At 59.0% G+C, this 449,851-nt stretch carries 466 protein-coding genes, 3 tRNA genes, 1 other RNA gene, 5 pseudogenes and 2 riboswitches (2 of these 477 cut by a window edge); of the genes and pseudogenes, 203 read left to right on the top strand and 272 right to left on the bottom strand.

Features of this window, described 5'->3' with window-relative positions:
• The 25 genes from ACR3EM_RS17245 to rpmC form a co-directional block, all read right to left on the bottom strand.
• Positions 1-83: the 5' portion of an HAD-IA family hydrolase gene (locus ACR3EM_RS17245; RefSeq protein WP_480471844.1), read on the bottom strand. Its footprint begins 592 nt before the window's first position; 83 of the gene's 675 nt are visible here — the first part of the coding sequence; its start codon is at positions 81-83; its stop codon lies beyond the left edge, outside the window.
• Positions 80-1,123 (bottom strand): RluA family pseudouridine synthase, encoded by a 1,044-nt coding sequence (locus ACR3EM_RS17240; RefSeq protein WP_480471843.1) that lies wholly within the window; start codon positions 1,121-1,123, stop codon positions 80-82. Before ACR3EM_RS17240 ends, ACR3EM_RS17245 begins: the two co-directional genes overlap by 4 nt.
• Positions 1,124-1,235: 112 nt before the next feature.
• Positions 1,236-2,546: a replication-associated recombination protein A gene (locus ACR3EM_RS17235; protein ID WP_480471842.1), complete on the bottom strand. Its 1,311-nt coding sequence runs from the start codon at positions 2,544-2,546 to the stop codon at positions 1,236-1,238.
• Between the two features lie 3 nt (positions 2,547-2,549).
• Positions 2,550-3,935, bottom strand: a complete 1,386-nt coding sequence (locus ACR3EM_RS17230; protein ID WP_480471841.1) for a trypsin-like peptidase domain-containing protein — start codon at positions 3,933-3,935, stop codon at positions 2,550-2,552.
• Between the two features lie 79 nt (positions 3,936-4,014).
• Complete coding sequence (locus ACR3EM_RS17225; protein WP_480471840.1) at positions 4,015-5,070, bottom strand: TauD/TfdA family dioxygenase; 1,056 nt, start codon at positions 5,068-5,070, stop codon at positions 4,015-4,017.
• A 158-nt stretch (positions 5,071-5,228) separates the two neighbouring features.
• Complete coding sequence (rplQ, locus tag ACR3EM_RS17220) at positions 5,229-5,651, bottom strand: 50S ribosomal protein L17 (protein ID WP_170613748.1); 423 nt, start codon at positions 5,649-5,651, stop codon at positions 5,229-5,231.
• Between the two features lie 163 nt (positions 5,652-5,814).
• On the bottom strand, positions 5,815-6,831 hold the full coding sequence (locus tag ACR3EM_RS17215) for a DNA-directed RNA polymerase subunit alpha (protein WP_010437127.1): 1,017 nt from the start codon (positions 6,829-6,831) through the stop codon (positions 5,815-5,817).
• 114 nt (positions 6,832-6,945) lie between these two features.
• Entirely contained in the window at positions 6,946-7,335 is a 390-nt protein-coding gene (rpsK, locus tag ACR3EM_RS17210; RefSeq protein ID WP_008757289.1) for a 30S ribosomal protein S11, read from the bottom strand.
• Positions 7,336-7,350: 15 nt separating this feature from the next.
• Complete coding sequence (gene rpsM, locus ACR3EM_RS17205; RefSeq protein WP_008757392.1) at positions 7,351-7,719, bottom strand: 30S ribosomal protein S13; 369 nt, start codon at positions 7,717-7,719, stop codon at positions 7,351-7,353.
• Between the two features lie 200 nt (positions 7,720-7,919).
• A complete protein-coding gene (locus ACR3EM_RS17200; protein ID WP_480471839.1) occupies positions 7,920-8,564 on the bottom strand; it encodes an adenylate kinase in 645 nt (214 codons plus the stop codon).
• Positions 8,561-9,925, bottom strand: a complete 1,365-nt coding sequence (gene secY / locus ACR3EM_RS17195; RefSeq protein ID WP_480471838.1) for a preprotein translocase subunit SecY — start codon at positions 9,923-9,925, stop codon at positions 8,561-8,563. The genes ACR3EM_RS17200 and secY overlap by 4 nt, the downstream gene beginning before the upstream one ends.
• 109 nt (positions 9,926-10,034) lie before the next feature.
• Positions 10,035-10,508, bottom strand: coding sequence for a 50S ribosomal protein L15 (gene rplO / locus ACR3EM_RS17190; protein WP_170592313.1), 474 nt, complete (start codon positions 10,506-10,508; stop codon positions 10,035-10,037).
• Between the two features lie 200 nt (positions 10,509-10,708).
• Positions 10,709-10,924, bottom strand: coding sequence for a DUF1127 domain-containing protein (locus ACR3EM_RS17185; RefSeq protein WP_480471837.1), 216 nt, complete (start codon positions 10,922-10,924; stop codon positions 10,709-10,711).
• A 150-nt stretch (positions 10,925-11,074) separates the two neighbouring features.
• Positions 11,075-12,580, bottom strand: coding sequence for an ArnT family glycosyltransferase (locus ACR3EM_RS17180; RefSeq protein ID WP_480471836.1), 1,506 nt, complete (start codon positions 12,578-12,580; stop codon positions 11,075-11,077).
• Between the two features lie 166 nt (positions 12,581-12,746).
• A complete protein-coding gene (rpmD, locus tag ACR3EM_RS17175; RefSeq protein ID WP_480471835.1) occupies positions 12,747-12,935 on the bottom strand; it encodes a 50S ribosomal protein L30 in 189 nt (62 codons plus the stop codon).
• Positions 12,936-12,947: 12 nt separating this feature from the next.
• A complete protein-coding gene (gene rpsE, locus ACR3EM_RS17170) occupies positions 12,948-13,517 on the bottom strand; it encodes a 30S ribosomal protein S5 (RefSeq protein WP_155148691.1) in 570 nt (189 codons plus the stop codon).
• A gap of 116 nt (positions 13,518-13,633) precedes the next feature.
• Positions 13,634-13,993 (bottom strand): 50S ribosomal protein L18, encoded by a 360-nt coding sequence (rplR, locus tag ACR3EM_RS17165; protein WP_039523386.1) that lies wholly within the window; start codon positions 13,991-13,993, stop codon positions 13,634-13,636.
• An 11-nt stretch (positions 13,994-14,004) separates the two neighbouring features.
• A complete protein-coding gene (gene rplF, locus ACR3EM_RS17160; protein WP_170663173.1) occupies positions 14,005-14,538 on the bottom strand; it encodes a 50S ribosomal protein L6 in 534 nt (177 codons plus the stop codon).
• Positions 14,539-14,549: 11 nt separating this feature from the next.
• Positions 14,550-14,942, bottom strand: coding sequence for a 30S ribosomal protein S8 (gene rpsH, locus ACR3EM_RS17155; protein ID WP_155148687.1), 393 nt, complete (start codon positions 14,940-14,942; stop codon positions 14,550-14,552).
• A gap of 13 nt (positions 14,943-14,955) precedes the next feature.
• Positions 14,956-15,261 carry a 30S ribosomal protein S14 gene (gene rpsN, locus ACR3EM_RS17150; protein ID WP_068340744.1) on the bottom strand — a complete coding sequence of 102 codons (306 nt, stop codon included), beginning with the start codon at positions 15,259-15,261 and terminating at the stop codon, positions 14,956-14,958.
• Positions 15,262-15,280: 19 nt separating this feature from the next.
• Positions 15,281-15,841, bottom strand: a complete 561-nt coding sequence (rplE, locus tag ACR3EM_RS17145; protein ID WP_480471834.1) for a 50S ribosomal protein L5 — start codon at positions 15,839-15,841, stop codon at positions 15,281-15,283.
• On the bottom strand, positions 15,834-16,145 hold the full coding sequence (gene rplX / locus ACR3EM_RS17140) for a 50S ribosomal protein L24 (RefSeq protein ID WP_010437096.1): 312 nt from the start codon (positions 16,143-16,145) through the stop codon (positions 15,834-15,836). The genes rplE and rplX overlap by 8 nt, the downstream gene beginning before the upstream one ends.
• A gap of 2 nt (positions 16,146-16,147) precedes the next feature.
• Positions 16,148-16,516 (bottom strand): 50S ribosomal protein L14, encoded by a 369-nt coding sequence (gene rplN / locus ACR3EM_RS17135; RefSeq protein WP_008757934.1) that lies wholly within the window; start codon positions 16,514-16,516, stop codon positions 16,148-16,150.
• Between the two features lie 76 nt (positions 16,517-16,592).
• Positions 16,593-16,823 (bottom strand): 30S ribosomal protein S17, encoded by a 231-nt coding sequence (gene rpsQ / locus ACR3EM_RS17130; RefSeq protein WP_008757253.1) that lies wholly within the window; start codon positions 16,821-16,823, stop codon positions 16,593-16,595.
• 4 nt (positions 16,824-16,827) lie between these two features.
• A complete protein-coding gene (gene rpmC / locus ACR3EM_RS17125) occupies positions 16,828-17,034 on the bottom strand; it encodes a 50S ribosomal protein L29 (RefSeq protein ID WP_037311745.1) in 207 nt (68 codons plus the stop codon).
• Between the two features lie 291 nt (positions 17,035-17,325).
• On the opposite strand from rpmC, the gene ACR3EM_RS17120 reads away from it, so the two are divergent.
• A complete protein-coding gene (locus tag ACR3EM_RS17120; RefSeq protein WP_480471833.1) occupies positions 17,326-17,646 on the top strand; it encodes a hypothetical protein in 321 nt (106 codons plus the stop codon).
• A 105-nt stretch (positions 17,647-17,751) separates the two neighbouring features.
• Here the strand turns inward: ACR3EM_RS17120 and ACR3EM_RS17115 are convergent, their stop codons facing one another.
• The 14 genes and pseudogenes from ACR3EM_RS17115 to rpsJ form a co-directional block, all read right to left on the bottom strand.
• Positions 17,752-18,372 (bottom strand): 2OG-Fe(II) oxygenase family protein, encoded by a 621-nt coding sequence (locus ACR3EM_RS17115; RefSeq protein WP_480471832.1) that lies wholly within the window; start codon positions 18,370-18,372, stop codon positions 17,752-17,754.
• A gap of 40 nt (positions 18,373-18,412) precedes the next feature.
• Positions 18,413-18,961, bottom strand: coding sequence for an amino acid synthesis family protein (locus tag ACR3EM_RS17110; protein ID WP_480471831.1), 549 nt, complete (start codon positions 18,959-18,961; stop codon positions 18,413-18,415).
• A 159-nt stretch (positions 18,962-19,120) separates the two neighbouring features.
• Positions 19,121-19,534, bottom strand: a complete 414-nt coding sequence (gene rplP / locus ACR3EM_RS17105) for a 50S ribosomal protein L16 (protein ID WP_480471830.1) — start codon at positions 19,532-19,534, stop codon at positions 19,121-19,123.
• A 12-nt stretch (positions 19,535-19,546) separates the two neighbouring features.
• Positions 19,547-20,257: a 30S ribosomal protein S3 gene (gene rpsC, locus ACR3EM_RS17100; protein WP_008758042.1), complete on the bottom strand. Its 711-nt coding sequence runs from the start codon at positions 20,255-20,257 to the stop codon at positions 19,547-19,549.
• On the bottom strand, positions 20,257-20,637 hold the full coding sequence (rplV, locus tag ACR3EM_RS17095; protein ID WP_039538267.1) for a 50S ribosomal protein L22: 381 nt from the start codon (positions 20,635-20,637) through the stop codon (positions 20,257-20,259). The genes rpsC and rplV overlap by 1 nt, the downstream gene beginning before the upstream one ends.
• A 3-nt stretch (positions 20,638-20,640) precedes the next feature.
• A complete protein-coding gene (gene rpsS, locus ACR3EM_RS17090) occupies positions 20,641-20,919 on the bottom strand; it encodes a 30S ribosomal protein S19 (protein WP_005980699.1) in 279 nt (92 codons plus the stop codon).
• A 3-nt stretch (positions 20,920-20,922) separates the two neighbouring features.
• Positions 20,923-21,765: a 50S ribosomal protein L2 gene (gene rplB / locus ACR3EM_RS17085; RefSeq protein ID WP_008757664.1), complete on the bottom strand. Its 843-nt coding sequence runs from the start codon at positions 21,763-21,765 to the stop codon at positions 20,923-20,925.
• A gap of 202 nt (positions 21,766-21,967) precedes the next feature.
• Positions 21,968-22,885, bottom strand: a complete 918-nt coding sequence (locus tag ACR3EM_RS17080; protein ID WP_480471829.1) for a glycosyltransferase family 8 protein — start codon at positions 22,883-22,885, stop codon at positions 21,968-21,970.
• Positions 22,886-23,373: 488 nt separating this feature from the next.
• Positions 23,374-23,470, bottom strand: a pseudogene (locus tag ACR3EM_RS17075) (50S ribosomal protein L23); the annotation flags it as partial.
• 9 nt (positions 23,471-23,479) lie between these two features.
• Positions 23,480-24,514 carry a fatty acid desaturase gene (locus tag ACR3EM_RS17070; protein WP_480471828.1) on the bottom strand — a complete coding sequence of 345 codons (1,035 nt, stop codon included), beginning with the start codon at positions 24,512-24,514 and terminating at the stop codon, positions 23,480-23,482.
• A gap of 168 nt (positions 24,515-24,682) precedes the next feature.
• Entirely contained in the window at positions 24,683-24,979 is a 297-nt protein-coding gene (locus ACR3EM_RS17065; protein ID WP_010437040.1) for a 50S ribosomal protein L23, read from the bottom strand.
• On the bottom strand, positions 24,976-25,593 hold the full coding sequence (gene rplD, locus ACR3EM_RS17060; RefSeq protein ID WP_480471827.1) for a 50S ribosomal protein L4: 618 nt from the start codon (positions 25,591-25,593) through the stop codon (positions 24,976-24,978). The genes ACR3EM_RS17065 and rplD overlap by 4 nt, the downstream gene beginning before the upstream one ends.
• Positions 25,590-26,315 (bottom strand): 50S ribosomal protein L3, encoded by a 726-nt coding sequence (rplC, locus tag ACR3EM_RS17055; RefSeq protein ID WP_298391073.1) that lies wholly within the window; start codon positions 26,313-26,315, stop codon positions 25,590-25,592. The genes rplD and rplC overlap by 4 nt, the downstream gene beginning before the upstream one ends.
• A gap of 18 nt (positions 26,316-26,333) precedes the next feature.
• A complete protein-coding gene (gene rpsJ / locus ACR3EM_RS17050) occupies positions 26,334-26,648 on the bottom strand; it encodes a 30S ribosomal protein S10 (RefSeq protein WP_008756422.1) in 315 nt (104 codons plus the stop codon).
• Between the two features lie 238 nt (positions 26,649-26,886).
• Between rpsJ and ACR3EM_RS17045 the strand changes: the two genes are divergently transcribed.
• Positions 26,887-27,762: a DUF4238 domain-containing protein gene (locus ACR3EM_RS17045; RefSeq protein WP_480471826.1), complete on the top strand. Its 876-nt coding sequence runs from the start codon at positions 26,887-26,889 to the stop codon at positions 27,760-27,762.
• A 79-nt stretch (positions 27,763-27,841) separates the two neighbouring features.
• On the opposite strand, the gene tuf is transcribed toward ACR3EM_RS17045, so the two are convergent.
• Genes tuf through rpsL form a run of 4 tightly spaced genes read right to left on the bottom strand, consistent with a single transcriptional unit; the run spans position 27,842 to position 32,071 of the window.
• Positions 27,842-29,017, bottom strand: a complete 1,176-nt coding sequence (gene tuf, locus ACR3EM_RS17040; RefSeq protein ID WP_480470656.1) for an elongation factor Tu — start codon at positions 29,015-29,017, stop codon at positions 27,842-27,844.
• 60 nt (positions 29,018-29,077) lie between these two features.
• Positions 29,078-31,195 carry an elongation factor G gene (gene fusA / locus ACR3EM_RS17035; protein WP_480471825.1) on the bottom strand — a complete coding sequence of 706 codons (2,118 nt, stop codon included), beginning with the start codon at positions 31,193-31,195 and terminating at the stop codon, positions 29,078-29,080.
• Positions 31,196-31,213: 18 nt separating this feature from the next.
• Positions 31,214-31,684, bottom strand: a complete 471-nt coding sequence (gene rpsG / locus ACR3EM_RS17030; protein WP_010441203.1) for a 30S ribosomal protein S7 — start codon at positions 31,682-31,684, stop codon at positions 31,214-31,216.
• Between the two features lie 15 nt (positions 31,685-31,699).
• Complete coding sequence (gene rpsL, locus ACR3EM_RS17025) at positions 31,700-32,071, bottom strand: 30S ribosomal protein S12 (RefSeq protein ID WP_005621086.1); 372 nt, start codon at positions 32,069-32,071, stop codon at positions 31,700-31,702.
• Between the two features lie 396 nt (positions 32,072-32,467).
• Here rpsL and ACR3EM_RS17020 point away from each other — a divergent pair, with 396 nt between their 5' ends.
• The gene (locus tag ACR3EM_RS17020) at positions 32,468-33,283 is read left to right on the top strand and encodes a putative rhamnosyl transferase (protein ID WP_480471824.1); all 816 of its coding nucleotides are present in this window, start codon (positions 32,468-32,470) and stop codon (positions 33,281-33,283) included.
• Here the strand turns inward: ACR3EM_RS17020 and ACR3EM_RS17015 are convergent.
• Positions 33,268-34,137: a DMT family transporter gene (locus ACR3EM_RS17015; RefSeq protein WP_480471823.1), complete on the bottom strand. Its 870-nt coding sequence runs from the start codon at positions 34,135-34,137 to the stop codon at positions 33,268-33,270. The genes ACR3EM_RS17020 and ACR3EM_RS17015 overlap by 16 nt on opposite strands.
• Before the next feature lie 148 nt (positions 34,138-34,285).
• On the opposite strand from ACR3EM_RS17015, the gene fosX reads away from it, so the two are divergent.
• Positions 34,286-34,690 carry a FosX/FosE/FosI family fosfomycin resistance hydrolase gene (gene fosX, locus ACR3EM_RS17010; RefSeq protein ID WP_480471822.1) on the top strand — a complete coding sequence of 135 codons (405 nt, stop codon included), beginning with the start codon at positions 34,286-34,288 and terminating at the stop codon, positions 34,688-34,690.
• Positions 34,691-34,782: 92 nt separating this feature from the next.
• Here the strand turns inward: fosX and rpoC are convergent, their stop codons facing one another.
• From rpoC to ACR3EM_RS16980, 6 genes are all read right to left on the bottom strand, one after another.
• A complete protein-coding gene (rpoC, locus tag ACR3EM_RS17005; RefSeq protein ID WP_480471821.1) occupies positions 34,783-39,024 on the bottom strand; it encodes a DNA-directed RNA polymerase subunit beta' in 4,242 nt (1,413 codons plus the stop codon).
• A 50-nt stretch (positions 39,025-39,074) separates the two neighbouring features.
• Positions 39,075-43,211 carry a DNA-directed RNA polymerase subunit beta gene (rpoB, locus tag ACR3EM_RS17000; RefSeq protein ID WP_480471820.1) on the bottom strand — a complete coding sequence of 1,379 codons (4,137 nt, stop codon included), beginning with the start codon at positions 43,209-43,211 and terminating at the stop codon, positions 39,075-39,077.
• A 250-nt stretch (positions 43,212-43,461) separates the two neighbouring features.
• Positions 43,462-43,836 carry a 50S ribosomal protein L7/L12 gene (gene rplL, locus ACR3EM_RS16995; RefSeq protein ID WP_155142436.1) on the bottom strand — a complete coding sequence of 125 codons (375 nt, stop codon included), beginning with the start codon at positions 43,834-43,836 and terminating at the stop codon, positions 43,462-43,464.
• A 79-nt stretch (positions 43,837-43,915) separates the two neighbouring features.
• Positions 43,916-44,434: a 50S ribosomal protein L10 gene (gene rplJ / locus ACR3EM_RS16990; protein ID WP_010441181.1), complete on the bottom strand. Its 519-nt coding sequence runs from the start codon at positions 44,432-44,434 to the stop codon at positions 43,916-43,918.
• A 705-nt stretch (positions 44,435-45,139) separates the two neighbouring features.
• The gene (locus ACR3EM_RS16985) at positions 45,140-46,369 is read right to left on the bottom strand and encodes a glycosyltransferase (RefSeq protein WP_480471819.1); all 1,230 of its coding nucleotides are present in this window, start codon (positions 46,367-46,369) and stop codon (positions 45,140-45,142) included.
• A gap of 60 nt (positions 46,370-46,429) precedes the next feature.
• On the bottom strand, positions 46,430-47,233 hold the full coding sequence (locus ACR3EM_RS16980; protein ID WP_480471818.1) for an SDR family NAD(P)-dependent oxidoreductase: 804 nt from the start codon (positions 47,231-47,233) through the stop codon (positions 46,430-46,432).
• A gap of 190 nt (positions 47,234-47,423) precedes the next feature.
• Here ACR3EM_RS16980 and ACR3EM_RS16975 point away from each other — a divergent pair, with 190 nt between their 5' ends.
• Genes ACR3EM_RS16975 through ACR3EM_RS16945 form a run of 7 tightly spaced genes read left to right on the top strand, consistent with a single transcriptional unit; the run spans position 47,424 to position 52,997 of the window.
• Complete coding sequence (locus tag ACR3EM_RS16975) at positions 47,424-48,128, top strand: transaldolase (protein WP_480471817.1); 705 nt, start codon at positions 47,424-47,426, stop codon at positions 48,126-48,128.
• On the top strand, positions 48,125-49,060 hold the full coding sequence (locus ACR3EM_RS16970; protein WP_480471816.1) for an NAD-dependent epimerase/dehydratase family protein: 936 nt from the start codon (positions 48,125-48,127) through the stop codon (positions 49,058-49,060). The genes ACR3EM_RS16975 and ACR3EM_RS16970 overlap by 4 nt, the downstream gene beginning before the upstream one ends.
• A gap of 5 nt (positions 49,061-49,065) precedes the next feature.
• Complete coding sequence (locus tag ACR3EM_RS16965; protein ID WP_480471815.1) at positions 49,066-49,794, top strand: nucleotidyltransferase family protein; 729 nt, start codon at positions 49,066-49,068, stop codon at positions 49,792-49,794.
• Entirely contained in the window at positions 49,791-50,816 is a 1,026-nt protein-coding gene (locus ACR3EM_RS16960; RefSeq protein ID WP_480471814.1) for a GHMP family kinase ATP-binding protein, read from the top strand. The genes ACR3EM_RS16965 and ACR3EM_RS16960 overlap by 4 nt, the downstream gene beginning before the upstream one ends.
• A 9-nt stretch (positions 50,817-50,825) precedes the next feature.
• Entirely contained in the window at positions 50,826-51,866 is a 1,041-nt protein-coding gene (locus ACR3EM_RS16955; protein ID WP_480471813.1) for a Gfo/Idh/MocA family protein, read from the top strand.
• The gene (locus tag ACR3EM_RS16950; RefSeq protein ID WP_480471812.1) at positions 51,863-52,390 is read left to right on the top strand and encodes a D-glycero-alpha-D-manno-heptose-1,7-bisphosphate 7-phosphatase; all 528 of its coding nucleotides are present in this window, start codon (positions 51,863-51,865) and stop codon (positions 52,388-52,390) included. Before ACR3EM_RS16955 ends, ACR3EM_RS16950 begins: the two co-directional genes overlap by 4 nt.
• A 16-nt stretch (positions 52,391-52,406) precedes the next feature.
• Entirely contained in the window at positions 52,407-52,997 is a 591-nt protein-coding gene (locus ACR3EM_RS16945) for an SIS domain-containing protein (protein WP_480471811.1), read from the top strand.
• A gap of 192 nt (positions 52,998-53,189) precedes the next feature.
• On the opposite strand, the gene rplA is transcribed toward ACR3EM_RS16945, so the two are convergent.
• Together rplA and rplK are read right to left on the bottom strand one after the other, a co-directional pair.
• Positions 53,190-53,888 carry a 50S ribosomal protein L1 gene (rplA, locus tag ACR3EM_RS16940; RefSeq protein ID WP_480471810.1) on the bottom strand — a complete coding sequence of 233 codons (699 nt, stop codon included), beginning with the start codon at positions 53,886-53,888 and terminating at the stop codon, positions 53,190-53,192.
• Position 53,889: 1 nt separating this feature from the next.
• Positions 53,890-54,339: a 50S ribosomal protein L11 gene (rplK, locus tag ACR3EM_RS16935; protein WP_037314971.1), complete on the bottom strand. Its 450-nt coding sequence runs from the start codon at positions 54,337-54,339 to the stop codon at positions 53,890-53,892.
• A gap of 382 nt (positions 54,340-54,721) precedes the next feature.
• Between rplK and ACR3EM_RS16930 the strand changes: the two genes are divergently transcribed.
• Positions 54,722-55,969 (top strand): peptidoglycan-binding domain-containing protein, encoded by a 1,248-nt coding sequence (locus tag ACR3EM_RS16930; RefSeq protein WP_480471809.1) that lies wholly within the window; start codon positions 54,722-54,724, stop codon positions 55,967-55,969.
• Between the two features lie 98 nt (positions 55,970-56,067).
• On the opposite strand, the gene nusG is transcribed toward ACR3EM_RS16930, so the two are convergent.
• The 7 genes from nusG to ACR3EM_RS16895 all read right to left on the bottom strand — a co-directional run bounded on the left by nusG (position 56,068) and on the right by ACR3EM_RS16895 (position 62,281).
• On the bottom strand, positions 56,068-56,601 hold the full coding sequence (nusG, locus tag ACR3EM_RS16925) for a transcription termination/antitermination protein NusG (protein WP_039539910.1): 534 nt from the start codon (positions 56,599-56,601) through the stop codon (positions 56,068-56,070).
• 192 nt (positions 56,602-56,793) lie between these two features.
• Positions 56,794-56,991, bottom strand: coding sequence for a preprotein translocase subunit SecE (secE, locus tag ACR3EM_RS16920; RefSeq protein WP_171124314.1), 198 nt, complete (start codon positions 56,989-56,991; stop codon positions 56,794-56,796).
• A gap of 66 nt (positions 56,992-57,057) precedes the next feature.
• Positions 57,058-57,216 carry a cbb3-type cytochrome oxidase assembly protein CcoS gene (gene ccoS / locus ACR3EM_RS16915; protein WP_424831576.1) on the bottom strand — a complete coding sequence of 53 codons (159 nt, stop codon included), beginning with the start codon at positions 57,214-57,216 and terminating at the stop codon, positions 57,058-57,060.
• Between the two features lie 4 nt (positions 57,217-57,220).
• Positions 57,221-59,398 (bottom strand): heavy metal translocating P-type ATPase, encoded by a 2,178-nt coding sequence (locus ACR3EM_RS16910; RefSeq protein WP_480471808.1) that lies wholly within the window; start codon positions 59,396-59,398, stop codon positions 57,221-57,223.
• A gap of 4 nt (positions 59,399-59,402) precedes the next feature.
• Positions 59,403-59,861: a FixH family protein gene (locus ACR3EM_RS16905; RefSeq protein WP_480471807.1), complete on the bottom strand. Its 459-nt coding sequence runs from the start codon at positions 59,859-59,861 to the stop codon at positions 59,403-59,405.
• A gap of 2 nt (positions 59,862-59,863) precedes the next feature.
• The gene (ccoG, locus tag ACR3EM_RS16900; RefSeq protein ID WP_480471806.1) at positions 59,864-61,291 is read right to left on the bottom strand and encodes a cytochrome c oxidase accessory protein CcoG; all 1,428 of its coding nucleotides are present in this window, start codon (positions 61,289-61,291) and stop codon (positions 59,864-59,866) included.
• Positions 61,292-61,402: 111 nt separating this feature from the next.
• On the bottom strand, positions 61,403-62,281 hold the full coding sequence (locus ACR3EM_RS16895; protein WP_480471805.1) for a LysR family transcriptional regulator: 879 nt from the start codon (positions 62,279-62,281) through the stop codon (positions 61,403-61,405).
• 100 nt (positions 62,282-62,381) lie between these two features.
• On the opposite strand from ACR3EM_RS16895, the gene ACR3EM_RS16890 reads away from it, so the two are divergent.
• A complete protein-coding gene (locus ACR3EM_RS16890; protein WP_480471804.1) occupies positions 62,382-62,540 on the top strand; it encodes a hypothetical protein in 159 nt (52 codons plus the stop codon).
• A 151-nt stretch (positions 62,541-62,691) separates the two neighbouring features.
• Here the strand turns inward: ACR3EM_RS16890 and ccoP are convergent, their stop codons facing one another.
• The 4 genes from ccoP to ccoN are packed head-to-tail and all read right to left on the bottom strand — an operon-like array spanning position 62,692 to position 66,098.
• Positions 62,692-63,555 carry a cytochrome-c oxidase, cbb3-type subunit III gene (gene ccoP, locus ACR3EM_RS16885; protein ID WP_480471803.1) on the bottom strand — a complete coding sequence of 288 codons (864 nt, stop codon included), beginning with the start codon at positions 63,553-63,555 and terminating at the stop codon, positions 62,692-62,694.
• Positions 63,552-63,737 (bottom strand): cbb3-type cytochrome c oxidase subunit 3, encoded by a 186-nt coding sequence (locus ACR3EM_RS16880; RefSeq protein WP_480471802.1) that lies wholly within the window; start codon positions 63,735-63,737, stop codon positions 63,552-63,554. Before ACR3EM_RS16880 ends, ccoP begins: the two co-directional genes overlap by 4 nt.
• Positions 63,738-63,747: 10 nt before the next feature.
• Entirely contained in the window at positions 63,748-64,476 is a 729-nt protein-coding gene (gene ccoO / locus ACR3EM_RS16875) for a cytochrome-c oxidase, cbb3-type subunit II (RefSeq protein WP_480471801.1), read from the bottom strand.
• Positions 64,477-64,490: 14 nt separating this feature from the next.
• Positions 64,491-66,098: a cytochrome-c oxidase, cbb3-type subunit I gene (gene ccoN, locus ACR3EM_RS16870; RefSeq protein WP_480471800.1), complete on the bottom strand. Its 1,608-nt coding sequence runs from the start codon at positions 66,096-66,098 to the stop codon at positions 64,491-64,493.
• A 195-nt stretch (positions 66,099-66,293) separates the two neighbouring features.
• Here ccoN and ACR3EM_RS16865 point away from each other — a divergent pair, with 195 nt between their 5' ends.
• On the top strand, positions 66,294-67,133 hold the full coding sequence (locus ACR3EM_RS16865) for a universal stress protein (RefSeq protein ID WP_480471799.1): 840 nt from the start codon (positions 66,294-66,296) through the stop codon (positions 67,131-67,133).
• Between the two features lie 55 nt (positions 67,134-67,188).
• Here ACR3EM_RS16865 and ACR3EM_RS16860 read toward each other — a convergent pair whose 3' ends face one another.
• The gene (locus ACR3EM_RS16860; protein ID WP_480471798.1) at positions 67,189-67,443 is read right to left on the bottom strand and encodes a GlsB/YeaQ/YmgE family stress response membrane protein; all 255 of its coding nucleotides are present in this window, start codon (positions 67,441-67,443) and stop codon (positions 67,189-67,191) included.
• A 45-nt stretch (positions 67,444-67,488) separates the two neighbouring features.
• Complete coding sequence (fnrL, locus tag ACR3EM_RS16855; RefSeq protein ID WP_480471797.1) at positions 67,489-68,232, bottom strand: transcriptional regulator FnrL; 744 nt, start codon at positions 68,230-68,232, stop codon at positions 67,489-67,491.
• 61 nt (positions 68,233-68,293) lie between these two features.
• Here fnrL and hemN point away from each other — a divergent pair, with 61 nt between their 5' ends.
• A complete protein-coding gene (gene hemN / locus ACR3EM_RS16850; protein ID WP_480471796.1) occupies positions 68,294-69,649 on the top strand; it encodes an oxygen-independent coproporphyrinogen III oxidase in 1,356 nt (451 codons plus the stop codon).
• A gap of 215 nt (positions 69,650-69,864) precedes the next feature.
• A complete protein-coding gene (locus tag ACR3EM_RS16845) occupies positions 69,865-71,790 on the top strand; it encodes an elongation factor G (protein ID WP_480471795.1) in 1,926 nt (641 codons plus the stop codon).
• 22 nt (positions 71,791-71,812) lie between these two features.
• Here ACR3EM_RS16845 and ACR3EM_RS16840 read toward each other — a convergent pair whose 3' ends face one another.
• From ACR3EM_RS16840 to ACR3EM_RS16820, 5 genes are all read right to left on the bottom strand, one after another.
• On the bottom strand, positions 71,813-73,390 hold the full coding sequence (locus ACR3EM_RS16840; protein WP_480471794.1) for an ABC transporter ATP-binding protein: 1,578 nt from the start codon (positions 73,388-73,390) through the stop codon (positions 71,813-71,815).
• Positions 73,387-74,493: an ABC transporter permease gene (locus ACR3EM_RS16835; protein WP_480471793.1), complete on the bottom strand. Its 1,107-nt coding sequence runs from the start codon at positions 74,491-74,493 to the stop codon at positions 73,387-73,389. Before ACR3EM_RS16835 ends, ACR3EM_RS16840 begins: the two co-directional genes overlap by 4 nt.
• The gene (locus tag ACR3EM_RS16830) at positions 74,494-75,588 is read right to left on the bottom strand and encodes a microcin C ABC transporter permease YejB (RefSeq protein ID WP_480471792.1); all 1,095 of its coding nucleotides are present in this window, start codon (positions 75,586-75,588) and stop codon (positions 74,494-74,496) included.
• A 1-nt stretch (position 75,589) separates the two neighbouring features.
• The gene (locus ACR3EM_RS16825; protein ID WP_480471791.1) at positions 75,590-77,500 is read right to left on the bottom strand and encodes an extracellular solute-binding protein; all 1,911 of its coding nucleotides are present in this window, start codon (positions 77,498-77,500) and stop codon (positions 75,590-75,592) included.
• A gap of 176 nt (positions 77,501-77,676) precedes the next feature.
• Entirely contained in the window at positions 77,677-78,186 is a 510-nt protein-coding gene (locus tag ACR3EM_RS16820) for a c-type cytochrome (protein WP_480471790.1), read from the bottom strand.
• Between the two features lie 121 nt (positions 78,187-78,307).
• Between ACR3EM_RS16820 and ACR3EM_RS16815 the strand changes: the two genes are divergently transcribed.
• Positions 78,308-79,141, top strand: coding sequence for a prephenate dehydratase (locus tag ACR3EM_RS16815; RefSeq protein ID WP_480471789.1), 834 nt, complete (start codon positions 78,308-78,310; stop codon positions 79,139-79,141).
• A gap of 7 nt (positions 79,142-79,148) precedes the next feature.
• On the opposite strand, the gene ACR3EM_RS16810 is transcribed toward ACR3EM_RS16815, so the two are convergent.
• The 3 genes from ACR3EM_RS16810 to nudC are packed head-to-tail and all read right to left on the bottom strand — an operon-like array spanning position 79,149 to position 81,242.
• The gene (locus tag ACR3EM_RS16810) at positions 79,149-79,703 is read right to left on the bottom strand and encodes a chloramphenicol phosphotransferase CPT family protein (protein ID WP_480471788.1); all 555 of its coding nucleotides are present in this window, start codon (positions 79,701-79,703) and stop codon (positions 79,149-79,151) included.
• Between the two features lie 48 nt (positions 79,704-79,751).
• Positions 79,752-80,219: an SRPBCC family protein gene (locus ACR3EM_RS16805; protein WP_480471787.1), complete on the bottom strand. Its 468-nt coding sequence runs from the start codon at positions 80,217-80,219 to the stop codon at positions 79,752-79,754.
• A 39-nt stretch (positions 80,220-80,258) separates the two neighbouring features.
• Entirely contained in the window at positions 80,259-81,242 is a 984-nt protein-coding gene (gene nudC / locus ACR3EM_RS16800; protein WP_480471786.1) for an NAD(+) diphosphatase, read from the bottom strand.
• Between the two features lie 207 nt (positions 81,243-81,449).
• On the opposite strand from nudC, the gene ACR3EM_RS16795 reads away from it, so the two are divergent.
• From ACR3EM_RS16795 to rsgA, 3 genes are all read left to right on the top strand, one after another.
• A complete protein-coding gene (locus ACR3EM_RS16795; RefSeq protein ID WP_480471785.1) occupies positions 81,450-83,303 on the top strand; it encodes a bifunctional 2',3'-cyclic-nucleotide 2'-phosphodiesterase/3'-nucleotidase in 1,854 nt (617 codons plus the stop codon).
• A 39-nt stretch (positions 83,304-83,342) separates the two neighbouring features.
• An RNA gene (gene ffs / locus ACR3EM_RS16790) (signal recognition particle sRNA small type) lies at positions 83,343-83,441 on the top strand.
• Positions 83,442-83,601: 160 nt separating this feature from the next.
• On the top strand, positions 83,602-84,630 hold the full coding sequence (gene rsgA / locus ACR3EM_RS16785; RefSeq protein ID WP_480471784.1) for a ribosome small subunit-dependent GTPase A: 1,029 nt from the start codon (positions 83,602-83,604) through the stop codon (positions 84,628-84,630).
• A gap of 17 nt (positions 84,631-84,647) precedes the next feature.
• Here the strand turns inward: rsgA and ACR3EM_RS16780 are convergent, their stop codons facing one another.
• Positions 84,648-85,505 carry an alpha/beta hydrolase family protein gene (locus ACR3EM_RS16780; protein ID WP_480471783.1) on the bottom strand — a complete coding sequence of 286 codons (858 nt, stop codon included), beginning with the start codon at positions 85,503-85,505 and terminating at the stop codon, positions 84,648-84,650.
• Between the two features lie 122 nt (positions 85,506-85,627).
• A riboswitch (cobalamin riboswitch) is annotated at positions 85,628-85,851 on the top strand.
• 89 nt (positions 85,852-85,940) lie between these two features.
• On the opposite strand from ACR3EM_RS16780, the gene ACR3EM_RS16775 reads away from it, so the two are divergent.
• Positions 85,941-86,348 carry a hypothetical protein gene (locus ACR3EM_RS16775; protein WP_480471782.1) on the top strand — a complete coding sequence of 136 codons (408 nt, stop codon included), beginning with the start codon at positions 85,941-85,943 and terminating at the stop codon, positions 86,346-86,348.
• Positions 86,349-86,351: 3 nt separating this feature from the next.
• Here ACR3EM_RS16775 and ACR3EM_RS16770 read toward each other — a convergent pair whose 3' ends face one another.
• Positions 86,352-86,855 (bottom strand): protein-tyrosine phosphatase family protein, encoded by a 504-nt coding sequence (locus tag ACR3EM_RS16770; RefSeq protein ID WP_480471781.1) that lies wholly within the window; start codon positions 86,853-86,855, stop codon positions 86,352-86,354.
• Positions 86,856-87,024: 169 nt separating this feature from the next.
• On the opposite strand from ACR3EM_RS16770, the gene ACR3EM_RS16765 reads away from it, so the two are divergent.
• The 4 genes from ACR3EM_RS16765 to ACR3EM_RS16750 all read left to right on the top strand — a co-directional run bounded on the left by ACR3EM_RS16765 (position 87,025) and on the right by ACR3EM_RS16750 (position 91,036).
• Positions 87,025-88,782 carry a DNA polymerase III subunit gamma/tau gene (locus ACR3EM_RS16765; RefSeq protein WP_480471949.1) on the top strand — a complete coding sequence of 586 codons (1,758 nt, stop codon included), beginning with the start codon at positions 87,025-87,027 and terminating at the stop codon, positions 88,780-88,782.
• 141 nt (positions 88,783-88,923) lie between these two features.
• On the top strand, positions 88,924-89,268 hold the full coding sequence (locus ACR3EM_RS16760) for a YbaB/EbfC family nucleoid-associated protein (RefSeq protein WP_480471780.1): 345 nt from the start codon (positions 88,924-88,926) through the stop codon (positions 89,266-89,268).
• A gap of 64 nt (positions 89,269-89,332) precedes the next feature.
• Positions 89,333-89,926 carry a recombination mediator RecR gene (gene recR / locus ACR3EM_RS16755; protein WP_480471779.1) on the top strand — a complete coding sequence of 198 codons (594 nt, stop codon included), beginning with the start codon at positions 89,333-89,335 and terminating at the stop codon, positions 89,924-89,926.
• A 621-nt stretch (positions 89,927-90,547) separates the two neighbouring features.
• Positions 90,548-91,036, top strand: coding sequence for a hypothetical protein (locus ACR3EM_RS16750; protein ID WP_480471778.1), 489 nt, complete (start codon positions 90,548-90,550; stop codon positions 91,034-91,036).
• On the opposite strand, the gene ACR3EM_RS16745 is transcribed toward ACR3EM_RS16750, so the two are convergent.
• Positions 91,033-91,662 carry a ribonuclease T2 family protein gene (locus ACR3EM_RS16745; protein WP_480471777.1) on the bottom strand — a complete coding sequence of 210 codons (630 nt, stop codon included), beginning with the start codon at positions 91,660-91,662 and terminating at the stop codon, positions 91,033-91,035. The two genes, ACR3EM_RS16750 and ACR3EM_RS16745, sit on opposite strands and share 4 nt — an antisense overlap.
• Before the next feature lie 130 nt (positions 91,663-91,792).
• Here ACR3EM_RS16745 and ACR3EM_RS16740 point away from each other — a divergent pair, with 130 nt between their 5' ends.
• Complete coding sequence (locus ACR3EM_RS16740; RefSeq protein ID WP_480471776.1) at positions 91,793-92,554, top strand: DUF1013 domain-containing protein; 762 nt, start codon at positions 91,793-91,795, stop codon at positions 92,552-92,554.
• 54 nt (positions 92,555-92,608) lie between these two features.
• Positions 92,609-92,998 carry a hypothetical protein gene (locus tag ACR3EM_RS16735; protein WP_480471775.1) on the top strand — a complete coding sequence of 130 codons (390 nt, stop codon included), beginning with the start codon at positions 92,609-92,611 and terminating at the stop codon, positions 92,996-92,998.
• A 41-nt stretch (positions 92,999-93,039) separates the two neighbouring features.
• Here the strand turns inward: ACR3EM_RS16735 and ACR3EM_RS16730 are convergent, their stop codons facing one another.
• Complete coding sequence (locus ACR3EM_RS16730; protein ID WP_480471774.1) at positions 93,040-94,071, bottom strand: permease; 1,032 nt, start codon at positions 94,069-94,071, stop codon at positions 93,040-93,042.
• Positions 94,064-94,372 (bottom strand): ArsR/SmtB family transcription factor, encoded by a 309-nt coding sequence (locus ACR3EM_RS16725; RefSeq protein ID WP_480471948.1) that lies wholly within the window; start codon positions 94,370-94,372, stop codon positions 94,064-94,066. Before ACR3EM_RS16725 ends, ACR3EM_RS16730 begins: the two co-directional genes overlap by 8 nt.
• A gap of 117 nt (positions 94,373-94,489) precedes the next feature.
• On the opposite strand from ACR3EM_RS16725, the gene pdxR reads away from it, so the two are divergent.
• From pdxR to ACR3EM_RS16700, 5 genes are all read left to right on the top strand, one after another.
• The gene (gene pdxR / locus ACR3EM_RS16720) at positions 94,490-95,950 is read left to right on the top strand and encodes a MocR-like pyridoxine biosynthesis transcription factor PdxR (RefSeq protein WP_480471773.1); all 1,461 of its coding nucleotides are present in this window, start codon (positions 94,490-94,492) and stop codon (positions 95,948-95,950) included.
• A gap of 124 nt (positions 95,951-96,074) precedes the next feature.
• Complete coding sequence (gene xsc, locus ACR3EM_RS16715; RefSeq protein WP_480471772.1) at positions 96,075-97,841, top strand: sulfoacetaldehyde acetyltransferase; 1,767 nt, start codon at positions 96,075-96,077, stop codon at positions 97,839-97,841.
• A gap of 169 nt (positions 97,842-98,010) precedes the next feature.
• Positions 98,011-100,824: a molybdopterin oxidoreductase family protein gene (locus ACR3EM_RS16710; RefSeq protein WP_480471771.1), complete on the top strand. Its 2,814-nt coding sequence runs from the start codon at positions 98,011-98,013 to the stop codon at positions 100,822-100,824.
• Positions 100,825-100,933: 109 nt separating this feature from the next.
• The gene (locus tag ACR3EM_RS16705) at positions 100,934-101,683 is read left to right on the top strand and encodes a 4Fe-4S dicluster domain-containing protein (protein WP_480471770.1); all 750 of its coding nucleotides are present in this window, start codon (positions 100,934-100,936) and stop codon (positions 101,681-101,683) included.
• On the top strand, positions 101,683-102,570 hold the full coding sequence (locus tag ACR3EM_RS16700; protein WP_480471769.1) for a dimethyl sulfoxide reductase anchor subunit family protein: 888 nt from the start codon (positions 101,683-101,685) through the stop codon (positions 102,568-102,570). Before ACR3EM_RS16705 ends, ACR3EM_RS16700 begins: the two co-directional genes overlap by 1 nt.
• Positions 102,571-102,701: 131 nt before the next feature.
• Here ACR3EM_RS16700 and dapA read toward each other — a convergent pair whose 3' ends face one another.
• Complete coding sequence (gene dapA / locus ACR3EM_RS16695; RefSeq protein ID WP_480471768.1) at positions 102,702-103,574, bottom strand: 4-hydroxy-tetrahydrodipicolinate synthase; 873 nt, start codon at positions 103,572-103,574, stop codon at positions 102,702-102,704.
• Positions 103,575-103,707: 133 nt separating this feature from the next.
• Here dapA and ACR3EM_RS16690 point away from each other — a divergent pair, with 133 nt between their 5' ends.
• A complete protein-coding gene (locus ACR3EM_RS16690) occupies positions 103,708-105,672 on the top strand; it encodes a lytic transglycosylase domain-containing protein (RefSeq protein WP_480471767.1) in 1,965 nt (654 codons plus the stop codon).
• On the opposite strand, the gene ACR3EM_RS16685 is transcribed toward ACR3EM_RS16690, so the two are convergent.
• Both ACR3EM_RS16685 and mnmC2 read right to left on the bottom strand, forming a co-directional pair.
• Positions 105,646-106,515 (bottom strand): DMT family transporter, encoded by an 870-nt coding sequence (locus ACR3EM_RS16685; RefSeq protein ID WP_480471766.1) that lies wholly within the window; start codon positions 106,513-106,515, stop codon positions 105,646-105,648. The genes ACR3EM_RS16690 and ACR3EM_RS16685 overlap by 27 nt on opposite strands.
• Positions 106,512-107,177 carry a tRNA (5-methylaminomethyl-2-thiouridine)(34)-methyltransferase MnmC2 gene (mnmC2, locus tag ACR3EM_RS16680; protein WP_480471765.1) on the bottom strand — a complete coding sequence of 222 codons (666 nt, stop codon included), beginning with the start codon at positions 107,175-107,177 and terminating at the stop codon, positions 106,512-106,514. The genes ACR3EM_RS16685 and mnmC2 overlap by 4 nt, the downstream gene beginning before the upstream one ends.
• Before the next feature lie 55 nt (positions 107,178-107,232).
• On the opposite strand from mnmC2, the gene ACR3EM_RS16675 reads away from it, so the two are divergent.
• Both ACR3EM_RS16675 and ACR3EM_RS16670 read left to right on the top strand, forming a co-directional pair.
• Positions 107,233-108,267, top strand: a complete 1,035-nt coding sequence (locus ACR3EM_RS16675) for an NAD(P)/FAD-dependent oxidoreductase (RefSeq protein ID WP_480471764.1) — start codon at positions 107,233-107,235, stop codon at positions 108,265-108,267.
• On the top strand, positions 108,264-108,743 hold the full coding sequence (locus tag ACR3EM_RS16670; RefSeq protein ID WP_480471763.1) for a GNAT family N-acetyltransferase: 480 nt from the start codon (positions 108,264-108,266) through the stop codon (positions 108,741-108,743). Before ACR3EM_RS16675 ends, ACR3EM_RS16670 begins: the two co-directional genes overlap by 4 nt.
• Here ACR3EM_RS16670 and ACR3EM_RS16665 read toward each other — a convergent pair.
• The 4 genes from ACR3EM_RS16665 to ACR3EM_RS16650 all read right to left on the bottom strand — a co-directional run bounded on the left by ACR3EM_RS16665 (position 108,735) and on the right by ACR3EM_RS16650 (position 111,690).
• Entirely contained in the window at positions 108,735-109,526 is a 792-nt protein-coding gene (locus ACR3EM_RS16665) for an HTD2 family dehydratase (protein WP_480471762.1), read from the bottom strand. The two genes, ACR3EM_RS16670 and ACR3EM_RS16665, sit on opposite strands and share 9 nt — an antisense overlap.
• A 14-nt stretch (positions 109,527-109,540) precedes the next feature.
• Positions 109,541-110,083: an NADPH-dependent FMN reductase gene (locus ACR3EM_RS16660; protein ID WP_480471761.1), complete on the bottom strand. Its 543-nt coding sequence runs from the start codon at positions 110,081-110,083 to the stop codon at positions 109,541-109,543.
• 118 nt (positions 110,084-110,201) lie between these two features.
• Entirely contained in the window at positions 110,202-110,873 is a 672-nt protein-coding gene (locus ACR3EM_RS16655; RefSeq protein WP_480471760.1) for a YiaD family glycine zipper/OmpA-like lipoprotein, read from the bottom strand.
• 124 nt (positions 110,874-110,997) lie between these two features.
• Positions 110,998-111,690, bottom strand: coding sequence for a helix-turn-helix transcriptional regulator (locus ACR3EM_RS16650; RefSeq protein WP_480471759.1), 693 nt, complete (start codon positions 111,688-111,690; stop codon positions 110,998-111,000).
• 102 nt (positions 111,691-111,792) lie between these two features.
• Between ACR3EM_RS16650 and ACR3EM_RS16645 the strand changes: the two genes are divergently transcribed.
• Complete coding sequence (locus ACR3EM_RS16645; RefSeq protein WP_480471758.1) at positions 111,793-111,978, top strand: hypothetical protein; 186 nt, start codon at positions 111,793-111,795, stop codon at positions 111,976-111,978.
• On the opposite strand, the gene ACR3EM_RS16640 is transcribed toward ACR3EM_RS16645, so the two are convergent.
• Positions 111,975-112,622, bottom strand: coding sequence for an RluA family pseudouridine synthase (locus ACR3EM_RS16640; RefSeq protein ID WP_480471757.1), 648 nt, complete (start codon positions 112,620-112,622; stop codon positions 111,975-111,977). The genes ACR3EM_RS16645 and ACR3EM_RS16640 overlap by 4 nt on opposite strands.
• Positions 112,623-112,719: 97 nt before the next feature.
• On the opposite strand from ACR3EM_RS16640, the gene ACR3EM_RS16635 reads away from it, so the two are divergent.
• Entirely contained in the window at positions 112,720-113,130 is a 411-nt protein-coding gene (locus tag ACR3EM_RS16635) for a nuclear transport factor 2 family protein (RefSeq protein ID WP_480471756.1), read from the top strand.
• A 2-nt stretch (positions 113,131-113,132) separates the two neighbouring features.
• Positions 113,133-113,837, top strand: a complete 705-nt coding sequence (locus ACR3EM_RS16630) for an SGNH/GDSL hydrolase family protein (RefSeq protein ID WP_480471755.1) — start codon at positions 113,133-113,135, stop codon at positions 113,835-113,837.
• Here the strand turns inward: ACR3EM_RS16630 and rarD are convergent.
• From rarD to ACR3EM_RS16590, 8 genes are all read right to left on the bottom strand, one after another.
• Positions 113,828-114,733 carry an EamA family transporter RarD gene (gene rarD, locus ACR3EM_RS16625; RefSeq protein WP_480471754.1) on the bottom strand — a complete coding sequence of 302 codons (906 nt, stop codon included), beginning with the start codon at positions 114,731-114,733 and terminating at the stop codon, positions 113,828-113,830. The two genes, ACR3EM_RS16630 and rarD, sit on opposite strands and share 10 nt — an antisense overlap.
• Before the next feature lie 261 nt (positions 114,734-114,994).
• On the bottom strand, positions 114,995-117,448 hold the full coding sequence (locus tag ACR3EM_RS16620; protein WP_480471753.1) for a GcvT family protein: 2,454 nt from the start codon (positions 117,446-117,448) through the stop codon (positions 114,995-114,997).
• A gap of 34 nt (positions 117,449-117,482) precedes the next feature.
• Positions 117,483-118,376, bottom strand: a complete 894-nt coding sequence (locus ACR3EM_RS16615) for a homocysteine S-methyltransferase family protein (protein WP_480471752.1) — start codon at positions 118,374-118,376, stop codon at positions 117,483-117,485.
• Positions 118,377-118,388: 12 nt separating this feature from the next.
• Entirely contained in the window at positions 118,389-119,423 is a 1,035-nt protein-coding gene (locus ACR3EM_RS16610) for an alcohol dehydrogenase family protein (protein ID WP_480471751.1), read from the bottom strand.
• Positions 119,424-119,444: 21 nt separating this feature from the next.
• Positions 119,445-121,892, bottom strand: coding sequence for a GcvT family protein (locus ACR3EM_RS16605; RefSeq protein ID WP_480471750.1), 2,448 nt, complete (start codon positions 121,890-121,892; stop codon positions 119,445-119,447).
• Between the two features lie 15 nt (positions 121,893-121,907).
• Entirely contained in the window at positions 121,908-122,288 is a 381-nt protein-coding gene (locus tag ACR3EM_RS16600) for a GFA family protein (protein ID WP_480471749.1), read from the bottom strand.
• 4 nt (positions 122,289-122,292) lie between these two features.
• A complete protein-coding gene (locus ACR3EM_RS16595) occupies positions 122,293-122,916 on the bottom strand; it encodes a LysE family translocator (protein ID WP_480471748.1) in 624 nt (207 codons plus the stop codon).
• A complete protein-coding gene (locus ACR3EM_RS16590) occupies positions 122,916-123,485 on the bottom strand; it encodes a helix-turn-helix domain-containing protein (protein ID WP_480471747.1) in 570 nt (189 codons plus the stop codon). The genes ACR3EM_RS16595 and ACR3EM_RS16590 overlap by 1 nt, the downstream gene beginning before the upstream one ends.
• Before the next feature lie 57 nt (positions 123,486-123,542).
• Between ACR3EM_RS16590 and ACR3EM_RS16585 the strand changes: the two genes are divergently transcribed.
• Positions 123,543-123,893, top strand: coding sequence for a DUF1294 domain-containing protein (locus ACR3EM_RS16585; RefSeq protein ID WP_480471746.1), 351 nt, complete (start codon positions 123,543-123,545; stop codon positions 123,891-123,893).
• Here the strand turns inward: ACR3EM_RS16585 and ACR3EM_RS16580 are convergent.
• Both ACR3EM_RS16580 and ACR3EM_RS16575 read right to left on the bottom strand, forming a co-directional pair.
• Positions 123,890-124,342, bottom strand: coding sequence for a GAF domain-containing protein (locus tag ACR3EM_RS16580; protein ID WP_480471745.1), 453 nt, complete (start codon positions 124,340-124,342; stop codon positions 123,890-123,892). The genes ACR3EM_RS16585 and ACR3EM_RS16580 overlap by 4 nt on opposite strands.
• A 72-nt stretch (positions 124,343-124,414) precedes the next feature.
• Entirely contained in the window at positions 124,415-125,587 is a 1,173-nt protein-coding gene (locus ACR3EM_RS16575; protein WP_480471744.1) for a thiolase family protein, read from the bottom strand.
• Positions 125,588-125,688: 101 nt separating this feature from the next.
• On the opposite strand from ACR3EM_RS16575, the gene ACR3EM_RS16570 reads away from it, so the two are divergent.
• From ACR3EM_RS16570 to ACR3EM_RS16560, 3 genes are all read left to right on the top strand, one after another.
• The gene (locus ACR3EM_RS16570) at positions 125,689-126,027 is read left to right on the top strand and encodes an STAS domain-containing protein (protein WP_480471743.1); all 339 of its coding nucleotides are present in this window, start codon (positions 125,689-125,691) and stop codon (positions 126,025-126,027) included.
• An 18-nt stretch (positions 126,028-126,045) separates the two neighbouring features.
• The gene (locus ACR3EM_RS16565) at positions 126,046-126,495 is read left to right on the top strand and encodes an ATP-binding protein (RefSeq protein WP_480471742.1); all 450 of its coding nucleotides are present in this window, start codon (positions 126,046-126,048) and stop codon (positions 126,493-126,495) included.
• Between the two features lie 308 nt (positions 126,496-126,803).
• The gene (locus tag ACR3EM_RS16560) at positions 126,804-128,381 is read left to right on the top strand and encodes a gamma-glutamyltransferase family protein (protein WP_480471741.1); all 1,578 of its coding nucleotides are present in this window, start codon (positions 126,804-126,806) and stop codon (positions 128,379-128,381) included.
• Positions 128,382-128,404: 23 nt separating this feature from the next.
• Here the strand turns inward: ACR3EM_RS16560 and hspQ are convergent, their stop codons facing one another.
• On the bottom strand, positions 128,405-128,731 hold the full coding sequence (gene hspQ, locus ACR3EM_RS16555) for a heat shock protein HspQ (RefSeq protein WP_480471740.1): 327 nt from the start codon (positions 128,729-128,731) through the stop codon (positions 128,405-128,407).
• Between the two features lie 80 nt (positions 128,732-128,811).
• Between hspQ and ACR3EM_RS16550 the strand changes: the two genes are divergently transcribed.
• Positions 128,812-129,693: an AEC family transporter gene (locus tag ACR3EM_RS16550; RefSeq protein WP_480471739.1), complete on the top strand. Its 882-nt coding sequence runs from the start codon at positions 128,812-128,814 to the stop codon at positions 129,691-129,693.
• 60 nt (positions 129,694-129,753) lie between these two features.
• Positions 129,754-130,335 (top strand): transglycosylase SLT domain-containing protein, encoded by a 582-nt coding sequence (locus ACR3EM_RS16545; protein ID WP_480471738.1) that lies wholly within the window; start codon positions 129,754-129,756, stop codon positions 130,333-130,335.
• A gap of 10 nt (positions 130,336-130,345) precedes the next feature.
• Here ACR3EM_RS16545 and ACR3EM_RS16540 read toward each other — a convergent pair whose 3' ends face one another.
• From ACR3EM_RS16540 to ACR3EM_RS16525, 4 genes are all read right to left on the bottom strand, one after another.
• Positions 130,346-130,942, bottom strand: coding sequence for a LolA family protein (locus tag ACR3EM_RS16540; RefSeq protein WP_480471737.1), 597 nt, complete (start codon positions 130,940-130,942; stop codon positions 130,346-130,348).
• Positions 130,943-130,981: 39 nt separating this feature from the next.
• Positions 130,982-133,864 carry a DNA translocase FtsK gene (locus ACR3EM_RS16535; protein ID WP_480471736.1) on the bottom strand — a complete coding sequence of 961 codons (2,883 nt, stop codon included), beginning with the start codon at positions 133,862-133,864 and terminating at the stop codon, positions 130,982-130,984.
• A gap of 14 nt (positions 133,865-133,878) precedes the next feature.
• On the bottom strand, positions 133,879-135,060 hold the full coding sequence (locus tag ACR3EM_RS16530; protein WP_480471735.1) for an aminotransferase class I/II-fold pyridoxal phosphate-dependent enzyme: 1,182 nt from the start codon (positions 135,058-135,060) through the stop codon (positions 133,879-133,881).
• A gap of 108 nt (positions 135,061-135,168) precedes the next feature.
• A complete protein-coding gene (locus ACR3EM_RS16525; RefSeq protein WP_480471734.1) occupies positions 135,169-136,497 on the bottom strand; it encodes an amidase in 1,329 nt (442 codons plus the stop codon).
• A gap of 87 nt (positions 136,498-136,584) precedes the next feature.
• Between ACR3EM_RS16525 and ACR3EM_RS16520 the strand changes: the two genes are divergently transcribed.
• Entirely contained in the window at positions 136,585-137,811 is a 1,227-nt protein-coding gene (locus ACR3EM_RS16520) for an FAD-dependent monooxygenase (RefSeq protein WP_480471733.1), read from the top strand.
• On the opposite strand, the gene ACR3EM_RS16515 is transcribed toward ACR3EM_RS16520, so the two are convergent.
• The 6 genes from ACR3EM_RS16515 to ACR3EM_RS16490 all read right to left on the bottom strand — a co-directional run bounded on the left by ACR3EM_RS16515 (position 137,808) and on the right by ACR3EM_RS16490 (position 141,907).
• Entirely contained in the window at positions 137,808-137,993 is a 186-nt protein-coding gene (locus ACR3EM_RS16515) for a Trm112 family protein (RefSeq protein ID WP_480471732.1), read from the bottom strand. The two genes, ACR3EM_RS16520 and ACR3EM_RS16515, sit on opposite strands and share 4 nt — an antisense overlap.
• On the bottom strand, positions 137,990-138,631 hold the full coding sequence (locus ACR3EM_RS16510) for an LON peptidase substrate-binding domain-containing protein (protein ID WP_480471731.1): 642 nt from the start codon (positions 138,629-138,631) through the stop codon (positions 137,990-137,992). Before ACR3EM_RS16510 ends, ACR3EM_RS16515 begins: the two co-directional genes overlap by 4 nt.
• Before the next feature lie 27 nt (positions 138,632-138,658).
• A complete protein-coding gene (locus ACR3EM_RS16505) occupies positions 138,659-139,576 on the bottom strand; it encodes a tetratricopeptide repeat protein (protein WP_480471730.1) in 918 nt (305 codons plus the stop codon).
• An 87-nt stretch (positions 139,577-139,663) separates the two neighbouring features.
• Positions 139,664-140,452 carry an exodeoxyribonuclease III gene (locus ACR3EM_RS16500; RefSeq protein ID WP_480471729.1) on the bottom strand — a complete coding sequence of 263 codons (789 nt, stop codon included), beginning with the start codon at positions 140,450-140,452 and terminating at the stop codon, positions 139,664-139,666.
• A gap of 113 nt (positions 140,453-140,565) precedes the next feature.
• Positions 140,566-141,033: a GNAT family N-acetyltransferase gene (locus ACR3EM_RS16495; protein ID WP_480471728.1), complete on the bottom strand. Its 468-nt coding sequence runs from the start codon at positions 141,031-141,033 to the stop codon at positions 140,566-140,568.
• A gap of 187 nt (positions 141,034-141,220) precedes the next feature.
• On the bottom strand, positions 141,221-141,907 hold the full coding sequence (locus tag ACR3EM_RS16490; RefSeq protein WP_480471727.1) for a response regulator transcription factor: 687 nt from the start codon (positions 141,905-141,907) through the stop codon (positions 141,221-141,223).
• 162 nt (positions 141,908-142,069) lie between these two features.
• Between ACR3EM_RS16490 and ribA the strand changes: the two genes are divergently transcribed.
• Together ribA and ACR3EM_RS16480 are read left to right on the top strand one after the other, a co-directional pair.
• Positions 142,070-143,164 carry a GTP cyclohydrolase II gene (gene ribA / locus ACR3EM_RS16485; RefSeq protein ID WP_480471726.1) on the top strand — a complete coding sequence of 365 codons (1,095 nt, stop codon included), beginning with the start codon at positions 142,070-142,072 and terminating at the stop codon, positions 143,162-143,164.
• Positions 143,161-143,661, top strand: coding sequence for a L,D-transpeptidase family protein (locus ACR3EM_RS16480; protein WP_480471725.1), 501 nt, complete (start codon positions 143,161-143,163; stop codon positions 143,659-143,661). Before ribA ends, ACR3EM_RS16480 begins: the two co-directional genes overlap by 4 nt.
• Here ACR3EM_RS16480 and ACR3EM_RS16475 read toward each other — a convergent pair.
• Together ACR3EM_RS16475 and ACR3EM_RS16470 are read right to left on the bottom strand one after the other, a co-directional pair.
• On the bottom strand, positions 143,645-144,304 hold the full coding sequence (locus tag ACR3EM_RS16475) for a YggS family pyridoxal phosphate-dependent enzyme (RefSeq protein WP_480471724.1): 660 nt from the start codon (positions 144,302-144,304) through the stop codon (positions 143,645-143,647). The genes ACR3EM_RS16480 and ACR3EM_RS16475 overlap by 17 nt on opposite strands.
• A gap of 104 nt (positions 144,305-144,408) precedes the next feature.
• Positions 144,409-145,392: a porin gene (locus ACR3EM_RS16470; RefSeq protein WP_480471723.1), complete on the bottom strand. Its 984-nt coding sequence runs from the start codon at positions 145,390-145,392 to the stop codon at positions 144,409-144,411.
• Positions 145,393-145,673: 281 nt separating this feature from the next.
• On the opposite strand from ACR3EM_RS16470, the gene ACR3EM_RS16465 reads away from it, so the two are divergent.
• The 5 genes from ACR3EM_RS16465 to ACR3EM_RS16445 all read left to right on the top strand — a co-directional run bounded on the left by ACR3EM_RS16465 (position 145,674) and on the right by ACR3EM_RS16445 (position 150,939).
• The gene (locus ACR3EM_RS16465; protein WP_480471722.1) at positions 145,674-146,159 is read left to right on the top strand and encodes a DUF3576 domain-containing protein; all 486 of its coding nucleotides are present in this window, start codon (positions 145,674-145,676) and stop codon (positions 146,157-146,159) included.
• A gap of 72 nt (positions 146,160-146,231) precedes the next feature.
• Positions 146,232-148,766: a leucine--tRNA ligase gene (gene leuS, locus ACR3EM_RS16460; protein WP_480471721.1), complete on the top strand. Its 2,535-nt coding sequence runs from the start codon at positions 146,232-146,234 to the stop codon at positions 148,764-148,766.
• Entirely contained in the window at positions 148,753-149,244 is a 492-nt protein-coding gene (lptE, locus tag ACR3EM_RS16455; protein WP_480471720.1) for an LPS assembly lipoprotein LptE, read from the top strand. The genes leuS and lptE overlap by 14 nt, the downstream gene beginning before the upstream one ends.
• Entirely contained in the window at positions 149,241-150,269 is a 1,029-nt protein-coding gene (holA, locus tag ACR3EM_RS16450) for a DNA polymerase III subunit delta (protein WP_480471719.1), read from the top strand. The genes lptE and holA overlap by 4 nt, the downstream gene beginning before the upstream one ends.
• A gap of 73 nt (positions 150,270-150,342) precedes the next feature.
• Complete coding sequence (locus ACR3EM_RS16445) at positions 150,343-150,939, top strand: glutathione S-transferase family protein (protein ID WP_480471718.1); 597 nt, start codon at positions 150,343-150,345, stop codon at positions 150,937-150,939.
• Here ACR3EM_RS16445 and ACR3EM_RS16440 read toward each other — a convergent pair.
• Entirely contained in the window at positions 150,936-152,126 is a 1,191-nt protein-coding gene (locus ACR3EM_RS16440) for a TIGR03862 family flavoprotein (RefSeq protein WP_480471717.1), read from the bottom strand. The genes ACR3EM_RS16445 and ACR3EM_RS16440 overlap by 4 nt on opposite strands.
• A gap of 45 nt (positions 152,127-152,171) precedes the next feature.
• On the opposite strand from ACR3EM_RS16440, the gene ACR3EM_RS16435 reads away from it, so the two are divergent.
• Positions 152,172-152,468, top strand: a complete 297-nt coding sequence (locus tag ACR3EM_RS16435; protein WP_480471716.1) for an HNH endonuclease — start codon at positions 152,172-152,174, stop codon at positions 152,466-152,468.
• Here the strand turns inward: ACR3EM_RS16435 and ACR3EM_RS16430 are convergent, their stop codons facing one another.
• From ACR3EM_RS16430 to ACR3EM_RS16420, 3 genes are read right to left on the bottom strand one after another with little or no spacing between them, the layout of a single operon-like run.
• The gene (locus ACR3EM_RS16430) at positions 152,469-153,212 is read right to left on the bottom strand and encodes a VOC family protein (protein ID WP_480471715.1); all 744 of its coding nucleotides are present in this window, start codon (positions 153,210-153,212) and stop codon (positions 152,469-152,471) included.
• The gene (locus tag ACR3EM_RS16425) at positions 153,203-153,811 is read right to left on the bottom strand and encodes an enoyl-CoA hydratase/isomerase family protein (protein ID WP_480471714.1); all 609 of its coding nucleotides are present in this window, start codon (positions 153,809-153,811) and stop codon (positions 153,203-153,205) included. Before ACR3EM_RS16425 ends, ACR3EM_RS16430 begins: the two co-directional genes overlap by 10 nt.
• Positions 153,808-154,557, bottom strand: coding sequence for an SDR family oxidoreductase (locus ACR3EM_RS16420; RefSeq protein ID WP_480471713.1), 750 nt, complete (start codon positions 154,555-154,557; stop codon positions 153,808-153,810). Before ACR3EM_RS16420 ends, ACR3EM_RS16425 begins: the two co-directional genes overlap by 4 nt.
• A gap of 133 nt (positions 154,558-154,690) precedes the next feature.
• Here ACR3EM_RS16420 and ACR3EM_RS16415 point away from each other — a divergent pair, with 133 nt between their 5' ends.
• The 5 genes from ACR3EM_RS16415 (at position 154,691) to lpxK (ending at position 160,692) form a co-directional block, all read left to right on the top strand.
• On the top strand, positions 154,691-156,214 hold the full coding sequence (locus ACR3EM_RS16415) for a DUF2125 domain-containing protein (RefSeq protein ID WP_480471712.1): 1,524 nt from the start codon (positions 154,691-154,693) through the stop codon (positions 156,212-156,214).
• A 127-nt stretch (positions 156,215-156,341) separates the two neighbouring features.
• The gene (locus ACR3EM_RS16410; RefSeq protein ID WP_480471711.1) at positions 156,342-157,688 is read left to right on the top strand and encodes a TldD/PmbA family protein; all 1,347 of its coding nucleotides are present in this window, start codon (positions 156,342-156,344) and stop codon (positions 157,686-157,688) included.
• Complete coding sequence (locus ACR3EM_RS16405) at positions 157,675-158,475, top strand: inositol monophosphatase family protein (protein WP_480471710.1); 801 nt, start codon at positions 157,675-157,677, stop codon at positions 158,473-158,475. The genes ACR3EM_RS16410 and ACR3EM_RS16405 overlap by 14 nt, the downstream gene beginning before the upstream one ends.
• The gene (locus ACR3EM_RS16400; protein WP_480471709.1) at positions 158,472-159,707 is read left to right on the top strand and encodes a 3-deoxy-D-manno-octulosonic acid transferase; all 1,236 of its coding nucleotides are present in this window, start codon (positions 158,472-158,474) and stop codon (positions 159,705-159,707) included. The genes ACR3EM_RS16405 and ACR3EM_RS16400 overlap by 4 nt, the downstream gene beginning before the upstream one ends.
• Positions 159,694-160,692: a tetraacyldisaccharide 4'-kinase gene (gene lpxK / locus ACR3EM_RS16395; RefSeq protein ID WP_480471708.1), complete on the top strand. Its 999-nt coding sequence runs from the start codon at positions 159,694-159,696 to the stop codon at positions 160,690-160,692. Before ACR3EM_RS16400 ends, lpxK begins: the two co-directional genes overlap by 14 nt.
• A gap of 38 nt (positions 160,693-160,730) precedes the next feature.
• Here lpxK and ACR3EM_RS16390 read toward each other — a convergent pair whose 3' ends face one another.
• Positions 160,731-161,396, bottom strand: coding sequence for a DsbA family protein (locus ACR3EM_RS16390; RefSeq protein WP_480471707.1), 666 nt, complete (start codon positions 161,394-161,396; stop codon positions 160,731-160,733).
• Positions 161,397-161,409: 13 nt separating this feature from the next.
• The gene (locus ACR3EM_RS16385) at positions 161,410-161,916 is read right to left on the bottom strand and encodes a DUF721 domain-containing protein (protein WP_480471706.1); all 507 of its coding nucleotides are present in this window, start codon (positions 161,914-161,916) and stop codon (positions 161,410-161,412) included.
• An 81-nt stretch (positions 161,917-161,997) separates the two neighbouring features.
• Here ACR3EM_RS16385 and mutY point away from each other — a divergent pair, with 81 nt between their 5' ends.
• Complete coding sequence (gene mutY / locus ACR3EM_RS16380) at positions 161,998-163,053, top strand: A/G-specific adenine glycosylase (RefSeq protein ID WP_480471705.1); 1,056 nt, start codon at positions 161,998-162,000, stop codon at positions 163,051-163,053.
• 58 nt (positions 163,054-163,111) lie between these two features.
• Complete coding sequence (locus tag ACR3EM_RS16375; protein WP_480471704.1) at positions 163,112-164,245, top strand: alkane 1-monooxygenase; 1,134 nt, start codon at positions 163,112-163,114, stop codon at positions 164,243-164,245.
• A 79-nt stretch (positions 164,246-164,324) separates the two neighbouring features.
• Here ACR3EM_RS16375 and ACR3EM_RS16370 read toward each other — a convergent pair whose 3' ends face one another.
• The 4 genes from ACR3EM_RS16370 to ACR3EM_RS16355 form a co-directional block, all read right to left on the bottom strand.
• Positions 164,325-165,707, bottom strand: coding sequence for an adenylate/guanylate cyclase domain-containing protein (locus ACR3EM_RS16370; RefSeq protein ID WP_480471703.1), 1,383 nt, complete (start codon positions 165,705-165,707; stop codon positions 164,325-164,327).
• A gap of 141 nt (positions 165,708-165,848) precedes the next feature.
• Positions 165,849-166,952, bottom strand: coding sequence for a DNA methyltransferase (locus ACR3EM_RS16365; RefSeq protein ID WP_480471702.1), 1,104 nt, complete (start codon positions 166,950-166,952; stop codon positions 165,849-165,851).
• 105 nt (positions 166,953-167,057) lie between these two features.
• Positions 167,058-167,675, bottom strand: a complete 618-nt coding sequence (locus ACR3EM_RS16360) for a ribonuclease HII (protein WP_480471701.1) — start codon at positions 167,673-167,675, stop codon at positions 167,058-167,060.
• Between the two features lie 114 nt (positions 167,676-167,789).
• Complete coding sequence (locus ACR3EM_RS16355) at positions 167,790-168,251, bottom strand: hypothetical protein (RefSeq protein WP_480471700.1); 462 nt, start codon at positions 168,249-168,251, stop codon at positions 167,790-167,792.
• A 175-nt stretch (positions 168,252-168,426) separates the two neighbouring features.
• Here ACR3EM_RS16355 and ACR3EM_RS16350 point away from each other — a divergent pair, with 175 nt between their 5' ends.
• From ACR3EM_RS16350 to ACR3EM_RS16340, 3 genes are all read left to right on the top strand, one after another.
• Complete coding sequence (locus tag ACR3EM_RS16350; RefSeq protein ID WP_480471699.1) at positions 168,427-168,714, top strand: hypothetical protein; 288 nt, start codon at positions 168,427-168,429, stop codon at positions 168,712-168,714.
• Positions 168,686-169,387, top strand: a complete 702-nt coding sequence (locus tag ACR3EM_RS16345) for a winged helix-turn-helix domain-containing protein (RefSeq protein WP_480471698.1) — start codon at positions 168,686-168,688, stop codon at positions 169,385-169,387. Before ACR3EM_RS16350 ends, ACR3EM_RS16345 begins: the two co-directional genes overlap by 29 nt.
• 90 nt (positions 169,388-169,477) lie before the next feature.
• The gene (locus ACR3EM_RS16340) at positions 169,478-171,049 is read left to right on the top strand and encodes a DUF427 domain-containing protein (protein ID WP_480471697.1); all 1,572 of its coding nucleotides are present in this window, start codon (positions 169,478-169,480) and stop codon (positions 171,047-171,049) included.
• 17 nt (positions 171,050-171,066) lie between these two features.
• Here the strand turns inward: ACR3EM_RS16340 and ACR3EM_RS16335 are convergent, their stop codons facing one another.
• The 6 genes from ACR3EM_RS16335 to ACR3EM_RS16310 all read right to left on the bottom strand — a co-directional run bounded on the left by ACR3EM_RS16335 (position 171,067) and on the right by ACR3EM_RS16310 (position 174,780).
• Complete coding sequence (locus ACR3EM_RS16335; protein WP_480471696.1) at positions 171,067-171,861, bottom strand: DUF1217 domain-containing protein; 795 nt, start codon at positions 171,859-171,861, stop codon at positions 171,067-171,069.
• Positions 171,858-172,259: a flagellar biosynthesis repressor FlbT gene (gene flbT, locus ACR3EM_RS16330; RefSeq protein ID WP_480471695.1), complete on the bottom strand. Its 402-nt coding sequence runs from the start codon at positions 172,257-172,259 to the stop codon at positions 171,858-171,860. The genes ACR3EM_RS16335 and flbT overlap by 4 nt, the downstream gene beginning before the upstream one ends.
• Positions 172,259-172,633, bottom strand: coding sequence for a flagellar biosynthesis regulator FlaF (flaF, locus tag ACR3EM_RS16325; protein ID WP_480471694.1), 375 nt, complete (start codon positions 172,631-172,633; stop codon positions 172,259-172,261). Before flaF ends, flbT begins: the two co-directional genes overlap by 1 nt.
• Before the next feature lie 75 nt (positions 172,634-172,708).
• Positions 172,709-173,959, bottom strand: a complete 1,251-nt coding sequence (locus tag ACR3EM_RS16320) for a flagellin N-terminal helical domain-containing protein (RefSeq protein WP_480471693.1) — start codon at positions 173,957-173,959, stop codon at positions 172,709-172,711.
• A gap of 208 nt (positions 173,960-174,167) precedes the next feature.
• Positions 174,168-174,515, bottom strand: coding sequence for a flagellar biosynthesis protein FlgN (locus ACR3EM_RS16315; RefSeq protein WP_480471692.1), 348 nt, complete (start codon positions 174,513-174,515; stop codon positions 174,168-174,170).
• Positions 174,508-174,780, bottom strand: coding sequence for a rod-binding protein (locus tag ACR3EM_RS16310; protein WP_480471691.1), 273 nt, complete (start codon positions 174,778-174,780; stop codon positions 174,508-174,510). Before ACR3EM_RS16310 ends, ACR3EM_RS16315 begins: the two co-directional genes overlap by 8 nt.
• A gap of 111 nt (positions 174,781-174,891) precedes the next feature.
• Here ACR3EM_RS16310 and fliK point away from each other — a divergent pair, with 111 nt between their 5' ends.
• The 3 genes from fliK to ACR3EM_RS16295 are packed head-to-tail and all read left to right on the top strand — an operon-like array spanning position 174,892 to position 177,696.
• Entirely contained in the window at positions 174,892-176,112 is a 1,221-nt protein-coding gene (fliK, locus tag ACR3EM_RS16305) for a flagellar hook-length control protein FliK (RefSeq protein ID WP_480471690.1), read from the top strand.
• A 2-nt stretch (positions 176,113-176,114) separates the two neighbouring features.
• Positions 176,115-176,774 (top strand): flagellar hook capping FlgD N-terminal domain-containing protein, encoded by a 660-nt coding sequence (locus tag ACR3EM_RS16300; protein WP_480471689.1) that lies wholly within the window; start codon positions 176,115-176,117, stop codon positions 176,772-176,774.
• Positions 176,740-177,696, top strand: a complete 957-nt coding sequence (locus ACR3EM_RS16295) for a phosphotransferase (protein ID WP_480471688.1) — start codon at positions 176,740-176,742, stop codon at positions 177,694-177,696. Before ACR3EM_RS16300 ends, ACR3EM_RS16295 begins: the two co-directional genes overlap by 35 nt.
• 73 nt (positions 177,697-177,769) lie before the next feature.
• Here the strand turns inward: ACR3EM_RS16295 and ACR3EM_RS16290 are convergent, their stop codons facing one another.
• The gene (locus ACR3EM_RS16290) at positions 177,770-179,086 is read right to left on the bottom strand and encodes a lytic murein transglycosylase (protein ID WP_480471687.1); all 1,317 of its coding nucleotides are present in this window, start codon (positions 179,084-179,086) and stop codon (positions 177,770-177,772) included.
• A gap of 63 nt (positions 179,087-179,149) precedes the next feature.
• Positions 179,150-179,863 carry a helix-turn-helix transcriptional regulator gene (locus ACR3EM_RS16285; protein ID WP_480471686.1) on the bottom strand — a complete coding sequence of 238 codons (714 nt, stop codon included), beginning with the start codon at positions 179,861-179,863 and terminating at the stop codon, positions 179,150-179,152.
• 83 nt (positions 179,864-179,946) lie between these two features.
• Here ACR3EM_RS16285 and ACR3EM_RS16280 point away from each other — a divergent pair, with 83 nt between their 5' ends.
• A complete protein-coding gene (locus tag ACR3EM_RS16280; RefSeq protein WP_480471685.1) occupies positions 179,947-180,642 on the top strand; it encodes a glutathione S-transferase family protein in 696 nt (231 codons plus the stop codon).
• The gene (locus tag ACR3EM_RS16275) at positions 180,639-181,025 is read left to right on the top strand and encodes a DUF1801 domain-containing protein (protein ID WP_480471684.1); all 387 of its coding nucleotides are present in this window, start codon (positions 180,639-180,641) and stop codon (positions 181,023-181,025) included. The genes ACR3EM_RS16280 and ACR3EM_RS16275 overlap by 4 nt, the downstream gene beginning before the upstream one ends.
• Here the strand turns inward: ACR3EM_RS16275 and rnr are convergent.
• From rnr to dapE, 3 genes are read right to left on the bottom strand one after another with little or no spacing between them, the layout of a single operon-like run.
• On the bottom strand, positions 181,016-183,274 hold the full coding sequence (gene rnr / locus ACR3EM_RS16270; protein ID WP_480471683.1) for a ribonuclease R: 2,259 nt from the start codon (positions 183,272-183,274) through the stop codon (positions 181,016-181,018). The two genes, ACR3EM_RS16275 and rnr, sit on opposite strands and share 10 nt — an antisense overlap.
• Positions 183,275-183,320: 46 nt before the next feature.
• A complete protein-coding gene (locus ACR3EM_RS16265; protein ID WP_480471682.1) occupies positions 183,321-183,896 on the bottom strand; it encodes a TIGR04282 family arsenosugar biosynthesis glycosyltransferase in 576 nt (191 codons plus the stop codon).
• 3 nt (positions 183,897-183,899) lie between these two features.
• Complete coding sequence (gene dapE, locus ACR3EM_RS16260; RefSeq protein ID WP_480471681.1) at positions 183,900-185,039, bottom strand: succinyl-diaminopimelate desuccinylase; 1,140 nt, start codon at positions 185,037-185,039, stop codon at positions 183,900-183,902.
• Positions 185,040-185,247: 208 nt separating this feature from the next.
• Between dapE and ACR3EM_RS16255 the strand changes: the two genes are divergently transcribed.
• Entirely contained in the window at positions 185,248-186,306 is a 1,059-nt protein-coding gene (locus tag ACR3EM_RS16255) for a transporter substrate-binding domain-containing protein (protein WP_480471680.1), read from the top strand.
• Here ACR3EM_RS16255 and ACR3EM_RS16250 read toward each other — a convergent pair.
• Genes ACR3EM_RS16250 through ACR3EM_RS16240 form a run of 3 tightly spaced genes read right to left on the bottom strand, consistent with a single transcriptional unit; the run spans position 186,303 to position 187,556 of the window.
• Complete coding sequence (locus ACR3EM_RS16250) at positions 186,303-186,647, bottom strand: hypothetical protein (RefSeq protein WP_170763491.1); 345 nt, start codon at positions 186,645-186,647, stop codon at positions 186,303-186,305. The two genes, ACR3EM_RS16255 and ACR3EM_RS16250, sit on opposite strands and share 4 nt — an antisense overlap.
• 37 nt (positions 186,648-186,684) lie before the next feature.
• Entirely contained in the window at positions 186,685-187,278 is a 594-nt protein-coding gene (locus ACR3EM_RS16245) for a TetR/AcrR family transcriptional regulator (protein WP_480471679.1), read from the bottom strand.
• Positions 187,278-187,556 carry a hypothetical protein gene (locus ACR3EM_RS16240; RefSeq protein ID WP_480471678.1) on the bottom strand — a complete coding sequence of 93 codons (279 nt, stop codon included), beginning with the start codon at positions 187,554-187,556 and terminating at the stop codon, positions 187,278-187,280. The genes ACR3EM_RS16245 and ACR3EM_RS16240 overlap by 1 nt, the downstream gene beginning before the upstream one ends.
• Positions 187,557-187,662: 106 nt before the next feature.
• Between ACR3EM_RS16240 and ACR3EM_RS16235 the strand changes: the two genes are divergently transcribed.
• Positions 187,663-188,847, top strand: coding sequence for an aromatic ring-hydroxylating oxygenase subunit alpha (locus tag ACR3EM_RS16235; RefSeq protein WP_480471677.1), 1,185 nt, complete (start codon positions 187,663-187,665; stop codon positions 188,845-188,847).
• A 52-nt stretch (positions 188,848-188,899) separates the two neighbouring features.
• Here ACR3EM_RS16235 and dapD read toward each other — a convergent pair whose 3' ends face one another.
• The gene (gene dapD, locus ACR3EM_RS16230) at positions 188,900-189,727 is read right to left on the bottom strand and encodes a 2,3,4,5-tetrahydropyridine-2,6-dicarboxylate N-succinyltransferase (protein ID WP_480471676.1); all 828 of its coding nucleotides are present in this window, start codon (positions 189,725-189,727) and stop codon (positions 188,900-188,902) included.
• Between the two features lie 106 nt (positions 189,728-189,833).
• Positions 189,834-190,745: a threonine/serine dehydratase gene (locus ACR3EM_RS16225; RefSeq protein WP_480471675.1), complete on the bottom strand. Its 912-nt coding sequence runs from the start codon at positions 190,743-190,745 to the stop codon at positions 189,834-189,836.
• Positions 190,746-190,825: 80 nt separating this feature from the next.
• Here ACR3EM_RS16225 and ACR3EM_RS16220 point away from each other — a divergent pair, with 80 nt between their 5' ends.
• A complete protein-coding gene (locus ACR3EM_RS16220; protein ID WP_480471674.1) occupies positions 190,826-191,668 on the top strand; it encodes an LOG family protein in 843 nt (280 codons plus the stop codon).
• Between the two features lie 3 nt (positions 191,669-191,671).
• On the top strand, positions 191,672-192,769 hold the full coding sequence (locus ACR3EM_RS16215) for a cystathionine gamma-lyase (RefSeq protein WP_480471673.1): 1,098 nt from the start codon (positions 191,672-191,674) through the stop codon (positions 192,767-192,769).
• Here ACR3EM_RS16215 and ACR3EM_RS16210 read toward each other — a convergent pair.
• Positions 192,764-193,153 (bottom strand): hypothetical protein, encoded by a 390-nt coding sequence (locus ACR3EM_RS16210; RefSeq protein ID WP_480471672.1) that lies wholly within the window; start codon positions 193,151-193,153, stop codon positions 192,764-192,766. The two genes, ACR3EM_RS16215 and ACR3EM_RS16210, sit on opposite strands and share 6 nt — an antisense overlap.
• A 160-nt stretch (positions 193,154-193,313) precedes the next feature.
• Between ACR3EM_RS16210 and ACR3EM_RS16205 the strand changes: the two genes are divergently transcribed.
• The 3 genes from ACR3EM_RS16205 (at position 193,314) to ACR3EM_RS16195 (ending at position 196,291) form a co-directional block, all read left to right on the top strand.
• On the top strand, positions 193,314-194,234 hold the full coding sequence (locus tag ACR3EM_RS16205) for a DnaJ C-terminal domain-containing protein (protein WP_480471671.1): 921 nt from the start codon (positions 193,314-193,316) through the stop codon (positions 194,232-194,234).
• Complete coding sequence (locus ACR3EM_RS16200; RefSeq protein ID WP_480471670.1) at positions 194,231-194,569, top strand: hypothetical protein; 339 nt, start codon at positions 194,231-194,233, stop codon at positions 194,567-194,569. Before ACR3EM_RS16205 ends, ACR3EM_RS16200 begins: the two co-directional genes overlap by 4 nt.
• Positions 194,570-194,632: 63 nt before the next feature.
• Positions 194,633-196,291: a U32 family peptidase gene (locus ACR3EM_RS16195; RefSeq protein WP_480471669.1), complete on the top strand. Its 1,659-nt coding sequence runs from the start codon at positions 194,633-194,635 to the stop codon at positions 196,289-196,291.
• A gap of 3 nt (positions 196,292-196,294) precedes the next feature.
• On the opposite strand, the gene ACR3EM_RS16190 is transcribed toward ACR3EM_RS16195, so the two are convergent.
• From ACR3EM_RS16190 to ACR3EM_RS16170, 5 genes are all read right to left on the bottom strand, one after another.
• A complete protein-coding gene (locus ACR3EM_RS16190) occupies positions 196,295-196,738 on the bottom strand; it encodes a cytochrome P460 family protein (RefSeq protein ID WP_480471668.1) in 444 nt (147 codons plus the stop codon).
• A gap of 367 nt (positions 196,739-197,105) precedes the next feature.
• Entirely contained in the window at positions 197,106-198,290 is a 1,185-nt protein-coding gene (gene rlmN / locus ACR3EM_RS16185; RefSeq protein WP_480471667.1) for a dual-specificity RNA methyltransferase RlmN, read from the bottom strand.
• Positions 198,291-198,367: 77 nt separating this feature from the next.
• On the bottom strand, positions 198,368-198,739 hold the full coding sequence (locus tag ACR3EM_RS16180) for a lysozyme inhibitor LprI family protein (RefSeq protein WP_480471666.1): 372 nt from the start codon (positions 198,737-198,739) through the stop codon (positions 198,368-198,370).
• 105 nt (positions 198,740-198,844) lie between these two features.
• Positions 198,845-199,015 carry a hypothetical protein gene (locus ACR3EM_RS16175; RefSeq protein WP_480471665.1) on the bottom strand — a complete coding sequence of 57 codons (171 nt, stop codon included), beginning with the start codon at positions 199,013-199,015 and terminating at the stop codon, positions 198,845-198,847.
• A 170-nt stretch (positions 199,016-199,185) separates the two neighbouring features.
• Positions 199,186-199,719, bottom strand: coding sequence for an invasion associated locus B family protein (locus ACR3EM_RS16170; RefSeq protein WP_480471664.1), 534 nt, complete (start codon positions 199,717-199,719; stop codon positions 199,186-199,188).
• Between the two features lie 181 nt (positions 199,720-199,900).
• Between ACR3EM_RS16170 and ACR3EM_RS16165 the strand changes: the two genes are divergently transcribed.
• A complete protein-coding gene (locus tag ACR3EM_RS16165) occupies positions 199,901-200,899 on the top strand; it encodes an asparaginase (RefSeq protein WP_480471663.1) in 999 nt (332 codons plus the stop codon).
• A gap of 3 nt (positions 200,900-200,902) precedes the next feature.
• Here the strand turns inward: ACR3EM_RS16165 and ACR3EM_RS16160 are convergent, their stop codons facing one another.
• The 8 genes from ACR3EM_RS16160 to hutI form a co-directional block, all read right to left on the bottom strand.
• Positions 200,903-201,223, bottom strand: a complete 321-nt coding sequence (locus ACR3EM_RS16160) for a YciI family protein (RefSeq protein WP_480471662.1) — start codon at positions 201,221-201,223, stop codon at positions 200,903-200,905.
• Positions 201,224-201,245: 22 nt separating this feature from the next.
• A complete protein-coding gene (locus tag ACR3EM_RS16155) occupies positions 201,246-201,674 on the bottom strand; it encodes an SRPBCC family protein (protein ID WP_480471661.1) in 429 nt (142 codons plus the stop codon).
• A complete protein-coding gene (locus ACR3EM_RS16150; protein ID WP_480471660.1) occupies positions 201,662-201,991 on the bottom strand; it encodes an ArsR/SmtB family transcription factor in 330 nt (109 codons plus the stop codon). Before ACR3EM_RS16150 ends, ACR3EM_RS16155 begins: the two co-directional genes overlap by 13 nt.
• A gap of 40 nt (positions 201,992-202,031) precedes the next feature.
• On the bottom strand, positions 202,032-202,910 hold the full coding sequence (serB, locus tag ACR3EM_RS16145) for a phosphoserine phosphatase SerB (RefSeq protein WP_480471659.1): 879 nt from the start codon (positions 202,908-202,910) through the stop codon (positions 202,032-202,034).
• A 68-nt stretch (positions 202,911-202,978) separates the two neighbouring features.
• Positions 202,979-204,661 carry a urocanate hydratase gene (hutU, locus tag ACR3EM_RS16140; RefSeq protein ID WP_480471658.1) on the bottom strand — a complete coding sequence of 561 codons (1,683 nt, stop codon included), beginning with the start codon at positions 204,659-204,661 and terminating at the stop codon, positions 202,979-202,981.
• Complete coding sequence (gene hutG, locus ACR3EM_RS16135; RefSeq protein WP_480471657.1) at positions 204,658-205,455, bottom strand: N-formylglutamate deformylase; 798 nt, start codon at positions 205,453-205,455, stop codon at positions 204,658-204,660. Before hutG ends, hutU begins: the two co-directional genes overlap by 4 nt.
• A complete protein-coding gene (hutH, locus tag ACR3EM_RS16130) occupies positions 205,455-206,990 on the bottom strand; it encodes a histidine ammonia-lyase (RefSeq protein WP_480471656.1) in 1,536 nt (511 codons plus the stop codon). The genes hutG and hutH overlap by 1 nt, the downstream gene beginning before the upstream one ends.
• Entirely contained in the window at positions 206,987-208,192 is a 1,206-nt protein-coding gene (gene hutI / locus ACR3EM_RS16125) for an imidazolonepropionase (protein WP_480471655.1), read from the bottom strand. Before hutI ends, hutH begins: the two co-directional genes overlap by 4 nt.
• A gap of 81 nt (positions 208,193-208,273) precedes the next feature.
• Between hutI and ACR3EM_RS16120 the strand changes: the two genes are divergently transcribed.
• A complete protein-coding gene (locus ACR3EM_RS16120) occupies positions 208,274-209,629 on the top strand; it encodes a formimidoylglutamate deiminase (RefSeq protein ID WP_480471654.1) in 1,356 nt (451 codons plus the stop codon).
• Between the two features lie 26 nt (positions 209,630-209,655).
• A complete protein-coding gene (locus tag ACR3EM_RS16115; protein ID WP_480471653.1) occupies positions 209,656-210,360 on the top strand; it encodes a GntR family transcriptional regulator in 705 nt (234 codons plus the stop codon).
• A 47-nt stretch (positions 210,361-210,407) separates the two neighbouring features.
• Here ACR3EM_RS16115 and ACR3EM_RS16110 read toward each other — a convergent pair whose 3' ends face one another.
• The 7 genes and pseudogenes from ACR3EM_RS16110 to ACR3EM_RS16080 all read right to left on the bottom strand — a co-directional run bounded on the left by ACR3EM_RS16110 (position 210,408) and on the right by ACR3EM_RS16080 (position 220,205).
• Positions 210,408-211,136, bottom strand: a complete 729-nt coding sequence (locus ACR3EM_RS16110) for a metallophosphoesterase (protein ID WP_480471652.1) — start codon at positions 211,134-211,136, stop codon at positions 210,408-210,410.
• Positions 211,137-211,258: 122 nt separating this feature from the next.
• Positions 211,259-212,854, bottom strand: coding sequence for a phosphoglycerate dehydrogenase (serA, locus tag ACR3EM_RS16105; protein ID WP_480471651.1), 1,596 nt, complete (start codon positions 212,852-212,854; stop codon positions 211,259-211,261).
• A gap of 71 nt (positions 212,855-212,925) precedes the next feature.
• Positions 212,926-214,080, bottom strand: coding sequence for a phosphoserine transaminase (locus tag ACR3EM_RS16100; RefSeq protein ID WP_480471650.1), 1,155 nt, complete (start codon positions 214,078-214,080; stop codon positions 212,926-212,928).
• 194 nt (positions 214,081-214,274) lie between these two features.
• Positions 214,275-217,130 carry an aminomethyl-transferring glycine dehydrogenase gene (gene gcvP / locus ACR3EM_RS16095; protein ID WP_480471649.1) on the bottom strand — a complete coding sequence of 952 codons (2,856 nt, stop codon included), beginning with the start codon at positions 217,128-217,130 and terminating at the stop codon, positions 214,275-214,277.
• A 111-nt stretch (positions 217,131-217,241) separates the two neighbouring features.
• Positions 217,242-217,607 carry a glycine cleavage system protein GcvH gene (gcvH, locus tag ACR3EM_RS16090; RefSeq protein WP_480471648.1) on the bottom strand — a complete coding sequence of 122 codons (366 nt, stop codon included), beginning with the start codon at positions 217,605-217,607 and terminating at the stop codon, positions 217,242-217,244.
• Positions 217,608-217,624: 17 nt separating this feature from the next.
• Positions 217,625-218,718: pseudogene (gcvT, locus tag ACR3EM_RS16085) on the bottom strand (glycine cleavage system aminomethyltransferase GcvT).
• A gap of 302 nt (positions 218,719-219,020) precedes the next feature.
• Positions 219,021-220,205, bottom strand: a complete 1,185-nt coding sequence (locus tag ACR3EM_RS16080; protein ID WP_480471647.1) for a Zn-dependent hydrolase — start codon at positions 220,203-220,205, stop codon at positions 219,021-219,023.
• A 129-nt stretch (positions 220,206-220,334) separates the two neighbouring features.
• Between ACR3EM_RS16080 and ACR3EM_RS16075 the strand changes: the two genes are divergently transcribed.
• Genes ACR3EM_RS16075 through ACR3EM_RS16060 form a run of 4 tightly spaced genes read left to right on the top strand, consistent with a single transcriptional unit; the run spans position 220,335 to position 223,826 of the window.
• Entirely contained in the window at positions 220,335-220,985 is a 651-nt protein-coding gene (locus ACR3EM_RS16075) for a histidine phosphatase family protein (RefSeq protein ID WP_480471646.1), read from the top strand.
• Between the two features lie 10 nt (positions 220,986-220,995).
• The gene (locus ACR3EM_RS16070; protein WP_480471645.1) at positions 220,996-221,610 is read left to right on the top strand and encodes a glutathione S-transferase family protein; all 615 of its coding nucleotides are present in this window, start codon (positions 220,996-220,998) and stop codon (positions 221,608-221,610) included.
• Between the two features lie 14 nt (positions 221,611-221,624).
• Positions 221,625-222,680, top strand: a complete 1,056-nt coding sequence (locus ACR3EM_RS16065; RefSeq protein WP_480471644.1) for a saccharopine dehydrogenase — start codon at positions 221,625-221,627, stop codon at positions 222,678-222,680.
• A gap of 3 nt (positions 222,681-222,683) precedes the next feature.
• Entirely contained in the window at positions 222,684-223,826 is a 1,143-nt protein-coding gene (locus tag ACR3EM_RS16060; RefSeq protein ID WP_480471643.1) for a saccharopine dehydrogenase family protein, read from the top strand.
• A 71-nt stretch (positions 223,827-223,897) separates the two neighbouring features.
• Here ACR3EM_RS16060 and ACR3EM_RS16055 read toward each other — a convergent pair whose 3' ends face one another.
• The 4 genes from ACR3EM_RS16055 to ACR3EM_RS16040 all read right to left on the bottom strand — a co-directional run bounded on the left by ACR3EM_RS16055 (position 223,898) and on the right by ACR3EM_RS16040 (position 225,944).
• Positions 223,898-224,098, bottom strand: a complete 201-nt coding sequence (locus ACR3EM_RS16055) for a DUF1127 domain-containing protein (RefSeq protein ID WP_480471642.1) — start codon at positions 224,096-224,098, stop codon at positions 223,898-223,900.
• A 28-nt stretch (positions 224,099-224,126) separates the two neighbouring features.
• Entirely contained in the window at positions 224,127-224,360 is a 234-nt protein-coding gene (locus ACR3EM_RS16050) for a DUF1127 domain-containing protein (protein WP_480471641.1), read from the bottom strand.
• Positions 224,361-224,766: 406 nt separating this feature from the next.
• Entirely contained in the window at positions 224,767-225,084 is a 318-nt protein-coding gene (locus tag ACR3EM_RS16045; RefSeq protein WP_480471640.1) for a DUF3775 domain-containing protein, read from the bottom strand.
• An 86-nt stretch (positions 225,085-225,170) separates the two neighbouring features.
• Positions 225,171-225,944 carry a DUF1365 domain-containing protein gene (locus ACR3EM_RS16040; RefSeq protein WP_480471639.1) on the bottom strand — a complete coding sequence of 258 codons (774 nt, stop codon included), beginning with the start codon at positions 225,942-225,944 and terminating at the stop codon, positions 225,171-225,173.
• A gap of 144 nt (positions 225,945-226,088) precedes the next feature.
• Here ACR3EM_RS16040 and ACR3EM_RS16035 point away from each other — a divergent pair, with 144 nt between their 5' ends.
• From ACR3EM_RS16035 to ACR3EM_RS16020, 4 genes are read left to right on the top strand one after another with little or no spacing between them, the layout of a single operon-like run.
• Positions 226,089-226,745, top strand: coding sequence for a sigma-70 family RNA polymerase sigma factor (locus ACR3EM_RS16035; protein ID WP_480471638.1), 657 nt, complete (start codon positions 226,089-226,091; stop codon positions 226,743-226,745).
• A gap of 10 nt (positions 226,746-226,755) precedes the next feature.
• A complete protein-coding gene (locus tag ACR3EM_RS16030) occupies positions 226,756-227,406 on the top strand; it encodes a ChrR family anti-sigma-E factor (protein WP_480471947.1) in 651 nt (216 codons plus the stop codon).
• Between the two features lie 45 nt (positions 227,407-227,451).
• A complete protein-coding gene (locus ACR3EM_RS16025; RefSeq protein WP_480471637.1) occupies positions 227,452-227,589 on the top strand; it encodes a hypothetical protein in 138 nt (45 codons plus the stop codon).
• A gap of 36 nt (positions 227,590-227,625) precedes the next feature.
• Positions 227,626-227,856, top strand: a complete 231-nt coding sequence (locus ACR3EM_RS16020; protein ID WP_480471636.1) for a hypothetical protein — start codon at positions 227,626-227,628, stop codon at positions 227,854-227,856.
• Between the two features lie 3 nt (positions 227,857-227,859).
• On the opposite strand, the gene ACR3EM_RS16015 is transcribed toward ACR3EM_RS16020, so the two are convergent.
• From ACR3EM_RS16015 to ACR3EM_RS15990, 6 genes are all read right to left on the bottom strand, one after another.
• On the bottom strand, positions 227,860-229,089 hold the full coding sequence (locus ACR3EM_RS16015; RefSeq protein ID WP_480471635.1) for a DNA recombination protein RmuC: 1,230 nt from the start codon (positions 229,087-229,089) through the stop codon (positions 227,860-227,862).
• A gap of 52 nt (positions 229,090-229,141) precedes the next feature.
• Entirely contained in the window at positions 229,142-231,001 is a 1,860-nt protein-coding gene (gene mutL / locus ACR3EM_RS16010) for a DNA mismatch repair endonuclease MutL (protein WP_480471634.1), read from the bottom strand.
• A gap of 284 nt (positions 231,002-231,285) precedes the next feature.
• Complete coding sequence (locus ACR3EM_RS16005) at positions 231,286-232,215, bottom strand: metal ABC transporter permease (protein ID WP_480471633.1); 930 nt, start codon at positions 232,213-232,215, stop codon at positions 231,286-231,288.
• Positions 232,212-233,417 carry a metal ABC transporter permease gene (locus ACR3EM_RS16000; protein WP_480471632.1) on the bottom strand — a complete coding sequence of 402 codons (1,206 nt, stop codon included), beginning with the start codon at positions 233,415-233,417 and terminating at the stop codon, positions 232,212-232,214. Before ACR3EM_RS16000 ends, ACR3EM_RS16005 begins: the two co-directional genes overlap by 4 nt.
• A 3-nt stretch (positions 233,418-233,420) precedes the next feature.
• Positions 233,421-234,224 carry a metal ABC transporter ATP-binding protein gene (locus tag ACR3EM_RS15995; RefSeq protein WP_480471631.1) on the bottom strand — a complete coding sequence of 268 codons (804 nt, stop codon included), beginning with the start codon at positions 234,222-234,224 and terminating at the stop codon, positions 233,421-233,423.
• 3 nt (positions 234,225-234,227) lie between these two features.
• A complete protein-coding gene (locus ACR3EM_RS15990; RefSeq protein ID WP_480471630.1) occupies positions 234,228-235,181 on the bottom strand; it encodes a metal ABC transporter solute-binding protein, Zn/Mn family in 954 nt (317 codons plus the stop codon).
• 201 nt (positions 235,182-235,382) lie between these two features.
• On the opposite strand from ACR3EM_RS15990, the gene deoC reads away from it, so the two are divergent.
• The 4 genes from deoC to ACR3EM_RS15970 all read left to right on the top strand — a co-directional run bounded on the left by deoC (position 235,383) and on the right by ACR3EM_RS15970 (position 240,386).
• The gene (deoC, locus tag ACR3EM_RS15985; RefSeq protein WP_480471629.1) at positions 235,383-236,381 is read left to right on the top strand and encodes a deoxyribose-phosphate aldolase; all 999 of its coding nucleotides are present in this window, start codon (positions 235,383-235,385) and stop codon (positions 236,379-236,381) included.
• An 11-nt stretch (positions 236,382-236,392) separates the two neighbouring features.
• A complete protein-coding gene (locus ACR3EM_RS15980) occupies positions 236,393-238,726 on the top strand; it encodes an aldehyde dehydrogenase family protein (protein ID WP_480471628.1) in 2,334 nt (777 codons plus the stop codon).
• A 24-nt stretch (positions 238,727-238,750) separates the two neighbouring features.
• A complete protein-coding gene (locus ACR3EM_RS15975; RefSeq protein WP_480471627.1) occupies positions 238,751-239,566 on the top strand; it encodes an SDR family oxidoreductase in 816 nt (271 codons plus the stop codon).
• Between the two features lie 88 nt (positions 239,567-239,654).
• A complete protein-coding gene (locus ACR3EM_RS15970) occupies positions 239,655-240,386 on the top strand; it encodes a Crp/Fnr family transcriptional regulator (protein ID WP_480471626.1) in 732 nt (243 codons plus the stop codon).
• A 3-nt stretch (positions 240,387-240,389) separates the two neighbouring features.
• On the opposite strand, the gene ACR3EM_RS15965 is transcribed toward ACR3EM_RS15970, so the two are convergent.
• The 7 genes from ACR3EM_RS15965 to ACR3EM_RS15935 form a co-directional block, all read right to left on the bottom strand.
• Positions 240,390-241,694, bottom strand: coding sequence for a M16 family metallopeptidase (locus tag ACR3EM_RS15965; protein WP_480471625.1), 1,305 nt, complete (start codon positions 241,692-241,694; stop codon positions 240,390-240,392).
• A complete protein-coding gene (locus tag ACR3EM_RS15960; protein ID WP_480471624.1) occupies positions 241,691-243,031 on the bottom strand; it encodes a M16 family metallopeptidase in 1,341 nt (446 codons plus the stop codon). The genes ACR3EM_RS15965 and ACR3EM_RS15960 overlap by 4 nt, the downstream gene beginning before the upstream one ends.
• 89 nt (positions 243,032-243,120) lie before the next feature.
• Positions 243,121-243,633 (bottom strand): DUF3035 domain-containing protein, encoded by a 513-nt coding sequence (locus tag ACR3EM_RS15955; RefSeq protein ID WP_480471623.1) that lies wholly within the window; start codon positions 243,631-243,633, stop codon positions 243,121-243,123.
• 50 nt (positions 243,634-243,683) lie between these two features.
• On the bottom strand, positions 243,684-244,160 hold the full coding sequence (gene lspA, locus ACR3EM_RS15950) for a signal peptidase II (RefSeq protein ID WP_480471622.1): 477 nt from the start codon (positions 244,158-244,160) through the stop codon (positions 243,684-243,686).
• On the bottom strand, positions 244,160-245,749 hold the full coding sequence (gene purH / locus ACR3EM_RS15945) for a bifunctional phosphoribosylaminoimidazolecarboxamide formyltransferase/IMP cyclohydrolase (RefSeq protein WP_480471621.1): 1,590 nt from the start codon (positions 245,747-245,749) through the stop codon (positions 244,160-244,162). The genes lspA and purH overlap by 1 nt, the downstream gene beginning before the upstream one ends.
• A gap of 22 nt (positions 245,750-245,771) precedes the next feature.
• Positions 245,772-247,511 carry a heparinase II/III family protein gene (locus tag ACR3EM_RS15940; RefSeq protein ID WP_480471620.1) on the bottom strand — a complete coding sequence of 580 codons (1,740 nt, stop codon included), beginning with the start codon at positions 247,509-247,511 and terminating at the stop codon, positions 245,772-245,774.
• 88 nt (positions 247,512-247,599) lie between these two features.
• On the bottom strand, positions 247,600-248,859 hold the full coding sequence (locus ACR3EM_RS15935) for an RsmB/NOP family class I SAM-dependent RNA methyltransferase (RefSeq protein WP_480471619.1): 1,260 nt from the start codon (positions 248,857-248,859) through the stop codon (positions 247,600-247,602).
• Between the two features lie 90 nt (positions 248,860-248,949).
• On the opposite strand from ACR3EM_RS15935, the gene ACR3EM_RS15930 reads away from it, so the two are divergent.
• Positions 248,950-249,132 carry a DUF1674 domain-containing protein gene (locus ACR3EM_RS15930; RefSeq protein WP_480471618.1) on the top strand — a complete coding sequence of 61 codons (183 nt, stop codon included), beginning with the start codon at positions 248,950-248,952 and terminating at the stop codon, positions 249,130-249,132.
• Here the strand turns inward: ACR3EM_RS15930 and ACR3EM_RS15925 are convergent, their stop codons facing one another.
• Positions 249,133-249,993, bottom strand: a complete 861-nt coding sequence (locus tag ACR3EM_RS15925; protein ID WP_480471617.1) for a LysR family transcriptional regulator — start codon at positions 249,991-249,993, stop codon at positions 249,133-249,135.
• A gap of 98 nt (positions 249,994-250,091) precedes the next feature.
• Between ACR3EM_RS15925 and tmpA the strand changes: the two genes are divergently transcribed.
• The 4 genes from tmpA to ACR3EM_RS15905 all read left to right on the top strand — a co-directional run bounded on the left by tmpA (position 250,092) and on the right by ACR3EM_RS15905 (position 253,433).
• Positions 250,092-251,228: a 2-trimethylaminoethylphosphonate dioxygenase gene (gene tmpA / locus ACR3EM_RS15920; RefSeq protein WP_480471616.1), complete on the top strand. Its 1,137-nt coding sequence runs from the start codon at positions 250,092-250,094 to the stop codon at positions 251,226-251,228.
• Positions 251,225-251,815 (top strand): (R)-1-hydroxy-2-trimethylaminoethylphosphonate oxygenase, encoded by a 591-nt coding sequence (tmpB, locus tag ACR3EM_RS15915; RefSeq protein WP_480471615.1) that lies wholly within the window; start codon positions 251,225-251,227, stop codon positions 251,813-251,815. The genes tmpA and tmpB overlap by 4 nt, the downstream gene beginning before the upstream one ends.
• The gene (locus ACR3EM_RS15910) at positions 251,812-252,480 is read left to right on the top strand and encodes an ureidoglycolate lyase (RefSeq protein ID WP_480471614.1); all 669 of its coding nucleotides are present in this window, start codon (positions 251,812-251,814) and stop codon (positions 252,478-252,480) included. The genes tmpB and ACR3EM_RS15910 overlap by 4 nt, the downstream gene beginning before the upstream one ends.
• Positions 252,481-252,572: 92 nt before the next feature.
• Positions 252,573-253,433, top strand: coding sequence for a hypothetical protein (locus tag ACR3EM_RS15905; RefSeq protein WP_480471613.1), 861 nt, complete (start codon positions 252,573-252,575; stop codon positions 253,431-253,433).
• Here the strand turns inward: ACR3EM_RS15905 and ACR3EM_RS15900 are convergent.
• Together ACR3EM_RS15900 and dapB are read right to left on the bottom strand one after the other, a co-directional pair.
• Positions 253,430-254,113: a DUF2306 domain-containing protein gene (locus tag ACR3EM_RS15900; protein ID WP_480471612.1), complete on the bottom strand. Its 684-nt coding sequence runs from the start codon at positions 254,111-254,113 to the stop codon at positions 253,430-253,432. The two genes, ACR3EM_RS15905 and ACR3EM_RS15900, sit on opposite strands and share 4 nt — an antisense overlap.
• Before the next feature lie 39 nt (positions 254,114-254,152).
• Positions 254,153-254,962, bottom strand: a complete 810-nt coding sequence (gene dapB / locus ACR3EM_RS15895; RefSeq protein WP_480471611.1) for a 4-hydroxy-tetrahydrodipicolinate reductase — start codon at positions 254,960-254,962, stop codon at positions 254,153-254,155.
• Between the two features lie 91 nt (positions 254,963-255,053).
• Between dapB and rbfA the strand changes: the two genes are divergently transcribed.
• The 6 genes from rbfA to rpsO all read left to right on the top strand — a co-directional run bounded on the left by rbfA (position 255,054) and on the right by rpsO (position 259,198).
• Positions 255,054-255,449 (top strand): 30S ribosome-binding factor RbfA, encoded by a 396-nt coding sequence (gene rbfA, locus ACR3EM_RS15890; RefSeq protein ID WP_480471610.1) that lies wholly within the window; start codon positions 255,054-255,056, stop codon positions 255,447-255,449.
• Positions 255,446-256,183, top strand: a complete 738-nt coding sequence (locus ACR3EM_RS15885) for a phosphodiester glycosidase family protein (protein WP_480471609.1) — start codon at positions 255,446-255,448, stop codon at positions 256,181-256,183. The genes rbfA and ACR3EM_RS15885 overlap by 4 nt, the downstream gene beginning before the upstream one ends.
• Positions 256,184-256,243: 60 nt before the next feature.
• The gene (truB, locus tag ACR3EM_RS15880) at positions 256,244-257,149 is read left to right on the top strand and encodes a tRNA pseudouridine(55) synthase TruB (protein WP_480471608.1); all 906 of its coding nucleotides are present in this window, start codon (positions 256,244-256,246) and stop codon (positions 257,147-257,149) included.
• A gap of 21 nt (positions 257,150-257,170) precedes the next feature.
• On the top strand, positions 257,171-257,674 hold the full coding sequence (locus ACR3EM_RS15875; protein WP_480471607.1) for a DUF1643 domain-containing protein: 504 nt from the start codon (positions 257,171-257,173) through the stop codon (positions 257,672-257,674).
• A 94-nt stretch (positions 257,675-257,768) separates the two neighbouring features.
• Positions 257,769-258,785: a calcium-binding protein gene (locus ACR3EM_RS15870; protein ID WP_480471606.1), complete on the top strand. Its 1,017-nt coding sequence runs from the start codon at positions 257,769-257,771 to the stop codon at positions 258,783-258,785.
• A 143-nt stretch (positions 258,786-258,928) separates the two neighbouring features.
• The gene (gene rpsO / locus ACR3EM_RS15865; protein ID WP_008757925.1) at positions 258,929-259,198 is read left to right on the top strand and encodes a 30S ribosomal protein S15; all 270 of its coding nucleotides are present in this window, start codon (positions 258,929-258,931) and stop codon (positions 259,196-259,198) included.
• Between the two features lie 216 nt (positions 259,199-259,414).
• Here rpsO and ACR3EM_RS15860 read toward each other — a convergent pair whose 3' ends face one another.
• A complete protein-coding gene (locus tag ACR3EM_RS15860; protein WP_480471605.1) occupies positions 259,415-260,029 on the bottom strand; it encodes an MAE_28990/MAE_18760 family HEPN-like nuclease in 615 nt (204 codons plus the stop codon).
• Positions 260,026-261,078, bottom strand: coding sequence for a DUF262 domain-containing protein (locus ACR3EM_RS15855; protein ID WP_480471604.1), 1,053 nt, complete (start codon positions 261,076-261,078; stop codon positions 260,026-260,028). The genes ACR3EM_RS15860 and ACR3EM_RS15855 overlap by 4 nt, the downstream gene beginning before the upstream one ends.
• A gap of 354 nt (positions 261,079-261,432) precedes the next feature.
• On the opposite strand from ACR3EM_RS15855, the gene ACR3EM_RS15850 reads away from it, so the two are divergent.
• On the top strand, positions 261,433-262,152 hold the full coding sequence (locus ACR3EM_RS15850; RefSeq protein WP_480471603.1) for an NYN domain-containing protein: 720 nt from the start codon (positions 261,433-261,435) through the stop codon (positions 262,150-262,152).
• 218 nt (positions 262,153-262,370) lie between these two features.
• Here the strand turns inward: ACR3EM_RS15850 and ACR3EM_RS15845 are convergent, their stop codons facing one another.
• Positions 262,371-263,972 (bottom strand): BCCT family transporter, encoded by a 1,602-nt coding sequence (locus tag ACR3EM_RS15845; protein WP_480471602.1) that lies wholly within the window; start codon positions 263,970-263,972, stop codon positions 262,371-262,373.
• 425 nt (positions 263,973-264,397) lie between these two features.
• Between ACR3EM_RS15845 and pnp the strand changes: the two genes are divergently transcribed.
• Both pnp and ACR3EM_RS15835 read left to right on the top strand, forming a co-directional pair.
• A complete protein-coding gene (gene pnp, locus ACR3EM_RS15840) occupies positions 264,398-266,545 on the top strand; it encodes a polyribonucleotide nucleotidyltransferase (RefSeq protein WP_480471601.1) in 2,148 nt (715 codons plus the stop codon).
• A gap of 140 nt (positions 266,546-266,685) precedes the next feature.
• A complete protein-coding gene (locus ACR3EM_RS15835; RefSeq protein WP_480471600.1) occupies positions 266,686-267,525 on the top strand; it encodes an isocitrate lyase/PEP mutase family protein in 840 nt (279 codons plus the stop codon).
• Between the two features lie 92 nt (positions 267,526-267,617).
• Here the strand turns inward: ACR3EM_RS15835 and ACR3EM_RS15830 are convergent, their stop codons facing one another.
• Complete coding sequence (locus ACR3EM_RS15830; RefSeq protein ID WP_480471599.1) at positions 267,618-268,268, bottom strand: peroxiredoxin; 651 nt, start codon at positions 268,266-268,268, stop codon at positions 267,618-267,620.
• 209 nt (positions 268,269-268,477) lie between these two features.
• On the opposite strand from ACR3EM_RS15830, the gene ACR3EM_RS15825 reads away from it, so the two are divergent.
• On the top strand, positions 268,478-269,917 hold the full coding sequence (locus tag ACR3EM_RS15825; protein ID WP_480471598.1) for an aldehyde dehydrogenase family protein: 1,440 nt from the start codon (positions 268,478-268,480) through the stop codon (positions 269,915-269,917).
• Between the two features lie 55 nt (positions 269,918-269,972).
• Here the strand turns inward: ACR3EM_RS15825 and ACR3EM_RS15820 are convergent, their stop codons facing one another.
• The gene (locus tag ACR3EM_RS15820; RefSeq protein WP_480471597.1) at positions 269,973-270,824 is read right to left on the bottom strand and encodes a methylated-DNA--[protein]-cysteine S-methyltransferase; all 852 of its coding nucleotides are present in this window, start codon (positions 270,822-270,824) and stop codon (positions 269,973-269,975) included.
• Positions 270,825-270,942: 118 nt separating this feature from the next.
• On the opposite strand from ACR3EM_RS15820, the gene nth reads away from it, so the two are divergent.
• Positions 270,943-271,587, top strand: a complete 645-nt coding sequence (gene nth, locus ACR3EM_RS15815; protein ID WP_480471596.1) for an endonuclease III — start codon at positions 270,943-270,945, stop codon at positions 271,585-271,587.
• A complete protein-coding gene (locus tag ACR3EM_RS15810) occupies positions 271,584-272,573 on the top strand; it encodes an adenosine kinase (RefSeq protein WP_480471595.1) in 990 nt (329 codons plus the stop codon). The genes nth and ACR3EM_RS15810 overlap by 4 nt, the downstream gene beginning before the upstream one ends.
• A gap of 17 nt (positions 272,574-272,590) precedes the next feature.
• Here the strand turns inward: ACR3EM_RS15810 and ACR3EM_RS15805 are convergent, their stop codons facing one another.
• The 3 genes from ACR3EM_RS15805 to ACR3EM_RS15795 form a co-directional block, all read right to left on the bottom strand.
• Positions 272,591-273,430, bottom strand: a complete 840-nt coding sequence (locus ACR3EM_RS15805) for a DUF547 domain-containing protein (RefSeq protein ID WP_480471594.1) — start codon at positions 273,428-273,430, stop codon at positions 272,591-272,593.
• Positions 273,427-274,812, bottom strand: coding sequence for a radical SAM protein (locus tag ACR3EM_RS15800; RefSeq protein ID WP_480471593.1), 1,386 nt, complete (start codon positions 274,810-274,812; stop codon positions 273,427-273,429). Before ACR3EM_RS15800 ends, ACR3EM_RS15805 begins: the two co-directional genes overlap by 4 nt.
• Before the next feature lie 77 nt (positions 274,813-274,889).
• Positions 274,890-275,375: an RNA pyrophosphohydrolase gene (locus ACR3EM_RS15795; RefSeq protein ID WP_480471592.1), complete on the bottom strand. Its 486-nt coding sequence runs from the start codon at positions 275,373-275,375 to the stop codon at positions 274,890-274,892.
• Positions 275,376-275,513: 138 nt separating this feature from the next.
• On the opposite strand from ACR3EM_RS15795, the gene ACR3EM_RS15790 reads away from it, so the two are divergent.
• The 3 genes from ACR3EM_RS15790 (at position 275,514) to ACR3EM_RS15780 (ending at position 278,286) form a co-directional block, all read left to right on the top strand.
• Complete coding sequence (locus tag ACR3EM_RS15790) at positions 275,514-277,541, top strand: FAD-dependent oxidoreductase (RefSeq protein ID WP_480471591.1); 2,028 nt, start codon at positions 275,514-275,516, stop codon at positions 277,539-277,541.
• Between the two features lie 104 nt (positions 277,542-277,645).
• Positions 277,646-277,897, top strand: a complete 252-nt coding sequence (locus ACR3EM_RS15785; RefSeq protein ID WP_480471590.1) for a hypothetical protein — start codon at positions 277,646-277,648, stop codon at positions 277,895-277,897.
• Positions 277,894-278,286 carry a hypothetical protein gene (locus tag ACR3EM_RS15780; protein ID WP_480471589.1) on the top strand — a complete coding sequence of 131 codons (393 nt, stop codon included), beginning with the start codon at positions 277,894-277,896 and terminating at the stop codon, positions 278,284-278,286. The genes ACR3EM_RS15785 and ACR3EM_RS15780 overlap by 4 nt, the downstream gene beginning before the upstream one ends.
• Positions 278,287-278,312: 26 nt before the next feature.
• On the opposite strand, the gene ACR3EM_RS15775 is transcribed toward ACR3EM_RS15780, so the two are convergent.
• On the bottom strand, positions 278,313-278,753 hold the full coding sequence (locus ACR3EM_RS15775) for a DUF4399 domain-containing protein (RefSeq protein WP_480471588.1): 441 nt from the start codon (positions 278,751-278,753) through the stop codon (positions 278,313-278,315).
• A 228-nt stretch (positions 278,754-278,981) separates the two neighbouring features.
• On the opposite strand from ACR3EM_RS15775, the gene ACR3EM_RS15770 reads away from it, so the two are divergent.
• The gene (locus ACR3EM_RS15770) at positions 278,982-279,887 is read left to right on the top strand and encodes a LysR family transcriptional regulator (protein WP_480471587.1); all 906 of its coding nucleotides are present in this window, start codon (positions 278,982-278,984) and stop codon (positions 279,885-279,887) included.
• A 64-nt stretch (positions 279,888-279,951) separates the two neighbouring features.
• Here ACR3EM_RS15770 and ACR3EM_RS15765 read toward each other — a convergent pair whose 3' ends face one another.
• From ACR3EM_RS15765 to ACR3EM_RS15750, 4 genes are read right to left on the bottom strand one after another with little or no spacing between them, the layout of a single operon-like run.
• Complete coding sequence (locus ACR3EM_RS15765) at positions 279,952-280,854, bottom strand: OmpA family protein (protein ID WP_480471586.1); 903 nt, start codon at positions 280,852-280,854, stop codon at positions 279,952-279,954.
• Positions 280,851-281,423 (bottom strand): peroxidase-related enzyme, encoded by a 573-nt coding sequence (locus tag ACR3EM_RS15760; RefSeq protein WP_480471585.1) that lies wholly within the window; start codon positions 281,421-281,423, stop codon positions 280,851-280,853. Before ACR3EM_RS15760 ends, ACR3EM_RS15765 begins: the two co-directional genes overlap by 4 nt.
• A 10-nt stretch (positions 281,424-281,433) precedes the next feature.
• On the bottom strand, positions 281,434-282,144 hold the full coding sequence (locus ACR3EM_RS15755) for a GNAT family N-acetyltransferase (protein ID WP_480471584.1): 711 nt from the start codon (positions 282,142-282,144) through the stop codon (positions 281,434-281,436).
• Positions 282,141-282,863 (bottom strand): competence/damage-inducible protein A, encoded by a 723-nt coding sequence (locus ACR3EM_RS15750; protein ID WP_480471583.1) that lies wholly within the window; start codon positions 282,861-282,863, stop codon positions 282,141-282,143. Before ACR3EM_RS15750 ends, ACR3EM_RS15755 begins: the two co-directional genes overlap by 4 nt.
• 51 nt (positions 282,864-282,914) lie before the next feature.
• Here ACR3EM_RS15750 and sfsA point away from each other — a divergent pair, with 51 nt between their 5' ends.
• Positions 282,915-283,619, top strand: coding sequence for a DNA/RNA nuclease SfsA (gene sfsA, locus ACR3EM_RS15745; protein ID WP_480471582.1), 705 nt, complete (start codon positions 282,915-282,917; stop codon positions 283,617-283,619).
• Between the two features lie 95 nt (positions 283,620-283,714).
• On the opposite strand, the gene ACR3EM_RS15740 is transcribed toward sfsA, so the two are convergent.
• On the bottom strand, positions 283,715-285,373 hold the full coding sequence (locus tag ACR3EM_RS15740; RefSeq protein WP_480471581.1) for a tetratricopeptide repeat-containing sulfotransferase family protein: 1,659 nt from the start codon (positions 285,371-285,373) through the stop codon (positions 283,715-283,717).
• A 180-nt stretch (positions 285,374-285,553) separates the two neighbouring features.
• Here ACR3EM_RS15740 and map point away from each other — a divergent pair, with 180 nt between their 5' ends.
• Entirely contained in the window at positions 285,554-286,366 is an 813-nt protein-coding gene (gene map / locus ACR3EM_RS15735; RefSeq protein WP_480471580.1) for a type I methionyl aminopeptidase, read from the top strand.
• On the opposite strand, the gene ACR3EM_RS15730 is transcribed toward map, so the two are convergent.
• From ACR3EM_RS15730 to ACR3EM_RS15715, 4 genes are read right to left on the bottom strand one after another with little or no spacing between them, the layout of a single operon-like run.
• Positions 286,354-286,533 carry a hypothetical protein gene (locus tag ACR3EM_RS15730; RefSeq protein ID WP_480471579.1) on the bottom strand — a complete coding sequence of 60 codons (180 nt, stop codon included), beginning with the start codon at positions 286,531-286,533 and terminating at the stop codon, positions 286,354-286,356. The two genes, map and ACR3EM_RS15730, sit on opposite strands and share 13 nt — an antisense overlap.
• 25 nt (positions 286,534-286,558) lie before the next feature.
• The gene (locus ACR3EM_RS15725) at positions 286,559-287,194 is read right to left on the bottom strand and encodes an HAD family hydrolase (RefSeq protein ID WP_480471578.1); all 636 of its coding nucleotides are present in this window, start codon (positions 287,192-287,194) and stop codon (positions 286,559-286,561) included.
• A 1-nt stretch (position 287,195) separates the two neighbouring features.
• Positions 287,196-287,753 carry a 16S rRNA (guanine(966)-N(2))-methyltransferase RsmD gene (rsmD, locus tag ACR3EM_RS15720; protein ID WP_480471577.1) on the bottom strand — a complete coding sequence of 186 codons (558 nt, stop codon included), beginning with the start codon at positions 287,751-287,753 and terminating at the stop codon, positions 287,196-287,198.
• Entirely contained in the window at positions 287,750-288,961 is a 1,212-nt protein-coding gene (locus tag ACR3EM_RS15715; protein WP_480471946.1) for an NAD(P)/FAD-dependent oxidoreductase, read from the bottom strand. The genes rsmD and ACR3EM_RS15715 overlap by 4 nt, the downstream gene beginning before the upstream one ends.
• Before the next feature lie 99 nt (positions 288,962-289,060).
• On the opposite strand from ACR3EM_RS15715, the gene ACR3EM_RS15710 reads away from it, so the two are divergent.
• The 4 genes from ACR3EM_RS15710 (at position 289,061) to ACR3EM_RS15695 (ending at position 290,596) form a co-directional block, all read left to right on the top strand.
• A complete protein-coding gene (locus ACR3EM_RS15710) occupies positions 289,061-289,546 on the top strand; it encodes a redoxin family protein (protein ID WP_480471576.1) in 486 nt (161 codons plus the stop codon).
• 103 nt (positions 289,547-289,649) lie between these two features.
• On the top strand, positions 289,650-289,895 hold the full coding sequence (locus ACR3EM_RS15705) for a glycine zipper 2TM domain-containing protein (RefSeq protein ID WP_480471575.1): 246 nt from the start codon (positions 289,650-289,652) through the stop codon (positions 289,893-289,895).
• An 11-nt stretch (positions 289,896-289,906) separates the two neighbouring features.
• Entirely contained in the window at positions 289,907-290,254 is a 348-nt protein-coding gene (locus tag ACR3EM_RS15700) for an EF-hand domain-containing protein (RefSeq protein WP_480471574.1), read from the top strand.
• A 30-nt stretch (positions 290,255-290,284) separates the two neighbouring features.
• The gene (locus ACR3EM_RS15695) at positions 290,285-290,596 is read left to right on the top strand and encodes a hypothetical protein (RefSeq protein ID WP_480471573.1); all 312 of its coding nucleotides are present in this window, start codon (positions 290,285-290,287) and stop codon (positions 290,594-290,596) included.
• A 5-nt stretch (positions 290,597-290,601) separates the two neighbouring features.
• Here ACR3EM_RS15695 and ACR3EM_RS15690 read toward each other — a convergent pair whose 3' ends face one another.
• The 4 genes from ACR3EM_RS15690 to ACR3EM_RS15675 are packed head-to-tail and all read right to left on the bottom strand — an operon-like array spanning position 290,602 to position 293,348.
• Positions 290,602-290,895 carry a 4a-hydroxytetrahydrobiopterin dehydratase gene (locus tag ACR3EM_RS15690; RefSeq protein WP_480471572.1) on the bottom strand — a complete coding sequence of 98 codons (294 nt, stop codon included), beginning with the start codon at positions 290,893-290,895 and terminating at the stop codon, positions 290,602-290,604.
• Positions 290,892-292,079: a GNAT family N-acetyltransferase gene (locus ACR3EM_RS15685; RefSeq protein ID WP_480471571.1), complete on the bottom strand. Its 1,188-nt coding sequence runs from the start codon at positions 292,077-292,079 to the stop codon at positions 290,892-290,894. The genes ACR3EM_RS15690 and ACR3EM_RS15685 overlap by 4 nt, the downstream gene beginning before the upstream one ends.
• Before the next feature lie 46 nt (positions 292,080-292,125).
• Positions 292,126-292,896 (bottom strand): glycerophosphodiester phosphodiesterase family protein, encoded by a 771-nt coding sequence (locus tag ACR3EM_RS15680; protein ID WP_480471570.1) that lies wholly within the window; start codon positions 292,894-292,896, stop codon positions 292,126-292,128.
• Entirely contained in the window at positions 292,893-293,348 is a 456-nt protein-coding gene (locus tag ACR3EM_RS15675; protein WP_480471569.1) for a RidA family protein, read from the bottom strand. The genes ACR3EM_RS15680 and ACR3EM_RS15675 overlap by 4 nt, the downstream gene beginning before the upstream one ends.
• 296 nt (positions 293,349-293,644) lie before the next feature.
• Here ACR3EM_RS15675 and ACR3EM_RS15670 point away from each other — a divergent pair, with 296 nt between their 5' ends.
• A complete protein-coding gene (locus tag ACR3EM_RS15670) occupies positions 293,645-294,460 on the top strand; it encodes an MlaA family lipoprotein (RefSeq protein WP_480471568.1) in 816 nt (271 codons plus the stop codon).
• A complete protein-coding gene (locus ACR3EM_RS15665; protein WP_480471567.1) occupies positions 294,450-295,058 on the top strand; it encodes an MlaC/ttg2D family ABC transporter substrate-binding protein in 609 nt (202 codons plus the stop codon). Before ACR3EM_RS15670 ends, ACR3EM_RS15665 begins: the two co-directional genes overlap by 11 nt.
• Positions 295,059-295,117: 59 nt before the next feature.
• On the opposite strand, the gene ACR3EM_RS15660 is transcribed toward ACR3EM_RS15665, so the two are convergent.
• The 5 genes from ACR3EM_RS15660 to ACR3EM_RS15640 form a co-directional block, all read right to left on the bottom strand.
• On the bottom strand, positions 295,118-295,927 hold the full coding sequence (locus ACR3EM_RS15660; RefSeq protein ID WP_480471566.1) for a methyltransferase domain-containing protein: 810 nt from the start codon (positions 295,925-295,927) through the stop codon (positions 295,118-295,120).
• A 108-nt stretch (positions 295,928-296,035) separates the two neighbouring features.
• On the bottom strand, positions 296,036-297,133 hold the full coding sequence (locus ACR3EM_RS15655; protein ID WP_480471565.1) for an ABC transporter ATP-binding protein: 1,098 nt from the start codon (positions 297,131-297,133) through the stop codon (positions 296,036-296,038).
• A gap of 5 nt (positions 297,134-297,138) precedes the next feature.
• Positions 297,139-298,038, bottom strand: a complete 900-nt coding sequence (locus tag ACR3EM_RS15650) for a carbohydrate ABC transporter permease (RefSeq protein WP_480471564.1) — start codon at positions 298,036-298,038, stop codon at positions 297,139-297,141.
• Positions 298,031-298,903 carry a carbohydrate ABC transporter permease gene (locus tag ACR3EM_RS15645; protein ID WP_480471563.1) on the bottom strand — a complete coding sequence of 291 codons (873 nt, stop codon included), beginning with the start codon at positions 298,901-298,903 and terminating at the stop codon, positions 298,031-298,033. Before ACR3EM_RS15645 ends, ACR3EM_RS15650 begins: the two co-directional genes overlap by 8 nt.
• Positions 298,904-298,960: 57 nt before the next feature.
• Positions 298,961-300,205, bottom strand: a complete 1,245-nt coding sequence (locus ACR3EM_RS15640) for an ABC transporter substrate-binding protein (protein ID WP_480471562.1) — start codon at positions 300,203-300,205, stop codon at positions 298,961-298,963.
• A gap of 220 nt (positions 300,206-300,425) precedes the next feature.
• Between ACR3EM_RS15640 and ACR3EM_RS15635 the strand changes: the two genes are divergently transcribed.
• Positions 300,426-301,163, top strand: a complete 738-nt coding sequence (locus ACR3EM_RS15635) for a response regulator transcription factor (protein ID WP_480471561.1) — start codon at positions 300,426-300,428, stop codon at positions 301,161-301,163.
• Positions 301,160-302,602 carry a sensor histidine kinase gene (locus tag ACR3EM_RS15630; RefSeq protein ID WP_480471560.1) on the top strand — a complete coding sequence of 481 codons (1,443 nt, stop codon included), beginning with the start codon at positions 301,160-301,162 and terminating at the stop codon, positions 302,600-302,602. The genes ACR3EM_RS15635 and ACR3EM_RS15630 overlap by 4 nt, the downstream gene beginning before the upstream one ends.
• A 2-nt stretch (positions 302,603-302,604) precedes the next feature.
• Here the strand turns inward: ACR3EM_RS15630 and fliP are convergent, their stop codons facing one another.
• The 4 genes from fliP to fliF are packed head-to-tail and all read right to left on the bottom strand — an operon-like array spanning position 302,605 to position 305,795.
• Positions 302,605-303,327 (bottom strand): flagellar type III secretion system pore protein FliP, encoded by a 723-nt coding sequence (gene fliP, locus ACR3EM_RS15625; RefSeq protein WP_480471559.1) that lies wholly within the window; start codon positions 303,325-303,327, stop codon positions 302,605-302,607.
• A complete protein-coding gene (locus ACR3EM_RS15620; protein WP_480471558.1) occupies positions 303,327-303,614 on the bottom strand; it encodes a FliM/FliN family flagellar motor switch protein in 288 nt (95 codons plus the stop codon). The genes fliP and ACR3EM_RS15620 overlap by 1 nt, the downstream gene beginning before the upstream one ends.
• The gene (locus ACR3EM_RS15615; RefSeq protein WP_480471557.1) at positions 303,607-304,203 is read right to left on the bottom strand and encodes a FliH/SctL family protein; all 597 of its coding nucleotides are present in this window, start codon (positions 304,201-304,203) and stop codon (positions 303,607-303,609) included. Before ACR3EM_RS15615 ends, ACR3EM_RS15620 begins: the two co-directional genes overlap by 8 nt.
• A complete protein-coding gene (gene fliF / locus ACR3EM_RS15610; RefSeq protein ID WP_480471556.1) occupies positions 304,203-305,795 on the bottom strand; it encodes a flagellar basal-body MS-ring/collar protein FliF in 1,593 nt (530 codons plus the stop codon). Before fliF ends, ACR3EM_RS15615 begins: the two co-directional genes overlap by 1 nt.
• A 119-nt stretch (positions 305,796-305,914) precedes the next feature.
• Here fliF and ACR3EM_RS15605 point away from each other — a divergent pair, with 119 nt between their 5' ends.
• Genes ACR3EM_RS15605 through ACR3EM_RS15585 form a run of 5 tightly spaced genes read left to right on the top strand, consistent with a single transcriptional unit; the run spans position 305,915 to position 310,542 of the window.
• Positions 305,915-306,412 (top strand): flagellar basal body-associated FliL family protein, encoded by a 498-nt coding sequence (locus ACR3EM_RS15605; protein WP_480471945.1) that lies wholly within the window; start codon positions 305,915-305,917, stop codon positions 306,410-306,412.
• A 9-nt stretch (positions 306,413-306,421) separates the two neighbouring features.
• Complete coding sequence (locus ACR3EM_RS15600) at positions 306,422-306,907, top strand: hypothetical protein (RefSeq protein WP_480471555.1); 486 nt, start codon at positions 306,422-306,424, stop codon at positions 306,905-306,907.
• The gene (locus ACR3EM_RS15595; protein WP_480471554.1) at positions 306,904-307,497 is read left to right on the top strand and encodes a MotE family protein; all 594 of its coding nucleotides are present in this window, start codon (positions 306,904-306,906) and stop codon (positions 307,495-307,497) included. The genes ACR3EM_RS15600 and ACR3EM_RS15595 overlap by 4 nt, the downstream gene beginning before the upstream one ends.
• Positions 307,498-307,537: 40 nt before the next feature.
• The gene (gene motA / locus ACR3EM_RS15590; RefSeq protein WP_480471553.1) at positions 307,538-308,407 is read left to right on the top strand and encodes a flagellar motor stator protein MotA; all 870 of its coding nucleotides are present in this window, start codon (positions 307,538-307,540) and stop codon (positions 308,405-308,407) included.
• Positions 308,407-310,542, top strand: a complete 2,136-nt coding sequence (locus ACR3EM_RS15585; protein WP_480471552.1) for a hypothetical protein — start codon at positions 308,407-308,409, stop codon at positions 310,540-310,542. The genes motA and ACR3EM_RS15585 overlap by 1 nt, the downstream gene beginning before the upstream one ends.
• Before the next feature lie 66 nt (positions 310,543-310,608).
• Here ACR3EM_RS15585 and ACR3EM_RS15580 read toward each other — a convergent pair whose 3' ends face one another.
• Complete coding sequence (locus ACR3EM_RS15580; RefSeq protein WP_480471551.1) at positions 310,609-310,776, bottom strand: hypothetical protein; 168 nt, start codon at positions 310,774-310,776, stop codon at positions 310,609-310,611.
• 381 nt (positions 310,777-311,157) lie between these two features.
• Here ACR3EM_RS15580 and ACR3EM_RS15575 point away from each other — a divergent pair, with 381 nt between their 5' ends.
• Positions 311,158-311,487: a hypothetical protein gene (locus tag ACR3EM_RS15575; protein ID WP_480471550.1), complete on the top strand. Its 330-nt coding sequence runs from the start codon at positions 311,158-311,160 to the stop codon at positions 311,485-311,487.
• 7 nt (positions 311,488-311,494) lie between these two features.
• Here ACR3EM_RS15575 and ACR3EM_RS15570 read toward each other — a convergent pair whose 3' ends face one another.
• Positions 311,495-311,995, bottom strand: coding sequence for a potassium channel family protein (locus ACR3EM_RS15570; RefSeq protein ID WP_480471549.1), 501 nt, complete (start codon positions 311,993-311,995; stop codon positions 311,495-311,497).
• A 64-nt stretch (positions 311,996-312,059) separates the two neighbouring features.
• Positions 312,060-312,965 (bottom strand): oxygen-dependent tRNA uridine(34) hydroxylase TrhO, encoded by a 906-nt coding sequence (trhO, locus tag ACR3EM_RS15565; RefSeq protein WP_480471548.1) that lies wholly within the window; start codon positions 312,963-312,965, stop codon positions 312,060-312,062.
• A gap of 96 nt (positions 312,966-313,061) precedes the next feature.
• On the opposite strand from trhO, the gene pncA reads away from it, so the two are divergent.
• Positions 313,062-313,655, top strand: coding sequence for a bifunctional nicotinamidase/pyrazinamidase (gene pncA, locus ACR3EM_RS15560; protein ID WP_480471547.1), 594 nt, complete (start codon positions 313,062-313,064; stop codon positions 313,653-313,655).
• Here pncA and ACR3EM_RS15555 read toward each other — a convergent pair.
• A complete protein-coding gene (locus tag ACR3EM_RS15555) occupies positions 313,652-314,182 on the bottom strand; it encodes a hypothetical protein (protein WP_480471546.1) in 531 nt (176 codons plus the stop codon). The two genes, pncA and ACR3EM_RS15555, sit on opposite strands and share 4 nt — an antisense overlap.
• Before the next feature lie 165 nt (positions 314,183-314,347).
• Here ACR3EM_RS15555 and pncB point away from each other — a divergent pair, with 165 nt between their 5' ends.
• Entirely contained in the window at positions 314,348-315,640 is a 1,293-nt protein-coding gene (gene pncB, locus ACR3EM_RS15550) for a nicotinate phosphoribosyltransferase (RefSeq protein WP_480471545.1), read from the top strand.
• On the opposite strand, the gene ACR3EM_RS15545 is transcribed toward pncB, so the two are convergent.
• Genes ACR3EM_RS15545 through ACR3EM_RS15520 form a run of 6 tightly spaced genes read right to left on the bottom strand, consistent with a single transcriptional unit; the run spans position 315,637 to position 323,043 of the window.
• Positions 315,637-317,088, bottom strand: a complete 1,452-nt coding sequence (locus ACR3EM_RS15545) for an aldehyde dehydrogenase family protein (RefSeq protein WP_480471544.1) — start codon at positions 317,086-317,088, stop codon at positions 315,637-315,639. The two genes, pncB and ACR3EM_RS15545, sit on opposite strands and share 4 nt — an antisense overlap.
• Before the next feature lie 32 nt (positions 317,089-317,120).
• A complete protein-coding gene (locus ACR3EM_RS15540; RefSeq protein ID WP_480471543.1) occupies positions 317,121-318,719 on the bottom strand; it encodes an ABC transporter ATP-binding protein in 1,599 nt (532 codons plus the stop codon).
• Positions 318,716-319,531 carry an ABC transporter permease gene (locus tag ACR3EM_RS15535; protein ID WP_480471542.1) on the bottom strand — a complete coding sequence of 272 codons (816 nt, stop codon included), beginning with the start codon at positions 319,529-319,531 and terminating at the stop codon, positions 318,716-318,718. The genes ACR3EM_RS15540 and ACR3EM_RS15535 overlap by 4 nt, the downstream gene beginning before the upstream one ends.
• On the bottom strand, positions 319,528-320,475 hold the full coding sequence (locus ACR3EM_RS15530) for an ABC transporter permease (RefSeq protein WP_480471541.1): 948 nt from the start codon (positions 320,473-320,475) through the stop codon (positions 319,528-319,530). The genes ACR3EM_RS15535 and ACR3EM_RS15530 overlap by 4 nt, the downstream gene beginning before the upstream one ends.
• A 40-nt stretch (positions 320,476-320,515) precedes the next feature.
• Positions 320,516-321,535, bottom strand: coding sequence for a hypothetical protein (locus ACR3EM_RS15525; RefSeq protein WP_480471540.1), 1,020 nt, complete (start codon positions 321,533-321,535; stop codon positions 320,516-320,518).
• 26 nt (positions 321,536-321,561) lie between these two features.
• Positions 321,562-323,043, bottom strand: coding sequence for an ABC transporter substrate-binding protein (locus ACR3EM_RS15520; RefSeq protein WP_480471944.1), 1,482 nt, complete (start codon positions 323,041-323,043; stop codon positions 321,562-321,564).
• A gap of 176 nt (positions 323,044-323,219) precedes the next feature.
• Between ACR3EM_RS15520 and panB the strand changes: the two genes are divergently transcribed.
• From panB to glpK, 3 genes are all read left to right on the top strand, one after another.
• On the top strand, positions 323,220-324,059 hold the full coding sequence (gene panB, locus ACR3EM_RS15515; protein WP_480471539.1) for a 3-methyl-2-oxobutanoate hydroxymethyltransferase: 840 nt from the start codon (positions 323,220-323,222) through the stop codon (positions 324,057-324,059).
• Positions 324,056-324,907, top strand: coding sequence for a pantoate--beta-alanine ligase (panC, locus tag ACR3EM_RS15510; protein WP_480471538.1), 852 nt, complete (start codon positions 324,056-324,058; stop codon positions 324,905-324,907). The genes panB and panC overlap by 4 nt, the downstream gene beginning before the upstream one ends.
• Before the next feature lie 69 nt (positions 324,908-324,976).
• Positions 324,977-326,455, top strand: coding sequence for a glycerol kinase GlpK (glpK, locus tag ACR3EM_RS15505; protein WP_480471537.1), 1,479 nt, complete (start codon positions 324,977-324,979; stop codon positions 326,453-326,455).
• Here glpK and smpB read toward each other — a convergent pair.
• From smpB to ACR3EM_RS15455, 10 genes are all read right to left on the bottom strand, one after another.
• Positions 326,452-326,928, bottom strand: coding sequence for an SsrA-binding protein SmpB (smpB, locus tag ACR3EM_RS15500; protein WP_480471536.1), 477 nt, complete (start codon positions 326,926-326,928; stop codon positions 326,452-326,454). The genes glpK and smpB overlap by 4 nt on opposite strands.
• A gap of 44 nt (positions 326,929-326,972) precedes the next feature.
• Positions 326,973-327,515 carry an isopentenyl-diphosphate Delta-isomerase gene (gene idi / locus ACR3EM_RS15495; protein WP_480471535.1) on the bottom strand — a complete coding sequence of 181 codons (543 nt, stop codon included), beginning with the start codon at positions 327,513-327,515 and terminating at the stop codon, positions 326,973-326,975.
• 145 nt (positions 327,516-327,660) lie between these two features.
• Positions 327,661-328,074 (bottom strand): c-type cytochrome, encoded by a 414-nt coding sequence (locus ACR3EM_RS15490; RefSeq protein WP_480471534.1) that lies wholly within the window; start codon positions 328,072-328,074, stop codon positions 327,661-327,663.
• 113 nt (positions 328,075-328,187) lie between these two features.
• Positions 328,188-329,201, bottom strand: a complete 1,014-nt coding sequence (locus ACR3EM_RS15485) for a P1 family peptidase (protein ID WP_480471533.1) — start codon at positions 329,199-329,201, stop codon at positions 328,188-328,190.
• Positions 329,202-329,283: 82 nt separating this feature from the next.
• The gene (locus ACR3EM_RS15480) at positions 329,284-330,030 is read right to left on the bottom strand and encodes an SDR family oxidoreductase (RefSeq protein ID WP_480471532.1); all 747 of its coding nucleotides are present in this window, start codon (positions 330,028-330,030) and stop codon (positions 329,284-329,286) included.
• Positions 330,031-330,084: 54 nt separating this feature from the next.
• Entirely contained in the window at positions 330,085-330,504 is a 420-nt protein-coding gene (arfB, locus tag ACR3EM_RS15475; RefSeq protein WP_480471531.1) for an alternative ribosome rescue aminoacyl-tRNA hydrolase ArfB, read from the bottom strand.
• 263 nt (positions 330,505-330,767) lie between these two features.
• Positions 330,768-331,415 (bottom strand): queuosine precursor transporter, encoded by a 648-nt coding sequence (locus ACR3EM_RS15470; RefSeq protein WP_480471530.1) that lies wholly within the window; start codon positions 331,413-331,415, stop codon positions 330,768-330,770.
• Positions 331,416-331,506: 91 nt separating this feature from the next.
• Entirely contained in the window at positions 331,507-332,391 is an 885-nt protein-coding gene (locus ACR3EM_RS15465) for an esterase-like activity of phytase family protein (RefSeq protein ID WP_480471529.1), read from the bottom strand.
• Positions 332,364-333,227, bottom strand: coding sequence for a penicillin-insensitive murein endopeptidase (mepA, locus tag ACR3EM_RS15460; protein WP_480471528.1), 864 nt, complete (start codon positions 333,225-333,227; stop codon positions 332,364-332,366). Before mepA ends, ACR3EM_RS15465 begins: the two co-directional genes overlap by 28 nt.
• A complete protein-coding gene (locus tag ACR3EM_RS15455) occupies positions 333,224-334,591 on the bottom strand; it encodes an MFS transporter (protein ID WP_480471527.1) in 1,368 nt (455 codons plus the stop codon). Before ACR3EM_RS15455 ends, mepA begins: the two co-directional genes overlap by 4 nt.
• Positions 334,592-334,720: 129 nt before the next feature.
• Between ACR3EM_RS15455 and ACR3EM_RS15450 the strand changes: the two genes are divergently transcribed.
• The 3 genes from ACR3EM_RS15450 to yaaA all read left to right on the top strand — a co-directional run bounded on the left by ACR3EM_RS15450 (position 334,721) and on the right by yaaA (position 337,930).
• Positions 334,721-335,008: a YggT family protein gene (locus tag ACR3EM_RS15450; protein WP_480471526.1), complete on the top strand. Its 288-nt coding sequence runs from the start codon at positions 334,721-334,723 to the stop codon at positions 335,006-335,008.
• Between the two features lie 78 nt (positions 335,009-335,086).
• On the top strand, positions 335,087-337,126 hold the full coding sequence (gene recQ / locus ACR3EM_RS15445; protein WP_480471525.1) for a DNA helicase RecQ: 2,040 nt from the start codon (positions 335,087-335,089) through the stop codon (positions 337,124-337,126).
• Between the two features lie 33 nt (positions 337,127-337,159).
• Positions 337,160-337,930 (top strand): peroxide stress protein YaaA, encoded by a 771-nt coding sequence (yaaA, locus tag ACR3EM_RS15440; RefSeq protein WP_480471524.1) that lies wholly within the window; start codon positions 337,160-337,162, stop codon positions 337,928-337,930.
• A gap of 111 nt (positions 337,931-338,041) precedes the next feature.
• On the opposite strand, the gene ACR3EM_RS15435 is transcribed toward yaaA, so the two are convergent.
• The 5 genes from ACR3EM_RS15435 to ACR3EM_RS15415 all read right to left on the bottom strand — a co-directional run bounded on the left by ACR3EM_RS15435 (position 338,042) and on the right by ACR3EM_RS15415 (position 346,994).
• The gene (locus tag ACR3EM_RS15435) at positions 338,042-340,252 is read right to left on the bottom strand and encodes a response regulator (RefSeq protein WP_480471523.1); all 2,211 of its coding nucleotides are present in this window, start codon (positions 340,250-340,252) and stop codon (positions 338,042-338,044) included.
• Between the two features lie 64 nt (positions 340,253-340,316).
• Complete coding sequence (locus ACR3EM_RS15430; protein WP_480471522.1) at positions 340,317-342,359, bottom strand: hypothetical protein; 2,043 nt, start codon at positions 342,357-342,359, stop codon at positions 340,317-340,319.
• On the bottom strand, positions 342,356-345,118 hold the full coding sequence (locus tag ACR3EM_RS15425; protein ID WP_480471521.1) for a DUF4159 domain-containing protein: 2,763 nt from the start codon (positions 345,116-345,118) through the stop codon (positions 342,356-342,358). Before ACR3EM_RS15425 ends, ACR3EM_RS15430 begins: the two co-directional genes overlap by 4 nt.
• Positions 345,115-345,990, bottom strand: a complete 876-nt coding sequence (locus ACR3EM_RS15420; protein ID WP_480471520.1) for a DUF58 domain-containing protein — start codon at positions 345,988-345,990, stop codon at positions 345,115-345,117. The genes ACR3EM_RS15425 and ACR3EM_RS15420 overlap by 4 nt, the downstream gene beginning before the upstream one ends.
• Positions 345,987-346,994 (bottom strand): AAA family ATPase, encoded by a 1,008-nt coding sequence (locus tag ACR3EM_RS15415; protein ID WP_480471519.1) that lies wholly within the window; start codon positions 346,992-346,994, stop codon positions 345,987-345,989. Before ACR3EM_RS15415 ends, ACR3EM_RS15420 begins: the two co-directional genes overlap by 4 nt.
• Before the next feature lie 64 nt (positions 346,995-347,058).
• Between ACR3EM_RS15415 and ACR3EM_RS15410 the strand changes: the two genes are divergently transcribed.
• Positions 347,059-347,637, top strand: a complete 579-nt coding sequence (locus tag ACR3EM_RS15410; protein WP_480471518.1) for a DUF1285 domain-containing protein — start codon at positions 347,059-347,061, stop codon at positions 347,635-347,637.
• On the opposite strand, the gene ACR3EM_RS15405 is transcribed toward ACR3EM_RS15410, so the two are convergent.
• The gene (locus ACR3EM_RS15405; RefSeq protein WP_480471517.1) at positions 347,619-348,575 is read right to left on the bottom strand and encodes a DMT family transporter; all 957 of its coding nucleotides are present in this window, start codon (positions 348,573-348,575) and stop codon (positions 347,619-347,621) included. The genes ACR3EM_RS15410 and ACR3EM_RS15405 overlap by 19 nt on opposite strands.
• Before the next feature lie 173 nt (positions 348,576-348,748).
• Between ACR3EM_RS15405 and ACR3EM_RS15400 the strand changes: the two genes are divergently transcribed.
• Together ACR3EM_RS15400 and ACR3EM_RS15395 are read left to right on the top strand one after the other, a co-directional pair.
• Positions 348,749-349,504: a hydroxypyruvate isomerase family protein gene (locus ACR3EM_RS15400; protein ID WP_480471516.1), complete on the top strand. Its 756-nt coding sequence runs from the start codon at positions 348,749-348,751 to the stop codon at positions 349,502-349,504.
• Between the two features lie 73 nt (positions 349,505-349,577).
• A complete protein-coding gene (locus ACR3EM_RS15395; protein ID WP_480471515.1) occupies positions 349,578-349,808 on the top strand; it encodes a DUF2798 domain-containing protein in 231 nt (76 codons plus the stop codon).
• 45 nt (positions 349,809-349,853) lie between these two features.
• On the opposite strand, the gene polA is transcribed toward ACR3EM_RS15395, so the two are convergent.
• The 3 genes from polA to ACR3EM_RS15380 all read right to left on the bottom strand — a co-directional run bounded on the left by polA (position 349,854) and on the right by ACR3EM_RS15380 (position 353,615).
• Positions 349,854-352,658 carry a DNA polymerase I gene (gene polA, locus ACR3EM_RS15390; RefSeq protein ID WP_480471514.1) on the bottom strand — a complete coding sequence of 935 codons (2,805 nt, stop codon included), beginning with the start codon at positions 352,656-352,658 and terminating at the stop codon, positions 349,854-349,856.
• A 75-nt stretch (positions 352,659-352,733) separates the two neighbouring features.
• Complete coding sequence (locus ACR3EM_RS15385; RefSeq protein ID WP_480471513.1) at positions 352,734-353,399, bottom strand: YrbL family protein; 666 nt, start codon at positions 353,397-353,399, stop codon at positions 352,734-352,736.
• Between the two features lie 42 nt (positions 353,400-353,441).
• Positions 353,442-353,615, bottom strand: a complete 174-nt coding sequence (locus ACR3EM_RS15380) for a zinc-finger domain-containing protein (protein WP_480471943.1) — start codon at positions 353,613-353,615, stop codon at positions 353,442-353,444.
• An 87-nt stretch (positions 353,616-353,702) separates the two neighbouring features.
• On the opposite strand from ACR3EM_RS15380, the gene ACR3EM_RS15375 reads away from it, so the two are divergent.
• Positions 353,703-354,695, top strand: coding sequence for an ABC transporter ATP-binding protein (locus ACR3EM_RS15375; RefSeq protein ID WP_480471942.1), 993 nt, complete (start codon positions 353,703-353,705; stop codon positions 354,693-354,695).
• On the opposite strand, the gene ACR3EM_RS15370 is transcribed toward ACR3EM_RS15375, so the two are convergent.
• Positions 354,692-355,159, bottom strand: coding sequence for a DUF1203 domain-containing protein (locus ACR3EM_RS15370; RefSeq protein ID WP_480471512.1), 468 nt, complete (start codon positions 355,157-355,159; stop codon positions 354,692-354,694). The genes ACR3EM_RS15375 and ACR3EM_RS15370 overlap by 4 nt on opposite strands.
• Before the next feature lie 189 nt (positions 355,160-355,348).
• Between ACR3EM_RS15370 and ACR3EM_RS15365 the strand changes: the two genes are divergently transcribed.
• Positions 355,349-356,287 carry a DMT family transporter gene (locus ACR3EM_RS15365; RefSeq protein WP_480471511.1) on the top strand — a complete coding sequence of 313 codons (939 nt, stop codon included), beginning with the start codon at positions 355,349-355,351 and terminating at the stop codon, positions 356,285-356,287.
• A gap of 51 nt (positions 356,288-356,338) precedes the next feature.
• Here ACR3EM_RS15365 and ACR3EM_RS15360 read toward each other — a convergent pair whose 3' ends face one another.
• Positions 356,339-357,451: an S-(hydroxymethyl)glutathione dehydrogenase/class III alcohol dehydrogenase gene (locus tag ACR3EM_RS15360; RefSeq protein ID WP_480471510.1), complete on the bottom strand. Its 1,113-nt coding sequence runs from the start codon at positions 357,449-357,451 to the stop codon at positions 356,339-356,341.
• A gap of 130 nt (positions 357,452-357,581) precedes the next feature.
• Between ACR3EM_RS15360 and ACR3EM_RS15355 the strand changes: the two genes are divergently transcribed.
• Positions 357,582-357,869, top strand: a complete 288-nt coding sequence (locus tag ACR3EM_RS15355; protein ID WP_480471509.1) for an I78 family peptidase inhibitor — start codon at positions 357,582-357,584, stop codon at positions 357,867-357,869.
• A 2-nt stretch (positions 357,870-357,871) separates the two neighbouring features.
• On the opposite strand, the gene ACR3EM_RS15350 is transcribed toward ACR3EM_RS15355, so the two are convergent.
• Positions 357,872-358,597 (bottom strand): SDR family NAD(P)-dependent oxidoreductase, encoded by a 726-nt coding sequence (locus tag ACR3EM_RS15350; protein ID WP_480471508.1) that lies wholly within the window; start codon positions 358,595-358,597, stop codon positions 357,872-357,874.
• A gap of 193 nt (positions 358,598-358,790) precedes the next feature.
• On the opposite strand from ACR3EM_RS15350, the gene ACR3EM_RS15345 reads away from it, so the two are divergent.
• The 5 genes from ACR3EM_RS15345 to ACR3EM_RS15325 are packed head-to-tail and all read left to right on the top strand — an operon-like array spanning position 358,791 to position 362,988.
• Entirely contained in the window at positions 358,791-360,119 is a 1,329-nt protein-coding gene (locus ACR3EM_RS15345; RefSeq protein ID WP_480471507.1) for an NAD(P)/FAD-dependent oxidoreductase, read from the top strand.
• On the top strand, positions 360,076-360,612 hold the full coding sequence (locus tag ACR3EM_RS15340; protein ID WP_480471506.1) for a chalcone isomerase family protein: 537 nt from the start codon (positions 360,076-360,078) through the stop codon (positions 360,610-360,612). The genes ACR3EM_RS15345 and ACR3EM_RS15340 overlap by 44 nt, the downstream gene beginning before the upstream one ends.
• Complete coding sequence (locus ACR3EM_RS15335; protein WP_480471505.1) at positions 360,612-361,835, top strand: MFS transporter; 1,224 nt, start codon at positions 360,612-360,614, stop codon at positions 361,833-361,835. The genes ACR3EM_RS15340 and ACR3EM_RS15335 overlap by 1 nt, the downstream gene beginning before the upstream one ends.
• Positions 361,832-362,449 carry a DUF3833 domain-containing protein gene (locus ACR3EM_RS15330; RefSeq protein ID WP_480471504.1) on the top strand — a complete coding sequence of 206 codons (618 nt, stop codon included), beginning with the start codon at positions 361,832-361,834 and terminating at the stop codon, positions 362,447-362,449. The genes ACR3EM_RS15335 and ACR3EM_RS15330 overlap by 4 nt, the downstream gene beginning before the upstream one ends.
• Entirely contained in the window at positions 362,446-362,988 is a 543-nt protein-coding gene (locus ACR3EM_RS15325; protein WP_480471503.1) for a DUF3833 domain-containing protein, read from the top strand. The genes ACR3EM_RS15330 and ACR3EM_RS15325 overlap by 4 nt, the downstream gene beginning before the upstream one ends.
• 36 nt (positions 362,989-363,024) lie before the next feature.
• Here the strand turns inward: ACR3EM_RS15325 and ACR3EM_RS15320 are convergent, their stop codons facing one another.
• From ACR3EM_RS15320 to ACR3EM_RS15310, 3 genes are all read right to left on the bottom strand, one after another.
• Positions 363,025-363,813, bottom strand: a complete 789-nt coding sequence (locus ACR3EM_RS15320; RefSeq protein ID WP_480471502.1) for an ATP-binding cassette domain-containing protein — start codon at positions 363,811-363,813, stop codon at positions 363,025-363,027.
• Position 363,814: 1 nt separating this feature from the next.
• Positions 363,815-364,939, bottom strand: a complete 1,125-nt coding sequence (locus ACR3EM_RS15315) for an ABC transporter permease (protein ID WP_480471501.1) — start codon at positions 364,937-364,939, stop codon at positions 363,815-363,817.
• Between the two features lie 86 nt (positions 364,940-365,025).
• Positions 365,026-365,976, bottom strand: coding sequence for a sugar ABC transporter substrate-binding protein (locus tag ACR3EM_RS15310; protein WP_480471500.1), 951 nt, complete (start codon positions 365,974-365,976; stop codon positions 365,026-365,028).
• A gap of 187 nt (positions 365,977-366,163) precedes the next feature.
• Here ACR3EM_RS15310 and ACR3EM_RS15305 point away from each other — a divergent pair, with 187 nt between their 5' ends.
• Positions 366,164-367,168: a LacI family DNA-binding transcriptional regulator gene (locus ACR3EM_RS15305; protein ID WP_480471499.1), complete on the top strand. Its 1,005-nt coding sequence runs from the start codon at positions 366,164-366,166 to the stop codon at positions 367,166-367,168.
• Here ACR3EM_RS15305 and ACR3EM_RS15300 read toward each other — a convergent pair.
• Genes ACR3EM_RS15300 through ACR3EM_RS15290 form a run of 3 tightly spaced genes read right to left on the bottom strand, consistent with a single transcriptional unit; the run spans position 367,165 to position 370,328 of the window.
• Positions 367,165-368,298 carry a Gfo/Idh/MocA family protein gene (locus ACR3EM_RS15300; protein ID WP_480471498.1) on the bottom strand — a complete coding sequence of 378 codons (1,134 nt, stop codon included), beginning with the start codon at positions 368,296-368,298 and terminating at the stop codon, positions 367,165-367,167. The two genes, ACR3EM_RS15305 and ACR3EM_RS15300, sit on opposite strands and share 4 nt — an antisense overlap.
• 13 nt (positions 368,299-368,311) lie before the next feature.
• A complete protein-coding gene (locus tag ACR3EM_RS15295) occupies positions 368,312-369,205 on the bottom strand; it encodes a TIM barrel protein (RefSeq protein ID WP_480471497.1) in 894 nt (297 codons plus the stop codon).
• Positions 369,206-369,224: 19 nt separating this feature from the next.
• On the bottom strand, positions 369,225-370,328 hold the full coding sequence (locus tag ACR3EM_RS15290) for a Gfo/Idh/MocA family protein (protein ID WP_480471496.1): 1,104 nt from the start codon (positions 370,326-370,328) through the stop codon (positions 369,225-369,227).
• Positions 370,329-370,457: 129 nt separating this feature from the next.
• Between ACR3EM_RS15290 and iolD the strand changes: the two genes are divergently transcribed.
• The 9 genes and pseudogenes from iolD to ACR3EM_RS15245 all read left to right on the top strand — a co-directional run.
• Entirely contained in the window at positions 370,458-372,326 is a 1,869-nt protein-coding gene (iolD, locus tag ACR3EM_RS15285) for a 3D-(3,5/4)-trihydroxycyclohexane-1,2-dione acylhydrolase (decyclizing) (protein WP_480471495.1), read from the top strand.
• Positions 372,326-373,165: a phytanoyl-CoA dioxygenase family protein gene (locus ACR3EM_RS15280; RefSeq protein WP_480471494.1), complete on the top strand. Its 840-nt coding sequence runs from the start codon at positions 372,326-372,328 to the stop codon at positions 373,163-373,165. Before iolD ends, ACR3EM_RS15280 begins: the two co-directional genes overlap by 1 nt.
• The gene (gene iolC / locus ACR3EM_RS15275) at positions 373,162-374,139 is read left to right on the top strand and encodes a 5-dehydro-2-deoxygluconokinase (protein WP_480471493.1); all 978 of its coding nucleotides are present in this window, start codon (positions 373,162-373,164) and stop codon (positions 374,137-374,139) included. The genes ACR3EM_RS15280 and iolC overlap by 4 nt, the downstream gene beginning before the upstream one ends.
• A 12-nt stretch (positions 374,140-374,151) precedes the next feature.
• Positions 374,152-375,009: a 5-deoxy-glucuronate isomerase gene (locus tag ACR3EM_RS15270; protein WP_480471492.1), complete on the top strand. Its 858-nt coding sequence runs from the start codon at positions 374,152-374,154 to the stop codon at positions 375,007-375,009.
• Positions 375,006-375,836 carry a class II fructose-bisphosphate aldolase gene (locus ACR3EM_RS15265; protein WP_480471491.1) on the top strand — a complete coding sequence of 277 codons (831 nt, stop codon included), beginning with the start codon at positions 375,006-375,008 and terminating at the stop codon, positions 375,834-375,836. Before ACR3EM_RS15270 ends, ACR3EM_RS15265 begins: the two co-directional genes overlap by 4 nt.
• 1 nt (position 375,837) lies before the next feature.
• A complete protein-coding gene (gene iolG / locus ACR3EM_RS15260) occupies positions 375,838-376,827 on the top strand; it encodes an inositol 2-dehydrogenase (protein ID WP_480471490.1) in 990 nt (329 codons plus the stop codon).
• Positions 376,828-377,203: 376 nt separating this feature from the next.
• Complete coding sequence (locus ACR3EM_RS15255) at positions 377,204-379,174, top strand: glycosyltransferase family 2 protein (RefSeq protein ID WP_480471489.1); 1,971 nt, start codon at positions 377,204-377,206, stop codon at positions 379,172-379,174.
• Positions 379,125-379,412 (top strand): annotated as a pseudogene (locus tag ACR3EM_RS15250) (integrase core domain-containing protein); the annotation flags it as partial. The gene ACR3EM_RS15255 and the pseudogene ACR3EM_RS15250, both read left to right, overlap by 50 nt.
• 54 nt (positions 379,413-379,466) lie before the next feature.
• A pseudogene (locus tag ACR3EM_RS15245) lies at positions 379,467-379,788 on the top strand (transposase family protein); the annotation flags it as partial.
• Between the two features lie 24 nt (positions 379,789-379,812).
• Here the strand turns inward: ACR3EM_RS15245 and ACR3EM_RS15240 are convergent.
• On the bottom strand, positions 379,813-381,270 hold the full coding sequence (locus ACR3EM_RS15240; RefSeq protein ID WP_480471488.1) for a stealth family protein: 1,458 nt from the start codon (positions 381,268-381,270) through the stop codon (positions 379,813-379,815).
• A 265-nt stretch (positions 381,271-381,535) separates the two neighbouring features.
• Here ACR3EM_RS15240 and ACR3EM_RS15235 point away from each other — a divergent pair.
• Positions 381,536-381,850, top strand: a pseudogene (locus ACR3EM_RS15235) (transposase family protein); the annotation flags it as partial.
• Between the two features lie 413 nt (positions 381,851-382,263).
• Here ACR3EM_RS15235 and ACR3EM_RS15230 read toward each other — a convergent pair.
• Positions 382,264-382,339 (bottom strand) — tRNA-Lys (locus ACR3EM_RS15230).
• Between the two features lie 211 nt (positions 382,340-382,550).
• Between ACR3EM_RS15230 and dapF the strand changes: the two genes are divergently transcribed.
• Positions 382,551-383,393 carry a diaminopimelate epimerase gene (gene dapF / locus ACR3EM_RS15225; RefSeq protein WP_480471941.1) on the top strand — a complete coding sequence of 281 codons (843 nt, stop codon included), beginning with the start codon at positions 382,551-382,553 and terminating at the stop codon, positions 383,391-383,393.
• Entirely contained in the window at positions 383,390-384,646 is a 1,257-nt protein-coding gene (gene mtaB / locus ACR3EM_RS15220) for a tRNA (N(6)-L-threonylcarbamoyladenosine(37)-C(2))-methylthiotransferase MtaB (RefSeq protein ID WP_480471487.1), read from the top strand. Before dapF ends, mtaB begins: the two co-directional genes overlap by 4 nt.
• 140 nt (positions 384,647-384,786) lie before the next feature.
• On the opposite strand, the gene ACR3EM_RS15215 is transcribed toward mtaB, so the two are convergent.
• From ACR3EM_RS15215 to petA, 3 genes are read right to left on the bottom strand one after another with little or no spacing between them, the layout of a single operon-like run.
• Positions 384,787-385,572: a cytochrome c1 gene (locus tag ACR3EM_RS15215; RefSeq protein ID WP_480471486.1), complete on the bottom strand. Its 786-nt coding sequence runs from the start codon at positions 385,570-385,572 to the stop codon at positions 384,787-384,789.
• 17 nt (positions 385,573-385,589) lie between these two features.
• Positions 385,590-386,921, bottom strand: a complete 1,332-nt coding sequence (petB, locus tag ACR3EM_RS15210; protein WP_480471485.1) for a cytochrome b — start codon at positions 386,919-386,921, stop codon at positions 385,590-385,592.
• 14 nt (positions 386,922-386,935) lie between these two features.
• A complete protein-coding gene (petA, locus tag ACR3EM_RS15205; protein ID WP_480471484.1) occupies positions 386,936-387,520 on the bottom strand; it encodes a ubiquinol-cytochrome c reductase iron-sulfur subunit in 585 nt (194 codons plus the stop codon).
• 458 nt (positions 387,521-387,978) lie between these two features.
• On the opposite strand from petA, the gene ACR3EM_RS15200 reads away from it, so the two are divergent.
• Positions 387,979-388,425, top strand: a complete 447-nt coding sequence (locus tag ACR3EM_RS15200; protein WP_480471483.1) for a c-type cytochrome — start codon at positions 387,979-387,981, stop codon at positions 388,423-388,425.
• 13 nt (positions 388,426-388,438) lie between these two features.
• Here the strand turns inward: ACR3EM_RS15200 and ACR3EM_RS15195 are convergent, their stop codons facing one another.
• Positions 388,439-389,047, bottom strand: coding sequence for a glutathione S-transferase (locus tag ACR3EM_RS15195; protein ID WP_480471482.1), 609 nt, complete (start codon positions 389,045-389,047; stop codon positions 388,439-388,441).
• A gap of 56 nt (positions 389,048-389,103) precedes the next feature.
• Positions 389,104-389,727 (bottom strand): FMN-binding negative transcriptional regulator, encoded by a 624-nt coding sequence (locus ACR3EM_RS15190; protein WP_480471481.1) that lies wholly within the window; start codon positions 389,725-389,727, stop codon positions 389,104-389,106.
• 55 nt (positions 389,728-389,782) lie between these two features.
• A riboswitch (FMN riboswitch) is annotated at positions 389,783-389,982 on the top strand.
• Positions 389,983-390,109: 127 nt separating this feature from the next.
• On the opposite strand from ACR3EM_RS15190, the gene ACR3EM_RS15185 reads away from it, so the two are divergent.
• The 5 genes from ACR3EM_RS15185 (at position 390,110) to cobO (ending at position 394,038) form a co-directional block, all read left to right on the top strand.
• A complete protein-coding gene (locus tag ACR3EM_RS15185) occupies positions 390,110-390,550 on the top strand; it encodes a 6,7-dimethyl-8-ribityllumazine synthase (protein ID WP_480471480.1) in 441 nt (146 codons plus the stop codon).
• 94 nt (positions 390,551-390,644) lie between these two features.
• The gene (aroC, locus tag ACR3EM_RS15180) at positions 390,645-391,745 is read left to right on the top strand and encodes a chorismate synthase (protein ID WP_480471479.1); all 1,101 of its coding nucleotides are present in this window, start codon (positions 390,645-390,647) and stop codon (positions 391,743-391,745) included.
• Positions 391,729-392,391, top strand: a complete 663-nt coding sequence (locus ACR3EM_RS15175) for an HD domain-containing protein (protein ID WP_480471478.1) — start codon at positions 391,729-391,731, stop codon at positions 392,389-392,391. The genes aroC and ACR3EM_RS15175 overlap by 17 nt, the downstream gene beginning before the upstream one ends.
• A gap of 54 nt (positions 392,392-392,445) precedes the next feature.
• Positions 392,446-393,381: a DMT family transporter gene (locus tag ACR3EM_RS15170; RefSeq protein ID WP_480471477.1), complete on the top strand. Its 936-nt coding sequence runs from the start codon at positions 392,446-392,448 to the stop codon at positions 393,379-393,381.
• A gap of 57 nt (positions 393,382-393,438) precedes the next feature.
• Complete coding sequence (cobO, locus tag ACR3EM_RS15165) at positions 393,439-394,038, top strand: cob(I)yrinic acid a,c-diamide adenosyltransferase (protein WP_480471476.1); 600 nt, start codon at positions 393,439-393,441, stop codon at positions 394,036-394,038.
• A gap of 453 nt (positions 394,039-394,491) precedes the next feature.
• On the opposite strand, the gene ACR3EM_RS15160 is transcribed toward cobO, so the two are convergent.
• The 3 genes from ACR3EM_RS15160 to ACR3EM_RS15150 form a co-directional block, all read right to left on the bottom strand.
• On the bottom strand, positions 394,492-394,857 hold the full coding sequence (locus tag ACR3EM_RS15160; RefSeq protein ID WP_480471475.1) for an SPW repeat domain-containing protein: 366 nt from the start codon (positions 394,855-394,857) through the stop codon (positions 394,492-394,494).
• Between the two features lie 111 nt (positions 394,858-394,968).
• A complete protein-coding gene (locus tag ACR3EM_RS15155; protein ID WP_480471474.1) occupies positions 394,969-395,919 on the bottom strand; it encodes an AraC family transcriptional regulator in 951 nt (316 codons plus the stop codon).
• Positions 395,920-396,034: 115 nt separating this feature from the next.
• The gene (locus tag ACR3EM_RS15150) at positions 396,035-396,901 is read right to left on the bottom strand and encodes a branched-chain amino acid aminotransferase (RefSeq protein ID WP_480471473.1); all 867 of its coding nucleotides are present in this window, start codon (positions 396,899-396,901) and stop codon (positions 396,035-396,037) included.
• Positions 396,902-397,059: 158 nt separating this feature from the next.
• Here ACR3EM_RS15150 and ACR3EM_RS15145 point away from each other — a divergent pair, with 158 nt between their 5' ends.
• From ACR3EM_RS15145 to ACR3EM_RS15080, 14 genes are all read left to right on the top strand, one after another.
• Positions 397,060-397,572 (top strand): MarR family winged helix-turn-helix transcriptional regulator, encoded by a 513-nt coding sequence (locus tag ACR3EM_RS15145; protein ID WP_480471472.1) that lies wholly within the window; start codon positions 397,060-397,062, stop codon positions 397,570-397,572.
• Complete coding sequence (locus tag ACR3EM_RS15140) at positions 397,569-398,270, top strand: response regulator (RefSeq protein ID WP_480471471.1); 702 nt, start codon at positions 397,569-397,571, stop codon at positions 398,268-398,270. Before ACR3EM_RS15145 ends, ACR3EM_RS15140 begins: the two co-directional genes overlap by 4 nt.
• 68 nt (positions 398,271-398,338) lie before the next feature.
• Positions 398,339-399,265: a histone deacetylase family protein gene (locus ACR3EM_RS15135; RefSeq protein WP_480471470.1), complete on the top strand. Its 927-nt coding sequence runs from the start codon at positions 398,339-398,341 to the stop codon at positions 399,263-399,265.
• Positions 399,262-399,504: an exodeoxyribonuclease VII small subunit gene (locus ACR3EM_RS15130; RefSeq protein WP_170484940.1), complete on the top strand. Its 243-nt coding sequence runs from the start codon at positions 399,262-399,264 to the stop codon at positions 399,502-399,504. Before ACR3EM_RS15135 ends, ACR3EM_RS15130 begins: the two co-directional genes overlap by 4 nt.
• The gene (locus tag ACR3EM_RS15125) at positions 399,505-400,371 is read left to right on the top strand and encodes a polyprenyl synthetase family protein (RefSeq protein WP_480471469.1); all 867 of its coding nucleotides are present in this window, start codon (positions 399,505-399,507) and stop codon (positions 400,369-400,371) included.
• 14 nt (positions 400,372-400,385) lie between these two features.
• On the top strand, positions 400,386-402,314 hold the full coding sequence (gene dxs, locus ACR3EM_RS15120; protein WP_480471468.1) for a 1-deoxy-D-xylulose-5-phosphate synthase: 1,929 nt from the start codon (positions 400,386-400,388) through the stop codon (positions 402,312-402,314).
• 140 nt (positions 402,315-402,454) lie between these two features.
• Positions 402,455-402,964, top strand: a complete 510-nt coding sequence (napF, locus tag ACR3EM_RS15115; protein ID WP_480471467.1) for a ferredoxin-type protein NapF — start codon at positions 402,455-402,457, stop codon at positions 402,962-402,964.
• Positions 402,961-403,233 carry a chaperone NapD gene (locus ACR3EM_RS15110; protein ID WP_480471466.1) on the top strand — a complete coding sequence of 91 codons (273 nt, stop codon included), beginning with the start codon at positions 402,961-402,963 and terminating at the stop codon, positions 403,231-403,233. Before napF ends, ACR3EM_RS15110 begins: the two co-directional genes overlap by 4 nt.
• A 17-nt stretch (positions 403,234-403,250) precedes the next feature.
• On the top strand, positions 403,251-405,743 hold the full coding sequence (gene napA, locus ACR3EM_RS15105; protein WP_480471465.1) for a nitrate reductase catalytic subunit NapA: 2,493 nt from the start codon (positions 403,251-403,253) through the stop codon (positions 405,741-405,743).
• Positions 405,744-405,770: 27 nt separating this feature from the next.
• Complete coding sequence (gene napG / locus ACR3EM_RS15100; RefSeq protein WP_480471464.1) at positions 405,771-406,589, top strand: ferredoxin-type protein NapG; 819 nt, start codon at positions 405,771-405,773, stop codon at positions 406,587-406,589.
• Entirely contained in the window at positions 406,586-407,497 is a 912-nt protein-coding gene (gene napH / locus ACR3EM_RS15095) for a quinol dehydrogenase ferredoxin subunit NapH (protein ID WP_480471463.1), read from the top strand. The genes napG and napH overlap by 4 nt, the downstream gene beginning before the upstream one ends.
• Before the next feature lie 12 nt (positions 407,498-407,509).
• Positions 407,510-407,944 carry a nitrate reductase cytochrome c-type subunit gene (locus tag ACR3EM_RS15090; RefSeq protein ID WP_170398181.1) on the top strand — a complete coding sequence of 145 codons (435 nt, stop codon included), beginning with the start codon at positions 407,510-407,512 and terminating at the stop codon, positions 407,942-407,944.
• 26 nt (positions 407,945-407,970) lie between these two features.
• On the top strand, positions 407,971-408,663 hold the full coding sequence (locus tag ACR3EM_RS15085) for a NapC/NirT family cytochrome c (RefSeq protein ID WP_480471462.1): 693 nt from the start codon (positions 407,971-407,973) through the stop codon (positions 408,661-408,663).
• A gap of 13 nt (positions 408,664-408,676) precedes the next feature.
• On the top strand, positions 408,677-408,934 hold the full coding sequence (locus tag ACR3EM_RS15080) for a hypothetical protein (protein ID WP_480471461.1): 258 nt from the start codon (positions 408,677-408,679) through the stop codon (positions 408,932-408,934).
• 27 nt (positions 408,935-408,961) lie between these two features.
• On the opposite strand, the gene ACR3EM_RS15075 is transcribed toward ACR3EM_RS15080, so the two are convergent.
• Positions 408,962-409,663, bottom strand: a complete 702-nt coding sequence (locus ACR3EM_RS15075; RefSeq protein WP_480471460.1) for a Crp/Fnr family transcriptional regulator — start codon at positions 409,661-409,663, stop codon at positions 408,962-408,964.
• 186 nt (positions 409,664-409,849) lie between these two features.
• Between ACR3EM_RS15075 and hemA the strand changes: the two genes are divergently transcribed.
• A complete protein-coding gene (hemA, locus tag ACR3EM_RS15070; protein ID WP_480471459.1) occupies positions 409,850-411,073 on the top strand; it encodes a 5-aminolevulinate synthase in 1,224 nt (407 codons plus the stop codon).
• Positions 411,074-411,128: 55 nt separating this feature from the next.
• On the opposite strand, the gene ACR3EM_RS15065 is transcribed toward hemA, so the two are convergent.
• From ACR3EM_RS15065 to ACR3EM_RS15035, 7 genes are all read right to left on the bottom strand, one after another.
• Positions 411,129-411,371, bottom strand: coding sequence for a cytochrome C oxidase subunit IV family protein (locus tag ACR3EM_RS15065; RefSeq protein ID WP_480471458.1), 243 nt, complete (start codon positions 411,369-411,371; stop codon positions 411,129-411,131).
• Positions 411,372-411,421: 50 nt separating this feature from the next.
• The gene (locus tag ACR3EM_RS15060) at positions 411,422-411,970 is read right to left on the bottom strand and encodes a cytochrome c oxidase subunit 3 (protein ID WP_480471457.1); all 549 of its coding nucleotides are present in this window, start codon (positions 411,968-411,970) and stop codon (positions 411,422-411,424) included.
• Positions 411,967-413,889 carry a nitric oxide reductase activation protein NorD gene (locus tag ACR3EM_RS15055; protein WP_480471456.1) on the bottom strand — a complete coding sequence of 641 codons (1,923 nt, stop codon included), beginning with the start codon at positions 413,887-413,889 and terminating at the stop codon, positions 411,967-411,969. The genes ACR3EM_RS15060 and ACR3EM_RS15055 overlap by 4 nt, the downstream gene beginning before the upstream one ends.
• 9 nt (positions 413,890-413,898) lie before the next feature.
• Positions 413,899-414,714 (bottom strand): AAA family ATPase, encoded by an 816-nt coding sequence (locus tag ACR3EM_RS15050; RefSeq protein WP_480471455.1) that lies wholly within the window; start codon positions 414,712-414,714, stop codon positions 413,899-413,901.
• On the bottom strand, positions 414,714-416,081 hold the full coding sequence (locus ACR3EM_RS15045) for a cbb3-type cytochrome c oxidase subunit I (RefSeq protein ID WP_480471454.1): 1,368 nt from the start codon (positions 416,079-416,081) through the stop codon (positions 414,714-414,716). Before ACR3EM_RS15045 ends, ACR3EM_RS15050 begins: the two co-directional genes overlap by 1 nt.
• Before the next feature lie 15 nt (positions 416,082-416,096).
• Entirely contained in the window at positions 416,097-416,546 is a 450-nt protein-coding gene (locus ACR3EM_RS15040) for a c-type cytochrome (RefSeq protein ID WP_480471453.1), read from the bottom strand.
• A 121-nt stretch (positions 416,547-416,667) separates the two neighbouring features.
• A complete protein-coding gene (locus ACR3EM_RS15035) occupies positions 416,668-417,855 on the bottom strand; it encodes an NnrS family protein (protein WP_480471452.1) in 1,188 nt (395 codons plus the stop codon).
• 231 nt (positions 417,856-418,086) lie between these two features.
• Between ACR3EM_RS15035 and ACR3EM_RS15030 the strand changes: the two genes are divergently transcribed.
• The 20 genes from ACR3EM_RS15030 to ACR3EM_RS14935 all read left to right on the top strand — a co-directional run bounded on the left by ACR3EM_RS15030 (position 418,087) and on the right by ACR3EM_RS14935 (position 438,492).
• Complete coding sequence (locus tag ACR3EM_RS15030) at positions 418,087-419,763, top strand: cytochrome D1 domain-containing protein (RefSeq protein ID WP_480471451.1); 1,677 nt, start codon at positions 418,087-418,089, stop codon at positions 419,761-419,763.
• A 124-nt stretch (positions 419,764-419,887) separates the two neighbouring features.
• On the top strand, positions 419,888-421,672 hold the full coding sequence (locus tag ACR3EM_RS15025) for a NapC/NirT family cytochrome c (RefSeq protein WP_480471450.1): 1,785 nt from the start codon (positions 419,888-419,890) through the stop codon (positions 421,670-421,672).
• A gap of 54 nt (positions 421,673-421,726) precedes the next feature.
• A complete protein-coding gene (locus tag ACR3EM_RS15020; protein ID WP_480471449.1) occupies positions 421,727-422,128 on the top strand; it encodes a cupredoxin domain-containing protein in 402 nt (133 codons plus the stop codon).
• Between the two features lie 189 nt (positions 422,129-422,317).
• Complete coding sequence (cobA, locus tag ACR3EM_RS15015; RefSeq protein WP_480471448.1) at positions 422,318-423,079, top strand: uroporphyrinogen-III C-methyltransferase; 762 nt, start codon at positions 422,318-422,320, stop codon at positions 423,077-423,079.
• Positions 423,072-423,443, top strand: coding sequence for a c-type cytochrome (locus ACR3EM_RS15010; protein ID WP_480471447.1), 372 nt, complete (start codon positions 423,072-423,074; stop codon positions 423,441-423,443). The genes cobA and ACR3EM_RS15010 overlap by 8 nt, the downstream gene beginning before the upstream one ends.
• Complete coding sequence (locus ACR3EM_RS15005; protein ID WP_480471446.1) at positions 423,440-424,585, top strand: cytochrome D1 domain-containing protein; 1,146 nt, start codon at positions 423,440-423,442, stop codon at positions 424,583-424,585. Before ACR3EM_RS15010 ends, ACR3EM_RS15005 begins: the two co-directional genes overlap by 4 nt.
• Position 424,586: 1 nt before the next feature.
• Positions 424,587-425,576 (top strand): siroheme decarboxylase subunit beta, encoded by a 990-nt coding sequence (ahbB, locus tag ACR3EM_RS15000; RefSeq protein WP_480471445.1) that lies wholly within the window; start codon positions 424,587-424,589, stop codon positions 425,574-425,576.
• Positions 425,573-426,022 (top strand): Lrp/AsnC family transcriptional regulator, encoded by a 450-nt coding sequence (locus ACR3EM_RS14995; protein WP_480471444.1) that lies wholly within the window; start codon positions 425,573-425,575, stop codon positions 426,020-426,022. The genes ahbB (ACR3EM_RS15000) and ACR3EM_RS14995 overlap by 4 nt, the downstream gene beginning before the upstream one ends.
• A complete protein-coding gene (ahbB, locus tag ACR3EM_RS14990) occupies positions 426,019-426,501 on the top strand; it encodes a siroheme decarboxylase subunit beta (RefSeq protein WP_480471443.1) in 483 nt (160 codons plus the stop codon). Before ACR3EM_RS14995 ends, ahbB (ACR3EM_RS14990) begins: the two co-directional genes overlap by 4 nt.
• A gap of 3 nt (positions 426,502-426,504) precedes the next feature.
• A complete protein-coding gene (nirJ, locus tag ACR3EM_RS14985; RefSeq protein WP_480471442.1) occupies positions 426,505-427,719 on the top strand; it encodes a heme d1 biosynthesis radical SAM protein NirJ in 1,215 nt (404 codons plus the stop codon).
• Complete coding sequence (locus ACR3EM_RS14980; RefSeq protein ID WP_480471441.1) at positions 427,694-429,247, top strand: cytochrome D1 domain-containing protein; 1,554 nt, start codon at positions 427,694-427,696, stop codon at positions 429,245-429,247. The genes nirJ and ACR3EM_RS14980 overlap by 26 nt, the downstream gene beginning before the upstream one ends.
• Complete coding sequence (locus tag ACR3EM_RS14975; protein WP_480471440.1) at positions 429,204-429,467, top strand: hypothetical protein; 264 nt, start codon at positions 429,204-429,206, stop codon at positions 429,465-429,467. The genes ACR3EM_RS14980 and ACR3EM_RS14975 overlap by 44 nt, the downstream gene beginning before the upstream one ends.
• 104 nt (positions 429,468-429,571) lie before the next feature.
• Positions 429,572-430,036 (top strand): DUF2946 family protein, encoded by a 465-nt coding sequence (locus tag ACR3EM_RS14970; RefSeq protein ID WP_480471439.1) that lies wholly within the window; start codon positions 429,572-429,574, stop codon positions 430,034-430,036.
• Positions 430,037-430,080: 44 nt separating this feature from the next.
• Positions 430,081-432,204 (top strand): 4Fe-4S binding protein, encoded by a 2,124-nt coding sequence (locus tag ACR3EM_RS14965; protein WP_480471940.1) that lies wholly within the window; start codon positions 430,081-430,083, stop codon positions 432,202-432,204.
• A 14-nt stretch (positions 432,205-432,218) separates the two neighbouring features.
• Positions 432,219-434,126, top strand: a complete 1,908-nt coding sequence (gene nosZ / locus ACR3EM_RS14960; RefSeq protein ID WP_480471438.1) for a TAT-dependent nitrous-oxide reductase — start codon at positions 432,219-432,221, stop codon at positions 434,124-434,126.
• A 3-nt stretch (positions 434,127-434,129) separates the two neighbouring features.
• Complete coding sequence (locus ACR3EM_RS14955; RefSeq protein ID WP_480471437.1) at positions 434,130-435,386, top strand: nitrous oxide reductase family maturation protein NosD; 1,257 nt, start codon at positions 434,130-434,132, stop codon at positions 435,384-435,386.
• Positions 435,376-436,269 carry an ABC transporter ATP-binding protein gene (locus ACR3EM_RS14950; protein WP_480471436.1) on the top strand — a complete coding sequence of 298 codons (894 nt, stop codon included), beginning with the start codon at positions 435,376-435,378 and terminating at the stop codon, positions 436,267-436,269. Before ACR3EM_RS14955 ends, ACR3EM_RS14950 begins: the two co-directional genes overlap by 11 nt.
• The gene (locus ACR3EM_RS14945) at positions 436,266-437,087 is read left to right on the top strand and encodes an ABC transporter permease (protein WP_480471435.1); all 822 of its coding nucleotides are present in this window, start codon (positions 436,266-436,268) and stop codon (positions 437,085-437,087) included. Before ACR3EM_RS14950 ends, ACR3EM_RS14945 begins: the two co-directional genes overlap by 4 nt.
• Positions 437,084-437,599, top strand: a complete 516-nt coding sequence (locus ACR3EM_RS14940; protein ID WP_480471434.1) for a nitrous oxide reductase accessory protein NosL — start codon at positions 437,084-437,086, stop codon at positions 437,597-437,599. The genes ACR3EM_RS14945 and ACR3EM_RS14940 overlap by 4 nt, the downstream gene beginning before the upstream one ends.
• Positions 437,596-438,492 carry an FAD:protein FMN transferase gene (locus tag ACR3EM_RS14935; protein WP_480471433.1) on the top strand — a complete coding sequence of 299 codons (897 nt, stop codon included), beginning with the start codon at positions 437,596-437,598 and terminating at the stop codon, positions 438,490-438,492. Before ACR3EM_RS14940 ends, ACR3EM_RS14935 begins: the two co-directional genes overlap by 4 nt.
• A gap of 62 nt (positions 438,493-438,554) precedes the next feature.
• Here the strand turns inward: ACR3EM_RS14935 and ACR3EM_RS14930 are convergent, their stop codons facing one another.
• The 8 genes from ACR3EM_RS14930 to ACR3EM_RS14895 all read right to left on the bottom strand — a co-directional run bounded on the left by ACR3EM_RS14930 (position 438,555) and on the right by ACR3EM_RS14895 (position 447,811).
• Positions 438,555-439,775: an aminopeptidase P family protein gene (locus ACR3EM_RS14930; RefSeq protein WP_170692788.1), complete on the bottom strand. Its 1,221-nt coding sequence runs from the start codon at positions 439,773-439,775 to the stop codon at positions 438,555-438,557.
• Between the two features lie 160 nt (positions 439,776-439,935).
• Complete coding sequence (locus ACR3EM_RS14925) at positions 439,936-441,147, bottom strand: ABC transporter permease (RefSeq protein ID WP_480471432.1); 1,212 nt, start codon at positions 441,145-441,147, stop codon at positions 439,936-439,938.
• Positions 441,148-441,152: 5 nt separating this feature from the next.
• Complete coding sequence (locus ACR3EM_RS14920) at positions 441,153-442,430, bottom strand: ABC transporter permease (RefSeq protein ID WP_480471431.1); 1,278 nt, start codon at positions 442,428-442,430, stop codon at positions 441,153-441,155.
• A 70-nt stretch (positions 442,431-442,500) separates the two neighbouring features.
• Positions 442,501-443,592: an extracellular solute-binding protein gene (locus tag ACR3EM_RS14915; RefSeq protein WP_480471430.1), complete on the bottom strand. Its 1,092-nt coding sequence runs from the start codon at positions 443,590-443,592 to the stop codon at positions 442,501-442,503.
• Positions 443,593-443,694: 102 nt separating this feature from the next.
• Positions 443,695-444,795 (bottom strand): ABC transporter ATP-binding protein, encoded by a 1,101-nt coding sequence (locus ACR3EM_RS14910; RefSeq protein WP_480471429.1) that lies wholly within the window; start codon positions 444,793-444,795, stop codon positions 443,695-443,697.
• 132 nt (positions 444,796-444,927) lie between these two features.
• The gene (locus ACR3EM_RS14905; RefSeq protein WP_480471428.1) at positions 444,928-445,641 is read right to left on the bottom strand and encodes a maleate cis-trans isomerase family protein; all 714 of its coding nucleotides are present in this window, start codon (positions 445,639-445,641) and stop codon (positions 444,928-444,930) included.
• On the bottom strand, positions 445,638-446,783 hold the full coding sequence (locus tag ACR3EM_RS14900) for a M24 family metallopeptidase (RefSeq protein WP_480471427.1): 1,146 nt from the start codon (positions 446,781-446,783) through the stop codon (positions 445,638-445,640). The genes ACR3EM_RS14905 and ACR3EM_RS14900 overlap by 4 nt, the downstream gene beginning before the upstream one ends.
• Positions 446,780-447,811, bottom strand: a complete 1,032-nt coding sequence (locus tag ACR3EM_RS14895) for a pyridoxal-phosphate dependent enzyme (RefSeq protein WP_480471426.1) — start codon at positions 447,809-447,811, stop codon at positions 446,780-446,782. Before ACR3EM_RS14895 ends, ACR3EM_RS14900 begins: the two co-directional genes overlap by 4 nt.
• A gap of 178 nt (positions 447,812-447,989) precedes the next feature.
• Here ACR3EM_RS14895 and ACR3EM_RS14890 point away from each other — a divergent pair.
• A tRNA-Leu gene (locus tag ACR3EM_RS14890) sits at positions 447,990-448,075 on the top strand.
• A 76-nt stretch (positions 448,076-448,151) separates the two neighbouring features.
• Here the strand turns inward: ACR3EM_RS14890 and ACR3EM_RS14885 are convergent.
• Positions 448,152-448,227: transfer RNA gene (locus ACR3EM_RS14885), tRNA-Thr, on the bottom strand.
• A 158-nt stretch (positions 448,228-448,385) separates the two neighbouring features.
• Between ACR3EM_RS14885 and ACR3EM_RS14880 the strand changes: the two genes are divergently transcribed.
• Complete coding sequence (locus ACR3EM_RS14880; RefSeq protein ID WP_480471425.1) at positions 448,386-449,579, top strand: YcaO-like family protein; 1,194 nt, start codon at positions 448,386-448,388, stop codon at positions 449,577-449,579.
• Positions 449,576-449,851 carry the 5' end (the start) of a TfuA-like protein gene (locus tag ACR3EM_RS14875; protein ID WP_480471424.1) on the top strand. 1,062 nt of this gene lie beyond the right edge of the window, so only the first 276 of its 1,338 coding nucleotides appear in the window; the start codon lies at positions 449,576-449,578; the stop codon falls past the right edge of the window. The genes ACR3EM_RS14880 and ACR3EM_RS14875 overlap by 4 nt, the downstream gene beginning before the upstream one ends.

Genomic DNA, 449,851 nt, shown 5'->3' with positions numbered 1-449,851 from the left:
GTCATCGCCGAAACGATCGCCCCCTGACTGTCGACCAGCGTGCCATCCACATCGAACAGAACCAGCCGCAGAGGCGCGCTCATCGCAGTTCCTCGAACGGATCATCCGCCGCAAGGTCTTCTGTCCAGCCCAGCGTATCCCAGCTGTGCTTCATATGATCAGGCAGCGGCGCCGAAAGCGAGATGGGTTTGCGCGTCATCGGATGTTCAAAGGACAGGCTGCGGGCGTGAAGATGCAGCTTTTTGCTGATGATGCCACCCAACTGCGCGCCCCAGCCATCGCCCAGGTTCTCCTGCCCCGAGCCGCCATATTTACCATCGCCGATGATCGGATGTCCGATGGCCGCCATATGCGCGCGCAACTGATGGGTACGGCCTGTGACCGGCTCCATCGCCACCCAGGCCGCGCGCCCTGCCACACGATAAAGCGTTGCATAGAGCGTATGCGCACGCTTTGCGCCGGGCGTATCGTTCACTTCGCTCGGATGCACGGCGATCATCTTCTCGCCTTCACCCTGCTTGCCATGGCCGGGGGCCTTGACCAGCCCGGTCTTGATCTCGCCCAGATAAGGCGTCGGCACGCCGGCCACCAACGCCCAATAGATCTTGCGCGTGTTGCGATGCCGGAACGCCGCCGTCAGCCCCTTGGCGGCCTCACGCGTGCGGGCCATCAGCAGAACTCCGGACGTGTCCTTGTCCAGCCGGTGCACAAGGCGCGGGTCCTCATCATAGCCAAAGCGCAGCGCCTCGGACAGACTATCGACGTGGCGGGTTTGACCACTTCCACCCTGCACCGGCAGGCCATGCGGCTTGTTGAGCGCCAGAACGTGGTCGTCCTTGTAGATCACGCAGGACTGGATCATCTTCACATCCGCATCCGAGATGCTGCGCCGCACCTCGGCCGGCTTATGATCGGCATCCGGCAGCGGTGGCACACGCACCGACTGCCCAACCTCAAGCCGGGTCGAGGCCTTGACGCGCCCGCCATCAACCCGCAGCTCGCCCCTGCGGCACATCTTCTCGATCCGGCCCTGACTGACATGCGGGAACAGGCGGCGCAGCCAACGATCCAACCGCTGGTCGCCATCGCCCTCTGCGACTGTGATCATCTGCACGCCACTCATGCCATTGCCCCTTGCCCCGCGCGGTCGATCCGCCCGGAATTTACCCGTTTCAGTGTCTTAGAAAACATGCGCGTCTGTCGCGCGCCTCGCGCGAAGAGTCAAGCCGAGCCTATCACGTGTTCCGCTGCGCCCGTAGCTTCGCGAAATAATCCAACCGCTTTTTCAACTCACGCTCGAACCCGCGTTCGACTGGCTGATAGAGCGCGGGTCGTTCCATACCGTCGGGGAAATAGTTCTGCCCCGAAAACCCGTCTTCGGCATCATGATCATAGGCATAGCCTGCGCCATAGCCCTGATCCTTCATCAACGACGTCGGCGCGTTCAGGATATGTTTGGGCGGTGGCTCGCTGCCCGATTGCTTGGCCAGATTCATCGCCGCCTTATAACCCACATAGGTTCCGTTCGATTTTGGGGCCAGGGCCAGATAGACCAGCGCCTGTGCCAGTGCCAGTTCACCCTCGGGACTGCCAAGCCGTTCGTAGGTCTCCCACGATTGCAGGCAGATCGCCTGTGCCTGCGGGTCAGCCAGCCCGATATCTTCGACGGCCATACGGGTGATCCGACGCGCCAGATAGCGTGGGTCTTCGCCCCCGGTCAGCATCCGCGCGAACCAGTACAGCGCCGCGTCCGGGTCCGAACCGCGCACCGATTTGTGCAGGGCCGAGATCAGGTTGTAATGCTCATCCCCCGACTTGTCATATTTCGCCGCGCGCCGCATCAGCCTTGTCGACAGTGCGTCGGGGTCCAAAGGCGCATCGACCGTCCAGGCCGCCACCTGCTCGATCAGGTTCAACAGCGCCCGACCGTCGCCATCCGCCATCTCCTGCAATGCCTCGCGCGCCTGTCCGGTCAGAGGCAAGGCGCGGCCCAGCTCTTTCTCAGCGCGTTGGGTCAGCCGTTCGAGATCGGCAAGGCTGAGCCGCTCCAGCACCAACACCTGCGCCCGGCTAAGCACAGCGGCGTTCAACTCGAACGAGGGGTTCTCGGTCGTGGCACCCACCAGCAGGATGGTGCCGTCTTCCATATGCGGCAGGAACCCGTCCTGTTGTGCCTTGTTGAACCGGTGGATCTCGTCGACGAACAGCAGCGTACCCTGCCCGTTCTGACGCCGGATTTTCGCGGCCTCAAAGACTTTCTTCAGATCAGGCACGCCGGTGAAGATGGCACTGATCTGAACAAAATGCAGATCCGTCTCTTGCGCCAGCAAACGCGCGATGGTGGTTTTACCGACCCCTGGCGGCCCCCAAAAAATCAGGCTCGACAAACTGCCAGAAGCGAGCATGACCCCCAGCGGAGCATCCGGGCCCAGAACCTGTTCCTGTCCTATCACCTCAGCCAGCGATTGCGGGCGCAGCCGATCGGCCAGCGGACGGTGCGGAGAAGCCGCAGGTTCAGAGGAACCGGTATCAAACAGATCCGCCAAGATTTACAACCGGAACCGCAGGGACACGGTGCGCCCGTCCCGCTGCAGCTCAAACTGCAGGCGGCGGCCCGGATTGGTGAGCGCTTCGATCACATCATCGGGGGCGGCGATATCGGTGTCGTTGATACGGCTCAGCACATCTCCGACCCGCAGGCCCGAGCGTCCGCCATAGCGACCGGCATCGACAACCACAACACCGTCCACAGACAGGGGCAGCCGCAACCGCGTAATCACTGCGGGATTGATGCGCGATACGGTCAGACCCGGCATCACCGTACGGTCGGTCAGAGTCGTTTCGTCCGCGGCAGGCGTATCCGGCGCCTTGACCAGCTCCACGCTGACGTCATCTCTCTGATCGCCGCGCAGACGGGTCAGCACGGACGTCCCGCCGACCCCTGCCACAGACATGCGGAATTTCATTTCGGCGGGTGAGTTCACTTCATCCCCGTCCACATGTGTCACCACATCACCCACGCGCAACCCGGCCTCGCCCAGCGGGCTTAGCGGATGAATATCAGAAACCACCACGCCCATGGGGAATGTCAGACCCAGCGACTCGGCAATATCTGCGCTCATGTGCTGGCCGGAAATCCCGGCCCAGGGGCTGATGAAACTGTCATTACCGCCCTGCGCTTGCCGCAAAAACTCGGCCACCAGATTTGCCGGGATCGCAAAGCCGATCCCGTTTGATCCGCCTGAACGGGTCAGGATTGAAGTATTGATGCCGATCAAATCCCCATTCACATCGATGAGGGCGCCCCCGGAATTACCCGGGTTGATCGCCGCATCCGTCTGAATGAAATATCCCCGCGCATTACCCGTCGCCGTCCCGGTGCGCGCCAGCCCCGAGATGATGCCTGACGACACTGTCTGCCCAACTCCAAAAGGGTTGCCGATGGCCAGGGCAAGCTCGCCCACTTCAACATGATCAGAGTCGCGCAGCTTCAGAAATGGCAAGTCCTGCGCTTCTTCCAGCCTCAGGATCGCAATATCGCTTTCCTTGTCGCCCAGCACGACCTCTGCCGAGTATTCGCGCCGATCCGTCGTCACCACCCGGATTTCAGTGGCGGTCCCGACGACATGGTAGTTCGAGACCACATAACCGTCTTCAGACAGGACCACCCCCGATCCCAATGAATTCTGCACACGCTGCTGCGGCTGGTTGAAACCCCGGCCAAAGAAATCCTGAAAGAACGGGTCAGAAAACAACGGATTGACCCGCCCCTCTCTGACGATCTTGGCGTAAATATTAACCACAGCGGGCGATGCTTGCTTCACAACCGGCGCAAACCCCAATGAGATTTCCGCCTGCGATGTCGGCACGCGTGTCTCAGCGGACGCGACCGACGCGCTGATCATGAAAAAAGCCAGAAGGGACGCACGAACCATCTTTACCTCTACCTGCAAGACTGCGTTGGATATGCGTCTATGCAGGCGATAATGCAAGCATACCCTGACAGGTGTCGTCTCAGTCCAACGGCGCGTGTAGCTGGGTTCCTTTGGTTATGATCCCACCCCGATTTCCAACCTCAATCGTGCCGTAGCGTTGCGTGAACACTTCGGGCAGTTCCCGGTCGCCTTCGGGCGACAGCCAGAGGCGGAACAAGTGGCGGCGCTGAGTGGGATCGGGCCAGTCCGTAAACCCTGTGCGATCATGTAGCTGAGAGTGGTTATAAACAAATTGCATATCGCCGGGCTGCAACCGCATGGTCAGATGCATCTCGGGGTCATTGGCAAGGGCATCAAATGTATCCAAGGCCGCAACGTGATCATCGCTCAACCGCATTGCTTCCGGAAAGCGCTGCGCGCTGTCGATATACTGTCTCTGATAAAACACCGTCAGCTTGCCATTATGCCATGTGAAGGGCGGGATGGTCATGAACGGCTCCATCCCTTCAGGGACTTCTCCGCGCCGATCGGTTGCGACAGGATCGAACAAGCATTCCAGCAGGTTGGGGCATTCAGCCCGCATCCGGTTATAGATCGCTTCTGCACTCACCAGCAGCGAGTCACCACCTTCTTTGGCATCACGCAGGCATAACAGGCCAACGATATCGGCGCTGTCAGTATGGAAGGTCTGGCGCTCATGGGTCTGGTAGATACGGGTATTAGGATCGTTTGCATCCGCGCCAATGTCGCGGACATGCCCGAGGATATGTCCCTGTGCATTCTGAGAACGGGCCGACCCCAGATGCGCCCCGACGCCACAGAAAATCGCGGCTGCCATTTCCTGCGTATAGGTCCCGGTTGGCAGACCGCGCAGGACTTCGAACCCAATGCCATTGATCAACTTGTCGCGCAGGTAAGCCAGATGTTGGTCGAAGTGCTTTAGTGGAAAATCAGCCTTCGTCATTTGGCCGATGTCACGCCCAAGAGACAGGTAGTGGTGTGCCGCCTGCTCAAGATCGGCAACATCATCCGGCGTCAGGTCCACAATCCAGTCTGCCTGACGCGCGCGCATCTCGGCCCCAGTCCAAACCGAAGGACCGGTTAATTGCGCGGGTATCTCGGAAAGCACTGTCATGATCCAACCTCCTCAGCTGTTTTTCAGAGTGGAACAAGGCAGGCTTGGTTTCATCACCAGAATTCGTCGAAAACAACCTGATTGCGACACCGGCTGATCGCAAAAGAAAAGCCCCCGCGTCTGAAACGCAGGGGCTCAAGTCAGAAAGAATGACTTTCTTATTCTTCGTCTGCTGCCTCTTCGGCGGCAACGCGGGCCTTGTCAGCCGCGCCTTTGGCGTCAACGTCACGATCAACGAATTCGATGATCGCCATCGGAGCCATGTCGCCATAGCGGAAGCCTGCTTTCAGGATGCGGACGTAACCGCCCTGACGCTCGGCGTAGCGGGGGCCCAGAACTTCGAACAGCTTGGCGACATCTTTGTCTTCTTTCAGCTGCGATGCAGCCTGACGGCGGGCGTGCAGGTCGCCACGCTTGCCCAGAGTGACCAGCTTTTCGATGATCGGGCGCAGTTCTTTTGCCTTGGGCAGAGTTGTTTTGATTTGCTCATGTTCGATGAGCGAGCCAGCCATGTTTGCAAACAGAGCTTTACGGTGCTCATGAGTACGGTTCAGGCGGCGGTAACCACGTGCGTGACGCATTTTCTAATTCCTTCTTTCGCGTTTTGCTTTGTCTGGCCGGCGATGCGTGTCACCGGCTCTCCTTGGGGCAGGATTGCCCGGGTCTTTCGTGTTGTACGCCCCGCAATGGGCGGAGCGTCCGTGTTGTACAACCTTGCAGGCCGGGCTTCAGCCCGGCACTGACTTAAAAGGCGTCTTCGAACTTCTTCGCCAGATCTTCGATGTTGTCGGGCGGCCAGTCCTCGACATCCATGCCGAGGTGCAGACCCATGCCGGACAGCACTTCCTTGATCTCGTTCAGCGACTTGCGGCCGAAGTTCGGGGTGCGCAGCATCTCGGCTTCGGTCTTCTGGATCAGATCGCCGATGTAAACGATGTTGTCGTTCTTCAGGCAGTTTGCCGAACGGACCGACAGCTCCAGCTCGTCCACTTTCTTCAGCAGCAGCGGGTTGAACTCCAGACCATCGTCTTCGTCCTGACGGCCAGCCGATTCCGGCTCGTCGAAGTTGACGAAGATTGACAGCTGATCCTGCAGGATACGTGCGGCAAAGGCCAGTGCATCCTCGGGTGTGATCGAACCGTCGGTGTCGATCTTCAGGGTCAGCTTGTCATAGTCCAGAACCTGACCTTCACGGGTCGGCTGAACGTCATAGGCAACCTTTTTGACCGGCGAATAGATCGCGTCGATCGGGATCAGGCCGATGGGCGCGTCTTCGGGCTTGTTCTTTTCAGCCGAGACGTAGCCCTTGCCGGTGTTGACGGTCAGTTCCATGAACAGGTCTGCGCCATCGTCCAGGTGGCAGATGACGTGATCGCGGTTCAGAACCTCGATGCCAGCGCTTTCGCTGATGTCGCCGGCGGTGACAACTGCGGGGCCTTTGGCATTGATCGACAGGCGCTTGGGGCCTTCGACTTCCATGCGCAGCGAAACGCCTTTGAGGTTCAGGATGATGTCGGTGACGTCTTCACGTACGCCCGCGACCGAGGAGAACTCGTGCAGTACGTTATCGATCTGAACGCTGGTGATGGCCGCGCCTTGCAGCGAGCTCATCAGAACGCGGCGCAGCGCGTTACCCAGGGTCAGACCAAAGCCACGCTCCAGCGGCTCGGCAACCAGGGTTGCCTGACGTGCAGGGTCGTTGCCCGGCTTGCCGTCAAGCTGGGTCGGCTTGATCAATTCTGCCCAATTCTTATGGATCATGTAATCCCTCCATTCCTGTCCGCGCCCCATGACCAACAAGGTGCAGACGCCCGAGGTTCAAAATGACGTGCTGGGGCCGTGCAAAAACACAGCCCCAGCTTAATTCAAAATCGCTTAGACGCGACGACGCTTCGGCGGACGGCAGCCGTTATGAGCGATCGGGGTCACGTCGCGGATCGACGTGATGTTGAAGCCCACTGCAGCCAGCGCACGCAGAGCCGATTCACGACCCGAACCGGGGCCCTGAACTTCGACTTCCAGCGTCTTGACGCCATGTTCCTGCGCCTTTTTGCCTGCATCTTCTGCAGCCATCTGTGCGGCGTAGGGTGTCGATTTCCGCGATCCTTTGAAACCCATAGTACCGGCAGACGACCACGAGATGGCGTTACCCTGTACGTCCGAGATCAGGATCTTGGTGTTGTTGAAGGTCGAGTTCACATGGGCAACGCCCGATGCGATGTTCTTACGCTCTTTGCGCTTAACGCGAGTCTTATCACGTGCCATCGGTCAGACCCTCCCTTATTTCTTCTTACCGGCAATGGCCTTTGCGGGGCCTTTGCGGGTACGAGCATTGGTGTGGGTACGCTGACCGCGAACCGGCAGGTTGCGGCGGTGACGCAGACCGCGATAGCAGCCCAGGTCCATCAGGCGCTTGACGTTCATCTGAACTTCACGACGCAGGTCACCTTCGACGGTGAAGTTTGCATCGATGTGCTCGCGGATGGCCAGAACTTCGGCGTCGGACAGTTCGTTGACGCGACGGTGCGCTTCAATGCCTACGGCTTCGCAGATCGCTTTGGCCGAAGTGTTTCCGATACCGGTGATATATGTGAGGGCGATTGGTACCCGCTTTGCAGTCGGGATGTTTACGCCGGCAATACGTGCCACGTGTCACTTTCCTTTTTGTTGCGGTTCCGTAACTCCGGAACCTTTTTTCACAACACTTGACCGTGGCAGTGACGCCAGAGGGTCCAGTATTATTCGAGGTGGTCGGGGCAATTGGGACGAATCCCGCATGCGGTCTTGATTCCCTTTAGGGATGGGGGTCGATATGGGCTTTTGGCGTTGGCGTCAAGCCCATATCAAAATCAGCCAAGAATGGCTTCGATCGACGCCGTGACCTCCTTGATATCCGCCAGTCCGTTCACCGGACGCAGATCGCCTTTGGCATAGTAATAGCCAATCAGCGGCGACGTCTTCTTGTAGTATTCCATCAGACGCGTGCGCAGGCTGTCTTCGTTGTCGTCTGCACGACGCTGGAAGTCATTCTCTTTACCGCAATTGGTGCACTTGCCATCGGCCGGGATCGGTTTGGTGATGTCGTTGTAGACTTCACCACATCCGCCGCAGGTCGAGCGTGCGGTGATACGATCTACCAATGCATCGTCATCCACGCGCATTTCGATCACGGTGTGCAGGGATTGCCCCAGCTTGGTCAGAAGCGCCGCCAGCGCGTCGGCTTGCGCCAGCGTGCGGGGGAAGCCGTCAAAGATGAAACCGGCACCCGTTTCCGAGGTCAGTTTCTCTTCGATCAGGCCGATCACGATCTCATCGGTGACCAGCTTGCCTGCGTCCATGATGGCCGCAACCTTCTGGCCCATTTCGGTGCCCGAGGTTTTTGCTTCGCGCAGCATGTCGCCTGTGCTCAGCTGTACCATGCCGCGTGTTTCAACCAGGTGACGTGCCTGCGTCCCCTTGCCTGCCCCCGGGGGGCCGAGAAGAATGATGTTCATCTACGAGAAGGTCCCTTCCTGTTACGTTTCTTCCCCTTACCACGCAGCTGGGACTTTTCGATAAGACCTTCGTATTGATGCGCTAGCAGATGGCTCTGGACCTGTTGGATCGTGTCCATGGTCACAGAGACGATAATCAGAACCGAGGTGCCACCGAAATAGAACGGAATGGCAAACTGGTTCCGCAGGATTTCCGGCAACAGACAGACGGCTGCCAGATAAGCTGAACCCAGAACCAACACGCGGTTGACCACGTATTCCAGGTACTCAGACGTTTTCTTGCCGGGACGAATGCCGGGAACAAATCCGTTCTGCTTTTTCAGGTTGTCCGCCACATCATCCGGTTTGAACGACACGTTGAACGTATAGAAATAGGCAAAGAACACGATCATCGAGGCGAAGAACAGCAGATAGAGCGGCTGTCCGGGGCCAAAGTTGGCCAGCAGCCATGACATGATCGGTCCATTGGTCGCCCCCGAAGAGAAGGTCGAGATCGTCACCGGCAGCAGCAGCAGCGAGCTGGCAAAGATCGCCGGGATCACGCCCGCCGGGTTCACTTTGACCGGCAGGTGGCTGGAGCCGCCTTCATAGACTTTCATACCGGCCTGACGGCGCGGGTATTGAATATGGATCTTGCGCAGAGCGCGTTCCATGAACACCACAAAGGTGATCACGGCGATGACCATGACAATCACACCCACGATCACGGCAGGGCTGATCGCGCCGCTGCGTCCGCTTGCGAAGAACTGCGCCAGAGCGGCGGGAACTTCGGCGATGATGCCGACGAAGATGATCAGAGAGATACCGTTGCCGATGCCGCGTGCGGTGATCTGCTCACCCAGCCACATCAGGAACATGGTACCACCGACCAGAGTGATCATGGTCGACATCCGGAAGAACATGCCCGGATCGGTCGCCAGATCGCCCGATTCCAACGAAACGGCCAGACCATAAGCCTGAACGGTGGCCAGCGCCACGGTGCCGAAACGGGTGTATTGGTTGATCTTCTTACGCCCTTGCTCGCCCTCTTTCTTGAGCTGTTCGAGCGCGGGAACCATCGATGTCAGCAGCTGCACGATGATCGAGGCCGAAATGTAAGGCATGATGCCGAGGGCAAAGATACCCATCCGCCCCAGCGCCCCGCCGGTGAACATCGAAACCATGCCGCCGATGCCCTGCCCTGCCTGCTCCATGAACTCGCGCAGCGCCTGCCCGTCGATGCCCGGAACCGGAATGAAGGTGCCCAGACGATAGACGATCAGCAAGGCCAGCGTGAACAGGATGCGGTTGCGCAGATCGGTAGCTTTGCCCAAAGCAGCCCAGCTTGTGTTGGCTGCCATTTGTTCTGCTGCTGATACCATAAATCGGTCTCTCTTATGAAAACACCGCCCGGAACCGTTTTCCGGCTCGGGCGGCGTCTTGGAAAACTCTGAGGTCTATGTAAGCGGGTCTTGGCCCGCTCACAAGCGCTTACTCTGCCGCAGCAGCTTTTGTGACCGTCAGTGAACCGCCCGCTTTCTCAACTGCCTCAACAGCAGCTTTCGAAGCACCGGTGACTTCCAGGTTCACTTTCGCGCTGATCTCGCCTTTCGCCAGAACGCGGACACCGTCCAGCTTGCGACGGACCAGACCGGATGCAACCAGCGCGTCCTCGGTGATCGCAGCTTTGGCATCCAGCTTGCCGGCGTCGACGAATTTCTGGATCAGGCCCAGATTGATAACGGCGAATTCCTTGCGGTTCGGCTTGTTGAAGCCACGCTTAGGCAGACGCTGGTACAGCGGCATCTGGCCGCCTTCGTAGCCATTGATGGCCACACCCGAACGGGATTTCTGGCCTTTGATACCACGGCCACCCATTTTACCTTTGCCGGAACCGGGACCACGGCCAACGCGAGTGCGTTTCGGTGCAGCGCCGGGATTGTCGCGCAATTCGTTCAGTTTCATATCGCTTCTCCTATGCCGGATGTGACCCCCGAAGCGTGATGGGCCAACCACGGCGTTTCTTGGTTTTGATTCTCGTGGCGCGATGCCACCGGAGCGCTCTACAGCGTCGCGCCTTCGGTTGCAAGGTTTGTTGTATTACAACTGCCAAAACCAAAAGAGGCGCCGGTCCGGCGCCCCTTTCTTCGTGAGTGGTAGGTGTCTTACGAGCAGTACGCGTGTTCACGCGCGATATCAGCAATGTCGCACCGACGAATACCGATATCGTCCAGCTCGCGATTGCTGAGGCGCTGAAGCTCGGAATAGGTGCGGTTGTATTCGATCGCGCGCGCGCGGGTTTCTTTCATGCCTTCAACGAAGGCCGCGATACGGCCCCGCAGATTGAAGCCGCCATGTGTCAGAGTAGCTGTATGTGCCATGTTTCTAATCCTTTCTGTACCGAGGCGTATTCCCCGGGCGTTTCCATGTGTTCCTTTGTGGACAACGCTCAGATAGGAGTGTTGGGTACCGCTAACAACGAAGGTTTTGGTCTAGCCGGTATGCGTTTGGGGAATGGCCCGGGCAGCCCGTCAATCAGCAGGTGCCGGGCGAAATGCCGAAGCCGTCCAGATGTGAAACGCGCCACCCGCAGGTTCGGTTGTCACGTCCGCAAAATAGGGCCGCAGCGCATCAACCTCGGTCTTGAGGCATAGCCCGCGTATCGGCCCGCCTTTGTATTTACGCATGTCTCGTTCGACCGAGTCAGTACTTTTGATATAGATATGCTGCCCGGCCCCCGCTTTTGGCGCATGGACATGAACCGCGCCCCGGGGAAACAGCTTGTTTTCAAGCCTGCAGAAAACAGGCGTCTCACCGGGTTGGAATGTCGCGTTCAACTGCCCAAGGATTTCGCCAATCGGCATCCCGTAGTTTCGCGATTTGGACTGTGCCAGAACATCTGCAGGCCGCAAGGGACCACCCAGCATGACCGCGATCAGGATGGTTGCGACGATGCCGACCACCGGTTTGCGGCAGACATAAAAGATCAGCCACGCAGCCGCGACGCACAGCAGCGGCAAAATCGTAAGGGTATAACGATCATACACGTTTTCCTGCGCCAGGATCATGACCAGCACAAAAAAGAACGCGATGGAAGACATGGCAAAATAGGCCGATCGCCTGGCAACAAACGGTATCAACAGCAGCCCCGCCAAACCGGCAAGCCTGATCACCGGTTCGTCATACAGAATCAGCGCATCGAAACCGGCGATCAGGCGCGAAACGAACTCCATGTTTTCAGGGATGAAGCGATTTAGCATCTCACCTTCTATAGAACCGCTCAGCCGGTCCTGCCCCCAGTATTTGACGTGCTGGAAAATCTGCCAGAAGAACCCCAGAAAGAACGCCGCCAGAACCGAATAGGCGAAGCGCCGGTCACTGCAGATGTCGCGCACCCGGTCACCGTGAATCCGCGAAGTGAGCGCCACCCCAATCAAGGCGATCAGCAGAAACGCCAGCGGTGTCGGACCTTTCTGCAACCCCGCCAGAAAGACGGCCAACGGGAAGGTCGGCCAATAGCGCGGATTCCTGAAAGACAAAAACAGCGACAGCACACCCAGCGTCGTGAAGAACACAGCACCTGCATCTAGCATGGCCGAGGTCGAATACTGCCAGAACTGGTCGGAGGTCGACAACAGCAGCACCGAGGCGGGCATCAACCACACCTGACGCGGAAACATGACCCAGGCGAGCGCGGCCGTGGTGATCATCGCACCGGCAGCAAAGATCAGGGATGGAATGCGCAGCGCGACAAGGTCTGTTACCCCCGCCTCGATCAGACCGGCCGAAATCCAGTACTGAAGCGGCGGCTTTTCCAGCGTGGGCTTGCCAAGGCTGTAGACGGTGAACCAGTCCTGAAACGCGGCAAAGCCCAGGGTCCGGTCGTGGGTATAGAACTCGTCATATCGCCAGAGGTCGCCGCCCCCCAGATTCTGCGCGTGCCAGAAGATAGCGGCGACGACGATAGTGACACAGATCAGCGCCGCGTAAATGCTTGCGTAGTGAGGTCCAAAGGTCTTTTGTTCAATCTGAGCCATAGTGCCAACATAAATATATCTGCATGCGTTCAGTATATCTGGTTGGACGGGCCCGCAATCACTTACGGCGATATGTGCGCGGTATCGCTCTTGTTCAAAAGCTGTCGCCAAAATAGAAAACGCCTCCGAAAATATCGGAGGCGTTTGTTCTTTTAGAAGCTGGCGCTTAGTCGCGTTCTTCGATGATCTCAACCAGATGCGGGATCTTGTTGACCATGCCGCGGACCGAAGGGGTGTCCTCCAGCTCACGGGTCTTGTTCATCTTGTTCAGGCCCAGGCCGATCAGGGTTGCGCGCTGTTCGGCGGGGCGGCGGATCGGGGAGCCGATCTGCTTGACGACGATGGTTTTTGCCATGGGTCGCTCTCCTTATGCTTCTGCTTCAGCAGCAGCTGGTGCTTCGTCCCGCTTGGGCAGGATGTCGGCAACCTTTTTGCCACGACGTGCGGCAACCGAACGCGGGCTCTGCTCTTTCTGCAGGCCGTTGATGGTGGCGCGGATCATGTTGTACGGGTTCTGCGAGCCCAGCGACTTGGACACAACGTCCTTAACACCCAGCATTTCGAACACAGCACGCATCGGACCACCGGCGATGATACCAGTACCTTCAGGTGCGGTGCGCATAACCACTTTACCGGCGCCGTGACGGCCTTCGATATCGTGGTGCAGAGTACGACCTTCGCGCAGTTGCACACGGATCATCTGACGCTTGGCTTGTTCAGTCGCCTTACGGATGGCTTCAGGTACTTCTTTCGCTTTACCTTTGCCAAAGCCCACGCGGCCTTTCTGATCGCCGACAACCACCAGAGCGGCGAAGCCAAAGCGCTTACCACCTTTTACGGTTTTCGACACGCGGTTGATTGCGACCAGGCGATCTGCAAATTCCGGTGCTTCTTCACGGTCGCGGCCACGGCCCCGACGGTTTTCACGTTCTGCCATTTGGCATCCCTTTTCTCATGTGGCGCATACGGCGCCGTTTTCTTCAATCCAAGTGAGCCCCGACTATTGCCGAGGCCCCCGGATCATCGGGGCGGATCGAAACCCGCCCGCAAGTCTTAGATCTTCAGACCACCTTCACGCGCGGCGTCGGCAACTGCCTTCACCTTGCCGTGGAACAGGAAGCCACCACGATCGAAATAGGCCTCTTCGACGCCTGCCTTCTTGGCACGCTCGGCGATGGCCGCGCCCACTTTGGTGGCCGCTTCGACGTTGTTCTTGCCAACAACACCCAGATCTTTTTCCAGGGTCGAGGCCGATGCCAGGGTCACGCCACGAACGTCGTCGATCAACTGAACGCTGATGTTCTTGTTCGAACGGTGAACCGACAGGCGTACACGGCCGGCATTGACTTTGCGAAGTTTGTTCCGAACGCGCAGGCGGCGCTTCAGAAACAGGGTTCTTTTGCTGTTTGCCATTGTTTGCGTCCTTACTTCTTCTTGCCTTCCTTGCGGAAGATGAATTCGCCCTTGTAGCGGATGCCTTTGCCCTTGTAGGGCTCGGGACGGCGCCATTCGCGGATTTTCGCCGCGACTTCGCCCACCTGCTGCTGGTCGATACCTTCCACAACGATCTCGGTCTGCTTCGGCGCGGTGATGGTGACACCTTCCGGAGCAGTGAAATCAACATCGTGGCTGTAGCCCAGGTTCAGCTTCAGGGTGTTGCCCTGCATCTGAGCCCGGTAACCAACACCCTGGATCTCCAGCTCTTTTTTGAAGCCTTCAGTCACACCGGTTACCAGGTTGGCAACCATGGTGCGGCTCATGCCCCACTGCTGGCGGGCACGCTTGGACATGCCACGGGGATCGATTTTGACCACGTTGTCTTCAACCGCGATGGTTACATCGTCGGTGGCGGTGAAGCTGCGGGTGCCTTTCGGACCTTTCACTTCGATGGTCTGACCCGACACAGAGGCAGTAACGCCGCTGGGCAGCTCGACCGGTTTTTTACCAATACGAGACATTGCAGACCTCCTTAGAAGACGGTGCAGAGCACTTCGCCGCCAACATTGTTGGAGCGAGCGTTTGCGTCCGACATCACACCTTTCGGAGTGCTGACAATCGACACGCCCAGACCCTGACGGACCTGCGGGATGTCATTGACGCCCATGTACACGCGACGACCGGGCTTCGAGACCCGCTTCAGTTCGCGAATAACAGGGGTGCCTTCGTAGTACTTCAGGCTGATTTCGATGGCCGGATGACCGTTTTCACCGGTCGTGTTTTCGTAGCCACGGATGTAACCTTCGTCCGCCAGCACGTCCAGAACCCAACCGCGCAGCTTGGAAGCCGGGGTGGAAACGGTGGACTTGCCGCGCATTTGCGCGTTGCGGATACGGGTGAGCATATCGCCGATAGGATCATTCATATCTATGTCTCCCTTACCAGCTCGATTTCACCATGCCGGGGATCTGACCAGCAGAACCCAGCTCGCGCAGCGCGATACGGCTGACCTTCAGCTTACGGTAGTAAGCGTGGGGACGACCGGTCAGCTGACAACGGTTGTGCAGACGGGTAGCCGAGCTGTTGCGCGGCAGTTTCGCCAGTTTCAGACGCGCTTTGAAACGCTCTTCCATCGGGCGGCTCTCGTCATTCGCGATTTCTTTCAGCTCGGCACGCTTTGCGGCATATTTGGCCACCAGGCGTTCGCGCTTCTTCTCGCGTTCGATCATTGCTTTTTTAGCCATGTCTCAATCCTCCCGGCGCTTACGCGTTGAACGGCATGTTGAATGCTTTCAACAGGCTCTTCGCTTCAGCGTCGGTTTTCGCTGTGGTGGCAATTACGATATCCAGGCCCCAGACCTCGTCGACTTTGTCGAAGTCGATTTCCGGGAACACGATGTGCTCTTTCATGCCCATGGCAAAGTTGCCCTGACCATCGAAAGACGGCTTAACACCGCGGAAGTCACGAACGCGCGGCAGCGCGATGGTGATCAGACGATCCAGGAATTCGTACATCCGGTCACCGCGCAGGGTCACTTTCGCACCCAGCGGCATGTCTTCACGGACGCGGAAACCCGCGATCGATTTCTTCGCCTTGGTCGAAACGGCCTTTTGACCAGCAATCGCAGTCAGATCCTCGACAGCAGCTTTCGCTTTCTTCGAGTCTTTGACGGCCTCAGCACCACAACCGATGTTCAGAACGATTTTGTCCAGCTTGGGCAGCTGCATGTCGTTCTTATAGCCGAACTCTTCTTTCAGAGCGGCACGGATGGTTTCAACGTACTGAGCTTTCAGACGCGGGGTGTAGGTTGCGTTATCAAGCATCGATCACGTCCCCTGTGGTCTTGGCGAAGCGCACCTTCTTGTCGCCTTCCATGCGGAAGCCGACGCGGGTTGCTTTGCCGTTTTTGTCCAGCAGTGCCAGGTTCGACAGCTCGATCGGGTTTGCCTGAGGCAGGCGACCACCTTGCGAGGTTTGCGACTGACGGGTGTGGCGGATGGCGATGTTGATGCCATCGACAACAGCTTTACCGGCTTTCGGGTCAACCGAGGTGATAGTCCCCTCTTTGCCCTTGTCCTTGCCGGCCAGCACGACGACCTTGTCGCCTTTGCGGAGTTTAGCAGCCATGATTACAGCACCTCCGGAGCCAGCGAGATGATTTTCATGAAGTTCTTGCCGCGCAGTTCACGAACAACGGGGCCAAAGATACGGGTACCTACGGGCTCGTTGTTGTTGTTCAAGATGACGGCGGCATTGCGATCGAAACGGATCGCGGTGCCGTCTTCGCGACGGACTTCCTTGGCGGTGCGTACGACGACGGCCTTACGGACGTCACCTTTCTTTACGCGGCCGCGCGGGATGGCTTCCTTCACCGAGACGACAATGATGTCGCCAACGGAGGCGTATTTACGCTTGGAACCACCCAGGACCTTGATGCACTGAACTCGGCGTGCGCCGGAGTTGTCAGCGACATCCAGATTGGTCTGCATCTGGATCATGTGGTTTCTCCCGACCTGTGGGGGCTGGTCTTGTTAAATCCCCCAGGGTTTCGACAAATGGAAAAGTCCTGGGGGCTTACGCCTCCAGAACCTCCCAACGTTTCGTCTTCGATTTCGGCGCGCATTCGATGATGCGGACTGTATCGCCGACCTTGAAGGCGTTCTTTTCATCGTGAGCCCGGTATTTCTTGGACTTACGGATGGTTTTCTTCAGAACCGGATGCGTAAAGCGGCGCTCGACGGATACGGTTACGGTCTGTTCGTTGGCGTCGCTGGTTACGGTGCCGGACAGGATACGCTTGGGCATCTGATTACTCCTCGGATGCCGCAGCAGCGGCCTTTTCGTTCAGAATGGTTTTGACGCGGGCAGCATTGCGGCGGGCCGCTTTGATGCCGGCGGTGCTTTCCAGCTGACCGGTTGCCTGTTGAAAGCGCAGGTTAAAGCTTTCTTTCTTCAGGTTGGCCAGTTCCTCACGGAGCTGGTCCGGGGTCTTGTCACGCAGTTCTTGGGCGTTCATCGCCTTTTTCCTTTGCTCAAAACACCAGAAGGCCCCGTACACGGGTCACCTTTGACCTGGTGGATGAATGATAGACATACGAATCGCCCGACAACGCCGGGAGATCGCAGGATGCCGCCGTATAAGGGTTCGGGGGGTGCGTGGCAAGGGAAAGATTCAGACAGAGCCCAGAACTACTGACACACAGACAGGAAAGGCGAACGGGCGGTCAAATCTTCGCTCATAACTTGCGCGATAAACAGGGTTAAAGTAACCGGAAATCACTAATGTACTACACAGGTGAATAAAATAATGAAGAAAATACTCTGGTCTATTTCACTGATATTTATTGTCGGCTCTGCGCAGGCTCAGGCTATTCCTAGCAAGAAAGTCTGCGACCGGGCCCACACAGACAACCGCTTGAATAGTGCATCTGTTGATCAATGTCTCTGCATGGCAACGGTTGCTCAGCAAAACTTGTCACCTGAACTCTATGTTCTATGGACGGAAGCAATGTACTCAGGCGAGTCCCGAGAAAACGAGATGCTTGCCCTAAAGCAATCTCAAAGGAAAACCGTGAACCAAATGAAAAAGACGGTGCGGTTATCCAAAAAGAAGTGCGGCCTAAATTAGCTTTTCGCCGATAGGTAAACTGGAAGTCATCGGTGTGTCACACTAATCTACACACCCCACCTCACGTGAGTGACCCAAACTCTGCATTGGGTCACTCGAACAAGACTATTCCCATTTGTAGTTAAAGCTGACACTGATCCGCTCATCCTCAGCCATGTTCATCGGCACCTCGTGACGCAGCCAGCTTTCCCACAACAGAACATCGCCCACCTGAGGCTTCATATAGATGAACGGCTGCAAATCACGTCGCCCGCCTTTGAGGCGCGTGGGTGCCGCCATCATGCGGCCTGAGCGGGGGTCTTCCAGTTTCAGCGCACTCGCTCCTTCGGGCATCGCCACATAGGTTGTGCCCGAGATCACGCTGTGCGGGTGCAGGTGGCTGGAGTGCATGCCGCCCTCGGGCAGGATGTTGATCCAGAGGTCTTCAAGCTTCAGTTCGCCCTCGCCCAGATCGAATTCCAGATCCTTGGCGAAGGCCGCCACGTGCTGGTCCAGCACTTTGACCAGATCGGCGAAGATCGGGAACCGCCAGGGCAGATCGGTCAGCGAGGCATAGCTGGTATAGCCCGGATAGCCGTTCTCCTCACACCAATCTTGCCCGGCCTCATCATCCTCAGCGATGATAAGGCAGGAGTTTTCCAATTCGCCCGCATCGATCTTGGGATCGAACTCGGACAAAGCTGCGCGATAAAGACGGGTAACGAAGAGTGATTCAATCTGTGCCATGGGCCGGGCATACCCTAGCCCTTTCTGCAAGACCAGACGCTTAGGTCTTGATGGGCCCTTTACCACAGCGCGGAATAGGGCGACCGCCATCTGCATAGGCAAGGCATAGCACGATCTCATCCGGTTTTGGTGCGTCCGGGATGTTCAACGTCATCGTGTCGAAATGGTCAAACGACCAAGGATTGTCCTTGTGTCCAAGCGGCAGATCAATTGCGCAACCCGGCGCGCCCAGCTTGGCGTTTGACGGGATCACCGCCTCACCCCCACCGGCCGCCGCCCGCATGGGAGCGCCGAGCTTGGGGTGGATCACTGCCCCGCCCTGCTCAAGATCGCCGTTCATGCCAACGATCGCCGCTTTGCCGTAAGAGATCGGCGGTCCGTCCAGTTGCGAGATCGCTTCGGCTGCAAGTTCCGCACCTAAAGAGCCACCGATTTCGAACAGCTCTGAAAGGTCGTCGGCGAACCGCCCAGCCAACGGGTTCTGTACCACTGCCAACGCCGCGACCCGACTGATCGGATCGCAAGGCTGGCCCAACTGGTCGGTGGTTATGACTTCTTTGACGAATATCTTCTTGTGCAGCTGAATCATAAGACTCTCCCATTCCTGTCCAGCAGCCTAGGCGCGCCACGGGGGCAGGTCGACGGTTTTCACGACCCACAACATCACAGACCCTCCAGCCAAAGGAAAACCCCCGCCGGTTTCCCGACGGGGGTCGATCTTGTCACGAACGGGGTTGCCCCCAATCGCTTACCAGTCTTCGCGGATCACAACGCGGGTCTTGACCGGCAGCTTCATCGCGGCCAGGCGCAGGGCCTCGCGGGCGATGTCGTCATTGACGCCGTCGATCTCGAACATCACGCGACCAGGCTTGACCTTGCAAACCCAGCGGTCGACCGAACCCTTACCTTTACCCATACGAACTTCGATCGGCTTTGCAGTGACCGGAGTGTCGGGGAAGATGCGGATCCAGACACGACCCTGACGCTTCATGTGACGCGTCATGGCACGACGTGCAGCTTCGATCTGGCGTGCAGTTACACGCTCAGGCTCGATGGCTTTCAGGCCGTAGGTGCCAAAGTTCAGATCAGAGCCGCCTTTGGCGAGACCCTTGATCCGGCCTTTGTGCATCTTGCGGAATTTAGTACGCTTTGGTTGAAGCATATCTTTCCCTCCTTAGCGACGACCGCCACCAGCACCACGAGGTGCAGGGCCGTCCTGGAGTTCCTGTGCTTTACGGTCACGTGCCTGCGGATCGTGCTCCATGATCTCACCTTTGAAGATCCAGACCTTGATCCCGATGATCCCGTAGGGGGTCATCGCTTCGGCATGTGCGTAATCGATGTCGGCACGCAGGGTGTGCAGAGGCACGCGGCCTTCGCGGTACCACTCGGTCCGTGCGATTTCGGCGCCGCCCAGGCGACCAGCGACGTTCACCCGGATACCCAGGGCGCCCATACGCATGGCGTTCTGAACCGACCGCTTCATCGCGCGGCGGAACGAGACGCGGCGCTCCAGCTGCTGAGCGATGGACTCGGCAACCAGCTGCGCGTCAAGCTCGGGCTTGCGCACTTCGACGATGTTCAGGTGCAGTTCGCTGTCGGTCATACGAGCAAGCTTTTTGCGCAGAACTTCGATGTCTGCACCTTTCTTGCCGATGATGACACCGGGACGTGCAGTGTGGATCGTGACGCGGCACTTCTTGTGCGGACGTTCGATGATCACACGGGCAACACCGGCCTGCTTGCACTCTTTGTTGATGAACTCACGGATCTTGAGGTCTTCCAGCAGAAGATCACCGTAGTCCTTGGTGTCGGCGTACCAGCGGCTGTCCCAGGTGCGGTTGACCTGCAGGCGCATGCCGATCGGATTTACTTTATGACCCATTAGGCTTGCTCCTCAACTTGACGCACCTTGATGGTGATCTCCGAGAACGGCTTCATGATCTTGCCGAAACGGCCACGGGCACGCGGACGACCGCGCTTCATGACCAGGTTTTTGCCAACCCATGCTTCGGCGACGATCAGTTCGTCAACGTCCAGGTTGTGGTTGTTCTCGGCGTTGGCGATTGCGGACTGCAGGCACTTTTTGACGTCCTGCGCGACACGCTTGTTCGAGAAAGTCAGGTCGGTCAGAGCCTTCTCAACTTTCTTGCCGCGGATCATTTGCGCAACCAGGTTCAGTTTCTGCGGGCTGGTGCGAAGCATGCGGGTTTTCGCCATTGCTTCGTTTTCAGCCACGCGGCGGGGGTTCTTTTCCTTGCCCATGACTTACTTCCGCTTCGCTTTTTTGTCTGCGGCGTGGCCATAATAGGTCCGGGTCGGCGAGTATTCACCGAACTTCTGACCGATCATGTCTTCCGAGACGTTGACGGGAATATGCTTCTGGCCGTTGTACACACCAAAGGTCAGACCCACGAACTGGGGCAGAATGGTGGAACGACGCGACCAGATTTTGATGACTTCGTTGCGGCCCGACTCGCGCGCTGCTTCGGCTTTTTTCAGCACGTAAGCATCGACGAAAGGACCCTTCCAAACAGAGCGAGACATGGATTAACGTCCCTTCTTCTTGGCGTGCCGCGAGCGGATGATCAGCTTCTGGGACGCTTTGTTCTTGTTGCGGGTACGCTTACCCTTGGTGTCCTTACCCCACGGAGTAACCGGCGTACGGCCACCCGAGGTACGACCTTCACCACCACCGTGCGGGTGATCGATCGGGTTCATTGCAACACCACGAACCGACGGACGAACGCCCTTGTGGCGCATACGACCGGCTTTACCGAGGTTCTGGTTGCTGTTGTCGGGGTTGGACACGGCACCAACGGTGGCCATGCATTCCTGACGGACCATGCGCAGCTCGCCCGAGCTCAGACGGATCTGAGCGTAGCCGCCATCGCGACCAACGAACTGAGCGTATGTACCGGCCGCACGTGCGATCTGACCGCCTTTGCCAGGCTTCATCTCGATGTTGTGGACGATGGTACCAATGGGCATGCCCGAGAACGGCATTGCGTTGCCCGGCTTGATGTCGGCCTTGGCGGATGCCACGACTTTGTCACCAACAGCCAGACGCTGCGGAGCCAGGATATATGCCTGCTCGCCGTCTTCGTATTTTACCAGTGCGATGAATGCGGTCCGGTTCGGGTCATATTCGATCCGCTCGACGGTTGCCGCGACATCAAATTTGTTCCGTTTGAAGTCAACGATCCGGTAGAGACGCTTTGCGCCACCGCCGCGGCGGCGTGAAGTGATCCGTCCGGTGTTGTTCCGGCCGCCCGATTTGGTCAAACCCTCTGTGAGAGACTTGACCGGACGTCCTTTCCAAAGCTCCGAACGGTCGATCAGCACCAGCCCGCGCTGGCCCGGCGTCGTCGGCTTGTACGACTTGAGTGCCATGCTTTCTGTCTTCCGTTTAGCAAGTGCGGGGATTTCCCCGCTATGTGATAGGCCCCCGTAGGTGCCAAGGGTATAGGGCCCCGAAGGTCCCCGGTTACAAATATCAGAGGCCCCGGAACGAATCCGAGGCCGCAAGATTGGGAGCGTGTAACAGGGTTGGGGGTGGGTGTCTATAGGAAACTCAAGGCCCGCCCAAAGCCCGTTATTTCTGGATCAACTGCCCCAGCTTGCGCGTCACCATGTCCTTGGTCGGAAGTCGCTCGCGCACCTCTTCGATCTGCATCCCCAGACCCATAGGATTGCGCGGGCTCGCACCCCGAAACGCAGTGCGTTCCAGGATGTCGGCATAAGCCTTATGAATGACATCGCGATAATAGGGTTCCAAAAATTTCTTTTTGTAACGTAAATGCCAGGGCTTTACGCTGCCGATCAGATGCACGATCTGTCCCTCGATCGGCTCGGGCTTTTCATATTGCGACACATTCCAGGACGGGTCGAGAAACGCCACATTGCCGTCATATATCACATTCAGTGCATCCTGATCCATCGAATGCAGAATATCCTTCTTGTCGAGGGTCAGATCGATGATCTTCGACGTGATGCTATTGTCACGCCAGTAGGTCAGATCAATGACCAGCACCCCTGCGTTGAAATAGCCGTCATCCGACCCAAGCCCTAGACGCGACCGATGTTTGCCTCCTTCGCCACCCACGCGCACACTGACATCAGGCACCGCCGCCAGCGCCTTGCCGTCCAGACGCATGTTCCCGACCTCGGCCAGATCGCGCAGAACCAGCAGATCCGGGTCGAGGCATATGCAGCGATCCAGCTTCGGGAATAGATCGGCCACAAAGTAACGGGCATAGGTCATCTTGCTTTTCAGATATCCGGTCGACCGGAAGGGCGCGATCTTGTCGCGCGGGATCTCACAAAACGTGACCTGCCCGAACCTCTCATGCTGCCACGAGTCCCGCAGCCTCTGCTTGATATCGACGGTCAGATTCTGGCAGATCACATGGAAATTGAGCACCTCGCCAGCATTCTCAAGCGCTGAGCGACCGGTGACCGCAAGCCCGCACACAACATTCCTGTCACCTATCAGGACCACATCAACTGCCATCTGGAAACTGTCCTCAAAAAGTTCTGTGTGCTCAATAGCTGAGGAAACTATAGAGGCGTCGCGGCAGAATCCAACTTGTTTGGAAGGCGGAGGGGAGTAATGGGATCACCCCGAAACGAATCCGAGGCCGCAAGAGTGAGGCGTGAAACAGAGTTGGTGGTGGGTGTCTATAGGTAGCTCTCAGCCAATTGCCGATATCGTATTTCATGCTCGGTACATTTTGCTTCTACTGCTGCACGCTTGCCTGTCGCCATCCTCTCACCTTTGCCCAAAAGATTGGCTTCATATGGCAAGCTCTCAAATCTCTCGCCATTCTCCTCAATGTCTATACCCTGATAGTTGCGGCGGCGAAGAAGGCCGTACCGTCAGCGACTGCCTTACAGGCGTTGAAGTGCCATCCCACGGGCAGTCGTTGGCGCATCTCATAGACATTAAAGAAAAAACAAGCTTTCGCGGGGCCCTTTATCTCTCACCAAAGGCGGGTCCGATCAGAGACCGGTGGACACGTCGATGATGTCACCCTCTTCTAGGGTCACATATGCTTTTTTTGACGTCTTTCCGACGGCCCAACTGGTGGTGGAATCTTCCCCGCACTCACCCATAAAGCGCGTGGGCCTCGGCGAAGGACAGCAGGCGACGGCTCTTCTCATCCCACAGGTGCAACCGGGCGTTGGCGAGGCTCTCCCGGATGGTCATCTTGTTGCTGTTTGCCAGTTCATCATGATCGCGTAGCACCTCGGTCAGGCGATAGAACGGAATACGGCTGTACAGGTGGTGTACATGGTGGATGCCGATATTGGCGCTGAACCACTGCAACACCGAGGGCAGGATGTAGTGGGAACTTCCGTGCAGGGCCGCCTCGTGCAGTTGCCAGTCTTTATCGGGGTCCCAGTGCGTGTCCTCAAACTGATGCTGTACGTAGAACAGCCAGACACCGGCCGTTGCGGCAATCAGGGTTGAGGGCAGGAAGATCAGTAGCATCGGCATCAGTCCACCGAAATAGTAGATCGCCAGAAGTGCGACCAAAATGGCGACGTTGGTACCCATCGCACTGACCCAGAACCTGACACTCCCCGTCAGACCAAGCGGAAGGCGGTTCTGAAACAGAAACAGATAGCCGGGGCCAAGGACGAACAGTGTGATGGGGTTGCGGTAAACGCGATACCAGAACCGGTTCATGGGCGTTTTCGATTGATACTCGGCCACTGTCAAAGTGTGGATATCGCCCATGCCCCGCTTGTCCAGATTGCCCGAGCTGTTGTGATGCGTGGAATGTGTCCGGCGCCAGACGTCGTAGGGTGTCAGGGTCAGCACTCCGATTATCCGTCCGACCCAGTCGCTAACCGCACGGTTCTTGAAGAACGCTCCGTGCCCGCAATCATGCTGGATCGCAAACAGCCGCAGCAGGAAGGCGGCGTTCAGGACGGAAATCGCAAAGGCCAGCCAGTAGCTGAGCGAAAGCGACATCCAGGATAGCGTCCAAAGCGCAAAGAAGGGGACAATGCTGACACCCAGTTCAAAGGAGCTGCGCCACTGGTTGGGTTCGCGATACTTGGCAAGTGTCGTGACCCAATCCCGCGCCGAGGTCATGTTCGGGTTGCCCCGGATCGAGAGAGAGGGTTTGGTCATGCGCCTGCCGTGTTTTCTTACTTGTAGGGAACCGGATAGACACCCCGCCCGGGATAGCAAGTGAATTCCGGGAAAGTCGCCTGATTTGCGCTCAATTCTTGGTGTTGTTGCCAAAGAAAAACCCCCGCTTGCGCGGGGGTCTTTATCTTTTTCCAAAGACGGGTTCGATCAGAGACCGGTGGACACGTCGATGGTGTTACCCTCTTCCAGGGTCACATATGCTTTTTTGACGTCTTTCCGACGGCCCAGCTGGCCGCGGAACCGCTTGACCTTGCCTTTGGTCACGGTGGTGTTCACCGCTTTGACCTTCACACCAAACAGTGCCTCAACGGCCTCTTTGATCTGTGGCTTGTTGCTGTCGATCGCCACTTCAAAGACAACCGCGCCGTTTTCGGACGCCATGGTCGACTTTTCGGTGATGACCGGCTTGCGGATCACGTCGTAGTGTTCTGCCTTCGCGCTCATTTCAGACGAGCCTCCAGTGCTTCGACAGCCGCTTTGGTGAGCACCAGGGTGTCACGCTTGAGGATGTCATAGACGTTTGCGCCCATCGACGGCAGGATATCCAGACCTTCGATGTTCTTGGACGCTTTCAGGAACCCCTCGTTCACGGTCGCGCCGTCGATGACCAGAGCGCGTTTCCAGCCCAGGTTTGCAACCTGTTTGGCCAGAGCGGCGGTCTTGCCTTCGGCTTCGGCGTTCTCGATCACAACCAGTTCACCTGCCTTGGCTTTTGCCGACAGAGCGTGGCGCAGGCCAAGCTTGCGGAACTTCTTGGGCAGGTCGTGACCATGCGAACGAACCACGGGGCCTTTGTAGATACCACCACCACGGAAGATCGGCGCGTTACGGTCACCATGGCGTGCGCCACCGGTGCCCTTCTGGCGATAGATCTTCTTGGTCGAGTAGCTGGTTTCCGAGCGGGTCTTGACCTTGTGGGTGCCGGCTTGCGCGTTGTTACGCTGCCAACGGACCACACGGTGCAGGATGTCCGCGCGCGGCTCGAGGCCGAACAGGTCTGCATCCAGCTCGATGTCGCCGGCTTTGCCGCCGTCCAGTTTGATTACATCAAGTTTCATGCTTCACCACCTTCCGCGGGCGCTTCTTCCGCCGGTGCTTCGGTTGCGGCACCTTTTACGGCTGCCGGGAACGGCAGACCTTCGGGTGCTTTCTTCTTCACGGCGTCCTTGACGGTAACCCAGCCCGATTTCGGTCCGGGAACGGCGCCTTTGATGAAGACCAGACCACGGTCGGCGTCGGTTTTGACAACCTCCAGGTTCTGGGTGGTAACACGGGCAGCACCCATGTGACCGGCCATCTTCTTGCCTTTGAACACCTTGCCCGGGTCCTGACACTGACCGGTCGAACCGTGCGAACGGTGGCTGATCGAAACACCGTGCGAGGCGCGCAGACCACCGAAGTTCCAGCGCTTCATCGCACCGGCAAAGCCTTTACCGATCGAGGTACCGGAAACGTCAACTTTCTGACCTTCCAGGAAGTGTTCTGCCGAAATCTCGGCGCCCACATCGATCAGGCCATCTTCGGAGACGCGGAACTCGGCCAGCTTACGCTTGGGCTCAACCTTGGCAGCGGCGTAGTGACCGCGCATGGCCTTCGAGGTGCGTTTTGCCTTGGCAGCACCGGCGCCCAGCTGAACGGCGGTGTAGCCGTCTTTGTCAGCGGTGCGCTGTGCAACAACCTGCAGGTTGTCCAGGTGAAGAACGGTCACAGGAATCTGCTTGCCGTCTTCCATGAACAGGCGGGTCATGCCAACTTTTTTTGCGATAATACCAGAGCGCATGATCTATACCCTCCGATCTTACGACTGCAGCTTGATCTCGACGTCCACACCAGCAGCGAGGTCGAGCTTCATCAGCGCGTCAACGGTTTGGGGGGTCGGATCAACGATGTCCAAGAGACGCTTGTGCGTACGAATCTCGAACTGGTCGCGGGATTTCTTGTCAACGTGAGGGCCACGGAGAACCGTGAACTTCTCAATCTTGTTCGGCAGCGGGATCGGGCCGCGCACGTTCGCGCCGGTCCGCTTGGCAGTGTTGACGATCTCTTGCGTGCTGGCATCCAGAACGCGATAGTCAAATGCCTTCAGCCGAATACGGATATTTTGGCTTTGCATAGATACAGCCTTTTATCAGGCGTTGAGGTTGAGAGGAGGACAGACGCGCATCGCCAACCCTCATCGAACCCAAAAGGCGGGAATCACCCCGCCTTGATGTTCTTGTTGAGAACTCGCGCGTATTAGTGGGGTTGGTGGGGTTTGGCAAGGGGGAAATCGGGTTGGCACTAACGCTTCCCGTACCTAGTGTTGCAATCAAAAGCCGCACTCAGGCAAAACTTCCGTCTCAAGGTTACCAATGAGCAGCAAGCGCATAAAGAACCATCATTTCTTGCCTCAGGTGTTGCAAAGGCAGTTTTTAAACGATCATGGGCAAATTTGGTACGCTGAAAAGGGTTCTGATGGTTTCTTCCTGCCACCAGAAAGCCGAAATACAAGGTCGGCTTTTAAGATCAAAGACTACTACACAGTATTGGACGACGGCGCTCCGTCCGACATCGTAGAAAAACAATTCTATGGGCCGATCGACAACTATTTGGGGCATCTGCTAACCGACGTAAATGCTGCCTTCGACAAGGGTGGCGCTCCGACATTCTCAGGGGAGGCTCTACATAACATTCGGTTGTTTCTGTTCGAAACAATCAAAAGGTCACCAGATTTCATAAACGACTACGATGACACATTAGCAGGTCGTGATTTCGTAGAGAAAATGCTTCGAGACCCCAGGGGTGATCTAGACCAAACTGAGCAAGCTCGGCTCGAAGAATTGCTTCAGGATCATGTAGAACTCAAAAGATACGGTAGAGATATCAGAGTTCAAGGAATGATCAGGCGCTCTACAAAGGTGGAGGCAGCGCTGGAAGATTTTAGTGTCCGCTGGGCGATAAGCCCAACTCATAACTCTTTCATTCTGTCCAGCATGATTGCGTACCGTATTGGAAACGGTGGTGCGAACGGATTGGTAAATCCAAATATGGAAATTTGGATGCCAATACATCCGAAGCGAGCATTGGTCCTACTCAGAGACCCTAAGAATGAAATTCCATTGGTTACCAACGAACGCCGAGACCATATCAGAGAGATCAATCAGTTCGCTGCTGCTAACTCTCAAAGCATCGCCTCACACTCAAGAAAGCTAATTGAGTCTTTAACTGGTAAATCAGTTGCTGATTAGATTGAAGAAGGCCGCCCCTTTGTGGGACGGCCTTCTTTAGTCTCACCGATGTGCCGGTCTGAAGCCCGGCCTACCGTGATTACTCAATAATTTTGGAAACGACACCAGCGCCGACGGTACGACCACCTTCGCGGATGGCGAAGCGCAGGCCGTCTTCCATCGCGATCGGTGCGATCAGCTCGACGGTGAAGCCGACGTTGTCGCCGGGCATAACCATCTCGGTGCCAGCCGCCAGGGTCACGGTGCCGGTCACGTCAGTTGTACGGAAGTAGAACTGCGGACGGTAGTTCGCGAAGAACGGAGTATGACGACCGCCTTCTTCCTTGGTCAGGATGTAGGCTTCGGCTTCGAACTTGGTGTGCGGTGTAACCGAACCCGGCTTACACAGAACCTGGCCACGCTCAACGCCGTCACGGTCGATACCGCGCAGCAGGGCGCCGATGTTGTCGCCCGCTTCACCGCGATCCAGCAGCTTGCGGAACATTTCAACACCGGTACAGGTGGTTTTCTGAGTGTCGCGGATGCCGACGATTTCGATCTCGTCGCCAACGTTGATCACGCCACGCTCAACACGACCGGTCACAACGGTACCACGGCCCGAGATCGAGAACACGTCTTCAACCGGCATCAGGAACGGCTTGTCAACTTCACGCTCAGGGGTGTCGATGTAGTCATCAACAGCCGCCATCAGTTCCTTGATCTTCTCTTCACCGATTTCAGCGTTGTTGCCTTCCATCGCGGCCAGAGCCGAACCTGCGATAATCGGAACATCATCACCGGGGTAGTCGTAGCTGGACAGCAGTTCGCGAACTTCCATCTCAACCAGTTCCAGCAGCTCTTCGTCGTCAACCTGGTCAACTTTGTTCATGAACACGACCATCTTCGGGATGCCAACCTGGCGGCCCAGCAGGATGTGCTCGCGGGTCTGCGGCATCGGGCCGTCAGCAGCGTTCACAACCAGGATCGCGCCGTCCATCTGGGCAGCACCGGTGATCATGTTCTTGACGTAGTCAGCGTGGCCGGGGCAGTCGACGTGTGCGTAGTGGCGGTTGTCGGTCTCGTACTCCACGTGGGCGGTCGAGATGGTGATGCCACGAGCCTTTTCTTCCGGCGCGCCGTCAATCTGGTCATACGCTTTGAAGTCACCGAAATACTTGGTGATTGCTGCGGTCAGCGTGGTCTTGCCGTGGTCAACGTGGCCAATCGTGCCGATGTTGACGTGCGGTTTTGTACGCTCAAACTTTTCCTTTGCCATGATGGCCTCCTTTTTCGGTAATGAAGGGAGCCCCGGACCGGAGCTCCCTCAAATCTTCGCTTATGCGTATTTCGCCTGGATCTCGTCCGAGATGTTCTGCGGAACCGGATCGTAGTGGTCGAACTGCATGGTGAACTGGGCACGGCCCGACGACATCGAACGCAGGGTGTTGATGTAGCCGAACATGTTCGCCAGCGGAACGAACGCATCGATCGCGATTGCGTTGCCGCGCGGTTCCTGACCAGACACCTGGCCACGACGCGAGGTCAGGTCACCGATGATACCGCCGGTATATTCTTCCGGGGTGATCACTTCGACCTTCATGATCGGTTCCAGCAGTTTCGCGCCAGCTTTGCGCATGCCTTCACGCATACACATACGGGCCGCGATTTCGAACGCCAGAACGCTCGAGTCAACGTCGTGGAACTTACCGTCCAGCAGGGCAACCTTGAAGTCGATCACAGGGAAGCCAGCCAGCGGGCCGCTGTCCATAACCGAGTTGATGCCTTTTTCGACACCCGGGATGTATTCCTTCGGAACGGCACCACCAACGATGCGGCTTTCGAACGAGTAACCTTCGCCCGGCTCTGTGGGCTGGATTTCCAGCTTAACTTCGCCGAACTGACCCGAACCACCCGACTGTTTCTTGTGGGTGTAGGTGTGCTCAACCGGCATCGAGATGGTTTCACGATAGGCCACTTGCGGTGCACCAATGTTCGCTTCAACCTTGAACTCGCGCTTCAGACGGTCAACCAGGATGTCCAAGTGAAGTTCGCCCATGCCTTTCATGATGGTCTGACCGGATTCCAGGTCAGTTTCCACACGGAAGGACGGGTCTTCGGCGGCCAGACGGGCCAGACCCTGGGACATCTTCTCTTGGTCGCCCTTGGTTTTGGGCTCGACCGCGATCTCGATCACCGGATCGGGGAAGGTCATGGTTTCAAGAACCACCGGATCCTTCGCGTCACACAGGGTGTCACCGGTGGTGGTGTCTTTCAGACCCGCCAGCGCGATGATGTCGCCTGCAAACGCTTCTTCGATCTCTTCCCGGTTGTTCGAGTGCATCATCATCATACGACCGATGCGCTCTTTCTTACCTTTGGTCGAGTTCAAGATCGAGTCACCCTTGTTCATGGTGCCCGAGTAGATCCGGGTGAAGGTCAGCGAACCAACGAAGGGGTCGTTCATGATTTTGAACGCCAGGCCCGAGAAGGCCATGTCGTCGTCTGCACGACGGGCGATGTCACGAACTTCTTCTTCGTCGCCGGGTTTGAAGCCCATGTAATCGACAACGTCCAGCGGGCTGGGCAGATAGTCGATCACAGCGTTGAGCAGCGGCTGAACGCCTTTGTTCTTGAACGCCGAACCACCCAGAACCGGAACAAACGCGATGTCCAGCGTACCTTTGCGCAGCAGGGCGCGCAGGGTCTCAACGTCGGGCTCATTGCCTTCCAGGTATTCCATCATCGCGTCGTCGTCCATTTCGACGGCCGCTTCGATCATCTTGCCGCGCCATTCGTCAGCCATGTCTTTCAGGCTGTCGCGGATCGGAGCTTTGATCCAGCTTGCGCCCAGATCTTCGCCTTGCCACAGCCACTCTTCCATGGTGACCAGGTCGATCAGACCTTCCAGCTCGGACTCGGCGCCGATCGGAATGCCAACCGGAACAGCGCGTGCGCCGGTGCGGTCTTCGATCATGCGAACGCAGTTGAAGAAGTCTGCGCCGATCTTGTCCATCTTGTTGACGAAAACCATACGCGGAACCTTGTAGCGGTCAGCCTGACGCCACACGGTTTCGGTCTGGGGCTCAACACCGGCGTTTGCGTCCAGAACGCAGACGGCACCGTCGAGAACCGCCAGCGAGCGTTCGACTTCGATGGTGAAGTCAACGTGGCCGGGGGTGTCGATGATGTTCAGGCGGTGCTTGGGGGTATCAGCGGTCTGGCCGTCCTCGGTGCGCTCCCAGAAGGTGGTGGTCGCAGCCGAAGTGATGGTGATGCCGCGTTCCTGCTCCTGCTCCATCCAGTCCATGGTGGCTGCACCATCGTGCACCTCACCGATGTTGTGGGATTTACCAGTGTAATACAGGATACGCTCCGAGCAGGTGGTCTTACCTGCGTCGATGTGCGCCATGATACCGAAGTTACGGTACAGTTCGAGCGGATATTCGCGTGCCATTGGTCTAAGCCTCTCGGATTACCAACGATAATGGCTGAAGGCTTTGTTCGCCTCGGCCATCTTGTGGGTGTCTTCGCGCTTCTTCACGGCGGTACCGCGGGACTGTACAGCGTCCAGCAGTTCGCCGGCGAGGCGTTCTTCCATGGTGTTTTCGTTGCGGCCACGCGCAGCAGTGATCAGCCAACGGATGGCCAGTGCTTCGCGGCGCTCGGGGCGCACTTCGACCGGAACCTGATAGGTTGCACCACCAACCCGGCGCGAGCGAACCTCGACCGACGGTTTGATGTTGTCGAGCGCTTCGTGGAACACTTCGACAGGAGCGCGCTTTACCTTGTTCTCAACGCGGTCAAAGGCGTTGTAAACGATGCGCTCGGCGACCGACTTCTTGCCGTCGATCATCAGGTTGTTCATGAATTTTGTCAGAACCTTATCGCCAAACTTGGCGTCAGGCAGGACTTCGCGTTTTTCGGCGGCGTGACGACGTGACATATCAGCCTCTCCTTCTTACTTGGGACGCTTCGCGCCGTATTTCGAACGACGTTGCTTACGATCTTTGACGCCCTGAGTATCCAGAACACCGCGCAGGATGTGGTAACGCACACCGGGAAGGTCTTTTACACGGCCGCCACGGATCAGAACAACCGAGTGTTCCTGCAGGTTGTGGCTTTCACCGGGGATGTACGAGATGACCTCGAACCCGTTGGTCAGGCGCACCTTGGCAACCTTACGCATCGCCGAGTTCGGCTTTTTCGGTGTGGTGGTGTACACGCGGGTGCAGACGCCGCGTTTCTGCGGGCACTGCTCCAGGTGCATGGACTTCGAGCGTTTTACTTTGGGCTGCCGCGGTTTGCGGATCAGCTGTTGAATAGTTGGCATTCCGGTTTCTTCCCCGTTTTGCAACACACATGACATGCACGCGGTTGCGTGCGGTTAAATTCGCTGCACTCATGCGTCCACAAGCGCAAAACCCGCGAGCGTTCCCATTCCGAGGTGAACGTCGCGGTTTGTTATCAGAGGGCGCGAACGATAAAAGTGTCCGGGCCTTGACCAGTTCATTACTGAAATCGGTTATGGGGCGGCCCCCGGTACCGAGATGACGCGCGTAATAGGGGGAGTCGGCCCAAGTGTCAACAGCGCGCGGGTCTGGACGCCCCTGACGCCGGATTGCGCTGATTTATCAGCGTATCTTGCGCCATTCCAGTCCTTTGGCCCGGTTGCAGGCCGGAAAACGCAAAGGCATAGTTTGACCAAGCCATTCCTGACGGGTGAATCATGCAAGTCATCGGCCTGTGCCGCTTTTCCTACCCCGCCCTCGGCGGGTTTCAGATCGAACATGAAACCGTCGAAGAACGCCGCCGCTATCTTTATAACCCGGCCCGTCTGGAAGAGCGTTTTCGCCTGTTCGAGGCCACCACCCTGCCCTGTTTTCGCGAACAGACCGATGAGGATTTCGAATTCCTGATCGTAATCGGGGATTGCCTGCCGAAGCCGGCCTTTGACCGGCTGCACGACCTGACTGCCGGGATGCGTCAGGTGCGGATCATTCAGAAATCTGCCGACACGCAGATCGGCCCCCGGCAGATCATGAAAGAGATCCTGAACGCGGCCCGCGCCAACCCCGAGCAACCCTGCATCCAGTTCCGACATGACGACGATGACGCGGTGTCCGTTGATTTCGTGGAACGCCTGCGCATCGCGGCGCAGGAAGGGGCCGGGTTGATGGCAAACAACCAAATGGTCGGAATTGACTATAGCCTCGGGTTCCTCGCCCGATTTGGCCCGGCTGGCGTGCGGACCTCGGAGGTCTATAAACCTCTGCTGGGGGTCGGGCTGGGCATGTATATCGCGGGTGGCTGTAGCCATTCGATCATGAATTTCACTCACCACCGCGTCGGACGCTTCATGCCGGTACTCAGCTATTCGGATGCACCGATGTGGGTGCGCACGCTCAATGGCTTCAACGATTCCAAACGCGCGCGCAACAACAAGGATGAAATCCCGGAACTGACACCTGAGCTTGAAGGTGAGTTCATCGCGCGGTTTGCGATCGACCAGAACCTGGTCCGACAGGTTCACTCGGCAGCTTGAGTGGATCTTTCGCGGAACAGGGTGAACAACCCTGCGCCAACCACAAGTGTGGCCCCCAGCATCGTCACTGGATCGGGCCAGTCGCCAAAAACCAGCCAGCCCAGCACCAAAGCCCAGATCAGGCTGGAATAGCGGAACGGCGCGACAAAGCCGACCTCGCCCACGCGCATGACCATCACGCTGAACAGGTAGCCCCCGAGCACGAACACCGCCGCGGAAACGGTCAGGGTGCCTGCCGCCAGAGGTATCGGCACCCAGCCTTCAAAGACCGAAACCACCGCTGCGGTCACCGTGATCGTCAGCGATGTGGCCAGCGTAACCACCATCGAGGGGACCTCGGCCGACATGCGCCGGGTGATCAGGTCCCGCGCGGTCACCGATACCACTGCAACCAGCGCATAGAATGCGTAGAGGCTGAACCCATCGGGGCCGGGTCGGACGATCAGCAGCATACCGGAAAACCCAAGTGCGATTGCCACGATGCGCCGCCAGCCGATCCGCTCACCAAAGATCAGCGCCGCCCCAAGCGTCACCGTCAAAGGCAAGGCCTGAAGCACTGCCGTCACGTTCGCCAGCGGCATATGCTTCAGCGCTGTCAGAAAGAAAAACGTGGCGCTTAACTCGCTGACGCACCGCAGCGCGACCAGCCATTTATCGTGGCGCGGAAAATCCAGATTTAACGCCCCCAGATGGCGCGCGAGCAGATAGACCAAAGCTGTCGCCACCGCGCCCCGGATCGCAATCATCTGAAACAACGGCAAATCCTGCAATGCGACTTTGACCAGCGTGTCATTTACGGTGAAGGCGGCCATGCTGCCCATCATCAACAGCGCGCCTTTGACATTTGGGGTCATTCTGGTTTGGTCCGGTCCTAAATTATTGCGACCATTGGCCGGACAGCCTGCTGCAATGTCAACTCATCATTGACCGCGCTCACAGAACCCGCTGACTTTGACCCGCGCCCTGTTATGCTGAAACCCAACGATAGCAAAAAGGTGCACCGTGATCGAAGGTCTGAGCCACATAACATTCATCACAGCCGACCTCGACAAGATGGAAGAAATCCTGACGACAGTTCTGGATGCGCGTAAGGTCTATGACAGCGGCGACAAGACTTTCTCACTCTCGAAAGAGCGTTTCTTCGACATCGGCGGTGTCTGGGTCGCGGCAATGGAAGGCGACCCGTTAACCCAGAAAACCTATAACCACGTCGCCTTTAAAATGGGTGCGGATGAGTACGAGGACAGGCTGCAGCGCATCCGATCGCTTGGCCTCGAACTGCGGGAAGGCCGGGCGCGGGTTCCGGGGGAAGGTCAGTCGATCTATTTCTATGACCACGACAACCATATGTTTGAACTGCACAGCGGCACGCTGCAAGAGCGCTTGATACGGTACGCCGAAGATTGAAATCAGTGGCGGTCTGGCCGCGCACGAGGCGGATCAACCAAAGAAAAAGGCCCCACATTGCTGCAGGGCCTTTTTTTAGCTTTTCAGTGCGCTTACTCGCGGCTTTCCGGTGTTTCCACCAGTACATCCAACTCGTCACCGACCATATCGTCGTCGATCATCGGCGCAGCCAGAGCAGCGGCCGCTTCGGCCTCTTCCCGGCGGGCTTCGATCACCACGTTGTCACGCGACTGCGCGATGTGGCGGACGGCCTGAGTCGCACCACCGGTACCGGCGGGGATCAGGCGACCAACGATGACGTTCTCCTTCAGGCCAACCAGCTTGTCTTTCTTGCCCTGAACCGAGGCTTCGGTCAGAACGCGAGTGGTTTCCTGGAACGAGGCCGCCGAGATGAATGAACGCGTCTGCAGCGAGGCTTTGGTGATCCCCAGAAGGATCGGCTCGCCCTGAGCCGGACGACCGCCGCGCGAGATGGTCTTCTCGTTGGCTGCGTCGAACTCCTGCTTGTCGACATGTTCGCCTTTCAGCAGGGTGGTGTCGCCTGAATCCAGAATCTCCCACTTCTGCAGCATCTGGCGCACGATAACTTCGATGTGCTTGTCGTTGATCTTCACGCCCTGCAGACGGTAGACGTCCTGCACCTCGTCGATCATGTAATCCGCCAGCGCTTCGACACCCATGATGGACAGGATGTCATGCGGAGCCGGGTTACCGTCCATCAGGTATTCACCCTTCTGGATGAAGTCCCCTTCGGCGACCGGGATGTGCTTGCCCTTGGGCACCATGTACTCGATGGTCTCCATGGACTCGTCAGCCGGTTCGATGCTGATGCGGCGCTTGTTCTTGTAGTCGCGGCCAAAGCGCACGTAACCATCGGCTTCTGCGATGATCGCGTGATCTTTCGGACGGCGGGCTTCGAACAGTTCGGCCACACGCGGCAGACCACCGGTGATGTCCTTGGTCTTGGCACCTTCACGCGGGATACGCGCGACCACGTCACCGGCTTCGATCTGCTGACCATCTTCGACCGACAGGATCGCATCCACCGACATCGGATAGTGAACCGGGTTGCCCGCATCGTTGCGGACCGGCTCGCCATCTTCGCCGACCAGAATGATCTCGGGCTTGAGGTCGCTGCCTTTGGGGGCAGCGCGCCAGTCGATCACGATCTTCTGGGTCATGCCGGTTGCATCGTCAGTCTCGTCGCGGACAGCGATGCCCGAAACAAGGTCGACATATTTCGCAGTACCGGCCTTCTCGGCGATGATCGGCAGAGTGTAGGGGTCCCATTCGTACAGCTTGTCGCCACGGGCCACCTTGGTGCCGTCCTTGACGAACAGCTTGGAGCCGTAGCCCAGCTTGTGGCTGGCACGCTCTTCGCCGTGTTCGTCGCTGATCACCAGCTTCATGTTCCGGCCCATAACGAGGCTTTCGCCTGCGGCATTGACCAGAATCTGCGGGTTCTCGAAGGAAACGACACCTTCCTGGCTGGCTTCCTGGAACGACTGTTGACCACCTTGCGCAACACCACCGATGTGGAAAGTCCGCATCGTCAGCTGCGTACCGGGTTCACCGATGGACTGAGCGGCGATGATGCCGACAGCCTCACCTGTGTTCACCATGGTACCCCGTGCAAGGTCACGACCGTAGCAGGTGGCGCAGACGCCTTCCTCGGACTCACAGGTCAGAGGCGAGCGGATGCGCATCGAGGCAACACCGGCTTCGTCGATGGTGTCCGCCATACGTTCGTCGATCAGCTGACCTGCAGCCACGATCACCTCATCCGTACCCGGACGCAGAACATCGTCTGCGGCCACACGGCCCAGCACACGTTCCGCCAGCGAGGCGACAACCTCACCGTCGTTCACGGCTGCTTCGGCAGTGATCGCACGCTCGGTGCCACAGTCGATCTCACGAACGATACAGTCCTGTGCGACGTCGACCAGACGACGGGTCAGGTAACCCGAGTTCGCCGTCTTCAGAGCGGTATCCGACAGACCCTTACGGGCACCGTGGGTCGAGTTGAAGTACTCGAGAACGGTCAGACCTTCTTTAAAGTTCGAGATGATCGGCGTTTCGATGATGTCACCGTTCGGCTTAGCCATCAGGCCGCGCATACCGCCCAGCTGTTTCATCTGAGTGACCGAGCCACGCGCACCGGAGTGGGCCATCATGTAGACCGAGTTCGGTTCCTGCTCGGAGCCGTCCTCTGCCCGATCCGACGAAGAGATCGTCGACATCATGGCCTCGGTGACGCGGTCGTTACACTTCGACCAGGCATCGACAACCTTGTTGTACTTTTCGCCCTGAGTGATCAGGCCGTCCATGTACTGCTGTTCAAAGTCCTTCACCTGACCGCGGGTGTCATCAACGATGCCCCACTTGTCGTCCGGAATGACCATGTCGTCCTTACCGAACGAGATGCCTGCCTTGAACGCTTCTTTGAAGCCCATCGACATGATCTGGTCACAGAAGATGACCGACTCTTTCTGACCGCAGTAACGGTAGACGGTGTCGATCACCTGCTGCACTTCTTTCTTCCGCAGCAGGCGGTTGACCAGCTCGAACGGCGCCTTGTTGTTCATCGGCAGCAGAGCACCCAGACGCAGACGGCCCGGGGTGGTTTCATAGCGCTTCTGAACTTCGTTGCCTTCGTCGTCGATCTGGGTGATCCGCGCGGTGATCTTGGTGTGCAGGTGCACTTCGCCGGAATCCAGCGCGTGCTGAACTTCGTCGATAGACCCAAAGACCTTGCCTTCGCCCGGCATGCCTTCGCGTTCCAGGGTCACATAGTACAGACCCAGGATCATATCCTGCGACGGAACAATAATGGGCGCGCCGTTTGCAGGCGACAGAACGTTGTTCGTCGACATCATCAGAACACGCGCTTCCAGCTGCGCCTCAAGGCTCAGCGGGACGTGAACGGCCATCTGGTCACCGTCGAAGTCGGCGTTAAAGGCCGAACAGACCAGCGGGTGCAGCTGGATGGCTTTACCTTCGATCAGAACCGGTTCGAACGCCTGAATGCCAAGACGGTGCAGCGTCGGCGCGCGGTTCAGCATGACAGGGTGTTCGCGGATCACCTCGTCGAGGATATCCCAAACTTCGGGACGCTCTTTTTCGACTAGTTTCTTCGCCTGCTTCACGGTCGAAGACAGACCCTTGGCTTCAAGGCGCGAGTAGATGAACGGCTTGAACAGCTCCAGCGCCATCTTCTTGGGTAGACCACACTGATGCAGCTTGAGTTCCGGACCGGTCACGATGACCGAGCGGCCCGAGAAGTCGACCCGCTTACCCAAAAGGTTCTGACGGAAGCGACCCTGCTTACCTTTCAGCATGTCCGACAGCGATTTCAGCGGACGCTTGTTGGCGCCAGTGATCACGCGGCCACGACGGCCGTTGTCGAACAGAGCGTCAACGGATTCCTGCAGCATCCGCTTTTCGTTACGGACGATGATGTCAGGCGCGCGCAGCTCAATCAGACGCTTCAGACGGTTGTTCCGGTTGATGACGCGGCGATACAGATCGTTCAGATCCGAAGTCGCAAAACGGCCACCATCCAGCGGAACCAACGGACGCAATTCCGGCGGAATAACCGGGATTACGGTCATCACCATCCACTCGGGCCGGTTGCCCGACTCGAGGAAGGATTCAACAACCTTCAGACGCTTGATGATCTTCTTGGGCTTCAGTTCACCGGTCGCTTCGGCCAGATCAGCGCGCAGCTGCTCGGCTTCGGCTTCCAGATCGATCTGGGCCAGCATCTCACGGATGGCTTCGGCACCAATATTCGCGGTGAACGCGTCCATGCCGTAGGCATCCTGAGCGTCCATGTACTCTTCTTCAGTCAGCATCTGGCCGTAGGTCAGGTCAGTCAGACCGGGCTCGATGACGACGTAGTTTTCAAAGTACAGAACACGTTCCAGATCGCGCAGCGTCATGTCCAGCATCAGGCCGATGCGGGACGGCAGCGACTTCAGGAACCAGATGTGTGCAACAGGCGCGGCCAGTTCGATGTGGCCCATACGCTCGCGGCGGACTTTCTGCAGGGTGACTTCCACACCGCATTTCTCGCAGACAACGCCGCGATATTTCATCCGCTTATATTTGCCGCACAGACACTCGTAATCCTTGATCGGGCCAAAGATACGCGCACAGAACAGACCGTCACGTTCAGGCTTGAACGTCCGGTAGTTGATGGTTTCGGGTTTCTTGATCTCGCCATAGGACCAAGACAGGATCCGCTCGGGCGACGCCAGCGAGACCTTGATCTCGTCGAACACCTTCGGGGGCGTCAGCGGGTTGAACGGGTTGTTGGTGATTTCCTGGTTCATTTGTTACCTCAAATCTTGCGGAAGGGGGGACGGGAGAAAGGGCAAGGCCCTTACTCCTCAACCTCCGCATCCAGGAGTTCCATATTCAGGCCGAGGCCACGGACTTCTTTAACCAGAACGTTGAACGATTCCGGTACGCCCGCTTCAAAGTTATCCTCGCCCTTGACGATCGACTCATAGACCTTGGTCCGGCCGGCGACGTCATCCGATTTCACGGTGAGCATCTCCTGCAGGGTGTAGGCGGCGCCGTAAGCTTCCAGAGCCCAGACTTCCATCTCACCAAAGCGCTGACCACCAAACTGCGCCTTACCACCCAGCGGCTGCTGGGTCACCAGGCTGTACGGCCCGGTCGAACGCGCGTGGATCTTGTCGTCCACCAGGTGGTGCAGTTTCAGCAGGTACTTGATGCCCACGGTTACAGGGCGTGCAAATTGCTCACCGGTACGACCGTCGAACAGAACCGACTGACCGCTTTCCGAGAACCCCGCACGCACCAGCGCGTCGTTGACGTCTGCTTCCTTGGCACCGTCGAAGACCGGGGTAGCGATCGGAACACCGCGGGTCACATTGCCCGCAGCCTCGATCAGGCCATCCTCGTCCAGACCGGTGATGCCTTCTTCGTAGACATCCTCGCCATAGGCCAGCTTCATCGCTTCGCGCACCGGGGTCAGATCGCCGGACCGGCGGTATTCACCCAGAGCGTCGTCGATGTTCAGACCCAGACCGCGCGCGGCCCAACCCATGTGGGTTTCAAGGATCTGACCGACGTTCATACGCGAAGGCACACCCAGCGGGTTCAGACAGAAGTCAACCGGCGTACCATCGGCCAGGAACGGCATGTCTTCCATCGGAACAACCTTGGAGATCACACCTTTGTTCCCGTGACGACCGGCCATCTTGTCGCCCGGCTGCAGCTTACGCTTCACAGCGATGAAAACTTTGACCATCTTCATCACACCCGGCGGCAGGTCGTCGCCACGGCGGACCTTCTCGACCTTGTCCTCGAAACGGGCGTCCAGAGCACGTTTTTGCACTTCGTACTGCTCGTTCAGAGCTTCGACGATCTGTGCGTCCTGCTCACCTTCCAGTGCCAGCTGCCACCACTGACCACGGGTCAGGGTTTCCAGCAGATCCTCGGTGATCACCGAGCCTGCCTTGACGCCTTTCGGGCCTTTGACAGCGGTTTTACCCAGGATCAGGCCTTGCAGACGCGCATAGATGTTGCGATCCAGGATCGCCAGCTCGTCGTCCCGGTCACGGGCCAGACGTTCGACTTCCTCACGCTCGATCTGCAGCGCACGCTCGTCTTTCTCGACGCCGTGACGGTTGAAGACGCGGACTTCCACGACCGTACCGTAATCACCCGGTTTCACACGCAGCGAGGTGTCGCGCACGTCAGATGCTTTTTCACCAAAGATGGCGCGCAGCAGCTTTTCTTCCGGGGTCATCGGGCTTTCGCCCTTCGGAGTGATCTTGCCGACCAGAATATCGCCCGGCTCTACATCCGCGCCGATGTAAACGATGCCGGCCTCGTCGAGGTTGCGCAGCGCTTCTTCACCGACATTCGGGATGTCGCGGGTGATCTCTTCCGGGCCCAGCTTAGTGTCACGGGCGGCGACTTCGAATTCCTCGATATGGACCGAGGTAAAGACGTCGTCACGCGCGATACGTTCCGAGATCAGGATCGAGTCTTCGTAGTTGTAACCGTTCCACGGCATGAACGCGACGACCACGTTCTTACCAAGGGCCAGTTCACCCATATCGGTCGACGGACCATCGGCAATGACCTCGCCCTTCTGGACGGTGTCACCCACCTTGATCAGCGGACGCTGGTTGATGCAGGTGTTCTGGTTCGAACGCTGGAATTTGCGCAGACGATAGATGTCAACGCCAGCATCGCCCAGTTCCAGATCTTCGGTGGCGCGGATAACGATACGCTGGGCATCGACCTGGTCGATGATACCGGCGCGTTTCGCCTGAATCGCAGCGCCTGAGTCGATCGCGACCTTTTCCTCGATCCCGGTACCGACCAGCGGTGCCTCGGCCCGCAGCAGCGGAACCGCCTGACGTTGCATGTTCGAGCCCATCAGAGCGCGGTTGGCGTCGTCATTTTCAAGGAACGGGATCAGCGATGCAGCGACCGAGACCAGCTGTTTCGGCGACACGTCGATCAGGTCCACATTCTCGCGTGGGGCGAGGGTGTAGTCACCGGCCTGACGGGTCGAGACCAGATCGTTGATGAACTTGCCATCGGCATCCAGCGTCGCGTTCGCCTGCGCCACGGTGTGACGCATTTCCTCGGTCGCGGACATGTAATGAACCTCATCCGTCACCTCGGCGTCTTTGACGACGCGGTAAGGTGTTTCGATGAAGCCATACTTGTTCACGCGGGCAAAGGTGGCCAGCGAGTTGATCAGACCGATGTTCGGACCTTCGGGCGTTTCAATCGGGCACATCCGGCCATAGTGGGTCGGGTGTACGTCACGCACCTCAAAGCCCGCACGCTCACGCGTCAGACCACCGGGGCCAAGCGCCGAGAGGCGGCGTTTGTGGGTAACTTCCGACAGCGGGTTGGTCTGGTCCATGAACTGCGACAGCTGCGAGGAGCCAAAGAATTCACGAACAGCAGCCGCGGCCGGTTTTGCGTTGATCAAGTCTTGCGGCATGACGGTGTCGATCTCGACCGACGACATACGCTCTTTGATCGCGCGCTCCATGCGCAGCAGGCCAACGCGGTACTGGTTCTCCATCAGTTCGCCAACCGAACGCACACGACGGTTGCCGAGGTGGTCGATATCGTCCACGTCACCTTTGCCGTCACGCAGTTCAACCAGCGCCTTGATGCAGGCCACAATGTCTTCGCGGCGCAGGGTGCGCAGGGTGTCCGGCGCGTCCAGAGCCAGACGCATGTTCATCTTCACGCGACCAACAGCGGACAGGTCATAGCGCTCGCTGTCGAAGAACAGAGTGTCGAACAGGGCCGACGCAGCCTCGACGGTGGGCGGCTCGCCCGGGCGCATGACGCGGTAGATGTCCATCAGCGCGCTTTCACGGTTCAGGTTCTTGTCCTGAGCCATGGTGTTGCGCATGTAGGGGCCGACATTGACGTTGTCGATGTCCAGAACCGGGATATCGGTGATGCCCGCATCCATCAGGTCCTTGACGGTGCCACCGATCAGGTCGCCGTCCTTGTCGTATTCCAGCGTCAACTCATCACCGGCTTCGACATAGATCGCGCCGTTTTCTTCGTTGATGATGTCCTTGGCGACAAATTTGCCGACGATGTTGTCGAACGGGACCAGCAGGTCGGTGACGTTGCCTTCGTCGATCAGCTTCTTCACCGCGCGCGGGGTGACTTTCTTGCCAGCTTCGGCAATCACTTCACCGGATTTCGCGTCGATCAGATCATAGGTCGGACGGGTACCGCGCACACGCTCGGGGAAGAACGGTGTGACCCAACCCTTCTTCTTGTCCAGCTTGTAGGACACGGTGTTGTAATACGCGTCCATGATCGCTTCCTGATCCAGACCCAACGCATACAGCAGGGTTGTCACAGGCAGTTTGCGGCGACGGTCGATACGGGCGAACACGATGTCCTTGGCGTCGAACTCAAAGTCCAGCCAGCTGCCGCGATACGGGATGATGCGGCAGGCAAACAGCAGCTTGCCCGAGGAATGGGTTTTGCCCTTGTCGTGGTCAAAGAACACACCGGGCGAGCGGTGCATCTGGCTGACGATCACACGCTCGGTGCCGTTCACGATGAACGTACCGTTCGGCGTCATCAGGGGCATGTCGCCCATGAACACGTCCTGTTCTTTGATGTCTTTGACCGATTTCGCGCCGGTGTCCTCATCGACATCAAACACGATCAGACGCAGAGTGACCTTGAGCGGCGCGCTGTAGGTCATATCGCGCTGCATACACTCTTCGACGTCGTATTTGGGTTTTTCCAGATCGTATTTCACGAACTCCAAAACGGAGGTTTCGTTGAAATCCTTGATCGGGAAAACCGACTGGAACACACCTTTGATGCCTTCGCCGTCTGTGGGCTGCTCTGCATCGCCGGAGCGCAGGAAAAGATCATAAGAAGATTTCTGCACCTCAATGAGGTTCGGCATCTCCAGCACTTCGCGGATTTTGCCGTAATATTTACGAAGACGTTTCTGGCCAAGGAACGTTTGAGCCATGTCAGATGTCACCTTTCGATGTTCTCAGCGGGCAAAGACACCGTCGGGCCCCGGCATCTTGCACAATCGAGACAACACGTCCGGATCAATTCATGGCCACCGTCCCGAAGGCAGCCTCCCGATCCGAAAACCGTGTCTTAGAAAACGCCCCAGATATTGAGGCCCTTTCTAAGACAGGTTCGGCTGGATCCGGATTTCTCCGGACCCAGCCAAATTTTTCGGCGCATCAGCGATGCACCAGAGACTAAGCTTAGGCCAGCTCGACTTCGGCGCCAGCTGCTTCCAGCTTGCCTTTGATGTCTTCTGCTTCTGCTTTGTCCACGCCTTCTTTGATCTTGCCGCCGGCTTCGACCAGTTCCTTGGCTTCTTTCAGGCCCAGGCCGGTGATGCCGCGAACTTCTTTGATGACGTTGATTTTCGATGCGCCGGCGTTCTTCAGAACGACGTCGAATTCGGTTTTTTCTTCCTCAGCTGCACCGCCGGCGTCGCCACCAGCTGCAACCATTACGGCGCCGCCAGCTGCGGGCTCGATGCCGTATTCGTCTTTGAGGATGGTTTTCAGTTCTTGTGCTTCCAGCAGGGTCAGACCCACGATGCTTTCTGCGAGTGCTTTCAGATCAGCCATTTTATCAGCTCTTTCCGTTTACAGTGTGTGTTCCAACGTCAGGGGATTTCCCCTACGCAGATCATTCAGTGCCAACCGCTTACGCAGCTTCCGCCTTCTCTTCGATGGTGGAAAGGATGCTTGCGATGTTGCTTGCAGGTGCGCCAATCGCGCCGGCGATGTTCGAAGCAGGTGCGCCAATGCAGCCCACGATCGAAGCAATAAGCTCTTCACGAGACGGCATTTTCGAAACTGTTTCGACGCCTTTGCGGTCCAGAGCGTTCTCGCCCATTGCACCGCCGAGGATCTCAAAATTCTTGTTATCCTTGGCGAAGTCCTCGGCCACCTTGGCTGCTGCCACGGGATCCTCGGAATAGGTCAGAACGGTCATCCCTGTCAGCAGGTCGGCCATGCTTTCACACGGCTTACCCTCAAGGGCGATTTTGGCGAGCCTGTTCTTGGCAACACGCACGGCACCACCCGCGTCACGGGCACGTGCGCGAAGGTCCTGCATCTCGGCAACTGTCAGACCGGCGTAGTGCGATACCACTACGACGCCAGAGCTTTCGAAGATTTGGCCGAGTTCCTCGACCACTTTCTCTTTCTGGGCTCTATCCACAGTTCTCTCCAAGTTTGGGGCGATCACTCACCCCGGCTCATATTTGCCGAAGGCAAGCCTCCGGCGTTCAGGTCCGTTGTTACGGGATTGGCCAAAATGCGCCCGAGGATCGTGACCCTCAGAATTCTTTGGTCTTACCCGTCTCAGGCAGGGAATTAAGGGGCCGTATGGCACCACCCACCGTCTTGGACGAAACAAAATAAAGCGCACGACGAATCGCACGCTTTATTCCGTGGCTTTACTTAGGACAGATGTGCGGGATTTCCAAGGGGTAAAATGGTGCGATCAGCCACTCATGCTCTACTTTTGAACAGCTTGCAATTTACCACACCCGTCTAGCTGATAACGGGTTATCCGAATACACATACATGCGGCACCTCACAGCGACATTCGCGGTTTGAACCGGATGCTACGCCAAGATACAGTGACTACTCCGGATTTCGCTAAATTAGGCGAAAAACTGATGGTGCAGGTCGATAAGCCGTAGGTTAATTGCCCAGTGAGAACCGATTGAATGCATGAAGTTTGACGGTCAATTGCTCATTAGGTTCTAATGTGAATGTGGCAGCAATGATGTGTGCTCTCGGCAGAGGAACAATACTCGATGCTAACTGGTTTCACCCAAACAAATGTTTCGGTTGACCGTCCTTATTTTGCGAACTCTCGGGGCTCCTCGAAAAGAAAAGAGCCCCACCCAAAAGACTGTTAGCGCGATGCTGCCGGGCGCGCTGAGTTTTGGATAAGCAAGCTATCAATGTGTTCCATTCGTCGGGCAAAGCTCTTTTCGAATGTGTGTTCAGCGGCGTAACTTCTTCCTGTGTCTGACCAAAACTTGATGCGGTCTCGGTTTCTATGGGCAAGCGCCACTTCTTGCGCAAGCGCTGTGGCATCCCCAATGGGGACGATGCAACCAGCGTCCACTCTCGCCAGCAGCCCATTCAGTGCCTCGTTGTCAAAACCCAATATCGGGGTGCCGTTGCCTAAAGCTTCCATGTAGGCGCCTGCCGGGTCTCCCTGCACGTGCGGGCAGACCCAGATATCGACTTCGCGCTGCATGAATGGAGTAAGCTCTTTATAGTAATCCACAAATCCGTGGAACGTAAGAATGTCGTCAAGACCCATGGCAGCAGTTTCCGCCCTTAGATCGTCGAGCAGGACACCGTCGCCAAATACATCAAATGTAAACGGGACACCCGTTTTTCGAATTTCTTGTGCAATTTTGGGAATATGGTGGGCACCTTTCATTCTATTGATCCGCCCTGACCAGGCAAGCCTAAGTGGCTCTTCTGATGTCAGACGAGCATGACGTGCGTCTTGCTTGTCTTCGCCAACCAGCATTTCATCGCCCAAACGACCATCAAAAAACAGCATGGCATGGTCATTAATCCGCCTATAGGCGTCATAAGTTGGAGTTCCGTTGCATTGTACTCCGGCGGCGATGCGTATGGCGGCTTGCTGCCGTCTCTCAAGGTTTCGTTCCCAGATCGTGCGCCGCAATCTTTTAATTGGGTTGCTGGTTTCCGCATGAACAATCTGCAATCTGGTGCGTAGGGAATACTCGCTGCCATAAACAACGGGCACGCCCAATTCTTGCCCCCAGCGTGAAAGATGAGTGGCGCGGTAACCGATACCCGCAACTGCAGCGGTCATGCTTGAAAGCGCTTGACGCGCTTCGTCGCTTTCAAAATCCGCAACAACCAGATCAAAGGGCAAATCGGCTTGATCGACTTCAACGTTATCACCGCCCAGCAATCGATCGACATCTTCGTGCAAACGGGCTTCCGGAGCGGGCTCACAGACGCAGGTCAGCGGGCCGCTCCAGTGCCTCCCATGTGCCTCCATGCCGCTGATCTGACGACCCGCGAGAACAAATTTTCCGTTGGCGCGCTTGATCGCTAACACATTAGAAAACACACCAAATCGTCTTGAAGACATAAAATTACCCGAAGAAATAGCGTTGCACGCGGGCGAGGCTAGCGATCGACGAATTAAGAATCAAGCAGAGGTATAATCCACACGCCTCAGTCTTCCGTCATTGGGCCCAAGATCGAATCCAACATAGTCTCGATACTTCTCAAGCACGTGGATCAACCGACCGCATAGTGGCGTTGCCTGGTCGCTGGCCAGAAACTGGCAAAGCTCGGCGGCAAGATCAGGGGACACTCCGGCGCGACCGCCCGCGATGTCACCCGCCTCTTTGGCCTCTTCGGGAACCCGATCTTCATTTTCCAGAACTTCACGGGTCATTGCCGTTGCAACTGCGCCCGGCGCAAGGGCAAATAAGCGAATTTTCGACCCCTCCGCCTCCAGCTCCATTTGGGCGGTCTCGACCAAACGGAGTACCCCGGTCTTACTGACACCGTATGCCGCAAAACCCGCACGGGGCGCGGTAGAGCCGCCGCCTGAAAACTGTATCAGGACTCCGTTGTCGACTGGCCGCATGACCCGCAGCGATTCGCGAATGACATTGACGGCACCGATCAGATTGATTCTGATCGTCGCTGCAACCGCTTCCGGGTCTGTTTCCCAAATGGGGCCAATTGCGCCACGACCGCCCTGAATTGCCGCCGTGTTGATTACAATGTCCGGTTGTCCCGCGGTGGCCAGTACTGCCCGAACAGCCGCCGTATCAGTAATATCGCACACCTGCCCTTTGGCTCCGATTGCTCTGGCGGTGGTTGCGACCTCTTCTGGATTTCGGGCAGAAATTACAACATTATCCCCAATTTCTGCGAAGCTTTTGGCTACCGTCGCACCGATGCCACGTGCACCTCCAAAAACCACTACACTCCGTGACATTTGCCCCTCCGGTTAGTCAAAGACCTGCTAAAATTCTCTATAAAGAGCTATCTTTACAAGAAGTGATAAGCTAGTTCTTTAACCTGTCTAGAGCCTCTCGGGTGACGACTTTTTGTTATTCAGTTGTAATAAGAGTTGGTTTCCCGGTCAGTGAATTGATGTGTAACGGTTAACCATTTGGGATTTTACTATGGAATTGACGATTAAACTCTATGCCGATGGTGCAGATATCAATGATATGCTTGAAGCCAAGGCAAGCGGGAAGGTTTCGGGATTTACGACCAACCCGACACTTATGAAGAAGGCCGGGATTACGGACTACGCCTCCTTCGCCAAAGACGTATTAAACAAGATCACAGACGCGCCCATTTCGTTCGAAGTGTTTTCAGATGATCTGCCCGAGATGGAGCGTCAAGCGCGCCTGATCGACAGTTGGGGCGACAATGTCTATGTCAAGATTCCGGTGACAAACACAAAGGGTGAATTCACCGGCCCAATTCTCAAAAGCCTCAGCGCTGATGGGGTGAAGCTGAACGTCACCGCAATTTTTACCCTTGAGCAAGTCAATGACGTGCTGCAATCGTTGAGCCCCGAGACCCCCAGCGTGATCTCGATCTTTGCCGGGCGTATTGCCAACGCGGGCATTGACCCGATGCCGGTAATGAAAGCTGCTGTTGCTATGGCTGCTCGCTATCCAGCCGCCGAGGTTCTTTGGGCAAGCCCACGGGAAGCGCTGAACATTATCCAGGCGCAGGAGACTGGGTGTCATATCATCACCATCACTCCGGATTTGATTAAGGCGACCGGAACTTTCGGCAAGGATCTGGCTGAATACTCGCTTGAGACTGTGCAGATGTTCTATGACGACGCGACTGCGGCCGGATACACATTGTGAACAAACCACGTATTGTTATTACAGGCGTTGCCGGCTTTGTCGGCAGCAATCTGGCGGATTACCTGCTGGGCAGAGGATATCATGTCGTCGGAATCGACAATCTTGCCTATGGCCTGAAGAGCCAGATACCGGACGATTGTACGTTTCACGAGATCGATATACGTGATCCGCAGTTGATTGACGTGATACAGACAGGCGATGTGATTTTCCACCTTGCTGCCAAAAATTGTATCGCGGATTGCCAGGACGACCCGGTGGAGACGGCATCAATCAACGTGGCCGGCTCGGTCAATGTTTTTGAAGCGGCGCGGCGGAAGAAAGCGGCGAAGGTAATCTACGCTGAAAGCTCAGCCTTGTATGAAGGATCGCAGGTACTGCCGACGCCCGAGGAAGAACTGCATCCCAAAAGTTTCTATGCCATTTCAAAGGCGGCCTCGATGGCATTCGCTGACGCCTATTCGGAATATCATGGCGTTGCGACGACCGCGCTCCGCTATTTTTGCGTTTATGGCCCGAAGCAGGACTATAGACGGTCGATCCCACCGGTTATGAGTGCCTTTATTATGCGGTTGGCCGAGGGGAAGGCACCAACAATATTTGGAACAGGTGGAAAGCGCCGGGATTTCATTCACGTGGACGACGTAAACCGCTTTCACGAGCTGTGCATTACAGATCAGCGAACCAATGGCCAAGTCTACAATCTGGGCGCCGGCGAAAACTATTCCGTGCGCGATATATACGATCACGTTGCCGCTTTGATGGGCAAGGATTATCCGCCCGAACACAAGCCTGATCTGCCGGGTGAGGCTGAAGAGACGCTTGCCGATATCTCCCGCGCACGCGGGCTTGGTTGGAGGCCGCAGATAGGGCTTGATGCTGGCCTCAAGACCATGATCGACTATCTGGCCAAAGAAGGGTTGATCCGTCTGTGACCCTGATGCCCAAAGCCCTTGTCCTGGCCGCCGGGAAGAGCACGCGGATCGAACCGATCTCGGGTGGGCGTCCAAAACCGTTGTTGCAAATTGGCGGCGACGCGATTTTGGCACGTAACTTGCGCTGGCTCGCACGTGAAGGCGTGAAAGAGGTATTCATCAATCTTCACCATCGCCCCGAAGACATAACTGCCTTTGTCGGTGACGGACAGCAATTCAGCCTCTCGGTCTCATATTCGCATGAGCCTGAAATACGGGGTACAGCGGGCGCCGCAAAGCAGATTGGCGATAAATTCGGCGGTCGCTTTCTGGTGGTCTACGGCGACAACCTGCTTAATACCGACCTGAAGGCGCTGCTGGAAAAACACGAAGCAACTGGTGCGATCGCTACAGTTGCGGTCTTTGACCGCAACGTCCACCCTCATACCGGCATTGCCGGGGGTAGAGTCGCGGTGGATGATGCAGGCCGAATAGTGGAATTCGTCGAAGGCGCCGGCGATGAAATTTCTTCGCTCGTCAACGCAGGTATCTACGTGTTGGAACCGTGCGTGCTCGAAACAATTCCGTCTGCAAGCTTTTTTGATTTCGGGAAAGATGTATTTCCAGCGCTGTTGGCAGAAAATCAATCTGTCTATGCAGCGCCAGTTTCCGGCTATTGCCTGGGCATTGATACGCCCGAGTCTTTTTCCACTGCCGAAGATCTTGTTCAATCTGGAAAGGTCATTTTGTCATGATAATCACGCGTACACCGTTTCGAGTCACTTTGGGCGGCGGCGGTACAGATCTGCCATCATATTATGAGAAGGATGGCGGCTTCATCTTTGCCATGTGCCTGAATAAGTACATGTATGTCTGTGTGAACCGGCAAGTCGTAGATACCAAGGTCAGAATAAACTACACGCAGGCCGAAGAGGTCGATAACGCACGAGATTTGAAACATGAACTGGCGCGCGAAGCCCTCTTGCGCCATGGCTTCGATGAGCGGATTGAGATTTCGTCGCTCGCCGACATCCCGGCAGGCACCGGTGTGGGATCGTCCAGCTGCTATCTTGTCGGGCTCCTGACAGCGCTGCGCGCTCAAAAACGCGACTTTGTATCGATCCAGGAGGTTGCGGAAGAGGCCTGCGATATCGAACTCAATGTTCTCAACAAGGGTATTGGGAAGCAGGACCAGTATATGGCTGCCTTTGGTGGTCTAACACAACTCGACATCGCAAAAGACGGCACCGTCAAGGTTACAGAAGTTGATCTCGGTGAATCCGCGCTCGCCGACCTGACGGGCAATACGCATATCTACTATACCGGCACACGACGCGGTGCCGAAGCGGTGCTGAAAGATCAAGACGAAGCAATGAAAAAAGTTGCCCCCAAGGCGAGCGGGGGTGGTGGATCAAATCAGGTTCAGAACAGTCTCGATGCGATCAAGGATCTTGGCTATCGAATTCTGGATCAGATCAAATCGCAGGAATTCGACGAATTCGGCTTGTCGCTGCACGAGCATTGGATGAACAAACGGCGGATGTCTTCAAAGATTTCCTCTGATGGCTGGGACCAGCTCTACGACGAAGTGCGCGCCGACTACAATGTCTTGGGGGGCAAGATCATCGGGGCAGGAGGTGGTGGCTTTTTGATGCTTTATTGCGCCAAAAATCCCGCAAAGCTCGAGGCGTATATGGCCGCGCGTGGAATGCCACGCATCCAATACGGCATCGATTTCGACGGCTCGACGACAGTCGCAAATATACGCGGTCGTTAAGGTGCGGACATGGCGGAACTGGATGGAACCTTAGGCGTAGCAGTCATCGGATGTGGTCTGATCGGCAAACGTCGGGCGGACGTGGCCGCGCGACATCCTAAAACGCGACTTGTGGCCGTTGCGGATGTTTTCGAAACGACCGCTCAGGAACTGGCCGCCGAACACCACGCCGAGGCTTTCACGAATTGGCGCGACGCGATCGCAGCGCAAGGCGTAGATATTGTTTGCGTGGCAACACCCAATGCGGGGCTGTCCGAGATTTCCGTGGTAGCGCTGGAAGCTGGGTGTCATGTGCTGGTGGAAAAGCCGATGGGCAGAAACCTGTCCGAGGCGCTTGCAATGCAGAAAGCGGCTGAGGCCACTGGACGGCGACTGAAGATCGGGTTCAACCATCGCTATCACCCTGCCCTGACCGAGGCACATCGCAGGATGACTGACGGAGTGATCGGCGACATTATCCATATTCGCGCCCGCTATGGCCATGGTGGGCGTCCAGGCTACGAAAAGGAATGGCGCGGAAATCGTGAAATGGCCGGTGGCGGAGAGTTGACGGATCAAGGCGTCCATATCATCGACTTGATTCACTGGTTCATGAAGGCAGAGCCAAACTCGGCCTACGGATGCCTTCAGACCGCAGTTTGGCCTTTGGGCGACCTCGAAGACAATGGTTTTGCCCTTTTGCGATGGCAGGACGGGCGGATTGCCAGTTTTCACACCGCCTGGACGCAATGGAAGAACCTGTTCTCTTTCGAGGTTTTTGGCACCTTGGGCTCCCTTGTGATCGAAGGGTTGGGGCGCAGCTATGGGACTGAGACGCTGACTCAAGCGATCCGCAGGCCTGAAGGCGGTGTACCGGATATGGAAACCCTCTCGTATGAAGGTGCTGACGAAAGTTGGGATTTGGAATGGCAGGATTTCCTGTCGGGAATCCAAACGGGAAATCCAATCTGGGGGGATTTCGCTGAAGGTGTCGGCGTCATGCGAACTTTGAAAGCGATATATGAGTCGTCCGAGACAGACATTCCGGTACAGCTGGAGAAGGTTTCGTGAAACGACCGGCGCTGTTCTTCGATCGCGATGGCGTTCTGAACGAAGTCGTCTCGCGTGATGGTGGTTGGTATTCGCCGCGCACCCTAGACGACTTTCGGCTTTCCGATGGGTTGTCTGAGGTCGCAGACCGGTTGCATTCACGTGAATTCCCAGTGCTCGTTGTCAGCAATCAACCCGATGTTGCCCGCGGAAAACTGACTGAAGATACCTTGGGCGAGATGAACGCAAGGATCGAGGCCGTGCTTGGCCCCGATCAGATATATTGCTGTACCCATGATGACGCGGACAATTGCAATTGCCGAAAGCCGAAAGCCGGTGCTTTTCTTGCCCTAGCAGACAAATGGCAGATCGACCTGGGTCGCAGTGTTTTGATCGGTGATACCGCCAAGGATATGCTGGCAGGAACCGCCGCCGGAATGACCACTATTCTGATTCATACCTCTTACAACAACGGGGTCGAGGCTGACCACCACGCGGACACATTGTTGGGGGCCGTAGATATCGCCCTCGACACGATCACATAGCAGAAAGGACTGTTTCATGGACGCAATTGACGAATTTTTTAAGAATGCTTCTGACATCATCGCAACGCTTGATCGAAAGACCTGCGCTGACATGGTCGATCTGATTGTGCAGGTGCGTGCGCGAGGCGGGCGGTTGTTTTTTGTCGGATCGGGTGGTGGCGCAGGTCATGCCAGTCACGCGGTCAACGATTTCCGAAAGATTGCTGGAATCGAATGCTATACGCCAACCGATAATGTTTCCGAGCTAACGGCACGGATTAACGATGACGGCTGGGACAGTTCTTACGCCAACTGGCTCAAGGTCAGCCGAATTCGCAAAGAGGACGCTGTTTTTGTGTTCTCCGTAGGCGGCGGTAGCAAGGAAAAGAATATCTCTATGAACCTTGTTGAAGCCATGCAACTTGCCAAGGACGTAGGCGCTTCGGTCATGGGCGTTGTCGGTCGAGACGGCGGGTATGCAGCCGAGGTGGGTGATGCCGTTCTGGTAATCCCGAGTTTAGGGGATGTCACCGCTCAGGTAGAGAGCTTTCAGGCCGTGGTCTGGCATATGCTGGTCTCACATCCAAAGGTGCTGATGAACGAGATGAAGTGGGAATCCGTTGAATAGCCAATCTTGGGTTAGCGATCGGATTACTACGACATGGGTTCGGTCAGCTTGTTTGTCTGATGGCAATTAACGAAACCCAATGTTGTTTCGACGAGTTGGTCCGAGCGATGATGGCTTTTGATCGAAGATAAGAAAAAGTCCCGGGCAGTTCGCACCACCCGGGACCAATTCTTTGTAATTCTGCGCTCGGGCTTATTCGCCCGACGCTTCCGCAACATCGACGGTCACGCCAGGGCCCATGGTTGAGCTCAGCGCGATTTTCTTCATGTAGGTGCCTTTGGCGCCCGACGGCTTGGCCTTGGCCACAGCCGAGACGAAAGCGCGGACGTTTTCGGCCAGCTTGGCTTCGTCAAACGACGCTTTACCAACGCCAGCATGCACGACGCCGCCTTTTTCTGCCTTGAACTGAACTTCACCGCCCTTGGCTGCTTCCACGGCCGCTTTCACATCCATGGTCACGGTGCCGACCTTCGGGTTCGGCATCAGGTTGCGGGGGCCCAGAACTTTACCCAGACGGCCAACGATCGGCATCATGTCCGGGGTTGCAATGCAGCGGTCGAATTCGATGGTGCCGCCCTGAATGGTTTCCATCAGGTCTTCTGCACCAACGATATCCGCGCCAGCTTCTTTCGCTTCGTCGGCCTTGGGGCCACGGGCGAAAACAGCAACGCGCATCGCTTTACCGGTGCCGTTCGGCAGGCCGACAACGCCGCGAACCATCTGGTCTGCGTGACGGGTGTCAACGCCCAGGTTCAGAGCGATTTCGATGGTCTCGTCGAATTTCGAGGTTGCGTTGGCTTTGACCAGGGCAACTGCTTCGTCCACCGACAGGTTTTCCTTGCCAGCGACAGCGTCGCGCGCAGCGCGGGTACGTTTACCGAGTTTTGCCATCTTACTTCACCTCGATGCCCATAGAGCGGGCCGAGCCCAGGATGATCTGCATTGCGCCTTCGACGTCGTTGGCGTTCAGATCTTTCATTTTGGCTTCGGCGATTTCACGAACCTGCTTCGAGGTCACGGTGGCCACGGTCTCACGACCTGGGTTTTCCGCGCCACGGGGACGGTTACGCTTGCCAACCGGCTTCAGGCCAGCCGCTTTTTTCAGGTAGTAAGACGCGGGCGGCGTCTTGATGTCCATGGTGAAGGACTTGTCCTGATAATAGGTGATCACGGTCGGGCAAGGTGCACCTTGCTCCATGTCTGCAGTCTTGGCGTTGAACGCCTTGCAGAATTCCATGATGTTGATGCCGCGCTGACCCAGCGCCGGACCAACTGGCGGCGACGGGTTCGCCTGACCTGCAGGAACCTGCAGCTTCATTGTACCAGCAAGCTTCTTGGCCATTTGGTTTTCCTTTCAACTTAGATGAGACGCGTCTCACCCAGATTATGTTGCGTGGTCCGATGCGGGATCGCGATCCCGGCAATCTCCCACGAGAGAATCTCGCCCGAAGACGATAGTGGCGGCATTTAAAGGGGAATGCGGGGGTTGGCAAGGGGCTGGCCCCCTCGAATGTCGCGCAATCGAATCGAGCCCTGGCGGATTCTATCCGGCTCGCCGACTGCAGAGCGCAAAAGACAAGGAAATACAAGCTACGGACAACCAGGCAAGGCCCGGAAATACTTGGATAAGTCGGTGAGTTGAGCAGGTCTTGGCCTTTGTCTCACATTAACACTTGTGGCTGTGCTATAGTCTTTGAAAATAGATTGGTTAGTGGAGGTTAACTATGATTGTTCGTTTAATAATAACACTGGGCATCGTGATTTCTTTTGCGACAACCACACCTCAGACTGCACGCGCAGACGCAGGTGAAATCCTGGGCGGCGCTGTTGTTGGTGGTGTCATCGGATACGCGATCGGTCGAGAGCAGCAGAAGAAACAAAACGCCCGGACGAGAACCACCCGGACCTATCGGCCGGGCATCCCATCGACCACGCAAGGCGCGCAGACCCAGACCGCGCTCAATTACTTCGGATACAATGCCGGCAGGGTCGATGGTCAGGTCGGGCGTGGCACACGCTCGGCGATCGAACGCTATCAAGTCTCGATGGGCTATCCTGTGAACGGCCATGATTTCCAGCCCTATCAGCGTGACTTCCTGATGCAGGCCTACTACTGGGCGACCAGCGGTGGACAGGCCTCGACCCGGCTTGCAGGGCAGCCGCTGTTGATGGAGTATCGTCGACAGCTACAAACGGGATCAACGCTGACTGCCGCCCCGCAAGCACCCGTACCGGCCCCGGCCATCCCGATTGTGACACAGCCCCAGACAGCCGCGGCACCACAGCCAGAAGCCACCCCTGCACCCGCGCCAACTGAAACCGCATCCAGTAGTCTGCCGAGCCTGTTTTCCGGCGGCACCGGGGGCCCCTCGCTCGCCAATCGTTGCAGTGGGGTGATGCTGCAGACATCGACCAATGGCGGTTATACGACCCTGTCCAACATGACCGATCCTGACTTTGCGCTTAGCGAGCAGTTCTGTCTGGCACGCAGCTATGCAATGGCGCGTGGTGAGGACCTGATGCAGGACATCCAGGGGCTGACCCCAGATCAGATCAGCGCGCAATGCGACTCGTATGGTGAGATGTTGGCATCGCAAGTTGATGCCCTGTCGCTTAGCCCAAAAGCAGAGGCTGAAACCCAGGTTCGCAAGCTGGCGTTAGATTCAGGGCTGAGCCCCGCAGATCTTGCCGCAACAAGCAAGGTTTGCCTGGCAATGGGCTACCGTCAGGACAACATGGACGCCGCAGTTGGTTCTGCGCTGATGCTTGTCGCGATGGGTGAGCCCGCCTATGGAGAGCTGATCGGCCACCATCTGCGCGAGGGCTTCGGAGTGCAGGAGCGCCGCGACCTTGCAATGCAATGGTATGATGCGAGCCTGTCGGCGCTGGACGCCGGATCGCAGGCTGTGTTCCTGCCGTCTCAGTCTGATCGCCCGCAACTGTTGCGCGCGGCGATGACGCAATCGCAATAAGACGGTACGCGAAACAGTATCGACGTTTTCATGTCTGAAACAAAAACGCCGCGGTGCATGTTGCATCGCGGCGTTATAAATTCTGCAGCTAAGCTGGATCAGCTCTGCTTGGTCACCTGCGTGAAGTCCAGCTCGACCGGGGTTTCCCGACCGAAGATCGAGACCGAAACCTTCAGCTTCTGGTTCTCGTCGTCCACGCCTTCGACCATGCCGTCGAAATCCTCGAACGGGCCGTCGTTGACCTTGACCTTCTCGCCGACCTCGAAGGTGATCATCAGCTTCGGCGCTTCTTCACCTTCCTGAACGCGGTTGAGGATCTGGTTCACTTCGGCGTCACGCATCGGCATCGGGCGGCCTTGCGGACCCAGGAAGCCGGTAACGCGGTTGATCGAATTGATCAGGTGATAGCCCTGATCCGACATTTCCATATGCACCAGCACGTAGCCCGGCATGAAGCGGCGCTCGGTGGTGACTTTCTTGCCCCGGCGCACTTCGATCACCTCTTCGGTGGGCACCAGAACTTCGTCGATATCGTCCTCAAGGCCCTGTTCAGCCACCGACGTGCGGATCTGCTCTGCGATCTTCTTTTCGAAATTCGAAAGAACGCTGACCGAGTACCACCGTTTCGCCATGAACCTGTCGTCCTTGTTTGCCTTCGGGCCGCGGCTAAGCGCACCCCTCGTTAAAATCCAATTGCGTCACCCGGAATAAAAAGCGGCGCGCAGCCCGATTCGCCGCACGCCCATTCCGAATAGTCATGTCACCTACTCTGACAGCGCACGCTGTGCAAGGGGGCAGTCGCGTTTACGCCCGCCCCAACCGCCTTAACCGAACGCGCCGAGGATCAGTTGCAACCCGCCGCGAATACCCAGATCGACCAATGCAAAGAACACAGCCGTCAGCGCCGCCATGATGAACACCATGACCGTGGTCAACAGAACCTCGCGGCGCGTCGGCCAGACGACCTTTGCGACTTCGGCACGGACCTGCTGAATGAACTGGATCGGGTTTGTGGTGGCCATGAGGCGTATCTCTCTGCTAGCGGATGGGCCGGACATAACCGGGCATTGCGGCAATTTCAAGGGCGGTCAGGGCTTGGGCTTGTCGTCCCATTCGTCGCTTAGGATGCGGCGCGAGTCGCCCTCGGGGTCGTCATACTGGTTGGACCGGACCGTATAGATGAACGCAACCAGCCCAACACCGCCCAAAAGCAGTGAAATCGGAATGAGATAGGCCAGAACTTCCATCGTATTACCTTAGCCGCAATGCATTCAGGGACACAGTGATCGACGAGGTCGACATCGCCAGCGCCGCGATCAACGGTGTTGCGAGGCCCACAACGGCCAGAGGCACCGCGATCACATTGTAGACGGTAGCGATGCGGAAGTTCTCGCGAATCCGTTTGGTCGCCTTGATGGCCGTATCGCAGGCATCCGAGATCGGTGACAGGTCATTGCCCAGCAGCACGATATCCGACGCCACCCGCGCCGCGTCCAGTGCTGAGGCGGGAGAGATCGAGACATGTGCCGCCGCCAGCGCTGCCGTATCGTTCAACCCATCGCCCACCATCAGGACGCGATGGCCCTGATCGCTCAACGCTTGCACCTTGGCGGCTTTGTCCTCGGGCAAGGCTTGGGCAATCCAGGTTTCGATGCCCAGTTTATCTGCCAGCGCCTCAACAGCCCCTTTGGTGTCGCCCGAGATCAGGATGACCTCTTTGCCCGCTTTGCGGAAGGCGGCGACGGCCTCAGCCGCACCAGCGCGCAGGCTGTCCGTGAATGTAAAACGCTGGGGCGTGTGCGATCCGATGGCCAGCCATGCAGAAGTCTGCGCCCCGTCCTCGCCACCGACCCAGGCGGCGCGGCCCAACCTGACACGCTGATCCCGATAGAGGCCCTCGGTGCCATAGCCCGGCACTTCGACCACATCGCGCAGGGTGGCGGGTTTGATCCCGGCCTCACGTGCTGCTTTAGCGAGCGCAAGCGACAAGGGATGCGAGGAGGCCTCGGCCAGTGCCAGAGCCACTTCCAGATCGGCACGGGAATGGTCGCCCAGATTGGTCAGCTCGGGTGTACCCGAGGTCAGCGTGCCGGTTTTGTCAAACACAACCGTATCAACCTCGGCCAAACGCTCCAGCGCCGTGGCATGTTTGATCAGCATCCCGCTGCGGAACAGCCGACCGGAGGCGGCAGTTGTCACCGCCGGAACCGCAAGGCCAAGCGCACAGGGGCAGGTGATGATCAGAACCGCTGCGGCGATGTTCAGCGCCGTACGGACATCGCCGGAATAGATGTACCAGCCCAGAAAGCTGAGCGCCGACAGGATGTGCACACCCGGCGCGTATAGCTTGGCCGCCTTGTCGGCCAGCGATGTGTACCGCGACCGACCCGATTCAGCGATGGCCACCAGATCGGCCATCCGATGCAGCGAAGTATCCTCACCCACCGCCGTCGCACGGATGGTCAGAGGTCCGGTCAGGTTGACCTCACCAGCGCTGACCGCCAGCCCTTCCTGCGCGAATACAGGGAGGGTTTCCCCGGTCAGCAGGGAGCGGTCGAGTTCGGACTGACCCGAGACAATCTCTCCATCCACTGGCATCCGACCGCCGGGCCGGACAAGGATCAGGTCGCCGACATTCAGAGAGGAAACTGCGATCTCTTCCTCAGCGCCATCCACCAGACGGGTGGCGCGTGGCACCTCCAACGCGGTCAGTTCTTCAGCCGCGGAGCGGGCAACGGCGCGGGTGCGGTAATCCAGATACCGCCCGGCGAGTAGAAAGAAGGTCAGCGTCAGGGCGGCGTCAAAATAGGCGTGCTTGCCGCTAAGCGCGGTTTCCCAGAGCGAAGTGACCAGCGCCAGCAGGATGGCCAGCACGATCGGCACGTCCATGTTCAGGCGACGCACACGCAGGGCGCTCCAGGCGTTGGCAAAGAATGGCTGGGCCGAGAATGCAATCGCAGGCAACGCAATGGCCGCCGAAATCCAGTGGAACATGTCCCGAGTCGCATCACTTGCGCCGGACCAAACCGACACCGACAGCAGCATCACGTTCATCGACGCAAACCCGGCCACGGCCAGCCGCATCAGCAGATCACGACCTGCCTTGTCAGATTGCGTGGCCGACAACGCTCCGGGGTCAAGCTCATGCGCTTCATAGCCCGCGCGTTCCAGCACCGGGATCAGGTCGACGGCACGCATGTCCGGAGCGGCTTTGATCATGGCGCGTTTGAGCGTCAGGTTGACCCGCGCGTCCAAGACGCCGGGATGGGCGTTCAATTCCCGCTCAACCGTCGCAATACAGGCCGAGCAGTGAATCCCCGGTAGCGACAGCGCGATCTGCGCGTCCTTGGGCGCCGCACGCGCTGGCTCGGCCGGGGCTGCGAGGCAGCCCGGACAAGCCGCTGTACCGGTTGGGGCCTGTGCGGTCATCCCATCACCCTTTCACATACAGCGGCACGCGCTGCGCGAATTCGGCACCGTCCTTGGCCTTGGCGACCAGACGGATATTCCAGTTCCCCTTGCCCAGTGCGGCGGGAGCCGCGTAGGCCAGACCATCAAAGGTGAAATCCGGCGAGAAGTCGTCTTTCACGTGGGTCGCACGACCAACAACCGCCTGCAGCTCAGCCACCTCGACGGGGGCACCCGTCTGATCGGTGATGCGCAGCACAAGCAATCCGCCGGTCACCTCGGCCTTGATCTCCCAGCCCAGCGCCTGCTGTTCTTTGAGACGTTCGTTGAACTCCTGGCTGGCGACATAGGAGTTCTTGACCTCAAGTCCCGGAAACGTCTTCACCGCACTGTAGGCCAGCACAAGATTCACCGCGATGATCACACCAAAGGCTGCAACAAACACGGCAAGCGCATGCTTTCCGGTAAATTGACGCTTTGCCATTCTCAGTTTCCTCGTCCGTTGAACGTGGTGTCTTTATAGGCCCGCTCGCCACTTCCAAGATCTTCCACCCAGATGCGGACCGAAGTGCTGTCCACAGCGGCCGGACCGGTGCCCTGAGCCGCAGTAATGTAGACCCGCGTCAATTGTGCCGTATCTGCTGCGACATTGACAGCATTCCCTTCGATGCCCTCAATTTCGACCTGCAGCGACGGATCGCCCGCCAGCGTCAGTTGGAAGGACCTCTCTTCCCCATGCTTGTTGCGCAGGCGCACGTCATAGGTGTTGCGGATCGTGCCATCCGACAAGGTGACGAAGGTCGGGTTCCGCACCGGCGCAACGGTCAGGTCGATATCCGAACGGATAAACAGCGCAAAGAGCAGGGCAAAGCCGACCAGCGACCACAAGGTCGTATAAAGGATCGTGCGGGGCCGCAGGATGTGTTTCCAGATGTTCTTGGGCGGCTGACCTTCTCGCTCGTGCACCTCATCGCTGAGTGCCATATAGTCGATCAGGCCGCGTGGTTTGCCTATCTTGGCCATCATGTCATCACAGGCATCGATACACAAAGCGCAGGTGATACACTCCAGCTGCTGCCCGTCCCGTATATCGATCCCCACAGGGCAGACATTGACGCAGGCCATGCAGTCAATGCAATCACCCAGATCAGAATCGGCAGTGCGTTTGCCCTTTCCACGCGGCTCACCCCGCCATTCGCGATATCCGACGACCAGAGTATCCTCATCCATCATCGCCGCCTGAATCCGCGGCCAGGGGCAGGCATAGATACAGATCTGCTCACGCGCGAAGCCACCGAAGAAGAAGGTAGTGGCGGTAAGGATCAGCATGGTCGTGTAAGCCACAGGATGTGCGTTGCCGGTCACCAGATCGCGGGCCAACGTCGGCGCATCCGCGAAATAGAACACCCAAGCCCCGCCCGTGGCGAGGCCGATCAGGAACCAGACCGCCCATTTCGTCAGACGCAATCGTGCCTTGCGAAAATCCAGCTTCTTCTGTCGATGCAGACGCAGACGCGCGTTGCGATCCCCCTCGATCCAGCGCTCGACCAAGATATAGAGATCGGTCCATACAGTCTGCGGGCAGGCATAGCCGCACCAGACCCGTCCCAGAGCCGAGGTGAACAGGAACAGTCCCAGCCCGGCCATGATCAGAAGGCCTGCGACGAAGTAGAACTCATGCGGCCAGATTTCGATCCAGAAGAAGTAAAAGCGCCGGTTGGCCAGATCCAGCAGCACCGCCTGATCCGGCAGGCTTGGACCCCGGTCCCATCTGATCCACGGCGTCACATAGTAGATGCCCAGCGTCACCGCCATGATGATCCACTTGAGATTGCGGAACGGGCCGGACACCCGCCTTGGGAAAATCGGCTCTCTGGCGGCATAGAGACTGGGGGTGGGGTTGGAATCGCTCACAGGCTGGCTCCACAACTGGCTTTTCTGAGTGTGTCTTGTTCCAGATCACGGGACGAGAGACTTTGACATGGGTCAAAACGCGCATCGTACAGACATCTTTTCGCGCCAATGTTACCGCGCGTTGCGTGCCTCGCGTTTCAGCCAGCTGATAAACGTCTTCACCGAAGGTCTAAGTGCTGATTTTTGCGTCAAAATATGATATCCGCGCGCATCGGGTTCGGCATAAAGCTCGACGATACGGCCCGCCTCGATATCAGTCTCGACGAATTGTCGCACGGTGACCGTGACCCCTTGTCCGGACCTCAGGCCATCCAGCAGCAGATTACCTGGGAGTTGCGTGCGCCCCGCACCGCGTTCGGGGCCAACGCCGCGTTCGGTCAGCCATGTTGTAGCTTCTGTCGTGCCGATTTCTTCCAGCCACGGCAGTTGCGCAAGCTCGGCTGGCGACCAGTCCGTTTTGCCCCCCAACAGAGTGGGTGAGGCCACGATAACCATCGGTGTTTGCAGCAACATCTCACAATCCACCCCCGGCCAACCTCCGGCACCATAGCGGATGGCGACATCGACTCCGCCTGGGCGCAATTCGACCACCTCGAAGGTTGGATCGAGGATCAGATTGACCTCCGGGTGGGTGGCGCGAAAACTTGGCAGACGCGGCATCAGCCACGATGCGGCAAAGGACGAAGTCAGCGAGACATGAACCGGCCGGTCCTGACCCGAACGGGCCAAATCGCCAACGGCCACCTCAATCGCGCCAAAGCCCAGATGCAAGGCACGCGCCAGATGCTCTCCGTCCCCGGTCAGGGTCAGTGACTTGCCGGAACGGTCGAGCAGCGCAACGCCCAAGTGCTTTTCCAGCGCACGCAACTGCTGGCTGATGGCAGCGTGGCTGACATTAAGCGCCAGACCGGCATCGACTACATTACGCTTCTCAGCAAAGGCTGCAAAGGCCCTGAGCGCAGCAAGCGGCGGAAGGTTCAGCCAGTCCATATGTAAACCACACTTACACAGAGTAATGGTTATTGAGTCGCATTTGGCGCCCCAAAGGTCAATCTTTTAGGCAGGAACTTTATCGCTTAGGAGAAACGCCATGCTGAACGTTTTTGCCCGATCTTTCATGACTGCGACACGGGTCGACACGCCCCATATTCAGGACACACCAAAACCAAGCCGCCGCAAGGCGCGTTGGTTGCCCGAACATCATTGGTGGAAGGAACATCCGCGCGCAACAGATCTGGACGATCGCTGAACCAGCCTGAATCCCGGTTCTGGACCGAGACACAACAAGGGCTTATTCTTGGAAAATTCGGCACCGGCTGTTCTGGAAACGCGCGAACAGATGGAACAGCCGGTGCCTCAGCCTTCGGGCGGGAAACCGCCCGGAGGTGTTCTTTTAGCTCTTACTGACCGCCACCCAGCTGGTGGACATAAGCCGATACAGCACGGATCTGCGCGTCAGTCAGGCGGTTTTCCCAGGATGGCATGACGCCGAACCGGCTGTTGGTGACCGTCTCGGTCAGCGCTTCTTCGCTACCACCGTAAAGCCAGATCGCATCCGTCAGGTTCGGCGCGCCCTGGAAGACATCGCCTTTGCCATCTTCGCCATGGCAAGCCGCGCAGTTATCTTCAAAGACAACCTTGCCCGCCTGCGCTGCTGCATCGTCGGTCTGAGCGTTGGTCAGCGACATGACATACTGAACCACCTGCGTGATCTCGTCATGCTCGAGGATCTCGCCAAAGGCCGGCATTTCGGAATAGCGCGCATCGTCACTTTCCTCATTCCGGATACCATAGGCGATGGTGTACTCGATATCCTCAAGCGTACCGCCCCAAAGCCAGGCATCGTCCAGCAGGTTCGGGAAACCCGGCGCACCTTGCGCACCCGAGCCGTGGCATTGCGCACACCATGTGCGGAATACGGCACCGCCCGAATTCACGGCGTATTGCTGCAGCTCTGCATCGGCCGAGATCTCCTCGAGCGGAGTTTCAACCAGCTTCGCATTCCACGGCGCATTCGCTTCTTCGAAGGCAACCATTTCCTGCTGCACCAGCTCGCGCGAAGACCAGCCCAACACACCGGCGGTTGCCGATTGAACCAGAGGCCATGCGGGATACATGATCGTATAGATCACACCCCAGAAGATGGTGGCGTAGAAGGTCCACAGCCACCAGCGCGGCATCGGGTTGTCGAACTCTTCGATACCGTCCCAGCTGTGACCGGTTGTATTCGGATCACCCGGCTGTTTTTCAGGTGTCTTGCTCATTGCCGCGCCTCCTTGGATGTGGCGGGTTTATCTTCATGCCGGAACGGAATATTGGCCGTGTCCTTGTATTCCTTGCTGGCACCGGGGCGGAAAACCCAGATCACGATGCCCAGGAAAAAGGCGAACAACAGCAGCAACATCCAGCTATCCGCAAACTGTCTGAGGATTGTGTATTCTTCCATCACACCCTCCTTAGCGGTTTGCGTCAGGCGTGAAGGTCGAGAAGTCGACCAACGTGCCCAGCATTTGCAGATAGGCAACCAGCGCGTCCGCTTCGGTCAGCTCGGGCTGGCCGTCGAAGTTGCGCACGTTGACCTTGTCGCCATAGCGTTCCAGCAGACCGTCATAGTCGCTGTCCGGATCGGCCTGAGCGCGGAAGTCGGCTTGCGCGTTCTCCAGCATCTCTTCGGTATATGGGGTGCCGACCAGAGCGTTGGCCGCCATGATGTCACCGATATACTTGCCGTCGATCTTGCGGTGTTCGAGGAAGCCATATTTGGGCATCACCGATTCAGGCACCACAGACTGCGGGTCCCGCAGGTGATCGACCTGCCACTGATCCGAGTAGCGGCCACCAACACGCGCCAGATCAGGCCCCGTGCGCTTGGAGCCCCACTGGAAGGGGTGGTCATACATCGATTCAGCCGCCAGCGAGTAGTGGCCGTAGCGTTCGACCTCGTCCCGCATCGGGCGGATCATCTGGCTGTGGCAGACATAGCAGCCTTCGCGGATGTAGATCTCACGCCCCGCCATTTCGAGAGGGGTGTAAGGGCGCATGCCCTCCACCTTCTCGATTGTGTTCTCAAGATAGAACAGCGGGGTGATCTGAACGATGCCACCGATGGTTACGACCAGGAAGCTGAAGATCAGCAGGAGGGTCGCGTTGGTCTCGAGGATCTTATGTTTGTCGAGAATTGCCATTGCTCCGGCCCTCCTTATTCAGCCGGGACTGCGACGGTCAGGCTGGCCTCTTTGGCCGGCGCTTTCCGCACGGTCATCCACAGGTTGTAGCACATGATCACTGCGCCAGCGAGGAACAGAACCCCACCCAGACCACGCACCACGTACATCGGGAACTTGGCGGCCACGGTGTCGGCGAACGAGTTCACCAGGAAGCCGTTTGCATCCACTTCGCGCCACATCAGACCTTCCATGATACCGGTGACCCACATCGACGCGGCGTAGAGCACGATGCCAATGGTGGCGAGCCAGAAGTGCCAGCTGACCATCTGCAGTGAGTACAGACGCTCGCGCTTCCACAGGACGGGAACCAGGAAGTACAGCGCACCAAAGGTGATCATGCCATTCCAGCCCAGCGCGCCCGAGTGCACGTGACCAATGGTCCAGTCAGTATAGTGGCTGAGCGAGTTCACAGCGCGGATCGACATCATCGGTCCTTCGAATGTGGACATACCGTAGAAGCCGACCGAGATGACCATCATACGGATGATCGGATCGGTGCGCAGCTTGTCCCAAGCGCCGGAAAGCGTCATCAGACCGTTGATCATACCGCCCCACGAAGGCATCCACAGGATGATCGAGAACACCATACCCAGCGTCGACGCCCAATCAGGCAGCGCGGTATAGTGCAGGTGGTGCGGACCCGCCCAGATATACAGGAAGATCAGCGCCCAGAAGTGGATGATCGACAGCTTGTACGAGAATACCGGACGCTCGGCCTGCTTCGGGATGAAGTAGTACATCATGCCCAGGAAGCCCGCGGTCAGGAAGAAGCCCACGGCGTTGTGACCGTACCACCACTGGATCATGGCGTCCTGTACGCCCGACCAGACGATAACCGATTTCGAGCCCCAGATGCTGACGGGGATGGTCATGTTGTTGACCAGGTGCAGCATGGCGACGGTGACGATGAACGCGAGGTAGAACCAGTTGGCCACATAGATGTGGGGCTCTTTCCGCTTGATGATCGTGCCTAGGTAGACGGCCAGATAAGCGACCCAGACAACGGTCAGCCACAGGTCTACGTACCATTCAGGCTCGGCATATTCTTTCGACTGGGTTCCGCCCAGCAGATAGCCGGTTGCAGCCAGAACGATGAACAGCTGATAGCCCCAGAACACGAACCACGCCAGATTACCGCCCCAGAGACGCGCGGCGCTGGTGCGCTGTACGACATAGAACGAAGTTGCAATCAGCGCGTTGCCGCCAAAGGCGAAGATCACTGCCGAAGTATGCAACGGACGCAACCGGCCGAAGTTGGCGTAGCCCTGCGCCCATTCGAAGTTCAGCGCCGGAAAGGCCAGCTGGAACGCAATGAAGGTTCCCGCCATAAACCCGACCACACCCCAAAAGGCGGTCGCGATCACGCCATAGCGGATCACGTCATCCATGTATTCGCCCGAGCGGTCTACGAGAATATCTGGCTCGTCCGTTTTTCTAAGCGTCCAGATGAACAAACCACCGGCGATCAACATCACCAGAATCGCATGCACCTGATACGCCAAATCGCGTGCATAGTTGGACCCGATCGCGGCGAACACCACAACCAGCCCAAGCACGATCAGCTTGATGTAATTTGACATATTGCGTCCCTTTGCCATGCCCCGCGCGATTCTTCATGCCGCGCGAAACCTTTTTGACTGCATGCTGTAATGCAGCGAGGCCATGTTTTCCGCTTTGATCTGTGTCAAGACAAGCCCCTGTTTAATGTGACAGGTTTTCCTCAAGAAACCGATGCGCGGACCGCACAATGGTCGCGCCGAAATCACGAGGGCGACATGGCATATAAATCCCTATTGACGGTCATGACGGAAACCAAGCTGTCACAATCTGCTCTGGCGCAGATGGTAGCACTGGCTGAGGCACAGGACGCCCATGCCGAGGCGCTGTGTCTTGGGGTCGACCGCAGTCAGACGGGTTATTATTACGCAGGTGCCAACGCGCTGATTTTGCAGGAAACCCTGAGCCGCGCCAATGCCGAGGCCGATGAAATACTCGCCTATGCTCAGGACTATCTGGGCAAGTCCGGCATCCGCTGGTCTGCCGAGAATGGCGTTGCGCAGATCGCCGATATCGGACGCCATGTTGCGCGACGTGCGCGTTTCTCGGATCTGGTGATTTTGCCACGACCCTACGGCAAAGACCGGGACGCCGAGGCCGAACCGATTGTGGAGGCTGCCATGTTCGAAGGCCACGCCCCGGTTCTGCTGGTGCCGGACGATTCAAAACCGCTTGCTTCGCCGGGAACCGTGATGATCGGCTGGAATGAGAGCATCGAGGCCATGCGGGCAATCCGCTGCGCCCTGCCCTTCCTGAAACAGGCCGAGTTGACGCGTATTGTCGTCATTGATCCGCCCCGGCATGGGCCCGACCGGTCCGACCCCGGCGGACTACTGTCGCAGATGCTGGCACGGCACGGGGTGAGATGTGAGATCGATGTGCTGAGCAAGACCATGACCCGCGTCTCGGACATCCTCAACCGCCACGCAGCGGATACCGAGGCGGACATGATCGTGATGGGGGCCTATGGGCATTCCCGCTTCCGCGAGGCAATTCTGGGCGGAGCGACCCGCAATATGCTCGAGCAATCCAACGTGCCGGTCTTCCTGGCCCATTGATCCGCTTGCGAAACAAGATGCAAAGCCGCCCCTGATCCGGGCGGCTTTGAGCGTTTTACGCTTTTCGGATCAACCCTATGAGGAACAGCAGGATCACCGCCCCCACAGTCGCAAAGAAGATCGAAGAGAACAGGCCGCCACCGACCCCAAAGCCCAGCGCGGGAAAGATCGTTCCTGCCAGAAACGCACCGACAACCCCGACGATAATATTCCCGATCAGACCAAAGCCGCGACCTTCCATGATCTTGCCGGATAGCCAACCGGCAATCGCACCGATGAACAACATCGCCAACAGGCTACTGAATACCATAGCTCACTCCTGATATTGTGAGGGTCGCGCCGACAGGGTCTGGCGTCAGACCAGAAAACCGCCATCCGTATCGTCGCCGGCCTCTTCCATAAGGCGCCCCATATCGGGGATGGTGACGTGGCGCTTGCCTTCCAGCAAGATCACCTGATCCTTTTTCAGCGCAGACATCTGGCGGCTCACCGTTTCCAGCGTCAGACCCAGATAATCCGCCATCGCCTCACGAGTCAGCGGCAGATCGAACACGATCGGCCCCGTCATGCCGGACTTGTGGATCGACGCATCCCGGCGGGCAATGATCGAAAGTAGGCTGGCGATCTTCTCTCGCGCGGTCTTGCGCCCCAGTACCAGCATCCATTCGCGCGCCGCATCCAGTTCGTCCAGCGTCATCTCAAGCAAGCGCTGCGCGATATGCGGCGTGGTCGTCATCATTTCTTCGAATGGCTTCTTGCGGAAGCAACACATGACCAGATCGGTGGTTGCAATCACGTCATATGGCGCAGATTCGCGCCCCGGACGGCCAACAAAATCGCTGGGCAGCAACAGCCCGACCATCTGCGTGCGACCGTCTTCCATCGTTTGCGTCAACGAAGCGATTCCGGAAACGACCGACCCCACGAAATTCATCGGGTCGCCGGACCAGATTACATTCTGGCCAGCCTCAAAGCTGCGATAATATTTAATGCTTTCAAGCTCTTCGAGCTCATCAGCTTCGCAATGGGCGCATACTGCGCGATGCCTGATCGGGCAATCCTCGCAGCTTCCGTGTTCAAACATGGCTTTTACGTTCATTCGCGCGTCCACTTGATCTCGGTCAAAGTATGCAAGCCCTCCCCGTTATACCCGTAGCGTCATGACAATCAAAGCTCAATTGGCACGGCTTGGACTTTTTGACGCGAAGGTACCGCGTTATACAAGCTATCCAACCGCCCCCCATTTCAATAATGACGTGGGGTCCGACCTATACGGTGAATGGATTTCCGGGATCGCTCCGGGTAGCTCCATTTCGCTATATATCCACGTCCCCTTCTGCCGCAGGCTGTGCTGGTTTTGCGCCTGCCGCACGCAAGGCACCCAAACCGATAATCCGGTCATTGCCTATGTGGATGTGTTGAAGGCCGAGCTTGATCTGCTGGCCGCACGCCTTCCCGAAGGCGTGACACTGTCGCGCCTGCATTGGGGGGGCGGTACGCCGACCCTGCTGAACCCCGACCTGATGCGTGACCTAGCGGCACGTATTCTCGACGTGGTTCCTTTGGGCCCGGACGCCGAGTTCTCGGTCGAGATCGATCCAAACGAGATTGATGAGGCGCGTCTGGACGCACTGGCCGAGGCGGGCATGAACCGCGCTTCGATTGGGGTGCAGGATTTCGACGACGAAATCCAGAAAACCATCGGGCGCATTCAGGGCTATGACGTGACCCGCAATGCCGTCGACATGATCCGCGCGCGCGGCATCACCAGCCTGAACGCCGATATCCTCTATGGCCTGCCGCACCAGACCAAAGCACGGATGACAGAAAGCGTGCAGAAGCTGTTGTCGTTGTCACCTGACCGTGTTGCGCTCTACGGGTATGCGCATGTTCCGTGGATGGCCAAGCGGCAACAGATGATCCCTTCTGACGCGCTGCCAACACCCGAACAACGGCTGGAATTGTTCGAAACCGCCCGTCGCCTGTTCCTGTGGGACAATTATGCAGAGATCGGCATCGACCATTTCGCCACGCAGGATGATGGCCTGACAAAGGCGCTGAACGCCGGTCGGCTGAAGCGCAACTTCCAAGGCTATACCGATGATCAGGCCGAGGTTCTGGTTGGCGTCGGTGCAAGCTCAATCTCGCGCTTCCCGCAAGGTTACGCCCAGAATGCCTCAGCCACGTCGGCCCATACCAAAGCCATTCGTGATGGTCAGTTTTCGACTGCGCGCGGACATCTTTTCAAGGGGCAGGATGTGCTGCGCTCTCGTCTGATCGAAGCCTTGATGTGCGATTTCCAGATCGACACCGCCGAGATCCTGCGCAACCACGATATCTCGGCCAGTGAGCTGCATCAGATGTACCAATCGGCCAACGCGGCCTTTGAAAACCTGTTGCAGATCACCGACAAGGGCCTGTTCATCCCAGAGGAGGCACGCGCGTTGACTCGCATGATCGCGCGGAATTTTGACGCCTATGACCTGAGCAAGGCGGGTCATAGCTCGGCGATTTGACCCTTTTGGACCGGTCAGCCGACTGATCGGTTCCTTTCGAAGCTGCATGAGGGGCTTGACGCCCGCCTCTGGTTTTCTCCACACTTAAGGGGTGGAGAGCCACTCCTCTCCGCCGCCTGAGGCAGGCCGAGTATCAGACAGACCCGTACCGACGCATACGCGTCGGGCAACTCTTTTCGTGCAGCCAAGTTGCAACTGAAAGAGGGACAGCACCCATGCGCGTTTTCACCGTCCTCGGCCCCAGCCAATCGGGCAAAACCACCTTGGTCGAAGCGATCAGCCGCCTCGACGGGCGGCCCACAACATTCGATATCGCCGGAACCGTGCATCTGCACGGTTTTTCTTATTTGGACGAACCCTGGTGCGCGGTGGACGTGGACGGAGGCGGCGATGCGCTGGCCTATGTCGGCCCCGCAATGGCCATCTCGGACGCGGCCGTGGTCGTCGTGCCGCCTGATCCGGATGCCGCCGTCCTGTGTGCCCCGTATCTCAGGCTGGTGGAAGAAGCGGGTATCCCCTGTTTCCTGTTCATCAACCGCATGGACAGCCCCAATGGCCGCATCCGCGACATCGTTGCGGCACTACAGACCTATTGCACTCATCACATCGCTCTGCGACAGGTTCCGATCCGCGACGGGGACACCATCATCGGTGCCGTCGACCTGATCTCGGAACGCGCGTGGAAGTATCAGGAAGGCCAGCCCTCGGCCCTGATCGAGCTGCCGCAATCGGTAGAAGACCGCGAACAGGAAGCACGCACCGAACTGCTGGAGACCCTATCGGATTTTGACGACAACCTTCTGGAGCAGCTGATCGAGGACAAACAGCCGCCCAGCGAAGAGGTCTATGAACTGGCCGCGCAGGTCTTGCAGAACCACCAGCTGATCCCGGCATGCCTGGGTGCCGCGAGTCATGGCAATGGCCTGACCCGGCTGATGAAAGCGCTGCGGCATGAGGCGCCGGAATTCAGCATCGCGGCAGATAGGGATGAGGCTGAAGAGAACGCACGTGCCATCGCTGGCTTTGCAGATGTGAAAAAGCATATCGGCAAGATCACCGTGTTGCGCGGTCTGGGTGACGGGGTGAAAGCACACGAATCTCTGGGTGGCGAAACCGTCGGGAACCTGACCACCTTAGATGCCAAGACCCAGATCAGCGCCCTTGAGGCCGGACAGATCGGGTTGGCGGTGAAGTCCGACCATCTCAACCCCGGTTTCATCTATGATAGTGCGGCGGCAACGCCGCTGCCGGAATGGGCATCTTCACACCCTGCTGCGCACCGTCAGGTCGTTTCGCCCGCGCATGAGCGTGACGATGTACGCCTGTCGAACGCGCTGACCCGGTTGGTCGAGATCGATCCCGGCCTGCATCTGGAACAGGACGAGTTGAGCGGTCATTCCATTCTGGGCTCGCAAGGTCCGCAGCATATGCGGCGCGTGAGCGCCAAGCTGGCTGAAGATTTCGGTATCGAGATCGAGGCCGAGGCCGCCGGAACTGCCTATCGCGAAACCATCCGCACGAAGGTCGATCATCGCCATCGCCATCGCAAGCAATCCGGTGGTGCGGGGCAATTTGCCGATGTCGTTATATCCATCGCACCGCTGCCACGCGGATCTGGGTTCCAGTTCGAAGAAGTGGTTAAAGGCGGAGCGGTACCGCGGAATTACATTCCCTCGGTGGAGCATGGGGCCAAGGATGCTCTGGTCGAAGGCCCCGAGGGGTTCCCTGTCGTGGACGTCAAGGTGACGCTGAGTGACGGCAAACACCATAACGTAGACAGCTCGGACTACGCCTTCCGCACGGCAGGTAAGAACGCCGTACGTGAAGCGCTGCCCGAGGCCAAACCGGTTGTCCTGCAACCGATCCTGAACGCCGAGATTCATCTGCCATCGGCCTTCGTCGGCGATCTGGTCCCGACGATCAGTTCGCTGCAAGGTCAGGTGCTGGGCTTCGAGGGCAATCCGAACGCGTCGGGCTGGGAAATCTTCAACGCGCAGCTTCCGGCTGTTGCCGAGGATGAGCTGCACCGCACCCTCGCCAGCGCCACCCGTGGCACCGGCTGGGTGAAACTGCAATTCGATCACTATGAAGAGCTGCGCGGCCCCGTTCCCGCGTCAGCCAAGAACAAGGAAATCGCCTGAGGCCAAACGCGCGGGCTGCCCGTCAGCCCGCCGCCGCAATCAGTTCGCGGGTGTAATCGGTTTGGGCGTGTTCGAACAAATCCTCGGCAGCGCCCATTTCAACCACATCGCCGTTGCGCATGACGATGACGTTGTGAGACATCGCGCGCACGACCTTCAGGTCATGGCTGATGAACAGATAGGCCAGCCCGTATTTCCTTTGCAGGTCCCGCAACAGATCAACAATCTGCACCTGCACGGTCATGTCTAGCGCGCTGGTTGGTTCGTCCAGCACCAGCAGCTTGGGCCTCAATACCATGGCGCGGGCAATGGCGATCCGCTGGCGTTGCCCACCCGAAAACTCATGCGGGTAACGGTCCATCGCGGCTGGGTCCAGCCCAACCTCGGTCATCACTTCGGCCACCAATTCGCGCGGGGCACGATGGGGATCGACCTTATGTATGGCCAACCCTTCGGCGATGATCTGCATACAGGTCATACGGGGGCTGAGGCTGCCGAACGGATCCTGAAATACGATCTGCATGTCTTTGCGCAACCGCCTGAGTTCACGCGTTGACCAGCGGCGCACATTCTGGTCGCGGAAAGTGATCCCGCCCTCGGACGCGATCAAACGCATGATGGCCAGCGCCAGCGTTGTCTTGCCCGATCCACTTTCGCCTACGATCCCCAATGTTTCTCCTGCGCGCACGCTAAGCGTCGCATCATTGACAGCTTTCACATAGCCCACGGTCCGTTTGAGAAACCCGCGCTGAATCGGGAACCAGACTTTCAGGTGATCAGTGCGGGCCACCTCTTCGGCATCCGGGGCCACCGGGTCGGGGTGCCCGGACGGCTCGGCCGCCAGAAGCTTACGAGTATAGGGGTGTTGCGGGTTGTCGAAAATCTCCGTTGTCACGCCGGTTTCGACAATCTCGCCATCCTTCATCACACAGACCCGGTTGGCGATGCGGCGCACAATGCCAAGGTCATGGGTGATGAACAACATCCCCATGTTCTCTGACTTTTGCAGTTCGGCCAGCAATTCGAGAATCTGCGCCTGAATCGTCACGTCCAGCGCGGTCGTCGGTTCATCCGCGATCAGAATGTCCGGCTTGTTGGCCAAGGCCATCGCGATCATCACGCGCTGACGCTGTCCACCGGACAATTGATGCGGATAACTGTCCAACCGCTCTTCGGGGTCGCGGATGCCAACTTTGTTCAAAAGTTCCACAATCCGCGTGCGCGCCGCATCGCCCGTAACGCCCTGATGCAGCGCCAGAGATTCCGCCATCTGCTTCTGGATCGTATGCAGCGGGTTGAGCGAGGTCATCGGTTCTTGAAATATAAAACTAATGTCATTGCCGCGCACGTCCATCAATCTGTCTTCGGACGCACCGATCATCTCTTGCCCGTCATAGGTGACTGAGCCTTCGACTATTGCGCTATCGCCCAACAACGACACAGTGCTGAGCGCGGTCACGGATTTGCCCGAACCGGATTCGCCCACCAGCGCCACGGTTTCTCCTCGGTCGACCGTAAAGGACACGCCCTTGACCGCCGCCGAAACCTGCCCGTCCTGCCGGAACGAGACCTTGAGGTTGTTCACATCCAAAAGGCTCATGAGAAGGTCTTTCTGGGATCAAACGCATCGCGCACGCCTTCAAAAATGAAGACCAGCAGCGACAGCATGATGGCAAAGGTGAAGAAGGCGGTGAAGGCCAGCCACGGAGCCTGCAGGTTCTGTTTCGCCTGCAAGGTCAGTTCCCCAAGCGACGGGGCCGAGGACGGCAAACCGAAGCCGAGGAAGTCCAGCGAGGCCAGCCCACCAATGGTTCCGGTCACGATGAACGGCATGAAGGTCAGCGTGGCCACCATCGCGTTGGGCAGCATGTGGCGGAACATGATGGTCATGTTGCCCACGCCTAGCGCGCGGGCGGCGCGGACATATTCCAGATTGCGCGCCCGCAGGAATTCGGCGCGCACAACGCCCACCAACCCGGTCCAACTGAACAGGATCATCAGAATCACCAATAGCCAGAAACTTCGCCCGAGAATCGCAAACATGATGATGATGACGTATAGCGACGGGGTCGCCGACCATATCTCGATGATGCGCTGGAAGATCAGGTCCAGCCAGCCCCCGAAAAAGCCCTGAATGGCCCCGGCGAAAATCCCGATCAGACTGGCCACTCCGGTCACCAGCAAGGTGAACAGGATCGACAGGCGGAAGCCATAGATCACGCGGGCCAGTACATCGCGCTTGGTGTCATCCGTGCCCAGCAGGTTCTGGCCGTTTGGCGGCAGCGGTGCCGCGCCCGGACGATCCACGCTGGTGTTGAAGGAATAGGGGATCAGGGGCCAGATAGCCCAGCCGCGTTCAAAACCTTCGGCTTCGAACGTACCCGCCTTGATCTCGTCGATAATGCCTTCGGGATCGTCGAAACACTGCTCCAGCCCGCCACTATCGATCAGGCACATGACCTCGGGGTCGCGATAGATCGCCTCGGTCTGGAAATCGCCCCCGAATTCCGTTTCGGCGTAGAAATTGAACACGGGCGTGTAGAATTCGCCGCGATACTTCACAAGGATCGGTTTGTCGTTGGCGATAAACTCGGCAAATAGCGACAGGCCGAACAGAACCGAGAAGATGATCAGCGACCAGAACGCCCGACCATTGCGTCGGAAATTGCGCCAGCGGCGCTGGTTGAGAGGGGAAAGTGCCATTTACCCCTCCCGCTTTTCGAAATCGATGCGGGGATCGACCAGCACATACATCAGATCGCTGATGATGCCGACGACCAGCCCCATCAGGCCAAAGATGAAAAGCGTGCCGAAGATCACCGGATAATCGCGCGCCACGGCGGCCTCGAACCCCAGACGGCCCAGACCATCCAGCGAGAAGATCGTCTCGATGATGATCGAACCTCCGAAGAACACACCGATGAACACCGCCGGGAAGCCCGCAATCACGATCAGCATCGCGTTGCGGAAAACATGGCCGTAAAGCACCTTACCCTCGCTCAGGCCCTTGGCGCGGGCAGTCATGACGTACTGCTTCTTGATCTCATCCAGAAACGAGTTTTTGGTCAGCAGCGTCAGCGTCGCAAAGGCCGAGATGGTCAGCGCAATGATCGGCAGCGCGATATGCCAGAAATAGTCGGTGATCTTGCCGAACAGGCTGAGGCTGTCCCAATTGTCCGAAGTCAGCCCCCGCAGCGGGAAGATCTGCCAATACGAGCCCCCTGCGAAGAGTACCAGCAGAAGGATGGCAAACAGGAACCCGGGGATGGCATAGGCCACAATGATGGCTCCGCTGGTCCAGGTGTCGAAGCTCGAGCCATCCTTGATTGCCTTGCGAATACCCAGCGGGATCGAGACCAGATAGGCGATCAGCGTGGACCACAGGCCCAGCGAGATCGACACAGGCATCTTTTCCAGCACCAGATCAATCACGCTGATCGAGCGGAAATAGCTCTCGCCAAAATCCAGCGTCAGGTAATTGCCCATCATGCCCAGAAAACGTTCGAGTGGCGGTTTGTCGAAGCCGAACTCTTTCTCAAGCTCAGCAATGAATTCAGGCGGCAGACCGCGGGCACCGACGTATTTGTCGTCAAAGGCACCGCCTGCGGGCTCGGCCCCTGCCCCGGCGTCGCCGCCGCCTGCAAAGCCGGCAAAGACATCACCCTGACCTTCGATCTGAGCGATGATCTGTTCGATCGGTCCGCCGGGGACGAATTGCACCAGCGTGAAGTTGACGATCATGATGCCCAGAAGGGTCGGTATGACCAGCAACAGACGTCTTAGAATATAGGCGCCCATGTTAACGCAGCGCGCCTTTCGCCTTCAGTGCCGCCTCTTTCTCGGGGTTGACCCACCACAGGTCGAGATAGCCCAGCGTGAACGGGGGCAGGTTTTCCGGGTATTCATACATGTCGTAGTAAGCTGTCCAATAATCCGCCACATACCCATCAGGTATGATGAAGAACTCATAGCGCAGCACACGGTCCAGCGCCATAAGCGCTGCGTCCTGTTCGGCCTGATTTGTGGTGTCGAATGACGCTTCGATCACGGCATCCACAAGCGGGCTGGCAAGACCCGCCGGGTTAAACAGGCTGAACGCCGCCTCTTCCGAGCCATACATCTGGCTCAGCCCGCCGCCCGTGGACAGGAAAGATCCGTAACGGGTCGAATACACCATGTCATAGTCGCGCTCGCGCCGACGCAGGGTGAACTGCGATGGGTCTACCTTTTCCGCCGTCGCATCTATGCCAATGGATTGCAGGTTCTGGACAAAGGTCTCGATCATCGTTGCGGTCGATGTGGGAATGCTAGAGGCGTAGGGAATATTGACCTTCAGCGTCTGCCCCTCTGCGTTGCGGCGCAGATTGCCATCACCCACGGGCCAACCGGCCTCATCCAGCAGCTTTGACGCCTGGCGCAGGTTACGGCGATCATTCAGGCGGGCTGCATTGGATTCGTGTACCACCAGCGCAGGCTCGTTCATAACGGCGGCGGGCACCACATCGCCCAGAGTTTCGAGGAACGCACGCTCTGCGCCTGCAGGCACATCTTTTGCTTCAAGATGGGTGTCCTGCACAAAGGAACTGCGCGGGGAGTTCAGGCCAAACATCAGCGATTCATTGGCCCACTCGAAGTTGAATGCCAGCGCGATAGCCTTGCGCACATTCTTGTCAGCGAATTGCGGCTTGCCCAGATTGAACACAAAGCCCGACGGCGTCGGAGGGCTGCCGTCAGCGATTTCATCCTGCACGACAGAGCCTTCGCTCAACTTCGGAAAATCATAGCTGGAGGCCCAAAGCTTCGGATCGCTCTCGATGCGCATGGTGTATTCGCCCGCTTTGAAGCCTTCGAACGCAGCGGTCTGGTCCGCAAAATATTCAATCCGGATGGTATCGTAGTTGTTCCGACCCACGTTGATCGGCAGGTCCTTACCCCAGTAGTCATCACGCCGTTTGTACACGATCCGGCGATTGATATCGTAGTTGTCCAGCTTGTAGGGGCCCGATCCCACGGCCACTTCCAGCCGGGGTTCATCAAGACGGCGGCTCTCATCCGCTTCGAACCAAGCTTTTGAGAAGACCGGCGTTGAGCCCACCGTTTCGATCAGACCGCGCCGTGTCACTTCGGGGTTGAAAGTGAATTTCACCGTGTGATCATCTAGCGCCTCGGCATTCTCAACCATGCGCCCCACGGCTTGGGCATAAGATGGCAGGCCCTGCTCGATGAACAAACGGTGGCTATAGACGACATCCTCAGCCGTGACCGGAGTTCCATCCCAGAAGGTCGCCTCGGGCCGCATGTGGAAGATCACATAGTTGCGGCCTTCATCATACTCGATGCTGTTGGCCAGAAGACCATAGTATTGCCCGACACTGTCAGAAGTGCTGTCGATCAGTGAGTCATATTGGATCGTCGTCAGGGCGCCTGCGCGCCCCTTGCGTGAGAAGGGGTTCAGCGAATCGAACGTCCCCGAACCGGCAAGCGATAGCTCACCACCTTTGGGCGCATCCGGATTTACATAGTTCAGGTGCGGATAATCGACCGGATAATCCAGATTGCCAAAGTAAGAATAGCCATGACTGCGCGTTATTGCTTCTTCGTTGGCAGCGGCAATATTTCCGCCAGACAATAAGACCGTAGCCGAAATCCCAAGCACCGCAGCCCAAGATTGAAACTTTGGCGGTCGCGGTACGGTCAGAAGGGATTTCATGATGCTCGTCCTCTGGGTCATTTGTGATCTTCAATGTCGTGCAGGCCAGCTAAAAGACCAACACTTACTGTTGCAAGTTTAGAATGCGTGAACGCTTTGTGAAGTTCTTGTCAGACAAAAAATTAAAGCCGCTGCACCAGGCAGCGGCTTTGAAATCTTCAATTCTGACCGGTCGATCAATTTCCGATGGTTTGCAGATACGCAATCAGATCGGCGCGCTCTTGCGGTTTTTTCAGACCAGCAAAGCTCATCGAAGTGCCCGAGATATAGGCGCTGGGACGCTCGAGGAACGCGTCCAGAGCTTCCGGCGTCCAGTTGCCGCCATGGGCCTGCATCGAAGCTGAATAGCCGGTGAAGCCTTCGGCCGTTGCGACCGGGCGGTCTACGATACCATAGAGGTATGGACCTGTGCCGTTGGCACCGTCCTCAAGCTTGTGGCAGGCGGTGCATTTGCGGAACACACGTGCGCCCTTCTCAGGATCGGCTGCGGCGAGCATGTCTTCGAATACGACCTCTTCACCGTCAGCGCTCTCACCCGCGCTTTCTGTTTCGATAATGTAAGCTGCTTCGGCAGAATGGCTATCAGAGCTATAGAGGACGTCCGCCCCCCATTTTGCCAGAAGAAGCACCAAGAAGGTGCCAAACAGGCCTGCTGCGGCCTTGGTAACTGTCATCGTGTCGAACATTTTGATCGCGTGTCCATTTCAGCTGTCTTGGGGGTGTCTAAGGCTTCCCCTGAGAAGAGGCAAGGTATAGACACCGCGACTAAACGCCCAATTCGCGAACTTGTTGCACGGAAACGACCAAATGACCAAACGCATTGCATTTCAGGGAGAACCCGGCGCCTATAGCCACGAGGCGTGCCGTAACGCGCGCCCTGATATGGACGCCCTGCCCTGCCGAACTTTCGAAGATGTGATCGAATCAGTGCGCTCGGGCGAGGCCGATCTGGCGATGCTGCCGGTCGAAAACACCACTTATGGCCGGGTCGCGGACATCCACCGGCTGCTACCCCATAGCGGGTTGCATATCATCGACGAGGCCTTTGTGCGGGTGCATATCAACCTGCTGGGGGTTCCGGGCGCAAAGCTCGACGACATAACCGAGGCCCATTCCCATCTGGTTCTGCTGCCTCAATGCGCCGGGTTCCTCAAACAGCACAACATCCGAGGCCGTGTCAGCCCTGACAACGCCCGCGCTGCCCGCGAGGTGGCAGAGGCAGGTGAGCTTCACTCAGCCGCGCTGGCCAGCGAACTGGCAGGCGAGATCTATGGCCTGAATGTGCTGGCACGCCACATCGAGGATCATGGCGACAACACAACCCGGTTCCTGGTGATGTCACGCGAGGTCGATCTTGCGCGCCGGGGTGATCACGGGATGATCACGAGCTTTGTGTTCCAAGTCCGCAACATCCCGGCAGCACTCTACAAAGCGATGGGTGGGTTCGCGACGAATGGCGTCAACATGACCAAGCTCGAAAGCTACATGGTCGATGGTTCTTTCACAGCAACGCAGTTTTATGCCGATATCGTAGGTCATCCGGATGACCATAACGTCAAACTCGCGATGGACGAATTGGAACATTTCACGACCAATGTCGAACTGCTGGGCGTATACCCGGCGGCGCAACCGCGTGGGTAACTCGAGATTAGGTCGACGCTCGGAACTCGGACCGGCGCACCCCTGACTTCAAAGCGTTCAGAATTCTAACGGCGTTCGCACCGGTATCATCCGTTGAGTCGATTTCAAGGTCATACACGCGCCCGAGATGTATGGTTTGCTGATCCTGAACTGCGCTGCCTATCCTACGGTCGCCACGAGCCCTCTCTCGTTGTTCCAAAACATCGACCGGACAGTGTACCGCCACGAACAAGACGTCATGACGACCAAAATCGGGTTTGAGTGTTTCGATCCAGCCCGGACTGTCAAAAATATGCTCGACAATCAGATTGTTGCCCGCATCCGCATAAGCCACCAGCGACCAGTGGAAGCCGTCGAATATCTCTCGCCTGCTGTCTGCCCAGTCAAATTCACCGGTTCGAAATCGATGCATGGGCAAAATGCCTGCGTCTCTCAGATGGTCGATAGAGATATGCCAGAATGGCACATCGGCTCTGTTCTGTAGCGCCTGTGCGATCGTCGTTTTGCCACTGCTTGACGCGCCATGCAGGAGAATGATCTGTGATCTTTGGGCTATCCGCATTCGCTAGCACCTGTTCATTGGTAGTTGACCGGTCAGGTTCTTGCTCAATCAAACCCCGTGCAGGTGACGTTCTTCCATCTCGCGCGCGAAGTCGCTGAGACGTGTCTGGAACTGGCGGCGAAACCGGGACTGGCCCAGTTTCAGGGATTGCAGCAGTAGCCGGGAAGGCAGTGTCTTTGCTTTCAGCGACGTCATCACGCTCAGCCGTGTCCGGCGCTGCGACAGAGCCAGCAGTTCAATAAGAGTATCTCCGTTCATACCCTTGCTACTGGCCTGAAATCGCATCAACGACGGCGTTTCACATTCGCTCAGCACGATTGAAATCTGGCGTGGCTTACCGCGGATATTCAGCACCGTCTCCCATGACGTACCTGCATGCGGCGATGCAAACCCGGAAGTACGCCGAACGTCGATCCCGCGGCGTATGGCCATGCGCTCAAAACGCTCAAAATCCGCCACCATGGCAAACACCGTGTCGATCGGGACTTCGATATCTTCCTGTGCTGAAAACTGCATCTCGGTTCTTCTCTGTCTCGCGTCGCCGCCAGTCTCTCGTTAGTCCAGCGTGTCTGCAAGCCAGTGTTGCAGCAAAAAATGCGCAATCGCGCCCTTGCGGGCCGGTAACAGGGTCGGGTGATCCCCCGCGAAAGCCTGCATCATTTCAGTCCGGCTGACCCAGATCGCGTCTTCGATCTCAACCGGGTCAATCTGGATATCTGGCGACAAAGCTTCACCCGCGCAGCCAAACATCAGGGACGCGGGAAACGGCCAGGGTTGACTGGCCAGATAACGCACTGCACCGACGGGAACTCCGGCCTCTTCCATCACCTCGCGCCGCACTGCCGCCTCAAGCGTTTCACCGGGCTCAACAAATCCGGCCAGCAGAGAATACATCCCTTCCGGCCAACCCGGAGAACGCCCCATCAGAACCGAATTGCCATGCGTAATCAGCATGATCACCACGGGGTCGGTGCGCGGGAAATGCTGGCTACCGCAAGCAGGGCAACTGCGTTGCCATCCGCCCTGAGAGATCTCGCTGGCGGCACCGCATCGAGCGCAGAACCGATGCGTCTCATGCCATCCGATCACCGCCTTGGCCGTCGCCGCCAGCTCTGCATCGCGTGGGCTGAGGCGCGTCATGATGCGACGCAGTTCGGCAAAGACATGACCCTCAGGCAGATCGGGGTGCTGCTGTTCACTGCGATCCACGAATTCTCCGACACCGGCCAAATCCAATCCTTTGGCCGTCCAGCCGGAAATATCCATAGCGAACAAAGGTATGGCATCGTCTGAAAGGCCCAACAGAATAGGCTTTTCGATCACTCCATCCGGACCATTTTGCAAAATCTCGTGGTCCATCGCGATCAGCGCCAGCTTGTCCAGGGCTTCACCCTGCACCAGCACCTTGCCACGCCACAGCAGCAAACAACACGCCTTGGGATCATCATAGGCCTGCGCCAGCTTCTCTGGGTCGCTCCGCAACAATCCCGCCCGGTTCAAGCCCGAGCCGCCAAAAGTAACCTGTTCTGCGCGTTTCATGCCTATTGTCCTCGCCTGCCGCGCCAAGGGCTGCCATGTCTGTGCTGTCGGTGCAACGGAATTTGAGCAAACAAAATATTTTTGATCTGCCGCCGAAAGACCGCAGCATTGCCCCGGAATTTGCACTAAGTCCACCTCATGGTGAAAAATCTGTTACGATGACAGTCAGAAGTTGAAATTTTGAAACACGATAATTCGGCGCGTCAAATGCAGACGCGTAATTCCTGCGCAAAGGTTCGGATATTGGCCACGTCCGACCTGCATATGCATTTGACGTCATTTGACTATTATTCCGACATTCCCGAGACGAGCCGGGGTCTGACCCGCACCGCCAGCCTGATCCGAACGGCCCGAGATCAGGCCCGGTGCGACGGCGCGCTGGTATTACTGTTCGACAATGGTGACTCGCTGCAGGGCACTCCGCTTGGAGAATGGGCCTCGGACGTCGCAACCCAGATACATCCGCTCTCACAGGCATTCGACGCTCTGGGATATGACGCGATCGGGTTGGGCAATCACGATTTCGGAATCGGGCTGGATCTGGTAAATCGTATTGCTGCTCAGATCACCTGTCCGATGATTTGCAGCAATATGCGCACAACACACACGCCTCAGGGCTGGGTCCCTCACGCGATCCTGCAGCGGATGGTTTCCGTAAATGACGAAGACGTTCCGCTCCGTATTGGTGTTTTGTCCGTTCTGCCGCCGCAGACCATTCGGTGGGAGGCGCATGTGTTGCAGGAGCAGGCAGAGGTCACCGACATTCTGACTGCAGCGGCGCAGACGGCATCTTACCTCCGCGGTCAGGGCTGTGATCTTGTACTGGCGTTGGCCCATTCGGGGTTGGATCAGGCTGAAGCTGAAGCCGGAATGGAGAACGCAGTAATCCCGCTGGCCGCAATAGAGGGGATTGATGCGATCATTGCCGGGCACACTCATCTGACGCTGCCCGGCAAGGCGCATGAAGGTTTGCCTCATGTGGATCACGAACAAGGGCTGGTACATGGAAAACCGGTTGTGATGCCGGGATGGGGGGGCTCGCATCTGGGTGTGATTGATCTTGTGCTGAAACAGAATGCTGAGCACCGCTGGCGCATTGTTGAAAGCCGGGTCTGTGCAACACCGATCAAAACGGCAACCGGCCCGATCCCGGAAGACACCGAATTGAAACAACTTTTTGCCATAGGTCATGCGGAAACGCGCAAACGCGTCTCTGAACCCGTGGGGTCGGTGCCTAAGGCGTTGCACAGCTATTTCACCTATTGCGCCTTAGACCGGGGGCTTGCGTTGCTGGCGGCAGCTCAGGCTGCTGCCGTACGGTTCCATCTGGCTAGTACCGAGTGGGAGAGCCTTCCGATTCTCTCGGCCGCGGCACCCGCCAAATCCGGAGGCCGTGGAGGCCCGGAGTATTTTACCGACGTTCCCGCAGGCGAGATCTCGGTCCGCCATGTGGCCGATCTGCATGTCTTTCCCAATGAGCTGCGTGCGGTGCAGGTGACAGCAGAGCAACTGCGCGACTGGCTGGAGATGTCTGCCGGAGTGCTCAATCAGCTCTCGGCCGATCAGCCTTCGCACCTGATCAACCCGAAGCGTGCAGGGTTCAATTTCGACGTTCTGCACGGTGCAACTTATGAGGTCGACCTATCGCAACCGGCACGATTCGACGCTGCTGGCCGTCTGACGAATCCGGCCCATTCCCGAATCCGTTCGCTGAAGGTGGGCGGCAATCCGATCACTCCAGATCAGAAGTTCATTGTCGCAACGAACAATTACCGCGCCAATGGCGGCGGGCATTTCCCTTCGATTCCACATGCCCATCCGATCACGCTGCCTGCGCGGCTCATTCATGATGTGCTGCGTGATTATCTGGCGGGCAAACTGTCATATGACCCGCTGGAGCAAGCGCCGCGCCCGTTCATTCTGAGGCCGACAAACGGAGCCAGAGCTATTCTGACCACCGGCCCGTCCGCCCAGGCCTATCTGCATGAATTGGCCGAGTATGACCCCTGCGTTCTGCCTTTGGACGAAGACGGGTTCCTGCCTATCCAACTGACCCTCTGACGGGTTGCCAATGTGGCGCAGCGGGCCTATATGAGGGGTCGAGAGGTTGGCGCGGGCGAGCGCCTCGCCAACCTGGTCAGGTCCGGAAGGAAGCAGCCACAACGAGTCCCGCTTGGGTCGATGTCCAGCCTCTCACTTTATCAACCCCTGAGCCACAGGAGGGCTTTATGATTGTAGCAATGACCCTTCGGGCAGCCGGGTTCTGATCCGACACGATCTTCTGACTGCCTGAACACATGACCAGCGGATGCGCGATCGCCATCCGTCGGACACGCTGTTTCTGACAACAGGCAGACCAATGTCTCTTTCTTTATCGGACCTCGGATGGTCCTCACATTTTGCCGCGCAACACGTGGCTGACCCAACCTGCAATCCATTTCGCATCACAGCCGTTCATCGGGATCGGTTGATCGGGCTTGGCCCCAACGGCGAGATCCCGTTGCTGACCCCCAACCACCCCACCGGCGACTATGCGGTTGGGGACTGGGTGTTGGCAGACAATGATAGACGCGTGCACCACCTGCTGGACCGGCGCAGCCTGCTGCAGCGTCGCGCTGCGGGCACAGGTGCTTCGGCACAATTAATCGCCGCGAATGTCGATGTGTTGTTCATCGTCAGCTCATGCAATGCCGATTTCAGTCTGCCCCGGCTGGAACGCTATCTGGCGCTTGCGCATCAGGCCGGGTGTTATCCGGTGATCGTGCTGACCAAGGCCGACAATTCCGATGCACCCGAGACCTTTGTGAAAAAGGCGCAAGCCATCGATCCGTTTCTGACTGTGTTGGCGATCAATGCACTGGACCCGGCTGCGATCGAACAGGTTCTTTCGTGGTGCCCAAAGGGTCAGACCGGTGCGCTGCTGGGCTCATCCGGAGTGGGTAAAACCACGCTGGCCAATGGCATGACCGGGCAGGAAAAAGCCACGGCGGGCATTCGCGAGGATGACGCACGGGGCCGGCACACCACGACCGCGCGCGCGTTGCATCAGATGCGCAATGGCGGCTGGCTGATCGACACCCCCGGCATGCGCGCGCTGCGTTTGCTGGATGCACAGGACGGAGTCGATGAGGTCTTCTCGGACCTCACGGAGCTAAGCCTGAATTGCCGTTTCTCGGATTGCCAGCACGAAACCGAGCCCGGCTGTGCGGTTCAGGCCGCGGTCCAAAGCGGCGCGCTTGACCCGTCCCGGCTGGAGCGTTGGCGTAAGTTGCGGCGCGAGGATCAGCGCAACTCGGAAACCATCGCTCAATCCCGGGCGCGGGACAAAGCGTTCGGCAAGATGGTGCGCAGCGTCACGCAGCAGAAAAAGTCACGCAAGAAGCTGTGAGGCAACGCCCCGTCTGGTCAGTCGATCAGGCGGGGCCAGACCGCTGCGTTGCGTCGGGCGAACGCTCCGATATGTCCAACTTTTGGCAAACCAAATTCCTGCGGCGACAACAGGTGACGACGGGCATTTGAGCCGTAAAGATCAGCCAGCCGCCACACGGCGGCGGGTGGTACCATCTCATCATCTTCAAAGGCGAACAGATCAACACGCCCGCCTGCAGTGGACCAGCGAGCCTGAGGCAGCGTCTCTCCGATCTCGGGCAGATAGCTGTCGGGAGCCGTGCACCACTTGCGCCACTGCCAATAGACCGGCGCGGGCAGATCTTCACCAAAACCGACCGCCTTGCCCGGCAAATATCCCAGAGCACGGACCAACAACGGCACATGGCCATACCAGAACAACGCAGCCAGCGCGCGGTAAGGCCACGGGTGATCTTTGAGCGTCACTAGACCTGAACAGACGCAGATCATCCGATCTATCTGTTCGATATCCGATTGCACCGGCCCAAGCATCGCACCAAGCGAGTGGCCAATACTCCATAGCTTGGCACCCGGAAACCGCCGCCGCATCTCGGCCCGTGCAGCAGGGATATCGACCAGCGCCCAGTCTGCCATTGTCACGGTCGAGGCCTTCTGCGGCCCGGTCAGCGAGTGACCAAAATCCCGATAATCGTAGGTCAGGCAGGCCATCCCGCGCTCAGCTGCCAGCCAACGCGCAAAATGCTGATAATAGTCTCGTGGCACGCCTGTGGCACTGTTAATGACCACAACCGTTTCCGGATCGGTCGCAGGCAGATACAAGCGGGCGGACAGCATCGCGGACCCGGCGGGAAACCGGAACTCCTCGGTCATCACGGTTTGCCGCGCGTCCAACATCTGATCCTCATGCGTTATCTGAACCGATCAGTTCACTCGATCGCGTTCGAGTCAAGGTTGACGTGGCTGGACCAAAGGTAAGCTTGTGGCATTCAATCCGCTTGACTCGGGAAGTGCGCAACCGCTAGCGATGAGGTGATGGTTCCCGCGCCCTCGTTCGAGGCCGGGATGAAAAGGGAACACGGTGCGGACCTGCCCGGTAATATCCGGAACGGACCAAATCCGCGACTGCCCCCGCAACTGTAAGCGGAGAGCAATGCCGTAGCGCCACTGGCCTTGAAGGCTGGGAAGGTCGGCAAAGCGATGACCCGCAAGTCAGGAGACCTGCCATCGGAACCGAAACTGAAACTCGGGCGGGGTGTCCGGGCAGGTCCAGACTGCACTGTGCTGTCCCACCTGTTTCACACCCTCAGCCCCACGCGCGGAGGGCGCATCATGATATGGAAAACCGGAACCCACCAGTTCTCGGCAACAATTTGCCAAAGGACGGGGAAAACCTGTCCGGCTTTGGCGCGAATCGCACGGGCGCTGGCCACCTCGATGGCGGAATCAGCCCCTGCGGCGACTACAGAATTCGAGATTCAGGGCAGTAGCGAACTGGCGCATTGTACGGATGGTTGCACCGCCCGTTTTCGCGCGCGCGCCGACGAAATCAGAGTGTTCTGCGGTGCTGGATCAGACGAAGCGATTGAGCATCTGGACAGCTACGCAGACCTTTTGTTCGGCACCGAGACCGCCGCACTGTCGACAAATATATTGTCGAACCCGCCATGCGCGATGCTCGAAGTGTTGACGCTTGCCCAGACTAAGTCGGTGCAACCCGAATACCGACCGTCTGCCTAACAGTCAGCCCGCGGCCAGAATACCGGCGGGCGCGATCGCCCATTCCATCTGCTCGTCGGTTTCAACAGCGCAGGGGCGCAACGCGCGCAGCCTTTGCAACGCTGCATCCGGATGCTCGCCGCATTCTATCATCAAACGCAGTACAGCCATGCCAGATCGACCACATCCGCCCTTGCAGTGAACCAAAATGCGCCCGCCACCGGACAGCGCATGACGCACTGCGGCACTGGCTTCTACCCAACGCTCGTCCACCTCGGGTGATGGCGTGCCATAGTCCTCGACCGGCAGATGAACCCATCGGCAGGCGCGGGTCCGAACGTCGATACCGAAATCTCTGGCGCCATCGAGTATCATCTCGACCTCGGTCGCCATTGAAAGGATCAGGCCGGGCTTCCAATCGGCGACGGCATCCAGATCGTCTTGATAATCGCCACCCCGACCCGGCATCGATGTCAGCGCGAGCGTTCCTCCGCCAACCTGAAGTGCATGGATAACCATCTGAGACATTCTACGTTCCCCCCGAAACGTTAATCAGAAGATCTTTCTACTGGTCTTCAAGTGTCTGATCTTAACCGCCCCGTCCCGCATTCCAAAACGAAAATCATCCGGTCGGGCGGTGGACGCGGACGGCGGCGGCCTCTACGCTGCGGCAGAACTCGAATCCGCGAAAGCAGACATGACCGACACGCCCAGCCCCGCCTATCAGGTGCTTGCCCGCAAATATCGCCCGGAAACCTTTGCCGATCTGGTTGGCCAGGACTCCATGGTCCGCACGCTGAAAAACGCGTTCGAGGCCGACCGCATCGCGCAGGCCTTCATCATGACCGGCATCCGCGGCACCGGTAAAACCACCACCGCCCGGATTATCGCCAAGGGCATGAATTGCATCGGCCCAGATGGCGAAGGCAAACCCACCACCGAACCTTGTGGTCAGTGTGAACATTGCGTCGCCATCATGGAAGGCCGCCATGTCGACGTGATGGAGATGGATGCCGCCAGCCGCACCGGCGTGAATGATATTCGCGAGATCATCGACAGCGTCCGCTACCGCGCCGCCTCGGCCCGCTACAAGATCTACATCATCGACGAGGTCCACATGCTATCGACCAGCGCCTTCAACGCGCTGCTCAAGACGCTTGAGGAACCGCCCGAACATGTAAAGTTCATCTTTGCCACCACCGAGATCCGCAAGGTTCCGGTCACGGTGCTTTCTCGCTGTCAGCGCTTCGATCTGCGCCGGATCGAGCCCGAAGACATGATCGGCCTGCTGCGCAAGATCGCAGATGCCGAAAGCGCGCAGATTGCCGAGGATGCGCTGGCGCTGATCACACGCGCCGCCGAGGGCTCTGCCCGCGACGCGACCTCGTTGCTGGATCAGGCGATCAGCCATGGCGCGGGCGAAACCAGCGCCGATCAGGTGCGCGCGATGCTGGGCCTGGCGGATCGTGGCAGGGTGCTCGACCTGATAGATATGATCCTGCGCGGCGACGCTGCCGGTGCCCTGACCGAGCTCAGCGCCCAATATGCCGAAGGGGCAGACCCGCTGGCCGTTCTGCGTGATCTTGCCGAGATTACCCATTGGGTCTCGGTGGTGAAGATCACGCCAGACGCCGCCGAAGACCCTACCGTCTCGCCCGATGAGCGCGCCCGGGGCCAGCAGATGGCAGATGCCCTGCCGATGCGCGTGTTGACCCGCATGTGGCAGATGCTGCTGAAGGCACTCGAAGAGGTTGCCGCCGCGCCCAACGCGATGATGGCCGCCGAAATGGCCGTGATCCGCCTCACTCATGTGGCCGACCTGCCCAGCCCTGAGGAGTTGATAAAACGCCTTCAGGATGCGCCCATGCCTCCTCCAAACGGAGGGCCGGGAGGCGGCTTGCCGGCAGCCACGCAGAGCAACGTCTCAACCCCCGTTGCGACGCAAACGACCTATGCGGCAACGCGCAACCCAGCTGGCGCGCCCTCGGCAGCGTTGGCCCAGGACGTGGCGAACGCTCTGGCCCGCTACCCTACTTTCGACCATGTGGCCGAACTGATCCGGATCAATCGGGACGTCAAGCTTCTGGTCGAAGTTGAAAACGGTGTACGTCTGGTCTCCTATCAGCCGGGTCGGATCGAGTTTACTCCCGCCCCCCATGCGCCCGCGGACCTTGCCCCTCGGCTCGGATCAGCTTTGCAGCGCTGGACTGGTAATCGATGGGCCGTGACGATTGTATCCGATGGCGATGCAGCAACGATTGCTGAAATTCGCGATGAGGCAGAATTGGCGCTGAAGCAGGTGGCCACCGAACACCCCTTGGTTCAGGCGGTGCTGGCGCAATTCCCTAAGGCCAAAATCACCAAGATCGAAACCCCTGAGCAACGCGCGGCGCAGGTCGAAACCGAAGCCCTGCCTGAGGTCGAAGACGAATGGGACCCGTTCGAGGAGGATTGAGGTCGAGGCGAAACCTGTGAGGCTCAACCGGCGGAAAGGCCTTCCCAAAGACTTTGGCGACGGACGGGACACGCCTCGCCCCTTGTGCCGGGTCCGCGCCACCCGTATTTAGACGGCAACGCGATTTACAGGAGAATATCGATGCTCAAAGGACTCGGCGGTCTGGGCGACATGGCCAAGATGATGAAATCCGCACAGGACCTGCAGACCAAGATGACCGAGATGCAGGAAGAGCTGAACAATCTGATGGTTGTTGGCGAATCCGGTGCCGGTCTTGTCAAAGCCACAGCCACGGCCAAGGGTGAGCTCAAAGGGCTCGATATTGACCCATCGATCTTCAACGGCGACGACAAGGAAGTGGTCGAGGATCTGATCCTGGCTGCGATCAAGGATGCGCAAACCAAAGCCGCCGAGCGTTCGCAGGAAGAGATGGCCAAGCTTACCGAAAGCATGGGCCTGCCCGCCGACATCAAGCTGCCGTTCTGATAGGCACTCCTGACGGAGTCGAGGCCGGGCACCCAAGTCCGGCCCATTTGCAGGAGAACGCGCAGTGAGTTCGAACAGTGACATCGACAATCTGATCGACCTGATGGCCAAGCTGCCGGGCCTCGGCCCCCGCTCGGCCCGCCGCGCGGTGCTGCACCTGATCCGCAAACGCGCCTTGTTGCTGACGCCGCTATCGGACGCGATGCAACAAGTAGCCATCACCGCCCGCGAGTGCCTGAATTGCGGCAATGTGGGCACCACCGACATCTGTGACATCTGCGACGCCGAGGCTCGCGCGACCGGAGAGCTGTGCGTGGTTGAGGACGTCGCCGACCTTTGGGCAATGGAGCGCGCCGGGGTCTTCAAGGGTCGCTATCACGTTCTGGGCGGGACTTTGTCTGCTCTGGACGGGGTCGGCCCGGATGAATTGCGTATCCCGCGGTTGAAGGATCGAGTTGTGGCCGAGGGTATCACCGAGATCATCCTTGCCCTAAACGCCACCGTCGACGGTCAGACCACCGCTCATTACATCGCCGATCAGTTAGAGGGGCAGGTACGCCTGACCTCGCTGGCGCAGGGTGTGCCGATTGGGGGCGAGTTGGACTATCTGGATGATGGGACGATTACTGCGGCGCTTAGGGCGCGGAAGGAATTGTAGACCAACAAGTATTCGCAATGTAAACAAAGTGAAGATGTTGGAATCTTACCACAAATGCTCAGAGTTTTCTTAAGCATATTCGCAACTGTACTATTGCTTCTCGTTTCGACGACTTCACTAAAGGCCGACGGTCACGAAAAACTCCGAGTTGCTATCTTCTCCAAGATGGATGACCCTACCCTTGACGCTTTTTATCATGCGCTTGCTCTCGCAAATCCTGACATTAACCCTGATGTACGACCATCAGGATTGGATGACACCGACGCCCTAGTCTTCTTCTTAGATCGTTGGCAAGATGTCGACTACGCTCCAGGCGCAAAGGAGTTATCGGAAATTTTCGACAAAGTTAGAGCGAACCGCCCTGATGCAGTTAGCCAAATGTTCGTGGCCAGTAGACAAAATGGCAGGGAAATAAGGTTCTTGTTCTACTCTCTCAGCAGTACGGGCTATCTGTCGCTCGCATGTTATGCTCGGGAGGTCGCTGCAGTACTAAACGATGAACCGGGGGTACTCACTTCAGGTAGCTGCAGATAGTACTTATTTGGCTACCTGATTTCGTTTAGATAATCTTTAGCAATCAATAACCAAAACGTGCTTATACGCTTCTGAGGAACAAAACAAATGCCCCGCTTTCTCGCCATAACCTTTGCCGCATTCACCGCCACTGCTGCCCTGTCGCAGGCACTCATCGACAAAGGCTTCGTCGAAGGCTGGAACATCATGATGGACCCCAACCTCGGCAATGGGTGCCTAATCCAGACGGTGTATCAGGACCTCTCGGTGGTGCGGCTGGGCTATGATGCGCTGGACGATCGCGGATACTTCACCGTCTACAACAAGGCTTGGGGCGACATTAAACCGGGGGAAAAATACCCGATCCGGTTTGATCTGGACGGCAAGAGCTTTAATGCCACCGCCATCGGGTTCAATCAGGATCGCGTGCCCGGCGCGACGGTGTTCTTTACGGACCGGAGTTTCGTCACATCGATTGCGCAGAACAAGACCATGACTGTCTATAATCCGGAAGGTCAGACTGTCATGGCGATTGATCTCAAAGGCACTGCAAAAGCGCTGGACTATGCCCGCGACTGCCAGAACAAAAAGCTCTAACGAATCGGATCAAACACCGCGTCTTTGGCGGTGCAATCACGGATCACGTCGCGGCCACAGGGCACCGGGTCAAGATCGCGGGACACGCACAGGCGGACCTCTTCGATATAGCCTTGCTTGCAGGTGATGGTGATCATGTCGGGCTCAAGCGTCGGATTGTCCTTGAGAAAGGCCTCTTCCACTACTGAGGCGGGCAGTTTGACCGTGGCGTCCAGCTTGCGGAACACTTCGGGGCGCGCAACACCTGCATAAGCCTGCCGCGATAGGGCGAAATAGTCGGATGCACTGAGGCCCGAACAGGTGCCGTGCTTCTTCCATTGGTGCCAGGCCAACCCGGATGAGCCCTGAATATCCTCCATTTCCCGCGTCATGAGGCGCGTGGGTGGCGCCTCAGGTGTGCGGCAGTATGAAGGCCAACCCTGATGAAACTGCGGCCAGAGGCCGTGCAATATCCACCCGTGGTCATGGCGCGCATCACACTGATCCGAGCCACGCGCATCCCCTTCACGGGCGCACCAGTTGGGCGACCAGCTGAGCGACAGGACGTAATAGTCAAACTCGCCCGCCTTTTCACCTTCGGCCAACGCAGTCACGGCACTCAGCATCCACAAAATCACCCAGCGCATTCGCCTCTTCCCTTCTTAACGTGACGCGACTATATAGGCCCCAAGTTCCCCGACAACGGAAACCTGCCCCAAGACCACGGGGCCGCCGAATTCCGGCGACGGGACAGGTGTATTTATAGGAGACGGGCTGATGGCAAAACCGCTTATGGCCAAAGCAACAGCCGTATGGCTGGTGGACAACACCACGATCAGCTTCAAGCAGATCGCGGATTTCGTGGGCATGCACGAACTGGAAGTGCAGGGCATCGCAGACGGCGACGTGGCCGCAGGTGTCAAAGGGTTCGATCCCATCGCCAACAACCAGCTGACTCAGGAAGAGATTGACGCGGCGCAGAACAACCCTCTGCACAAGCTGAAGCTCAAGTTCAACCCGGCTGCCTCGGGCGAGGAAAAGCGCCGTGGCCCGCGTTACACCCCGCTGTCCAAGCGTCAGGACCGTCCAAACTCGATCCTGTGGCTGGTCAAGTTCCACCCCGAACTCAGCGATGGTCAGATCGCCAAGCTGGTTGGCACCACCAAGCCAACCATCCAGTCGATCCGCGAGCGCACGCACTGGAACATCGCCAACATGCAACCGATCGATCCGGTTGCACTGGGCCTGTGTAAGCAGTCCGAACTGGATGCGATCGTGCAGAAAGCTGCCGCGAAGAAAGCTGCCGAAGGCGGCGTGATGAGCGATGATGAGCGTCGCAAACTGGTCTCGACCGAGCAGTCGCTCGAAATGGATTCGGCACCGAAGATTCCGACCGCGATTGAAGGTCTGGAAACCTTCTCGTTGTCTGATGAGCCTGAGGACAAGGAAGACGATGATGTCATCGTCGACGCCGACAGCTTCTTCAACCTGCCCAAAGGTGACGGCAGCGACGAAGACGAGGACGACCTGCGCCCCTGATGCGCAGATGGCCCCGACCCGACCGGTTGGGGCCGTTTTCTTTTGGGGAATGAAATGCTGAGCTTTCTATCCGCAATTTTCGGCCCGCACCGCGCCGTCTCAATCTATGCGTTCATCAAAACCAAAGGCCTTGCCATCCTGGGTGGGGTTGGGGTGATCGCGGTTGCTGCCGCATTGCTGTTGCTGAACGACAGTGGCGAGCACGAGCACCACTCGTTCATGACGGTTCCCGTGCTGTCGGCGACACCGATCAACGGAGACCTTAAAAACGGTGTTATCGCGTCGGTGCGTCTGCCAGATGGATCGGCGACGTCGATCACGTCGACCGAGGCCCCGGTCTCGCAAAGCGTTGGTACCAGCGCCTGCGTGGAAAAACGCATCTTTGTTGAGAGTGGAGAACCGAGATACCGGTTCAAACTGCCTCGCTATTGCGAGGCAAGCTAACGAGCAAAACCGCCCGGTGACATCACCGGGCGGTTTTTCCTTCAGATCATCTGGAACAGAACGCCCGAGATGACGGCTCCGCTGACCCCCAGCACCAGATAGGTGGCGAAGACACGCGGCTTGACCAGAGACCAGACCGCGGCCATTGCCGGGATCGAGCTGACAGCGCCCGCGATCATGAACGCCATGGCAGCGCCTGCCGTCATCCCCTGCTCCATCAGCCCCGCCAGCAGCGGCGGTGCGACATATGAGTTCAGATAGGCAGGCATACCGACCAGAGCAGCGGTAATAATGGGCACCACACCTTCGCCCCCGACGACACGCGCGATCAGGTCCGCTGGCACATAGCTGACCAACAGCGCCTCAAGGACGTATGCCAGCGCCAGCCATTTCAACAGGAACAGGCCGTTATGAACGAACTCGGACCGGAAGCGGACCCGACGCTCGGGCACCTGCCAGAATTTCCAGACCGGTTTGTCATCTTTCTTTGGGCCACACCCACAGCAGCCCGCAGGTTTGTACTCACGCAGGGGCTGGGTGAAGGCACCGCCACGCATCAAAGCCCGGACCGCGAAACCTCCGAACAGGCCGAGCGCGACGGCGGCAACTGCCTTGCCGATGGCAAAGGGCCAACCCAGCGCACCTGCGGTGATCAAAAGGGTTGGCGGATCGATCAGAGGAGAGCTCAGCCAGAAGGCCATGACCGCCGACAAGGGTGCACCCAACGCCAGAAGCCCGGCGATAAACGGGATCACCTCACAGGAACAGAATGGTGCAAGACCGCCAAACACCGCGGCCAGAAAGATCATCCTTGTTTCGCGCCCTTCAAAGGCGCGGGCAACCATCACCTCGGCCCCCGTCGCCTTGAGATAGGACAGCAGCAGCACCGCAAACAGGATATATTGCCCGGTATGGGCCAGCGCTTTGGCCGCAAATGTCACGACCGCGGTCCAGTTGCCGGGATCGAGCAACGCGACGGCGATCAACAAGGCTATGATCAAGGCCCATGGCGTCTTGATGAGATCAACTAAGTTGCGCGCCAGCGGCTTGGGGTTTTGTGTCAGCTCAGCCATCGTTTGCGGCCTTTCCTACTTCGTCCGCGCAACATTCGCTGAGGATGAATTGCGCGAGGTTTCTAAGTTCATCAAAGCACGCCCGGTTGATCGTGCTGCGCCCGATCTTCTCCTGCTCAACAACGCCACCGGCGGCCAGAAACCGCAGGTGATGTGCCAGAGTCGACGGCGCGATGCCTGTGCGATTCTGAATCTCTCCGACAGTCAAACCGGTCTGCCCTGCCCGTACCAAGGTCTTGAGAACTTTCAGCCGGGCTTCGGACCCCATGGCCGAGAACCCGGCAGCAGCTGATTCCCACATTTTCAACTCCATTAAACTAGATTTCTGGTTATTTAGTTTTTTCGCCACCACGTGTCAATCATCTTCTGACAGTAAGTCCAGATTGCCCCCGCCTTAAGTCCAGCATATAAGCGATCCATGAGTATCTCGGTCGACACCTTCTTTCTGGAACGAAACGCACAGGGCACGCTTCAGGCCCAGATCCAGCAGCTGATTGCCGAAGGCATCCTGTCCGGTCGCTTTCACATGGGAGAGAAACTGCCCTCGTCCCGAAAACTGGCTGCGCATCTGGGTGTCAGCCGGATCACGGTCACGCTGGCCTATACCGAGCTGCTGGCCAATGACTATCTCACGTCCAGAGGGCGCTCGGGCTATTACGTCTCGGAAAATGCCCCGGTGCCGCCGACCTATTCGCCGATGAGGCGCGAGACCGAAACGGTAGACTGGGATCGCGCCTTTGCGCGCCGGTTCTCGGGCGGGGACATACTGCCGAAACCCAGCAACTGGCGCGAATACCGCTATCCTTTCATCTACGGTCAGGCCGACAGGGGGCTGTTCGATCATGCCAACTGGCGTCTCTGTGCTGTGCGCGCATTGGGGCACAAGGATTTCGATACGCTGACGGGGGATTATGTGGATCGCGACGACCCGATGCTGATCGAGTTCATCGCCCGCCACACTCTGCCCCGGCGCGGTATTGCCGCGCGCCCAGAAGAGATACTGATCACTCTCGGTGCCCAAAACGCCTTGTGGCTGGCCTCGCGCGTGTTGCTCAACCGTGATCGCAAAGCGGCCATCGAAGACCCTTGCTACTACGCCCTGCGTGATTTGCTGGTGCATTCCGAATGCAAACTGGCACCATTGCGCGTCGACCGAGATGGCTTGCCGCCAGATGCGATACCTGATGATACCGATGTCATCTTCACCACACCAAGCCATCAATGCCCCACCACGGCCACGATGCCCATCGCGCGCCGACACGCCCTTTTGAAACGCGCCAAAGAGCTGAACGCGATGATCGTCGAGGATGATTACGAGTTCGAGATGTCCTTTCTGGGGGCGCCCTCACCTGCACTGCGCTCGCTGGATACGGAGGGCCGCGTGATCTACGTCGGCAGCTTCTCGAAATCGCTGTTTCCGGGGTTGCGGCTGGGCTACATGGTTGGGTCCGAAAGCTTCATCCGCGAGGCGCGTGCTTTGCGTTCGCTGGTGTTGCGCCATCCCCCCGGGCACGTGCAGCGCACGGCGGCCTACTTCCTGTCTCTCGGACATTACGATGCGCAGATCCGGCGGATGTCCAAAGCTCTGCAACAAAGACGCGTGGCCATCGATGACGCGATCCGTCAATCCGGCCTCACGGTCGCGGGCCGGGGAATGCTGGGCGGATCATCAATCTGGATGCAGGCACCGACACATATAGATACCACGCAGCTTGCACATCAGTTGCAGCACAAGAGCGTTCATATCGAACCGGGCGAGCCCTTCTTCTCGGACCCCGACCGTCCAAAGAACTACTATCGCCTCGGCTATTCCTCGATCACGCCCGATCGGATCGGACCGGGGATCGCGCAAATCGCAGAGACCATTCGTCAGGCATAATACTACTGGACCTATCCCGCTGTTGGTTCTGGCCCTAACGCCACAGTCACCCTTGGGTCAAAACCGAGCGGAAAACAGGGGCGAGAGATCCCGTTACAGCCATCCATGATCGGAGAACACGCAGATGAAAATGACCACCGAAGAAGCCTTTGTAAAAACGCTGCAGATGCATGGGATTGAACATGCGTTCGGCATCATCGGTTCGGCCTTCATGCCGATTTCCGATATCTTCCCCAAAGCCGGTATCACCTTCTGGGACTGCGCCCACGAAGGCTCGGGCGGAATGATGGCAGATGGCTACACCCGTGCCACCGGCAAGATGTCGATGATGATCGCGCAGAACGGCCCCGGCATCTCGAACTTCGTGACGGCCGTAAAGACCGCCTACTGGAACCACACGCCGCTGCTGCTGGTGACCCCGCAGGCCGCGAACAAGACCGTTGGCCAGGGCGGTTTCCAGGAAATCGAGCAGATGAACATGTTTGCCGACTGCGTCTGCTATCAGGAAGAAGTTCGCGACCCCTCGCGCATGGCCGAGGTGCTGAGCCGCGTGATCCAGAACGCCAAGCGCTATAGCGCCCCGGCACAGATCAACGTGCCGCGCGATTACTTCACGCAGGTCGTCGATATCGAACTGCCCCGCATCGTCGATTTCGAATTGCCCTCGGGCGGTGAAGCGGCGCTGGATCAGGCTGCTGAACTGCTGTCGAACGCACGTTTCCCCGTGATCCTGAACGGCGCGGGCGTGGTACTGGCCGGTGCCATTCCGTCAACCGCTGCGCTAGCTGAACGTCTAGATGCGCCGGTCTGCTGCGGCTATCAGCATAACGACGCCTTCCCCGGCTCGCACCCGCTGCACGCTGGCCCCTTGGGCTACAATGGCTCGAAAGCCGGGATGCAGCTGATCTCGAAGGCGGATGTTGTTCTGGCACTGGGCACCCGACTGAACCCGTTCTCGACCTTGCCCGGCTACGGCATCGACTATTGGCCGACCGAGGCGAAGATCATTCAGGTTGACGTCAAACCCGAGCGTATCGGTCTGACCAAACCCGTCACCGTCGGTATCGTAGGCGACGCGAAGAAGGTTGCCGAAACCCTGCTGGAAAAACTGTCCGGGACCGCAGGCGACGAAGGACGCCAGGCGCGCAAGGACCTGATCGCCACGACCAAATCGGCCTGGGCGCAGGAGCTGTCGTCGATGGACCACGAAAACGACGACCCCGGCACCACCTGGAACGAACGCGCCCGTTCGGCCAAACCCGATTGGATGAGCCCCCGGATGGCATGGCGTGCGATTCAGTCCGCTCTGCCGAAAGAGGCTATCATCTCGTCCGATATCGGCAACAACTGCGCCATCGGCAACGCTTATCCGTCCTTCGAAGAAGGCCGCAAGTATCTGGCCCCCGGCCTGTTCGGTCCTTGCGGCTATGGCCTGCCATCGGTGATCGGCGCCAAGATCGGCTGCCCGGATACGCCCGTGGTTGGCTTCTCAGGCGACGGTGCGTTCGGCATCGCGGTAACCGAGTTGACGGCAATCGGTCGCGAGGAATGGCCCGCAATCACTCAGGTGGTATTCCGCAATTACCAATGGGGCGCGGAAAAGCGGAACTCGACCCTGTGGTATGACGACAACTTCGTCGGCACCGAACTGGACACCAAGGTGTCTTACGCCGGTATCGCGCAAGCCTGTGGTTTGAAAGGTGTCATAGCCCGCACCATGGATGAGCTGACCGCAGCGCTGGCGCAAGCCGTTGAAGATCAGAAAAACGGCATCACCACCCTGATCGAAGCCATGATCAATCAGGAACTGGGCGAGCCCTTCCGCCGTGACGCCATGAAGAAGCCGGTCGAAGTGGCGGGCATCGACGCAGGCGACATGCGTCCTCAATAATGTGATGTGTGGGCCGGGTCCGATGGGTCCGGCCCTCATATGTTTGTTTCTAAAAACCGGAAAACCTCCGGAAAAGTAACGAAAAGCTTGAGCCTGGCGCCAGAACTCTCAAGAATGGCAACAAGGCTCGGGCAATAAGGCGATCGGCCGCAGGGAGAGAATTTACGAAATGCAGCAGCCCAAGATCGACCTGTCGCCCAAGGTTTCAGACGAGGTTCGGCGCACAACATGCTACATGTGTGCCTGCCGCTGCGGCATCAACGTGCATATGAAAGATGGCAAGGTCGCCTATATCGAAGGCAACCGTGACCATCCTGTGAACAAGGGCGTTCTGTGCGCCAAAGGCAGCGCCGGGATCATGCAGGTCAACGCGCCGTCGCGCCTGCGCAAACCGCTGCGCAGGGTTGGGCCACGCGGATCTGGTGAGTTCCGCGAGATTGAATGGGACGAAGCAATCAGCACAGCCGTCGGCTGGCTGAACGAGCTACATGAGACCGCGCCGCAGAAGCTGGCCTTCTTCACGGGTCGCGATCAGAGCCAAAGCTTCACATCGTTCTGGGCCCAGAACTTCGGCACGCCCAACTACGCGGCCCATGGCGGATTCTGTTCGGTCAACATGGCTGCGGGCGGCATCTATACCATGGGCGGCGCGTTCTGGGAGTTCGGCCAGCCCGATTGGGACCATACCAAACTGTTCATGTTGTTTGGTGTGGCCGAGGATCATGACAGCAACCCGATCAAGATGGGCATCGGCAAGATCAAGAAGCGTGGCGCACGCGTGATCGGGGTAAACCCGATCCGCTCGGGCTATAACGCTGTGGCAGACGATTGGGTCGGGATTACGCCGGGCACCGACGGCTTGTTCATCCTGTCGTTGATCCATGTGCTGATGAAAGCGGGTAAGATCGACCTCGACTATCTCAGCCGTTACACCAATGCGCCGGTTCTGGTGAACGCTGCTGAAGGTCCTGAAAAAGGTCTGTTCCTGCGCGATGCGGATGGCAAACCTCTGGTGATCGACCGCATCACCGGTGAACCGACCGCCTTCGACAAACCCGGCGTCCGTCCGGACCTGTCGGCTACCTATGAAAAAGACGGCGTCACTCACCGCCCGGTCTTCCACCTCATGGCCGAGAAATACCTCTCAGACGACCATGCCCCCGAGGCCGTCGCCGAACGCTGTGGTATCCCTGCCAAACGTATCCGCGCCATCGCCGCCGAGATCGCCCGTGTCGCCTTTGACGAAGCCATCGAGCTGGATCACGAATGGACCGATTTCCGGGGCGAGACGCACTCGAAAATGGTCGGCCGTCCGGTCAGTTTTCATGCCATGCGCGGGATTTCGGCCCATGCCAACGGGTTCCAAACCTGCCGGTCACTCCATGTACTGCAAATCCTGTTGGGCACGGTCGAAGTACCCGGCGGCTTCCGCTTCAAGCCACCTTACCCCAAACCGGTCGAGGCGCACCCCACCCCGCATGGCGACCGTCGCCCCGGCCGCCCGCTGGAAGGCCCGCATTTGGGCTTCCCACGCGGCCCCGAAGATCTTCTGATCGACGATTGCGGCACGCCGCAACGAATTGACAAGGCGTTCACCTGGGAAAACCCGATGTCGGCCCACGGGCTCATGCATATGGTGATCTCGAACGCCGCCGCGGGCGATCCTTACAAGATCGACACGCTGTTCATGTATATGGCGAACATGTCATGGAACTCATCCATGAACACCAAAGGTGTGATGGAGATGCTGTCGGCAAAGAACGAAGACGGCAAATACGTCATCCCCAGGATCATCTATTCAGATGCCTATTCCTCGGAGATGGTCGCCTATGCCGACCTGATCCTGCCCGACACCACTTATCTGGAACGGCACGACTGCATCTCGCTGCTCGACCGCCCAATCTGCGAGGCTGATGCCGCCGCCGACGCGATCCGCTGGCCGGTGATCGAGCCTGACCGCGACGTACGCGGCTTTCAGTCGGTCCTGATCGAACTCGCCAACCGCATGAGCCTGCCGGGTTTCACCAACGAGGATGGTACACCCAAGTGGAAAGACTACGCTGACTACATCGTCAACCACCAGCGCAAGCCGGGCATCGGCCCGCTCGCCGGGTTCCGGGGCGAAAACGGCGACAAGGAAGGGCGTGGCGAGGTCAATCCCGAGCAGTTGAACCGCTATATCGAAAACGGCGGCTTCTACGTCGCGCATATTCCCGAAGGTGCAGACTACTACAAGCCTTGGAACACGGCTTATCAGGACTGGGCCGTGGGCATGGGTATCTATGACAGCCCTCAACCCTATCTGTTCCAGCTCTATTCCGAACCGATGCGCAAGTTCCAACTGGCAGCCGAAGGGCATGGCGACCGTCAGCCGCCTGAACACCTGCGTCAGCGCATCAAGGACACCATGGACCCGCTGCCAATCTGGTACGAAACCGATCAGCACGGCAACGAGGGCTTCACCGTCAACGCCCTGACCCAACGCCCGATGGCGATGTATCACAGCTGGGGCACACAGAACGCGTGGCTGCGGCAGTTGCACGGGCGCAATCCGCTCTACGTGCCCACCAAACTGATGCGTGAGTACGGCTTGCGGGACGGCAATTGGGCGAAAGTCAGCTCTCCACACGGGGAAATCACTGTGCCCGTGATGGAAATGGCCGCGCTGAACGAGAACACCGTCTGGACGTGGAACGCCATCGGCAAACGCAAAGGCGCCTGGGCCCTGCAGGAGGATGCACCCGAAGCTACCAAGGGTTTCCTGCTGAACCACCTGATCCATGAGCTTCTTCCACCGAAGGGCGATGGCCTGCGCTGGGCCAATTCCGATCCGGTCACCGGTCAGGCCGCGTGGTTCGATCTGAAGGTCAAAATCGAAAAAGCCGATCCTCCGACAGATGCCGAAAGCCAGCCCGAATTTGCCCCGATCAAGTCGCCCGTTGGCACCGGACCAAAGGACTTGGCATGGAAGGTTGGCAAATGATCCGGATCCGCACTTCATCTGGCCAAAAATATCCCGGGGGTGAATTGAGCCGCAGGCTCAAGAGGGGGCTGGCCCCCTGCCCCCACCTCACCAGCGGAGGTTCGCTGACATGACCCAGCTCCCCCAATCCACCGAGCGCAAGATGGGTCTGGTCATCGACCTCGACACCTGCGTCGGCTGCCACGCCTGCGTGATCTCCTGCAAAGGTTGGAACACCGAAAACTACGGCGCACCGCTGTCGGATCAGGACGCCTATGGCGGCAACCCGTCCGGCACCTTCCTGAATCGGGTGCATTCCTATGAGGTGCAACCGGATCAGGGGCCCGCTCAGCTGATTCATTTCCCAAAATCCTGCCTGCATTGCGAGGATGCACCTTGCGTCACCGTCTGCCCCACCGGGGCCAGCTATAAACGCGCCGAAGATGGCATCGTTTTGGTCAACGAAAGCGATTGCATCGGCTGTGGCCTCTGCGCCTGGTCTTGCCCCTATGGCGCACGCGAGTTGGACATAGCCGAAGGTGTGATGAAGAAATGCACCCTCTGCGTCGATCGCATATACAACGAGAACCTGCCCGAGGTGGACCGGGTCCCGTCCTGTGTTCGCACCTGCCCGGCCGGCGCGCGGCATTTCGGTGATCTGGGCGATCCGGACAGTGATGTCAGCAAGCTGGTTGCCGAACGCAAAGGTATGGACCTGATGCCCGAGATGGGCACCAAACCGGTCAACAAATACCTGCCACCGCGCCCCAAGGATCAGGTGGAAGACCAGATCGACATTCTCGCCCCACTACTGGCCCCCGTGGCCGAAGAACCCAATGGCTTCCTTGGCTGGCTCGACAAGACGCTGGAGAAACTCTGATGCATCCAGCCCCTTCCGTTATCCTCTTCACCACATTGTCCGGTCTGGGTTTTGGCCTGCTGTTCTTTCTGGGGCTCGGTCAGCCCGGAGTAACAGGGTTTGTCGCGTTTGTTTTCTACCTCATTGCCTATGCGCTGGCGGTGGGCGGATTGCTGGCCTCAACCTTCCATCTGGGCCACCCCGAGCGCGCCTGGAAAGCCTTTAGCCAATGGCGATCCAGCTGGCTCAGCCGGGAAGGCGTTTGCGCCGTGGCGGCGCTTGTCGTCATGGGGCTTTACGCGCTTGGCGCCGTTTTTTGGCAAAGTCACTGGATCGTATTGGGTTGGCTCGGAGCGATACTCAGCCTGACGACCGTGTTCACCACCTCAATGATCTACACTCAGCTCAAAACGATCCCGCGTTGGAACATGAACCTGACGCCCTTAATGTTCCTGTCCTTCAGTCTGGCAGGTGGTGCACTATTGGCCGGAGCTGAGACGCTCGCACCCTGGCTGCTGGCCATCGCCGGAGCAGTGCAGCTTGCCTACTGGGCTAAAGGGGATGGCGCGCTGGAGCGTTCGGGAACAACTCTGGGCACCGCGACAGGATTGGGAAGCCGGGGCTCGGTACGCGCATTCGAGCCGCCGCACACCGGAACCAACTATCTGCTGCGCGAGTTCGTCCACGTTGTCGGTCGCAAGCACGCGCAAAAATTGCGCATGATTGCCTTCGGTCTCGCTTTTGTGCTGCCTTTGGCGCTGATCCTGATCCCTGTCTCAGGCGTAGCGATCAAACATCTCTTTGCGCTTCTCGCCGTATTGTCGCATCTGGCCGGTGTCGTTGTTTCTCGTTGGCTGTTCTTTGCGCAGGCCGAGCATGTCGTAGGATTGTACTACGGGAAACGGTAGAGGGGGCTCTGCCCCCGCCGCGGCGGGTCGCGACTCCCCCGGGATATTTTTGGCCAGATGAAGTCTGGATCTGGCAAAAGTAAAGGGCGGCGCTCGGGGTTCGAGGCCGCCCTTTGCTATATCGGGTTGGTTTAGATCAGGCCCGCATGGGCCATCGCTGCGTCGATGGCGGCTTTTGTGCTGTCTTCCAGTTCGGTCAGGGGGCAGCGGACCTCAGTGCTGCAGAGGCCGAGTTTGCTGAGGGCGTATTTGGCACCGACCAGACCGGGTTCGATAAAGATCGCCTCGTGCAGGGGCATCAGGCGGTCCTGATATTGCAGTGCTTTGGTATAGTCACCCGCAAGTGTTGCCTGCTGGAATTCGGCGCAAAGTTTCGGGGCCACGTTGGCCGTTACCGAAATGCAGCCGACGCCGCCATGGGCGTTAAAGCCCAGCGCGGTCGCGTCCTCACCCGACAGCTGGCAGAAATCGGCCCCGCAGGAGGCACGTTGCTGGCTGACACGCGCCAGATCACCCGTGGCATCCTTGACGCCGACGATACGCCGCAGCTTGGCCAGTTCACCCATTGTCTCAGGCGTCATGTCGATGACCGAACGGCCCGGGATGTTGTAGATGACGATCGGGATGTCGGCACATTCATGCAGCGCACGGAAATGTTCCAGCAGGCCCTTTTGCGTCGGCTTGTTATAGTAGGGCGTGACCACCAAAGCGGCATCCGCACCCACATTCTTGGCGAACTGGACGAATCGGATCGCTTCGACGGTGTTGTTCGAACCGGCCCCGGCGATTACCGGAACGCGACCAGCAGCGGCCTTGACCACCTCGGCCACAACCGTTTCATGCTCATCATGGCTGAGCGTCGGGCTTTCGCCGGTTGTTCCCACTGGCACCAGACCGGTCGAGCCTTCCTTGATTTGCCATTCCACCAAGCGTTTGAGCGTATCCAGGTCCAACGCTCCGTTTGAAAACGGGGTGACGAGGGCTGGCATCGAGCCTTTAAACATGACACGCTCCTTAAGGTGCAGTTAGCAATTTTTGCGCCCGCGCAGATCACAATCATCGCGATGTGAGTTGATCCCGGCGGCGCAAGGTTTATCCTGAATGGCTCTATCCTTGGTTGGTTGGGAAATGCAAGGCATGACACGCGTTCTGGCGCTTTTGGTGGCGGTGATTCTGGGATCTTGGGGGCAGGCGCGGGCCGAGGCCGTGGGTGATCTGCGTGCAGGGCTCATCGAGATGCGCAAGGGCGACTGGAACGCCGCGTTGCGTGTGTCCGGTCAACGGGGATCGGTATCGCGTGACATCATTGTCTGGCACTGGCTGCGTGAAGGCTTTGGCAGCTCTGGCGATGTGCTTGTGTTCCTGGAGCGGCGCCCGGATTGGCCGGGATTGGCTTGGTTACGCCGAAAGAGCGAACCTTCTTTCACCAACGCAAGCCCGGATCGGGTACTGAAATTCTATGACGGCATGTCGCCGCAAACTGCCGAAGGCGCATTGAACTATGCGGTCGCACTGATGAGCAAGGGCCGCCACGGTGAAGCGGAGGCCGACATCGTGACGGCGTGGCGGACCATGCCTATGGGGGCTGGTCTGCAGAAGACCTATATGGAGAATTTCAGCAAGCTGCTGAAACCGCATCACGAAGCACGTCTGGATCGGATGCTGTGGGACGGCAACCTGGTCAGTGCAGAGCAAATGTTGCCTCTGGTCAGTGCGGATTATCGCAAGCTGGCCGAAGCGCGGATCGCCTTGCAAAAGCGCCAGAATAGTGTGGATGGCAAGGTAGCTGCGGTTCCGAAATCCCTGACCGACGCGCCAGGTCTGGCCTTTGACCGGTTTGTCTGGCGCGATCGGAAAGAGCTGGATGACAGTGCCATCGATCTGATGCTGGCGCGGTCGACCGACCCGAAGACTCTGGGAGAGCCTGACAAATGGGCCGAAGGGCGACGCAGGTTGGCGCGCCTTGAGATGCGCACGGGCAGCGCCGAGCGCGCCTATGCAATTGCCGCCAATCACCACATGACGCCGGACATGGGCTATGGCTATGCCGATCTGGAGTGGTTGGCGGGGTTCCTGGCTTTGCGCAGGCTAAATGATCCGGCTACGGCTGTGCGGCATTTCCAGAACTTTTCGGGGGCCGTGCAATCTCCGATTTCGAAAGGGCGTGGCGGGTATTGGCTAGGTCGCGCATACGCGGCATTGGGCGATGCGGACAAAGCGCATGAGGCTTACTCAGCGGGGGCGGACTATCAAACCTCGTTCTACGGATTGCTGGCCGCCGAGAGGATCGGTCGTCCGTTTGACGGCGAACTGGCCAATCCGCGCCGAGCGCCGCATTGGAAACAGGCCGCGTTTGCTGATTCCAGTGTGCTGGAGGCCGGTCTGCTGCTGTTGCGCGCAGGTGAAGGCAATCTGTCGGAACGGTTCCTGACCCATCTGGTGGAAAGCCTTGATCAGACGCAGGCCGCTCAGCTGGGTGATCTGGTGATCGAGCTGAATGAGCCGCATCTGGCCGTCATGATCGCCAAACGCGCAGCGACCATGGGCACAGTGCTGCCTGCGGCCTATTATCCCGTGCATCCGGTTGCCGATATGGGCCTGCCCATGGCGAAAGAAATGACGCTGGCCATTGCCCGGCGCGAAAGCGAGTTCGATCCGGTTGTCATCAGCGGCGCAGGCGCGCGTGGATTGATGCAGGTGATGCCCGCGACGGCAAAACTGGTCGCGCAGGATCTGGGCATTCTCGCTGGGCACAAGACCGGACGGCTGACCTCGGACTGGCAATACAATGCCAAGCTGGGCGCGAACTACCTGTCCAGCCTCGCCGAGGATTTTAACGGCAATGTGGTCATGATGGCAGCCGGTTACAACGCCGGGCCGCGCAGGCCGATATCGTGGATGGAACGTTATGGCGACCCGCGCCGGGGCGAGGTGGATGTGATCGACTGGATCGAGACGATCCCTTTCAAGGAAACCCGCAACTATGTCATGCGGGTGGCCGAAAGCCTGCCTGTGTATCGCGCGCGTCTCGGACAATCACCGCTGCCGGTGCCGTTCTCGCAGGAGCTTGTCGGCTCAACCCTTGCGTCTTTCGCGCCATAATGTGAACAGACCCGCCGCGATGACCAGAGTTGCGCCCAGCACGACCGCAGAGCGCAGCGTCTCATCAAAGATGGTGATGCCCAGAACTGCGCTCCACATCAGATGGAAATAGGCGAAGGGCTGCACTGCGCTTGCCTCGGCCATCTCATAACATTTGATCAGCAGCCAATGCCCCAGCACGCCTGTGATGCACAGCAAACCCATCCACAGCCAGTCGCTGCCGATCATCGGTTCCCAGAACCATACGCCGACGCTGGTCATTGCCACCGCCCCGGCGACGCCGGTCCAGAAAAAGCTGGTTGCGGTGCTGTCGCGGCGTGCTGCATATCGGGTCAAAAGACCATAGACGGCGAACATAAGGGCCGAGATCAGAGGGACCACGGCCCAGGGGTTGAACACGCCCGCGCCGGGCTGAAGGATGATCAACACGCCGATACAGCCGACCCCGATGGCGGCCCAGCGCCGCCAGCCGACTTTCTCGCCCAGAACCGGACCGCTGAGCGCGGCGATCAGCAGCGGATAGCAAATGAACACCGCCTGGCTTTCGATCAGCCCGAGGATGGTAAAGCTGAAGACAGCCACACAAATTTCACCGGCAAGCAACAAACCCCGAAATATCTGCAGCCCAAGCTGGCTGGTTTGCGCCGCTGCTCTCAGCCCTCCGGGTGATCTCGCCGCCACGGCAATCACGAAGGCGGCAAAGAACCAATACCGGATCATCACGACCATATAGGTGTTGTAGGTGCCCGCCAGATGGCGTGAGATGCCGTCCTGCAACGCAAATACGATCGTCGCGCCGATCATCAGGGCAATGCCCGCGTTGACGTTGTTCTTCTGGCTCATGGCTTTACCGCCCGGGTCATGTGCCGCTTGCGGCCAAAGCCGGGGCTGCGGGTTACGTCGAACCCTGCATCGGACAACCCCCGACGCACGAAGCCAGCGGCGGTGTATGTCGCCGCAGTGCCACCATGGGCCGTGTGGTCCGCCACCTGCTGCATCAGGTCAGCCCCCCACAATTCAGGGTTCTTCGCGGGCGAGAAACCATCCAGAAACCATGCGTCCGCTAAGCCAGACCATTGCGGCAAAGTCTGGCGTGCATCGCCATGGATAACCTCAAGTTGCAAAGTGTCCAGCGTGCAGGCCTGACCGGTCCAGACAGCCAGAAATCGCTCAGCCCACGGCAACAATTCGGGAAACGCCGCCAACGCCCGGGCCATATCGTCAGCGGACATGGGAAAGGCTTCGAAACTGGTGAAACGCAACGGGGTTGTCTGCCCTGTGCCTTCCCACGCGGACCAGACCGTCAGCATGTTCAGGCCGGTGCCAAACCCCAGCTCCGCAATACGAAACCCGGGGGTAAACCGCGCAGGCAGGTCGTTGCCTGCAAGGAACACGTGGCGCGTCTCTTCCAGCCCGTTTTGCAACGAGTAATAAGGATCGTCGAAACGGTCAGAAACCGGGATCTGATCCTCGGTCCATGTCAGTTCGGCACGCTGGTCTGCCATCGGGTTATCCTGTAGCTAGGCTGCGCGACACTGAACAAGGAAAAGGGGATTGGCAATGGTCGATGTGACGGTGCGCGGCGCAGGCGTCTTTGGCCTGTCCATCGCCTGGACCTGCGCCCGGCGCGGTGCCAGGGTGCAGGTGGTTGACCCCTTTGGTCCCGGCGCGGGATCAAGCGGCGGTCTGGTGGGTGCGCTTGCCCCGCATGTGCCCGAAAACTGGAACGCCAAGAAAGCCTTTCAGTTCGACAGTCTGATCATGGCCAAACCGTTCTGGCAGCAGGTTGAGGCGACGGGGGGCGTTTCCCCCGGCTATGCACGCCTAGGTCGGCTGCAACCCGTCGCGGATCAGCGCAATCTGGACCTTGCGCATGCACGCGCGACAACGGCCGAGACACTCTGGCAGGGGCGCGCCAGTTGGAACGTGGTTCCGGTGGCAAAGGTCGGATCCTGGTGTCCACCAAGCCCCACGGGCTTTGTCATCCATGATACGCTGAGTGCCCGTATGCACCCCAGACGCGCCTGTGCCGCGCTGGTTGCCGCCTTGGGTGTAATGGGGGTCGACGTGGTGGCAGAGGCCCCCGACAAAGGTCAAGTCATTCACGCCACGGGTCTGGCCGGTTTGGAAGAGCTCAGCCGCGCTTTTGGCAAGACCGTCGGCAATGGCGTGAAGGGGCAGGCCGCTTTGCTGCGCTTTGATGCAGGCGAGGTTCCGCAGCTGTTTGCGGATGCCATCCATATCGTCCCGCACGCGGATGGCACGCTGGCCATCGGCTCGACGTCAGAGCGGGACTATGATGACCCAAACAGCACCGATGCTACATTGGACGACGTTCTGGACCGTGCCGCGCGCGCCCTGCCCTTACTGCACGGGGCTGAGGTGATCGAGCGATGGGCCGGAGTGCGCCCTCGCAGCAAAAGCCGCGCACCGATGTTGGGCGCGCATCCTTTGCATGACGGACAATTCATCGCGAACGGAGGTTTCAAGATCGGCTTCGGCATGGCCCCAAAAGTGGCGGAGGTGATGGCTGATCTGATGTTGGAAGGGAAAGATCAAATCCCCGAGGATTTCCGGCCCGAGGCTTCCTTATGAGCAACCTTGGCGGAACACCTGAACGCCTGCCCCAAAAAGATCCGAGACTGCCCGGTGTCCTGAACCTGATCCGCACCAGCTTTGCCTATATGGAGGGGCGCATTGATCCGCCCTCATCGATGCATCGTCTGTCGCTGGACGCATTACGGGATCAGATGCAAGACGGAGAGGTCTGGGTCATCGGGGATCGCCCGGATGCCGTGGTCTTTCTGACGCCTAAGCCAGGGCGTTTGTATCTGAGCAAACTCGCTGTCGATCAGAACCAACGCGGGCGCGGCCTCGCCCACCGTCTGGTGACGCAGGCCGAGACGCGTGCGGAAGCACTGGGGCTGAAAGTGTTGGAGCTGCAGGCACGGGTCGAGCTTGTCGAGAACCACGCCGCCTTTGCCCGTATGGGATTTGTAAAAACCGGAGAAGTGGCCCATCCCGGTTATGACCGCACCACCTCAATCACGATGCAAAAACACCTAGATTGAGGCTTCGGCCCGCATGCATTCCCGCCCGTCGGGTCCGCGCACCCAGAATTCCCGTCCGTTTCGGCAAAGGCTGACTGCCTCAAAGTGCATCAGCGGGGCCGTGGCACGGAACGAAAAACGGGTTAGTGGACCCATCAACTCGATCGCGTAGAGCATCAGAAGCTGTGCCAGCAGGGGGCCGTGTACAACCAACCCGGTATACCCTTCAACGTCCCGTGCATAATCCAGATCATAGTGGATGCGATGCCCGTTAAAGGTCAGTGCCGAATAGCGAAACAACAGCGTTGTATCGAACCGGACCTCCCGAAAGTCGGTCTCATCCTTTCGGGCCTCCGGGCGCTGAGGGGCCGCTGCGTCCGGCGACGGGTCCTCGCGATAGACCAGATCCTGCCATTCGGTCAGACAATGCGCACCTTGCTGCCAGATCTCGTGGCGTAGCGTGACAAAAGCCAACGGTCCGCTGCGCCCTGTCTTCTTCTTGGCGCTCTCCCGAACGGAACGACGTTCGGCTTGAGTGCCCGCGATCAAAGGCGCATGAAACTCCAGCCGACCACCAGCCCACATCCGACGAGGAAGACCCATATCCGGGATAAGACCAAGACCAACCTTCGGGTGCCCATCCCGCCCCAGATCGGTCGACGGCAAGGGTGACCAGAAATAGAGCTGGTGGAAAAACGGTGGCAGGGGCGAGCCGGCGTCGATCGACGGCTGTTGTCCCAGCGACACCTGTAACGCATTGGCCCGCGTCGGGTCGATCAAGTCTGTGACGATCTCTGCTTCCATTCCATACCCTCGGATCAGAACCCGGCCTCGGCCCGCAATTTTCTCATCAGTGTCTGAAGGGAGTGCTCATATCGGTCGCTGATCAACCGTCCTTCGTCATCGAATTCGTTGGAACTGTCCGCCAGATGAAACTCAGGACCCTGAAGAATCCGAGGTTGGAATGGCACCATGAAGGACCGCAGGATCATCTGCGCACGCTCCCCTCCGGCCCGGCCCGCGGCGGCGGACATCACAGCCACGGGTTTGTCCATCCACGGCCTGCCGCTTGTCCGGCTGACCCAGTCCAGCGCGTTCTTCAACACGCCCGACGGCCCCTTGTTGTACTCAGGGGTCGAGATGATCGCGGCATCAGCCTGTGCAATCTGATCCGCCAGTATCTGCACCGCTTCGGGGATACCCTGCTCCGCCTCAACGTCACCATCATAGAGAGGCAGGTTCAGGTCCGCTTCGATAAATGTGCCGGGCTCGAACAGGCGCGCGGCCTCGCGCAGCAGCTTGCGATTGGTCGCGTCCTGCCGCAGCGAACCAGAGAGGCCAACAAGGATCGGGTCGGGCATGGGGGAACTCCGTTACGTTGTATCCCCAATTGTTAGCCCGAGATCGCACCAGACCAAAGCCCCGGTGACGCGCAGTCACTGTGCAGGAAATAGGGGCACCCGTAGGTGCCCCTGAATATTACGTGTTTCCGCTGGGGATGATCTCGATATCAACCCGGCGGTTCCGGGCCTTGCCTTCTGGCGTCAGGTTTGACGCTGCGGGCCGGCTTTCGCCCAGACCAATCGTGGTGATGCGTGAACCATTCACGCCATTGGCTTGCAGGATATCCGCAACCGAACGCGCACGCCGTTCAGACAGGCCCTGATTGTACGATGCCTCTCCGTCGCTGTCGGTATGCCCGATGACCTGCACGTTTGAGTTGGGATAGCGCACGAGGTTCTGCCCGACCCGCACCAGATCCGCCCGCAGCGCCGGGTTCACGGTCGAGCTGTCAGTGGCAAAGGTGATGTCATTCGGCACGGTGACGATCAAACGATCCCCGGCATTGGTGATGGTTATCCCGTCATTGGCCAGCTGCTGACGCAGTTCTGCCGCCTGCCGGTCCAGCTGATTGCCGATGACACCGCCACCAGCAGCCCCGATGGCGCCGCCAGCCAATGCGCCGAGCAGCGGATCGGAATCGTTCGCAATCGCGCCTACCCCGGCCCCGATCAGACCACCAATGATCGCACCTTGCTTGGCGTTCTGGTTGGGATCGGCGGGCAGGTTCAGCGTGCCGGGGTCCGTGCAGGCTCCTAGTACCAAAACCGAACTCAGCCCGGCTGCAACAAAAAACTTGGAAATCGTCATGGATTCAACCTTCTGCTCTGGCTCCCGTTTTTCTGCCGGGGGCCACGTTCTTTGCCCTACTGTATCGCTCCGGTTGGCTCCGGGCTCAAGCAACAATCGGGTGAATTCGGCAGTTCCCCGCCGTTCAGTGGGTTTGCACAGGATCATCCCAATGGTTCTGTTCCTGCCAGATCGCGCGCAAAGGCTGGCCTTGTCCGCAAAAATGATCCTCGGTCAGATCGCAGGCCCAGATGCGATCCGTTCGAAAATGGCGGAACCCGTTTCGCAGCTCGCACCAGGCGGCCAGCATAGTGCATTCGATGTGATAGATCAGCGCAACGGGTCGCACCGTGCGTTCGGTCCGCTCGCCGTCGGAATTGACATAGGTGATGCGAATCTTGCGCTCGGCCCGGATCGCCTCACGGTAATTCACGACCGGAACGCAACCTTTCGCCGGGTCGTCAGCGGGCGCCCCCCAAGGTGCAACCTGCAACCAGTCGGCAGGTGCGCGCAAGGCTTCGATTTTGCGGCACACCCTGTCTGCAGCCTGCTGCAAGGTGCTGTCCCCGGTACGGGCGAGCATCGACAGGCCGACCCAAAGCGCCTCGACCTCTTCGGCGTCGAAGTTCAATGGCGGCAGGTCATAGCCACGCCGCATCAGATAGCCGACGCCTGCCTCACCCTCAATCGGCGTGCGCTGAGCCTGAAGCGCGGCGATATCGCGATAAACCGTCCTTACTGAGACTTCGAGCTTTTCCGCCAGCGACTCAGCCGTAACGGGAGCATTGGCAGCGCGTAGAATCTGGATAATTTCAAACAGTCGTGTGGAACGGCGCATCGGTGTCTCCGGTTCGATCTGCTGACATCCTAGCACAGCCCCCTGACAATGTGGTGTCAGGAGTGATCGGCAATGGTGAGGTCAAAGGAAAGGAGACCCATCATGCCAAGCCGAGACCATCACGTCCTGATGACCCTGAAACTGGACCGCTGGACACAAGACCATACTCTGCGCGGGTTCGAGATCGAACGCGAGATCATGGCCACCCGCCAGCCCTGCGCACCCAGGCAGCGCGCACGGCGATTTCCCCTGAGTAATCTCAAGGTGTTCTGGACCCGTACGGCCTAGAAGTCCGCCTTGGCGCGAAATTTCATCGCCACCCCGCCTTCGGGGTTTTTCAGGCGCAACTCCTCCGAATGCAGCATCAGGCGCGGGAAGTCCCGCGCCGGGCCTTCGGCATAGAAAGGATCACCCAATATCGGATGACCCAGCGCCAACATATGCACGCGCAGCTGATGCGAGCGCCCGGTTTTCGGAAACAGTCGCACGCGCGTTGTCTCGCCTTCATACTTGATTACGCGCCAATCGGTGACCGCGGGTTTTCCGGTCTCGTGACATACCATCTGACGTGGGCGATTGGGCCAATCGACGATCAGTGGCAGATCAACGGTGCCAGTTTTGGATTCAACCTGCCCCCAGACCCGCGCGACGTAGGTTTTACGAGTCTGGCGGTTTTCGAATTGCAGCCCCAGGTGCCGTTGCGCGTTCGGCGTCTGGGCAAAAACCATCACACCCGATGTATCCCGATCCAGCCGATGCACCAGCAAGGCCTGCGGAAACGCCGCCTGCACACGCGTCAGTAGACAATCGGCCAAATGCGCCCCACGGCCCGGCACTGACAGCAGGCCCGAGGGCTTGTTCACGACAATCAACTGCGCATCTTCATACAGCACGTCCAGAGGCGTCTGCGGGGGATCATAGGTCTCGCTCATGCGCGCCTGCCTATCCCAGCATGCGACCTCCCGCAACGTCGCCCTTGCGTGGTGCGGCATGGTTCAGTCACTCTTGCACCAACCGAGAGGAGACCCCATGCACCCCACGATCGAACGCATGCAAGAGGTTGTCGCGAAAGGCGATGAGAACCTGATCCATGAATTGCTGGCCGAAGATGTGCGGTTTTCTCCGCCAACCTATTACAGCACCTGGACCGGTCGCGCACCGGTTGCCGCCGTATTAGGTCACGTGGGTCAGGTGTTCTCAAACTTCCGCTATCGCCGGATTATGGGCGATGGTAAGGACTGGGCGCTGGAGTTCCAATGCAAAGTGGGTGAACTTGACGCTGTTGGCGTCGATCTGATCACCCTGAATGATGACGGCTTGATTCAGGAGTTCGAAGTCGTCATGCGCCCATACAAAACCATCGGCGCCCTACGTGAGGCGATGATGGCACGCGTAATGAAGGACGTCCGATTCCTGGAATTCAAGAACGCCCTGAGCTGACCATGCCATTGGCTGCCGATCAGTTTCTGCGCGTACCTCTGCTGCCTGTTCTGGCTCTGCAGGGGCTTTCGGTTCGACGCAACGCGCAATTGCTGCCCGAACCCAGTGGACCACGCGAAGGGCGCGAAGGACGAGGCCCTCGCCTGCGTCTGCTCATTACCGGTGACAGCTCGGCCGCCGGTGTGGGCGCGGGCACACAACATCAGGCGCTCTCGGGTCAGTTGGCCAGCCGTCTGGCGCGGCACTACTCGGTCGAATGGCAGCTGGAGGCGACGACTGGGCATACCACACAAGACACCATTCATCGTCTCAGCAAACTCGACCAGCAGTTTGATGTGGTGGTCACCGCCCTTGGCGTGAACGATGTCACGCGCGCTGTCTCGCTTGGGCAATTCGAATCGCGGCAAACGGATCTAATGAGCCTTCTCACAAATGGGCTGGGCGCGCGAACAGTGATCATGACGGCAGTACCTCAGATGAACCGCTTTCCCGCTCTGCCCCAACCTCTGGCATGGGTTCTGGGGCAGCAGGCCAAACGCTTGGACCAGGGGTTGCAGCGGGTGGCCTCTCGGTTCCCCCAAGTGCGGCATCTGACGTTGGACCTGCCAGACGACCCGGCGCTCGCCGCCCCGGACGGTTATCATCCCAGCCCGAAGGCCTATACATTATGGGCCGCAGAGGCGACGCGTCTGATCACTCAGGCCTGAGATCGTATCTGTCGGATCATCGGAATCGAATACACAACCAGCCCGGCCCAGATCAGCGGGAAGGCGATCATCCGGGCGCTGTCGATCTGTTCTCCAAACAGGGTGACGGCAGTGATAAAGATCATCGTGGGCGCAATGTATTGCAAGACGCCCATCGTGGACAGACGCACCAGCTTGGCCCCGTTGGCGTAGACCAGCAAGGGTACTGCGGTCACAATGCCCGCCCCCGCCAGCATCATCGTGTCGGACACCGCTGTGCCGAAATGCCCCGTACCCGTTGCGCCCAGCCAGGTCACATAGGCCAAGGCCGGAATCAGCAGGATCAAGACCTCCAGCAGAAATCCCTGATTGGGCCCGATTGGGAGCGAACGCTTGAAAAAAGCATAAAATCCCCAGCTCACCATCAGCCCCAACGCGGCCCAAGGAAGAGTTCCGGCCTGAACCACCAGCACCAGTACGCCCAACGCGGCCAGACCAACGGCCAGCATCTGCGTCTTGTTCAGCGGCTCACGCAGCAGAACGGCCCCCAACGCGATGCTGAACAGCGGGTTGATGTAATACCCCAAGGCCGCATCCAAAGCGTTCCCCGAGGAAATCGCCCACACGTAAATTGCCCAGTTCACAGAAATCAACGCTGCGGTCAGTGCCGCCATGCCCAACATCTGTGGATTGCGCAGCGCGGCCTTCAGGTCAGCTGTCCGGCCCAAGACAACGAGCAACAAGCCTGCCACCGGCACCGACCAGATGATCCGATGCGCCACAATTTCCACGGGCCCGACATGCGCCATGGCCTTCATGTACAGAGGAAGAAATCCCCACAAGACATACGCGGTTACAGCAAGGATCAAACCCTTGGGTGTGTCCGCATTCCGACCAGAAACGTCACGCGAAGTCATTTGGTTCTCCGAGAGGCAACAACCTTGTCTAGAACAAGCCAGCGTTTCAGAAAACACTCTATTCTGTTGGGCGCGCCATCACGGTTTCTGATGGTTCGACAACTCCCGGGATTTCGAGTTTCAAGGATTTTTGCGAGGCTCTGCCTCGCGCTCCGAGATATTTGGGGCCAGATGAAGTTGGGATCGCCTGCTTCATCTGGCTAAAAATATCTCGTGGGAGTCGCGGCTTGCCGCGGCGGGGGCAGAGCCCCCTGCCCTGTATCAGACTTTCACCCGTTCTGACTTGGGGTCGTACATCGGCTTCAACGAAACCTCAGCTTGAACTTTTACACCGCAGACATCGATTTCGTATGTCGATGCAAGAACATCTGCCGCGCTTTCACCATCGCATGGGACATAGCCTATGCCAACTGCGCCACCCAGCGTATGACCGTAATTCCCCGAGCTCAGATAACCGACATATTCACCATCTCTGACGATGGGTTCATTGTGGAACAACAAAGGCGCCGGATCGGTCAGACGGAACTGCACCAATCGGTTCTTTGGCCCGCTTTCCTTGCGTGTGATTACGGCTTCGCGACCGATGAAATCGCTGCCCTTGTCCACCTTGACCGCGAAACCTAACCCTGCATCGACGACATGGTCCTCGCAGGTGATGTCGTGACCGAAATGGCGGAAACCTTTCTCGATCCGGCAGCTGTCCATCATGTGCATGCCACAAAGCTTCAGACCCATGTCCTGCCCCGCTTCATGCAAGGTTTCAAACACATGACCCGCCATGTCCGAAGAAACATAGATCTCCCACCCGAGCTCACCCACATAGGTCACCCGGTGCGCACGAGCGAGGCCCATGCCGATCTCAATCTCCTGGGCAGTGCCAAACGGGTTCGTCGCGTTTGAGAAATCGTTTGGCGAGACTTTCTGAAGCAAAGCGCGCGCATTCGGACCCATGACGGCCAGAACACCCTCGCCCGCGGTCACATCCGTGATCACCACGTTGAAACCACCGGCATGACGCTGCATCCAGATTTGATCAGCCAATCGGGTGGCGGCCGGTGTGACAACCAGATACGCTGTTTCGGTCAGGCGGGTGACTGTTACGTCGGCCTCGATCCCACCATTGCGGTTCAGGAACTGAGTGTAGACGATCTTGCCAGCTGGAACCGAATAATCCCCACCACCGATATAGTTCATGAACTTCTCGGCATCGGGGCCTTCGACGCGGATCTTGCCGAAGGAGGACATGTCATACATGCCCACATTCTCGCGCACGGCCTTGTGCTCGGCGGCGGAGTTCTCGAACCAGTTCTGGCGTTTCCAGCTGTATTGGTATTCGCGCTCCTGCCCTTCATTCGCGAACCAATTGGCACGTTCCCATCCCGCCAATTCACCAAAAACCGCACATTGTTCTTTGAGGTGATGATGGAACGGGGTACGTCGCACACCACGCGCGGTGGCCTTCTGGCGATAGGGGTAGTGGTCGGCATAAAGCAGACCCAGCGTTTCTTTCGAGCGCTCAAAGAGGTACTGCTTATTGCCCTGGAACGGCTGCATACGGCTGATGTCAACATCGCCCAGATCAAACGGTTTCTCGCCGCTATCCATCCATTCGGCCAGCGCCATACCTGCGCCGCCCGCGGACTGAATGCCGATTGAGTTGAACCCCGCCGCGACCCAGTAATTATCCATCTCGGGCGCAAGCCCCAGATGATAGGCGTCGTCCGGCGTGAAGGATTCAGGGCCGTTGAAGAAGGTATGAATCCCGGCCTCTGCTAACATTGGCATCCGGTTGACAGCTGCTTCGAGGATGGGTTCGAAATGATCAAAATCCTCGGGCAGCTGATCGAATTCGAAGCTGTCGGGGATGCCATTCATCGCCCAGGGTTTGGCATTTGGTTCAAATGCGCCCAGCAGAATTTTCCCCGCATCTTCCTTGTAATAGGCGCACTCGTCCGGCACACGCAGGACCGGCAATTGGGTCAGCCCGTCAATGCCCTCGGTGACGATGTAGAAATGTTCGCAGGCATGAAGCGGGACATTCACGCCCGCCATGCGGCCAACCTCGTGGCCCCACATACCCGCACAGTTCACCACCATGTCGCATTCGATATGCCCCGACGCGCTGCCGTCATCAGCGACCCAGTCCACACCCGTAACCGAGCGGCCTTGCTTGACGATATCAGTAACCTTCACGCGTTCCTTGACGATGCCGCCGCGCTGGCGCGCGCCCTTTGCCAATGCCAGCGCGATGTTGGCCGGGTCACCCTGCCCGTCCAACGGCAGGTAGACGGCGCCTTTGACGTCCTCGACATTCAGATGCGGATACATCTCTTTGACGCGTTCGTTCGAAATCTCCTCAACCTCGACCCCGAAGGCGCGGGCCATGGCGGCCTGGCGATAGATTTCTTCCTTGCGTTCTTCGGTCAGGGCGACGGTAATCGAGCCGCAGCGTTTGAACCCAGTGGCGACACCGGTTTCCTCTTCCAGCGATCCGTAGAGTTCCTGGCTGTACTTGGCCAATTTGGTCATGTTCGCTGTTGCTCGCAGCTGCGCGATCAGGCCAGCTGCGTGCCAGGTGGTACCGCTGGTCAGCTGTTTGCGTTCAAGCAGAACGACGTCTTTCCAACCTTTCTTGGTCAGGTGATGCGCGACCGAACATCCAATGACGCCGCCGCCGATAATGACCACGCGGGCCTTGTTGGGAAGATCAACCATTTGGGTGCCTTTTCCTGTCTTTCAAAGTTACGTGTCAGACGATCCGGTGACCGGCGTCGTTAAGCTGTTGCGCGAGGGCGGCGATGTGATCGGGGCCAACTTCACAGCAACCGCCTATGATCGTGGCGCCTTGACCGACCCAGCCCATTGCGTGTTTTGCATAGGCCGCAGGCCCCAGATCGGTGCGCTGCTCCAGCGCGTCTACTGTGGGGGCCTCTTCGAGAAAACCGTCCGTTATACCGGTGAACCCGTTGGCGTAAGCGCCAAACGGCAGTCCCATCGGGGCGAGTATGTCCAGCGCGGCGGGGATGGCTTCGGGGCGCGAGCAGTTGATCAACACCGCTTCGGGTCGGAACCGGGTAAGCAGGGGCGCGACGTCCTCAAGCGCCTCACCCGAACGCAAGCGCGTGCCATCGTCATCCTTGACTGAGAAGGCGATCCAGATGGGTTTTCCGTGACCTTCGACGCCTCGCAATGCGCCTTCGGCTTCCTGAACCGACGATACGGTCTCGATCAGAAACAGATCGACGCGGTCGGCCATCATCGCAGCCAGTTCTCCGAACTTCTCTGCCGCATCTTCGGGGTCCGGGTTCAGATCGGGGCGATAGGTGGCCAAGAGCGGGCCCAGAGAACCGGCGATACGCCCACCGTTTCTGGCGCGCGCCTGTTCGGCTTCGGATAGGGCGGCATCGATCAGGGCCTGCAGTTGATCCTCGATCCCTTCGCGCACAAGGCGCGAGCGATGAATGGCATATGTATTGGTGGTCGCGACCGTGGCACCGGCGCGAAAATACGCGTCGTGCACTTCAGCCAGAATCTCGGGCTTGTCGATCATCACCCGCGTCGACCAAAGCGGCGTGGGTCTGTCGCCACTGCGCTTGACCAGTTCCTGCCCGATTGAGCCATCCAGAAGTGTGATGTCAGCCATATTCCGTTGTCCTCATGGGATAAGCACCAGTTTTCCCGGCAGTGTTTTCGACTGAAAATCCTCTTGCGCCCGGGCGATGTCTTTCAGCGCGTATGTCTTTGAGATCAGCGGCTTGATCCGGCCCGCATTCATCAAATCAACCAGACGACCAAAGACCTCGAACGCCTGATGGGTGCAGCCGTGGATCGTTATGTCGCGCAGGTAGATGTCGCGGAGATCGGCCTCAACGATGGGTCCGGCGATGGCACCCGACACAGCATAGTGGCCACCGGGTTTCAGCGCCAGGATCAGACCGGGCCATGCAGGGCCGCCCACGACATCGATCACCACATCGAAGGTGTCTTTGGGCAGGGGTGCTTGCCGGTCGAACGTGCCCACGGCTCCTTGCTCTTTGACAACATCTGCTTTCATGAGACTGGTCAAGCCATAGACACTCGCGCCTCTGATCGCGGCCAGTTGCACAGCGGCAAGACCAACACCGCCTGACGCGCCTGTGATCAAAACCTTATGGCCCGCTGCCACACCCGCGCGGGTCAGCAGGTTTTCCGCCGTGCCAAAGGCACACGGGATGGCCGCAATTTCGACGTCAGTCAGCGGCGAGGGCGTGACGTCATAAAGATCGGCCGCCTCGACCAAACAATATTGCGCAAAGGCTCCGTCAACTTCGGAGCCGAGCGCGATGAACCCGGTTGGATTGCCGGGGCTGGGGCGTGGCAGATTGATGGGGCAGGTGACGCGTTGGCCGGATTGAAACCCGGTCTCTGGATCCGCCAGTTCGACAATGCCGCAAAGATCACCGCCCTGAATGCGGGGGAACTGCAAAGCTCCGCCCCAGCCCCCGGCCTCGACATTCTGATCGACCGCGTCGGTTGCGCCGGTCACGTCCGAGGAATACCAGCCAATGCGTGTGTTGATATCCGTGTTGTTTACCCCAGCAGCCGCAACCCGGACCAGCACCTGCCCGGGTCCGGGCGTTGGCACGGGGATATCCTCGCGCCATTCCAGCGCCTCTGGCCCGCCGTGGCGGGTCAGATAGACACCTTGCATGACGCTGGGGACACCCACAGGTCAGGCCCGCAGCCGTTCGTTGGCCGGATCCCAGAGGGGTTGATCCTCTTGCACAACAGCGGGGTATTTCTGGCCGTAGATTTCGACCTCCAACGCTGTACCCGGGTTCGCCAGGTCGGTCTTGATCATGCCCAGCGCGATAGACTTGCCAACGCGATAACCCCACGCGCCCGAGGTCGTTTCGCCCACGATCTCGCCATTGTGCCAGATGCAGGACATGTAGGGCGCGTCGCAGACACCCGCGTCAACGGTCAGGGTCACGAAGGATTTCTTCACGCCCTGCTGCTTTTCATTCTGGATCGCGGCCTTGCCAGGGAAGTCTTGCGGTTTGTCCAGCTTGACGAAGCGCTCCAATCCGCCTTCCAGCAACGAATAGTCGGTCGACAGATCGCCCTTCCAAGCCCGGTATCCCTTTTCGATACGCAGGGAGTTCAAGGCGTACATGCCGAACGGCTTGGCACCAGCATCAATGATCGCGTCATAGATCGCAGGCATATCTTCGTTCAGAGCATGGACTTCCCAACCCAGCTCTCCGGCGAAGGAGACGCGGATCAGATGGGCGGGTCGCCCGGCCACGGTTGCCGCCTGATGGGTCAACCACCCCAACGAGAGATCGGCATCGGTCAGACCCGACAGAACCTCACGCGCATTGGGGCCGGTGACGATCAGCGTGTCACGGGTCGTGGTGACGTCCTCGACGCTGACACCGGCGGGCATCGCTGCCATCAGAATATCACGGTCATGCCATTGGGCGGTGGCGGCGGTGATCATGACGAACGCGTCCTCGTCCAGTCGCAGGCAGGACATCTCGGTCAGGATGCGGCCCCGGTCGTCGGAGATATAGACCAGATTGATGCGCCCAACCTTGGGCAGGCCACCGGTGACAAGGCCACGCAGCGCCTCGGCCGCACCTTCACCTTTAACCATGAAACGCGAGAATCCCGGCAAGTCCAGCACGCCGCAATGGTCACGTACGGCCTCGCATTCCTCCTTGATCCGCTGTTCCCATGGTCCGGAGCGACCCCATGTATGCGTCGCGTCCAGCGACGTATCATCGCCCGGTTTCGCGAACCAGTTGGCCCGTTCCCAACCGTTATAGGCACCCATCACGCCGCCCAGTTCCTTGACCTTCTCATGAACGGGCGAGAGTTTCTTGTCGCGTGCCGCAGGCCATTCGTGATGCGGGAAGTGCATGGCATATTCGTTGCCATAAACCTCCATGCCTTTTTGGTTGCAGTAATCCTGATCGGTGTAGTCGGTATAGCGACGCGGATCGACGGCCCACATATCCCACTCGGTTGCGCCATCGACGATCCATTCAGCAAGCACCTTGCCCGCGCCACCGCCTTGCGCGATGCCAAAGGTGAAGGTGTGCGCCTCGAACGCATTCTTCACACCGGGCATCGGGCCGATCAGAGGCAGGCCGTCCGGCGCGTAGGGAATCGGGCCGTTGATCACGCGGCCAACGCCTGAAGTTGCCATCAGAGGTACCCGTTCCATCGCGTCGGTAACGATGTCCTCGATCCGGTCCAGATCGTCATTCCAAAGCTGGAAGCTGAAATCCTCGGGCATCGGGTCGTCCTCGGTCATCCAGTGGCCCTTGCAGTTGGGCTCATAGGGGCCGAGGTTGAAACCGTTCTTCTCCTGCCGCAGGTAGTAGGAGATATCCACATCACGCAGCAGAGGCAGCTTGCCACCATTTTCCTTGGACCACGCCTCGATCTCGGGGACCTCGTCGGTCAGCAGGTACTGGTGGCTCATCACCATCGCAGGCACAGTGCGCCCGCCATAGGGCTTGAACCATTCACCGACGCGCTGCGCATAATAACCTGCGGCATTGACCACATAGTCACAGGCGATATCGCCCTTCTCGGTGTGAACGGTCCATGTGCCATCGTCGTGCTGGGTCACGTCTGTCGCCGGGCAGAAGCGGATGATCTTTTGCCCCATGTCGCGCGCACCCTTAGCCAGAGCCTGCGTCAACTGTGCCGGATCAATGTCGCCATCGGTCGGATCGTACAGAACGCCTTCAAGATCATGGGTTTCAAGGAAGGGGTACCGCTCCTTGGCTTCTTCGGGTGTCCACATCTCCATCGGGATACCCTGGTAGCGGCCCATGGACATGGCGCGCTCGAATTCCTGCATCCGCTCTTTGCTATGCGCCAGGCGGATCGAACCCGAGACGTGGTAGTTCATCGGATAATCGACCTCATCCGCCAGACGCGAATACAGCTCGGTCGAATAGCGCTGCATGTTCATGATCGCCCATGAGGTCGAGAAAGTCGGCACGTTACCCGCTGCGTGCCATGTGGACCCGGCCGTCAGTTCGTTCTTTTCCAGCAGAACGCAATCGGTCCAGCCCTTCTTGGCCAGATGATAAAGGGATGAACAGCCGACAACGCCGCCGCCGATGATGACCACACGGGCCTTGGTTGGAAAATCACTCATGCGCTTGGTTCCCTGTTAGTGTGCCCGCTGGGGCAAATCGTCCTGAATGTCGTAGTAATCGCCCTTGTCGGCGACGAAGATGTGCTGGGCGAGCTTCAAGCCGGTGGGTTCGTCCAACGAGCCCACGGAGATCGCGATCGTGTCCTCATCGTTGTGCTGCCAGAAGAGGAACGAGCCGCACGCGCTGCAAAAGCCGCGCTTGGCGATGTCAGAAGCGCGATACCAGCCCAATGTCTCGCTGCTGGTAAAGCTAAGATTATCCTGATGCGTCACGGTCGAGGCCCACAGATGCCCCGACTGCTTGCGGCATTGTCCGCAATGACACGCGTTGGGCGGGGTGAGGTCGCTGTCAATCGTGAACGCAACCTTGCCGCAGAGGCAGGATCCTTTGTGCATACCATTACCCCCTAGCTGCGGGCGTTGTGCTGGTCCCCAGCAACACGCCGTAGATGATGAAACAGGTCGCCATCACGCGGCGGACCCAGATATTGAACACAGCCCCCAGAGCCGCCCTCCCCATCAGAGCGCCCAGCAAGGTAAAACCGGTGTAGCTGAGCGTCGTGATAACCAGAGCGGTTGGCATGATGATCGACATTTGCTGCCAGATCGGCACCTCGGGCTGCACGAATTGCGAAAAGGCGGCGAGGTATCCGGCCACGCTTTTGGGATTGATCGTGGCCACGGCCAGAGCGTGCAGATAGACATGCCGGGCGGGTCGTTCCGAGGCCGGGGCCGGCTTGGAGGCATTCATCCACCCGCGTATCCCCATCCAGATCAGAAACCCGGCACCGATCAGTTTGGCGACGAAGAAGCCGGTCGGCGACGCGGCAATCAGGGCAGTGATGCCCAGTGCCGACAGGATCAGAAACACGCTCGCTTGGGTCAGAATCGCCAGAACGCCCAGTATGGCTTTCGGAAAGGGCAGGCTCATCCCGTTCGAGATGCAGTTCACCGCATTCGGTCCTGGTGTGGTCACGAACACCACCCAGAACAGCGCGAATATGGTCCATGCCTCGAAACTCATCAGTACACCGGCGGGGCGATAACCCAGACGGCTACGGCTGGCTCGTCATAGGGGTTGGACCAAAGATGGCGTTCATTGCGGATGCGGAAGCTGTCCCCGGGACCGACCGTGAACGAACGATCACCAATCGTCAGGTCCAGTTTTCCGGACAGGATATAGCCCACCTCTTGCGTCGGACGCAGGGTAGGTGTTTTCAGACGGGATCCGGGTTGGAACGTTGAATGGACGACTTCAAAGTCATCGGTCAGATCGGGTGAGAGCAGTTCCTCGATCAGACCTTCCTCACCGGATCCCATCTTCCGACGGGACCCCGCGCGAACGATGAGGCCCTGTTCGTCAGCAGGGGCAGCAGATTGGCCAAACAGCATCGACATGGGGACGTTGAGACAATCCGCAATCTGCCTCAGGTCCGAGATTGTCGGCTCGGACAAGTCCCGCTCGACCTGACTGAGCCATCCGACAGAACGGTCCAGACGCGTCGCTATGTCAGTCAGGGTCCAGCCGCGCGCCTTGCGGAGGGCACGCAGATCAGCGCCAAGTGTGGCGCTATGTGAGGCCTGACTGTTCAAAGGACGCTCTCGCTGTTGGTGAAATTTTCTCTCGTATTTTCACGATGCGCCGAATCGGTGAAATTTCCAAGCATTTTTTCACTTGGGGTCACAGGCGCGATTGGCTATGCACGGTTCATGTGGATAGCAGTGCTGTATCTATGGGCGATCAACGCTCTGACTTTGCTGGCTTTTGGCTGGGATAAGCTGAATGCGCGACGGCGAAAAAAGCGCGTCCCGGAAAAGCGCCTGTTATGGCTTGCCACGCTCGGAGGCAGCCCCGGCGCTTTATTGGGGCGCTGGATATTCAGTCACAAAACCCGCAAACGGCGATTCTCGATCTGGCTTTACGCGATTGTCGGGGTTCAGGTGGCGTTGGGCTACCTGCTCCTCTCATACGACTTGATCGGGATGCTGCAATCGCATTAACGCGCAAAAACCGAATCCAGAATGGAAGACAGCGCCGCGGCGTCTTCATCTCGGAACGCATCCGGCTGGTCGCTGTCGATGTCAAACACCGCGATCACATGCCCCGTGACATCGCGCACCGGCAAAACCAACTCTGACCGGGTTGTTGAAGCACAGGCGATATGCCCGGGAAAAGCATCGACATCCGGCACCAGCTGTACCTCTCCGGTCCGCGCGGCTGCACCGCAAACTCCGCGTGCAAACGGAATCACAAGGCAGCCGTGGCCTCCCTGATAGGGTCCGATTTTCAGCAACTCCGGCTCAGTTACACGGTAGAATCCGGTCCAGTCAAAGCGGTCATCGGAATGATGCACCTCGCAAGCCACTGTCGCCATCAGCGCGACCTGATCGGTCTCACCTTCGGTCAGTGCGGCGATGGTTTTGGCGAGCGTGTCGTAGTCTGCGGTCATAGGTCTTGCTTTGCGGGTTTAAGTTTGAGGGGGCAATGCCCCCTCGTGAGGTATTTCCAAACGGACAAAGGGTCAAACACGTTCTATCGCGATAGCCGTACCCTCGCCGCCGCCAATGCAGATGGCCGCAACCCCGCGTTTCAGGTTCCGCTTTTCCAGCGCATTCAGCAGCGTGACCATGATCCGGGCACCTGAAGCACCGATGGGGTGACCCAGCGCACAAGCGCCCCCGTTCACATTCACCTTGTCTCGGGGCAGGCCCATTTCGTGCATGAAAGCCATGGGGACGACAGCAAAGGCTTCGTTAACCTCCCACAGATCCACATCGTCCTTGGCCCAGCCGATCCGTTCCAGCAACTTTTGCGTAGCAGGAACCGGAGCGGTGGTGAACAGACCCGGAGCCTGCGCGTGGCTGGCATGGCCGAGAATGCGCGCGCGGACCGTCAGGCCCTGCGCCTCTGCCACATCGGCAGACGCCAGCACCAGCGCGGCCGCCCCGTCAGAAATTGACGAGGAATTGGCGGCCGTCACCGTACCGTCCTTACGAAATGCAGGTTTGAGCGTGGGAATCTTCTCGGGCCGCGCCGATTTCGGCTGTTCATCCGCATCCAGCGTAACTGCGCCCTTGCGGGTCTGGATCGTGACCGAAGTGATCTCACCATCGAAGGCGTTGGTGTCCTGCGCTGTCAGGGCATTCGACAGCGATTGCAGCGCGTATTCATCCTGTGCCTCGCGGGTGAACTGATAGGATTCAGCACAATCTTCGGCGAAAGTGCCCATCAGGCGACCTTTGTCATAGGCGTCCTCAAGCCCGTCGAGGAACATGTGATCAACGACCTGCCCATGCCCGATGCGTGCGCCGCTGCGCATTTTCGGCAGCAGGTAGGGGGCGTTCGTCATGCTCTCCATCCCGCCCGCAACCATCGTATCGGCATGGCCCAGCGCGATCTGATCGAACGCCATCATTGCGGCCTTCATCCCTGAGCCGCACATCTTGTTCAAAGTCGTGGCAGGCACCTCTTCGCCCAAACCGGCTGCAAATCCTGCCTGGCGTGCGGGCGCTTGACCCTGACCCGCAGGCAGAACGCAACCCATCAGGACCTCGTCCACCGTATCGGCGCCTGCCCCTTGCAAAGCAGCCTTGATTGCGGCGCCGCCCAAATCCGCAGCCGGGACGCCATCGAACATGCCCTGAAACCCGCCCATCGGCGTACGCGCGGCCCCTGCGATCACTACTTCCCTCATTTGACGCCTCCTCATGCTTTCCCGCCCTTGGATACCGAATGGTAAGAATTCCCGTCTAGCGTATTTCTACGATCTAATTGCAATGCGAAGGGCGGTTGACCATGGGGCTGAGCAGCAGCACGACCGGCAATACACAGGTAATATCAGTTCATTGCGACCGGATTGACGCAGCAATGGCAATTCAGTTCAAGGAAGACATGCGTGCGCAGACCCAGACAGGCGCATCGCGGGTTGTGTTGGATCTGTCCTCGGTCGAATTCATCGATTCCAGTGGTCTGGGGGCAATCGTGGCCTCGATGAAACAGCTTGGCCATGGGCGGCGGCTGGATCTGGCGGGCCTGCATCCGATTGTCGAAAAAGTATTCCGACTGACCCGCATGGACACCGTCTTTCGCCTATTTGCATCATTGGAAGACGCAATCGCCACTGGCGCCGACTGACCGGTAGGAGGGGACAGCGTGGCCTCTGAGCGCGAACAGGACTGTCTGGACCTGAGTTTTCCGGCAACCGAGATACAGGCTAGCAGGGGTATCGCTATGCTCAGCAAACAGCTGGCCGCATATGGGCTTCCTGCCAACAAAGCGGATGACGTCAAAATCGCGTTGGCCGAGGCGATCAACAACGTAGTCGAGCATGCCTATGCCGGAATTGCCCCTGCCGATATTCAGGTTGATTGCCGTCTTTGTAAAAAGCAGCTGGTTATCCGAATTCGAGATACCGGCAAACCCTTGCCCGATCTGCAGCCGCCTGAGGCAACACCGGCCTCAGTCAAAACTTCGCTGCAAAACCTGCCCGAAGGGGGGTTTGGTTGGTTCCTGATTCACCAACTTGCCAGCGAAATTCACTATGAGCGGACAGATGGCAGCAACGTGCTGCTCTTGCGTTTCGATTTCGCCGATGCGCCATAATAAGCGCCAAATGGTCACAATAACGCCGTGATCGAACCATTGTTGCGCCGCAAACAAAGGACATACACAAAGGGTAGCTCAGATAGCTTCCCTCGGCGCCTAGCGTCACAGCCCCCACCCAGTGAACGGCGCCGAGGACCTCCTCCCTCCAACAGCAATGGACAGTTTTCGACCAAGTGTCGTGCAATGTTCCTATGATGGTGCCGGTATTTCGCAGCGCGTTCCGTCGAAATGTGGGTCAACGCATTTTTGATTCAGATCGGGCATGAAGTGCTCTAGTCTCTGCACGTTTGCAGAAGGAAAGAACCATGCACGATTTTCACAAGGCTGGCCGCTCGGAAGTTCTGGCGACCGAAGGAATGTGCGCAACATCCCATCCGCTGGCAGCCAAAACCGCCTTGGACGTTCTGCAGAGGGGCGGAAACGCCATGGATGCCGCCATGGCCGGAGCGGTACTGCTGGGGATTTGCGAACCCCAGATGACGGGTTTAGGGGGCGATTGCTTTGTCTTGTACAACAGAGCCGGTGAAAACACTGTTCGGGCAATGAACGGATCAGGCCGTGCGCCCGCCCAGGCGGACGCACAAGGCCTGCGTGATCAGGGCCTGGATACGGTCCCGCTGGATAGCCCGGATGCGGTGACACTGCCCTGCGCGGTCGATGCTTTTTGTCGGCTGGCCCAGACCGAGGGGCGCCTGGGACTTGATGCGATCCTGCAACCTGCAATTCACTACGCCGAAATCGGCGTACCGGTGGCCCCACGCGTGGCGTTTGACTGGAAGAACGCGGCTACAACTTTGCAGGGTGTGGCGCGTCAGCACTATCTGGCAGACGGTAAACCGTTGAAGATTGGGCAAATATTTCGTGCGTCGGGCCAGGCGGAAGTGCTGCGCCGCGTTGCCGCGCACGGGCGTGAGGCCTTCTATTCTGGCGAGGTCGCAGATGACATGTTGACCGCCCTGACCAACCTCGGTGGTGTTCACACCGCTCAGGATTTCGAAGCGGTTCAAAGCGAAGACGCGACACCGGTCAGCGGCACATATGGTGATCTCGAACTCTTTGAGCATCCGCCGAATGGACAGGGCGCGACAGCGATCTTGTTGCTGAACATTCTGAAGCATTTCGATCTATCGGCCCTCGATCCTGGTAGCGCCGCGCGTATTCATATCGAAGCCGAGGCGAGCAAACTGGCTTATGATGCGCGCAACCGATTTATCGCCGATCCCGATCATACGGCCCGGATGGAACATTTTCTGGTCCCGGAAACGGCAGCAAAACTTGCAGCGCTGATCAAGTTGGACAGCGCAATGCCCGCCGCTGCACCGCTGACGGAAAATGTGCACAAGGACACTGTCTATATCACCGTGGTCGACCGCGACCGCATGGCGGTTTCGCTAATCTACTCGATTTACCATGGCTTCGGCTCGGGCATCGCGTCTGAGAAGTTCGGTATTCTGCTGCAAAACCGCGGCGCGGGCTTTACGCTCACCCCCGGTCACCCCAATGAACTGGGCGGCGGAAAACGCCCCATGCACACGATTATCCCGGGCATGTTGCGGAAGAACGATCAGATCCTCATGCCTTTCGGTGTGATGGGCGGCGCCTATCAACCGACCGGTCACGCGAGATTGGTGTCGAACCTGCTGGATTATGATCTGGAACTTCAGGCCGCCATAGACATGCCACGCGCCTTTGCGGACGGCGGCGTCCTGAAACTTGAACGCGGTTATTCAGACGAAGTAAGGCAACAATTGGCCGATCTTGGCCACATTATCGAAACTCCGGAAACCCCGCTTGGTGGGGCGCAAGCCATTCGAATCTCAGAGACCGGAGTTCTGGAGGGGGCCAGCGACCCGCGCAAAGACGGATGCGCGCTTGGCTACTAGGCCAGGCAGCTTTGTTGCGAAAATCAGTTCAACTGGAAATGCAGTGGATATGATCCGTCCTGAAACGGTCCGAACATATTGGGGATATCGGGGTGGTCCACGGGCTCCCCGGATTGGTCCTCAACCAAATTTTGTTCTGAAACATAAGCCACATAGAAGGATTGGTCGTTCTCAGCCAGCAGATGGTAGAACGGCTGATCCTTCAACGGACGGCTGTCTTCCGGGATGGCCTGATACCATTCCTCAGAGTTGGAAAACTCCGGATCGACATCAAAAATCACCCCTCGAAAAGGGTGTCTACGGTGTCGGACCACCTGTCCCAGGCGGTACTTGGCGTGTGTCTTTAGCATTGTTTCAGCCCCCAAAGAGGTTAGTACATCTTTTCCGGCGGAAATGCCAATCATTGAACTGAAATTCGGGGAAACAGTTTGTGAACCTTCTACTAACAGTGTTCGAAATCGTGGCCCCGGTGTTCTTATTGTCGGGCATTGGATTCACCTGGGTAAAGCTGGGTTTTGAGTATCGGCTGCAATTCGTCACGCGCCTCGCCGTGACACTGGCAGTACCCAGTCTGATCTTCGTGGCCCTCATGCAAACCGACATCCCAGGGGGCGAACTGACACTCTTTACGCTCGCGGCTATCGCCTCGCATGTGGCTTTGGCAGTTGTGTTTTGGATCTTCGTCCGGGTCACGGGAATGGAGCAGCGGACCTATCTGGCCCCACTCATCTTCGGCAATACCGGCAATCTTGGCTTACCCCTCTGCATCTTTGCCTTTGGTCAGGCCGGGCTGGGCTATGCGGTGATCTTTCTCGCCGTTACCGCGTTGTTTTCCTTCACCTATGGCATCTATCTGGTCGCCGGACGCGGCGCTTTTGGCAAGGTCCTGCGCGAGCCCATGGTCTGGGCCACGCTGCTTGGCGCTCTGTTCTTGTGGCGTGGGTGGGAAACGCCGCTATTCCTGACCAACACACTGGATCTGCTGGGACAAATGGCAATCCCGATGATGCTGATCACCGTGGGCGTCGCCATCGCGCGGCTGACGACACAGAAACTGGCGCAGGCGATCTGGCTCTCGCTGCTCAAACTGGCGGTCTGTTTCGGACTTGGTTGGATCATCGCCGTCGGTTTCGATCTGGGACCGGTGGCCTTCGGCGTGCTGGTTTTGCAAATGTGTACGCCCGTCGCAGTGACCTCATACCTGCTGGCCGAACGGTTTGAGGCAGACTCCGACGCGGTTGCAGGCATGGTCATGGTCTCTACCGTGTTGTCCGTCGCAGCACTGCCAATAATTCTTGCTATTATTCTGTAGCGAATGTGATTTCCTCAGGGCTCAATCTGCGCTAGAATAAAGAAAAAAGGCACGAGGCACATGAGCAGAATTCTTTTCGTACTCTTCGGGGTGCTGCTTTTGGCATCCTGTGGCGGCGGGTCGAAGCAACCGCCAAGCAGACTGAATGACGCGTGCAGCATTGCGCGCGAAAAGCCCGACTATATCAAGGCCTTCAAAAGCACCGAACGCAAATGGGGTGTTCCCGTTCACGTTCAGATGGCCACGATTTATCAGGAAAGCCGCTATCGTCACGATGCGCGCACGCCGCACAAATATGTACTGGGCGTGATCCCGATGGGCCGTCAAAGCAGCGCTTACGGCTATGGTCAGGCGCTAGATGGCACTTGGGAGCAATACCAACGCGAAACCGGCAAGCGCCGAGCCAAGCGGGATCGCATACGCGATGCGTCGGATTTCATCGGCTGGTATATGAACAAAAGCTATGAACGCAACGGCATCCATCCCAGCGATACGCGCAACCAGTATCTGGCCTATCACGAAGGTCATACCGGATTTGCGCGCGGCAGCTATAACAGCAAGTCGTGGCTGCTGAATGTGGCGAACGATGTTGATGCCCGCGCGCAACTGTATCAGGCGCAACTGGCCAATTGCCGCTATTGAACCTGTCGGGTCAGCGATCGCCTGACCCGATACGGGTTTTCTTGGAGAACACGCTCTGATCGAGGGTTCCACCCTCGGTCAATGGCCCCAGCAGGACAGTCGTTTGGCTGCCTGCATTGTCATGAATCACCCATTTCCGCAGCTCAACCGGGTCTGAGGTAAACATCAGCTCGATCCGACCGCTGTCCGGGTTCTTCGGATCCTGCGCAGTCACGACCGTAGCGGTGCCGTCAAAGTCGTGACCGACGACCATATTGGCCTGCGACAGGTTCACATTCCGCGCCAGCACCAAGGACAGGGGCGTGCGTTTCAGCGGGTATTGCTCGGGCGGTTGGTTCGATTTCGGGTCGAATATCTGCACCGTTCCGGCTCGCGCCAGCACCACCGCGCTGTTGGGCGGATCATATTCGAAGCGCATCTTGCCCGGGCGCTGCAGCCACAGCTTACCGGTGCTAAGTGAACCGTCATCATTCACCTGCGTGAACGTGGTCTGAACCGTTTTCATCTGGTTCAGATAGTTGGATATCTGTGACAGCGGCAGCTTTTCAGCCGCCCAAGCGGCGGGCGCAGCCAGTGTCAGAGCAAGGGCAAAAGCAATCTGTTTCATGAGACCCAGATAAGCGTTCTGCCCTTGTTATTAAATATCCTACTGCTCAGGAACGAGGATTTCGCGTTTGCCCACGTGATTTGCCCCAGAAACAACACCTTCGTCTTCCATTTGCTCAACAAGCCGCGCGGCTTTGTTGTAGCCAATGGCGAGTTTCCGCTGAATGTAAGAGGTGGAGCATTTGCGATCCTTGATCACAATCGCCACCGCCTGATCATACAGGGCGTCTTCTCCGTTGGTATTGCCGCCCGTATTCAGGCCCAGAACGGCGTCGATATTGTCAGCTTTTTCCTCGGCAGGGCCATCGACCACGCCGCTCATGTAATCCGGCGGGCCGAACTGTTTCAGATGGTTGACGATTTCCTCGACCTCTTCATCCGAGACAAAGGGCCCGTGGCAACGGGTGATCTTGGCACCACCCGCCATGTAAAGCATATCGCCCTGCCCCAGCAGTTGCTCGGCACCCATCTCACCCAGAATGGTGCGGCTGTCGACCTTCGAGGTCACCTGGAACGAGATCCGGGTGGGGAAGTTTGCCTTGATCGTTCCGGTGATCACATCGACCGAGGGGCGCTGTGTGGCCATGATCAGGTGAATACCCGAGGCCCGCGCCATCTGCGCCAGACGTTGGATGCAGGCTTCGATTTCTTTGCCGGCGACCATCATCAGGTCAGCCATCTCATCGACGATGACAACGATATAGGGCATCGACTCGGGTGCAAATTCTTCTGTCTCGAACATCGGCTCACCGGTTTCATCGTCGAACCCGGTCTGGACCGTGCGGCTGAACATCTCGCCCTTGGCCAGCGCGTCCTTCACGCGACCGTTGTAGCCTGCGATATTACGCACGCCCATTTTGGACATCTTGCGATAGCGATCCTCCATCTCGCCGACCACCCATTTCAAGGCGACAACCGCCTTTTTCGGGTCGGTCACAACAGGCGACAGCAAATGCGGAATGCCGTCATAAACAGACAGCTCCAGCATCTTGGGATCGATCATGATCAGGCGGCATTCATCTGGCGTCAACTTATACAGCAGCGACAGGATCATCGTGTTGATCGCAACAGATTTACCCGAACCAGTCGTACCGGCAATCAGCAGGTGAGGCATCTTGGCCAGGTTCGCCACAACGGACTCACCGCCGATATCCTTGCCCAGCGCCAGAGGCAGCGCATGATTGCCATCGCCGAAATCGCGGCTGGCGAGGATTTCGCGCAGCACCACCATCTCGCGGTTCTCATTCGGCAATTCGATACCGATGACCGAGCGGCCCGGCAGGGTCGAAACCCGCGCCGACAGCGCCGACATCGAGCGTGCGATATCATCGGCCAGACCGATCACACGGCTGGCTTTCAGACCCGGAGCAGGCTCCAGTTCATACATGGTAACAACGGGACCGGGACGAACGCTGACGATCTCGCCCTTGACGCCGTAGTCGTCCAACACGTTTTCCAGCATCCGGGCATTTTCCTCCAGCGCCTCATCACTCAGGTGATGGCGCTGAATGCTGGCCGGGTTGGACAGCAGACCCAGTGGGGGTAGCTCAAAATCGCTGTGCTTTTCCTCAAATGACAAGGTCGGCTGCGCCTCGGCCTGTGCCCGGCGCGATGGCGGGGGTGCGCGGCGCACTGGCTGTGCCACAACCGGCTTGCGCGGTTCAGCAACAGGGATTTTTACTGTCTGACGCGACTGCGGCGCGGGCTCTTCAAACACGGCCTCGTCGTCATAATCCGGCTCGTCCACATAAGCCTGCTGCGCTTGCCAATCGGTCTCATCCGCCGCGCTCAACGGCGGCTCGACCGGCAATGCTGCTGAGGTTATGGGTGGTTCCGGCGGAAGCTCATCCACGGGTCCGGCATTCAGGATCAGCGGATCGGGCCCACGCCCGCGCCCCTTGGTCAGCGGCAGGCTCGGATCAGGCTCAGGTGCCATCTGCCCTGCGGCCACTTTACGGTTGCGCACAGCGGCAGAGATCTTTGACCGGATGCGGTCCTCTTTAGGCATATCGTAGTAGCCCTCAACCGCGACGGGATCGATCAGTTCGGGCTCGGGCATCGGATCGGGACGACGGATCAGCGACGGCATCCGCGCTAGCAGACCCAACTTTGCTTCAGGCTCGGGTGTCTCCAGTTCGGGCTCTTCAAAAATCGGGTCGGCATAGGCCAGATCATCGTCAAACTCTGCCTGCACCGGCACGGCACGTTCCGCCCGACGCTCAGCCCATTGCGCGCGACGATCACGCGCCGCCTGCGCCGTGACCGAGGCCCCACGCCCCAAAGCGTTCATCAACAGGTCATAGGCCATGACAAGACCCAGCAAGAAAGCACGGAAGCCCTTGCGCACATCCGCTTTGGTAAAGCCCAGCACAAACACACCCAGCGCCAACATGCCCACCGCCATGGCAAGCGACATCAACTTGACCAGAAAATGCGACGAGATCGGCAGCAGCGTCAGCAAAGCACCCATCACCGTGTCACCAAACAGACCACCTAGCCCGTAGCTGTGCGTCGCACGCCATTCAGCACCCGGGACCAGCGTGGCGGCATAGACCGCCAGAACGGCGATCCAGATCGGAGCGAATATCAGGCGGGCAATCGCACGCTCTTCCCCGAAATGACCGGCAAAGCGCACGCCCCATGTAGCCAGTACCAGCGCCACGCCAAAGCTGCCCCAGCCCACAATCATGAACAAAGGTGCGGCGATCGAGGCGCCCACACGTCCCATCCAGTTCTGCACCGGCGCATCGGTCGACACCATCCAGTTTGGATCATCCGGCGTATAGGACCAGACCATCGCAGCAGCAGCCATGCCGAGCAGGATCAGAGCGATCCCGATCAGTTCCTTACTGCGCCGCTCGATGGCGGCTTGCGTGGTGCTGTCCAGTAACGGGTCGCGGTTGCGCGCGTTCAATGATGCCATTTTGCCCTCGTACCTCACGAATAGATGCAGTCGCGGAGCGTGATCAGCCCGCGCTTCATCTCTGTTTTTGGGGCCACCATGGCGACCCGGATAAATTGCTCGCCCGGGTTTTGCACCGGATCACCTTGAGAAAGATATGCACCCGGCAGAACCCTGACACCGGTTTCCTGCCAGAGCTTCAATGCAGTTTCTTCGCCGTTTTCGACGGGTAGCCACAGGAAGAACCCTGCCTCGGGCGGCATATAGCCTTGCACGCCTGCAAAGACTTCATCTGCAATGGCGTATTTTTCCTGATAGAGCGCGCGGTTTTCCTGCACATGTACCTCGTCCGCCCAAACCTTGGCGGCAGCGGCCTGCAACGGTGCGGGCAAGGGGGCACCCGCATAGCTGCGCAACAGTTTGACACGGCTGATCGTCTCAGGCCCGCCCGCGATAAGGCCGGACCGCAATCCGGCCAGATTTGATCGCTTGGACAGTGAGTTGAACAGCGTAACCCGCTCGGGATCAGCGTCCAGTTCCTGCGCAACGGTCAGCGCGCCCACCGGGGCGGTGTCGCGGTAAATCTCGGAGTAACATTCATCCGCAAAGATGCGGAAATCGTACTTCTCGGCCAATTGGATCAACTCAGCCCAATAATCGCGCGAGGCGACCGCCCCCTGAGGGTTCGCGGGTGAACAGATGTAGGCAACGGCGGTGCGGTTCAGCACCTCTTCGGGCAGGCCTGCATAGTCAGGCAAATGGCCGGTCGCAGCGGTTGCAGGTACAAAATAGGGCTGCGCGCCGACCGAAATCGAGGCGACCATGTAAACCTGATAAAACGGGTTCGGGCACAGGATGATTGGCTGCTGTCCGTTCTTCTGCTCGGGGCACAACGCCATTGCGGCATTGTACAGACCCTCGCGCGTGCCGTTCAGTGCCATCACATTGGCATCTGCATCCATCGACACGCCATAGCGGCGGTTGACCCAGCCCGCGATTGCAGCGCGCAGCGCGGGCGAGCCTTCGTTCGGGGGATAGCCCTGAAACCCCGCGGCATTTTCCATGATCACATCGGTCACCCAGGACGGGAAATCGTGCTTGGGCTCGCCAATGGTCATGTGAACGACGTCACCGCCCGGCTGATGGTGATCCAACAGAGCGCGCAGACGCGGGAATGCATATTCCGGTAGGTTCGAAAACCGCTCGGGGAAATTCATAATACTGCCTCAATTTCGGGGTCATTTTGCGCCCCGTTTCCTGGCAGATTACAGATCGGGGCACCCCTCGTCCAGACAAAGAGGTTCCGAATCAGGGGATTGTGGCATTCAGGTCAAAGCGCTTTCAGCCGCTGATCCGAGCCGCAGCAAGGCCTCTTCCGACCCCGGATAGCCCAGCATCATCAACCCGCAACCGGGTGTTCCCGTGGGCAGGGTCAGCGCCGCGAGCCCCATCAGATTGCCGATCCTTGTGTTGCGCAAGGCCAATAGATTCTCGGTGACATAGTAGTCATGATCATTCATCAGCCGATCCAGATTGGGCGGCAGGATCGGTGCCGTCGGGGCGAGTACGGCGTCAAATCCGGCAGTTGCCATGTCCCAAGCTTGTCGGCAGGCGGTTAGTTTCGACCAGGCGGCCACGTAATCGGGGCCGGTATAGGCTTTGCCCATGCGGAACCGTTCAAGGATTTCGGGATACATCGCATCGGGGTTCGCTTCGATCACATCGCACCACAGGCCATAGGCTTCGGTCGTATAGAGCACACCTGACAAGCTCATTGCGTTGTTCAGCTCTGGCACCTCAAGCGGGACAATCTCAGCCCCCGCTTCTTTCAGGCGTGCCAGAGCCTCATCGTAAGCCTTGGCCGGGGCCTCGCGCAGATCGTCCTTCGCCACGTTCTGTAGGTCGGCAAAGCGGCGGCCTTTCAGAGACGCACCGCGCAGGTCTGCCGGTACGGTCCCCTCAAGTGCGGCAAGCATATGTGCGGCATCCTCAACCGATCGCGTCAAAGGTCCGACCGTATCGAACTTCAAGCACAGCGGTACAACGCCTTCAAGGCTCACGCGCCCGGCTGTGGTTTTAAGCCCTACCAGGTCATTCCACGCTGAAGGGATCCGCACAGATCCACCGGTGTCAGACCCAATACCACAGGCCGCAAGCCCCCACGCGACCGAGGCCCCTGCCCCCGAAGACGATCCGCCCGGCACCGCATCTTCGTCATTCACGCAAGGCGGTGTGGCCGTCACTGGATTGAGACCCAGGCCCGAGAAGGCCAGCTCACTCATATGCGTTTTGCCCAGACAAACCGTGCCCATCGCGGTCGCATTGCGCAGCACCTGCGCATCCGCCTCGGGCACACGGCCTTTCAGCAAGGCCGAACCGGCCTCAGTTCCTGCACCGGCGGTGTCAAACAGGTCTTTCCAACTGATCGGAACACCATCCAGCAGAGACCGACGCAGGCCGAGTTTGGTCCGCTCTTGCGCTGCTTGGGCCTCGGCGCGAGCGCGGTCATGTGTGACGCGGGCATAAATGCGATCGCGATGTGGATGGGTATCGATGGCGCTCAGATAGGTCTCGGTCAGTTCAACCGGACCGATCTGCCCCATTCCGATGCCACGGCCCAAATCACATGCCGTCATGGTCAGCCAGTCTTGCATCCTGCCCCTCCCGAGTTTGCCCGTGTCCGGACGGTAGCGACAGGACCGCACATGGACAATCCCGAAAGGGCGCGCATATTGCAGCACATGGAACACAGATCCGACATCCTGATCGTTGGCGGCGGCCTGAACGGCCCCGCCCTTGCGCTGGCGCTGGCCCAGACCGGGCATTCAGTCACTGTTGTTGATGCTCTGGCCGAAAAAGTGCGCAAGAACGCGACCTTTGACGGGCGCGCATATGCGCTGGCGCTGGCCTCGCAACGTCTGCTCGACGCGATAGGCGTATGGGAAAAAGTGGAAGAGCACGCCCAGCCGATGCTGGAGATCAAGGTCACCGACGGTCATGCCGGTGCTGGTCCTTCCCCGTTCTTCATGCATTTCGATCATGCCGAGATCGAAGAAGGCCCTATGGGCTATATGGTCGAAGATCGCCACTTGCGGCGGGCTTTTCTGGAGGCCATGGCCGTACAAGACGGAATCACCGAGATCAGCGGCAAAACGGTCGTGTCCCAGGATATCTCGGCGAATGGGGCAACGCTGACGCTGGACGACGGGTCCACGCTGTCGGGTAGTATTCTGGTCGGCTGCGATGGCCGCCGCAGCGGCACCGCTATGCGCGCCGGGATCAAGCGAACCGGCTGGGATTATGGCCAGACCGCTCTGGTTTGCGCCATTGAGCACGAGCTGCCGCATCACGGTATAGCCCATCAGCTCTTCATGCCCCCCGGGCCATTGGCGATTTTACCGTTGACCGGCAACCGCAGCTCCATCGTGTGGAGCGAACGCACTGAGACGGCCGAGCAGATCAACGCGTTGTCCGAAGCAGACTACCTGCAGGTCCTGCGCCCGCGCTTCGGTGATTTCCTTGGCGATATCCGCCTGCAGGGCGACCGGTTCACCTATCCGCTGAACCTGACTATCGCCAATTCCTTCATCTCGGACCGGCTGGCCTTGGTCGGAGACGCCGCCCACGGCATGCACCCGATCGCCGGGCAGGGTCTGAATGCCGGTCTGCGTGATGTGGGTGCCCTGGCCGAGGTTCTGACCCTTGCAGGCCGACGTGGCGAGGATATCGGATCAACGCTGGTGCTGGAGCGCTATCAGGAGTGGCGCCGCTTTGACACTGCCGCGCTTGCGATGGCGACAGATGTGTTCAACAAGCTATTTTCGAACGACAATCCGCTGCTTCGGATCGGTCGGGATATCGGTATGGGCATCGTCGGCTCTCTGCCCGGGTTGCGCCGTGGTTTCGTGCGCGAGGCTGCGGGCCTGACCGGTGATCTGCCCAAGCTGCTGCAAGGGCGTCCGATTTAATCCAGCTCTCTCGCCTCATCCGCCAGCATCACCGGGATGCCGTTGCGGATAGGGAAGGCCAGACCGGCGGCTTTGGACACGAGTTCCTGCCGCTCGGCGTCGTAGTGCAGGGTCGTATGGGTCTGCGGGCAAATCAGCGCCTCTAACATGTGGCGGTCAAAGGCGTGTTCGGGTGCGCTCATTGCAGTTTTTCCTCATTCGATCCGCCGCGCATGGCGAATTCAATCAATGTCACCAAGGTCTCGCGCCGCGTGCGCAAACAAGGCGCCTCAAGCAGGGCCTGTTTCTCCTCGGGGTCGAATTCCAGCATCATCGACAGAGAATTGACCAGAAGCTCATCATCGGCGTCCTTCATCGTGTCCCAATCGGTCGACAACTGACGGGACGAGAAGAATCGCTCCAACAGCCTCAGGAACCGGTTTCGATCAAAGCGGTCATCCACTTCGGCCTTGCCTAGGTCACGGTCAAATCCATCCCATGATACCGAAGCGCGACGATAAGGGGTGAAACTATCTAGCTCCGCCCTGACCCGAAACCGCGATATACCGGTTAACGTGATCAGATACCTGCCATCTTCAGTCTCTGAGAACTGCGTGACGCGACCGGCGCAGCCGATCTGATGCAGCTTGGTTTCATCCCCCTGACAGGTGTTCGGCTGCACCATCCCGATCAACCGCTCAGGCGTCTTCAGCGCGTCATCCAGCATCTGCAGATAACGCGGCTCGAAAACATGCAGCGGCAGACGGGAGCGTGGCAACAGCAACGCTCCGGGCAGAGGAAACACAGATATGGTTTCCGGCAGATCAGCGGGATGCATCATACAGTCGAGTGTAGCCCTGATCAGATTTTAGGCAAATATCATCGAGCTGAGCTTACGCCGCCCGTTCAGCACAATCGGATCGTTGGGCTTGAGCGCATCGAAGATCGTGAAGAGTTGGGCCTTGGCCGCACCCTCATTCCACTCGCGATCACGGCGGAACAATTCGAGCAGTTGGGCGACCGCGTCTTCAACATCACCATTGGCGTGCAGGGCCTGCGCCAGATCGAACCGGGCTTGATGGTTGTCGGGTTCCGCCTCAACCATTGCCGTCAGTTCGCCCACCGGACCCGCATCTGCGGCCTGCTTGGCCAATTCCAGCTGCGCATGCGCCGCCTCAACTTCGGGCGAGGTCGAAATCTCGGCCGGAGCACCATTGAGGATCGCCTCGGCCTGATCCAGATCGCCCAGCGCGATATGAGCACGCACCAGCCCGCCATAGGCTGCAGCGTGGTTGGGGTCTTCGCCCAGAATTGCCGCGAAGGTTTGCGCCGCATCCACTGCGGCCCCTTCGGTCAGCATCTCTTCGGCGGCCTGAACCGCATCATCCAACTGACCACCGGGGCTTTCGCCACCTGCAGCTTCGATTACGCGATCGATGAAAGCCTTGATCTCGGACCCGGGCAAAGCACCCTGAAACCCGTCGACCGGCTGGCCCTTGTAGAACGCATAGACAGTCGGGATCGATTGGATACGCAGTTGGCCGGCGATCATCTGCGCCTCATCCACGTTGATCTTGACCATCTTGACCGCGCCTTTGGCGGCCGTCACAGCCTCCTCCAGCGCGGGACCCAGCGTTTTGCAGGGGCCGCACCAGGGGGCCCAGAAATCAACGATGATCGGCATCTCTTGCGAGGCTTCGACCACATCGGCCATGAAGGTGGCCTCGGTCCCGTCCTTGATCAGATCGGTGGCATCAGAGCTGGCTGCGCCGTTCAGAAGGTCCATGGCAATTACTCTCTGGTTCGTATTTGCGCCCTATATGCAGCCGCGCGGGTCAGAAACCAAGGGCTGAGTCGGGCGTTTTTGCATCAATCAGACGTCGAATGTCGCAAAAACCGGCGCGTGATCGCTGGGTTTCTCCCATCCGCGCGCATCGCGCAGAATCCGGCTGGAGTGGCCCGCGTTCGAGATATCGGGCGTGGCCCAGACGTGATCCAGCCTGCGCCCTTTGTCCGCCGCATCCCAATCACGCGCGCGATAGGACCACCAGCTGTAAAGCTGACCTTCGGGGATATCCTGCCGGGTGATATCGACCCATCCGCCCGCATCTTGTGTCTCAGCCAGCGTTTCAACTTCAATCGGCGTGTGCGACACCACCTTGAGCAGTTGTTTATGCGACCACACATCGTCTTCGCGCGGGGCGATGTTCAGATCGCCGACCAGAATGGATTTCTGCGGCTTTTCGGCGTTGAACCAATCCCGCATGTCGGTGAGGTAATCCAGCTTCTGGCCGAATTTTTCGTTCACTTCGCGGTCGGGAACATCCCCACCCGCAGGGACATAGAAATTGTGAATCGTCACACCATTCTCCAGCCGCCCCGCAATGTGACGCGCATGGCCGAGACCGGCGAAGTCCTTGTCGCCAACCTCTTCCATCGGCAGACGCGAAAGAATGGCGACCCCATTATAACCTTTCTGCCCCCGCGCAATCATGTGGGTGTAGCCAAGCTTGGCGAACCCATCGGTCGGGATCTTGTCTACGGGCGACTTACATTCTTGCAAGCACAGCACATCCGGGGCCTCTTCTTCCAACAATTTCAGCACGATAGGCTCACGCAGACGGACAGAGTTGATATTCCAGGTAGCAAGAGTGAAGGGCATATCAAGGGGTTCCTTTATCTCGATTTGCGCAGGTTAGCGCGCGACTGAGTAGGGTGCCATCGGAAAAAGCGAGTTATGTCTGCTGAATCATCGTACGGGTGGGAAGCGAGTTCTTATCCGGCATCCATTCGGAATTTTTTGAAGGTCGCCCCATCATACTCAAATTCACCAACAAACTGCGCGCCCAACCGTGCCAGGGCTCCCAAGTGTTGCCGCGATAGCGGTAGAAGAAACGTCACAAATGGAATACGCGGATCCGACACCGCATATTCAATTGCCAGACGCGTGATCCGCGCGCCAAGTCCAAATGACTCGGGCTTTAGAACCAGCCCATAGTCCCATTCGTCGCCTTCCTTTTGAAATCCACCCCAGCCAACATAGTTTCCGTTTTGCAATATTGCCCAGTGTCCAAGGCCGTCACGCGCCCAACACTCTTCCTTGACCTGGACGAAATGATCCACAGCCGCCCGGTTCCAGGTGCCCTTTAACAGGGGCAAATGTTCAGCCAACCGAGGGTCAGACATGTGCGAAAGTATGTCTTCCGGATCAACCTCGGACAGGCGCGTGAAGGTTATCTTCATCTTAGACTCTGATCGTGATCGCATTCCTGAATTCAGGCAATCAAACAGCTGTGCACTAAAAAAAGCCGGGCCATCAGGCCCGGCAGTCCAACAGGGAGGTACATGTCATAACCCGGACATGCACGGGTTGGGAGTAAACTAATTATGCCTCAAGAGTATCACTTTGATCCAAGTCAATCCACAAAGATCAAGAGACCAGACGATATCCACCCGATTCTGTGACCAAAAGGCGCGCATTTGACGGATCGGGCTCGATCTTCTGACGCAGGCGATAAATGTGGGTTTCCAGCGTATGGGTCGTGACACCCGCGTTGTAACCCCAGACCTCATGCAGCAATACATCGCGCGCCACAACGCCATCGGTCGAACGATAGAGGAACTTGAGGATGTTCGTCTCTTTCTCGGTCAGGCGGATTTTGCGATCATTCTCGGTCATCAGCATCTTCATGGCCGGTTTGAACGTGTAGGGGCCGAGGACGAAGACCGCATCTTCAGATTGCTCATGCTGGCGCAGTTGGGCACGGATGCGGGCCAGAAGAACCGGGAATTTGAACGGCTTAGGGACGTAGTCATTCGCACCGGCATCCAGGCCCAGGATAGTGTCGGCATCGCTGTCATGACCGGTCAGCATAAGGATCGGGCTTTTGACGCCCTGTTTGCGCATCAGACGGCACAGCTCGCGCCCATCGGTATCAGGCAGGCCCACGTCCAGGATGACCAGATCGTAAATCGCCTCGCGTGCACGCTCCATCGCGGATGCGCCATCGGATGCCTCGAACACATCAAAGTCTTCGGTCATCACAAGCTGTTCACTCAGCGCCTCGCGCAGGTCTTCATCGTCATCCACCAGCAGGATTTTCTTAAGCTGTGCCATTTCCGGTCCTCCTAAGCCTTTTCCACCACTTGCGCATAGAAGATGCAATCAGCAAGATTTGCTGCAATCGTTTCACGCCCTCGTGTCTGACGCGGAGGAAATGTTTCACATTCCCCGGTGATCAGGGTAGGAAAAAAGCCAGATCGTTACAGGGTAACATACATGAGTCTCTTTCCTGACATTACCGAACTGCTCGCACGTGCGCGGGCCGATCTGCGCATGGGCGTGCCCGTCGTGCTGACGGATGATAGCGGATATAGCGTTCTGGCCCTGGCAACAGAGACTCTTAGCCCGCAGCGCCTGGCCGACCTGCGTGGTTTGGGAGGAGAGCCTGTCATTGCCATTACCGTGCGGCGGGCTGAAACGTTGAAAGCGCGAGCCTATGACGGGGATCTCGCCAGGGTATTGATTCCGGCTGATGTCGACCTGAACTGGGTGCAAGCGGTGGCCGACCCTTCGGACGATCTGAACGCACCGATGAAAGGTCCGCTGATGACCGAGCGGCACGGCAATGCAAACCTGCACCGCATCGCCATCGCGTTGGCTAAGTCGGCACATTTGCTGCCCGCTGCCGTCGTTTTGTCCATTGATGATGGACGCGCATTTGCCGTGACCCACGGCCTGACCTGCATCGATCACACGCGCGCAGCACCCCACCTTGCTGATCGCAGCGCCCTGCACGCCGTTGTGGCTGCGCGCCTGCCCATGGAAGTGTCAGAGGCCGGTCGTCTTCACGTCTTCCGCCCCGAAGATGGCGGAGAGGAGCATTATGCCGTCGAAATCGGCCGCCCCGATCGCGACAAGCCGGTTCTGGCCCGACTGCACTCTGCCTGCTTCACCGGTGATCTGATGGGCAGCTTGAAATGTGATTGCGGTCCGCAATTGCGTGGTGCGCTGGCCCAGATGGGGGCCGAAGGCTCCGGCGTTTTGCTCTATCTCAATCAAGAAGGCCGCGGGATCGGACTAGCCAACAAAATGCGCGCCTATTTCCTTCAGGATCAAGGCTTTGACACGGTCGAGGCCAACCATCGGCTGGGCTTTGAAGATGATGAGAGAGACTTCCGTTTGGGCTCTGACATCCTAAAATCGCTTGGTTTCAACTCCGTTCGCCTGCTGACCAATAACCCGGCCAAGATCGCGATGATGGAACGGACGGGCATCGCTGTCACCGAACGCGTACCTCTGAAAGTGGGCGAAACTGATCATAATCGCGGATATCTGGCAACCAAAGCGGCCAAATCGGGCCATCTGCTGTGACGCCCGATGATCTTGTCCTGACCCCGCGCGGTATCCGGTTTGCGGGGCGTGTCTTTCCCTGCGCCATTGGCAAGGGCGGGTTAAGCGCTGCCAAACGCGAAGGCGACGGGGCGACCCCCGTTGGCACGCATCGTATTGTCGGATTGCTCTACCGCGCCGACCGTATCACCCGCCCCGCTTCATGGGCGCGACCGATTGGGCCGCGTGATCTGTGGTCGGACGATAGCAAGGACAGCTCCTACAACCATCTTGTCCGGGCACCCTACCCATTTAGCCATGAAAAGCTGCGCCGTGCCGATCCGCTCTATGATCTGGTTCTGATCACCGACTGGAACTGGCCGAATGCAATTCCCGGGCATGGCTCGGCCATATTCCTGCATCAATGGCGTCGCCCGCGCTTTCCGACTGAAGGTTGCATTGCCTTTCGCCGCGATCACCTAAGATGGATTGCACGACAAATCGCGCCCGGAACGCGCCTGATCATTCCTGAGGTTTGATCCGTTCACCAAAGATGGCCGAACCAACTCGCACGTGAGTCGCACCCAGTGCGATGGCGGATTCAAAATCGCCACTCATGCCCATCGAGAGGCCTTCCAAACCGTTGCGTTCAGCAATCTTTGCCAATAGCGCAAAGTGCAACGCCGGCTCCTCGTCAACCGGAGGCAAGCACATTAGCCCGCGTACCGGCAGGTCCAACGCACGGCACTCTGACACAAACGCATCGGCATCGGCGGGCAGGATTCCGGCCTTCTGCTCCTCTTCTCCAGTATTGACCTGAATGAACAGTTCTGGGCAAGCGCCGATCTCTTGCGCCAGCCGGGCCAGAGTTTTCGCCAGTTTTGGACGATCGACCGAATGGATGGCGTCACAAAGCTCCATCGCTTGTCGCGCCTTGTTGGTCTGCAGTGGGCCAATCAGATGGAGTTCAATACCTGTGAACTTTTCGCGAAATGCAGGCCACTTTCCTGCCGCTTCCTGTACTCGATTTTCGCCAAAGCAACGATGACCCTGAGTCAGAACCGCCTCGACCCGCTCATTGGGCTGCACCTTGGACACTGCGATCAGTCGAACCGACCCCTGGGCACGTCCGGCGGCAGCTTCAGCTTTGGCGATGCGGTCGGAGATTTCTTGCAGCGACATGGGGCCTCTCGTTTTCATGGTAGCCGCAGAGAAACACCATGTGAGCACAAAAGAAAAGGGCAGGTCCTAAGACCTGCCCTTAAACTCTGGTGATTTAAATCAACTTAGAAGTTGAAGTTAACACCGAAGTCTGCGCGGGTTTGACCGTCTGCGTCACCAACTTTGGTGCGGCCCAGGCCACCTTTCAGCGATACGCCGCCACCCAGATCGTGGATGAAACCAAGACCGTACTGCTGGGTGTCGCCATCAGCCGAACCGTCGCCGTAAGCAGCCAGCAGGGTGGTTGCTGCGCCCAGGTTGTAGGCCAGCGAGAAGCCCCATGCGGTGCCGTCGGTTTCTTCACCTGCGTCGTTGAGCGGTGTGTCCGAATCGTCGGCTACAAACAGGGTACCGTTGAAGTCGCCGAAGTCTGCGCCCAGAGTCAGGACCAGCAGGCTCGGGTCAGAACCGCCACCAGCAGCGTCGGTCTGACCGTAGGCCAGAGCAGCTGTGATGTTGTTGAAGGTGTAGGTCGCGCTCAGATCCCAGGAATCTGCACCGCCCAGAGCGGCGTTGCCGTTCAGGGTCGAGTTCTGGTCATAAGACGCGCCAAAGGCGAAGTCACCAACGGCGTACTGGAAGAATACAGCGTTTGCACCTGCGCCGGTCGACGAGAACGACAGGAATTCATAGTCAACACCGGCGTACTGACCGATGAAGAATTCCAAGCCAGGCTCGTTACCGTAGTAGTTGGCCAGGTTGTCGATTGCGCCCGAAACGTTGCCTGCGTCAACGCGCAGACCGCCATAGATCGCCGAGAAACGTGCGCCGCTCAGCGAAGCAGAACCTGCCTCACCGGTACCCGCGTCTTCGTCAGCCTGCAGACGAACACGAGCCGAGAACTCAACGCCGCCGTCGGTTTCTGCGGTACCGTCGATGTTCAGACGGAAGCGCGAAACCAGGATGGTGTCGTCGATGTTGTCGTTGGTGGTCGAACGATCTTCCAGGTAGCCGATACCAAAACGACCGTAGCCGCTGAATTTAACGTCAGCTGCTGCAACGCTTGCCGTCGCGATCAGCGCGGTCGTTGCAAAGAGAACTTTTTTCATCTTGTTTCCCTCGGTTTCAAAGATTTTTCTACTCGACACATGCAAAGCACGCGTCTCAGCACGGTCACCGTTTCGCTTTTTTTGCCCCCTTTGCGCAAGCTTGGCATAAACGTCTTGCTGTCATTCGGCCCAAATTGGTGCAAGGATGCCACAGTCAAAATTCCGGCAAATCACGTCACCCGCTCACGCCCATATGTAAAGAATAGGCTTGTTGCTGCACGGGTCCTTGTCTAGGAGTATCACCCGACAGTGCAAAACAAGTGATACGGGACCTTTTGACGATGCGCATGCTGACGATTCTGGGTTTGACCATAGGGATGGCCACCGTCTCGGCCTGCGGAGGAAAGCCGCCTCCGGGAAATGCTCGCATCCTCACCGCGGATGGGAGTTCGTCAGAGGAGCGTGAACTGAATGATCCGAATCGATCAACCATCTTTGATGTTTTTGGTCCCGACAATTCTGAGCAGATCACCAATGTGAACCGCTATTTGTGGTCGGCCTCGCTTGATGTTCTGAATTTCCTGCCGATTCAAGAGGTTGATCCCTTTACTGGTGTGATCGTAACCGGTTATGGCACCCCTCCGGGCGGAGGACGGCAATATCGTGCGACGGTGCATATCAGCGATCCGGCGCTTGCAGCCCGCTCTCTGTCCGTGTCCCTGCAAACAAGCGGAGGCTCTCCGGTCAGCGCAGCAACCAACCGTGCGGTCGAAGATGCGATCCTCTCTCGGGCGCGACAGCTACGGATTGCGGACAACAAGCTCTAGAAACCCGCAGAAAATCACAATATTACCACGCCGGGTTCCTACCCGGCGTTTTCATTCACGAAGGACCGCACGATGTCGCGCTATTCGGCCACCGAAATCGAAGCAAAATGGCAAGAGGCCTGGGACAAGGCCGGAATCTTCGCCGCCAACCACAAGGCGGACAAGCCGAAATACTACGTGCTTGAGATGTTCCCCTACCCGTCCGGCCGAATCCATATGGGGCATGTGCGCAACTATACGATGGGCGACGTGATCGCGCGTCATAAACTGGCGACCGGCCACAACGTGCTGCATCCGATGGGGTGGGATGCGTTCGGGATGCCCGCAGAAAACGCGGCGATGGCTATTGGCGGGCACCCCAAAGACTGGACCTATGGCAATATCGCTGACATGCGCGGGCAAATGAAGCCGCTGGGCCTGTCGATCGACTGGTCGCGCGAGTTCGCTACCTGTGACCCCGAATATTATGGCCAGCAGCAAGCGCTGTTTCTGGATATGCTCGAGGCCGGGCTGGTCTACCGCAAGAACGCCGTGGTGAACTGGGATCCGGTCGATATGACCGTTCTGGCCAATGAACAGGTGGAGAACGGGCGCGGCTGGCGCTCGGGCGCGCTGGTGGAACGGCGTGAACTGACTCAATGGTTCTTCAAAATCTCGGATTACTCCGAAGAACTGCTCGACGCGCTAGACACGCTCGACAACTGGCCCGCCAAGGTGCGCCTGATGCAGGAGAACTGGATCGGCAAGTCGCGCGGTCTGCAATTTGGCTTTGAACGCACCGATGGCGGCGAGCCCATTACTGTCTATACGACTCGCCCCGACACGCTGCTGGGCGCGTCTTTCGTCGGTATTTCACCGGACCATCCGATTGCCAAACAGCTTGAGGCCGAGAACTCAGAAGTTGCTGAGTTCGTTGCAGAATGCCGTAAGGGTGGCACCACGGAAGAGGCCATCGAGACAGCTGAAAAGCTTGGTTACGACACCGGCATCAAGGTCAAACACCCGCTGGACCCGAATTGGGAACTGCCGGTTTGGATCGCGAACTTCATCCTGATGGATTACGGCACCGGCGCGATCTTTGCCTGCCCGGCACATGACCAGCGCGACCTCGACTTCTGCCGCAAATACGGCTTGCCCGTAGTCGATACATTCTTTGCGCTGGATGATGATACGCCGGTCGACAAGATCGCCTTTGTTCCACCTAAGACGGAAAAAGTACGCTGGGTGAATCACTTTGCGGGCCTGACCGAAGCCACCGGGGATGAGGCGATCAACGCAACCGTTGATTTCGCAGAAAAGGCGGGCTGGGGCGAAGGTGTTACCAAGTACCGCCTGCGCGATTGGGGCCTCAGCCGCCAACGCTATTGGGGCTGCCCGATTCCCGTGGTGCATTGCGAAAGCTGCGGTGTGGTGCCCGAAAAGAAAGAAAACCTTCCGGTCCGCCTGCCCGACGATGTCACCTTCGACAAACCGGGCAATCCGCTGGACCGCCACCCGACCTGGCGTGACTGTGCCTGCCCGAAATGTGGTGCCCCGGCCAAGCGCGAGACCGACACGATGGACACATTCGTCGATTCGTCATGGTATTTCGCCCGTTTCACCGCCCCACGCGCCGAAACGCCGACCAATCTGGCAGAAGCTGAATACTGGATGAATGTCGACCAGTACATCGGCGGCATCGAGCACGCGATTCTGCACCTGCTTTATTCCCGCTTTTTCGCGCGGGCGATGCAGATCACCGGCCACCTGCCCAAGAAAGCCATCGAGCCTTTCGACGCGCTGTTCACCCAAGGCATGGTAACGCACGAGATTTACCAAACTCGCGATGCCAATGGCCGCCCGGTCTATCACCTGCCCGAGGATGTGACCGACGGCAAACTGGCCGACGGCACCGAGGTCGAAATTATCCCTTCGGCCAAGATGTCGAAATCCAAGAAGAATGTGGTCGATCCAGTCAGCATCATTTCTGCCTTCGGCGCAGACACAGCGCGCTGGTTCGTGCTGTCCGATTCGCCACCCGAACGTGACGTGGAATGGACAGCCTCTGGGGCCGAGGCCGCGTTCAAGCATCTCAGCCGCGTGCATCGCATCGCGTCCGAGATCGTAGAATCAGACGTACCCGCCAATGGCGAAGACGAAATCCTGCTGCGCGAGATGCACAAAGCGATCCACGATGTGTCCGGGGGCGTCGAATCCTTTGGCTTCAACGCTTCGATCGCCAAGCTTTATGCCTTCACCAACACTTTGGCGAAATCCAAGGCAGGTACCGACGCCAAGCGCCAAGCCGCCAAGACGCTGGCGCAGCTGATGTCGCCCATGACCCCGCACCTGTCCGAAGAGCTGTGGCAAATGCTGGGCGGCGAAGGTCTGGTGGCGACCGCTGCATGGCCCGTCGCGGATGAGGCGATGCTGGTCGATGACACCGTCACCCTGCCCATCCAGATCAACGGCAAGCGCCGCGCGGAAATCAGCGTTCCCAAGGATATGGCCAAGGACGAGGTTGAAAAAATCGCGCTCAGCACCGAAGCTGTGCAAAGGGCGCTGGATGGTGCCGCGCCAAAGAAAGTCATCGTAGTTCCCGGACGGATCGTGAATGTCGTCGTTTGACCGCAGAACCCTGATCTTGATGCCGTTGGCCTTAGCGGCCTGCGGCTTTGAACCGGTCTATGCACCCGGCGGATCGGGGACAGCTTTGGACGGGAAAGTGGCCGTCTCGGCCCCGAATAACGTCGACAGTTTCCTGCTGGTTCAGAATCTGGAACGTAAACTGGGCCGAAGTGCTACATCCGGCAGCGATTATGCGTTGGACGTGCAGGTGTCAACGGTCACCCGCGCCGCGTCGATCACCACGTCGAATGAAACCACGCGTTACACCATCGACGGGCGGGCCACCTATGCGCTGAAATCCAACAATACCGGTCAGATCCTTGCCTCGGGCACGGTCACCGAGTTTGTCGGGTACTCTGCCGCTGGGTCGACCGTTTCGACGCTGGCGGATGAGCGTGACGCCAAGGAACGGCTGATGGTGATCCTGTCAGATCAGATCGTCACCCGCCTTTACGCCACACCGGGCCTGATCACATGAAGCTTAGCCCGCGTGAGGCCGAGGGCTATTTCGCCAAGCCGGACGCGGACAAGGCCGGTCTGTTGATCTACGGGGCCGACGCTATGCGCGTCGCACTGAAACGGCAACAGGCTCTGGCAGCCCTTCTCGGACCCAGTGCAGAAGAAGAGATGCGCCTGAGCCGTATCCCCGGAGCCGATCTGCGCGGCGACCCCGCATTGTTGCTTGATGCGGTCAAAGCAGTTGGCTTTTTCCCCGGCCCGCGCGCGGTGTTTGTCGAGGATGCAACCGAGACCGCCGCTCCTTCGATCCTCGCTGCGCTCGAAGATTGGGCGGCAGGCGATGCCCAAATCATCGTGACCGCAGGCCAACTCAAACCAAGCTCGAAAATCCGTAAAGCGTTTGAGGCGCATCCGGCCACTTATGCTGTCGGCATCTATGACGATCCGCCCTCACGAGCCGAAGTTGAACGCATTGTCTCACGGGCCGGGCTGCAGAACATCCCGCGCGACTCGATGTCGGCGCTCAGCGAATTGGCCTTGGCGCTCAGCCCCGGTGATTTCACGCAAACCGTTGATAAATTGTCGCTTTACAAACAGGGCGATGCGTCTGAGCTGAGCATCGAGGATATCGAGGCCTGCGCCCCGCGCTCGACCGAGGCCGCTCTGGATGACGTGCTGAACGTTGTCGCCGAGGGCCGCACGGGCGAGATCGGGCCGCTGATCCGGCGGTTGCAAGCACAGGGCACCAATGGGGTCACGCTTTGCATTGGGGCGACCCGGCATTTTCGAACACTCTATACTTGCGCCGCAGACCCCGGTGGTGCGGCGCAGGGCATCGGCAAGCTGCGTCCGCCGGTCTACGGCAAACGCCGCGATCGTATCCTGCGTCAGGCACAAGGTTGGGGTGCCGCCAAGCTGCAGACGGCGCTGACAGTGCTGACCGATACCGATCTGTCCCTGCGCTCGGCCGGTCAAACTGCGCCCGCAATGGCGCTGGTTGAACGTGCTATGATCCGTTTGGCCATGCTGGCGCGGTCTCGTTGACCGCGGGTTTCGCTTGACCCGTTTCCGATGGCGGGCACACTGCCCAAAGATTGTGAACCAGCAGGATATAAGCATGTACAAGCTTTACGGCCCCGTTATGACCCGCACGTCACGGGTGGTTTGGATGTTGGAAGAAATGGGGGAACCCTATGAACTGGACCCGGTCGCCCCACGCTCGCCCGAGATTTTGGCGCTGAACCCTTCCGGCAAGGTTCCGGTGTTGGTCGATGAGGACCGCGCAATCAACGACAGCTCGGCCATCATGACCTATCTGGCAGACAAGCATGGGGTTCTGACATACCCTGCCGGAACCATCGAGCGGGCCGAACAAGATGCGTTATTCCACACAATTCTGGACGAGATAGATGCAGTTTTGTGGGTCGCGACGCGGCACAAGTTCATCCTGCCCGAAGACAAGCGTGTTCCGGCAATCCGCGACTCGATCACGTGGGAATTCGATCACAACTTTCAGCGGCTCGAAAAACGCTTCAAGGGACCGTTCCTGATGGGGGACAAGATGACCATCGCGGACATCCTTCTGATCCACTGCATGAGCTGGGCAAAAAATGCAGGTTTCCCGCTGAATTCCGAAGTTCTAAGCGCCTACGGCAAAGACATGCGCCAACGTCCGGCCTATCTGAAAATGGCCGAGATGGCGGCGACCGCTTAGCCGAGCGGGCGTGCAGTGAGATACTCAGCGGCGGCACGCCCCGCCCAACGGCCTGTGGCAAGGCAGGCGGTCAGCAGATAGCCGCCTGTCGGTGCTTCCCAGTCCAGCATTTCTCCGGCGCAGAATATTCCGGGCAGGGCTTTCAGCATTAAGCCCTCATCCAAGGCGCTGCGCGCTACACCTCCGGCGGTTGAGATCGCCTCGTCCATCGGGCGCAGGCCAGAATGTCGAACAGGCAAATGCTTCAGCGTCGCGATCCAATCTGATTGCGCCAATGGATGGCTCTTGGTCATCTCATGGAACAGGGCAATCTTTTGTGGCGGTAGGCGCAATGTGTTTTTCAACCAGTGCGATAGCGTTGCCTTGGGTTTCTTGGTTGCCAAGCGCGCTTGCAATGTCTGGGCCGTGATATCGGGCACCAGATCGATATAAAGCGGCGCGCCTTCACGCAACGCTGGCGTCAGAGAATAAAGACCGCCTCCTTCTAACCCCTTGGCTGAAATGGCAGCTTCGCCCCGGTTGGCCAGATCACCGGCTACCCAACGAACGGATTTCAGGGCAGCCCCGAAATGCGGCTGCATGTAAGGGCTCCACTCCACCGAGAGCGCCGAATTCGACGGAGCAAAGGGGACCAGATCAACGCCCTTTTCCGATAGGCCCGAGGCCCAGGCCCCGTCAGAGCCCAGCCGTGCCCAACTGGCCCCTCCCAGCGCCAGTACCGTCGCATCAGGGTTGAGGCGGCGTTCACCGTCCGGCGTTTCGAACACCAGCGCCCCCTCTTGCCACCCGACCCAGCGCCAACGGGTCCGGATCTGCACACCCACCTCATCCAGCCGCGCCAGCCAGGCACGCAACAAGGGCGAGGCTTTCATGACATTGGGAAACACGCGTCCGGTTGAGCCGGTAAACATCTCCTGCCCCAGATCCTGCGCCCAACCCCTTACAGCTTGCGCGTCAAACGCATGGATCATCGGCTGCAGCCACGCCCCAGCCTCGCCATAAGCGGTCATCAGGGTTTCGAACGGCTCATCTTTGGTCAGGTTCAGCCCTGACTTCCCTGCCATCAGGAATTTGCGCGCGACCGAAGGCTTTGCCTCTGTCACCAGCACCTGATGACCGGCGATGGCCAATTGCTCAGCCGCCATCAGCCCTGCGGGGCCTGCACCGATCACCACTGCTTGCGCCATCGCGCCCCTCTTGCCCTGCCCGCGCATCGACGCGAGATTACCCTCATGGCGAACACCGATCCGATCTGCCCGCTCTGCGACCGCCCGATCCCCGATGGGGGCGGCAGCCTGCACCATCTGATCCCAAAACTCAAAGGAGGCAAGGGCGGGCCGACTGTCTTGCTGCATCAGATCTGCCATAAAGAGGTGCACGCGACCCTGTCCGAGGCCGAACTGGCACGCAGTTTCAACTCGGTCGAGGCCCTGCGCGCGCATCCGAGGCTTGAGAAATTCCTGATCTGGGTCCGTAAACGCCCGCCCGGGTTTCGCTCCAAAGTGCCGGGCAAGCGGCGAGGGCGCTGATCAGGCGGGCAGGACCGGATCGCCGAATGCGTCTTGCTGTTCGGCCTCCAGCCCTTCGATTTCGATCCCGAGATAGTCGGGCACCGGGGCGAACTGTGCCCCCGCGATGTGCTGAAACTCAAGCGTCGTATACGGGCGTTTCCACAGCCATTCGCGGTTCTCCACGGCCCACAGATCGGGGTTGGGTGGGGTTTCATCGGTGAACGCGTAGAAATGCAGATCGAACCCGTAGGGCGCAACATCCTGCATCGACAGCAAGCACATCCCCAGTTTGCGGCAAAAGGCATCTTCGGCGACGATATCGCCCGTCCTCAGGGTGATCTGACCGATACAGGCCCCGGCAAACGGGGCCTCCGCATTTGCAATTCCGTCTGGCCGCTTGCCCTCGAAATCATGTTGCAGAAGTTCGATCACGAAACCTTCGGGGTCACTTAGATGGCACATATAGCCGATGTCTATGAACTGATGCGGTGTGCTGACGACTATGCCTTTCCGACGCAAGATATCAGCGGCCAGATCGACATCGGGCAACGTGATACCGATCTTCCAGTACCGCTGCCCCTGATCATGCGTGTATCCACCCCCGCCCGGCATCAGAAGCAGATCGGCCCCTTGTCCGGAATAGCTGAGACGACGGTTGGACCCTTCGATCTGAACAGTCATACCGAGCGCGTTGCGATAGAATGCGGCCAGACGGTCCGGATCAGCAACCCGCAGTCGCAACGCGGCGAGCCTCATGGGCATAACCGAGCGATCCCGGTGGCAATCGTGGGATCGGCGGTTACAGAATCTGCCACCAGTTCCCGTGCAGTTGGCATCAGCAGGCCCGGCTCGACCACACGGTCGACCAGTCCGAACGCATAGGCCTCTTCTGCGGTGATCTTCTGCCCAGCCATCAGGATCAGCTTGGTGCGCGCCGGACCAATCAAAGCCGCCATGCGTTTCGGGTCCGATGGCTGCGGCAGAAAGCCCAGCTTCATAACCGGATAGAAGAATTTTGCCGACGGCACCGCGATGCGCAGATCACAGGCCAAAACCATCCCATTCGCCCCACCGGCCAGCGTGCCATTCAGCGCGGCCACTGTCAGGCACGGCAGCGCGGCAATGGCGCCCGACAATCTCTCCCACAGGTTGGAGGTGGCAAGTCCCGCCCGCGCCTCGTCCAGATCTGCACCAGCGCTGAAGACACGACCGGCACCGGTCAGGACTAAGGCCCGGGCTTCGGTGGCAGACTCGGCGATCCGGACCAATTCGCCCAGCATCGCCGCAGTCAAAGCGTTGGCCTTGTCCGGATTGTTCAGGGTAACCGTCCAGAGGCCGTCTTCCTTGGTCAGATCAATCACGTGATGCCGATCCTTTTGCGGATATCTTCATTGCGCAGCGAAATCTCGGTGCCCCGGAATTCATCCGCATCCGATGAGCACATCCACAGCATCGCCCGCGCGGGCCAGTCAGCCGGGATATGATCGTCCCAATCCAGCTGGCTGACCGGGTTGATACCACTGGCCTTGATCACCCGCTGCATGTCGGTGGCCACGGTGCCCGGCGACAAACCCATGGCACGGATACCATGATGCGCCTCCTCCAGATGCAAACACTCGGTCAGCATCTTCGCACCGGCTTTCGATGCGCAGTAGTGGCTCCAGGCCTCAACCGGGTTCGACGCAGCACCGGACGAGACCGTCAGCACCGTGCCCCCACCCGCGGCGCGCATGATGGGCAGGGCGGCGCGCATGCCGTAGAAAACACCTTTGAGGTTGATATCGATCGCCGAGCTCCAAGCGGAAACATCTGCGTTGGACATATGAAAAATAGGATCGATCACCCCGGCATTTCCGACCAGGACATCCAGCGATCCAAACCGATCCACGCAATCGGCCACCACCTGTTCAACCTGCGCAAAGTCACTGACATCGCAGGCCAACGCGATCACGTTATCGCCAAGTGCGGCAGCCAGTGCCTCAATCTGATCACGGCTGCGCGCCACCAGCACCACATTGGCCCCGGCTGCGGCAAAAACGCGCCCGGCTTCGGCACCGATACCTCGGCTGGCCCCCGTTATCAGTACGGTTTTCTCTTGCATTTGCATCGTTTAAATCCCTGCATTTGAAATTGTGTAAAGTCGTACAGCGGAAATGGGGAACTGGTCCACCCCTTGCCCCTTGACGCTGACCGCGACAGGCACGACGATGCCGGCAAAATTGATCAAGAAGGGTTCTCTTATGACTGTTTTCCTTCGCCGGAGCTGCGGCGCAGCGCTGGCTTATGCCGTTGCAACTCAGGGCGCGTTTGCAGAAATCACCGCCAATGATGTCTGGGCCGACTGGCAGGCCTATCTGGGCGGCATGGGCTATGAAGTGACAGGCGACCAGAGCACATCTGGCGACGTCACCACGATCGCAAACATGACCATGGCCATGGCCCTGCCTGAGACCGATGGGCAGTTCAACATGGTCATCCCTGAAATGACCCTGACCGAAAACGGCGATGGAACCGTCAATATCGATTTCCCCGACAGCTTCCCAGTGTCGATCTCGGGCGAATCCGACGGAGAAGCATTTTCAGCCGATCTGCTTTATACGCAGGACGCGCTGAACATGGTCGTTTCTGGCACCCCGGAAGAGATGACCTATGACTACACGGCAAACAGCCTGACGCTGGCGCTGGATTCGATGAAATTTGGTGAGGAAGCCGTATCGCAAGACGTTCTGGGCCTGAACTTTACGATGAACGAGGTTGCGGGCTCTTCGCTGATGAAAATCGGCGAAATGCGCGATATCGCGCAGAAGTTCACCGCAAGCACCATGTCTTATGACGTGGCCTTCGACGAACCTGACAGTGACGACGACGGTCGGATCAGCGGCAAGCTGGACGATCTGGCATTTGAAGGTGATACAACAATCCCGGCGGGGTTTGATGTGACCAACGTGCAGGATCTGTATGGAGCCGGATTTGCGGCATCCGGTACATTTACCTATGGCTCAGGCAGCACCGAAATGGCCGGAACCGCCGAGGGTGAAGCATTTTCGCTGAGCAGCAGTTCCAAGGGCGGCGAATTCACCGGCAGCATTGATGCCCAGCGCCTGGTGTACGACCTTGTGCAAAACAGCACCAAACTGGCGGTAACCACGGCTGATCTGCCCTTCCCGATCGAGATCGCGATGGCCAATGCCGGGCTGAAGCTTGAGATTCCGGTTGCGGCCTCGGAAGAAATCCAGCCCTTTGGGTTTGGCCTGAACCTGACCGATTTCACAATGTCCGACGTGTTGTGGAGCCTCTTCGACCCCGCAGGCGCCCTGCCCCGTGACCCGGCCACGATTGCGCTGGATACGACCGGCACCGCCAAGGTGCTCGTCGATTTCATGGACCCGGAAGCAGTCGAAGCGCTTGAGACCTCGGAAGTAGCACCGGGTGAACTGCATTCGCTGAAGATCAACGAATTGCTGGTCTCACTGGTCGGTGCCGAGCTTACGGGCGATGGCGACTTCAAGTTCGACAACTCGAACACTGAGGCTTTTGATGGCATGCCTGCCCCGTCGGGTGTCGCCAATCTGAAACTCGTCGGAGCCAATGCGCTGCTCGATACGCTGATCGGTATGGGTTTTGTGTCCGAAAACGATGCACTCGGCGCGCGGATGATGATGGGTCTGATGGCGGTTCCGGGTGAGGAACCCGATACGCTGAACTCGACAATCGAGTTTACCGAGGACGGCCAGATCCTGGCGAACGGCCAGAGGATCAAGTAGCAGAAACTTCGGGACAAGCCGCAAGGGCGGCCTGTCCCACCCAAGGCAGGCGGCGCAAATGGATCGCAGGCCTTGCGGGACGCACGCTCCGAGGCTAGGTCCAAGACATCAAGACCCCGGAGGCTTCATGAACAGAACACCTCAAGACATCAGCCACGATTTGCTGGATGCGGCGCGCAAAGCGGGGGCCGAGGCGGCGGATGCCATTGTTATCGATGGCTCATCCGTATCGGTCGAGGTCCGCAGCGGTGCGCTGGAACATGCAGAGAGGTCCGAGGCCACGGATCTGGGGCTGCGCGTCTTCCTAGGCAAGCGCCAGGCAATTGTCTCCAGCTCTGACAGTCGCCCCGACACGCTGACCGCGATGGCCGAACGTGCGGTCGCCATGGCTCGCGAAGCGCCCGAGGACCCGTTTACCGGCCTCGCTGATCCGGATCAGTTGATCAGCGATTGGAACATGGACGCGTTTGAGCTGTTCGACCCGACGCCCGAACCCAGCGCCGATTCGCTGATGCAGGATGCACTGGCCGCCGAGGCTGCGGCGCTTGAGGTGGATGGGGTCACACAAGTTTCGGATGCGGCAGCGGCTTATGGCACCCATCGTGTCCACCTTGCCGCGACCAATGGGTTTTCCGGCGGCTATGCACGCAGTAGCCGCTCAACCTCCTGCGTTGCGATTTCCGGTGAAGGTACCGGGATGGAGCGTGACTATGACGGTGATAGCCGAAGCTTTCAGTCTGACCTTCGCAGCCCGTCCGAGATTGGCCGCACGGCCGGTGAACGTGCCGTTTCCCTTATGGGCGCGCGCAAACCGCAGACCGGCAGCTTTCCGGTTCTGTTTGATGAACGTATCTCGTCCTCACTGATCGGTCACTTGCTGGCCGCCAGCAACGGCGCAGCCATCGCGCGCGGAGCCTCGTGGCTGAAAGAAAGCCTTGGCGAGCAGGTTCTGCCCGAGCATCTGTCCCTGATCGAAGACCCACACCGCCCACGCATCTCGGGCTCACGCCCGTTTGATGCCGAAGGTTTGGCGACACAACGCCGGGCCATCGTGGAAGATGGTGTTTTGACCGGCTGGACGCTGGACCTGGCCAGCGCCCGCAAACTGGACATGACCTCAACCGGGAACGCCGCGCGCGGCGTGTCGGGCCCTCCGTCTCCCAGCAACTGGAACCTCAGCCTGACGCAAGGCGAGCGCAGCCGCGCTGATCTGCTGCGCGACATGGGAACGGGATTGCTGGTAACCTCGATGATCGGGTCGACCATCAACCCCAATACCGGCGACTATTCACGTGGGGCCTCAGGCTTTTGGGTGGAAAACGGTGAGATCACGCACCCGGTCAACGAATGCACCATCGCAGGCAACCTGCGGGACATGCTGATGCGGATCGTTCCGGCCAATGACGCGCGGCCTTACCTGTCGCGCGTGATACCGTCGTTGCTGATCGAAGGGATGACACTTGCCGGCAACTGACCTGTCCTTGTTGATTGATGCCGCTCTTGAAGCCGGAAAGATCGCCACCCGTTTTACCGGGCCGCAGGCACAGCGCTGGGACAAACCCGATGGCGCGGGCCCGGTGACCGAGGCCGATTTGGCCGTCAACGCCATGCTCGAGCGTGATTTGCAGGCCGCCCGGCCCGACTATGGCTGGCTCAGCGAAGAGACCGAAGACTCCGCCGACCGCCTGACCCGTGATCGTGCGTTCATCATCGACCCGATCGATGGCACCCGCAGCTTTGCCGAAGGTTCGCGCACCTGGGCGCATTCTCTGGCCATTGCAGAGCAAGGAGACGTGATTGCAGCTGTCATCTACCTTCCTATGCGCGACCTGCTTTATACGGCATCGCGTGGGCAGGGGGCAACGCTGAATGGTGCAACGATCCGCGTCTCAGGCCAGACCCACCTGCCCGAGGCCGAAATTCTGGCTGCAAAACCCAATCTAGACGCGCGCCACTGGTTATCAGGCTCGGCCCCCGCGTTCAAACGTGTCTATCGCCCCTCGCTGGCCTATCGCATGGCGCTGGTGGCACAAGGGCGGTTCGACGGGATGCTGACGCTTCGCCCCAGTTGGGAATGGGACATAGCTGCAGGCGACCTGATCCTGCGCGAAGCGGGTGGGTTATGTACTGATCGCATGGGCCAGCCTCTGCGCTTTAACAATGCTCATCCACGCCTTAACGGTGTAGTCGCCGCCGGACCCGCTTTGCATGCAGGACTTCATGACCGGCTTGATCCCAGCGGCACCGGGATCGCTCCATGAGCAAGCCCAGATCTCTCAGCCTTGCAGCCTATCGGGTACTGTCCTGGGGCGTTCCACAAAGCGGCGGGTACGCTGACACGCCCCGTCCCGAAGGTGAGTTGCTTTGGGTCCATGTCAGTACACCCGACCGGTTGCGTGCCGTCGACGACCTGTGCCGTCGCCTGCTGTCTGCACGGCCAGGATTGTCGATACTGATGACCGCCCCCGCCGAGGCTGACCTGTCCGAGTGGAAAGGCTGCAGCTTTCCGATCGTTTGTTTGCCCGCCGACCAGGCTGGGGCCGCGCGAACTTTTCTCGATCACTGGCAACCGGACATGGCCTTGTGGTTCGGAGGTGGGCTTTTGCCCAATCTCATCAGCCACGCGCAAGAACAGGCCACACTCCTGATCCTGCTTGAAGCGTCAGTTGACGTAAAAACTGCGCGGGGTGGGCGATGGCTGCCGGATATCAAGCGTTACACCCTGGATTGCTTCGATTCGATCCTTGCCCCAAGCGATGAGATCGCCCGCCAAATCCGTCGCCTTGGCATCGACTCGGCCAAAATCTCTGTCGCTCCATCCTTGCATATCAGCCCGAACCCCCACCCCTGGCCCGAAGATGAGTTGATCGAAACCAACCATGCATTGGCCGGGCGACCCGTCTGGCTGGCTGCGTGGGTTCAGGACAAAGAATTCATATCGGTGCTGAGCGCCCACCGGCAGGCGTTGCGTATGCTGCCGCGATTGGCGCTTGTGCTGCATGTGGCCGACATGTCCGAAGCAACTCCGCTGTATAAACGGCTTGAAGCCATGGATTTGCGCTGCGCCAATTGGGATGAGGGCCACCCGATCGAGGATACAACGCAAGTCATTCTTTCTGCCGCACCCGAAGATCTTGGGTTATGGCACCGCGTCTCGGCCGTCACATTCATGGGAAACTCGCTAGAACGCAGCGCAGGCGGATGCGACCCGTTGATCGCTGTTGCATTGGGATCGGCCGTTATACATGGCCCCCATGTGAGCAAGCATCGCAATATCTATGATCGGCTCGACCAGGTCGGTGCAGCGATGACGATCAAATCCGCAACTGAACTGGGGGATGGTGTCGTGGAGCTGCTGGCCCCGGACCGCACCGCCGACATGGCACTGGCGGGATGGCAGATGGTAACCGAAGGGGCGCCGCAGGCTGACCACCTGATTGATCTGGTTCAGGACACGCTGGATCGACGGAGGGCTGAAGATGCGCGCTCCTGAATTCTGGAACACTTCCCCCGATCAGCTTGACGTGCGTGCCCGGCTGCTGGCCCCGCTCGGTCATCTCTACGCCGCAACTACTGCTCGAAGAGTTGCAAAGGAACCCGGCTTCAAGCCCGGCGTTCCAGTCATCTGTATCGGCAATCTCAACGCGGGCGGTACCGGCAAGACCCCGACGGTAATCTGGATGCTCGAACGTCTGCGCGACAAATGGCACCAGCCGCATGTGGTCACACGTGGCCATGGCGGATCTTTGGAAGGGCCGGTCAAAGTTGAACCACGCAAGCACAGCGCTGCGCAGGTCGGGGATGAACCCCTGCTGCTGGCCGCCTTCGCCGATGTCTGGGTCGCCAAGGATCGCGCCGCTGGGGCACAGGCCGCCGCAGAGGACGGCGCGACGGCCATTGTGTTGGATGACGGGTTTCAGAATCCTGCAGTCGCCAAGGATTTCTCGGTCATTGTCGTCGATGCCGAGCGGGGCTTCGGCAACGGTCTATGCTTGCCTGCTGGCCCACTGCGAGAGCCCGTCGCCGTCGGCCTGAAACGCGCCGATCTTGTATTGTCTCTGGGTGCTGACGATGCGCAGGCCTCGTTTTCCAAGCGCTGGGGTCCGGCGTTGACCGTTCCTCATGCCAGAGGTAAGGTGTGCCCGCTGCAAACCGGGATGGATTGGGCAGAAACACCTGTTCTGGCCTTCGCTGGCATCGGCCATCCGGAGAAGTTCTTTGCCACCTTACGCCAGCAAGGTGCCCGGCTGTTGCGAACTGAAGCGCTGGATGACCACCAGCCACTGACCGCTGCCCTGATGACACGGCTCGAAAATGAATCCCGCGCTCTGGGCGCCCAGCTGGTGACCACTGAAAAAGACGCTGTTCGCCTTCCAGCCTCGTTCCGCAACAAGGTACTAACGCTGCCGGTGCGATTACAGATTGATGAGGATGAAAAGATCAAAGAGATGTTGGCGCAGGTCGCCCCGTCACCCTGAATGACAGGCCAGCCCCTAGCGGGCTGGCCTGTTGAGATTTAGCTGCCGAGTTCGTCTTCGATCAGCTTTTTGAATTCGTCGTAAGACTGGTTGTCGACCTGCTTGCCGTTCACCACGAAAGACGGGGTCGCCTGAATGCCGTCGCGTTCGGCGTTCTCCTGATACCAAGCCACAAGGGTCTGGGCGCGGGTGCCATCCTGCAGGCAGGCCTCAAGCTGGTCATTGTCGATACCGGCCAGACGACCAATCTTGCGCAGTTCGTCCACAATCTCGGCCGGACCACCGGCACGGGTCCATTCGGACTGACCTTCATAGATCAGATCGGTGATGCCAAAGAATTTCTCGGGCCCCGCGCAGCGCGCAACCATCGAGGCCCAGAGACCATAGCGGTCAAAGTAAACCTCGCGATAGATGAACTTCACCTTGCCGGTATCGATGAAATCCTTCTTGAGCTGCTTATAGGCACCTTGGTGGAAGTTCGCGCAATGCGGGCAGGTATAGGAGGCATATTCGATGATCTCGACCGGCGCATCTTCGGCGCCCTGCACCATCTCGACGACGGTCGATGTATCCAGATCAGCCTCCTGCGCCTCGGCCGCGCTGACCAAAGGATAAGCTGGGGTCGATGAATTCGAGAGCGACAGCCAATAGCCGCCAGCGGCGACGGCGACGGCCGCACAGATTACGGTTGCAATACGGCTCATGCTAAGCCCTTTCTTAGTGTTTCTGTCTGGATAAAACGTTGCGACCGAGACGTTCAAGGGCCGCACGCAAATCTTCATCATTTACATCGCGTGACACTTTGTCCGCCTCGGCGGCAATCTCCGTAGAAATCGTGGGTTTTACCACCTTCGGTTTGTGATCGAAACTGGCCTGCCCCTCAGCAAATCCGGTCGGAGCGGTCTGGGTGATGCGCACGCGGCTGATCGCGTTGAAGCCATAGACCGCGTTCACCTTGTCGCGCAGCTGTTCGCGCTGCATGTCCAGCATCGCAGCCTGTGGCCCGGTGGTCAGGACCGTCAAAGTAGCTCCGAACCCACCTTTGGCATATCCCACCTTCACCGGCTGAGCGATCGAGGCGATATCCTGCCCGACAATCTCGGCCCAGTGGGTCAACAGACGCGACACAGCAAAGCCCCGGCTCTCACCGGCGCGCCTGATCTGGTCGTTCAGCAAAGTCGCGGTGCGTTTGAACCCGCGGGTCGTGGACCGTTTGCGCTGCATCTGGTTTCCAACTCCTGTGCCGCTATTGTAATGGGCAGGAAACCGGGTGCCAGCAAAACCCGACAGGGAGATGAATAAAACTTGCGTGATTCCACTGAATTCACCGTGAGCGCCGCGTTGTTGGACTGGTATGACCGCCATGCCCGCGAAATGCCCTGGCGTGTGGGTCCTGCTCAGCGCGCTGACGGCGTGCAGCCCGATCCTTACCAAGTCTGGCTGTCCGAAGTGATGCTGCAGCAAACGACGGTCGCTGCGGTGCGTGACTATTTCATGCGGTTCACCACGCGCTGGCCAAACGTGCAGGCCCTGGCTGCGGCCCCGGATGATCAGGTGATGGCGGAATGGGCTGGGCTGGGCTATTACGCCCGCGCCCGCAACCTGCTGAAATGCGCGCGCGTCGTGGCGCAGGATCATGGGGGGCGGTTCCCCGACACTTATGAGGCTCTGCTGAAACTGCCCGGTATCGGCCCCTATACCGCTGCCGCGATCTCGGCCATTGCCTTTGATCAGCCCGAGACAGTGCTGGACGGCAACGTCGAACGGGTCATGGCGCGATTTTTCGATATTCACGACCCATTGCCGGGGTCCAAACTTGTGCTGAAAGAGAAAGCCACAGCGCTGACCCCAACCCTCCGCCCAGGAGACTACGCCCAGGCGGTGATGGATTTGGGGGCCACCATCTGCAGACCCAAATCACCCGCTTGCGGCATCTGTCCTTTGCGTAATCCCTGCCAGGCGCGGATCGCTGGTACTCAGGCCGAGCTTCCGCGCAAGACACCAAAACAGCCCAAACCCACGCGCCACGGGCATATCTATATCGCGCAAGACGCGAGCCAAGCCCTCCTACTGGAGCGGCGCCCCGACAAAGGCCTGCTGGGCGGCATGCTCGGCTGGCCCGGATCGGAATGGTCGGAGGCCCCGCCCGAGGCCCCTCCGTTCCCCGCCGACTGGCAAGTCCTGCCGGGCGAAGTGCGCCACACCTTTACCCATTTTCACCTGATCCTGCGCGTCTGGATCGCTGATTTGCCCGAAGGCGCGCCAACCGGCGATCTGATCCTGATCGACAAGCACGCCTTCCGCCCCAGTGATCTACCAACGGTGATGCGCAAGGCCCATGCGCTCTGGCGCGGCCAATAGCGCGTTGTGAATCTAACGCAAACATGGCTAGGTGAAGGCAACAGACCCGAGCGCCAAAATGATCGCACCAGACACCCTGTCCCGCTGGCAATCCGCCCTTCCCTACTGGATCTCGATCCTGTTGATCCCGCTGATCTGGGCCACGACACTGGCGGGAGGCTGGTGGGTTCTTCTGGTCCCGCTCTCAACTTGGTGGGCCTTTGCCGTGCTCGATCAGTTGACCGGGCTGAACCTCGAAAACGCCGACCCTGACACGCCCGAAACCGGGTTACGCTGGTACATCCTGCTGACCAAGCTTTGGGCTCCGATACAGTTCCTGACGTTGTTTGGCCTGATCTGGTACGTGACCCGCGCGGACCTGTCGACGCTGGAAAAGATCGGCGTTTTCTTTGGTATGGGCGTGATTTCAGGCACGATCGGGATCAACTACAGCCATGAGCTGATGCATCAGAAAGGCCGCCTTGAACGCTGGCTGGGCGATATCCTTCTGGCCATGGTGCTTTATTCCCATTTCAGGTCCGAACACCTTCTGGTCCATCACCGCTATGTCGCCACCCCACGTGACCCGGTAACAGCCCTCTATAACGAAGGGTTCCACCGCTTCTACCCTCGCGTGCTGCGTCAAAGCTTGATCTCAGCCTTCCGCACCGAGCGCGAAAAGCTGGCCCGCAAGGACCGCCCGTGGAGTGATCGCGCCAACCCGTTCTGGCGCTACTGGGTGTTGCAGGGCGCGATGCTGTTTCTGGCCCTGTTGGTCGGAGGCTGGTCCGGCGTGGCCTTGTTCCTGCTGCAGGCCGGAACCGCAATCTGGCAACTCGAACTGGTCAACTATGTCGAGCACTACGGCCTGACCCGCAAATACCTCGGCGATGGTAAATACGAACACGTCCGGCCCTGCCATTCCTGGAATGCCTCGCAGAAGGCATCGAACTGGCTGCTGATCAATCTGCAGCGCCACTCGGATCACCACTACAAGCCCAATCGTCGGTTCCCGCTGCTGCAGCACCATTCACAGGATACCGCACCACAATTGCCCTATGGCTATCCGGTAATGACCGTGACCGCGATGATCCCGCCCCTCTGGCGTCGGGTTATGAACCCCCGCGTGCGAGCATGGCGACGGCAATACTATCCCGAGATCACCAACTGGCTGCCCTACAACAAAGCTCAAAACCCCAGACCCGGGGCGTGACCACAGCGCGCGCCCGCGCGCTGCCCGACCCAACCGTCAGAGCTGCATCTGCGATGCTGCGCTGATGGGCGGGAGGACCTCAGTCTGCCATCACCCAGATATCCATCGGCGCCTCAACCCCGCGTACGGCTTGCCGTGGCTTGGCTTCAAAGCCGGCCATGGCGTCCAGAGCGGAGGGATTTTCTTCCGCAACCCGTGCCCGCACGGCATCACTCACAATGATACGGGCATGGAAATCGCGGGTCAGCGCCTCAAGCTTGGCGGCGACATTCACCGCATCTCCGATCACCGCAAATTCCAGACGGTTTGCGCCAATGTCCCCTAAAACCACAGAGCCAAAGTGCACTCCGATCCCAACATGGATTTCCGGTTCTCCGGCCCGACGGCGATCCATGTTCCAGCGGTCGATCACCCCAACCATCGCACGCGCACAGCCCAGCGCGTTGCTCGCATCCAAGGGCGTTGGCACCGGCGTGCCAAAAGTCGCCATCAACCCGTCCCCCAGATACTTGTCCAGCGTTCCGTGATGGCGGAACACCTCAGTCTCCATCCGTGCGTGAAAGCCGCGCAAGACCTCGATCACCTCGTAAGGATCACGCCCCGCCGCGTATTTGGTAAATCCGACGATATCGATGAACAGAACCGCCACATCTTCCTTGCGGATCTGTTTCAAAGGCTCATCGTTCTGGCTCAGCTCATCCACAACATTGGGCGAGAAATAACGCGACAGATTGGCCCGCTCACGCTCTAACCCGGCATTGCTCATCAATAAGCGATTGAGGCGACGCATCGAGATACCGAGCGTGACGGCAACCATGACGAACACGATTACCTGCTGGATGCGCATGGTCGGCATGAAACTGTTCGGGTCCATGAACTCGGCCACATCCGGATAGCCCGACAACGCTTCTGCCACCCTCTCGCTGATTCCCGGAATTGGCGTTGCCACCCACCAGGCGATGATCCAGCCCGCCGTCCACATTCCCGCGGTCCAGGTTCCAATGGCGATCACCGTGCGCCAGGAATAGGCCAACGTGCCTGCGGCCAGGATGATGAAGAAATACTGAAAATTATCGAACCGGTACTGCATCGCCAAAGGCCGCACATCATCGCTGAACGGGTTGGGAATGATCATGCCCAGCGTCATGATCAGCAGGTCCACGAAGATCAAAAGCAACTCGGTCCGGGATTGCCCGACCCGACCTGCGCGCTGGATCAGCCAGCCATTGGCGCAGATCAGCAGCAGGATGAAATGATACCACATCACCTCCCATTGCGGATTGAGGTAGATCAGCAGCAGCCCCGTAAGCCCCATCGCCACCCAGCGGGCACGCACGGCCAGTTCCAGTCCCTCGCGCTTGTGTCGTTCGAGGGTGGCTTCGGTGTATTTGTTGTTCAGATCGAACGTGTCGGGTTGCGTGAAAAACAGGCTGCGAGGTCTGCGCACGGTGGTCTCGGTCATGGCCGTGATCTTTCTTGCGACGTATAGAGGCTGCCCCATGCAACCACTGTTTATGAGAAAACAAAAGACCCCGCCGTAGCTTCGGCGGGGCAAGGCTTAGTGCCTAGTGTCAGGCCACAGGCACCGGCGGTATTTGCAATATCAGTTGTGCATCTCGGCCCGGATCTGCTGACGCAGAACATCAATCGGAACCGTCTTGCCATCACGTTTGAAACACCAATAGGTCCAGCCGTTGCAAGACGGCGCATTTTCCAGATGCGCCCCGACCTGGTGGATCGAACCTTTGACGTTGTCGCCCACCAGCGTACCGTCAGCCCGAACCTTGGCCTTATGTCGCTGGTTCATGGAATAGAGCTCTTCACCCGGGCGCAGCATGCCGCGTTCAACCAACTGGCCAAAGGGCACGCGCGGCTCGGCGCGTTTGCTGGCGCTGACCTCCAACGCCTCGCGGTCAAATTTACGGACCTTGGCGATACGCTTCTCGGCCACCTTGCGATAGCTTTCCTCACGCTCGATTCCGATGAACTCACGCCCCAGCATCTTGGCGACAGCTCCGGTGGTACCAGTGCCGAAGAACGGGTCTAGCACCACATCACCCGGATTGGTCGAACCAATCAGAACGCGATGCAGCAGCGATTCCGGTTTCTGCGTCGGATGTGCCTTGTCTCCGTTTTCGTCCTTCAGGCGCTCATGCCCGGTGCAGATCGGCAGAACCCAGTCACTGCGCATCTGCACGCCTTCATTCAGCGCCTTCAGCGCCTCATAGTTGAAGGTGTATTTCGCGCCTTCCCGCTTGGAGGCCCAGATCATCGTCTCATGCGCGTTGGTGAATCGCTTGCCGCGGAAGTTCGGCATGGGGTTCGACTTACGCCAAACGACGTCATTCAAAATCCAATACCCGGCATCCTGCAAGGCCGATCCGACGCGGAAGATGTTGTGATAAGACCCGATCACCCAGATCGCACCGTTGGGTTTCAGCAGACGATGCGCTGCCTTCAACCATTCGCGCGTGAACTGGTCATAGGCCCCAAAACTGGAGAATTGATCCCAGTGATCATCGACCGCATCCACCTGAGAGTTATCGGGCCGATGCAACTGACCTTTCAGCTGCAGGTTATACGGCGGGTCCGCAAAAATCAGGTCAACCGACGCCTCGGGCAGACTGTTCATCATCTCGATGCAGTCCCCGGATAGGATCGTGTTTAAAGGGAGCGCGGTTGCGCCCTTCGTCTTGATTGTGGTCATATCACTGCCTCAGTTCCACGGCGCTTTTGCGCTCATTTGGTTGAGACAAGGATGAGTCAAAGATGATTCGCCGTCAATTTCTTTTTTGAATCAGCGACTTACGATTTACTCTTGATACAAGATATTGTGGACAGGTTTGAAGGAACGTCTATGGTGTGGGGTCACGCCGAGATTTCGCAGCGCCTCGCGGTGCTGTTTTGTCGGATATCCGGCATTTGCCTCCCAGCCATAGCCCGGGTGCTGTTGCGCCAAATCCACCATCAACCGATCGCGCCAGTTCTTGGCAAGGATCGAGGCCGCCGCAATCGACACCGACCGTGCATCCCCCTTCACCACCCCCTCAGACGGAATTTCCAATCCGCGCGGAATCAGATTTCCATCAATCAGCAGGAAACCCGGCGCCGGATCCAGCTGCGCCACCGCGCGCTCCATCGCCAGATGCGAGGCGCGTAGGATGTTGTGCGCGTCGATCTCAGCGACTGAGGCTTCGGCAATGGCCACGTCCGCCCGTTCGCGCAGCACAACCTCAAGTGCGCCGCGGCGCTTGGCAGTCAGCTTTTTAGAGTCGTTCAGCCCTGCGGGAATATCCTCCGGGTTCAAAACCACCGCAGCGGCAACGACAGGGCCAGCTAACGGCCCGCGTCCAACCTCGTCCACACCGGCAATTCTGAGATAGCCGTGTGCCAGCAAGGCTTGTTCAAGTGCAAAATCAGGTGTCGACATGCCTGTGGCAAATCGCGTTTCAAAGGCAGACGCAAGAAAAAAGAAGAGGGCAGCTTGCGCCACCCTCTCCCAGCGTGACGCTTCTTTGGCGCCACTCCTGCTCGAAACCGGTTACTAGTAAAAGACGCGGTATCCTTTCTGGCGCAGGCAAGCGGGTTCGTATGCCCGTTTTACCTTTTTACCATTCCAGAAACCAACCTTGCACTGGTGGGGCAGGCTATCTGCATATTTGTAGTGTTTCTTGAGGCAGTTCGGCCCAAGCAACGGATGTTTTTTCGAATAGGCATTGAACGTGCGCAGGCAGCGCTGTGGCAGATTATAGCGCGCGACACGATCAGGCAGCGGGCGCACATGGGGCTTTTTCTTCTTGGAAGCCTTCTTGCGCTTATGTTTCTTGCGGCGCTCTTCTTCCTCGCGCTTTTCATCCTGATAGTAATTCACTGCCGCACCCAGAATGGCGAGCGCCGCCAACCCGCCGAGGATATCCCGAGTATCAGCAGCGCGCGCCTGTGAAACAGAGACTCCTGTAATGGCGATGGCTGTGGCAATAATCAGAGCGATAAACTTCCGGTGCATGTTTCATGTCCTTTCGGATATTGGGGCAGGCCCATATCGGACCGCGTATTTGATGCATCGACACTGCGACCGCCCCGTCCAGACAAGCAATAACGGCAAGTTGTTATCCAATATCAGGCCTCCAAACCCCTTGAGTTATTGAATATCCGCACAACTCGTGCGCAGGATGCAGCCCATGAAACAGATCCTCTCTTCTTTGGTTCTGACGGCTCTGATATCGGTTGGGTCGCAGGCCACAGCGGCAGATTGTTATGCCGATTACAAAGCCAAGCAGGATGATCCCTTGCGGCTGCACTATGGCGTTATGCAGGTCTCAAGCTGCAAAAAGGGATCGGCCCAGAAAGAAGTCGCAAAACGGCTGAAGTCGAATGGCTGGACCCTGCTAAACGTCATGTCCGTGTTCGAGGCGGATGGGTTGGATCAAAGGAAGGCCAATGCCGGAAAATTCTATCTCCGTTACTGAAGCGCGTCGTTCGGGGGTTCGGTTGGTTGGGCTGGGGATTGCAGCGATCGTTGCGATCCTCGTAACGGCTGCGGTATTCCTGTTCTGGACGCTGCCCGACGCGAATGCCTTCAACGCAAGGGTTGAGCGTTTGTTTGTCGAGGCCGACCTTACCTCGCAATCAGAAATCCGACTGCTTGAAATTCTGGCACAGTCCGGCACTGCTTTTGCGGACACGCTGTCCAGTTATCGCATGGTGATCTTCGTACTGCTGGTCTTTGCCAGCGCCATGCTGATCGCGGCATTGGTCTTTTTGGTAATGCTGGTCCTGTTCAATCGCCGCATGGCGCAGATCGAGCGTACCGGGATTCAGGTGACCTCACTCCTGATCAGCCGCGAGGAAAATACGGTCTACCTCAACAACATGGATTTCAAACTGACGCCAGCCGCGATGGAAACCCTGTCGGTGCTGGCCGAATCCCGGTTGGATGACGAGGTTCTGTCCGGTGTGCAGATCGAGGCGATGATCTCGGGCAAGGATGCCTCCGATTGCGATGAAGCGGCAGGCGCCACCAGGATCAAACGCCTGCGGGATGCCCTGGGCAATCAAATGGTAAGTGAGCTTCTGGTGAAAAATATCGCCAAGAAAGGCTACATGCTGTCGATTGAAAAAGACGTCATTCAGATGGTCTAGGCCGCGACCCTCCGGAAAAACTCTCGCCCTCCCCTTGGCAATGTGCCTGTTAGGACCCATCCTATAAGGGCTGGTCAAGGGAGGTTACAGATGAACGTCCACGCCACTCCGAATACCAAAGGCTATGGGATTTCCGTCGAACCCCTGCGCGGGCGGATTGCAATCTATCGCGGTGAAACCCTTCTGGCCGAAAGCCGCAACGCCAAGGTCATGTATGAAACGCGGCTGCCGCCGGCAATCTATGTGCCACGCGAAGATCTGTGTGTGGAGCTGGGCCCCGAAACCGAGCTGCAGACCTTCTGCCCCTTCAAGGGCACCGCGACCTATCACGACATCAGCCTGCCCGAAGAACGGCTGACCAACTCAATCTGGGCCTATGAGGACGCCCTGCCCGAAAGCAAGGCTATTCAGGGCCATATCGGTTTCATGCCCAACACCGCAACGCGGATCGACCTTGGCGACAATACGCTGCGGCAACCCGATGACGGCAATATCAGCGGGCCTTTGATCGACTGGCTAATGCGCGGTGCGTCCGAGGTCGACACCCCCGACGGCTTTACCAAAGCGCTGGCCGAGAAGATGCTGGAACACGGCATCGCTATTCAGCGCCTCAGCATTCTGGTCTGGTCGCTGCACCCGCTGATCGCGGGCAAACACTATATCTGGGAAAAAGACGCGGCCGAAATTTCGACGCATACCCCAAGCTATGAGATCCACGACCACCCGGCCTTTACCAACAGCCCCTTGCGCCATGTCTCGAATGGGCTGGGCGGGGTGCGTCAGCGCTTGAATGATGACAATCCGCATAACAGCTTTCCGATCATCGAAGATTTGCGCGCCAAAGGTGCGACCGATTACGTTGCCATGCCGCTGCCCTTTTCGGATGGGCGGACGAATGTCCTGACCTTGACCTGCGATCACCCCAACGGATTCACAACTGAAAACCTTGGGCTGGTTTTCGAATGTTCGTCAGTTATCGCTCGCTTTTACGAGGTCTTCATGCAACGCGAAAACGCACAGGTTCTACTTGAGACTTATGTGGGCAAGCGCACGGGTGCGCGCGTGCTGGGTGGCGAAATCCGCCGCGGTGACGGTGATGACATCGATGCCGCGATCATGTTCTGTGACCTTCGCAACTCCACCACACTGGAGGAAACGCTGGGCCGGAGCGACTATATTACGATCCTGAACTCGTTTTTCGAAACCGTGTCGGGCATCGTGCACGATCATGACGGAGAAGTTCTGAAATTCATCGGCGATGCTGTGTTGGCCGTGTTCCCTGCCGGGGACAAGCCGGCCCAAGCCCGTTCAAATGCACAGCAATCGGCGGTCGAAATCGTCGAGAAACTGGCCGAGCTGCGCAAAGAAGAGAGCGATCATTACTGCGATTGTTCGATCGGCGTTGCCTACGGGCGCGTGACCTATGGCAATGTTGGGTCACGTGAGCGGTTGGATTTCACGGTGATCGGGCAAGCCGCCAATGTGGCCGCGCGCCTTGGCGAATATGGGAAATCCATCGGCCACAGAATCGTTGTGTCACAAGATATAGAACCGAGTTGTCAGCACGCCGTCACTTTGGGGGCCGTGAAATTGCATAATGTATCCAAACCCGTCAAGTCCTTTGCGATGCGTACCCCTGCAGACGACATATTGGATGCATAAAGGTCAACTTCGCCTGATCATCCTCCATCCAGCAATATCAACGCTGTCTGCGCGGGCGAGATCGTGTTCTGTAACTGGGCAATCTGGCTGCGGGCCAGATAGGTATCCGTCAACTTTTCAACTGCCTGCACATCAGTGAATTGAGACAAATCAGAAGAGCCTGTGATGCGCTGCAATCGGTCTTTGAAAACCTCAAGCTGCTTGTCGATATCAAGCTGCGCAAAGGCAGAAGGCAACCCAAGGGCTGTCTCCATCATCTTGCGCAATGGTGGCAAACCCATCAGGTCAAACCACTTTCTATCTTCACTTCCGCTTCGTTCCGCGATGTCAGATAAGGCGTGCTGAGTATACAACGCAATGCGCATGGTCTCGTCCTGCTCACCAACCGAGACCTCGAAACGAGTTATCAGATTATCGTCAGCAACCTTTCGCATTGCATTGACCAGATTGGTCTTTGGCACATCCCCCGGACCGAAACCGAACGCGTTGGCAAGCTCACGGTACCGGTTGTCCGCCAACCGGTTGGAAAGCGCATCATCCGCCTGCGTACCATCAGACAGGACTTTCTGAATGAAGAACCGATTGTTCAGATCCTGCTCCAGCCCAAAGGCTCCAAGCGCCACTTGTAACAACCGTCGATCTGAAACCAGATCTTCGGCTGAACGCGCCTTGCTAATATTGTCGAGGAAGTAATTCGTTTCCCTCTCATTCACGGTGGACGCCGAATAGCTTTGAAACTGCGCGTCATAGGTCCGCTGCAGGAAACGCCAGCCTACCAGCCCACCCGTCGGTATGACCGGCTGGAACGTCATTGCTGATAGGCCATCAAACGTTCTTCGCGTGGCAGCAAAGACCGGAGCGACTTGAGACATCTGTAGTATTGCTCGGCCACCAAGGCCTCGGTTGCGTCCGTCAGCACGCGCCGGCTATCAGCGTCGGTAAAGACCTGACTCAGCTCTTCGACTCTACGCAGCAATTGCTGGCGCGCCTGATCCGGTTCGCTGTCGCCGGACAGAACAAGCTGCGCGGCATAGCAGACCCGACGCACCGGAGTATTGGCTTCTTCCGGGTGAATCGCGTCACGCAAGCGCAAGACGTTGGCTTCTGGCGTCACGATCGAGAACCGGCTGCGACGATCCCCGTTTTCGATCACGACCCCATTGATTAGAACACGTTCCTTTGGGGCGAGTTTCAGAACCAGCCCGCCCATCAGTTGCCCCTCATTTGACGCAGCCCGCGCAGGACGGCCATGTTGATCTCAAGCAAGGGTTCAACCTCGGCCTTGTTGCCCAGAACTTGGCTGCTGTGGTGTTCCGTAAACTCGGCCAGATAGAATATCCTGGCGCGGAGTTCATTCGGCAACGCATTATCGGTATCCGAAACTTCCGTTGCCAGTACGCTCCACAACCGTCGGTTTTCATGTAGGGCATGCACAAAGCCGCCAAAATCTGTTGCCTTGCGGGATGCTGCCGCCTTCAGACGGTGAGTAATTCTTGAAATCGCCTCGTATTCCGTATCCCGAGGGGTGCGCGTTGGTGCAGTCGATTGTCCATAAGCGCGTTGGGCCAGCGTTTGCGGGGTCACTTGAAATCCTTCCAATTGTCCTTCGGGGGCGATCAGATCCGGGGCGCGTCATACGCGCCCCGGGTTAGCTCTGGTTTAACGGAACAGCGACAGAATGGACTGTGGTGCCTGGTTCGCGATCGACAGCGACTGTGTCGCCAGCTGTTGCTGAACCTGCAGCGCTTGCAAACGGGCCGAAGTCTCTTCCATATCAGCGTCGACCAACGAACCGATGCCCGATTTAAACGAGTCGGTCAGCTTGGACACAAAATCCTGCTGAGTTTCGATACGACCTTGCACAGAACCAAATGCTGCGGCCGCGTCAATCGAGGTATCGATCAGCGATTCAATGGTGCCCAGCGCAGCGGCTGCACCCGCATCCGTGGACACGTCGATCGAGCTCAGCGCGCCGAGCCCGCCCGAACCCGCGTTGGTAAATTGTGCCGAGATGGAAATATCCTGATCGGCGTCAGCACCCGCAGCAGCAGCACCGGTTGCAAAGGAAATGGTGTTCGGCGCACCGGAAGAATCATAATCCGCCGCGAGACCTGTGATGCCAAGCGCATCAATCTGGTTCTTGAGGCCAACAGCAACCAGCGCATCGGTATAGTTTTCGTCATATGTACCGGACGGATCCAGATCACTGGTTTGAATGGTGTAAGACACCTCTTGATCACCGACCCGGATCGATACGCTGTCGCCAACTTCAAAGTTGTCAGTGGAACTGTCGATGACGATGTCACCAGTGCCCGTTGCGCGGTTCAGCGTGAAACCGGCGACGTCATTGTCTGTCGTGGCGTTGTCCGAACCGGCAAGGACACCCTTCGCGGTATAGCCACCGATAGACAAGTCCTGGCTGGCAACCGAGATCGAAGACGCATTCACCGCGCCGCTGTTATCACGATCCAGCGACGACAGGACGGAGACGGTACCGGCAGTGCCGTCAACCAAGTTCAGGCCATTGAACTGCGCGGCCCCCACAACAGATGCGATTTGACCACGAAGTGCGGCAACATCATCATTGATCTTGGAACGATCAACGTTGTCTTCCTGCGCCGCGACGATTTTTTCTTTCATTTGCGTCAGCAGGTCGGTCACGGTTTCCGACGCGTTTCGCGCAACCGCGACCGTCGATTCACCCAAAGCAAGGCTGTCTTTAATCGCCTTGAAACCCTTTACATCCGACTCCATGACCTTAGAAATCGCCCAGACGGCCGAATTGTCCTTGGCGGTCGCGACATCCTTACCGGTCGAGATCGCGTTCTGGGTCATTTCCAGGTTCTTGTTGACTGATTTCAGGGTTTGCAGCGCGACCATCGCGCCATTGTTCGTCAGAATGCTGGACATGTTTGTCATCCTCTTTACGTTCGGGCGCGTTTCGCGCCGCTGCTTTCCCACCTCAAGCGGTAGGCATTCTGTCGTTCTGACCTGTGCGTCGTGCCCTGTGGCTTGCGCGCCACCTGCTGATCAGGTGCACCGCAACCTTTGACCGCTATCCACTAACGGAGTGCTAAGATGTGCATTTGCAAAACCAAGGATTTGAATCAAACAGCTTCTAAGCCCGTTTCTCAAGCTTCGCGCATGCGCGAACGGCATAGCCATTGCGCTGACCCGAGGCATCATAAGTGCTGAACTCCTGTCGTACCCGACGCAGTTCCGACATCCGGTCGGCCACCGCACGAATCCCTTCGGCCGCGCTGTTCAGCAGAGCTTGATTCCGCTCAACCTTATTCTGGATACGGACCAGATCTTCGGTTTCAAAAACCCGCAGATCGTTGATCGCGCCAATCAGGTCTTCTTTTTGAGTTGTCAACTGGTCCAGAGCCTCCAAATTGCCCTGAACAAGCGCTGCACGCTCGGTATCCAACAACTCTTCAAGTGCTCTGATCGGATTATTATCCATCTGATTTCTCCCTCATTGCATTGAACAGGATTTCAGACAGGCCGATGCCTCCGGCTCGTGCCATCTGTTGCGCTTGTTGTTGCACGAGGAACGAGGCGAACTGGTCCTCGCCAGCACCGCCACCAAAGCTTCTCCGCGCCTCGCCCAGGCCCGCCGATTTCAGCATCTCAGCCAGGAAAGCGGCCTCAAGCTCGACAGACGCCGCCTTGAGCTTTTGCGGCAGAGCTAAATTTCCCGCGCCGGGCGCAGCTATTGGATTCGCCATCGGTTTCTCCGAAAATTGCTTCGAACTTTCGCAATCAGAAGCGAAAGCAGTTAAAATAAACGTAACTTCCTGAAGGCAAGCTGCAGCGCAGACAAACGGAGTCGCAGCAATATGCCCAACCCGCTGACACTGATGACAGTGACACCCCGTGGTGGAACCGGACCGGACACCTCGCAAAGTAGCGATCGAGATCCCAAAAGCGGCCTCGACTTTGAAGCCGCGATGAATGAAGAGGCCGAGCACCCGGTTGCAGATCAAGAGGCGATGGTCGCCGCAACAGATGATCAGACTACGCCAGCTGAACTTCCGGAAACCGAATATTCGGCACCCGTATTAGAGCCTCAGGTCGGAAATGCGCCCTCAGAGGATCACTCGATAGAAGAATTGGCCCAATCGTATACATTGCCCGTTGAAAGTGACGTGACATCGATAGAACCAAAGGTCGAAACTGATGCGATCAGCGACCAGACACAGGTTGAGTTAACCTCAGTTGCTCCAAAATCAGCAAATGAAGTCACAGCATTACAATCCAAATCTGCAACAGAGACATCGCCTGTCGTCAGCGTACAGGCCGTTGACCCGCAGTTGGCGCCTACCAGCGAAATTGAGGTGAAAGTCGAACAAAGGACCGCGCCGCAACCCAAAAACACCGTATCGGTCATGGAGGCGCTTGCCAGAAATCTTAAGCATGATCCTCTGCACGGGGCGCATAACCTCGCGGCTCCGGATCTGGTCGACAGGCAGCTGGCGCAGGCTTCTAAATCCGCTACGATTGCTGCGCCCCAGATCGCCATCCCCACGTTGATCGGTGTCACGGATAAGACTGGTCCTGAGATTGAAACCGAACCGCAGGATTTGTCCGCCTTGAGAGAAACCGCAGCAGGACAAATCCAGCGTGACGGCGTTTCTTACTTGTCATCTTTGCCTGCACGGCCTGAAACGGCACGGCTGATTGCCGGTCAGATGGCTGCTGTCATTTCCGCGAAACCCGGCTCAGGCGCAGTGGAAATCGCTCTCAACCCCGAAGAACTTGGACGTGTATCAATCACGCTCAACGGACGTGATGACGGAATGCATCTGGTAATTCTGGCCGAAAGGCCCGAGACGCTCGATCTCATGCGCCGCCACGTCGCGATTTTATCTGCTGAATTCGAAAGGTTGGGATATGGTGGCCTGTCGCTGGATCTCGGAACCTCCGGCGACGCACCGCCTGAGCGTGCACGACCAGAATTTGAGCAGACTTCAAACACCAGTGAAGCGACCGGCGGTGTAGAAACCACGGTACGCCCCATACGGATCGACCCCGATCGGGGCCTTGATATGAGACTCTGACCATGATCAATCCCACAAACTCAGCGACCACACCAACTTCAGTTACGACCAATAGCGCGCAAAGCTCGGCGTTGACCTCAGACTTTGAGACATTTCTTCGCTTGCTGACAGTGCAGGCGCGCAATCAGGACCCGCTGGAACCTCTGGATTCCTCGGAATACGCATCGCAACTGGCACAGTTTTCCATGGTTGAACAGCAGGTCAAAGCCAATGAACTTTTGTCGGCATTGACCCAAGCGCTGGGGGTCGTCAATCTCGAACAGCTTGGCAGTTGGGTCGGGATGGATGTTCAGGTCCCCGCCCCATTTCGGTTTGAGAACCAGCCGATCACCATATTCGCGCAGGCCGAAGCCACGGCCGACGCTGCCGAGCTGGTCATACGGAACGATCAGGGCGAGATTGTCGACCGCATCACGGTGCCAATCGACGCGACAGAATTCGACTGGTCTGGTGTCGATGACACCGGCAGCCCCCTGCCCGCTGGTGCGTACTCGGCCACGCTCGAAAGCTTCAAGGATGGCAAGAGATTGAGCAGCGTGTCCGCCTCGGTATTCAGCCGCGTGGTTGAGGCGCAGATTGGCGATGGGGCCATCATGCTGACTCTGAATAGTGGGGCCAAAGTAGCGGTTGAAACGGTCCGACAAATCCGCACAGGCGCTTGATCTGATCATCAGAGCGCGCCAAAGCTTGGCGAAGTACGACTCGCCCGAAGAACTGGTAAAGCTCCTGTCCAATCACATTCAACCACCGCCCGATCTTGTGGAACAGCTACACGCCCGGAAACTGGTCGAACCGGATGTCCGGTACGAGGTCCTTTATGGTGGCCGAACCAATCAGGTTTGGAAAGTGCGAACCGATGACGGTGGCTCGGTCTTGAAGCTCTACCGGGCAAACGAAAAGAACCCGCTGTTTCGCAATGACGCGAAGCTCGAAGCGGCCTGTCTGCAAGCGCTAAGTGACACCGGCTTCGTGCCAAAACTGCGCGCAACCGGCTCGTTTGGGCGATCAAACTGGGTCTACTATGACCATGCCCCGGGCGCGCCGTGGTCTGACGGGGTCGAAAACGTCGCGCAGTTATTGCGGCAGGTGCATTTACGGCCCGTCGAGCTGGATGTTCCCTTGGGCTGCAATGGCAGTGATGATCTGGACAAGCACACGCAAGCGATATTGGCTCTTTGCAAGACTGAGAATGCAAACCGTTTGCTTCATCGGCGACCTCAGCGCCAAGTCCCACCGCTATCAAGCAGATGCCTGATTCACGGCGATCCGGTCGCTGGTAACATCTTGCAGACCAAAAACGGGTTGACCCTGATCGACTGGCAGTGTCCCGCGTTGGGTGACCCTAGCGAGGATCTGGCAATGTTTCTGTCCCCCGCGATGCAGCAGATTTATCGTGGACAAACTTTGACAGAAGCTGAAACAAACCGCTTTCTTATTGCATACGGAGATCCGGATATCACTCAACGCTACGAGGCACTGCGACCATGGTATGCTTGGCGCATGGCAACCTACTGCCTTTGGCGGGTTGAGAATGGAGCCCCGGACTACCAAGCAGGATATGATTTGGAAGTCGCGCTTCTGTAGCGTCGCAAAACTAGCCCCGTCTGACTATCGTATCCTGAGCGATCGGGCGGCCCCGGACAGGCCACCCGATCCTTCAACGCATCCGTTCCAACAAACTGAGCGACGGATAGCCATCCGGCACCAATCCCTGCGCCAGTTGGAAGGCGCGGACGGCATTGATCGTGTTCGGCCCCGTGCGACCGTCAACGCCCTTCGTGTCAAACCCGGCCTGAGTCAGGCGCTGTTGCAGCTCTTTGCGCTCGGTAAAGCTCAGCACCCTGTCACCGCGTGGCCAACCGGCTTGAAACGGCGTGCTGCCCGCCAGCCTGTCGGACAGATGGCCTATGCCGATCACATAGGCGTCGGCCCCATTGTAGGCCTCGATCACTTTGAAATTGTCGAAGATCATCAAGGCGACCCCACGCCCCCCAGCAGGCAGTAGGATTGATGCTGGGCCATGATCCGGCACAGCGCTGCCGTTCCGGGACAAGACACCCAATTCGGCCCATTCTGATGGCATCAATTTATGATCGCGTCGGGCAAGCTGGTAGTCGAAACCCTCCGGCAGCCGAACCTCGACGCCCCAGGGCTGCCCCTTGATCCAACCATGCCGCGCAAGATAGGCAGCGGTCGAGGCCAGCGCATCGGTCGGATCATCCGACCAGATGTCGCGTCGACCATCTGCGTCGAAATCAACCGCATAGTCCAAAAATGATGTCGGCATGAACTGCGTATGCCCCATCGCCCCGGCCCAGCTGCCAACCATAATTCTCGGATGAACATCTCCAGCTTGTACGATCTGCAGGGCCGCGATCAGCTGTGTTTCAAAGAACTTCGCGCGCCGCGCATCGAAAGCCAGTGTCGCCAGTGACTGGATGGTCTGATTGCTGCCGCGATAGGACCCGAACGAGGTTTCCAGACCCCAGATTGCGGTCACGACCTCTTTTTCAACGCCATATCGTGCCTCAATCCGGGTCAGAGCGTCCCGGTGCCGTTCCAGCCCTGCGCGACCATTCGCAACTCGCGTGTCCGAGACGGCAGTATCCAGATATTCCCAGATCGGCTTGGAAAACTCGGCCTGATTGCGATCGCGCCGTATGACATCCTTGTCATAGCTGAGCCCTGCCAACGCCCGATCCAGCGTTGCGGCTGAAATACCTTGCGCCATCGCTCGTTCGCGAAACGCACCCAACCATGCCTGAAACCGCGCGTTGCCCTCAGCCGACACGGGATATGCCTTCGCCTCTGGCCGCACCACGGGACGGATGGAAATCGTCACATCCGCCGAGGCCAGCTGTACGTTTTCGACCTGAGGTCGGGCCAAGGGCCGTATTGATTTGTCTGATATATCCGCCTGCACGATGGATGCCCATAATGCGGCGGTCATGACGCCACCTATGCATTTATGCATTCCGTTTTTCCTGATTACTGCTCGCGGCAGATGATAGCGCAAAAGAGACGTTTCACAAAGTGCTCAGGACCCTGTCTCGCGCTCTTGTGCGTCGTGTTGGGCGCGGATGCGCGCAATGGCTTCCCGCAAAAGAGGCACGCGATTGGGTCGGAAGCTTTCTTCGGTCACGGTCATCTCTTGCATCCGGTCCAGCCGAAAGACCCGAAAATCCTGCCGCAAATGGCACCAGCTGAGCAGAACACTGGCGCGATCCATGTAAACGATGCTCAGCGGATTGACCCGGCGGCGTGTGCCATCACCCTTGGCATCGGTATAGGCAAACTCGACCGCGCGCTCATCCCATGCAGCCAGACGCAGGGCGGCAACTTCGATCGTGGGCGCTGTAGGCCGGTCAAACCGCGTGGCGGTCAGAACGGCATGGCTTAGCCGATGCGATTGCCGCGGTGGCAGACGCCCCTGTAACTTGCGCAGCGCCTCGCTGGCCGCATCCGACAGCGCCGGGTCACCGATCAACTGTACCTCGCGCAGTCCCAGAACAAGCGCTTCAAGCTCATCATTGGTGAACCCCAGCGGTGGTAGAGTGGCATCTTCGATCAGGGTGAATCCGAACCCGGCCTCTCCGTCAATCACCGCGCCCAAGGCGCGCAAAGCGTCGATATCGCGATGGATAGTGCGCGCGGAGACGCCCAGATCCTGCGCCAACTGGACGGATGTTCTGGGCGATGGGCCAGAACGTAAGGCTTGCATCAATTGGAACAGGCGAGCGGTACGAGACATGATGAAAGTTAATCTAACCCTAATGACAATATCTGTCATTAGGGCAGCGTATCCATCACTCAACCCGCAAGATGGAGATCACGATGCTGACCCTACTCACCTTCCCCTCTGCCTTTGGCCAGTTTAGCGCCAGTCCGTTCTGCGTGAAAACCGCGCTGATGTTGCAACGCTCGGGCCTGCGCTGGAGGCGGTCCGACATGCTAGACCCCCGCAAGATGCCGCATCAGAAACTGCCGGTACTGTGCACGCCCGAGCGTCTGGTGCCCGACAGCGATCTGATCCGTGACTGGCTTGAGGCACAGGGGGCCGATTTCGACACCGGCCTTAGTGACATGCAGAAGGCTCAGTCCCGCGCATTGATCCGGCTGGCGGAAGAGCATCTGTATTTTCACATCGTACAGGATCGCTGGGCCAACGATCAGGTCTGGCCGATCCTGCGCGATACGTTTTTTGCCACGATCCCGGCATTGATCCGCAAGCCTGTGTCCAATTCGATCCGCAGGTCGGTCCTCAAGGGGTTGTCCTTTCAAGGCGTGTCCCGCTTTTCGCCGGCTGAACAGCAAGACAGGCTGGAGCGCGATCTCGAAGCGATCTCGACCTATCTGTGGCAGTCACCTTATCTGGTGAGCGACACGCCGACCTCGGCGGACATGAGCCTCGGCCCCATGCTCGCGGCAATGCGGGCCACGCCTGCCGATACACCGCTGACCCGCAGGATCAAACAGGATAAGCTGCTGAACAGTTATGTGGACCGGATGGAACAGGCGATCCCCTTATGACGCCGTTTGAAGACCCCAAAGTGGCCGCCGCTTTTGATGCGCTACCAGAGGACACCCGCGCGGGCGCGTTGGCTCTGCGCATGCTTATCTTCGAAACTGCCGCGTCCCTATCGGGCGCCCAGCCGCTGCAAGAGGCACTGCGCTGGGACCAGCCCGCCTATCTGGCACCAAAAGGATCAACGATCCGGCTGGGCGGGCACAAATCGGCGTCGTTTGCCCTATTCGTACATTGCCAGAGCAGGTTGATGGGCGATTTTACGTCAGCCTTTCCGGGCGAGGATCGGATCGACGGCAACCGGGCCATCTTGTTCGACGACCCGGACCAAATCGACCCGACACGCCATGGCTGGCTGATTGCACGGGCGCTGACTTATCACCTCTGACGGCGTTTGCGCTCGACCTTGCGCTTGATCTTGTCCTTCTTGCGCTTGGTGCTGACGGCCTTGCGCCGCGCGCCACGCTTGGCCGGGCCACGCCCGCGCGGAAGGTCCTGATCATCGATCGACAGCAACTCCAACTCCAGCCCGCCCGTCACCGGGGTCGCCTCGGTCAGCCGCACGGTGACACGCTGGCCGATGGCGATGATCAGGCCGGTATCCGAACCCATCAGGGTTCCGGCCTCTCGGTCAAAGTGGAAAAACTCACGCCCCAGCGAGCGCACGGGCACCAGCCCATCCGCGCCGGTTTCGTCCATCTTCACGAAGGCTCCGAACCGGGCAATGCCGCTAATGCGACCGGTGAACTCGTTGCCCACCCGCTCGCTGAGATAGGCCGCCAGATAGCGATCGGTCGTATCCCGCTCGGCCATCATCGAGCGACGCTCGGTATCCGAGATATGCGTTGCGGTTTCCTCCAGCCGCGCAATTTCATCCTCGGTCAGCCCATCCTTGCCCCAGCCATGCGCCGAGATCAGCGCGCGGTGCACGATCAGGTCGGCATAGCGGCGAATGGGCGAGGTGAAATGCGCATAGTTCCGCAGCGCCAGCCCGAAATGGCCGAAATTCTCAGGGTTGTAATAGGCCTGCGCCATCGACCGCAGGGTGGTCAGGTTGATCAGTTCCGCATCCTCGGTCCCGGCGGCGGCGTTCAGCAGCGCGTTCAGGTGCCGGGTCTGCAACACCTGCCCCTTGGCCAGATTCAGCCCCGCCGCCTGCGCCGTTTCCCGAAGGCTTTCCAGCTTCTCAGGCGCGGGTTCCTCGTGCACCCGGAACAGCAGCGGTCGGCGTTTGGCGATCAGGGTTTCGGCGGCGGCGACATTGGCGAGGATCATGAACTCCTCGATCAGCTTATGCGCATCCAGCCGGTCGCGGAAGGCGACGCTGGTTACTTCGCCCGTGTCGGACAGCACGATCTTGCGTTCGGGCAGGTCCAGTTCCAATGGCTGCCGTGCGGCACGTGCCTTCTTTAGCGCCGTATAAGCGGAATAGAGCGGCTTCAGAACCGTCTCTAACAGAGGTCCGGTGCGGTCATTCGGAGTGCCGTCAATGGCCTCCTGCACTTCGGTATAGTTCAGCGAGGCAGCAGAACGCATCAGACCCCGCACGAACCGGTGCCCGATCTTGTTGCCGTCCGCGTCGATCTGCATACGCACGGCGATACAGGCGCGCGGTACACCTTCGTGTAGCGAGCACAGATCACCCGACAGACGATCCGGCAGCATCGGCACCACGCGGTCGGGGAAATAGCTGGAATTGCCCCGTTTGCGCGCCTCGCGATCCAGCGCCGTGCCGGGTTGAACGTAGGCAGCGACATCGGCGATGGCGACCCAGATCACATGGCCGCCGGGGTTCTTGGGATCATCGTCCGCATGGGCATAGCAAGCGTCGTCATGATCGCGCGCATCCGAAGGGTCGATGGTCAGCAGCGGCATATCCCGCAGGTCCTCGCGCGCCTTAAGGCCGACGGGTTTGGCCTTGTCGGCCTCCTCAATCACCTTGTCAGGGAAATCGTCCGGAATGCCGTGCTGGTGAATGGCGATCAGCGAGACAGCCTTGGGAGCAGTGGGGTCCCCCAGCCGTTCCACGATCCGTGCGCGGGGCAGCCCCATGCGGTTCTTCGGCCCGGCCTGTTCGGCCTCGACCAACTCTCCGTCCTTGGCCCCCAGAACGGCACCGTCTGCAACCAGCCATTCGGTCTGACCAGCCTTGTCGATGGGCACGATCCGACCGCCTTCGGCCCCCTTGCGAAAGATACCGACGATCTTGCGCGGGTTGGTTCCGATGCGACGTATCAGGCGCGCCTCATAATTGTGGTCTTCCTCATGCACCACCGACAGGCGGGCCAGAATCCGGTCGCCCTCACCCAGCGCCGGATCACTGGCGCGGGCGATGATCAGCACGATGGGTTCGACCCCCTCGCCATGCCATTCCAGCGGACGAGCAAACAAATCACCATCGGCGTTCGGAGCCTTGACCTGCAGGACACTCACCGGCGGCAGACGATCCGGGTCACGGTAGCTGCGCTTGCGCTTTTCCAGGTGCCCCTCGGCCTCAAGTTCCTTGAGGATACGCTTCAGATCAATCCGATCTGCGCCCTTGATGCCAAAAGCCTTGGCGATATCGCGCTTCGAGGTCAGGGTAGGGTTCGCCGAGATCCAGTCCAGGACCTCCTGCTTGGAGGGAATGCGAGTCATACTTTCGGCCTATCATGCGTTTGCGACCGCGTCATGACCAAAAAACCTAGGGTTTCAGATCAGTCACAGTATCCACATCACGGAGCTGGTCGAGCAATGCAACACGAGAGCCGGGGATTGAAGCCAGAGTGTCGGCCAAGGCGTGCTCGGTCGACCAGCGTACATTGCGAAACAGACTGCGGGGCAAGGCCGCATAGCGCTGAGCACCGACCAACCAGTATCCCCCGTCTGGCGCGGGGCCAAACACCATCTGCGTGCGCCCCAATGCATCAAACGCCTGCGCGATATGCCTGCGCGTGACCCCCGGAATATCCGCACCGATCAGGCAGACCGGGCCTTTGGGCATCCCGCGCAGCATCCGGCCCATTCGGTCGCCCAGATCACCCCACCCTTGCGCTGCGCGGGGCAGGTCAGCGGGCCAGATTCGACTGATCAGCCCCTCCTGATCCGGAGCGACGGCCAGCACGATCTGCCAGCGCGAATCGCGCAAACGTCGGATCAAAGACCGGGTCTGATGACGAAACCACCACGCCGCACCGACCATGCCGATGTCGCGACCCAGCCGCGTTTTGACGCGCCCCGGGCGGGGTTCCTTTACCATGATCACCAAAGTGCGCTGCATGGATCAGGCGAAATAGTCCGCCAGGATTCGGGTATAGATCGCCTTAAGCTGTTCGATTTGGGCGACCTCGACGCATTCATCCACCTGATGCATCGTCCGGCCAACGAGGCCAAATTCGACCACCGGGCAGTGGTTCTTGATAAACCGCGCATCCGAAGTACCACCGGTTGTCGACAGTTCGGGTGTGAGGCCCGTCTCTGCCGCTACCGCCCGAGACACCAGATCCGACAATGCGCCGGGTGGGGTCAGGAAGCTTTCGCCCGAGATCTTGATTTTCGTATCAATCTGTACGCCATACTCCCGGGCCACTTGATCCGCCGCTTCGAGTAGCCAATCGCTGAGGCTGGACCCCGAATGCAGATCATTGAACCGAATGTTGACGGCCGCACGACACTGGGCCGGGATCACATTGGTCGCTGGATTCCCGGTATCGATGGTGACAATGGCCAGCGTCGAGGCGTCGAAATGGTCGCTGCCTTGATCCAGTTCATGACTGGCCAGCCGATCCATCAGACGCGCCATCGCGGGCAAGGGGTTTTTGGCCCGGTGTGGATAAGCTGAATGGCCCTGAACGCCGGTCGCTGTGAACCAAGCCGTCATCGATCCGCGCCGACCGATCTTGATCATCTCGCCCATCCGGTTCGGGCAAGTGGGCTCGCCCACTAGGCACACCGACATTTGCTCACCAGTTGCATCCATATGATCGAGCAGCGCGGTGGTGCCATCCAGCGCGTCCCCCTCTTCATCGCCGGTGATGGCCAGAATGATTGCCCCGTCCGGAGGCGTATCACGGACGAAATCCACTGCCGCTGCAGCAAAGGCCGCCACACCCGATTTCATATCGGTTGCCCCGCGGCCAAATATCACCCCATCATGTACTTCAGCCCCGAACGGAGGTTTGGTCCATGCCGCTTCATCGCCCACCGGAACAACATCCGTGTGACCGTTGAAGCCAAAGCTACTCGCATGCGCTTTGCTTCCCCACCGCGCAAACAGGTTACTGACGCCACCCCGGTCCACGCGGATGCAGTCAAAGCCAGCTTTCGACAGGACCTGTTCCAACAAAACCAACGCTCCGCCTTCCTCGGGTGTGACCGATGGGCAACGGATTAAATCTGCGGTCAGCTGAACGGGGTCGGTCATAATGGGCCTTTCATCGCTGCGGGTGCCTGTGTTCCTGCACAGATTCAACGAATTGACCGGAATGCCAACCCTGAAGAGCTAAAATTCCCGATTGATCCGCAGGCACTCTCGGTTTGATACCCCAACAAAACATGGGCCTTGACCTAGCGGCGACCTTGCCGCGCTGCAACAATTTGAGGTAGAGGGCCGCGAAACAGGTGAATTGACCATGAAGCGTGCCCTCTTCGTATTGATCTGCCTGACTTTCGCCGTCTTCGCGCAGCAGAGCCAGGCCCAGACCCTTACGGTTACAACAGTGACCCGCGCCCCTTTCTCATTTGTCGAGGATGGCGCCCAGACCGGATTCTCGATGGATCTTCTGGCGGCTTTGGCCGAGTCGCTGGACTGGGAGTATTCCGTAAACCGGGTCGAAGGGTTCAGCGAAATGCTAGGCGCGGTTCAGGACGGTTCGGCCGATCTGGCGATTGCAAACATCTCGATCACGGCAATGCGCGAGACGCAGATGGACTTCAGCCAGCCGATCTTTGAGGCTGGCCTGCAGATCATGGTGCCGTCCGAAGCTACACGCAGGCCATCACTGCTGCAGGCGTTGCTATCGCGCGAACTGTTCATCGCTATAGGATTGGCCTTTGCGATCCTGCTGGGCGGCGGGATGCTGATGTGGGGTTTTGAACGCCGCGCGCAACCTTACTTTGACCGCGAACTGAATGAAGCCTGGTTTCCCTCGTTCTGGTGGGCCCTCAACCTCGTCGTCAATGGCGGGTTTGAAGAACGGATGCCGCGCACCCCGTTTGGTCGTCTTTTGGGTGTGATTCTGGTGGTGTCATCGCTGTTCATCGTGTCAGTCTTCACCGCGCGTATCACCTCGGTCATGACCATAGATGCCATTACGGGCAGCGTGAATTCGGTAAATGACCTCTATGGCAAAGAGGTCGGCACCATCAACGGATCGACAGCGGCCAGTTTCCTGAACCGACGCGAGATCGAGTTTGCCGGCTATCCCGGCCTGCAAGAGATGCTGGCCGCATTCGAAAATGACGAATTGAACGCGGTGGTGTTCGACGCACCGATCCTGTCCTATTACGCGTCGCACGAAGGGCGGCGCATCGCTACGATGACTGGCGGCGTCTTCCTGCGCGAAAACTATGGGATTGCATTCCCGACGGGTTCACCTTTGGTCGAAGACGTCAACCAGGCGCTGCTGTCACTACGCGAAGATGGCACATATGATGAAATCTACCGCAAGTGGTTCGGATCGCCGAACTAAGCGGTTTCCTCGTCTCCGAAAAACGGCGTCATCTGCGCCACGATAACGGCGTTTTCATCCAGAGCCCGCTGCATCAATGCCCGCTCATCCGGTTCAATATCGTGCCCCTGCGCCTCACGCTCGGCCAAGGTGCCATATCCCGTGACATCCAGCGGCGCAGTATCAGCCTGTTTCAGGATCGCAACCGTCTCGCGCACGGCCTCGGCCTCATCCACACCGCTGGCAAAACACATCAGTGCCGCGCCGGTGGCCCCTTCGGGCAGGCCGTCGCCATCCTTGCGGCCAATCTGAACCAACAACGTATAGACCTGCTGGCGCGAAGGTTTTTTCTGCTTTTCCATATCGCCCGCAATACGCCGACCTGGCAAAACGGTCAACTCAATCGCTGGCAGCGCTCGCCAAGTGGGCCAGCAACATCTCTGCGGCTGCGCGCTGAGCATCGCGCCAATCGCCCCGAGGGCTCAACGGCATCACCGCATCCGTATTGAAATAGATTGCGGACATCCCCGCAGCCACGACTTGAACGTCCCGCGCATCTGCACCCGGGTGTTCGCGCGTGATTTCAGCGGCAATCCTCGCTTCGAAATCATAGATGAACCCAAGCAAGGGCTCTCGAAGATCCTCATGCCGCTCAGATGCAGCGACCAATGCCGCGAAGACTGCGGCGCTTTCTGAGGAATAGGCGCTGCGACCAAACAACGTCTCTATCATCGCCTCTACCCGACCTGAATGCGGCAGAGCACCAAAAAGCGCCTCTGTCTGATCTGCAAATACCTTCAGGACGTGCTCCAGTAGTTTGCGCACCATCTCATCCCGATTGCCCAGATAGTGGCGCAGCAATGGTCGTCCGACACCCGCTTCCTCCGATATGCGAGCCAGGGTCGAACCGTCCAACCCATATCGCGCGACGCAGCGCATAAAGGCGTTCAGAATCTGTTCGGATCTGGCGTCTTTCAGGCTGGGGCGTGGCATCAGAACCCGTTCCCAGAGAGCTGGAAGACATCTGTGAGAATGTAGAGAAGCCCCAGTGAAATCCACAGAACCGTGAGCAACCAGAACAAGGCAGGATCCTTTGCCCGGTCAATCGGCTCAATCAGAAAAGCCTGCCCCGAGCGTACCGACAGCACCCCCCAGAAGATGAATAACAGCCCCCACAGGCCATAGAAGCCAGCGACAGTAGAAACAAGAAGCACTGCCAGTACCAATACAGTCATCCATTTCTGATGCTTCAGGGTGTGAGCGAAGTTCATCCTGCCTCCATGTCAGCCGTAAAAAATCTTCAGATCAAATCTGGACATTCGGTCATTGATTGTCAATATTGATAATTATCATATTTGACAAACAATGGACTCACCGATGCCGCTGCTTGCCGCACTTCCAGAGCAACCCCAACAACGCCTGCCGCGCGAGGCATACATCTCGGACACGTGGTTTGAGGCCGAGCAGAAAGCTCTGTTCAGCAATTGCTGGACCTTCGCCGGGGTGACCATGGATTTTTCCGAACCCGGCGATTTCAGAACGATTCAGGCCGGAGACTATGCTCTGATCGTCATACGGGATGCAGCCGGGGACTTACGCGCCTTCCATAACCAGTGCCGTCATCGCGGAACCGAATTGCTGGAAGGCTGCGGCAACGCAGGTAAAACCATCGTCTGCCCCTATCACAACTGGGTCTACAACCTGGATGGCGCTTTGCGTGGCGTCCCGGCCCAGCGCGAATGCTTCCCGGATCTGGATAAGAAAGCTACTGGGCTATTCGGCGCTTCGGTCGGCGTGTTTCGCAACCTTGTATTTGTTCATCCTGAACCGGATCAGAGCTTTGACACATGGCTCGGCGATCTGGATCAGGTCCCGTGGCCTCATGATCTGGCGTCAACCGAGATGCAGGAGAATCCGGACGATGTGATCTATGAGATCAGCTGCAACTGGAAGGTCTTCTTTGAAAATGCAATCGACGGCTACCATCTGGCTTATCTGCACAAGGACACGCTGGGCGGCCCGACCCACGACAAGAACCTCTGGGAAGTCTTTGGACACAACATGGTCTGGTGGTCGACCGAGCGTGAAGGCGTCAAACATCGTATTCCTCAATTTGTGGAAAACTCGGCGAAAGGGTCAGGTTTGAAAACGGTTCGGAATGCAGACACCCCCGGCTATGGCGGGGTCTATATGCTGTTTCCAACCACAATCCTGACGCCAAACCCCTGGGGATTTTCGATCTCGGTGATGGAGTCGGTGGATGCCAACACAACACTGCTGCGGGTCAGAAACTGGTCGCCCAGAGGCTGGTTTAGCTACAGTCATCGTGCGGCGGACATACCTGGATATGACCAGGAAACCGGCCGGATCAAATCCTCTCATTGGACGCAACACCCGCTGGAAACCGGAGATTTCCAGACCGAGGATGTTTGGGTTTGCGAAAAGATGCAGCGCGCCCTTCGATCACCACGATATCAAGTCGGTCCTTTGGCCAAAGGGGCCGGAGGTGAAGCGGCGATTGATTTCTTTCAGCAAACAGTTCTGGAATTCATGCCGAAATAAGAAAGGCCGCAGAGCGTGCGCTCTGCGGCCTTCTCAAACCGAATCTATGGGATCAGTCGCGCAGCAGCTCGTTAATCCCGGTTTTCGAACGGGTCTTTTCGTCGACGCGCTTCACGATAACCGCGCAGTACAGGCTGACGTTGTTCTTTGACGGCATCGAGCCCGCTACGACAACCGAGTAGGGCGGCACTTCGCCATACATGACCTCTCCGGTTTCGCGGTCGACGATCTTGGTCGATTTGCCGATGAACACGCCCATGCCCAGAACCGAGCCCTCACGGACGATGCAACCCTCGACCACTTCCGAGCGCGCGCCGATAAAGCAGTTGTCTTCGATGATGGTCGGGCCAGCCTGCATCGGCTCCAGCACACCGCCGATGCCGACGCCGCCCGACAGGTGCACGTTCTTGCCGATCTGCGCACATGAACCAACGGTGGCCCAGGTATCAACCATCGTGCCTTCATCAACGTATGCGCCCAGGTTCACGAACGACGGCATCAACACCACGCCCGGTGCGATATAGGCCGACTTGCGGACCACACAGTTCGGCACCGCGCGGAACCCGGCCGAGCGCCACTGGTTCTCACCCCATCCGTCGAACTTGCTGTCCACCTTGTCCCACCAGCCACCGGCTTGCGGGCCACCGGCCTGAATTTCCATATCCTTGATGCGAAAGCCCAGCAGAACCGCTTTCTTGGCCCATTGGTTTACGTGCCAGTCTCCGCTGTCGCGCTTCTCAGCCACACGCAGCGAGCCGCTGTCCAGCGCGTTCAGCGTATCCTCGATCGCTTCGCGCGTTTCGCCTGTGGTGGCGGGGGTGATGGTGTCGCGCGCCTCCCAGGCGGTTTCGATGGCGGCTTCCAGTTGCGCATTGGACATGTGAGGGCTCCCTGCAGAATCTATTCACGTTGGTCTTGCGTATAAGCGCGCGCGGAACTGGCCGCAATGCGACGCAGAACGCGCGGTTTGCGGCTGACTTGCCCCCTTAGGTGCCCAACGGGTCCGGAGAAATGTTGCCACCGCAGATCAGCACGGCAACACGTTCATCCGGTGCGGGCCTGTAAGCGCCGGACATTAGTGCAGCCAACGCCGTCGCGCCCGCGGGTTCGACAAGAATACGATGTGCCTGCCACAACCGTTTCTGCGCCTCTGCGATGGCCTCGTCCGTAACCAGAACCGAAGCCATCCCCTGCGCCAGTTCGAAACAGATCGATCCGATCCGTCGTGCGCCCAGCGCATTCGCAGCAATGCCAGAAACCGAGACATCCACGGATTCACCCGCCTGCAATGCAGCGTTCAAGGCGCAAGAGGTTTCTGGCTCCACCGCCACAACCTTGCGCGCACCCTGCAACCACGCAAGTGCGCCCGCGATCAAACCACCGCCGCCTACTGCGATCAGAACGGTGTCAGCCTGCAGCCCCTGTGCTTCCCACTCAGCAAAACAAGTGCCCTGCCCGGCCACGGTTGCGGGCGCATCATAAGCATGGATCTGCATCGCGCCGGATTCGGCCTCGTGCGCCTGCGCACCCATCAACGCGTTTGCGTATTCACCGGGCACAACGCTCAGGTCCGCGCCTGTCTGTTCGATCAACGCAATCTTTGACGGCCCTGCCAACTCGGGCACGAAAATCTTGGCCGGATATCCCAGCGTTTGCGCGGCATAAGCCGCTGCCGCACCGTGGTTGCCGCCAGAGGCTGCAACGACGCCCGCGTCTGGCACATCCATACTCAGCAACGTATTGAACGCCCCGCGCGCCTTGAAGCTGCCGGTGTGCTGCAAATGCTCAAGCTTCATCTCGACCGGATAGCCCAGCATGTTGCTTTCCATCACCGGCGTGATCTGCGCGTAACCGGCGATGCGATCCCGCGCGGCGGATATTTCACTCTTCCAATCCATTACTTGTCTTTCCGTGACTGGCACTCTGCCCGCGAACCCTATAGCTGTTTCATGAACACGCAAGCAGGGATCGATCACCGATGAGAGAAGACCGCCACAACCCGTTCCGCGACGCGCAAACCGACCGCTCAACCGCGAGCGAGGTTCCGGACACGCCCCAGACGCGGTCCCCGGCCTATCGCCTTGCCTTCGCCGATGACGAATTCCTGTGTCGCGACGAGCTGCGCCCCGTACGCCTGCAGCTGGAGTTGCTGAAACCCGAGATGATCATGAGCGAACGCGAGATCACCTCGACCATCGTCATGTTTGGTGGCGCGCGGATTCCCGAGCCATCGCAAAAGCACACTGCACGGACAGAAACATTAGCGGGGCTGTCGCAGTATTATGACGAAGCGCGCGAGTTCGCCCGATTGATGACGGAGAAGTCGAACCAGACCGGCTGCCGTGAGAACGTGATCGTCACGGGCGGCGGCCCCGGCGTGATGGAGGCAGGAAACCGTGGCGCACAGGATGCGGGCGGCTGCTCGATCGGACTGAACATCGTGTTGCCGCATGAACAGGCGCCGAACGAATTTGTAACGCCGGACCTCAGCTTCAATTTCCACTATTTCGCCATCCGCAAGATGCATTTCCTGATGCGCGCCCGCGCCATCACAATCTTCCCGGGCGGCTTCGGCACGATGGATGAGCTGTTCGAATCCCTCACCCTGATCCAGACCGGCCGGATGGACCGCGTTCCCTTCCTGCTGTTCGGACGCGCATTCTGGGAAAAGGTCATCAACTGGGAAGCCCTCGCAGACGCAGGCACCATTTCGGATGAAGACCTCGACCTGTTCCGCTTTGTCGACACCGCGCAAGAGGCGGTCGACATCATCGAGAACTGGGAGCCCGCCCCACCCCGTGACGAAATTCCGGGGCGCTGAACTATGGCACCCAAGACCGGAGAGATGCTGCACCTGCGCGGAAACGCTCTGAACAAGGGTGAGCCGGTGGCTTTACCGTTAACGCAAAGCAGTATGTACCATCTGCCGGGCGCCCCTGATGGGCATGCAACCTATGGCCGGGTCGACAACCCGACATGGGTGCAGTTGGAGCACGTGTTGTCGCATCTGGAAGCGGCACCCTGCCTCAGCTTCCCTTCGGGCATGGCGGCGATCTCGGCGGCGCTTTTTGCCACCGTACAAGCCGGTTCACGCCTGTTGATCCCGTCGGACGGTTACTACGTCACGCGCCTTCTGGCGGATCGATTCTTGTCGCGCCTCGGCGTCGTGGTCGAGGAACGCCCCACCAATGCGTTTGCCGAAGGTGGTTTTGACGCTTTCGACGTGGTGTTCGTCGAAAGCCCCTCGAACCCCGGTTTGGACATGATCGACATTAGGGCCGTGTCAGAACAGGTACGCTCTGCGGGCGGCATCACGATTGCCGACAACACGACGATGACACCGCTGGGCCAGCGCCCGTTGGACCTTGGCATCGACGTTGTCGTCTCGTCTGACACCAAGGCCATGGGTGGTCATTCTGACATGCTGATGGGCCATGTGGCCAGCCGCAACGATCAGATCATGGAACGGGTCGAGGAATGGCGCAAAGTCTCCGGGGCGATCCCCGGACCACATGAGGCGTGGTTGCTGCATCGCGGTTTGGAGACACTGGATGTACGGTTCGACCGCATGTGTAACTCGGCGCAGATTCTGGCGGAGCGGTTGGCCACGCATCCATCTGTGAAGCAGGTACGCTATCCCGGTCTGACAGATGATCCCTCGCACACGCTGGCGCAGGCCCAAACCACGCGGTTCGGCTTTCTGCTATCCCTAACATTGGACAGCGAAGACAAGGCCGAGGCCTTTATCAATGGCTGCCCTCTGCTGCGCCCCGCGACCTCATTCGGCGGCGTCCACAGCTCAGCAGAACGGCGCGCGCGCTGGGGCGACGATGTCGACCCCGCTTTCGTCCGGTTATCGGTCGGATGCGAACCGGTGGAAGAGCTGTGGCAGGCGATCGAGACCAGCCTGAACGCGTTATGATTTCTTCTTGGTCTCACGCAGCTCGGTAAACACATAGATCGGCAGCACGATGCTGGCAATCAAAGCTCCTAGCCAGACCAGCAAAGTCGCGGCCAGCAGGTTGGAAATGCCGCCGACTGTCAGCCCAGCGGTGATCAGATCGGTTACCAGCAATCCCACGAAGGTGACGATCAGCGCGATCCCGCCTTTCAGCGCCGGGGCTTTCTTTTCGCCCAGCTTCAGGATCAGCGGCTCGGCCACCACCTGAACCAGCGTGAACACAATCACCACCACGATGAACGAGATCGGCTTGACCGCAAAGCCCGCCAGCAGCAGCGAGGCCAGCAACAACCCGATGGCATTCCCGGCCAACAAGGCGAGGGCGGACTTTATTCTGCGCGACATGGGGCGACCTCCGGAAAATGACAGTTCGAAACATGCAGATATTAACAGGGCAATTGGATTTTGCGAGGCAATTCAGAGCCTCTGTCATTTTGACCTGTTGAAATCACATGATAAAACACCTTCATCAAGATTAGCCCCACCCAAACATGCGAGAGGTGAGATGAGCGACGATCCCTATTCCGTTCTCGGTGTCGCCAAAGATGCCAGTGCTGCCGAGATCAAGAAAGCCTATCGGCGCATTGCGAAGGAATGCCACCCGGACCTGAAGCCGGGCGATGCCGAGGCTGAGGCCAAGTTCAAAGCGGCCGCCGCAGCCTATGATCTGTTGAAAGATTCCGAGACGCGCGCCAAGTACGATAATGGCGAGATCGATGCTTCGGGGCAGGAGCGGCCCCAGCAACAGTATTATCGCGACTATGCCGAGGCTGCTGGCAACCCTTATCGCGGCCGTCAGGCGGACCCCGACGATATGTCCGATATCTTCGCCGAATTCATGCGCGGGCGCGGCGCGTTTGGAGGTCAGCGCACGCAAGAGTTTCATGCGCCGGGTCACAATCTGAACTACTCACTGCAGATCAGTTTTCTGGATGCGGTGTTTGGGGCCAGCCAGAAACTGACCTTGCCGGACGGAGACCGGATCGAGGTTAAGATCCCCGTCGGCATCACCGATGGCCAGACCATCCGGCTGAAGGGCAAAGGGGCACCGGGCTATGGTGAAGGCCCACCGGGTGATGCTTTGGTGACAGTGTCTGTCGCCGGGCACCCGGTGTTTGACCGTCAAGGCGACGACATCCACATCACGCTGCCCATCACGGTCGACGAAGCCATTCTAGGCGGCAAAGTCCCCGCGCCCACGATCGATGGCGGCGTGAGTGTCAGCGTCCCGGCCGGCACCAGCAGCGGCAAAACCCTGCGGCTGCGGGGCAAGGGGGTCAAGAAACGTGGGTCTTCGGACCGTGGGGATCAGCTGATCGAATTGACCGTCACCATGCCGGACAAGATCGATGATGAGTTGAAGCAGTTCATGGAGACATGGCGTGAGACGCACAGCTATGATCCGCGGAAAGGAATGCCGTCATGACCCTGACCGAGAAGGAACTGATCGAAACCGTCACCCGCCTGACCTCGGACCGTTTGACAGAGTATCTGGCGGCCGAGATCGTGATCCCTGAGCAATCGGACCAGGGCATGGTGTATCACAGTATCGATGTTGCTCGTCTGGAACTGGCCTGCGAATTGCACGAGCAATACGACATGGAGGCCGACGCGCTGTCGATGATGATCTCTCTGATCGACCAGATGCACGGGCTGCGGGCTGAACTGCGCGAGGTTCTGAATGCCGTCGAGACACAGCCCGAACCCGTGCGCCAACAGCTGATCGAGGTCATAGGCACAGCGCGGTTCCGTCGCAGGTAACGGGGTTTTGGTGGCACAGGATATGGCGTAGAAGGCCGCCTTGACCTCTTGCCCGGTAGTCCCATGACCCAGTCCAGATCCGAATTGCTGATGCCTGCGGGCAATCTGCGCAAACTGAAACTCGCCATTCTCTACGGCGCGGATGCTGTCTATCTGGGCACGCCGGATATGTCGCTGCGCACCAAGTCCGAGTTCTCGCTGGAAGAGGTGATTGAGGGCGTAGAGTTCTGTCATAGCCATGGACGGCGCGCCTATCTGACGCTGAACCTGTTTTCGCACAACAAAGACATCCCGAAGCTGGACGAATATATCGACACGGTGCGCAAGGTGAAACCTGACGGGCTGATCATCGCCGATCCGGGCGTGTTCCAATACGTCCGCGAACGGGCTCCCGAATTGCCGCTGCATATTTCGACTCAAGCCAATATCTGCTCGTGGCTGTCAGTGAAGTTCTGGCAGGATCAAGGGGCTGAGTTGGTGGTTCTGGCGCGCGAGGTTTCCTACCCCGAACTGGTGGAAATCCGCGAGAAATGCCCCGATATCAAGCTTGAGGCCTTTGTTCATGGCGCGATGTGCATGACCTATTCGGGCCGCTGCCTGCTGTCGAACTTCATGGCCGAACGCGGGGCCAATCAGGGCAATTGCGCCAATTCCTGCCGCTGGAACTATGGGCTGAAACTGCGCCTCAAGGATGGCACGCATCAGGAGCTGCGCATCACCGAGGAAAACGCCGACCTGTTCGAGTTTCTGCTGGAAGAAGGCTGCCGCCCCGGTGATCTGATGCCTATCGAAGAGGATGATCGCGGCTCATACATCCTCAACTCCCGCGATCTCTGCATCATGCCGAAGCTGGATGAGTACCTGAAGATCGGGGTCGACAGCCTCAAGGTCGAAGGGCGCGGCAAGTCTGAATATTACGCTGCCATCGTCGCGCGGGCTTATCGCATGGCCGTCGACGATTATCACGCGAATCCCGAGAACTGGGACCCGAAGCCCTATATGCGCGAGCTCGAAACTGTCGGAAACCGCGGCTATACGCTGGCTTTCCACGAAGGCCGCCTGACCAACTACTCGCATGACTACGAACACACGGCCTCGATCGCGCAATGGGAATATGCCGGGATCGTCACCGACGTGACCGAGGATGCCTTTCTGGTCGAGGTTAAAAACAAGCTGGAACCGGGCGATGTGCTGGATTTCGTCTCGCCCATCTCACGCGAGACGGTGCTGCTGCGGGTCTATGACTTTGAACGCGCATCGGATGGCACACGGCTGGACGTGGTGCATGGCAGCTCGAAAACCATCATCCGCATACCCTTCGCCCTGTTCGATCACGAAGACATCGACGACCTGCGCGCACGATTCCCGGTCTATTCCGTCCTGCGAAAAGAGCGCGCACTGACCGACGAACACTGGAGCCGCATCCGCTTTGACAAGCTGGTACAGGGGCTGGAAACATCCGGGCGCGACAATCCCACCGCCTATGCGCGCCGCCGCGATGAACTGGTCGAGAAGATCGGCGAGGACGGCAATGAACGCCGCTTCAAGACCAACCGCATCGGGACCGAGGGCTGCTGCGGTAAGGGCTGCAATGGCTGCCTGATCTTCTGGCAGGATGAGAAATATGCACTGGCCCGCGAGGTTCTGTCCAAACGCAATCAGGGCGAACAGCTCAGCCGTCAGGAAGCGAGCGACCTGAAGTTACAAGACCGGGCGATCTGAAGGTTATTCGGTGCGGTACTCTTCGGGGACGTAGAATGTATAGTCGCGGTCCGCAACGGCTTCGTGGCAGTCATGGCAATAGGCCACCGACGCTGCGCGAAATCCCATCGTATCGCCGAACAACGATCCGTCCGGCATCACCATGATATAGCGCCAATCGGCAGTTTCAGGGTTTGCTCCTGCAGCCAGCTTCTCCATCACGAACAAAGCACCGGGATGAACATTGCCCTCATCTGTCACGGTCATGCTGTCCTTGGCCAGTACGGAGCCGACGGGCAGCACCTCGCCCTCGGTCAAGGTCCCGTAGTTATGCGCCATCCGGTTGGCATAGCTGTTCACATAGCGTTGCCCATGCGTGGCCGAGATATAGGGCGCATCGTTGAACAGGGGCCAGCTTTGATAGTTTAGGATCAGATCAAGTTGCGCCGCCGCATAGCCACGCGACATGCGCTTTGTGAGAGAACGATAGTGATCTCGTGCCTCATCTTTCGACAAATCAGCCGGATTCTCGATCGCCAAATGCGCTTCTTGATCCGTACTCTGCGCTAATGCGCTTGTTGTCAGCACAGATAATAATAATGTCGTGCCGACAAGATACCTTTGGTTTTCAAACATTTTACCTGGCCCATCCGATAAACGGTTTTGCCTGAACGCCGCGTTAAGCCTCGGAATAGAGGATAGCGCGCTTACAATAACTTGCCATGAGCCGGATCGCAGACTCACCGCGTTGTGTGTAGTGGTGAGCTTCCATCCCCGCCAATACGTGAACAATCATATCAAATTAAAGCACAATGTTCACATTAATTCTGACAGCTCAGCCCAATCCGGCCTCGGATTCAATTTGCTTACGCGATTTCCGGGCGCGCTCGGTCGCTGATTTCAGCTGACCACAGGCAGCCATGATATCCTCGCCCCGCGTCTTGCGAATGGGTGAGGCATAGCCCGCCTGATAAATAATGTTCGCAAAAGCCCGAATACGGTTGTTCGAGCTGCGTTTGTACGGCGCGCCGGGCCATTCGTTGAACGGGATCAGATTGATCTTGGCCGGGATGTTGTGGCGCTTGATATGCGCAATCAGCCGGTGCGCGTCCTCGTCGCTGTCATTCACACCGTCCAGCATCACATATTCAAACGTGATCCGTTCCGAATTCGAGACATTGGGATAGCTGGCCAGCGCCTGCAACAGCTCCTCAATGTTCCAACGCTTGTTGATCGGGACCAGCACGTCGCGGGTCTCATCCGTGGTGGCGTGGAACGATATCGCCAGCAGGCAGCCGATTTCTTCGGCGGTGCGGGCGATTTCCGGCACCACGCCCGAAGTCGAAAGCGTGATCCGTCGACGGGACAGAGAAATCCCCTCGGGATCCATGGCGATCTTCATCGCGTCTCGGACGTTTTCGAAGTTATACAGCGGCTCACCCATGCCCATCAGAACGATATTCGACAGCAGTCGAGTTTCATCCTTGGGCGCGCCCGGGGTCGGCCATTCCTCAAGATCATCGCGGGCCATCATCACCTGACCAACGATTTCAGCCGCTGTCAGATTGCGCACCAGTTTCTGCGTGCCGGTGTGGCAAAAGGAACAGGTCAGCGTGCAGCCTACCTGAGACGAGATACACAGCGTACCGCGATCTTCTTCGGGGATATACACCACCTCGACCTCGTGCCCGCCCGCGATGCGGCACAGATACTTGCGGGTACCGTCCTCAGACACCTGACGGGTCACCACTTCGGGAATTTCGATCACGAAATTCTCGGCCAGTTGCGCACGGTAGGCTTTGGCGAGGTTGGTCATCTCGCTAAAATCGCGCACGCCCCATTGGTAAATCCATTGCCAGATCTGACCGGTGCGCATCTTTGCCTGCTTCTCAGGCGTGCCATGTTCGATCAACACTTCGCGCAACTGATCACGGGTCAGGCCGACAAGGTTCACCTTCCCCTCAGGCAGTTTGCGGGGGATGGTCATGACATCTTGAGTGATCGGCGCTTTGGGCGACATGTGGCTATCTCAATGGATTCTGGCTTGGGATGCGCCTCTATATAGGAACGTGCGCAAAGATCAAAAGGAATCGTGCTTCAGTTCGCAAACCGCAGCAATTCATCGACACGCGCCCGACCAAAATCAACACGGCAAGCGGTGATGGCGATGCCCGTACCCGACCCGCCACCAAACGAAGCGCCAACCGCATCGCACTGCATATCCCGGTAGGCGGTCCATGCATCCTGTGCCGCTTCCAGCGCTGGCTGGGCGACAACGCGACCGGTGACGTCATCCAACTCCGTCGCCGCCTGCATTGCGAGGGAATAGCTGGCCTCGATCGCGGCCTCCACACGCTCTTCCATTTCCGAGACGCAAGCCCCGATTTCAACCTGAGAACCGGCTTCCAGACATTCCATCGTCGGATCTGCCAGCGCAGCAAAGGGAAACAGGATCAGAATCCAACGCATCGGTCGACCTCTCTGGTGGTGACTATATTCCACCAATGCCTAACACAGAGCGCGGATTAGAACAAAAGAGCCGCAGAGGAACGGTTCGCCTGCGGCCCTTTCAGGTCAGTTCACTGCCGGCGGGATGTAACAATCCCCGGCATCCAGAGTTTGCACGGGGTCTTCCGGCCCGCATTGCTCACCCGTAATCGGATAAGTGTCTGATTGCTTCTCACAGGCCGTCAGAAACGCTGCGGATACCATCAAGAGCGCGGCAAGGTAGGGTTTCAAAGTCATTGGTGTCTCCCACTGTTCTGTCTGAACCAATTAGTTCAGAAACCGGGCCATCAGGCTTTGATCGGAATCAATTTATGTGAGGGGACGTCGCGTAAACCTTTGACGAAATGAGGGTAAAATCAAAAAACCCCGCCGAGTGGCGGGGTTTGCAGCTTGGACATATAAGCCGCTTAGTTCGTGCAGCGTTTTTCGGCATCCTCGATGGCGGCGGTGAAGCCCAGCAGCGAGAATGTATCCTTGGTCTGCGTTCCGCGTTCCGAGCGGGCGGTCAATACCGCTTCACTGCCCCGTTTCATCGCCGTGACGATCTTGGCATCGTCCGAGGCCGTTGCAGGCCATGCCCATTCGCCATCGGTAAAAAGTTCAAACTCGCTGCCATCCACAACCAGATTGACGGTCGAACCAGATGCAAATGGATAGCCGCCTGTAAAGGTAACCTGGCCCTTAACCTCAGCGTTCGGGCGGTAGAAGACGAACAGCAGGATATCACTGCGCCGTACCGACACGACACGACCACCGCGCGTGTTCACCGTTTCCTTCGGCGCCGAAACGCTCCAGCATTCGGTTGGATCTTCTTCGACGAATACGCTCCAATCGGTTTTTGCTGCAACGCGATTTGTGCTTGTTGCCTGCTGCGCAAACGCCGATGTCGCCATTCCTGCCATGCACAGGCCCGCGATCACGCGAACGAGCTTTGATCCCATCTCTTCAGCCTCCTAGCCCGACCTATACCTCATACCCATCGGAATCGGCTCGCGAGCTCTGCCCGGCTCGTCCTTGATAAGTTGCGTATCCCGATGATTGTCGACATACACACACTAACGCAGGTTTCGCCACAGGCGAAAGGGCGATTGGCAGTTTTTTGCGCATGGATCGGAGACCACGATGACACAACCGGTAGCGATGACAGAACTATGGCGTGGACCGTTGCTGGAAAGCCTGCACCTGGGCCACGCGGTGATTTGTGACGATGCCGGTCAGATCGTGCAAAGCTGGGGCGATCCGCAGGCGGTAATCTATCCCCGATCTTCAGCCAAGATGATACAGGCACTGCCTCTGATCACCTCGGGTGCCGCAGCGAAATACGGCCTGACTTCCGAACATCTGGCGCTGTCCTGTGCCTCACATAGTGGTGCGCATATCCATACGGACCGCGTCTCGGCATGGCTGAATCATCTTGGTCTGGCTGAGCCCGACCTGCGTTGCGGTCCGCAAGAGCCGCAAGACATGGCCGCGCGGGACGGGCTGATTTTGGCCGATGACACGCCGTGCCAGATTCATAACAATTGCTCGGGCAAACACTGCGGCTTCCTGACCGTTGCGCAGCATATGGGGGCCGGCCCCGAATATCTTGAGATCGACCATCCGGTTCAGCAAGCCTGCCTCTCTGCTTTTGAAGAAACCACTAGCGAGACCAGCCCTTGTTATGGAATCGACGGATGCTCGGCCCCGAACTTCGCCACCTCTCTGGTGGGACTGGCCCGCTCGATGGCCTGGTTTGCATCCGCAGCCGACCGGTCGGACCGGGCAAGTGATGCCGCGCAGCAGTTAACGTCCGCTATGATGCAGCACCCCGAACTGGTCGCAGGTGAAAACCGCGCCTGCACCGAACTTATGCGCGCCATGAATGGTCGTGCAGCAATCAAAACCGGGGCTGAGGCCGTCTTTGTAGCCATCATCCCCGAAAAACGCATGGGCGTCGCGCTGAAGATCACCGATGGCACTACCCGCGCCAGCGAATGCGCCATTGCCGCCATTCTGGTCAGCCTTGGCGTGCTGGAGGCCGATCACCCGGCCACCCGCAAATTCATGAACGCCACGCAATACAGCCGCCGCGGGCTAGATTGTGGTGTGATCAAACCAGCGCCGGGTTTCCCCGGCTAAGGCTCACATCTCGATCTCGTGCACCTCGGCCACCTCGACCGAGCCCGAACCATTCACCACCATTGGACAGCCCTTGGCCATCTCGGTCGCGGCATCAATGCTGTCGGCCTTGATGACCGTAAATCCCGAAGCCGGGTTCGCGCCGCCATTGTCGACAACGCCGCTGATGCTCACGGTGTAAGACTGACCCACCGGGTTGCCCGGAATATCCAACGCTTCACCCATATTCTGAAACCACGCGCCCCACGCGGCCATGGTGGCTTCGACCTCGGCGGGGTCGGTTGGGGTATGTCCCCCATGATAGACAAACAAATATTGGGGCATATCGCTCCTCCCTTATGAAAACCTACTTCAATTGCGCTTCCAGCTTACGCAGCGACGATGTCCAACCCTGATTGTGGTTCGCAGCTGCTTCGGCATCCGCCAGTTCCCGGTGATCCAGAGTCAATCGTGACCCGGATTCCGTGGCCGCCACGGAAAAGGTGACGTGGCTTTCAGCTCCGCGTTGATCCTGATCGTCATGCCAAGCCCAGGTGAGTCCAACCGATTTTGGCGGATCAACATGGGTTACATGACCAGAAACCTTATATGTCTGACCCTCGCTATTCTCCATGACCGAAAACCACGGCCCGGTGCGGGAAAAATCCAGATTGTGCTCGGTCACGTGGATCCCTTCAGGACCCCACCATTGCAACAGTTTTGCACCATCGCTGACCCATGCAAACAAATCTTCGGGGCTGACGGGAAATTCCCGTTCCAGTTTCAGGTCGGCCATGAATTCTCCCTTTCGATAATTTCACCGAGGCGATCGAGGCTGCTCTCCCAGAATTGCCGTTTTGAGATCGTCCAGTCAGCAATGGCCCGCAGGCCTTCGGGGCGGATGGAATACATCCGTTGCGTGCCCTGCACACGCTGCTGCACCAGCCCGGCTTCGCGCAGTACCTTCAGATGGCGTGATATCGCGGCACCGGAGATGCCGCGCCCCTCAATCAGATCACCGGCAGGCAACTCTCCCTGATCCATCAGTTGCTCGACAATCGAGAACCGGGTGGCATCAGACAATGCGGAGAAACTGGTCAGAAGCGTGCTCATGACTATTATTTAACACAAATGTTAAATAATGAAAACCCTGTTATGCTGCGGCGAAATCGGAACGGCCGTATCCTTGCAGATAAAGCAGCGCCGTCAGATCGCCGTGATTGACCCTGACATCGCATTCGGCCGCAACCGAGGGCTTGGCATGCAGCGCCACACCGGTCCCTGCCCGGCCCAGCATGCCCAAATCGTTGGCCCCGTCACCCACGGCAATCACATCGCTTTCAGCAATGCCCAAACGGGTCGAGATCTGCTCTAACGCCTCAATCTTGGCTTGCCGTCCCAAAATGGGTCGTTGTACATCACCGGTCAGCTTGCCGTCTTCGGCCAGCAAAGTGTTGGCCCGATTCTCATCAAAGCCCAACTGCGCAGCAACGCGTGCGGTGAAAGCCGTAAATCCGCCCGATACCAATGCGGCATAGGCCCCGTTCACCCGCATCGTCGCCAACAGCACTTTGCCGCCGGGCATCAGCGTGATCCGTTCGTTCAGCACCTTGGAGATAACGCTTTCGTCCAGCCCTTTCAGCAAGCCCACACGCTCGGTCAGCGCGCCTTCGAAGTCCAGCTCACCATTCATCGCGCGCGCCGTGATATCCTTGACCCGTTCACCGACGCCTGCTTCATCGGCCAATTCGTCGATGCACTCTTGCTGGATCATCGTGCTGTCCATATCGGCCAGCAACATTTTCTTGCGGCGCCCTTCTGATGGCTGAACCACCAGATCTACGCCGACCTGCTGAAGATCCGCCCAGACATCCCATCGGTTATCCGGCATCTCGGGCATGGAAAACTCGGCCGCCTCATCGGGGCTCAGCCAGATAGCATCGCCCCCGCCCCAGGCATTGCGCAGAGACTCGACCAAAGCCTGTTCGAGCGTCGGCGCATTCGGATTGGTCAGCAGGGTGGCTACGTACATATTCGATCTCCGGCAAGTTCCCCTGCGAGATATCGCAGGGGTCGATGTTTCGCCAGAGACAGTTTGACCTAACCCAGAATACCCGGCAGACGCAGCCCATGTTCCCGTGCGCAATCTTTCGCGATCTCGTACCCTGCATCCGCGTGCCGCCACACGCCTGAGGCGGGGTCGTTCCACAGTACCCGCTCCAGCCGCCGCGCGGCATCGTCAGTACCATCGGCGCAGATCACCACACCGGCGTGCTGGCTGAAGCCCATTCCCACACCGCCGCCATGGTGCAGCGACACCCATGTCGCGCCACTGGCAGTATTGATCAGAGCATTCAGCAACGGCCAATCCGACACCGCATCCGAGCCATCAAGCATGGCCTCAGTTTCACGGTTGGGGCTGGCGACCGAACCCGAATCCAGATGATCGCGCCCAATGACAACCGGTGCTTTCAACTCTCCATTGGCGACCATTTCGTTGAAAGCGAGCCCAGCACGATGCCGATCCCCCAGCCCGATCCAGCAAATACGCGCAGGTAGACCCTGAAACGCGATGCGTTCCTGCGCCATGTCCAGCCAGCGATGCAGATGCTCATTTTCGGGAAACAGCTCCTTCATCTTGGCGTCGGTTTTATAGATATCCTCGGGGTCGCCTGACAGCGCACACCAGCGGAACGGGCCAATGCCTTTACAAAAGAGCGGGCGGATATAGGCGGGGACAAAACCGGGGAAGGCGAAGGCATTCTCAAGCCCCTCGTCCTGCGCCACCTGGCGAATGTTGTTGCCGTAATCCAGCGTCGGAACGCCCGCGTTCCAGAAATCGACCATCGCCGCCACATGCTGCTTCATCGAAGCGCGCGCGGCTTTTTCCACCGATTTAGGGTCTGTTTCGCGCTTCTCGCGCCACTGCGCCATAGACCACCCTAAAGGCAGATAGCCGTTGATCGGGTCATGGGCGCTGGTCTGATCGGTGACGATATCCGGGCGCATGCCGCCCTCGGACATACGACGGTAGATTTCAGGGAAGACCTCAGCGGCATTCCCCAACAGGCCAACAGATTTCGCCTCACCCGCCTTGGTCCAGCGGTCGATCATCTCAAGCGCTTCGTCCAGCGTTTCGGCTTTTTCGTCGAGGTACTTGGTGCGCAAACGGAAATCGATACTGTCCGGGTTGCACTCGACCGCCAGACAGCACGCCCCCGCAAACACTGCAGCCAGCGGCTGCGCGCCACCCATGCCGCCGAGCCCCCCGGTTAGAATCCACTTACCGGTCAGATCGCCGTCGTAGTGCTGACGGCCAGCTTCGGCAAAGGTTTCATAAGTGCCCTGAACGATGCCCTGCGTGCCGATGTAAATCCACGAACCAGCGGTCATCTGGCCGTACATCATCAGGCCCTTCTTATCGAGCTCGTTGAAATGATCCCAGGTTGCCCAATGCGGCACGAGGTTGGAATTCGCAATCAGCACACGCGGCGCGTCCTTATGTGTACGGATGATGGCGATGGGCTTACCGGACTGAACGATCAGGGTTTCGTCCTCCTCCAGATCCTTCAAACCGGCCACAATAGTATCGAAATCCTTCCATGTCCGCGCCGCGCGTCCGATGCCGCCATAGACCACCAGCTCATGCGGGTTTTCGGCTACATCGGGGTGCAGGTTGTTCATCAACATCCGCAACGGTGCCTCGGTCACCCAGCTTTTGGCGTTCAGCTCAGGGCCGGTCGGGGGGAAAACATCACGGGTGTTCTTGCGAGGGTCGGTCATGGCGTTAGCTCCAATGCAGTGTCTTGGATGGCGTCCAGAATGTCGTATAGCCAGCGGCGCAGACGTGTCGCCTTATTGTCGTCAAAGGCCCAAGGTGCAGCTTCCGAGGTCAGATAGGTCGATTGGGCAAGTTCCATCTGAATCGCATGCATCCCTTCGGCAGGGCGGCCATAATGGCGGGTGGTCCACCCCCCTCGGAAGCGGCCATTCAAGACCGTGCTAAAGGGTGAAGACGCAGCAAATTCGTTCGTAATAGACTCGATTTCAGGCGCGCAGGTTACGCCGCCATCCGTGCCGATATTCAGATCGGGCAAGGTGCCTTCGAACAGAAAGGGAATTCGGCTGCGGATCGAATGGCAGTCGAACAGGATCGCAAAACCATGCTTGGCTTTGACCCGCTGCAACTCTTCCTCCAACGCCGCGTGATATGGCGCATGATAGGCTTGGCGGCGCGCTTCGATCTCATCCGCAGATGGCTCTTGCCCATCTTTCCAGATCGGCTGCCCGTCAAAGTCGGTCAAAGGCACCAGAGTTGTTGTATTTTGACCGGGATACAGGGACACGCCCAACGGGTCGCGGTTGCAGTCGATCACATAGCGATGAACATGCGATTGCACCACGGTCGCATTCTGCAATAGCCCATCATAGAGCCTGTTTATGTGCCAATCCGTATCTTTCAGGGACAGCCCGTTTGCATTCAGCCGCTCAGCAACTTCTGGTGGCACATAGGTTCCGCCATGTGGTTGGCCCAGAACAATGGGGCCATCCCCCCTTTGAACCTCAAACACCTGCATCAGACCAATCCCGGCATCGACACTTCGGACGCCTGCAGAACGGCCCCATCGGCGATCAGGGTACGCACCTGCTCCAGTTCAGGCGCGAGATAGCGATCCTCGGCCAGCGACGGGATATCGGCCCGCAAACGGCTGATCACACGCTGCAGCGGCGCGCTGGTTTGCAGAGGTGCGCGGAATTCAACGCCTTGTGCAGCGCAGAGCAGCTCGATCCCAAGAATATAGTTCAGGTTCTCGACCATCCGCGCCAATCGCCGCGCGCCATGGGCGGCCATCGAGACGTGGTCCTCCTGATTGGCCGAGGTGGGCGTACTGTCGGTCACGCACGGATTGGCCAGATGTTTGTTCTCGCTCATCAGTGCGGCGGCGGTGACTTCGGCAATCATCAGGCCCGAGTTCAGGCCCGGTTGCGGGGTAAGGAACGGCGGCAGATCGAAGCTGAGCGCCGGGTCTACCATCAGGGCAATGCGACGCTGGGCAATCGCTCCGATCTCGGACAGGGCCAGCGCGATCATGTCGGCGGCGAACCCTACCGGCTCGGCATGGAAATTCCCGCCCGAGACAATCGCCTCGGGGTCAGTCAATACCAATGGGTTGTCTGTGGCCGCATTCGCCTCGATCACCAGCGTCGACGCGGCCTGCCGGATCACATCCATGGCCGCACCCGTCACCTGCGGCTGGCAGCGGATGCAGTATGGGTCCTGCACGCGTGTATCGCCGTCACGATGGCTTTCGCGGATTTCCGACCCGTCTAGCGCCGCGCGCATGGCAGCGGCGGCCTCAATCTGGCCCCGATGACCGCGCAGGGCGTGGATTTCCGGCTGCAAAGGCGCAGTCGACCCCATGATCGCATCGGTTGAGGCCGCTGATACCACCAAAGCATTCTGCGCCGCGCGCCAGCCTTCGAACAGGCCAGCCAGCGCATAAGCGGTCGAAAACTGGGTGCCGTTGATAAAGGCCAACCCTTCCTTGGGTCCTAACTGAATCGACTCTAACCCAACGGATTTGAGCGCTTCGGCCCCCTGCAGAACCACGCCGTTCACCTCGGCCTCACCTTCACCGATCACGACCGCCGTCATGTGCGCCAATGGGGCCAGATCGCCGGATGCCCCGACCGAACCCTGTGCCGGAATCACAGGCGTGACGCCGCGCGCCAGCATCTGCTGCAGCAGCTCGATCAAGTCCCAGCGTACGCCAGATGCGCCGCGCCCAAACGAGAGCAGTTTGAGCGACATCATGAGCCGCGCCAGCCGGCGCGGTACGGACGGACCAACACCGCAGCAATGGCTGAGGATCAGATTACGCTGCAGGGTCGAGGTATCCTCGGCCGCGATCTTGTGGCTGGCCAGCTTGCCGAACCCGGTGTTCACTCCGTAAACCGGGTCAGACCCTTGCGCCGCCTGCGCGATGCGCGCCGCTGCGGCCTCGGCTTTGGGTCGGCATGAGGCATCCAGCAAGATCGGAACCTCGGACCAATAAATTTCCTCAAGCTGAGCCAGCGAAACCTGACCCGGAACGAGGGATAAGGGCGTCATTGCAGACCTCCGAATATGCGAGTGTGCAGAGGATTGAAGCCGATACGATAGGACAGTTCAGCAGGATGCGTAACATCCCAGACCGCCAGATCGGGGCGCAGCCCGGCGGTGATCACACCGGTATCGTTCAGACCCAGGGCGCGCGCAGCGTTGCAAGTCACGCCTGCAAGTGCCTCTTGTGGCGTAAGGCGGAACAGGGTGCATCCCATGTTCATCGTCAACAGCAGCGATGTCAGCGGCGATGAGCCAGGGTTGCAATCGGTGGCCAGCACCATCGGAACACCCTGTTCGCGCAACGCCTCGATCGGGGGCAGTTGGGTTTCATGCAGCGTATAGAAGGCCCCGGGCAGCAGAACCGCAGCCGTGCCCGCCTGCGCCATGGCCGCAACCCCTTCGGCATCGAGGTATTCGATGTGATCGGCAGACATGGCACCGTATGAGGCCGCCAGCTTGGCACCACCCAGGTTGGACAACTGCTCGGCATGCAGCTTGACCGGCAAGCCCAGCTCTCTCGCGACCTGGAAAACGCGCTCGATCTGTGCCGGGTTAAAGGCAATGCCCTCACAGAACCCATCGACCGCATCTACCAAACCTTCGGCATGGGCCGCGCGCAGGGTCGGAATACAGATCTCTTCGATATAGGCATCACCACGCCCGGCATATTCGGGCGGGATCGCATGCGCCCCGAGAAAGCTGGTCTGAACGCGAACAGGCCGTTCCTGCGCAATCCCTCGCGCAGCGCGCAGCATGCGCAGTTCAGTGTCGGTATCAAGCCCATAGCCGGACTTGACCTCGATACAAGACACGCCCTCGGCCAGCAGGGCGTCCACACGCGGCAGAGCGCCTGCGAGCAAGGCCCCTTCCGACGCAGCGCGGGTGGCGTTGACCGTCGATAGAATACCGCCCCCTGCACGCGCGACTTCTTCGTAGGTTGCACCGTTCAAACGCATCTCGAACTCAGCGGCGCGATTGCCACCAAAGACCACGTGTGTGTGGGCATCGATCAAAGCCGGTGTGATCAGGCGGTCACCAAAATCGGTGCAGGACAGGTCAGCGTAAGATTGCGGGAGCTCGGACCACGACCCAACCCAGACAATACGATCCCCTTCAACGACCGCCGCACCATCTTCGATCAATCCATAAGGATGCCCGGCTTGCATGGTGGCAATGTGCTTGCTGCGAAGAATGGTTTTTTTCGTCATGGCGATTCTTTTGGGCTCCCCCTGCGCTTGGTTTTTTCGTATACGTGTATTAATGTAAAGTCTACACAAATTGGAAATGCCATGACGGTTCATGCTAAGACCGCCTTGTTAGGCTCGGATTGGGTGCGCGATCTGCGGGTCGAAATCACCGACGGGCGGATAACCTCGCTTGAACCGCAGAGCGTGGCACAACCCAACGACACCCGTGTCGACGTTCTGCTGCCTGCGCTGGGAAACCTGCACAGCCACGCATTTCAGCGTGCCATGGCCGGAATGACCGAAGTACGCGCTGCCGGGCGTGAAAGCTTCTGGACATGGCGCACCCTGATGTATCGCTTTCTGGATCGTCTGACGCCTAAGCAGATCGAAGCCATCGCTGCGCTCGTCTTCATGGAGATGCAGGAGGCCGGTTATGCCTCGGTCGGAGAGTTCCACTATGTCCATCATCAACCGGGCGGCGCGCCCTATGCGCAGCTGACCGAGCTGAGCCAGCGTATATTCGCAGCCGCCGACCAGACCGGGATCGGTCTGACGCATCTGCCCGTCCTCTACACCTATGGCGGGGTCCGGCAGGAGGCATTGGTCGGAGGCCAGCTGCGGTTTGGTAATGATGTTAATCAGTTTCTACGTCTGGTGGATGAATGCCGATCCACCCTGCCCCATATGGACAGCCACATTGGCATCGCGCCGCATTCCCTGCGGGCAACAACGCCGGATGATCTGAAAAATGTGCTGGCACAGACACCTCAGGGCCCGGTTCACATCCATATCTCGGAACAGGTGCAGGAGGTTGCCGATGTCGAGGCCGCGCTCGGCCAGCGCCCGGTTGCATGGTTGTTGGACAATGTCGAGGTCAACGCACGCTGGTGCGTCGTTCACGCGACTCACATGACCGATGCTGAGTCGAGCGCGCTCGCACGCTCGGGTGCGGTCGCCGGATTGTGTCCGATCACCGAGGCCAATCTGGGCGACGGTATTTTCAACGGCGCGGTCTATATTGAAAATGGCGGGGCGTTTGGTGTCGGATCAGACTCTAACGTGCGCATTTCGCTGCCCGAGGAGCTCCGAACATTGGAATACTCTCAGCGGCTGCGCGACAAGGCGCGTACTGTGCTTGTCCCAGGCGAAGGCTCAGTGGGACATGGGCTCTATACTGGCGCGGCACGCGGTGGTGCGCAGGCCCTTGGTCGCCAGGCAGGCGAGATCGCTGTCGGTAAGCTGGCCGACCTGGTGGCGATAGACCGGGCCCACCCGACCTTGTGTACCTTGCGCGATGACCAGTTGCTCGATGGCCTGTGTTTCGCGGCACCCGATGGCACCGTAACCGATCTGTGGTCTGCAGGGCGTCATCAGGTGCGCGCCGGTCGACATATTGCCCGTGACGCCATCCTGGCGGCCTATCACAGCGCGATGACCGATCTGTTGGCTGACATTTGATTCATACCCCGATAACCAGATTAGACATGACTCAAAGCAGCGACACCACCAGCTATAAGGACATCAAGGAAACCGTCCTGCGCCGTATTCGTTCGGGCGAATGGCAGCCGGACACGCTGCTGCCCAATGAACAGGCACTTGCGGTCGAGTTTTCGTGCACCCGCACGACCGTAAACCGCGCGCTGCGCGAGCTGGCAGACGAAGGCTATCTGGAGCGCCGCCGCAAAGCCGGAACCCGTGTCCTACGCGCACCGCAGAGGCAGGCGCGCTTCACCATTCCGCTGATCCGGGATGAGGTCGAAGCGATGGGCGGCACCTATCGCTATGCGCTGGTCTCATCCGGGGCTCAACTGGCCCCCGATTGGCTGAGCGCCCGGTTGGCGCTGCAACCCGGACAAAGCGTGATGCATGTCCGCTGCATGCATTACTCCGGCAATACCCCGTTTCAGTTCGAGGACCGCTGGATCGTGATCGAGAGCGTCCCGAAGGTGGAACAAGCCGATTTCAGCAAAATCGGACCCAATGACTGGTTGGTGCAAACCGTGCCCTTCACAAATGTCGAACTGACCTTTCTAGCCAGCCGCGCCGACCCTACGATCGCCGGTTTCCTCGACGTGCCGGAAGGAGAGCCGGTCTTTACCGCCGAGCGCATCACATGGCTGCAGGGTCACCCCGTCACCTTTGCCAAGATGTATTTTTCTGCCGGGTATCGAATGACCACGCAATTCTGACCCCAAGCCGTATCATATCTGCCTCAGGAAGCGCGAAGAGCTGGCACCTAAGGCTTCAGCAATACACGCCCCTTATCCGTCAGTTCCCAGCACATGTCGCCTTCAAACACAGTGACGCCAACCGGGCGGCCATAGCCCGCACCACTGTCCAGATTGATCCGATGGCCATAATGCGTCACCCGATCTACCGGGGTATGTCCATGCACGATCAGTTTCGGATGCGGTCCGGGATGTGCATAGAATGCCTGCCTGATCCAGACCAAATCGCTTTCTTGCTGGGCATTCAGCGGCACACCGGGCCGAATTCCGGCATGCACGAAGGCCAGATCCGGTGTCTGGTGCATCATCACCAAACCGCGCAGAAAAAGTCGATGAGCGTCCGGCACGACACCCATCGCCATCGCGTGCACATCCTCTAGCCGCGTTTGCAGCTCAAAGACCACGTCGTAGCTGCGCAGAGTCTCAATCCCCCCCAAACGATCATGGAGCCAGTGGTAGCCGACCAGCAAATGTGGATCGTGGCGCGGGATATCCTCAAGGAACCAGGCAAACATCCGGTCATGATTTCCAAGCAGTGTGATCCAGCGCTTGCCCGCATCACGCCCTGCAATCAACCGATCCAGAACGCCCCGGCTGTCCGGCCCCCGATCTACATAATCGCCCAAAAAAACAACCTCCGCCTCCGGGCCACCATCGCTCTCGATCAGAGACACCGCACGTTCGAATTCGTCGACACGCCCGTGAAGATCACCGATAGCATAAATTGGGTTGGTCATCTCTTTCCCCTTAGGCCGGTGCAGCTGCAGCCGTTCTGCCGCAAAATCAGCGCGTTGAAAAGAGGATGCCCGCGCCGGAACCGGCACGGGCGTCCATAGTTATCATAAACGAGCCGCCGGTATCAAACGACGTCAAATTCCAACGGTTTGATCTGAGTGAACAGGCCGGTCTCAGCCAATTTTGCACGCGCCTCTGCCGGAACGGGCTCATCCACATACAGGAGCGCAATGGCCTCGCCCCCAGCCTCGGACCGGCCAAGAGTAAAGTTGGCAATGTTCACGTCGTTCTCGCCCATCGTCTGACCCAGCGCACCGATGATACCCGGCACGTCCTCGTTAGTGGTGTACAGCATATGCGCCCCGATCTCGGCATCGATATTGATGCCCTTGATCTGGATGAAGCGTGGCTTGCCATCACTGAACACGGTGCCGCCGATCGAGCGCTCTCGCTTCTCGGTGACGACCGTCACCTTGATATAACCCTCGAACGCGCCGGATTTGTCCTGATTTGTGGTCGAAATCTGGATACCCCGCTCTTTTGCGACGACTGGGGCAGAAACCATGTTCACCTCGGGGTTGAACTTTTTCATGATCCCCGCGACGACCGCGCAGTTCAGCGCGGCCAGATTCATCTCGGCGGCCACACCGTCGTAGAGTATGTTGATCGCCTTGATCGGTTCGTCTGTCATCTGACCGATGAAACTACCCAGATGCCCGGCAAGCTTGATCCAGGGGCCCATGACTTTGGCCTCTTCGGCCGTCACGCTGGGCATGTTGAGCGCGTTTTCCACCGCACCGGTCAGCAGATAGTTCGAAATCTGCTCGGCCACCTGCAGCGCCACGTTCTCCTGCGCTTCGGTCGTCGCAGCACCCAGATGCGGTGTGCAGACCACGTTGGGCAAGTTGAACAACGCGTTTTCTTTCGCGGGTTCTTCGCTGAACACGTCAAAGGCCGCACCGGCGACATGACCGGATTGCAACGCCTCGGCCAGCGCATCCTCATCGACCAGACCACCACGCGCACAGTTGATGATGCGCACACCTTTCTTGGTCTTTGCGAGGTTCTCACGGCTCAGGATGTTGCGAGTCTGATCGGTCAGCGGCACGTGCAGGGTGATGAAATCGGCCCGAGCCAGCAACTCGTCCAGATCGACCTTCTCCACGCCCATCTGTGCGGCTTTCTCTTCGCCCAGATAGGGGTCATAGGCGATGACCTTCATCTTCAGACCCAAGGCGCGTTCGCAAACGATTCCGCCAATATTGCCCGCTCCAATTACACCGAGAGTCTTGTTGGTCAGCTCGATGCCCATGAACTTAGACTTCTCCCACTTGCCAGCATGGGTCGAAGTGCTGGCCTCGGGGATTTGCCGTGCCACTGCAAACATCATCGCAATCGCATGCTCGGCGGTGGTGATCATGTTGCCGAAAGGTGTGTTCATCACGATCACACCTTTTTTCGACGCAGCCTCTTTATCGATATTGTCAGTACCGATCCCGGCACGGCCGATGACTTTCAGTTTTTCGGCCTGCTCCAGAATGGTTGGTGTAACCTTGGTAGCCGAACGGATGGCAAGGCCGTCATACTGACCGATCACCTCGGCCAATTTATCCTTGTCCTTGCCCAGATCGGGCATGAAATCCACGTCAATGCCGCGATCACGGAAGATTTGCACAGCCGTTTCGCTGAGCTTGTCAGATACGAGTACTTTGGGGGCCATTTCTCTGGTCCTTGAATTATATGGAAGGTCCGGGCCACAGGCGGGCCCAGAATTTTCGTCGAAAATTCTTGTCAGGCAGCTGCCGACTGCGCTGCGATCTCGGCCTCAAAAGCCCAGGCCAACCAGGGCAGCATCGCCTCGATATCCGAGGTTTCAACCGTACCACCGCACCAGATACGCAGGCCCGCAGGCGCGTCGCGATAGGCGCCGATATCCAGCGCGATGTTCTCGGTTTCCAGTCGTTTCGCCACAGCTTTTGCGAATACAGCACCGTCTTGAATGCGTGCGTCCGTGAATTTCAGACAGACCGAAGTATTCGACTGAGTCGCCGCATCTTCAGCCAGATTGGCAATCCAGTCGTTTTGGTCGCAGAACGCGTGCACCGCACCGGCATTGGCATCAGCACGCGCGATCAGCCCTTGCAGCCCACCAACCGAACGCGCCCAGTCCAGCGCGAACAGGTAGTCCTCAACTGCCAGCATCGAGGGCGTGTTGATCGTCGCGCCGGTGAAAATACCATCAATCAACTTGCCGCCTTTGGTCAGGCGGAAGATCTTCGGCAGCGGCCAAGCGGGCGTATAGTTCTCAAGCCGTTCAACCGCGCGGGGGCTCAGGATCAGCATCCCGTGGGCCGCTTCGCCACCCAGCACCTTCTGCCAGCTGAAAGTTGTCACATCCAGCTTGTCCCAAGGCAAATCCATCGCAAAGGCCGCCGAAGTTGCATCGCAGATGGTCAGCCCCTGACGGTCATCAGCGATCCAATCGCCATTGGGAACCCGCACGCCCGAGGTCGTGCCGTTCCACGTAAACACCACATCATTGGCGAAATCGACCGAAGCCAGATCGACGATCTGACCGTAATCTGCGGTTTTCACCTCGGCATCGATCTTCAACTGTTTGACTACGTCAGTGACCCATCCGGATCCGAAACTCTCCCAAGCCAGCATCTCAACCTTGCGTTCGCCCAGAAGCGACCACAGGGCCATCTCAACCGCGCCAGTGTCCGAGGCGGGAACGATGCCGACCTTGTAGTCCGCCGGAATGCCCAGAACCTCACGCGTGCCTTCGATGGCCGCTTTCAGCTTGTCCTTGCCTACAGCCGCGCGGTGCGAACGACCCAATGCAGCATCGGCCAGTTTCGACAGATCAAATGTGGGGGGTTTGGCACAGGGGCCCGAGGAAAAACGCGGATTTGCCGGCCGCGTCGCCGGTTGTTCGATAGTCATCTGTATTACCCTTCCAGATACACGCCCCTCGTTGGGGAGGGGTGTCCCACGCACAGGCGTATGGGGCGCTCGCACCTGCAGCAAGCGAAAAAGACGCTTCGCTGGGTAAAAACGACACGCAAAAGGGGTTCAAATCAGAACATCGGTTTCCGATTGGCGAAAAACCCCGCCGATTTTGGCGGGGTTTTGTTGTATTATTCTGCGGCTTCTTCGTATTCTGACATGGGGGGGCATGTGCAGATGAGGTTTCTGTCGCCGTAAGCGTTGTCGACGCGGTTGACGGGGGACCAGTATTTGTCGACGCCCATCGAGCCCGGAGGGAAGCAGGCCTGTTCGCGGGTGTAGGGGCGGTCCCAGTCGCCGACCAGATCGCGCACCGTGTGGGGGGCGTTTTTCAGCGGGTTGTTCTCCGCGTCGATCTTGCCGTCGATGATGTCCTGCGCCTCGGAGCGGATCGAGAGCATGGCGTCGCAGAAGCGGTCCAGCTCGTCCTTGGGTTCCGATTCCGTGGGCTCGACCATCAGGGTGCCGGCCACGGGCCAGGACATGGTCGGGGCGTGGAAACCTGAATCAACCAGGCGTTTGGCCACGTCATCCACGGTCACATGCGCCTCGGCGTCCAGCGGACGGGTGTCGAGGATGCATTCATGCGCTACGCGACCCGTTTCCGAGGTATACAGGATCGGATAGGCATCCTGCAGACGCGCAGCGATGTAGTTGGCGTTCAGGATCGCCACCTTGGTCGCCTGCGTCAGACCCGCGCCACCCATCAGCAGCACATAGGCCCAGCTGACCGGCAGGATCGAAGGCGAGCCAAAGGGTGCCGCCGAGACCGGACCCACGGCAGTGCCGTATTCCGGATGGCCGGGCAGATGCTCTTCCAGATGCGCCTTGACGCCGATCGGACCCATGCCGGGGCCGCCGCCGCCATGCGGGATGCAGAAGGTCTTGTGCAGGTTCAGGTGGCTGACGTCACCGCCCACATCGCCCGGACGCGCCAGACCGACCATGGCGTTCATGTTGGCCCCGTCGATATAGACCTGACCGCCGTGATCATGGGTGATCTGGCAGACCTCCTGCACGGTGGTCTCGAACACGCCATGGGTCGAAGGGTAGGTGATCATGCAGGCGGCCAGATGATCGCTGTGCTTCTCAGCCTTGGCGCGGAAGTCTGCGACATCGATGTTGCCCTTGTCATCCGCCTGCACCGGCACAACCTGCCAGCCCACCATCTGCGCCGAGGCCGGGTTGGTGCCATGGGCCGAGGTTGGGATCAGGCAGACATTGCGATGCCCTTCGCCGCGGGCGAAGTGATAGTTGCGGATGGTCAGCAGGCCCGCATATTCGCCCTGCGCTCCCGAGTTGGGCTGCTGGCTGATCGCGTCATAGCCGGTGATCTGGCACAGCTTGTCGTTCAGATCGTCGATCATCTCGTGATAGCCCTGCGCCTGATCTTCGGGGCAGAACGGGTGCAGGTTGCCGAACTCGGGCCAGGTGACCGGGATCATCTCGATCGTGGCGTTCAGCTTCATGGTGCAGGACCCCAGCGGGATCATCGCCCGGTCCAGCGCCAGGTCGCGGTCGGCCAGACGGCGCATATACCGCGTGATCTCGGCCTCGGCCCGGTTCTTGTGGAAGATCTCGTGGGTCAGGTAGGCGCTTTCGCGCAGCGCATGTTCCGGCAGGCGGTAAGCCACGTTCGAGCTGTCATCCTTGCGGTCGATGCCGAAGGCACCCCAGACCGCCTCGATGGTCTCCGGCCGGGTCTGTTCATCCAGGCTGATGCCCACTTTGGTCTCGCCAACCTTGCGCAGGTTGACGCCGCGGGCCACGGCGGCTTCCATGACGACGTTCTGCAGATGGCCGACCTCAACCGTGATGGTGTCGAAGAACACTTCCGGCTCAACGGCAAAGCCCGCCTCTTCCAGACCAGCGGCCATGCGCGAGGTCTTGCGGTGCACCGACTGCGCGATGGCCTTGATGCCGTCGGGGCCGTGATACACGGCATACATCGAAGCAATCACTGCCAGCAGCGCCTGCGCGGTGCAGACGTTCGAGTTCGCCTTTTCGCGGCGAATGTGCTGCTCGCGGGTCTGCAGGGCCAGGCGGTAGGCCTTGTTGCCCCGGCTGTCGATGCTGACGCCGATGATCCGGCCCGGCATCGAGCGCTTCAGCTTGTCAGTGGTTGCCATATACGCGGCGTGCGGGCCGCCATAGCCCATCGGAACGCCAAAGCGCTGGGTCGAGCCGATGGCAATATCCGCGCCCATCTCGCCGGGCGACTTCAGCAGCGCCAGCGACAGGATATCGGCGGCGACAATCGCGATGGCCTTGTGTTCATGCAGGGCGGCGATTTCCGATGTGAAGTCGCGCACATGGCCGTGGGTGCCGGGATACTGGAAGATCGCACCAAAGACCGCGCCTGCATCCAGCGTGTCCGGATCGGCGACCTGAACCTCGATGCCCAGAGGCTCGGCGCGGGTTTTAATGACCGCGATGGTCTGCGGGTGGCAGTTCTTGTCGACGAAGAAGGCTGCGTTGTTGGCCTTGGACCGGCCGCCGCGCTTGGCCATGGCCATCGCTTCGGCCGCAGCTGTGGCTTCGTCCAGCAGCGAGGCGTTGGCCACATCCAGCCCGGTCAGGTCGCTGACCATGGTCTGGAAGTTCAACAGCGCCTCAAGCCGGCCCTGGCTGATCTCGGGCTGATAGGGCGTGTAGGCGGTGTACCAGGCCGGGTTTTCCAGAATGTTGCGCAGGATCGGCGCCGGCGTCGTGGTGCCGTAATACCCCTGACCGATCAGCGAGGTCAGAACCTTGTTCTTGCTCGCCACCTCTTTCATGTGGAACAGAGCATCGCGCTCGGTCATCGCCGGGCCCCAGTCCAGCGGCTCTTTCTGCCGGATTGCGGGTGGAACGGTGGCGTCGATCAGCTCGTCCAGCGTCTTGAAGCCGATCACCTTGAGCATGTCGCGCATCTCGGTCGGGCTGGGCCCGATATGGCGACGGTTGGCGAAGTCATAGGCTTCGTAATCGGTCAGTTTGAAGGCCATGTGTGCGCTCCTCAAGGATAGGTCAGACCCGGCGGAGACTGCGGGAGCCTTCGGCGGAGATATTTTTAGCCAGATGAAGGGCGGATCCGTGACTGGACCCGCCATTTGGGTTTATCCGATGAAGGCCTTGTAGCCAGCTTCGTCCATCAAATCTTCGAGCTGCGACGCGTCTGTGATCTTGATCTTGTAGATCCAGGCCTCGCCCTCGGGGTCCTCGTTCAGCGCGCCCGGGGTGTCGGCCAGCGCCTCGTTCACCTCGACGATCTCACCATCGACCGGGGCATAGAGCTCGGATGCCGCCTTGACGGATTCAATCACGCCGATCTCACCATCTTTCTCGAACTCGTCGCCAACTTCCTGCTGCTCGACGAAGACCACATCGCCCAGCTGTTCCGCCGCATGTTTGGTGATGCCCAAAGTGGCCGTGTCACCGTCAACGGTCAGCCATTCGTGCTCTTCGGAATAATAGGTTGCCATATGTCTCTCTCCTGACTTCAACGCTTGTAATTCTGGGTGACGAAGGGCAGCGCAACGATCTCGGCCGGTTGCGGCTTGCCCCGGATGATCAGGTTCACCGCCTCACCCGGCTCGCCATGGCCTTTGCTCACATAACCCATCGCCACCGGTCCGCCCACCGTGGGGCCAAACACGCCCGAGGTGATCTGGCCAATGGTATTGCCCTCGGCGCACTGGATCTCAACGCCCTGACGCGCCGGTGCGCGGCCTGTCGGTTTGATACCGACCAGCTTTTGGCGGGGCCTTCGGCCAGTTCCTTTTGCACCCGGTCGGCCCCCGGGAAGCCGCCCTCTTCCTTGCGGCGCTTTTGCATCGCCCAACCGAGGCTCGCCTCGACCGGCGAGGTGCTCTGATCGATGTCATTGCCATAGAGGCACAGACCCGCCTCGAGCCGCAGGCTGTCGCGCGCGCCCAGACCGGCCGCTTCGCAATCCTCATGCGCCAGAAAGGCCTTGCTGATCTCGATGGCCTTGTCCTCGGGGATCGAGATCTCATAGCCATCCTCACCGGTGTAGCCCAGCCGCGAGATGCGGCATTCGACACCCAAGATATCCGCCACGGTGGTTTCCATGAACTTCAGATCCCGCGCGGCAGGGCAAAGCGCGCCCACCACATCTTCGGCCTTGGGGCCCTGAACCGCCACCAGCGCACGATCGAAGATCTCAGTCACCTCAACGCCGTCCAGATTGGCCTGCATATGCGGAATATCCTGATGCCGCAGCGCCGCGTTCACCACCACAAAGTAGTGATCCCCCGCATTCGACACGATCAAATCGTCCATGATCCCGCCGTCTTCGTTCGTAAAGAACCCGTACCGCGCCTTGCCTTCCTTCAGCGTCGCATAGGCCTGCGGGCACAAAGCTTCCAGCTTCTCACCCACATTCTCGCCCCGCAGAATAACCTGACCCATATGGCTCACATCAAACAACGCCGCCTTCTCACGACACTGCTTATGCTCACCCATTATCCCCAAGGGATACTGAACAGGCATCTCCCAACCAGCAAAATCAACCAACTTACCTCCCAACTCAACATGTAGTTCGTAAAGGGGGGTGCGTTTTAGTTCGGTCATGGCGGGTACCTTCATTTTGTATCTAATGGCTGCAACGCATGCCCATCAGTCTGACCCAAGCTACGCATATTGCAACGATTCAGCCTTGGAATTCAGGAATTCTCCAGCATCTCAAAGCGTCAGTATACGGGCGTATGCATCAATAATGTTCCTATAGGAAACTTTTTTCCGTTAGGCAACACTCCATATACGCCGCCCATGGAAACACAACGCATATCAGAGGGCATGGTGCGTTTGAGTTTTGCTTAACGCAGGTCAAACTGCTGTAAAATTTGTATTTTCACTGCGCTTTATCGCGCAGATCACCTCAAGGCCTGAACAGCGTGATCCAGCACGCGAAGACCCGCGACCAGGTCATCTTCGGCCGTATCCTCGGCGAAATCATGGCTGATTCCGTTGATTGATGGCACGAACAGCATCGCAACCGGCATGAGCCGCGAGACATTGGTAGCGTCGTGCAATGCACCCGATGGCATCCTGCGCCATTTGCCAGGCGCGACCGCTTGCGCGCCCGCCTCCAGCGCGCCGCGCAGGGTTGGGTCCATGCTGACTGGTTCCAGCCCCAACATCGGGCCGTAACTCAGCTCCATCCCCAGTTCCCCGGCCACCTGTTGCGCGGTGGCCCGGATGATCTCTTCCATACGCACCAGCCGGTCGGCATCGCCATCGCGCCATTGCATCGAGAAGCGAACGCGACCCGGCACGATGGAGGACGCGTTTGGATGCAAATCAACGCGCCCGATGGTCCAGACGGTTTGCGGCGTGACGACATTGCGAAACAGGTCATTCAGACGCGCGTTGAATAAAGACAGCGCTTGAAACGCATCGCGGCGCAGATGCATCGGTGTGGTTCCGGCGTGGTTCTGCTGCCCCTCGAAGGTGATCGACATGTCGCGAATGCCGACGATATCGGTCACGACTCCGATCTGTTCTCCAGCAGCATCCAGCGCGGGGCCTTGTTCAATATGCATTTCGATAAAGCCGTTGAACCGCGCGGGATCGACAAAACCTTCAGCAAGCCCGGCCATCGATGCCCTTGCCGTGCCAAAGCTGATGCCCGCGCCATCCGTCAGACCGTCTGCCTTTGCCAGAGGCAATCCACCCGACCAGACCGCCGACCCAGTGGTGACGCCGAACCGCCCTTCTTCGTCCTGAAAGCTGACGACCGAGACAGGCCGGTCACTGGAACGCGCGATTTCCAACGCTGCAATGACCCCCAAAGCGCCGTCCAGCCAGCCGCCTTCGGGTTGACTGTCGGAATGCGACCCCATCAACAGCGACGGCCTTTCGGCCAGACCAAACAGGCTCCCAACCGGATCAAAATGCGGTGTCAGACCGGCATCGCTCATGCGCCCAGCCAACCATTGGCGCGCGGCAATGTCGGCCTCGGAATAGGCAGGGCGGACAACGCCCTTGCCAACACCCGAAGATCCGAAAGACCGCAGCTTGTGCAAATCGGCCAGAAACCGTGTGTGATCAACAGCCATGGGTCCTCCCTCTCGGAGCGACCATAACGATAAAGCGCACCGGGCACAGGAGTTTTTTGAAGCGCATGCGAAACCCCTCTGGCCCCGGCCCCGAACCTGCCCTAAGACGTCAGACCAAGAGGGATCGTCATGTCACATATTACACTGGTGCGCCACGGGCAGGCCAATACAACCGCGCGGGATGAGCTGAGCTATGACAGGCTCAGTGATTTGGGCCATCAGCAGGCACGTTGGTTGGGTGCGCATTTGCGTGACACGCGCACCCACTATCCCCGCGTTTATTGTGGCACCCTGAACCGTCATGTGGAAACCGCAAACAGTATGGGGTTGTCCGAGCCGATCCGTGACGCGCGGCTCAACGAGATCGAGTATTTCACCCTCGCCCAATTGTTTCACCAGCAGCACGGGGTCGAGGTTCCGACCGACCGCGAAGGCTTTGTCGAACATCTGCCGCGCACCTTCTCTGCCTGGTCCCGGGGCGAGATCGAGGATGCGCCAGAGACCTTCGCAGAGTTCGAAACGCGTGTATCTAATGCCCTGCACGACATCGGCACCGAGGGTGGGCCGGCAATCATCGTGACCTCGGGCGGGTTGATCTCGATGGTGGTGCGGCAGGCCATGGGCTTGAACATTCCGTCGATGGCGCGAGTGGCCCTTGCCATCATGAATACGTCGATGCATCGTCTGCACCCGATTGGCACACAGCTAAGCCCCGTTCTGTTCAACGCTGTGCCTCATCTGGAAGCGCCCGACCGGCAATACGCGCAGACCCACCTTTAAGGAGGCCCCGATGCAGCTTTACTATGCCCCACGCACCATCTCGATCGCCGTCGCGATTGCATTGGAAGAGGCAGGGCTGGACTATGAAGCCATCAAGCTGGATTTTGCCGGGGCCGAGCAGACCATGCCCGCCTATAAGCAGATAAATCCCAAGGGCCGGGTTCCAGCGCTGGCGGTCGAGGGCGGCATCCTGACCGAAACCGGCGCGCTGCTGGACTATATTGCAACCATCGCCCCACAGGCCGGGCTGGTCCCTGAAGACCCGGTAATGGCCGCGAGGATGCGTGAGGTGATGTATTATCTGGCCTCGACCATGCATGTGAACCATGCCCACAAGTTGCGCGGGCCCCGTTGGGCAGACAAGAAATCCAGCTGGAAGGACATGAAGGACAAAGTCGCACAAAACATGACCGCGTCCTGCGACTATATCTCGTCGAACGGGCTGCGTGGGCCGTTTGTGTTGGGCGAGGCGTTCTCGCTGGCCGACGCTTATCTCTATGTGGTTTGCAGCTGGCTGGAAGGCGATGGCGTTGACGTCTCAGCCTTTCCCAAGATCGTCGCCTTCCGTGAAGCGATGGAGGCCCGGCCCTCGGTACAGGCGGTGCGCGCCGCCGGAATGCTCTGACAAAAGGAATAGGAATGACACATCTCTGGGTCCGGGCAGAACAACGCCCGAACGAGGAACGGGTCGGACTGACCCCCGAAGGCGCCGCCGCCCTGATCGCCGCAGGTATCCGAGTGACGGTCGAAGAAAGCTCCGTCCGGGCCATCCCGATTGATGGATATAAGGACGCGGGCTGTGAGATCGCGGCTGAGAATTCCTGGCCAGATGCGCCGCGTGACGCGATTATCTTCGGCCTAAAGGAACTGCCCGAGGACGGCACGCCCCTGCCCCACCGCCACATCATGTTCGGCCATGCCTATAAGGGTCAACATTCCGGTCGCGCGCTGTTGCAACGTTTCAAGACTGGCGGCGGCACGCTTTATGATCTGGAATATCTGGTCGAGGAAGGTGGCCGCCGGGTTGCCGCCTTTGGCTATTGGGCCGGTTATGCCGGGGCTGCGGTCACGCTGAAAACATGGGCCGCTCAGCAACGAGGCGAGGAATGCCCGTCCGTTGGTGTTTACGGCAACAAAGATGCATTGAACTCCGAACTGCTGGCCGAACTGGACGCTACGGGTGCGGCGCGTCCTGACTCCATCGTCATCGGAGCTTTGGGCCGTGTGGGCACCGGAGCCGCAGACCTCTGCGAGGCCATGGGTGTCAAAGTCACCAAATGGGACATGGCCGAGACCGCAAGCGGCGGGCCTTTCCCGGAAATCCTGAACCACGACCTGTTCCTGAATTGCATCTTCGCGCGCCCCGGCACCCCGGTCTTTGTTCCGCGCGAAGCTCTGACCGCACCACGCAAGCTGACCGCCATCGGCGATGTCGCCTGCGACCCGGACAGCGATTACAACCCGGTGCCGGTATATGACCGCGCCACTACGTGGGATGCCCCTGCTCTGCGCGTGGCGACCGACCCGGTGATGGACGTCATGGCCATCGACAACCTGCCATCGATGCTGCCGGTCGAAAGCTCGGAAGACTATGCGGCGCAATTGCTGCCGTCTTTGCTGACCCTGACCGATCTGGACAGCGGTGTCTGGGGCCGGGCAGAAGCAACTTACAAAACTCATATCGAAGGGATCTGAGCGATGACGATTCACTGGTGTGGTACCGGCCTGTCGGCCATCCCCGGCCTGCGGCGCCTGATCGAAGGCGGGCACAAAGTAACCGTCTGGAACCGAACGATCGACAAGGCCAAGGCCGAGGTCGGAGACCTGACCGATGACATCCGGGCGTTCGACATCGACGCTCTGGGCGAGGTCTTGGAAAAAGGCGACGTGATCGTCTCCATGCTGCCGGGTGATTGGCACGTGCCGCTGGCGGAGCTGGCGATCTCGAAAGAGGTCAATTTTGTCTCATCCTCTTACATCGCGCCCGAGATGCGCGCATTGGATGACAAAGCACGTGAAGCGGGTGTCGCGCTGGTCAATGAGGTCGGATTGGACCCGGGCATAGACCACCTGATGGCGCACGCCCTGGTCGCAGACTACCGCGCTTCAGACGCGTTCGATGCGAAGAACCACCTAAGCTTCATCTCATACTGTGGCGGCATTCCCAAGAACCCCAACCCGTTCCGCTACAAGTTCAGCTGGTCGCCCTTGGGTGTGCTCAAGGCGCTACGCTCACCATCGAAATCGATCCGCGACTACGCTCCTCTGGACGTCGCCCGCCCGTGGGATGCGATCACCAGCTATATCGCGCCGCTGCCGACACCGGAAAGCTTTGAGGTCTACCCCAACCGCGACTCGCTCCCTTTCATGGCCGAGTATCAGTTCGAGGTTCACTGGCCGGTCAAGGAATTCGTCCGCGGCACCTTGCGTTTGAATGGCTGGGCCGATGCCTGGTCGGATGTGTTCACCGAGATCGAAACCCTCTCGGAACCCGAAGGCGACGCCCGCCTAAAAGAGATGTCCGACCAGTTCTGGGCCGAGAATGCCTATGACGAGGGCGAGCCTGACCGCGTGGTATTGTGTGTTGGGCTGAAGGCCGAAGAGGACGGCATTCCGGTCTGGAACAAAACCTATGTCATGGACGCCTGGGGCGATGCGCGCGGCACTGCCATGGCGCGCCTGGTCTCAATCCCGGTGTCACTGGCCGTCGAGGCGGTGCTGAACCGCGCCATCCCCGCCGGTGTCCACGCGGCCCCCAGCGATCCAAAACTGGTACAGGGCTGGATGAGTGAAATCGACAGGTTAGCACAACATCTGCAGGTCGTTGATCACCTTGCCTGAAACAGAGAAACAGCCATTCCCGTAGCACGGGAATGGCTGTTCTGATCTCTCCCGAACAGACGGGCAGGCGTTCAGATAAATTGTGCAATCACCGTTTCGACATCGACACGGTTGATACCCAATTCAGAAAGCTCTTGGTCTGACAGACGGTTCAATTCCTGAGCTGCACAGACGATATCCTTCCGGATCGCGCGCATCTGCATTGCCCGGTCAAACAGCATCAAGGCGCTGGTCGACGGGTTCTGATCATTGACAGGGTTCGTATCCAGCATGATCCTACCTCCTCAATCGGATTTGCGGTCAGACCAACGCCCGATACGGCATGTGGTGATAGACGCTCTGATACGCGCGTTGCTTGATCTCATCGCGCGGAATGCCGATATCGTGCAACTGATCATCGCTCAGCCGCTCAAGCTCGCGAAGCGTTCTGGTGTACGCACGCCGGCGGAACTGTTCGACCTTCACTTCAGCATGATTTGCAAACAGGCCAAAAAAGAGACCCTTCTGGGCGTTCGCTGTATGTACATGTGCCATGTCGTTTTCCTCCAAGTTTCAATACCAGGTCGGTGATGTACCTGAGAAAAGAACTCGGCATTAACGATGCCGGAACGACACATGAACTTTGCTTAATGAACTGAAGGCAGCTTACTTCTGCTGGGCATAGACCAGATCTAGCAAGTTTGCGCGCGACCCGGCTGTTACGAAAACCACCAAAATTGCTGCGACTCGCAACCATGAAAACGGACGTTGAGCGGCGCCGACGGTAGTCTCTGAAATCATCCAATCAACCAAAGGCATATCTACGCGGACCCGAGGCTGACCATCTTCGAATTGTCCACGTCCGCCTCTTCGTTTGACAAAACCACTCTGGGGAGGCGTCATCGGTTCAAGCATTGATGGTGGAGGGCTGGCTTCTCACACCTGCCCTCTCAGACTGTGTCTACATCAGATCGTTCTCAACGTCTTCGGCCGATATCCCAAGCGCATCCAGGCCGTTTTCAAGGTGATCGGACAGATGCGGCGTGCCGATCAGATAATCCGCGCACGGAGTCGAAGCCTCGGACTTGGCGGTGGCGACGGCCTCGGCCAGATCCTCAGCGAAGAAACTCTCGCGCCCGATCCACATGACGGCGACCAGCTCTGCCTGTTCGTCTTCACCCATCCGGTCGATAAACGCACGCAGTTCACCCTCGGCCCGGTCCAATTCACGCCCCATCATGGCGACCTGGGCTATTTTTCTTGCCGAGATTTCCAGCATTTCCAACTCCTCGTGTTCGCGGTCTCAACCCTACAACAACCACTCTGACGGGGCTGAGTCTTTGATCTTGAACAAACAGGTGCGGCTTATGGTTCGCGAACGCGGGAAACCGGGTGATCCGGTACAGGCGCGGTCCGAAACGGGCGGAACGTGGCCTTCTTCAGCTTCAGCTTCAACGCCTGCCAGACAATCAATGCGAAGGTGCGGCGCGCACCAAATGGCCTGCGCAGCAACGATTTGAAGATTATCCCATCGGTCAATCGTTCCCGTGATCCGGTCAGGGTCGCAATCAACCCTCCGGCCTCGCGGCCATAATCAATCCAGACACCGATCCGGTCCGGTCGGTAGTCAAAACGGAACGTATAGGACCCTTCGATCTTCTGGAACGGAGAGACATGCATCAGCTTGTCCGCCACGATGCGATCCGAGGCTTGGATGGGTGCAAAATTGGCATTGTGGCACAAGTAGCTGTGGCGCGTACCATAGGTGTTGGTCACCTCGGCCACCACTGCATAGATCTGTTGTACCGTGTCGAAACAGAACCAGAAGCTGACCGGATTGAAGACATGTCCCAACACACGGGGCTGAGTCAGCAAGGTGATTTCCGCGGGCTGTGTAATGCCCATCCTATCGAACTGTTCACGCAGCCAAATCGCGCCGCCCCCCTTACCGGGTTCACCTCCGTGATCGCGGCTGCGCCAGTTCGTGACATTTATCCGGTTCAGCGAAAACAGAAGTGGAGTCGCAACTGTTTTTTCCGGATCAAGCAGGATGTAGTCGACCGAATAGCGAAATGCGTTTTCAATCGCACCCTTCCGTCCGTGATAGGTATGCCCTGCGATATGGTCGATCCGGTCCATTTTGCTTTCCAGTTGGCCACCAAGCCGCTCGATCGGCGCCCAATTCCAGGGCCTTTTCATATGGATACTACGAAGTAGGCCTCAGGATGGATTAAAATATTCGTGCGAAGTGATCCGGCTTTGGCCCGACTGCGTAATGAGGTTATGTTTACAGAGATCGATACTGTGAGCGTGGATGATCCGGTGGGTGAGAGCCCTGCCCCCAAGGCCTTGCTCGCGAAGAAACGCAGCAAGGGCAAGCCGGTGAACAACGCGAACGGCAGTTGTAGGACCAGAACCGAGTGGGTGAGTCACGTCGCCCGCATCCGTGACGCGCGGGATCAGATGGCCTTTGCCGAGCTGTTCCAGCACTTTGCGCCCCGGGTAAAAGCGTTTCTTATGAAATCAGGCTCTGACGCCGCGATGGCCGAAGAATGCGCGCAAGAAGTTATGGCGACCTTGTGGCATAAGGCGCATCTATTCGATCCGACGCGCGCGACCGTGGCCACATGGGTGTTCACGATCGCCCGTAACAAACGCATCGATGTGTTGCGCAAACAACGCCGCCCCGAGCCCGAAGATCTTGGCTGGGGGCCCGAGGCAGAGCCGGAACAGGAAGATGTACTGGTAATGCAACAGGAGACCGCGCAGCTGCGTGACGCCATGGCGGCGTTGCCCGAGGCGCAAAGGCAGCTGGTCGAGAAGGCCTACTTCGGGGATCTGAGCCACCGAGAAATCGCTGCACAAACCGGCTTGCCCCTGGGCACGATCAAATCACGGATACGGCTGGCGCTGGACCGCTTGCGCCACGCGATGAACTGAGATGAAGACGATGAAACACGAGATCAAACATCACCTGACGGATGACCTGCTGATGGCCTATGCCGCAGGCAATCTGCCCGAAGCGTTCGACCTGATGGTCGCCACGCACCTTTCCTTATGCGATCACTGTCGGGCCCGGGCCGAAAGTTTCGACGCCGTTGGGGGCTGCGTTCTTGAGGAACAGCCTGCGTCCGCTCAAATGGCCGATGACTCTCTGGCCGCAACCATGGCGCTGATTGCGCAGGGTGCGCCAACCCCGAAGCCCGTGCGTCCAGGCTGTTCGGTATTACCCGCTCCGCTGCAGGACTATGTGGGCGGCGATGTGAACGCGATCAGATGGAAGCCCATCGGGATGGGTGTCAAACAGGCGATCCTGCCCACAACCCGCGAAGCGACGGCCCGGCTGCTGTTCATTCCTGCTGGCGTCGCGGTACCTGACCACAGCCATCACGGAACTGAGCTGACCATGGTGCTACAGGGTGCCTTTTCGGACGAGGTCGACCACTTTGCGCGCGGCGATGTCGAAATCGCGGATGAAGATCTGCATCACACTCCGACCGCGGATCTGTCGGGAGACTGTATCTGTCTGGCAGTCACGGACGCGCCGTTGAAGTTCAGCAAACTGATGCCACGCCTGTTCCAACCCTTCCTGCGGATCTGACATACTCAGGCAGGTTTTGCTGCGCTGACCCAGCCGGAGGAGACTATGAAAACACGTTTCATCTTGAGCGCTTTACTTGCGGGGCTTGCAAGCGTTGCCTTGGGACAGAGTTCAGCAGATGTGAAATTCGAACCGGGTAATTATGGCACGATGGTCAGCGGCACGATCACCGGCAGCGATTAATTTGACTACTCCCTGGGCGCCAGATCAGGGCAAGAGATGTTCGCCGATCTGCAAGTCAGCGATACGAACGGCAATGGTGTGATCTATTTTAACATCCTGCCTCCGGGCAGTGACGGGGCGGCGATCTATAACGGCTCAATCGATGGCAATACAGCCCGGATCGACCTACCCGAAGACGGAGATTACACGATCCGCGTCTACCTGATGGGAAATGATCGCGATACGGGCAAAACAGTTGGTTACACTCTGGACCTGTCGATCCAGTAGCGCTCAGCCTTCGGTTTTCCCCAGCGGTACGACATTGGTGTGATCGTCCGGGGCAAGCTCCTCGAAGTCGAAGTTGTCCAACCGCTGCGCGCGACGCCCGGCCTTTTCGGCACTGATCTTGATTTCCGAGATATCCTTGGCCGCCTGCCCGAAATGACGATCGAGGTTGGACACACGTTCGCCCAATCGGTCAACATCCTTGTGCAGCATGCCCAGTTCCTTGCGGATCGCTCCGGCCTGCTCCCGCATTCGCGCATCTTTCAGGATCGCGCGCATCGTATTCAGCGTCGCCATGCAGGTGGTGGGCGAGACGATCCAGACCCGCTTCGAAAAACTCTCCTGCACCAGCTCGGGAAACTTGGCATGCAGCTCGGCATAGACCGCCTCGGACGGCAGGAACATCAGCGCGCCATCTGCGGTTTCACCGTCGAGGATATATTTTTCGGCAATGTCGTTGATGTGTTTGCGCACGGTGCTCCGGAACATTTGCACTGCAGCTTTCAGTTCCATATCGTTGGTGGCACCAATCAGCGCCTCATAAGCCTCCAACGGGAATTTGCTGTCGATCACAATCGGGCCCGGAGGGTTCGGCAGGTTGATCAAGCAATCCGCCCTACGCCCGTTCGACAGCGTCGCCTGAAGCTTAAAACTGTCTGTAGGCAGCGCTTTGGAGACGATATCGTTCAGCTGAATCTCACCAAACGCACCGCGGGTTTGTTTGTTCGACAGGATATCCTGCAGCGACAGAACATCGCCCGAGAGCTTGGTGATATTGTCCTGCGCCTTGTCGATGGCTGCCAGACGTTCCTGCAATTGCGTCAGCGAAGTCGCAGTCTGCTTTGACGACCCATGCAGCGATTCCTTCATCCGCTCCTGCATCTCAGCCAGAGCACGCGCCGATTTCATCGCGTTATCCGCCAGCCGGTCGTTCATCTGCTGCTGGACCGAGGACAGGCGGGATTCGACTGTCTGGATCACCTGGACCTGCGCATTGGCTTGCGTGTCCGAAACATGCTGCAATCCGCCGCGCAGTTGCTCCTGCCCCTGCCCCAACTGCTGCACATGCTGGCCCAGATGCGCCATCTGTCGGGCCAGAGGCTCCGCCATCCGGGCCGAGCGCTGCGCCGCGCGCATGGACATAAACAGCAGAAGCAGGATCAATGCCACCACTCCACCCGCAATCAGGATCACGGGGTCGTTCAATGCAACTTGGGTGCCAGCAATCTCGATCATATCGCCTCGGATGTTCTTGTTTTATTCTTCTTACCGCGCCAAACGCACGGGATCAACTGCGGCCGAACAAACGCTCGATATCGGCCAGCTTCAATTCCACATATGTTGGCCGCCCATGGTTGCACTGACCGGAATGAGGCGTCGCCTCCATCTCGCGCAGCAGAGCGTTCATTTCCTCGGCCCTCATCCGGCGGCCAGAGCGAACTGAGCCGTGGCAGGCCACCCGGCTGAGGATCGCCTCAATCCGTGCCTGCACCATCTGGCTCTCGCCCTGATCGGCCAGTTCATCAAGGATGTCGAGGATCATCGCGCGGGCGTCGACTTCACCCAGGATAGCCGGGGTTTCACGCACGGCGACAGCTCCGCCTCCGAAGGGCTCAATGGTCAGGCCGAAGCGAGACAGATCATCGGCTACGGCCATCAGACGCGCACAGTCTCCCTCGGATAATTCGACAATCTCGGGGATCAACAGTGCCTGAGCGGCGACGCCATTTTCGGCCATCTGGTTTTTGAGCTTTTCATAAACCAGCCGCTCATGCGCCGCGTGCTGGTCAACGATCACCATACCATCGGCGGTCTGGGCGATGATGTAATTCTCGTGCACCTGACCACGCGCGGCACCCAAGGGCAGGTCTTGCGGCGCAGGTTCTTCAGCGGCAACCGGGACCACCGGAGCAGGTTCGACCACACTTCCGCTATAGTCGCGGGACAGTTCGGCAAAGCCAGGCGCCTGCGCCTGATAAGCCGCCTGTCGTGCCGAGAGCGATGGCCGATCCATCTGATACACCCGCCCCGGAGCGGGCTGGGCCGGTTCGGGCCGCATCGCACCCAAGGTCGCATTAGCAACAGTGGTCGAGGCCCGATGCCCAGCCTCAGCCAGAGCATGGCGCAGCGCCGAAACGATCAGTCCCCGGGCCACGCCGGGATCACGGAAACGAACCTCGGATTTCGCCGGATGGACGTTCACATCCACTAGCGTCGGGTCACAATCAATGAACAGAGCTGCCGCCGGGTGACGGTCGCGACTGAGGAAATCGAAATACGCCGCCCGCAGCGCACCTGTCAGCATCTTATCCCGCACGGGACGGCCATTGACGAACAGGTACTGCGCAACCGCCGCACCGCGCGAATAGGTCGGCAAGGCAGCGTAGCCATACAACCGGATACCTTCGCGCGTCGCATCAATCTGCAGAGCATTCTCGGCGAACTCACGTCCTATCACGCGGGCCAATCGGGCGTGCATGGCGTCGAACAAATCGCCATTCTCACGATCCGCGCGAAAGGTCACCCGCCCTTCGCCGCCCCCCGAGACGTCGCGCAGTGTAAATGTGATCGCCGGTTCAGCCATCGCCAGACGCTTGACCGTATCGGTGATAGCCTGCGCCTCGGCCCGGTCGGTGCGCATGAATTTCAGCCGCGCCGGCGTGGCGAAAAACAGATCGCGCAGTTCAACCACTGTGCCCGCGCGCAAGGCCGCAGGTTTCACCGCCTCCATCTTGCCGCCGGACACGTGGATCTGAGCTGCATCCGAACCCGGCACCCGGCTGGTGATGGTCAGGCGCCCGACAGCCCCTAAAGACGGCAATGCCTCACCCCGAAATCCAAACGTGTGGATATTGAGTAGATCAGAACCATCGATCTTAGAGGTCGCATGGCGCGACAACGCCAATGGCAGTTCCGTTGCAGCTATGCCGCAACCATCGTCGGTGACGCGAATCAACGTCTTCCCGCCATCCGCGATATCAATCGCAACCCGAGTCGCCCCGGCATCGATTGCATTTTCGACCAGCTCTTTAACCGCCGAGGCCGGACGTTCCACCACTTCACCTGCAGCGATCCGATTAATGGCGGCATCGTCTAGCTGCCGGATGACCGGTCTGTTTTCGCTGATATTGGGGTTCGTATGCGCCATACCGCTAGACCTAGCACATATGCGCGCGATTCTGCCACCGGTTTGAATAGAATTCGGGGGTCTAGAAATAAGGTGTCCGACCGGCTCTGACCGCGGCGTCAAGGGGGTAGCGACATTGGTCAGAGCTGGCCGGACTTACCGAAGTGAGTGGTGGTCATCCGTTTAACAATTGAAGGACTCGTACCACGAGAAATGGAATAAATCTTGTTAAGACTGCGCTATTGTTTCCACTTGGCAAAGATGCGCCGATGCTCTGCAGATGGCACTGGCGCAAATACGCCAAGTCAAGCCGTGCTTGGGGCTCCGGAGCGGGTTCGGCACGGTCCAAAGACCGCCGCCACAGCCAGAATCAGCCCCGAGACCGTCGCAATCATACCGGCAGCGCTGACAGCATCCGCTGCCCCCAACCAGAGCGGACCATACCCCGCGAGTACATACCCCGCCATGGCGGAGATGGTGGCGAACACAACGCTCCACGCGACCTGAAATTCCAGCCGATTGGTCATCATGCGCGCCGCGGCGGGCGGGCAAATGAACATCGCGATCACAATGATTGAGCCAACGGCATCAAAGGCGGCCACAGCGGCGATGGCAGCCGTGATGACCAACGCCATGCCAAGCGCGCCAGTCCGAATGCCGATGGTGCGCGCGAATCCTTCGTCAAAGGTGGAAATCTTCAATGGACGCCAGAACAGCCAGGTAAACAAGATCACTCCGACCAGCGTCAAAGCGATACGCGGAAGCTCATGCGGGAGCCCTGCCAGCGCCACGGGGTCCAGCAACGAGGACCAGCCTGTCGCGTCCAGCCAGATCAGGCTTTCCAGATTTCCGTAAAGCGCATGTTCGACGTCCAGATGGACGTTCGATGTATCGGTTTGCTCTAGCAGCAGCACGCCTGCTGCGAACATGGTGGTGAACACGACGCCCATGGCGGCACCGGGTTCGATCTGGCCCAGCCGTCGGATCGCCTCGATCATGACGACCGCGACAATGGCGGCACCGGCGGCCCCCAGCATCATCGGCCAGGTCGAGATCACCCCGGTCAACAGGAACGCCACAACGATGCCGGGTAGAACCACGTGGCTGATTGCATCCCCGATGAGCGCTTGCTTGCGCAGCACAAGAAAGTTGCCAGGCAGCGCGCAAGCAATCGCGGCAAAGGTTCCGATCAGCATCGGTGTCAGTGACAGGGGGACAAATTCTTCACCACTCATGAGGGCACCCCCTGCGGGCCGCCAATGCGGCGGTCGATTTCTGCAATCTGGTCACGGGTCAGAACCGTTTCGATATCGCGCAGCCCGTCATAGAGCGCGGCTGTCGCCTCATGCGCCTGATCGGCGCGGACGAATTCCCATCGTTTCTCATCACGCAGGGCTTTGGCGGCGCGCGCCTTGCCCGCTTCGGTCGCCACACCATCGGCCCGCACGATCCCGGCACGACGCAGCAGGCGTAGAGTCAAAGGCTCATAAATCTTCTGACCCTGCGCCAATGCAAGCAACCCCTGCCGCACGTGAACCCGGCGCTGGAACCGTAGGTGGCGCAAGACGGCAGCCAATACGCCACGTACCGGAGCCAGCAGCAATGAAAGAGCAAAAAACCCGAAGCTAACCAGCACGATGATCGGACCCGTCGGCAGGTTCGGGGCTGATGCCGACAACGCCGCTCCGATATAGCCCGCCAGCCCTCCGGCAAGTCCGGCCAAAAGCACCACACGGTCCGACCGTTCCGACCAGAACCGGGCCGTGACCGGCGGGATGATCAGCAAGGCCACGATGAGGATCAGGCCGACAATTTTCAGCCCCACAACCGTCACCGCCATCACCAGGCCCATCATCGCCAAATCGATCCGGGACACGGGCAACCCACGCGCCGTCGCATATTCGGGATCAAAGGCCACCATCATCATCGGACGTCTGATAACCAGCACCAATGCCAGCGTCAGAGCGCCACCGACCGCGATGATTAGAGCATCCGCCCAAAGCATTCCCGCAGTCGACCCCAGCAGAAACCCCTCAAGCCCGGCCTGACGGCCCACGCCCATGGTCTGGATGACAGTCAACAGGACGATACCCAGACCGAAGAACACCGACAGGATCGCACCGATCGCTGCGTCTTCGGCCAGTCGCGTATGGCGTGTCAGCCAGTTCATGCAGAGCAGGCCAATCCACGCCGACACGGCCGAGCCTGCAAGCAATCCGATCAGGTTCCGGCCATCACCGCCAAACGCCACAAGCACCATGAAGGCCAGACAGACACCGGGCAACGTGGCATGGCTGATCGCATCGCTGACCAGCGCGCGTTTGCGCAGAAACAGAAAGGTGCCCGTTACCCCGGCCGAGATGCCCAGCAAACTCGCACCAATCGCAACCAGCGTGGCGTTATAGCCAAGCTGAAGGCTCAGAGCGTCCCAAAGCATGAATTATCCTATCTCGCGCGAGACCTGATCGATCTGAGCAGTGGCCAGACGGCCCCCATAAGCGGTTTGCAAGGTCTCAGGCGTAAAGGCCTCGGCCACCGGGCCCTCGGCCACTTTACGGGTATTGATCAGGAACACATGGTCGAAATAGTCGGTGACCGTGGCCAGATCATGATGCACGACGACGACCGTCTTGCCTGCCTCTTTCAGGGATTTCAGCACTGCAATGATAGCTTTTTCGGTGGCTGCATCAACACCTGCGAAAGGTTCGTCCAACAGGTACAAATCAGCATCCTGAGCCAGCGCGCGCGCAAGAAAAACCCTCTGCTGTTGACCGCCCGACAATTGCCCGATCTGACGGTTAGCAAAGTCACGCATGCCCACACGGTGCAGACAATCCATTGCGCAGGCCATGTGACGGGCACGAACGCGACCCAACAGACCCAGCTCTCGTGACAGGCCCATAAGCACAACGTCGAGCACCCGGGTCGGAAAATCCCAGTCCACACTTGCGCGTTGCGGCACATAAGCGATGCGTGCACGCTGCGCGTCGAGCGACTTGCCATATACCGTCACCTGCCCGGACAGGGTCGGGACGATGCCCAAGGCAGCTTTCAGCATCGTCGACTTGCCAGCACCGTTCGGACCGATGATTGCAGTCATCGCGCTGGATTGCACGGTCATGTCCACCGAAAACACAGCTGGCTTCTGACCATAGGAAACTGTCAGCCCACGAATGGCCAGAGGGCTGTCGTCAATCCCGCGATCTTCGACCGAGACACCCTGAACGGAAGCAAGTTCCAACATTATTCAAAACCCCGCCGACAGTTTTCCATCCATGCCGCGACCCGGCACATCTCCGCCCAGCGCTGCGGCAATCACGGTGATGTTGTGATCAAGCATGCCCATATAGGTACCCTCGTAAGTGCCGGGTTCGCCCATGGCGTCCGAGTATAGCTCACCCCCGACCGTGACCTTGTGCCCTTTGGCCGCGGCACCTTCGATCAGTGCCCGGATCGAACGGTCAGAGACCGAACTTTCGACAAAAACGGCGGCGATCTGACGGTCGACAAGCAGGTCAACAAGCTCACCGATCCGGTTCAAACCGGCCTCGGACTGGGTTGAGATGCCCTGAATGCCCAGAACCTCGAACCCGAAGCTCTCGCCGAAATAGCCAAAAGCATCATGTGCCGTGACCAGCACCTTGTTGCGTTCGGGCACCGAGCCCAATGCGTCATTGGCATAGGCGGTTAGCCGGTCAATATCGGCCAGATGAACCAGCGCATTTGCAGCAAAAACCTCGGCAGCCTCAGGGCGGGCGTCGGTCAATGCGGATTGCACTTCGGCAATCACATCACGCCACAACTCCGGGGTCATCCAGACATGCGGGTCGTATTTGTCGGCATAATCATCATGCGCCCGCAGCTTGGATGCATCGATCCCTTCTGCCACCGCCATGACGGTGCGCTTGCGACCTAGATCGTGAAAGAACTCTTCCATCTGGGCCTCAAGATAGAGACCATGCCAGAGCACCAGATCGGCACGGGTCATCGCCACGATATCGGTCCGGGTCTGGCGATAGGCATGCGGATCGACGCCGGGGCCCATCAGGCCTTTGACCTCAACCTGATCGCCGCCGACCTGACGCACCGCATCCGCAATCATACCCGTGGTCGCAACCACCTTGAGCGGTGCCTCGGCCCAGGCTGCGAGGGGCAATGTTGCGGCAAATGTCAGGGCTGCAAGAAAGCTGCGACGAATCATGTTCGATCCCCACTGAATGTTCACTTGAGAATGAATATGCGAACCATTCGCAACTAAGTCAATGCTATTGAGAATTACTCGCAAGAAAATGTACCATAATTTGTCCAAATGGTCAAATTTTTGCATATCTGTACCGCGCTGCACCTTTCAATTGCGGCCAACCCGTGCGATTTTGGCGCAAACCTCCCAAAGGACGCGATGATGGAAACGCAGAGCACTCAGAGCCCCGTGCGCACCGCGCATCTGCCACAAGTGACCGAGCCCCGGAACCCAGGTATGGACCTCGACCTGGACTGGGTGCGGGCCGTGCAGGCCAACACCTCGGCGATCGAACGCCGCGCGGCGACACTGCCCGGTCGGCGGTCAGTGAAAAAAGATTATCAGGCGGCATGGCTGCTGAAAGCGATCACGATGATCGACCTGACCACGCTGGCCGGTGACGACACCGTGGGCCGCGTGTGCCGTCTCTGCGCCAAGGCGCGCCAGCCTGTTACGCCCGCATTGTTGCAGGCGATGGATATGCCGCTGATCACCACCGGCGCGGTTTGTGTTTATCACGACATGATCGAAACAGCGGTGGATGCATTGAAAGGCACAGGGATTCCCGTGGCCGCTGTATCGACCGGCTTTCCAGCAGGCTTGTCGCCCTTTCATCTGCGCGTGGCCGAGATCGAAGAAAGTGTGAAGGCGGGCGCGGATGAGATCGACATCGTGATCTCTCGCCGTCACGTACTCTCTGGCGACTGGCAGGCGCTGTATGACGAGATGAAGGCCTTCCGCGTGGCCTGTGGTGATGCCCATGTCAAAGCCATCCTCGCCACCGGAGAACTGGGCAGCCTGCGTAATGTTGCGCGTGCTTCGCTGGTCTGCATGATGGCCGGGGCTGATTTCATCAAGACCTCGACCGGGAAAGAGAGCGTCAACGCCACTTTGCCGGTGTCACTGGTGATGATCCGCGCGATCCGCGATTATTTCGACCGCACGGGATATCGCGTTGGCTACAAGCCTGCAGGCGGGATTTCCAAAGCTAAGGACGCGCTGGTGTACTTGTCGCTGATCAAAGACGAGCTAGGCGACCGCTGGCTGGAACCCGATCTGTTCCGGTTTGGCGCATCGTCGCTGCTGGGCGATATCGAGCGGCAGTTGGAACACTTCGTGACGGGCGCTTATTCCGCCGGTTACAGGCACTCGATGGGCTGAGGACGAAAACAATGACAGTCAAAGAGATTTTCGAAACCATGGACTACGGCCCCGCTCCCGAAAGCGCTGCCGAGGCGTTGGCCTGGCTGGTCGATCAGGGCGACAAGTTCGGACACTATATCGACGGTGCCTTCACCAAACCTGGCAAGGGATTCGACAGCCGCAACCCGGCGACCGGAGAGGTGCTGGCCAAGCTGACACAGGCGAAACAGGCCGATGTGGACGCCGCCGTTTCCGCCGCGCGCAAGGCCCAGCCAAAATGGGAGAAGTTGGGCGGCGCGGGCCGGGCGCGATATCTCTATGCCATTGCGCGGCTGTTGCAGAAACACTCGCGTCTGTTTGCTGTGTTGGAGAGCATGGACAACGGCAAGCCGATCCGTGAATCGCGCGACATCGACATCCCGCTGGCGCAGCGGCACTTCTATTACCACGCAGGCATGGCCCAATTGATGGAGAGCGAACTGCCCGACGCTCAAGCGCTGGGGGTTTGCGGGCAGATCATTCCATGGAACTTCCCGCTGCTGATGCTGGCGTGGAAGATCGCTCCGGCGCTGGCGATGGGGAATACGGTGGTTCTGAAACCCGCTGAATATACCTCGCTGACCGCACTGCTGTTTGCCGATATCTGCTCGCAGGCCGGGCTGCCAAAGGGCGTGGTTAACATCGTGACTGGAGACGGCGCGGTGGGCGAGATGATCGTGAACGCAGATGTAGACAAGATCGCCTTCACCGGCTCGACCGTTGTGGGGCGCCGCATTCGTGAAGCCACCTCTGGCTCGGGCAAAGAACTGACGTTGGAGCTGGGCGGCAAGTCCGCCTATGTCGTCTTCGACGACGCCGACATTGATTCAGCTATCGAAGGACTGGTCGACGCGATCTGGTTCAATCAGGGTCAGGTCTGCTGCGCGGGCTCGCGCCTGCTGGTGCAGGAAGGCATCGCCGACCGGTTCCATACGAAACTGCGCGCGCGCATGGACACGCTGCGCATTGGCGATCCGCTGGACAAATGCATCGACGTAGGCGCGGTTGTTGACCCTGTCCAGCTGCAGACCATCAAGGGCATGGTCGATAGCAACACGGTGGGTCACGTGCATCAGGCGGCGTGTGAGCTGCCCGCAAACGGTTGCTACTACCCGCCGACGCTGATCTCAGGCCTCGAAACCTCCGACCCGCTGATGCAGGAGGAAATCTTCGGCCCGGTGCTGGTGTCGTCCACCTTCCGCACGCCGGAAGAAGCGGTCGAGCTGGCCAACAACACCCGCTACGGGCTGGCAGCAACGGTCTGGACTGAGAACGTGAACCTCGCGCTGGATATCGCGCCCAAGCTGGTTGCCGGCGTGGTCTGGGTGAATGCCACCAACCTGTTCGACGCTGCCGCTGGGTTCGGCGGTGTGCGTGAGAGCGGTTTTGGCCGTGAAGGCGGCTGGGAAGGGCTGACCGCCTATACCAAGCCCAAGGGCAAGGCCAAGCCGCTGGCGAAGGTCGAGGCCGCGATGGGCGAAGGTGCCCCGGTCGACCCCATCGATCGCACGGCAAAGATGTATGTCGGCGGCAAGCAGGCGCGACCCGACGGTGGGTATTCGAAACCCATCTGGGGCAAGTCTGGCCTACTGGGCCATGTAGGCCTTGCCAACCGCAAAGACGTTCGTAACGCGGTTGAGGCTGCGGCGGGCGCCAAAGGCTGGTCCAAGACCACCGGTCACCTGCGGGCGCAGATCTTGTATTATATTGGCGAGAACCTCTCAGCCCGAGCCGATGAATTCGCCGTACGCATTGATGCGATGACCGGTAAGAAGGATGGCGCAAAAGAGGTCGACGCCTCAATCCAGCGCCTGTTTACCGCCGCCGCGTGGGCAGACAAATATGACGGTCAAGTGCATGGCGTTCCGATCCGGGGCGTTGCGATTGCGATGAAGGAACCGGTTGGCGTGATCGGTGCGCTCTGTGCGGACGAGGCGCCTTTGCTGGGTCTGATCTCGGCCATGGCTCCGGCGATTGCGATGGGCAATCGAGTGGTATTGGCCGCATCCGAGCCTTATCCACTGGCAGCGACCGACTTCTACCAGATCCTTGAAACCTCCGATGTCCCCGCAGGCGTGGTCAACATCCTGACCGGCAGTCATGCGGAACTGGCCAAACCGCTGGCCTCGCATCTGAACGTCGATGCTGTCTGGTCATTTTCGTCCACTGATTTGTCGAAAGAGATCGAGGTCGTCTCGGCCGGAAACCTGAAACGGACCTGGGTGAATAACGCGACGGCATTTGACTGGAGCGTGGACCATTCTCGCCGCTTCCTGCAGGCTGCGACCGAAGTTAAAAACATCTGGGTGCCCTACGGCGAGTAGGGCCCCCGCATCAGGGAGGCCCGTATGGATTTTTCAGGACAAACCGTCATCGTCATTGGCGGCACCAGCGGTATCAACCGGGGCATTGCCGAGGCTTTTGCGGCCTCGGGTGCCAAACTGGCTGTGGCCAGCCGGTCGCAGGAGAAGGTGGATGATACCGTTGCAGCGTTAAAGGCGGCGGGCGCGCAAGACGCCATCGGAGAGGCGTTCGACGTGCGTGATCCTGATGCTGTGGCAGCGGGTCTGAAGCAGTTCCATGAGACGTTCGGAGATTTCGATGTATTGGTTTCAGGCGCAGCCGGAAACTTTCCGGCACTGGCAGCTGAGATGTCGGTCAACGCGTTCAAGACGGTGATCGATATCGATCTGATGGGCACAATCCATGTGATGAAAGGGGCGTATCCTTACCTCAAACGCCCCGGTGCGAGCATCATCAACATCTCGGCCCCGCAATCCTATCTTCCCTACGAGGGGCAAGCGCATGTTTGCGCGGCGAAGGCGGGCGTGGACCAGATCACCCGGACGCTCTCGATGGAATGGGGTGGCGAAGGGATCCGCGTGAACTCGGTCGTGCCCGGGTTCATTGAAGGGACCGAGGGCGCGAAACGTCTGGCTCCGACCCCGGATGCCGGTGAAGCGCTGCGCCGCGACGTGCCGTTGGGACGTTGGGGTCAGCCACAAGACGTTGCCAACGCTTGCCTGTTCCTCAGCTCGGACCTTGCCAGCTATATCAGCGGGACAGTTCTGGCCGTTGACGGAGCGCTCTATCAACGTGGCTCCGGCAAATTCGGGCAAATGATGGGAGAAATGCTGCGCGCACAGGCTAAGGCACAGACATAAAACAAATTAGCCTGTGAATTTGTTCATATACAGCATGTGACCAATTACGCAGAGTCCTGCCCATCACAATGTAAGGATGGGTCAAGACATGCTGACATTGCCTTTTGGCACCCCGGAAACAGCGCAGATCATCGTGATGATCGGTGTGCTGGGCGCAGGGCTATACATCCTGAACTATTTCCTTCTGCAAATGGGGATCGTGCGGGGCAGCGGTGTTCTGTATCCGGTGCTGGTGATTGTAGCTGCCAGCTGCGTGCTGATCAGCATGGCCGAAGAATTCAACCTCGCGGGTTCGATCATCCAGATGGCCTATATCCTGATCTCGGTCATGGGCCTGATACGCGGATATCTCTCGCATCACCTTGTGCGGTTCTCCAAACCCGAACGGCAATTCGTCGAGAACTATCTTGAGACGCTGAAGCCGCATCATGCACGCAAGCTGTTGAACACGGCCAATCTGGTCACGTTTGAACCCGGCGACACGGTGATCGAAGAAGGCATCACCAGCGACTATCTGGCTTATGTACTGTCGGGCCGCACCACCATCCTCAAGACTGGTCAGGTCATCAACCAATGCGGCCCAGACCAGATTCTTGGAGAGCTGACCTTTGGCATCGGAGTGCCCGCAACCGCAACGGTGCGCGCAGCCGAACCGACCACCTGTCTGGTTTTCGACAGCCAGCGCCTTGCCCGTCTGCTGCGGCGCAATCGCCAGATCGACGACGCGCTCAAGGCCGCGCATTTCCGGCATGCGCGCCAGAAGCTCCTAAGCAGTAACAATCACACGGTCAAAGCGCGCACCACCGCAGTTGCGGCCTAGGCGTCAACCATCCAGGCCCACCGGCCTGCCCACGATGGTGAAGTGCAGACCCTCAGGGTCTAGCAGTTCGGAGGCAACGCGGTTGACCTCTTCCAGCGTCACTGCATTTACTTTGTCATTGCGGGTGGCGATGTAGTCGATGGGCAGGTCTTCCATCTGCATCCCGACCATGATCCCGGCGATCTGGCCATTGCCATCGAAACGCAGCGGGTAGGCTCCGGTCAGATAAGTCTTGGCGTCATCCAGTTCCTTCTGGGTTACCCCCTCGGTCGCTGCACGGGCCCATTCATCGCGGATCACCTCCACCGCATCCGCGATGCGATCATTGGCCGACGATACCGACCCCAGATAGACCGAGGCCAGATCCTTGGGCACAAGGAAGGTCGAAATGCCATAGGTCAAGCCACGCTTTTCGCGCACTTCCTGCATCAGGCGGCTCTCAAATCCGCCACCTCCAAGGATGTGGTTCAGAACGAAGGCGGCGAAGAAATCCGGATCATCGCGGTCGATCCCCGCATGACCAAACAAGGCAACTGACTGCGGAGTATCAAAATCCACCACGCTGATTCCACCGGGGATATTCACCTCAGCCCGATCCGGAATGGGTTTGCCGGTCGCCGGAAAATCCGCAAGCAGGGTGTCCAGTAGCACTCCCAACTCGTCGGCTGTGATGTCACCAACGGCTCCGACATAGAGACGATCCCTGACAAATACATTGCCATAGGCGGACTCGATATCCTCACGCGACAGGGCCGAGACCGACTCGATCGTCCCCTTGCCGTCCGTGGCATAGGGGTGATCGCCGTAGGCCATCTGGGCGAAGCTGCGCCCGGCTATGTCGTTCGGGTCAGTCTGATCCGATTTAAGCCCCGAGATCACCTGCGCGCGCACTCGGTCGATCGCGTCCTGATCAAACCGAGGTTCGTGCAGGGTGGTGCGCAACAGGTCAACCACCTCATCGCGGTTCTCGGTCAGGAACCGTGCTGAGATCGAAACGGTATCATCCGTCGCGCGATACGTGAACGAGGCCGCCAGTGACTCCAGCTCGCGGGCGTAAGTCCGGGCGTCCATATCTCCGGCGCCCTCCTCGATCAGGCCGCTCATCAGATAGACAGCGCCTCGCTTGTCGGCGTCATCCAGCGATGTCCCACCCCGAAAACGCAGCTCCAGCGCCGTGAAGGGGATCGAGTGATCCTCGACCAGCCAGGCCTTGATCCCGGCGGGGGAAGTAACCTCTTGGATATCGATCTCGGCCCAGGCAGGCAGGGCAACGACAAAAGCGATCAGCGTCGCGAAAATCCGTTTCATTGGGTCACCTCATCGTCGCGCATCAGCCAACCGGTGACCGAGGTTTCCAGCTGCAACACCTCGCGTGCTGCTGCGATGATCTCGTCCCCGGTGACAGCCTGAAGGATATCGGGCCAGGCTTGCACGTCCTCGACTGTCAGACCACTGGTCAACGCCCGGCCATAGCGGTTGCCGATGGCGTCCACATTGTCGCGCGCGTAGATTTGCGATGCGCGCAGCTGCATCTTGATCCGGTCAAGGTCGTCTTCATTGACACCTTCGGCGATAAAATCGGCAACGGTCTGATCCATTGCATCTTCCGCCTCTTGCAATGAGACGCCTTCGGCGGGCACCACCAACAGGTCAAACGTGGTGTCATCCAGCGAAACGCCACGGTAGAACGCGCCGGCATAAACCACCTTCTGCTGCTCAAACTGCAGTTTTTCGTTCAGATAAGACGTCGTGCTACCGCCAAGCAATTCGGCCAGCAGGAATAACGCAGCAGCCTTCTCCTGCGCACCCGCATCCCGTTCCGGCGCAAGATAGCTGCGTTGGACATAGGGCTGCGCGACGCGGACATCCTTGAAGGTCAGGCGACGCTCGGCCGTCTGGGGTGGCTCTTGCGAGCGGATGCGTTCTGGCAGATCTGAATTGGCAGGGATCACGCCATAATACTGATCTGCCAGCGTTCTGACCTCATCGGGGTCGACATCGCCCGTGACAACCAAAATGGCATTATTGGGCGCGTAATGGGTTTGATAGAAGGACAGAGCGTCATCCATATCCAGCGTCTCCATCTCGTGACGCCAGCCGATAATGGGCACGCCATACCGATGGTTGAGATACTGCGCAGCATTCATCTGCTCGCCGAACAGTGCGCGAGGGCTGTTTTCCGTGCGCTGATTGCGCTCTTCCAGGATCACATCGCGTTCAGTGACAATATCGTTTTCAGTCAGACGAATGTTGCGCATCCGATCTGATTCCATCCGCATCATCAGTTCCAGCCGGTCGGCGGCAACGCGCTGAAAATAGGCGGTGTAATCATATGAGGTGAAGGCATTGTCATTGCCGCCATTGGCAGCAACGGTGGCCGAAAACTCTCCCGGAGCCAGCGTGTCGGTTCCCTTGAACAGCAGATGCTCAAGAAAATGCGCCACACCTGATGAACCGATGGGCTCATCTGCCGATCCGGCCCGATACCAGACCATGTGCTGCACGACCGGCGCACGGCGATCTTCGATCACCACGACATCCATGCCGTTATCAAGCGTAAAAGTTGTGACCGCCTCTTGCCCCTCTTGCGCCCAAAGAGGGGTTGCAGCGATCAGGGCTACCGACAGTGCCAGGGCCCGAACCATGGGGCGTCCTCCGTTTCGTTTGATGACAATCAAACTACGGTGGTGGTGCGCGGGTTCAAGGCCAATGACAGAAAGTTAAGAAGAATTCATCACTGCGGCGGTGCGGACGGAGTCTCAAGCCCACGGCTGCGCGCCGCTTCGTTCACATCGTTCGCATCAATCGCCTCACGCCGGTAGGCTTGCGCGTAACGGTCCACAGGGAACAGGCGAATACGCGTCAGGCGCTGCTTCTTCCGGCGAAACTCGGCATCTTCTTCGGCAACTACCTGACGGGTGTTCGCCGGCACGCCATATCGGCTTGATGCCGTCACCAGTGCCGCATCACCCGACGGGATGCCAGCGTTCGGGTTCAGTGCAGCCTCACTTCCACCCAGCGCCACAACTGCATCCGCCGTGGGGTTGGGATCGGTGAGGTTGCCACCACCCGGCGTCGGGGCAGGCAGGAAGGCATAGTCCTTTGGCTGGGTCAGCGGCTTGACCGGCAGCACCGCAAACTCATCCGGTCCCTGCCCCGGGGCCCGAAGGTTGCGCAGACCAATATCGGCACAGCCCGCAACCGAAGCGGCGAGTGTCAGGACAAGAATGGTGCGCGGCAGTCGCATCGGTATCTCCAGCCAGTTTCAGGGGCTTTTATCGCATATCGCAAAGCGCGTCACGAGGGCTTTTTGCTATCAAACAACACCAGGCCCAAAGCTCCCGCAAATATGAACACATCAGCCAGATTGAAAACAAACGGATTGTCGATGCCGCAGCAGGACATGTTCAGAAAATCCAGAACATAGCCATAAAGCACTCGGTCCACGACATTTCCCAGCGCGCCCCCGATCAACAGGCCTCCGCAGAACAGCATGAACTTGGTGGGGGTCGCGCGTGCCAGCCAGATCAGGACGCCAAGGCAGATCACCAGCGAAATGCCGATCAGCACCCAGCGCGCGGCGTCGCTGTTGCCTTGAAACAGGCCAAAATTGATGCCGCGATTCTCGCCGTATTTGAACACGACAAGCGGTGGCAGAATGTCGATGCCATTGGGATGTTCGACCACGCGCATCACATGAACAACCAGATACTTGCTGATCTGGTCGATCAGAAACGCGGCCAGACCAGCCCAGAGGAGGAGCGCATTTCGCATCAGTGACGGAAATGACGCATGCCGGTGAAGACCATCGCCAGACCAGCCTCATCCGCTGCCGCGATCACTTCGTCATCACGCATCGAACCGCCGGGCTGGATAACGCACGTGGCCCCGGCTTGCGCCGCCTCCATCAGACCATCGGGGAAGGGGAAGAACGCATCTGACGCCACGGCCGAGCCGATGGTCAACGGTTGCGGCAGGTCCAGTGCTTCGGCCATGCGCTCGGCCTTTTTGGCCGCAATCAGGGCCGAATCGACGCGGCTCATCTGGCCCGCACCAACGCCTACGGTCGCGCCATCTTTGACGTAAACGATAGCGTTGGATTTGACATGTTTTGCCACCTTCCACGCGAACAGCAGATCGCGCATCTGTTCATCAGTCGGGGCCTTCTTGGTGACGACCTTCAGGTCATCCATGCCGACAAAGCCGTTGTCCTTGTCCTGCACCAGCAGGCCGCCCGCCACCTGACGCACGGTTTTGCCACCGGCGGTCACATCGGGCAGCGCTTCGGTGGTCAGCAGGCGCAGGTTCTTCTTGGCGGCAAAGATCGCCTTGGCCTCGTCCGATGCGCCGGGGGCGATGACGACCTCGGTAAAAATGCCGGTGATCTCTTGCGCAGTTTCTGCGTCCAAGGGCTGGTTCAGCGCCACGATGCCACCAAAAGCTGAGGTGCGGTCGCAGTCGAACGCGGCTTTGTAGGCTTCCAGCAGGGTTGCACCCTTGGCTACGCCGCAAGGGTTGGCATGTTTGATGATGGCACAGGCCGCGCCGTCGGCGGGGTCGAATTCAGCCACCAGCTCGAAGGCAGCGTCGGTGTCGTTGATGTTGTTGTAGCTCAGTTCCTTGCCCTGATGCTGCACGGCTGTTGCCACGCCGGGACGGCCCGAACCATCGGTATAGAATGCCGCCTGCTGATGGCTGTTCTCGCCATAGCGCAGGGTCTGTTTCAGCTCGCCAGCAAAGGCGCGGCGTTTCGGGGCCTCTAGCTGTAACGCGTCAGCCATCCAGTTCGACACGGCGGTGTCATAGGCGGCAGTACGTGCATAAGCCTTCTGGGCCAGCCACTGGCGGAAGCCCAGCGAGGTCTTGCCGTAGTTTTCTTCGAGCTGATCCAACAGCGATGAATAATCCTCGACATCGACCACGACGTTCACAAAGGCATGGTTCTTAGATGCCGCCCGGATCATCGCAGGGCCGCCGATATCGATGTTCTCGATGCACTCGTCATAGCCGGCGCCTTTGGCAACGGTCGCCTCGAAGGGATAGAGGTTCACGACCAGCAGATCGATTGCGCCAATGCCGTGCTGTTCCATCGCCGCGACATGGGTGTCATTGTCCCGCAGTGCCAGCAGCCCACCATGCACCATCGGGTGCAATGTCTTGACCCGTCCATCCATCATCTCGGGAAAGCCGGTGACCTCGCTGACATCCTTCACCTCAAGGCCAGCCTCACGCAGTGCCTTCGCGGTGCCGCCGGTCGACAGCAACTCAACCTCGCGTTCGGCCAGCGCCTTGCCCAGCTCGATCAGCCCGGTCTTGTCGGAAACGGAAAGCAACGCGCGGCGCACGGGGTGAAGATCGGTCATGGGTCCAAAGGTCCTTTTGGCGTCAGTCGAATACGGGCTCGTCCCGGTGCGTGTCCCGCACGGCATAGGCTGTATCCTGAGCCTTGCTGAGCGTCCACCGGATGCGCGTCGCATACTCCATTGCGCGGCCAGATAGAACGATCTGTTTTGTCGCGCGCGGCTTCAAACGGCCTTTTTCCAGATAAACACTTGGTTCGACTGACAACTTTCCGATGTTGTCATGACGGAAAACCCAGATCTCACCACTTTTGAGCGCCATCGACACCGCTGCGCCGCCCAGATCCAGCGCTGCATCGACGTCGGGATGCAGGTGAAAGCGGATGTCAAACGCGATCCCCTTGAGGTTGGCGGCATCCATCGCCCGGTCGAACTGCCGCTTGGCCTTGTCGGTTGCCGTCAGCAGAATATCCTCACCCGCCAGCTCGCGTCCGTCAAAGCGCAACTCCAGGGTTCGGGCATGGGTCAGGCCGAAAACCTTGGCATAGCCGTCATGACCAGCCATGAAACGGGTACCCTCAAAGGCGTCCTCGAAATCCACCGGCACGTCCTGAGGACCGTCGACCAGCGCCTCGTGTGCCGCGCCTTTCATCGGCGCGGCAAGGCGGGCGCTGGAATATCCGTCCACGCATAACGTTGAATGTGAGGGCGTAGCCCGACCCGCCCGGCGCCAGTCCTGCCCGAAGCTGCCGCCCGAGCCGCAATTCACGATCAGGGGGCGACGGCCCGAGGTCAGTTCAAACGCAAGGGTCGAAGCATGGGCATTGTATGATGCAGCCCCTTTTGGAGGCCCGCTGGCATCGACCAGCACCGTGGTCCGCGACGCTGCCAACCTGGCAAAGCCCATCGATAGGTCTGAATGATCCTGAGGTTTCACCCCGCTTTGCGCCAGCGCCTGATCCAACCGCCCCTCAAGCCCGCGCCCACCGCCATGGAACCGCGCCAGTGCACCATCTGCATGGCGCAGATTACGCAATGTCGGAGCGATCCGCCGGATCGCCCCGGTCTGGGCAGCAGGCGTACCCCGGCCCACCTCGTTGAGCGCCGCCGAGGTCCAGGCAAGCAAGGTGAAAACCTCGAGCAGCTCCTCGGGGTTGCGGGTCAGGATACCCCCTTCCGCATCAATCTGGCGCTCGCATTCGCGGGCCATAGCCTTGAGCGCTGGGTCAGCCATCTGCTCCAACCCGTCCAAAGCCAAACCAGCTTGCACCAGACCACCCAGCGCTTCGAACCGGGGAAGGCCCGGCGTCGCCGAGGTCCAGCGTTTGGACAGGAACCATGTCTGTTGCGCCAGCGACCGGAAAAATCGCTTGCTGTGCGCCTCATCCATCCCGCGCAACAGGAATTGCGCATGGTTAATCCAGCGCGTAACCCGCCGCCCTGTCAGATCCGGGGCCCAGCCGGGACCGTGCCCGCGCCCATGTGCCTCAACCCAGCCCCATACCCAGCGCTGCGCTTTTTCGCGCGCCCGGAAATCTCCGACAGCGGCCAGATCATCCAACCAGGAAAATCCGTGGCGTTCATCGTCGAAATCCGTGCTGGGGGCGGTCACATCCCAGAGATCTGTATCATCGGCTTCAACCAGATATCCGGCGAACAGCAGGTTCCCGGCTACCAGCTGCCGACCGCGTGCAAAAGACCCCACCGTGCGCGGTTCGGGTTGGCCCACGAAACCGGCGGCGGGTTTTTGCCTTTGACTCAGGCGCGCGTAGAGACGGTTCTGAAACCGCGTCCAGCGATTGGCCATTGTGTCCGAGTTTGACATGACGCTTGCGATTCTGCCCCTTGCGCTCTGCGGGCGCTTGACCACACGATAGACCGGTCCGCTCGTCAAGTCATCGAAAAGCGTCGCGTCAGGCGGATTTGTTCAGGCAGGCGATATAGAACCCGTCCATACCGCCCCTGTCGGGCCAGTAGTCGGGGCGCAAACGCAGGCCACCTTCCTCAGTGATCCAACCTGTTTCAACGCCTTCTACCTCAAGCGCGGCACGGTCGATCTGCATCTCGGGGTGCTGATCCAGCGCCTCTTCGATCTGCACTTCACCCTCGTCGGGCAACAGGGAACAGGTGCAATAGACCAGCCGCCCGCCGGGTTTCAGCAAGGACCATGCATGGGCCAGCATCTGCGCCTGCAACTCGATCAGCCCGCCGAACTCCGAGCCGTCCTTGGCGAAAGGCAAATCTGGGTGGCGGCGAATCGTGCCTGTCGCCGAACAGGGCGCGTCGAGCAAGATGGCGTCGTACTGCCCCTGATGCTCCAACGCATCACCGGTGATCACTTCGGCCCTGAGGCCTGTTCGTTTCAGATTTTCACGCACCCGCGCCAGCCGCGCTTCAGAGATATCCAGCGCTGTGACCTCTGCCCCCGCCGCAGCCAGTTGCAGCGTCTTGCCGCCCGGCGCGGCGCAGAGGTCCAGCACCTTTTCCCCCGCTTTCGGGGCCAGGACCTGCACGGGTAAGGCCGCCGCCGCATCCTGTACCCACCAGGCGCCCGCCTCATATCCCGGCAGGGTTGAGACCTGCCCCGCATCCCGCAGCCGGACCGAGCCAGTGGGCAGCACCTCACCACCGGGCGCGTCAGCCCCGGGCTTCAATGTCACGTCCAAAGGCGCGCCGCTGAAATGGGCCTGCTCCATGCCCTTCACCGCGTCCTCGCCCCACGCCATGATCAGCGGATCACGCAGCCACTCGGGCAGGCGGGGCGCGCGCATCTTGGGCCAAGCGTCTGGACCATCGGCGGCAATCTTACGTAGAACCGCGTTTACCAGCCCCTTCAATCGCCCGTGCTTGCGCGAGCGGCCAACGATCTCAACCATCGAATTGACCACCCCATGGGCAGCTTCACCCTGACACAGTTCAACCGTGCCAAGCCGCAGAGCGTTGTGCACGGTCAGCGCCGGTGTTTGTCGCAGATGATCGGCCAGCAACCGATCGGCACGCTCTAGCCCGCGCAGGGATTCAACAGTCAATCGTTGAGCGCGCGCGCGATCTTCCGGCGCAAGGCGGTCCAACGCTCCGGCCGCAAGGCATTCTGGCAACAACCGGCCCTCACCCAATATCTGATCCAGCAGATAGATGGCGCTGCGCCGCGCGGCTGTTGCAGAGTTTGACATGATGCTGAGTGTCCCTCGTGACCTTTGCCCGCATTGCCTTGGGCGGACGAGGGCGTATATCAAGGCGCTGAACGGAAAGGAACCCGATGCATGAGTGACGAGCGCAAAGACCTGCCCCCTGCCGCACAGCGCGCCCTCGCCGAGGCTGAGGAACGTCGCAAGAAGGCTTTGGCCGACGCCAAGGATCAGCCCAAGGAACTGGGCGGGCGCGACGGCCCCGACCCTGCTCGCTATGGTGATTGGGAGAAGAAGGGCATCGCCATCGACTTCTGATCAGGCCGCGCCCCGCAGCGCTTGCAGAAAGTCGTCTATTAGCGCCCGCTGCCGTTTCGACCGCACCCGATCCTCGGGCCATGTCAGCCAGTATCCATCTTTTGTCTGCAGCTCGGGCAGTTCAAGCCTGCACAATCGACCGGTCTGCAAACTGCCCTCCGCCAGGGGTACCGAGCCCAGAACGATCCCCATCCCCTGCCGCGCCGCCGTGATCGCGTGACCAACGGAATCGAAACTCAGTCGCCCCGTCGGCAAATCCTCGACCCCGGCAACGCGCGCCCAGTCCTGCCAGCCGGGGCGTTCTCCACGCAGATCAATCAGCGGCGCGCCCCAATCGACCCCCGGTGTCGCCATCGGGGCCAGCACCTCGGGCGCGATCAGTTTGGACTTGCGCCCGGACCAAACTCCTCGACCATATCGGATCTGCAGCCATGTCCGCTCCTCATCCAGAGATGAGCGGCGGGCCATAGAGTCCGTCATCACCCGTACCTTGGGCCGAAGTTCTAAAAAAGCAGGTAAGGCAGGCAAAACCAACGCGTGAATATGCGACGACAATCCAGCGACCCTCAACTCGCGCGGGGATTTGCCGAACAGATCCTCGGTATTGCGTTCCAGCGCCTGCAGGCTGTCCTGCACCAGCGGCAAATAGCTCTCGCCTTCAATGGTCAGCGACACGCCGCGCGCCTCACGCACAAACAACGACCGGCCCAGCCATGCCTCGAGGTTGCCGATTCTCTGGCTGACAGCCGCCTGCGTCAGACCAAACTCGCGTGCGGCCGCGGAAAAGCCGCCCAATCGTCCTGCGGCTTCGAATACGCGCAACCAGTCCAGTGGGGGTAATCCGATCTTTTTCTTAGCCATAAGATTTTCCAAGCCTCAGTGGCAATAAGGTTTAATTGTGGTAATGCCACGAAGCGCGTATCTCCTCAAGCAAAGCCCGCGCTGAACAGGAGATCCCCATGCTGCGCACCGCCACCCATGATGCCTCGGTCGTGACCGTCACTTTCGATACAGGCGCACAGGCCCGCTTCCATGCCATTTGGCTACGCGACAACGCGCTAGACCCCGAAACCCGCGCCCCGGGAAACGGCCAGCGCCTGATCACTATCGGTGACATCCCCGCTGACATCTCGGTCAGCACCGCTGAGGTCCTCAATGGCGATTTGAATGTCACTTTCCAGCCCGAAAACAAGACCGTGACCTTCCCTGCCGATTGGCTGGCCGATCACGTCTATGATTCCGATCAGTCTCAGGAAACCCGTCGCACTGCCCCGGGTATCACCACTTGGGAACGCGGTATCGACGCGCCCAGCGCCGATTGGGCCGAAGTTCACATCAACCCCGCGACCAAGCGCAACTGGCTGGCCGCAGTGGCCGAGTTCGGCTTCGCCAAACTGACAGGCGGCCCAACCGAGCCCGAGTCGCTACTGAAAGTGGCCGATCTGTTCGGCTATGTTCGCGAGACCAATTACGGCCCCTATTTTGAGGTACGGACTGAGGTGAACCCTACCAACCTCGCCTATACCGGGCTGGGTCTGCAGGCCCACACCGACAACCCCTATCGCGATCCGGTGCCGACGCTGCAAATCCTCTATTGCCTGGAAAACAGCGCCGAGGGTGGGGATTCCATCGTGGTCGACGGTTTCCGTGCTGCCGAAAAGCTGCGTGAACAAAACTCCGAAGGTTTCGCCCTTCTGGCGGGTTATCCGGCACGATTTGAGTACAAAGGTTCGGACGGGGTCTGCCTGCGTGCGCGCCGCCCGATGATTGAGCTATCGCCGGATGGCGAGCTGGTTGGCATCAGATTCAATAACCGTTCCTCGGCGCCTTTCGTAGACATCCCGTTCGACAAGATGGAAGCCTATTACGCCGCCTATCGCCAGTTGGGCGAGATTATCGACGACCCGGCCATGGGCGTGTCGTTCAAGCTGGAGCCGGGCGAAAGTTTCATCGTCGACAACACCCGCGTGCTGCACGCGCGTCTGGGCTACTCCGGCGCGGGCTCGCGTTGGTTGCAGGGGTGTTACGCCGACAAGGACGGGTTGCTGTCTACGCTCGCGGCGATGGAAATGGCGCAACCGGAGGCGGCAGAATGAAACCCGATTTCTCGACCCTGAACCGCGACAACATCGTCGCGTTCATTGGTGACATCTTCGAGCGTCGCGGCGGCGAGGAGTATCTGGGCGAACCCGTCACCATGGCAGAACACATGCTGCAAGGGGCGACTATTGCCGAACAGAACGGCATGCCCGAGGAAATCATCGTCGGTGCCTTGCTACATGACATCGGCCACTTCACATCGGAATTCGGCACTTACCATCCTGACGACACCGAGGATCGCCATCATGAGGACGCGGGTGCCGAGGTGCTGGAGCAGTTCTTCCCCTCGGTCATCACCGATTGCTGTCGCTATCACGTGGCTGCCAAGCGCTATCTCTGCGCCACGAAACCCGAGTATTTCAACCGCCTGTCGACCGCATCGGTCCATACGCTGGAACTGCAGGGCGGTCCGATGAATGCCGAGGAAGTCGCCGCGTTCGAGGCCAATCCGAACCTGAAAGAGATCGTTCAGGTCCGCTATCTCGACGAGGCGGGCAAGCGCGCCGATATGGAAACCCCGGACTTTGCCCATTTCGCCCCGATGGTGCAGCGTATGGTCGACAGACATATGGAGATCGCATGAACGCCCCCGAGTACATATTCGAGGCCAGCACCAAGCCTTCGCTGCCCTGGCATGAGGTGCCGCTGATCCGTGCCACCGATGCCTCTGTCAAAGGTTATGGCTGTCTGGTCGACGACCCCGAAGGCTTCGAGATCGAGATCACCCGCTGGCCGCAACAGGGCTGGCGGCCCATCGACGAAGGCACCGGTGACGAAGGCGGTTGGGTCGAGGGCACCTTTCACGGTGAATGGAAGGGCGATGTGCTTTACGGTGAGAACGAAGCGGTCAATGGCCACTATGTTCTGGGCTGGTCGACCGACCCGCAGCAGGCGCAGACCGCTCGGCAAACAGCGCCGCGCGATCAGGTGCTCTTGTGGCATATGAACTATCACCCGGATGGGGGGCAGATGTTCTGGCCGCTGGACAACAAGCCCTTCATCATCCCCGCCGCCCTGCCTGGCGACAACCTGACACCGGAAAAGGTCGTGGCCTTCTGGTGCGACGGCTCGCGTGGCCTCTATATCCATCCCTGCATCTGGCATGAGGGGATATTCCCGGTCGAAGACAGCCAACGCTTCCTCGACCGTCAGGGCGCAGTTCACGCCCGGGTCAGCGCCGATATCGGCAAGGAATTCGGCGTCTACCTCGCCTGCCCATTGAGCGCAGACAAGATCAGAGATCTCTGAGGATGTGCCCTTCGGGGCGTGTTTCAGAATCCCTTAACGTTTGCCCCAAACTTCTGCGATACTCTCCTTGTGCGTGTACAAGGGAGGCGCAGATGAGACTAAATCGACGGAAAGTTGTACAGCTGGGAACCGCAGCCTCGATGAGTGCGGCGCTTCCCCGGTTTGCCGCTGGTGCAGCCGGTCAGAATGAGGCGTTCGAGGCGCAGTTCGCCGACACGTTGAATCGCCTGCGCGCGGGTTTTGGCGCGCTTGGTTTTACGGAGATGGAACCGCTATCGATTGCCACCGGAAATCCGAGCTACAACGGCGGCCTGCGGCATGATTTCGATCAATCCGCCCTGCCGACTAGTGCTTTCATCATTCAACCTCTGGCCCGCGTCGGTGATATCAACGAGAAAACCCGCCCCGATGTGCTGCCCCTGTTTCACGAGGTCGGGTGCCACCCGGACGGCACGGTCACGGGTCGCGATACCACCCAGCTGATGCTACGTCTGCTGACCGATACATTTGGCCTCGAACCATCCCGCATCGCGTTTGTCAGCGTCCCGCAGGCCAATGATATGCGCCCCGTTTTGGACGCTTTGGACCTGCCCTTTGACCAAAAGGTGCTATTGCGGGATGAGGCTGAGGCATTGGCCGCCCGCGATGCCTCGGGCTATTTCTTTCCCGACCCGTTCGGTGAGGATTACTTGGTCACGATGGGCGTCTATTACCGCATCGGCGACGGGGATGAGCTTGCACCTGCAGCCTATCCCCCATCAGCCATCTGGACAGAGATCGGAGAGATCATCATCGGCGGGGAAGCCGCGCCTTTGGGAGTCTCGATCGGCGCCGAACGGCTGACCTATGCGCTGACGGGACTGTTCCCCACATGGGATGAGCGGCTCAGCTCTTTGTTCGCGCAGGTTGAACAGGACGGAGCGGAGCCGCCCGGACTTGCTGCTTTCCGCTAAGCGTCCGTCGTCAGTGCGCTTTGGTGCGCATCGCGTTTTCGCGCGATCCAGACCTGCAGGGCGATCAGGTATGGAACAAAGAACGCAAAGTTTTGTGCGAGGTCGAACGGGCCCGAGAAATCAGGCTCGGATCCCAGGCCACCGGTCAGCAGATACCAAACAGTATAATGCGCACGGTAGAGCCAGGAGCCCAGCGCCAGCCAGAACAACCGCAGACCCCAGGCCCAATGGCCCGCACGATTTCCAACCAATGCGTTGTGCGCCACCATCAGGGCTGCGGTGAACAGGCAGAGGCCATAGAGGAAGAAGGCGGCAGACATAACCGGCCCTCCAATTGTCCCGCGCAGAGGGATATAGATCATCCCCGCCACGCCGGTGATAAGCGCAAGAGTCACCAGCAGTTTTCCTAGCAGGCGATGGAAACCGGTGAACCTGAGCCGAACACTTTTCAGCAACTGCAATGGAACCAGCATCACCAACAGCGTACCTGCAAAGATGTGCAACATCATGGCCGCGTTGCCGACGCCCTGCTCATTTGCAAACAAGTAGCTCTGCTGAGGGGCATTTTCGGACAAGCCAATGCCGATCATACCAAAACCATGCACAACAAACGGCAACAGTGTCAGATAGAACACCGTCAGCATCAGGCCGGTTGCCAGTTTCGCCTTTAAGGAGCGCATGCCGAAAGTCTAGCGCCGACGGGCGATCCGTCCATGGGTTCAGAGCCCGAGCACATCCACCATATCGTACTGACCCGGGGCCTTGCCCTGCCCCCAAAGTGCCGCCTTCAGCGCGCCACGAGCAAAGATTGCGCGGTCGGTAGCCAGATGGCGCAGAACGATGCGCTCGCCGGGGGCGGCGAACAGGACGTCGTGTTCACCCACGATGTCGCCGCCGCGAATGGCGTGGAAACCGATTTGACCACGTTGCCGTGCCCCGGTGATACCGTCGCGGCCCCGGTCAGCCACGTCCGCCAGCTTGACACCACGCCCTTCGGCGGCGGCCTCTCCCAACATCAGCGCAGTGCCCGAGGGCGCATCGACCTTGTGGTGGTGGTGGCCTTCGATGACTTCGATATCGAAATCCTCGTCCAGCGCTGCGGCAACTTTCTTGGTCAGCTGTACCAGCAGGTTGACCCCGAGGCTCATATTTCCGGCCCGAACGATCACCGCATGGCGCGCGGCTGGTTCCAGCGCCGCGATCTGCTCATCACTCATGCCGGTGGTGCCAATGATATGCACACAGCGCGCTTGCGCGGCCAGCGCGGCAAATTCCAAAGTCGCCTCGGGCGCGGTGAAGTCGATCACCGCCTGTGCCTGCGCGAAGGCCTCCAGCGGATCGTCGGTGACGGTGACGCCCAACGCTTGGCCGCCCATTGCAGTACCCACGTCTTGACCAACCCAGTCGTGGCCTGTGCGTTCTACCACGCCAACCAGACGCGCCTGATCGCTGTCGGTCACGGTCTTGATCAGCATCTGCCCCATACGGCCCGAAGCCCCTGTGATGACGATCCCCGGAATATGGGTCATTGCGCTGGTCCTTTTCGCTAAGTCGGCTCAAAGCCTCCTACCCCGTTCGCGCCCGCTTGGCAAAGCCCTGCTTTGCGCTTAGATCGGGGGAATGGCAAAGAACAAATTCCACGATGGCCCCGGCCCGTCCCAACGACAGCTGCGCGTCGGCGAACTGATCCGCCGCACCCTGTCCGAGGTTCTGGCGCGCGGAGATGTCCACGACCCCGACCTGAACCGCATGTCGATCACCGTGGGAGAGGTCCGTACCTCGCCCGATCTGAAGATCGCCACCGCCTATGTGCTGCCCCTGGGCGGCAAAGGGCAGGAAGACGTGATCGACCTGCTGGCTCGCAACAAGGGCGAGCTGCGGCGCGTAGTCGGCAAGAAGCTGAACCTGAAATTCTCGCCCGACCTGCGGTTCCGTCTGGATGACACGTTCGACCGTCTGGACGACACCCGCCGCATGTTCGAACAGGACGCGGTGCGCCGCGATCTGGACGAGTGATCCGCACGCTTGTCACATTGGGCGCTGTCCTTTGGGCTGCGCAAGCTTCTGCAGTCACCTGCGAGAAGCTGACCCATGAAGATAAGCGCTACACGGTCTGCGAGGTGGACGCGTCCGCGGCGGACCTACGCCTGTTTCTGAACGATGAGAACGACGAAGTGCTCGGCCATTTCTCTGCGGTGAACGAGGTTCTAGAGCCTCAGGGCAAACGGCTGGCTTTCGCGATGAATGCGGGCATGTACCATGACGACCGCTCACCCGTCGGCCATTACGTCGAAGACGGCCAGGAGCAGATGCGGGTGATCTCAAATGCCGGACCTGGCAATTTCGGATTGCTGCCTAATGGCGTGTTCTGCATCCGTGAAAGCCGCGCTGATGTGTTCGAGACATTGGACTTCGTTGATCAGGCGCCCGAGTGCCGCTTTGCCACCCAATCCGGTCCCATGCTGGTGATCGACGGAGAATTGCACCCGCGCTTTCTGCCCGATTCAACCTCGCGCTACATCCGCAACGGGGTGGGCACCAGTGCCGATGGCACCCGCGCTGTGTTCGCGATCTCAGACGACTACGTAACCTTCCACGAATTCGGCGGCCTGTTCCGCGACGTGCTGAAGACGCCGAATGCGCTGTTCCTCGATGGCAACATTTCCCGCATGTATGAGCGCGCCGGCAACCGGTCGGATATCGGGTTCTCGTTAGGCCCCATCGTGGGTGTGGTCGAAGACGCACCCTGAAATTGACAGCGCCTGAGCGATCCGCTAGGTCGCGCGCCTTAGCAAGATTCAAGGTGCAAGATGGGACGCAAACGCAAGGGACGAGACATTTCCGGTTGGCTGGTGGTGGACAAGCCCGCGGGCATGACCTCGACCGCGGTGGTCAACAAGGTGCGTTGGGCCATGGACGCCAAGAAAGCGGGCCATGCGGGTACTCTGGACCCTGAAGCGACCGGTGTTCTGGCCGTAGCTTTGGGAGAGGCTACCAAGACCGTTCCTTATATCACCGACGCTTTGAAAGCTTACACCTTCACCGTGCGGCTGGGTCAGGCCACCAACACCGACGATGCCGAGGGCGAAGTGATTGCGGCAAGCGATGCGCGCCCGTCGGATGATGACATCAAGGCGGCGCTGGCTCCGTTCCTGGGCGACATCATGCAGGTCCCGCCCAAGTTCTCAGCCGTGAAGATCGATGGTCAGCGTGCCTATAAGTTGGCCCGCGATGGCGAGGATGTGGAGCTGACCGCCCGCCCCTTGTGGGTCGAAGAACTGATCCTCGTTGATCGGCCTGATGAAGATCACGTGGTGCTAGAGATGACCTGTGGCAAAGGTGGATACGTCCGCTCGATCGCGCGGGATCTGGGTGAGGCGTTGGGCTGTCACGGCCACGTCAAGGAACTCCGCCGCATCTGGTCCGGCCCGTTTGAGGTCGAGGATGGGTTGTCCATCGAACAGATCGACGAGATGGCCAAGACCGAGGTGCTGGACGACTACCTGCACCCGCTGGAAACCGGCCTGTCGGACCTGCCCGAGCTGAAATGCACCCCCGAAGGCGCCTCCCGTCTGCGCAACGGCAATCCGGGCATGGTTCTGGCTTCGGACGTGGAATATGGCGATGAGGCATGGGCCTCGCTCGACGGCAAGGCCGTGGCGGTGGGCATCTACAAATCCGGCGAGCTACATCCAAGCCGGGTGTTCGTCACCTGAACTCCGTGCTAGGCGATAGGCATGATTACCCGAACGCATACCAAGGGCGATGCGCCCTCGACCGCCGTCTACTCGGATTGCGAGAAGTACCGCTATAGCCTGACCCGTGTTTGGGATCCGGTGGGGCGCAAGGCGCTGTTTGTGATGCTGAACCCGTCCACCGCGACCGAGGTGCAGAACGACCCCACAGTCGAGCGCTGCGAACGCCGCGCGCGGGCGCTGGGGTTCGGGGCGTTTCAGGTCACCAACATCTTCGCCTGGCGCGACACCGACCCGCGCAAGATGCGCGCCGCCGCCGATCCGGTGGGCCCCGAAAATGACGCAGCCATTCTGGAAGGCGTGGAATGGGCTGATCAGGTCATCGCCGGATGGGGCACGCATGGCGCACATCTGGACCGGGGTCCGGCGGTTGAGGCGCTACTGCGCGGTACCGGGCAGCCTCTGTTCCATCTGGGGCTTTCCAAGGCCGGGCACCCGAAACACCCGCTCTATATCGCCTACACCCAGCAGCCCGAGCCGTGGTGACAAAGGGTTAACCACGCCTCCAACTTGGCTTTGACCAAGCGCCTGAGAACATGGGATATTTCACGCTCGAAGCAGTGTGCTTGCGGAGGGTATCATGTTTCTCATCGGATTGTTCGGGCTGGCCGCAATGGGTGGCGCGGCATATGCTATGGGAGATCTCCTCGCCCCAGAAGAAGAAGATGAAGACGACCGCATCGAAGAAACGGCCGAGGAAGACGTACCCGAGGGTAATCTCCTGGATCCCGACGAAAACATCGACGAACCGGCAGACCCCGAAGAGGTTGGCACGGGCGAAATCATCTCGGAACATGAAGGCGATCTGATCATTGCCGGAGACGAGGGCACGGATGCCCTGACCGGGAAAGAAGGCAATGATCAGATCAACGGATATGGCGGTGACGATCAGATCGACGGTGGCGCCGGGAATGATGTCCTGCATGGTGGCGTGGGCGAAGATGTTCTGATGGGCAACGCCGGGAATGATGTTTTGCACGGCGAAGCGGGGGCGGATGTCTTGCTTGGAGAGTCTGGCAACGACATTTTGTACGGCCATTTCGGCGCGGACAATCTGCAAGGTGGCGAGGGTGATGATGCCCTTTATGGCGGTCAGGATGACGATACGCTTGAGGGCGGCGAAGGTGACGACGCACTACAAGGCGGCAAGGGTGCAGATTACCTGGCTGGTGGCGCAGGCGAAGACGCTCTGTTCGGGGGAGATGGGGATGACGTTCTAACCGGCGAAGACGGCCCGGACGACGACACACGCGACTTCCTGAATGGCGGGGCGGGCGATGATATCCTGATCGCTCATGATGGCGATGTGGTGACGGGCGGCAGCGGCAGCGACAGCGTTGTGGTTCAAGCGGCACCCGAACAGGACGGCGTGACAATTATGGATTTTGAGGTGGGTCAAGACAAGCTGCTGGTCACTTGGGACAGCGCTGATGATCCGGAAATCGGGATTGAAAAAGATAGCGAAAACAACGACCTGACCCAAGTAAACATCAACGGGGAAACGATTGCTCAGCTCTATGGTGCCGAAGGGTTTTCAGCCGAAGACATTCAACTGGTGACTGAAGAGTATCTGGCGCAACTGACCGCAACCGGTTAACCCATCAGAATCCCTTTGCCATTCGCAGCAAAAGCGCCTATACGCGCCCATCCGCATCGGAATCGGTGCGGTTTTCTCCATGGGCCTTTGCTGGACGACATCCCGGCCTGCGCCATCAACTCTAACCTTTAAAGGAGACCCCGATGTCGATCACTGCCGCTGAAAAAGCACGCGTCATGAAAGAATTCGCAACCAAGGACGGCGACACCGGTTCGCCTGAAGTCCAGGTTGCCATCCTGACCTCGCGCATCACCACCCTGACCGAGCACTTCAAGACCCACAAGAAAGACAACCACGGTCGTCGTGGTCTGCTGAAGATGGTTGCCCAGCGCCGTAAGCTGCTGGACTACCTGAAGGGCAAAGAAGAGGCGCGTTACCAGGACCTGATCAAAAAGCTGGGCATCCGCCGCTAAGCGCGTTTTGTCCGAGTTGTACACGGTCTGAAGATCGTTTCTTCCAATTTGTACATCTCTTACGCCCGCCATTTTGGCGGGCGTTTTTCTTCCGGATGGGCCACTAAGCCGACTTTCGCTGCGGGTGCGCAACGGTTCTCTTCTTGCGGCAGCTTTGCGCAAAAAGCGAACACTACAAAGTTGGTTAATTTCAGAGTAAGCACTTCTTGTCTGGTATCAGTTTGTTGACTGAGCACTTAGTTTCTCATCAACGGCGATTGCCAACTCATACATTACGTTTTTTACTGCTTCCTCAAACTTGAGGTAGTAATCAAAATCCGGGATGATATCGCGTTCACCGTGAGCAATCTTGTTTCGACGGCTAACTAAAGTACTTATTGCCCTCGAGTTCGGGCTCAGGGTTTCTAACTGTAAATCAGCATCAGTTATCAGCCGTTCCAGAACAGTCGGCCAAAGGTTGGCCTCTGTGTCAACCTCTGGGAAACTGGCCGTTTTGGACAACACATCGGATTCGAAGCTTCGAATGCTCGAGAGCAGGTCAGCGGGTGGCAGATTTCTAAGTGCTTTTAGCTCACTGGCAAGCGCGAATACTTGTGTGCTCGGTGCTAAGTCGCTGCAAAGAGAACCCGTGTTCCCAACGGCGTCATAGAAGACTGTGAGTGCAAATTTACAAAAACCTTCAAAGTGAGCGTACAGCATTGACCAAGCGGAACGAAAAAGCACACGTCTCGTTCGTTCGGGAAGACTGCTGTCTGCCAGCATTACTCTGAGAACAGCCATTTCAGCCTCGCGCCAGTCGAGGTCATGTTCTATCTCATTAATGGGCGTCATGCGGCTACAAGCGCATCACTTACCAACTGGATGCGAATGTCCATCTTTTCTTTGGAATTTGCTCCCGGCCCACTGGCCGCTTTGAAATCGGCTTGCTCAAAAGTGTTGCTGAGCGCTGATTTCAACGCTTCAGGGGATTTCCCTTGAAACTGCGCCAAGTCTCCGTCAACTGCTCCAACCACGGCCTCAAAGTAAGCTGGCGCAAGCCGCCCGAAGGCATCGCCATCCCGCGATCTTGAGAAAGCCGCGTCTCCGAAGTTGGCTGCGACAAAATCAAAAAATGCCTCGAAGTCTGTAGTGTCGCTCATTGCATTGCTTCTACCGAAGAGTATCTCTTCCATGAATTCATCAAGCCACCGCCGGACATTTCCCCGGAAACCGTCGCGGAACGATCTGACAGCAAAGTACCTGAGAACAAGTTCTTCGTCTGCTCTCTTTTCCAAATCTGGTTCTGGTATCCGCGACGTTGCTACCTTGAAGTTGGGTAGGCCGGAAAGGCGTTGAAGCTCGGCGTAGAAGTCAGAGCCACCTGATATCATGCGAGACGAACAGTTGCGGATTTCTTGTGCGGACAGCAATGAACCACCCGTATTCAACCGTTTGAACATCTCGTACTTTACATAATCGTCGCCGCTCTTCTTAATGATAGTTGCCCTTATGGGTGTGCGCTTGAAGCCAAGACGTATGGATGTGCTGAAGTCGTCAAACTTCATACCGTTAATTTCATCCAGTATGTCGCAACCTTCCAAAACCAAGTCATCTTGTTCAACTGCGCTTCCATCTAAAAACTGAAGAACCGAGCTTGTTCGCTGCAAACCATCGATGAGTTCTAACACCCCATCTTTGTCTTCAATAAGAAATATGGGCGGAATCGGTAGCCTTAGTAACACCGACTCTATCAAGCGGGACCTTTGTTCCACGGACCAACGAAATAGCCTTTGATATTCAGGCTGAATAACGATTTCACCATCTTTGTGCAGATTTAGAATCTCCCCAAATGACAGATCCAAGGACTCTGTTCTAATTTCTTTGCTTTCAATGCTTTCCACGATTTTGTCTTCCCGTATGCTTCTGAGTGCCTGAGAGCTATTCTTTCTTGCTCGCAAACTACCAAGCATATTCAACAAGTCCAGCAGAGGGTTCTGTGCCAGCACTGAACAAGCTATGTCGGCTTCGGTGTGCGAACGGACCAATGCGATTGCAGTACATGGCATAAACGTAGAAGACCGGTCAGGGCTCTTTGCCAGTCCATGCGGTCCGCAGTGAAGGACGGCAGAGAGCCCAAAGCTGACCGCTAAGTAAAATCCAGGTTCCCATTTTTGTGAGTGTTCTGGTCTTCGTGTCGGCAGTTCGATAAGTAGCGACTAGTTAGGACAAGGTAGAAAAAACATGGTGCTAACCAGATGACCGAACGTGCTCAACCGTTATTGGCGACGCTCATTGATGCCGACAATGTACCAGCCAGATTTGCGGAAGCAATTCTCAAGGAGGTAGCTTCAATAGGCGAACCCGCGCTTAGACGAGTTTATGGCGATTGGACCAGTAGTCGGCTGTCAGGTTGGTCGGAGAAAATCCTATCGTTGGGTCTTGTTGCACACCAGCAGACCGCCAATACGTCGGGTAAGAACGCATCTGATATAGGCCTTGTGATAGATGCGATGGACATCTTACATGGAGGTCGGTTCGACGGGTTTGTATTGGTTTCTTCCGATAGTGATTTCACAAGTCTAGCCAATCGTCTCAGAGAGGATGGCTTAATGGTGATTGGCATCGGAGAGAAAAAGACTCCGGAACCACTTCGGAACGTGTGCAACCGGTTCATTTTTATTGAAAACCTTGTAGCAGACGAAAGCGAAGCCAAGAAACTGGCTTCTGCAAAGGAGCAGCCCCAAAAAGCCGCAAAGTTACTCTTGGATGCTATGGCTCGTATCCAACAAGATGACGAGTGGTTTCACCTTGGGCAACTTGGCCAGTCAGTAGTAGCTGCACATCCAGATTTTGATGCTCGGACCTACGGAAAGGGAAAACTGAGCGATCTTGTAGCTGCGATCAAAGGCTTCGAAACGAAGAGACAGGGCAACAGCCTCTTCGTTCGTTACGTCCAGCCAAGTACAAAATCCTGAAAAAAATTCACTTACCTTCAACCTGACCGACCGTTTTGTCCCGCATCGCTGGAATTCCAAAGTTCACTTATGGATGTCCGGTTTGAGCTGTTAGCGACCTGCTGCATGAGCAAAGTCCCAAAGCACGATTAATGGCCGGTTAGGGCTCATAACATCCCGCAACCCGCACAAAAAACGCCCGCCAAAGGGCGGGCGTTTTGGTTTGGCAACGTCAAGATTTACATCTTGGCTTTCTCGGATTTCAGCGCCAGCCACAGGCAGTAGCACATCATCAGAACCACCAGCGTGAACGGGATGCCGGTCGAGACCGCGGCACCTTGCAGGGCCGAGAGACCTCCGCCCAGCAGCAAGGCGATGGCCACCAACCCTTCGAGCGTGCACCAGAACACGCGCTGGATCACCGGCGCGTCCATCTTGCCGCCTGCGGTGATCGTGTCGATCACCAGAGACCCTGAGTCAGACGAGGTGACAAAGAACACCACGATCAGGATCAACGCGATGGGGGCGATGATGCCATAAAGCGGAAGCTCCTTGAGGAAGCCGAACAGTGCGCCTTCGGGGGCGTAGCTGTCGATCACCGTGGCGCGGACACCTTCGGCTCCGCCTGCGTTCAGCATGTCGATGGCGGCACCACCGAAGGTCGACATCCACAGGGCACAGACCGCTGTGGGCGCCAGCAGCGCGCAGATGACAAACTCACGCACCGTGCGACCCTTGGAGATGCGGGCGATGAACATGCCCACGAAAGGCGACCAAGCAATCCACCATGCCCAGTAGAAGGTCGTCCAGCCGTGGAAATAGCTGGTGTCTTCGCGTCCGAACGGGTTCGAAAGTGCAGGAAGGTGGAACACGTAATCGACCATCACGTTGAAATACCGCGCGATGGCGGTGCCGATGCCGGTGACGGCGATGACAAAGATGAACAGGCCCACGGCCATGATCATGTTGATCTCGCTCAGCCGTTTGACGCCCGCATCCATGCCCATCAGAACCGAGCCAAGCGCAATCGCGGTGATGCCGATAATCAGCAGGACCACCACCGTTGGGCTGGGTTCGATGCCGAACACCTCATACAGCCCCGCCGCGACCTGCTGCGCGCCCAGACCCAGTGATGTGGTCAGGCCAAAGAGCGTGGCAAACACCGCCAGCGTGTCAATCATGTGACCCCACCAGCCCCAGACGCGCTCACCCAGGATCGGGTAGAATGCGGACCGCAGGGTCAATGGCAGGCCGAGGTTGTAGCTGAAGATCGCGAGGCTCAGACCGACGGCGGCGTAAACCGCCCAGCCTTCTAGACCCCAGTGGTGGATCGTGCCCACGATACCGGCATATTCATTGCCGGGCACCGCGATATCGATGCCCAATGGGGCGGCGTTACCGCCTTCGGCAAAATTGTAATAGACCGGCTCCATCACGCCAAAGAACAGCAGCCCGATACCGATGCCAGCCGCGAACATCATCGCGATCCATCCCGCGTAGGAATAGTCAGGCTTGGCGTCCTTGCCGCCGATCCGCACCTTGCCCACCGGCAGGATGATCAGCACCAGACAGAACAGGGTAATCGCATCGACCGACAGCACGAGGAACCAGTCAAACGTGCTGGTCAGCCATGGTCTGAGCCAACCGAAAAAGGTAGCTGCGGCCTCTTGGTTGGCCAATGCGATCAGGACGAACGCAAAGATCAATATACTGGAAATCAGGAAAACCGGATTGTGGATATCGAGCCCGAACGGGCGCACATTATCCTGCCCCAGTTCATACTCGGTTTCGAAGTCGTAGATCCGTGGATCGGGATCCAGCATTTTCTTGGTTTGAGCCATACTTCGCCCCTCTGTTCGCAAGCTGCAAACGCCAAGGTAGTCGGCCGGGTGACGGTTATGAGTGTATTGCCCCCTTGGCGCGTTTCCGTCTGTTCGACCGCGGGTTCAGTGGTAACAGCCTACACTGCAATCAGTTTTTATCAAAATGCATTTATATTCTTAAAGATGTAGGGCTAAAAATGTTGATGTTCTGCAGTCACCGAAACAGCGTTGTACAGGGTTCTCAAAAACGAGTCTGCGCAAGTCTGCCAATCCCTTCAGTTCCCCTTTCCTTTCAACGCGATCTCATGTATGCGCGCGGTATCTGAGACGTTGTGCCCTGACTCCGGCACTCGAACGGAAGATAAATGGGGTCGGCGGCAATGGGGCCGCCATGCAAACCGGAGACCCGCAGGGGCGGGAGTGCTCCGTTCTAGGATACGCATATGTTTGATGTAACAAAGAAATCGATTCAGTGGGGCGAAGAGACGCTGACACTGGAAACCGGCAAGGTTGCCCGTCAGGCTGACGGCAGTGTTATTGCCACGCTGGGCGAAACCAGCGTCATGGCGAACGTGACCTTTGCGCGTGCTCAAAAGCCCGGTCAGGATTTTTTCCCGCTGACCGTGCACTATCAGGAAAAATACTATGCCGCCGGTAAGGTTCCGGGTGGCTTCTTCAAGCGCGAGGCGCGCCCGACCGAGAAAGAGACGCTGACCGCGCGTCTGATCGACCGTCCGATCCGCCCGCTGTTTGTTGACGGCTTTAAAAACGAAGTTCTGGTGATGTGCACCGTGCTGTCCCACGATCTGGTCAACGACCCCGATATCGTCGCGATGATCGCGGCTTCGGCTGCGCTGACCATTTCCGGCGCGCCGTTCATGGGCCCGATCGCCGGTGCCCGCGTTGGTTTCGAGGATGGCGAATACGTTCTGAACCCGACCGTCGACGACATGCAGGACCTGCGCCTGAACCCTGAACAGCGTCTGGACCTGGTTGTTGCCGGCACCAAAGACGCTGTGATGATGGTTGAATCGGAAGCGTACGAGCTGTCCGAGGCAGAAATGCTGGGCGCGGTGACCTTTGCGCATGAGCAGATTCAGCCGGTGATCGACCTGATCATCTCGCTGGCAGAAGAAGCCGCAAAAGAGCCGTTCGAATTCCAAGCGCCCGATTACTCGGAACTGTCCGCCGCTGTTTCGGCTGCCGGTGAAGAGCAGATGCGCGCCGCCTTCGCGATCACCGACAAGCAAGAGCGCACCGCCGCTGTTGCCGCTGCACGTGAAGCAATCAAGGAAGCGCTGACCGAAGAGCAGCTGGAAGACGGCAACCTCGGTTCTGCAATGAAGAAGCTGGAAGCTGGCATTCTGCGCGGCGACGTCGTCAAAGGCGGCAAGCGGATCGACGGTCGTTCGACCACCGATATCCGTTCGATCGTTGCAGAAACTTCGATGCTGCCGCGGACCCACGGTTCCGCCCTGTTCACCCGTGGTGAAACACAGGCGCTTGCCGTGACCACGCTGGGCACTGGTGATGACGAACAGTTCATCGACGCGCTGCACGGCAACTTCAAATCGAACTTCCTGCTGCATTACAACTTCCCTCCCTATTCGGTTGGTGAAGTTGGTCGCGTGGGTGGCCCCGGCCGTCGTGAGATCGGCCACGGTAAGCTGGCATGGCGCGCCCTGCAGGCGGTTCTGCCTGCGGCGACCGACTTCCCCTACACGATCCGTATCGTGTCTGAGATCACTGAATCCAACGGCTCCAGCTCGATGGCATCTGTCTGCGGCGGTTCGCTGTCGATGATGGATGCGGGTGTTCCGCTGAAAGCACCGGTTGCCGGTGTGGCCATGGGTCTGATCCTGGAAGATGACGGAGAATACGCCATCCTGTCGGACATTCTGGGTGACGAAGACCACCTTGGCGACATGGACTTCAAAGTGGCTGGTACCGAAAACGGCATCACCTCGCTGCAGATGGACATCAAGGTTGCGGGCATCACGCCCGAGATCATGGAGAAAGCCCTGGCGCAAGCCAAGGACGGCCGGATGCACATCCTGGGCGAGATGGGCAAAGCTCTGTCCGAGACCAACGAATTCTCGGTCCACGCCCCCCGCATCGAGACCATGAACATCCCCACCGACAAGATCCGTGAAGTGATCGGCTCGGGTGGTAAGGTCATCCGCGAGATCGTCGAAGTTTCGGGTGCCAAGGTCGACATCAATGACGACGGCGTCATCAAGATCGCCTCGCCCGACGGTGAATCGATCAAGAAGGCCTATGAAATGATCCACTCGATCGTTGCTGAGCCGGAAGAAGGCCAGATCTACACCGGTAAAGTGGTCAAGATCGTCGACTTCGGTGCCTTCGTGAACTTCTTTGGCAAGCGCGACGGTCTGGTGCACGTGTCCCAGATCGAAAACCGCCGCCTGAACCATCCGTCGGATGTTCTGAAGGAAGGTCAGGAAGTGAAGGTCAAGCTGCTGGGCTTTGACGACCGCGGCAAGGTGCGCCTGTCGATGAAAGTGGTCGATCAGGAAACCGGCGAAGAGGTCGTTCCCGAGAAGAAAGAAAAGAAAGAAGACGCAGAGTAATCTGCCCTCGCTTTCCAGAAACGAAAGACCCCGGTTCAGGCCGGGGTCTTTTTTTATGCTGTGGCCGGAGCACAACTGTTCACTTTATGTTCCTTTTCGCTATGCTGACCCTATCTTCTTCTACACGCGGGGTCACAGCTATGAACCGAAGTGAGAAATACCAGCATTTCAAGGCGCTGCATGAACGAGACACCGCCTTTGTCATGCCTAACCCATGGGATGCCGGGTCGGCCCGGCTGCTGACAAGCCTTGGATTCGAAGCATTGGCCACCACCAGCGCGGGTTACGCTTTCTCGAAAGGCAAGCGTGATTCCTTCGCAGGCCTGAGCAGGCAGGAGATTCTGATCAATGCCACCGAAATCACTGCGGCGACCGAGTTGCCGGTATCGGCAGACCTCGAAGATGGGTTTGGCGCAACCTCCGACATCTGCGCCGAGACGGTCGTAAAGGCCTGCGCCGCCGGCCTTGTCGGCGGATCGATCGAAGATGCCACGGGCGACCCCGGCACCCCCATCTATGAGTTCGCACAGGCCATCGATCGTATCCGCGCTGCGGCAGAGGCGGCATCGGGGCAAGATTTCCTGCTGACCGCCCGCGCCGAGAATTTCATCTGCGGCAACCCCGATCTCACCGATACAATCCGCCGCCTACAGGCATTTTCCGAGGCCGGAGCAGATGTGCTCTACGCCCCGGGCCTGCCCGATATCGAAGCGATCCGAACGGTCTGCCGCGAAGTGGACAAACCCGTGAATGTGGTGATGGGATTGAGCGGCCCGGGATACAGCGTCGCTGAACTGGCCGATGCCGGTGTGAAACGCATCAGCGTCGGCGGGTCCTTCGCGCGCGCTGCATTCGGGGCGCTGATGCGCGCTGCGCAAGAAGTCCGCCTTTCGGGAACCTTCGACTACGCGCGGGACGCAATGCCCGGCGAAGCCATAAGCCAGCTCATGTCGCAGACCAAAACCACAAACAGATCCTAGTCCCCAGCTTCATCTGGCCAGAAATATCCTCGGGGGGAATCGCGCCCTCAGGCGCGATGGGGGGCGGACAGCCCCCCTGACCAGCCTTCAACTCAGCCCGGCGCTTTGGTCTTGCGCAGATACGGAAAGATCGTCTCGAACTCGCCGAACTTCTCTTTGGCTTCTTCGTTGGAAACCGCAGGCGGGATGATTACGTCTTCACCCGGAACCCAGTTCGCAGGCGTCGCAACACCCTTAGCCGACATCTGCAACCCGTCCAGCGCGCGCAAGATTTCGGCAAAGTTGCGGCCCACGGTCATCGGATAGGTCATCGACAGTTTCAACTGCTTGTCCGGCCCGATGATAAAGACCGAGCGCACAGTGGCACTGTCAGCAGGAGTGCGACCATCGGGCAGGTAGGCTTCGGCGGGCAGCATGTCGAAGGCTTTGGATACCGCGAGCCCGTCATCGGCGATGATCGGAAAACCGGGATTGGCCTTGCCATACTCTTCGATGTCTTTCTTCCACTTCTTGTGGTCTTCGACACCATCAACCGATACGCCGATCACCTTGGTATTGCGGGCCGTCCATTCGTCGTTCAGCTGCGCAACGGCAGAAAATTCGGTGGTGCAGACAGGGGTGAAATCCTTGGGATGCGAGAACAGGATCGCCCAGTTGTCGCCGATCCAGTCGTGGAACTGAATGGTTCCCTGATCCGTTTCTGCCGTGAAATTCGGGACCGTATCATTGATGCGTAAACCCATGGGGCGTCTCCTCTGTTTGTGTTTATCGACTCGGTTGCTGTCAACTTAATCACTTTGCCGCCGGGTTAAACCTTTCATTCCTGACCCAGCGTCATTTCAGCCGGTGCCGCAAATCTATAAAGCTTTCTACTTGCCCCGGGAAACATGCAGTGACAAAGTGCTAATAACCGACCAAGCGGTCGATTTCTTTTATTGCGGAGGCACGCTCAATGATCGAAAAACGTGATTTCTATATCAATGGCCAGTGGACTGCACCGGCCGAGCCCAACGATTTTCAGGTTATCGACCCTTCGACGGAAGAACCCTGCGCGGTGATCTCGCTGGGCGGTGCCGCCGATACGGATGCCGCCGTTGCCGCAGCCAAGGCCGCCCTGCCCGGCTGGATGGCAACTCCGGTCGAAGAACGTATCGCGCTGGTCGAGAAGCTGGTCGAGGTCTACAGCACCCGTACCGAGGATCTGGCGCAGGCCATGTCACATGAAATGGGCGCGCCCATCGATATGTCGCGCACGCAGCAGGTCGGGGCCGGGATCTGGCATCTGAAGAACTTCATCCGCGCGGCCAAGGCGTTCCCCTTCGAGCGTCCGCTGGGCGATCACGCGCCAAACGACCGGATCATCTATGAAGCCGTCGGCGTGGCCGCCCTGATCACGCCGTGGAACTGGCCGATGAACCAGATCACGCTCAAGGTCGGTGCGGCGGCGATTGCCGGGTGTACGATGGTGCTGAAACCGTCGGAACAAAGCCCGCTGAACGCAATGATCTTTGCCGAGATGATGGATGAGGCTGGATTCCCGGCTGGTGTGTTCAACCTTGTGAACGGCGACGGCGTTGGCGTGGGATCACGGCTTTCGGGTCACCCGGATGTCGATATGGTCAGCTTCACCGGCTCAACCCGCGCAGGCACGGCGATTTCGAAAAATGCCGCGGACACGCTGAAGAAAGTGCATCTTGAGCTGGGTGGCAAAGGTGCCAATGTGGTCTTTGCGGATGCGGATGAGAAGGCCGTGAAGCGTGGTGTTCTGCACATGATGAACAACACCGGTCAAAGCTGTAACGCGCCAAGCCGTATGCTGGTGCAGCGCCCGATCTATGACCAAGCGGTTGAGACCGCTGCCGAGGTGGCCAACAAGGTCGCGGTTGGCCCGGCCACAGAGGAAGGCCGTCATATTGGCCCCGTTGTGAATGAGGTACAATGGACCAAGATCCAGGACCTGATCCAGAAGGGCATCGATGAGGGCGCACGGCTGGTTGCAGGTGGCACCGGTCGGCCCGAAGGTCTGAACAAGGGCTACTATGTGCGCCCCACGGTCTTTGCCGATGCCAACAACCAAATGACCATCGCGCGCGAGGAGATCTTTGGCCCGGTTCTGACTATGATCCCGTTCGATACCGAGGAAGAAGCTGTCGAGATCGCCAATGACACGCCTTACGGGCTGACCAACTATGTCCAGACGCAGGATGGTGACCGCGCCAACCGCATGGCGCGGGCGTTGCGCTCGGGCATGGTTGAGATGAACGGGCAATCGCGCAGCGCAGGCTCACCCTTTGGCGGCATGAAGCAGTCCGGAAACGGACGCGAAGGTGGTGTTTTCGGGCTGGAAGACTTCCTTGAGATCAAGGCCGTCGGCGGCTGGGCGGCAGAGTAGTCGCGGCCCGTCGTGATCCAATTGTGAGGCACCCAAGGGTGCCTCGCTCTGTCTCTCAGGCATCCGCCTGAGCGGCTTCATACGCCAGCATGGCGCGCTTCACTGGCAAACCCCAGTGATAGCCGCCCAAGCCCCCCGACTTGCGCAGGGCGCGATGGCAAGGGATCAGCCAGCTTACCGGGTTGCGCCCCACCGCCGTACCCACGGCGCGCACGGCTTGCGGTGAGCCGACCCGCTCAGCAATCTCGGAATAAGTTGTGACCTGGCCCGAGGGGATATGCATCAGCGCCTCCCACACCTTGATCTGCAAGGGCGAGCCGATCAGGTACAAGGGTGTCGGCCCCAACTTGTCACTGGCGGCGCCAAAAGCGCTTAGAACCCAGGGGCGCAGGCGCATCGGGTCTTCGATAAACTCTGCCTGCGGCCAGCGGGAGAGCATGTCGTCCATCGCGTCTTCTTCGCCGGTCTCAGCGCCGAAAGCCATGCCGCAGATGCCCTTGTCGGTGCCCATGACCAGTGCCGGGCCAAAGGGGCTTTCGAACCAGCCCCAATAGATGGTCAGCCCTGCGCCTCTGCGGGCGTATTCGCCGGGGCTCATGGATTCCCATTTCAGGAACAGATCGTGCAGTCGCCCGCTGCCGGAGAGGCCCACGTTATGGGCGGTCTCCAAAGTGGTGAAGCGTTCCCGCAGCAGCGCCTTGGCGTGGCCAAGTGTCAGGTATTGCTGGTAGCGTTTCGGCGAAACCCCGGTCCAGCGCGAGAACAGGCGCTGAAAATGCGCGGGGCTCATGTCCATCTGGCGGGCAAGTTCTTCGAGGCTGAGTGTTTCCCCGCCCTGATCAATCAGCTCGATCGCGCGTCGCATGACGTTGTAGTGATATCCGCTTTCCGGTGTCTGGATGTTCATGGGTCTCACCTCATTCTCTGGGTTAAACCATAGCGCGCGGGCCACGCCCAAGCGACCCGGAACTTGCGCATTGGCTTTGGGCTTGTGTCACGGCCCGGCGGGCGGCATTAAGGCGCGGATGGCAAAGCAACTCGATTATCACACGATCCGCGAGATCTTTACGCGTTTTCAGGACGCCGACCCCGAACCCAAGGGCGAGTTGGAGCATGTGAACGTCTATACTCTGGTCGTCGCCGTGGCGCTGTCGGCGCAGGCGACCGATGCGGGCGTCAACAAAGCCACGCGCGAACTGTTCAAGATCGCCGACACGCCACAGAAGATGCTAGATCTGGGCGAAGAGGGGCTGATCGAGCATATCAAGACCATCGGCCTGTTCCGCCAGAAGGCAAAGAACGTGATCAAGCTGAGCCGTATTCTGGTCGAAGACTACGGCGGCGAGGTGCCCAATTCCCGCGCGGCGCTGCAATCGCTGCCCGGGGTGGGCCGCAAAACCGCCAATGTGGTTCTGAACATGTGGTGGCGGCAACCGGCGCAAGCGGTGGATACGCATATCTTCCGTGTCGGCAACCGCACCGGCATCTGCCCCGGCAAAGACGTGGACGCGGTTGAACGCGCCATCGAAGACAATATCCCTGCTGACTTTCAACTCCATGCGCATCACTGGCTGATCCTGCATGGCCGGTACCATTGCAAGGCGCGCAAGCCGCAATGCCCGACCTGCATCATCCGTGATCTCTGTCAATTCGAGGACAAGACCCAATGAAGACCTACCAGCTCACCGGCATCGGAAATGCCGTTGTGGACGTGATTTCCCAGGCCGATGACAGTTTCCTAGAGCTGATGGGTATCGAAAAGGGCATCATGCAGTTGATTGAGCAGGAGCGGGGTGAGCTGCTCTATGCTTCGATGGAAAGCCGGGTGCAGACGCCGGGCGGCTCGGTGGCCAACACGATTGCCGGTGCAGGTGCGCTGGGTTTGGATTCTGCGTTCATCGGGCGAGTGCATGATGACGCCTTGGGCCGGTTCTATGCGGATGCGATGAACGAAGACGGGGTGGATTTCGTCAACCCGCCGGTGCCGGGCGGAGAGCTGCCGACCTCGCGTTCGATGATCTTTGTATCACCCGATGGCGAGCGGTCGATGAACACCTATCTGGGGATATCCTCGGAACTGTCGTCCGAGGATGTGTCCAGTGACGTCGCAGGTGGCAGCCAGATCATGTTTCTTGAGGGCTATCTGTTCGACAAGGAAAAGGGCAAGGCCGCATTCCTTGAGGCCGCGCGCGCCTGTCACAAGGGTGGCGGCAAGGCGGGGATCGCCATTTCCGATCCGTTCTGCGTGGAGCGCCACCGGGTCGATTTCCTGCTGCTGATCGAGAACGAGCTGGATTTCGTGATCGGCAATGAGGAAGAGATCAAGTCGCTGTTCGAAACCGACGATCTGGAGGAAGCGCTGGTCAAAACGGCTGAGATCTGCCCTTTGATCGTATGCACCCGCTCGGGCGATGGCGTGACGGTGCTGTATGACGGCCAGCGCGTTGACGTGCCGGTTGAAAAAGTGGTGCCCGTGGATGCCACCGGCGCGGGCGATCAGTTCGCCGCCGGGTTCCTGTTCGGCATGGCCACGGGCCGCGATTACGAGACCTGCGCCCGGATCGGCAATGTCTGCGCGCGTGAAGTGATCAGCCATATCGGCCCGAGGCCGGAAGCGAATATGCAGGAACTGCTGCGCGCCGAAGGGTTACTGTAAAACGCCGAGCCGCGCCTTTAGGAACCCGTCGCAGCATCGTTCAGTGCCCAGTCGTATTCATAGGCACTCACGCGCGGCGTCTCTTGCAATCGCGCCCGTAACTCGGGTTCCGCCGCCGTTTCGAGATAGGCGATCACCGCCTTCTCGTTCGCTCCGAAATCCTCTCTGAACCAGATGTAGATTTTGGACAGGATCAGCCGCCCGCGGGCGTCATACCGCACGCCGCGCGGGTCGTTGACATAGGCGCGTTCGGCCGCTGCGAAATCCCGCTCCAGAGTCTCGGCCTGCCACGCACGGTCCATCAGATTGGGGCATCCCACGGCGGCGCAGTTCAGAGCATAGTGGATGCGCAGCTCATCGAATGTGAGGCGGATGATGCGGTGTTCGATTTCGTTCAGCGTCAACGTCTGCCCTTGTACCAACGCCAGAGGCCGATCCCATGGCCCAAAGGAAAACGCGCCATCCGTGATATCCCGGATCGAGGCGACGGGATAGTTTTCAAGGATCAGATCAACCGTCAGAGCGTTATACAGATTGATCCAGTAAGCGAGTTGCTGATCACGGGTCAGCGCTGCCGGGTCAACCTTTTGCAGATCACTCAGGTACCGGTCCAACCGCGCCTTGTCCGCCTCGGTGACCTGCGCGTAGGTCACGCGGTTCACGCCCTGCGCATCGGTCATGACATAGCGGTTCAGAAAGGTGCTCCAGTCGCGATGGTCGACACGCTCACCGGGTGGCAGCGCGGTGCGGGTCAGGGCCGTGTTCTCAAGCGGCGCGGCGGCGGGCAAGGCGAGACGTTCGACGCTGGCGCAGGCGGCCAGCAGAGGAAGCAGCAGCAGGATAAGCAGATTTCTCATGAGGCGGCCTTCCGGTTGGCGCGTTGCGCCCTCAGTTGTCCTTTGAGCTTTTTTATCGGTGCAAGCGCGGGGTCGTTCAAATCGGGCAAATCGGGGCCTTTGGACAGATCTTGCGCGGCGGCGTTCCACCAGCGCGGACCGTCCTCACCGTCAATCCGGTCGGGGGCCGCAAGATGCAGATCGCGTTGTGCGTTGTGGGCGCACATCGACAGCGGGCCATTGGCGGTGGCGACCATGAAGACGCAGGAGGCGCAGCGATCCTCCTCCAGCGCGTCAGCCGCCATGAAGTTATGGATGAACACCGCCTGCCGTCGCACAGGACCCCGCAGCAAACCGGTTCCAAGACGCAGCACGCATTCCACCAGATGCGCCGCGGCGCGCAAGGCCAGCAAGGGCCGACGCAGTGCCAGGCGCCGCACGCTGTCGTGGATGTCCAGATGCCCGTCCTCGGACCGGTCCTGCTGTTCCAGCGCGTCGATCACGCGATGCACGAGGCGGTGGTTGGACAAGGTCGACCGGGCCTTGCCACCCGCCGTGAACACGCTGGCATAGCGGTTGCATTTCGCATGACCCACTGCGGCGGCGCCAAAATGCAAGAGGGTCTCGTAGCCCTCTTCCACGGCACTCATAACACTGTCCTGCGTGATCATGTCGGGCCGTTCACGCAGTACGCCACGCCCGGTATCGGCCTGCATCTGGAAGGACACGAAGGCAACCTCGGGCTGGTCGCGCAGGAACCGCGCGAGTGCGGGCAGCTCGGCAAAATTGCCCTCGAACACGGTGGTGTTGAACAGGATGCGCAGACCCAGCCCCTCGGCCCGACGGATATAGGCGCTGCGCACCGTGTTGAGTTCGACCTCGGTTTCAAATCCCCGACGTTCCTGCGTCAGGTCGACGTGAAAGGCCACATCATCCAGTCCCGCCGCCGCCAACCGTGTCAGAGCGGCCCGGCTGGCGCGGATGCCGTTGGTCATCAGGCAGGACCGCATCCCCAGACGGCTGATCTCGCGGCACAGCGCTTCGAGGTCTTCGATCTTGCGCAAAGTCGGGTCGCCACCCGTCAGCTGGACCGAAACACCGGGGCCATAGTGGCTGTGGATCATCGCCAGCCGCGCGAACAAGACCGAGAGCGGGGGGTCATAGGTCATCTCGGCCCGGTCCGAGAGGTAACAGAGCGTGCAATCGAGGTTGCAGCGCTGAGTCACCTCAAGCGCGACGCAGGCGATGGGATAAAACCGCCCCGCCGTCTGACCGGGGCCATATTCGCCAGCGGACCAGAGCCCGTCTCGCAGCGGCGCGCGGCGGTCAGCCCCATGAAATCGGCGACCTGCCGGGGCTGTTCCGATGGCGTTTGAAATTTGGTGATCTGCGCTGTCCTTCATGCCTCAGAGGCTAGGGAGGCATGTGGCCCAGCGCTACGCCACTCACGGCAAGTTGTCAGGTCATGAGGTTAGGGTGATCAGCGCAGGTGTTCTGCAAATGCCGCGACCACCTGTTCATAGACCTCGCGCTTGAAGGGCACGATTTCGGCGGTCAGGCGCGCGGGGTCCTGCCATTTCCATTGGGTGAACTCGGGGTGATCGGTGGCGATGTTGATCTGATCGTCACGGCCCTTGAAGCGCATCAGGTACCATTTCTGCTCTTGCCCGCGAAAGCGGCCTTTCCAGATTTTCGGCACGATATCGTGGGGCAGATCATAGGGCAGCCAGCCGTCGGTCTCGGCGATGATTTCGATCAGATCGGCGGTCACGCCAGTTTCTTCCCAAAGCTCACGCAGGGCCGCGTCGCGCGGGTCTTCACCCTTGTCTACACCACCCTGTGGCATCTGCCATGCGTCTTTGTGACGGTCATTGCGCTGGCCGACAAAGATCTTGCCTTCGGCATTCATCAGCATCAGCCCGACACAAGGGCGATAGGGCAGTTTGGCGATCTCATCAGGGGTCATGTGCGGCCTCGTGAACAAGCTTTGCAGCGTCTCTAGCAACTGGCGCGCCGAAGGCAAAGGGAATGACGTTAGGTTTCGCGTGACAAAGATGACGCGGAGGTCAATCTAGCCCTCGAAATCGGGAGGGAGAGTTTCGCCATGACCGCGTACCCAAACATGCTGGCCCCGCTGGATCTGGGCTTTACCACTCTGAAAAACCGGGTGCTGATGGGGTCGATGCATACCGGGCTGGAAGAGACCGGCGACTGGAACCGGGTGGCCGAGTTCTATGCCGACCGGGCACGTGGGGGTGTGGCGCTGATGGTGACGGGCGGGATTGGTCCGAACCTTGAGGGCTCGGTGCTGCCGGGGGCGTCAATGATGACCACCGAGAAGGATGTGGCGAACCATTCCATCGTGACCGACCGTGTGCATGGGGCCGGTGGCAAGATCGCGATGCAGATTCTGCACGCGGGGCGCTATGCCTATGGGCCGAAATGCGTGGCGCCGAGCCCGGTGAAATCTCCGATCTCGCCCTTCCCGCCGCATGAGTTGGACGAGGACGGGATCGAGAAGCAGATCGCCGACATCGTCAACGCCGCTGTTCTGGCGCAGCGGGCGGGCTATGACGGGGTCGAGATCATGGGGTCCGAGGGGTATTTCCTGAACCAGTTCCTGGTGAACCATACCAACAAGCGTGAGGATCGCTGGGGCGGGTCCTATGAAAACCGGATGCGCCTGCCTATCGAAGTTGTGCAACGTACACGCGAAGCCGTGGGCACCGATTTCATCATCATCTATCGCCTGTCGATGATCGATCTGGTGCCCAATGGCTCGACCCATGAGGAAGTGGTGGAGCTGGCGCAGCGGATCGAGCGGGCCGGGGCGACGATCATCAACACCGGCATCGGCTGGCACGAGGCGCGGATACCGACCATCGCCACCAGCGTCCCGCGTGCGGCGTTCGCATGGGTGACCAAGAAACTGATGGGCAAGGTTTCGATCCCGGTGATCACCTCGAACCGGATCAACACGCCGGAAGTGGCCGAAGAAGTTCTATCGACCGGATGCGCCGATATGGTTTCTCTGGCGCGGCCCATGCTGGCGGATGCGGATTTCGTCAACAAGGCGATTGCGGGCGAGGCCGCGAAGATCGCGCCTTGCATTGCCTGCAATCAGGCCTGTCTGGATCATACGTTCGGGGGCAAACTGACCTCGTGTCTGGTGAACCCGCGCGCCTGTCATGAGACGGAGCTGGTGATCGGCAAGGCCGAGGCGCCCAAGACCGTGGCCATTGTCGGTGCCGGTCCGGCTGGTCTGTCCACTGCGATGACAGCGGCCCAGCGCGGCCATGCTGTCACCCTGTTCGACCGCGCCGCTGAGATTGGCGGCCAGTTGAACATGGCCAAGCAGGTGCCGGGGAAAGAGGAGTTCTGGGGACTGGTCGACTGGTATCGCACCATGATGGACGATCTGGGTGTGACCGTTGAACTGAACCGCGAGGTCGGTGCCGATGATCTGACCGGCTTTGACGAAGTGGTCATCGCCACCGGTGTCACCCCACGCGATCCGCAGATTCCAGGGCAGGAGCGCGACTCAGTCCTCAGCTATATCGACGTGCTGCGCGGCAAGGCCGAGGTTGGCAAATCCGTCGCCGTGATCGGCGCGGGCGGGATTGGTTTTGACGTGTCCGAGTTCCTGCTGGAGGACGGGCACAGCCCCGCCACCGACCTGCCGCTGTGGATGAGGGAATGGGGCGTGACCGACCCCGAGGCACACCGTTCGGGCCTGGCACCGGAGGGACCGCAACCTGCGGCCCCGGCCCGCCAGGTCACGTTGTTGCAGCGCAAGGCACAGCGGCACGGCAAAGGGCTGGGCAAGACGACGGGCTGGATTCACCGGGCGACGCTCAAGATGAAGGACGTCAATTTCGTGGGCGGCGTGAATTACGAACGCATCGATGAGGACGGCCTGCATGTCAGCTTTGGCGAAACCCGCGACGATCCGACGGTGATTGCGGCAGATACGATAGTGCTCTGCGCCGGACAGGTCTCGGACCGGTCGCTGGCCGATGAACTGAGCGAACGCGGGATCGCCTGTCACGTGATCGGCGGCGCGGATGTGGCCGCCGAACTGGACGCGAAACGCGCGATCAATCAGGGCACGCGGCTGGCGGCGACGTTTTGATGTAAAGGCAGCACTAGAGCGCTTCGCTCTCGGAGGTCGCTTCTCAGGAAGCGGCCTTTTTTTGCGCAGTTGACTCTGATGTTGTCTATGTACATATGTACCATATGAGTAAAAAGATTGAACGCACCCAGACTGGAATTCGAATCGAAAAGCGGCTGCTGAAAGTCCTCAAAGGGCTGGCGGAGTCGCTGGACATGTCTCTTGGTGATCTGGTTGAGGGCATTGCGCTGCACAGTTTTGAAAACAAACCACCGTTTTCCGAAGAAACGCTTGAGAAAATCAAACAGCTAAAAAGCGTTTACGAACTGGAATGGACCGCCGAGGACAGCCACAACTTCAAGGAGGATACAGAATGAATGACTCAGGCCAATGCGCCGACATCACCCGCGCATTTGAAGCACATTCCATCGACAACAGTACCTTCGGTCATGCAGAACATGTACGGGTGGCCTATGATCTGTTGCGCAAATATGACTTCATCGATGCGGCGGCGACATACGCTAAAGGCATTCGGACGCTGGCCGCCAAGGCCGGTGCCCCGATGAAATTCAATCTGACGATCACATACGCGTTCATGAGCCTGATTGCCGAGCGTATGGCCGGCACTCAGGCCGCCGGTTTTGAGGATTTTGTATCGGCCAACCCGGATCTGATGTCCAAATCCGTGCTGAAGCAATGGTATTCGAACGACCGTCTGGACTCCGACCTTGCCCGTGGCGTGTTCCTGCTGCCCATCGCCGCATAACCGGCATCGGGTAGAGCGCGAGACGCCTACTCGACGTTGATCGTGATCACTTCGGACATGATTGGCGTTGCGTGGGGCACGTGGCCCGCATCGCCCAGAACCAGCTGCAGCGTGTGTGCGCCGGGCTCCATGTCCAATGTCACCTCGGTCTGGCCGCCGCCGAAATGCATGTGGTTTTCATCGGCGGGCAGGCCGTAAGCCAGCTCATCCGCACCGTCCTCGCCCTGCCCCAGCGGAGGGCGATCAATCAACAAGTGGTGGTGGCCGGTGTTTTCAGCCTCGGTTCCGGCTGGCGCGACGCCCATACCGCTGAGGCCGAATACAATCGTGACGGGTGATTGCACCGTATCCCCGTCAGACAGGTTGACGAAATAGACCTTCGCATCGGGGTTCGCGGGCGTCTCACCCGCGGCCCAGGAAAGGGTTGCTGCAAGACTCAGGATGGCGGCTGTGAAATAGGCTTTCATACTCTCCTCCTTGGTCACAAAAATGCCATCCTGATCATAGCACGATTGGGAAAAAGTCCAGAAATCGGGGATTTGCGCATAAACCCACAGGTTGGCTCCTGCCCATTTCGGCGTTTCCCAGTCGCAAACGATCCGATTCAAAACCCTGATATTATCCCATGTCTGCCCAGTTCTCGCCCAGATTGATCGCAATAAAGAGACAACGAACAGAAGACCTGGGGAACGAGAATGGATCGACTGACCGAAATGGAGGCCTTTTCCAACGTGGTGGACCAAGGGGGTTTCACCGACGCGGCCAAAAAAATGGGCATCTCCAAATCGGCCGTTTCCAAACACGTGTCGAGCCTTGAGGCGCGGCTGGGTGCGAGGCTGCTGAACCGCACCACACGCCGTGTATCACCGACCGAGATTGGACTGGCCTACTATGACCGCGCCCGTCGCGTTCTGAATGACGCGGGCGAAGCGGATGCGCTGGTGACCTCGATGCAATCGGCGCCCTCTGGTCTACTGCGGATCAGTGTGGCAACGGATTTCGGCGTCAATCATCTGTCGCCGGTACTGTCGGATTTCCTGTCTGCCTATCCCGAGATCACTGTGAATATGGTGCTCAACAACCGCTATGTGGAACTGATCTCGGAAGGGTTTGATGTGGCCGTGCGTATCGGAGAGCTGGAGGACAGCACCCTGCGCGCCCGTAAGCTGACCGAGACGGTCAAACGTCTGGTCGCATCGCCGAAATACATCGAACAGTTCGGCCGCCCGCAAAAGATCGACGATCTGAACGAACACAAGCTGCTGCATTATTCCAGCCAGTCTTCGGGCAGTGTCTGGAAACTCACCGCGCCGTCGGGTGAAAAGCGTCAGGTGCGCACCGCCGGGTGGTTGAGCGTGAATGACGGGCAATCGCTGCTGAATGCCGCCATTTCGGGCCTGGGGATCGCGCATCTGCCCAGCTATCTCTATGCTGACGCGCTGAAGTCGGGTGAGGTTGTGGACGCCATGCCGTCACTGCCGGATGAGGTTCAGGGCATCTATGCCGTTTACCCGCCAGGCCGCTTCACCCAGCCCAAGGTTCGGGCATTCATTGATTTTCTTGTCGACGCCTATGCTGAAAAAGGCGCGATGGACTGGTAGAATTCTCCCTGAAGTACCTCGGTGGCCCGTGCTGAAAAGCGCGGGTCTTTTTTTGTTTCAGGGATCAGTTGATCAGCAATACGGCCTCGACCCGGCGGTTGATGTCGCGCCCCTCGGGTGTCGCGTTCGAGGTGATGGGGGCGAGATAACCCGCGCCCTCTGCCTCGATCCGGTCGGCGGCGATGCCGTGCGCCTCGATCAGGCGGGACCGAACCGCGTCGGCACGCTTCATGCTGACCGTAATATTGGCCTGCAGCGCGCCGGTATCATCGGTGTGCCCGACCAACGCCAGACGGACCTGCGGATTGTCGGTCAGATAGTCCGCAAGCAGGCTCAGCGAGGTAAAAGGCCCCTCGCCCAATGCAACCTCGCCGGTCCGGAAATGCAGATCGTCAAGGATCACGTGACCGTTCTGGCTGAGCTCACTCAACAGACCGGTCGTACTGTCGGCAGCTTCCTCGATCACCAAAGGTGGCGCAGGCTGGGTTCCGACAGGCGTCACGCGGATCATCTGCACATAGCCGTCGGGCTCATTACGGCTGACCAACAGGCTCAGCGCGTCGTCACCCTTGGTGGCGGAAAGAAAACGATAATCGTGGATCGCCACATACATGTCAGGGGTCGGCACGACCTCGGTGCCAAAGCGAAAATCGAAGCCGCCGCAATTGCGCGCCTCGCATTCGAAGGTGATGTCATAGCCCTGCGCCTGCAGCTGATCGCGCAGCGGGGCGAGGATCTGCAGCGTCGTGCTGGACCCGGCCTGCAAGCGCCATGTCAGGCGCTCCACCCGCCCCTCGACCGTTTGCACGGGCACCGCGCCATCGGCAAACACGCCAGTGGGCAGATCATAGCTGTCGAGCGAGCTGATCCGTTCACTGATTTGACGGGCGCTGCTGGGCAGGACAAGCTCCTGCGCGAAGGCGGTTCCCGCCAGAAGGACAAAGAATAGAGAGAGGCAGCGGATCATCGGAACTGGGCGTGATACTCGGGGTTCGGGACCATCGCGGTGGCGCTGGCCACGCGGTTGGTCATGTTGAAGAAACCGGCCACATTGGCGATGTCCCAGATATCCCGGTCGCTGAACCCTGCATCGCGCAGACGCTGGCGATCGGGTTCTTCGATCGTAGTGCTGGCCGAGGTCATTTTGGCGGCGAAATCGAGCATCGCGCGCTGGCGGTCATCCAATGGTGCGACGCGGTAGTTCATCACCAGCATCTCACCCAATTGTGGATCGCCGGAAAGCTGTCGCACCGCCGCGCCATGGGCCACGAGGCAATAGAAACATTTGTTGATGGACGAGACGACAACCGCGATCATCTCACGCTCCAATTTGGACAAGCCACTCTCGGCCAGCATCAGATCGTTATACATCGCCGTGAATGCACTCAGCTTTTCGACGTCGAACGCATAGGCCCGCAACACATTGGGCACCATGCCCAGCTTTTCGACACAGATATCAAAATACTTCTGCGTCTCTGGTGGCAGAGGGTCCATCTGAGCCAGATTCAGGGCGGTGGGCAGGTCCTGCGTGGTCACTTCACTCTCCTCAAACGTAATGCCGGTAGTGATATTCTCCGGCGATCTCCATCCCCAGCGCGTGGTAGAGCCCGTTGGCCCCCGCATTCGCCTTTGTGCAAATCACGCTAAGGGTCTCGGCGCCATTGTCCAGCGCCCAGAAAGCCGCAGCACGCATGGCCCATCCCCCCATGCCCTGACGGCGATGGTCCGGCAGGATTTCCAGCGCGTGCACCATGGCGACGCCTTCATGGATCGCAACAAAGCCGGTCCCCGCAGGCTGATCGCTGTGGCGCATCAAGAGGCCCGTCTTCGGCCCCGGCGCCCGGTGCATGATGGCCAGACGCTCTGGCCCGATCCCGCCCTGCGCCCAGATCTCGCGCATGATCGCCAGTGGTTCCCAGATGTTGAACACGGTCACGCGTGGGATCGGAGTAGCGGTCAGCTGTTCTGCCGGGCAGGTATAGATGTTGACCGGGTCGAGGATATCGTAGCCACGCGCGGCAAGCTGTGCGTCCAGCGCCTCATCCCCCGGCCGGAGGCAAAAGATCCGTTTCTGGCCCATGGCCTGCATCGCGGCCTCGGCGGCGTCGATATCTGCGTCCGTCATATCGCCGACAAGGCTGGCCGCGGACACGCGTGAGCCGCCACCCTGCCCCTTGCGCAATCTGAACGGCCCCAGCGTTTCAAACCCGGCGGCGGGCCATGTGCCGTCAACGACTTCAGACCAGTTGACGCTCAAAGCTCAAGCTCTTTTGCGAGACGGGTGATGGCGGCGTCGATGCGCCCGCCTTCGATGCCGCGCACCACGACATTGGCCCCAAAGACGCCGTTGATCTGAAACGGATAGCAGCCGATCGAGAGATCGTCGAAATCCTCGGCCAGCACGGCCAACGTTGCCGCGATGTCACCCTCGCCGCGATCCACGCGCAGGGTCTGGGACAAGAGCGGGCTGCCGCCGGTCAGCGCAGGCAGCACGCTGGCGACCATGGCGCGAAAGACCGATGGGACCCCGGCCATCACATGCACATTTCTAAGCGTGAACCCCGGCGCGGTCGAAACCGGGTTGTCGATCAAGGCAGCGCCATCGGGGATACGCGCCATCCGCAGCCGGGCCGCGTTCAGTTCCAACCCCGATTTGTCGTAATGCGCCTCAAGCAATGCGCGGGCATCGGCGCGGATATCGATATGCGCCCCAAAGGCGCGCGCGATGCAATCGGCTGTAATATCGTCATGGGTCGGGCCGATGCCGCCGCTGGTAAAGACATTGTCATAGGTTTCGGACAGAGCCTTGACCGCGGCCTCGATCGCCGGGGCGTCGTCGCTGACGATCCGTACCTCTTTCAGGTCGATGCCCTGTTTGGTCAGTTCCCCGGCCAGGTAATGCATGTTGGCGTCGCGGGTGCGGCCCGACAGGATCTCATCCCCGATCACAAGCATTGCAGCGGTTGGATTGGCCATGGCGCGCCCTCCCTCTTGATCGGCCCTTAGGGCAGGTATAGGCCCTTGGCCATGCGATTTGAAACCCCCCTTGTCCCCGCCCGCCTGATCCGCCGCTACAAACGCTTTCTCGCTGATTGCACGTTGGAGGACGGGCGAGAGGTCACTGCCCATTGCGCCAATCCCGGATCAATGATGGGTCTGGCGGAACCGGGTGAGAAAATCTGGCTGGAACCCAATGATGATCCAAAGAAAAAGCTGAAATACGGCTGGCGGCTGGTCGATCATGAGAACGGACATTTCACCGGCGTTGACACTTCGGTCCCGAACAAGGCGCTGCGCGCCGCGCTTGAGGCACGCGATATCCCGGAACTGGCCGCTTATGAAACCGTTTGTCCCGAGGTGAAATACGGCGAAAACAGCCGCATCGATTTCCTGCTGACCCAGCCGGGCCTGCCGGACGCTTATGTCGAGGTCAAAAGCGTCACCCTGTCGCGCCAGCCCGGACTGGCCGAATTCCCCGACAGCATCACCGCCCGGGGCACCAAACATCTGGGCGAACTGGCGGCGATGGCCGCGCAGGGGCACCGGGCAATCATGCTGTATCTGGTGCAACGCACCGATTGCGATCGGTTTTCGCTGGCTGCGGATATCGACCCGGCCTATGCCGCCGCGTTCGATGCCGCAACAGGCGTTGAGCGTCTGATCGTCGGCACCCGGATCACGCCGGAAGGGGTCTGGGTTGATCCCGCGCAGAATCTGGCCGTTCCGGCATAGGTGAACCGTTTGACCGCGACCTCGGGGCGTTTGCGCACCCGAGCGTCGTCACATTTCTGTGCCCCATGTCGGCGGCCGCAATTCATGAGACTTGATCAGGGATCGGTCGCAAGCTCGGGCCATAGCTCGGCATCGAGTGCGTTTGTGAAGGGGGCAAAATGGTCTCCGACCGTTCTCCAACGTCCAACCGAAGATGTCGTGACTGCTCGCCTGACCTGCAGTTCGCTTGCGGTTCTGACGGCATCTGTCGAGCTTTGCGGTGACAACATCGCCTCTTCGAACGGCAGATCGCAAAGCGCCGCAAGCTCGGAAACAGAGGCCTCCAGATCGCTGACAAGCGTCTCGTAGCGGATGGTGTGGACGCGCCCCGGCAACAGGTTCTGCCAGTGGTCGATATAGCGGCGATATCGGTTGGCCTCGGCTGCCATCCATTTGAAATCATGCGTGAAATACAATCCACCAGCCCCGAAATGGGCACGCCACATCGACAGGGCAATGTCCCGGGGGTCACGGGCGACATTCAGGATTAGCGCATCCGGAAAGGCCTGCGCGATGGCCCCGAGATAGGCATAGTTCCCGGGCGCCTTGTCCACAAAAGCCGTCAGACCCACGCTCAACTCAGGCAAATGGTCGACGTAGAACTGTGCAAGGGTATCGGCCTTTTTCAAGTCTGACGGGCTGGATTTTCTGGCCCAGTTATCAACGCTTGCAAGTTCGCCCAACCCCTGAACGCCGGAATGCGCGGACAAGATCCGCTCAAACAGCGTTGTGCCAGACCGCGGAAGACCGACCACGAAAATCGGACGTGGTATATCGGGGCGCGGGCCGGGGGCAGCGGCAGGCAGAGGCGCAGCGAGACGCTTATGGAAAGCCTGCGCGCTACGCTCCTCCCATCCTTGGAAATCTTCGCTCAGCAGGCGGTGGGCCTGATCCAAATGCTGCAGCTCGGACGCTTGGTCCTTGTCCTTGCGGGCCAGCGTCGCAGCCGCAAACTGCACCATTGCGTCACCCTGCGGATTTGCCGTGGGCTGTTGCTTGATCAGCAACGAAATCTGCACCTTGAGCGAGGACAGATCATCCGCCGTAAGCCCCGGCAGCGTGGTCATCAATTCGAGCGTTTCACGATCAGAAGGGGTCAGCTTGAAGGCAATGCGCGCGCGCTCCAGCGCCTCGTCCAGTCGCCCGACACCGACCAGCGATCGGGTCAGGCGCAAATGGCCAAAGTGGAACTTCGGGTGTTCTTCGGTCAGGGTGGTGAGCGCGCCAATGGCGTCTTCCCACCGGTGAAGCTCATCCAGGATATCCGCTTTGAGGCAGTGCGCCTCCAGATGGTTGGGTTGCCCCGCGATAACCTCGTCAATCGCGATCAGCGCCTGTTCACCCTGATGTTCGCGCAGCAACGCCATGGCCCGCAGAAACTGCTGTTGTGGCGTCAGAGGTGCCCGCGCCGCGATCTTGTCGATGAACCGCACCGCATCCGCCGAGTCGCCGGCCTGAATCAGGCTCAGCCCGTAGTTCTGAATCAGGTCCGCATTACCGGGGTCCATTCGCCAGGCGCGCTGGAAATAAGTCTGCGCCATTTTCGGGTTTTGCTGCTGAACCGCGCAAAGACCCGCCAACCGGGGAAGCGCCGCCACCTTTGGCCATTTCTTGGCCGCCTTGGTTGCCCGTTTCAAAGCCCGGTCGGGCCGACCTTTCTTGAGCAGGTCGGTTATGCTGGCAATCTCAGCCCGCAGCTGGTCCACTTTCGGCATTTGCCTGCCCTTCCGTCATTTCACATATGTTCTGGTTCACCCTGTGCTAGATCATAGATGCGGGGGGGTCCACATATGATCACGCCCGATGCATCAATCATGTGACGCTGAGACCTCTGGAACTTTCTGCACAAGCATCGTAAATAGAGTGCTGCGCGAGATATTTGGAGCTTGGCGTCGATGAAAGAGCATCGTGGCCGTCTGACCAAAGACGGTATCCGCATCTATGAACAGGGGGACTTTGCCGGGATGCACGCGGCAGGGGCCTTGGCTGCGCGGATTTTGGATGACATCGCAGAGCATGTGTTTGTGGGTCAGACCACAGGCGCAATTGATGGGCTGATCACCCAGATGGTCGAGGACGCAGGCGCGACCTCGGCGACGATCGGCTACAAGGGCTATCAGCACGCCAGCTGCATCAGCGTGAATCATGTGGTCTGCCACGGCATCCCGGGTGAGAAAAAGCTGAAGGATGGCGATATCCTGAATATCGACGTCACCGTCATCGTCGATGGCTGGTTCGGCGACACCTCGCGCATGTATGTGGCTGGGAAACTGCCGCGCAAGGCGGAACGTCTGATCCAGGTGACCCATGACGCGCTGTTCAAGGGCATCGAGATGGTCAAGCCGGGCAATACGTTCGGCGATATCGGCCACGCCATTCAGGCCTATGTCGAGGCGCACCGGATGAGCGTTGTCCGCGATTTCTGCGGCCACGGGCTGGGCCGGGTGTTCCACGCGCCACCAAACGTGCTGCACTATGGCCGTCCGGGTACAGGCGCGGTTCTGGAAGAGGGCATGTTCTTTACCATCGAGCCGATGGTCAATCTGGGGCGCCCCGAAACCAAGACTCTGTCCGATGACTGGACTGCCGTGACTCGCGACAAGTCGCTGTCGGCGCAGTTCGAGCATTCGGTGGGTGTGACCGCAGACGGGGTTGAGATTTTCACCCTGTCACCGGGCGGGAAATACCACCCGACTTATTCGTCCTGATCTTCGGCCTGATCACGTAGCAGCTTCAGCAGCAAGGTTTCATCCCGCCACGGGATGACCGCGTCGTGGATGAATACCGGCGCGCGCATCGGCTTGGGCGGCGGTCCGGTCGTGGTGTCGCTGTCTGTCGAGAAAGCCCAGAACGGAGGTGTGATGGCGCGGTCCATGGCGCGACCATAGCACGTATTTGCGTTAGAGTCCCAAAAGCCCCGGCACTTGTGACATGTCCGTGAAAACCTCGGCCCCAAGCGCAGCCAGCCGCGCGCCGTCATCGTGGGCTGCATAGGCAAGGCAGCGCATATTGGCCCGGATGGCTGCGGTGACACCGTTTTCGCTGTCTTCGATGACAACGGGGGATTTGGCATTGAAATGCTGCGCAGCGGTCAGGAACAGCGTTGGATCCGGTTTGCCGGTTCCCAGCACATGGGCCGAGAAACTGACCTTGCTGAACCGCTCCCACAGCCCGTTCTGACCCAATGTGATTTGCATTTTGTCAGGGCTGCCATTCGAGGCGACACAATATGGAAGGCCTTGCGCATCCAGTTGCGCCAGCAGCTCCGGAATGCCTGTGACCAGCGGCGTACCTGCCCGCAGCGCCTCATAGGTTTCGGCATAGATCTGATCGACCCAGTCATCCGGCAAATCCGCACCGAGGTTGCGCGCCTTGTCACGCACACCGGTCATGGTGCCGCCAACAAACAGGGACATGCATTCGGCGAGGGACAGATGCAGGTCATACCCTGCGAGATTGTCGACGATGACCTGATTGGATCGGACCTCGCTATCCACCAGAACGCCGTCGCAATCGAAGATGACCAGATCGTGCATCTCAGCCCCCTATGCGCCACATCAGTGAAATATGCGTGTCGCCATATTTCCGCGTATCGTGCAGCGTGAAGCCCTCGGGCGCAGGCATGGGGGCGTTTTCCTCCCACACGATCAGGGCGTCATCGGCCAGCCAGCCGCCTTGCAAGGCCGCAGTGAGCGCCTTTTGGCCCAGAGATTTGCCATAGGGTGGATCGAGGAAGACCAGATCGCAGACCGAGCCGGGATTCTCGCCCAGACGGGTCGCATCGCGGCGGATCAGCGTGGTCTGGCCCGGGCTTCCGGTCAAGTCGATATTCTTGCGGATCAAACCCTGCGCGACCCGCCCGTCATCGACGAAAGTGACATGGGCCGCACCGCGCGACAATGCTTCCAGCCCCAGCGCTCCGGTTCCTGCAAACAGGTCGAGCACATGCAAACCCTCAAAGTCGATCTGATGGGTCAGGACGTTGAACAGGCTTTCCCGCACCCGGTCGGTGGTGGGGCGCAGATGCGCGCCCGCATCGCCTTTGCCGACCGAAGCAAGCGCCCGGCCCCGGAAATCTCCGGCGATGATCCTCACGCTTTGAGCAACGGTTTCAGGTCCGCATCCGGGTCAGCCACAACCGCCGGATCAGCGGTCTTGCCCGCATCGATCAGGCGTTTGCCAACCATATAGGCGCGTGGGTCGTTCATCGCGTCCACCGCAATCAGCTGATCACCGTTGTAATACCAGAAGGACACCGTCGCGCCTTCACCCTTGCGAGTCACAACGCGGTCGTAGCCCGTGTTCAGCCCGGCGATCTGCAGCTTGACGTCATACTGATCCGACCAGAACCACGGCGTTGCGGTGTAATCCTTAGCCGCGCCCAGCATGTTCTGGGCCACAATCTCAGCCTGATCAATGGCGTTGGGCACGCTTTCCAGACGGATACGACCTTCGCCATGCGGGAACGAGGCGCAATCGCCCGCCGCCCAGATCGTCGGATCCGAGGTGCGGCCATGGGCGTCGGTCTTGATGCCATTGTCCAATTCCAGCCCCGCCAGTTCAGCTAGTTGCGTTGACGGCGCAATGCCGACGCCAACCACGACGAAATCCACCTGCAATTCGGTGCCGTCGGTCAGAATAGCACCCGTCACCTTGCCGTTTTCACCAACCAGACGATCCAACCCGACGCCCTCACGAATGTCGGCACCGTATTCGCTGTGCAACGCGCGGAAATAATCGCTGGTCTCTTTCGCAGCGACGCGCTGCAGGATGCGTTCGGCCATCTCGACCAGAGTCACCTTGACCCCGCGCTTGGCGCAAACCGCTGCGGCCTCAAGCCCGATATAACCGCCCCCGACGATCAGCGCGCGTGCGCCTTCGGTCACGCGAGGCTCCATCTCGTCGATATGGGCCAGGTCGCGCACCACGTGGACGCCCTGAAGGTCGCCACCGATGGCCGCAGGCAGGCGGCGTGGATCGGACCCGGTGGTCAGCGCCAGTTCGTCATATGCGATGACTTCATCGCCAACCGTTACAGTCTTGGCCTGCGGATCAATCGCCGTGACGCGCTGACCCAGACGCAGGGTGATGTTGTTGTCGGCATAGAAGCTCTCAGGCCGCAGGAACAGGCGTTCCAGTTCCATCTCGCCCAGCAGATACGCCTTGGACAGAGGTGGGCGCTGATAGGGCAGATGCGGCTCGGCTCCGATCAGGGTGATGTCGCCCTCAAATCCGTCCTTGCGCAGCCGTGCTACCAAAGAAGCACCGGCCTGCCCTGCCCCGATCACGACGATATGGCTCATGTTGTGCCCACCCTGCAGAATATCCATGGTCTCTTTCTTTCGACCACCTATATTGCGGCAAAGCCCGACTCTGCAAATCCAAATGACAGGAGCGTAAAAATGATTGCAACAGGTGACATGCTGCCCGAGGCCACGCTGATCCAGATGGGTGCCGAAGGCCCTGAAGAGGTTCGGATTTCAGATAAGACCAAAGGGCGCAAGGTTGTGATCTTTGCTGTACCCGGTGCGTTTACCGGAACCTGCACAACCGCGCACGTACCAAGCTTCATGCGGACCAAAGACCAGTTCGATGCCAAAGGTGTGGAGGAAATCATCTGCATCTCGGTCAACGACCCATTCGTAATGGGCGCCTGGGGAGAAAGCACCGGCGCAACAGCGGCCGGGTTGACCATGCTGGCAGACGCGGCGTCCGAGTTCACCAAGGCCATCGGCATGGATTTCGACGCCCCGCCTGTGGGCCTGATCGCGCGATCAAAACGTTATGCAATGCTGGTTGAGGACGGCAAAGTCGTCGCCCTCAACCTGGAAGAAAGCCCCGGCACTTGCGAAATCTCGGCAGGCGAAGGCCTGCTTGAGGTGATCTGACCCATCAAGGCCCCGGTCCGGCCGGGGCCACATAAAGCGCAATTAACTTGATGCAACGCTTCGATGCGCCAATACTTGGCGCATATAGCTTGGGAGTTGATTGATGCGTTTGAAATTACTCACCCTACTTCTTGCCGGAACGGGCGCGCTTGCCGCCTGCGGCCCGGCCCCCACCCCACAGCAACAGGCAGCCCGGCAGCATGAGATTGCGTGTCTCAGCGGCACGCTGGGCGGCGCGCTGATTGGTGGTGCGATTGGCAATCAGTTCGGCGGCGGGTCGGGCAAAGCCATCCTGACCGCGGCAGGTGCCGCTGCTGGCGGCGTTTCCGGCCAGCGCTATGCATGCTGAGAGGGTCCAAGATGAAACATATATTGATTGTAATCACTGCTCTGACCCTGGCCGGGACTGCAGGGGCTCAGAGCGTCTCGGAACTGAATGAGGCCGAGTTGAAGAACATCGACACCAACAATGACGGCTTCCTGTCGCAGGACGAGTTCAACGCCTTCTCGGACTATGCCTTTCAGGCGATGGACGAAGACAAGAACGGCACTCTGGGTCTGAGTGAAGCCAAACCGTTTCTGGATCTCAAACAGTTTCAGGCGGTTGACCGCGACGGCGACAGCCTTATTTCCAAAGCTGAGTACGCCACGCAAATGCAGCGCGATTTCGAGGCGGCGGATCAGGATGGCAATGGCCGGTTGGACTGACACCCGGCTTTGAAAAAGCGGGAGAGTGTCATGCGTATTTGGGTCGGTATCGGGGCGATGGCGGTTCTGGCGGCCTGTGATGTGCCACAATCTCCGGTTGTCACCGGCCCTGACGGGCAGGCGCGCATCCAGATCAATACCAGCGGTCTGACCTGTTATGAAACGCGCTGTCTGGATATCAATCCGGCGGCCCGCAGCGTCCGGTCAATCGGCAGTCGCACGATCCGCATTCCCGGTAATATCGATGTCACCGATGGCACAGTGACGGTTTCCGAGTTCAGAGAACTCGGCACCGCCGCCTTGCTGGCCGGGGGCACAGGGTCGCAGTCCGACCGGGGCTGAGGCGCTTAGATCAGGCTGTCCATTTTTCGCGCCAGCTTGGCGTCCAGCGCCGAAAGGCCACCCACGTCATGGGTGGACAAGGTCACCTCGACCGTGCGGTAGACATTGGACCATTCCGGATGATGGTTCCACTTCTCGGCAAAGATCGCGACCTGGGTCATCCAGCCAAATGCGTGCACGAAATCTTCGAAGATAAACGTCTTGGTGATTGCATCGCGGTCCTCGACCATGGTCCAGCCATTCCTGAACAGCGGGTCCAGCAGCGGGCCGCGGGTCTCGGTAGACAGAAGTTCGGTCATTGCTGTTCCTCCGGGTTCGATTTCCTGAACGGGCCGTAATCCGTCAGAATCTCGATCTCTTCTCCCACTGCGTGGGCCTCGGCGTCCAGATATTTCTGTACGGCATCAGCAAAGCCCGGATCACCGACCCAATGCAAGCTATGCGTGCGGGTTGGCAGATAACCGCGTGCCAACTTGTGCTCGCCCTGCGCCCCGGCTTCGACCCGGGCCAGCCCTTCAGCAATGGCGAAGTCGATCGCCCTATAATAGCACAGTTCGAAATGCAGGCAGGGGTGATGCTCGACACATCCCCAATAGCGGCCATAGAGCGTTTCCCGTCCGATGAAGTTCAACGCGCCGGCGACAGGGTAACCATTGCGTTCAGCCAGCACCAAGGCCATATCGTCGGCCATGGTTTCCTGAGCGATATCAAAGAATTGCCGTGTCAGATACGGCGCACCCCATTTGCGGGCTCCGGTATCCTGATAAAACCGCCAGAACGCGTCCCAATGCTCGGGGCGCAGATCATCCCCTGAGATTGTGCGAATCTGGCCCCCGAAATCGCAGGCCTGCGCGCGTTCCTTGCGGATATTCTTGCGCTTGCGCGACGACAGCGCGGCCAGAAAGCCGTCGAAATCTGCATAATTGTCGTTGAGCCAGTGAAACTGCTGCGAATGCCGGACCATGAGGCCCATTTGTTCACCGGCCAGAGCCTCTGCCTCGGTACAGAAGGTGGCATGCAGGGAAGAGACGCGATTTTCGGCGGCCAGCTGCACCGCCCCCTGCACCAGCGCCGACATGCCGATGGTGTCATAACCGGGCCGGACCAGAAAGCGTCGGCCTGTCGCAGGCGTGAACGGCACGGCGATCTGCAGTTTCGGGTAATACTGCCCGCCCGCACTCTCATAAGCATGGGCCCAGCTATGATCGAAGATATATTCGCCCTGAGAATGCGATTTTGCGTACATAGGCGCTGCGCCAATCAACATCCCGTCCAGATAGGCGGTCAGGTATTGCGGCTGCCAGCCCGAGCCGCGCCCGACCGAGCCGCTTTCTTCGAGGGCCAAAAGAAACCGGTGCGTGGTGAAAGGATCAAGTGGTCGCCCCCCCTCGACCGTCTCGGGACAGGCGCAACTGTCCCAGTCGCTCGCGGCAATCTGCGAGAGCGATGTCAGAACCCGAACCTCGATCTGTGCCTGATCCATGTGCCCTCCGCGCCTAGATCTTTATCTGTGACGGACGGGTCGCGGTTCAACCCGGATGCGCGGCCAAATATCCCTCGAAGGTCACATTATCGGCAACCTTGCGAGTCTCTGCCTCTTGTTCGTGCGAGCGGACGGTCCAGCACAGGATCGGCACGCCCTGCGCCTTGATCTCAGCGACACGGGGGCGGTTCAGGTCGTCGGCTTCATGGCTGATGAAACTGGCCTTGACCCGGTCGAAATCCGGGATCGTGCGCAGATGATCACAGACCTTGGCGGGCAGCAGCTCGACCTTCGGGTCATAGGAACAGGTGACGATGCCGCGTGGCAATGCGGGCGCAATCCGCGCCAGCTCGGCAACCGAGTTTGGGTTGAACGACATCAGTGCCACTGGCCCGCCATAGCCTTCCATCGCGCGCACCGTATCCGCTTCGAGCGCGCCTATATTCGTGCCCATCGCACCATCCTGATCTTTGAGCTCGATCAGCAGCGGCACGCGGCCTGCGACCAGATCAAGCACTTCGTCCAGGGTCGGAATGCCTTCACCATCCGAGTGTAGCAGAGGCAGGGCCTGCGCCTGCGCGGCGGTGATCTGCTGAATCGGGCCGGACTGGCCGGTCAGGCGTTTCAGGTCGTAATCATGAAACACCATCGCGCGGCCATCCGAGGTCAACTGCAGATCAATCTCGATCCCGTATCCGGCCTCAATCGCTGCGCGAATCGCGGCCCGGCTGTTTTCGGGCCGCTGATCCGAAACATTGTGCAACGCCCGATGCGCGATCGGGCGGTGCAGGAATTCAGAGGGCAGAGGTGGGGTCATTGAACCTCGAAGATGCCTTCGATTTCGACCGCTACGCCAAGCGGCAGCGAAGCCGCGCTGACAGCGGAACGCGAGTGGCGGCCCGCCTCTCCCAACGCCTCGACCAGGAAATCAGAGGCGCCGTTGATGACCTGCGGCTGCGCGGTGAAATCGGCGGTGGAGTTCACAAAACCGGTCAGCTTGATCACACGCACCAGCTTGTCGATATCACCGCCGCAGGCCGCCTTGACCTGAGCCAGCAGGTTGATGGCGCAGACCTTGGCGGCAGCTGCGCCTGCTTCGACATCCATATCATCGCCCAGCTTGCCGGTGATCAGACCCTCATTTTTCGAGATCTGACCCGAGATATAGACAATGTTGCCGATCCGCACGAAAGGCACGTAATTGGCTGCCGGGGCGGGTGCGTCAGGCAGGGTGATGCCAAGGCTGTCCAGTTTTGCTGCGATGCTCATGAATTGGGTCTCCAAGATTTTGACTCGGGCGGACGCTAACCGGGAAACGCATCTTCGGAAAGCGGGAAAGCGGCTTTTTTCCGATTGCCCGCGATCTGGGCACCTCTCCACTTATTCAGGATGTGTTGATATCGTGTCACTTTACCCCGACCTATCGGCTGGGGTAAACGCGAGTTGTTGTTTCAAATTCCCTGCGAAAGGTCTATGTGAGACCAATTGCACCACCGAGACCGCAAAGGCCGTATTGATTGAAGGCCCGGCAGCACCACCGGGCAATTTTTGGAGTAACGAAGACCGTGCCGAGCCCTATTCGCCTGAAGCACCTGATCATTCTGGCCGTCCTGACGGCTTTGTCCGCCTGCGCATCGCAGCCACAGGACGCCGCCGCCCGGGGTGAGATTTTCGACCCTTACGAAAACGCCAACCGCGGCATTCACAAGTTCAACCTGGGCGTGGACCGGTTCCTGTTTCGCCCGGCCTCGAAAGGGTATGTGAAGATCGTGCCCGACCCGATGGTCACAAGCTTCAGCACCTTTGCCGAGAATATTTCCCTTCCGGGTCAAGCAGTTGACTATCTTCTGCAGGGCAACCCCAAACAGATGGGCAACGCTTTGCTGCGATTTGTGATCAACATGACCGTGGGCGGATTTGGCCTGTCGGCCCCGGCGGATGAGCTGAACCTGCCACCCGTCGATACCGATTTCGGCGAGACGCTGCATGTCTGGGGCTTCGGCGAGGGTGCCTATGTCGAACTGCCCTTCTACGGCCCGTCTACCACCCGCGATGCGGTGGGTGTGATTGTGAATCTGTTCTCGAACCCGATCAATTTCAGCCCCACCCGCCCGGCGGACAATCTGGGCGTCTATGCCGAGGTCGTGCGGCGCATGGGGGATCGTGGACGTTTCTCGGATACGGTCGACTCGATTCTCTATGAAAGTGCAGACAGTTACGCGCAGGCCCGCACAATCTATCTTCAAAATCGTCGTTTTGAACTGGCACGAGACGATGAGGACGCCTATCTCGGGCTGTATGACGATCCCTATGCAAACACCGGGACCGACCCTGTCAGGGACCCCTTCCTAGACCCCTACGAGGACCCCTATGCCGAATAATCTGATGAACCGACGCCAGTTTGTCGCCACTGCCCTGACCGGGCTGACGGTGATGACCCTGCCCCTGCCCGCCTTTGCGCTGACCGAAGCGGGCGCCACACAACTGGTCAATTCGGTGGTCGCCGACATCAACCGGGTGATCGCCTCGGGCAAATCCGAAAACGCCATGTTGCGCGATTTCGAGAAGATCTTTGTTCAGTATGGCGATGTGCCAATCATGGCGCGCTATGCGCTGGGTGTCGAAGCCCGCAGCGCCTCGCCCGCCCAGCTGCGCCAGTTCACCCGCGCGTTTCAGGGCTATATCTCGCGCAAATACGGCCGCCGGTTCCGCGAATTCATCGGCGGAGAGGTCACCGTTCGCAACGCCCGCAAGATCAAGGCAGGCTACGAGGTGCGCACCTCGGTCAAGCTGCGCGGCTCTTCTCCGTTTGAGGTAACCTTCCTGGTGTCGGACAAGTCCGGCAGCGGCAAGTTCTTCAACATGTTCATCGAAGGCGTGAACCTGCTACTGACCGAACGCACCGAGATCGGAGCCATGTTGGACGCGCGCGGCGGTGATTTGAATCGTCTGATCAAGGATTTGAACAAGACCAGCTGATAAGCGTAGCTATTCTGCGCAGGCCGCCGCCCGACCCGTTCGTGCGGCGGCTTTCATGTTCAGGCAGCGGGCTTGCGCGCGATCTGGCTGACATAGGACATGTAGCCGAAAAAACGGCTCGCATCGACGCGCGCCTTTGCTTCGGACTTCAACGCCTGCGCTGTTTCAGGTTGTAGCAACCCGGTTTCCGCCATGCGGTCTGCGCCGCGGTCAATGACCGTCAGAAAATATGTCGCTTCGCCTTCCGCCACATAGCCATGCCCTCGGCGGCGGCCCAGTTCAAACCCGGCTTGCGTCAGCAACCCACCGATCTGGCGCATGATCCAAAGACTGGTCACGTTCTGATTGATCATGAAGCGGACAAGCTGATCCAGCGGATCATAATCGGCGATCTGGGCAGTTGCAGTGTCATAATCCCCATCGCAAATCGCAAATATGCCGCCGGGCTTCAAAATGCGAAATGCTTCCGAAATGACATCCTCGGGGCCAGGCACGTGGCACAGCAAAGTGTGCGCCAGAACAAGGTCTACTGAATTGTCCTCAAGGCCAGTTGCTTTGGCGTCGCCAGTTTCAAAAACAAGGCGGCTTTCGCTGGAAAAGCTGTTCCGCGCACGCTCCACCATAACCGGCGAAGGTTCGAGCCCAAGCGCGCGCTCAACTCCCGGCACCAACAGCAGTTCATGCGTGACGTGGCCAGTTCCGGAGCCCAGCTCGACCGCAAAACCGCCAGCTGGGACACACAGATCGCTCAGATAAGTGCCTCTGATCTCTTTTTGCGCAGGTTCGAGACACCGGGCCTCCATCGCCTCGGCGATACGTTCCTGAACAGAGATATCTTGCGCTGCCAGATCGGAATAGGGGTCGGACATTGTGCGCCTCCCTTGGTGAGCGCACACCCTAGCATGATCCCTCTCTTACAGCCAGAATCTGTCATTCAGGCGTGGCCCGCAGCAATCACGCTGCGGACCTGCCCGTTCTCAGTTCAATCGCTCGCCCGTTTCTTTGGCGAAGTACGAAACCTTGCTCATGTCGAACGCGAGGTTCAGCATATGCCCGGCCTGAGCGCTGGTTTCGGCGTGCAGGCGCGCGGTGACCTGTTTGCCTCCCAGCTCCGAGACCACATAGGTATCCGCACCCGCAGGTTCGACCATATCGACCATGCAGGCCGCCTCTTGCACGCCCGCCCCGGCGCGGAAGCCGGCCTCAGCGATGTCCTCAGGACGCAGGCCGAGGATGACGTCTTGCGGCAGGGACAGTTCGCGCGCGTCGTTGAGCACCAGTGTCTCACCCGATGGGCACGCAATGGCGATTTGCGTCCCCGCGCCGGTATTCGATGCTTGCGCCGGGATCAGGTTCATCGCGGGCGAGCCCATGAAATCGGCCACAAACAGGTTGGCCGGGTTGTTGTAGATCTCGGCCGGGGTGCCGATCTGCTGCACGACACCGCCTTTCAGAACCACAATCTTGGTCGCCAGTGTCATCGCCTCGATCTGGTCGTGGGTGACGTAAACGATGGAGGCATCCAGCGTCTGGTGCAGTTTCTTGATCTCGGTCCGCATCTCGACCCGCAGCTTGGCGTCGAGGTTCGAAAGCGGCTCATCGAACAGGAACAGCTTGGGGTCACGCACCAGCGCCCGGCCCATGGCCACCCGCTGACGCTGCCCGCCCGAAAGCTGGCTGGGGCGGCGGTTGAGCAGCGGCTCGATCTGCAGCAGCGAGGCAACCTCTTTGAGCTTGGCCTCCTGCGTGGCCTGATCGACCCCGCGCACCTTCATACCGAAGGTGATGTTCTTGGCCACGGTCATCGTCGGGTAGAGCGCATAGGACTGGAACACCATCGCAATGTCGCGGTCCTTGGGGCTGACATGGGTCATGTCGTTGCCGCCGATGGAGAGCGTCCCGCCGGTGATCTCCTCCAGCCCTGCGATACAGTTCAGCAGGGTGGATTTACCGCAGCCCGAGGGGCCGACCAGCACCAGGAAATCGCCCGGATCGATCGAGATGTTGATGTCCTTCAGAATCTCGGTCGCGCCGTAGTTCTTGTAGAGTTTGTTGATATCAAGGATGGGAGCCATGGGTCTTATCCCTTCACTGAGCCAGCAGTCAGGCCGCGGATGAAATACTTACCGGCTACGACATAGACGAGCAGCGTCGGCAGCCCCGCGATGATCGCGGCAGCCATGTCGACGTTGTACTCTTTGACGCCGGTGGTGGAGTTTACGATATTGTTGAGCGCCACGGTCACGGGCTGTGTGCCCGCCTGGCTGAACGACACGCCGAACAGGAAGTCATTCCAGATCTGCGTGAACTGCCAGATCACGGTCACCACGATGATCGGCAGCGACAGAGGCAGGAAGATCGACCAGAAAATCCGCAGGAAGCCTGCGCCATCAACCCGGGCGGCCTTGGTCAGCTCAGCCGGAATGGTGACATAGTAGTTGCGGAAGAACAGCGTGGTGAAACCCAGCCCGTAGATCACGTGGACAAAGATCAGGCCCGGAATGGTCCCGGCGATCCCCATCATGCCCAGCAGGCGCGCCATCGGCAGCAGGACCACCTGGAACGGGATGAAGCAGCCGAACAGCATCAGCGAGAAGATGATATTGGCCCCTTTGAACCGCCACTGCGCCACGACATAACCATTCAGCGCGCCCAGCAGGGTCGAGATCGCCACCGCAGGCACCGCGATCAGGACCGAGTTCCAGAAATAGGGCCGCAAGCCCTCACACTGGATACCGGTACAAGCGCCAGACCAGGCGGTCTTCCAGGCATCAAAGCTGACCTCGCGAGGCAGTGAGATCAGGCTGCCGGTGCGGATTTCCTCAAGACTTTTCAACGATGTGGTCAACATCACGAACAGCGGCATCAGGTAATACAGCGCGAACAGGCCCAGCAGGACATAAAGCAACCAACGCAGGGCAATCTTACCAGTGGCGCTTTGGGTGCGGGTTTCGGTTTGGGGCATCGACAGATCAGTCATTTTTCGCCCTCAGCTCTGAGTAAAGATAGGGAACCACGATGGCAAAGACGACCAGCATCATGATCATCGCGGACGACGCCGCCTGACCGATATCGCCGCGCGAAAACGCCATGGCGTACATGTAGGTGGCGGGCAGGTCAGTTGCGTAGCCGGGACCGCCGCCGGTCAGGGCGATGACAAGGTCGAAGCTTTTGATCGCGAGGTGCGCCAGCACGATGAAGGCGGACAGGAAGATTGGGGCCATCGAGGGGATGATGATCGCCGTATAGATGCGCCATGTGGGGATACCATCGACCTGCGCGGCCTTGATAATCTCACCATCCACCGACCGAAGGCCAGCGAGGAAAAGCGCCATCACGAAGCCCGAGCTTTGCCAGATCGCGGCCATCACGATGGTGTAGATGGCGTAATTGGGGTTCACCAGCCAGTCGAACTCGAAGTTTGTAAAGCCCCAGCCCTGCACCATGGATTCAATGCCCAGACCCGGATTCAGGATCCACTTCCACGCGGTGCCGGTGACGATCATCGACAGCGCCATGGGGTAGAGGTAGATCGTGCGGATCGCCCCTTCGACGCGAATCTTTTGATCCAGCAAGATGGCCAGCAGCAGACCCAGCACCATCGCGATCACGATGAACAACGCGCCAAAGATATACAGATTGTTGATTGCCGTATCCCAGCGCGGGGACTCGAACAGGCGTTCGTATTGGATGAAGCCCTTGATCTCGTATTTCGGCAGTAGTTTCGATCGGGTTAGCGACACCCATGCGGTCCATCCGATAAAGCCGTAGACAAAGATCAACACGGCGATGAACGACGGTGCCAGCACCACCTTGGGCAGGTGGTTTTCCAGCCATTCGGACATTTTTTCCTCCGGGGAAAGGTGCTCTGCCCCTCACTATAGGGGGCAGAGCGATTTGGATCAGTAGCTGTTGGCCACTGCGGCCGCCAGTTGCTGAACCGCGTCAGCCGACGACATATCCGAGTTGAAATGCGCGGTCACAACATCCGTAATCGCACCGGACTGCGACCCGCGCAGCGCCATGCCATGGGCATAGGACGGCAGCAGCGAACCCGCGTCCGAGGTCGAACCCATATCTTCGGCCGACAGGTTGGCGCAGATGTCGAAGTCATCCAGCGCCACGTCGGTGCGTGCGGGGATCGAGCCCTTGTTCAGGTTGAACACTTTCTGGAAGTTCGGCGCAACGATCAGCTTGGCCAGCAGGTCCTGACCGGCTTTCTTGTCGTCTCCGTCCACGTCGAACATGGCAAAACTGTCAACGTTATACAGATAGCCGTCACCGGGGGTCGAGGCACACAGGAAGTCCTCACCCGGCTTCTTGCCAGCCGCCAGGAATTCACCCTTGGCCCAGTCACCCATGATCTGGAACGCCGCTTCGCCGTTCATGACCATGGCGGTTGCAAGGTTCCAGTCGCGGCCCGAGAAGTTTTCGTCCACATATCCGCGCATGGTGCGCATCTGGTCAAAGACCTGAACCATGGTGTCCGAGGTCAGCGCGTCGGGGTCCAGATCAACCAGTGCTTTCTGGAAGAACTCAGGCCCACCAATGCCCAGAACCACGGTTTCGAACACGGTCGCGTCCTGCCATGCCTGACCACCATGAGCCAGCGGGATCACCCCAGCGGCCTGCAGCTTGTCAGCGGCGGCGTTGAATTCATCCCATGTGGTCGGCATTTCGATGCCATTGGCGGCCAGAACATCGGCATTGGCCCAGATCCAGTCGACGCGATGTACGTTTACCGGAGCGGCGCACCAAGTGCCTTCGCACTGCATGTGACCGGCAATCGACGCGGGCAGCACATCTGCCCAGCCCTCGGCCTCGGCCACTGACGAGATGTCGGCCAGAACGCCCTCTTCATACCATTCCTGAATGGCAGGGCCTTTCAGCTGAACAGCGGTCGGCGCGTTACCGGCCAGAACCCGTGCGCGTAGCGCGGTCATCGCTGCATCACCGCCGCCGCCAGCAACCGGCATATCGGTCCATGTCCCGCCGTTCGAGGCGAACTCTTCCTGCAATACGGCGACCGACTTGGCCTCGCCACCCGACGTCCACCAATGCAGAACTTCGGCCTGCGGCTCGGCCACAACGGACGACGCGGCCGCAACGGCCAGTGTCGAAACGGTGGCAAATGCAAAACGTTTCATTTTGTGTCTCCTCCCTAGAGAACTTTGTAACTGCGAAAAGCAGCGATGCTCGATATAGCGCTAACGGATTGGAACCTGGCAACGCGGAATCCGTGCTAAAACTCTGCCATGATCCAGATTTTCACCGCTTTTGTTACAGCGTGTTACGTTGACATTGAATCTGTTTCCGTTCGTTACAATGCATGATGTCGGAGGCACAGAAACTGGGAGGAGAAACCGCGTGAGCATTCCGCGACTTTTGGTGGTGGATGACGACCCTGAGATGCGGTCGATGATGACCCAGTTCCTGCAACAGAACGGGTTCATCGCCCTGCCCGCCAGTTCGGAAAACGAAATCCGGTCGCATCTGGCTGCGGGCCGGATCGATCTGATCCTGCTGGATGTGATGCTGGGGGATGAGAACGGAGTCGAAATCTGCGCCCGCCTGAGGGCTGAGCAGGATGTGCCGATCATTCTGGTTTCAGCCCTGTCAGCTGATCATCAGCGGATGGCGGGGTATGAGGTCGGAGCCGATGATTATATCGCCAAACCGTTCAACCCGCAGCTGCTGCTGGCCCGCGTCCGCGCGGTGATGCAGCGCGCCCGGCGTACTCCGTCACTGGTGTATCGCCGTCGGACCAAAAGTTTTCGGTTCAACGGCTGGCTTTATGATGGAAAACGGGACGAGGTGCATTCGCCCGAAGGGTTTCAGGTCGCGCTATCGCAACGGGAATCCGCACTTTTGAAGGTGCTATTGGCCAACCCGCATATCCCCCTGACCCGCGATGAGATCGCCGCCGCGCTGGATGTCACAGGCGAAACAGACAAGCCCGAGGCGCAAGGCCGCGCCATCGATATGCTGGTCGGACGGTTACGCTCGAAGATCGAGGCGAACCCGAAGGATCCGCAGATGCTGCGAACCGAACGGGGCGTTGGGTATGTTTTTGTCGCCGAAGTTTTGGTGGATGAAAGCGCATGACCCTGCGCCTGCGCAGTCTCGGTTGGATTTGGACCTTGTCGGCTTTTGCCGCCGGGCTGATCTCGGCGGGGCTGTGGTTTGCGTCTGCCCAGGCCTGGAACCGCTACTTGACCCAATCCTTTGTGGCAGGGTTCGCCGTTTACGAAGAGCTTCGCACGGGTGTGGCCCCGCCCCCCGGGCTGAAGATCACACCGCTGGACGTTGAAGAGGCCGAACTGGCCGAACGTGGCGAATTTCAGCAACTGCCCGCTGCCGCTGGCCGCCGCTTTATCACCAATCTGTCCATCCTGACCGACAGCTCCGCCCCGCTGAGCGGGCGCGAACTGACGCTGGCGGTGATGTCGGATCGGCTGATCTATCCGGTGTCGGATATCGTCTCGGGCAGCGATCAGACAGGGCCAGAAAAGATGGGCAACCTGACCCGCCTGTTGGCCACTTACTGCAGCGAACCCATACTCATTGCCCAGTTTGGACGGGGACCGTGGCAGCAGGTCGACGGAACCGAGATCTGGGGCTGCGGGGCAGCGCCCACAGATCTGCGGCTGCCTGCCATTCTGTTTGGTATCGTGGCGCTTGGGGTGCTGCTGACCTCGGTCGGGAACGTCTCGGACAGTTTCATGCGTTTTGCCCAGGCCCTGCGCGACCGGAAACGCCGTGGGGGGCCGCAGAGCTATGATGCGGATGGGCCGGATGAACTGCGTGATATCGTTGCCGCGGTAAACGATCATCTCGACGCCGAGCGCGCGCAGCTTGAAAAGCGCGCCATTGTGCTGTCGGGTGTAAGTCACGATCTGGGCACACCCGCCACACGCGTGCGCCTGCGCGCGGCGCTGATCCCGGATGTGGAACTGCGCGAAAAGCTCGAAGCCGACGTGGATCAAATGACGGGAATGATCGAAAGTGTTCTGACCTATACGCGGTCCGAGTTGAGCGTCGAAGAGCCACGCCAGCTCTCTCTGACTTCGCTGGTTGAGGCTTTGGTGGCCGATTATCAGGACATGAACCTGCCGGTCACGCTCAAAACCGTTGATCCGGTCGCGCTGGAAGGGGCACCATCTGTGTTCATGTCGCGCCGGGGCTTTGGTTCCTTGCCTGAGACACGGCGGATTCTGGTGACGGGGCGGCCGATCTCACTGAAACGAGCACTGACCAATCTGATCGACAACGCCTTGAAATACGGACGTCGTGCCGAGGTTACGCTGGAAACCGACGCACAAACCGCCACGATCATCGTCGAAGACAAAGGAGCCGATTTGTCCGTCGCCGATATCGAAGCGCTGTTGGCCCCCTTCCAACGCGGCTCGAACACGGGGTCATCGGACGGGTTCGGGCTGGGCCTGACCATTGCCAGCACCGTGGCCGAACAGCATGGAGGCACGCTCAGCTTTGAAGCCGGGGATCACGGGCTGCGCGCGCGACTTCAGATCACCCGACACTGACATCAAGGCACATAACTACGCACCAGAGCACTGGCGATCAGGGCCCAGCCATCTGCAATCACAAAAAAAGCCAGTTTGAATGGGAGTGAAACCGTCGCGGGGGGCACCATCATCATCCCCATCGACATCAGAACCGCCGCAACCACCAGATCAATGATCAGGAAGGGCAGGAAAATCAGAAATCCGATCTGAAATGCCCTCGCGATCTCCGACAGCATGAATGAAGGCATCAGAACCGAGAGCGGCGCTTCAGGTGACAATTGCATGGCGGCACCTTCGGGACGCAAAGCGGCCATGGCCTGAAACGTCTCTGCATCAAGGCGCGCTGCCATGAAACTGCGAAACGGGATCAACGCACGCTCAAGCGCCAGTTCGATATCCATCGTTTCGTTCACCATCGGCTGGATTCCGGTGGTCCAGGCTTCGGTGAAAACCGGTTCCATGATGAAATAGGTCAAAAACAATGCAAGGCTGACGATCAGCATATTGGGCGGCGATTGCTGCAACCCGATCCCCTGCCGCAGGATCGCCAGCACCGTGATCAGAAACGGAAAACAGGTGATCATGATCGCGAGTCCCGGCGCGAGGCTCAGCACCGTGATCAACAGGATAAGCTGGACGGTTCGAGCAGAAATCGACCCGCCCTCCCCCAGTGACAGGGAAAGTTCCTGCGCACCGGCCACCGTAGGCAAAAGCAGGACCACCAGCCAGATGGACAGGCGCATTACCCGATCCCGTTCTGCAGATCCGAAATCTCAGTCAATCGGACAGCCAATTGCCCGGCCTGTTCGCCCTCCATCTCCTCCAGCAGCCCGCGCGCGACCAATTGGTCCCCGACATAGAGATCCACCGGATCTTCGATCCGTTTATCAAGCGTCAGCACTGCATTTTCACCCATATTCAGCAAATCCCGGATCAACGGACGCGCGCGACCGACCGAGACTGTCACTTCGATCGGCACCGCCTCGAACGGGTTGGCTTTTTCGGTTTTTGCGGGGTGGGGATCACTCATTTGACAAAGCCTCTTTTGCTTCAAACAGATATGCATCGAACGCCTCGGCAATGGCCTCAAGCATGGCGCTGCAGTCTAGCTGCTGCCGGGCGATGCCCACTTGCAGATAGGCCTGGCCGGGTTCCAGAGCGGGGTCTTCGATAACTTGCGGTGCTGGGGTCAGATCCTGTGGCAATGCCGCTTCGATCTGGGCCAAGGTTCCGTCGGGCACGCGCAGCAGTATCGGCTGCCCGATCTGCTCCCGCGCCATTCCGGACAGTTGTTCGGCAAGGCGCGGAGCGAAACCCTGCTTGATCGTCTCGGGCAAAACGGTTTCGACAAGGCTTTGAAACATCGGCTCCAGTGAAAGCGTCATGCGTGTCAGCGCCTCGTGATAGGTGAAGGACAGATCAGACAGGGTGGAGGCCAGATCGGCACTCAACTGATCGCGACCCCGTTCCTGCGCCTGAACAGCATCTTCCCATCCCGCGCCATAGCCTTTTTCGAATGCGGCAAGCCGCTGTTCTTCGAGCGCTTCTTCATCCAGCAGATGCACCGCACCACCACCGGCTTGCAGGGTGAAATCCTCAAGAAGATGGGCAATCGACATCACACCTTCTCCTCGCTTTCCTCAAGCCAGCTGCGCAGGATCTCGACCGTTTCTTCCTGCTTGTCGCCGATCATCGCGCGCAGCCGGTCAACCGGGTCTTCAGTCGGACCGTTGGCAATGGCGGGAACACGCGATTGCACCGGATCGGCAAGAGGTGCAAATTCCTGCGTGTTTCCGTCGGCGATTTCTCCGGTGAGGTAAGATGCCGGGTCAGCCTCGGAGGTCGAAGTCGCGGGCAATAGCGCCGCCGCAGTTGCAGGTTTCGTCAGGATAGGCCGGATGACGAACAGACCTAGGACAAGCGAAACCAACGCCAGAACCGCCATCTGGATCAGCGACATCGCGTCCAGATGGATCTTCTGCCAGACTGAAGCCGACACCAGCGTGCCTTGCGGTTCAACAACCGGCAAATCGAGCGATTTCAACGTAATCACATCGCCGCGTTCGGGATCGAAACCCACGGCCGAGGCCACCAGTTCCTCCAGCGCGTCCAGTTCGGCCTGCGGCATCGGCACAAATATCTCTGCGCCATCGGTGCCGACCTCGCGCGCGCCGTTGACCAGAACGGCAACGGTCAGACGTTTTATCGCTCCCGGTGCGCGATGCACCTCAAGCTCGGTCTCGGACACTTCGTAATTCACGCGCTCGCGGGTCTGGGTTGCGTTCGAATTCGATTTGTCACCGCCGCCGCCATCGCCGTCCGGCAGGTTCGACGCGACGGTCACATCTGCGGATTGGTTGCGGGCACTGTCCGAGCGTTCTTCGATATCCGTGCTGATCGCAACGCGACCTTTCGGATCAAAGCGACGCTCCCGGATCGATTCGGTTTCGGTCACCGTATCCACGCTGACCTCGACCACCGCATTGCCCGCACCCACACGGGCCTCAACCAGCCGCATGACCCGGTCGCGCAGCTCACGCGCCTTGTCATCTGCGGTATCAGCGGCAACAGCCGTTTCCTGCGCCCCGATCACGGCCCCGTTTGAATCGATCACCGTGACGTTCTCGGGCATCAGACCGCTGACTGCCGAGGCCACCAGAAACCGGATCGCCTTGGCCTGATCGCCGGTGATCTGCGCACCAGACGGCACCAGATAGACCGAGGCGGTCGGCTCGACACTGCGCTGAAACGGATTGGTCGAGCCGTTGGCAATATGTACGCGCGCCTGACTGACATGCGGGCTGCCGACGATGGTGCGGGCCAGCTCACCCTCTTTTGCACGCCAATAGGCGGCGTCGAACATCTGCGACGTGGTGCCGAACCCGCTGAGGGAATCCAGCAGCTCATAGCCGCGATTGCCGTTCGCAGGCAGGCCTTCACTGGCCAGAGTCATGCGCAGCTCATCCCGCTGCGAACCTGGTACGTAAATCGAACCGCCACGGATCTCATATGCAACGCCACGCTGATCCAGCGTGCGTATAATATCCCCCGCGGCCCCGCTTTCGAGCCCCGCATAAAGCAGGGTCATCGACGGAGCAGTCACGATCCGCGACATCGCCAGCACGCCCAGAAACACCAGCGCAACGGCGCCGGCCACGATGATTTGTTTGCGCCTGTCCAAACTTGCCCAGACAGTTCCGATCTGCTGCACGCTCACCTCCGACTCACCGACATTCTGTTCGGCTCAGCCCCTGTTTGGACGATTGCCCTTAACAATCGGTTAGTCCCTGACGGGTTATGACACTGACCGAACGGATGGATGAGGACGGAATGACCGACGCAGCTGTAGATGAGGCGGAAGCCCCTAAGAAGTCAGGGAAAAAGGGTTTGGTGCTTGGGATGATTCTGACCGTCGCGGGCGGGGCCGGAGGGTATTTCTCAACCGCGTCCGGCCTGCTGCCCATCGGTGGTGACGAGAAGGCGAAACAGGTGGAAATGAAAGACATTGACGCATCGGTGAAGGCATTGCCTGACGTTGCATTCGTCGATCTTCCACCGGTGATCGTTTCGGTCAATGCAGGCGATTCGCGGCATCTGAAATTTCACGCTCAGCTTGAGGTGAACGCAGACTACGCCGCTGACGTGGAAAAGATGCAGCCTCGAATCATGGATGTGCTGAACGGCTATCTGCGGGCGGTGGAGTTGTCCGATCTCGAGGATTCTCTGGCTCTGGTGCGCATCCGGGGCCACCTGCTGCGGCGCATCGGGATCGTCACCGGCGAAGGCCGGGTGCGGGACGTTCTGGTGATGGAATTTGTGTTGAACTAGGAGGCGAAGTTGGAGCTGATTGCCGATATTCTGTTGGTCGCAGGTGCGATTGGGGCCGGGCTGTACTGCTTTGTCCTTTCGCGGCGGCTGAGGCGTTTTACCGATCTGGAAAAAGGCGTGGGCGGTGCCGTTTCGGTGCTGTCGACACAGGCCGATGAGCTGCGGAAATCTCTGGATACAGCCCGAGAAGCATCGGATGAATCGGGCGTCGCGCTACGGGATCTGACCGAGCGGGCTGAAACCGTGGCAAAGCGACTCGAATTGATGATGGCCTCGATGCATGACGTCGCGCCGGAAAGCCCCGTGGAAGCTGAAAACCCCGCGACAGAGCCCTCGGTCGAAAGCCATGATGCGCCTGAGCAGCCTGAAGAACACGCAGAGGCGCATTCAGAGGACAGCGATCCGAAGCTCGAAGCGTTAGAGGAGCCCATCAAGAAACCGGAAGGGTTGATGTTCTTCCGGCACGCCCGTGTGCAGGATGGGGCCGGATCATGAGGCGACGCCCGGCAAAACCGGTTGATCGGCGGGGGCGTAGCGGTGTTCTAACCGTGATCTCGTTGCTGATGATTGGGTCCGCCATCATCCGTATTGGGCTGGAGGCCGGGCCTGCGCTGGCCCGCGGCAACGAACCTGCGCCAAACCCACAGGAAAAGACCACCAATACCGACCCGGACGCCGCGGATTTACAGCTAATTTTGACAGAATTGCTGCGCCGCGAGGATGAACTGAACCGGCGCGAAGCTGCCATCAAAGATCGCGAATACGCACTGAAAATCGCGGATCAGGCCATCGAAACCCGGCTGACGCTTCTGGAGGAGGCTGAAGACTCCCTTCGTGAAACGGTGACGTTTGCCGAGAAAGCCGCCGAGAATGACCTGACCCAGCTGACCGATGTGTATCAGAGCATGAAACCCAAGGATGCGGCTGCTCTGTTCGAAACCATGGACGCCGTTTTTGCCGCGGGGTTCTTGTCGCGCATGCCACCCGATGCCGCCGCGAATGTGATGGCCGGACTCAGCCCGGAAACCGCCTATACGATCAGCGTGGTCATGGCCGGTCGCAATGCACGCGCCCCGCAGGAGTAGCCCTCATGCCCACGACACCCCTTAACTTCGGAGGCCACACATGATCGGACTCATCGGAATTGTCGTCATCTTTGTCATGGTATTCGGCGGATACCTGGCCGCAGGTGGCAAAATGACCATCATTCTGAAATCCCTTCCGTTTGAGATGATGATGATCGGCGGTGCCGCAATCGGTGCATTTCTGATCAGCAATGACATGGGCGGTGTCAAACATACGGCCAAGGACATGGCCAAGGTCTTCAAAGGCCCGAAGTGGAAACCCAAAGACTATCGCGACCTGCTTTGTCTGCTGTTTTCCCTGATCCGGATCGCGCGCGCCAACCCGGTCGAGGTTGAGCAGCATATCGAAGAGCCTGAAAATTCGTCTCTGTTCTCGGCCTATCCCAAGATTCAGGCAGACAAGGAAGCCGTGGACCTGATCTGCGACACCATGCGTTCCGCCTCGATGAACTATGACGATCCGCACCAGGTTGAAGAGGTGCTCGAAAAGCGGATGGAAGCCAATTTCCATCACGCCATGCATTCCAGCCATGCGCTGCAGACGGTTGCGGATGGCCTTCCTGCGCTGGGCATCGTGGCGGCGGTTCTGGGGGTGATCAAGACGATGGGGTCGATTGATCAACCACCCGAAGTGTTGGGGAAACTGATCGGCGGTGCTCTTGTTGGCACATTTCTGGGGGTCTTTCTCGCTTACGGTCTGGTCGGGCCATTCGCTGGCAAACTCAAGGCGGTGGTCGAGGAAGACAATCACTTCTACCAGCTGATCAAGGAGGTGTTGGTTGCCAATCTGCACAACCACAATGCCGCGATGTGTATCGAGGTTGGGCGCCAGAACACACCGACCCATAATCGTCCCGGCTTTTCCGAGCTTGAGGACGCGCTGAAAGAGCTTAAGCAGGCCGCCGCATGATGCGCGTTTTGCTCCTGATGTTGCTTGTCTGGGGATCGGACGCGACAGCGCAGGCCTTGCGTGTACGCTCAGGCGAACATGATGGATATACGCGCATCGTCGTTCAGGTGCCTGCCGGAACCGGCTGGAACCTGACTCAGCACACGAATGGGGCGCGGCTGACTGTCGGGATCGATGGCGTGACTTTCGACACCCGTGCTGTTTTTGACCGTCTGTCTGCCAGCAGGTTGCAATCGCTGAGCCAAGCCAAAGCAGGTGGCCCCCTTGATCTGGAGTTCGGCTGCGAATGCGTTGCGAATGCGTTTCTACACCGCGATTCCATGGTGGTGATCGACATTTCTCCGGGGTCAAACGCAACCGCAACGCTACCCGACCTGCCATTGTCAGCGAGAGAGCGGGTCACACCGCCTGCCGAAATCCCCGCAACCGAGCTTGCGCTGCCTCTCCTGCAATTGGACCGGGGACGTTTTGAAGACCAGTTGATATCACGCATCATTCAAGGGGCCGACCGCGAGGTTGTGGACCTCAATCTGGCGGATGTCGGGCGCAGATCGTCTACCGCCTACGGGCCTTTGCGCATGGACCGCGCATTGTCATCAAATCTGAAACTACGTTCGGTTCTGGATGAGATTGAGGGGCTGGAGGCATTGGAAGTGCCACAGCTTGAACCCCGTACGGAATGTATCACCGACAGCGAACTGGGATTCGACAATTGGTCAAATGAAACGCCCTTTGCCGTGCAGGTGGCCGGGCTTCGGGTCGGGCTATTTCAGGAATTCGACCGGGTGGACGAAACACATGCGTTGAAACTGGCGCGTCTTTATACCTATCATGGATTTGGTGCCGAGGCTTTGCAGGCTCTGAATCTGTTGCCCGACAATTCGACCCAGCAAGAACAGCTTTCGGCAATTGCCTTTGTGATGGACGATCTTTCGGTACCATTGCCAAATCCTTTTGCGGGGCAGCAGCAATGCGTTGGGGGGCCAGCGTTTTGGGCCGTGATGACAGAGCGTACGCTTGATCCGGATGCCAACCTGGATGCGATTGAGCAATATTTTGGCCGCCTGCCTCGTCATCTGCGCCGACATCTGGGGGCGAAACTATCTGAAATACTGGTCAATGCAGGCGAGCTGGAAGCCTCGCGTCGGGTATTGCGATCGGTCGCGCGTGTTCTGAACGAAGCTTCGGCAGATGTGGACTTGGCCAAAGCTGAGACAGCCGCTGCTGCAGGGGAGAATATCGTCGCCGAAAAGCTGCTGTCCGATGTCGTGTCGTCCGCCGCCGCAACCGCCGAGGCGCCGCTGGCATTGGCGCGCCTGGTTGAAAAGCGGTGGGCGGATCGGGGCGCAGTCTCTCCGGCCGATCTTGATCTTGCGGCAAGTTATGCGCGGCAATTGCGGAGGTCCGATCTGGGTCCGATGATGGCCCGAGCTCACGTTCTGGCATTGGCTTTGTCGCAGGAATTCGATGCCGCGCTGAATCAAATCAGAGCCGCGCCTGACACATCAGAGTGGCAGCGCGCACAAGATCAGGTGCTGCAGCTTTTGGCGGAACGAGCGGACGACATCACCTTTCTACGACACACGGTCGGAATGCCAGATCAGACGCGAAGCGCAATCTCGGTAGACACCGCTGTTTCGCTTGCAACGCGGTTGGCCGATCTGCGCTTCGCCGCCCCCGCCTATGCACTGGCCGCCCGACCTCAGGATCGGAAGCGGCGATTTGATCGGGCGCAGCTCAGAGCGCGCGCCGCGTTGCTGCAGAACAAGCCGCGTCAAGCTTTGCTGGAAATTGCCGGGGATGAGTCAGATGAGGCGGAACAGTTGCGCGCGCGGGCAATCTCACAAACTGACGATTACGCAGAAGCTGCGCGGTTGCTCCGCGCAATTGGTGACGGAGACGCAGCGGACCGGTACGCCTGGTTGACCGGGGACCCAGATATTGGTGCGGAAACACCCTCGGCCTTCGGAGAAATCCGACAGATCAGCGCGCGATTGACACAAACGGTGGACCGGCAGCCGGACAAACCGCTGGCCGATGCTGCGGGTTTGCTGAAGGACAGCGCAACCGCGAGGGGGCGGATCGCAGAACTGCTCGAACGTGTTCAGGTACAGCGCCAAACCGGTGACGAATAGGTGCAGGCACCTAGACCGGATCTGAAGGGGTTGCCTAGCTGAATGGTCTTGAAGCCGCATGATCAGTCAGAGGGCATTGATCCTGCCTTGGCCGATATCAGGTTCGAACACGACATGGCGCACCTTGGCGAAAGGCGCCAAAGGATCGCGCCACGCAATTTTTGGGATGGTATAAATTTCTTCAGGACGAATGTCCGCGCCTTGGCCATCTAAAGATGCAAGGCGTGTTCTCAATCCGCGGCCAGTTATCCATCACCAGTTCCGATACTGGTTCATCATCTACAATCGACCCCTCGTTTGCCATTCCAGCCTCGATAAGAAGCGCCGGTAACAACCCTTGGAGCGGCAAGATCAAGCGCTGAATCGGCGGATCGCCGCCTCTGCACGCGATACGCGCGATGTCGTGAGCATCTGTGTATTGAAATGAGACGCGCTGATTCTTTGATTACTGTTGAAGCACGGAAAAACGTGCCGAATTGGTCGAAACACGACGGGACAGGTTGGTTTGGAAAGCGGTGAAAATCGCTTGAATCAGCAGAAATCTTGAAAAAGTTCCTAAAATGTTCTATATTTGTTCTGCGGAAATGTCTGACGCGGAACGGAGGTATTCGAGCTATGACCAACGCTGCCCGTCAAAGCTGGTACGACGCGCCCAGCAACGATTATCACATGCTGCCTGTCACTGACCGGCAAATGCGCTATGCCCGCGCGATTGCTGAGCAATCCGCCCTGGAGATCCCGGTTGAAGCGCAACGGGATCGGCGATCGCTGTCGAACTGGATATCAGCACATAAGCCGCATGATCCATCACCTTTTGCCAACTATCCCACCGGCAAACAGGTCGCCTTTGCCGAACGGATCTCGCGCAGCAAGCGCCGTCCGATCCCGTCAGAGTGCTTTCGCGACAAACAGATGATGTCGCGCTGGATCGATCAGAACAAATAGGGTCGCATCACTTGCCATGATTGCGCGCATAAAGCGCGACTGCTGCGGCGACGAAGAGCCCCAACAGGATGTATCCTGTCACCGCTTCGGCCACAGCCAACCCACGGCAGAGGCCGGTTGGGGACATATCCCCGTAGCCGACCGTGGTGAAGGTGACGTAGGAGAAATACAGAATATCCGCCGGTCCCTCCGCGCCGATGACGCAATTATCGTTATATCCAAACGCGCCGTACACGGCAGCGAACAGGAACGGAACGACCTGAATGAAGGACACCCCCATCAGGAACAGAAGCCGTCGGGGAGATTTCACCTGTGTCATATAGTACCACGACTGCGAGGCGATCCAGATCAGCAGACCGACGGATGCCACCGTACCGATCGTGTCGCCGGCGGTTGCCTCACTCAGACGCGACAAACCGAACCAGGCAAGAAAACTGGCCAGAACAAGCCCGAGCGCGGCCAGCAGAGTGGATTTCCATTCTTCCAGAGTTCGGGGTTCGTGGATCATTTGCGCTCCGTCAGGCTGACCTGTGCGTGATCATCCGAATTCCGGCGCGGCCTGCAAGCGTTATTCAGTCTGAGCCCAGATGCTCCGCACCGCGCGCGCGGGCCAGTTGAATCTGTTTCTGGCGCTCTCGGAACCGCATTTTGTCGGCGTCCGAGGTCTCATTGATGCATTGATGGCACGAGACGCCATGTTCGTATTCCGGACGCTTCACGTCTTCGGGCAGGATCGGACGACGGCAACCATGGCAGAGCTTGTGCGGCCCCTCGACCAACCCGTGGCCAACCGACACGCGGTTGTCAAAGACGAAACACTCCCCCTGCCAGGTGCTGTCCTCGGGCGGCATTTCTTCCAGATAACGCAGGATGCCACCTTTCAGGTGGTAGACATCCTCGACGCCCTGACCCAGCAGGTAATTGGTGGATTTCTCACACCGGATGCCTCCGGTACAGAACATCGCAACGCGCTTGTTGTGGAACCGATTCTTGTTCTCTTCCCACCACGCCGGGAAATCGCGGAAACTGGCAGTATTAGGGTCTATTGCACCCTCAAATGTGCCAATCGCCACCTCGTAGTCATTTCGCGTGTCAATCACCACGACATCGTCCGAACGGATCAGCTCGTTCCAGTCCTCAGGTTCAACATAGTTCCCGACGCTGGCACGTGGATCGACGTTGGGCTGGCCCATCGTCACGATCTCTTTCTTCAGACGCACCTTCATCTTGCCAAACGGCGGATGGTCTGAAGTTGCCTCCTTCCAGTCCAGATCGCTGCAACCCGGCAAAGCGCGGATATGCGCCAACACGGCGTCTATCCCGGTACGGGGGCCTGCGATGGTTCCATTGATCCCTTCCTGCGCCAGCAGCAAAGTACCTTTGACGGATTGCGCACGGCAGAGTTCCAGCAGCGCGGGACGCAACGCTTCGGGGTCCGTGAAACGGGTAAAGTGATAGAGGGCAGCGATCGTATACATGGCCGCGATCTAATGCCCCCGGCAAAAACACGCAAGAGAGCGCATTGACGACCCCCTCCCCAAACCATACCGATAGGGCAGCTAAAGGAGGCCCCCATGTCCCACGCCCTGCTCGTCATCGACGTCCAGAATGATTTCTGCCCAGGCGGTGCGTTGGCCGTGCCCGAGGGGGACCAGATCGTCGCTCCGATCAACGTGCTGATGGACGATTTCGACGCGGTGATCCTGACGCAGGACTGGCATCCGGCAAGCCATTCTTCATTCGCCAGCGCACATACGGGCAAAGCGCCTTTTGAAATGACCGAGATGCCTTATGGTCCGCAGGTTCTGTGGCCTGATCACTGTGTTCAGGGTAGCGAAGGCGCGGCATTTCATCCCGATTTGCGCACCGATGGCGATCTGATCATCCGCAAGGGCTTTCGTAGTGCCATCGACAGCTATTCGGCTTTCTTCGAAAATGACCAAACCACTCCGACCGGTTTGAAGGGCTACCTTGAAACACGCGGGATCAGCCAACTGACGCTGGTCGGGCTGGCCACGGATTTCTGCGTGCACTTCTCGGCCGTGGATGCCGCGCGTCTTGGCTTTGACGTCACGGTCCGCACCGATCTTTGCCGCGCCATCGACATGGGCGGGTCACTTGGTGCCGCAGAAGAGGCCATGCGCGCTGCGGGTGTCAAACTCGTCTAGGGTGTTGCCCCACGCTCAGCCAGATATTTCAGGATCACAAACAGGATCACGGCCAAGCCCAGCGCAAATCCGATGCGCCCTGGAACCGTACGGCGCGCGGGCGGCTCTGGCGCGGGGCGTGGCGGCTGCAATGGCCGCGGTTGCTCCTCGGGTGGTGCTGTACCCGGCTTCGCAGATCTGACGTGATGCAGAAACTGGTGGAAATCAAACTCACCACTGTATTCACCCTGCACCCCCATATTGCGAATATTCGCGAAGAGCCGTTTCAGAATCCGCTGGCGATCCATAATGTCCTCGGGTGCATAATACCCGCGCGCGGTTTCCCCATCCCGCGTGTCCAGACTGAACCCGGATTCCAGAAAAATCCTACGTATCTTCGGCGATGCGGCTCGCAAGGCGTCCGCAGTCTTCACATCCCGAAACCGCGCTCGTACTGGAGGCCGCCCTGTTACCGATGTGTGACCGTGTTCCGGATCAACTTCGTCCGGTCCAATCGCCACTATGTCAAAATCGTACTCGAGACCCATTCACTAAACTCAACCTTCTATTCCATCCCCACCCCCTCACTAAAGCGTGAAGGATACTCATAATATGCCCGCAATGTGTTTTGTCATGGGCATTGTTACCAATCCGGCGACTCTTGCCATTCGGCGCTCCGATTGATCTAACAACGGAAATCGCAGGAGGTCCCCATGGTCGACATCGCGACGCGGGTCTACAATCATAAATGGAAGATCGACCCAATTGTGCGGTCATTGATCGATACAGACTTCTACAAACTGCTGATGTGTCAGTCAGTGTTTCGCAATAAGCCCCAAACAGACGTGGTTTTTTCGCTGATCAACCGATCGAATCACGTTCCTCTGGCCCGTTTGATCGATGAAGGCGAGCTGCGCGAGCAGCTGGATCACATCCGCTCGCTCCGGCTCAGCCGGGGGGAAAGCACTTGGCTGCGGGGCAATACATTCTATGGCAAACGGCAGATGTTTCGCCCGGATTTCATGGAATGGTTCGAGAATCTGCGCCTGCCACCCTATCACCTGGAGCGTATAGGCGATCAGTATGAGCTGACCTTCGAAGGCAAGTGGCACGAGGTTATGCTGTGGGAAATCCCGGCGCTCGCCGTGCTCATGGAACTGCGCTCGCGCGCGGTTCTGAATGGCATGCGCCGGTTCGAGCTACAGGTCCTTTATGCCCGCGCCATGACACGCGTGTGGGAGAAAATCCAGCAGCTGCGTCAAATCGATGGGCTGGGCATCGCCGACTTCGGAACGCGTCGGCGGCACTCGTTCCTGTGGCAGGACTGGTGCGTGCAGGCGATGATCGAAGGGTTGGGTCCGGCCTTTACCGGCACCTCGAACTGCCTGATCGCCATGCGGCGCGAGGTCGAGGCCATAGGCACCAATGCGCATGAGCTGCCCATGGTCTATTCCGCGCTGGCCGACACTGATGATGAGCTGGCGCAGGCCCCCTATGATGTTCTCAGCGATTGGCATGAAGAGCATGATGGCAATCTGCGCATCATCCTGCCCGACACCTACGGCACACAGGGCTTTCTGGATCGCGCACCCGACTGGCTGGCGGGCTGGACCGGCATTCGCATCGACAGCGGGGATCCCGCGACGGCGGCCAATATCGCCATCAACTGGTGGAAATCACGCGGTGAGGACCCAACAAAGAAACGGATCATCTTCTCGGACGGCCTGGACGTGGACAAAATCCGTGAGCTACACGCGCAGTTCGCCGATCGCACCAATGTTTCTTTCGGCTGGGGCACACTGTTGACCAACGATTTCCGTGGATTGGTGGCGGATGACGCGTTGGCCCCATTCTCGCTGGTGTGCAAAGCGGTATCGGCCAATGGGCGCCCGACCGTGAAACTGTCGGACAACCCGGAAAAGGCCATGGGGCCGGCGGATCAGATCGAACGTTACAAACGTGTGTTTGGCGTCGGTGCCCAAGAGGCGATCGAAGTCATCGTTTAGCCGTGATAGGCGGCGACTGTTTTCAGTTGTGAAAAACCATAGAGCGCCTCGAAACCTTTTTCGCGGCCATGCCCGGATTTGCCGACGCCGCCGAACGGAAGCTCAACTCCGCCTCCGGCACCGTAGTTGTTGATGAAGACCTGCCCCGACTGCAGCCCCCTGGCCAGCCGCATCTGGCGCGCGCCGTCCCTTGTCCAGATACTTGCGACAAGACCGTATTCGGTAGAATTGGCTATGGTTAGAGCCTGTTCTTCGGTGTCAAACGGGATCAGAACCTGCACCGGGCCAAAGATCTCATCCCGAGCAAGCACATGGTCCGGAGGCACATCGGCGAAGAGCGTGGGTTGGACATAGGCTCCGGCCTCGGGTGCGCCATCAACGATCTGTCCCTGACCGGCGATGGTCAGATCCACCCCCTTATCAAGAAAGCCGCTGACAATCTGTTTCTGCCGATCCGAGATCAAGGGTCCGACACGTAAGTCCTGCATCGCGGGGCCAACAGTCAGCTGCCCATACGCCTCAGCCATGCGGGATTTGACCTGCTCATAGACACCACGCTGCACCAGAATGCGGGACGAGGCCGAACAGGTTTGGCCTGCATTCTGAATACCCGCGTTCACCAGAAACGGCAGGGCCGCATCCAGATCAGCGTCATCAAAGACCAGTTGCGGGGATTTTCCACCCAGTTCCAGCGTCACCGGCACCACGTTGCATCCGGCTGCCTGCTGCACCAATGCGCCCGTAGCGACCGACCCGGTGAAGGAGATATGGTTTACCCCTGGATGCCCGGACAATGCCGCACCAGCCTCGGCCCCCAATCCCGGCACGACGTTCAAAGCACCTGCGGTCAATCCGGCCTCAACGGCCAGATGCGCGAAGGCGAGTGCAGTCAGGCAGGCTTCTTCCGCGGGTTTCAGCACGCAGGCATTGCCCATCGCAAGCGCCGCTCCGACCGAGCGGCCAATGATCTGCATCGGATAATTCCACGGCACAATATGGCCTGTGACTCCATGCGGTTCACGCAGGGTATAGACGGTGTAGCCATCCAGATAGGGGATCGTCTCCCCCATCACCTTGTCCGCCGCCCCACCATAGAATTCGCAATAGCGTGCAAGTGCCACCGCGTCGGCGCGGGCCTGAGTGAGAGGTTTGCCGACATCCATGGCCTCCAACGCCGCCAGATCCTCGACCCGATCCAGCACCAATTGGCCGAGGCGCGTCAGGATGCGACCGCGCTCCAGCGCAGTCATACGACCCCAATCGCCCTGCATCGCGGATCGGGCTGCGGTGACCGCAGCATCGACGTCAGGGGCCGCGCCGCGCGCGATCCGACAAATCTCGCTGCAATCCGAGGGATTGATCAGGGGCAGGGTTTCACCCGAAACCGCCGGGACCCATTGCCCCCCGATCAAGCATAGCGTGGGGTCGAACCATGGCTGTTGACTCATTTTGACCTCCATTTAGTCTCTAACAAGGGCATTTACGCGACTCCCAATCCGATATCGGGCAATTGGGGTGCGGCGGCGATCAGCGTTTTGGTGTAGGCGTGCTGAGGATCCGAGAAGACCTGTTCCGTTTCGCCCTGCTCGACAATCCTGCCGGATTGCATCACCAGAACGCGGTCCGTGATGGTGCGCACGACGCTCAGGTCATGGCTGATAAACAGATAGGTCAGATCATATGCGGCACAGAGCTCGGCCAACAAATCAAGGATCTGCGCGCGTACTGAGACATCAAGGGCCGAGACCGCCTCGTCAAACAGGATCAGCTCAGGCCGGATGATCAGTGCCCGTGCAATGGCGATGCGTTGTCGCTGACCGCCTGAGAATTCGTGAATGTATTTACTGGAGTCATCGGGGCTGAGTCCCACGGCGGTCAGCATTTCGGCAATGCGATCCTGACGTTCGGTCCCAGTAGGTTGCGTGTCTAGCAGGTGAAACGGCTCGGTGATCAGACGTGCGACACGGTGCCTTGGATTGAAACTGCCATAAGGGTCCTGGAACACCACCTGCATCTTTCGACGCACGGCAAGGTTGGGTTTGTGGCCCGCGAAGACAGGCTGCCCATCCAAGTGGATATGACCGGACTGCACCTCCTCAAGGCCTAAGATCGCCCGTGTTAGGGTCGATTTTCCGCATCCGGACTCCCCAACAAGCCCTAACCGCTCCCCTCGGTTAAGAGTAAAGCTGACACTATCCACCGCGCGGTGATGGCGGGGCGTTTCGAACAGACCTTTGCGTGGCAACCGATAGTCCCGAACGACCTGAGCCACCTCAAGCAGCGGCTGAGGGCTTGCGGGTTCAGGCAGATTGACCTGATGGCCCGACGCCTCGAACAACATGCGGGTATAGGGGTGCTGCATGTTGTGCAGCAGGTGTTGGGTCGTACCGCTTTCCACCACTTCTCCGTGGCGCATGACGGTAATCTGGTCCGCCATGTCGGCCACCACGGCCAGATCATGGGTGATCATCAGCAGACCCATATCAAACTCGCGCACCAAGCCTTTCAGCAGGTCAAGGATCCGGGCCTGCGTGGTCACGTCCAGCGCGGTGGTCGGTTCATCCGCGATCAGCAGCCTAGGGCGCAGCGCGATGGCCATCGCGATGACCACACGCTGGCGTTGCCCGCCTGACAGCTCATGCGGATAGCGGCTAAGCGGGAAACGCTCGGAGGGCAGGCCCACGCGGGCCAGGACCTTTTCTGCACGGGTTCGGGCCTGGGCCGGGGGCATGGCCTTGTGAATCAAGATCGTCTCCATCACCTGATCCCCGATGGTTTTCACCGGATTGAGTGCTGTCATCGGCTCCTGAAACACCATGCCGATTGCAGCGCCGCGCAGGGCACACATCTCGGACTCGGGTCGGTTCAAGAGATCCTGCCCCTCCAGTTCCAGCTTACCCTCAGCCTCGGCCCCGTTCGGCAGCAATTGCATCACCGCCATCGCGGTCATGGACTTGCCCGAGCCGCTCTCACCCGTGACAGCCACAATCTGGCCGGGATCTATGGACAGGCTGACATCTTTCAGAATCTGCAGTCCGTGGATCGACACCGAGAGGTTATGGATACGCAGCAAACTCATGCCCGGGCCACCCTGATTCTTGGGTCCAGCCAGTCGCGCAGCCCGTCGCCCAGCAGGTTCAGACCCAGCACAGTTACGATGATCGCAAGACCCGGAATCAGAGCCAAATGCGGGGCAAAACTGACCATCGTCTGAGCATCGGCCAGCATGCGCCCCCAGCTGGGCGTGGGGGGTTGCGCGCCCAGACCGACATAGGACAACCCGGCCTCGGCCAGAATGCCAAGGCTGAATTGGATCGTGCCCTGCACGATCAGCAAGTTCGCCACGTTGGGCAGGATATGCTCAACCGATATCCGCGCGGCCCCTTTGCCCGACACGCGGGCGGCGAGGATGAATTCCCGTTCCCACAGTGACAACGCCGCGCCTCGGGTGATGCGGGCAAAAACGGGTATGTTGAAGATACCGATGGCGATGATCGCATTGATCGCGCCGGCCCCGAAGACGGCGGTGATCAGAATGGCGATGACCAGTGAGGGGAAGGCAAAGACCAAGTCGTTGCCGCGCATTATGACCTCATCCAGCCACGAGCCCTTGCGTGCCGCAGCCGTCAGACCCAAAGGCACTCCCAGCGCCATACCGATTCCGACCGCCACCAAGGCCACGGCGATCGAGGTGCGCGCGCCGACCATGATCATCGAGAACATATCGCGCCCGAAATGATCCGTGCCGAACCAATGCCGGGTGCTTGGCGTTTGCAGCTTGTCGGGGATATTCAACGCCGCGTAGTCGTAAGGCGTCCAGACAAACGATATCAGCGCCGCCAATACCACCAGCGACGACAGCGCCGCGCCAAGGATCAGATTGCGGCTCATGTCCTGCTCCTCAGCCTTGGATCCACGGCGGCATAGGCGAGGTCGACAAGGAAATTCACGGTGATCACAGCAAAGACCAGCAGCATGACCACGGATTCCACCACAATCAGATCGCGGGCTGAGATTGCCTGAAACACCAGCCGCCCGAGACCGGGCAGATAGAACACCTGCTCGATGATGATCGAGCCCGCCAGCAGGAAGGAAAACTGCAGCCCGATGATGGTCAGAACCGGGATCAGAGCATTGCGCACCCCGTGCCGCCACAGCGCCTGGCGGCGTGACAGGCCCTTGGCGCGGGCGGTGCGCATGAAATCCTCGCCCAGAATATCCAGAAGCGCCGAGCGCATGACGCGTGCAAGGATCGCCGCCTGCGGCAGGGCCAAGGCAATGGCAGGCAGGGTCAGGGAATGCAGGCCGGTCCAGACCCCGTCCTGCCATCCGGCGAACCCTCCGGCATTGAACCAGCGCAGATTGATGGCAAAGACCAGCACCAGCATCATTGCGAACCAGAAATTTGGCACGGCGATGCCCAACTGGGTCGCCCCCATCACGGCCACATCACCCGGCTTGCCGCGCCGCGCGGCGGCATAGATCCCGGCCGGAAAGGCGATCAGGGTCGAAAGCGTCAGTGCGTAAAGCGCAAGCGGCAACGACACCCAAAGACGATCCCCGATCATCTGCGACACCGGCGTGCGATAGGTGTAGGAGGTGCCGAAATCCCCAACCAGCATGCCGCCGACCCAGTTGAAATACCGCTCGACCTTTGACACGTCGAGGCCCAGTTCAGCCCGCAGCGCGGCCAGCGTATCCTCTTGCGCATTGACGCCCAGCATGAATGACGCCGGATCACCCGGCGCAATCTCGATCACAGAGAAGATGACGACCGAGGCCACGGCCAGACTCAGGATCAGGGAAAGCAGGCGTTTGAGGGCATAACGAAGCATTGGTAACAGGTTAAGTGTCTGAACCGCGCGGGCGCAACAGCTAGTTGTAGGTCTGCCGCTCCATCCGGATCAAGTCGATGGCGCAAGCTGAAAGCTGATTGGCAGGCGCACTGTCGGCCAACCATTCGAGATTGGTTTCAGTCCGGGCAAGTGCCACGCGGCGCAAGGCCATCAGGCGCGCGCGCGGGCTGTCCAGAAACTGATCTTGCGGGATGACCGATTCCAGCGGGCTGTCGATGCGGATGACTTCAAAATACCCTCCGAACAGGGCCAGAAAGGCAAAGGCACAGGCCGGAGCGTCATCACCACAACGTTCAGAGCAGAGCTGCGCGATGGGGCGTGTCGCTTCGGACGTCATCAACCAGTTTTCAACCGCCGGACGCCACGGATTCTTGGGCGACAGATCGCCGTATCCCAGCCCCAGCGCCAGCAGACCCGCCATGCCCAGAGCCGGATCGGAACCCGCATCAACCGGGTCGGGCTGAATATGACGCAGCGCGGCCAGACCATCGCCGCGCGGCTCAGGTTCTATCGACAGATAGGTCAGGTAGGGCTTGAGATCCTGCATTAGACGCGGATTCGCCAGCAGTCCGGCTCGCATCTCGGGGTCTCCATAAAGAGCAACGATGCGCGTGGGATAGTCGGTGGCCTGATGCTCTCCCAGCGCGTTCAGCCGGTCGATCAGGTCCAGGTCGGGGTTTGGGCGCTTGGCCGCCAACAGGGCCTGAGCCAGCGGATTGCCGCCCTCAGCCTCTGCCGTCAGCCAAGAGCGGCCGAATGCGTTCCAATCCTTCTGGCGGAACAATGCGCGCGATTGCGCGGGCTCCAACGACTGCCGGAAAGGCGAAGGCCCAAGATCCGCGGTCTCGATCCGACCAAGCAGCAGACGCGCATCAGCATCGCCGTCCACCGCCAGTTCGGCCAGCATGGGCAACGCCTGCGCATCGTCACCGTCGAGCCACAACGCCACGGCGCGCTCCAGTGATGTATCGGCGCGCGCTGTGGGCACAGTGATCGCCAGCATCGCAATCGCAAGCGTGGCGAAGAGGGAATTGACCATCTATGGGCCTCCTACCTCTGGGGCGGTCATTCGTCCCAACTGATCGCGGTCAGGTCGATGGCAGCGGTTGGGGCGTTCTCCCACAGGCCCTGCACACCCGCTTTGGCGATGCCCAGCTTGGCCAGTTGGAACAGGTAGCCATTGACATAATCGCTTGAGATCAACCGCTGCGCTTCGCCCAGCAGACGGGTCCGCTCGTCCGGATCAGTGGTCGCGTTCAGCGTATCCATCAGAGCCTGAAAATCGGTGCTCTCATACTGGAAGTAATAGTCAGGCCGGGCGTAGATGCCGATATCCATCGGCTCTGTATGGCTGACGATGGTGAGGCCGAATTCCTTGCCTTTAAACACGGATTCCAGCCATTGCGCCCATTCGACATTGATGATTTCGGCGGTGATGCCAACTTCAGCCAGTTGCGCGGCGATGATCTCACCCCCACGGCGGGCATAGGAGGGCGGCGGCAGGTGCAGCGTGGTTTCGAACCCATCTGGGTATCCGGCCTCGGCCAGAAGTGCCTTGGCCTTTTCCGGGTCATAGGCTGAATTGCCGGTCAGATCGACATAAGCAGGGTTATGCGGTGCGAAATGGGTGCCGATGGGCGTACCATAGCCGAACATCGCGCCATCGATGATGGCCTGCCGGTCGATCGCGTGGGCCAGAGCCTGCCGGACGAGGATATCGTCAAACGGTGCCTGCTTGTTGTTGGTGGACAGGATCGTTTCCCCTTCGGTCGAGCCGACAAGCACCTGAAAGCGCGGATCAGCCTCGAACTGAGGCAGGTTTTCGGGTGCCGGGAAATTGTCGAACACGTCCACATCCTCGGCCATCATGGCGGCAAAGGCGGCGGTCGGATCAGAGATGAACTTGAACGTGGCTGTCTCTAACGCGGGCTGATCGCCCCAATAGTTGGGGTTGCGGTTCAGTGTGATACTGTCGCCCTGCACCCAGTCGCCAAAGGTGAATGCCCCTGTCCCGACCGGGTTTGTCTTGATGTCTTCGATGCTTTCTGAGGCCACGATCACCGCATCACCCCAGGCAAGGTTGAACAGGAAATTGCCATTGGGTTCGGACAGAGTGATCTTTACGGTCAACGGATCGACAACCTCGACACTCTCGATCCCTGCAAACAGCGCCTTCTGCGCATTGGCACTGTCATCGGCGCGGGCTCGGTCCAGACTGAACTTGACGTCCTCGGCATCCATCGTGGTGCCGTCATGGAAGGTTACCCCGTCATGTAGCTTGAAGGTATAAACCGTACCGTCCTCGGAAATCTCCCAGCTTTCAGCCAGCCCGGGCACGACGGATCCGTCACCCATGAACCGGGTCAGGCCTTCAAAAATATTGGTGTAAACCACCGAATCAATCGCCTGCGCGGCAGCACTGGTCGGGTCCAGATGCGGCGGTTCCAGCTGCATCGCGATGGTGATGTCCGATTTCGCCAACGCCTGCGACGCCAGCAAAGACGCGCCCAGCGCAAGGGCCGAGGCCAAGGTCCGAACCGATTGCATTCCCATGAAATTCACTCCCCACTGTGTCAGGTTGGTCCGCCGATTGCGGATCGTTCTGAGACCAATTTCCCTTTAAACCTCAGGTCAATCAAGGAAATGTTCGCGCAACCGGGGTTTCATGGTCCCGGTCCGATCTGCTATGCCGCGCTGCAACATAAACCCTGCGAGGAGCGAGCATGAGCGCCACCGCCCGCAAGACAGCCCCGAATGCCGAGGATATCCGCGCCCGGAAAGGCACCGATCCTCTGGTTTCGCTGACCGCCTACACGACACCTATGGCGCGTCTGATGGATGCCCATTGCGATTTTGTTCTGGTGGGCGACAGCGTCGGCATGGTGTTGCACGGGCTGACTTCGACCCTTGGCGTGACGATGGAGATGATGATCTTGCATGGTCAGGCCGTTGCACGCGGGCTGGACAGGGCGATGATGGTCATCGACATGCCCTTTGCCAGTTACGAGCACGAGCCTGCACAGGCGTTTCGCAACGCCGCCAGGCTGATGTCGGAAACCGGTGCCGGGGCGGTGAAGCTGGAAGGCGGCGTGGAAATGGCCGAGACCATCCGCTTTCTGGTCAAGCGCGGTGTCCCGGTGATGGCCCATATCGGCCTGACGCCGCAATCGATCAACACCTTGGGTGGCTACAAGGTGCAGGGCCGCGATGAACAGGCTGAGGCGGTGCTGGCCGATGCCCAAGCGGTAGCCGAGGCAGGTGCGTTTTCGGTCGTGTTAGAGAAGGTTCCACAAGGTCTGGCAGACCGGATCACCCGCGAAATCCCGATCCCGACCATCGGTATCGGCGCCTCGGCCGGGTGCGACGGACAGATTCTTGTGGTTGACGACATGCTCGGCTTTTTCACTGCCTTCAAACCGAAATTCGTCAAACGCTATGCCGATCTTGGCCCGCAGGCCGAAGCTGCCATCGCCGAATATGCCGCCGAGGTCCGCGCACGCAGTTTCCCTGCAGACGAACACGTCTTTGCAGACCAAGCCCCTGCAAAAGGCAATAAATCATGACCGCGCCCATTCTTCGCAAGCTTGCGGATCTGCGCGCGCTGACCACGATGTGGCGCAATGATGGAGAGACCATCGGTGTTGTCCCGACGATGGGTGCGTTGCATCAGGGTCACCTGTCGCTGGTCGAGGCGGCAAAGGCGGGCACGGATCGGGTCATCGTTACGATCTTCGTGAATCCCAAGCAGTTCAACAATCCCGAAGATCTGGCGAACTATCCGCGCACTGAACATGAAGACGCCGAAAAGCTGTCCCCGTTTCAGGTTGATGCGATCTACGTTCCCGATCCGGATGAGATCTATCCGAAGGGCTTTGCCACCACCGTTTCGGTCGCGGGGCTGACCGATGTGATGGAAGGCGAATTCCGCCCCGGCCACTTTGACGGCGTGGCCACGGTTGTCGCCAAACTGTTCCTGCAGACACAGGCCGATCGAGCCTATTTCGGTGAAAAAGACTATCAACAGCTGATGGTCGTACGGCGCATGGCCCGCGATCTGGATATCCCCATCGAGGTGGTCGGCTGCCCGACAGTGCGTGAGGCATCAGGTCTGGCCATGTCATCGCGCAATCAAAGACTGTCGGCTGAAGGGCTGCGGGTTGCGGCCGAAAAACATCGCATCATGCACGCACTGGCCGAGGCTTTGGGAAAGGGCGTCCCTTTCGATACGCTTGCCGCACAGGCGCAAACCGATCTGCTGTCGGCGGGGTTTACGGATGTGGAATATGTGCAGTTGCGCTGCGCTGACACGCTGGAACCATTGACGCACGCCGACCGTCCCGCCCGTCTGTTCGCGGCGGCTTGGGCAGATGGGGTGCGGCTGATCGACAATCTGCCGGTCTCAAAGGCGTAATTCCACTCTGGCAGTTTTCCCGTTGTTTGCGCTAAAGTCCCGCAAAACCAAAGCGGGAGGGGCGCAGGCATGACCTATATTCTGGCAATCGATCAGGGCACGACATCATCACGAGCCATTCTGTTCGACGCGCAAATGCAGCGCGTGGGCACAGCGCAGCAGGAATTCCCACAGCACTTTCCGCAGGAAGGCTGGGTGGAACATGACCCCGAAGATATCTGGACCAGCGCCCTGAATGTTTGCCGCGAGGTGATGGAGACCACCGGCATCTCGGCCGATCAGATCGCCGGGATCGGCATCACCAATCAGCGCGAAACCACTGTGGTCTGGGACCGTGCAACCGGCAAACCCATTCACAACGCGATCGTCTGGCAGGACCGCCGCACCGCCGAGATATGTGCACGCTTCAAACAAGCGGGCTGCGAGGATGACGTGACCGCTCAAACCGGCCTGCTGCTGGATCCGTATTTCTCGGGCACCAAGGTCAAATGGATACTGGACACCGTCCCGGGTGCGCGCGATCGGGCCGAGGCCGGAGAGCTTTTGTTCGGCACTATCGACACGTTCCTGATCTGGCGTTTGACCGGGGGCAGCGTCCACGCCACAGACGCCACAAACGCCGCGCGCACCCTGCTGTTTGATATCCACAAAGGCGAATGGAGCGGCGAAATCTGCGATATGCTGGGCGTTCCTGCGACTATGCTGCCCAACGTACAGGATTGCGCGTCGGACTTCGGCTCGACCACGATGTTTGGCGGTGACATTCCCATCTTGGGCGTCGCAGGCGACCAGCAGGCTGCCACCATCGGGCAAGCCTGTTTTGAGCCGGGAATGATGAAATCTACCTACGGCACAGGCTGTTTCGCGCTGCTCAATACCGGTACGCAGCCAGTGATGTCCCAAAACCGCCTGCTGACAACGATCGCCTATCAGTTGGACGGGCAGAAAACCTATGCGCTCGAAGGTTCGATCTTTATTGCAGGGGCTGCTGTGCAATGGCTTCGCGACGCGCTTCAGATTCTGGAGGCAGCACCCCAAAGCGGCGATCTGGCCGCGCAGGCCGACCCGAACCAGCACGTGGTGCTTGTGCCGGCCTTCACCGGGCTCGGCGCGCCTTATTGGAAGCCCGATTGCCGCGGTGCCATGTTTGGCCTGACCCGCAACTCGGGTCGCGCGGAATTTGCCCGCGCGACGCTGGAGAGCATCGCTTTCCAGACCCGCGACCTGTGGCACGCCATGCAGGGCGACTGGGGCAGCGAGGCCGATGTCATCCTGCGCGTCGACGGCGGCATGAGCGCCTCAGACTGGACCATGCAGGGCCTGTCAAACATCCTCGGCGCACCGGTGGATCGCCCGGTGATGCAGGAAACCACCGCTTTGGGGGCCGCGTGGCTGGCCGGGATGAAGGCTGGCGTTTACCCGGATCAGGCCGGGTTTGCCACCACATGGGATCTGGACCGCCGGTTTGAACCGAAAATGTCCGAAGCGGATCGCGATGCGGCCTATGCACGCTGGCAGCGGGCCGTTCAGGCGACCATGGCGTTCTAGCTGTGGTCTTTCATCAGGCGCTGCTTCTGACGTGACCAATCCCGCTTGGCCTGCGTTTCGCGCTTGTCGTGCAGCTTCTTACCCTTGGCGATACCGATCTTCAGCTTCGCCCGGCCCTTGTGATTGAAATACAGAACCAGCGGCACCAGTGTCATGCCCTTGCGCTGAGTCGCGTTCCACAGGTTCGACAGTTCCTTGCGTGACACCAGCAGCTTGCGGCGGCGACGCTCTTCATGCTTGAAGACCTTCGCCTGCTCATAGGGTGCGATATAGCTGTTGATCAGCCAGAGTTCCCCATCATCGACCGAGGCGTAGCTCTCGGCGATGTTCGACCCGCCTGCGCGCAGGGATTTGACCTCGGACCCTTCCAGCACAATACCGCACTCGATATCGTCCTCGATCGCGTAATCGAAGCGGGCACGCCGGTTCTCGGCGATGACTTTGTAATTCGGGTCTGTCTTCTGCTTGGCCATGACGCGTTGATGTATGCCGCTTGCGCGCGCCTTGCAAGGCAGGCTTACGAAGTGGCCGAGATTATTAGATCGGGTCCAAAGATCGTGTCTGCATGATTGTGCAGGTAAATCTTCAGCCATGGCGTAAAGCGGGTCGGGTGGCGCTGCACTTCGGCCAGAAGATCGTGATAGTCGATCCAGCGCAGATCCATTACTTCGCTGGGATTAGGCTCGATCTTCAACGGTCCGCGCACATGGGCCAGAAAGACATCGACCACCTCGTTCTCGACCAGCCCGTTGCCCACATCCGCGTGATATTCAAGCCGGTGCCGGTATTCGGGATAAAGCCCGGTGATGCCCAGCTCTTCCTGCAGGCGACGCACGGCACACGCCGAAGCTGTTTCGTTCCAGTCCGGATGGGTGCAGCACGTGTTCGCCCACAGACCCGGCGTATGGTATTTTTCCAGCGCCCGGCGCTGCAGCAAAATCTCGGTTCCACGGACGGCAAAGACTGACACAGCCTTGTGCTTGAGGCCTTTTTCATGCGCTTCAAGCTTGTCGACGGGAGTCAGTTCACCCTCAACCCAGGCCGGGATCATGATACCCATCTGTCGTCTCCTGTTGTCGCAACACCGGCGCGAAACACATCACCGGCATCCGTTCAAGGTGGCGCTGAACAGGCATTTGTTCAATCGCACGAAAGGCCGCAGGGGCTGCGGCCTTTTGTACGTCTCATGGGTTGTGAAAGGCGGATTATTCGCCGGATACGCTCACGATATAGGCGTAAACATCTTCGGCGCCCTTCTTCAGCTTGAAGGTCATCTTCGATTTGGCCGAGGTTTCGCCCAGATAGTCCTTCAGAAACGCTTTAGGATCCTGGGCGTAGGAGACAAAAGTCTCTTCATCCCAAACCAGCCCGTTTTCACCAGCGGCAACGATGCTGTCACCGTATTTGAACCCTTCGACGGTCCCCGCGGTACGGCCCGCGATCCCGTAGAGGTTCGGGCCGGTCTTGCCGCCCTTGACGATCACTTCACCTGCAGGGTCAGCGATCTGATGGCAAGACTTGCATTTGTTAAAGGTCTTCTTACCAGCTTCGGCGTCGCCTTCCGCATAAACGGGAAGGGCCAGCAGGCCGGCAATTGCGGTGGCAAGGATACGATTCATAGCTTTTGCTCCGATACAAATTGGCTGCACCGAATGGACCGCTGGCACAGCAGAGAGTCAACGCGCAGATTGCCGCGCGAGGGCACCCTGTCACAAGGCGTTACCGGTCGTCCTTAACCGAAGTCATGTAATTGTGACCAACAGGGCAACAGATCGCCTGGGCGGGGTGTGGCCAGATAGATTGCACGCGCAATCGCTCGCGCAAGGCATATCGAAGCCGCGTGACCAATCAACGCCATGGCCTCGGGCGCGACGGCGTGAGTGCCCGTGCTGAGGCCAAATACCAGATCTCCGTCCCCTGGCGTATGGGCGGGGACAATCGCGCGTGAGATGCCATCATGGGCCGCAACCGCCAGCCGTTGACATTGCGGCTTGGTCAGGGCCGCATCCGTTGCGACAATGGCTATCGTGGTATTTGCGTCGTCCGGTGGGGCCGGATGCATCGCCTGTGCCTTACGGCTGACATGGCTGCGCCCGAGACCCGAGGCCGGATCTGGCCCGAGGCCGCCGAACTCGGCATCGATTTCGAACGGAGCAGCCCAGAAATGACGGTCACCCGACGTTGTCACACTGCCGAGAGGGTTTGCCGCGACCAATGCGCCAACGGTTACGCCCCCCTCAAGCATCAGCGATGCCGAACCCAGCCCGCCCTTGTGCATCGCCGCCAATGCGCCGGTTCCAGCCCCGACTGACCCCAATTCAAATTTCGGTGAGGCGGCCAGATAAGCGGCTTTGCCAAGCGCGCGATAGGGGTTTTCGGTCCAGTCCTTGTCTCCGCCATTCAGCAGGTCGAACAGAATCGCCCCGGGCACAATCGGCACGACAGCCGGACCCACCTGAAATCCGCGCTTTTCGGCATGGAGGGCGTCAGATACGCCCGAACAGGCATCGAGCCCGAAGGCCGAACCTCCGGACAACGCGATCGCGTCCACATGTTGAACCGATTTGTCGGGTGCCAAGAGGTCCGTTTCGCGCGTGCCGGGCGCGCCCCCCATGACATGCACCGAAGCGACGAAAGGATGCTCCGCCGTCAGCACGGTTGTACCCGATTTCAGCGCCTCATCCTGCGCGTTGCCGACCTTCAGGCCAGGGATATCGGTGATCAGGTTGCTGGGTCCGGGGGTCATTTGGATCTCGGATGTTGTGCTGGGAAGCACGCTGGCGCGCGCCGCCTCCGGCGGAGATATTTTTGGCCAGATGAAGAATAGATCAGATACATCGTCCTCCGTCCACTTCGAGGGCCGCTCCGGTGATCATGCTGGCTTCGTCCGAACAGAGAAAGCAGGCGGCGTTGGCCATGTCTTCTGGGGTCGAGAAGCGGCCCAGCGGAATCGTCGACAGGAACTTGGCGCGGATTTCGGGCGTGTCTTCGCCCATGAAGGATTTCAGCAGAGGGGTTTCTCCGGCAACCGGGCAGATGGCATTGACGCGGACGCCGGAGGGGGCCAATTCCACCGCCATGGTTTTGGTTGCGGTGATCATCCAACCTTTGGAGGCGTTGTACCAGTTCAGGTTGGGACGCGGCGATAAGCCAGCCGTTGAGGCCACGTTCAGGATCGCACCGGTGCCCCGCGCTTTCATCTGCGGGACAAAGGCGCGAGCGGTCAGGTAAACCGATTTCATATTCACATTGAAGATGCGGTCAAAGTCGGCTTCTTCGACCTCTTCAAGTGGGGTGGGCAGATGAGTCACGCCTGCGTTGTTGACCAGAATGTCGAGATGCCCAAAGGAGGCAGCGACCGCATCCGCCATCGCTTGCACCGACTTCGCCTCGGCCACATCCACCTGCTGCGCGATGGCACCCGGCCCGTGCTGCTTTGCCTGAACCTCGGCCGCGTCGCCATTGATATCGGCGATCATGACCCGCGCCCCTTCGGTCAGGAATTTCTGCACGATACCGGCACCAAAGCCGGATGCGCCGCCGGTGACGATTGCGGTTTTTCCCTCTAACCTCATGATCTTGCTCTCCCTTGTCGGGTCAGACTAGCAAGGCCGCGCGAAGTTACCAGATTAATCTTCCGAGATCTTGCCCCGCAGCGCCTTCACGTCCGATCGCGCCTTTTTTGCCGCCAGCCGTCGCTTGACCGAGCCGTAGGTGGGTTTGGTAGCAATCCGGCGCTTGGGTTTGAGCAATGCGCGGGTGATGAGTTCAGCCAGCCTCGCACGGGCGATTTCGCGGTTGCGGGCCTGCGAGCGGGTCTCTTCGCATTGAATGATGATTACACCATCTTTGGTCCAGCGCCGACCGGCCAGACGTTTCAACCGGCTCTTGACCGGATCAGGCAACGAAGGAGAGCGCGCGGCCTCGAACCGCAGCTCAACGGCGGTCGAGACCTTGTTGACATTCTGCCCGCCGGGACCGGACGAGCGCACAAAGCTCTCGGTCATTTCCCAATCCTGTAAGGCGATATCGTCGGTGATGCGCAACATGGGGCAGACCTTACAAGCCGCAGATGGAAACAAAAAGGGCCGCCCCGGCGGGACGGCCCTTCGAAAGTTCAGGAGGTCGGGTCGGTTAGATCAATCGACCAGCCGGAGCGAGCGCTCCGCCAAGGGCTGCCTTAACAGGCGATCCCCCCGGTTGTTCCGACACCTCTCTCCAATCTCTTTCTCGACACTGGATCACCTCCTTTTCTATCTGTTGCGGTTAACAAGGAGCGTGACACAAGTTGTGCCAATCTCAAAGAACTTTTTTACGCAGGCTGTGCGGCGGTCAGACGGGCGACGATCACCTTGAACGGGATCAGGGCGATCAGGGCCAGCGAGAGTTTTACCAGCCAATCTGCGAAGGCCAGCGTTACCCACAGCGGCGCCATCGGGCCGGACAGCAAGAAGGGCACCGGTTCCCACGCCCAGTTGATCGCAGCGTCAGCGTCTGCGCCGAAGAATGTGACCGAGGCCGAGAAGGCCAGGGTGAAGAAAATTGCGGTGTCCAGCGCTGAACCGACCAGTGTCGAAACCAGCGGAGCACGCCACCAGCGACCACCGCGCAGCGAGTTGAACACGGTGACATCGGTCAGTTGCGCGATCAGGAAGGCGGTACCCGAGGCTACAGCAATCCGCAGCGGTACGGCGGCATAGGTAAACCCGTCGCCCTGCAGCATGATCTGGCTGCCGATCAGCGAGCAGATCATACCGGTGACAAACCCTGCGAACACGACTTTGCGGGCCGGACCTACGCCATAGACGCGGTTCATGATGTCAGTGACCAGAAAGGCCAGCGGATAGGAGAAAGCACCCCAGGTCAACAGACCGTCAAGGATCAGGAACTGGACCAGGATGTTTGAGGCCACGACGATCGAGGCCATGGCAAGGATGCCGGGAATATAAGAGCGTTGCATTTACAGATGCCCGTTTTGACAAGGTAGCGGCGACTTGGCCCCGGGCTCATCCCAAGGCAAGCCGTGCGTTTAGACCTTTGGCATTGCCCTGTCAATCAGGCAGCAGATATTCCACCAACTCGGTGCGCTGCAGCGCCAGAAAGTTGTCGTCCGAGATCATGGTGGCCCGGAGCCGGTGCTGATCGTCACGCCAGACCGATAGGCCTTCGAGGTTGTCATGGGTGCCGGTGCTTGTTTCAAACAGAATTTCTTCGGCGATGGGTTGATCACGATCGATCTGCCAACGCCGCAACCGGGATCGGAATCCGATCAGAGCAACCTTTCGCTCCAGCAAATAAAAACGGCCATCTGGGCCGAAATCGGCTGCGACCGGCAGAAATCCGTCGCGTGGCGCTAGCATGAAAGGCGTCGACCACGACAGACCATCCCAGCGATAGACGGGAATTTCGCCGCGTGCCGTTCGGCTTTTTTCAGGCAGGGTGTACAAGCGGTCTTGCTCATCCAGCGCCAATGCCTCGAACGAGCCGTTGATGTCGAGGGTTTGAAACTCTCTGGGGCGCGGCAATACCCGTGCCCGCGCATTCGGTCCGGTAAAACGGGCGACGCGATGCACCCCTTCGAACGAGATGTAATGGCTACCATCTGGCGCGAGGGCAATCCCCTCGGAATCTCCGGCACGCCCTTTCATCCTGCTGCCATTGCTGGACAGGACAGGCCATTGGCCGTGGATTTGGATTCCGATGATCCGATCCCCTTCTCGATCGATATTCGCGGTCACCAGTCGGGCGCGATCGCTGACTGCAATCATATGCCGCCCGTTGTCCGAGATATGGATGGCCGAAAACCCGCCGAACCAACCGGCATCATGACGCCAGGCGAAACTGTCCAAGGGCGTTGCTGTCTTGATATCGACAGCCCAAGCGATCCCGGCCAGCGCCAGCCCAACAATCAGTTGGATTGCAAAACGGATGCGCATTGTTGCGGCAGATCGGCCAGGCGGTATTCACGGCGTTTCTTCGGCGGTGGCGCGTTCGGATCGGGCGGCGGCGGGTTCAGGATATTCTGGACCCATTGCTGCGCCTCGGCGCAACCGTCGCCCTTGGGCGGCGGGTCCTGATTGACGCAACCGCGCGACCCCTTCGGGCAGTTCAGGCGCACGTGGAAATGATAGTGATGCCCCCACCACGGCCGGATTTTGCGCAGATAGGCCCGGTTCCCCTTCTCGTCCTTGCACATCTGCACCTTGGCACCGGGGAACACGAAAATCCGCGCGACGCGCTTATCTTTGGCGGCTTCACGCAACACCGCATGATGCTGCTTGGTCCAGTTGCCGTTCACGAATGCACCATTGGATCGGCGCAGGGAAATCGACGAGATATTCTCGCGGGCCTTACGGCTGAGGCGCATATCATTGCCGGGCAGCATCCAGATATCGATATCCAATCCCAACTGGTGGGATCGATGGCCCGAGGTCATCGGCCCACCCCGCGGCTGGCTGATATCCCCGATATAGAGACCATTCCAACCCGGCTGTTTCGCGGCAAAGCGGCTAAGGTCCTGCACATAGTCGATCGCCTGAGGATGCCCCCAATTGCGATTGCGCGACAGGCGCATGGCCTGCCATGTCGGACCCGTTTCAGGTAATTGCACCGACCCGGCGGCGCATCCGCGCGAATAACTGCCGAAAGCGGCAGACTTCTGCTGCGACCCCACCTTTTGGGACCCGAACAATTGCTTCGCCAGGGGTTGCGCCCCTGCGGTGCCTGCCAATGTCAAAGCGGCCAAAACGGCCAGAAAACGTAGTAAAATCATCTGCTCTGATCCCCTTCCGGTTTCACCCAGCGCATCAGGACTAGACCCAGAATAAACAACAGAATGATCGGTGACACCCCCAGACGTGCACTGCCGGTGACAGTTGTGGCAATTCCGATCAGCAGCGGCGCGGCAAAGGCGGTTGCCCGGCCTGACAAACCATAAAGTCCGAAGCTTTCGACCGGCGTTTCTGGATCGGTATGACGCACCATCATCGAACGACTGGCGGATTGCAGAACCCCGCCCATCCCGCCGATCAGAATACCGCATCCAAAGAACACCATATCCGGCAGCCCCGAGCCTTCGGGCAAAGCGATGCCATAGATTTGCGTCCGGTCCATCAAAACCACGGTGAGGCAGACGAAGATCAACACCCAGATCGCCACCAAAATCACCGGTTTAGGGCCGTATTTCCGATCCATCTTGCCACCAATCCACGCAAAAATGGCCGAGGCCAGAACGCTGACGATTCCGAATACACCGATCTTGATCAGGTCCCATTCGAGCACCAACCGCGCATAGACGCCGCCAAAGCTGTAAAGCCCGTTCAGCGCATCGCGGTAGAACATCGAGGAGCCCAAATAGGTCGCCAGACTGACCCGATGACGCAACGCGGCCACGGATTTGCCGAGCAGGCGCAGCGCGTCTCCCAAACTGCCCTGTTTGTTGGCCTCCGGATCGTCACGGACCCACAGAAAGTACGGCACCATGAACAGCATGAACCAGCCCGCAGTGAACGGCCCGACAAACCGCGTACCCTCTTGCGCGGCAGCATCCAGCCCGAGGATTGGTGCGATTCCGATCAAGGTCTTGCCATTGGGCTGCTCAACAAACAGCGCCAGCATGATGGCCAGCGACAACAGCCCTCCGAAATAACCGAAGGCAAAGCCCGAACCCGAGATCTCGCCCACCTCATTGTCGTCACCCAGATCGGGCAACTGAGAGTTGATGAAGATCAGAGCATATTCCGCACCCACAAAGCCCAGACCAAAGGCCGACAGCATCAGCCACATGTTGGAGCCATCGGGCATCGTGTACCACAACGCGGCAGACCCCACCGCGTACATCACCGAAAACCCGAGAATCCAAGGAATACGCCGACCCGAAACATCCGCCATCGCGCCCAGAAACGGCGCGCCGAACGCGATGATCAGCCCGGTGATGGTCAGGCAGTTCGCCCAAACCGTCTGTGCCTGTGCTGCCGCTGTATCAGTGTCTAATCCGGTATTTGCGTAATACTGCGCTGCGACCCCTGCGAAAAAGGGGCCAAAGACAAAGGTCACCAGCAATGTATGGAACGGCTGGCTGGCCCAGTCGAAAAACCACCAGCCCCAGATGCGCTTGCGCTTGGAAATCTCAGCCATCTCTGCCCCATATTATTGTTGCTTTCATAAGACGGGGCTTTCAGCAGATGCGCAAGCGCTGAGTGCGCCGCACTTGCTCTTTGCGGCTGTGACGCTTAGGTCTCAGGGCAATTGACGAACGGAGTGCCCATGCTGTCGCTGATCCAAATCCTTCTGCTGATCCTGGACATTGTCTGGTTCATCATCCTTGCCCATGTGATCATGAGCTGGCTGATCAACTTCCAGGTGCTGAACCTGCACCAGCAACTGGTGGCACAAATTTGGTACGGGCTGAACCGCATATTAGAGCCTATTTATGGACCCATACGCCGCTTTCTGCCCAATATGGGCGGGCTGGACCTGACGCCGTTGGTGGTGCTGATCGCGGTCTATGCGCTACGGATTATCCTGATCAACAATGCGGTCTATTTCTACTGACCTCTTGTTCACCGAATCTTAGTATGTGATGGTCCTGTCTTAAGAGCAGATAAACCATAAAACAGGGCCGCCCCGCACATGTTCGACTCCGCACCCTTGTTGCGAGACGTCTTTGGATTCGACGCCTTCCGCCCCGGGCAGGAAGAGATCGTCGATGCCGTGACCACGGGCGAAAACGTGCTGGCCATCATGCCCACCGGGGGCGGTAAATCCTTATGCTTCCAACTGCCCGCATTGCTGCGCGACGGGGTCACGGTGGTGATCTCTCCGCTGATCGCGCTGATGCGGGATCAGGTCCGTGGGCTGCAGGAGGCCGGGGTTGAGGCAGGCGCTCTGACCTCAGGCAACACGCCCGAGGAAACCGATGCAGTGTGGGAGGCGCTGGAGGCCGGGCGGCTCAAACTGCTCTACATGGCCCCGGAGCGTCTGGCCGCTGGATCGGCCTTGGGAATGCTGCGGCGGATCAATGTCAGCCTGATCGCCGTGGATGAGGCCCATTGTGTCAGTCAGTGGGGCCACGATTTCCGCCCCGATTACTTGCGGATCGGAGAGCTGCGGCGCGCGCTGAATGTGCCGCTGGCCGCGTTTACCGCCACAGCGGATGCCGAGACACAGGACGAGATTGTCGAAAAGCTGTTCGACGGCACGGAACCGCGCAAATTCTTACGCGGGTTCGACCGGCCCAATATCCATCTGGCCTTTGCCGCCAAGGACGGGCCGCGCAAGCAGATCCTCGACTTCGCAGCAGCCCGCAAGGGGCAATCCGGCATCGTCTATTGCGGGACACGCAATAAAACCGAAGTGCTGGCGCAGGCGCTGCGTGCCGAAGGGCACACCGCCTGCCACTATCACGGCGGGATGGAGCCCGACGATCGGCGCATCGTCGAAACTCGCTTTGCGCGCGAAGATGGCCTGATCGTCGTCGCCACCGTGGCCTTTGGCATGGGAATCGACAAACCCGATATCCGCTGGGTCGCCCATGCGGACCTGCCGAAATCCATCGAAGCCTATTATCAGGAAATCGGCCGCGCGGGCCGGGATGGTGGCCCCGCCGAAACCCTGACCCTGTTTGGCCCCGACGATATCCGCCTGCGCCGGTCGCAGATCGACGAAGGGCTCGCGCCGCCTGAACGGCGTATGGCCGATCACGCCCGCCTGAACGCTTTGCTGGGTCTGGCCGAGGCTCTGGTGTGTCGCCGTCAGGCATTACTGGGCTATTTCGGCGAACACACAGAACCCTGCGGCAAATGCGATCTGTGTGACACGCCACCCGAAGTGTTCGACGGTACGACCCCGGTTCGTATGGCCTTGTCTGCAATCCTGCGTACCGAAGAATGGTTTGGCGCGGGCCACCTGATCGACATTCTGCTGGGCAATGAGACTGATAAAATCCGCGCCCGCCGTCACGATGCCTTGTCCACCTGGGGCATCGGAAAAGACTGGTCCCGCCCGCAATGGCAGGCGATCTTCCGGCAGATGATGGGCCACGACCTTGTCCGCCCCGATCCCGAACGGCACGGCGCGTTGCGTATGACGGAAGCGGCGAAACCGATCCTGAAGGGCGAGGTGCAAATCAATCTGCGCAAGGATACGATCCGCAAAGCCACACGCCGCCCCGCGGTCAAGGCCATGGTCGCCGAAGAAGATGCGCCGCTGCTATCCGCCCTAAAAGCCAAACGCCGCGCTTTGGCCGAGGCCGCACGGGTTCCCGCTTATGTCATCTTCCCCGACCGTACACTGATTGAAATGGCCGAGAAACGCCCCATGACGCTGGACGACATGGCTCGGATCGGCGGTGTGGGCGCGAAGAAACTGGAACGCTACGGCGACACCTTTCTTGAGGTGATTGCCGGAGAAGCCGAAGTGTTGCATCCGGCGCGCCGCAAGCTGGCGGGCCGGGATCAGGGTGAGATCTACGATCAGCTTTTGGCCGTGCAGAACGATCTGGCGCGTGGACCGGCAGGCATCGACAAACCTCTGACCTGTTCGGCCTCGCAACTGGCCAAAGTGGCACAGCTGCGCGCGGATGATCCGCGCGGGATGGAGCAGGTATTGGGCGACCGACGTCACGAAAGGTTTGGGGCCGCCTTTCTGGACGTGCTGCGTCAGGCGAGCTAGATACAGCCCATCAGGCAAGGAAAGAGGGCGGATATGCTGGTAGTGATTTCCCCGGCCAAGCGGCTGGACTGGGCTGAGCGCGATATCGAAGTGACGCAACCCGACTTCCAAGACGATGCGATCCGATTGTCCAAGACAGCGCGAAATCTGACTTTGGGTGACCTGAAGAAGCTGATGGATCTGAGCGATGATCTGGCCCGGCTGAACCGCGACCGCTATCGCGCATTTTCGGACGCACCGGAGGCGGACGCCACACGCCCCGCTGCCCTGGCCTTTGCAGGCGACACCTATCAGGGCCTTGAGGCCGCGTCCCTGGACGCCGATGAGATGGCCTGGGCGCAGGATCACCTACGTATCCTGTCAGGTCTATATGGCGTGCTACGCCCACTGGATGCGATCCAGCCCTATCGGCTGGAGATGGGCAGCAGGCTGAAAACCCGGCGCGGCAAGAACCTTTATGAATATTGGCGGGATCAACTAAGTAAGGCACTGAATGCGCAGGGCGCGCAGATTGGCGCGGATGTTCTGGTGAATTGCGCCAGTCAGGAATATTTCGGAGCGGTAGACCTGAAGGCGCTAAAACTGCGAGTGATTACGCCGGTGTTCATGGAGGACAAAGGCGGGACCCCGAAAATCGTGAGCTTCTTTGCAAAGAAAGCACGCGGGGCGATGGCGCGATATGTCATTCAGCATAGGCTGAGCGATCCAAAAGGATTGCTGGATTTTGATACGGGCGGATATGAGTATCGCCCTGAGCTGTCGGAAGAAGACAAGCCGGTTTTTATACGCCCCTATCAGGCCTGATTTTCTGCAGGTGTTGAGGGCGGAGCGAAGGGCCAGCCCCTCGCGCTCCCCGTGATATTTATAGCCAGATGAAGAGTGGATCGAAGCATACCGCTCTGCCTGAATGCGAGCCTAATTGGCAGGTTCGGAGTCTTTGGACACCGGATGAGCGCCGTCTGGACAGTAATTCACGATCATCTGATGGATCAGCTTTTTGTGCAAAGGTTTGGTCAAATAATGATCCAGCCCTGCAGCCAGAATACTCTGATCGTCCCCGGCCATGGCGTGTGCGGTCAATGCGACAACGGGAACATGGCGGTCAGTTCCGATTTCACGCCGTCGAATTTCGGTTGTTGCTTCTTTGCCGTCCATCTTGGGCATTGAGATATCCATGAAGATCAGGTCCGGGTTGAATTCGATGGCAGCCTCAACCGCCTCCAACCCGTTGGAGACAAATTTCAGATCGATGTTCAGATCTTTCATCATCTTTTTCAGGATCAACTGATTGGTTCGATTGTCCTCAGCGGCCAGAACACGCATCCACCTTTGATCCGGAGTACCGGGCTGTGCGTTTGTTCGGACCTCGACGGGCCCACCATGAGCCGCTTCGAAGCCGGGCGCGCCCAGGGCAAGTAGCCGGGAATAAAGCTCCGCGCGCGGGATCGGTTTTTGCAGAACGCCCTCAATCAGATGTTGAGCCGGATCGGCATGGATGACGCCCGGGTTGGCAGACATCACAACGATCGGTAAATCCCCCCATCCTTTTTCACGCAGGGTGGTGGCCAATTCTAACCCATCCATGTCCGGCAAATCATGATCGCACAGGATCAGGTCCATGCTTGCATCCACCAGCGAGAGCGCCTCGGCCCCCGTGGCGCAAACTGATACGCGCGAGCCGAGGCGCCCCAATTGCTTGGTCAGAATGGCGCGGTTCACCGCGAGATTTTCGACCACCAAAACATGGCGTAAGCGCCCGTCCAGATCGGGCGGGGCGGGCTGCGGACCTTCGGCCGTTGGCAAGGAAATACGAAATCCGAAGCACGAGCCTTTGTCCACCTCACTTTCGACCCAGACCCCGCCGCCCATGATGGTGATCAGGCGTTTGGTGATGGCAAGCCCAAGGCCCGTGCCTTCGAACTGACGGTTCTGCGCATCCTCAACCTGATTGAATTCACCAAAGATATGAACAACCTTGTCAGCTTCGATGCCGATACCGGTATCCTCGATCGCCACATGGACATCGCAGCTTTGGCTGCTGGTATCCGGCACGCCGGTAACCCGGATAAGCACATGACCCTGCGTGGTGAACTTGACCGCGTTGCCCACCAGATTGGTCAAAATCTGCCGAATCCGCCCCGGATCGCCGACAAACAGCGTCGGCAGAAACAGGTCGTAATCCACCAGCAACGTCAGCCCCTTGTCGCGCACGCTGGGTTGCAACAGCATCGCCACTTCAAGAATGCAGCGTTCCAGATCAAACTGTTCGGGGTGCAGGGTCAGCTTATCAGCTTCGATCTTGGAGTAGTCCAGAACATCGTTGATGATGACCAGCAACGCCTCTCCCGAATTGCGGATCGTGCTGAGATAGAGCCTCTGTTCCTCGTTCAGCGGGGTTTCTGTCAACAGCTCGGTCATGCCCACGATGCCGTTCATTGGCGTGCGAATCTCGTGGCTCATATTGGCCAGAAAGGCGGATTTGGCACGGCTGGCAGCCTCGGCGCGTTCACGGGCCGCGTTCAGCTCAGCCTCGTGCCGGACCGAAGCAGTGATGTTCAGCGCCAGGCTCAGGACATCGCCGCCGTGACCACGTTGGTCGATCAGCCGTATGTACTGGCCGTTCCACAATTGTATGACCTCAGGTTCGGGATATGGTTGAGCCCAACGTTCCAGCATTCGGGCCTGCCAGTCGGTCATCGACTCGGAGCCGATATCTACGATCCCTTCGTGAGTCAGGATTTCCAGAATTCGCGCGTAGGTGATGCCCGGCGCGACCTCTTCCAGCCCGTCAAATACACTCAGATAGGCCGCATTTGCCCCAATCAGGGTGTTCTGGCCGTCAAAAAACGCAAACCCATCGGGGATGGTCTGGATCGAGTGCCACAGGCGGCGTTCTGCAACCTCGACCTTGGCATTGGCAACGGTCAGGTCTGATTTGACCTTTTCGTTTTCATCGCGGACCGTCGCCACCTCGGCCTGAGTCTGGTCGATCTGCCGGGTCAGAGCGATGGCATGGCGGCCAAGTTTGCGATTGGCCGCAGACAACTCAGCCTGCTTCTGCTGCAACAACCGTTCGGCGGCAAGGCGCGCGCGCCGTTCCTGCGCCAGTTTTTCTGCAAGACTCATGAGGCTTCCCGCACTGCTTCGGGCACAGCATGGCTACAGAGCGTGAAAAAGTGCTTAAACGCGTTTAGCGCCGTCCCTCGCGCAGCCAGCCAGCCAACAGGAAACCTCCTGCCAGCAGCAGCACCAGCCAGGGCGGTAGCAGACCAGCCTGTGTGACGTCTCGGGTCTCGTAGGCGTTTCGCGGGGTCAGTCCGATCCAGCCACGTCCTGCGGCGGGGCGACCTGCTCGGACATTTCGGATCGACGGCAACCCGTCTTCGACGCGGACCGCCCCACCGCGCAGAGCCGCCAGCGTCGGGCTGAGAATCTCATCGGTTGCGATTGTGCGCTCGAACTCTTTCGGGGCGGCTGGGCCAAGACCGATCACCGCGGAATACTCGCCTTCCTGCAGGCGATAAAGGCCGATCTTGGGTCCGAAATACTGCGCCTCGAACCGGCCCGGAGACACTTCGTTCAGCGTGATATCAAGCGTTTCGCCATTGGGACGTGTGACAGTGACCGGACCAACATCATCTGAGAGGGTCTGACGGATGATGCGCATCGACTGGCCATTGGCTTCGGCCCACAGCGCCTCTTCCTCAAGCTCGGGTTCTCTCATCATCCAATGGGCCAGTCGGCGCAACAACTCCAGCTGCGGACCGCCACCCTCAAAACCACGGCTCCAGAGCCAAGCGTGATCCGAGGCAATCAGCGCCACGCGTCCTTCGCCCACGCGATCCAGCACCAGCAAAGCGCGATCATCTACTCCGGACATCAGCACATCGCCAGATCGTTGCCTTACATCCACCTGCCGCAACCATGCGCCCCATTGCTCGGCATCGCCCAATTCCGTCGTTACCGGGTGGCGCTGGCCTAGGTCGGTAACCATGGGCACATAGCGCTCCTCAATGACGCGCGCGGTGGGCTGTGCGGGGATCATGGGGCCAAGCGGTGAGCGGAAGATACTGTCAGCCGTTGCGAAATCGGGCCCGGCATTGATCAGCACCGCGCCACCGTCGTTGATATAGTTGGTGACGTTGTCCAGATAGATTGCGGGCAGGATACCACGCCGTTTGTACCGATCGAAGATGATCAGGTCGAAATCGTTGATCTTTTCAAGAAACAGCTCACGCGTCGGGAACGCGATCAGTGAAAGCTCATCCACGGGCACGCCATCCTGCTTTTCCGGCGGTCGCAGGATAGTGAAATGGACCAGATCAACCGAACTGTCTGACTTCAGAAGGTTGCGCCATGTGCGGCCGCCCGGATGTGGCTCTCCCGAAACCAGCAGGACACGCAGGCGGTCCCGCACCCCGTTCATCTGGATCAGGGCCGTGTTGTTGCGGTCGGTCAGTTCCCCCTCGGCCTCGGGTACGGTAAACTGGATGACGTTTCGCCCGCCGTGCGGCAATGTGATCGGCAGTTCAACGTCCAGACCGATGGGAATGGTGAATTGCTCGGGCTCGGCCCCGTCGACCGAAATCTCAAGCGGCGCTGTCGCGACACCAGCAGGGGCAGCCCCGGTATCCTCGACACGCAGCGTCAGAGTGACGGGTTCTCCGATAATGGCGAAAGCAGGGGCATTGCGCACGACGAGACGGCGATCCCAATCCATTTCCCGCCCGGTCTGCAGCAGGTGCATGGGGGCAGGCAAATCCGGGGCCTGATCGGCGTCGTGAACGATACCGTCCGAGACAACGAGCACGCCAGCAATCCGCGCACGAGGCTCTTCAGCCAGTGCCGCATTCAAGGCAGCCATGACCTGCGTGCCTTCGTCCCCATCGCCATCGCCAACCTTGATCCGGCGCAGTTCGGTATTGTCTCGGGATTCTATGTCTGCTGCGAGGGCGTCGGCTGTCTGCATCGTCTGCTCAGCCCGGTCCGAGAGCTTCTGGCTGGCACTTTCATCTTCGATCATCAGCACGATATCGGTCAGCGGAGCGCGATCCTCGACCTGATAGACCGGGCCGCTAAGCGCCGCGAGAACGACCAGAGCCGCCAATCCGCGCAACGCCCATCCCGACAAACCACGCCAGAGCGCCAGCACAACACCGGCGAGTGCGATAGCTGCAACGGCGACCAGGATTGGCCACGGTATCAGCGGATCGAAGATGACAGTTCCGGTCATTGTCCCAACCTGTCCAGAAGAGCGGGCACGTGGACCTGATCGGATTTGTAGTTCCCGGTCAGTACATGCATCACCAGATTAACGCCAAAACGATTGGCCAGCTCCCGCTGTCGTTCCCCTGCATAGCCCCGACCCACGGGCAGGAGGGATTGGCCGTTGCGATCCACCGCCCAGGCTCCGGCCCAGTCATTGCCGCCGATCACCACGGGCGTCACGTTGTCGTTGAGATTGCGGAACGGCATCCCCTCAATCTGCTCGGCATCGGGTGGCGCGGCCTCGACCCAGACCTCGGTCCCGGAATAGCGACCGGGGAAATCCTGCAGCAGATAGAAGGCGCGGGTCAGCACATGATCACGCGGAACAGGCTCTAACGATGGGATATTCAACGGCGCGGCCAGCTGTTGCAGCTTACGCCCATTAGGGCTGGAGGCCCCGAAGCCAGCGATATCGGCGTCGCGGGTGTCGAACAGGATCATTCCCCCAGATCGCAGATAGGCGTTGAGCTTGGCATACGCCTCAATCGAGGGTTGCGGCTGATCGGGTGAGATCGGCCAATAGAGCAGCGGGAAGAACGCAAGCTCATCCCGTTCCAGATCGACCCCAATCGGATCGGCAGGTTCCACCGATGTGCGATAGTGCAGTGTCTGCACAAGCCCACGCAGCCCGGCCAACGCGATATCGTCCACCTGCGCGTCCCCGGTCAGCACATGAGCCAAAACCAGTTCCTGCGTTGCACTCAGTGCGAAATCGGTATCGTCAGGCGTCTGTGCCTGCGTATCCGGCGCAATCAATAATGCACCCAGCGCAACTGCAGTTGCGCGCGCCAGACCCAGCCGCCCGGATAGCGCGAGCGAGGCGATCACATCAATCGTCAGCAATACAAGGGCAAGGCTGAGCAACAGGCCCGCCAGCGGTGTCTCGGTAGTGATCTCCTGCCCGCGGATGGGAACGCCGGCAGGCCAGACCACCGGCGTCAGCACAGCATCCTCGGCCAGTACATTCCGTGCCAGTTTCTGCTTGCCGCTCTCGTAGAGACCCGGGCGCAGGTCTGGTCCGATCTGGCCCGAGACCAGCTCAACCCCGTCCACTCCAGGCAGTGTTCCTGCGTCAGTTAAAGTGCCGAAGCCATCCAATATCTGGACCGGCTCCCACACGGTGCCCTGCATTTGAGCTTCTTGCCGCGATTTAGCCGCCGACGCGACGGCGAGCCGGTCCAGCATCTCGACAAACAATCCGGACAGGGGCAGGCTCGACCATTCGGCATCCGCCGTGACATGGAACAGTACCACTTGCCCCAATCCCAAAGGTTTGCGGGTCACCAAAGGTGTGCCATCTGACAGCGACGCAATCACCCGATCTGCCAGATTAGGGTCTGGTTGCGCCATAACTTGTGTGGTCACCGATACGTCCGCCGGAACCTCCAACCCATAGAAGGGCGAGTTTTCAGGGAACGGCGCCAGCCCCTTGGCCTCACCCCAGCTCATGGCACCGCCGACCGAGCGGCCACCGCTCCGCAGGCGAACCGGCAACAGAATATCTTCTTCGTCGCGGCCCAGATCACTGGCCGCCATACGGGGGCCTGCAAAGCGCAGCAACAGACCGCCCTGTTCGACCCATTCGATCACACCGGCCTGCTCGGCCTCGGACAGTTTGGCGACGTCCGCCAGCACAATCACATCGGGGTTGGCTGGCAGAACTTCGGCCAAACCGCCTTCGACAAAATCTGCGGTCGGGATCAACACCTGGGTTAGATAGTGTAGCGGCGATAGCAACTCCAACCCTTCGCGGTTCAGAGTGCCCGCAATCAATGCCACCTCACGACGCCGCAGGCTGTCATCCGTCAGCGTGACGGCACCGGCAGAGCGCTGACCCTGAAGTTCGAACCGAGTAATGCGTGCGCGCAGTTCGGATGGCAGTGCCAGATCGATTTGCGCCTGATTAGAGCCGTTTTCGAACTCCAGCGGCGTGGATTGCAGCACGCGCATCGCGCCCGCGGGATCGCGCCCTTGCGCCAATACGGTGACACTTTCTGCCGAACCTGGGTTCGCGCGCAATACATTGAGCGCTATCGCACCGTCCTGATACGTCGCAGGCAGGATCGCGGTCACGGGTGCGGAGGATTGATAGACAATCACATCCCCTCGCGCTTGCAGGGCGGACGTCAAACGATCGTGGCCAGCATAGGAAAGACGGTCGCTAAACCAATGGGTGTCAAAACCGCCGTCTACCTGCTCCAGCGCAGCCAAGGTTTGAGCGATCTGAGCCTCCGTCGGTTGCCATGGCATCGGTGTAAGGCCCGGCAGGCGTCCGCGCCAGGTCTCGGCCGCTTGGAATACGGGGGGCTCAGGTTCGGTCAGTCGCAGGATCGAAACGGGGCGGCCGGCACGGCCAGCCTCGGTCAGTTGTACGTCGATCTGGTCCAGCGTCGATGACCAGCGCGTCGCGCCTGCCCAGCTGGCATCCAGCACCAGCAGCAACGGCCCAGATCCGGTCTCATCACGCGAAGGGTTCAGCACCGGCCCCGCCAACCCGATGATGATCGCCGCCGCTGCCAACATCCTGAGCAGCAATAGCCACCACGGCGTGCGGTCCGAGACGCTTTCGTCATCCTTCAGACCCAACAGCAAGGTGACCGCCGGGAACAAACGGCGGATAGGCGCAGGCGGGACGGCACGCAGGATCAACCACAGGATCGGCAGGGTCAAAAGCCCCAGCAGCACCCAGGGCGCGGTAAAGCCGATGCCCGCCAGAACCGTCATTGCGCACCCCCATCCAAGGCGCGATAGAGCCATAATAGAGCCGATTGAGCACTGTCACCCGTGTGATGGAGCCCCATCTGCCAACCGGTCGCACGACAAAGCTGCGTCAGCGCGTCCTTACGCTGCGCAAGGCGATCCAGATAACGATCACGCAGGTCTGCGGCTTTCAGCGTTTCATGCCGGGCGGTGCCGCCGACACTTTCAAAGATGGTACGGCCGGCATAGGGGAAGGATTCTTCGCTGGGGTCCAGAACTTGCAGCAACACGCCGCGCACACCCCGGTCGGCGGCTTTGGTCAGCGCAAGCTCGACCTCATCCAGGGGCCCAAGGAAATCCGAGATAAACACCGCACGCGCATGCGGGATCATGGCGCGGTGTTCTGGTGGTGCGTAATCGGTTTGCGTGTCCTCAGACCAGGCCTGCGCCAGCCGAATGATCTGAGCATTCCCCCTGCGTGGGGGCAGCGTCGTGCCAGTGAGGCCAACGCGCTCACCACCGCGCCCCAGCAGGATTGCCGTCGACAGTCCCAGCAGGCGCGCACGATCGGCTTTGGTCGGCAAGCGCTTGTCCGAAGCAAACCGCATCGACGCGCCCTGATCGACCCACAGCATGATCGACTGCGCAATCTGCCATTCCCGCTCACGCACAAACTGCTGATCCCCACGGGCTGAGCGGCGGTGGTCAATCAAGCGACGACTGTCACCGATCTGCGCAGGGCGATATTGCCAGAAATCATCTCCCAGACCCGAGCGTCTACGCCCGTGATCGCCCAATAACACGGTTCCGGCCAAATGCTCGGCGCGCGCCAACAGGGGCGGCAGCCGGGACGCTTCGGCCTCGGAGCGTTCGCGTAGGGTCTGGGCGGCGTTCACGCCGCAGCCTCAGTTCGGACCAGACCAGCGGCGGTGGACTCGATCAGGTCAGAGAGGCTGTCGCCGCGTGCCCGTGCCGCAAAGTTCAGCGCCATACGATGACTGAGAACCGGGCGGGCCATGGTCAGCACGTCCTCGGCATTGGGAGCCAGACGGCCCTGCAGCATTGCATTGGCGCGCACGGTCATCATCAGCGCCTGTGCAGCCCTTGGACCGGGGCCCCAGGCGACGGTTTCCTTCACCCGCTCGGACGCGCCCACCTCATCCGGGCGGAAGGCGCGGACCAGATCGAGGATCAGTTCCACAACCGATTCCCCCACCGGCATCCGACGCAGCAACACCTGTGCGGCCAGTAATTCCTCTTTGGTGAAGATTTGATGCGCCTCTGCTTCCTCGACGCCCGTTGTGGCCAAAAGGATATCCCGCTCAGTCTGACGATCCGGGTATTCCACATCGACCTGCACCAGAAAACGGTCCAGCTGAGCTTCGGGCAACGGATAAGTGCCCTCCTGCTCAATCGGGTTTTGGGTTGCCAACACGTGGAATGGAACGCCCAAATCCCGATCCTCACCCGCAACCGTCACCGTACGTTCCTGCATCGCTTGCAACAGCGCCGATTGGGTTCGTGGGCTGGCGCGGTTGATCTCGTCCGCCATCAGTAGTTCACAGAAAATCGGGCCGGAGATAAATCGGAAATGGCGGCTGCCATCCTCAGCGGTATCCAGAACCTCAGACCCCAGAATATCGGCTGGCATCAGGTCAGGTGTAAACTGGATGCGATTGCCATGCAGGCCCATCACGGTCGAAAGCGTCTCGACCAGTCGTGTTTTCCCCAGTCCCGGCAAACCGATCAACAATGCGTGACCGCCGCACAAGAGTGCAGTCAGCGTAAGGTCCACGACCCTCTCCTGCCCGATAAAGCGACGGGTGATCGAGGATTTGGCCTCTTGCAGCTTGTTTTCCAGCGCTTCGATCTCGACGACGAGGTCGGCAGGTTCGGACATGAGGTTCCCTTCCGTGGACTGTTATGCTTGAAGTGTATCGCGCTGAGAGGAAATGGCAAAAGCTATGAGCGGACAAAAACCCGTGACACCTTCACCGGATGGTCTGGCGGCTTCGGTCAAAGCGGCCAAAACGCGGGGTTTGCCGCCCGTTCACCTGTGGAATCCTCCGTTTTGCGGCGATCTGGACATCAGGATCGCAAAAGATGGCTCATGGAGTTATCTAGGGTCGCCCATCAATCGGTTCGAGCTTGTTAAGCTATTTTCTTCAATTCTTAAGAAAGAAAACGACAGGTTCTACCTGGTGACCCCGGTCGAGAAGGTAGGAATCACCGTCGAAGATGCGCCGTTCATCGCCGTCGACTTCGAGCAAGACGGTGAGGACGAGGCACAATGCCTGACCTTCACGACACAGGTGGGCGACACAGCCATCGCCGGGCCCGACCACCCGATCCGCATTGTCCTCAATACGGAAACGGATGAGCCTTCACCCTATGTATTGGTTCGCGCCAACCTTGAGGCACGCATTGACCGCAAAAGCTTCTACCGTCTGGTAGAGATCGGCACCCATCACCACGGTTGGTTCGGCGTCTGGTCAGCTGGTCAGTTCTTTCCGCTGATCGCGTCTCAGGCGCTGGAAGATTGAATCGGTCTGGGCCTGCGGTCCTGTGCCAGAACCACCGCAAGTGCCACAAGCGCCGCGCCCAGAGCGCGGGTCCAATTCCAGTCCTCGCCCAGCGCCATCATGATCACCATCACGTAGAACGGCGCGATATTGATATGGAACGAGGCAAGTGCCACACCCAGCTTTCCAACCGATGCAATGAAGAAAAACTGGCTCAACCCCAGTGAGAACAGCGCATAAAACACCAACATCCCCAGCTGCGCAGTATCAACGGGACGCGTTGGCATAACCTCCAGCCCTAGAAATCCGGCGACCGATAATAGAACGACGGCGGTCGACAATCCTCCGGCCAGGGTGATGGTGCAGCGGCCCAGTTGACTAAGCTCGGGGAAATCGCGCGCCGTGGCCATGCTGGCCCAGCAGAACAACGCAGTCGAAACCACCGCGCACGCTGCGCCGAGCCCGAGTTGTGCCGGTGCCATGGCGCTGGTGGTAATCAGCCCGCCGATGATCGAAATCGCTATGCCCAGCGCAAAATTCCACCGCAATCGTCGTGTTCCTGCCGCCAGTTCCAACAGCGTAGCGATCAGAGGCGCGCAAGAGGCGATGATGGCGACAGTGACCGGGTCGGTCAGCTTCTGCGCCACGAGAATCAGGAACATCCCCGTTCCGATCCCCAAACCGCCCACAAACAGCGCATGCCCCCATCGGGCACGCAGCACGCGCGCAGGGCCATCCAGCATGAACCAGATTGGCACCATAACCAGCACCGCCAGACTCATCCGCGCCGCGAACAACGCGATAGGTGGCCAGCTTTGCAACAAAACCTCAGCGGCCGGGAAACCTGCCGCCCATGTCAGCATCGATGCCACCGCCAGCGTATTGCCGGTGAGTGCGGTCTGCCGACCGTCAGATACAGCAAGAACAGTCCCGCGCGCGGGTTCAGGGCTCATGGCCATCGTGATCGGACCTTATTGTTGGCACGGCCCTCGCAACGAGACGCCGCATGGCTCAGATGGTTCCCGATTCGAAACTCTTTATCTGGTCGATTTTCGACAAACTGTCGTTTTCAACCTCTTTCCCACGACGGTCGTGATCGCTAATCTCCGCAGCGTCAGAAACCGGACGACCCATGCCTCGATTTGCCGCTAATCTTTCGCTGCTGTTTCCTGAGTTGCCCTATCTCGACCGGTTTTCCGCCGCCGCGCAGGCCGGATTCATAGCGGTTGAAATCCTCTTCCCCTATGACGTGGCAGCCAAAGAAACCCGCCGGGCGCTGCTGGCCAACGGGCTTGATCTGGTGCTGATCAATGCCCCGCCTCCCAACTACACCGGCGGCGAGCCGGGCTATGCGGCGGTGCCGGGCGGCACTACCCGGTTTCAATCCGACATCCGTCGCGTGTTGCGCTATGCCGATATCCTGCAGCCCCGCTTTGTCCATATCATGGCCGGATATGCCTCGGGGTCCGAGGCCCAGAGCTGTTTTGTCGAGAACTTGCAATGGGCCGCGGATACCGCGCCGGATCAGCACTTCACGATCGAGCCGCTCAACCCCGTTTCGCAGCCAGATTATTTTCTGAACAATTATGATCTGGCGGCCGAGGTGCTGGATCATGTCGACCGGCCAAATATCGGGCTGCAATATGACAGTTTTCACGCCCAGATGATCCATGGCGACGCGCTGGCGATCTGGCACCGTTTTCGGCCTCAGATCGTCCATGCGCAGATCGGGGCCGCACCCGATCGCTCGGAGCCCGGACGGGGTGAAATGGATTTCCCTGCGCTGTTCGCTGCGATGGACCGTTCCGGCTATGACGGCTGGGTCAGCGCCGAATACACGCCCTCAACCCAGCGGACCGAAGCTTCGCTAGCGTGGATGCGGCAATAGCACCGGGATGAACGCTGGAAATTTGCGTCGAAATCGCGCAATTGAAGGTATCGACACGCCAAGGATATCCGTCATGATCCCCGCCCGCTTTGCCAACGCCCTGTTCGCCCTGATCATGTCCGGCCTCATGTCCTGCGTCGTCACCGGCATCGCCACGGTCAAAGCCATCGGCTTCGGCCCGTCAACGCTCGGAGACTGGATAGCCTCATGGGCGTTCTGCTGGCCCATCGCCTTTACTGTCATCCTGACGTTGGGGCCCGCCGTGAAACGCCTGATCGCACGCCTGGTCAGACCCGAAGCCTGACCCGCTGCGAAGAGGGCCCGCAGGGCCTGATGAGCAGCGCCGCCCCTAGTGCGCCTCGGCCCAGTTTGCCCCTTGCCCGGCATCAGCGACCAGTTTGATATCCAGCTTCACCGCCGGATCTGCCGCCCCCTCCATCACCGCACGCGCGACCGAGATGGTCTGATCCACGGCGTCTTCGGCCACTTCGAACAGGAGTTCGTCATGCACCTGCAGCAGCATCTTGGCTGGCAGGCCGTCGATCGCATCCGGCATCCGAACCATCGCGCGCCGGATCACATCCGCCGCCGTGCCTTGGATCGGTGCGTTGATCGCCGCCCGGCGCGAGAAACCCGCATGCGGGCCCTTGGCATTGATCTCGGGCGTATGGATTTTGCGCCCGAACAGGGTCTGCACATAGCCATTCTCTTTCGCGAATGAGATCGTGTCGTCCATATAGCGACGGATTCCGGGAAAGCGCTCGAAATAGCGGTCAATGAAGCCCTGTGCATCGGCGCGGGGGATGCGCAGATTGCGCGCAAGGCCGAAACCCGAGATGCCGTAGATCACACCAAAGTTGATCGCCTTGGCCTGTCGCCTGATCTCGGGTGTCATTTCGTCCAGCGGTACGTCGAACATCTCGGAGGCGGTCATCGCGTGAATGTCCAGCCCATCGGCGAAAGCCTGTTTCAGAGTCGGAATATCGGCAATATGCGCCAGAATCCGCAACTCGATCTGGCTATAATCCAAACTGACCAGCACATTGCCCGGTTCGGCAATAAACGCTTCACGAATACGCCGCCCTTCTTCGGTTCGAACCGGAATGTTCTGCAGGTTCGGATCGGTCGAAGCCAAACGGCCAGTATTGGCCCCGGTGATCGAATAAGACGTATGCACCCGGCCCGTATCCGGGTTGATATGGGTCTGCAGCGCGTCGGTGTAGGTCGATTTCAGCTTGGACAGCTGCCGCCAGTCCAGCACCCGGCGCGGCAGTTCATGTTCGGTGGCGAGGTCTTCAAGAATATCAGCCCCAGTCGAGTATTTCCCGGTCTTGCCCTTCTTGCCGCCCTCAAGCCCCATCTTGTCGAACAGGATCTCACCCAGCTGTGCGGGTGAACCGACATTAAAGCTCTCACCTGCCAGCTCATGGATTTCAGCCTCTAACCCGGCCATTTTCTGCGCAAACGCATTGGACATACGGCTCAGCACATCGCGGTCGACCTTGATGCCATGCATCTCCATCTCGGCCAGCACCGGCACCAAAGGGCGTTCGAGCGTTTCGTAGACGGTCGTCACCTGCACCTGATGCAATTGCGGCTTGAACAGCTTCCAAAGGCGCAGCGTGATATCCGCGTCCTCGGCGGCATAGGCTGTGGCCTCATCAATCGGCACTTTGTCAAAGGTGATCGCCGACTTACCCGAACCCAGCAGAGGCTTGATCGGGATCGGCGTGTGGCTCAGATAGCGTTCCGACAGCGTATCCATGCCGTGCCCATGTTCACCGCCATGCATCGCATAAGACATCAGCATGGTATCATCGATGGGGGTCACGTCGACGCCGTATCGCCTAATGATCTTGGCATCGTATTTCATGTTTTGCCCGATCTTCAGGATCGAGGGGTCCTCAAACATCGGTTTCAGCAATGTTAGAGCCTCATCCAGCGGCATCTGCCCCTCGGCTAGTGCGTCTGAGCCAAACAGATCATCCGTCGCACTTTCACGATGAGTCAGCGGGATGTAACAGGCTTCCCCAGCCTCCACGCACAGCGAAATCCCGACCAAATCAGCGATCATCTCGTTCAGGCCGGTGGTCTCCGTATCCACGGCGATCCAGCCCCGCTCATAAGCCTGATCGATCCACTTCTGCAGAGCGCCCGCGTCCCGCACGCATTCATATTTCGACGCATCAAACGGCAGGGCCTCAGCCTCCTCTGCCTCAGCAACCGGCGCGGGCGCGTCAGCGATCACCGGAGCCTCGGCCCCCAGCTTGTCAGCGATGCGCTTGGTGAGGGTGCGGAACTCCATCTCGGCCAGAAAGCCCAGCAGGGTTTCAGCATCGGGGTCTTTGACCTCAAGATCGTCCAGAGTGAAATCCAGCGGCGTGTTTTCATCCAACTGCACCAGCTTTTTCGACAGCTCGATCTGGCCACGCTTTTCGATCAGTGTCTGGCGACGCTTGGGCTGTTTGATCTCTTCAGCCCGATCCAGCAGCGTTTCCAGATCGCCGTATTCGTTGATCAGCAACGCAGCAGTCTTCACACCAATGCCCGGAGCGCCAGGCACGTTATCCACCGAATCCCCGGCCAGCGCCTGAACATCGACCACGCGCTCGGGACCCACACCAAATTTCTCGACCACCCCGTCGCGGTCGATGCGCTTGTTCTTCATCGCATCCAGCATTTCCACACCGCCGCCAACCAGTTGCATCAGGTCCTTGTCGGAACTGACGATGGTCACGCGCCCTCCGGCTTCGCGCGCCTGAACGGCCAGAGTGGCGATGATGTCGTCGGCCTCGTAGCCTTCCAGCTCTTTGCAGGCGATGTTGAAGGCTTTGGTCGCCTCGCGGGTCAGCGGCATCTGCGGGCGCAGGTCCTCGGGCATCGCCTCGCGGTTGGCCTTATAGAGATCGTAGAGGTCGTTGCGGAACGTGTGTGATCCCTTGTCGAAGATCACCGCCACATGGGTCGGCGCATCCGGCCCGGCATTTCCCTCGACATATTTCTGCAGCATGTTGCAAAAGCCCGATACCGCCCCAATCGGCAGCCCATCCGATTTCCGCGTCAGCGGCGGCAGCGCGTGATAGGCGCGGAAGATAAAGGCCGATCCATCAATGAGATGCAGATGGCAGCCTTTTCCGAATTGGGTCTGGGTCATACGAGGGCTCCTGCGCTGGGTTGCGCCAAGTTGTATCGAATGCGTTGACAAAAGACGAGGCCGCTCATGGCCCCATCAGTGGTCCGAAAACCTGCGCTGCGACGCGTCCCAGATCAGCCCCGATTTCTGCGCGATAACCGCAAATTGACGGCTGAGCGAGCGGTCATTCAGACGCTTGGACATGCTGCGCAGGGGGATCAGGTTCCGCTCCCCGTAGCCGTCGATCAGGAAAAAGGCCGGGGTTTCGCCGCGGACGCCATAGACAATGTTTGACCGCTTTACGTCACGCGCAACGATTTGAAGATCGAACATCTTGGCGACAAAGGCGTTCAGGTCTTCAAGGATCACGGGGGTCATCCGTTTCTGACCCGCAAGCTGGCTGAGCTTCTGCGCCAGTCCCCCCTCCGGCCCGCTGATCCGCTCGACCGCAACGCCCGGCCCTTGCGTGGTCTGCACCACGCCCAGCATACGCGACAGCGGCGAATCCTCGATCTTTGCCCCCAGCTTGAGCGACACGCGCAGCTCGCATTCGATTTCCTTTAAGGTACTGCGATAGCGCGCGCCGGGCACCAGTTTCCACGCCAAACGCTTGCCCCAGCGATGCGAGACGCGGTCCTCGGCGCGGGTAAACACCTTGATCAACAGATCGGGCTGGCCGGGAAACTCATAGACGCTGCGGACGGTGCCGTTTGCAATGGGCTGCTGGTCGGAGAGATCAATGGTCGTGGCTGCAAACAGCATCCTCTCTCCTTTCCATATAGTCGCGTGTCGGGGTCAGGCCGATCAGCCCTCATGCCCTTTCAGCACATATTTGCAGTCGCAATAGGGGCATTCGACCCAACCGGTATCTTCGGGGATCTGCAACCAGACACGCGGGTGGCCCAATGCGCCTTCGCCACCGTCACAGGCGACGCGGGAGGTTTCCACGATCTTGGTTTCCGGCGCTTCGATGGTCACGGCTGGCGATCCTTCTTCGGTTGTCGGCCTCGCGGGCATGTATTAGGTGCGTTTATGAGCGATGAGCAAACCGGGGGCAAGAGCCACATGGCCGATGCGGCAATCAGAATCGAAGGGCTGCGCAAAACCTATCGCGGCGGCAAGGGCCAACCCGAGAAACAGGCGCTGAAGGGGATCGACCTGACGATCCCGCGCGGTTCGGTCTTTGGCCTGCTGGGGCCAAACGGGGCCGGGAAATCGACCCTGATCAACATTCTTGCGGGGCTGGTGGTCAAAACCTCAGGCCAGGTTTCGATCTGGGGCTATGATCAGGATCGTAATCCGCGCCAGTCGCGCGCGGCCATCGGTGTGATGCCGCAAGAGCTGAACCTTGATCCCTTTTTCACGCCGCGCGGCGCGTTAGAAGTGCAGGCCGGCCTCTACGGTGTGCCCAATGCGGAACGCCGTAGCGACGAGATACTGGAACTGGTTGGCCTCAGCGACAAGGCCGAAGCTTATGCGCGCACACTGTCCGGCGGGATGCGGCGGCGATTGCTGCTGGCCAAGGCCCTGGTGCATCACCCGAAGATACTTGTGCTGGATGAGCCGACAGCAGGCGTGGATATCGAATTGCGCCAGATGCTCTGGGCCAATGTGCGCAAGCTGAACGAGCAAGGCATGACCATCATCCTGACCACGCATTATCTGGAAGAAGCGCAAGAGATGTGTGACGAGATCGCGATCATCAATCAGGGTGAGAAAGTGGCACAGGACAGCACCGCAAACCTGCTGGGTCGTATGGACAGCCGCACCATGGTGATCACGCCTGATAGCCCGGTTCAGAGCCTGCCCGAAACCGAAAACGTCGCCGCCTCGCTGCGCGACGATGGAGATTTGGTGCTGCAGTACCACAGCGGTAAAACCAGTGCCGAACAGGTTCTGGAGGCCGTGCGGCACGTCGGAATCCGTATCCGTGACGTCCGGACCGAAGAGGCCGATCTTGAGGATGTCTTCCTCGCGCTGACCTCAAGCCGGTCCGACAACCTGCCCGCAGATGACCCGGATCAGCCGCGCCGGGGTATCCACCGCGTCAAGCTTTAAGCCCGATCGATCCGTGCGTGATAACAATTGTTCAATGCTGAGCGGATGTGGATGTAAGCAACCTCTGCACGGGTAAAGATCGCTTCGGCAGCCTCCTGCAGTTGCGCCTGCGGCGTGATGATCCCAGTGCCATATACGATCCGGTCGTCTGAACCGTATCCCTTGATCAGGTAGTTGGGCGAATCCGTCAGCGCCTCGGGCAGGTCAGCCGACGGCTCATAGCGTTGACACGGCTCTGCACACAGAAAAATCGGTCCTGTTTCGGCATAAGGCTGTGTTCTGGGAAAGGGTCGATGGGCCAGCACCAACATCTCTTTTCCTTCCGGGATATAGGTCAGGCAATGTCGGCAAGGGTTGCCTGATCCGTTGGAAATCGCCCGCTCGGGCGGGTTTCCGTACCCATCCGGTGCTCCATCGCGATAGGCCTGAACCTGATCTGATGGAAGAGCAGAAATATTTTGCATGATATGTCTCCTTGCTGTGAGAAGATCATGCTTCTGTCAGCCCCCTGCCTTCGACCCGTTTCCTGCGCATTGCAAATACTGCAACCCTGCTCACCAAAAATGTTAGCGGTAAAGTTTTCACTACCCGCGCCGGGGTTTTGGGTCTAATTAGGCATCGAAACTCCAAACGCATTCACCGAGGCCGCTGACATGAGCGCTCAAGATACCACCCTGCGCGGGTTAGGTTTTGCATTTCTGGGATTTGCGGTCTTCGCCTCCCACGATGTGCTGATCAAAGTGCTGGGCGGCACCTATTCGGTGCTGCAGATCATCTTCTTCGCAACGCTGTTTTCCTTCGTTCCGATGGCCGTCACGATTCTGGCCGACCGGACGACCGGCAACTTTGTCCCGCGCCACCCCTGGCTGATCCTGCTCCGCTCGACGCTGATGATCACCGCGATGTCCTGCGCATTCTACGCTTTCTCGGTACTGCCCTTGGCCGAGGTCTATTCGCTGCTTTTCTCCTTTCCCCTTATCGTGACGGTTCTGTCGATCCCGATATTGGGCGAGGTCGTCCGTGCCCAGCGGTGGGCTGCTGTCGGGGTGGGCCTGATCGGCGTTCTGATCGTCCTGCGCCCGGGCGCGACCGAGATCACTCTGGGTCATATGGCGGCACTGATGGCGGCGTTCTGCAGCGCCTTCGCCTCGGTGCTTGTGCGCAAGATTGGCAATGAAGAACGTTCAGCCGTTCTGATCCTCTATCCGATGCTGTTGGCCATTGTGGCCATGAGCGTCGCGCAACCGCTGGTCTATCAACCGCCTTCGCTGCTGCATTTGGCAATGATGGCGCTGGTGGGTGTGTTTTCGGTCATCGCGCAGCATCTTATCATCCTCGCCTACCGCGCCGCGCCCGCCGGGGTTGTCGCCCCCAGCCAGTACAGTCAGATCATCTGGGCCACGATCTTCGGCGTCATCTTCTTTGGCGAGCATCCAGATATCTGGGTCGCAGTGGGTGCCAGCGTCATCATTGCATCGGGTGTCTTTGTCGTCTGGCGCGAGAGCCGGTCCAACACCACTTCGGTCAATACCCCCGTTTTGCGGGTACGATCCCCGCGTTCGGACACCGGTGCGACTCGGCCTGGAAAATAAAAACGGCGCGCCGGTTGGCACGCCGTCTTGAAACAACTCTTTCGCAGGGTCTTAGTAGACGACCACGGATCGGATGCTTTCGCCTTTGTGCATGAGGTCGAAGCCGTGGTTGATGTCGTCCAGACCCATGGTGTGGGTAATCATCGGGTCAATCTCGATCTTGCCCTCCATGTACCAGTCGACGATCTTCGGCACGTCGGTCCGGCCGCGCGCGCCGCCAAAGGCCGTGCCGCGCCATGACCGGCCGGTGACCAACTGGAACGGACGGGTCGAGATTTCCGCTCCGGCAGGGGCCACGCCGATGATGATCGACTCACCCCAGCCCTTATGAGCTGATTCCAGCGCATCACGCATCACGCCGACGTTGCCGGTGGCGTCGAAGGTGTAGTCCGCACCGCCCTTGGTCAGGTCGACCAGATAGGGCACCAGATCGCCCTCAACCTCTTTCGGGTTGACGAAATCGGTCATGCCGAACTTGGTCGCCATCTCGACCTTCGAGGGGTTCAGGTCGACGCCCACGATCTGATCCGCTCCGGCCAGACGCAGACCCTGGATCACGTTCAGGCCAATGCCGCCCAGGCCAAACACGATGGCGCGGCTGCCAATCTCCACCTTGGCGGTGTTGATCACAGCGCCGATGCCGGTGGTCACGCCACAGCCGATGTAACAGATCTTGTCGAATGGCGCGTCCTCACGCACCTTGGCCAGCGCGATTTCCGGAAGGACCGTGTGGTTCGAGAAGGTCGAGCAGCCCATGTAGTGCAGGATCGGATCGCCATCCAGGGTCGAAAAGCGCGAGGTCCCATCGGGCATTAGGCCTTGCCCCTGCGTGGTCCGGATCGCCTGGCACAGGTTGGTCTTGGGGTGCAGGCAGTATTCGCACTCGCGACATTCCGGGGTGTAGAGCGGGATGACGTGATCGCCGGGTTTCAGGCTGGTCACACCGGGGCCGACCTCAACCACCACGCCCGCACCTTCATGGCCCAGAATGGCGGGGAACAGCCCCTCGGGGTCGGCACCCGACAGGGTGAATTCATCGGTGTGACAGATGCCGGTCGCCTTGATTTCCACCAAAACCTCGCCCGCCTTGGGGCCTTCAAGGTTCACATCCATAACTTCCAAAGGTTTGCCTGCCTGAACGGCAACGGCGGCACGCGTACGCATGGTGCTTATCTCCCTGTCTAATTTGACCCGACCCTGCGTCAAATACAGGGTGTTTTCAACTGCGCTTTCGTGACAGGTTGGCTAAATCTTTGATATTGCAGAAACGACATTGCCGGAAAGAGGAACGCCAATGCGCCGATTTATTCCGATCCTGTGCCTTCTGAGCGCCTGTGCTGAGACCGCCCCAGTTGAAGACATCATTCCGACAGCCGACACCTCGCCGGTCGATCTGGCCTTTTGCAAAGGTGAGCCGTTTGCTGATGCAATCGGCCAGCCGGTTTCAGACATTCAGGCCCAACTGCCCGAGCGGTCTCGCGTGCTGGGTCCGGATGATATAGCGACACAGGATTATCGCATCGATCGATTGAATGTGTATGTGAATGGTGCTGGCGTGATCCAGAGGCTCACCTGCGGCTGACCTCATTTCCCGCGATAGACCAGGATATCTGGCAAGTAGTCGATCAGGCGCACAACCCATGAAAAGGGTGCCGGGAAATCAGTGCGAAAGCGGCGGCGCGACATGGCGCGCAGGACGCGATCGGCTGCGTCCTCGGGCGTCATCAACATCGGCATCCTGAAGCTGTTTTTATCGGTCAGACGGGTTTTGATAAAGCCAGGATTGACGATGCGCACCGTGACACCAGAGCCCGCAAGGTCGTGCCGCATGGTCTCAGCCAGTGAGATCAGCGCCGCCTTGCTGGCTCCGTATGATATTGCGTTGGGCAAGCCATGATATCCGGCCAGAGACCCGATCAGAGTGACATCTCCGCTGCCATTACGCACAAATTCAGGCACCGTTTCCCCCAGCACACGCAATGCCCCGGAATAGTTGACGTCACTAATGGCAAGTGAGGCCTCGGTATCCCAGTTCTCTGTGCGGATCGGCTCATAGACCCCAGCGTTATAAACCAGCGCATCTACCGCTCCGGCCTCGGCCACAGCCCGGCGCACAGTATTGAGGTCGGTCACATCCATCTGAATAGCGCGCGCGTTGGGCAGCGTGTTGCAAATCTCGGTCAGCCGCCCCACGTTACGGGCAGACAGGATTAGATGCGCGCCTTCGCGGCTCAACTTTTCGGCCAAGACGCGACCCAATCCTTCGCTGGCGCCGATGATCCAGTAGGTTTTTCCGTCGAAACTGCTCATATCCGGGCCATTTGTGTTCTGTTGGGAATTGTACGACCCAGTGACAATGTTGGATCACGCAGCCCCTGTGTTACGGTGCAGCATGTAACCAGACATCACAACATAGTGCAGCAGCGAAAAACTTCTAATCTGACTGATCCAGTGCCCCATATCCTGCGTATCTCATTGTAAAATGCCGAATAACGAGGATAGAATGTTCGACGAAACCCGGGGTGTACGTAAGAAAATCGCAGTCATAGGCGCAGGCATTTCAGGTCTCTCCGCAGCTTATTACCTTTCTGAAAACCACGATATCACCGTGTTCGAGGCCGAGCCTCGACTGGGCGGCCATGCCCGTACGGTCTTGGCCGGCCGCAATGGCGATCAGCCCGTCGACACCGGGTTCATCGTCTTCAACTATGTCACCTACCCCTATCTGACCCGGTTGTTCGATGAACTGAACGTGCCGGTCACCAAAAGCGAAATGAGTTTCGGGGCCACCATCGATAACGGCCGAATCGAATACGGGCTGAACAACCTGCGCACTCTGACCGCGCAGAAACGCAATCTAGCCCGTCCAGCCTATTACAAAATGATCGCCGACATCCTGCGCTTTGGCAAAGAGGCCCCCGAAGCCGCGCAGGACGATGACACCACGATCGGAGAGTTGGTGGATCAGCTGCGCCTCGGCCATTGGTTCCGGCATAATTATCTGATGCCCATGTGCGGCGCGATCTGGTCAACGCCGGTTGAGTTCGTCGATCAGTTCCCTGCCCGCTCGCTGGTACAGTTCTTTCGCAACCACGCACTGCTGGCCTCGGGCCGGGCCAATCAGCACCAATGGTACACGGTGAAGGGCGGCAGCATCGAATATGTGCGCCGGATCGATGCCGCGTTGCGCGCACGTGGCTGTGACATTCGTCTGGCCTCGCCCGTTCAGCGGATCGAACGGCATGATCTGGGCGTTACCGTACATGCGAGCGGCGAAACCGATTTGTTTGACGAGATCATTCTGGCTACCCATTCCGATCAGTCCCTCGCCATTCTTGGTGATGCAGCGACCGAAGGTGAGAAAGTGGCGCTGGGTGCGATCAAATATCAACCAAACAAAGCCATCCTTCACTGCGATCCCCGTCAGATGCCCCGTCGGCGTGCCTGCTGGTCCAGTTGGACCTACAGGTCGCAAAAGGGCAATGTTGGGGTCACATATTGGATGAATCGGCTTCAGAACATCCCCGACAGCGACCCGCTGTTTGTGACGCTGAACGCCGCCTCAGATATTCCTGCGGACAAAGTCTATGATGAAGTCGAATTCGCCCATCCGGTGTTCGACAAAGCCGCCCTGCGAGCTCAAGCGCAAATCCGCGGGATGCAGGGGCAGAACCGAACCTGGTTTGCTGGTGCTTACAACCGGCACGGTTTTCACGAAGACGGGATTGCCAGTGCGATGCATGTCGTTGAGCGCATCACCGGCATCCCGCAGATTATCGGAGCTGACAATGGCGTTTCTGAGAATGATCAGGCCGTTCCTGCCTCGGCTTAACGCTGGCGCGGCGCTGGTATCGCTGATGCTGCTGATACCCGGAGGGCTGGCAGCCTCGCCCGTGTTTGGCGTTCTCAACAATGTCGAGTTGCGCGGCACGGCAACCTACCGCTATCTGGGTTTCCCGCTTTATGATGCACAGCTGTTTACGCAAGGCGGTGCACCATTAAATTGGAATCAGGATTTCGGACTGGAGCTGCGCTATCGCCTAAATGTGACCAAGAAGGCGCTGATAAACTCGACACTGGACGAGATGAAGCGGATCGGGCGCGCTGCCCCGATACGTGATCAGCTTGAGACCTGCTTTGCCCCTGTTTCAAAGGGTGATCGTTTTCTGGCGGTGTCGGACGGTCCGAACAAGGTCGAGTTCTGGCTGAACGGTCGCAAAACCTGCTCCATGTCTTATCCGGACATCAAACGCAGTTTTATGTCGATCTTTCTGGGCGAAAACACCCGTTCTGCAGCCTTTACGCAGGCGTTACGAGGGAACTGATGCTGTATCCGAGGGTCAGCCTCTACGCGCTGATGCTTGCTGCGGCGGGTATCCCGCTTTACATCCATCTGCCGCGTTTTGCAGCGGTCAATCTGGGCATCGGGCTTGGGGTGATCGGCACCGTGTTGCTGGTCATCCGTCTGGTCGATCTGGTGCAGGACCCGCTGATTGGCTGGGCGATTGACCGCTGGCCCGGCGGGCAGATCCTGTTCGCCGCCACCGCCGCACTGGGTCTTGCGATCGGGTTTCCCTTGTTGTTCGGGCTGCCTGAAGGGGCCGGTATAACCTTGTTAGTGTCTATTTTGATCCTGTTGTTCTCAGCCTACAGCCTAGGAACCATCCTGCTTTATGGACGCAGCGCAACGCTTGCGAAACAGGCCACCTCAAAAGAGCTGATGCGACTGGCCGCCTTCCGAGAGGGCGGGCAACTGACCGGCGTCGTCATCGCCGCCGCCGCACCCGCCTTATTCGTCGCGCTTGGTGCTGGGGCGCAGGGGTACCCGGCCTTCGGGCTATTCCTTGGAGTTCTGGCCGTAATGACTCTGGCGGTGACTTTGCCGATGTGGCGGCGAAGGCCGATCACCGGGCAGGCGCTGTCATTTGCCGGGCTGGGACAAGCGGGGGCGCTACGGTTGCTGGCTCTGGCGCTGGTCAACAGCCTGCCGGTTGCGATCACCTCGACCCTGTTTCTGTTCTTTGTCGAAGACCGACTTCAACTGCCGGGCAAGGCCGGGCCACTGCTGATCCTGTTCTTCCTCAGCGCGGGACTTAGCGTGCCGTTCTGGGCAAAGCTCAGCAACCGAATTGGCCTTAAACAGACTCTGATAATCGCGATGCCACTGGCCATTCTCGGCTTTGTCGGCGCCGCCCTTCTGACCCCAGGAAATCTGGCTGGATTCGCGATCATCTGCCTTGCATCCGGCGCCGCCTTGGGTGCGGACATGGTTGTCCTACCCGCCATGTTCTCGGTCGTTCTGACACGGGCTGGGCTGAACGCCTCTGCCGCCTTTGGCATTTGGTCCTTCGCAGGCAAGCTGGGTCTAGCTCTGGCTGCCTTTTTCACGCTGCCACTGCTGGAACGCAGCGGCTTTACACCCGGACAGGCCAATTCGGCTCAGGCTTTGAACACACTCACCCTCGCCTATGCTGTGCTGCCCTGCATCTTGAAACTCGGAGCGTTTGGCTTGGTCCTGACTCTCCCGACAGAGGTCTCTGCCAAATGAAAACGCTCCTGTTCTGTCTGCTCGCCATTTTTGCGGTGTTCGCCGTGAAGAACCGTTTCCTCAGCTTCCGGTCTCAATCACCTTCGGACTACAGCGGCACCGGGCCTGAGTTTTCGCTGAAGAAGAACCTGAATGGAGAGATCCTGTCCGAAGGGCTGATCTATGGCCCGAATGGCAAGATGTCGAACAGCTTTGTCGCGCGCATGGTCGGCGAATGGGACGGCAATACCGGGACGCTGTCCGAGTATTTCACCTATTCCAACGGCAAACAAATGACCCGCAAATGGTATCTGACGTTGGGCACGGGCAACACGTTTACCGCGACAGCGGATGATATCGTGGGCGAGGGCAAAGGCGTGATCTCGGGCGCAACCGTAAAACTGACCTATCGCATCATCCTGCCCGAAGATGCGGGCGGACATACACTGGATGTAACCGACTGGATGTATCTGACGGAAAACGGGGTGATCATGAACCGGTCCGAGATGCGTAAGTTCGGGATCAAGGTTGCCGAGCTGGTCGCCACGATGCGCCCCGCGCCCAAGGTGAAGTCGGCCCATCTGCATGGCGCAAACGGTCACGATGCAGACTCTGAGCTGAGGGTTTTACAATGATCGCTCGCCGAACCCTTGTCGCGGTCGTCGCGATCGCGGGGCTGGCGATGCTCACCGCATGCTCGGCCAAACCACGTATACCAAAAACGTTTCTGTCAGATCGCCAGTTGAACCTTGAAGAGTTCTTCGAAGGTAAGACCGTCGCTTATGGTCAGTTTCAGGATGTGCTGGGTAATGTCCCGCGTCGCTTTCAGGTCGACATTGACGGCACATGGGACGGAGAGACTCTGACGCTAGTTGAAGATTTCGTCTATGACGACGGTGCGACCGAGCAACGGATCTGGACCCTCACCAAGACCGGCGAAGACACCTGGACGGGCACCGCTCCCGGTGTGCTGGGCACAGCCAGCGGAGTCGAAAGGGGCGATACGTTTAACTGGAAGTACAAAATCGACCTGCCCGTCAAAGATGGCACCATGCGAGTCAATTTCGATGACTGGATGTGGCTGTTATCCGATGATCGGCTGCTGAACCGAGCCTATGTTTCGCGTTTTGGTGTAAGGCTGGGTGAGGTCATTTTGTACTTCGAGAAGAAGTAGTCACCCCGCCAGCGCAGCCAGCGGGGCGAAAGAGTATCAGACGGTTCCGCCCAGACTACCTTCAAGCTCGACCATCTCCTGACCACCGGCCATCAGGTCCTGCAGCTCTTCCGGGGTGATTTGACCTCGCTGCGCCGTACCCAGCGTCTGGCCGCGATTGAGAACCGTGAACCGGTCACCCACCGCCAGCGCATGGCGGACGTTATGGGTGATAAAGACCACCGCGATCCCCTGCTTACGCACCTTGTCGATGGTTGCCAACACATTGGCTGTTTGGCGCACACCAAGGGCCGAGGTCGGTTCGTCCAGAATCAGCACCTTGGCCCCGAAATGTACCGCCCGTGCGATGGCAACAGTCTGGCGTTCACCACCCGATAGCGTGCCAACCGCCTGATCGGGTCCGCGCAGGTTGATACCCATCTTCTTCATTTCTTCCATCGTGACATTGTTTGCATAGTCATGGTCGAAGAAATTGATCGGTCCAACTTTCTTCACCGGCTCATTGCCCATGAAGAAATTGCGCGAGACCGACATCAGAGGGATCATGGCAAGATGCTGGTGCACCGTCGCAATCCCGGCCTCAATCGCATCGCGCGGGTCGGTGAAGTGCATGGGTTTGCCTTCAAACAGGATCTCTCCATGCGTGGGTTGGTGAACACCCGACATGGTTTTGATGAAGGTCGACTTACCCGCGCCGTTGTCACCGAGAAGACAGTGGCATTCACCGGGGAACACATCGACCGAGACCCCCGCCAGCGCAATTACGCTGCCGAAATGCTTTTCGATATTCTTCATCTGGATGATGGGTGCATGTTCGGGATTCATATCAACGCTCCCCCGTGATGATGCGGCGGATATAGGTGTTGAGGATCACAGCCCCCAGCAGGATCACGCCCAGGAACACGCGGAATAGCGAGCTTTCGACGCCGGCAAAGAACAGACCCTGTTGCACCACGCCGAAGATCAACGCACCCAGCGCCGCACCCAATACCGAGCCGTAACCGCCGGTCAGAAGCGCGCCGCCGATGACCACGGCGATGATCGCCTCAAACTCTTTCAGCAGGCCCCGGTCGGCACCGGCCGATCCGAACTCCATCACCTGACAGACAGCGAAGACCGTGGCGCAGAAGGCGGTGAACATGAACATCAGGATCTTGACCCGGTTCACAGGCACACCCGAGTTACGAGCGGCCTCGGCATCGCCGCCCGACGCGAAGATCCAGTTCCCGAACCGGGTCTTGGTCAGCAGCACATGGCCAAAGATGATCAATGCGATGGCCCAAACAATCAGCATTGGCACGCCGTCCACCACCGGCTGACCCTGTCGCGTGCCACGTTCGAACACCGCTATGATCCCAGCGTCGCCCAGCCACTGGAACAGGCCCTGCAGGATTTTGCCACCGAAGATCGGAGCCAGCCAGTCGCCCTCGGCTGCGTCTTTGACGCCGCCAATGATGGTTTTGCGCTCGATTACCTGCGGCAGGAAGATGGTGAAACCGCGCAAGATGAACAGGAAAGCCAACGTCACGATAAAGCTGGGCAAACCGGTCCGGATCACGATCCAGCCGTTAAGCGCTCCGATCGCGACGGCCATGGCGAAGGTGACAAGGATGGCCATCCAGACCGGCCAGCTGAGCGTGACCGAGAAGATGGCGATCATCATACCGGAGAAGCCGATCATCGAGCCGACGGACAGGTCAAACTCACCAGCGATCATCAGAAGGCACGCGCCCACGGCGATGATCATGAACTGTGCTGAGACAACCGACCAGTTCATCATGCCTTGTGCGTTGAACATGCCGCTGTCGAAAGCGAACAGCAGGAAGAAGGTGAATACGGCAACGGTGCCGACCATCCCGCCAAGCTCGGGCCGGATCAAGGCCTTGCGCAGCGGAGAGATCTCTTTGATCCGTTCGTCGGTTAAAGTGGTGTTTTGAGCAGACTCGCCCATGAGAGCGCTCCTCCGATAAAAACAGTGATTTTGAGTCAGAAAGCTGTCGGCGGGCGCCCTGCGTCAGGACGTCCGCGCTTCAAGAATTAGCGGTACTCGCCAGCGAATTCTTCGATCTTGGTCAGGCCATCAGCGGTTACGAAACCGGGACCCGAGTTGATGTTGTTGCCAGGCAGAACGCCGTAACGGTGGTAATTTGTCATGACAACAACCGGCAGATAGGCCTGCAGGAAGGGTTGCTGATCAATGCCCCACTGGATCACGCCGGATTTGATGCCTTTGACGATCTCACCACCCAGATCGAAGGTGCCGAAATAGATGTCACCGGCCATGCCGTTTTCTTCCAGAGCCAGAATCGTCGGATCAGCCGAGGTCGGACCCAGTGTCAGAACCGCATCCGTATCCGGGTTTGCCGACAGATAGGCCAGCACACGGTTTTTGATCTCAGCAGGGTCCTGACCAGCGTCGATCATCTGATCCCCCAGTTCGATCCCCAGACCATCCGCAAAGCCCTGGCAACGTTCCTGGCTGGAGGGCTGAACGATATAGTGGTTCACGCACAGGAATGATCCGATGCCATCGCCCTTGGCCCGCTGGCCTGCTGCGAATCCGGCATCATATTCAGGCTGACCCACATACATCAGAGCACCAACTTCACGAGCCTGATCCGGAGTACCGGTGTTCATGATGATCACGTCAACACCTGCATCCACGGCTGATTTGATCGGGCCGCTCAGCACATCATAGTCCGCCAGCGTGGTGATGATCCCGTTTGGACCCGAAGCCGCCGCCTGATCGATGATCCGCGCCATGTCAGCCAGATCGCCAGTGGGCGGGTTGCGGTATTCAACCTCAACACCCATTTGTTCGCCCGCCAGCGCGATGCCGTTCTTGATGGTGTTCCACCAGCTGTCGCTGTCCGGTGCGTGGCTGACCAGAATGTATTTCTCACCTTCCGCCGCAGCGCTTGTGGCTGCGATCAGCGGCGTCGCAGCAACCACGGCCGCCAGCGCCAGCTTCTTCGTCAGTGAAGTCATGATGTCCTCCCAAAACTCATATTATCGCGGATTGAGGCTGTCCTTCGCACCTCTCCGAGTCGTGTTAGAACATATCTGCTTAAATTTTGCAACCGGTTGCAAACAGCATCTGAAGTGTTTCATACTGTATCTGCCAGAGAATACAGGTAAAAGGACTGCCACTAAACGCAGGAAGGTCGGACGGGTCATGGCTGTCACATTGAAAGAGGTTGCAGAACGCGCGGGCGTATCACGCTCGGCTGTGTCGCGCACTTTCACCGATGGGGCCTCGGTTTCCGACAAGATGCGCCGCAAGGTCGAGAAGGCCGCGCGAGAGCTGGGATACAGCCCAAATGCGCTGGCCTCATCGCTGACAACGGGACGGACCAAGTTGATCGGGCTGGTGTCGAATAACTTCCACAACCCGATCTTTCTTGAAGTTTTCGACCTCTTTACCCGCGGTTTGCAGGACCGCGGCTTACGCCCGCTGCTGGTGAACCTGACCGACGAAGTTGAACCCGAGAATTCGGTACGAATGCTGCGCCAATATTCAGTCGATGGCGTTGTTGTTGCGTCGTCGACATTGCCGCCGGGCTTTGCCAAAGCGTTTCGCGATGCGGGCGTGCCAGTGGTGCACAGCTTTGGCCGATCCTCCTCTTCGCCACAGGTTCATGTGGTCGGGATCGACAACGTGGAATGCGGACGCATGGCGGCCCGCCAGCTGGTCGCGCGTGGTTATAAAACAGTGGCCTTTCTCGGCGGGCCTGAGGCGGCGACCTCGACCCAGGATCGCCATGCGGGATTCATGTCGGAAATGGCGTTGCACCCGCAGATCGACGTGACCTGTTCGTTTGCCGAGGCCTACTCGTTCGATGCAGGCCGCAAGGAAATGCTGTGCCTGTTGAAATCAAAACGGGCCGAGGCCTATTTCTGCGGCGACGACGTTTTGTCCATCGGGGCCCTGTCGGCGATTTTAGACAGTGGCCTGAAGGTACCCGAAGATATCGGTGTCATCGGCCTGAACGATATGGAGATGGCGCGATGGGAGAATATCGATCTCACCACCATCCATCAGCCGATCCGGCAAATCGTCAGTTCTTCGATCGAGCTGATGGTGGCAACGCTGAACGAACCCGACCGGTATCCCGAGGCACGGATATTCCCATGCTCGGTGGTGGAACGGGGCACATTGCGCCCCGTATCTGAGAGTTAACGGAACATCGGCGGTCGCGCGTCCATCCAAGCACTGCCCTGCTTTGCGGACTCGACCGCTGTATGCACCGCCGCCATCGATCGCACACCGTCTGCCGCATTGGGCAGCCCGTCGCGGGTTTCCCCGGCAATGGCGTCCGCCAGATCGCAATAGATGTTCGCTACCGCCAGCGGGAACCCTTCGGGATGCGCAATCGCCACACGGCTGAGGCGTTGCGCATCTTCGTGCAGCCCACCCTCGCCTTTTTCGATGATCTGCAAGCGCCCACCAACGGGTGTATAGATCAGCTGGTTCGGTTGCTCGGACGCCCAGCGCAGGCCGCCGGTTTCTCCGAAAACCTGAATATCGAACCCGTGCTGGCGACCGATGGCCACCGAAGACGTCCATAGCCGGCCAACGGCGCCTTTGGCCGTGCGGAAGTTGACCATGGCATCATCTTCAAGCTCACGGCTGCCAATGGTTGAGGCAAAATCTGCGGACAGGGTCTCAACCTCGTCATCCGCAATGAACCCGGCCATGTGCATCGCGTGAATCCCGCAATCAGCGAACTGGCCGGAAACACCCGCCATCGCCGGGTCATAGCGCCAGCGGACGCGAGGATTGTCGGCGTCTGTCGCGTCTCCGTGATGGCCGTGACTGAAGTTGGTGACGACCAGACGGACCTTGCCGATCTCACCTGCACGCACCATAGCGCGGGCCTGCCGCACCATGGGATAAGCGGAATAGCAGTAGTTGACCGCGCAAATCTTGCCGGATTTCTCAGCGACATTGACGATCTCTTCACCCTCTTCCACCGTCATGGTCATGGGCTTTTCGCACAGCACATTGAACCCGGCCTCAAGGAACGCTTTGGTGATCTCGAAATGCGTCGCATTCGGCGTGGCCACCGTAACCAGATCAATCCGATCATCGCGGCCACGTTCACCTTCCAGCATCTCGGTCCAATCGCCATAGGCCCGGTCCGCCGCGATGCCCAACCGTTGCGCATACTCGCGACCAACATCAGGCCGGTGATCCAAGGCCCCAGCAGTGAATTGGAAATGCCCATCTGCCAGCGCCCCCAATCGGTGCGCTGGTCCGATCTGGCTGCCTTCTCCGCCGCCGATCATGCCCCATTTCAGCTTGGTCATGGTCTGGACCTCCTTAACTGAAACCAATGGATTCGAGGTATTCGCGGTTCTTCCGCGCGTCGCCTACAGGGTCGGGATCAAGCGTCGGGTCACAATCCTGTTCGACCGTACACCAGCCGGTGAAACCTGCATCCAGCAGCACTTGGCGAACCGTAGGAAAGTCCACGTCGCCTTCACCCAGATTGCAGAAAATCCCCTGCCCGCAGGCATCATAGAAGCCCGTCCGATTGGCGATCACATCTGCCTTCACTGTTGGCGAAATATCCTTGAAGTGCATGTACGAAATCCGATCAACGTAGCGCTTCATGAAGCCGACCGGATCGAACCCGGCATAAGAGTGATGGCCGGTGTCGAAACAGATTTTCAGGAGCTTTTCATCAACCTCATTCAGCAGGCGTTCCAGCTCGGGCTCAAAATCCATGAAGCCCGCAGCATGGGCGTGCATCCCGACGGTCAGCCCGTATTCCTCGGACCCGATCCGCGCGCTTTCGGCAAGGCGATCCCGAAACGCCGTCCACTCAGCCTTGTCCATCTGCTCAGCCTCATCGGCGCGACCAGCGGTTGGTGCGCGACGGGGAGAGATCGCGTCAATCAGCACCAAATGCTGCGCCCCATGCGCCTTCAACGCGCGGGCGGTGCGGTGGGTGGCATCGAGCACATCTTCCCACGCATCGGGGTCATGGTAATTGCGGAACACCACGCCGCCGATCAGTTCCAGATCATGCTCAGCCAGCGCATCGGCCAGTACTGCAGGGTCTTCGGGCATGAAGCCCACCGGACCCAATTCGATGCCTTTATACCCGGCCTCGGCACACTCGCTGAGAACGGTTTTCCAGTGCGGATTGCGCGGGTCCTGCGCAAATTCCACGCCCCAGGAGCAGGGCGCATTGCCAATTCTGATGCTCATCTTGTCTTGTCTCCGATGCTCAGAAATCTTCGATGTTTTTCCAGCTTTCATCCGCTGACGATGCCAGTGCCGCAGCGACGACCCGGTTGACCTCATGACCGTCGTGGAAGGTCGGCCAGACCGGTTTACCTGTCTCGATCGCGCGCAGGAAATCACGCGCTTCGATGATGATCTGATCCTGATAGCCCGTACCATGGCCAGGCCCCTGACAGAACGGCTCATAATCCGGATGCGCAGGGCCGGTCAGAATCTTGCAAAATCCACGCTCAGCCTCGGGGCCATCCATGCGATAAAGCCACAATGCGTTCTGATCCTCCTGATCAAAACGTATCGCACCTTTGGTGCCGCTGACCTCATATGCGTAACCCATCTTACGCCCGGTCGCGATACGGCTGAAATACATCGATCCCATCGCGCCATTCGCAAAGCGCACCATCATCTGAGCGTGGTCGTCGTTATCAACCTCACCACCCGGGCGGCTTTTGTGCACGGTTTCGACCTCTGCCATCACGCGCTTAATAGGCCCAATCAGCGCCAACGCCGCGTTGATCATATGAGGCGCCAGATCGCCCATCGTTCCGTTCGACATTCCCGTCGTGCGCCATGTCGCCGAGGCCTGCGGGTCGGCATAGAAATCTTCGGTATGCTCGCCCCTAAACCATGTGACGTCACCAATCTCTCCATCGGCGATCAACTGGCGGGCATATTGGCTGGCGGGGGTTCGAATATAGTTGAAACCAACCATGTTGGCTACGCCCGAGACCTCGGCCGCTGCTGACATCGCGGCGCCATCTTCCATCGACGCGCCCAATGGTTTTTCACACAGCACCGACTTGCCTAACGCAAAGGCCGCCAGAGCAATTTCGCGATGCGTTTCCTGAGGGGTGGCAATCACGATGGCCTCGACCTTCGGGTCATTCACAAGCACAAGCCAGTCATCCGTCGCGCGTGCGAACCCATAGGCCTGACGATACCGTTCAGCGCTTTCTGGCGAGGATGCACACACCATCTCCAGCCGTGGACGCAAGGCCGTGTTGAACACCGCCCCGACCGAGGACATGGCGACCGCATGGGCCTTACCCATATATCCGCCGCCCAGAATGCCAATGCCGATTTCTGCCATTCCGACGCCCTCCCTCGCTTTTTCTTGAAAACCATTTGCAACCGGTTGCAAAACTTGTATCGTGAGAATAGGACTCTCGCAAGCTGCATTCGGCACTGCATCTCAATTTTCCTAAAGGAGCCCGCAGACATGTCCGCGCAACACGACACTGTTTACCTGACAACGGCGCAGGCGATCATTCGCTGGCTGTCGAACCAGTTCATCGAGATCGATGGTCAGGAATATCGCCTATGTGGCGGGGGTTTCGGGATTTTCGGCCATGGCAATGTGACCTGTCTGGGCGAGGCGCTGAATACGGTGCGGGATGAGCTGCCGCTCTATCGTGGACAGAACGAACAGAGCATGGGATTCGCCGCCGCCGGATATGCCAAACAGTGGCTGCGTCAGCGATTCATGTTCTGCACCGCCAGCGCAGGACCCGGCACTGCGAATCTGCTGACCGCCGCCGGACTGGCCCATGCCAACCGTCTGCCGATGCTAATGCTGTGTGGAGATACCTTCATCACGCGCCTACCTGACCCGGTTCTTCAACAGATGGAGAACTACTACGACCCGACTTTCGGCGTGAATGACGCTTTCAAGCCGGTCAGCCGCTATTGGGATCGCATCACACATCCGGCGCAGGTCATTCAATCTCTGCCCGCCGCCATTGCGACGATGCTGGACCCGGGCGATTGCGGGCCTGCGTTCCTCGGGTTACCGCAAGACGTGCAAGGGTGGACCTATGATTACCCGGTGAAGTTCTTCGAGAAAAAAGTGCATCGCATTCGCCGGCAAGCGCCTGATGCGGATGAAATTGCAGACGCGGCAAGTGCTCTGGCTGGGGCGAAACGCCCGATGATCATTGCAGGTGGTGGCGTTCAGTATTCCAAAGCTGTGGCCGAGCTGACCGATTTTGCCGTGAAACATCAGATTCCAGTGGTCGAAACCATCGCGGGCCGTGCCAATATGCTGGCAACCCATCCGCTGAACATTGGCCCGATCGGTGTCACCGGTTCGGACAGCGCCAACGCAATTGCGGAACAGGCGGATGTGATCGTTGCCATCGGAACCCGGCTACAGGATTTCACAACTGGATCTTGGACGGCCTTTGCGAAGGACGCTCAGTTCATCTCAATCAATGCCGCACGACATGATGCGGGCAAACATATGTCTTTGCCGATTGTTGGAGATGCCAAGTTGTCGATTCAAGCTCTAACGCAAGCAGTTGACTATGCGGCCTCATCCGATTGGGTCTCGCTCGCGCAGGAGGAACGGCGCAAGTGGGACGCCTATGTGGCCGAGAATGTGTCTTACGGGAACCGTCAGAACTCTTACGCGCAAGCCATCGGTGTAGTGAACGAATTGTGTGACACGCGCGACCGCGTGGTCGCCGCCGCCGGGGGCCTGCCCGCAGAAGTCACCGCCAACTGGCGTACATTGGATATCGGCACGGTCGATGTGGAATTCGGCTTTTCCTGCATGGGCTATGAGATCGCAGGCGCCTGGGGCGCGCGCATTGCCCAATCCGAGCGGGAGCCGGAGAAGGACACCATCACCTTCTGCGGTGACGGCTCTTATCTGATGCTGAATTCGGACATCTATTCTTCGGTTCTAAGCCGTAAGAAGATGATCGTTCTGGTGCTCGACAATGGCGGCTTTGCGGTCATCAACAAGCTGCAGAACAATACCGGCAATGAAAGCTTCAACAACCTACTGGAAGATTGCCCGACGATCCCCGAAGCCTTCGGCGTCGATTTCGTGGCCCACGCGGCCTCGATGGGGGCAACCAGCGAAAAGGTTGCGAACCCGGCAGAACTATCTGAGGCCTTCAAGCGCGCCAAGGCCAGCGACAAAACCTATGTGATCGTGATGGATGTGGACGCCTATGAAGGCTGGACCACTGAAGGCCACGCATGGTGGGAAGTTGGTACACCCCATACCTCGTCGGATGAGAGAGTTCGCGATGCGCATGTCGAGTGGGAATCCACCCGCGAAAAACAACGCAAGGGCATCTGATGAAACGGTTCACGGCAGAAACATCTAATCCTGAGGTCATCGTCGATGAGCTGCTGAATGGTGGCGGAGCTGTTACCATCTCGGGCCTGTTCACGCCCGAGGAAGTCGCCGAAGCCCGCGCGATCATCATGGAACATTCGGAAGCTGCGGCTGAGAAGGTGACCCACTTTCAGGGGGCAGCCGAAGAAGATGGCAAGCTGAACCTACAACGAAGGGTTTGGAATCTGTTGGCCAAGGGTGACGTATTTTCCCGCATGGCCGCACATCCGGTTCTGATGGATATCCTCCGCAAATTTCTGGGAACAGAGTTCATCATGGGCTCGATCGCTGCCAATCGCATCCTGCCGGGCGGGCCGGGGCAGGAGCCGCATGTCGACTATCCCTATTGGGACTTTCACAGCCCCGAAACGCATCCCGTCGGTCTGAATGGTTCATTTCCAATGAATGCACAGGTCTCGGTTTTGCTGGACCCGTTCACCAAAGAAAGCGGCGCGACGGGCTATGTGCCGGGATCGCAGAAAGAGCTGCGGTATCCCACGCCCGAAGACAAGTTCTATGACAAATGCGAGCAGATGACCGGTGAGCCTGGCGATGTTGCTCTGTTCTATGGCGTGACGTGGCATTGCGCGATGCCGAACAAAGCGGATCACGACCGCAGCGCGATTCTGATCCAATACCTGCCCAAATGGGTCAAACCGATGGAAGATATGCCCGCTGCGCTACCGCAGGATTTCCTCGATCAGGCAAGTCCCGATATGCGGCAGTTGCTGGGTCTGCACTATCCCTACCCCGAGGTGCTTGATGCCGCCCGGGCAGGCAATACTGAGGGACGCACGTGACTCTGATCGAAGGGATAAAAGGCAATCGCTTTGCCGTGTTTGGCCGAGCCGGGATGGACATGTTCGCAGATCCGGTCGGGACCAAAAGCGAAGATGCTAAGGTCTTTCGCGCCGATCTGGGCGGTTCGAGCGCCAACATTTGTGCGGGACTGGTTAAACTGGGATCGCAAGCGGCGCTGGTCACATCAGTCTCGGATGACGCAGTGGGGCGGTTCTGCGTGAACCGTCTGCAGGACTATGGCGTAGAAACGCGATATGTCCGCGCTGTGGGTGGCGAGGCGCGCACCTCTCTGGCCGTTTACGAAAGCTGCATCGAGGATTTCCAGAACGTCATCTATCGCAACGGTGCCGCCGATTTCCAAGTGACCGAGGCGGATATGGATGAGGTGGACTACAGCGCCTTCTCAGCCCTGATCACGGCGGGCACGGTGTTTGCGGCGGAGCCTTCACGCTCGGCCACGTTCCGCGCGTTTGAAAACGCGCGCACCGCAGGTCTGCCAGTGATCTTCGACATCGATTACCGGCCTTATAGCTGGCCGTCGCCGGAAGTGGCCTCGGAGGTTCTGACCCGCGCAGGTCGCGAAAGCGATCTGATCGTCGGAAATGACGAAGAGTTCGGCTTTATGGCGGGCGGCATCGAAAAGAGCCTCGACAAAGCCCGCGAGCTGGCCGCCAATGGAAAAACGGTGATCTACAAGATGGGTCACGAAGGGGCCATCACGCTGACCGATGGGCAGGAGATTCGTACCGGTATCTATCCGGTCACCGCGGTGAAACCCAACGGCGCAGGCGACAGTTTTCTGGCCGGCCTGCTGGCCTCAATCGCGGCGGGGCATGACCTGCGCGAAGCTGTGCTGCGCGGTTCGGCCTGTGCCTCGATCGTGGTCTCGCAGCCCGGCTGCGCCGGGGCCATGCCCACCACGCCCCAGCTTGACGATTTTCTGGCCCAGCACCCGGGCCCCACGGATACCTGAAAGGAGACGCAGATGCATATCGCGCCCCATGACAACCAGAACAAACCCATCGTTGATGCCGACCATGATCTGGTGCCGCTGAACTATTTCAACATCGTCAAACTGAAAAAGGGCGAGGTGTTCGAATATGCCGTACCGGGCTATGAGACCTGCATCGTGCCCGCCACCGGCACCGTGGATGTCGATGTGGATGGGGCAGTGTTTACCAATCTGGGCAACCGCACCATCGACGTCTGGGATGGTGAACCCGAAGGCGTCTATGTTCCCGTCGGCGCAAAGGTGCGTATCACCTGCGTGACGGATGAAACCGAAACTTTCATCGCGGGCGCAAAATTCGACCGTGTGCTTGAACCTTTTGACGTCCGCGTGCCTGAATTGGACTTGGTGCAATACGGCTCGGACGACACCAAAACCCACCGCAAGATCAAACATATCCTTGGGGCAAACCATCACGACAAAGTCGGCCGCCTGCTGGTGTCCGAGCTTTACACCGTCGGTCAGGGCGGCTGGTCCGGATTTCCCAGCCACAAGCACGACACCGACCGCAAAGGCGACGATGGCGATATGATCGAGACTCGCCATGACGAAACGTATAACTTCCGCTTCCGCCCGAACTATGGCTCGGGTGTTCAGATGCTTCAGCGCGAGGACAATAAGCCGGGCGATGCCTATCACATCATGGATGGCTCAACGATCCTGCTGGACAAGGGCTATCACCCCTGCGCGGTTCTGCCGGGGTATGAAATGTATTATTTCACCATTCTCGGCGGGCTTAGCCAGCGCTCGCTAAAGCAGTATTTCCAGCCGACCCATGCGGATCAGTTGCACACGATTCCGGGTATCATGGACATGGTGGCCAAGTTCAAATGAGCTTTGTGACATTATCGGACGTGCTGCAACCCGCCCTGCGTGACGGATATGCCGTGGCCGGTTTGGTAACGCTGGGTTGGGAGGATATGCGCGCCTATGTAGCCGCAGCCGAAGCCGAAGGCGTGCCCATCATCCTGCAAGCCGGACCATCCTGCCGCGAACACACGCCGCTGCCAGTTCTGGGCAAAATGTTCCGCCATCTGGCCGAAGGAGCCAGCGTTCCTGTCGTGGCCCATCTAGACCATGGCTACACCCATGAGGAGTGCCGCGTCGCCATCGACAGCGGCTTCACCTCTGTCATGTTCGACGGCTCGCGCAAGCCCTTGGAACAGAATATCGCTGAGACCGCTGCGATTGTCGAAATGGCCCATGCCGCTGGTGTCTCCTGCGAGGGGGAAATCGGTTTTGTCGGCTATTCGGGTGGTGAAGGTTCGGACGGGACCGCGCCGGAGGAAGCCACGCAATTCGCCCGAGAGACCGGCGTGGATGCAATGGCGATCTCGGTCGGAAATGTCCATCTGCAGCAAAACAAGGAGGGCGGTCTGGACGAGGCCCGTATCCGCGCGATAGAAGCCGTGACCGAGATACCTCTGGTGATCCATGGCGGCTCGGGCGTGCCGGTTGCGCAACGTGCTGCACTGGCACGCGGATCGAAAATCTGCAAATTCAACATCGGAACCGAATTGCGGATGGCTTTTGGGAATGCCCTGCGCGCTGCCGTAAACGCCGACCCGGACAGGTTCGACCGCGTTCTTATTCTGAAAGACACACACGAGCCGGTTGTCGAGGCGACCCGCCGGGTTCTGCAAGCGTTCAAAGGAGCATGACATGCTGAATATCGGGCTATTGGGGTGCGGACGTATCGGGCAGGTTCACGCGCGCTCAATCGGGCAGATCGACGGAGCTCGGGTCAGCGCTGTGGCAGACGCATTTGCGGAGCCGGCCCGGATGCTGGCCGACAAATCCGGCGCAGAGGCTCTGTCGGCAGAAGACCTGATCGAAAGCGCTGATGTCGATGCGGTGATCATCGGAACCCCAACCGACACGCATTACGAACTGATCCATCAGGCCGCGCGTGCAGGCAAGGCGATCTTCTGCGAGAAGCCTGTGGACATGTCCGCCGACCGTATCCGCGACTGCATCAAGGTGGTCGAAGCTACAGGTGTTCCTTTCATGACCGCCTTCAACCGCCGCTTTGACCCAAATTTCGCCAATATTCAGTCCCGAATCGCTGCTGGTGAGATTGGTGACGTCGAAATCGTGACCATTCTGTCCCGAGACCCCTCGCCGCCACCGATCACCTATATCGAAAGCTCGGGCGGGTTGTTCCGCGACATGATGATCCACGACCTGGACATGGCGCGCTTCCTGCTGGGCGAGGAACCCGTCAGCGTCTATGCGGTCGGCTCTTCTCTGGTCGACCCCGAGATCGGCAAGGCCGGAGATGTCGACACTGCCGCCGTCACTCTGACCACCGTCAGCGGCAAGATCTGCCAGATATCCAACTCGCGCCGCGCCAGCTATGGCTATGACCAGCGGATCGAGGTTCATGGCGAAAAAGGCATGTTGCGGGCTGAAAACATGTTGGAAAACACGGTCGAGAGCGCCACTCCGGCAGGCTTCCGAAAAGCGCCCGCGCAGCATTTCTTTCTTGAGCGCTATGAGGCTGCGTATCGCCACGAGATGGCTCATTTCATCGCCGCAGTAGGCGGAGCTGAAACGCTATCACCCGGAATCATTGACGGCTTGCGTGCTCAGATACTGGCCGACGCAGCAGACGCATCTTTGAAACAGGGAACAGTAGTGAGCCTCACCTGAGACACCAACCATGCCGTCAGGTTTAAAGGTACGGCGCGCCAAAACTCGTACCCCCTCAAGAAATCGTCAGACATCTTCTCGACGCGCCGCAGTTGCTTGGTATCTGCATGAGATGTCCGGAATGTGTCTGACAGATTAAATTTCTTGAAGACGCGAAGTGTATTTGATTGTTGGTGCGCATTGCATATGGAGCAACGCTATCGTACCAAACTGGGTGCATGAGGTACCTGTCACACTCTCAGCATGTTCAATGGAAGACCGTTGAGCGGAACCTCTGCAAGAGCGGTGACAACAGGCTTACGACCCTGCATCGTACGATCATGAAACTCTATATGCAGGCCACCATCAGGACTGATGCAAAATTCGAGAGCGTGACTTGACTTTGAAACCTATATCCGGGCTTTGGGTTGGCGGACCTCTTACGTATCTCGAGAAGCTGTGTCTGAAATCATTCCTCACTGCTGGACATGAGTTTCACCTTTATACTTACGGGCCGGTTTCAGGTGTGCCGAACGGCGTAGAGATCAAAGATGCCAAGGCGATCCTGCGGCTCGAAAGCGATCCTGCCGACTATACCTATAACCAAATTGAGGTTCTTGCGGATCGATTTAAATATCAGCTACTGTTGCAGGCTGCGACGATCTGGGCGGATCTGGATATGTATTGCCTCAAGCCCTGGGATTTTCCATCGGGGCTGATTTGCGCCTGGCAGAAGAGTGAGAGGGTCGTCGGCGCTGCAGTTTTAGGTTCAGACAAAGAGAGCACCCTAATCTCTGAACTTAATCGATTTGCGCAACAAGAGGCTCCCACTCCTCCTTGGATGAATGAGCACGACATCCAGGATATCAGAGAACGGCGCGTGAGCGGGCAAAAGGTCGATGCCGCCGATCTGAAACGCGGTTCGCTCGGCGTTCATGCATTGAGTTACTTCGTCAAGAAACTGAGCCTTACACAGGAAGTGATGGCGAGGAACAGCTTTTACCCGGTCGAATTCAGCGACCGCGGTCTTCTCACCCAACCCGAAGACACCCTGACCGATTTGCTTGGCGAAGAAGTTTATGGCGTACACCTTTGGGGCAGACGGATTAGGCGTAGTATTTCTTCAGGTGAGATGCGAATCCCGCCAGCGACGTCTTTCGTCGGAAAACAGCTTGAAAACCACCAGATCAGCGTAGATGAGGCGACGACCGATAACGCGACCGATGCGGGATTGATCAAGCAGAATACTGATGTAAGCGCGCTTGATATCATCGAGCTAAAGCGCTCGATGGCGGAGCTGGAGAAGAAGGCCGCTCGGAAATTCCCAAAGCTTGCGCCGCCCGAGCAGATACCGAAAGCTGATCCGGAGATTCTTGTGATCTCATCGATGAAGAACGAAGGTCCATTCATCCTGGAATGGATCGCCTATCATCTGTCCATCGGCGTGACCAAATTCCTGATCTACACGAACGACTGTAGTGACGGAACAGATCAAATTCTTGATCGCTTGCAAGCGCTTGGCATCGTTGTTCACCTGCCGAATCCCTATAAGAAGGACAAAGGGCAAAAACCGCAGCGCGGTGCCTTGAATGATGCCGTTCTGCAACCCTGTTACGCCCAGGCGGACTGGACGGTCTGCATAGATGTTGATGAGTTCATCAATATTCATACCGGCGATGGCACGATCCCGGAACTGATCGAAGCTTCGGGTTATCCAAATGTTATTTCAATGACGTGGCGGTTCTTTGGCAACCAGAACGTCCCGAAGTATATGGATGAATTCATAACCGAGCAGTTTACAAGATGCGCCCCGGAGTATCTGCCAAAGCCCCGATTGGGTTGGGGGTTCAAAACGTTGATCTCGAAAGGGGCGCCCTATCAGAAACTGGGTGTTCATCGTCCTTTGCAGATCGAGCCGAACAGCGTCGAAAAAGTCCGGTGGACCAACGGCTCTGGCCGCGTCATGCCCGAGATGCTGCTGACTGGTAACGGTTGGAGATCAACCAAGCGGTCGATCGGCTATGACCTCGTGACGCTGAATCACTATGTCCTTCGCTCTGCTGAGAGCTTTCTCGTGAAACGTGAACGCGGCAGGATCAATCATGTAGATCAAGACCAAGGACTCGAATATTGGCGCGCCCGAAACTACGTCACGGATTTTGATGATCGAATTATTTCCCGGTTACCGAAAGCAAAGGAGACTTGGCGTCAGTTGATGGAAGACTCTGAGCTGGCTGCGCTTCACGATGCCGCAACCGCGTGGCACGCAAACAGGATAGCGGACTTGCTTCAACAACCGGACTATCAAACCTTGTTCGATGCTATTGCTTCAGACAACTCAGGCGCACCCGAATCTGAGATGGGCTAAGTCACTAAATGTACCGAGTTACCAACAGAGACACTTGCTCCCCAACCAATACCACGATGCGGGAGTAGTCGAATTCTCTACTCTTTATCATCAACAACGTAGGGAAGAGATAGAATTGGAGCGAAGCTCACTGCAATCGCGACCACTTTGGGAATCCGAATACAACGAACGGTTCAATGAAACACTGCGACGGGAGTTCTTGAATACCCTGTGGTTTGCAACGACGCAACAAGCTCAGATCGTCATCAATCGCTGGATCAAGCAGTATAGTCACACCCATCCGCACCAGGCGCTCAACCTGTTCGTGACTGTGGGACAGATTAGCGATTACATCGGGCATGGGCATTGTTGAATAGCCTGCTGGATGTAGAGCGGTTACATGGGGATCGCGGCTATAACGCGGATTGGTTCAGAGAAGCATCAGGCGGCAAAGGTATGTGCGCGTGATCCCTCGTAGCAAACAGCCCAAGGCACCGGTGACGCACGAAAAGCGCAGTTGTAAATGGCGCAACTGGATTGAGATCATGTTCAGCAGGTTCAAGGATTGGAGGCATGTCGCAATCCGCTACGACAGGTGCATTAAAGTGCTCCTGCCCGCCCTCATCATTTTCTAGTTACGGGTTGTGAGCCCGGGCATTCTATTTTTCAAATTTGCTTTTAATTGGAAAGTAGGACTCTAAGAATGAGCTCACCATTTGATCAACTTTGTCTTTCCTTTCTTCGGGCACAGCCGCATCATTCAGGCATATATATTTTTTACGTTTTTCTACCTTCATTTGCTCACTAAGAGAGAGTTCCAATTTTGGCGAAAAGAGTGGTATATAGCAATGATCAGCCTCACAACAAACAGCCCGCCCAGTCATCAGTGCATAGTGGGAATAAAGGAAAGAGATTGGTGGTATATCACTTGGTTCTCTAAATTTGTTTGACGAAGTCACCGCAAACTCTTCCACATATCGCTGCTGCAATTCGTACATAACAGAGCGCTGAGTAGCATAAGGTACATGCTTAATCATGGAGGAAGGAGAAACACCAAAGTCTCTCCGGAAAATCTTTACGACTTTGGCACTCGCCTTGATGAAGCTGTGATCCCTATCTTCGAGGAGTTCTGGGATCACAAACATGTTATCCGTATAAACCTTCGCAATCCCATTCGGATCAAAAAAATCATCTTGCGAAGCTAGCTTTCCAGCCATCATGTCGTCATTAAAGTAGATAAAGTGCTCCGAAAGATCTTCAATCTCATGGAGATGAGATTCAATACTATGGGAGTTAAAAGTTGGAAGGTGATCTATATCGGAGAAGATCTCTTCGTGGTTAACCAGCCTGACACGATTATAATTCGTGTCTAACCAATCTGGTGTCTGCCCTGCAGTGACAATAAATACTTTCCGCACAAATGGCATAAACATCTCGATTGACCGAAGTGCGTATCGAAGCTCATCGCGACTTTTGAACCTCTCGCCTATTGCCCCCGGATGAGCACCGTGCTGAGCGGCATACTCTGCCTTTTGTTTCCTCCATTCACTATCGTCTCCATCCACCCACGTAAATACGACATCTACCGGGAAGTTAGGTTTAGTCGTATCGGTAAACTCGCTATTGATATTATCAATCGTGTCCAAACCCTTGAACAAACCAAAATGTGGAACGCGGGAGACAACGCTAGAAGGTCGATTTACTGAGAGAAATTTTCGTCCATATCGCTCCATCTCGCGCCAGATTGCAATTTCAACCAATGAAACATAGTCGTGCAAATCGTCGGAATACCTAATAATCGCGACATCATATGCCACCCGCATCCCGCGTTTTCTTAGTTTACGGCCTGAAATGGGTTTGTTTTCTTTGTATAAAAATCGAATACTCTCATCATCCGCACAGTCTTTCAAAACCACTGCTAGGAATTTTTCGGCCTCACTCTCTGGTATATTTATTCTAGAGACACCTTCCTCCACAGCCCCACCCAAAATCGGGTTTAGATTCCGCACTCGCGCGAGACCAACTAATCTTTCGGCCATGTTCTTATTTTGCTCGGAGTCAGCTATTACTACCACAGGTTTATTTTTATTGAATATTCTTAATTTAGGTGGTTTCATGAGGATAAAAATCTTTGTGCAGATTAAATCGGTCAAGCGCACCGAGTTGGCGACTTTGCGGCTTCGCCCTATTTGACGTATCCGCCTGTGAAGTTCAAGCCAAAGCATGAGGGGTGTCGAACGGATATGAAACCTAGAATGTAGATATGTACGGACTCTCGGGAGCTTCCGATAACATCCCAGTTTTGGGAAGGAGGGAGTTTTCATGACAGGCGATCAACTAGAGATTCAGCGTAAGCTTCGTGTTCTGCAGTGTGTCTAAAAGATCAGATGTGTGAGCAAGACCTGCCGGTATTTTGGCATTGGTCAATCCAGCTTTTATCGATAGCGTGCGACATGCCGAGAATTTGGAGAAGAAGGGTTGAAGAGTGGCAAAACCATTCCGAAGTATCCTGTCAATCAAACACCGCCAGAAATTGTTGAGAAGGTTCTTCACCTGCGGCGGAACTACCATCTGGGACCAATTCACATCGTTTGGTACCTGGCTCGTTATCACGGCATCAAGATCTTCGATGCAGGCGTCTATCGCTTTCTCCGGCGCTATGACCTGAACCGGCTTCCACAAAGAACTAGGGGACGCGTTTCGGTGGGCTCTGCACTTCTGGCCACACAAGGTCTCGGATCTTTCCCTCTGATACCAATCTGAGCGTGAAACTCAACATCTCAGGTGCCCTGCGCTACAGATGACGTAAGTTTGACTATTCGCGTGGGTCAAACTGCAGCCATTTGATGTTTTGTCTTCCGACAATGGCTCTGGGCTAACCCCACGGCTTGCGAAGCCTTTGCATAGTAGATGGCTATTGATGAGGGAGTAAAATCAAAACGAACGTCAAAAAACTGACCACTGAGTTATTGACTCCAACAGAAAATAGAGCAAAAGAATGTGCTCCTGCAGGCACACTTCAAACTTTGTCACAGTGCTTCCGGTAAGCTACACGTCATGAAGCGCACTCTACACATGAATTCTCAAACAATTGTTTTTATTGAAAAAAGTGGTGAGCCGTGCAGGATTCGAACCTGCGACCCACTGATTAAAAGTCAGTTGCTCTACCAACTGAGCTAACGGCCCACTCTTTTGTTCGGATCTTAATGATCCGTGGCGCTCTGTAAGGCATTTTCCCAACCGGGTTCAAGACCTTATTTGCACCGCGTTCCACCGGTTTCCTAGACAGGATCGGCGTCCCGATAGGCGGCCTAATTAGGCAGGTGGCGCAGGGGGGTCAACCCCTTTTTTCAGGAATCTGCGCGATAGGGTGGATTCATCTTCTGACCGGGGTTATATGCCCGCCATGCAACGTATTAACGACACCGGTTTGCCCTTCATGAAGATGCACGGGCTGGGCAATGACTTTGTCATTGTGGATGCGCGCGCGCAGGCGGTTTCGATCACTCCTGCACAGGTTGAGGGAATCGGGCATCGTCAATTCGGTGTCGGCTTTGATCAGCTGGCCGTGATTGAAAACGGCCAGGCCGATGCGCATCTGGTGTTCTACAATTCCGATGGCTCGACCTCGGCCGCCTGCGGAAACGCGACCCGGTGCATTGCACGGTTCCTGATGGATGAGACAGGCAAATCCGAGTTGACCCTGACGACCGAGCGTGGAACGCTCTATGCGCGGGATGCAGGCGACGGCCTGACCTCGGTCAATATGGGACATCCGCAAACGGACTGGCAGGACATTCCCTTGGCCGAGGATGTGGATACGCTGGAATTGCCCATCGAAGGCGGCCCGACCGCCACAGGTATGGGTAACCCGCATTGTACCTTCTTCGTTGAAAATGCCGAAGCGATCCCGCTGGCCGAATTTGGCGCGCGGTATGAATATCATCCGCTTTATCCCGAGCGGACCAATGTGCAGGTCGCGCAGGTAATCGGCCCGGACCATATCCGCATGCGTGTCTGGGAACGCGGCGTTGGAATTACGCTCGCCTCCGGCTCGTCCTCTTGTGCCACTGCGGTGGCGGCTGCACGGCGGGGTCTAACCGGGCGGAAGGTGCAGATCGATCTGGATGGCGGCACCATCTGGATTGACTGGCGCGAGGATGGTGTTTGGATGACCGGACCAACGGCTCATGTCTTCTCGGGCACGCTGACGCCGGAGTTTCTGGGGTCGCTGGGATGAACCCGCCAAAGTTTGCCACTCTGGGCTGCCGCCTGAACGCCTACGAGACCGAGGCGATGAAAGAGCTGTCGCAGCAAGCCGGCTTGACGGATGCAGTTGTCGTCAACACCTGTGCCGTGACCGCCGAGGCGGTCCGCAAGGCCCGTCAGGAGATCCGCAAGCTGAGGCGCGAGAATCCCGATGCACGGCTGATCGTCACGGGTTGCGCCGCACAGACCGAACCTCAGAACTTTGCCGAAATGGATGAGGTTGATGCGGTTATTGGCAACACCGAAAAGATGCAGCCCGAGACCTGGAAGGGCATGGCCGCGGACTTCATCGGCGAGACCGAGACGGTACAGGTCGACGACATCATGTCCGTCACGGAAACGGCGGGCCACCTGATCGATGGCTTCGGCACACGCTCCCGCGCTTATGTACAGGTCCAGAACGGATGCGACCACCGCTGCACGTTCTGCATCATCCCCTATGGTCGAGGAAACTCGCGCAGCGTCCCTGCGGGCGTCGTGGTGGATCAGATCAAACGGCTGGTGGACAAGGGTTACAACGAAGTGGTCCTGACCGGAGTGGATCTGACCTCCTGGGGTGCCGACCTGCCCGCTCAGCCCAGGCTGGGCGATCTGGTGATGCGGATCCTTAAGCTGGTGCCCGACCTGCCGCGCCTGCGTATCAGCTCGATCGACTCAATCGAAGTGGATGAGAACCTGATGCAGGCCATCGCGACCGAGTCCCGACTGATGCCCCATCTGCACTTGTCCCTGCAACATGGCGATGATTTGATCCTGAAACGGATGAAACGCCGCCATCTGCGCGACGATGCGATCCGCTTTGCCGAAGAGGCCCGCAAGCTGCGCCCCGATATGACCTTCGGTGCCGATATCATTGCAGGCTTCCCCACTGAAACGGACGCGCATTTTGAGAACTCGCTGAAACTCGTCAAGGAGTGCGATCTGACCTGGTTGCATGTCTTCCCGTATTCAAAACGCGAAGGCACCCCAGCGGCCCGCATACCGCAGCAGGTCAACGGAAACATCATCAAAGAGCGCGCCGCCCGCCTGCGCGCCGCCGGAGAATCTCAGGTCACCAAGCACCTGTCCGCCCAGATCGGCAAAACCCACAACATCCTGATGGAGAACCCGATGATGGGCCGCACTGAACAATTCACCGAGGTGACCTTCGACACGGCCCAACCCGAAGGCCAGATCATAACCGCCACGATCCAAGGGCACACGACCACGCAATTACGAGCCTGATCCGCCCTTCATCTGGCCAAAAATATCTCGGGGTTGAATTGGCCGCAGGCCAAGAAGGGGCTGGCCCCGTCAGCATCGCCGCAACAAAAAACCCCCGCCACCCAAAGGGCGCGGGGGTCATCAACGTAAATTTCCTGAACTCAGTCCAGACGCTTACCCTTTACAGGTGCCCACAGACGCTTGTTCACAAGGTACAGCAGCACCGACAGAACGGTCAGGAACAGAACACCTACGAAACCGGCATTCTTCCGCTCCATCATCTTCGGTTCGGCAGTCCACATCAGGAAGGCCGCGATGTCCTCGGACATGGCTTCAACCGTGGCCGGGTGACCATCGGCGAACTCAACCTGATCCTCAGACAGCGGCGGAGCCATCGAAATCCAGCCTCCCGGGAAGGCCGTGTTTTCGTACAGGATGGTACCTGCCTCTTCCTTTTCCTTACCGGTATAGCCATCCATCAACGAGGCGATGTATTCCGCCCCACCCATGCCTTTGACCAACTGGTTGATACCCAGACCATAGGGACCGTGGAAGCCCGCACGAGCCTTTGCCATCAGGCTCAGGTCCGGTGCGCCAACACCGTCATTGGCCGGGAAGTGGTCAGTTGGAATCGCCGGGCGGAAATCGTCCTGCTCGGAGTCGAACACTTCGAAGTTGCCGGCCGCATAAGCGATCACCTCTTCTTCCGAATACCCCAGCGCTTCCAGATCGCGCAGCGGCACATATTTCAAGCCGTGGCAAGCTGCACAGACTTCGGTGTAAACCTGAAGGCCGCGCTGAAGCTGGTTCTGATCCCAGGTGCCAAAAGGCCCTTCGAACGAAAACTGAAAGTCTTCGATGTGCTGCTCATATGCGCCTGCCGCCTGTGATGCGGCAGGAGCGATAGCCAAAGCAAGGGCGGCACCGATTGCAAGTTTCTTGAACATGTTTCCGGTCCCTCTTCTTACTCGGCCGGCGTGGCGTCGGCGTCAGCCTTGCCATAATGCGCGTTGAAGTCTTCTTCGATGGTTTCCGGCTGCGCCTCGGGTTTTTCTATGACACCCAGGATCGGCAGGATCACGAAGAAATAGGCGAACCAGTAGGCGGACGCGATCAGCGAGAAAGTCGCATAAGGCTCTTCCGCGGGCATCGCACCCAGCCACATCAGGGCAAAGAAGTCGATGATCAGCAAGTAGAACCACCACTTGAACATCGGACGGTACTTGCCCGAGCGCACGCTCGAGGTGTCCAGCCAGGGCGCCAGAGCCATGGCCAGGATCGCACCGAACATCGCAATCACACCAAAGAACTTGGCGTCGACGATGCCGCCGGTGATGAAGCTGGCGAACTGCACGACCCAGACCTCACCGGTGAAGGCACGCAGGATCGCATAGAACGGCAGGAAGTACCATTCGGGCACGATATGTGCGGGCGTAACCAGCGGGTTGGCTTCAATATAGTTGTCCGGGTGGCCCAGATAGTTCGGCATGAAGCCGACAACCGCCCAGAACACCACCAGGATCACGGCCAGTGCGAACAGGTCCTTGATCACGAAGTAGGGCCAGAAGGGCAGCGTGTCTTTCTCGGCCTCGGCTTTCGAACCACGGCGCACTTCAACACCTGTCGGGTTGTTGTTGCCGGTGGTGTGGAAGGCCCAGATGTGCACGATGACCAGCGCCGCGATAACGAATGGCAGCAGATAGTGCAGCGAGAAGAAGCGGTTCAGCGTCGCGTTGTCCACTGCAGGTCCGCCCAGCAGCCAGGTCTGGATCGCTTCACCCACAAACGGGATTGCGCCAAACAGGCCGGTGATCACGGTCGCACCCCAGAAGGACATCTGACCCCAGGGCAGAACGTAGCCCATGAAGGCGGTGCCCATCATCATCAGGTAGATCAGCATACCGATGATCCACGTGATTTCACGCGGGGCTTTGTACGAGCCGTAGAACAGGCCACGGAAGATGTGGATGTAGACTGCAACAAAGAACAGCGATGCGCCGTTCATGTGCAGGTAGCGCAGCATATAGCCGCCATTCACGTTGCGCATGATGTGTTCGATGCTGGCGAAAGCCAGATCAACATGCGGGGTATAGTGCATCACCAGAACAATACCGGTGACGATTTGCAGCGCCAGGCAGAACGCCAGGACGATGCCCCAGATCCACCACCAGTTCAGGTTCTTGGGGGTGGGGATCATGATGGTGTCGTAAATCAGGCCGACGATGGGCAGACGGCTGTTCAGCCACTTCTCGCCGTTTGTCTTCGGCTCGTAATGATCGTGGGGAATTCCGGACATACGTGGGGTCTCCCTTAGCCGAGTTTAATGGTTGTTGCGTCGACCCATTCGGCGGGCGGAACAGGCAGGTTTTCAGGCGCGGGTCCTTTGCGGATCCGACCAGCCAGATCGTAGTGCGACCCGTGGCAAGGGCAGAACCAGCCACCAAAGTCGCCAGCATCGCCCAGCGGCACGCAGCCGAGGTGTGTACAAACGCCCATCTGAACGATCCATGCACCCGCTGCTTCGCCTTCGGGCGAAGGCATCACGCGGTTTGCATCCGTTGCCGGCGCGTCTGCGTTGATGTTGAAGTTGCGAGCGAGCGGGTCAGGCAGGTTGCCCACTGCTTCTTCGTCCTGCTGCTGCGCTTCGGCAATCTCGGCGCCGGTGCGGTGACGGATAAAGACCGGTTTACCCAGCCACTTAACGGTCAGCTGCGTTCCTGGCTCTACCCCGCTCACGTCGGTGCGGATCGAGGACAGCGCCTGAACGTCTGCCGACGGGTTCATTTGGTTGATCAGGGGCCATACGGCTGCACCGGTCGCAACAACACCTGCGCCGCCAGCGACGTAATACAGGAAATCTCTGCGGGTGCCTTCGTGGTCTTCTGCGTGGGACACGAGGTTTTCTCCGATTGTCTGGCGCCCGCGGACGGGCAAATAGCTCGCGCACCGCACGAATGCGGTGTCTTAACCGCGCTGTCTATCGGGGAGATTAGTGTTCGTCTAGCGGTCATAAACGCGCAATACGCCGCATCTGGGTTTTTTATCACAGCGCACCTGACATTTTTGATGTTTCAGCGCCGCATCTTTCCCCGAGCCTTCGAATCGAAAGGTTTGATTCGGGCGTCGGCGTAGTGCCCAAGCAGAATCAGGGCTGAGGGCGTTCAGATGGCATCCTTCGCGCTGGATTGACGCGGAACCGTGTAAAATCCCGGGCGCAGAATCGACTTTGTTCACCTGTAAATGACAGGTCTGAAATAGATCATTAATTCCGGAAGATACTAAGCCATTTCCTATTGCACTTTTTACGCGAATGCCGGAAATCGCGGCGCGCGAACGTTGAACAGGAGATCCCGATGTCAAAGACCCCCTTGGCCGCCGTTCTGTTAACAATTGCACTGTCCACGCAGGTCGCCGCCGCTGGTGACCCTGCCAAAGGCAAACAGCTTTACAACCGCTGCTCATCTTGCCATGCGATCATCAAAGATGGTGAGGTTTTGGTGAAAGGCGGCATCACCGGGCCGAATCTCTATGGCGTGGTCGGTCGCATTGCCGGAACCGAGAACGACTACCTGAACGGCAGTGAACGCCTGCCTATCGGGATGTTCACGGATGACATGATCCGCGCCGGGCAAGAAGGTCTTGTCTGGACCGAAGAAAATGTCGCCAGCTATTCCGAAGATCCTGTCGGGTTCATTCAGGATTATCTGGGCGATGAAACTGCGCGCCCGAACATGAGCGTCAAACTGAAGAAAGGAGCCGCAGATATTGCGGCCTATCTGGCCACTTTCAGCACGCCATAAGCACCACGCAGGCTCAGCCTGGTGGCCGCGTCGCCATCATGCTGGGCCGTTCACTGAAGGCGGCATACCAAGTCGCCAGCGCATCATTGCCTCTGCGCCACCCTCGCGCGTCGTGGCGCAAGTCGAGATAGCCCAGTGCGCACCCAACCGCGATCTGACCCATATCCAAAGGGCCTGAAAGATGCGCCATCCAGCGCTGGTTCAGCGTAGCGCAGGCGCGTTCGATCTTACTCCACTGCGCGTCAACCCAATCGTCCCACTGCTTGTCCTCGGGCCGCAAACGGCTTTCATAAGTCATCAGCAGTGCCGCATCCAGAATCCCATCCGCCAGCGCCTCTAGCGTCAGCACATCCCAATGCCGGGATCCCTCGGGATAGAGCCCTGCTTGCGCCCGCGCATCCAGAAAAGCGCAGATCACCCGGCTGTCGAACAGCGTTGGTCCATCGGGACGCTCAAGCGCGGGGACCTTGGTCAACGGTGCTTTTCCGATCAGCGGCTCAGCCGGAGAGACAGGCGTGCTCGCAACAGTTTCCAGCACGACATCCTCAAGCTGGCCAGTCTCATGCAACAGCACCGTGACTTTGCGCACGTAAGGTGAAGTCGGGCTGTGGTAAAGCTTCATGTCCTGTCTCCTTGTTTGCGGTGCAGACTACAGAAGCCAGATCAAAACAAAACCCGTCAGGGTTCGGCTGCGCCCCTCATCAAATCCCTCAGCGCGTGCAGTTCAGCCCCAAGCCCATCCTCGGCAATCCGGTCTGCTGCGCTCAGGCGGGCCGCATCGGGCTTGTTCTGGTTCAGCTTCCACGTCCCGTCGATCTCGCTGATCCGCAACCGACAAGGCACGATCATCCTCAGGAACCGCTCCATCACATCGTCGGACAGTTTCGACACTAACCAAGGTGGTTTCGGCAGCAACCGGTTCTCAAAGAACGCGCTCTGCCGGTCCAACAGATCCCGCAACTCCTCCTGCGGACGCAGCTCAAGCTCGCCCGTCAAATGAACCGCCACATAATTCCATGTCGGTACCTGATCTTCGATCCCGTACCAGTCAGGCGAGACATACCCATCCGGCCCGGAAACCGCGATCCGCGCCGCTTGCGGCTGTTTCAGCGCCCGCACGATTGGGTTGGAGCGGACCAGATGCAACTCAGCCCAGGACGCGTCCGCGCTCAGCAGAAACGGCACATGGCTCATGAGCGGGGCGGAATCGGTCGACACTGCCAGCACTCCGAAGGCACGGTCGCGGGCAAAGGCAATGTGACGCTCAGCGGCTTCGGCCCGAAAGGCGGGATTGGGGTGCATGATGATCCTCCTGCCAATTTCTCTTGCAGAAGCGACGCGCCCTTGGCAAGGTCCGCGTTGTTCTCAGGGCGGGGCGAAATTCCCCACCGGCGGTATGCGGGCCACGACCCGTAAGCCCGCGAGCGGCTCGGCCGTGTCCACGATCCGAAGAGCGGGAAGCGGTTTTCGGACAAATTGTGGAACCACGCACGAGTGATAGCAGATCTGGTGAGAGGCCAGAGCCGACGGTTACAGTCCGGATGGAAGAGAACGTGCAGCGTGCCGCAAGCCGGTGCGCCTGCTCGTGATCGCCTTGGGTGACGTGTCATGCCGGGCTGGCAGCGAAAAGTGGGAACCGGTTTTCGCAATTGCCAGCAGGCCACCAAACTGAAAGGAGATCATGATGACACACACCCGCTATGCTTTTATCAAAGCCAACTGGCATTCCGATATCGTTGATCGCGCGCTGGACGGGTTTCTGGAGCTTATCCCCGCCGAGCAGGTTGATGTGTTAGACGTGCCCGGTGCATTTGAGATGCCCCTGCTGGCGCACGACCTGGCCCAGACCGGACGCTATGCCGCCGTGGCCTGCGCTGCCTTCGTTGTGGATGGGGGCATCTATCGACATGATTTCGTGGCCCAAGCCGTGGTCGATGGCCTGATGCGCGCCAGTCTCGATACTGGCGTTCCGGTCCTGTCAGTCTCACTGACGCCGCATCAGTACCAGGAGACCGAGCATCACAACGCGATCTACCGCACCCATTTCGTGGAAAAGGGGCGCGAAGCTGCACGCGCCGCGCTGAAAATCATCGAGACCCGCACGACACTGAGCCGTGCAGCGTAAGCACAACAGGTTGGGGCACCCCTGCCCCAACCGCAAATCCGCTTGAGACTGCGGCCCTTGCCCGCTAATCACATCGCGCAAAGGAGCACGCCCCATGTCGATGAACAGCTTTGGACACCTCTTCCGCGTCACCACCTGGGGCGAAAGCCACGGGCCTGCATTGGGTGCCACCGTCGACGGCTGCCCTCCGGGCGTGACGATTGACGAGGGCATGATCCAGCACTGGCTGGACAAGCGCAAACCGGGGCAGAACAAGTTCACGACCCAGCGGCGCGAACCCGATCAGGTGAAAATCCTTTCGGGCGTGTTCGAGGGCCAGACCACTGGCACCCCCGTGCAACTGATGATCGAGAACACCGATCAGCGTTCGAAAGACTACGGCGATATCATGGACAAGTTCCGCCCGGGTCATGCCGATATCACCTATTGGCAGAAATACGGCATCCGTGATTATCGCGGCGGCGGGCGCAGCTCGGCCCGGGAAACCGCCTCGCGTGTCGCGGCAGGCGGGCTGGCACGCGAGGCCATCAAACAGATCGCACCGAATGTGCAGATCACCGGCTATATGACCCAGATCGGCCCGCACAAAATCGACCGCGGTAATTTCGATTGGTCGCAGATCGAACAGAACCCGTTCTGGACCCCGGATGCGCAAGCTGCCGAGGGCTGGGCCACTTACCTGGATGACCTACGCAAGTCCGGGAACTCGATCGGCGCCGTGGTTGAGGTCGTCGCACGCGGCGTTCCTGCTGGGCTTGGTGCTCCTGTATATGCCAAGTTAGACACTGATCTGGCTGCCGCAATGATGTCGATTAACGCTGTCAAAGGCGTTGAGATCGGCGAAGGGATGGCCGCCGCTGAACTGACCGGCGAAGCCAACGCGGACGAGATCTTCATGGGGCAGGACGGCCCCCAATACAGCTCCAACCACGCGGGCGGCATTCTGGGCGGCATTTCGACCGGGCAAGACGTCGTGGTACGGTTCGCGGTCAAGCCGACCTCGTCGATCCTGACCACGCGCAAAACCATCACCAAATCCGGTGAAGAGACCGAGATCATCACTAAGGGCCGTCACGACCCCTGTGTTGGTATCCGTGCCGTCCCGGTGGGTGAGGCAATGATGGCCTGCGTGATCCTCGATCACCTGCTGCTGCATCGCGGTCAGATTGGCGAGAACCGTGGACATATCGGCTGATCTGCGCACGCGGCTGCGCAGCATCGTCGCGCAGCATATGCAGACCGACCCGGCGCATGATCTGGCCCATCTGGATCGCGTCTGGGTGAACGCGCAAGCCATGGCGGACGAACAGACCGACAGATCGGTGCTGCTGGCCGCCTGCTATCTGCACGATCTGGTCAACCTGCCCAAGGATTCGCCTGATCGGCAACTGGCGTCGCGCCAATCCGCTGCTGAATCAGAGTCTATTCTTCAGGATTTGGGCTTCAACCCAACCAAGATCAGTGCCACACAACACGCCATCGCAGCGCATAGCTATTCGGCCAACATCCCGCCCGAAACGTCCGAGGCACGGATACTGCGCGATGCCGACCGGCTGGATGCGCTTGGTGCGATCGGCATCGCACGCACATTCTCGGTGTCGGGCGCATTGGGCCGGGTTCTTTACGATCCGGCCGATCCCTTTGCGGATGCGCGGCCCCTGGACGATCTGCGGTTCTCGCTGGACCACTGGAAGGTTAAGCTGCTGAACCTGCCAGATGAGATGCTGACAGACACGGGCCGCCAGATCGCGCGACAACGCGCTGACCGCATGATCCGGTTTCTGGAAGAGTTTGGCGACGAGATCGGTCACAAGCTGCCCGGCCACTGGAAATCGACCTGATTGGTACAATCCTGTCGTTGATCTTTTGCCGCCAAAGGCGCAGGGTCGCGGCCAATGGCAAAATCGTTAACATCGCATCGACCCGTACTGGCCGTGGGTCTGAAACTCAGCGCGCTGATGTTGTTCACATCAATGTCCGCGCTGGTCAAAGCGTTGTCGACCGATTTTCCTCCGGGCGAGCTGGTGTTTTTCCGGTCGCTCTTCGCCATTCCGGTGATCATCGCGTGGCTCGTCTGGCGTGGTGAACTGGCACAAGGCTTTGTGGTCAAGAAACCGATGGGTCATTTCTGGCGCGGCGTATTGGGCACCAGCGCCATGGGGCTGACCTTTACAGGCCTCAGCCTGCTCCCCCTGCCTGAGGTTACTGCCATTGGCTATGCCACGCCGATCTTCACCCTGATTCTGGCAGCGGCGATCTTGGGCGAACGCATTCGCATGATCCGAATCGGAGCGGTGGCATTGGGTTTGCTCGGGGTGCTGATCATGATCTGGCCACGGCTCGGCAGCACGCAGATGGAAGTGGCGGCGACCATGGGTGCATTATGCGTGCTCGCAGCGACCTTCGCCCGCGCCTTTGTTCAGATCCATATCCGGCAGTTGGTCAAGGTCGACCACCCCGCCGCAATCGTTTTCTATTTCTCAATGACTGCTACCTTGCTTTCAAGCCTGACGGCATTCTGGGGGTGGACAATACCCACGATAAATCAGGCTCTAATACTGGTCACTATGGGGTTGATTGGTGGAATCGCGCAGATACTCGTCACCTCGTCTTATCGCTTCGGGCAGGCCTCGATGTTGGCGCCTTATGACTATTCGACCATGCTGTTTGCAATTGTCATTGGCTATGTCTGGTTCGACGAACTGCCGACGGTGGCGATCCTGATCGGGGCGGTGCTGGTGATCGCGGGCAATGTTGTCGTGATCTGGCGCGAGCATCAGTTGGGGCTGGAACGAGGCAAGGCGCGCGCCGTCACCGATCCCAAAGCCTGACCTTTACCTTTCGCAGACTTCGCCTAGGTTGGGCCGGGCAATGAAAGAGGTTTCCAGATGAGCGACGCGCAGGATCACAAGGAAAAGATGCAGAAGGTGCAGGCCCAGCACCGCAAGAAAGTGTCCGAGGCCGTTGACCCGGGTCGCGGTCTGGTGCTGATCAACACCGGCAAGGGCAAGGGCAAATCATCTGCCGCCTTTGGCGTGGTGATCCGCGCATTGGGTTGGGGTCAGAAGGTTGCTGTGGTCCAGTTCATCAAGGGCAAGTGGAAAACCGGTGAGCGGCGTTTCTTTGAAGAGCGGGATCTGGTCACCTGGCACACGATGGGTGAGGGCTTCACCTGGGACACCCAAGACCGCGAGCGCGACATCGCAGCGGCCACCTCGGCCTTTGGCAAGGCCTGTGATCTGATGGCCAGTGGTGAGTATGATCTGGTCGTTCTCGACGAAATCAATATCGCCCTGCGTTATGAATATCTTTCTGTAGAGAGTGTTATCGAAGGTCTGAAAGCCCGATCGGACAAGACCAGCGTATTCTTGACGGGCCGCGATGCGCCGCAAGCGCTGCGCGATTATGCCGATCTGGTAACGGAAATGACCGAAGAAAAACACCCGTTCCAAGCCGGGATCAAGGCCCAGCGCGGCGTGGATTTCTAACGCTGAAAACTGTTTTCATTCAGGCTGCGTGTCGATACGCGGCCTGCCAGTGTCGTCGGGGTTTGCAAGTCGAGCCTCCGGCACCTCTCCGCATCGCAGGTTTTGCGATCGAGATAGACCTCAACCTCTGAGCTCAGCGCGTCGCAATCACAAGAAGCGCAGCAAGGATCTGACATCAGCTCTTCGAATCGAGTGCGCATGGGACCTCCGCTGATCGTTTCCAGGACGGCGGCGGGTCTTCACTGTGTTGCTTGCAGAGCCACAGATCGCCCCGGAACCTAGTGTCTAATATTGTCATCCGGCGTTACTATTATCTGAGTTTTTTCATTAGTCTTTTCAAGCCTGAAAACACTCACCACATCTAGCTTGAACTGCTGATACATAAAACATTGCCTAACAAAGGGAAAACCGCGCGAAATCGCGCGGCTTGATTCTTTCAGGTGACAGAAATAATCAGGCGGTCGCGGTCTGCTCGGGTGCGCTGAGCGAGATCACAGCTACCACCGCAGCACCATTCAGCCAGTAGAACCACGCATCAATCCCCGAGAATCCAAGCAGGCTGGGGGCCAGCAGGAAGGTGATGCCGACGATCAGGTCCACGGCCAGATGAAACTTGTAAGGCAGAACCCGCCAAATGCCCAAGTGATGGTCGGTCAGAACCGTCAGAACAAAAGCTGCGACGCCGGTGACAACCGACAACCAGAGCGCCAGCGGATTGGATTGACCCAATCCCAAAACAAAGGGCAGCACCATCAACGCAATGGCGACCGGATAGTCGAGATACGCATGAACAGTGCGGGTGACGAAACGCAGGGACATCTGAACTTCCTTTCCTCAATCAGTGATGGACTAAGGATAGGTGTCCGACTGCGAACGTAGCAGCCCAGATCGTTTACGAGATATTGCAGATCGTTCAGAAGTTAGGGTGGATCAGTGCATGGCCCTGTAAGCAGCGGGCGACACGCCAACCTGCTTCTTGAATACACGCGAGAACGCGGCTTCTGAGGCGTATCCAACCTCAGCCGCGGCATCGGCCACATTCCAACGGCTTTCAGTTAGACCGTGGCAGGCAATCTGCATGCGCCAATCTGTCAGGTATTGCATCGGGGTGGTGCCCATCTTCTCGGCAAAGAGCTGGGCAAAGGCCGTGCGCGACATGGCCGCCTCGCGCGCAAGGGTCGCGACGCTCCATTCCTGTGCCGGAGACTGGTGGAACGCTGTCAACGCGCGTGAGATGCGTGAGTCGGCAAATCCGGCAAGGGCGGCTTCATCAGGGCTTTGGTGTTCCAGATAGGCACGGATCGCCTGCGCAAACAGAACCTCGGACAATTTCAGGGCAATCAGATCACCGCCGATCCGAGCGCCTGACACTTCCGAGCCAATCATGCGCAGCGTGGCCTCGATCCACGATCCCGCCTCTTCCCCATAGTTCTGAATCAGGATGTAAGGCGGCAGCCGATCAATCAGCATATGCCCCGTGCCACCCCGGCCAGCGGGGCCAATGAATGAGAAATGACCGCAGATCAGCTGCGTATCCCGCTCCTCATCCGCACCGCCATAGACCAATACGCCATCGCCCCGATATCCCGCGATCTCAAGCACCTGTTCCAGTGGCAGCGCATCAAGCGGCTGAACTTCAGCGCACAGCAACGCATGCGGCGCGCCATGTGGGATCAGAATCAGATCGCCTTGTTTCAGGCGCAGAGTGTCACCCGTCGTCGGAATATGCACCTTCAACTCGCCGCGCTGGACGAAGTGAAACCGGGCGACGTTTTCGAATCCGGGCACCTGAACGCCAAAGGGCGGGGTAAAGGACGTGCGGAAATAGAAAGTACCGCGCAAAGACAGGCGGGTGAGGATATCGCTGAGAAGGTCCAACATCGTGCAAAGATATCGAGCGGTTCAGACAAGTCCACAGGTTGGAACGATCTGCACAAAGAATTGCACGTTCTGCAACAAAAACCCCCGCCGAAGCGAGGGTTTCAGAAGCTTCTGATTACGAGCGGACCAGTTTCTCATAATCCTCGGCGATCTCGCGGGTCAGGTCGCCAACTTCGAATGTGTATTCGCCGATCTGCCCAACGGGCGTCACTTCGGCGGCGGTGCCGGTCAGCCAGCATTGTTCGAAATCGGCCATCTCTTCGGGCTTGATGCGGCGCTCATGAACGGTGATGCCCTTGTCTTTCAGCATCTTGATCACGGTCTGGCGGGTGATGCCGTTCAGAAAGCAATCGGCCAGCGGAGTATGCACCTCACCATCCTTGACAAAGAACACGTTTGCACCGGTCGCTTCGGCCACATAACCGCGCCAGTCCATGAACAGGGCATCCGAACACCCCTTGGCCTCGGCCTTGTGTTTCGAGATGGTGCAGATCATGTATAAACCTGCCGCCTTGGCGTGAACCGGGATGGTTTCGGGGCTGGGGCGTTTCCATTCCGCGATATCCAGCTTGGCCCCCTGCATCTTTGCATCGCCATAGTAGGCACCCCAGGGCCAAACCGCGACGGCCATACGAACCGGGTTCTTGGCCGAGGCAACACCCATGTCCTCGCCCGAACCACGCCAGACGAGCACGCGTACATAGGCATCTTTCAAGCCGCTGGCTTTCAGCGTCTCTTCCTTGGCCGCTTCGATGTCATCCACCGAGTAGGGCATCGGCATGTCCAAAGCCTCGGCCGATGCTATCAAACGCTTGGAATGTTCGCGGCTTTTGAAGATCTTGCCGTTATAGGCGCGCTCACCCTCAAACACAGACGAGGCATAGTGCATCGCGTGGGTCAGGATGTGCACATTCGCTTCACGCCAGGGCACCAGTTTACCGTCTAGCCAGATGGTACCATCACGATCATCATACCCCGCCATGCGAAACCTCCTGAACCGGGTCAATTTTCCGAATATTGCGCCAGATAGGTCCGCATCGGACACATTGTTGCGCAAAAACTGCGATTCGATACCTGTGCGCTCTTGGAATGTCAATAAGGCTGACATAAACTCGAACCGTATTGCGAATGAGGCCCGTTATGTCCGAAATCCGTCCTGCCCCGGTCTTTGGCGGAGAAAGCCTGTTATTTCTGACGGATGAGCAGTTGCGGCAAGGTATCGAAGCGATGTTCTTTGCCTATCGCGGCTTCACCGCCGATCCCGACCGCATCCTGTCCGAAATGGCCTATGGCCGCGCCCATCACCGGGCGGTTCACTTCATCAATCGCGCGCCCGGCACGACGGTAAACAACCTTCTGGGCATCTTGGGGGTAACAAAACAGTCTCTAAATAGGGTTCTGCGCACCCTGATCGAGGACGGTTTGGTGGAAAGCCGTGTGGGAAAGGTGGACAAACGCGAACGCCACCTATTTCTAACAGACAAGGGCAAGGCGTTGGAGGCTACGCTGTCCGATGCGCAGCGAGCCCGGATGCGCGCGGCATTCAAGGATGCAGGCCCCGAAGCGGTGGCCGGTTTTCGCAAAGTGCTTGAAGCGATGATGGATGCTGATATGCGTCGTGCATATACGAAACTGCGGGATACAACTTCATGAGCGATATGGACGCCCATCTTCTGATCGTCGACGACGACGAACGCATTCGCGATCTGCTCAAGAAATTCCTGATGCGAAACGGGTTTCTGGTAACCGCAGCGCGAGACGCAGCGCATGCAAGGCGGGTGCTGTCGGGGCTGGATTTCGATCTGATCGTGCTGGATGTCATGATGCCGGGCGAGGATGGGGTAAGCCTGACCAAGGCGCTGCGCGAGACCCATACAACACCGATCCTGCTGCTGACCGCAAAAGGCGAAACCGAGCATCGCATCGCGGGGCTCGAAGCCGGTGCCGATGATTACCTCGCCAAGCCTTTTGAGCCGAAAGAACTGCTGCTGAGGATCAACGCCATCTTGCGCCGCATGCCCGAAGCCCCCGCGCAGGAGGCAGCGGCGAAATTCCTGACACTCGGCCCGATCCGCTATGACATCGAGCGTGGCGAGATGTGGCAGGGAGAAGACCCCGTGCGTCTGACCGCGACCGAGAGCCAGTTGATGAAGATCTTCTCGGCCCAACCGGGAGAGCCGATCAGCCGTGCCAAGCTGGTTGAAGATCTGGGACGCGACAAGGGGCAAGCGCAGGAACGTGCGGTTGACGTGCAGATCACGCGCTTGCGGCGCAAGATTGAGCAAGATCCGAAGCAGCCCCGGTATCTGCAGACTGTGCGGGGTGCGGGGTATATGTTGGCCCCTGACTGATTTGCCGCTGTGCGGCGATTTTTTGCCTTCGGCGAAGATATTTATAGCCAGATGAAGATAGGACCCCGATGACGACTGCCCTTTTGACCCATGCCGATTGTTTAGGCCATGTGACACCTGACGGGCATCCGGAGCGGGTGGCGCGATTGGAGCATGTTCTACATGCGCTGGAAGGTCTGGATCTGAAACGGGTCACTGCTCCGATGGCCGCAGATGATGATCTACTGCGGATTCACCCATCCAGTCACATCGATGATATCCGAAGCAGCAGGCCCTCTGAAGGGTTTCGACAAATCGATGGGGACACGTTCATGTCTCCGGGGTCGGTCGATGCTGCTTATCGCGCAGCGGGGGCGGCGGTACGGGCGGTTGATCTGGTTTTGAGCGGTGAGGCCTCGAACGCGTTCTGCGCCATCCGCCCGCCAGGGCATCATGCGGAATCCGAGACAGCGATGGGGTTTTGTCTGTTCGGCAACGCGGCGCTGGCGGCGAAGCATGCGCTGGATCATCACGGGTTGAACCGCGTGGCGGTGGTGGATTTCGATGTACATCATGGCAATGGCACGCAGGATCTGCTGTGGGATGAGCCACGGGCGCTGGTGATTACCAGCCAGCAGATGCCGTTGTGGCCCGGAACAGGGCGCGCGGATGAAACCGGCGCCTATGAGACGGTGCTGAATATTCCATTAGCCCCCGGCACGGGCGGGGCCGAGATGCGCGCTGCCTACGAGGCGCAGGCCTTTCCGCGGCTGCGCGCATTCAAGCCGGAACTGATCATCATTTCGGCGGGATTCGATGCGCATCAGGATGACCCACTGGCCAACCTCAACTGGTCCACGGGTGATTTCGCCTGGATCACAGCCGAGCTGTGCAAGATCGCCGATGAGGTCTGTGCAGGCCGTATCGTCTCGACTCTGGAAGGCGGGTATGATCTGAACGCACTGGCCGAGGCGACACGAGCCCATGTGGAAGAACTGATAAAGGCAGCACGATGACCGATACTCCAGTCGAACAGATGACGTTTGAACAGGCGATGAAAGAGCTTGAGGCGGTAGTGGGCCAGCTGGAACGCGGGGATGTGGCCTTGGATCAGTCGATTGCTCTCTATGAACGCGGCGCGGCTTTGAAGAAGCGTTGCGAAGATGAGTTGAAGCGGGCCGAAGAAAAAGTCGCAGCGATCACTCTGGATGCGAGTGGACAACCGACCGGGACAACGCCTGTCGAAGGTCAGTAAATGTTTCGTGAAAAGCTGGCGCAGGATGCGGCGCTGATTCAGAGCCATTTCGATCTGGTTCTGGGGGCGTTGGACGATCTGGATGTGACACGGGCGATGGCCTATGCCACCGAAGGCGGCAAGCGGCTGCGTGGGTTTCTGGTTTTGGAAAGCGCGCGGTTGCATGGCGTTGACGCGACGCAAGCGATCTGGCCAGCGACCGCGATTGAGGCGCTGCATGCATACTCGCTTGTTCATGATGACCTGCCCTGCATGGATGACGATGATTTGCGGCGCGGGCGCCCGACTGTGCATGTGAAATGGGATGAGGGCACCGCTGTCCTCGCGGGCGATGCGTTGCAGACGCTGGCATTTGAACTTTGCACGCGACCCGAGGCCGGGAGCGCGGAAATTCGCGCAGATTTGGGTCTAACACTGGCAAAAGCGAGCGGCGCACAGGGTATGGTTTTGGGCCAGGCGCTGGATATCGCGGCGGAAACAGCGGCAGAGCCCTTGACGCTGGATCAGATCACGCAGCTGCAAGCGGGTAAAACCGGTGCGTTGATCGAATGGTCCGCTTGCGCGGGCGCACGATTGGCACAGGCCGATCCCGAACCCTTGCGCCAATATGCCCAAGCCCTTGGCCTTGCTTTTCAAATCGCCGATGACATCTTGGATGTCGAAGGAGATGCCGAAAAGGCCGGAAAGCGGCTGCAGAAGGATGCTGAGGCGGGCAAGGCAACCTTTGTCTCACTGCTGGGTCTGGAGGCCGCGAAATCCCGTGCTGCCGCGTTGGCGGATCAGGCCTGCGCAGCACTGGACGGGTATGGCCCTAAAGCTGAAACCTTGAAGCAAGCTGCCCGCTTCGTTATTGCCCGGGACAGCTAAGCCAGGAACGCCATATGTCTGACCGCCCGAATACGCCTCTGTTGGACCTTGTGAACCGCCCTGCGGATCTCAAGCAATTCTCGGATGCGCAACTACATCAGGTCGCACATGAATTGCGGTCCGAGACGATCTCGGCCGTTTCTGTGACTGGGGGACATCTGGGTGCGGGTCTTGGCGTAGTCGAACTGACCACGGCGCTGCATGCGGTGTTCGATACTCCGCGCGACAAGATCATCTGGGACGTGGGGCACCAGTGCTACCCGCACAAGATCCTGACCGAGCGCCGCGACCGTATCCGCACCTTGCGCATGAAGGATGGCCTGAGCGGCTTCACCAAGCGCAGCGAAAGCCCCTATGACCCGTTTGGCGCGGCGCATTCGAGCACCTCGATCAGCGCCGCACTTGGGTTTGCCGTGGCGCGTGATCTGGGTGGTGTGACACCCGAGGGGCTGGGCGATGCAATTGCGGTGATCGGCGATGGCTCGATGTCTGCGGGCATGGCCTTTGAGGCGATGAACAACGCGGGTCATCTAAAAAAACGCCTGATCGTCATCCTCAACGACAATGAAATGAGCATTGCGCCGCCCGTCGGGGCCTTGTCCAACTACCTGTCGCGCATCTATGCCGAGGAACCGTTCCACGACCTGAAAGCTGCCGCCAAAGGCGCGGTATCGCTGCTGCCCGAACCGTTCCGCGAAGGGGCAAAGCGCGCCAAGGATATGCTGAAAGGCATGGCCATGGGCGGGACGCTGTTTGAAGAGCTGGGCTTTTCCTACCTCGGCCCCATCGACGGGCATGATCTGGATCAGTTGCTGCCGGTTCTGCGTGCGGTCAAGGCGAAGGCAAGCGGGCCGATTCTGATCCACGTGCTGACCAAGAAGGGTAAGGGCTATGCCCCTGCCGAACAGGCCCGCGACAAAGGTCACGCAACCGCCAAGTTCGATGTGGTGACGGGCGAGCAGAAAAAGGCGCCTTCGAACGCGCCATCCTATACCTCGGTCTTTGGCAAGACACTGGTCGATGAAGCAGCGCGGGATGACAAGATCGTAGCCGTCACTGCCGCGATGCCGGATGGTACCGGGCTCAACCTGTTTGCCGAGCGCTATCCGTCGCGCTGTTTCGATGTGGCGATTGCCGAACAGCATGGCGTGACCTTCTCGGCCGCGCTGGCGGCGGGCGGGATGAAGCCATTCTGCGCCATGTATTCGACCTTCCTGCAGCGTGGGTATGATCAGGTGGTGCATGATGTGGCGATCCAGCGCCTGCCGGTACGCTTTGCCATCGATCGCGCGGGTCTGGTGGGCGCAGATGGCGCGACCCATGCTGGATCGTTCGATATCGCCTACCTGGCCAACCTGCCCGGCATGGTCGTCATGGCCGCCGCAGACGAGGCTGAACTGATGCACATGGTTGCCACTGCAGTGGCCCATGACGATGGCCCTATCGCCTTCCGCTATCCGCGCGGCGAAGGGGTGGGTGTTGACCTGCCCGAGCGCGGCGAAGCGCTGGAGATCGGCAAGGGTCGACTGATCCAAAAAGGTGCCCGCGTGGCGCTGCTGTCCTTCGGCACGCGGCTCGCCGAAGTGCAGAAGGCGGCAGAGGCCCTGTCTGCGCGCGGGATCACGCCCACCATCGCGGATGCGCGCTTTGCCAAGCCGCTCGACCAGGACCTGATCCTTGACCTCGCCGCGAACCACGAGGCGCTGATCACCATCGAAGAAGGGGCCGTGGGTGGCTTTGGCAGCCACGTGGCGCAACTGCTGGCGGATGAGGGTGTGTTTGATGAAGGGCTGAAGTATCGCTCGATGGTGCTGCCGGACATCTTCATCGACCAGGCCAGCCCGGCCGATATGTACGCCGTCGCAGGGATGAACGCAGAGCAGATCGAGGCCAAGGTGCTTTCGGTTCTCGGCGTACCCTCAATCGGCGAGAAACGTGCCTGATATTTTTGCAGCCTTCAGTCTGAACATCGGAAAAATAAGCAAATTTAAAATGACATAGGTCAAATCCTTACGCACTGTGATACGCTAACACCCGAGTCAGGCAGACCAACTCCTGCCGGACACTCGAGGGTCGCAAGCGAATGAACATGCTAGCAAGCCGACGCGCTTTCTTGCGTGGCAAGATGCTGCAAGGGGATAGATCAGCCATCCGCCCGCCGGGCGCGGAGGCGGAGTTTCTTGAACTGTGTACACAGTGCGACGAATGCCAGGTGGCCTGCCCCGAAGACATCATCCGTTTTGACGCACAAGGCTGGCCCGTGGTTCAGTTGGACGTTGGTCCCTGCACCCTTTGCGGCGATTGCGCCAACGCCTGCCCGACTGGAGCGCTGAATCCTGAACGCGTAGCCGACTGGCCTTGGCGCGCTGCAATATCTGCATCATGCCTGTCGATGAACGGCGTCAGTTGCCGGATCTGTCAGGACGTCTGTGACCACAGCGCGATCCGCTTCAAACTGCAACCCGGTGGTCGCGCCGAACCCCAACTCGATATCGACAAATGTACCGGCTGCGGAGCTTGCGCCAGCGCCTGCCCCGCCGGTTCCATCAGTTTTGAACGCCACACCCCGCCCACTCAGGAGGTTGCCTTATGAACATCTGTGGTTGCCTCGTCCATGTAAGCCCGGAAACCACCCAAAGCGCGCAGGACGCGATTGCGCGCACAGACGGGGCCGAGGTTCACGCGGCGGCCGAAGATGGCCGTCTTGTTGTTGTGGTCGAGGATACGCCGGAAAAACTGGCGTCCGAGACGATCATGGATCTGCATCAGATCCCGGGCGTGATCTCTCTGACCCTGACCTTTCACCATTTCGAAGACCTCGCGGAGACCCGTCCGCACCTTACCGCTTCTCGCCAGATATAAAGCCGGAGACCCATGTCATGACCATCTCTGAATCCCGCCGGACCTTTTTGAAATCGACCGCCGCCGCTGCGACAGCCTCGGCGGCAGGTCTGCCGCTTGCCACCGGACAAGCCAACGCTCAGGCCGCTACCCCAGATATCCGCTGGGACAAAGCCGCCTGCCGGTTCTGCGGCACTGGCTGCTCGGTTCTTGTTGGCACCAAAGACGGGCGCGTAGTTGCCACGCAGGGCGACCCGGACGCGCCCGTGAACCGCGGCCTGAACTGCATCAAGGGCTATTTCCTGTCCAAGATCATGTACGGCAAAGACCGTCTGACCACGCCGATGCTGCGCAAAACCAACGGCGAATACGACAAGAACGGTGAATTCGAGCCCGTCAGCTGGGACGAAGCCTTCGACGTCATGGCCGCCAAATGGAAAGAGGCCCTAGCCAAGAAAGGGCCGACCAGCGTGGGCATGTTCGGCTCGGGCCAGTGGACGGTTTGGGAAGGCTATGCCGCTGCCAAGATGATGAAAGCTGGTTTCCGGTCCAACAACATCGATCCCAACGCGCGCCACTGTATGGCCTCGGCGGTTGTCGGCTTCATGCGTACATTTGGCATTGACGAGCCTATGGGTTGCTATGACGATTTCGAGCATGCCGATACGTTCGTGCTCTGGGGCTCGAACATGGCCGAAATGCACCCGATCCTGTGGTCTCGCCTGACCGACACACGCCTGACCAAACCGGGGTCCGAAGTGCATGTCCTGTCGACCTATGAACACCGCTCTTTCGAACTGGCCGATAACGGCATGGTCTTTGCGCCGCAGACCGATCTGGCGATCCTGAACTATATCGCCAACTACATCATCCAGAACGGCGCGGTGAACGAAGACTTCGTCAAGAACCACGTCAACATCACCAAGACCGCCACAGACATCGGTTATGGCCTGCGTGACAACAACCCGCTGCAGCAAGAGGCCGAGAACCCGAACTCGGGCAAATTGGAACCGATAAGCTTCGAGGAATATGCCGAAGCAGTATCAGAATACACGCTGGAATATACATCTGAACTATCCGGTGTTCCTGCCTCTCAGCTTGAGCGTCTGGCCCAGCAATATGCAGATCCAAACCGCAAGGTGATGAGCCTGTGGACCATGGGCTTCAATCAGCACACACGCGGATCGTGGGTGAACTCGCTGATGTACAATGTGCACCTGCTGGTGGGTAAGATTTCCGAGCCCGGCAACTCACCCTTCTCGCTCACCGGTCAGCCTTCGGCCTGTGGTACGGCACGTGAGGTCGGGACCTTCGCTCACCGTCTGCCCGCCGACATGGTCGTCGCCAACGACAAGCACCGCGAGATTTGCGAAACTGCGTGGAAAATCCCTGCAGGGACCATCCCGCCCAAACCCGGTTTCCACGCCGTTCTGCAGCACCGCAAACTGAAAGACGGTGATCTGAACGCCTACTGGGTGCAGTGCACCAACAACATGCAGGCCGCACCAAACATCAACGAAGAAGGCTATCCCGGTTATCGCAACCCGGAGAACTTCATTGCCGTGTCCGATCCCTACCCGACCGTAACGGCTCTGTCTGCTGACCTGATCCTGCCCACCGCTATGTGGGTCGAGAAGGAAGGCGCCTATGGCAACGCCGAGCGCCGCACGCAATTCTGGCGGCAACAGGTTAAGGCTCCGGGAGAGGCGAAATCGGACCTTTGGCAGCTGATGGAATTCTCAAAACGCTTCACCGTGGAAGAGGTTTGGGGCGAAGAACTGCTGGCCACCATGCCCGAACATCGCGGCAAGACCATGTATGACGTGCTTTTTGCAAATGGCACGATCGATCAATTCCCGCTGTCTGAGACTGCGGAAGGGTTCGACAATGACGAGTCCGAGCACTTTGGCTACTATGTCCAGAAAGGCCTGTTCGAGGAATATGCCGAGTTCGGCCGCGGACATGCGCACGATCTGGCACCGTTCGAAACTTACCATCAGGCCCGCGGCCTTCGCTGGCCGGTCGTGGACGGCAAAGAGACGCTTTATCGCTTCCGTGAAGGCTATGATCCTTACGTGCCCGAAGGTGCAGATGTGAAGTTCTATGGCCATAAGGATGGCAAGGCCAAGATCATCTTTGCCCCATATGAACCCGCTGCCGAGGAACCGGATGCGGAATTCGATTTGTGGCTCTGCACCGGTCGCGTGCTGGAACATTGGCACTCGGGCTCTATGACCCGCCGCGTGCCCGAACTGCACCGCGCCTATCCGGCCGCAGTGGTCTACATGCATCCCGAAGACGCGCGTGACCGTGGTCTGCGCCGCGGGCAGGAGATCATTCTGTCCACTCGTCGCGGCGAAGTCACCAGCCGGGTCGAGACCCGGGGTCGGAACAAAGTGCCGCGCGGTCTGGTCTTCATGCCATGGTTTGACGAAGGCCAGCTGACCAACAAGCTGACGCTGGACGCGACTTGCCCGCTGTCGAAAGAGACCGACTTCAAGAAATGCGCCTGTAAGATCGAGCGCGCATAACGGGCTGGCAAGGCAAAGGTAAGACCCATGTCTCGTGTTGGCTCCCCCTTATCGCCGCAGCGGCGCCGGTTCCTGCAGGACTCGGCGCGCGCGGCGGGCGGCTGCGTCGCCGCCGGGTCCTTGCTGGCCTGGCTGGCGCGGGACGCACGGGCGTTGCCAGCCGAGGCCTTGCGCCCCCCCGGAGCCCTACCGGAACAAGACTTCCTGTCCGCCTGCATCCGCTGTGGTCTGTGCGTACGGGAGTGTCCCTATGACACGCTGAAACTGGCCGAGCTGGGTGTCGATGCCGTGGCCACCGGCACGCCCTATTTCACCGCCCGCGATGTGCCTTGCGAGATGTGTGACGACATCCCCTGCGTCGCAGCCTGCCCGACCGGGGCGTTAGATCCTGCGCTGGAAAATATCGACGACGCCGAAATGGGCGTGGCCGTTCTGGTCGATCAGGAGAATTGCCTGAATTTCCTCGGCCTGCGCTGCGATGTTTGCTATCGCGTCTGCCCCGTCATCGACGAAGCCATCACGCTGGAAACTGAACACAATGCCCGCTCAGGCAGTCATGCAATCTTCATTCCAACCGTTCATGCCGATCACTGCACCGGCTGTGGCATGTGCGAGAAGAGCTGCGTTCTGCCCGAAGCCGCGATCAAGGTTCTTCCCGCCCGGCTAGCCCGTGGCAGCAGCGCCGATCACTACCGCAAGGGCTGGGAAGAGAAAGAGGCAAAGGGCGCGCCGGTCGTAGAAGGCATCATCGACTTGCCCGACCGTCTGCCGGGACCGGGCACAGATAACCTCGCCGCGCCGGGCGGGTTTGAGCCTAGCTTCAAATTGCCAGAGGTCACCCCATGACCGCCCGCACACATATGCCACTGGGGCAAGAGGCCATCGCCACCAAAGGCTGGCTGGGTGCCCATAAATACCTGCTGCTGCGTCGCGTCAGCCAGCTGTTTTTTCTGGTCCTGTTCCTGCTGGGCCCTTGGTTCGGGATCTGGATCGTGCAGGGCACACTGGCCGGGTCGCTGACGTTGGGCGTGCTGCCCCTGACCGACCCGTTTGTCTTTCTGCAAAGCCTGATCGCCGGGCACTGGCCCGAGCTGATCGCCGCCATCGGTGCCGCCATCGTTCTAGTTGCTTACGCCCTGATCGGAGGTCGCGTCTATTGTTCCTGGGTTTGCCCGATCAATCCGGTCACCGACGGCGCGCATTGGTTGCACCGCAAGCTGGGCCTGCAAAAGGGCTGGCAGCCCAAGCGCCGCACACGGTTGTGGATCATGGCAACCGTTCTGATCGTGACCGGCCTGACCGGCACAATCGCGTGGGAGCTAGTTAACCCGATCACCATGCTGCATCGCGGGCTGATCTTTGGCATGGGCTTCGTCTGGGCGATGATCGCCGCGATCTTCCTGTTCGATCTGTTTGTCTCACGCCATGGATGGTGCGGCCATGTTTGTCCCGTTGGCGCGTTCTACGGACTGGTGGGCAATAAAGCGATGCTGCGGGTCAGCGCCACCAATCGCGCCGCCTGTGACGACTGTATGGATTGCTACGCGGTCTGCCCGGAAAACCAAGTCATCTCTCCGGCGCTGAAAGGCAAAGACACCCCGCTGATCCTGTCGCCCGACTGCACCAATTGCGGTCGCTGCATCGATGTCTGCGCCGAAGACGTATTCAAATTCACCCATCGGTTCGACGACCTGACCGTCGCACCACCGGAACCAACCGCCGCGCCGCAGCCGCGCGCCTCAAGACCTTTTTGAAGGAGTGAGAAGATGAAAAAGCCGATCCTAGTGGGCCTTGCCCTGATCCCGCCGCTACTCCTCGGTGGCCTGGCCCTTGCGCAGTCTGCCGGGGTCAACAGCCTGCGCGGTGCCGAGGTTGATGAACCTGCTGTTCTAGATCAGGTTCACCGCACGGTCGAAGGCCGCATGCAGCGAAACTATCGCCAGCAGCCACCGCTGATCCCACATTCGATCGAACAGTACCAGATCGACCTGCGCACCAACCAGTGCCTGTCCTGCCATGACTGGACCAAAGCAGGTGAGCGCAACGCACCAACATTGTCGATGACCCACTATCTGGACCGCGAAGGCCGCGAGTTGGATCAGATCGCAGGTACCCGGTATTTCTGCAACCAGTGTCACGTGCCGCAAGCGGATGCGTTGCCACTGGTCGACAACACTTTTGAACCTTCCTCCGGCAACTGAACTCAGGTCAAAAAGGAGAGCGCGATATGTCCGACTCCCAAGAAAAACAAGGGCTCATCCGACGCCTCTGGACCTGGTTCTGGAGCCCGATCGCCGTCCTCAGCGTTGGTTTCACTTTGCTGGCCGGGTTTCTGGCGGGCATCCTGTTCTGGGGTGGCTTCCACTGGGCACTGGAGCTGACGAATACCGAAGAATTCTGCACCTCGTGCCACACGATGGAGGTTAATCTCGGCGAATACCGTGAAACGATCCACTACAACAACCACTCAGGCGTCCGTGCGATCTGTTCGGACTGTCACGTCCCGGACGAGTGGAACCACAAGATCAAAGCCAAGATCATGGCGGTGAAGGATGTCTATCACGAGCTGGCAGGCACGATCAGCACACCCGAGAAATACGAGGATCATCGTCTCGCCATGGCGACGGCCGTTTGGAAGAAGATGAAAGCATCCGACAGCCGCGAATGCCGCAACTGTCACAACTTCGACTATATGGACTTCACGATTCAGGAAACCCGTGCTGCTAGCGAACACCAGCGCGCAATTGATACCGGCATGACCTGCATTGATTGCCACCAGGGTATCGCGCACAGCCTGCCGCCCAACTATCTGGAAGCATATCAGGAGATCGCGGACGCGGTGGATGGCGAAGTTCTGCAGAAACACGCAGCGGCGTCAGGGGACGATATCCGCTCGTTCCTGAACAAAAGCTCGGATTAAGGCGGGGACAGAGATGTTAGAGATACTTGGAACCATCGGCGGCAACGTATTGGGCCTGCCCGGCATTCTGGGCCTGGCACTGGGCATGATGACCCGCCAGTTGTGGCTTGGCGCCCTGCTGGGTGGCATAGTTGGTCTGATCGCGCCCCTGCTTTTTGCCGGATGGCAGTTTTCCCATGTCGGAACGATGGCGCTCGTGATTGCGATTGTTGTCGGGGTCTGCGCCGGCAGCCTCGGCACCGCCATTCGCCGCAAAGGCGCAACAGTCTGAGTGACCTGACCCGGCAGAAATGCCGGGTTACCGCCCCCAGTTCTCCGCCGGATCGCTTTCGGCGTAATCCCGCAGCAGTGCGATATCTGAAATCTCGGCGTGGTTGCGGTTGATCTTTACACCCACTGCTTTGAGCCGTGAGAATGCCCGGCTCAGGCTTTCGGGCTTCATCCCCAGACGACCCGCGATCAGCATCTTGTCGTACGGCAGGGACACTTCGCACTCACCTGCATCGCTGTCACAGAGGTTCAGCAGAAACTCGGCCACGCGCTGCGCACCGGTTTGCGCCTTGAGTTGTTCAAGTTGAGCGACCAGAGAATGCAGATGGGTAAATGTCGCGGCCAGGATCGAGATCCCGATTTCCGGGTCTTCCTTCATCAAAGAGATCAGGATCGGGCTGGGAATGTGCATCACTTCGCAGGCCGATACGGCCTCGGCTGAGACGGGATAGGGCACGTTACGCAGTGCCACCGCCTCGCCAAAGCTATCGCCGCGCTTAAAGACGCTCACCACGGCCTCGGCCCCAGTGGGTGTCATGCGGAAGAGTTTAACCCAGCCTTCCAGAACCACGTGAACGGCCTGCGCCTCTTCTTCCTGCAGGAAGATCGTCTCGCCCCGGTCGTACCGACGCCAGATCGCGTGGCTCAGCAATGTCTCGACATGCTGATCCGGCAGACTGCGCAGCAACAGCGACTGACGTGCGATTGCCTTTTGTGTTTCATGAGACATGAAAACACCCCCGTTTATTCCTGCCGACACGTTGGTTCGGTCGGTCCATCCCAACCCCACGCTATGCCAAAGCCCGCCAGCTTGCACCATCCTTTTTTACCGGTACGAACTTGACAATAGTCATGTCTGAGGCACCGAGGCTGCCATAAACTCAGCCCATAGCCAGTATGTCGGGGAGCAAGCAAGATGAATTACGAGCGTTTCTTCAGCCAAAGTCTTGAGGACCTTCAGAACGAAGGGAACTATCGTGTTTTCATCGACTTGCAACGTCGCTGCGGGTCTTTCCCCAACGCGCGTCAAACAGACGGCCCTGTGCAGCGGGACGTGCGGATCTGGTGTTCAAACGACTATCTCGGCATGGGTCAACACCCATCAGTTATCGGTGCGATGCACGACGCATTGGACCGCTGCGGCGCGGGGGCCGGGGGTACGCGGAACATATCGGGCACCACTCACGACCACGTGCTGCTTGAGGCCGAACTGGCCGATCTGCACGGAAAAGAAGCCGCGCTTCTCTTTACTTCCGGATATGTTTCGAATTGGGCGGCCCTTGGCACCCTCGCCGCAAAAATCCCAGGCCTGATTGTATTTTCTGATGCCTTGAACCATGCCTCGATGATCGAAGGCATCCGCCATTCGCGGGCGCGGAAGGTGATCTGGAAGCACAATGACCTGGAAGATCTTGAGGCGAAACTGGCCGCAGCCGATCCCGATGCGCCCAAGATGATCGCATTTGAGTCGGTCTATTCGATGGACGGTGATATCGCCCCCATCAAAGAGATCTGCGATCTGGCCGACAAATACGGTGCGATGACTTATCTGGATGAGGTCCACGCCGTTGGTCTTTATGGCCCGCGCGGCGGCGGCATCGCTGAGCGCGAAGGCCTGATGGATCGCCTGACGGTGATCGAAGGGACGCTTGGCAAAGCCTTTGGTGTGGTCGGGGGCTACATCGCTGCCTCGGCTGCACTGTGCGATTTCGTGCGCAGCTTTGCCAGTGGGTTCATCTTTACCACCGCCCTGCCGCCCTCGATTGCCGCCGGTGCTGCGGCGTCGATCCGGCATCTGAAACAGTCCAAATCCGAGCGTGATTTGCAAAAGGCCCGCGTGGCGCAGGTGCGCGCGCGCTTGGATGCGGAAGGTATTCCCCATATCCCCAACCCCAGCCACATCATCCCGGTGATGGTCGGCGATCCGGTGAAATGCAAGTTCATCTCGGACACGCTGCTGGAAGAGTTCGGCATCTATATCCAGCCGATCAACTATCCCACCGTGCCAAAAGGGACCGAGCGCCTGCGTATCACGCCGTCTCCGGTTCATACGGATGAGGATATCGACCATCTGGTCAATGCGCTGTCGGCCCTGTGGCAACGCTGCCAGATCGCGCGGATGCCGATGGCTGCTCAGTAATCAAAAAGCGCCCCCTTGCGTGATACCTCGCCGTCTCTCCGGAGGCGGCGTTTTTTCATATCAAGTAGAGGGCAAAGATGACGACCGCAAAGCCGATCAGCACCATCGTGAAACCGCGCAGCCATGTCGGGCTGGTTGCAAGGTCCAGATAGCGGGCAAGGATCACCCGGGATTTTGCAAGCGCAAGAATAAGGATGCCGCCGCCCAACAGCGCGGATGGGATGGGCAGCACCGTCAGTATCGCGGATGCGACGCTGAGCGCCAGAAGAGCGAGCCAGGCACGTGTGAGCGCGTTCAAGCGCGCCCGGCGGGAGATTCTGGGAAAAGATGAAGGTGCAGGCATCGTCATCACCCCAGCAGGTAGATCACAGGGAAGAGCATGATCCAGACCAGATCAACCATGTGCCAGAACTGTGCGCCTGCCTCGATATGGCGTGGGTCATCGCGCCAGGCGACCAGCAACAGGACGCCGACGCCTGCGAGAACATGCGCGGCGTGAAATCCGGTCAACAGGTAGTAGAACAGGAAGAACGGGTGGGTTTCATAGGTGATCCCCTGCGCGGCTTTACCTGCATATTCCACACCTTTGATGATCAGAAACACGACGCCCAGCGCGGCGGCGGCGATCAGCGCTATTCGAGCCGCAGTGTGACGCGCGACCTTCCGCCAATGCAGCGCCTGCGCGGCCAGATAACCTGAGGTGACCAGCACCGCCGTATTAAGCGCCGCTCCGGTGCGGTAGAGATGCGATTGCGCTTCGGCAAATCCGGTGGGATCGGTCAGGCGCACACCCATGAAGGCAATCAAGCCTGCGCCGAACACCAGCAGTTCCGAGATGATCAGCACCCACATCAGCAACTCGCCCGGAAGCTCGTCGATCAGAGAGGTGTCGGTCATGCGCCGACCAGCTGGCGGTAGATCTGCGGCAGGGCCATGGTTAAACGGTGCGGGTCGGGGATGACAGCGAAGCCACCTTGGCCGAACATGCGCGGGAACCAGCTTTTGCCGGTTTTGTCGATGGTGACGCCGAATACCGATTGCCCTGCGCGGCGCGCCTCGCGGATGGCTTGCCGTGTGTCTTCGATGCCGTGGCGACCCTCATAGTGGTCCAGATCGTTGGGCTTGCCATCGGTGATGACCAGCAACAACCGGCGTTTGCGCGATTGACCGGCCAGATTGGCCGAGCAATGCCGGATCGCAGCGCCGAGTCTGGTATAGTGACCGGGGCGCAGGGAAGCGATGCGTTGTTCGACCAATCCCCCCATCGGCTCATCGAACCGTTTGCACCGCTGCACATAAACACGGTGGCGTTTCAGCGAGCTGAAGGCGTGAATGGCGAAATCGTCGCCGCAGGCATTCAGACCCCAGGCGAGCGCGGCCAGCGCCTCGCGTTCGATGTCGATCACGGCGCGGCCTGTGACTGCGCTTTCGGTCGAGCGACTGACATCCAGCAGGATCGATACCGCCAGATCGCGCGCCTCGGGGCGGGATTGCATCCAGATGCGTTCGGTGCCTTCGCCATTGGCGCAGCGATCCACCTGCGCCCGGACGGCGGCCTCGATGTCCAGCTGATCGCCATCCAGATGGCCGCGCGTCATCACACGGCCCGGACGCAACGCCTCGAACTGGCGTTTCACGGCGCGGATGCGGCGGGCAGTGGCGGGGTCCTTGCCAAACTCGGCAGAATCTTCGCGGATGTCGGCATCCGAAGTCAGAACGTTGACATGATCGGGAAGGTATTGCCCTGTGCGCACATCCCATTCGGGATAGAGAACCCGACCGGACAGACGCTCGCGGTTCACATCCTCCGGAGCCAGATCCAGATGCAGTTTCAGCTTGGTCGGCGGCGCCTTCGAGATCTGCCCAAGGCCAATCTCTTCCTGATCGTCGGCCGCTTTCTTGGCGTTGTCGGGATCGTCGTCGTCGATGCGGCGGTTGATATTCAGAAACTCGGCCCAGCTGAGGATCGCTTCGAACTTGTGCAGAATGAAACTGTCGCTGCGGGATGCCTGATCCGATTTGCGGCGGCGGGCACGATGGGTTTTCTCTCCGGTTTCCTCGGGCGGGCCTTCTGTGTCGGGGTTTTCGACCTCGTTATGTTCGGAAAGTCCGACGGGACGCAGCGCGGGCCACAACGGGATAGGGCGGAAATGCTGATATCCGCGCGGGGCAGAAAGGTCGTCATCCAGTGTCAGAAGCTGCGCGGCCTGCGGTGACAGGGGCGCTGGGTCGCCCAGCAAGTGGCGGATGATCTCTTCAACTGCCGCCTCCACGGGTGGCAAACCGGGGATGTCGCGGTAATGCAGAACGCCTTTGCAGAGTTCGGTGTAAAGTGCGCGCAAACCGGGGGCATTGTCCAATGTCGCTTCGACCATGTGTCGGGCGGCGATTAGCGCGTGCAAATCGGCGCGCAGCGGGTCGTCTTCGTCGATGCGGGTGCTGGCATGGGCCGCGGCGGCGGCCAGCCAGACGTAAAGCGCACCATTTGCTTCACGTGCAGGAAAAACGGCCAGCCGGTCCGGCAGGCGCAGAACTTCACCGTCAAAGGACGCGCGCGGTATCAGCTCGGCCTCGGTCGCCAGACGGCGGCGCCACCCCAGACGGTGGCGTGAAACCTCGGGTGAGACCGGGCGCAATTCTACGCCCGGACTACCCCCAAGTCCTCGGAAGAGGACAGCCAGCCGCCCCGCGACCTCTGAGAGGTCGACCGCGGCTCCATCATGCACCTCAGGTGCATCGAGGCGGCTGGCAAGGGTGTGCCACAGTTTCCCGATCGTTTCTTCGGGTTCCCATGGCTCAAAATCGATCCTGACCATCGGCCGGCCTCACCCAAAGACAGCCGTGACAAGATCGAGGAGCCCGCGTTTGATATCCTCGTCATCAGTCAGAGGTTCAATCATAGCGGCAAGGATGGCGCGGTCGGTGGACATGCCTTGTGCGATCAATGTCGCGGCATAGACGACCAGACGGGTGGAAACGCCTTCCTCAAGGTCCTGACCCTTGAGCCCTCGCAGTTTGTTCGCCAGACGGATCAGCGGCTTGCAGCGCTCCAGCGGCAGTCCGCTTTCCTGGGAGACAACTTCGGCCTCCATTTCAGGTGACGGGAAGTCGAACTCCAGCGAGATGAACCGCTGCCGGGTCGAGGGTTTCAGGGTTTTCAGGATATTCTGATATCCGGGGTTATAGGATGCGACCAGCATGAAGCCGGGCGCGGCCTCAAGTTCTTCACCCGTGCGGTCGATCGGCAAAATGCGCCGGTCGTCTGTCAGCGGGTGCAGCACGACGGTGACGTCCTTGCGGGCCTCGACCACCTCGTCGAGATAGCAAATCGCACCTTCGCGTACCGCCCGGGTCAGGGGGCCATCGACCCAGACGGTTTCACCACCTTTCAACAGGTAACGCCCGATCAGATCAGCGGCGGCCAGGTCATCGTGGCAGGCCACGGTATAAAGCGGGCGGCCAAGACGCGCAGCCATATGGGCCACAAATCGGGTCTTGCCGCAGCCTGTCGGGCCTTTCAGCAGAACCGGCAGATCATTGTTGTAAGCGGCGCAGAACACATCACATTCATCGCCTTGGGCGAGGTAGAAGGGGGCGTTTGCCGCCCCCTCATTCAGTTTCATGGAGCCGTCCATATTCATCACTCCGCAGGGGTTTCGATCTTGCCGGGTTCAATCACCTCTTTCCGGGGCACCCAGATCGAGTAGATGAACAACAGCGCACCAAGCACCACGACGACACCCGAACCGAAGCGCATCCAGTAGAAGATGGCGATCTGGTCCTGCACGTCCATGTAGTAGTCGCCCACCACACGCTGCATATGCGTCTGCACGGTTCCGGCAAAGGTCAGAACGAAGGTCATGAACACCATGCCGCCGGTCATCAGCCAGAACGAAGCCATGTTCAGCACCTGATTATACGGATCACGGTTTTTCAGGATCGGCATGGCATAGCTGAAGATGGCGCAGTTCAGGGCGACATAAGCACCGTAGAAGGCCAGGTGACCGTGGGCCGCTGTGATCTGCGTACCGTGGGTATAGTAGTTCACCCCGTGCAGCGTGTGCAGGAAGCCCCAGACACCGGCACCGAAGAAGGCAAGCGTGGCACAGCCCAGCGACCACAGCAGCGCGGCCTTGTTGGGATGGTCACGACGGCCTTTCCAGACCATGACGAAGGCAAAGGCCATCATTGCGAAGAACGGGATCACCTCGAGGCTTGAGAAGATCGAGCCGATCCACTGCCAATACGCGGGCGTACCGATCCAGTAGTAGTGGTGCCCTGTGCCAAGGATGCCCGAGAACAGAGCGGCGGCGACGATGACATAAAGCCATTTCTCGACGATCTCACGGTCCACACCCGTCAGCTTCAGCATCAGGTAGGCCAGGATCGAGGCCATGATCAGCTCCCACACACCTTCGACCCACAGGTGGACGACATACCACCAGTATTGCTTGTCCAGAGACAGGTTGCCCGGATTGTAGAAGGCGAACAGGAACAGCAGCGCCAGACCCCAAAGGCCCAGAACAAGGATGTTCGAAATCGCGGTTTTCTTACCCTTCAGCACCGTCATCGAGATGTTGTAAAGGAAGATCAGCGCCGCCACGACGATGCCCGCCTTGACCCATTTGGGCTGTTCAAGGAACTCGCGCCCCTCTTTGCCCAGCAGCCAGTTACCTTCGAACAGGTTGAAGGTATAGGTCAGCACCGCACCCAGCGTACCGACCACAAGGATCAGCAGCTGCAGATAAGCCAGCTTGGTCGAGTGGATCTCGCGTTCGGTTTCTTCCGGAACCAGAAAATAGGCCGCTCCAAAGAAGCCTGTGATCAGCCAGACGATCAGCGCGTTGGTGTGCAACATGCGGATGATGTTGAACGGCAACAACTCGCTGAGCGTGTTGGGCATGACATAGACCCAGCCCGCCAGCAGTCCGCCCAGCACCTGGATCGCAAACAGCGCCATGGCCACGGCAAAGTAGGCCAGCGCAATTTTTTGGGATTCGTATTTCATTGCTCTGTTCCTTCCTTAACCGGCTTCGTTCGGTGGCCAGTCCTGAGCATCGATATTGTCGGTCCAGATCAGGAAGTTGGTCAGGTCGCGAAGCTCTTCGTCGCTGAGGTTGAAATTGGGCATCTGCCGACGGCCGGGAATGCCGGTGGGTTGCGCCTCCATCCAGCCCTTGAGCGATTCAAAGGCTGATTCCGGGTCGTCGAGGACGCCCCAGCGGGTCATTACATTGCCGACTTCGGGGGCGAAATAGGCACCTTCACCCAGGATCGAGTGACAGTTGATACAGGCGTGTTTTTCCCAGATGTGCTTACCGCGGACCACACTCTCATCCAGTTTCGCCGAATTCTCGGAATTGACGATGTACCAGTGCGAATGGGCCGACAGGGCCAGGAAAATGAGGATGAAGAACAGTGACCCGCCATAGAATATGTTGCGAGCCATGCTCTTTGTCATGACTTCTCGCATTGCGCTCTCCTTTGCGCAGATTAGCTAGTGTGACGACAATGGCGGCTGGGTGGCGGGGCTGCCTTAACGAAAGTCAAGACAGTTCGTAGGAAAGAGTAAGCTATTTGAATAACTTTATTTTTCAGGCCGCGCGCGGACCGGTCAGTGCCGACCACATGGCGATCAGATAGAGCGCAAACGCTCCGATCCATAGCCCATCGACAACCAGCATCGCCGTCAGGTAGCCGGTGCTCAGATCCGATCCAACCCATCTGAGAATCGCGGCCAGTGCCATCAACCCGTAGGCCACCGCCATCGGCGTTGGCGCAACCAACGCCCGCCCGCTATGACCGAGCGCGGCGCGGCTCATGATCGCCAGGGTCATGCCGCCGACACAACCGATGCCCAGCACATGCAGCGCCGCAATCTCATTGCCGATGCCCAACAGGGACAGGCCCCACAAGATCAGGCCAAGCGCAAGCATTCCAAGCCCAACATGCAAGGCTATGAGAATCGGCTGCCGCATGGCCCAGAGCGACCGCCAGCGCGCCATGCGAAGGATCTGCACAACGCCAAGGATCAGCGCCACCAGCCCGGTCACCATGCTGATCCCAAGGATCAGCGCGCTGATTGGCAGGAGCAAAGCGACGACCATGCCTGCCTTATCGAGTGCGGCAACAGAAACCGGCCACGCCTCTTCCGGCGCACCCTCGCGCTTCATCGCGTTACGGGTGAAAGCCGGCGTGATCCGCCCCCCCAGAATCGCGATCATGGAACATAAGGTCAGCAGCCCAACACGCAGGCCGGTATCGAGCGTGTCATTGGTGATCCCGATCCATTGCAAGTGAGTCAGCAGGTTGGCGATCCAGATCAGGCTGAGCAGCAGCAGAAACACCATGTTCTGCGGTTTAGGACGTCGGATCAGCTGAGTCGCGATCTTCGCGGCCAGGATCGGCACAAAGGCGAGATCAAGCACGGCAACCAGAACAGGCGACAGCGCAGCCGAATACCACATGGCCAGACGCCCCAGAAGCCAAAGACCCGCCGCCAGCATTATGAACCGCGCTCGCGCGTCGGGTGCACCGGTCCAGTTCGGCACGGCGGTCAGAAAGAACCCGCCCAGCGCGGCGGTGGCATAGCCGAAAATCATCTCATGCGCGTGCCACATCGTTGGGGTCATCGCATAGCTCGTGCCCGAATAAGAAACCGCGCCGGTCTGGACCATCAACCAGACACCCCAGACACCGCCAACGAACAGACCGTATAAACCGGCTGACAGGAAAAAGACCCGAAATCCTTCGCCAAAAACCCGCGCGATGACTGCCGACATGTCTGCTCTCCTCGGCTCTGATGCCCTCTGGGTGAGAACCTAGCGAGCTTCAGTTCCAGCTCACTTAACAGAAATCAAGCAGGCGAAAAGATGCCTCCGAAACCCTTATTTTATTGGTGGAAATATTGCCTTTCGGCGCAGTTTGCAGGCCTTCCGTTGACTTTCGTCAAGGATGACAAACGCGTGATGTCTCACCCTTGGACCTGCCTCACCAGCAAATGGAGAGTGATCATGTCACTTGGAATCAGCTACAACAGAACTGGCCGCGCCTTCGGGGTCGGTTTGGCGATGCTGCTGGGCAGCGTCGCTGCGCCAGCCTTTGCAGAAGAGCCAACCCTGAGCAAGGAAGCCTTTGAATCATCAAAACAACTTTACTTTGAACGCTGCGCCGGTTGCCACGGCGTGCTGCGCAAAGGGGCGACAGGTAAAAGCCTTGAGCCTTTGGTTGAAACAAAGAACGACGATGGCACCGTGACCGAGTCCGGCACCCTGAAACTGGGACAGGACCGGCTTGAGAAGATCATCGCATGGGGCACCGAGGGCGGTATGAACAACTTCTCGGATGTGATGTCCGAAGAAGAAATCCGCGATATGGCGACCTACATCCAGATGGAGCCGCCCAAGCCGCCGGAGATGTCGCTTGAGCAGATGATGGCGACCCGCAAGGTCTATGTCGAACCGCAGGATTACCCGACCGAGCCGCTGCATGGCCGCAACTGGGAAAACTTCTTCGTGGTCATCGAACGTGACGTGGGTAAGGTGGCCGTGATCGACGGCGACACCAAGGAAGTGCTGGCGCATATCCCGACCGGTTATGCCGTGCACGTCCTGAAAGCGTCCGAGCACCATAAACTGGAAGAGCCGGAGAATCCGGGCCGCTTCTGGTACACTATGGGCCGCGACGGCAAGATGACCAAGATCGACCTGTGGCAGAACCCCGAGAACATGCTCGTGGCCGAGGTCACCATTGGTTATGACGCCCGCGACGTGGCCGTTTCGGGTGACGGTAAATACGTGATCGGTGGGGCTTATTGGCCGCCGCACTTCGCCATCGTCGACGCCGAAACCATGGAGCCGAAAAAGGTCGTCTCGACCCGCGGTTACAACGTGGACGGGGATTATGTGGAAGAGGCTCGCGTGGCCGCCATCTACACCACTCCGAACGAGCCCACATGGATCGTGGCCGTCAAAGAACTCGGTCAGCTCTGGCAGGTGGACTACTCCGATCTGGACAACCTGCGGATCGACAAGATCGACAGCGCCAAGTTCCTGCATGACGGGTTCTTTGATCCGACCGGTCGTTACTTCCAGATCGCCGCGAACGCGTCGAACAAGATGGTCGTGGTCGATACCGAGACCCACAAGCTGGAAGCTCTGATCGACACCGCGCCGCTGCCGCACCCCGGCCCGGGCGCCAACTGGGATGACCCGAATTGCGGTCCTGTTGCCGGTACAACCCACCTGGGCGAAGGCACGGTCACCGTTTGGGGCAACGACCCCGAAGGTCGCCCGGACGATGCCTGGAAGGTCTGCTATGAGGTGGAAACCGACGGACCCGGCCTGTTCATTCGGACGCACCCGGAATCGGATTACATCTGGGCCGACCAGACCAAGCATCCCGAGCCTGAGATTCAGCAATCGGTGCAGGTCATCGACAAGGCAACCGGTGAGATCGTGAAAACGATCCAGATCACCGAAGAGGAAGGCAATGTCGCCGTCCACTTCGAGTTCAACCAGGACGGCTCCGAGGTTTGGGTTTCCAAGTGGAACCGCTCGACCTCGAAAGAGGCCAATGGTGAGATCGTGATCTTCGACGCCAAGACGCTGGAAGAGATCGGTCGTGTGAAAGGTCTGTTTGCCCCGACCGGTAAGTTCAACGTCTACAACCGGTCGAACCACGTCACCTGACGGGTTTGTACTCAGCACCGGAAAGGGCGGGCCCCTCGCCCGCCCTTTCCTCGTTTGACTCATCAGCCAAATCCACAGGCCTGACATCCAGGGCCAGAGAAAGAAGCCAAAACGGAGACCGGATATGACCTCCGAACCGGAAAAGAAAAAACCAATCTGGCGCCGGTATTTCCTGTGGGGAATGCCCGTGGCCGGGATCGCTGCGGCCTTTGCCGCCGGCATCATCTTCTGGGGCGGGTTCAACACCGCCATGGAAGCCACCAACACCAAGGAATTCTGCGTCTCGTGCCACGAGATGCGTGATTTCGTCTATGAAGAATACACCGGCACGATCCACGACGTGAACCGTTCGGGCGTGGGCGCGGTCTGTTCGGACTGCCACGTGCCCAAGGACTGGACCCACAAGATCATCCGCAAGATCAAGGCGTCCAAAGAGCTGTATGGCAAGATGGTCGGCACCATCAACACACGCGAAAAATTCGAAGCCAAGCGCGTGCATCTGGCCATGAACGAATGGGAGCGGATGAAGTCCAGCGACTCGCGCGAATGCCGGAACTGTCACGATTTTGAATCGATGATGCCAGAATTCCAGAAACCCCGCGCCCGTCAACAGCACCTGAACGCGATGACCGTTGGTCAGACCTGTATTGACTGCCACAAGGGGATCGCACACTCGGATGCCCGCGACCGGGCCGATGAAGAATATCTGGAAAAACTTGAAGCGCCGAATCCCGATTTCATCCGCGAGATCCCTGCCGAATATCTGGCCAGTCTGGAGCGGATCGAAGCTAAGGAAGCCGCCGATGCTGAGGCTGAGAAAGCCGCGCGTGTTGCCCAGCAAGAGGCCGTACAGGCCCAGATCGCAGCGGCAGTTGACGCAGCTGTCGCGGAAGAGCGTGCCAAAGCCTCTGGCGAAGAAGCTGCAGCCCCTGCAGGTGGCGGAAGCGAAGTTGCCACGAATATCGATTGGGCCGCTGTCCCCGGTGCAGATATGAAACTGTTCTATCCCGGTCAGGCCTCGTTCGAGTGGGTTCAGAACGGCAGATCCCACGGCGGTGCCCGTCCGTTGACCAAGGGCGGAGACCAATGCACGACCTGCCACGCTGCCGAACTAGATGCGATCGGCAACAAAATCGTGGCTGGTGGCGATCTGGAACCCACCCCGATCCCGGGCAAACGCGGCGTGATCGACGCAACCGTGCAGGCCGCTCATGATGATGAGAACCTGTACATCCGCCTGCAATGGCCGGATGCGGGCCACAACCCCGCCCCCTTCGTCGATGGCGGCAAGATGGACCCCGACAACCAGATCAAGGTGGCCATGATGATCACTGGCACAGGGATCGAATTGGGTGATCAAGTGGGTTGCTGGGCCTCGTGCCACGCGGACAACTCCTATATGCCCTTTGATCCGGGTGCCGATGCGATTGCCGCGAATGGCGATGTCTCTGGCCGTCTGAGCACGCAAGATACGGTGACCAAATACATCAGCGAAAGTCGGACCGGGGTCGAAATCAAAGGCCGTCGCGGCAAGGCCCTGGGTGGCTGGGACAAGCTGCACGCCGCCGATCAGATCGAGCAGTATCTGGCTGACGGCACCTATCTGGACCTGATGCGTGTCTATGCGGACGGCAGTGCCACCAATGGCTATCTTCTGGAACAGCGCGTGGTCAATGACGGCGAAATCGCCGCCTCGGCCAGTCTGGATGCGGGCATGTGGACTGTGGTCTTCACCCGTCCGCTGAACTCCGGCGCGCCTGGGGATATCCCGCTGGAGGCCGGGCAGACCTATACCGTCGGCTTTGCCATCCACGATGACTTTGCCGCCGCACGGTTCCACCATGTGACGCTGGATACCAGCCTGGCGCTGGACGACGACAGCGCCTTCATCAACGTGGTCAAACAATAAGGGACAGGGGCCGGGCGATCCGGCCCCTTCCGCTTAGAAGAGGAGACTTGGACGATGAAATCCCAACACCTTCTTCCCGCGCTGCTGCTTCTGGCCACACCCGCCTGGGCGGACGAAACCGCCGAGCTGTGTGCAGAAGCAGAAGAGCGCTATGTCGAGCTGTTTGGTCAGCCCTCATCCGCCGTTGAGGATGCCGAGGTTGTTCTGATGTACAAATACACGTTCTGCCCGGTCGAATTGACCGTGAATCCGGGCACAACGGTGCGCTGGGTGAACGTGGACAAACGCACCAGTCACTCGGTCTTGCTGAAAGACGGCAGCGAACCCGAAAGCGACCGGCTGTTTCCTGAGGAGTCGGTTGACCTGACCTTCCTCACCCCCGGCCCGCAGGAATACCTGTGCGGGCCACATTGGGAGACACAGAACATGATCGGCATGATCACTGTCGAACCCTGAGCCGAGGCAATCATACAGGCAAGCAAAAAGGAGCGCGGGGCAATTCCCGCGCTCCTTAACTTTAGTCAAGGAGGTTCCTTTTCGATTGCGGCAGTCTGGCCCCATGACACGCCCGGCTCACCCAGCAACGTCACCTGATCGCGCAGGAACTCCGGGTTCCGAAGACATTCAGACCAAGCGAGTTTGCACATGAGCGGTAAGGTTTTTCTGATTGGCGCAGGCCCCGGCGACCCCGAACTGATGACCCTGCGCGCGCTGCGGATGCTGCAAGAAGCGGATGTGGTGGTTTATGACCGTCTGGTCTCGGCCGATATTCTCAATCTGCACGCTGATGGCGCACGGCTGATCCCGGTTGGGAAGGCGCCCAAATGTCATACGGTGCCGCAGGATCGCATCAACGAAATCCTCGTCGAAGAAGCCAGCGCCGGTCACACCGTTGCCCGCCTCAAGGGGGGTGATCCGATGATCTTCGGGCGCGGCTCGGAAGAGGCTGCGCATCTGATGGCAAACGGCATCCCGGTCGAATACGCGCCCGGCATCACCGCTGCACAGGGCGCATCCTGTTCCACCGGCGTGCCACTGACCCATCGTGGGCTGGCGACCTCGGTGCAATATGTCACCGGACACCGGCAGGCCGACAAGGTGCTGGACCTGGATTGGAAACGTCTGGCCGATACAGACTCGACGCTGGTCGTCTATATGGGCGTCGCCAATATCGGCCAGATTGCCATGGGGCTGATGACCGAAAACCTGCCCGGCTCGACCCCCGTTCTGGCGGTTGGCAAAGCGACCACGTCGGACGAGCGCCGCATGGTATCCCGACTGGATCGGCTGGCGGCGGACGTCCGCGAGGCAGAGTTGAGCGCGCCCACGCTGTTTATCATCGGCAAGGTTGTATCGCTTTACGCTGAACGGCCCCTGGCTGAATTGCTGGAGCAGGCGCATGGCTAAGCTGGGTTCCAGAAGGCCTACGCGGCGACCGTCTGCGGGAGGGCGCAAGGGTTGGACCGCGCGCGCTGTCCTTTCTACAGCCGTCCTTGTGGCCACCACGGCTTTCGCCGCAGACACGCTCGATCCGAACGCGCTGAAGCGTCTTGTCCATCAAGACTGCGGCTCATGCCATGGCCTGTCATTGAAAGGCGGCCTTGGCCCCGATCTGCGGTCCGAAACGCTGGACCACTACGACGCAGAGGTTCTGACCGGCGTGATCCTCGACGGCATCCCCGACACCGCGATGCCCCCCTGGCGGCCTCTGATCAGTGAAGAAGAGGCCGAATGGATCGCACGTTACCTGCTGGCACAGGAGACACAATGAAACAGCTCGTCCTTACCCTTGCCGCCACCCTGCTGATGACCACCGCGCAGGCTGAGCCCACCGCGACCGGGGACCTCGGCCTTGTGATCGAACGGGCCAAAGGCTCGGTCTTGCTGGTGGATCAATCCGACCGTGCTGCACTGGCCCGGATCGAAGGGCTGGGCGACCTGTCCCATGCCTCGCTGGTCTACTCACCCGATGAACGCTTTGCCTATGTTTTCGGGCGTGACGGTGGGCTGACCAAAGTAGACATCGTCACCCGTCAGATCGTGAATCGCGTCGTACAGGCGGGCAATGCCATTGGCGGCGCGATTTCGGACGATGGCAAGCTGGTCGCGGTGTCAAACTATGAACCCGGCGGCGTGCGCGTGTTCGATGCGGACACGTTAGAGATGGTCGCCGACATCCCAACTGACAGCAAAACCATCGGTCTGGTCGACGCACCGGGCCGTCGGTTTGTCTTTACCATGTGGGACATGGGCGAGACCTGGATTGCCGATTTCACCAAAGGCGATCCCGCGATCACCAAGATCCCCGATATGGGCAAAAACCCTTATGATGCGCTGATCACCGCAAATGGCCGCACCTATATCACCGGTCTGTTTGGTGAAGACGGCCTGACCGCGCTGGACCTGTGGGCTGAGACGCCCGAACCCATCCGCGTGCTGCCTGATTACGGGCGCGGGCAAGAGGAAATGCCGGTCTACAAAATGCCTCACCTCGAAGGCTGGGCGTTGACGGGTCGTGAGTTCGTTCTGCCCGCCGTCGGCCATCACGAGGTTCTGTGGATCGACGCCGACACCCTGATTGAGACCGGGCGCACCCAAACCCATGGCCAACCGGTCTTTGCCATGGCCCGGCCAGACGGGCGGCAGGTCTGGGTGAACTTTGCCCATCCGCTGAACGATACGATTCAGGTCATCGACAGCGTCAGTAAGGAAATCATCCACGAATTCAAACCCGGTCCCGCGGTTCTGCATATGGAATTCACCCCGCGCGGGCATGAGGTCTGGATCAGCGTGCGCGATGCCAACAAAGTCATGGTTTACGACACGCAAACCTTTGAAAAACTGCGAGAAATTGAAGCCGACAGCCCATCCGGCATCTTCTTTACCGCCCGTGCGCACAGAACGGGGCTTTGACATGCAGCACATCACCGATCCCATCGACCGCCGTCTGCTGGACGAGTTTCAGCGCGATTTTCCCATCACCGACCGCCCGTTTCAGGTCCTGGCGGACGCGCTGGGTCTGGACGAGGCCGAAGTGCTCGACCGTCTGGCCCGGATGCGCAAGACTGGGCGTATCACGCGGGTTGGCGCAACGATTGCACCCGGCGCGGTTTCGGCCAGTACGCTGGCAGCTGTGGCGGCTCCGGAAGAACGGCTGGAAGAGGTCGCGGCGCTGATCGATGCCGAACCTGGTGTGAACCACAATTACCAGCGCGAGGATGACTGGAACCTTTGGTTCGTGGCCACCGGTCCAGACCGGGCGCATGTGAACGACACCCTCGCCCGGATCTCGCAACGCTCGGGGCTGCGGGTTCTGGATTTGCGGCTGGTTCGGCCGTTCAATATTGACCTGGGCTTTCGTATGTCAGGCGAGACCTGCAATACTCTTGGCCCTCGGAAAGTTGATCGTTCGGCCATGCGTGAAGGCGACCGGCCGCTGTTACAGGCCTTAAGTTCCGGGCTGTCGCTGGTCGCTGAGCCTTATGCTGCTCTGGCCCGGACCCTGAACCGCAGCCCAGATGACGTAATGGAACGCATCGCTGCTTTGCACCAAGCCGGGATCATCTCACGCCTCGGCGTCATTGTGCGCCACCGCGCCCTCGGCTGGTCCGCCAATGCGATGGTGGTCTGGGACATGCCGCCAGAGCAGGTCGACACTGCCGGGCCAGCGCTGGCGGCCCATCCAGGCGTGACGCTGTGCTATGAGCGCAATCCGGTCGAGGATGTCTGGCCCTATCGCCTCTATTCGATGATCCACGCACGCTCGCGCCCCGAGGCGATGGAAGTCCTGGCCGGGGCCGCCGCCCTGCCTGAACTTTTTGGTGCGCAGCGCAAAGTATTGTTCTCGACCCGCTGCTTCAAACAGACCGGTGCATTGATCCAACCGAAGGAGGCCGCCGCATGACGCTGGACGACACCGACCGCGCGATCCTGAACCGGATGCAGGATGATCTGCCTTTGAACTCGCACCCCTACGCGGCGATTGCCGAGGACTTGGGGATCACGGAATCCGACCTGTTGAGCCGTCTGGCACGGATGAAGGACGCACGCGTCATCACCCGCTTTGGCCCCTTCTTCGACGCAGCTGCAATGGGGGGTGCCTTCTGCCTGTGTGCCATGGCCGTGCCGCCCGAGGATTTTGAAACCGCCCTGACCAAAGTCAATGCGCATCCAGAGGTCGCGCATAATTATGAACGCACGCATCGACTGAACATGTGGTTCGTTCTGGCAACCGAAACGCCCGAGGGCATCGCAACCACAGCCGAGGCGATCGAACGGGAAACCGGGATCGCGGTCCTGCAGTTTCCCAAACTTCAGGAATTCTTCATCGGCTTCCGGGTAGCGGCATGATCGACGCAAAGGACAGAGAGATTATCGAGGCGTTGCAAGGCGGCCTGCCGCTAGTGCCCGCCCCTTATGCGCAGGTTGCTAACGAACTGGGCCTGGATGAAGAGACCCTGCTGTTCCGTCTGGCCGACATGAAATCGCGTGGTGTCATCCGGCGCATTGCTGCGGCCCCCAACCACTACAAACTGGGGATGACCTCGAACGGCATGACCGTCTGGGATGTCGCCGACAACCGCGTGGCCGAGCTGGGGGCTCGGATAGGTGCTCTGCCCTTCGTCACCCACTGCTACGAGCGTCCGCGCGCCCTGCCCGACTGGCCTTACAACCTGTTCGCCATGGTTCATGGTGCAGATCGCGAGGAGGTCGAGGAGAAACGCGCCGAGATCGCGGCCATTCTGGGTGAGGCCTGCGGGGCCAAAGACATCCTCTATTCAACACGCATCCTGAAAAAGACCGGGCTGCGCCTGAAAAAGAAAGGCTGAGAAATGTTCCGCCTGACCGAATACATGCACCAACTGGTCAAACCGACCCCGGTGCGCAAACGCCGCCCCGGACCGGTGAAACCAGTGGTGATCTGGAACCTGACACGGCGTTGCAATCTGAAATGCCGCCATTGCTATACCGTTTCAGCGGATGTCGCGTTCCCCGGTGAGCTCAGCCACGAGCAAGCCATGGTAACCCTTGAGGATCTGGGCCAATTTCGCGTCCCGGCCCTGATCCTCTCGGGTGGGGAACCGCTGGATCGCTTCGATTTCTTCGACATCGCCAAACGCGCCCGAGAACTGGTGCCCATGCTGGCGCTGTCGACCAACGGCACGCGGATTTACGACGAAACCGCCGACATGATTGCCGACGTGGGCTTCAACTATGTCGGCATCTCGCTAGACGGGATCGGGGCCACAAATGACTGGTTCCGTGGGGTCGAAGGCGCCTTTGCCGACGCCCTGCGCGGCGTTCGCGAATGCAAGAAACGCGGCATCAAGGTAGGTCTGCGGTTTTGCCTGACAGAGGGCACGCAGCATCACCTGCCTGACCTGCTGCAGTTGTGCGATGATGAGGGGGTCGACAAGTTCTACCTGTCTCACCTCGTCTATGCCGGGCGCGGCGATAAAAACCGGGGCGAGGATGCCGAGCATCTGCGCACCCGTAAGGGTCTGGATTTGTTGCTGGAACGCGCGTGGGAGGCTGCGTCTGGCGGTCGTCCGCTGGATATCGTAACCGGCAATAACGACGCCGATGCGGGGTACTTCCTGAACTGGGTTCGGGCACATTTCGACGATGCCAAAGCCGCGCATGTGCGGGAGCATCTGGCTGCCTGGGGAGGGAACTCCAGCGGGTTGGGTGTGGCCAATATCGACAATCTGGGTCGGGTGCATCCCGACACCTATTGGTCCGATTACACGGTCGGCAACGTGAAGACCAAATCGTTCTCGGACCTTTGGACCAGCGACGACCCAATGCTCGCCATGCTGCGCACTCGTCCACGCCCGTTGAAAGGGCGTTGCGGGGCGTGCCAGTTGAAGGATGTGTGCGGTGGTAACACCCGCATTCGTGCTCTGCAGCTTACCGGAGATCCGTGGGCCGAAGACCCGGCCTGCTACCTGTCAAACCAAGAAATCGGTGTGCAGGACGCGGGTGAGCGCCTGCAGGTCACACCGTTCCGGGGGAAAAGCCATGATCCGGCGCATCAGTTCTTTTGACACCCTGAAAATCGGAACCCTCTGTTCGCTGCTGTTGGCCAGCACCGCTTGGGCGGAAGCCTCTTCGGATTATGCCGAGCACTGCGCCTCATGCCATGGTGAGAACCGCCTGGGCGGGGTTGGTCCGGCCCTGATCCCCGAGACTTTGAAACGGATGCGCGGTCCCCGTGTAGCTGCCGTGATTGCCGAGGGGCGCACGGCCACGCAGATGCCTGCGTTTTCGCATGAGCTCGATGCGTTGCAGATCGAGGAACTGGCAGGTTGGCTGAAATCTCCGCTGGAGACCAACCCCGAATGGGGTGAGGCCGATATCATGGCCAGCCGTACTCTGGACGAGGATTACGCGCCTGTGGACGCGCCTGTCTGGGACAGCGACCCGATGAACATCACGCTGGTGGTGGAAACCGGAGATCATCATGTGAGCGTTCTGGATGGCGATACGTTCGAGGTTCTGGACCGGTTCGAGACGCCCTTTGCCGTGCATGGCGGGCCGAAATTCAGCCCCGATGGGCGCTATGTCTTCATCATGTCGCGTGATGGTTGGGTGCAGAAATACGATATCTGGGCGCTGAAACAGGTGGGTCGCGTGCGTGCGGGGCTGAACAGCCGTAACATCGCCATGTCAGGGGATGGCAAATGGGTGGCGGTGGCGAACTACCTGCCGAACTCTTTAACGTTGCTTTCGACCGAGGACCTGTCGGTGGCGAAAGTCATTGAAGTCAAAAGTAAAAAAGGCGTTCCCAGCCGCGTCTCAGCCGTATATCAGGCGCCGCCGCGCGAAAGCTTCGTGCTGGCGCTGAAAGACGTTCCCGAGATTTGGGAGGTCTTCTACGGGGCCAACCCGCCGCAATTCGGGCTGGGGCATGATTTCCGCATTGAGGGCCAGTTCAAGAACCCTGATCCTTTCCCGGTGCGCAAGATCACAACACCCGACTATCTGGACGATTTCTTTTTCGACCAGAGCTATGAATACGTCATGGGAGCCTCGCGCGATGGCAAGGGCGGACAGGTGATCGATCTGGTGATCGGCCATAAGGTCGCCGATCTGGACCTTCCGGGGATGCCTCACTTAGGTTCGGGCATCACGTGGAAACGCGGCGATACAACCGTGATGGCGACGCCGCATCTGACCGATGGTACCGTGTCGGTGATCGACATGGAAAGCTGGGAAACCGTCAAGCGGATCAAGACCGAAGGACCTGGCTTTTTCATGCGCAGCCATGAGAATTCACCTTACGTCTGGGCCGATGTGTTCTTTGGACCGAACAAGGATGCGATGCATGTGATTGACAAGCAAAGCCTTGAAATCGTGAAGACTTTGCGCCCTGCACCGGGCAAGACCGTGGCCCATGTGGAGTTCACCAAGGATGGCAGCCACGCGTTGGTTTCGATCTGGGAGGATGACGGCGCGGTGATCGTCTATGACGCGCAAACGCTGGAAGAGGTCCGCCGCCTGCCGATGCGCAAACCGTCTGGAAAGTACAATGTCTGGAACAAAATCACCTTCTCGGAAGGCACCAGCCACTGAGGGCAAATGGCCGGTCTGGAAACTGGCCATCCTGCTTTATCCGGCCACGGCTTTGACCGTGGCCATCAACCTGTTTCTGGCCGGATTGATCCTGCACAGCGCAGGATTCAGCGCCATTGCACCGGTGCCTGCGATCCTTTGGTCGATCCCTCTGGGCATACCGGCGGCGTGGCTGGCCGGACGTTGGGTGCGCGGTCTGATGGATGAGGCAGACAGTTGATTTTTATAGTGAAAATCAGAAATTCACTACACCTAACCTAAGTCAAGTATCGCCCAAACCGAATCCCCTAGAAATCAGGCTCAGCTTCCCGAGTCGGAGTCTCCATGCCTGCCCTGACCCCATTGCACAATCTCCCTGCCCGCGCGGTTCGCGCGGCGGTTGGGTTGGCGGGCATATTCCTTCTGTTGTTGCAGACCTTTGCGCCGGCGCTGGCGAGTCCCGGTGAAAGTGTCTGGGTGGAGATCTGCTCGGAAGGCGGCGCGGTCTGGGTCGAGGTTGATCTTGAGGAGGACACCGAAGACCCGACCGCGTACTGCCCGAAATGCGCCGATTGCGCGCTGTGCGCCGTCACCGGCTCTGCACCTGTGCCTGAGCTGCCGGAGCTGCGGCAAACCGGTTTTGTTCGTGTTGTACGTTGCGAACAGGGCCCATCTTTCGAGTTGTACAACTCGAATTGGCTCTGGCCCGAAACCCGCGGACCCCCGCGCCCGGCCCAAGAAATAACCGAACGCGCCCCGCGCGCGTCCATGGCGTTTACCCTAAGTATCGGAGGTGCGCCGTGGTCGTAAGTCGCGCATTCCACTTTATGCTGGCCCTTGCTCTGTCCTGCCTGATGGCGATCAGTGCCCATGCCGACAGCCTTGCCAGCTTCCTGCCTGAAATTGAGCCCGCCGATCTGGCCCCCGGTGCCGATGCCTTTGGCCCGGTGCGCGAGGATGTGCCCGTTGCGCCCGTCCTGAAGGGGGGCGAAACCGTCGCCTGGGCTTTCCTGACCTCCGACTTTGTCGGCACGACCGGTTATTCCGGCAAGCCGATCCATGTGGTCGCCGCGATCGATGGTGATGCGGTGCTGACCGGTGTGCAGCTGGTCAAACACTCGGAACCCATCGTGCTGATCGGCATCCCCAATTCGCGCATGGTCGAGTTGACCGAAGGCTATACAGGTCTGGACCTGAAGGTTGAGGCCGAAACCGGGGGTGAGGGGCATGACCTCGACATCATCTCGGGGGCCACTGTCACGATCATGGTGATTGATGACAGCCTAGTGCGCGGCGGCATCAAAGTGGCGCGGGCGTTGGGGCTGGGGGGGTTGTCTCCGCTACAGGCGGATGGACCAAAGCGCGAAGTCGATATGGCGCAGGATGCGGTCTATGACTGGACCACCTTATCGGGCGACGGATCGATCCGGCGGCTGACGCTGGACGTCGGACAGGTCAACGCCGCGTTTGAGGCCACTGGCGATCAGCGCGCGATCAAGCGGCCAGAACCGGGGGAACCCGATGACACCTTCATTGACATGCACATGGCGCTGGTCTCGGTGCCGTCCATCGGCAAGTCGCTGCTGGGTGAGGCCGAATACCAGAACCTGGTCAACTGGCTGGACGAAGGCGAACAGGCCATTCTGGTGCTGGGTCGTGGCGCTTACAGCTTCAAGGGCTCGGGCTATGTCCGCGGCGGCATCTTTGACCGGATACAGCTGATCCAGGGCGACAGTTCGGTGCGGTTCTTTGATAAGCAGCAGCGCCGTCTGGGCACGGTTGCCGCGTCAGATGCGCCAAGCTTCACCGAGCTGGATATCTTCAAAATCCCCGCTGATGCCGAGTTCGACCCGGCTGAACCCTTCCGCCTGCAGCTGCTGGTGCAGCGTGCGGTGGGCGCGGTTGAGAAGACCTTCCTGACTTTCGATCTGGGCTACAAACTGCCCGAGCGCTATTTGCTGCCGATTGCTGCCCCTGTGGTGGTCGATGACGCAACTGGCGAAGCCGCTGCAAAGGCCGCCCTGTGGCAGCGCATCTGGAAAGACCGTGTGGTCGAGATCGCGGTTCTGGGTGCCATGCTGCTGGTGCTGACGGCCACCTTCTTCTTCCAGTTCCACGCCACGATGAATGCGCGGGTGTTCTACTGGTTCCGCATCGGGTTCCTGACCATGACACTGTTCTTCATCGGCTGGTACGCCAATGCACAGCTGAGCGTGGTGAACCTGATGGCCTTGGCCGGCAGCCTGCGCACAGGTTTTTCATGGGATGCGTTCCTGCTGGATCCGCTGGTCTTTATCCAATGGTTCGCCGTCGCCGCCGCGCTGCTGTTCTGGGGCCGGGGTGCCTATTGCGGCTGGCTGTGCCCGTTTGGCGCGCTGCAGGAGCTGACCAACAAGATCGCGCGGGCGTTCAAGGTGCCGCAATGGACTCTGCCCTGGGGTCTGAACGAGCGCCTGTGGCCTGCGAAATACATGATCTTCCTCGTGCTGTTCGGGATCAGCTTTGTCTCGATCCCGCTGGCCGAGAAATATGCCGAGGTCGAGCCGTTCAAGACCGCGATCATCCTGAAATTCATGCGCGACTGGCCCTTCGTGGTCTTTGCGCTGGCCCTGCTGGGGATCGGGCTGTTCGTCGAACGGTTCTATTGCCGCTACCTCTGCCCGCTGGGCGGGGCGCTGGCGATCCCGGCCCGAATTCGCATGTTCGACTGGCTGCGCCGCTACAAGGATTGCGGCACGCCCTGTCAGACCTGCGCCAATGAATGCCCCGTTCAGGCGATCCACCCCACCGGTGAGATCAATCCGAACGAGTGCGTCACCTGCCTGCATTGTCAGGTGCTCTACCAGTCCGAGGACAAATGTCCCGTCGTTATCCGCCAGCTGAAGCGGCGGGCCAAGACCGGGTCGGTCAATCCCAAGACCCCCCTCGGACAGCCACCGGCGAACCATCCGAACGCCAAACCGCAAACCGTTTCCTAAAAGGAGGAACGATCATGTCGGAACATGACAAGAAACTGAACGTCACACGCCGTGGCATGCTGGGTGCAACCGCAACCGGCGCCGTGCTGGCCGGGACCGGTCTGGGCTCGACCCTGATGACCGCGAAAGAAGCCAGCGCTGCGGCCAATGCCAACCTGCAGCCCGGTGAGCTGGACGAATATTACGGCTTCTGGTCCTCGGGTCAGACCGGCGAGCTGCGCATTCTGGGCTTCCCGTCCATGCGCGAGCTGATGCGGGTGCCGGTGTTCAACCGCTGCTCGGCCACCGGCTGGGGCCAGACCAACGAGTCGCTAAAGATCATGACCGACGGTCTGCTGCCGGAAACCAAGGAATTCCTCGCCAAGCGTGGCATGAAAACCTATGACAACGGCGACCTGCACCACCCGCACATGTCGTTCACCGACGGCACCTACGATGGCCGTTACCTGTTCATGAACGACAAGGCCAACACCCGCGTTGCCCGTGTGCGTTGCGATGTGATGAAATGCGACAAGATCACCGAGATCCCGAATGCCAAGGCGATCCACGGTCTGCGTCCGCAGAAATTCCCGCGCACCGGCTATGTCTTTGCCAATGGTGAAGATGAAACTCCGCTGGTCAATGACGGCTCCGTGCTGGACGATCCGTCGCAATACGTGAACATCTTCACCGCGCTGGACGGCGACACCATGGAAGTGGCATGGCAGGTGATCGTGTCGGGTAACCTCGACAACACCGACTGCGACTATCAGGGCAAATACGCCTATTCGACTTCGTACAACTCGGAAATGGGTATGAACCTGGCCGAGATGACCGAGAACGAGCTGGACCACGTTGTGGTATTCAACCTCGCGGAAATCGAAAAAGGCATCGAAGCTGGCGATTATCAGGAGCTGAAAGGCGTCAAGGTTCTGGACGGGCGTAAGGGTCAGAACAAGAAATACACCCGCTACATTCCGATCCCGAACTCGCCCCACGGCATCAACACCGCGCCTGACGGCAAGCATGTCTGCATCAACGGTAAGCTGTCGCCCACCGTGTCGATCATGGATGTGACCAAGCTGGACGCCCTGTTCGAAAGCGATGCCGATCCGCGGTCCTGCATCGTGGGTGAACCGCAGCTGGGTCTTGGCCCGCTTCACACTGCTTATGACGGTCAGGGCAATGCGTTCACCACGCTGTTCCTCGACAGTCAGATCGTGAAGTGGAACATGGACAAGGCGATCCGCGCCTATGCGGGTGAGGATGTCGATCCGATCATCTCGAAGGTCGATGTGCATTATCAACCGGGTCACAACTCGACATCGATGGGTGAGACCAAGGATGCCGACGGCAAGTGGCTGATTTCGATGAACAAGTTCTCGAAAGACCGCTTCCTGAACGTGGGTCCGCTGAAGCCTGAGAACGAACAGCTGATCGACATCTCATCGGATGAGATGAAGGTGGTTCACGACGGGCCGACCTTTGCCGAACCGCATGACTCGATCATCGTTCGCAGCGACATCGTCAACCCGGTCAACGTATGGGAGCGCAACGACGTCACATGGGAAGACGCCCGCAAACAGGCCGAAGCCGATGGCATCGATCTGGAAGAAGGCGCCGAGGAACCGATCCGGGATGGCAACAAGGTGCGGGTCTACATGACATCGCAGGCCCCGACCTTCAGCCTTGAGAAGTTCACCGTCAAACAGGGCGACGAGGTGACAATCTTCGTCACCAATCTGGATGACGTGGACGACGTGACCCACGGCTTCTGCCTTGGCAACTATGGCATCGCCTTCGAGATCGGACCGATGGCAACCGCGTCGATCACCTTCACTGCCGACCGTCCGGGCGTCCATTGGTTCTATTGCCAGTGGTTCTGCCACGCGCTGCACATGGAAATGCGCGGCCGGATGCTGGTCGAGCCGCAGGGAGCATAACCCATGCGTTGGTCCCTGCTCATACCGCTCCTGCTCGGCTCGCCCCTTTGGGCGGCGGACTGGGATGTGCCCAACCGGGCGGGGGCCATCAATGAAACATTGGCGCAGGCGGCGGATGGGGACACCCTCCGCCTGAGCCCCGGTGTTTATACCGAAACACTTGTGCTGGACCGGCCCGTCACTATCGACGGGCTGGGACAGGCCACGATTGACGGACAAGGGGCGGGCAGTGTCATCACCGTAACTGGGCCCGGCGTGACCGTGCGCGGTCTGACGGTGATCGGCTCGGGCTCAAGCCATGAGGGGATCGATAGTGGCATCCAACTGACCAAAACAGCCAAAGCGCCGGTGGTCGAGGATAACGTGCTGCTGGGCAACCTCTATGGCGTCGACATTCACGGGTCCAAGGACAGCATCGTGCGTGGCAACCGGATCGAAGGCCGTTTGGACCAGCGGATGAATGACCGTGGCAATGGTGTCTATGTCTGGAACGCGCCGGGTGCGCGGGTTGAAGACAACGATATCCGCTATGGCCGCGACGGGATCTTTGTGAACTCGTCGAAAAAGAACACCTTCACCGGCAACCTGTTCCGCGATTTGCGCTTTGCGGTGCATTATATGTACGCCGATGACTCGGTCGTCAGCGACAACGTCTCAATCGGCAACGATCTGGGTTATGCGGTGATGTTCACGACCAATGTGACCGTGGCCAACAATGTCTCGATTGGTGACCGCGCACATGGCGTAATGCTAAACTACGCCAACAAAAGCACTATCACCGGAAACGTGGTGAAAGGTGCCAAGGAAAAATGCACTTTCCTCTATAATTCGAATAAGAACGAATTCACCGACAACTGGTTCCAGGGATGCGGCATCGGCATCCACTTTACGGCCGGGTCCGAGCGTAACCGGATCGTCGGCAACTCTTTCATCGGTAACCGAACGCAGGTGAAATATGTCTCGACCAAATGGGTCGAGTGGTCCGAGGACGGGCGCGGCAACTATTGGTCCGATTTTGCCGCCTATGATGTGGATGGCAACGGCATTGCCGATGCCCCCTATCGCCCCAATGACAGTATGGACCATGTGCTGTGGACCCAACCCGCAGCCAAATTGTTGCTCGGCTCCCCTGCCGTGCAGCTGGTGCGCTGGTCGCAATCGGCCTTCCCGGCGCTGTTGCCGGGCGGTGTGATGGACAGCAACCCATTGATGCAAGCCCCTGAACCTCCAGCTATGAAAAAGGTGCCTCATGACGGATAAGGCCCTGTCAATCGACCATGTTCTCAAGGACCGAGGGAAAACCCGCGTTCTTGATGATATCAGCCTGTCTCTTGCCCCCGGTCAGCGCGTGGCGCTGCTGGGCCATAACGGTGCGGGCAAGTCGACCCTGATCAAATCCATCCTCGGCCTGACGCCGATCCATGGCGGAGCCATTCGGATCGGGAGCGCCACCCCCGGTAGTGCTCAGGCACGGCGCGAGACGGCCTATCTGCCCGAGGCGGTGTCGTTCCATCCCGCGCTGACAGGCCGTGAGCAGTTGACCCTGTTCGCGCAGCTTTCAGGCGCGAAAGCCGACGTGCCCGGTCTGCTGGAGCGCGTCGGCCTGAATGACGCGCTGGACCGCCGGATCGGAGCCTATTCCAAGGGGATGCGGCAACGTCTGGGTCTGGCGCAGGTTCTGCTGGGTCAACCGAAGGTGGCGCTGCTGGACGAGCCGACGAGCGGGCTGGACCCGATCTCACGACAGGATTTGTATGCGATCATCGATGAGTTGGCGGCGCAGGGCACTGCGGTGCTGATTGCCAGCCATGCGCTGACTGAGGTCGAGGCCCGCACCGATCGGATTGCCATCATGCGCAAGGGTCGGATGGTGGCCGATGACACGCTGAACAATCTGTCGGCGCTGGCCGGTCTGCCGATCCGCCTGAAGGTGCGCGCCAGTGCCAATGCCGATGCGCTGGCCGCTGAACTGGGCGGCAACCGGATCAACGGCGCATCCGTTGAATTGCTCTGCACACCCGAAGACAAGATGGAGGCGCTGCGCCTCATTGCCGGGCTGGGCGACGCGGTTGCGGATGTGGAGATGACGCCGCCCAAACTGGAAGACCTCTATCGCCACTACGCACAGGAGGATTTGCAATGACCCGCTTCCTCGCCATCACCCGCACCGAGATGTTGATCCTGCGCCGCAACCGCTGGCTGCTGGTCGCCACGCTGATCATGGTGCTGTTTGCGCTGGCGCTGACCTTTGCGGGCAGCGCCCCAACCGGCACGCTGGGGGTCGACATGCTGACCGTATCGGTCGCGTCGATGACCACGCTGTCGGTTTATCTTGCGCCTTTGCTGGCGCTGATGATTTCCTTCGACGCCATCGCGGGCGACGTGGACCGGGGCAGCCTGTCGCTGCTGCTGTCCTACCCGGCGGGGCGTGGGGAAATCCTGCTGGGTAAGTTCACCGCCCATCTGGCCGCTCTCGCTTTTGCCATGACCGTCGGTTTCGGCACCGCGGGCGCGGTGGCCGCGTTCTTTGGCGGCGCGGGGCCGGAAAGCCTTATGGCGCTGGCGCGCCTGATCCTCACCTCGATCCTGCTGGGCGCCGTGTTTCTGGCGCTGGGATACCTGCTGTCCGCCCTGGCAAAGGGGGCCACGGCGGCGGCGGGGATGTCGGCCGGGCTCTGGCTGGTTTTTGTCGTCCTCTATGATCTGGGCCTGTTGGGGGCCGTTGTCATGGATAAGGGCGGCAGCTTCACCCAATCCGTCTTTCCCTGGGTGATGGTTGCCAACCCGGCCGACGCGTTCCGTCTGTGGAACATCGCGGCGACTGAAGGCGTTGCCATGGCATCCGGCATGACCGGAGCGGCGCAGGCCCTGCCGGTCTGGGCCGCGCCTGCCTCGCTGCTGATCTGGCCGGTGCTGAGCTTCGCCCTCGCGCGGCTGGCGTTCCGGAGGGTCGAGCCATGAAACGCCTCGCCCTGATCGCACTGGTCGCATTGGCCGCCTGCAAGGAAGAGGTGGCCGAAGCCCCCGACCCGGTGGACCTGACCCCGGACGCCCTGAGCTTTTTCTGCCAGATGAACATCGCCGAACATGGCGGGCCCAAAGGTCAGATCCATCTGGAAGGCTACCCTGCGCCGCTGTTCTTTGCGCAGGTGCGCGACATGGTGGCCTATCTGAAAAGCCCCGAGCGCGATGCCAAGATTACGGCCGTTTATGTCAGCGACATGAGCGTCGCACCGAGTTGGCAGCAACCGGGGGTTTCCAACTGGATCGACGCAGATGGCGCCAGCTTTGTCGTCGGGGCCAATGTCGCTGGCGGCATGGGCGCGCGCGAAGTCGTGCCCTTTGGCGACCCCACCGCGGCAGAGGCGTTCATCGCCGAATATGGCGGCGCGGCTCTGCCTCTGTCCGACATACCCGATACCGAGGTTCTGGGCCCTGTTGATCTGGACCTCGCGCTGGAGACACCCGCATGACCATTCTGACCCGCCGCCGTTTCCTGACCATCTCGGCCGCCTGCGCCGCCCTGCCCGCAACCGCCGGGAGTTTTGCCCAATGGCGCGGCATCGCGCTGGGTGCGCCGGCCAGCCTGCGGCTTGATGGCCTGACGGATACGCAAGCCGCCCCGATCTTTACCGCGGTTGAGGCTGAACTGAATCGGCTTGAGGATATCTTCAGCCTCTATCGAACCCACTCGCAGATCAGCCAGTTGAACCGCACGGGTCATCTGAACGCCCCCGCGCCCGAGCTGCTGGAGGTGCTGAGTCTGTGTTCGACACTTCACGACGCCTCGGGCGGTGCGTTTGATCCGACGATTCAGCCTTTGTGGCTGGCGCTTGCCAGCGGTGCGGCACAGCCGAAGCTGGAGCGCGCGCGGCAGGTGATTGGCTGGGACAAGGTTCATGTCGGCGCGGATGAGATCCGGCTACCACATCCCGGACGCTCGGCGATCACCTTGAACGGAATTGCGCAAGGGGCGATTACGGACCGGATTGCAGTGTTGTTGCGGTCATTCGACCTGCGCGATGTGCTGGTGGATATGGGCGAGGTTGCTGCCTTGGGTCGGCACAGGACAGGCGAGCCTTGGCGCGTCGGGCTGGCCGGGCCGAATGGAACGGTCGCCAAACGGATCACCCTGCAAGACCGAGCCGTTGCCACCTCGGCCCCGGACGGCACGCGGCTGAACGCTGAATTGGGCCATATCCTGAACCCATTGGGCGCGGGACCGACGCATCAGACGGTATCCGTCTCGGCCCCGAAGGCGGTCCTTGCGGACGGGCTGTCGACGGCGCTGTGCGTGATGCCTACAAGTGACATCCCGCAAGCTCTGACCCGTTTCCCGGACGCGCGGGTTGAGATGGTGATCTGAGCCGGGTCTTTGGGATGAGCCCACGGCGGTAGAAGGTGGGGCCATCAGCCCCACCCGTTTTCTTACGCCCCGATGATGTTGTGGCCGGGACCATAGGGGAAGCCGGTGATGTTCTCGGCCCCGTCTTCGCCCACCACGAGGATATCGTGCTCGCGATAGCCGCCCGCGCCGGGCTGGCCTTCGGGGATCCACAGCATCGGCTCGATCGAGACGACCATGCCGGGTTCCAGCACCGTGTCGATATCTTCGCGCAGTTCCAGACCGGCCTCGCGCCCGTAGTAGTGGCTGAGGATGCCGAAGGAATGGCCGTATCCGAACGAGCGGTATTGAAGCAGGCCCTCATCCGCGAAGAAGCGGTTGATCTCAGCCGTGATGCCGGAACAGGTCGCGCCGGGTTTGATCAGGCTCAGGCCCAGCTCATGCGCGGCAACGTTGGCCTTCCACAGGCGCAGGCTGTCTGCGTCGGGCTCGCCCAGGAACAGGGTGCGTTCCAGCGCGGTGTAATAGCCCGAGATCATCGGGAAGGTGTTCAGCGACAGGATATCGCCCTTTTGCAGCGCGCGTTTGGTGACAGGGTTATGGGCGCCATCGGTGTTAAGCGCCGACTGGAACCAGACCCATGTGTCGCGGTATTCGGCATCCGGGTAGGCGCGGGCGATTTCCTCTTCCATCGCATCGCGCCCGGCCATGGCGATCTCGATCTCGGTGGCGCCTTCACGGATCGCTGCGTGAATGGCGGCCCCACCCACGTCAGCGGTGCGCGCGCCGCCTTTGATCAGCTCGATCTCTTCTGCGGATTTCACCATGCGAGCGAACATCGTGTCCGGTGCGATATCGATCAGCTCCGGTCCGCCCAGCATGTCCAGCGCCGTGTTACGCGCCGCCAGTGTCATGTGGTCGCCTTCGATCCCGATCCGCTTTGCCCCGCCGATCAGGCTGGCCACGGCGCGCCAGTAATTGTCGCGCTTCCAGTCGGTATAGATGACGTTATCCTCGACCGAGCGTCGCCAGGGCTGGCCCGCGTCGATATTGGCCGAGACGGTGGTGCAGGCGTCCTGCGTGACGACGCAGCCATAGGGCCGACCGAAAGAGCAGTACAGAAAGCCGGAATAATAGGCGATGTTCTGCATCGAGGTCAGCAGGACGGCGGGGATGTCATGCTTGGCCATGATAGCGCGCAGGGCGCCAAGGCGGCGGTCGTATTCACCCTTGCTGAACGGCAGGGGCGCTTTGTCGCCATTGTGGCAGGTGAAGAATTCTGGGCGTTTTGTTGTGTCTGTCATGACTAGGTCTCTCATCTTTGCCGGGCGGCAAACCCGGCCACTTGTCCCGGCGTTCAGGACAGGCGGTCTCGGGGTCCGAGAGCCGAACATCCCAGTGCGTCCGCGACGCCATCGCGGCTGGGATGAACGGATAGATCGTTAGATCAGACCTGCGCTTGCGTCAAGCGGGGGAGAGACCCCGCAGACGCTCGGACCGGCGGCGCAGCAGCTCGACCGTGGTCAGCAGCGCGATGGAGATCACCACGAGGATCGTGGCCACCGCCAGAATGGTCGGGCTGATCTGTTCGCGCAGGCCGGTGAACATCTGCCATGGCAGGGTCTTCTGGCTGGCCGAGCCGACGAACAGCACCACAACCACCTCGTCAAACGAGGTGATGAAGGCAAACAGGCCACCCGAGATCACGCCCGGCAGGATCAGAGGCATCTGGATCTTGAAGAACGTCCGCACCGGACCCGCGCCCATATTCGCCGCCGCCCGCGTCAGCGAGCGGTCAAAGCCCACCAGCGTCGCGGTCACGGTGATGATGACGAAGGGAATGCCCAGAACCGCGTGCGCCAGGATGACTTTCACATAGCCCACGAAATTCTTGTTCATGCCCAGCGTGCCTTCCATGAAGCGACCAATGTCGCTGTAGAAGAAGAACATGCCGGTGGCCGAGATGATCAGCGGCACGATCATGGGCGAGATCAGGATGCCCATGATGGCGCGGCGGCCGGGAACGTGACTCTGGCTGAGGCCGATGGCCGCCAGCGTGCCCAGCGAGACCGAGATGATCGTCGCAATCGGCGCGATGATCAGCGAGTTCTTGAAGCTGCGCTGCCATTCATTGTTGGTGAAGAAGTCGCGGTAGTGCTTCAGCGAGTACCCTTCCGGATCGAGCCGCAGCATTTCCGGCGTGAAGGTAAAGAAGTCCTGCGCGTTGAACGAGAGCGGCAGAACCACGAGGATCGGGGTGATCAGGAACACGAAGATCGCGCCGCAGATCACCCGGAACAGGTAGTGATAAAACACCTGCTTTGCGGTCAGATAGGGCAGCAGTTTCCGGCGATAGCGGCCTTCATAAAGCCAGTAGATGAACCAGACAAAGAACCACCCGCCCAGCAGGCCCAGCACGCCGCCCATCGGGCCGGCGACCAGAAAGCCCACGACGCCGAAGCCTGCGATGTTGATCCAGCGGGCCAGTTTCTCGTTCTTGACGACCGTGATGTAGACCCAGGCCAGAGCGGCGATCAGGGCAGCCCCGGCAATGATGCCAAGAAAGACCGAGCCGTTGCCCGCGCCGACAAAGATACCGGCGAAGGCACCTGCCAGCGCGACGCTGGGCAGGACCATGGACAGGGGTTTGCGGGATATCGGAGTAAGTGCGGCCATGTCGATTATCCCAGCTTCACGTTATCAATGCCCACGATCTTGTCGTAGACCCAGTAGAGCAACAGAACGACGCCCAGCAGGATCGTCCCCAGTGCCGCGGCCAGTCCCCAGTTCAGCGAGGACGAGATGTGATAGGCGATCCGGTTCGAGATGAAGACACCCTTGGTGCCACCGACGATCTCGGGCGTGATGTAGTAACCGATCGCCAGAATGAACACGAGGATCGAGCCTGCACCGATGCCCGGAATGGATTGCGGGAAGTAGATGCGCCAGAAGGTCGTCCAGTTGGTCGCACCCATGGATTTCGCGGCGCGGGTGTAGGACGGCGGGATCGTCTGCATCACCGAATACATCGGCAGGATCATGAACGGCAGCAGGATATGCGTCATCGCAACGATGGTACCGATCTGGTTGTTGATGATCACCAGCCTTGCGTCATCGGCCACCAGCCCCAGCCAGACCAGCGTTTCGTTGATCACCCCTTGCTGCTGCAGCATCACCTTCCATGCCGAGGTGCGCACCAGAAGCGAGGTCCAGAAGGGTAACAAAACAAGGATCATCAGCAGGTTTGAAACCCGCATCGGCAAGGTCGCCAGCAGATAGCTGACCGGATAAGCCAGCAGAATACAGGCCCCGGTGATGACCAGCGACATGAACAGGGTGCGCCCGAACAGCTTGATCAGGATTTGCTTGTCTTCGGGTTGAGACTGCGCCCCTTCGGGCGTGCGGCGCATGTCGATCGCGTTCAGGAAGTATCCGTTGGTGACGGCGGGCGCGTGGGTTTTGATGACCGCCCATGTCTTGGGGTCGCCCCAGCCATCGTGAATCTCGATGACCTGATCCTTGAACGGACCGTCTGTTTCGGGATCCAGCTTTTTGATCTGACGGCCGGACCGGCGGAACATCGAAGACATACCGGTTTCTTCGTAGTTCAAACGCGAGCCCAGACGGGTATGGGTCTTGTTGTCGATGGCGACAATCATGTCGCGGACAAAGGCGTCATAGACGGCCTCATCCGGCAATTCACCGCTCGCCTCGTCCCAGCTTTGCAGGGCTTGCACCGTCTGAGGCAGCGTGTCTTGCACGATGCTATTTTCCACCGACCGGAATAGCATCGCGGCAATGGGCACGATGAAAGAGAACATCACGAACAGCAGCAACGGGGCCACCAGCATCAGCGCCCGCAGCTTTTGCCGTCGCAGTGACCGCGCCAGTGATTGCTTGAGCGGCGTTCCGTCAGCGGCCAGCATCGGGCCGGAATTTTGTTGGGTGGCGTCAGTCATCGGTGCCCCTTGGGTACTTTTGGGGCCGGGGGCGAGTGGCCGCCCCCGACGATCTCATGAAATCAGACGCTTATTGCGCCAGCCACGCCTGGAATTTGGCGTCGATGTCGTCGCGGTAGTCCGCCCAGAACTCGTAGTTATACAGGAACGTGTTCTTGGCGTTTTCCGGATCGGTCGGCATGTGCGGTGCCATGTCGATGCCCAGATCGGCGTGCTGACCCACCAGCGGAGCCGACGAGGCACGGGCCGGACCGTAGGAGATGTACTTGGCCTGATCCGCCAGACGCTGCGTGTCGGTTGCGAACATGATGTAGTCCAGCGCGCGCTGCTTACGCTCTTCGCTCAGACCGGCGGGAATGATCCAACCGTCCAGGTCGAACACCTGCGCGTCCCACAGCATGCCAACGGGCTGGTTCTGCTCTTCGATCAGGCTGAACAGTCGACCGTTATAGGTCGAACCCATTACAACTTCGCCATCAGCCAGTAGCTGCGGCGTGTCGGCACCTGCGGACCACCAGACAACGCTGTCCTTGATGGTGCCCAGCTTGGCCAACGCCTGATCCTGACCTTCTGCGGTGGCCAGAACGTCATAGACGTCATCCTTGGCAACGCCGTCACAGATCAGCGCCCATTCCATGTTGTTGATCGGGCGTTTTTCCAGCGAACGCTTGCCAGGATAGGCTTCCAGATCGAACACGGCGCAGACATCGCTGGGCGGTGTGTCACCGACCAGATCAGTGCGATAGCCAAAGGTGGTCGAATACACGATCTGCGGGATGAAGCAATCGCTGACCAGCAGATCGCCGAAGTCATCCGCTGCCGATGTGCCATCCGGCGCCGGAGCCAGCATGGTGTCAGGGTCGATTTCCATCGCCAGACCTTCGTCGCACAGACGAATCGCGTCCGAGGCAACAACGTCGACCACATCCCATGTGATGTTGCCCGCTTCGTTCATCGCGCGCAGCTTTGCAACCGCTTCGGCCGAGCTGTCGTCGTTCAGGATGGTGATGCCGGTCTTCTCCGAATAGGGCTCGTGATACGCTTTCAATTGCGATTTGGAATAGGCGCCGCCCCACGAGACGATGGTCATCTCTTGCGCGGACACGCCACCAGCCGCGGTCGCCAGAGCAGCAGCGGTCAGTAGTGTTTTGGTTGGTTTCATGTGTTACTCCCAGTACTTCCCGTTTGTTGTATGGTCAGCTGGCGCACGGGTTTTCACCAGCCGGTCCCTCAATAAAGCCGCACTTGTACCGCGCAGCTTGGTCTATGCGTCGAGCGCACGACAATCTTTTGCCAGCCAGCCAATATCGATCTCTTGGCCGGGTTGCAGACGGATGGCATCGGGGGCGTTACGTGTCTTGACGATGAATTCGTCATTGCCCGCGACCGACATGCGGAAGCGGAACACATCGCCCATATAGATGAACTCCTTGACCGTGGCCTTCAGCGTATGCGCATCGGCATGCAGGCGGTCCTTGTTGAACTCGACCCTCTCGGGCCGGATCGAAACCTTGGTGCGTTCGCCCGGATTGTGCACGTTGATCGGCACCGCGTCGATTTCCGAACCGTCATCCAGCTGCACCACACAACTGTCGCCGTCGATGGATTTGACCACACCTTCCAGCGTGTTGTTCTCGCCGATGAATTGCGCGACGAAGCTGTTGTCGGGCTCTTCATAAAGTTGATCCGGCGGCGCAAGCTGCTGGATGCGGCCATCGTCGAACACCGCAACACGGTCGGACATGGTCAATGCCTCGGTCTGATCGTGGGTCACGTAGACGGTGGTGATGCCCAGTTCATGCGCCAGTCGGGTGATTTCGAACTGCATATGCTCGCGCAGCTGCTTGTCGAGCGCGCCCAGCGGTTCGTCCATCAGCACCAGCTCGGGCTCGAACACCAGCGCGCGGGCCAGCGCGATTCGCTGCTGCTGACCACCCGAAAGCTGCGCCGGGCGGCGATTACCGAAGGCGCCCATCTGAACCATGTCCAGCGCGCGCTTGACCTTGGCCTCGCGTTCGGACTTGCCCATCTTGCGGACTTCCAGCGGGAACGACAGGTTCTCGGCCACGGTCATATGCGGGAACAGGGCGTAGTTCTGGAACACCATCCCGATGCCACGTTTATGCGGAGGGATGTTGTTGATGGGTTTCCCATCCAACAAAATTTCACCGTGGGTGGCTGTTTCGAATCCGGCGAGCATCATCAGACAGGTTGTCTTGCCTGATCCGGACGGTCCGAGCATGGTCAGGAATTCGCCCTTTGGCATCGCCAAGTTGAGATCTTTGACAACGAGATTCTCGCCATCATAAGATTTTTGAACGCGTTCAAATTCGACAAACGCGGCGTCAGTATTTGTGTCGGTCACAAGACCCCCTGTTGCGTCAAATGATTACCCGGTTGGTCCGGATTTCATTGATCTTCTCGTGCAATGAAGCCGAGGCTAACAAATGGTCGCAAGCCCGTAAAGCAAATGAACCCGCTATTACGTCACTTTTGCCTAAATTTGCGACACATTCAGGTGATTCATGTGCCAAGCCAGGCTTTGATTGCTTGACAGAACCGGCTTTCCGATCTGCGCCTCGATCCGGGGGATGGCGGCCAGTGTGCGCAGGTTCGTACAGCTGAGAAACACCGCTTCAACAGCCCTGTCAGCGCCCAGACGTATGGCCGCATTAACCACGGAATCGGCCGAAATACGTACAACCTTGGCCTCTTCCGCCTCGCCAAAGGTGCCGAACACATCCATCGAAATACCTTGTTCCGCAAAGGCCCTTCGCAGCGGTGTGTTCACCTCTTCGATATAGGGCGAAAGCAGCGCGAATTTCGACACGCCCCGATCTGCGGCGCAGGCTGCGGCGGCGCGCAACGGGTTGGTCACGGTCTGAACATCGCAGGTCCGTTTCACCATCTGTTCAACCCGATCCGAACCGATCACCGAGCTGGCCGAGGTGCAGCCATAGCCCACCACCTTATAGGGCCGCGCTTTGGGCAGCAGGTCGGCGGCGGCGGGCAGATCGGTTTCCATCTGCGCCAGCGTATCAGTGTTGACTTCGGCCCCGCTGGGGATGCGGCTGATATAGAGAGGGCTGGGATCATCGGCGAAAAGGCGACGGAACTCGGGCTCGATGGTCTCATCAGTTTGCAGAACTATCAGACCCATCGGCGCGGCGGCGGGATCGTCGGGGTCGAGCGAATAGGGCAGTGTCGTCATAGCGTCGGTATCTCCGGTCCGATACGCGGGCTCAGGAATTCGGGCGCGCCCTCGGTGATCAGGATGTTTTCCTCATGTACAAGGATCTTGCCATCGACGGCGATACCCGGTTCCAGCGTCAGCACCATGCCGGGCTGCAGCTCGGTGTGATCACCGGGGATGAGCGAGGGCCATTCGGTCAGCGACATCCCCAGCCCGTGGCCCAGCCGCCCGGCATCCGTGCCTTCGCCACCATCCGTCAGCACCGCGCTCATGGTGTGAAACAGCTGCGCTGCGGTGGTGCCGGGCCGGGCCTGCTCAAAGGCGGCATCCGAGGCCTCGATCAGCCGCGCATGGGCGGCGCGGACCGGGGTGCTGGCGGGCCCGACCGACCAGTTGCGGTCATAGTCGCAGAAATACCCGTCGCGAACGAGGCCGGTATCCAGCATCAGAACATCGCCCTGCGCAAGAGGGGTCTGCGTTGCCGGTGAGATCACATCCGTGTACCCGCCCTGCTCGGCCGCTCCGGCCAGATAGGGCACCCAATCGGCCCCTTCCTCAAGGCAGAGCATCTGGAACCGTCGGAAGACCTGATCGAGCGGCGTTCCGGCTGCGGCGATTTCCGGCACACGCGCAAAGGCGCGGGCACCGATCTGACAGGCGGTGCGAATCTTGGCGACCTCGGCCTCGGACTTCACCATGCGCAGGGCGCGCAGGATGCCGTGATCACCGGTCAGTCGACGAGCGCCGAGCCCGTCCTGAAGGCGTCTGAAATCGGCCAGAGGCATCCTGATATGTGTCTCATGCCCATCCGGACAACCGATCGCGGACCCGTCCGACGTCAGCTCGGTCAACGTATCGGCCAACAGCGAAACGCCGTCATCTTCCAGATCCGGTGCGCTCCAAGTGCGAATGTCGTCGATCCATGTCTGCGCCATCAGGGCCGCCCCGATCGAGGGGATCACGGCCACCGGCTTGCCCGAGGCGGGCACGATCAGGAACCAGGGGCGCGTCGGGCTTTCCCAGAACCGGGTCAGATAGCCGGTGAAATAACGCAGCTCAGGTTCGGTGGTCAGCAGCAGGGCTGAAAGACCTGTTTCGGCCATTCGCGCTTGTGCGCGGGAAACCCGTGCCTCGAATTCCTGTGGCGCAAAGCCGGTCATGCGGGCTGCTCGCTCAACATGCAGAGGACACGGGATTGCGGCCCGATTCCCATGGCCTGACGTGCCGCCTCATTCATCACCGCCGCAATGCCTGCCCCGCCCGAAGCGCTGGTCTCTAACCCGGCTTCGGCCATCGCGGGCAATTGCGCGGCAACCTCATCATCGCTGATCGTCAGAAACAGATCCGCATCCCGCGCCAATCCATTCAGGGCGATCAGTGAAGGCTCCTTACAATCGAGCCGCCCCATGATGCTGTCCGGGCCATCTGCGAAAACGCAGTGGCCAGCCTCGATACTTGCTTGCAAGGCCGGGGCCGCGTCAGGCTCGACCACGACGATCTGCGGCGCGTCCCCCCAGACCTCGCGCGCATAGGCAGCCACCGCTCCCGCCATACCGCCAACACCAGCCTGCAGCAGGATGTGTGTCGGCGTTTCGGGGCATTGCTCCGCCGCCTCCAACGCCATTTGCAGGTAGCCTTCCATCAGCAAATGGGGCAGGTCGGTATACCCGTCCCACGAACTGTCTGACAGCAAGGTCCAGCCATTTTGCTGCGCCGCCTGCGCGGCGGCCTCCATGCTGGCAGCATAGTCGACCCCTTCTCGCACCACTCGCGCATCTTGCGCCCGCAGACGGTCGGCAAAGCTTTCAGGCACAGTCTCGGCGATATAGACAACCGCATCGGCCCCGAAGACTCGCGCGCCTGCAGCCATGCTCATCCCGTGATTGCCCGCACTGGCGGTGACAAATGTACGTCCCTTGAGGTTCGCATCGGGCGCTTCATCGGCCTGACAGGCAATGACATAAGCAGCGCCCAGCGCCTTGAAGGACCCAAGCCCCATCCGGGGCCGTTCATCCTTGATCCAGAGCTTTGCAACCGGTGCCAGAGCCGTTGCATCCACCAGCGGAGTTTCCTTGAATTCAGGGCAAAACAGACGATGCCGCCCAAGGCCAGATACATCGACCGACGGATATGGCGCCTGATCCGCTAGCTTTGCTCCATTCCGATACGGGTTTCTGACCGTCTTCATCGCACGCTCCCTTTCTTGATGCGCCGACGTGACCGAAACCGGAAAGCACTGTCAAGCGTGTCCTGCTTTCCCTTTCGCTGCAGCTCATCTGAATGAGCGTCTTTTCAATCCAAATGGTTGGCTGTAAGTGTGTGGCGATCCTGTTGGTTTCGGCCTTGTGTGCCGCGCAAACAGGTCTGCGGGCGTGATGGAATGGTAGACATATCGGACTTAAAATCCGAAGGCCTTAGTGCCGTGTGGGTTCGAGTCCCACCGCCCGTACCACTTCCTGACAGTAACAATAGAATACCGGGCATCTGTCCCCGACGAATCCGGCGATACTTGGTTGGATTGAGAAGAGTGGTGCCTCAAGAGGGACTCGAACCCCCGACCTTGTCCTTACGAAGGACCTGCTCTACCAGCTGAGCTATTGAGGCATGCGACAGATCGTTTAGCCGCAGGTCGCGACCCTTGCAAGAGGCAGTTCACACACCCCTGCGGTTGACCGGTTCGCATTCCTCGCCCATCCTGCGCGCGGGCGGACCGGAGCCTGCGGGTTCGGGTGGATTATCAGATATTTGGCAAGGTCATTTGAATGTCCGGGATTTCACAGAAGACTTATGTGCTGGACACGCATCGCCTGCGGGACCCTGAGCAGACACTTGCCATCGTCAAACCGTTCCTCAAACAGATGGGGATCACGCGCATTGCCAATCTGACCGGGCTCGACCGGGTCGGGCTGCCGACGGTGATGGTGACGCGACCCAATTCGCGCTCGGTCGCGGTGTCGCTGGGCAAGGGATTATCGCTGAGCGCGGCGCAGGCCTCGGGCGTGATGGAAGCGATCGAGTCGTGGCATGCAGAGCGGATCGAGCTGCCGTTGCGGCTGTGCAGCCATACCGATCTGGAACAGGATCGTGTGGTGGATGTGGACCGTCTGCCCCGCGTGACGGGCGGGCAGTTTGACCCGCATGGGGCGATGCTGTGGGTGCAGGGGCGCGATCTGAACACCGATGCCGCCTGTTGGGTGCCCTATGAGATGGTGGATACGGATTACACGACCTCTCCGGTCGCCGGGCAAAGGGCGTTTCCGCGCACAACGAATGGTCTGGCATCGGGCAACGAAGTGACTGAGGCCAGTTGCCACGCGATTTGCGAGTTGATCGAACGGGACGCCACGACGTTGTGGCATCACCGGGGTGCGACGCCGCGCGTTGATCCGGACACGGTGGACGATCCGCGTTGCCGTCAAGCGATGGACCAGATTGCAACGGCGGGGCTGGATCTGGGGATTTGGGACACCACTTCGGATATCGGCATTGCCAGCTTTCGCTGTGTGATCTGCGAGGCCGGAGAGGCCACGGGCCATATCGGCATCGGCGATGGCTGTCACCCCGACCGCGCCATTGCGCTGCTGCGGGCGCTGACCGAGGCGGCGCAGACGCGGCTGACCTATATCTCGGGCGCGCGCGATGATCTGGACCCCGGGGAGTTCTCGGACGAAGCGCGCACATGGCGCAGCCGGTATATCCGTGAGTTGATCGATGGCGCGCCGGCGACCGTGTGTTTCACCGATTGCCCATCGCATGTCACGGGATCGTTCACGGAAGACCTTGAGCTGCTGCTGACCTGTCTGTCGGTGGTCGGCATGGGCCAGGTGGTGACGGTCGATCTGTCCCGGCCCGAGATCGACATCGCGGTCATCCGCGCGATCATCCCGGGGCTGGAGGCCCCGCATGACGATCCCGATTACGTTGCAGGCCCAAGGGCACGGGCGGTGACGGCATGAGCGTGGTCATCTTCGTCGGCCCCACCCTGCGGCCCGAGACGGTGCCGGAGCACTTGGACGCGACCATCCTGCCCCCGGTCCGGCAGGGGGATGTGTATCGCGTGGTACGGGACAGGCCGCGGGCCATCGGCATCATCGATGGGTATTTCGATGGCGTGCCCTCGGTCTGGCACAAGGAAATCCTGTGGGCGCTGGAACAGGGCATCCCGGTCTTTGGCAGCGCCAGCATGGGCGCGTTGCGGGCGGCGGAACTTTCCGAATTCGGGATGATC

The organism is Ruegeria sp. AH3 (assembly GCF_056536265.1).
The sequence above is the reverse complement of the archived record's forward strand: the minus strand, read 5'-3'. Positions and strand labels throughout refer to the sequence as shown.

Coding starts and splice junctions, on each gene's coding strand:
- ACR3EM_RS17240 (WP_480471843.1), bottom strand. CDS start 1,123: ATGAGTGGCGTGCAGATGATCACAGTCGCAGAGGGCGATGGCGACCAG.
- ACR3EM_RS17230 (WP_480471841.1), bottom strand. CDS start 3,935: ATGGTTCGTGCGTCCCTTCTGGCTTTTTTCATGATCAGCGCGTCGGTC.
- ACR3EM_RS17225 (WP_480471840.1), bottom strand. CDS start 5,070: ATGACAGTGCTTTCCGAGATACCCGCGCAATTAACCGGTCCTTCGGTT.
- rplQ (WP_170613748.1), bottom strand. CDS start 5,651: ATGCGTCACGCACGTGGTTACCGCCGCCTGAACCGTACTCATGAGCAC.
- ACR3EM_RS17215 (WP_010437127.1), bottom strand. CDS start 6,831: ATGATCCATAAGAATTGGGCAGAATTGATCAAGCCGACCCAGCTTGAC.
- rpsK (WP_008757289.1), bottom strand. CDS start 7,335: ATGGCACGTGATAAGACTCGCGTTAAGCGCAAAGAGCGTAAGAACATC.
- ACR3EM_RS17200 (WP_480471839.1), bottom strand. CDS start 8,564: ATGAACATCATTCTTCTCGGCCCCCCGGGGGCAGGCAAGGGGACGCAG.
- secY (WP_480471838.1), bottom strand. CDS start 9,925: ATGGTATCAGCAGCAGAACAAATGGCAGCCAACACAAGCTGGGCTGCT.
- rplO (WP_170592313.1), bottom strand. CDS start 10,508: ATGAAACTGAACGAATTGCGCGACAATCCCGGCGCTGCACCGAAACGC.
- ACR3EM_RS17185 (WP_480471837.1), bottom strand. CDS start 10,924: ATGGCACATACAGCTACTCTGACACATGGCGGCTTCAATCTGCGGGGC.
- ACR3EM_RS17180 (WP_480471836.1), bottom strand. CDS start 12,580: ATGGCTCAGATTGAACAAAAGACCTTTGGACCTCACTACGCAAGCATT.
- rpmD (WP_480471835.1), bottom strand. CDS start 12,935: ATGGCAAAAACCATCGTCGTCAAGCAGATCGGCTCCCCGATCCGCCGC.
- rpsE (WP_155148691.1), bottom strand. CDS start 13,517: ATGGCAGAACGTGAAAACCGTCGGGGCCGTGGCCGCGACCGTGAAGAA.
- rplR (WP_039523386.1), bottom strand. CDS start 13,993: ATGGCAAACAGCAAAAGAACCCTGTTTCTGAAGCGCCGCCTGCGCGTT.
- rplF (WP_170663173.1), bottom strand. CDS start 14,538: ATGTCTCGTATTGGTAAAAAACCGGTCGAGCTGCCCAGCGGCGTTACT.
- rpsH (WP_155148687.1), bottom strand. CDS start 14,942: ATGAATGATCCTATCGGCGATATGCTCACCCGTATCCGCAACGCGCAA.
- rpsN (WP_068340744.1), bottom strand. CDS start 15,261: ATGGCTAAAAAAGCAATGATCGAACGCGAGAAGAAGCGCGAACGCCTG.
- rplE (WP_480471834.1), bottom strand. CDS start 15,841: ATGCTTGATAACGCAACCTACACCCCGCGTCTGAAAGCTCAGTACGTT.
- rplX (WP_010437096.1), bottom strand. CDS start 16,145: ATGGCTGCTAAACTCCGCAAAGGCGACAAGGTCGTCGTGCTGGCCGGC.
- rplN (WP_008757934.1), bottom strand. CDS start 16,516: ATGATCCAGATGCAGACCAATCTGGATGTCGCTGACAACTCCGGCGCA.
- rpsQ (WP_008757253.1), bottom strand. CDS start 16,823: ATGCCCAAGCGTATCCTGTCCGGCACCGTAACCAGCGACGCCAACGAA.
- rpmC (WP_037311745.1), bottom strand. CDS start 17,034: ATGAACGCCCAAGAACTGCGTGACAAGACCCCGGACCAGCTCCGTGAG.
- ACR3EM_RS17120 (WP_480471833.1), top strand. CDS start 17,326: ATGAAGAAAATACTCTGGTCTATTTCACTGATATTTATTGTCGGCTCT.
- ACR3EM_RS17115 (WP_480471832.1), bottom strand. CDS start 18,372: ATGGCACAGATTGAATCACTCTTCGTTACCCGTCTTTATCGCGCAGCT.
- ACR3EM_RS17110 (WP_480471831.1), bottom strand. CDS start 18,961: ATGATTCAGCTGCACAAGAAGATATTCGTCAAAGAAGTCATAACCACC.
- rplP (WP_480471830.1), bottom strand. CDS start 19,534: ATGCTTCAACCAAAGCGTACTAAATTCCGCAAGATGCACAAAGGCCGG.
- rpsC (WP_008758042.1), bottom strand. CDS start 20,257: ATGGGTCATAAAGTAAATCCGATCGGCATGCGCCTGCAGGTCAACCGC.
- rplV (WP_039538267.1), bottom strand. CDS start 20,637: ATGGGCAAGGAAAAGAACCCCCGCCGCGTGGCTGAAAACGAAGCAATG.
- rpsS (WP_005980699.1), bottom strand. CDS start 20,919: ATGTCTCGCTCTGTTTGGAAGGGTCCTTTCGTCGATGCTTACGTGCTG.
- rplB (WP_008757664.1), bottom strand. CDS start 21,765: ATGGCACTCAAGTCGTACAAGCCGACGACGCCGGGCCAGCGCGGGCTG.
- ACR3EM_RS17080 (WP_480471829.1), bottom strand. CDS start 22,885: ATGGCAGTTGATGTGGTCCTGATAGGTGACAGGAATGTTGTGTGCGGG.
- ACR3EM_RS17070 (WP_480471828.1), bottom strand. CDS start 24,514: ATGACCAAACCCTCTCTCTCGATCCGGGGCAACCCGAACATGACCTCG.
- ACR3EM_RS17065 (WP_010437040.1), bottom strand. CDS start 24,979: ATGAGCGCGAAGGCAGAACACTACGACGTGATCCGCAAGCCGGTCATC.
- rplD (WP_480471827.1), bottom strand. CDS start 25,593: ATGAAACTTGATGTAATCAAACTGGACGGCGGCAAAGCCGGCGACATC.
- rplC (WP_298391073.1), bottom strand. CDS start 26,315: ATGCGCTCTGGTATTATCGCAAAAAAAGTTGGCATGACCCGCCTGTTC.
- rpsJ (WP_008756422.1), bottom strand. CDS start 26,648: ATGCAAAGCCAAAATATCCGTATTCGGCTGAAGGCATTTGACTATCGC.
- ACR3EM_RS17045 (WP_480471826.1), top strand. CDS start 26,887: ATGAGCAGCAAGCGCATAAAGAACCATCATTTCTTGCCTCAGGTGTTG.
- tuf (WP_480470656.1), bottom strand. CDS start 29,017: ATGGCAAAGGAAAAGTTTGAGCGTACAAAACCGCACGTCAACATCGGC.
- fusA (WP_480471825.1), bottom strand. CDS start 31,195: ATGGCACGCGAATATCCGCTCGAACTGTACCGTAACTTCGGTATCATG.
- rpsG (WP_010441203.1), bottom strand. CDS start 31,684: ATGTCACGTCGTCACGCCGCCGAAAAACGCGAAGTCCTGCCTGACGCC.
- rpsL (WP_005621086.1), bottom strand. CDS start 32,071: ATGCCAACTATTCAACAGCTGATCCGCAAACCGCGGCAGCCCAAAGTA.
- ACR3EM_RS17020 (WP_480471824.1), top strand. CDS start 32,468: ATGCAAGTCATCGGCCTGTGCCGCTTTTCCTACCCCGCCCTCGGCGGG.
- ACR3EM_RS17015 (WP_480471823.1), bottom strand. CDS start 34,137: ATGACCCCAAATGTCAAAGGCGCGCTGTTGATGATGGGCAGCATGGCC.
- rpoC (WP_480471821.1), bottom strand. CDS start 39,024: ATGAACCAGGAAATCACCAACAACCCGTTCAACCCGCTGACGCCCCCG.
- rpoB (WP_480471820.1), bottom strand. CDS start 43,211: ATGGCTCAAACGTTCCTTGGCCAGAAACGTCTTCGTAAATATTACGGC.
- rplL (WP_155142436.1), bottom strand. CDS start 43,836: ATGGCTGATCTGAAAGCACTCGCAGAAAGCATCGTGGGTCTGACCCTG.
- ACR3EM_RS16985 (WP_480471819.1), bottom strand. CDS start 46,369: ATGTCTTCAAGACGATTTGGTGTGTTTTCTAATGTGTTAGCGATCAAG.
- ACR3EM_RS16980 (WP_480471818.1), bottom strand. CDS start 47,233: ATGTCACGGAGTGTAGTGGTTTTTGGAGGTGCACGTGGCATCGGTGCG.
- ACR3EM_RS16975 (WP_480471817.1), top strand. CDS start 47,424: ATGGAATTGACGATTAAACTCTATGCCGATGGTGCAGATATCAATGAT.
- ACR3EM_RS16965 (WP_480471815.1), top strand. CDS start 49,066: ATGCCCAAAGCCCTTGTCCTGGCCGCCGGGAAGAGCACGCGGATCGAA.
- ACR3EM_RS16960 (WP_480471814.1), top strand. CDS start 49,791: ATGATAATCACGCGTACACCGTTTCGAGTCACTTTGGGCGGCGGCGGT.
- ACR3EM_RS16955 (WP_480471813.1), top strand. CDS start 50,826: ATGGCGGAACTGGATGGAACCTTAGGCGTAGCAGTCATCGGATGTGGT.
- ACR3EM_RS16945 (WP_480471811.1), top strand. CDS start 52,407: ATGGACGCAATTGACGAATTTTTTAAGAATGCTTCTGACATCATCGCA.
- rplA (WP_480471810.1), bottom strand. CDS start 53,888: ATGGCAAAACTCGGTAAACGTACCCGCGCTGCGCGCGACGCTGTCGCT.
- rplK (WP_037314971.1), bottom strand. CDS start 54,339: ATGGCCAAGAAGCTTGCTGGTACAATGAAGCTGCAGGTTCCTGCAGGT.
- ACR3EM_RS16930 (WP_480471809.1), top strand. CDS start 54,722: ATGATTGTTCGTTTAATAATAACACTGGGCATCGTGATTTCTTTTGCG.
- nusG (WP_039539910.1), bottom strand. CDS start 56,601: ATGGCGAAACGGTGGTACTCGGTCAGCGTTCTTTCGAATTTCGAAAAG.
- secE (WP_171124314.1), bottom strand. CDS start 56,991: ATGGCCACCACAAACCCGATCCAGTTCATTCAGCAGGTCCGTGCCGAA.
- ccoS (WP_424831576.1), bottom strand. CDS start 57,216: ATGGAAGTTCTGGCCTATCTCATTCCGATTTCACTGCTTTTGGGCGGT.
- ACR3EM_RS16910 (WP_480471808.1), bottom strand. CDS start 59,398: ATGACCGCACAGGCCCCAACCGGTACAGCGGCTTGTCCGGGCTGCCTC.
- ACR3EM_RS16905 (WP_480471807.1), bottom strand. CDS start 59,861: ATGGCAAAGCGTCAATTTACCGGAAAGCATGCGCTTGCCGTGTTTGTT.
- ACR3EM_RS16895 (WP_480471805.1), bottom strand. CDS start 62,281: ATGGACTGGCTGAACCTTCCGCCGCTTGCTGCGCTCAGGGCCTTTGCA.
- ACR3EM_RS16890 (WP_480471804.1), top strand. CDS start 62,382: ATGCTGAACGTTTTTGCCCGATCTTTCATGACTGCGACACGGGTCGAC.
- ccoP (WP_480471803.1), bottom strand. CDS start 63,555: ATGAGCAAGACACCTGAAAAACAGCCGGGTGATCCGAATACAACCGGT.
- ACR3EM_RS16880 (WP_480471802.1), bottom strand. CDS start 63,737: ATGGAAGAATACACAATCCTCAGACAGTTTGCGGATAGCTGGATGTTG.
- ccoO (WP_480471801.1), bottom strand. CDS start 64,476: ATGGCAATTCTCGACAAACATAAGATCCTCGAGACCAACGCGACCCTC.
- ccoN (WP_480471800.1), bottom strand. CDS start 66,098: ATGTCAAATTACATCAAGCTGATCGTGCTTGGGCTGGTTGTGGTGTTC.
- ACR3EM_RS16865 (WP_480471799.1), top strand. CDS start 66,294: ATGGCATATAAATCCCTATTGACGGTCATGACGGAAACCAAGCTGTCA.
- ACR3EM_RS16860 (WP_480471798.1), bottom strand. CDS start 67,443: ATGGTATTCAGTAGCCTGTTGGCGATGTTGTTCATCGGTGCGATTGCC.
- fnrL (WP_480471797.1), bottom strand. CDS start 68,232: ATGAACGTAAAAGCCATGTTTGAACACGGAAGCTGCGAGGATTGCCCG.
- hemN (WP_480471796.1), top strand. CDS start 68,294: ATGACAATCAAAGCTCAATTGGCACGGCTTGGACTTTTTGACGCGAAG.
- ACR3EM_RS16845 (WP_480471795.1), top strand. CDS start 69,865: ATGCGCGTTTTCACCGTCCTCGGCCCCAGCCAATCGGGCAAAACCACC.
- ACR3EM_RS16840 (WP_480471794.1), bottom strand. CDS start 73,390: ATGAGCCTTTTGGATGTGAACAACCTCAAGGTCTCGTTCCGGCAGGAC.
- ACR3EM_RS16835 (WP_480471793.1), bottom strand. CDS start 74,493: ATGGCACTTTCCCCTCTCAACCAGCGCCGCTGGCGCAATTTCCGACGC.
- ACR3EM_RS16830 (WP_480471792.1), bottom strand. CDS start 75,588: ATGGGCGCCTATATTCTAAGACGTCTGTTGCTGGTCATACCGACCCTT.
- ACR3EM_RS16825 (WP_480471791.1), bottom strand. CDS start 77,500: ATGAAATCCCTTCTGACCGTACCGCGACCGCCAAAGTTTCAATCTTGG.
- ACR3EM_RS16820 (WP_480471790.1), bottom strand. CDS start 78,186: ATGTTCGACACGATGACAGTTACCAAGGCCGCAGCAGGCCTGTTTGGC.
- ACR3EM_RS16815 (WP_480471789.1), top strand. CDS start 78,308: ATGACCAAACGCATTGCATTTCAGGGAGAACCCGGCGCCTATAGCCAC.
- ACR3EM_RS16810 (WP_480471788.1), bottom strand. CDS start 79,703: ATGCGGATAGCCCAAAGATCACAGATCATTCTCCTGCATGGCGCGTCA.
- ACR3EM_RS16805 (WP_480471787.1), bottom strand. CDS start 80,219: ATGCAGTTTTCAGCACAGGAAGATATCGAAGTCCCGATCGACACGGTG.
- nudC (WP_480471786.1), bottom strand. CDS start 81,242: ATGAAACGCGCAGAACAGGTTACTTTTGGCGGCTCGGGCTTGAACCGG.
- ACR3EM_RS16795 (WP_480471785.1), top strand. CDS start 81,450: ATGCAGACGCGTAATTCCTGCGCAAAGGTTCGGATATTGGCCACGTCC.
- rsgA (WP_480471784.1), top strand. CDS start 83,602: ATGTCTCTTTCTTTATCGGACCTCGGATGGTCCTCACATTTTGCCGCG.
- ACR3EM_RS16780 (WP_480471783.1), bottom strand. CDS start 85,505: ATGTTGGACGCGCGGCAAACCGTGATGACCGAGGAGTTCCGGTTTCCC.
- ACR3EM_RS16775 (WP_480471782.1), top strand. CDS start 85,941: ATGATATGGAAAACCGGAACCCACCAGTTCTCGGCAACAATTTGCCAA.
- ACR3EM_RS16770 (WP_480471781.1), bottom strand. CDS start 86,855: ATGTCTCAGATGGTTATCCATGCACTTCAGGTTGGCGGAGGAACGCTC.
- ACR3EM_RS16765 (WP_480471949.1), top strand. CDS start 87,025: ATGACCGACACGCCCAGCCCCGCCTATCAGGTGCTTGCCCGCAAATAT.
- ACR3EM_RS16760 (WP_480471780.1), top strand. CDS start 88,924: ATGCTCAAAGGACTCGGCGGTCTGGGCGACATGGCCAAGATGATGAAA.
- ACR3EM_RS16750 (WP_480471778.1), top strand. CDS start 90,548: ATGCCCCGCTTTCTCGCCATAACCTTTGCCGCATTCACCGCCACTGCT.
- ACR3EM_RS16745 (WP_480471777.1), bottom strand. CDS start 91,662: ATGCGCTGGGTGATTTTGTGGATGCTGAGTGCCGTGACTGCGTTGGCC.
- ACR3EM_RS16740 (WP_480471776.1), top strand. CDS start 91,793: ATGGCAAAACCGCTTATGGCCAAAGCAACAGCCGTATGGCTGGTGGAC.
- ACR3EM_RS16735 (WP_480471775.1), top strand. CDS start 92,609: ATGCTGAGCTTTCTATCCGCAATTTTCGGCCCGCACCGCGCCGTCTCA.
- ACR3EM_RS16730 (WP_480471774.1), bottom strand. CDS start 94,071: ATGGCTGAGCTGACACAAAACCCCAAGCCGCTGGCGCGCAACTTAGTT.
- ACR3EM_RS16725 (WP_480471948.1), bottom strand. CDS start 94,372: ATGTGGGAATCAGCTGCTGCCGGGTTCTCGGCCATGGGGTCCGAAGCC.
- pdxR (WP_480471773.1), top strand. CDS start 94,490: ATGAGTATCTCGGTCGACACCTTCTTTCTGGAACGAAACGCACAGGGC.
- xsc (WP_480471772.1), top strand. CDS start 96,075: ATGAAAATGACCACCGAAGAAGCCTTTGTAAAAACGCTGCAGATGCAT.
- ACR3EM_RS16710 (WP_480471771.1), top strand. CDS start 98,011: ATGCAGCAGCCCAAGATCGACCTGTCGCCCAAGGTTTCAGACGAGGTT.
- ACR3EM_RS16705 (WP_480471770.1), top strand. CDS start 100,934: ATGACCCAGCTCCCCCAATCCACCGAGCGCAAGATGGGTCTGGTCATC.
- ACR3EM_RS16700 (WP_480471769.1), top strand. CDS start 101,683: ATGCATCCAGCCCCTTCCGTTATCCTCTTCACCACATTGTCCGGTCTG.
- dapA (WP_480471768.1), bottom strand. CDS start 103,574: ATGTTTAAAGGCTCGATGCCAGCCCTCGTCACCCCGTTTTCAAACGGA.
- ACR3EM_RS16690 (WP_480471767.1), top strand. CDS start 103,708: ATGACACGCGTTCTGGCGCTTTTGGTGGCGGTGATTCTGGGATCTTGG.
- ACR3EM_RS16685 (WP_480471766.1), bottom strand. CDS start 106,515: ATGAGCCAGAAGAACAACGTCAACGCGGGCATTGCCCTGATGATCGGC.
- mnmC2 (WP_480471765.1), bottom strand. CDS start 107,177: ATGGCAGACCAGCGTGCCGAACTGACATGGACCGAGGATCAGATCCCG.
- ACR3EM_RS16675 (WP_480471764.1), top strand. CDS start 107,233: ATGGTCGATGTGACGGTGCGCGGCGCAGGCGTCTTTGGCCTGTCCATC.
- ACR3EM_RS16670 (WP_480471763.1), top strand. CDS start 108,264: ATGAGCAACCTTGGCGGAACACCTGAACGCCTGCCCCAAAAAGATCCG.
- ACR3EM_RS16665 (WP_480471762.1), bottom strand. CDS start 109,526: ATGGAAGCAGAGATCGTCACAGACTTGATCGACCCGACGCGGGCCAAT.
- ACR3EM_RS16660 (WP_480471761.1), bottom strand. CDS start 110,083: ATGCCCGACCCGATCCTTGTTGGCCTCTCTGGTTCGCTGCGGCAGGAC.
- ACR3EM_RS16655 (WP_480471760.1), bottom strand. CDS start 110,873: ATGACGATTTCCAAGTTTTTTGTTGCAGCCGGGCTGAGTTCGGTTTTG.
- ACR3EM_RS16650 (WP_480471759.1), bottom strand. CDS start 111,690: ATGCGCCGTTCCACACGACTGTTTGAAATTATCCAGATTCTACGCGCT.
- ACR3EM_RS16645 (WP_480471758.1), top strand. CDS start 111,793: ATGCCAAGCCGAGACCATCACGTCCTGATGACCCTGAAACTGGACCGC.
- ACR3EM_RS16640 (WP_480471757.1), bottom strand. CDS start 112,622: ATGAGCGAGACCTATGATCCCCCGCAGACGCCTCTGGACGTGCTGTAT.
- ACR3EM_RS16635 (WP_480471756.1), top strand. CDS start 112,720: ATGCACCCCACGATCGAACGCATGCAAGAGGTTGTCGCGAAAGGCGAT.
- ACR3EM_RS16630 (WP_480471755.1), top strand. CDS start 113,133: ATGCCATTGGCTGCCGATCAGTTTCTGCGCGTACCTCTGCTGCCTGTT.
- rarD (WP_480471754.1), bottom strand. CDS start 114,733: ATGACTTCGCGTGACGTTTCTGGTCGGAATGCGGACACACCCAAGGGT.
- ACR3EM_RS16620 (WP_480471753.1), bottom strand. CDS start 117,448: ATGGTTGATCTTCCCAACAAGGCCCGCGTGGTCATTATCGGCGGCGGC.
- ACR3EM_RS16615 (WP_480471752.1), bottom strand. CDS start 118,376: ATGGCTGACATCACACTTCTGGATGGCTCAATCGGGCAGGAACTGGTC.
- ACR3EM_RS16610 (WP_480471751.1), bottom strand. CDS start 119,423: ATGCAAGGTGTCTATCTGACCCGCCACGGCGGGCCAGAGGCGCTGGAA.
- ACR3EM_RS16605 (WP_480471750.1), bottom strand. CDS start 121,892: ATGAGTGATTTTCCAACCAAGGCCCGTGTGGTCATCATCGGCGGCGGC.
- ACR3EM_RS16600 (WP_480471749.1), bottom strand. CDS start 122,288: ATGCACAAAGGATCCTGCCTCTGCGGCAAGGTTGCGTTCACGATTGAC.
- ACR3EM_RS16595 (WP_480471748.1), bottom strand. CDS start 122,916: ATGAGTTTCGAGGCATGGACCATATTCGCGCTGTTCTGGGTGGTGTTC.
- ACR3EM_RS16580 (WP_480471745.1), bottom strand. CDS start 124,342: ATGACCGCAGACTACGACACGCTCGCCAAAACCATCGCCGCACTGACC.
- ACR3EM_RS16575 (WP_480471744.1), bottom strand. CDS start 125,587: ATGAGGGAAGTAGTGATCGCAGGGGCCGCGCGTACGCCGATGGGCGGG.
- ACR3EM_RS16570 (WP_480471743.1), top strand. CDS start 125,689: ATGGGGCTGAGCAGCAGCACGACCGGCAATACACAGGTAATATCAGTT.
- ACR3EM_RS16560 (WP_480471741.1), top strand. CDS start 126,804: ATGCACGATTTTCACAAGGCTGGCCGCTCGGAAGTTCTGGCGACCGAA.
- hspQ (WP_480471740.1), bottom strand. CDS start 128,731: ATGCTAAAGACACACGCCAAGTACCGCCTGGGACAGGTGGTCCGACAC.
- ACR3EM_RS16545 (WP_480471738.1), top strand. CDS start 129,754: ATGAGCAGAATTCTTTTCGTACTCTTCGGGGTGCTGCTTTTGGCATCC.
- ACR3EM_RS16540 (WP_480471737.1), bottom strand. CDS start 130,942: ATGAAACAGATTGCTTTTGCCCTTGCTCTGACACTGGCTGCGCCCGCC.
- ACR3EM_RS16535 (WP_480471736.1), bottom strand. CDS start 133,864: ATGGCATCATTGAACGCGCGCAACCGCGACCCGTTACTGGACAGCACC.
- ACR3EM_RS16530 (WP_480471735.1), bottom strand. CDS start 135,060: ATGAATTTCCCCGAGCGGTTTTCGAACCTACCGGAATATGCATTCCCG.
- ACR3EM_RS16525 (WP_480471734.1), bottom strand. CDS start 136,497: ATGCAAGACTGGCTGACCATGACGGCATGTGATTTGGGCCGTGGCATC.
- ACR3EM_RS16520 (WP_480471733.1), top strand. CDS start 136,585: ATGGAACACAGATCCGACATCCTGATCGTTGGCGGCGGCCTGAACGGC.
- ACR3EM_RS16515 (WP_480471732.1), bottom strand. CDS start 137,993: ATGAGCGCACCCGAACACGCCTTTGACCGCCACATGTTAGAGGCGCTG.
- ACR3EM_RS16510 (WP_480471731.1), bottom strand. CDS start 138,631: ATGATGCATCCCGCTGATCTGCCGGAAACCATATCTGTGTTTCCTCTG.
- ACR3EM_RS16505 (WP_480471730.1), bottom strand. CDS start 139,576: ATGGACCTTCTGAACGGCGCAGCCAGCTCTGATGCCACCGATCTGATC.
- ACR3EM_RS16500 (WP_480471729.1), bottom strand. CDS start 140,452: ATGCCCTTCACTCTTGCTACCTGGAATATCAACTCTGTCCGTCTGCGT.
- ACR3EM_RS16495 (WP_480471728.1), bottom strand. CDS start 141,033: ATGAAGATAACCTTCACGCGCCTGTCCGAGGTTGATCCGGAAGACATA.
- ACR3EM_RS16490 (WP_480471727.1), bottom strand. CDS start 141,907: ATGGCACAGCTTAAGAAAATCCTGCTGGTGGATGACGATGAAGACCTG.
- ribA (WP_480471726.1), top strand. CDS start 142,070: ATGAGTCTCTTTCCTGACATTACCGAACTGCTCGCACGTGCGCGGGCC.
- ACR3EM_RS16475 (WP_480471724.1), bottom strand. CDS start 144,304: ATGTCGCTGCAAGAAATCTCCGACCGCATCGCCAAAGCTGAAGCTGCC.
- ACR3EM_RS16470 (WP_480471723.1), bottom strand. CDS start 145,392: ATGAAAAAAGTTCTCTTTGCAACGACCGCGCTGATCGCGACGGCAAGC.
- ACR3EM_RS16465 (WP_480471722.1), top strand. CDS start 145,674: ATGCGCATGCTGACGATTCTGGGTTTGACCATAGGGATGGCCACCGTC.
- leuS (WP_480471721.1), top strand. CDS start 146,232: ATGTCGCGCTATTCGGCCACCGAAATCGAAGCAAAATGGCAAGAGGCC.
- lptE (WP_480471720.1), top strand. CDS start 148,753: ATGTCGTCGTTTGACCGCAGAACCCTGATCTTGATGCCGTTGGCCTTA.
- holA (WP_480471719.1), top strand. CDS start 149,241: ATGAAGCTTAGCCCGCGTGAGGCCGAGGGCTATTTCGCCAAGCCGGAC.
- ACR3EM_RS16445 (WP_480471718.1), top strand. CDS start 150,343: ATGTACAAGCTTTACGGCCCCGTTATGACCCGCACGTCACGGGTGGTT.
- ACR3EM_RS16440 (WP_480471717.1), bottom strand. CDS start 152,126: ATGGCGCAAGCAGTGGTGATCGGTGCAGGCCCCGCAGGGCTGATGGCG.
- ACR3EM_RS16435 (WP_480471716.1), top strand. CDS start 152,172: ATGGCGAACACCGATCCGATCTGCCCGCTCTGCGACCGCCCGATCCCC.
- ACR3EM_RS16430 (WP_480471715.1), bottom strand. CDS start 153,212: ATGCCCATGAGGCTCGCCGCGTTGCGACTGCGGGTTGCTGATCCGGAC.
- ACR3EM_RS16420 (WP_480471713.1), bottom strand. CDS start 154,557: ATGCAAATGCAAGAGAAAACCGTACTGATAACGGGGGCCAGCCGAGGT.
- ACR3EM_RS16415 (WP_480471712.1), top strand. CDS start 154,691: ATGACTGTTTTCCTTCGCCGGAGCTGCGGCGCAGCGCTGGCTTATGCC.
- ACR3EM_RS16410 (WP_480471711.1), top strand. CDS start 156,342: ATGAACAGAACACCTCAAGACATCAGCCACGATTTGCTGGATGCGGCG.
- ACR3EM_RS16400 (WP_480471709.1), top strand. CDS start 158,472: ATGAGCAAGCCCAGATCTCTCAGCCTTGCAGCCTATCGGGTACTGTCC.
- lpxK (WP_480471708.1), top strand. CDS start 159,694: ATGCGCGCTCCTGAATTCTGGAACACTTCCCCCGATCAGCTTGACGTG.
- ACR3EM_RS16390 (WP_480471707.1), bottom strand. CDS start 161,396: ATGAGCCGTATTGCAACCGTAATCTGTGCGGCCGTCGCCGTCGCCGCT.
- ACR3EM_RS16385 (WP_480471706.1), bottom strand. CDS start 161,916: ATGCAGCGCAAACGGTCCACGACCCGCGGGTTCAAACGCACCGCGACT.
- ACR3EM_RS16375 (WP_480471704.1), top strand. CDS start 163,112: ATGATCGCACCAGACACCCTGTCCCGCTGGCAATCCGCCCTTCCCTAC.
- ACR3EM_RS16370 (WP_480471703.1), bottom strand. CDS start 165,707: ATGACCGAGACCACCGTGCGCAGACCTCGCAGCCTGTTTTTCACGCAA.
- ACR3EM_RS16365 (WP_480471702.1), bottom strand. CDS start 166,952: ATGACCACAATCAAGACGAAGGGCGCAACCGCGCTCCCTTTAAACACG.
- ACR3EM_RS16360 (WP_480471701.1), bottom strand. CDS start 167,675: ATGTCGACACCTGATTTTGCACTTGAACAAGCCTTGCTGGCACACGGC.
- ACR3EM_RS16355 (WP_480471700.1), bottom strand. CDS start 168,251: ATGCACCGGAAGTTTATCGCTCTGATTATTGCCACAGCCATCGCCATT.
- ACR3EM_RS16350 (WP_480471699.1), top strand. CDS start 168,427: ATGAAACAGATCCTCTCTTCTTTGGTTCTGACGGCTCTGATATCGGTT.
- ACR3EM_RS16345 (WP_480471698.1), top strand. CDS start 168,686: ATGCCGGAAAATTCTATCTCCGTTACTGAAGCGCGTCGTTCGGGGGTT.
- ACR3EM_RS16340 (WP_480471697.1), top strand. CDS start 169,478: ATGAACGTCCACGCCACTCCGAATACCAAAGGCTATGGGATTTCCGTC.
- ACR3EM_RS16335 (WP_480471696.1), bottom strand. CDS start 171,861: ATGACGTTCCAGCCGGTCATACCGACGGGTGGGCTGGTAGGCTGGCGT.
- flbT (WP_480471695.1), bottom strand. CDS start 172,259: ATGGGCGGGCTGGTTCTGAAACTCGCCCCAAAGGAACGTGTTCTAATC.
- ACR3EM_RS16320 (WP_480471693.1), bottom strand. CDS start 173,959: ATGTCCAGCATTCTGACGAACAATGGCGCGATGGTCGCGCTGCAAACC.
- ACR3EM_RS16315 (WP_480471692.1), bottom strand. CDS start 174,515: ATGGATAATAATCCGATCAGAGCACTTGAAGAGTTGTTGGATACCGAG.
- ACR3EM_RS16310 (WP_480471691.1), bottom strand. CDS start 174,780: ATGGCGAATCCAATAGCTGCGCCCGGCGCGGGAAATTTAGCTCTGCCG.
- fliK (WP_480471690.1), top strand. CDS start 174,892: ATGCCCAACCCGCTGACACTGATGACAGTGACACCCCGTGGTGGAACC.
- ACR3EM_RS16300 (WP_480471689.1), top strand. CDS start 176,115: ATGATCAATCCCACAAACTCAGCGACCACACCAACTTCAGTTACGACC.
- ACR3EM_RS16290 (WP_480471687.1), bottom strand. CDS start 179,086: ATGCATAAATGCATAGGTGGCGTCATGACCGCCGCATTATGGGCATCC.
- ACR3EM_RS16285 (WP_480471686.1), bottom strand. CDS start 179,863: ATGTCTCGTACCGCTCGCCTGTTCCAATTGATGCAAGCCTTACGTTCT.
- ACR3EM_RS16280 (WP_480471685.1), top strand. CDS start 179,947: ATGCTGACCCTACTCACCTTCCCCTCTGCCTTTGGCCAGTTTAGCGCC.
- ACR3EM_RS16275 (WP_480471684.1), top strand. CDS start 180,639: ATGACGCCGTTTGAAGACCCCAAAGTGGCCGCCGCTTTTGATGCGCTA.
- rnr (WP_480471683.1), bottom strand. CDS start 183,274: ATGACTCGCATTCCCTCCAAGCAGGAGGTCCTGGACTGGATCTCGGCG.
- ACR3EM_RS16265 (WP_480471682.1), bottom strand. CDS start 183,896: ATGCAGCGCACTTTGGTGATCATGGTAAAGGAACCCCGCCCGGGGCGC.
- dapE (WP_480471681.1), bottom strand. CDS start 185,039: ATGACCGACCCCGTTCAGCTGACCGCAGATTTAATCCGTTGCCCATCG.
- ACR3EM_RS16255 (WP_480471680.1), top strand. CDS start 185,248: ATGAAGCGTGCCCTCTTCGTATTGATCTGCCTGACTTTCGCCGTCTTC.
- ACR3EM_RS16250 (WP_170763491.1), bottom strand. CDS start 186,647: ATGGAAAAGCAGAAAAAACCTTCGCGCCAGCAGGTCTATACGTTGTTG.
- ACR3EM_RS16245 (WP_480471679.1), bottom strand. CDS start 187,278: ATGCCACGCCCCAGCCTGAAAGACGCCAGATCCGAACAGATTCTGAAC.
- ACR3EM_RS16240 (WP_480471678.1), bottom strand. CDS start 187,556: ATGAACTTCGCTCACACCCTGAAGCATCAGAAATGGATGACTGTATTG.
- ACR3EM_RS16235 (WP_480471677.1), top strand. CDS start 187,663: ATGCCGCTGCTTGCCGCACTTCCAGAGCAACCCCAACAACGCCTGCCG.
- dapD (WP_480471676.1), bottom strand. CDS start 189,727: ATGTCCAATGCGCAACTGGAAGCCGCCATCGAAACCGCCTGGGAGGCG.
- ACR3EM_RS16225 (WP_480471675.1), bottom strand. CDS start 190,745: ATGGATTGGAAGAGTGAAATATCCGCCGCGCGGGATCGCATCGCCGGT.
- ACR3EM_RS16220 (WP_480471674.1), top strand. CDS start 190,826: ATGAGAGAAGACCGCCACAACCCGTTCCGCGACGCGCAAACCGACCGC.
- ACR3EM_RS16215 (WP_480471673.1), top strand. CDS start 191,672: ATGGCACCCAAGACCGGAGAGATGCTGCACCTGCGCGGAAACGCTCTG.
- ACR3EM_RS16210 (WP_480471672.1), bottom strand. CDS start 193,153: ATGTCGCGCAGAATAAAGTCCGCCCTCGCCTTGTTGGCCGGGAATGCC.
- ACR3EM_RS16205 (WP_480471671.1), top strand. CDS start 193,314: ATGAGCGACGATCCCTATTCCGTTCTCGGTGTCGCCAAAGATGCCAGT.
- ACR3EM_RS16200 (WP_480471670.1), top strand. CDS start 194,231: ATGACCCTGACCGAGAAGGAACTGATCGAAACCGTCACCCGCCTGACC.
- ACR3EM_RS16195 (WP_480471669.1), top strand. CDS start 194,633: ATGACCCAGTCCAGATCCGAATTGCTGATGCCTGCGGGCAATCTGCGC.
- ACR3EM_RS16190 (WP_480471668.1), bottom strand. CDS start 196,738: ATGTCGCGTGGCTATGCGGCGGCGCAACTTGATCTGATCCTAAACTAT.
- rlmN (WP_480471667.1), bottom strand. CDS start 198,290: ATGTCGCCCAAAGCGCCGATCACTCAAGATGTCATGACCATCCCCCGC.
- ACR3EM_RS16180 (WP_480471666.1), bottom strand. CDS start 198,739: ATGCGTTGGATTCTGATCCTGTTTCCCTTTGCTGCGCTGGCAGATCCG.
- ACR3EM_RS16175 (WP_480471665.1), bottom strand. CDS start 199,015: ATGACTTTGAAACCCTACCTTGCCGCGCTCTTGATGGTATCCGCAGCG.
- ACR3EM_RS16170 (WP_480471664.1), bottom strand. CDS start 199,719: ATGGGATCAAAGCTCGTTCGCGTGATCGCGGGCCTGTGCATGGCAGGA.
- ACR3EM_RS16165 (WP_480471663.1), top strand. CDS start 199,901: ATGACACAACCGGTAGCGATGACAGAACTATGGCGTGGACCGTTGCTG.
- ACR3EM_RS16160 (WP_480471662.1), bottom strand. CDS start 201,223: ATGCCCCAATATTTGTTTGTCTATCATGGGGGACATACCCCAACCGAC.
- ACR3EM_RS16155 (WP_480471661.1), bottom strand. CDS start 201,674: ATGGCCGACCTGAAACTGGAACGGGAATTTCCCGTCAGCCCCGAAGAT.
- ACR3EM_RS16150 (WP_480471660.1), bottom strand. CDS start 201,991: ATGAGCACGCTTCTGACCAGTTTCTCCGCATTGTCTGATGCCACCCGG.
- serB (WP_480471659.1), bottom strand. CDS start 202,910: ATGTACGTAGCCACCCTGCTGACCAATCCGAATGCGCCGACGCTCGAA.
- hutU (WP_480471658.1), bottom strand. CDS start 204,661: ATGACCGACCCTCGCAAGAACACCCGTGATGTTTTCCCCCCGACCGGC.
- hutG (WP_480471657.1), bottom strand. CDS start 205,455: ATGCAGGTGTTTGAGGTTCAAAGGGGGGATGGCCCCATTGTTCTGGGC.
- hutH (WP_480471656.1), bottom strand. CDS start 206,990: ATGACGCCCTTATCCCTCGTTCCGGGTCAGGTTTCGCTGGCTCAGCTT.
- hutI (WP_480471655.1), bottom strand. CDS start 208,192: ATGACGAAAAAAACCATTCTTCGCAGCAAGCACATTGCCACCATGCAA.
- ACR3EM_RS16120 (WP_480471654.1), top strand. CDS start 208,274: ATGACGGTTCATGCTAAGACCGCCTTGTTAGGCTCGGATTGGGTGCGC.
- ACR3EM_RS16115 (WP_480471653.1), top strand. CDS start 209,656: ATGACTCAAAGCAGCGACACCACCAGCTATAAGGACATCAAGGAAACC.
- ACR3EM_RS16110 (WP_480471652.1), bottom strand. CDS start 211,136: ATGACCAACCCAATTTATGCTATCGGTGATCTTCACGGGCGTGTCGAC.
- serA (WP_480471651.1), bottom strand. CDS start 212,854: ATGGCCCCCAAAGTACTCGTATCTGACAAGCTCAGCGAAACGGCTGTG.
- ACR3EM_RS16100 (WP_480471650.1), bottom strand. CDS start 214,080: ATGACTATCGAACAACCGGCGACGCGGCCGGCAAATCCGCGTTTTTCC.
- gcvP (WP_480471649.1), bottom strand. CDS start 217,130: ATGGCCTTCAAACTGACCGATTACGAAGCCTATGACTTCGCCAACCGT.
- gcvH (WP_480471648.1), bottom strand. CDS start 217,607: ATGGCAACCTATTATTCCGAAGAGCACGAATGGCTGACCGTTGACGGT.
- ACR3EM_RS16080 (WP_480471647.1), bottom strand. CDS start 220,205: ATGGCTGTTGATCACACACGGTTTCTGGCCGATTTGCACAAGCTGCGG.
- ACR3EM_RS16075 (WP_480471646.1), top strand. CDS start 220,335: ATGTCACATATTACACTGGTGCGCCACGGGCAGGCCAATACAACCGCG.
- ACR3EM_RS16070 (WP_480471645.1), top strand. CDS start 220,996: ATGCAGCTTTACTATGCCCCACGCACCATCTCGATCGCCGTCGCGATT.
- ACR3EM_RS16065 (WP_480471644.1), top strand. CDS start 221,625: ATGACACATCTCTGGGTCCGGGCAGAACAACGCCCGAACGAGGAACGG.
- ACR3EM_RS16060 (WP_480471643.1), top strand. CDS start 222,684: ATGACGATTCACTGGTGTGGTACCGGCCTGTCGGCCATCCCCGGCCTG.
- ACR3EM_RS16055 (WP_480471642.1), bottom strand. CDS start 224,098: ATGCTGGATACGAACCCTGTCAATGATCAGAACCCGTCGACCAGCGCC.
- ACR3EM_RS16050 (WP_480471641.1), bottom strand. CDS start 224,360: ATGGCACATGTACATACAGCGAACGCCCAGAAGGGTCTCTTTTTTGGC.
- ACR3EM_RS16045 (WP_480471640.1), bottom strand. CDS start 225,084: ATGCTGGAAATCTCGGCAAGAAAAATAGCCCAGGTCGCCATGATGGGG.
- ACR3EM_RS16040 (WP_480471639.1), bottom strand. CDS start 225,944: ATGGACCGGATCGACCATATCGCAGGGCATACCTATCACGGACGGAAG.
- ACR3EM_RS16035 (WP_480471638.1), top strand. CDS start 226,089: ATGTTTACAGAGATCGATACTGTGAGCGTGGATGATCCGGTGGGTGAG.
- ACR3EM_RS16030 (WP_480471947.1), top strand. CDS start 226,756: ATGAAACACGAGATCAAACATCACCTGACGGATGACCTGCTGATGGCC.
- ACR3EM_RS16025 (WP_480471637.1), top strand. CDS start 227,452: ATGAAAACACGTTTCATCTTGAGCGCTTTACTTGCGGGGCTTGCAAGC.
- ACR3EM_RS16020 (WP_480471636.1), top strand. CDS start 227,626: ATGTTCGCCGATCTGCAAGTCAGCGATACGAACGGCAATGGTGTGATC.
- ACR3EM_RS16015 (WP_480471635.1), bottom strand. CDS start 229,089: ATGATCGAGATTGCTGGCACCCAAGTTGCATTGAACGACCCCGTGATC.
- mutL (WP_480471634.1), bottom strand. CDS start 231,001: ATGGCGCATACGAACCCCAATATCAGCGAAAACAGACCGGTCATCCGG.
- ACR3EM_RS16005 (WP_480471633.1), bottom strand. CDS start 232,215: ATGAGTGGTGAAGAATTTGTCCCCCTGTCACTGACACCGATGCTGATC.
- ACR3EM_RS16000 (WP_480471632.1), bottom strand. CDS start 233,417: ATGCTTTGGGACGCTCTGAGCCTTCAGCTTGGCTATAACGCCACGCTG.
- ACR3EM_RS15995 (WP_480471631.1), bottom strand. CDS start 234,224: ATGTTGGAACTTGCTTCCGTTCAGGGTGTCTCGGTCGAAGATCGCGGG.
- ACR3EM_RS15990 (WP_480471630.1), bottom strand. CDS start 235,181: ATGATTCGTCGCAGCTTTCTTGCAGCCCTGACATTTGCCGCAACATTG.
- deoC (WP_480471629.1), top strand. CDS start 235,383: ATGGAAACGCAGAGCACTCAGAGCCCCGTGCGCACCGCGCATCTGCCA.
- ACR3EM_RS15980 (WP_480471628.1), top strand. CDS start 236,393: ATGACAGTCAAAGAGATTTTCGAAACCATGGACTACGGCCCCGCTCCC.
- ACR3EM_RS15975 (WP_480471627.1), top strand. CDS start 238,751: ATGGATTTTTCAGGACAAACCGTCATCGTCATTGGCGGCACCAGCGGT.
- ACR3EM_RS15970 (WP_480471626.1), top strand. CDS start 239,655: ATGCTGACATTGCCTTTTGGCACCCCGGAAACAGCGCAGATCATCGTG.
- ACR3EM_RS15965 (WP_480471625.1), bottom strand. CDS start 241,694: ATGAAACGGATTTTCGCGACGCTGATCGCTTTTGTCGTTGCCCTGCCT.
- ACR3EM_RS15960 (WP_480471624.1), bottom strand. CDS start 243,031: ATGGTTCGGGCCCTGGCACTGTCGGTAGCCCTGATCGCTGCAACCCCT.
- ACR3EM_RS15955 (WP_480471623.1), bottom strand. CDS start 243,633: ATGCGACTGCCGCGCACCATTCTTGTCCTGACACTCGCCGCTTCGGTT.
- lspA (WP_480471622.1), bottom strand. CDS start 244,160: ATGCGAAATGCGCTCCTCCTCTGGGCTGGTCTGGCCGCGTTTCTGATC.
- purH (WP_480471621.1), bottom strand. CDS start 245,749: ATGACCGATCTTCACCCCGTGCGCCGCGCGTTGCTTTCCGTTTCCGAC.
- ACR3EM_RS15940 (WP_480471620.1), bottom strand. CDS start 247,511: ATGTCAAACTCGGACACAATGGCCAATCGCTGGACGCGGTTTCAGAAC.
- ACR3EM_RS15935 (WP_480471619.1), bottom strand. CDS start 248,859: ATGTCAAACTCTGCAACAGCCGCGCGGCGCAGCGCCATCTATCTGCTG.
- ACR3EM_RS15930 (WP_480471618.1), top strand. CDS start 248,950: ATGAGTGACGAGCGCAAAGACCTGCCCCCTGCCGCACAGCGCGCCCTC.
- ACR3EM_RS15925 (WP_480471617.1), bottom strand. CDS start 249,993: ATGGCTAAGAAAAAGATCGGATTACCCCCACTGGACTGGTTGCGCGTA.
- tmpA (WP_480471616.1), top strand. CDS start 250,092: ATGCTGCGCACCGCCACCCATGATGCCTCGGTCGTGACCGTCACTTTC.
- tmpB (WP_480471615.1), top strand. CDS start 251,225: ATGAAACCCGATTTCTCGACCCTGAACCGCGACAACATCGTCGCGTTC.
- ACR3EM_RS15910 (WP_480471614.1), top strand. CDS start 251,812: ATGAACGCCCCCGAGTACATATTCGAGGCCAGCACCAAGCCTTCGCTG.
- ACR3EM_RS15905 (WP_480471613.1), top strand. CDS start 252,573: ATGAGACTAAATCGACGGAAAGTTGTACAGCTGGGAACCGCAGCCTCG.
- ACR3EM_RS15900 (WP_480471612.1), bottom strand. CDS start 254,113: ATGCGCTCCTTAAAGGCGAAACTGGCAACCGGCCTGATGCTGACGGTG.
- dapB (WP_480471611.1), bottom strand. CDS start 254,962: ATGACCCATATTCCGGGGATCGTCATCACAGGGGCTTCGGGCCGTATG.
- rbfA (WP_480471610.1), top strand. CDS start 255,054: ATGGCAAAGAACAAATTCCACGATGGCCCCGGCCCGTCCCAACGACAG.
- truB (WP_480471608.1), top strand. CDS start 256,244: ATGGGACGCAAACGCAAGGGACGAGACATTTCCGGTTGGCTGGTGGTG.
- ACR3EM_RS15875 (WP_480471607.1), top strand. CDS start 257,171: ATGATTACCCGAACGCATACCAAGGGCGATGCGCCCTCGACCGCCGTC.
- ACR3EM_RS15870 (WP_480471606.1), top strand. CDS start 257,769: ATGTTTCTCATCGGATTGTTCGGGCTGGCCGCAATGGGTGGCGCGGCA.
- rpsO (WP_008757925.1), top strand. CDS start 258,929: ATGTCGATCACTGCCGCTGAAAAAGCACGCGTCATGAAAGAATTCGCA.
- ACR3EM_RS15860 (WP_480471605.1), bottom strand. CDS start 260,029: ATGACGCCCATTAATGAGATAGAACATGACCTCGACTGGCGCGAGGCT.
- ACR3EM_RS15850 (WP_480471603.1), top strand. CDS start 261,433: ATGACCGAACGTGCTCAACCGTTATTGGCGACGCTCATTGATGCCGAC.
- ACR3EM_RS15845 (WP_480471602.1), bottom strand. CDS start 263,972: ATGGCTCAAACCAAGAAAATGCTGGATCCCGATCCACGGATCTACGAC.
- pnp (WP_480471601.1), top strand. CDS start 264,398: ATGTTTGATGTAACAAAGAAATCGATTCAGTGGGGCGAAGAGACGCTG.
- ACR3EM_RS15835 (WP_480471600.1), top strand. CDS start 266,686: ATGAACCGAAGTGAGAAATACCAGCATTTCAAGGCGCTGCATGAACGA.
- ACR3EM_RS15830 (WP_480471599.1), bottom strand. CDS start 268,268: ATGGGTTTACGCATCAATGATACGGTCCCGAATTTCACGGCAGAAACG.
- ACR3EM_RS15825 (WP_480471598.1), top strand. CDS start 268,478: ATGATCGAAAAACGTGATTTCTATATCAATGGCCAGTGGACTGCACCG.
- ACR3EM_RS15820 (WP_480471597.1), bottom strand. CDS start 270,824: ATGAACATCCAGACACCGGAAAGCGGATATCACTACAACGTCATGCGA.
- nth (WP_480471596.1), top strand. CDS start 270,943: ATGGCAAAGCAACTCGATTATCACACGATCCGCGAGATCTTTACGCGT.
- ACR3EM_RS15810 (WP_480471595.1), top strand. CDS start 271,584: ATGAAGACCTACCAGCTCACCGGCATCGGAAATGCCGTTGTGGACGTG.
- ACR3EM_RS15805 (WP_480471594.1), bottom strand. CDS start 273,430: ATGAGAAATCTGCTTATCCTGCTGCTGCTTCCTCTGCTGGCCGCCTGC.
- ACR3EM_RS15800 (WP_480471593.1), bottom strand. CDS start 274,812: ATGAAGGACAGCGCAGATCACCAAATTTCAAACGCCATCGGAACAGCC.
- ACR3EM_RS15795 (WP_480471592.1), bottom strand. CDS start 275,375: ATGACCCCTGATGAGATCGCCAAACTGCCCTATCGCCCTTGTGTCGGG.
- ACR3EM_RS15790 (WP_480471591.1), top strand. CDS start 275,514: ATGACCGCGTACCCAAACATGCTGGCCCCGCTGGATCTGGGCTTTACC.
- ACR3EM_RS15785 (WP_480471590.1), top strand. CDS start 277,646: ATGAGTAAAAAGATTGAACGCACCCAGACTGGAATTCGAATCGAAAAG.
- ACR3EM_RS15780 (WP_480471589.1), top strand. CDS start 277,894: ATGAATGACTCAGGCCAATGCGCCGACATCACCCGCGCATTTGAAGCA.
- ACR3EM_RS15775 (WP_480471588.1), bottom strand. CDS start 278,753: ATGAAAGCCTATTTCACAGCCGCCATCCTGAGTCTTGCAGCAACCCTT.
- ACR3EM_RS15770 (WP_480471587.1), top strand. CDS start 278,982: ATGGATCGACTGACCGAAATGGAGGCCTTTTCCAACGTGGTGGACCAA.
- ACR3EM_RS15765 (WP_480471586.1), bottom strand. CDS start 280,854: ATGATCCGCTGCCTCTCTCTATTCTTTGTCCTTCTGGCGGGAACCGCC.
- ACR3EM_RS15750 (WP_480471583.1), bottom strand. CDS start 282,863: ATGGCCAATCCAACCGCTGCAATGCTTGTGATCGGGGATGAGATCCTG.
- sfsA (WP_480471582.1), top strand. CDS start 282,915: ATGCGATTTGAAACCCCCCTTGTCCCCGCCCGCCTGATCCGCCGCTAC.
- ACR3EM_RS15740 (WP_480471581.1), bottom strand. CDS start 285,373: ATGCCGAAAGTGGACCAGCTGCGGGCTGAGATTGCCAGCATAACCGAC.
- map (WP_480471580.1), top strand. CDS start 285,554: ATGAAAGAGCATCGTGGCCGTCTGACCAAAGACGGTATCCGCATCTAT.
- ACR3EM_RS15730 (WP_480471579.1), bottom strand. CDS start 286,533: ATGGACCGCGCCATCACACCTCCGTTCTGGGCTTTCTCGACAGACAGC.
- ACR3EM_RS15725 (WP_480471578.1), bottom strand. CDS start 287,194: ATGCACGATCTGGTCATCTTCGATTGCGACGGCGTTCTGGTGGATAGC.
- ACR3EM_RS15715 (WP_480471946.1), bottom strand. CDS start 288,961: ATGAGCCATATCGTCGTGATCGGGGCAGGGCAGGCCGGTGCTTCTTTG.
- ACR3EM_RS15710 (WP_480471576.1), top strand. CDS start 289,061: ATGATTGCAACAGGTGACATGCTGCCCGAGGCCACGCTGATCCAGATG.
- ACR3EM_RS15705 (WP_480471575.1), top strand. CDS start 289,650: ATGCGTTTGAAATTACTCACCCTACTTCTTGCCGGAACGGGCGCGCTT.
- ACR3EM_RS15700 (WP_480471574.1), top strand. CDS start 289,907: ATGAAACATATATTGATTGTAATCACTGCTCTGACCCTGGCCGGGACT.
- ACR3EM_RS15695 (WP_480471573.1), top strand. CDS start 290,285: ATGCGTATTTGGGTCGGTATCGGGGCGATGGCGGTTCTGGCGGCCTGT.
- ACR3EM_RS15690 (WP_480471572.1), bottom strand. CDS start 290,895: ATGACCGAACTTCTGTCTACCGAGACCCGCGGCCCGCTGCTGGACCCG.
- ACR3EM_RS15685 (WP_480471571.1), bottom strand. CDS start 292,079: ATGGATCAGGCACAGATCGAGGTTCGGGTTCTGACATCGCTCTCGCAG.
- ACR3EM_RS15680 (WP_480471570.1), bottom strand. CDS start 292,896: ATGACCCCACCTCTGCCCTCTGAATTCCTGCACCGCCCGATCGCGCAT.
- ACR3EM_RS15675 (WP_480471569.1), bottom strand. CDS start 293,348: ATGAGCATCGCAGCAAAACTGGACAGCCTTGGCATCACCCTGCCTGAC.
- ACR3EM_RS15665 (WP_480471567.1), top strand. CDS start 294,450: ATGCCGAATAATCTGATGAACCGACGCCAGTTTGTCGCCACTGCCCTG.
- ACR3EM_RS15660 (WP_480471566.1), bottom strand. CDS start 295,927: ATGTCCGACCCCTATTCCGATCTGGCAGCGCAAGATATCTCTGTTCAG.
- ACR3EM_RS15655 (WP_480471565.1), bottom strand. CDS start 297,133: ATGGCTCCCATCCTTGATATCAACAAACTCTACAAGAACTACGGCGCG.
- ACR3EM_RS15650 (WP_480471564.1), bottom strand. CDS start 298,038: ATGACTGATCTGTCGATGCCCCAAACCGAAACCCGCACCCAAAGCGCC.
- ACR3EM_RS15645 (WP_480471563.1), bottom strand. CDS start 298,903: ATGTCCGAATGGCTGGAAAACCACCTGCCCAAGGTGGTGCTGGCACCG.
- ACR3EM_RS15640 (WP_480471562.1), bottom strand. CDS start 300,205: ATGAAACGTTTTGCATTTGCCACCGTTTCGACACTGGCCGTTGCGGCC.
- ACR3EM_RS15630 (WP_480471560.1), top strand. CDS start 301,160: ATGACCCTGCGCCTGCGCAGTCTCGGTTGGATTTGGACCTTGTCGGCT.
- fliP (WP_480471559.1), bottom strand. CDS start 303,327: ATGCGCCTGTCCATCTGGCTGGTGGTCCTGCTTTTGCCTACGGTGGCC.
- ACR3EM_RS15620 (WP_480471558.1), bottom strand. CDS start 303,614: ATGAGTGATCCCCACCCCGCAAAAACCGAAAAAGCCAACCCGTTCGAG.
- ACR3EM_RS15615 (WP_480471557.1), bottom strand. CDS start 304,203: ATGTCGATTGCCCATCTTCTTGAGGATTTCACCCTGCAAGCCGGTGGT.
- ACR3EM_RS15605 (WP_480471945.1), top strand. CDS start 305,915: ATGACCGACGCAGCTGTAGATGAGGCGGAAGCCCCTAAGAAGTCAGGG.
- ACR3EM_RS15595 (WP_480471554.1), top strand. CDS start 306,904: ATGAGGCGACGCCCGGCAAAACCGGTTGATCGGCGGGGGCGTAGCGGT.
- motA (WP_480471553.1), top strand. CDS start 307,538: ATGATCGGACTCATCGGAATTGTCGTCATCTTTGTCATGGTATTCGGC.
- ACR3EM_RS15585 (WP_480471552.1), top strand. CDS start 308,407: ATGCGCGTTTTGCTCCTGATGTTGCTTGTCTGGGGATCGGACGCGACA.
- ACR3EM_RS15575 (WP_480471550.1), top strand. CDS start 311,158: ATGACCAACGCTGCCCGTCAAAGCTGGTACGACGCGCCCAGCAACGAT.
- ACR3EM_RS15570 (WP_480471549.1), bottom strand. CDS start 311,995: ATGATCCACGAACCCCGAACTCTGGAAGAATGGAAATCCACTCTGCTG.
- trhO (WP_480471548.1), bottom strand. CDS start 312,965: ATGTATACGATCGCTGCCCTCTATCACTTTACCCGTTTCACGGACCCC.
- pncA (WP_480471547.1), top strand. CDS start 313,062: ATGTCCCACGCCCTGCTCGTCATCGACGTCCAGAATGATTTCTGCCCA.
- ACR3EM_RS15555 (WP_480471546.1), bottom strand. CDS start 314,182: ATGGGTCTCGAGTACGATTTTGACATAGTGGCGATTGGACCGGACGAA.
- pncB (WP_480471545.1), top strand. CDS start 314,348: ATGGTCGACATCGCGACGCGGGTCTACAATCATAAATGGAAGATCGAC.
- ACR3EM_RS15545 (WP_480471544.1), bottom strand. CDS start 317,088: ATGAGTCAACAGCCATGGTTCGACCCCACGCTATGCTTGATCGGGGGG.
- ACR3EM_RS15540 (WP_480471543.1), bottom strand. CDS start 318,719: ATGAGTTTGCTGCGTATCCATAACCTCTCGGTGTCGATCCACGGACTG.
- ACR3EM_RS15535 (WP_480471542.1), bottom strand. CDS start 319,531: ATGAGCCGCAATCTGATCCTTGGCGCGGCGCTGTCGTCGCTGGTGGTA.
- ACR3EM_RS15530 (WP_480471541.1), bottom strand. CDS start 320,475: ATGCTTCGTTATGCCCTCAAACGCCTGCTTTCCCTGATCCTGAGTCTG.
- ACR3EM_RS15525 (WP_480471540.1), bottom strand. CDS start 321,535: ATGGTCAATTCCCTCTTCGCCACGCTTGCGATTGCGATGCTGGCGATC.
- ACR3EM_RS15520 (WP_480471944.1), bottom strand. CDS start 323,043: ATGCAATCGGTTCGGACCTTGGCCTCGGCCCTTGCGCTGGGCGCGTCT.
- panB (WP_480471539.1), top strand. CDS start 323,220: ATGAGCGCCACCGCCCGCAAGACAGCCCCGAATGCCGAGGATATCCGC.
- panC (WP_480471538.1), top strand. CDS start 324,056: ATGACCGCGCCCATTCTTCGCAAGCTTGCGGATCTGCGCGCGCTGACC.
- glpK (WP_480471537.1), top strand. CDS start 324,977: ATGACCTATATTCTGGCAATCGATCAGGGCACGACATCATCACGAGCC.
- smpB (WP_480471536.1), bottom strand. CDS start 326,928: ATGGCCAAGCAGAAGACAGACCCGAATTACAAAGTCATCGCCGAGAAC.
- idi (WP_480471535.1), bottom strand. CDS start 327,515: ATGGGTATCATGATCCCGGCCTGGGTTGAGGGTGAACTGACTCCCGTC.
- ACR3EM_RS15490 (WP_480471534.1), bottom strand. CDS start 328,074: ATGAATCGTATCCTTGCCACCGCAATTGCCGGCCTGCTGGCCCTTCCC.
- ACR3EM_RS15485 (WP_480471533.1), bottom strand. CDS start 329,201: ATGACCCCCGGACCCAGCAACCTGATCACCGATATCCCTGGCCTGAAG.
- ACR3EM_RS15480 (WP_480471532.1), bottom strand. CDS start 330,030: ATGAGGTTAGAGGGAAAAACCGCAATCGTCACCGGCGGCGCATCCGGC.
- arfB (WP_480471531.1), bottom strand. CDS start 330,504: ATGTTGCGCATCACCGACGATATCGCCTTACAGGATTGGGAAATGACC.
- ACR3EM_RS15470 (WP_480471530.1), bottom strand. CDS start 331,415: ATGCAACGCTCTTATATTCCCGGCATCCTTGCCATGGCCTCGATCGTC.
- ACR3EM_RS15465 (WP_480471529.1), bottom strand. CDS start 332,391: ATGCGCATCCGTTTTGCAATCCAACTGATTGTTGGGCTGGCGCTGGCC.
- mepA (WP_480471528.1), bottom strand. CDS start 333,227: ATGATTTTACTACGTTTTCTGGCCGTTTTGGCCGCTTTGACATTGGCA.
- ACR3EM_RS15455 (WP_480471527.1), bottom strand. CDS start 334,591: ATGGCTGAGATTTCCAAGCGCAAGCGCATCTGGGGCTGGTGGTTTTTC.
- ACR3EM_RS15450 (WP_480471526.1), top strand. CDS start 334,721: ATGCTGTCGCTGATCCAAATCCTTCTGCTGATCCTGGACATTGTCTGG.
- recQ (WP_480471525.1), top strand. CDS start 335,087: ATGTTCGACTCCGCACCCTTGTTGCGAGACGTCTTTGGATTCGACGCC.
- yaaA (WP_480471524.1), top strand. CDS start 337,160: ATGCTGGTAGTGATTTCCCCGGCCAAGCGGCTGGACTGGGCTGAGCGC.
- ACR3EM_RS15435 (WP_480471523.1), bottom strand. CDS start 340,252: ATGAGTCTTGCAGAAAAACTGGCGCAGGAACGGCGCGCGCGCCTTGCC.
- ACR3EM_RS15430 (WP_480471522.1), bottom strand. CDS start 342,359: ATGACCGGAACTGTCATCTTCGATCCGCTGATACCGTGGCCAATCCTG.
- ACR3EM_RS15425 (WP_480471521.1), bottom strand. CDS start 345,118: ATGACGGTTCTGGCGGGCATCGGCTTTACCGCGCCCTGGGTGCTGCTG.
- ACR3EM_RS15415 (WP_480471519.1), bottom strand. CDS start 346,994: ATGTCCGAACCTGCCGACCTCGTCGTCGAGATCGAAGCGCTGGAAAAC.
- ACR3EM_RS15410 (WP_480471518.1), top strand. CDS start 347,059: ATGAGCGGACAAAAACCCGTGACACCTTCACCGGATGGTCTGGCGGCT.
- ACR3EM_RS15405 (WP_480471517.1), bottom strand. CDS start 348,575: ATGGCCATGAGCCCTGAACCCGCGCGCGGGACTGTTCTTGCTGTATCT.
- ACR3EM_RS15400 (WP_480471516.1), top strand. CDS start 348,749: ATGCCTCGATTTGCCGCTAATCTTTCGCTGCTGTTTCCTGAGTTGCCC.
- ACR3EM_RS15395 (WP_480471515.1), top strand. CDS start 349,578: ATGATCCCCGCCCGCTTTGCCAACGCCCTGTTCGCCCTGATCATGTCC.
- polA (WP_480471514.1), bottom strand. CDS start 352,658: ATGACCCAGACCCAATTCGGAAAAGGCTGCCATCTGCATCTCATTGAT.
- ACR3EM_RS15385 (WP_480471513.1), bottom strand. CDS start 353,399: ATGCTGTTTGCAGCCACGACCATTGATCTCTCCGACCAGCAGCCCATT.
- ACR3EM_RS15375 (WP_480471942.1), top strand. CDS start 353,703: ATGGCCGATGCGGCAATCAGAATCGAAGGGCTGCGCAAAACCTATCGC.
- ACR3EM_RS15370 (WP_480471512.1), bottom strand. CDS start 355,159: ATGCAAAATATTTCTGCTCTTCCATCAGATCAGGTTCAGGCCTATCGC.
- ACR3EM_RS15365 (WP_480471511.1), top strand. CDS start 355,349: ATGAGCGCTCAAGATACCACCCTGCGCGGGTTAGGTTTTGCATTTCTG.
- ACR3EM_RS15360 (WP_480471510.1), bottom strand. CDS start 357,451: ATGCGTACGCGTGCCGCCGTTGCCGTTCAGGCAGGCAAACCTTTGGAA.
- ACR3EM_RS15355 (WP_480471509.1), top strand. CDS start 357,582: ATGCGCCGATTTATTCCGATCCTGTGCCTTCTGAGCGCCTGTGCTGAG.
- ACR3EM_RS15350 (WP_480471508.1), bottom strand. CDS start 358,597: ATGAGCAGTTTCGACGGAAAAACCTACTGGATCATCGGCGCCAGCGAA.
- ACR3EM_RS15345 (WP_480471507.1), top strand. CDS start 358,791: ATGTTCGACGAAACCCGGGGTGTACGTAAGAAAATCGCAGTCATAGGC.
- ACR3EM_RS15340 (WP_480471506.1), top strand. CDS start 360,076: ATGGCGTTTCTGAGAATGATCAGGCCGTTCCTGCCTCGGCTTAACGCT.
- ACR3EM_RS15335 (WP_480471505.1), top strand. CDS start 360,612: ATGCTGTATCCGAGGGTCAGCCTCTACGCGCTGATGCTTGCTGCGGCG.
- ACR3EM_RS15330 (WP_480471504.1), top strand. CDS start 361,832: ATGAAAACGCTCCTGTTCTGTCTGCTCGCCATTTTTGCGGTGTTCGCC.
- ACR3EM_RS15325 (WP_480471503.1), top strand. CDS start 362,446: ATGATCGCTCGCCGAACCCTTGTCGCGGTCGTCGCGATCGCGGGGCTG.
- ACR3EM_RS15320 (WP_480471502.1), bottom strand. CDS start 363,813: ATGAATCCCGAACATGCACCCATCATCCAGATGAAGAATATCGAAAAG.
- ACR3EM_RS15315 (WP_480471501.1), bottom strand. CDS start 364,939: ATGGGCGAGTCTGCTCAAAACACCACTTTAACCGACGAACGGATCAAA.
- ACR3EM_RS15310 (WP_480471500.1), bottom strand. CDS start 365,976: ATGACTTCACTGACGAAGAAGCTGGCGCTGGCGGCCGTGGTTGCTGCG.
- ACR3EM_RS15305 (WP_480471499.1), top strand. CDS start 366,164: ATGGCTGTCACATTGAAAGAGGTTGCAGAACGCGCGGGCGTATCACGC.
- ACR3EM_RS15300 (WP_480471498.1), bottom strand. CDS start 368,298: ATGACCAAGCTGAAATGGGGCATGATCGGCGGCGGAGAAGGCAGCCAG.
- ACR3EM_RS15295 (WP_480471497.1), bottom strand. CDS start 369,205: ATGAGCATCAGAATTGGCAATGCGCCCTGCTCCTGGGGCGTGGAATTT.
- ACR3EM_RS15290 (WP_480471496.1), bottom strand. CDS start 370,328: ATGGCAGAAATCGGCATTGGCATTCTGGGCGGCGGATATATGGGTAAG.
- iolD (WP_480471495.1), top strand. CDS start 370,458: ATGTCCGCGCAACACGACACTGTTTACCTGACAACGGCGCAGGCGATC.
- ACR3EM_RS15280 (WP_480471494.1), top strand. CDS start 372,326: ATGAAACGGTTCACGGCAGAAACATCTAATCCTGAGGTCATCGTCGAT.
- ACR3EM_RS15270 (WP_480471492.1), top strand. CDS start 374,152: ATGCATATCGCGCCCCATGACAACCAGAACAAACCCATCGTTGATGCC.
- ACR3EM_RS15265 (WP_480471491.1), top strand. CDS start 375,006: ATGAGCTTTGTGACATTATCGGACGTGCTGCAACCCGCCCTGCGTGAC.
- iolG (WP_480471490.1), top strand. CDS start 375,838: ATGCTGAATATCGGGCTATTGGGGTGCGGACGTATCGGGCAGGTTCAC.
- ACR3EM_RS15240 (WP_480471488.1), bottom strand. CDS start 381,270: ATGAAACCACCTAAATTAAGAATATTCAATAAAAATAAACCTGTGGTA.
- dapF (WP_480471941.1), top strand. CDS start 382,551: ATGCCCGCCATGCAACGTATTAACGACACCGGTTTGCCCTTCATGAAG.
- mtaB (WP_480471487.1), top strand. CDS start 383,390: ATGAACCCGCCAAAGTTTGCCACTCTGGGCTGCCGCCTGAACGCCTAC.
- ACR3EM_RS15215 (WP_480471486.1), bottom strand. CDS start 385,572: ATGTTCAAGAAACTTGCAATCGGTGCCGCCCTTGCTTTGGCTATCGCT.
- petB (WP_480471485.1), bottom strand. CDS start 386,921: ATGTCCGGAATTCCCCACGATCATTACGAGCCGAAGACAAACGGCGAG.
- ACR3EM_RS15200 (WP_480471483.1), top strand. CDS start 387,979: ATGTCAAAGACCCCCTTGGCCGCCGTTCTGTTAACAATTGCACTGTCC.
- ACR3EM_RS15195 (WP_480471482.1), bottom strand. CDS start 389,047: ATGAAGCTTTACCACAGCCCGACTTCACCTTACGTGCGCAAAGTCACG.
- ACR3EM_RS15190 (WP_480471481.1), bottom strand. CDS start 389,727: ATGCACCCCAATCCCGCCTTTCGGGCCGAAGCCGCTGAGCGTCACATT.
- ACR3EM_RS15185 (WP_480471480.1), top strand. CDS start 390,110: ATGACACACACCCGCTATGCTTTTATCAAAGCCAACTGGCATTCCGAT.
- aroC (WP_480471479.1), top strand. CDS start 390,645: ATGTCGATGAACAGCTTTGGACACCTCTTCCGCGTCACCACCTGGGGC.
- ACR3EM_RS15170 (WP_480471477.1), top strand. CDS start 392,446: ATGGCAAAATCGTTAACATCGCATCGACCCGTACTGGCCGTGGGTCTG.
- cobO (WP_480471476.1), top strand. CDS start 393,439: ATGAGCGACGCGCAGGATCACAAGGAAAAGATGCAGAAGGTGCAGGCC.
- ACR3EM_RS15160 (WP_480471475.1), bottom strand. CDS start 394,857: ATGTCCCTGCGTTTCGTCACCCGCACTGTTCATGCGTATCTCGACTAT.
- ACR3EM_RS15155 (WP_480471474.1), bottom strand. CDS start 395,919: ATGTTGGACCTTCTCAGCGATATCCTCACCCGCCTGTCTTTGCGCGGT.
- ACR3EM_RS15150 (WP_480471473.1), bottom strand. CDS start 396,901: ATGGCGGGGTATGATGATCGTGATGGTACCATCTGGCTAGACGGTAAA.
- ACR3EM_RS15145 (WP_480471472.1), top strand. CDS start 397,060: ATGTCCGAAATCCGTCCTGCCCCGGTCTTTGGCGGAGAAAGCCTGTTA.
- ACR3EM_RS15140 (WP_480471471.1), top strand. CDS start 397,569: ATGAGCGATATGGACGCCCATCTTCTGATCGTCGACGACGACGAACGC.
- ACR3EM_RS15135 (WP_480471470.1), top strand. CDS start 398,339: ATGACGACTGCCCTTTTGACCCATGCCGATTGTTTAGGCCATGTGACA.
- ACR3EM_RS15130 (WP_170484940.1), top strand. CDS start 399,262: ATGACCGATACTCCAGTCGAACAGATGACGTTTGAACAGGCGATGAAA.
- ACR3EM_RS15125 (WP_480471469.1), top strand. CDS start 399,505: ATGTTTCGTGAAAAGCTGGCGCAGGATGCGGCGCTGATTCAGAGCCAT.
- dxs (WP_480471468.1), top strand. CDS start 400,386: ATGTCTGACCGCCCGAATACGCCTCTGTTGGACCTTGTGAACCGCCCT.
- napF (WP_480471467.1), top strand. CDS start 402,455: ATGAACATGCTAGCAAGCCGACGCGCTTTCTTGCGTGGCAAGATGCTG.
- ACR3EM_RS15110 (WP_480471466.1), top strand. CDS start 402,961: ATGAACATCTGTGGTTGCCTCGTCCATGTAAGCCCGGAAACCACCCAA.
- napA (WP_480471465.1), top strand. CDS start 403,251: ATGACCATCTCTGAATCCCGCCGGACCTTTTTGAAATCGACCGCCGCC.
- napG (WP_480471464.1), top strand. CDS start 405,771: ATGTCTCGTGTTGGCTCCCCCTTATCGCCGCAGCGGCGCCGGTTCCTG.
- napH (WP_480471463.1), top strand. CDS start 406,586: ATGACCGCCCGCACACATATGCCACTGGGGCAAGAGGCCATCGCCACC.
- ACR3EM_RS15090 (WP_170398181.1), top strand. CDS start 407,510: ATGAAAAAGCCGATCCTAGTGGGCCTTGCCCTGATCCCGCCGCTACTC.
- ACR3EM_RS15085 (WP_480471462.1), top strand. CDS start 407,971: ATGTCCGACTCCCAAGAAAAACAAGGGCTCATCCGACGCCTCTGGACC.
- ACR3EM_RS15080 (WP_480471461.1), top strand. CDS start 408,677: ATGTTAGAGATACTTGGAACCATCGGCGGCAACGTATTGGGCCTGCCC.
- ACR3EM_RS15075 (WP_480471460.1), bottom strand. CDS start 409,663: ATGTCTCATGAAACACAAAAGGCAATCGCACGTCAGTCGCTGTTGCTG.
- hemA (WP_480471459.1), top strand. CDS start 409,850: ATGAATTACGAGCGTTTCTTCAGCCAAAGTCTTGAGGACCTTCAGAAC.
- ACR3EM_RS15060 (WP_480471457.1), bottom strand. CDS start 411,970: ATGACCGACACCTCTCTGATCGACGAGCTTCCGGGCGAGTTGCTGATG.
- ACR3EM_RS15055 (WP_480471456.1), bottom strand. CDS start 413,889: ATGGTCAGGATCGATTTTGAGCCATGGGAACCCGAAGAAACGATCGGG.
- ACR3EM_RS15050 (WP_480471455.1), bottom strand. CDS start 414,714: ATGAATATGGACGGCTCCATGAAACTGAATGAGGGGGCGGCAAACGCC.
- ACR3EM_RS15045 (WP_480471454.1), bottom strand. CDS start 416,081: ATGAAATACGAATCCCAAAAAATTGCGCTGGCCTACTTTGCCGTGGCC.
- ACR3EM_RS15040 (WP_480471453.1), bottom strand. CDS start 416,546: ATGCGAGAAGTCATGACAAAGAGCATGGCTCGCAACATATTCTATGGC.
- ACR3EM_RS15035 (WP_480471452.1), bottom strand. CDS start 417,855: ATGTCGGCAGTCATCGCGCGGGTTTTTGGCGAAGGATTTCGGGTCTTT.
- ACR3EM_RS15030 (WP_480471451.1), top strand. CDS start 418,087: ATGTCACTTGGAATCAGCTACAACAGAACTGGCCGCGCCTTCGGGGTC.
- ACR3EM_RS15025 (WP_480471450.1), top strand. CDS start 419,888: ATGACCTCCGAACCGGAAAAGAAAAAACCAATCTGGCGCCGGTATTTC.
- ACR3EM_RS15020 (WP_480471449.1), top strand. CDS start 421,727: ATGAAATCCCAACACCTTCTTCCCGCGCTGCTGCTTCTGGCCACACCC.
- cobA (WP_480471448.1), top strand. CDS start 422,318: ATGAGCGGTAAGGTTTTTCTGATTGGCGCAGGCCCCGGCGACCCCGAA.
- ACR3EM_RS15010 (WP_480471447.1), top strand. CDS start 423,072: ATGGCTAAGCTGGGTTCCAGAAGGCCTACGCGGCGACCGTCTGCGGGA.
- ACR3EM_RS15005 (WP_480471446.1), top strand. CDS start 423,440: ATGAAACAGCTCGTCCTTACCCTTGCCGCCACCCTGCTGATGACCACC.
- ahbB (WP_480471445.1), top strand. CDS start 424,587: ATGCAGCACATCACCGATCCCATCGACCGCCGTCTGCTGGACGAGTTT.
- ACR3EM_RS14995 (WP_480471444.1), top strand. CDS start 425,573: ATGACGCTGGACGACACCGACCGCGCGATCCTGAACCGGATGCAGGAT.
- ahbB (WP_480471443.1), top strand. CDS start 426,019: ATGATCGACGCAAAGGACAGAGAGATTATCGAGGCGTTGCAAGGCGGC.
- nirJ (WP_480471442.1), top strand. CDS start 426,505: ATGTTCCGCCTGACCGAATACATGCACCAACTGGTCAAACCGACCCCG.
- ACR3EM_RS14980 (WP_480471441.1), top strand. CDS start 427,694: ATGATCCGGCGCATCAGTTCTTTTGACACCCTGAAAATCGGAACCCTC.
- ACR3EM_RS14975 (WP_480471440.1), top strand. CDS start 429,204: ATGTCTGGAACAAAATCACCTTCTCGGAAGGCACCAGCCACTGAGGGC.
- ACR3EM_RS14970 (WP_480471439.1), top strand. CDS start 429,572: ATGCCTGCCCTGACCCCATTGCACAATCTCCCTGCCCGCGCGGTTCGC.
- ACR3EM_RS14965 (WP_480471940.1), top strand. CDS start 430,081: ATGGCGATCAGTGCCCATGCCGACAGCCTTGCCAGCTTCCTGCCTGAA.
- nosZ (WP_480471438.1), top strand. CDS start 432,219: ATGTCGGAACATGACAAGAAACTGAACGTCACACGCCGTGGCATGCTG.
- ACR3EM_RS14955 (WP_480471437.1), top strand. CDS start 434,130: ATGCGTTGGTCCCTGCTCATACCGCTCCTGCTCGGCTCGCCCCTTTGG.
- ACR3EM_RS14950 (WP_480471436.1), top strand. CDS start 435,376: ATGACGGATAAGGCCCTGTCAATCGACCATGTTCTCAAGGACCGAGGG.
- ACR3EM_RS14945 (WP_480471435.1), top strand. CDS start 436,266: ATGACCCGCTTCCTCGCCATCACCCGCACCGAGATGTTGATCCTGCGC.
- ACR3EM_RS14940 (WP_480471434.1), top strand. CDS start 437,084: ATGAAACGCCTCGCCCTGATCGCACTGGTCGCATTGGCCGCCTGCAAG.
- ACR3EM_RS14935 (WP_480471433.1), top strand. CDS start 437,596: ATGACCATTCTGACCCGCCGCCGTTTCCTGACCATCTCGGCCGCCTGC.
- ACR3EM_RS14930 (WP_170692788.1), bottom strand. CDS start 439,775: ATGACAGACACAACAAAACGCCCAGAATTCTTCACCTGCCACAATGGC.
- ACR3EM_RS14925 (WP_480471432.1), bottom strand. CDS start 441,147: ATGGCCGCACTTACTCCGATATCCCGCAAACCCCTGTCCATGGTCCTG.
- ACR3EM_RS14920 (WP_480471431.1), bottom strand. CDS start 442,430: ATGACTGACGCCACCCAACAAAATTCCGGCCCGATGCTGGCCGCTGAC.
- ACR3EM_RS14915 (WP_480471430.1), bottom strand. CDS start 443,592: ATGAAACCAACCAAAACACTACTGACCGCTGCTGCTCTGGCGACCGCG.
- ACR3EM_RS14905 (WP_480471428.1), bottom strand. CDS start 445,641: ATGACGACACTGCCCTATTCGCTCGACCCCGACGATCCCGCCGCCGCG.
- ACR3EM_RS14900 (WP_480471427.1), bottom strand. CDS start 446,783: ATGACCGGCTTTGCGCCACAGGAATTCGAGGCACGGGTTTCCCGCGCA.
- ACR3EM_RS14895 (WP_480471426.1), bottom strand. CDS start 447,811: ATGAAGACGGTCAGAAACCCGTATCGGAATGGAGCAAAGCTAGCGGAT.
- ACR3EM_RS14880 (WP_480471425.1), top strand. CDS start 448,386: ATGTCCGGGATTTCACAGAAGACTTATGTGCTGGACACGCATCGCCTG.